Source organism: Paracoccus sp. R86501 (assembly GCF_042466435.1).
In the GTDB taxonomy this organism is placed as follows: domain Bacteria; phylum Pseudomonadota; class Alphaproteobacteria; order Rhodobacterales; family Rhodobacteraceae; genus Paracoccus.
Genome location: NZ_JAXHPZ010000001.1, coordinates 2,501 through 449,229, shown reverse-complemented (window position 1 = coordinate 449,229; position 446,729 = coordinate 2,501). Strand labels below are relative to the sequence as shown.

Annotated in this window: 434 protein-coding genes, 9 tRNA genes, 2 rRNA genes, 8 pseudogenes and 1 other annotated feature (1 of these 454 cut by a window edge); of the genes and pseudogenes, 184 read left to right on the top strand and 269 right to left on the bottom strand. The window is 64.5% G+C overall.

Annotated elements, in window-relative coordinates; genetic code table 11:
- From thrC to coxB, 7 genes are all read right to left on the bottom strand, one after another.
- Positions 1-939 carry the 5' portion of a threonine synthase gene (thrC, locus tag SJY40_RS02285; protein WP_378942256.1) on the bottom strand. It extends 438 nt beyond the left edge of the window, so 939 of the gene's 1,377 nt are visible here — the first part of the coding sequence; it begins with the start codon at positions 937-939; its stop codon lies beyond the left edge, outside the window.
- A gap of 10 nt (positions 940-949) precedes the next feature.
- Positions 950-1,621, bottom strand: a complete 672-nt coding sequence (locus SJY40_RS02280) for an SURF1 family protein (RefSeq protein WP_378942253.1) — start codon at positions 1,619-1,621, stop codon at positions 950-952.
- A 79-nt stretch (positions 1,622-1,700) separates the two neighbouring features.
- On the bottom strand, positions 1,701-2,528 hold the full coding sequence (locus tag SJY40_RS02275; RefSeq protein WP_378942251.1) for a cytochrome c oxidase subunit 3: 828 nt from the start codon (positions 2,526-2,528) through the stop codon (positions 1,701-1,703).
- A 32-nt stretch (positions 2,529-2,560) separates the two neighbouring features.
- Positions 2,561-3,133, bottom strand: coding sequence for a cytochrome c oxidase assembly protein (locus SJY40_RS02270; protein ID WP_378942249.1), 573 nt, complete (start codon positions 3,131-3,133; stop codon positions 2,561-2,563).
- On the bottom strand, positions 3,130-3,330 hold the full coding sequence (locus SJY40_RS02265) for a hypothetical protein (RefSeq protein ID WP_378942247.1): 201 nt from the start codon (positions 3,328-3,330) through the stop codon (positions 3,130-3,132). Before SJY40_RS02265 ends, SJY40_RS02270 begins: the two co-directional genes overlap by 4 nt.
- Positions 3,330-4,247: a heme o synthase gene (gene cyoE, locus SJY40_RS02260; RefSeq protein WP_378942244.1), complete on the bottom strand. Its 918-nt coding sequence runs from the start codon at positions 4,245-4,247 to the stop codon at positions 3,330-3,332. Before cyoE ends, SJY40_RS02265 begins: the two co-directional genes overlap by 1 nt.
- 70 nt (positions 4,248-4,317) lie before the next feature.
- Positions 4,318-5,205, bottom strand: coding sequence for a cytochrome c oxidase subunit II (gene coxB, locus SJY40_RS02255; protein ID WP_378942242.1), 888 nt, complete (start codon positions 5,203-5,205; stop codon positions 4,318-4,320).
- A 228-nt stretch (positions 5,206-5,433) separates the two neighbouring features.
- On the opposite strand from coxB, the gene tldD reads away from it, so the two are divergent.
- From tldD to SJY40_RS02225, 6 genes are all read left to right on the top strand, one after another.
- Complete coding sequence (gene tldD / locus SJY40_RS02250) at positions 5,434-6,858, top strand: metalloprotease TldD (RefSeq protein ID WP_378942239.1); 1,425 nt, start codon at positions 5,434-5,436, stop codon at positions 6,856-6,858.
- A 63-nt stretch (positions 6,859-6,921) separates the two neighbouring features.
- Positions 6,922-8,049, top strand: coding sequence for a DNA-processing protein DprA (gene dprA, locus SJY40_RS02245; RefSeq protein ID WP_378942236.1), 1,128 nt, complete (start codon positions 6,922-6,924; stop codon positions 8,047-8,049).
- An 82-nt stretch (positions 8,050-8,131) separates the two neighbouring features.
- The gene (gene topA / locus SJY40_RS02240; protein WP_378942234.1) at positions 8,132-10,867 is read left to right on the top strand and encodes a type I DNA topoisomerase; all 2,736 of its coding nucleotides are present in this window, start codon (positions 8,132-8,134) and stop codon (positions 10,865-10,867) included.
- A gap of 134 nt (positions 10,868-11,001) precedes the next feature.
- Complete coding sequence (locus SJY40_RS02235; protein WP_378942232.1) at positions 11,002-11,706, top strand: CoA transferase subunit A; 705 nt, start codon at positions 11,002-11,004, stop codon at positions 11,704-11,706.
- The gene (locus SJY40_RS02230; protein ID WP_378942230.1) at positions 11,706-12,347 is read left to right on the top strand and encodes a CoA transferase subunit B; all 642 of its coding nucleotides are present in this window, start codon (positions 11,706-11,708) and stop codon (positions 12,345-12,347) included. Before SJY40_RS02235 ends, SJY40_RS02230 begins: the two co-directional genes overlap by 1 nt.
- Positions 12,348-12,413: 66 nt before the next feature.
- Positions 12,414-13,010 carry a hypothetical protein gene (locus tag SJY40_RS02225; protein WP_378942227.1) on the top strand — a complete coding sequence of 199 codons (597 nt, stop codon included), beginning with the start codon at positions 12,414-12,416 and terminating at the stop codon, positions 13,008-13,010.
- On the opposite strand, the gene folD is transcribed toward SJY40_RS02225, so the two are convergent.
- Genes folD through SJY40_RS02210 form a run of 3 tightly spaced genes read right to left on the bottom strand, consistent with a single transcriptional unit; the run spans position 13,007 to position 14,677 of the window.
- Positions 13,007-13,882, bottom strand: a complete 876-nt coding sequence (gene folD / locus SJY40_RS02220) for a bifunctional methylenetetrahydrofolate dehydrogenase/methenyltetrahydrofolate cyclohydrolase FolD (RefSeq protein WP_378942225.1) — start codon at positions 13,880-13,882, stop codon at positions 13,007-13,009. The genes SJY40_RS02225 and folD overlap by 4 nt on opposite strands.
- Complete coding sequence (locus SJY40_RS02215; RefSeq protein ID WP_378942223.1) at positions 13,879-14,181, bottom strand: chorismate mutase; 303 nt, start codon at positions 14,179-14,181, stop codon at positions 13,879-13,881. The genes folD and SJY40_RS02215 overlap by 4 nt, the downstream gene beginning before the upstream one ends.
- 49 nt (positions 14,182-14,230) lie before the next feature.
- On the bottom strand, positions 14,231-14,677 hold the full coding sequence (locus tag SJY40_RS02210) for a MarR family winged helix-turn-helix transcriptional regulator (protein WP_378942221.1): 447 nt from the start codon (positions 14,675-14,677) through the stop codon (positions 14,231-14,233).
- Between the two features lie 97 nt (positions 14,678-14,774).
- On the opposite strand from SJY40_RS02210, the gene SJY40_RS02205 reads away from it, so the two are divergent.
- Complete coding sequence (locus SJY40_RS02205; protein WP_378942219.1) at positions 14,775-15,203, top strand: organic hydroperoxide resistance protein; 429 nt, start codon at positions 14,775-14,777, stop codon at positions 15,201-15,203.
- A gap of 57 nt (positions 15,204-15,260) precedes the next feature.
- On the opposite strand, the gene ftsH is transcribed toward SJY40_RS02205, so the two are convergent.
- The 15 genes from ftsH to dnaE form a co-directional block, all read right to left on the bottom strand.
- A complete protein-coding gene (gene ftsH / locus SJY40_RS02200; protein ID WP_378942216.1) occupies positions 15,261-17,150 on the bottom strand; it encodes an ATP-dependent zinc metalloprotease FtsH in 1,890 nt (629 codons plus the stop codon).
- Positions 17,151-17,207: 57 nt separating this feature from the next.
- Positions 17,208-18,332, bottom strand: a complete 1,125-nt coding sequence (tilS, locus tag SJY40_RS02195) for a tRNA lysidine(34) synthetase TilS (RefSeq protein WP_378942213.1) — start codon at positions 18,330-18,332, stop codon at positions 17,208-17,210.
- A 108-nt stretch (positions 18,333-18,440) separates the two neighbouring features.
- Positions 18,441-19,349, bottom strand: a complete 909-nt coding sequence (locus SJY40_RS02190; protein WP_378942211.1) for a tol-pal system protein — start codon at positions 19,347-19,349, stop codon at positions 18,441-18,443.
- Positions 19,346-19,882: a peptidoglycan-associated lipoprotein Pal gene (gene pal, locus SJY40_RS02185; protein ID WP_378942208.1), complete on the bottom strand. Its 537-nt coding sequence runs from the start codon at positions 19,880-19,882 to the stop codon at positions 19,346-19,348. The genes SJY40_RS02190 and pal overlap by 4 nt, the downstream gene beginning before the upstream one ends.
- A 10-nt stretch (positions 19,883-19,892) precedes the next feature.
- On the bottom strand, positions 19,893-21,221 hold the full coding sequence (gene tolB, locus SJY40_RS02180) for a Tol-Pal system beta propeller repeat protein TolB (RefSeq protein ID WP_378942206.1): 1,329 nt from the start codon (positions 21,219-21,221) through the stop codon (positions 19,893-19,895).
- A gap of 60 nt (positions 21,222-21,281) precedes the next feature.
- The gene (locus SJY40_RS02175) at positions 21,282-23,240 is read right to left on the bottom strand and encodes a hypothetical protein (RefSeq protein WP_378942203.1); all 1,959 of its coding nucleotides are present in this window, start codon (positions 23,238-23,240) and stop codon (positions 21,282-21,284) included.
- 3 nt (positions 23,241-23,243) lie between these two features.
- Positions 23,244-23,693, bottom strand: coding sequence for an ExbD/TolR family protein (locus SJY40_RS02170; protein ID WP_378942201.1), 450 nt, complete (start codon positions 23,691-23,693; stop codon positions 23,244-23,246).
- Positions 23,694-23,696: 3 nt separating this feature from the next.
- Positions 23,697-24,389 (bottom strand): protein TolQ, encoded by a 693-nt coding sequence (gene tolQ / locus SJY40_RS02165; RefSeq protein WP_378942198.1) that lies wholly within the window; start codon positions 24,387-24,389, stop codon positions 23,697-23,699.
- 116 nt (positions 24,390-24,505) lie between these two features.
- Entirely contained in the window at positions 24,506-25,228 is a 723-nt protein-coding gene (locus SJY40_RS02160; RefSeq protein ID WP_378942196.1) for an HAD family hydrolase, read from the bottom strand.
- On the bottom strand, positions 25,225-25,617 hold the full coding sequence (gene ybgC / locus SJY40_RS02155) for a tol-pal system-associated acyl-CoA thioesterase (protein WP_378942193.1): 393 nt from the start codon (positions 25,615-25,617) through the stop codon (positions 25,225-25,227). The genes SJY40_RS02160 and ybgC overlap by 4 nt, the downstream gene beginning before the upstream one ends.
- A gap of 42 nt (positions 25,618-25,659) precedes the next feature.
- The gene (ruvB, locus tag SJY40_RS02150; RefSeq protein WP_378942191.1) at positions 25,660-26,691 is read right to left on the bottom strand and encodes a Holliday junction branch migration DNA helicase RuvB; all 1,032 of its coding nucleotides are present in this window, start codon (positions 26,689-26,691) and stop codon (positions 25,660-25,662) included.
- Positions 26,691-27,593: a M48 family metalloprotease gene (locus tag SJY40_RS02145; protein ID WP_378942188.1), complete on the bottom strand. Its 903-nt coding sequence runs from the start codon at positions 27,591-27,593 to the stop codon at positions 26,691-26,693. Before SJY40_RS02145 ends, ruvB begins: the two co-directional genes overlap by 1 nt.
- Before the next feature lie 17 nt (positions 27,594-27,610).
- On the bottom strand, positions 27,611-28,330 hold the full coding sequence (gene ruvA, locus SJY40_RS02140) for a Holliday junction branch migration protein RuvA (RefSeq protein WP_378942185.1): 720 nt from the start codon (positions 28,328-28,330) through the stop codon (positions 27,611-27,613).
- The gene (gene ruvC, locus SJY40_RS02135; protein ID WP_378942183.1) at positions 28,327-28,836 is read right to left on the bottom strand and encodes a crossover junction endodeoxyribonuclease RuvC; all 510 of its coding nucleotides are present in this window, start codon (positions 28,834-28,836) and stop codon (positions 28,327-28,329) included. The genes ruvA and ruvC overlap by 4 nt, the downstream gene beginning before the upstream one ends.
- Before the next feature lie 53 nt (positions 28,837-28,889).
- Entirely contained in the window at positions 28,890-32,360 is a 3,471-nt protein-coding gene (gene dnaE / locus SJY40_RS02130; RefSeq protein ID WP_378942180.1) for a DNA polymerase III subunit alpha, read from the bottom strand.
- Positions 32,361-32,455: 95 nt separating this feature from the next.
- On the opposite strand from dnaE, the gene SJY40_RS02125 reads away from it, so the two are divergent.
- The 5 genes from SJY40_RS02125 to SJY40_RS02105 all read left to right on the top strand — a co-directional run bounded on the left by SJY40_RS02125 (position 32,456) and on the right by SJY40_RS02105 (position 38,321).
- Complete coding sequence (locus SJY40_RS02125) at positions 32,456-33,976, top strand: ABC transporter ATP-binding protein (protein ID WP_378942178.1); 1,521 nt, start codon at positions 32,456-32,458, stop codon at positions 33,974-33,976.
- Positions 33,973-35,049, top strand: a complete 1,077-nt coding sequence (locus SJY40_RS02120) for an ABC transporter permease (protein WP_378942175.1) — start codon at positions 33,973-33,975, stop codon at positions 35,047-35,049. Before SJY40_RS02125 ends, SJY40_RS02120 begins: the two co-directional genes overlap by 4 nt.
- The gene (locus tag SJY40_RS02115) at positions 35,046-35,933 is read left to right on the top strand and encodes an ABC transporter permease (RefSeq protein ID WP_378942173.1); all 888 of its coding nucleotides are present in this window, start codon (positions 35,046-35,048) and stop codon (positions 35,931-35,933) included. The genes SJY40_RS02120 and SJY40_RS02115 overlap by 4 nt, the downstream gene beginning before the upstream one ends.
- 37 nt (positions 35,934-35,970) lie before the next feature.
- Complete coding sequence (locus SJY40_RS02110; protein ID WP_378942171.1) at positions 35,971-37,047, top strand: BMP family ABC transporter substrate-binding protein; 1,077 nt, start codon at positions 35,971-35,973, stop codon at positions 37,045-37,047.
- Between the two features lie 170 nt (positions 37,048-37,217).
- Complete coding sequence (locus SJY40_RS02105) at positions 37,218-38,321, top strand: glycosyltransferase family 8 protein (protein ID WP_378942169.1); 1,104 nt, start codon at positions 37,218-37,220, stop codon at positions 38,319-38,321.
- Positions 38,322-38,326: 5 nt separating this feature from the next.
- Here SJY40_RS02105 and purU read toward each other — a convergent pair whose 3' ends face one another.
- The 3 genes from purU to SJY40_RS02090 form a co-directional block, all read right to left on the bottom strand.
- The gene (gene purU / locus SJY40_RS02100; protein WP_378942167.1) at positions 38,327-39,211 is read right to left on the bottom strand and encodes a formyltetrahydrofolate deformylase; all 885 of its coding nucleotides are present in this window, start codon (positions 39,209-39,211) and stop codon (positions 38,327-38,329) included.
- Positions 39,212-39,349: 138 nt separating this feature from the next.
- Positions 39,350-40,516: a M20 aminoacylase family protein gene (locus SJY40_RS02095; RefSeq protein WP_378948246.1), complete on the bottom strand. Its 1,167-nt coding sequence runs from the start codon at positions 40,514-40,516 to the stop codon at positions 39,350-39,352.
- A gap of 66 nt (positions 40,517-40,582) precedes the next feature.
- The gene (locus SJY40_RS02090) at positions 40,583-42,415 is read right to left on the bottom strand and encodes a dipeptide ABC transporter ATP-binding protein (RefSeq protein ID WP_378942165.1); all 1,833 of its coding nucleotides are present in this window, start codon (positions 42,413-42,415) and stop codon (positions 40,583-40,585) included.
- 255 nt (positions 42,416-42,670) lie between these two features.
- Between SJY40_RS02090 and SJY40_RS02085 the strand changes: the two genes are divergently transcribed.
- The 3 genes from SJY40_RS02085 to SJY40_RS02075 all read left to right on the top strand — a co-directional run bounded on the left by SJY40_RS02085 (position 42,671) and on the right by SJY40_RS02075 (position 46,428).
- Entirely contained in the window at positions 42,671-44,374 is a 1,704-nt protein-coding gene (locus SJY40_RS02085) for a peptide ABC transporter substrate-binding protein (RefSeq protein ID WP_378942163.1), read from the top strand.
- Positions 44,375-44,459: 85 nt separating this feature from the next.
- A complete protein-coding gene (locus SJY40_RS02080; RefSeq protein ID WP_378942160.1) occupies positions 44,460-45,467 on the top strand; it encodes an ABC transporter permease in 1,008 nt (335 codons plus the stop codon).
- Positions 45,460-46,428, top strand: a complete 969-nt coding sequence (locus tag SJY40_RS02075) for an ABC transporter permease (protein WP_378942157.1) — start codon at positions 45,460-45,462, stop codon at positions 46,426-46,428. The genes SJY40_RS02080 and SJY40_RS02075 overlap by 8 nt, the downstream gene beginning before the upstream one ends.
- 33 nt (positions 46,429-46,461) lie before the next feature.
- Here the strand turns inward: SJY40_RS02075 and SJY40_RS02070 are convergent, their stop codons facing one another.
- The 4 genes from SJY40_RS02070 to SJY40_RS02055 are packed head-to-tail and all read right to left on the bottom strand — an operon-like array spanning position 46,462 to position 50,625.
- Entirely contained in the window at positions 46,462-48,801 is a 2,340-nt protein-coding gene (locus SJY40_RS02070) for an aldehyde dehydrogenase family protein (protein ID WP_378942155.1), read from the bottom strand.
- Positions 48,802-48,810: 9 nt separating this feature from the next.
- Entirely contained in the window at positions 48,811-49,755 is a 945-nt protein-coding gene (gene deoC / locus SJY40_RS02065) for a deoxyribose-phosphate aldolase (RefSeq protein ID WP_378942152.1), read from the bottom strand.
- Complete coding sequence (locus tag SJY40_RS02060; RefSeq protein WP_378942150.1) at positions 49,752-50,333, bottom strand: DUF1523 family protein; 582 nt, start codon at positions 50,331-50,333, stop codon at positions 49,752-49,754. Before SJY40_RS02060 ends, deoC begins: the two co-directional genes overlap by 4 nt.
- A gap of 13 nt (positions 50,334-50,346) precedes the next feature.
- Positions 50,347-50,625, bottom strand: coding sequence for a hypothetical protein (locus tag SJY40_RS02055; RefSeq protein WP_378942147.1), 279 nt, complete (start codon positions 50,623-50,625; stop codon positions 50,347-50,349).
- A 137-nt stretch (positions 50,626-50,762) separates the two neighbouring features.
- Between SJY40_RS02055 and SJY40_RS02050 the strand changes: the two genes are divergently transcribed.
- Positions 50,763-51,584 (top strand): EcsC family protein, encoded by an 822-nt coding sequence (locus SJY40_RS02050; RefSeq protein ID WP_378942145.1) that lies wholly within the window; start codon positions 50,763-50,765, stop codon positions 51,582-51,584.
- Here SJY40_RS02050 and SJY40_RS02045 read toward each other — a convergent pair.
- The 7 genes from SJY40_RS02045 to SJY40_RS02015 form a co-directional block, all read right to left on the bottom strand.
- A complete protein-coding gene (locus SJY40_RS02045; RefSeq protein WP_378948244.1) occupies positions 51,581-53,947 on the bottom strand; it encodes an ATP-dependent helicase in 2,367 nt (788 codons plus the stop codon). The genes SJY40_RS02050 and SJY40_RS02045 overlap by 4 nt on opposite strands.
- A gap of 80 nt (positions 53,948-54,027) precedes the next feature.
- Positions 54,028-55,053, bottom strand: coding sequence for a GTP cyclohydrolase FolE2 (folE2, locus tag SJY40_RS02040; RefSeq protein WP_378948241.1), 1,026 nt, complete (start codon positions 55,051-55,053; stop codon positions 54,028-54,030).
- A gap of 53 nt (positions 55,054-55,106) precedes the next feature.
- Positions 55,107-56,291, bottom strand: coding sequence for an O-succinylhomoserine sulfhydrylase (gene metZ, locus SJY40_RS02035; protein ID WP_378942142.1), 1,185 nt, complete (start codon positions 56,289-56,291; stop codon positions 55,107-55,109).
- 31 nt (positions 56,292-56,322) lie between these two features.
- A complete protein-coding gene (locus SJY40_RS02030) occupies positions 56,323-57,648 on the bottom strand; it encodes a sigma-54-dependent transcriptional regulator (RefSeq protein ID WP_378942140.1) in 1,326 nt (441 codons plus the stop codon).
- Between the two features lie 22 nt (positions 57,649-57,670).
- Positions 57,671-59,386 carry an ATP-binding protein gene (locus SJY40_RS02025; RefSeq protein ID WP_378948238.1) on the bottom strand — a complete coding sequence of 572 codons (1,716 nt, stop codon included), beginning with the start codon at positions 59,384-59,386 and terminating at the stop codon, positions 57,671-57,673.
- 152 nt (positions 59,387-59,538) lie between these two features.
- Positions 59,539-60,207 (bottom strand): phosphoribosylformylglycinamidine synthase subunit PurQ, encoded by a 669-nt coding sequence (purQ, locus tag SJY40_RS02020; protein ID WP_378942137.1) that lies wholly within the window; start codon positions 60,205-60,207, stop codon positions 59,539-59,541.
- 124 nt (positions 60,208-60,331) lie between these two features.
- Positions 60,332-61,543, bottom strand: coding sequence for an NADP-dependent isocitrate dehydrogenase (locus tag SJY40_RS02015; protein WP_378942134.1), 1,212 nt, complete (start codon positions 61,541-61,543; stop codon positions 60,332-60,334).
- 203 nt (positions 61,544-61,746) lie between these two features.
- On the opposite strand from SJY40_RS02015, the gene SJY40_RS02010 reads away from it, so the two are divergent.
- Positions 61,747-62,895, top strand: coding sequence for a Hint domain-containing protein (locus SJY40_RS02010; protein ID WP_378942132.1), 1,149 nt, complete (start codon positions 61,747-61,749; stop codon positions 62,893-62,895).
- Between the two features lie 40 nt (positions 62,896-62,935).
- Here SJY40_RS02010 and SJY40_RS02005 read toward each other — a convergent pair whose 3' ends face one another.
- The 3 genes from SJY40_RS02005 to SJY40_RS01995 are packed head-to-tail and all read right to left on the bottom strand — an operon-like array spanning position 62,936 to position 64,741.
- Positions 62,936-63,529 carry an HD family hydrolase gene (locus tag SJY40_RS02005; protein WP_378942130.1) on the bottom strand — a complete coding sequence of 198 codons (594 nt, stop codon included), beginning with the start codon at positions 63,527-63,529 and terminating at the stop codon, positions 62,936-62,938.
- A 3-nt stretch (positions 63,530-63,532) separates the two neighbouring features.
- Positions 63,533-64,069, bottom strand: a complete 537-nt coding sequence (locus SJY40_RS02000; protein WP_378942127.1) for an HD domain-containing protein — start codon at positions 64,067-64,069, stop codon at positions 63,533-63,535.
- Between the two features lie 9 nt (positions 64,070-64,078).
- Positions 64,079-64,741 (bottom strand): alpha/beta hydrolase, encoded by a 663-nt coding sequence (locus tag SJY40_RS01995; protein WP_378942124.1) that lies wholly within the window; start codon positions 64,739-64,741, stop codon positions 64,079-64,081.
- 179 nt (positions 64,742-64,920) lie between these two features.
- On the opposite strand from SJY40_RS01995, the gene SJY40_RS01990 reads away from it, so the two are divergent.
- The 3 genes from SJY40_RS01990 (at position 64,921) to SJY40_RS01980 (ending at position 67,688) form a co-directional block, all read left to right on the top strand.
- Positions 64,921-65,379 carry an Rrf2 family transcriptional regulator gene (locus SJY40_RS01990; protein ID WP_108503401.1) on the top strand — a complete coding sequence of 153 codons (459 nt, stop codon included), beginning with the start codon at positions 64,921-64,923 and terminating at the stop codon, positions 65,377-65,379.
- Positions 65,380-65,502: 123 nt separating this feature from the next.
- Positions 65,503-67,200: a YadA-like family protein gene (locus tag SJY40_RS01985; protein ID WP_378942121.1), complete on the top strand. Its 1,698-nt coding sequence runs from the start codon at positions 65,503-65,505 to the stop codon at positions 67,198-67,200.
- A complete protein-coding gene (locus SJY40_RS01980) occupies positions 67,194-67,688 on the top strand; it encodes a hypothetical protein (RefSeq protein ID WP_378942119.1) in 495 nt (164 codons plus the stop codon). The genes SJY40_RS01985 and SJY40_RS01980 overlap by 7 nt, the downstream gene beginning before the upstream one ends.
- On the opposite strand, the gene arsC is transcribed toward SJY40_RS01980, so the two are convergent.
- Both arsC and SJY40_RS01970 read right to left on the bottom strand, forming a co-directional pair.
- On the bottom strand, positions 67,685-68,035 hold the full coding sequence (arsC, locus tag SJY40_RS01975) for an arsenate reductase (glutaredoxin) (protein WP_378942116.1): 351 nt from the start codon (positions 68,033-68,035) through the stop codon (positions 67,685-67,687). The two genes, SJY40_RS01980 and arsC, sit on opposite strands and share 4 nt — an antisense overlap.
- 2 nt (positions 68,036-68,037) lie before the next feature.
- On the bottom strand, positions 68,038-68,523 hold the full coding sequence (locus tag SJY40_RS01970; protein ID WP_378948235.1) for an Lrp/AsnC family transcriptional regulator: 486 nt from the start codon (positions 68,521-68,523) through the stop codon (positions 68,038-68,040).
- A gap of 138 nt (positions 68,524-68,661) precedes the next feature.
- On the opposite strand from SJY40_RS01970, the gene SJY40_RS01965 reads away from it, so the two are divergent.
- From SJY40_RS01965 to SJY40_RS01945, 5 genes are read left to right on the top strand one after another with little or no spacing between them, the layout of a single operon-like run.
- Positions 68,662-68,994: a DUF2849 domain-containing protein gene (locus tag SJY40_RS01965; RefSeq protein ID WP_378942114.1), complete on the top strand. Its 333-nt coding sequence runs from the start codon at positions 68,662-68,664 to the stop codon at positions 68,992-68,994.
- On the top strand, positions 68,987-70,645 hold the full coding sequence (locus SJY40_RS01960) for a nitrite/sulfite reductase (RefSeq protein WP_378942112.1): 1,659 nt from the start codon (positions 68,987-68,989) through the stop codon (positions 70,643-70,645). The genes SJY40_RS01965 and SJY40_RS01960 overlap by 8 nt, the downstream gene beginning before the upstream one ends.
- Entirely contained in the window at positions 70,638-71,369 is a 732-nt protein-coding gene (locus SJY40_RS01955; protein ID WP_378942109.1) for a phosphoadenylyl-sulfate reductase, read from the top strand. The genes SJY40_RS01960 and SJY40_RS01955 overlap by 8 nt, the downstream gene beginning before the upstream one ends.
- The gene (locus SJY40_RS01950; protein WP_378942106.1) at positions 71,366-71,752 is read left to right on the top strand and encodes a DUF934 domain-containing protein; all 387 of its coding nucleotides are present in this window, start codon (positions 71,366-71,368) and stop codon (positions 71,750-71,752) included. The genes SJY40_RS01955 and SJY40_RS01950 overlap by 4 nt, the downstream gene beginning before the upstream one ends.
- A 30-nt stretch (positions 71,753-71,782) precedes the next feature.
- On the top strand, positions 71,783-72,616 hold the full coding sequence (locus SJY40_RS01945) for a ferredoxin--NADP reductase (RefSeq protein WP_378942104.1): 834 nt from the start codon (positions 71,783-71,785) through the stop codon (positions 72,614-72,616).
- A gap of 113 nt (positions 72,617-72,729) precedes the next feature.
- On the opposite strand, the gene SJY40_RS01940 is transcribed toward SJY40_RS01945, so the two are convergent.
- Entirely contained in the window at positions 72,730-73,944 is a 1,215-nt protein-coding gene (locus SJY40_RS01940; RefSeq protein WP_378942102.1) for an acyl-CoA dehydrogenase, read from the bottom strand.
- A 163-nt stretch (positions 73,945-74,107) separates the two neighbouring features.
- Here SJY40_RS01940 and SJY40_RS01935 point away from each other — a divergent pair, with 163 nt between their 5' ends.
- The gene (locus SJY40_RS01935) at positions 74,108-75,949 is read left to right on the top strand and encodes an OmpA family protein (RefSeq protein WP_378942099.1); all 1,842 of its coding nucleotides are present in this window, start codon (positions 74,108-74,110) and stop codon (positions 75,947-75,949) included.
- A gap of 62 nt (positions 75,950-76,011) precedes the next feature.
- Here the strand turns inward: SJY40_RS01935 and SJY40_RS01930 are convergent, their stop codons facing one another.
- Together SJY40_RS01930 and SJY40_RS01925 are read right to left on the bottom strand one after the other, a co-directional pair.
- Positions 76,012-76,335, bottom strand: a complete 324-nt coding sequence (locus SJY40_RS01930) for an ArsR/SmtB family transcription factor (protein WP_378942097.1) — start codon at positions 76,333-76,335, stop codon at positions 76,012-76,014.
- A gap of 38 nt (positions 76,336-76,373) precedes the next feature.
- Positions 76,374-78,224, bottom strand: a complete 1,851-nt coding sequence (locus SJY40_RS01925) for an ABC transporter ATP-binding protein (protein ID WP_378942095.1) — start codon at positions 78,222-78,224, stop codon at positions 76,374-76,376.
- Between the two features lie 154 nt (positions 78,225-78,378).
- Between SJY40_RS01925 and SJY40_RS01920 the strand changes: the two genes are divergently transcribed.
- On the top strand, positions 78,379-78,876 hold the full coding sequence (locus tag SJY40_RS01920) for a ferritin-like domain-containing protein (RefSeq protein ID WP_378942093.1): 498 nt from the start codon (positions 78,379-78,381) through the stop codon (positions 78,874-78,876).
- 51 nt (positions 78,877-78,927) lie between these two features.
- Here SJY40_RS01920 and SJY40_RS01915 read toward each other — a convergent pair whose 3' ends face one another.
- The 18 genes and pseudogenes from SJY40_RS01915 to rlmB form a co-directional block, all read right to left on the bottom strand.
- Entirely contained in the window at positions 78,928-79,323 is a 396-nt protein-coding gene (locus SJY40_RS01915) for a VOC family protein (RefSeq protein ID WP_378942090.1), read from the bottom strand.
- 154 nt (positions 79,324-79,477) lie between these two features.
- Positions 79,478-80,654, bottom strand: a pseudogene (gene tuf / locus SJY40_RS01910) (elongation factor Tu).
- A 60-nt stretch (positions 80,655-80,714) separates the two neighbouring features.
- Positions 80,715-82,838: an elongation factor G gene (fusA, locus tag SJY40_RS01905; protein ID WP_378942088.1), complete on the bottom strand. Its 2,124-nt coding sequence runs from the start codon at positions 82,836-82,838 to the stop codon at positions 80,715-80,717.
- An 18-nt stretch (positions 82,839-82,856) separates the two neighbouring features.
- Positions 82,857-83,327, bottom strand: a complete 471-nt coding sequence (gene rpsG / locus SJY40_RS01900; RefSeq protein WP_378942086.1) for a 30S ribosomal protein S7 — start codon at positions 83,325-83,327, stop codon at positions 82,857-82,859.
- 12 nt (positions 83,328-83,339) lie between these two features.
- Complete coding sequence (gene rpsL, locus SJY40_RS01895; RefSeq protein WP_022705687.1) at positions 83,340-83,711, bottom strand: 30S ribosomal protein S12; 372 nt, start codon at positions 83,709-83,711, stop codon at positions 83,340-83,342.
- A gap of 264 nt (positions 83,712-83,975) precedes the next feature.
- Positions 83,976-84,791 (bottom strand): glycosyltransferase, encoded by an 816-nt coding sequence (locus SJY40_RS01890; RefSeq protein ID WP_378942083.1) that lies wholly within the window; start codon positions 84,789-84,791, stop codon positions 83,976-83,978.
- Between the two features lie 120 nt (positions 84,792-84,911).
- Positions 84,912-89,144, bottom strand: coding sequence for a DNA-directed RNA polymerase subunit beta' (rpoC, locus tag SJY40_RS01885; RefSeq protein WP_378942081.1), 4,233 nt, complete (start codon positions 89,142-89,144; stop codon positions 84,912-84,914).
- A 52-nt stretch (positions 89,145-89,196) separates the two neighbouring features.
- Positions 89,197-93,342 carry a DNA-directed RNA polymerase subunit beta gene (gene rpoB, locus SJY40_RS01880; RefSeq protein ID WP_378942078.1) on the bottom strand — a complete coding sequence of 1,382 codons (4,146 nt, stop codon included), beginning with the start codon at positions 93,340-93,342 and terminating at the stop codon, positions 89,197-89,199.
- 239 nt (positions 93,343-93,581) lie between these two features.
- Positions 93,582-93,953: a 50S ribosomal protein L7/L12 gene (gene rplL / locus SJY40_RS01875; RefSeq protein WP_378942076.1), complete on the bottom strand. Its 372-nt coding sequence runs from the start codon at positions 93,951-93,953 to the stop codon at positions 93,582-93,584.
- A gap of 66 nt (positions 93,954-94,019) precedes the next feature.
- On the bottom strand, positions 94,020-94,535 hold the full coding sequence (rplJ, locus tag SJY40_RS01870) for a 50S ribosomal protein L10 (RefSeq protein ID WP_378942073.1): 516 nt from the start codon (positions 94,533-94,535) through the stop codon (positions 94,020-94,022).
- A gap of 262 nt (positions 94,536-94,797) precedes the next feature.
- Positions 94,798-95,496: a 50S ribosomal protein L1 gene (rplA, locus tag SJY40_RS01865; protein WP_378942071.1), complete on the bottom strand. Its 699-nt coding sequence runs from the start codon at positions 95,494-95,496 to the stop codon at positions 94,798-94,800.
- A 3-nt stretch (positions 95,497-95,499) separates the two neighbouring features.
- Positions 95,500-95,952, bottom strand: coding sequence for a 50S ribosomal protein L11 (gene rplK, locus SJY40_RS01860; protein WP_378942068.1), 453 nt, complete (start codon positions 95,950-95,952; stop codon positions 95,500-95,502).
- Positions 95,953-96,028: 76 nt separating this feature from the next.
- Entirely contained in the window at positions 96,029-96,565 is a 537-nt protein-coding gene (nusG, locus tag SJY40_RS01855) for a transcription termination/antitermination protein NusG (RefSeq protein ID WP_378942066.1), read from the bottom strand.
- 170 nt (positions 96,566-96,735) lie between these two features.
- Entirely contained in the window at positions 96,736-96,930 is a 195-nt protein-coding gene (secE, locus tag SJY40_RS01850) for a preprotein translocase subunit SecE (RefSeq protein ID WP_378942064.1), read from the bottom strand.
- Positions 96,931-97,034: 104 nt separating this feature from the next.
- Positions 97,035-97,110, bottom strand: a tRNA-Trp gene (locus SJY40_RS01845).
- A gap of 100 nt (positions 97,111-97,210) precedes the next feature.
- The gene (locus SJY40_RS01840) at positions 97,211-97,636 is read right to left on the bottom strand and encodes a CoA-binding protein (RefSeq protein WP_378948232.1); all 426 of its coding nucleotides are present in this window, start codon (positions 97,634-97,636) and stop codon (positions 97,211-97,213) included.
- A 213-nt stretch (positions 97,637-97,849) separates the two neighbouring features.
- A complete protein-coding gene (locus SJY40_RS01835) occupies positions 97,850-98,260 on the bottom strand; it encodes a YHS domain-containing (seleno)protein (protein WP_378942061.1) in 411 nt (136 codons plus the stop codon).
- Positions 98,261-98,353: 93 nt separating this feature from the next.
- Positions 98,354-99,157 carry a 23S rRNA (guanosine(2251)-2'-O)-methyltransferase RlmB gene (gene rlmB / locus SJY40_RS01830; RefSeq protein WP_378942059.1) on the bottom strand — a complete coding sequence of 268 codons (804 nt, stop codon included), beginning with the start codon at positions 99,155-99,157 and terminating at the stop codon, positions 98,354-98,356.
- Positions 99,158-99,279: 122 nt separating this feature from the next.
- Here rlmB and SJY40_RS01825 point away from each other — a divergent pair.
- Positions 99,280-99,363 (top strand) — tRNA-Tyr (locus tag SJY40_RS01825).
- Between the two features lie 208 nt (positions 99,364-99,571).
- Positions 99,572-100,540 (top strand): hypothetical protein, encoded by a 969-nt coding sequence (locus tag SJY40_RS01820; RefSeq protein WP_378942057.1) that lies wholly within the window; start codon positions 99,572-99,574, stop codon positions 100,538-100,540.
- A 33-nt stretch (positions 100,541-100,573) separates the two neighbouring features.
- Here the strand turns inward: SJY40_RS01820 and mgrA are convergent, their stop codons facing one another.
- A complete protein-coding gene (gene mgrA, locus SJY40_RS01815; RefSeq protein WP_378942054.1) occupies positions 100,574-101,623 on the bottom strand; it encodes an L-glyceraldehyde 3-phosphate reductase in 1,050 nt (349 codons plus the stop codon).
- Positions 101,616-104,525: an isoleucine--tRNA ligase gene (gene ileS, locus SJY40_RS01810; protein WP_378942052.1), complete on the bottom strand. Its 2,910-nt coding sequence runs from the start codon at positions 104,523-104,525 to the stop codon at positions 101,616-101,618. Before ileS ends, mgrA begins: the two co-directional genes overlap by 8 nt.
- A 206-nt stretch (positions 104,526-104,731) precedes the next feature.
- Between ileS and SJY40_RS01805 the strand changes: the two genes are divergently transcribed.
- Positions 104,732-105,559, top strand: a complete 828-nt coding sequence (locus tag SJY40_RS01805) for a DUF6635 family protein (RefSeq protein ID WP_378942050.1) — start codon at positions 104,732-104,734, stop codon at positions 105,557-105,559.
- On the opposite strand, the gene queF is transcribed toward SJY40_RS01805, so the two are convergent.
- The 6 genes from queF to SJY40_RS01775 form a co-directional block, all read right to left on the bottom strand.
- Positions 105,556-106,017 (bottom strand): preQ(1) synthase, encoded by a 462-nt coding sequence (gene queF, locus SJY40_RS01800; RefSeq protein WP_378942048.1) that lies wholly within the window; start codon positions 106,015-106,017, stop codon positions 105,556-105,558. The two genes, SJY40_RS01805 and queF, sit on opposite strands and share 4 nt — an antisense overlap.
- An 81-nt stretch (positions 106,018-106,098) precedes the next feature.
- Positions 106,099-106,737, bottom strand: coding sequence for a trimeric intracellular cation channel family protein (locus tag SJY40_RS01795; RefSeq protein ID WP_378942046.1), 639 nt, complete (start codon positions 106,735-106,737; stop codon positions 106,099-106,101).
- On the bottom strand, positions 106,734-107,183 hold the full coding sequence (gene rnhA / locus SJY40_RS01790; protein WP_378942044.1) for a ribonuclease HI: 450 nt from the start codon (positions 107,181-107,183) through the stop codon (positions 106,734-106,736). Before rnhA ends, SJY40_RS01795 begins: the two co-directional genes overlap by 4 nt.
- Entirely contained in the window at positions 107,176-107,775 is a 600-nt protein-coding gene (locus SJY40_RS01785) for a glutathione S-transferase family protein (protein ID WP_378942042.1), read from the bottom strand. The genes rnhA and SJY40_RS01785 overlap by 8 nt, the downstream gene beginning before the upstream one ends.
- 28 nt (positions 107,776-107,803) lie before the next feature.
- Positions 107,804-108,760: a 4-hydroxy-3-methylbut-2-enyl diphosphate reductase gene (gene ispH, locus SJY40_RS01780; RefSeq protein ID WP_378948229.1), complete on the bottom strand. Its 957-nt coding sequence runs from the start codon at positions 108,758-108,760 to the stop codon at positions 107,804-107,806.
- A 63-nt stretch (positions 108,761-108,823) separates the two neighbouring features.
- Positions 108,824-110,254 carry a cobyric acid synthase gene (locus tag SJY40_RS01775; RefSeq protein WP_378942040.1) on the bottom strand — a complete coding sequence of 477 codons (1,431 nt, stop codon included), beginning with the start codon at positions 110,252-110,254 and terminating at the stop codon, positions 108,824-108,826.
- A 72-nt stretch (positions 110,255-110,326) separates the two neighbouring features.
- On the opposite strand from SJY40_RS01775, the gene secG reads away from it, so the two are divergent.
- The 3 genes and pseudogenes from secG to SJY40_RS01760 all read left to right on the top strand — a co-directional run bounded on the left by secG (position 110,327) and on the right by SJY40_RS01760 (position 113,238).
- Positions 110,327-110,842 carry a preprotein translocase subunit SecG gene (gene secG / locus SJY40_RS01770; protein WP_378942038.1) on the top strand — a complete coding sequence of 172 codons (516 nt, stop codon included), beginning with the start codon at positions 110,327-110,329 and terminating at the stop codon, positions 110,840-110,842.
- 155 nt (positions 110,843-110,997) lie between these two features.
- A pseudogene (locus tag SJY40_RS01765) lies at positions 110,998-112,642 on the top strand (CTP synthase).
- Positions 112,531-113,238, top strand: a complete 708-nt coding sequence (locus SJY40_RS01760) for an MrcB family domain-containing protein (protein WP_378942036.1) — start codon at positions 112,531-112,533, stop codon at positions 113,236-113,238. Before SJY40_RS01765 ends, SJY40_RS01760 begins: the two are co-directional and overlap by 112 nt.
- 72 nt (positions 113,239-113,310) lie before the next feature.
- Here SJY40_RS01760 and SJY40_RS01755 read toward each other — a convergent pair.
- From SJY40_RS01755 to SJY40_RS01740, 4 genes are all read right to left on the bottom strand, one after another.
- A tRNA-Thr gene (locus SJY40_RS01755) sits at positions 113,311-113,387 on the bottom strand.
- An 84-nt stretch (positions 113,388-113,471) separates the two neighbouring features.
- The gene (locus tag SJY40_RS01750; protein WP_378942034.1) at positions 113,472-115,196 is read right to left on the bottom strand and encodes a heme biosynthesis protein HemY; all 1,725 of its coding nucleotides are present in this window, start codon (positions 115,194-115,196) and stop codon (positions 113,472-113,474) included.
- Between the two features lie 10 nt (positions 115,197-115,206).
- Entirely contained in the window at positions 115,207-116,601 is a 1,395-nt protein-coding gene (locus tag SJY40_RS01745) for a hypothetical protein (RefSeq protein ID WP_378942032.1), read from the bottom strand.
- Positions 116,602-116,696: 95 nt separating this feature from the next.
- Positions 116,697-117,362: a uroporphyrinogen-III synthase gene (locus tag SJY40_RS01740; RefSeq protein WP_378942030.1), complete on the bottom strand. Its 666-nt coding sequence runs from the start codon at positions 117,360-117,362 to the stop codon at positions 116,697-116,699.
- 66 nt (positions 117,363-117,428) lie between these two features.
- Here SJY40_RS01740 and tsaD point away from each other — a divergent pair, with 66 nt between their 5' ends.
- The 9 genes from tsaD to truA all read left to right on the top strand — a co-directional run bounded on the left by tsaD (position 117,429) and on the right by truA (position 124,519).
- On the top strand, positions 117,429-118,496 hold the full coding sequence (tsaD, locus tag SJY40_RS01735; RefSeq protein ID WP_378942028.1) for a tRNA (adenosine(37)-N6)-threonylcarbamoyltransferase complex transferase subunit TsaD: 1,068 nt from the start codon (positions 117,429-117,431) through the stop codon (positions 118,494-118,496).
- Complete coding sequence (locus tag SJY40_RS01730; protein WP_378942026.1) at positions 118,493-119,434, top strand: NAD(P)H-dependent glycerol-3-phosphate dehydrogenase; 942 nt, start codon at positions 118,493-118,495, stop codon at positions 119,432-119,434. The genes tsaD and SJY40_RS01730 overlap by 4 nt, the downstream gene beginning before the upstream one ends.
- Complete coding sequence (locus tag SJY40_RS01725; protein WP_108502059.1) at positions 119,434-119,706, top strand: YciI family protein; 273 nt, start codon at positions 119,434-119,436, stop codon at positions 119,704-119,706. The genes SJY40_RS01730 and SJY40_RS01725 overlap by 1 nt, the downstream gene beginning before the upstream one ends.
- Positions 119,706-120,125 carry an EVE domain-containing protein gene (locus SJY40_RS01720; RefSeq protein WP_378942023.1) on the top strand — a complete coding sequence of 140 codons (420 nt, stop codon included), beginning with the start codon at positions 119,706-119,708 and terminating at the stop codon, positions 120,123-120,125. Before SJY40_RS01725 ends, SJY40_RS01720 begins: the two co-directional genes overlap by 1 nt.
- Before the next feature lie 43 nt (positions 120,126-120,168).
- On the top strand, positions 120,169-120,414 hold the full coding sequence (locus SJY40_RS01715; protein ID WP_378942021.1) for a DUF4170 domain-containing protein: 246 nt from the start codon (positions 120,169-120,171) through the stop codon (positions 120,412-120,414).
- Entirely contained in the window at positions 120,414-121,595 is a 1,182-nt protein-coding gene (locus tag SJY40_RS01710) for a 3-deoxy-D-manno-octulosonic acid transferase (RefSeq protein ID WP_378942019.1), read from the top strand. The genes SJY40_RS01715 and SJY40_RS01710 overlap by 1 nt, the downstream gene beginning before the upstream one ends.
- On the top strand, positions 121,592-122,581 hold the full coding sequence (gene lpxK, locus SJY40_RS01705; RefSeq protein ID WP_378942017.1) for a tetraacyldisaccharide 4'-kinase: 990 nt from the start codon (positions 121,592-121,594) through the stop codon (positions 122,579-122,581). The genes SJY40_RS01710 and lpxK overlap by 4 nt, the downstream gene beginning before the upstream one ends.
- A 145-nt stretch (positions 122,582-122,726) precedes the next feature.
- Positions 122,727-123,707, top strand: a complete 981-nt coding sequence (locus tag SJY40_RS01700) for a 5-bromo-4-chloroindolyl phosphate hydrolysis family protein (protein ID WP_378942015.1) — start codon at positions 122,727-122,729, stop codon at positions 123,705-123,707.
- Entirely contained in the window at positions 123,707-124,519 is an 813-nt protein-coding gene (truA, locus tag SJY40_RS01695) for a tRNA pseudouridine(38-40) synthase TruA (protein ID WP_378942013.1), read from the top strand. Before SJY40_RS01700 ends, truA begins: the two co-directional genes overlap by 1 nt.
- On the opposite strand, the gene SJY40_RS01690 is transcribed toward truA, so the two are convergent.
- Positions 124,459-125,274 carry a sugar transferase gene (locus SJY40_RS01690; RefSeq protein WP_378942011.1) on the bottom strand — a complete coding sequence of 272 codons (816 nt, stop codon included), beginning with the start codon at positions 125,272-125,274 and terminating at the stop codon, positions 124,459-124,461. The genes truA and SJY40_RS01690 overlap by 61 nt on opposite strands.
- Positions 125,275-125,433: 159 nt before the next feature.
- Here SJY40_RS01690 and SJY40_RS01685 point away from each other — a divergent pair, with 159 nt between their 5' ends.
- The 9 genes and pseudogenes from SJY40_RS01685 (at position 125,434) to SJY40_RS01645 (ending at position 133,175) form a co-directional block, all read left to right on the top strand.
- Positions 125,434-125,889, top strand: coding sequence for a universal stress protein (locus tag SJY40_RS01685; protein WP_378942009.1), 456 nt, complete (start codon positions 125,434-125,436; stop codon positions 125,887-125,889).
- Between the two features lie 82 nt (positions 125,890-125,971).
- Complete coding sequence (locus tag SJY40_RS01680; RefSeq protein ID WP_378942007.1) at positions 125,972-126,532, top strand: NifU family protein; 561 nt, start codon at positions 125,972-125,974, stop codon at positions 126,530-126,532.
- Positions 126,525-127,121: a tRNA (adenosine(37)-N6)-threonylcarbamoyltransferase complex dimerization subunit type 1 TsaB gene (gene tsaB / locus SJY40_RS01675; RefSeq protein ID WP_378942005.1), complete on the top strand. Its 597-nt coding sequence runs from the start codon at positions 126,525-126,527 to the stop codon at positions 127,119-127,121. Before SJY40_RS01680 ends, tsaB begins: the two co-directional genes overlap by 8 nt.
- Positions 127,118-127,540 carry a GNAT family N-acetyltransferase gene (locus SJY40_RS01670; protein ID WP_378942003.1) on the top strand — a complete coding sequence of 141 codons (423 nt, stop codon included), beginning with the start codon at positions 127,118-127,120 and terminating at the stop codon, positions 127,538-127,540. The genes tsaB and SJY40_RS01670 overlap by 4 nt, the downstream gene beginning before the upstream one ends.
- A 79-nt stretch (positions 127,541-127,619) precedes the next feature.
- Positions 127,620-128,609, top strand: coding sequence for a BMP family protein (locus SJY40_RS01665; protein WP_378942001.1), 990 nt, complete (start codon positions 127,620-127,622; stop codon positions 128,607-128,609).
- Positions 128,609-130,258, top strand: coding sequence for an ABC transporter ATP-binding protein (locus SJY40_RS01660; RefSeq protein WP_378941999.1), 1,650 nt, complete (start codon positions 128,609-128,611; stop codon positions 130,256-130,258). Before SJY40_RS01665 ends, SJY40_RS01660 begins: the two co-directional genes overlap by 1 nt.
- On the top strand, positions 130,258-131,361 hold the full coding sequence (locus tag SJY40_RS01655) for an ABC transporter permease (RefSeq protein WP_378941997.1): 1,104 nt from the start codon (positions 130,258-130,260) through the stop codon (positions 131,359-131,361). The genes SJY40_RS01660 and SJY40_RS01655 overlap by 1 nt, the downstream gene beginning before the upstream one ends.
- Before the next feature lie 107 nt (positions 131,362-131,468).
- A pseudogene (locus SJY40_RS01650) lies at positions 131,469-132,385 on the top strand (ABC transporter permease).
- Positions 132,369-133,175 (top strand): purine-nucleoside phosphorylase, encoded by an 807-nt coding sequence (locus SJY40_RS01645; protein ID WP_378941995.1) that lies wholly within the window; start codon positions 132,369-132,371, stop codon positions 133,173-133,175. The pseudogene SJY40_RS01650 and the gene SJY40_RS01645 overlap by 17 nt, the downstream one beginning before the upstream one ends.
- A gap of 36 nt (positions 133,176-133,211) precedes the next feature.
- Here SJY40_RS01645 and mnmH read toward each other — a convergent pair whose 3' ends face one another.
- Together mnmH and SJY40_RS01635 are read right to left on the bottom strand one after the other, a co-directional pair.
- Positions 133,212-134,243, bottom strand: coding sequence for a tRNA 2-selenouridine(34) synthase MnmH (mnmH, locus tag SJY40_RS01640; protein ID WP_378941992.1), 1,032 nt, complete (start codon positions 134,241-134,243; stop codon positions 133,212-133,214).
- A 23-nt stretch (positions 134,244-134,266) separates the two neighbouring features.
- Positions 134,267-134,845 (bottom strand): L,D-transpeptidase, encoded by a 579-nt coding sequence (locus SJY40_RS01635; RefSeq protein ID WP_378941990.1) that lies wholly within the window; start codon positions 134,843-134,845, stop codon positions 134,267-134,269.
- A 202-nt stretch (positions 134,846-135,047) separates the two neighbouring features.
- On the opposite strand from SJY40_RS01635, the gene SJY40_RS01630 reads away from it, so the two are divergent.
- Both SJY40_RS01630 and SJY40_RS01625 read left to right on the top strand, forming a co-directional pair.
- On the top strand, positions 135,048-137,447 hold the full coding sequence (locus tag SJY40_RS01630; RefSeq protein WP_378941988.1) for a heavy metal translocating P-type ATPase: 2,400 nt from the start codon (positions 135,048-135,050) through the stop codon (positions 137,445-137,447).
- A complete protein-coding gene (locus SJY40_RS01625) occupies positions 137,444-138,088 on the top strand; it encodes an arylesterase (RefSeq protein ID WP_378941986.1) in 645 nt (214 codons plus the stop codon). Before SJY40_RS01630 ends, SJY40_RS01625 begins: the two co-directional genes overlap by 4 nt.
- A gap of 4 nt (positions 138,089-138,092) precedes the next feature.
- On the opposite strand, the gene SJY40_RS01620 is transcribed toward SJY40_RS01625, so the two are convergent.
- The 5 genes from SJY40_RS01620 to meaB all read right to left on the bottom strand — a co-directional run bounded on the left by SJY40_RS01620 (position 138,093) and on the right by meaB (position 141,633).
- Positions 138,093-138,572, bottom strand: a complete 480-nt coding sequence (locus tag SJY40_RS01620) for a copper chaperone PCu(A)C (protein WP_378941984.1) — start codon at positions 138,570-138,572, stop codon at positions 138,093-138,095.
- Between the two features lie 36 nt (positions 138,573-138,608).
- Positions 138,609-138,950 (bottom strand): hypothetical protein, encoded by a 342-nt coding sequence (locus tag SJY40_RS01615; RefSeq protein WP_378941981.1) that lies wholly within the window; start codon positions 138,948-138,950, stop codon positions 138,609-138,611.
- A 125-nt stretch (positions 138,951-139,075) separates the two neighbouring features.
- Entirely contained in the window at positions 139,076-139,375 is a 300-nt protein-coding gene (rpmB, locus tag SJY40_RS01610) for a 50S ribosomal protein L28 (RefSeq protein WP_378941979.1), read from the bottom strand.
- A gap of 142 nt (positions 139,376-139,517) precedes the next feature.
- The gene (locus tag SJY40_RS01605; RefSeq protein ID WP_378941977.1) at positions 139,518-140,597 is read right to left on the bottom strand and encodes a bifunctional transcriptional activator/DNA repair enzyme AdaA; all 1,080 of its coding nucleotides are present in this window, start codon (positions 140,595-140,597) and stop codon (positions 139,518-139,520) included.
- Between the two features lie 64 nt (positions 140,598-140,661).
- Positions 140,662-141,633 (bottom strand): methylmalonyl Co-A mutase-associated GTPase MeaB, encoded by a 972-nt coding sequence (gene meaB / locus SJY40_RS01600; RefSeq protein ID WP_378941974.1) that lies wholly within the window; start codon positions 141,631-141,633, stop codon positions 140,662-140,664.
- A 195-nt stretch (positions 141,634-141,828) separates the two neighbouring features.
- Between meaB and SJY40_RS01595 the strand changes: the two genes are divergently transcribed.
- From SJY40_RS01595 to SJY40_RS01580, 4 genes are all read left to right on the top strand, one after another.
- On the top strand, positions 141,829-142,206 hold the full coding sequence (locus tag SJY40_RS01595) for a SoxS protein (protein ID WP_378941972.1): 378 nt from the start codon (positions 141,829-141,831) through the stop codon (positions 142,204-142,206).
- Complete coding sequence (locus tag SJY40_RS01590) at positions 142,203-142,598, top strand: ArsR/SmtB family transcription factor (RefSeq protein ID WP_378941969.1); 396 nt, start codon at positions 142,203-142,205, stop codon at positions 142,596-142,598. Before SJY40_RS01595 ends, SJY40_RS01590 begins: the two co-directional genes overlap by 4 nt.
- A 108-nt stretch (positions 142,599-142,706) precedes the next feature.
- Positions 142,707-143,999: a serine--tRNA ligase gene (serS, locus tag SJY40_RS01585; RefSeq protein ID WP_378941967.1), complete on the top strand. Its 1,293-nt coding sequence runs from the start codon at positions 142,707-142,709 to the stop codon at positions 143,997-143,999.
- Positions 144,000-144,087: 88 nt separating this feature from the next.
- Positions 144,088-144,852, top strand: coding sequence for a hypothetical protein (locus SJY40_RS01580; protein ID WP_378941965.1), 765 nt, complete (start codon positions 144,088-144,090; stop codon positions 144,850-144,852).
- 39 nt (positions 144,853-144,891) lie between these two features.
- On the opposite strand, the gene der is transcribed toward SJY40_RS01580, so the two are convergent.
- From der to SJY40_RS01535, 9 genes are all read right to left on the bottom strand, one after another.
- A complete protein-coding gene (gene der, locus SJY40_RS01575; RefSeq protein ID WP_378941962.1) occupies positions 144,892-146,382 on the bottom strand; it encodes a ribosome biogenesis GTPase Der in 1,491 nt (496 codons plus the stop codon).
- Positions 146,379-147,704, bottom strand: a complete 1,326-nt coding sequence (locus SJY40_RS01570; protein ID WP_378941960.1) for a PQQ-binding-like beta-propeller repeat protein — start codon at positions 147,702-147,704, stop codon at positions 146,379-146,381. The genes der and SJY40_RS01570 overlap by 4 nt, the downstream gene beginning before the upstream one ends.
- Positions 147,705-147,744: 40 nt before the next feature.
- The gene (locus tag SJY40_RS01565) at positions 147,745-148,416 is read right to left on the bottom strand and encodes a tetratricopeptide repeat protein (protein WP_378941957.1); all 672 of its coding nucleotides are present in this window, start codon (positions 148,414-148,416) and stop codon (positions 147,745-147,747) included.
- A 159-nt stretch (positions 148,417-148,575) separates the two neighbouring features.
- On the bottom strand, positions 148,576-149,175 hold the full coding sequence (locus SJY40_RS01560) for a superoxide dismutase (RefSeq protein ID WP_378941955.1): 600 nt from the start codon (positions 149,173-149,175) through the stop codon (positions 148,576-148,578).
- Positions 149,176-149,286: 111 nt separating this feature from the next.
- Positions 149,287-149,805, bottom strand: a complete 519-nt coding sequence (locus SJY40_RS01555; protein WP_378941953.1) for a sarcosine oxidase subunit gamma — start codon at positions 149,803-149,805, stop codon at positions 149,287-149,289.
- Positions 149,798-152,728 (bottom strand): sarcosine oxidase subunit alpha family protein, encoded by a 2,931-nt coding sequence (locus SJY40_RS01550; protein WP_378941951.1) that lies wholly within the window; start codon positions 152,726-152,728, stop codon positions 149,798-149,800. The genes SJY40_RS01555 and SJY40_RS01550 overlap by 8 nt, the downstream gene beginning before the upstream one ends.
- Positions 152,728-153,060 (bottom strand): sarcosine oxidase subunit delta, encoded by a 333-nt coding sequence (locus SJY40_RS01545; protein WP_378941948.1) that lies wholly within the window; start codon positions 153,058-153,060, stop codon positions 152,728-152,730. The genes SJY40_RS01550 and SJY40_RS01545 overlap by 1 nt, the downstream gene beginning before the upstream one ends.
- Positions 153,061-153,177: 117 nt before the next feature.
- A complete protein-coding gene (locus tag SJY40_RS01540) occupies positions 153,178-153,393 on the bottom strand; it encodes a hypothetical protein (protein WP_378941946.1) in 216 nt (71 codons plus the stop codon).
- A 91-nt stretch (positions 153,394-153,484) separates the two neighbouring features.
- Complete coding sequence (locus SJY40_RS01535; protein WP_378941944.1) at positions 153,485-154,750, bottom strand: sarcosine oxidase subunit beta family protein; 1,266 nt, start codon at positions 154,748-154,750, stop codon at positions 153,485-153,487.
- Positions 154,751-154,940: 190 nt separating this feature from the next.
- On the opposite strand from SJY40_RS01535, the gene ccmI reads away from it, so the two are divergent.
- From ccmI to SJY40_RS01520, 3 genes are all read left to right on the top strand, one after another.
- Positions 154,941-156,179 (top strand): c-type cytochrome biogenesis protein CcmI, encoded by a 1,239-nt coding sequence (gene ccmI, locus SJY40_RS01530; RefSeq protein WP_378941942.1) that lies wholly within the window; start codon positions 154,941-154,943, stop codon positions 156,177-156,179.
- Positions 156,176-156,646, top strand: coding sequence for a Holliday junction resolvase RuvX (gene ruvX, locus SJY40_RS01525; RefSeq protein ID WP_378941940.1), 471 nt, complete (start codon positions 156,176-156,178; stop codon positions 156,644-156,646). Before ccmI ends, ruvX begins: the two co-directional genes overlap by 4 nt.
- Before the next feature lie 76 nt (positions 156,647-156,722).
- Complete coding sequence (locus SJY40_RS01520; RefSeq protein ID WP_378941937.1) at positions 156,723-156,896, top strand: DUF1289 domain-containing protein; 174 nt, start codon at positions 156,723-156,725, stop codon at positions 156,894-156,896.
- Here the strand turns inward: SJY40_RS01520 and SJY40_RS01515 are convergent.
- Both SJY40_RS01515 and SJY40_RS01510 read right to left on the bottom strand, forming a co-directional pair.
- Complete coding sequence (locus SJY40_RS01515; RefSeq protein WP_378941935.1) at positions 156,893-157,822, bottom strand: DnaJ C-terminal domain-containing protein; 930 nt, start codon at positions 157,820-157,822, stop codon at positions 156,893-156,895. The two genes, SJY40_RS01520 and SJY40_RS01515, sit on opposite strands and share 4 nt — an antisense overlap.
- 57 nt (positions 157,823-157,879) lie before the next feature.
- Complete coding sequence (locus SJY40_RS01510) at positions 157,880-158,938, bottom strand: aldo/keto reductase (RefSeq protein WP_378941932.1); 1,059 nt, start codon at positions 158,936-158,938, stop codon at positions 157,880-157,882.
- A 348-nt stretch (positions 158,939-159,286) separates the two neighbouring features.
- Between SJY40_RS01510 and SJY40_RS01505 the strand changes: the two genes are divergently transcribed.
- Complete coding sequence (locus tag SJY40_RS01505) at positions 159,287-159,958, top strand: autoinducer binding domain-containing protein (RefSeq protein ID WP_378941930.1); 672 nt, start codon at positions 159,287-159,289, stop codon at positions 159,956-159,958.
- Here SJY40_RS01505 and SJY40_RS01500 read toward each other — a convergent pair.
- Complete coding sequence (locus tag SJY40_RS01500; protein WP_378948226.1) at positions 159,947-161,479, bottom strand: phospholipase D-like domain-containing protein; 1,533 nt, start codon at positions 161,477-161,479, stop codon at positions 159,947-159,949. The two genes, SJY40_RS01505 and SJY40_RS01500, sit on opposite strands and share 12 nt — an antisense overlap.
- A gap of 183 nt (positions 161,480-161,662) precedes the next feature.
- On the opposite strand from SJY40_RS01500, the gene SJY40_RS01495 reads away from it, so the two are divergent.
- The 5 genes from SJY40_RS01495 (at position 161,663) to SJY40_RS01475 (ending at position 166,547) form a co-directional block, all read left to right on the top strand.
- Complete coding sequence (locus SJY40_RS01495; RefSeq protein ID WP_378941928.1) at positions 161,663-163,303, top strand: BCCT family transporter; 1,641 nt, start codon at positions 161,663-161,665, stop codon at positions 163,301-163,303.
- Between the two features lie 172 nt (positions 163,304-163,475).
- Positions 163,476-165,140 (top strand): mechanosensitive ion channel family protein, encoded by a 1,665-nt coding sequence (locus tag SJY40_RS01490; RefSeq protein ID WP_378941926.1) that lies wholly within the window; start codon positions 163,476-163,478, stop codon positions 165,138-165,140.
- Positions 165,141-165,205: 65 nt separating this feature from the next.
- Positions 165,206-165,658 (top strand): MgtC/SapB family protein, encoded by a 453-nt coding sequence (locus SJY40_RS01485; RefSeq protein WP_378941923.1) that lies wholly within the window; start codon positions 165,206-165,208, stop codon positions 165,656-165,658.
- A complete protein-coding gene (locus tag SJY40_RS01480; protein WP_378941920.1) occupies positions 165,658-166,233 on the top strand; it encodes a DNA-3-methyladenine glycosylase in 576 nt (191 codons plus the stop codon). Before SJY40_RS01485 ends, SJY40_RS01480 begins: the two co-directional genes overlap by 1 nt.
- A complete protein-coding gene (locus SJY40_RS01475) occupies positions 166,230-166,547 on the top strand; it encodes a hypothetical protein (protein ID WP_378941918.1) in 318 nt (105 codons plus the stop codon). Before SJY40_RS01480 ends, SJY40_RS01475 begins: the two co-directional genes overlap by 4 nt.
- A 23-nt stretch (positions 166,548-166,570) precedes the next feature.
- Here SJY40_RS01475 and SJY40_RS01470 read toward each other — a convergent pair.
- Both SJY40_RS01470 and gltX read right to left on the bottom strand, forming a co-directional pair.
- A tRNA-Met gene (locus tag SJY40_RS01470) sits at positions 166,571-166,647 on the bottom strand.
- Positions 166,648-166,809: 162 nt separating this feature from the next.
- Positions 166,810-168,129, bottom strand: a complete 1,320-nt coding sequence (gene gltX, locus SJY40_RS01465) for a glutamate--tRNA ligase (RefSeq protein WP_378941915.1) — start codon at positions 168,127-168,129, stop codon at positions 166,810-166,812.
- Positions 168,130-168,208: 79 nt separating this feature from the next.
- Here gltX and SJY40_RS01460 point away from each other — a divergent pair, with 79 nt between their 5' ends.
- On the top strand, positions 168,209-168,616 hold the full coding sequence (locus SJY40_RS01460) for a metallopeptidase family protein (RefSeq protein WP_378941913.1): 408 nt from the start codon (positions 168,209-168,211) through the stop codon (positions 168,614-168,616).
- A complete protein-coding gene (locus tag SJY40_RS01455) occupies positions 168,613-169,575 on the top strand; it encodes a 1-phosphofructokinase family hexose kinase (RefSeq protein ID WP_378941910.1) in 963 nt (320 codons plus the stop codon). The genes SJY40_RS01460 and SJY40_RS01455 overlap by 4 nt, the downstream gene beginning before the upstream one ends.
- Positions 169,576-169,644: 69 nt before the next feature.
- Here the strand turns inward: SJY40_RS01455 and SJY40_RS01450 are convergent, their stop codons facing one another.
- Complete coding sequence (locus SJY40_RS01450) at positions 169,645-169,971, bottom strand: DUF6280 family protein (protein ID WP_042251710.1); 327 nt, start codon at positions 169,969-169,971, stop codon at positions 169,645-169,647.
- Positions 169,972-170,332: 361 nt separating this feature from the next.
- Between SJY40_RS01450 and efp the strand changes: the two genes are divergently transcribed.
- Both efp and SJY40_RS01440 read left to right on the top strand, forming a co-directional pair.
- On the top strand, positions 170,333-170,896 hold the full coding sequence (gene efp, locus SJY40_RS01445; RefSeq protein WP_378941908.1) for an elongation factor P: 564 nt from the start codon (positions 170,333-170,335) through the stop codon (positions 170,894-170,896).
- 155 nt (positions 170,897-171,051) lie between these two features.
- Positions 171,052-171,417: a DoxX family protein gene (locus tag SJY40_RS01440; RefSeq protein WP_378941905.1), complete on the top strand. Its 366-nt coding sequence runs from the start codon at positions 171,052-171,054 to the stop codon at positions 171,415-171,417.
- On the opposite strand, the gene dinB is transcribed toward SJY40_RS01440, so the two are convergent.
- From dinB to SJY40_RS01425, 3 genes are read right to left on the bottom strand one after another with little or no spacing between them, the layout of a single operon-like run.
- The gene (dinB, locus tag SJY40_RS01435; protein WP_378941903.1) at positions 171,414-172,517 is read right to left on the bottom strand and encodes a DNA polymerase IV; all 1,104 of its coding nucleotides are present in this window, start codon (positions 172,515-172,517) and stop codon (positions 171,414-171,416) included. The two genes, SJY40_RS01440 and dinB, sit on opposite strands and share 4 nt — an antisense overlap.
- On the bottom strand, positions 172,514-173,245 hold the full coding sequence (locus SJY40_RS01430) for a YgfZ/GcvT domain-containing protein (protein ID WP_378941901.1): 732 nt from the start codon (positions 173,243-173,245) through the stop codon (positions 172,514-172,516). The genes dinB and SJY40_RS01430 overlap by 4 nt, the downstream gene beginning before the upstream one ends.
- A complete protein-coding gene (locus SJY40_RS01425; protein WP_378941898.1) occupies positions 173,242-175,041 on the bottom strand; it encodes an ABC transporter ATP-binding protein in 1,800 nt (599 codons plus the stop codon). The genes SJY40_RS01430 and SJY40_RS01425 overlap by 4 nt, the downstream gene beginning before the upstream one ends.
- 183 nt (positions 175,042-175,224) lie before the next feature.
- On the opposite strand from SJY40_RS01425, the gene SJY40_RS01420 reads away from it, so the two are divergent.
- On the top strand, positions 175,225-176,394 hold the full coding sequence (locus SJY40_RS01420; RefSeq protein WP_378941895.1) for a pyridoxal-phosphate-dependent aminotransferase family protein: 1,170 nt from the start codon (positions 175,225-175,227) through the stop codon (positions 176,392-176,394).
- Here the strand turns inward: SJY40_RS01420 and rsmD are convergent.
- Positions 176,391-176,960 carry a 16S rRNA (guanine(966)-N(2))-methyltransferase RsmD gene (rsmD, locus tag SJY40_RS01415; protein WP_378941893.1) on the bottom strand — a complete coding sequence of 190 codons (570 nt, stop codon included), beginning with the start codon at positions 176,958-176,960 and terminating at the stop codon, positions 176,391-176,393. The two genes, SJY40_RS01420 and rsmD, sit on opposite strands and share 4 nt — an antisense overlap.
- A gap of 85 nt (positions 176,961-177,045) precedes the next feature.
- Complete coding sequence (locus SJY40_RS01410; RefSeq protein WP_378941890.1) at positions 177,046-178,248, bottom strand: NAD(P)/FAD-dependent oxidoreductase; 1,203 nt, start codon at positions 178,246-178,248, stop codon at positions 177,046-177,048.
- An 87-nt stretch (positions 178,249-178,335) separates the two neighbouring features.
- On the opposite strand from SJY40_RS01410, the gene SJY40_RS01405 reads away from it, so the two are divergent.
- Complete coding sequence (locus SJY40_RS01405; RefSeq protein WP_378941888.1) at positions 178,336-178,821, top strand: peroxiredoxin; 486 nt, start codon at positions 178,336-178,338, stop codon at positions 178,819-178,821.
- Between the two features lie 36 nt (positions 178,822-178,857).
- On the opposite strand, the gene SJY40_RS01400 is transcribed toward SJY40_RS01405, so the two are convergent.
- The 4 genes from SJY40_RS01400 to SJY40_RS01385 form a co-directional block, all read right to left on the bottom strand.
- Entirely contained in the window at positions 178,858-179,988 is a 1,131-nt protein-coding gene (locus SJY40_RS01400; protein WP_378941885.1) for a GNAT family N-acetyltransferase, read from the bottom strand.
- An 86-nt stretch (positions 179,989-180,074) separates the two neighbouring features.
- A complete protein-coding gene (locus SJY40_RS01395) occupies positions 180,075-180,830 on the bottom strand; it encodes a glycerophosphodiester phosphodiesterase family protein (protein ID WP_378941883.1) in 756 nt (251 codons plus the stop codon).
- Positions 180,830-181,285 carry a RidA family protein gene (locus tag SJY40_RS01390; RefSeq protein WP_378941881.1) on the bottom strand — a complete coding sequence of 152 codons (456 nt, stop codon included), beginning with the start codon at positions 181,283-181,285 and terminating at the stop codon, positions 180,830-180,832. Before SJY40_RS01390 ends, SJY40_RS01395 begins: the two co-directional genes overlap by 1 nt.
- Before the next feature lie 48 nt (positions 181,286-181,333).
- Positions 181,334-184,783: an AAA family ATPase gene (locus SJY40_RS01385; protein ID WP_378941878.1), complete on the bottom strand. Its 3,450-nt coding sequence runs from the start codon at positions 184,781-184,783 to the stop codon at positions 181,334-181,336.
- A 127-nt stretch (positions 184,784-184,910) separates the two neighbouring features.
- Between SJY40_RS01385 and SJY40_RS01380 the strand changes: the two genes are divergently transcribed.
- Entirely contained in the window at positions 184,911-185,342 is a 432-nt protein-coding gene (locus SJY40_RS01380; protein ID WP_378941876.1) for a CidA/LrgA family protein, read from the top strand.
- Positions 185,335-186,054 carry an LrgB family protein gene (locus tag SJY40_RS01375; protein WP_378941874.1) on the top strand — a complete coding sequence of 240 codons (720 nt, stop codon included), beginning with the start codon at positions 185,335-185,337 and terminating at the stop codon, positions 186,052-186,054. Before SJY40_RS01380 ends, SJY40_RS01375 begins: the two co-directional genes overlap by 8 nt.
- On the opposite strand, the gene SJY40_RS01370 is transcribed toward SJY40_RS01375, so the two are convergent.
- The 3 genes from SJY40_RS01370 to SJY40_RS01360 form a co-directional block, all read right to left on the bottom strand.
- Complete coding sequence (locus SJY40_RS01370) at positions 186,051-186,563, bottom strand: hypothetical protein (RefSeq protein WP_378941871.1); 513 nt, start codon at positions 186,561-186,563, stop codon at positions 186,051-186,053. The two genes, SJY40_RS01375 and SJY40_RS01370, sit on opposite strands and share 4 nt — an antisense overlap.
- Positions 186,564-186,650: 87 nt before the next feature.
- The gene (gene mog / locus SJY40_RS01365; RefSeq protein ID WP_378941869.1) at positions 186,651-187,187 is read right to left on the bottom strand and encodes a molybdopterin adenylyltransferase; all 537 of its coding nucleotides are present in this window, start codon (positions 187,185-187,187) and stop codon (positions 186,651-186,653) included.
- Positions 187,184-188,413, bottom strand: a complete 1,230-nt coding sequence (locus tag SJY40_RS01360; RefSeq protein WP_378941867.1) for an argininosuccinate synthase — start codon at positions 188,411-188,413, stop codon at positions 187,184-187,186. Before SJY40_RS01360 ends, mog begins: the two co-directional genes overlap by 4 nt.
- Before the next feature lie 265 nt (positions 188,414-188,678).
- Here SJY40_RS01360 and SJY40_RS01355 point away from each other — a divergent pair, with 265 nt between their 5' ends.
- The 3 genes from SJY40_RS01355 (at position 188,679) to SJY40_RS01345 (ending at position 191,937) form a co-directional block, all read left to right on the top strand.
- Positions 188,679-189,263, top strand: a complete 585-nt coding sequence (locus SJY40_RS01355; protein ID WP_378941865.1) for a hypothetical protein — start codon at positions 188,679-188,681, stop codon at positions 189,261-189,263.
- 40 nt (positions 189,264-189,303) lie between these two features.
- The gene (gene ilvA, locus SJY40_RS01350; protein ID WP_378941863.1) at positions 189,304-190,542 is read left to right on the top strand and encodes a threonine ammonia-lyase IlvA; all 1,239 of its coding nucleotides are present in this window, start codon (positions 189,304-189,306) and stop codon (positions 190,540-190,542) included.
- A gap of 102 nt (positions 190,543-190,644) precedes the next feature.
- A complete protein-coding gene (locus tag SJY40_RS01345) occupies positions 190,645-191,937 on the top strand; it encodes a PP2C family protein-serine/threonine phosphatase (RefSeq protein WP_378941860.1) in 1,293 nt (430 codons plus the stop codon).
- Here the strand turns inward: SJY40_RS01345 and SJY40_RS01340 are convergent.
- Positions 191,934-192,386 (bottom strand): NUDIX domain-containing protein, encoded by a 453-nt coding sequence (locus SJY40_RS01340; protein WP_378941858.1) that lies wholly within the window; start codon positions 192,384-192,386, stop codon positions 191,934-191,936. The genes SJY40_RS01345 and SJY40_RS01340 overlap by 4 nt on opposite strands.
- A gap of 143 nt (positions 192,387-192,529) precedes the next feature.
- On the opposite strand from SJY40_RS01340, the gene SJY40_RS01335 reads away from it, so the two are divergent.
- The 6 genes from SJY40_RS01335 (at position 192,530) to SJY40_RS01310 (ending at position 198,943) form a co-directional block, all read left to right on the top strand.
- Positions 192,530-193,552, top strand: coding sequence for an Hsp33 family molecular chaperone HslO (locus tag SJY40_RS01335; RefSeq protein WP_378941856.1), 1,023 nt, complete (start codon positions 192,530-192,532; stop codon positions 193,550-193,552).
- A complete protein-coding gene (locus SJY40_RS01330; protein ID WP_378941853.1) occupies positions 193,549-194,142 on the top strand; it encodes an NUDIX hydrolase in 594 nt (197 codons plus the stop codon). The genes SJY40_RS01335 and SJY40_RS01330 overlap by 4 nt, the downstream gene beginning before the upstream one ends.
- 47 nt (positions 194,143-194,189) lie before the next feature.
- Positions 194,190-195,296, top strand: a complete 1,107-nt coding sequence (locus tag SJY40_RS01325; RefSeq protein ID WP_378948223.1) for a CCA tRNA nucleotidyltransferase — start codon at positions 194,190-194,192, stop codon at positions 195,294-195,296.
- Positions 195,293-197,137: an ABC transporter ATP-binding protein gene (locus tag SJY40_RS01320; protein WP_378941851.1), complete on the top strand. Its 1,845-nt coding sequence runs from the start codon at positions 195,293-195,295 to the stop codon at positions 197,135-197,137. The genes SJY40_RS01325 and SJY40_RS01320 overlap by 4 nt, the downstream gene beginning before the upstream one ends.
- On the top strand, positions 197,134-198,357 hold the full coding sequence (locus SJY40_RS01315) for a class I SAM-dependent RNA methyltransferase (RefSeq protein ID WP_378941848.1): 1,224 nt from the start codon (positions 197,134-197,136) through the stop codon (positions 198,355-198,357). Before SJY40_RS01320 ends, SJY40_RS01315 begins: the two co-directional genes overlap by 4 nt.
- A gap of 61 nt (positions 198,358-198,418) precedes the next feature.
- Positions 198,419-198,943, top strand: coding sequence for a murein L,D-transpeptidase family protein (locus SJY40_RS01310; RefSeq protein WP_378941846.1), 525 nt, complete (start codon positions 198,419-198,421; stop codon positions 198,941-198,943).
- 62 nt (positions 198,944-199,005) lie between these two features.
- Here SJY40_RS01310 and SJY40_RS01305 read toward each other — a convergent pair whose 3' ends face one another.
- Positions 199,006-199,443: a CAP domain-containing protein gene (locus tag SJY40_RS01305; protein WP_378941844.1), complete on the bottom strand. Its 438-nt coding sequence runs from the start codon at positions 199,441-199,443 to the stop codon at positions 199,006-199,008.
- Positions 199,444-199,731: 288 nt separating this feature from the next.
- Here SJY40_RS01305 and SJY40_RS01300 point away from each other — a divergent pair, with 288 nt between their 5' ends.
- Positions 199,732-200,301 carry a L,D-transpeptidase gene (locus SJY40_RS01300; RefSeq protein ID WP_378941841.1) on the top strand — a complete coding sequence of 190 codons (570 nt, stop codon included), beginning with the start codon at positions 199,732-199,734 and terminating at the stop codon, positions 200,299-200,301.
- 30 nt (positions 200,302-200,331) lie between these two features.
- Here the strand turns inward: SJY40_RS01300 and hemH are convergent, their stop codons facing one another.
- Together hemH and SJY40_RS01290 are read right to left on the bottom strand one after the other, a co-directional pair.
- Complete coding sequence (gene hemH, locus SJY40_RS01295) at positions 200,332-201,372, bottom strand: ferrochelatase (protein ID WP_378941838.1); 1,041 nt, start codon at positions 201,370-201,372, stop codon at positions 200,332-200,334.
- Positions 201,369-202,211, bottom strand: coding sequence for an SAM-dependent methyltransferase (locus SJY40_RS01290; protein ID WP_378941835.1), 843 nt, complete (start codon positions 202,209-202,211; stop codon positions 201,369-201,371). Before SJY40_RS01290 ends, hemH begins: the two co-directional genes overlap by 4 nt.
- Positions 202,212-202,242: 31 nt before the next feature.
- On the opposite strand from SJY40_RS01290, the gene SJY40_RS01285 reads away from it, so the two are divergent.
- Genes SJY40_RS01285 through SJY40_RS01270 form a run of 4 tightly spaced genes read left to right on the top strand, consistent with a single transcriptional unit; the run spans position 202,243 to position 204,600 of the window.
- The gene (locus SJY40_RS01285; RefSeq protein WP_378941833.1) at positions 202,243-202,977 is read left to right on the top strand and encodes a ComF family protein; all 735 of its coding nucleotides are present in this window, start codon (positions 202,243-202,245) and stop codon (positions 202,975-202,977) included.
- A 30-nt stretch (positions 202,978-203,007) separates the two neighbouring features.
- Positions 203,008-203,277, top strand: coding sequence for a glutaredoxin 3 (gene grxC, locus SJY40_RS01280; RefSeq protein ID WP_378941830.1), 270 nt, complete (start codon positions 203,008-203,010; stop codon positions 203,275-203,277).
- 14 nt (positions 203,278-203,291) lie between these two features.
- Positions 203,292-204,161 carry a carbon-nitrogen hydrolase family protein gene (locus SJY40_RS01275; RefSeq protein ID WP_378948220.1) on the top strand — a complete coding sequence of 290 codons (870 nt, stop codon included), beginning with the start codon at positions 203,292-203,294 and terminating at the stop codon, positions 204,159-204,161.
- Complete coding sequence (locus tag SJY40_RS01270; protein ID WP_378941828.1) at positions 204,136-204,600, top strand: MarR family winged helix-turn-helix transcriptional regulator; 465 nt, start codon at positions 204,136-204,138, stop codon at positions 204,598-204,600. The genes SJY40_RS01275 and SJY40_RS01270 overlap by 26 nt, the downstream gene beginning before the upstream one ends.
- On the opposite strand, the gene ubiG is transcribed toward SJY40_RS01270, so the two are convergent.
- Positions 204,597-205,328: a bifunctional 2-polyprenyl-6-hydroxyphenol methylase/3-demethylubiquinol 3-O-methyltransferase UbiG gene (gene ubiG, locus SJY40_RS01265; protein ID WP_378941825.1), complete on the bottom strand. Its 732-nt coding sequence runs from the start codon at positions 205,326-205,328 to the stop codon at positions 204,597-204,599. The two genes, SJY40_RS01270 and ubiG, sit on opposite strands and share 4 nt — an antisense overlap.
- Positions 205,329-205,378: 50 nt before the next feature.
- Between ubiG and pip the strand changes: the two genes are divergently transcribed.
- The 6 genes from pip (at position 205,379) to infB (ending at position 212,416) form a co-directional block, all read left to right on the top strand.
- A complete protein-coding gene (gene pip, locus SJY40_RS01260) occupies positions 205,379-206,377 on the top strand; it encodes a prolyl aminopeptidase (RefSeq protein WP_378941823.1) in 999 nt (332 codons plus the stop codon).
- Positions 206,374-206,838: a TspO/MBR family protein gene (locus tag SJY40_RS01255; RefSeq protein ID WP_378941821.1), complete on the top strand. Its 465-nt coding sequence runs from the start codon at positions 206,374-206,376 to the stop codon at positions 206,836-206,838. The genes pip and SJY40_RS01255 overlap by 4 nt, the downstream gene beginning before the upstream one ends.
- A 130-nt stretch (positions 206,839-206,968) precedes the next feature.
- Complete coding sequence (rimP, locus tag SJY40_RS01250) at positions 206,969-207,586, top strand: ribosome maturation factor RimP (RefSeq protein WP_378941818.1); 618 nt, start codon at positions 206,969-206,971, stop codon at positions 207,584-207,586.
- 4 nt (positions 207,587-207,590) lie between these two features.
- A complete protein-coding gene (nusA, locus tag SJY40_RS01245) occupies positions 207,591-209,219 on the top strand; it encodes a transcription termination factor NusA (protein ID WP_378941816.1) in 1,629 nt (542 codons plus the stop codon).
- 22 nt (positions 209,220-209,241) lie between these two features.
- Complete coding sequence (locus SJY40_RS01240; protein WP_378941814.1) at positions 209,242-209,862, top strand: RNA-binding protein; 621 nt, start codon at positions 209,242-209,244, stop codon at positions 209,860-209,862.
- A 7-nt stretch (positions 209,863-209,869) separates the two neighbouring features.
- On the top strand, positions 209,870-212,416 hold the full coding sequence (infB, locus tag SJY40_RS01235) for a translation initiation factor IF-2 (RefSeq protein WP_378941812.1): 2,547 nt from the start codon (positions 209,870-209,872) through the stop codon (positions 212,414-212,416).
- Between the two features lie 167 nt (positions 212,417-212,583).
- Here the strand turns inward: infB and SJY40_RS01230 are convergent, their stop codons facing one another.
- From SJY40_RS01230 to SJY40_RS01215, 4 genes are all read right to left on the bottom strand, one after another.
- On the bottom strand, positions 212,584-212,712 hold the full coding sequence (locus SJY40_RS01230) for a hypothetical protein (RefSeq protein WP_378941810.1): 129 nt from the start codon (positions 212,710-212,712) through the stop codon (positions 212,584-212,586).
- 123 nt (positions 212,713-212,835) lie between these two features.
- Entirely contained in the window at positions 212,836-213,234 is a 399-nt protein-coding gene (locus SJY40_RS01225; RefSeq protein ID WP_378941808.1) for a (deoxy)nucleoside triphosphate pyrophosphohydrolase, read from the bottom strand.
- Entirely contained in the window at positions 213,231-214,484 is a 1,254-nt protein-coding gene (argJ, locus tag SJY40_RS01220; RefSeq protein WP_378941806.1) for a bifunctional glutamate N-acetyltransferase/amino-acid acetyltransferase ArgJ, read from the bottom strand. The genes SJY40_RS01225 and argJ overlap by 4 nt, the downstream gene beginning before the upstream one ends.
- Entirely contained in the window at positions 214,484-215,329 is an 846-nt protein-coding gene (locus SJY40_RS01215) for a peptidylprolyl isomerase (protein ID WP_378941804.1), read from the bottom strand. The genes argJ and SJY40_RS01215 overlap by 1 nt, the downstream gene beginning before the upstream one ends.
- Positions 215,330-215,537: 208 nt before the next feature.
- Between SJY40_RS01215 and secA the strand changes: the two genes are divergently transcribed.
- Positions 215,538-218,255 carry a preprotein translocase subunit SecA gene (secA, locus tag SJY40_RS01210; protein WP_378941802.1) on the top strand — a complete coding sequence of 906 codons (2,718 nt, stop codon included), beginning with the start codon at positions 215,538-215,540 and terminating at the stop codon, positions 218,253-218,255.
- Between the two features lie 99 nt (positions 218,256-218,354).
- Here secA and fmt read toward each other — a convergent pair whose 3' ends face one another.
- The 4 genes from fmt to def (SJY40_RS01190) are packed head-to-tail and all read right to left on the bottom strand — an operon-like array spanning position 218,355 to position 220,811.
- Positions 218,355-219,248, bottom strand: coding sequence for a methionyl-tRNA formyltransferase (fmt, locus tag SJY40_RS01205; protein ID WP_378941799.1), 894 nt, complete (start codon positions 219,246-219,248; stop codon positions 218,355-218,357).
- A gap of 24 nt (positions 219,249-219,272) precedes the next feature.
- Positions 219,273-219,773, bottom strand: a complete 501-nt coding sequence (gene def / locus SJY40_RS01200) for a peptide deformylase (protein ID WP_378941797.1) — start codon at positions 219,771-219,773, stop codon at positions 219,273-219,275.
- Positions 219,770-220,297, bottom strand: coding sequence for a peptide deformylase (gene def / locus SJY40_RS01195; RefSeq protein ID WP_378941795.1), 528 nt, complete (start codon positions 220,295-220,297; stop codon positions 219,770-219,772). Before def (SJY40_RS01195) ends, def (SJY40_RS01200) begins: the two co-directional genes overlap by 4 nt.
- Positions 220,290-220,811, bottom strand: a complete 522-nt coding sequence (gene def, locus SJY40_RS01190) for a peptide deformylase (RefSeq protein WP_378941791.1) — start codon at positions 220,809-220,811, stop codon at positions 220,290-220,292. Before def (SJY40_RS01190) ends, def (SJY40_RS01195) begins: the two co-directional genes overlap by 8 nt.
- An 80-nt stretch (positions 220,812-220,891) precedes the next feature.
- On the opposite strand from def (SJY40_RS01190), the gene SJY40_RS01185 reads away from it, so the two are divergent.
- The 3 genes from SJY40_RS01185 to SJY40_RS01175 all read left to right on the top strand — a co-directional run bounded on the left by SJY40_RS01185 (position 220,892) and on the right by SJY40_RS01175 (position 223,688).
- Positions 220,892-222,076 (top strand): MalY/PatB family protein, encoded by a 1,185-nt coding sequence (locus SJY40_RS01185; protein ID WP_378941789.1) that lies wholly within the window; start codon positions 220,892-220,894, stop codon positions 222,074-222,076.
- Between the two features lie 66 nt (positions 222,077-222,142).
- Positions 222,143-223,105: an acetyl-CoA carboxylase carboxyltransferase subunit alpha gene (locus SJY40_RS01180; protein WP_378941787.1), complete on the top strand. Its 963-nt coding sequence runs from the start codon at positions 222,143-222,145 to the stop codon at positions 223,103-223,105.
- A 352-nt stretch (positions 223,106-223,457) separates the two neighbouring features.
- Positions 223,458-223,688, top strand: a complete 231-nt coding sequence (locus SJY40_RS01175; RefSeq protein ID WP_378941784.1) for a hypothetical protein — start codon at positions 223,458-223,460, stop codon at positions 223,686-223,688.
- Here SJY40_RS01175 and SJY40_RS01170 read toward each other — a convergent pair whose 3' ends face one another.
- Genes SJY40_RS01170 through SJY40_RS01160 form a run of 3 tightly spaced genes read right to left on the bottom strand, consistent with a single transcriptional unit; the run spans position 223,689 to position 226,083 of the window.
- Entirely contained in the window at positions 223,689-224,486 is a 798-nt protein-coding gene (locus SJY40_RS01170) for a lysophospholipid acyltransferase family protein (RefSeq protein WP_378941782.1), read from the bottom strand.
- Positions 224,483-225,394, bottom strand: coding sequence for a cell division protein FtsX (locus tag SJY40_RS01165; RefSeq protein WP_378941780.1), 912 nt, complete (start codon positions 225,392-225,394; stop codon positions 224,483-224,485). Before SJY40_RS01165 ends, SJY40_RS01170 begins: the two co-directional genes overlap by 4 nt.
- A gap of 14 nt (positions 225,395-225,408) precedes the next feature.
- Positions 225,409-226,083 (bottom strand): cell division ATP-binding protein FtsE, encoded by a 675-nt coding sequence (locus SJY40_RS01160; RefSeq protein WP_378941777.1) that lies wholly within the window; start codon positions 226,081-226,083, stop codon positions 225,409-225,411.
- Positions 226,084-226,196: 113 nt separating this feature from the next.
- On the opposite strand from SJY40_RS01160, the gene SJY40_RS01155 reads away from it, so the two are divergent.
- A complete protein-coding gene (locus SJY40_RS01155; RefSeq protein ID WP_378941775.1) occupies positions 226,197-226,961 on the top strand; it encodes an MJ0042-type zinc finger domain-containing protein in 765 nt (254 codons plus the stop codon).
- Positions 226,962-226,979: 18 nt separating this feature from the next.
- Here the strand turns inward: SJY40_RS01155 and SJY40_RS01150 are convergent, their stop codons facing one another.
- From SJY40_RS01150 to argH, 4 genes are read right to left on the bottom strand one after another with little or no spacing between them, the layout of a single operon-like run.
- Positions 226,980-229,487 (bottom strand): DUF4175 domain-containing protein, encoded by a 2,508-nt coding sequence (locus tag SJY40_RS01150; RefSeq protein WP_378941773.1) that lies wholly within the window; start codon positions 229,485-229,487, stop codon positions 226,980-226,982.
- Positions 229,478-230,743 carry a diaminopimelate decarboxylase gene (lysA, locus tag SJY40_RS01145; RefSeq protein ID WP_378941771.1) on the bottom strand — a complete coding sequence of 422 codons (1,266 nt, stop codon included), beginning with the start codon at positions 230,741-230,743 and terminating at the stop codon, positions 229,478-229,480. Before lysA ends, SJY40_RS01150 begins: the two co-directional genes overlap by 10 nt.
- Positions 230,743-230,889 carry a hypothetical protein gene (locus SJY40_RS01140; protein WP_378941769.1) on the bottom strand — a complete coding sequence of 49 codons (147 nt, stop codon included), beginning with the start codon at positions 230,887-230,889 and terminating at the stop codon, positions 230,743-230,745. The genes lysA and SJY40_RS01140 overlap by 1 nt, the downstream gene beginning before the upstream one ends.
- Positions 230,886-232,292, bottom strand: a complete 1,407-nt coding sequence (gene argH / locus SJY40_RS01135; protein WP_378941766.1) for an argininosuccinate lyase — start codon at positions 232,290-232,292, stop codon at positions 230,886-230,888. The genes SJY40_RS01140 and argH overlap by 4 nt, the downstream gene beginning before the upstream one ends.
- A 22-nt stretch (positions 232,293-232,314) precedes the next feature.
- On the opposite strand from argH, the gene SJY40_RS01130 reads away from it, so the two are divergent.
- Positions 232,315-232,863: a TlpA disulfide reductase family protein gene (locus SJY40_RS01130; protein WP_378941764.1), complete on the top strand. Its 549-nt coding sequence runs from the start codon at positions 232,315-232,317 to the stop codon at positions 232,861-232,863.
- Here the strand turns inward: SJY40_RS01130 and SJY40_RS01125 are convergent.
- Positions 232,841-233,416, bottom strand: coding sequence for a DNA-3-methyladenine glycosylase I (locus SJY40_RS01125; RefSeq protein WP_378941762.1), 576 nt, complete (start codon positions 233,414-233,416; stop codon positions 232,841-232,843). The genes SJY40_RS01130 and SJY40_RS01125 overlap by 23 nt on opposite strands.
- A gap of 94 nt (positions 233,417-233,510) precedes the next feature.
- On the opposite strand from SJY40_RS01125, the gene SJY40_RS01120 reads away from it, so the two are divergent.
- The 3 genes from SJY40_RS01120 to phbB all read left to right on the top strand — a co-directional run bounded on the left by SJY40_RS01120 (position 233,511) and on the right by phbB (position 236,407).
- Positions 233,511-234,326: an EAL domain-containing protein gene (locus SJY40_RS01120; RefSeq protein WP_378941759.1), complete on the top strand. Its 816-nt coding sequence runs from the start codon at positions 233,511-233,513 to the stop codon at positions 234,324-234,326.
- 96 nt (positions 234,327-234,422) lie between these two features.
- Positions 234,423-235,595 (top strand): acetyl-CoA C-acetyltransferase, encoded by a 1,173-nt coding sequence (locus SJY40_RS01115; RefSeq protein ID WP_378941757.1) that lies wholly within the window; start codon positions 234,423-234,425, stop codon positions 235,593-235,595.
- An 86-nt stretch (positions 235,596-235,681) separates the two neighbouring features.
- Positions 235,682-236,407, top strand: coding sequence for an acetoacetyl-CoA reductase (phbB, locus tag SJY40_RS01110; RefSeq protein ID WP_378941755.1), 726 nt, complete (start codon positions 235,682-235,684; stop codon positions 236,405-236,407).
- Positions 236,408-236,479: 72 nt separating this feature from the next.
- On the opposite strand, the gene SJY40_RS01105 is transcribed toward phbB, so the two are convergent.
- Positions 236,480-236,644: a YdcH family protein gene (locus SJY40_RS01105; protein ID WP_378941753.1), complete on the bottom strand. Its 165-nt coding sequence runs from the start codon at positions 236,642-236,644 to the stop codon at positions 236,480-236,482.
- Positions 236,645-236,819: 175 nt separating this feature from the next.
- Positions 236,820-237,029, bottom strand: coding sequence for a DUF2007 domain-containing protein (locus SJY40_RS01100; protein ID WP_108501884.1), 210 nt, complete (start codon positions 237,027-237,029; stop codon positions 236,820-236,822).
- A 75-nt stretch (positions 237,030-237,104) separates the two neighbouring features.
- On the opposite strand from SJY40_RS01100, the gene SJY40_RS01095 reads away from it, so the two are divergent.
- Positions 237,105-238,106 carry a polyprenyl synthetase family protein gene (locus SJY40_RS01095; protein WP_378941752.1) on the top strand — a complete coding sequence of 334 codons (1,002 nt, stop codon included), beginning with the start codon at positions 237,105-237,107 and terminating at the stop codon, positions 238,104-238,106.
- Positions 238,107-238,244: 138 nt separating this feature from the next.
- Here SJY40_RS01095 and SJY40_RS01090 read toward each other — a convergent pair whose 3' ends face one another.
- On the bottom strand, positions 238,245-239,576 hold the full coding sequence (locus tag SJY40_RS01090) for an ammonium transporter (protein ID WP_378941749.1): 1,332 nt from the start codon (positions 239,574-239,576) through the stop codon (positions 238,245-238,247).
- Between the two features lie 364 nt (positions 239,577-239,940).
- Between SJY40_RS01090 and SJY40_RS01085 the strand changes: the two genes are divergently transcribed.
- On the top strand, positions 239,941-242,232 hold the full coding sequence (locus tag SJY40_RS01085; protein ID WP_378941746.1) for a transglycosylase domain-containing protein: 2,292 nt from the start codon (positions 239,941-239,943) through the stop codon (positions 242,230-242,232).
- Between the two features lie 73 nt (positions 242,233-242,305).
- Here the strand turns inward: SJY40_RS01085 and SJY40_RS01080 are convergent, their stop codons facing one another.
- Together SJY40_RS01080 and SJY40_RS01075 are read right to left on the bottom strand one after the other, a co-directional pair.
- Positions 242,306-242,908: a phospholipid-binding protein MlaC gene (locus SJY40_RS01080; protein WP_378941744.1), complete on the bottom strand. Its 603-nt coding sequence runs from the start codon at positions 242,906-242,908 to the stop codon at positions 242,306-242,308.
- Positions 242,898-243,689 (bottom strand): VacJ family lipoprotein, encoded by a 792-nt coding sequence (locus SJY40_RS01075; RefSeq protein WP_378941742.1) that lies wholly within the window; start codon positions 243,687-243,689, stop codon positions 242,898-242,900. Before SJY40_RS01075 ends, SJY40_RS01080 begins: the two co-directional genes overlap by 11 nt.
- Before the next feature lie 175 nt (positions 243,690-243,864).
- Here SJY40_RS01075 and SJY40_RS01070 point away from each other — a divergent pair, with 175 nt between their 5' ends.
- The 3 genes from SJY40_RS01070 (at position 243,865) to SJY40_RS01060 (ending at position 248,294) form a co-directional block, all read left to right on the top strand.
- The gene (locus SJY40_RS01070; protein ID WP_378941739.1) at positions 243,865-245,616 is read left to right on the top strand and encodes a type I secretion system permease/ATPase; all 1,752 of its coding nucleotides are present in this window, start codon (positions 243,865-243,867) and stop codon (positions 245,614-245,616) included.
- A complete protein-coding gene (locus tag SJY40_RS01065) occupies positions 245,613-246,920 on the top strand; it encodes an HlyD family type I secretion periplasmic adaptor subunit (protein WP_378941737.1) in 1,308 nt (435 codons plus the stop codon). Before SJY40_RS01070 ends, SJY40_RS01065 begins: the two co-directional genes overlap by 4 nt.
- Before the next feature lie 63 nt (positions 246,921-246,983).
- Positions 246,984-248,294, top strand: a complete 1,311-nt coding sequence (locus SJY40_RS01060) for a short-chain fatty acid transporter (RefSeq protein ID WP_378941734.1) — start codon at positions 246,984-246,986, stop codon at positions 248,292-248,294.
- A 27-nt stretch (positions 248,295-248,321) separates the two neighbouring features.
- Here SJY40_RS01060 and rnr read toward each other — a convergent pair whose 3' ends face one another.
- Genes rnr through SJY40_RS01040 form a run of 4 tightly spaced genes read right to left on the bottom strand, consistent with a single transcriptional unit; the run spans position 248,322 to position 252,921 of the window.
- Positions 248,322-250,565 (bottom strand): ribonuclease R, encoded by a 2,244-nt coding sequence (rnr, locus tag SJY40_RS01055; RefSeq protein ID WP_378941732.1) that lies wholly within the window; start codon positions 250,563-250,565, stop codon positions 248,322-248,324.
- Between the two features lie 39 nt (positions 250,566-250,604).
- Complete coding sequence (locus SJY40_RS01050) at positions 250,605-251,021, bottom strand: GNAT family N-acetyltransferase (RefSeq protein WP_378941730.1); 417 nt, start codon at positions 251,019-251,021, stop codon at positions 250,605-250,607.
- Complete coding sequence (dapE, locus tag SJY40_RS01045) at positions 251,018-252,157, bottom strand: succinyl-diaminopimelate desuccinylase (protein WP_378941727.1); 1,140 nt, start codon at positions 252,155-252,157, stop codon at positions 251,018-251,020. The genes SJY40_RS01050 and dapE overlap by 4 nt, the downstream gene beginning before the upstream one ends.
- Positions 252,154-252,921: a sulfite exporter TauE/SafE family protein gene (locus SJY40_RS01040; RefSeq protein WP_378941725.1), complete on the bottom strand. Its 768-nt coding sequence runs from the start codon at positions 252,919-252,921 to the stop codon at positions 252,154-252,156. The genes dapE and SJY40_RS01040 overlap by 4 nt, the downstream gene beginning before the upstream one ends.
- 170 nt (positions 252,922-253,091) lie before the next feature.
- Here SJY40_RS01040 and SJY40_RS01035 point away from each other — a divergent pair, with 170 nt between their 5' ends.
- Both SJY40_RS01035 and SJY40_RS01030 read left to right on the top strand, forming a co-directional pair.
- Complete coding sequence (locus SJY40_RS01035; RefSeq protein WP_378941723.1) at positions 253,092-254,699, top strand: acyl-CoA dehydrogenase family protein; 1,608 nt, start codon at positions 253,092-253,094, stop codon at positions 254,697-254,699.
- 76 nt (positions 254,700-254,775) lie between these two features.
- Complete coding sequence (locus tag SJY40_RS01030; RefSeq protein ID WP_378941720.1) at positions 254,776-255,234, top strand: META domain-containing protein; 459 nt, start codon at positions 254,776-254,778, stop codon at positions 255,232-255,234.
- Here the strand turns inward: SJY40_RS01030 and recO are convergent, their stop codons facing one another.
- From recO to SJY40_RS00970, 12 genes are all read right to left on the bottom strand, one after another.
- Positions 255,235-255,972, bottom strand: coding sequence for a DNA repair protein RecO (gene recO, locus SJY40_RS01025; RefSeq protein WP_378941718.1), 738 nt, complete (start codon positions 255,970-255,972; stop codon positions 255,235-255,237).
- 83 nt (positions 255,973-256,055) lie between these two features.
- Positions 256,056-257,156: a Hint domain-containing protein gene (locus SJY40_RS01020; RefSeq protein ID WP_378941716.1), complete on the bottom strand. Its 1,101-nt coding sequence runs from the start codon at positions 257,154-257,156 to the stop codon at positions 256,056-256,058.
- Positions 257,157-257,325: 169 nt separating this feature from the next.
- Entirely contained in the window at positions 257,326-258,258 is a 933-nt protein-coding gene (gene rarD / locus SJY40_RS01015; RefSeq protein ID WP_378941714.1) for an EamA family transporter RarD, read from the bottom strand.
- A gap of 39 nt (positions 258,259-258,297) precedes the next feature.
- Positions 258,298-258,633, bottom strand: coding sequence for a DUF1491 family protein (locus tag SJY40_RS01010; RefSeq protein ID WP_378941712.1), 336 nt, complete (start codon positions 258,631-258,633; stop codon positions 258,298-258,300).
- Positions 258,626-259,576: a GTPase Era gene (gene era / locus SJY40_RS01005; RefSeq protein WP_378941710.1), complete on the bottom strand. Its 951-nt coding sequence runs from the start codon at positions 259,574-259,576 to the stop codon at positions 258,626-258,628. Before era ends, SJY40_RS01010 begins: the two co-directional genes overlap by 8 nt.
- The gene (gene rnc / locus SJY40_RS01000) at positions 259,573-260,295 is read right to left on the bottom strand and encodes a ribonuclease III (protein WP_378941708.1); all 723 of its coding nucleotides are present in this window, start codon (positions 260,293-260,295) and stop codon (positions 259,573-259,575) included. The genes era and rnc overlap by 4 nt, the downstream gene beginning before the upstream one ends.
- On the bottom strand, positions 260,259-261,050 hold the full coding sequence (gene lepB / locus SJY40_RS00995) for a signal peptidase I (protein ID WP_378941705.1): 792 nt from the start codon (positions 261,048-261,050) through the stop codon (positions 260,259-260,261). Before lepB ends, rnc begins: the two co-directional genes overlap by 37 nt.
- Before the next feature lie 76 nt (positions 261,051-261,126).
- Positions 261,127-261,537: a holo-ACP synthase gene (gene acpS / locus SJY40_RS00990; protein WP_111558397.1), complete on the bottom strand. Its 411-nt coding sequence runs from the start codon at positions 261,535-261,537 to the stop codon at positions 261,127-261,129.
- Positions 261,538-261,585: 48 nt separating this feature from the next.
- Positions 261,586-262,320, bottom strand: a complete 735-nt coding sequence (locus SJY40_RS00985) for a pyridoxine 5'-phosphate synthase (protein ID WP_378941702.1) — start codon at positions 262,318-262,320, stop codon at positions 261,586-261,588.
- 29 nt (positions 262,321-262,349) lie between these two features.
- The gene (locus SJY40_RS00980; RefSeq protein WP_378941700.1) at positions 262,350-263,183 is read right to left on the bottom strand and encodes a 4-(cytidine 5'-diphospho)-2-C-methyl-D-erythritol kinase; all 834 of its coding nucleotides are present in this window, start codon (positions 263,181-263,183) and stop codon (positions 262,350-262,352) included.
- Positions 263,180-265,015 carry a tetratricopeptide repeat protein gene (locus SJY40_RS00975; protein WP_378941698.1) on the bottom strand — a complete coding sequence of 612 codons (1,836 nt, stop codon included), beginning with the start codon at positions 265,013-265,015 and terminating at the stop codon, positions 263,180-263,182. The genes SJY40_RS00980 and SJY40_RS00975 overlap by 4 nt, the downstream gene beginning before the upstream one ends.
- An 88-nt stretch (positions 265,016-265,103) precedes the next feature.
- Positions 265,104-266,759 (bottom strand): 4Fe-4S dicluster domain-containing protein, encoded by a 1,656-nt coding sequence (locus SJY40_RS00970; protein WP_378941696.1) that lies wholly within the window; start codon positions 266,757-266,759, stop codon positions 265,104-265,106.
- A gap of 241 nt (positions 266,760-267,000) precedes the next feature.
- Between SJY40_RS00970 and greA the strand changes: the two genes are divergently transcribed.
- Together greA and SJY40_RS00960 are read left to right on the top strand one after the other, a co-directional pair.
- The gene (greA, locus tag SJY40_RS00965) at positions 267,001-267,471 is read left to right on the top strand and encodes a transcription elongation factor GreA (RefSeq protein WP_378941694.1); all 471 of its coding nucleotides are present in this window, start codon (positions 267,001-267,003) and stop codon (positions 267,469-267,471) included.
- A 4-nt stretch (positions 267,472-267,475) separates the two neighbouring features.
- Complete coding sequence (locus tag SJY40_RS00960; protein WP_378941691.1) at positions 267,476-268,390, top strand: hypothetical protein; 915 nt, start codon at positions 267,476-267,478, stop codon at positions 268,388-268,390.
- Here SJY40_RS00960 and SJY40_RS00955 read toward each other — a convergent pair.
- On the bottom strand, positions 268,387-268,902 hold the full coding sequence (locus tag SJY40_RS00955; protein WP_378941689.1) for a GNAT family N-acetyltransferase: 516 nt from the start codon (positions 268,900-268,902) through the stop codon (positions 268,387-268,389). The genes SJY40_RS00960 and SJY40_RS00955 overlap by 4 nt on opposite strands.
- 43 nt (positions 268,903-268,945) lie before the next feature.
- Between SJY40_RS00955 and SJY40_RS00950 the strand changes: the two genes are divergently transcribed.
- Together SJY40_RS00950 and SJY40_RS00945 are read left to right on the top strand one after the other, a co-directional pair.
- On the top strand, positions 268,946-269,719 hold the full coding sequence (locus SJY40_RS00950) for an AzlC family ABC transporter permease (RefSeq protein WP_378941687.1): 774 nt from the start codon (positions 268,946-268,948) through the stop codon (positions 269,717-269,719).
- A 2-nt stretch (positions 269,720-269,721) separates the two neighbouring features.
- The gene (locus SJY40_RS00945; RefSeq protein WP_378948218.1) at positions 269,722-270,051 is read left to right on the top strand and encodes an AzlD domain-containing protein; all 330 of its coding nucleotides are present in this window, start codon (positions 269,722-269,724) and stop codon (positions 270,049-270,051) included.
- On the opposite strand, the gene SJY40_RS00940 is transcribed toward SJY40_RS00945, so the two are convergent.
- The 4 genes from SJY40_RS00940 to SJY40_RS00925 are packed head-to-tail and all read right to left on the bottom strand — an operon-like array spanning position 270,036 to position 273,588.
- Positions 270,036-270,662 carry a hypothetical protein gene (locus SJY40_RS00940; RefSeq protein WP_378941684.1) on the bottom strand — a complete coding sequence of 209 codons (627 nt, stop codon included), beginning with the start codon at positions 270,660-270,662 and terminating at the stop codon, positions 270,036-270,038. The genes SJY40_RS00945 and SJY40_RS00940 overlap by 16 nt on opposite strands.
- A 5-nt stretch (positions 270,663-270,667) precedes the next feature.
- Positions 270,668-270,820 carry an aa3-type cytochrome c oxidase subunit IV gene (locus SJY40_RS00935; protein WP_378941682.1) on the bottom strand — a complete coding sequence of 51 codons (153 nt, stop codon included), beginning with the start codon at positions 270,818-270,820 and terminating at the stop codon, positions 270,668-270,670.
- A 9-nt stretch (positions 270,821-270,829) separates the two neighbouring features.
- The gene (locus SJY40_RS00930; RefSeq protein WP_378941679.1) at positions 270,830-271,894 is read right to left on the bottom strand and encodes an MBL fold metallo-hydrolase; all 1,065 of its coding nucleotides are present in this window, start codon (positions 271,892-271,894) and stop codon (positions 270,830-270,832) included.
- Positions 271,891-273,588: an acyl-CoA dehydrogenase gene (locus tag SJY40_RS00925; protein WP_378941677.1), complete on the bottom strand. Its 1,698-nt coding sequence runs from the start codon at positions 273,586-273,588 to the stop codon at positions 271,891-271,893. The genes SJY40_RS00930 and SJY40_RS00925 overlap by 4 nt, the downstream gene beginning before the upstream one ends.
- A gap of 113 nt (positions 273,589-273,701) precedes the next feature.
- On the opposite strand from SJY40_RS00925, the gene SJY40_RS00920 reads away from it, so the two are divergent.
- Positions 273,702-274,649, top strand: a complete 948-nt coding sequence (locus tag SJY40_RS00920; protein WP_378941675.1) for an L-threonylcarbamoyladenylate synthase — start codon at positions 273,702-273,704, stop codon at positions 274,647-274,649.
- A 68-nt stretch (positions 274,650-274,717) separates the two neighbouring features.
- Here SJY40_RS00920 and SJY40_RS00915 read toward each other — a convergent pair whose 3' ends face one another.
- Positions 274,718-276,142: a Glu/Leu/Phe/Val dehydrogenase gene (locus SJY40_RS00915; RefSeq protein ID WP_378941672.1), complete on the bottom strand. Its 1,425-nt coding sequence runs from the start codon at positions 276,140-276,142 to the stop codon at positions 274,718-274,720.
- 216 nt (positions 276,143-276,358) lie between these two features.
- Here SJY40_RS00915 and SJY40_RS00910 point away from each other — a divergent pair, with 216 nt between their 5' ends.
- The 3 genes from SJY40_RS00910 to SJY40_RS00900 are packed head-to-tail and all read left to right on the top strand — an operon-like array spanning position 276,359 to position 277,494.
- Positions 276,359-276,847, top strand: coding sequence for a hypothetical protein (locus SJY40_RS00910; RefSeq protein WP_378941670.1), 489 nt, complete (start codon positions 276,359-276,361; stop codon positions 276,845-276,847).
- A 5-nt stretch (positions 276,848-276,852) separates the two neighbouring features.
- Positions 276,853-277,122, top strand: a complete 270-nt coding sequence (locus SJY40_RS00905) for an I78 family peptidase inhibitor (protein WP_378941667.1) — start codon at positions 276,853-276,855, stop codon at positions 277,120-277,122.
- A 39-nt stretch (positions 277,123-277,161) separates the two neighbouring features.
- Positions 277,162-277,494, top strand: coding sequence for a DUF2794 domain-containing protein (locus SJY40_RS00900; protein ID WP_378941665.1), 333 nt, complete (start codon positions 277,162-277,164; stop codon positions 277,492-277,494).
- Between the two features lie 3 nt (positions 277,495-277,497).
- Here the strand turns inward: SJY40_RS00900 and hrpB are convergent, their stop codons facing one another.
- A complete protein-coding gene (gene hrpB, locus SJY40_RS00895) occupies positions 277,498-279,903 on the bottom strand; it encodes an ATP-dependent helicase HrpB (RefSeq protein WP_378941662.1) in 2,406 nt (801 codons plus the stop codon).
- Between the two features lie 127 nt (positions 279,904-280,030).
- On the opposite strand from hrpB, the gene SJY40_RS00890 reads away from it, so the two are divergent.
- Complete coding sequence (locus tag SJY40_RS00890; RefSeq protein WP_378948216.1) at positions 280,031-281,401, top strand: YcjX family protein; 1,371 nt, start codon at positions 280,031-280,033, stop codon at positions 281,399-281,401.
- Complete coding sequence (locus tag SJY40_RS00885) at positions 281,398-282,462, top strand: YcjF family protein (RefSeq protein WP_378941660.1); 1,065 nt, start codon at positions 281,398-281,400, stop codon at positions 282,460-282,462. Before SJY40_RS00890 ends, SJY40_RS00885 begins: the two co-directional genes overlap by 4 nt.
- A 4-nt stretch (positions 282,463-282,466) precedes the next feature.
- Here SJY40_RS00885 and SJY40_RS00880 read toward each other — a convergent pair whose 3' ends face one another.
- Positions 282,467-282,913 carry a GNAT family N-acetyltransferase gene (locus tag SJY40_RS00880; protein WP_378941657.1) on the bottom strand — a complete coding sequence of 149 codons (447 nt, stop codon included), beginning with the start codon at positions 282,911-282,913 and terminating at the stop codon, positions 282,467-282,469.
- Positions 282,910-284,388, bottom strand: coding sequence for an MORN repeat-containing protein (locus SJY40_RS00875; RefSeq protein WP_378941655.1), 1,479 nt, complete (start codon positions 284,386-284,388; stop codon positions 282,910-282,912). Before SJY40_RS00875 ends, SJY40_RS00880 begins: the two co-directional genes overlap by 4 nt.
- A gap of 135 nt (positions 284,389-284,523) precedes the next feature.
- Here SJY40_RS00875 and SJY40_RS00870 point away from each other — a divergent pair, with 135 nt between their 5' ends.
- Positions 284,524-286,182 carry an NAD+ synthase gene (locus tag SJY40_RS00870; RefSeq protein WP_378941652.1) on the top strand — a complete coding sequence of 553 codons (1,659 nt, stop codon included), beginning with the start codon at positions 284,524-284,526 and terminating at the stop codon, positions 286,180-286,182.
- 3 nt (positions 286,183-286,185) lie between these two features.
- Here the strand turns inward: SJY40_RS00870 and SJY40_RS00865 are convergent, their stop codons facing one another.
- Together SJY40_RS00865 and SJY40_RS00860 are read right to left on the bottom strand one after the other, a co-directional pair.
- On the bottom strand, positions 286,186-286,890 hold the full coding sequence (locus SJY40_RS00865) for a hypothetical protein (protein WP_378941650.1): 705 nt from the start codon (positions 286,888-286,890) through the stop codon (positions 286,186-286,188).
- A gap of 69 nt (positions 286,891-286,959) precedes the next feature.
- Positions 286,960-288,609, bottom strand: a complete 1,650-nt coding sequence (locus SJY40_RS00860; protein WP_378948214.1) for an MFS transporter — start codon at positions 288,607-288,609, stop codon at positions 286,960-286,962.
- A gap of 465 nt (positions 288,610-289,074) precedes the next feature.
- Between SJY40_RS00860 and SJY40_RS00855 the strand changes: the two genes are divergently transcribed.
- From SJY40_RS00855 to SJY40_RS00845, 3 genes are all read left to right on the top strand, one after another.
- Positions 289,075-289,983 carry a L,D-transpeptidase gene (locus SJY40_RS00855; protein WP_378941647.1) on the top strand — a complete coding sequence of 303 codons (909 nt, stop codon included), beginning with the start codon at positions 289,075-289,077 and terminating at the stop codon, positions 289,981-289,983.
- Between the two features lie 140 nt (positions 289,984-290,123).
- Entirely contained in the window at positions 290,124-291,005 is an 882-nt protein-coding gene (locus tag SJY40_RS00850) for a hypothetical protein (protein WP_378941645.1), read from the top strand.
- Positions 291,006-291,027: 22 nt separating this feature from the next.
- On the top strand, positions 291,028-291,972 hold the full coding sequence (locus SJY40_RS00845; protein WP_378941642.1) for a lytic transglycosylase domain-containing protein: 945 nt from the start codon (positions 291,028-291,030) through the stop codon (positions 291,970-291,972).
- A 3-nt stretch (positions 291,973-291,975) separates the two neighbouring features.
- Here SJY40_RS00845 and SJY40_RS00840 read toward each other — a convergent pair whose 3' ends face one another.
- Positions 291,976-294,168, bottom strand: coding sequence for a primosomal protein N' (locus SJY40_RS00840; protein ID WP_378941640.1), 2,193 nt, complete (start codon positions 294,166-294,168; stop codon positions 291,976-291,978).
- 128 nt (positions 294,169-294,296) lie between these two features.
- Between SJY40_RS00840 and fsa the strand changes: the two genes are divergently transcribed.
- Genes fsa through SJY40_RS00815 form a run of 5 tightly spaced genes read left to right on the top strand, consistent with a single transcriptional unit; the run spans position 294,297 to position 298,092 of the window.
- Complete coding sequence (gene fsa / locus SJY40_RS00835) at positions 294,297-294,950, top strand: fructose-6-phosphate aldolase (RefSeq protein ID WP_378941637.1); 654 nt, start codon at positions 294,297-294,299, stop codon at positions 294,948-294,950.
- Positions 294,951-294,980: 30 nt separating this feature from the next.
- Positions 294,981-295,661, top strand: a complete 681-nt coding sequence (locus SJY40_RS00830; RefSeq protein WP_378941635.1) for a DUF484 family protein — start codon at positions 294,981-294,983, stop codon at positions 295,659-295,661.
- Positions 295,658-296,590 (top strand): tyrosine recombinase XerC, encoded by a 933-nt coding sequence (locus tag SJY40_RS00825; RefSeq protein WP_378941633.1) that lies wholly within the window; start codon positions 295,658-295,660, stop codon positions 296,588-296,590. Before SJY40_RS00830 ends, SJY40_RS00825 begins: the two co-directional genes overlap by 4 nt.
- Before the next feature lie 57 nt (positions 296,591-296,647).
- A complete protein-coding gene (gene msrA / locus SJY40_RS00820; RefSeq protein WP_378941630.1) occupies positions 296,648-297,223 on the top strand; it encodes a peptide-methionine (S)-S-oxide reductase MsrA in 576 nt (191 codons plus the stop codon).
- On the top strand, positions 297,223-298,092 hold the full coding sequence (locus SJY40_RS00815; protein ID WP_378941628.1) for a 50S ribosomal protein L11 methyltransferase: 870 nt from the start codon (positions 297,223-297,225) through the stop codon (positions 298,090-298,092). The genes msrA (SJY40_RS00820) and SJY40_RS00815 overlap by 1 nt, the downstream gene beginning before the upstream one ends.
- An 81-nt stretch (positions 298,093-298,173) precedes the next feature.
- On the opposite strand, the gene SJY40_RS00810 is transcribed toward SJY40_RS00815, so the two are convergent.
- Positions 298,174-298,368, bottom strand: a complete 195-nt coding sequence (locus SJY40_RS00810) for a DUF1127 domain-containing protein (protein ID WP_378941625.1) — start codon at positions 298,366-298,368, stop codon at positions 298,174-298,176.
- Between the two features lie 189 nt (positions 298,369-298,557).
- A complete protein-coding gene (locus tag SJY40_RS00805; RefSeq protein ID WP_378941623.1) occupies positions 298,558-299,277 on the bottom strand; it encodes a 16S rRNA (uracil(1498)-N(3))-methyltransferase in 720 nt (239 codons plus the stop codon).
- Between the two features lie 15 nt (positions 299,278-299,292).
- On the opposite strand from SJY40_RS00805, the gene ubiA reads away from it, so the two are divergent.
- The 3 genes from ubiA (at position 299,293) to SJY40_RS00790 (ending at position 302,803) form a co-directional block, all read left to right on the top strand.
- Positions 299,293-300,231: a 4-hydroxybenzoate octaprenyltransferase gene (gene ubiA, locus SJY40_RS00800; RefSeq protein WP_378941621.1), complete on the top strand. Its 939-nt coding sequence runs from the start codon at positions 299,293-299,295 to the stop codon at positions 300,229-300,231.
- A 62-nt stretch (positions 300,232-300,293) separates the two neighbouring features.
- On the top strand, positions 300,294-302,477 hold the full coding sequence (locus SJY40_RS00795; protein WP_378941618.1) for an OmpA family protein: 2,184 nt from the start codon (positions 300,294-300,296) through the stop codon (positions 302,475-302,477).
- Positions 302,474-302,803, top strand: coding sequence for a hypothetical protein (locus SJY40_RS00790; RefSeq protein ID WP_378941616.1), 330 nt, complete (start codon positions 302,474-302,476; stop codon positions 302,801-302,803). Before SJY40_RS00795 ends, SJY40_RS00790 begins: the two co-directional genes overlap by 4 nt.
- A gap of 54 nt (positions 302,804-302,857) precedes the next feature.
- Here SJY40_RS00790 and SJY40_RS00785 read toward each other — a convergent pair whose 3' ends face one another.
- The 3 genes from SJY40_RS00785 to smpB form a co-directional block, all read right to left on the bottom strand.
- A complete protein-coding gene (locus SJY40_RS00785) occupies positions 302,858-304,039 on the bottom strand; it encodes an aromatic amino acid transaminase (RefSeq protein ID WP_378941613.1) in 1,182 nt (393 codons plus the stop codon).
- 1 nt (position 304,040) lies between these two features.
- Positions 304,041-304,895, bottom strand: a complete 855-nt coding sequence (sseA, locus tag SJY40_RS00780) for a 3-mercaptopyruvate sulfurtransferase (protein WP_378941611.1) — start codon at positions 304,893-304,895, stop codon at positions 304,041-304,043.
- A 66-nt stretch (positions 304,896-304,961) separates the two neighbouring features.
- A complete protein-coding gene (gene smpB, locus SJY40_RS00775) occupies positions 304,962-305,435 on the bottom strand; it encodes an SsrA-binding protein SmpB (RefSeq protein WP_072295768.1) in 474 nt (157 codons plus the stop codon).
- A 66-nt stretch (positions 305,436-305,501) separates the two neighbouring features.
- On the opposite strand from smpB, the gene SJY40_RS00770 reads away from it, so the two are divergent.
- The 4 genes from SJY40_RS00770 (at position 305,502) to SJY40_RS00755 (ending at position 308,995) form a co-directional block, all read left to right on the top strand.
- Complete coding sequence (locus tag SJY40_RS00770) at positions 305,502-305,939, top strand: ion channel (RefSeq protein ID WP_378941609.1); 438 nt, start codon at positions 305,502-305,504, stop codon at positions 305,937-305,939.
- A gap of 8 nt (positions 305,940-305,947) precedes the next feature.
- Positions 305,948-306,937 (top strand): P1 family peptidase, encoded by a 990-nt coding sequence (locus SJY40_RS00765; RefSeq protein WP_378941607.1) that lies wholly within the window; start codon positions 305,948-305,950, stop codon positions 306,935-306,937.
- A 193-nt stretch (positions 306,938-307,130) separates the two neighbouring features.
- Positions 307,131-308,603: an NAD-dependent succinate-semialdehyde dehydrogenase gene (locus tag SJY40_RS00760; RefSeq protein ID WP_378941604.1), complete on the top strand. Its 1,473-nt coding sequence runs from the start codon at positions 307,131-307,133 to the stop codon at positions 308,601-308,603.
- Between the two features lie 134 nt (positions 308,604-308,737).
- Positions 308,738-308,995: a GlsB/YeaQ/YmgE family stress response membrane protein gene (locus SJY40_RS00755; protein ID WP_378941602.1), complete on the top strand. Its 258-nt coding sequence runs from the start codon at positions 308,738-308,740 to the stop codon at positions 308,993-308,995.
- A 77-nt stretch (positions 308,996-309,072) separates the two neighbouring features.
- On the opposite strand, the gene SJY40_RS00750 is transcribed toward SJY40_RS00755, so the two are convergent.
- Positions 309,073-309,819, bottom strand: coding sequence for a DUF1013 domain-containing protein (locus SJY40_RS00750; RefSeq protein WP_378941599.1), 747 nt, complete (start codon positions 309,817-309,819; stop codon positions 309,073-309,075).
- A 186-nt stretch (positions 309,820-310,005) separates the two neighbouring features.
- On the opposite strand from SJY40_RS00750, the gene SJY40_RS00745 reads away from it, so the two are divergent.
- On the top strand, positions 310,006-310,641 hold the full coding sequence (locus SJY40_RS00745; RefSeq protein ID WP_378941597.1) for a ribonuclease T: 636 nt from the start codon (positions 310,006-310,008) through the stop codon (positions 310,639-310,641).
- Positions 310,642-310,659: 18 nt separating this feature from the next.
- Here the strand turns inward: SJY40_RS00745 and SJY40_RS00740 are convergent, their stop codons facing one another.
- On the bottom strand, positions 310,660-311,652 hold the full coding sequence (locus tag SJY40_RS00740; protein ID WP_378941595.1) for an NAD(P)H-quinone oxidoreductase: 993 nt from the start codon (positions 311,650-311,652) through the stop codon (positions 310,660-310,662).
- Between the two features lie 9 nt (positions 311,653-311,661).
- On the bottom strand, positions 311,662-312,315 hold the full coding sequence (locus SJY40_RS00735) for a COQ9 family protein (RefSeq protein ID WP_378941592.1): 654 nt from the start codon (positions 312,313-312,315) through the stop codon (positions 311,662-311,664).
- A 92-nt stretch (positions 312,316-312,407) separates the two neighbouring features.
- On the opposite strand from SJY40_RS00735, the gene rpsU reads away from it, so the two are divergent.
- Positions 312,408-312,614, top strand: coding sequence for a 30S ribosomal protein S21 (rpsU, locus tag SJY40_RS00730; protein WP_022705914.1), 207 nt, complete (start codon positions 312,408-312,410; stop codon positions 312,612-312,614).
- A 65-nt stretch (positions 312,615-312,679) separates the two neighbouring features.
- Here the strand turns inward: rpsU and SJY40_RS00725 are convergent, their stop codons facing one another.
- Both SJY40_RS00725 and mutY read right to left on the bottom strand, forming a co-directional pair.
- On the bottom strand, positions 312,680-313,819 hold the full coding sequence (locus SJY40_RS00725; RefSeq protein ID WP_378941590.1) for an alkane 1-monooxygenase: 1,140 nt from the start codon (positions 313,817-313,819) through the stop codon (positions 312,680-312,682).
- 10 nt (positions 313,820-313,829) lie between these two features.
- Complete coding sequence (gene mutY / locus SJY40_RS00720) at positions 313,830-314,855, bottom strand: A/G-specific adenine glycosylase (RefSeq protein WP_378941588.1); 1,026 nt, start codon at positions 314,853-314,855, stop codon at positions 313,830-313,832.
- 85 nt (positions 314,856-314,940) lie between these two features.
- On the opposite strand from mutY, the gene SJY40_RS00715 reads away from it, so the two are divergent.
- The 4 genes from SJY40_RS00715 (at position 314,941) to mscL (ending at position 317,763) form a co-directional block, all read left to right on the top strand.
- Entirely contained in the window at positions 314,941-315,474 is a 534-nt protein-coding gene (locus SJY40_RS00715; protein WP_378941586.1) for a DUF721 domain-containing protein, read from the top strand.
- 25 nt (positions 315,475-315,499) lie between these two features.
- Positions 315,500-316,123 (top strand): DsbA family protein, encoded by a 624-nt coding sequence (locus tag SJY40_RS00710; RefSeq protein ID WP_378941583.1) that lies wholly within the window; start codon positions 315,500-315,502, stop codon positions 316,121-316,123.
- A complete protein-coding gene (locus SJY40_RS00705) occupies positions 316,120-317,232 on the top strand; it encodes a CaiB/BaiF CoA transferase family protein (protein WP_378941581.1) in 1,113 nt (370 codons plus the stop codon). The genes SJY40_RS00710 and SJY40_RS00705 overlap by 4 nt, the downstream gene beginning before the upstream one ends.
- Positions 317,233-317,328: 96 nt before the next feature.
- The gene (gene mscL / locus SJY40_RS00700) at positions 317,329-317,763 is read left to right on the top strand and encodes a large conductance mechanosensitive channel protein MscL (RefSeq protein WP_378941578.1); all 435 of its coding nucleotides are present in this window, start codon (positions 317,329-317,331) and stop codon (positions 317,761-317,763) included.
- A 50-nt stretch (positions 317,764-317,813) separates the two neighbouring features.
- Here mscL and ald read toward each other — a convergent pair whose 3' ends face one another.
- Positions 317,814-318,932: an alanine dehydrogenase gene (ald, locus tag SJY40_RS00695; protein WP_378941576.1), complete on the bottom strand. Its 1,119-nt coding sequence runs from the start codon at positions 318,930-318,932 to the stop codon at positions 317,814-317,816.
- Positions 318,933-319,069: 137 nt separating this feature from the next.
- Between ald and SJY40_RS00690 the strand changes: the two genes are divergently transcribed.
- Positions 319,070-319,531: an Lrp/AsnC family transcriptional regulator gene (locus tag SJY40_RS00690; RefSeq protein ID WP_378941573.1), complete on the top strand. Its 462-nt coding sequence runs from the start codon at positions 319,070-319,072 to the stop codon at positions 319,529-319,531.
- Positions 319,532-319,614: 83 nt separating this feature from the next.
- Here SJY40_RS00690 and SJY40_RS00685 read toward each other — a convergent pair whose 3' ends face one another.
- The 5 genes from SJY40_RS00685 to SJY40_RS00665 form a co-directional block, all read right to left on the bottom strand.
- Positions 319,615-320,748, bottom strand: a complete 1,134-nt coding sequence (locus tag SJY40_RS00685) for a site-specific DNA-methyltransferase (protein WP_378941571.1) — start codon at positions 320,746-320,748, stop codon at positions 319,615-319,617.
- Between the two features lie 88 nt (positions 320,749-320,836).
- Complete coding sequence (locus SJY40_RS00680; RefSeq protein WP_378941568.1) at positions 320,837-321,469, bottom strand: ribonuclease HII; 633 nt, start codon at positions 321,467-321,469, stop codon at positions 320,837-320,839.
- Complete coding sequence (locus tag SJY40_RS00675) at positions 321,466-321,945, bottom strand: ureidoglycolate lyase (RefSeq protein WP_378941566.1); 480 nt, start codon at positions 321,943-321,945, stop codon at positions 321,466-321,468. Before SJY40_RS00675 ends, SJY40_RS00680 begins: the two co-directional genes overlap by 4 nt.
- Before the next feature lie 21 nt (positions 321,946-321,966).
- Positions 321,967-323,694, bottom strand: a complete 1,728-nt coding sequence (locus tag SJY40_RS00670; protein ID WP_378941564.1) for a glycosyl transferase family 90 — start codon at positions 323,692-323,694, stop codon at positions 321,967-321,969.
- A 4-nt stretch (positions 323,695-323,698) separates the two neighbouring features.
- Positions 323,699-324,904, bottom strand: a complete 1,206-nt coding sequence (locus SJY40_RS00665) for an MFS transporter (RefSeq protein WP_378941561.1) — start codon at positions 324,902-324,904, stop codon at positions 323,699-323,701.
- A gap of 242 nt (positions 324,905-325,146) precedes the next feature.
- Between SJY40_RS00665 and SJY40_RS00660 the strand changes: the two genes are divergently transcribed.
- Positions 325,147-325,854 (top strand): GntR family transcriptional regulator, encoded by a 708-nt coding sequence (locus tag SJY40_RS00660; RefSeq protein ID WP_378941559.1) that lies wholly within the window; start codon positions 325,147-325,149, stop codon positions 325,852-325,854.
- Here SJY40_RS00660 and SJY40_RS00655 read toward each other — a convergent pair.
- The 11 genes from SJY40_RS00655 to SJY40_RS00605 are packed head-to-tail and all read right to left on the bottom strand — an operon-like array spanning position 325,851 to position 337,743.
- A complete protein-coding gene (locus SJY40_RS00655) occupies positions 325,851-327,374 on the bottom strand; it encodes a class I adenylate-forming enzyme family protein (RefSeq protein ID WP_378941557.1) in 1,524 nt (507 codons plus the stop codon). The genes SJY40_RS00660 and SJY40_RS00655 overlap by 4 nt on opposite strands.
- Positions 327,371-328,168: an oxepin-CoA hydrolase, alternative type gene (locus tag SJY40_RS00650; protein WP_378941554.1), complete on the bottom strand. Its 798-nt coding sequence runs from the start codon at positions 328,166-328,168 to the stop codon at positions 327,371-327,373. Before SJY40_RS00650 ends, SJY40_RS00655 begins: the two co-directional genes overlap by 4 nt.
- Positions 328,165-328,572 carry a PaaI family thioesterase gene (locus SJY40_RS00645; RefSeq protein ID WP_378941552.1) on the bottom strand — a complete coding sequence of 136 codons (408 nt, stop codon included), beginning with the start codon at positions 328,570-328,572 and terminating at the stop codon, positions 328,165-328,167. The genes SJY40_RS00650 and SJY40_RS00645 overlap by 4 nt, the downstream gene beginning before the upstream one ends.
- Positions 328,563-329,579 carry an acyl-CoA dehydrogenase family protein gene (locus SJY40_RS00640; RefSeq protein ID WP_378941550.1) on the bottom strand — a complete coding sequence of 339 codons (1,017 nt, stop codon included), beginning with the start codon at positions 329,577-329,579 and terminating at the stop codon, positions 328,563-328,565. Before SJY40_RS00640 ends, SJY40_RS00645 begins: the two co-directional genes overlap by 10 nt.
- Positions 329,580-329,583: 4 nt before the next feature.
- Complete coding sequence (locus SJY40_RS00635; RefSeq protein ID WP_378941547.1) at positions 329,584-330,771, bottom strand: acyl-CoA dehydrogenase family protein; 1,188 nt, start codon at positions 330,769-330,771, stop codon at positions 329,584-329,586.
- Complete coding sequence (locus SJY40_RS00630) at positions 330,771-331,946, bottom strand: acetyl-CoA C-acyltransferase (RefSeq protein WP_378941545.1); 1,176 nt, start codon at positions 331,944-331,946, stop codon at positions 330,771-330,773. Before SJY40_RS00630 ends, SJY40_RS00635 begins: the two co-directional genes overlap by 1 nt.
- On the bottom strand, positions 331,943-334,033 hold the full coding sequence (locus tag SJY40_RS00625; RefSeq protein WP_378941543.1) for an FAD-dependent oxidoreductase: 2,091 nt from the start codon (positions 334,031-334,033) through the stop codon (positions 331,943-331,945). Before SJY40_RS00625 ends, SJY40_RS00630 begins: the two co-directional genes overlap by 4 nt.
- A gap of 10 nt (positions 334,034-334,043) precedes the next feature.
- On the bottom strand, positions 334,044-334,871 hold the full coding sequence (locus tag SJY40_RS00620) for an IclR family transcriptional regulator (protein ID WP_378941540.1): 828 nt from the start codon (positions 334,869-334,871) through the stop codon (positions 334,044-334,046).
- Positions 334,872-334,875: 4 nt separating this feature from the next.
- Positions 334,876-336,204: a TRAP transporter large permease gene (locus tag SJY40_RS00615; RefSeq protein ID WP_378941537.1), complete on the bottom strand. Its 1,329-nt coding sequence runs from the start codon at positions 336,202-336,204 to the stop codon at positions 334,876-334,878.
- Positions 336,204-336,710, bottom strand: a complete 507-nt coding sequence (locus tag SJY40_RS00610) for a TRAP transporter small permease (protein WP_378941535.1) — start codon at positions 336,708-336,710, stop codon at positions 336,204-336,206. The genes SJY40_RS00615 and SJY40_RS00610 overlap by 1 nt, the downstream gene beginning before the upstream one ends.
- A gap of 4 nt (positions 336,711-336,714) precedes the next feature.
- Complete coding sequence (locus SJY40_RS00605) at positions 336,715-337,743, bottom strand: C4-dicarboxylate TRAP transporter substrate-binding protein (RefSeq protein ID WP_378941532.1); 1,029 nt, start codon at positions 337,741-337,743, stop codon at positions 336,715-336,717.
- Between the two features lie 161 nt (positions 337,744-337,904).
- On the opposite strand from SJY40_RS00605, the gene SJY40_RS00600 reads away from it, so the two are divergent.
- On the top strand, positions 337,905-339,197 hold the full coding sequence (locus SJY40_RS00600) for a L,D-transpeptidase family protein (RefSeq protein WP_378941530.1): 1,293 nt from the start codon (positions 337,905-337,907) through the stop codon (positions 339,195-339,197).
- Positions 339,194-339,931 (top strand): extensin family protein, encoded by a 738-nt coding sequence (locus SJY40_RS00595; RefSeq protein WP_378941528.1) that lies wholly within the window; start codon positions 339,194-339,196, stop codon positions 339,929-339,931. Before SJY40_RS00600 ends, SJY40_RS00595 begins: the two co-directional genes overlap by 4 nt.
- Before the next feature lies 1 nt (position 339,932).
- Here the strand turns inward: SJY40_RS00595 and SJY40_RS00590 are convergent, their stop codons facing one another.
- Together SJY40_RS00590 and SJY40_RS00585 are read right to left on the bottom strand one after the other, a co-directional pair.
- A complete protein-coding gene (locus tag SJY40_RS00590; protein ID WP_378941525.1) occupies positions 339,933-340,664 on the bottom strand; it encodes a Crp/Fnr family transcriptional regulator in 732 nt (243 codons plus the stop codon).
- A 120-nt stretch (positions 340,665-340,784) separates the two neighbouring features.
- On the bottom strand, positions 340,785-342,107 hold the full coding sequence (locus SJY40_RS00585) for a FliI/YscN family ATPase (protein ID WP_378941522.1): 1,323 nt from the start codon (positions 342,105-342,107) through the stop codon (positions 340,785-340,787).
- Positions 342,108-342,193: 86 nt separating this feature from the next.
- Here SJY40_RS00585 and SJY40_RS00580 point away from each other — a divergent pair, with 86 nt between their 5' ends.
- The 10 genes from SJY40_RS00580 (at position 342,194) to SJY40_RS00535 (ending at position 347,813) form a co-directional block, all read left to right on the top strand.
- Positions 342,194-342,583, top strand: coding sequence for a FlgB family protein (locus SJY40_RS00580; protein ID WP_378941520.1), 390 nt, complete (start codon positions 342,194-342,196; stop codon positions 342,581-342,583).
- 12 nt (positions 342,584-342,595) lie between these two features.
- The gene (gene flgC / locus SJY40_RS00575) at positions 342,596-342,988 is read left to right on the top strand and encodes a flagellar basal body rod protein FlgC (protein ID WP_378941517.1); all 393 of its coding nucleotides are present in this window, start codon (positions 342,596-342,598) and stop codon (positions 342,986-342,988) included.
- 14 nt (positions 342,989-343,002) lie between these two features.
- Positions 343,003-343,287: a flagellar hook-basal body complex protein FliE gene (gene fliE / locus SJY40_RS00570; RefSeq protein WP_378941514.1), complete on the top strand. Its 285-nt coding sequence runs from the start codon at positions 343,003-343,005 to the stop codon at positions 343,285-343,287.
- On the top strand, positions 343,287-343,553 hold the full coding sequence (locus SJY40_RS00565; RefSeq protein ID WP_378941512.1) for a flagellar biosynthetic protein FliQ: 267 nt from the start codon (positions 343,287-343,289) through the stop codon (positions 343,551-343,553). The genes fliE and SJY40_RS00565 overlap by 1 nt, the downstream gene beginning before the upstream one ends.
- A 4-nt stretch (positions 343,554-343,557) precedes the next feature.
- Positions 343,558-344,274 carry a flagellar hook-basal body complex protein gene (locus SJY40_RS00560; RefSeq protein WP_378941510.1) on the top strand — a complete coding sequence of 239 codons (717 nt, stop codon included), beginning with the start codon at positions 343,558-343,560 and terminating at the stop codon, positions 344,272-344,274.
- A 9-nt stretch (positions 344,275-344,283) separates the two neighbouring features.
- On the top strand, positions 344,284-345,069 hold the full coding sequence (flgG, locus tag SJY40_RS00555; RefSeq protein ID WP_378941508.1) for a flagellar basal-body rod protein FlgG: 786 nt from the start codon (positions 344,284-344,286) through the stop codon (positions 345,067-345,069).
- Positions 345,069-345,482, top strand: a complete 414-nt coding sequence (gene flgA / locus SJY40_RS00550) for a flagellar basal body P-ring formation chaperone FlgA (protein WP_378941505.1) — start codon at positions 345,069-345,071, stop codon at positions 345,480-345,482. The genes flgG and flgA overlap by 1 nt, the downstream gene beginning before the upstream one ends.
- A gap of 13 nt (positions 345,483-345,495) precedes the next feature.
- Positions 345,496-346,221: a flagellar basal body L-ring protein FlgH gene (gene flgH / locus SJY40_RS00545; protein ID WP_378941503.1), complete on the top strand. Its 726-nt coding sequence runs from the start codon at positions 345,496-345,498 to the stop codon at positions 346,219-346,221.
- 10 nt (positions 346,222-346,231) lie between these two features.
- Positions 346,232-346,789, top strand: a complete 558-nt coding sequence (locus SJY40_RS00540; protein ID WP_378941501.1) for a hypothetical protein — start codon at positions 346,232-346,234, stop codon at positions 346,787-346,789.
- An 88-nt stretch (positions 346,790-346,877) separates the two neighbouring features.
- Complete coding sequence (locus tag SJY40_RS00535) at positions 346,878-347,813, top strand: glycosyltransferase (RefSeq protein ID WP_378941498.1); 936 nt, start codon at positions 346,878-346,880, stop codon at positions 347,811-347,813.
- Here the strand turns inward: SJY40_RS00535 and SJY40_RS00530 are convergent, their stop codons facing one another.
- The 12 genes and pseudogenes from SJY40_RS00530 to SJY40_RS00475 all read right to left on the bottom strand — a co-directional run bounded on the left by SJY40_RS00530 (position 347,814) and on the right by SJY40_RS00475 (position 362,026).
- The gene (locus tag SJY40_RS00530; RefSeq protein ID WP_378941496.1) at positions 347,814-348,917 is read right to left on the bottom strand and encodes a flagellar basal body P-ring protein FlgI; all 1,104 of its coding nucleotides are present in this window, start codon (positions 348,915-348,917) and stop codon (positions 347,814-347,816) included.
- Positions 348,917-349,930, bottom strand: a complete 1,014-nt coding sequence (locus SJY40_RS00525) for a flagellin (RefSeq protein ID WP_378941494.1) — start codon at positions 349,928-349,930, stop codon at positions 348,917-348,919. Before SJY40_RS00525 ends, SJY40_RS00530 begins: the two co-directional genes overlap by 1 nt.
- Positions 349,931-349,932: 2 nt before the next feature.
- Positions 349,933-351,363: a flagellar hook-associated protein FlgK gene (gene flgK, locus SJY40_RS00520; RefSeq protein WP_378941491.1), complete on the bottom strand. Its 1,431-nt coding sequence runs from the start codon at positions 351,361-351,363 to the stop codon at positions 349,933-349,935.
- 40 nt (positions 351,364-351,403) lie between these two features.
- Entirely contained in the window at positions 351,404-352,705 is a 1,302-nt protein-coding gene (locus SJY40_RS00515) for a flagellar hook protein FlgE (protein WP_378941489.1), read from the bottom strand.
- 74 nt (positions 352,706-352,779) lie between these two features.
- Positions 352,780-353,544, bottom strand: a complete 765-nt coding sequence (locus tag SJY40_RS00510) for a flagellar motor protein MotB (protein ID WP_378941487.1) — start codon at positions 353,542-353,544, stop codon at positions 352,780-352,782.
- A 93-nt stretch (positions 353,545-353,637) separates the two neighbouring features.
- On the bottom strand, positions 353,638-354,858 hold the full coding sequence (locus tag SJY40_RS00505; protein ID WP_378941485.1) for a phenylacetate--CoA ligase family protein: 1,221 nt from the start codon (positions 354,856-354,858) through the stop codon (positions 353,638-353,640).
- Positions 354,859-354,870: 12 nt separating this feature from the next.
- A complete protein-coding gene (locus SJY40_RS00500; RefSeq protein ID WP_378941482.1) occupies positions 354,871-355,692 on the bottom strand; it encodes an ABC transporter ATP-binding protein in 822 nt (273 codons plus the stop codon).
- 57 nt (positions 355,693-355,749) lie between these two features.
- A pseudogene (locus SJY40_RS00495) lies at positions 355,750-357,034 on the bottom strand (ABC transporter substrate-binding protein).
- Positions 357,035-357,089: 55 nt separating this feature from the next.
- A complete protein-coding gene (locus SJY40_RS00490) occupies positions 357,090-358,166 on the bottom strand; it encodes a branched-chain amino acid ABC transporter permease (RefSeq protein WP_378941480.1) in 1,077 nt (358 codons plus the stop codon).
- A gap of 45 nt (positions 358,167-358,211) precedes the next feature.
- Positions 358,212-359,198, bottom strand: a complete 987-nt coding sequence (locus SJY40_RS00485; RefSeq protein ID WP_378941478.1) for a branched-chain amino acid ABC transporter permease — start codon at positions 359,196-359,198, stop codon at positions 358,212-358,214.
- A 33-nt stretch (positions 359,199-359,231) separates the two neighbouring features.
- Positions 359,232-360,053 carry an ABC transporter ATP-binding protein gene (locus tag SJY40_RS00480; protein ID WP_378941476.1) on the bottom strand — a complete coding sequence of 274 codons (822 nt, stop codon included), beginning with the start codon at positions 360,051-360,053 and terminating at the stop codon, positions 359,232-359,234.
- Entirely contained in the window at positions 360,050-362,026 is a 1,977-nt protein-coding gene (locus SJY40_RS00475; protein ID WP_378941473.1) for an AMP-binding protein, read from the bottom strand. Before SJY40_RS00475 ends, SJY40_RS00480 begins: the two co-directional genes overlap by 4 nt.
- 181 nt (positions 362,027-362,207) lie before the next feature.
- Between SJY40_RS00475 and SJY40_RS00470 the strand changes: the two genes are divergently transcribed.
- Both SJY40_RS00470 and SJY40_RS00465 read left to right on the top strand, forming a co-directional pair.
- A complete protein-coding gene (locus SJY40_RS00470) occupies positions 362,208-364,106 on the top strand; it encodes a PAS-domain containing protein (RefSeq protein ID WP_378941471.1) in 1,899 nt (632 codons plus the stop codon).
- Positions 364,103-364,804 (top strand): response regulator transcription factor, encoded by a 702-nt coding sequence (locus SJY40_RS00465; protein WP_378941468.1) that lies wholly within the window; start codon positions 364,103-364,105, stop codon positions 364,802-364,804. Before SJY40_RS00470 ends, SJY40_RS00465 begins: the two co-directional genes overlap by 4 nt.
- Before the next feature lie 75 nt (positions 364,805-364,879).
- Here the strand turns inward: SJY40_RS00465 and SJY40_RS00460 are convergent, their stop codons facing one another.
- Positions 364,880-366,331, bottom strand: coding sequence for an aldehyde dehydrogenase family protein (locus SJY40_RS00460; RefSeq protein WP_378941466.1), 1,452 nt, complete (start codon positions 366,329-366,331; stop codon positions 364,880-364,882).
- 159 nt (positions 366,332-366,490) lie between these two features.
- Between SJY40_RS00460 and SJY40_RS00455 the strand changes: the two genes are divergently transcribed.
- Positions 366,491-367,147, top strand: coding sequence for a peroxiredoxin (locus SJY40_RS00455; RefSeq protein WP_378941463.1), 657 nt, complete (start codon positions 366,491-366,493; stop codon positions 367,145-367,147).
- 33 nt (positions 367,148-367,180) lie between these two features.
- Here SJY40_RS00455 and SJY40_RS00450 read toward each other — a convergent pair whose 3' ends face one another.
- The 9 genes from SJY40_RS00450 to SJY40_RS00410 form a co-directional block, all read right to left on the bottom strand.
- A complete protein-coding gene (locus tag SJY40_RS00450; protein WP_378941460.1) occupies positions 367,181-367,999 on the bottom strand; it encodes a glycosyltransferase family 2 protein in 819 nt (272 codons plus the stop codon).
- A complete protein-coding gene (locus SJY40_RS00445) occupies positions 367,996-368,781 on the bottom strand; it encodes a hypothetical protein (RefSeq protein ID WP_378941458.1) in 786 nt (261 codons plus the stop codon). Before SJY40_RS00445 ends, SJY40_RS00450 begins: the two co-directional genes overlap by 4 nt.
- Before the next feature lie 88 nt (positions 368,782-368,869).
- Complete coding sequence (locus tag SJY40_RS00440; RefSeq protein WP_378941455.1) at positions 368,870-369,649, bottom strand: hypothetical protein; 780 nt, start codon at positions 369,647-369,649, stop codon at positions 368,870-368,872.
- A gap of 155 nt (positions 369,650-369,804) precedes the next feature.
- Positions 369,805-371,946 (bottom strand): polyribonucleotide nucleotidyltransferase, encoded by a 2,142-nt coding sequence (pnp, locus tag SJY40_RS00435; RefSeq protein WP_378941453.1) that lies wholly within the window; start codon positions 371,944-371,946, stop codon positions 369,805-369,807.
- 230 nt (positions 371,947-372,176) lie between these two features.
- Positions 372,177-372,446 carry a 30S ribosomal protein S15 gene (gene rpsO, locus SJY40_RS00430; RefSeq protein WP_378941450.1) on the bottom strand — a complete coding sequence of 90 codons (270 nt, stop codon included), beginning with the start codon at positions 372,444-372,446 and terminating at the stop codon, positions 372,177-372,179.
- Positions 372,447-372,603: 157 nt separating this feature from the next.
- Positions 372,604-373,575 (bottom strand): calcium-binding protein, encoded by a 972-nt coding sequence (locus SJY40_RS00425; RefSeq protein ID WP_378948212.1) that lies wholly within the window; start codon positions 373,573-373,575, stop codon positions 372,604-372,606.
- Between the two features lie 93 nt (positions 373,576-373,668).
- Positions 373,669-374,190 carry a DUF1643 domain-containing protein gene (locus tag SJY40_RS00420; RefSeq protein ID WP_378941448.1) on the bottom strand — a complete coding sequence of 174 codons (522 nt, stop codon included), beginning with the start codon at positions 374,188-374,190 and terminating at the stop codon, positions 373,669-373,671.
- 100 nt (positions 374,191-374,290) lie between these two features.
- Positions 374,291-374,416: a type B 50S ribosomal protein L36 gene (gene ykgO / locus SJY40_RS00415; RefSeq protein ID WP_072295706.1), complete on the bottom strand. Its 126-nt coding sequence runs from the start codon at positions 374,414-374,416 to the stop codon at positions 374,291-374,293.
- Positions 374,417-374,499: 83 nt separating this feature from the next.
- Positions 374,500-374,574 (bottom strand) — tRNA-Val (locus SJY40_RS00410).
- 160 nt (positions 374,575-374,734) lie between these two features.
- Here SJY40_RS00410 and SJY40_RS00405 point away from each other — a divergent pair.
- Together SJY40_RS00405 and SJY40_RS00400 are read left to right on the top strand one after the other, a co-directional pair.
- Positions 374,735-375,598 (top strand): N-formylglutamate amidohydrolase, encoded by an 864-nt coding sequence (locus tag SJY40_RS00405; protein ID WP_378941445.1) that lies wholly within the window; start codon positions 374,735-374,737, stop codon positions 375,596-375,598.
- Positions 375,595-376,023: an NUDIX hydrolase gene (locus tag SJY40_RS00400; RefSeq protein WP_378941443.1), complete on the top strand. Its 429-nt coding sequence runs from the start codon at positions 375,595-375,597 to the stop codon at positions 376,021-376,023. The genes SJY40_RS00405 and SJY40_RS00400 overlap by 4 nt, the downstream gene beginning before the upstream one ends.
- Here the strand turns inward: SJY40_RS00400 and SJY40_RS00395 are convergent.
- A complete protein-coding gene (locus tag SJY40_RS00395) occupies positions 375,988-376,689 on the bottom strand; it encodes a DUF998 domain-containing protein (protein ID WP_378941441.1) in 702 nt (233 codons plus the stop codon). The two genes, SJY40_RS00400 and SJY40_RS00395, sit on opposite strands and share 36 nt — an antisense overlap.
- Before the next feature lie 47 nt (positions 376,690-376,736).
- Positions 376,737-377,423, bottom strand: coding sequence for an orotidine-5'-phosphate decarboxylase (gene pyrF, locus SJY40_RS00390; RefSeq protein WP_378941438.1), 687 nt, complete (start codon positions 377,421-377,423; stop codon positions 376,737-376,739).
- Between the two features lie 161 nt (positions 377,424-377,584).
- Between pyrF and clpB the strand changes: the two genes are divergently transcribed.
- On the top strand, positions 377,585-380,218 hold the full coding sequence (gene clpB, locus SJY40_RS00385) for an ATP-dependent chaperone ClpB (RefSeq protein WP_378941435.1): 2,634 nt from the start codon (positions 377,585-377,587) through the stop codon (positions 380,216-380,218).
- Between the two features lie 36 nt (positions 380,219-380,254).
- Here clpB and mtnN read toward each other — a convergent pair whose 3' ends face one another.
- Complete coding sequence (gene mtnN / locus SJY40_RS00380) at positions 380,255-381,145, bottom strand: 5'-methylthioadenosine/S-adenosylhomocysteine nucleosidase (RefSeq protein ID WP_378941432.1); 891 nt, start codon at positions 381,143-381,145, stop codon at positions 380,255-380,257.
- A gap of 147 nt (positions 381,146-381,292) precedes the next feature.
- On the opposite strand from mtnN, the gene SJY40_RS00375 reads away from it, so the two are divergent.
- From SJY40_RS00375 to msrA (SJY40_RS00365), 3 genes are all read left to right on the top strand, one after another.
- Entirely contained in the window at positions 381,293-382,261 is a 969-nt protein-coding gene (locus SJY40_RS00375) for an NAD(P)H-dependent flavin oxidoreductase (RefSeq protein WP_378941430.1), read from the top strand.
- Between the two features lie 67 nt (positions 382,262-382,328).
- Positions 382,329-382,769, top strand: coding sequence for a peptide-methionine (R)-S-oxide reductase MsrB (msrB, locus tag SJY40_RS00370; protein ID WP_378948209.1), 441 nt, complete (start codon positions 382,329-382,331; stop codon positions 382,767-382,769).
- A 1-nt stretch (position 382,770) separates the two neighbouring features.
- A complete protein-coding gene (gene msrA / locus SJY40_RS00365; protein WP_378941427.1) occupies positions 382,771-383,277 on the top strand; it encodes a peptide-methionine (S)-S-oxide reductase MsrA in 507 nt (168 codons plus the stop codon).
- Between the two features lie 117 nt (positions 383,278-383,394).
- On the opposite strand, the gene SJY40_RS00360 is transcribed toward msrA (SJY40_RS00365), so the two are convergent.
- The 4 genes from SJY40_RS00360 to kynU all read right to left on the bottom strand — a co-directional run bounded on the left by SJY40_RS00360 (position 383,395) and on the right by kynU (position 389,897).
- On the bottom strand, positions 383,395-386,448 hold the full coding sequence (locus SJY40_RS00360) for an efflux RND transporter permease subunit (RefSeq protein WP_378941425.1): 3,054 nt from the start codon (positions 386,446-386,448) through the stop codon (positions 383,395-383,397).
- Positions 386,445-387,560, bottom strand: a complete 1,116-nt coding sequence (locus tag SJY40_RS00355; RefSeq protein ID WP_378941423.1) for an efflux RND transporter periplasmic adaptor subunit — start codon at positions 387,558-387,560, stop codon at positions 386,445-386,447. The genes SJY40_RS00360 and SJY40_RS00355 overlap by 4 nt, the downstream gene beginning before the upstream one ends.
- Positions 387,557-388,642, bottom strand: a complete 1,086-nt coding sequence (locus tag SJY40_RS00350) for an efflux RND transporter periplasmic adaptor subunit (protein WP_378941420.1) — start codon at positions 388,640-388,642, stop codon at positions 387,557-387,559. The genes SJY40_RS00355 and SJY40_RS00350 overlap by 4 nt, the downstream gene beginning before the upstream one ends.
- A gap of 67 nt (positions 388,643-388,709) precedes the next feature.
- Positions 388,710-389,897 carry a kynureninase gene (gene kynU / locus SJY40_RS00345; RefSeq protein ID WP_378941418.1) on the bottom strand — a complete coding sequence of 396 codons (1,188 nt, stop codon included), beginning with the start codon at positions 389,895-389,897 and terminating at the stop codon, positions 388,710-388,712.
- Positions 389,898-389,961: 64 nt separating this feature from the next.
- Here kynU and SJY40_RS00340 point away from each other — a divergent pair, with 64 nt between their 5' ends.
- A complete protein-coding gene (locus tag SJY40_RS00340; protein WP_378941416.1) occupies positions 389,962-390,765 on the top strand; it encodes an alpha/beta hydrolase in 804 nt (267 codons plus the stop codon).
- On the opposite strand, the gene SJY40_RS00335 is transcribed toward SJY40_RS00340, so the two are convergent.
- Positions 390,747-391,583 (bottom strand): aldo/keto reductase, encoded by an 837-nt coding sequence (locus SJY40_RS00335; RefSeq protein WP_378941414.1) that lies wholly within the window; start codon positions 391,581-391,583, stop codon positions 390,747-390,749. The genes SJY40_RS00340 and SJY40_RS00335 overlap by 19 nt on opposite strands.
- Positions 391,584-391,752: 169 nt before the next feature.
- Between SJY40_RS00335 and SJY40_RS00330 the strand changes: the two genes are divergently transcribed.
- The 4 genes from SJY40_RS00330 to bluB all read left to right on the top strand — a co-directional run bounded on the left by SJY40_RS00330 (position 391,753) and on the right by bluB (position 394,932).
- Positions 391,753-392,502, top strand: coding sequence for a DUF421 domain-containing protein (locus tag SJY40_RS00330; protein WP_378941411.1), 750 nt, complete (start codon positions 391,753-391,755; stop codon positions 392,500-392,502).
- Between the two features lie 3 nt (positions 392,503-392,505).
- A complete protein-coding gene (locus tag SJY40_RS00325) occupies positions 392,506-392,838 on the top strand; it encodes a hypothetical protein (RefSeq protein ID WP_378941409.1) in 333 nt (110 codons plus the stop codon).
- Between the two features lie 109 nt (positions 392,839-392,947).
- Positions 392,948-394,216 carry a lytic murein transglycosylase gene (locus SJY40_RS00320; RefSeq protein ID WP_378941407.1) on the top strand — a complete coding sequence of 423 codons (1,269 nt, stop codon included), beginning with the start codon at positions 392,948-392,950 and terminating at the stop codon, positions 394,214-394,216.
- Positions 394,213-394,932, top strand: coding sequence for a 5,6-dimethylbenzimidazole synthase (gene bluB, locus SJY40_RS00315; RefSeq protein ID WP_378941405.1), 720 nt, complete (start codon positions 394,213-394,215; stop codon positions 394,930-394,932). The genes SJY40_RS00320 and bluB overlap by 4 nt, the downstream gene beginning before the upstream one ends.
- On the opposite strand, the gene SJY40_RS00310 is transcribed toward bluB, so the two are convergent.
- From SJY40_RS00310 to rsfS, 6 genes are all read right to left on the bottom strand, one after another.
- The gene (locus SJY40_RS00310; RefSeq protein ID WP_378941402.1) at positions 394,890-395,375 is read right to left on the bottom strand and encodes an RNA pyrophosphohydrolase; all 486 of its coding nucleotides are present in this window, start codon (positions 395,373-395,375) and stop codon (positions 394,890-394,892) included. The two genes, bluB and SJY40_RS00310, sit on opposite strands and share 43 nt — an antisense overlap.
- A 3-nt stretch (positions 395,376-395,378) precedes the next feature.
- Positions 395,379-396,785, bottom strand: coding sequence for a S41 family peptidase (locus tag SJY40_RS00305; RefSeq protein WP_378941400.1), 1,407 nt, complete (start codon positions 396,783-396,785; stop codon positions 395,379-395,381).
- Positions 396,786-396,801: 16 nt separating this feature from the next.
- Positions 396,802-397,986, bottom strand: a complete 1,185-nt coding sequence (locus SJY40_RS00300) for a murein hydrolase activator EnvC family protein (RefSeq protein WP_378941398.1) — start codon at positions 397,984-397,986, stop codon at positions 396,802-396,804.
- Positions 397,983-399,497: a 2,3-bisphosphoglycerate-independent phosphoglycerate mutase gene (gpmI, locus tag SJY40_RS00295; protein ID WP_378941395.1), complete on the bottom strand. Its 1,515-nt coding sequence runs from the start codon at positions 399,495-399,497 to the stop codon at positions 397,983-397,985. The genes SJY40_RS00300 and gpmI overlap by 4 nt, the downstream gene beginning before the upstream one ends.
- Before the next feature lie 96 nt (positions 399,498-399,593).
- Positions 399,594-400,061 carry a 23S rRNA (pseudouridine(1915)-N(3))-methyltransferase RlmH gene (gene rlmH, locus SJY40_RS00290; protein WP_378941393.1) on the bottom strand — a complete coding sequence of 156 codons (468 nt, stop codon included), beginning with the start codon at positions 400,059-400,061 and terminating at the stop codon, positions 399,594-399,596.
- A gap of 9 nt (positions 400,062-400,070) precedes the next feature.
- Positions 400,071-400,403: a ribosome silencing factor gene (rsfS, locus tag SJY40_RS00285; RefSeq protein ID WP_378941391.1), complete on the bottom strand. Its 333-nt coding sequence runs from the start codon at positions 400,401-400,403 to the stop codon at positions 400,071-400,073.
- Positions 400,404-400,823: 420 nt separating this feature from the next.
- Here rsfS and leuC point away from each other — a divergent pair, with 420 nt between their 5' ends.
- The 3 genes from leuC to SJY40_RS00270 are packed head-to-tail and all read left to right on the top strand — an operon-like array spanning position 400,824 to position 403,866.
- Positions 400,824-402,257, top strand: coding sequence for a 3-isopropylmalate dehydratase large subunit (leuC, locus tag SJY40_RS00280; RefSeq protein WP_378941388.1), 1,434 nt, complete (start codon positions 400,824-400,826; stop codon positions 402,255-402,257).
- 11 nt (positions 402,258-402,268) lie between these two features.
- A complete protein-coding gene (leuD, locus tag SJY40_RS00275) occupies positions 402,269-402,874 on the top strand; it encodes a 3-isopropylmalate dehydratase small subunit (RefSeq protein WP_378941386.1) in 606 nt (201 codons plus the stop codon).
- Complete coding sequence (locus SJY40_RS00270) at positions 402,865-403,866, top strand: endonuclease/exonuclease/phosphatase family protein (RefSeq protein ID WP_378941383.1); 1,002 nt, start codon at positions 402,865-402,867, stop codon at positions 403,864-403,866. Before leuD ends, SJY40_RS00270 begins: the two co-directional genes overlap by 10 nt.
- On the opposite strand, the gene SJY40_RS00265 is transcribed toward SJY40_RS00270, so the two are convergent.
- From SJY40_RS00265 to SJY40_RS00205, 13 genes are all read right to left on the bottom strand, one after another.
- Positions 403,852-405,090, bottom strand: coding sequence for an adenosylmethionine--8-amino-7-oxononanoate transaminase (locus tag SJY40_RS00265; protein ID WP_378941381.1), 1,239 nt, complete (start codon positions 405,088-405,090; stop codon positions 403,852-403,854). The two genes, SJY40_RS00270 and SJY40_RS00265, sit on opposite strands and share 15 nt — an antisense overlap.
- Positions 405,087-405,743, bottom strand: coding sequence for a dethiobiotin synthase (gene bioD, locus SJY40_RS00260; RefSeq protein WP_378941379.1), 657 nt, complete (start codon positions 405,741-405,743; stop codon positions 405,087-405,089). The genes SJY40_RS00265 and bioD overlap by 4 nt, the downstream gene beginning before the upstream one ends.
- Positions 405,728-406,879, bottom strand: a complete 1,152-nt coding sequence (locus SJY40_RS00255; protein WP_378941377.1) for an 8-amino-7-oxononanoate synthase — start codon at positions 406,877-406,879, stop codon at positions 405,728-405,730. Before SJY40_RS00255 ends, bioD begins: the two co-directional genes overlap by 16 nt.
- Before the next feature lie 31 nt (positions 406,880-406,910).
- The gene (bioB, locus tag SJY40_RS00250) at positions 406,911-407,948 is read right to left on the bottom strand and encodes a biotin synthase BioB (protein WP_378941374.1); all 1,038 of its coding nucleotides are present in this window, start codon (positions 407,946-407,948) and stop codon (positions 406,911-406,913) included.
- Positions 407,949-408,012: 64 nt separating this feature from the next.
- Positions 408,013-408,384, bottom strand: coding sequence for a hypothetical protein (locus SJY40_RS00245; RefSeq protein ID WP_378941372.1), 372 nt, complete (start codon positions 408,382-408,384; stop codon positions 408,013-408,015).
- Positions 408,378-409,436 carry a flagellar type III secretion system protein FlhB gene (gene flhB / locus SJY40_RS00240; RefSeq protein ID WP_378941370.1) on the bottom strand — a complete coding sequence of 353 codons (1,059 nt, stop codon included), beginning with the start codon at positions 409,434-409,436 and terminating at the stop codon, positions 408,378-408,380. Before flhB ends, SJY40_RS00245 begins: the two co-directional genes overlap by 7 nt.
- Positions 409,433-410,188: a flagellar biosynthetic protein FliR gene (locus tag SJY40_RS00235; RefSeq protein WP_378941368.1), complete on the bottom strand. Its 756-nt coding sequence runs from the start codon at positions 410,186-410,188 to the stop codon at positions 409,433-409,435. Before SJY40_RS00235 ends, flhB begins: the two co-directional genes overlap by 4 nt.
- On the bottom strand, positions 410,188-412,263 hold the full coding sequence (locus SJY40_RS00230) for a flagellar biosynthesis protein FlhA (protein WP_378941366.1): 2,076 nt from the start codon (positions 412,261-412,263) through the stop codon (positions 410,188-410,190). The genes SJY40_RS00235 and SJY40_RS00230 overlap by 1 nt, the downstream gene beginning before the upstream one ends.
- Positions 412,260-412,517, bottom strand: coding sequence for a hypothetical protein (locus tag SJY40_RS00225; protein ID WP_378941364.1), 258 nt, complete (start codon positions 412,515-412,517; stop codon positions 412,260-412,262). The genes SJY40_RS00230 and SJY40_RS00225 overlap by 4 nt, the downstream gene beginning before the upstream one ends.
- A complete protein-coding gene (motA, locus tag SJY40_RS00220; protein ID WP_378941362.1) occupies positions 412,514-413,380 on the bottom strand; it encodes a flagellar motor stator protein MotA in 867 nt (288 codons plus the stop codon). Before motA ends, SJY40_RS00225 begins: the two co-directional genes overlap by 4 nt.
- 10 nt (positions 413,381-413,390) lie before the next feature.
- Positions 413,391-413,933: a MotE family protein gene (locus SJY40_RS00215; RefSeq protein WP_378941360.1), complete on the bottom strand. Its 543-nt coding sequence runs from the start codon at positions 413,931-413,933 to the stop codon at positions 413,391-413,393.
- Positions 413,926-414,276, bottom strand: a complete 351-nt coding sequence (locus tag SJY40_RS00210; protein WP_378941357.1) for a hypothetical protein — start codon at positions 414,274-414,276, stop codon at positions 413,926-413,928. Before SJY40_RS00210 ends, SJY40_RS00215 begins: the two co-directional genes overlap by 8 nt.
- Complete coding sequence (locus tag SJY40_RS00205) at positions 414,273-414,737, bottom strand: flagellar basal body-associated FliL family protein (protein ID WP_378941355.1); 465 nt, start codon at positions 414,735-414,737, stop codon at positions 414,273-414,275. Before SJY40_RS00205 ends, SJY40_RS00210 begins: the two co-directional genes overlap by 4 nt.
- A gap of 117 nt (positions 414,738-414,854) precedes the next feature.
- Here SJY40_RS00205 and fliF point away from each other — a divergent pair, with 117 nt between their 5' ends.
- Genes fliF through fliP form a run of 4 tightly spaced genes read left to right on the top strand, consistent with a single transcriptional unit; the run spans position 414,855 to position 417,959 of the window.
- On the top strand, positions 414,855-416,447 hold the full coding sequence (gene fliF, locus SJY40_RS00200; RefSeq protein ID WP_378941353.1) for a flagellar basal-body MS-ring/collar protein FliF: 1,593 nt from the start codon (positions 414,855-414,857) through the stop codon (positions 416,445-416,447).
- A gap of 8 nt (positions 416,448-416,455) precedes the next feature.
- Positions 416,456-417,019, top strand: a complete 564-nt coding sequence (locus SJY40_RS00195) for a hypothetical protein (protein WP_378941351.1) — start codon at positions 416,456-416,458, stop codon at positions 417,017-417,019.
- The gene (locus SJY40_RS00190) at positions 417,007-417,264 is read left to right on the top strand and encodes a FliM/FliN family flagellar motor switch protein (RefSeq protein WP_378941348.1); all 258 of its coding nucleotides are present in this window, start codon (positions 417,007-417,009) and stop codon (positions 417,262-417,264) included. Before SJY40_RS00195 ends, SJY40_RS00190 begins: the two co-directional genes overlap by 13 nt.
- The gene (gene fliP, locus SJY40_RS00185; protein WP_378941345.1) at positions 417,261-417,959 is read left to right on the top strand and encodes a flagellar type III secretion system pore protein FliP; all 699 of its coding nucleotides are present in this window, start codon (positions 417,261-417,263) and stop codon (positions 417,957-417,959) included. Before SJY40_RS00190 ends, fliP begins: the two co-directional genes overlap by 4 nt.
- A 4-nt stretch (positions 417,960-417,963) precedes the next feature.
- Here the strand turns inward: fliP and dxs are convergent, their stop codons facing one another.
- The 6 genes from dxs to dapF are packed head-to-tail and all read right to left on the bottom strand — an operon-like array spanning position 417,964 to position 424,078.
- On the bottom strand, positions 417,964-419,880 hold the full coding sequence (dxs, locus tag SJY40_RS00180; RefSeq protein ID WP_378941343.1) for a 1-deoxy-D-xylulose-5-phosphate synthase: 1,917 nt from the start codon (positions 419,878-419,880) through the stop codon (positions 417,964-417,966).
- Positions 419,881-419,909: 29 nt separating this feature from the next.
- On the bottom strand, positions 419,910-420,773 hold the full coding sequence (locus SJY40_RS00175; protein ID WP_378948206.1) for a polyprenyl synthetase family protein: 864 nt from the start codon (positions 420,771-420,773) through the stop codon (positions 419,910-419,912).
- A gap of 14 nt (positions 420,774-420,787) precedes the next feature.
- Positions 420,788-421,024, bottom strand: a complete 237-nt coding sequence (locus SJY40_RS00170; protein ID WP_108502045.1) for an exodeoxyribonuclease VII small subunit — start codon at positions 421,022-421,024, stop codon at positions 420,788-420,790.
- Positions 421,021-421,941 (bottom strand): histone deacetylase family protein, encoded by a 921-nt coding sequence (locus SJY40_RS00165; RefSeq protein WP_378941339.1) that lies wholly within the window; start codon positions 421,939-421,941, stop codon positions 421,021-421,023. The genes SJY40_RS00170 and SJY40_RS00165 overlap by 4 nt, the downstream gene beginning before the upstream one ends.
- Positions 421,942-422,000: 59 nt before the next feature.
- Positions 422,001-423,254, bottom strand: a complete 1,254-nt coding sequence (gene mtaB / locus SJY40_RS00160; RefSeq protein WP_378941337.1) for a tRNA (N(6)-L-threonylcarbamoyladenosine(37)-C(2))-methylthiotransferase MtaB — start codon at positions 423,252-423,254, stop codon at positions 422,001-422,003.
- Positions 423,251-424,078: a diaminopimelate epimerase gene (dapF, locus tag SJY40_RS00155; RefSeq protein WP_378941334.1), complete on the bottom strand. Its 828-nt coding sequence runs from the start codon at positions 424,076-424,078 to the stop codon at positions 423,251-423,253. The genes mtaB and dapF overlap by 4 nt, the downstream gene beginning before the upstream one ends.
- 95 nt (positions 424,079-424,173) lie before the next feature.
- On the opposite strand from dapF, the gene SJY40_RS00150 reads away from it, so the two are divergent.
- Both SJY40_RS00150 and SJY40_RS00145 read left to right on the top strand, forming a co-directional pair.
- Positions 424,174-424,249, top strand: a tRNA-Lys gene (locus tag SJY40_RS00150).
- 70 nt (positions 424,250-424,319) lie between these two features.
- Positions 424,320-424,395, top strand: a tRNA-Lys gene (locus SJY40_RS00145).
- Between the two features lie 54 nt (positions 424,396-424,449).
- Here the strand turns inward: SJY40_RS00145 and SJY40_RS00140 are convergent.
- Both SJY40_RS00140 and SJY40_RS00135 read right to left on the bottom strand, forming a co-directional pair.
- Complete coding sequence (locus SJY40_RS00140) at positions 424,450-425,379, bottom strand: LysR family transcriptional regulator (protein ID WP_378941332.1); 930 nt, start codon at positions 425,377-425,379, stop codon at positions 424,450-424,452.
- Between the two features lie 67 nt (positions 425,380-425,446).
- A tRNA-Ile gene (locus SJY40_RS00135) sits at positions 425,447-425,523 on the bottom strand.
- 108 nt (positions 425,524-425,631) lie between these two features.
- Between SJY40_RS00135 and purM the strand changes: the two genes are divergently transcribed.
- The 3 genes from purM to SJY40_RS00120 all read left to right on the top strand — a co-directional run bounded on the left by purM (position 425,632) and on the right by SJY40_RS00120 (position 428,147).
- Entirely contained in the window at positions 425,632-426,672 is a 1,041-nt protein-coding gene (purM, locus tag SJY40_RS00130) for a phosphoribosylformylglycinamidine cyclo-ligase (RefSeq protein WP_378941329.1), read from the top strand.
- The gene (purN, locus tag SJY40_RS00125) at positions 426,669-427,262 is read left to right on the top strand and encodes a phosphoribosylglycinamide formyltransferase (protein ID WP_378941326.1); all 594 of its coding nucleotides are present in this window, start codon (positions 426,669-426,671) and stop codon (positions 427,260-427,262) included. Before purM ends, purN begins: the two co-directional genes overlap by 4 nt.
- A 123-nt stretch (positions 427,263-427,385) precedes the next feature.
- Entirely contained in the window at positions 427,386-428,147 is a 762-nt protein-coding gene (locus tag SJY40_RS00120) for a calcium-binding protein (protein ID WP_378941323.1), read from the top strand.
- Between the two features lie 12 nt (positions 428,148-428,159).
- On the opposite strand, the gene SJY40_RS00115 is transcribed toward SJY40_RS00120, so the two are convergent.
- Genes SJY40_RS00115 through SJY40_RS00100 form a run of 4 tightly spaced genes read right to left on the bottom strand, consistent with a single transcriptional unit; the run spans position 428,160 to position 431,468 of the window.
- On the bottom strand, positions 428,160-428,846 hold the full coding sequence (locus SJY40_RS00115; protein WP_378941320.1) for an ABC transporter ATP-binding protein: 687 nt from the start codon (positions 428,844-428,846) through the stop codon (positions 428,160-428,162).
- Entirely contained in the window at positions 428,846-429,604 is a 759-nt protein-coding gene (locus SJY40_RS00110; protein ID WP_378941318.1) for an ABC transporter ATP-binding protein, read from the bottom strand. Before SJY40_RS00110 ends, SJY40_RS00115 begins: the two co-directional genes overlap by 1 nt.
- Positions 429,601-430,551 carry a branched-chain amino acid ABC transporter permease gene (locus tag SJY40_RS00105; protein WP_378941316.1) on the bottom strand — a complete coding sequence of 317 codons (951 nt, stop codon included), beginning with the start codon at positions 430,549-430,551 and terminating at the stop codon, positions 429,601-429,603. The genes SJY40_RS00110 and SJY40_RS00105 overlap by 4 nt, the downstream gene beginning before the upstream one ends.
- Complete coding sequence (locus SJY40_RS00100) at positions 430,548-431,468, bottom strand: branched-chain amino acid ABC transporter permease (RefSeq protein WP_378941314.1); 921 nt, start codon at positions 431,466-431,468, stop codon at positions 430,548-430,550. The genes SJY40_RS00105 and SJY40_RS00100 overlap by 4 nt, the downstream gene beginning before the upstream one ends.
- Positions 431,469-431,659: 191 nt before the next feature.
- Here SJY40_RS00100 and SJY40_RS00095 point away from each other — a divergent pair, with 191 nt between their 5' ends.
- Positions 431,660-432,829: an ABC transporter substrate-binding protein gene (locus SJY40_RS00095; RefSeq protein ID WP_378941311.1), complete on the top strand. Its 1,170-nt coding sequence runs from the start codon at positions 431,660-431,662 to the stop codon at positions 432,827-432,829.
- A 43-nt stretch (positions 432,830-432,872) separates the two neighbouring features.
- Here SJY40_RS00095 and SJY40_RS00090 read toward each other — a convergent pair whose 3' ends face one another.
- The 9 genes and pseudogenes from SJY40_RS00090 to SJY40_RS00050 all read right to left on the bottom strand — a co-directional run.
- The gene (locus SJY40_RS00090; RefSeq protein ID WP_378941309.1) at positions 432,873-433,691 is read right to left on the bottom strand and encodes a sugar phosphate isomerase/epimerase family protein; all 819 of its coding nucleotides are present in this window, start codon (positions 433,689-433,691) and stop codon (positions 432,873-432,875) included.
- 55 nt (positions 433,692-433,746) lie between these two features.
- Positions 433,747-434,724, bottom strand: a complete 978-nt coding sequence (locus SJY40_RS00085; RefSeq protein WP_378941307.1) for an ABC transporter ATP-binding protein — start codon at positions 434,722-434,724, stop codon at positions 433,747-433,749.
- Positions 434,721-435,713: an ABC transporter ATP-binding protein gene (locus SJY40_RS00080; protein ID WP_378941305.1), complete on the bottom strand. Its 993-nt coding sequence runs from the start codon at positions 435,711-435,713 to the stop codon at positions 434,721-434,723. Before SJY40_RS00080 ends, SJY40_RS00085 begins: the two co-directional genes overlap by 4 nt.
- Before the next feature lies 1 nt (position 435,714).
- Positions 435,715-436,590, bottom strand: a complete 876-nt coding sequence (locus tag SJY40_RS00075; RefSeq protein ID WP_378941303.1) for an ABC transporter permease — start codon at positions 436,588-436,590, stop codon at positions 435,715-435,717.
- Complete coding sequence (locus SJY40_RS00070; protein ID WP_378941300.1) at positions 436,583-437,503, bottom strand: ABC transporter permease; 921 nt, start codon at positions 437,501-437,503, stop codon at positions 436,583-436,585. The genes SJY40_RS00075 and SJY40_RS00070 overlap by 8 nt, the downstream gene beginning before the upstream one ends.
- Before the next feature lie 79 nt (positions 437,504-437,582).
- On the bottom strand, positions 437,583-439,202 hold the full coding sequence (locus tag SJY40_RS00065; RefSeq protein WP_378941298.1) for an ABC transporter substrate-binding protein: 1,620 nt from the start codon (positions 439,200-439,202) through the stop codon (positions 437,583-437,585).
- A gap of 196 nt (positions 439,203-439,398) precedes the next feature.
- Positions 439,399-440,308: pseudogene (locus tag SJY40_RS00060) on the bottom strand (transposase); the annotation flags it as partial.
- Positions 439,880-439,999 (bottom strand) — a sequence feature (AL1L pseudoknot). Its footprint overlaps the pseudogene before it by 120 nt.
- Positions 440,301-440,522 carry a hypothetical protein gene (locus tag SJY40_RS00055; RefSeq protein ID WP_378941296.1) on the bottom strand — a complete coding sequence of 74 codons (222 nt, stop codon included), beginning with the start codon at positions 440,520-440,522 and terminating at the stop codon, positions 440,301-440,303. The gene SJY40_RS00055 and the pseudogene SJY40_RS00060, both read right to left, overlap by 8 nt.
- 181 nt (positions 440,523-440,703) lie before the next feature.
- Positions 440,704-441,084: pseudogene (locus SJY40_RS00050) on the bottom strand (transposase); the annotation flags it as partial.
- A gap of 138 nt (positions 441,085-441,222) precedes the next feature.
- Between SJY40_RS00050 and SJY40_RS00045 the strand changes: the two are divergent.
- Positions 441,223-442,485 (top strand): annotated as a pseudogene (locus SJY40_RS00045) (IS110 family transposase).
- 233 nt (positions 442,486-442,718) lie between these two features.
- Here SJY40_RS00045 and SJY40_RS00040 read toward each other — a convergent pair.
- The 4 genes and pseudogenes from SJY40_RS00040 to SJY40_RS00025 all read right to left on the bottom strand — a co-directional run.
- Positions 442,719-443,442 (bottom strand): annotated as a pseudogene (locus SJY40_RS00040) (transposase); the annotation flags it as partial.
- Positions 443,443-443,552: 110 nt separating this feature from the next.
- A tRNA-Met gene (locus SJY40_RS00035) sits at positions 443,553-443,629 on the bottom strand.
- 59 nt (positions 443,630-443,688) lie between these two features.
- Positions 443,689-443,803: ribosomal RNA gene (gene rrf, locus SJY40_RS00030) — 5S ribosomal RNA — on the bottom strand.
- Positions 443,804-443,892: 89 nt separating this feature from the next.
- Positions 443,893-446,728 (bottom strand): 23S ribosomal RNA (locus SJY40_RS00025).
- Between the last annotated feature and the right edge of the window lies 1 nt (position 446,729).

Sequence of the window (446,729 nt, the reverse complement as noted above, 5' to 3'; positions counted from 1 at the left end):
TTCGAAGTTCGAGCTGACCTGAATATCCATCGACGGGCTGATCGAGGGCTCGACCTCGCCCACGCGATATTCGCCCATGCTCAGCGCGCGGTGCAGGATGTCGTTCTGGTTGGTGGCCACGATCAGGCGGCGGATGGGCAGGCCCATCGACCGCGCGATGCTGCCCGCAAAGATGTCGCCGAAATTGCCGGTCGGCACGCAGAAATCGGTCGGGCGCATGCCAAGGCTGGCCGTGGCGGTGAAGTAATAGACGATCTGCGCCACGACGCGCGCCCAGTTGATGCTGTTCACACCGGCCAGCCCGACATCGTCGCGGAAAGCATGGTCGTTGAACAGATCCTTCAGCCGCGCCTGACAGTCATCGAAATGCCCCGTCAGCGCCAGCGCATGGATGTTTTCAGCGGTAGGCGTCGTCATCTGGCGACGCTGCACTTCGCTGACGCGGCCATGGGGATACATGATGAAGACGTTGACATTCTCGATGCCCCGGAAGGCCTCGATCGCGGCGCTGCCGGTATCGCCCGAGGTCGCGCCGACGATGGTGATCTTCTGGCCCGACCGCTTCAGTGCAATCCGGAACAGCTGCGCGATCAGCTGCATCGCGAAGTCCTTGAAGGCCAGCGTCGGGCCGTGGAACAGCTCCAGCAGGTGATGGCCGGGGGCCAGCTGCACCAAGGGCGCGCGGGCATCATGGCTGATGCGCGCATAGGCGCGGTCGATGGCGCCGCGCAATTCATCCTCGGAGAAGCTGCCTGCGGTGAAGGGGCGAACCACGCGGAACGCGACCTCTTCATAGGACAGCCCGTCCAGTTCCGCCAAACCGTCAAAGGTCGGAATGGTTTCCGGCAGATACAATCCCCCGTCACGGGCCAAACCCGACAGCATGGCCTGTTCAAAGTTCAGAACCGGGGCCTGACCCCGCGTCGAGACGTAACGCATCGGAAATCCTTCAATAGCTGCGCTGTCTGATACGCCAGATCAGCGCCAGTGTCATCACCGCCCATGTTGCCGCAATCATGAACCATTGGACGGCATAGGACAGGTGGTTGTTGGGAATACCCTCGATCGTGACGGGCATCGGAATGACGTCCTGCGCCTGCCCCTGAACGAAGCTGGCGACGACAAGAACGGGTTCGGTGTCCAGATGTTCGGCCATGGCATCGACATCACGCGCGAACCAGATATTTTCGTCTAGATTGGGCGCGGGGGTCGAATTGCCGGTATCGGCGGGCCAGTGCAGGTTGCCGGTCACCTTCAGGCGGGTCGGACCGCGGTCCAGATGGCGCGCCTGCTGCGGGATGAACCCACGGTCCAGCAGGATCGCACGCCCGTCATCGGTCACGAAACGCGACACGACCTGATAGCCCGCACCTTCGTCCCGCATCTGCGACAGCACGTCAATTTCCTGACCCGTGGTCGTCCCCGTCACTGTCACCGGCAGGTATTTCATCGACGGATCGACCTGATCGGGCAGCGGCACGGGATCGGCCTGAATGCCATCGGTGATCTGGTCCAGCATGCCCTGCTTCCATGCCATGCGATCCAGCTGCCACAGACCCAGCTGGATCAGGATGGTGCAGCCGACGATGCCAAGGATCAGGGGGAACAGATAGCGGCGCATGGATACGCTCCGGTTGGCAGGGCAACGAAAAACGCGCGGAGGAGGTCCCCCGCGCGTTCTGGATGTCAGGGTCTTGGGATCAGCTGCCCCAGATATAGATCACGGCGAACAGCACCAGCCAGATCACGTTGACGAAGTGCCAGTACCAGGCAGCGGCCTCGAAACCCAGATGCTGGTTCTGGGTCATCTGCCCGCGCATCATGCGGATCAGGCAGACGAACAGAAAAATCGTGCCGATGATGACATGCAGACCGTGGAAGCCCGTGGCGATGTAGAAGGCCGAGGCGTAAGAGGTGTCGGCCAGACCGAAGGCGGCGTGGCTGTATTCATAGGCCTGCAATGCGGTGAAGACCAAGCCCAGACCGACGGCGACGATCAGGCCGTTGATGGTGGTCTTGCGGTCGCCTTCGTGGACCAGCGCATGGTGCGCCCAGGTCACGGCAACGCCCGACAGCAGCAGGATCAGCGTGTTGATGAACGGCAGATGCCAGGGATCGAAGGTCTCGATGCCCGCCGGCGGCCAGACGCCATCGGTGATCGGGCTGTTTTCGCCCATCGGATACAGCGCGTTCTTGATGAAGTTCCAGAACAGCGTGACGAACAGCATCGCCTCGGACATGACGAACAGCAGGAAGCCGTACTGCAGGCCGATGCGGACGACGGGGGTGTGATCGCCCGCCTCGCTTTCACGGACCATGTCCGCCCACCAGCCAAAGCTGACATAGCAGGTACCGATGAAGCCGATCGCGAACATCCAGGGTCCGGTGATCTCGGCGCCCGCGATGGTGACCTGACCGGTCATCCATGCAACCGCACCGAACAGCATGACGAAAACCGCCACCGCTGCCATGAAGGGCCAGACCGAGGCCGGAAGAATGTGGTAGTCGTGGTTCTTAGCATGCGCCATGTCGGATCCCCGTCGGCTCCCTCGAGTTCGTCTTAGTTGATGTTTTCGGCAGGTGCCGTGTCAAGCGCCGCGGACCGCGGCTCAGTCAGGTGGAACGTATAGGACAATGTGATGTCGCGCACATAGTCCGCATCCGGGTCGTCCACCAATTCAGGGTTGACATAGAAGCTGACCGGCATTTCCACCCGTTCGCCCGGCTGCAGCGTCTGTTCGGTGAAACAGAAGCACTGCACCTTGATGAAGTAATATCCCGCCACATCCGGCGCGACGTTATAGCTGGCCGTCCCCGTCAGGGGCTGGTCGGTGTCGTTCACCGCCTCGTAGAAGGCCAGACCATTTTCGCCGATCTTCAGATCCATGCGGGTCTGCATGGGTTTGAAGGTCCAGCCCAGATCGCTGTCGGTATTGGCGTCGAAGCGTACGCGGACGGTTTCGTCCAGCACGTCCTCCGACGCCGTTTCAGCGACCTGCGTCGTGCCGCCAAAGCCCGTGACCTGACAGAACCAGCTGTAAAAGGGCACTGCCGCCCAGGCCAGAGCACCCATCGTCAGCACGACGCTGACAAGGATCGCGGCGGTGCGGCCTTCGGGGCTGAGGCGTTTCATTGCGCGTCTCCCTCGGCGTCCAGCGGGGTCAGCGACACGCGCGGCTGGTGGTCATAGCCTTCGATCAACCCGCCTTGGCGGACCTTGACGACCGTCAGCCCGAAAACCAGCGCGACGAAGCACAGCAACACCAGGCCAAGCCCGATGTTGCGCGACCGGCGCCGTTCGTGAATTTCATGTTCCGCCTGGATCGGCATTACCAGCCTCCCATCCAGCCCTGCACCAGCAGCGCCAGGAAATGAACGAAAAGATAGACCAGCGACAGCTTGAAGACCCGCTTTTCGACGACATAGCTGTCGGCGATCGCCTGTTCTTCGCTGCGCTTCAGGATCTTCCAGCCGCCATGGATGAACATCGCATTCAGCACCACGGCTACGGCCATGTACAGCGGGCCACCGATGGACGTCAGCCCCAACCAGATCGCGAAGGGCGCCAGCACCAGCGTATAGGCAAAGATATGGCGGCGTGCGGAACGGCGACCATGCGTCACGGTCAGCATCGGCACTCCGGCGTTGTGGTAATCTTCCTTCATGAACAGCGCCAGCGCCCAGAAATGGGGCGGCGTCCAGAAGAAGACCAGCGCGAACATCAGCAGGGATTCGATGCTGATCCCGCCGGTGGCACAGGCCCAACCGATCATCGGGGGGAATGCACCCGCCGCGCCACCGATGACGATGTTCTGCGGCGTCCAGCGCTTCAGCCAGACAGTATAGACAACGGCATAGAAGAAGATGGTGAAAGCCAGGAAGCCGGCCGCGAACCAGTTCGCCACCAGACCCAGCATCATCACGGAAATCACCGACAGCACGATGCCGACGCCCAAGGCCTCACCGGGTTCGACCCGGCCCGAGGGGATCGGGCGGCTTTGCGTGCGCGTCATGATGGCGTCGATATCGCGGTCGTACCACATGTTTAGCGCACCCGATGCACCACCGCCAAGCGCGATGAACAGGACGGCGCAGAAGCCGATGAAGGGATGCACAGGACCCGGCGCGACCCACAGGCCGACAAAGGCCGTGAACACGACAAGCGACATCACACGCGGCTTCAGCAGTGCGACGTAATCGCCGAACTGCGCCTCGGGGGTGTGCTCATATGCGTTGATATCGGCCATTGTGCCTGCAATCGGTTCGGAAATATCGGACCGGGCCGGCATCATGCCGGCCCGGTCGGGATCGTCTTGATCAGTTCGCGTCGGCAACCTTGACCGCATCTTCGGTCACGACCGCCGCGGTCTGAGCCTCTTCCTCGGGGGTGCCACCCTGCTCGGTGACCCATGCCGCATAGACCTCGGGGCTGACGGCCTTGACCACGATGGGCATATAGGCGTGGTTGATGCCGCAAAGTTCGCTGCACTGACCGAAATAGGTGCCTTCCTGTTCGACGTTGAACCAGGCCTGCGCGATGCGGCCGGGAACGGCGTCCTGCTTCACGGCAAAGGCCGGAATGGTCCAGGAATGGATCACGTCACCCGAAGTGACCTGCAGAAGCACGTTCTTGCCGGTCGGAATGACGACGGCCGTGTCGGTGGCCAGCAGATATTCGTCTTCGCTGTATCCGGCTTCGGCCAGATCCTGCTTTTCCAACAGCAGCGAATCGAAGGCGACGCCATTGTCGGGGTATTCATAGGACCAGTACCACTGGTGACCCGTGACCTTGACCACGACATCGGGATCGGCGGGCATTTCCTGGCTGCGGAACAGGATCGGCAGCGAGAACGCACCGATGGCCACCAAGATCAGCACCGGAACCAGCGTCCATGCGACCTCGAGCGGGGTGTTGTGGGTGAACTTTGCCGGCACCGGGTTGGCCCGCGAATTGAAGCGCAGGATCACGTAAAGCAGCAGCGCGCAGACGACCAGCGTCACCACGGCGATGATGATCAGCACGAAATGGTCCAGCCACTGCTGGTCACGTGCCAGTTCCGTCGAGGCCGGCTGGAAGCCCATGCCCCCTGCCACCGGTTTGCCGATCGTAGGCAGATCTTCGATTGCAGTCTGTGCCAGCGCAGTTCCGGCCAACATGCCCGCAGATGCGAACCCCATGCCTGCCGCGACTGCACGGCGAATCATCGCTTTTGCCATCATTCCATCCCGTTGCGTTGGCCCGGCCACAATGGCCGCAAGGGCTGCCGTCAGGCTGCCCCTTTTCCTTTCACAGTGACCGTTCTATGACCATATCTAGCCCAATCGGGCAAGACATGACTACAGCATTTCCGGCCAAGAAGGGAACGCGACCCGCTGCCGCGCCCCGGCTTTGCCCCCTCCACGCCCCTGCCCCGCCCCCGCAAGGAGACCTGCATGAGCCGCCAGCCCTTCGACCCCTTCGCCGCCCAGCTTGACCAAGACAGCGCCTTGTCGATCCTGCAACAGGCCGTGCATGGCGCCGACGACGGCGAGCTGTTCCTTGAGCGCAGCCAGTCCGAAACGCTGGTCTTCGACGATGGCCGCCTGCGCAATTCCAGCTTCATGGCGGGCCAGGGTTTCGGCCTGCGCGCCGTGCGCGGAGAGGTGTCAGGATACGCCCACAGCAGCGAGATCACTGTGCCATCCTTGCAACGCGCAGCGGAAACCGCACGGCTGGCCGTCGGAAACGGTGGCGGCGTGATGGCGGCGGCACCGGCGATGGCACCGGTGAACCTCTATCCGGCGATCGATCCGGCGCAGGACATCTCGATCGCGCGCCGCATCGACCTGCTGCGCCAGATCGATGCCTATGCCCGCCAGCTGGACCCGCGCGTGGTGCAGGTCACGGCCTCCATGGGCAGCAGCATCCAAGAGGTCGCCATCCTGCGCCCGGAAGGCGGTCTGGCCACCGACATCCGCCCGATGACGCGACTGAATGTCGCAGTCATCGTGGAAAACAACGACCGGCGCGAAAGCGGCAATGCCGGCGGCGGCGGGCGCTACGCGCTGGACGCCCTGATGGAGCCCGCGCATTGGCAGGGACTGGTCGATGAGGCCCTGCGCATCGCCTTGGTGAACCTGCGGTCCGTCCCCGCCCCTGCCGGCGTCATGGATGTCGTTCTGGGGCCGGGTTGGCCGGGCATCCTGCTGCACGAAGCGGTCGGTCACGGGTTGGAAGGCGACTTCAACCGCAAGAAGGCATCAGCCTTTGCCGGTCTTCTGGGTCAGCGCGTGGCATCGCCCGGCGTGACGGTCGTCGATGACGGCACCATCCCTGACCGCCGCGGCAGCATAAACATCGACGACGAAGGCACGCCCCCCGCCCGCAATGTGCTGATCGATGACGGCATCCTTGTAGGTTACATGCAGGACCGCCAGAACGCCCGCCTGATGGGTGTCGAACCCACCGGCAACGGGCGACGCGAAAGCTATGCCCATGTGCCTATGCCGCGGATGACCAACACCTATATGCCCGGCGGCGATGCCGACCCGGCGGCAATCCTGGCCGATCTGAAGGATGGCATCTATGCCGTCGGCTTCGGGGGCGGTCAGGTGGACATCACCAACGGCAAATTCGTCTTTTCCTGCACCGAGGCCTATCGTGTGAAGAACGGTGTCGTGGGCGATCCGATTCGCGGCGCGACCCTGATCGGCGACGGCGCGACCGCGCTGCAGCAGATCCGCGGCATCGGCAACGACATGGCGCTGGACCCCGGCATCGGCAATTGCGGCAAGCAGGGCCAATGGGTGCCGGTAGGCGTGGGCCAGCCGACGCTGATGATTGGCGGACTGACGGTTGGTGGCTCGGCTGCAGGGTGACCTGCTAACGGCCTGTTAACCATTGCCGCGTTAATCCTGTCCGGACACCGGGCAGGAGGCAAGATGAACAGCAGCGTGACCATCGGCGCCGACGACGATCTGTCGGTCCTGCGGCTGATCCGGTCCCGCCGGGTCGGCCCCGCCACCTTCCACCGGCTGATCGCGGAACATGGATCGGCCCGCGCAGCGTTGGCTGCCCTGCCCGATATCGCCGCGCAATCGGGTGTCAGCGGCTATCAGATCTGCCCCGAAGGCGTCGCCGCTGCCGAGTTGGCCGCAGGACAGCGGGCGGGCGCCCAGCTGATCCGCAGCAATTCGCCGCTTTACCCGCCCTTGCTGCGCGACATCGACAGCGCGCCTGCCGTCCTGTGGGTGCGCGGCGATGCGCGGCTGCTGTCGGCGGCGGTGGTGGCGGTGATCGGGGCGCGGAACGCATCGTCCCTTGGGTTGCGGATGGCACGGGGAATGGCGGCGGGTCTTGGGGAACAGGGGTTGGTCGTGGCTGCGGGGCTGGCGCGCGGCATCGATGCCACCGCCCATGCGGCCAGCCTTGCCACCGGCACCATAGCCGTCATGGCAGGCGGCATCGACGTGATCTATCCGGCAGAAAACGCCCAGCTGGCCGCCCAGATCGCCGAGGCCGGGGTCCTGGTCTCGGAACAGCCGCCGGGCACGGAACCGACCGCCCGCCACTTTCCGACGCGCAACCGTATCGTGTCGGGCCTGTCGCGCGCGGTCGTCGTGATCGAGGCGGCGCAACGATCCGGCACGCTGATCACCGCCAAAAACGCGCTGGATCAGGGACGCGAGGTCATGGCCGTTCCGGGGCACCCGATGGACGCCCGCGCCTCGGGCTGCAACGCGCTGATCCGCGACGGTGCCACGCTGGTGCGCAACGCCGCCGATGTGGCCGAGGCGTTGGAACAAGCCCCTCAGCGCGAATTCGTGACTTTGACCGCCCCGCCCCCCGTCAGACAGGTCGCCCCGCCGCCCGCGCTTGCCGCACCGCTCCCCGCCGAACTGCCACTGGAGGATCGCATCCTGATGCAGCTGACGCCGTCACCCACTGACGAAAACGACCTGATCCGCGATCTTGGGGCTGCGGCCTCGGGCGTCAGTGCGGCGCTGTTGTCGCTGGAACTTCAGGGGCGCATCACGCGTCTGGCCGGAGGGCGTCTGGCGCTGGCCTGAACCCATCCATCGCGCGGCACCCGTTGACAGCAGGTCGGCGTGGACCCATGTTGCCGCCCCATTGCAGCTGTCCGAGGTTCCCATGCCCGTTGTCGTCGTAGAATCCCCGGCCAAGGCCAAGACCATCGAGAAATATCTGGGCGGCGACTATCGCGTCCTTGCCAGTTTCGGCCATGTCCGCGATCTACCCCCCAAGGACGGCAGCGTCGATACCGACAATGATTTCGACATGAAATGGGAGGTCGCCTCCGACAGCAAAAAGCACCTGAAAGCCATCAAGGATGCGCTGAAGGAAGATCCCAACCTGATCCTTGCCACCGACCCCGATCGCGAGGGCGAGGCGATCAGCTGGCACCTGCTGGAAGCGCTGCAGACATCGCTGAAGAAGACCAGCCATGTCAGCCGCGTCACCTTCAACGCCATCACCAAGACCGCCGTGACCGAGGCGATGGCCAAGCCGCGCCAGATCGACCAGCCGCTGGTCGATGCCTATCTGGCCCGCCGTGCGCTGGATTATCTGGTCGGCTTCAAGCTGTCCCCCGTCCTGTGGCGCAAGCTGCCCGGTGCCAAATCGGCTGGTCGCGTGCAATCGGTCTGCCTGCGCCTGATCGTCGATCGGGAAATGGAGATCGAGGCCTTCAAGGCCCGCGAATACTGGTCCGTTCATGCCCGGCTGGCCACACCCGGCGGTGACGAATACGACGCGACGCTGACCACGCTGGCAGGCTCCAAGCTGGACCGCTTTGATCTGGCGACCGCTGAACAGGCCGCCATGGCCGTCAGCGCCGTGACCAGCCGCGACCTGAAGGTCAGCAGTGTGGCCGCCAAGCCCGCCAGCCGGAACCCTTGGCCGCCCTTCATGACCTCGACCCTGCAGCAGGAAGCCAGCCGCAAAATGGGCATGGGCGCCAAGGCCTGCATGTCGGCGGCGCAGCGTTTGTATGAAGCCGGTCTGATCACCTATATGCGGACCGACGGCATCGACATGGCCCCCGAGGCGGTGATGGCCGCCCGTGATGCGATCAAGGCCAAGTTCGGCGAAAACTACCTGCCGAAAAGCCCGCGCATGTACAAGAACAAGGCCAAGAACGCGCAGGAAGCCCACGAATGTATCCGTCCGACCGACATGATGATGTCGCCGGAAAAGGCGCGTCTGACGGCGGATGACCAACGCAAGCTCTATGACCTGATCTGGAAGCGCACCATCGCCAGCCAGATGGAAGCCGCCCGGATGGAGCGCACGACCGTCGAGATCGCCAGCCCCGACGGGCAGGTCGGGCTGCGTGCGAATGGCCAGGTGATGCTGTTCGACGGCTTCCTGCGCGTTTACGATCAGGGCCGCGACGATGACGACAGCGAAGACAGCGCCCGCCTGCCCGCGATCACCGAAGGCGAGGCCGCGACCTTGGTGGCCAGCGGCTTCGACGCCGAATTCGCGAAGGCCAAGGAAAAAACCGACCCGCTGCCCGAGGCCCCGAAGGGTCAGCGCGCGGCACCCGGCCTGCTGATGAACGAGGCCGCCTCGACCGCATCGCGCCAGCATTTCACCCAACCGCCACCGCGCTTTACCGAAGCTACGCTGGTCAAGCGGATGGAGGAGCTGGGCATCGGGCGCCCCTCGACCTATGCCAGCATCGTTACGACCATTCAGGACCGCGACTATGTCCGCAAGGACAAGAACCGGCTGATTCCTGAAGACAAGGGCCGCTTGGTCACCACCTTCTTGATCAAGTACTTCCCCCGCTATGTCAGCCATGACTTTACCGCCAATCTGGAAAACGAACTGGATGAGATCAGCGCGGGCGACCGCCTGTGGCGCGAGGTTCTGGGCCGCTTCTGGAAAGATTTTTCAAAAGCGCTGGAAGGCACCAGCGAACTGCGCATCACCGAAGTGCTGGACGCCATCGACGAAGCGCTGGCCCCGCATCTGTACCCGCCGCGCGCGGATGGCGGTGATCCGCGTGTCTGCCCGCTGTGCAACGAAGGTCGCCTGAACCTCAAAACCGCGCGGTCGGGTGGAGCTTTCATCGGCTGCACGAATTACCCCGAATGCCGCTATACCCGCCCGCTTTCGGCCCCGGACGGCGAAGAACCCGTCGGTGACCGCGATCTGGGTGAGGATGCGGGCGACAAGATCAGCCTCAAGACCGGCCGTTTCGGCCCCTACGTCCAGCGCGGCGAGGCCACCGAAGAGGTGCCGAAGCCACCCCGCGCGTCGATTCCCAAGGGGTGGGACGCGGCCAAGCTGGATCTGGATCAGGCGCTGCAACTGCTGGCCCTGCCCCGTCCGGTCGGCCCGCACCCCGAAGACGGCGTGATGATCGAGGCCGGAATCGGTCGCTTTGGCCCCTTCGTCAAGCATGGGTCGAAATACGCCAACCTGTCCGACGTCGATGAAGTCTTTACCGTTGGCATGAACCGCGCCGTCGAGGTTCTGGCTGCAAAACAGACACGCGGTCGTGGTACGGCGGCGGCTCCGTTGAAGGAATTGGGCGATCACCCCGATGGCGGCGCGATCCAGGTGATGAACGGACGCTATGGTCCTTACGTCAAATGGGAAAAGATCAACGCCACCCTGCCCCGTGATGTCGAACCGGCGGATCTGACCGTTGAACAGGCGCTGGAACTGATCGCGGCCAAGGCGGCCAAATCGCCGAAGAAAGCCGCCAAGAAACCGGCGGCAAAGAAGCCCGCGGCCAAAAAACCCGCAGCCAAGAAGACCGCAGCCAAGTCCACGACGGCGAAAAATCCTGCCACCAAAAAGACGGCGACCAAGAAGGCAGCGGCCAAGCCCGACGATACCCCGCCTGAGGCCTGATCAGCCCCCCACAACTCCGCCATCAGCGCCGTCGCATTCCCATGCGGCGGCGCTGTCGCATTGCGGCGCAATTGACACTTGCAGGGGCACGCGCGACAAACCGGACCAGATCACCAAACTTGGGGGGAGGGCTGATGAAGAAGGTTTACGGGACGGCGTCCGAGGCGCTTGAGGGTGTCTTGCATGACGGGATGTTCATCGCGGCGGGGGGCTTCGGGCTCTGCGGCATTCCGGAACTGCTGATCGATGCGATCCGCGATGCGGGAACGAAGGATCTGACCATCGCCAGCAACAACTGCGGCATCGACGACTTCGGGCTGGGGATCCTGTTGCAGACCCGCCAGATCCGCAAGATGATCAGCAGCTATGTCGGCGAGAACGCCGAATTCATGCGCCAGTATCTGTCGAAGGAGCTGGAACTGGAGTTCAACCCCCAAGGCACGCTGGCCGAACGCATGCGCGCGGGCGGCAGCGGCATCGCGGGCTTCTATACCAAGACCGGCGTCGGCACGATGATCGCCGAGGGCAAGGAGGTGAAAACCTTCGACGGTCAGGACTACATCCTGGAACGCGGCATCGTCGCCGACCTGTCAATCGTGAAGGCGTGGAAAGCCGACGACACCGGCAATCTGGTCTTCCGCAAGACGGCCCGCAACTTCAACCCGCCCGCCGCCATGTGTGGCAAGATCTGCGTGGCCGAGGTCGAGGAGATCGTCCCGCGCGGCAGCCTGGACCCCGACCAGATCCACCTGCCGGGCATTTATGTCCACCGCATCGTGCAGGGCAGCCACGAAAAGCGCATCGAGCAGCGCACCACCCGCAAGAAGGAGGACGCGTGATGACCGAGGCACCCAAGGGCTGGGACCGCAACCAGATGGCCGCCCGCGCGGCGCAGGAGCTGGAGGACGGCTGGTACGTCAACCTCGGCATCGGCATTCCGACGCTGGTGGCCAATTACGTGGGCGACAAGGACATCACCCTGCAGTCTGAAAACGGCATGCTGGGCATGGGCCCCTTCCCGTACGAGGGCGAAGAGGACCCCGATCTGATCAACGCCGGCAAGCAGACCATCACCGAACTGGACCGCACCAGCTATTTCGACAGCGCGACCAGCTTCGGCATGATCCGTGGCGGCAAGATCGCCGCCGCCATCCTTGGCGCGATGGAGGTTGCCGAAAACGGCGATCTGGCCAACTGGATGATCCCCGGCAAGCTGATCAAGGGCATGGGCGGAGCGATGGATCTGGTCGCGGGCGTGGGTCGCGTGATCGTGGTCATGGACCACACCAACAAGGCCGGCGACAGCAAGATCCTGCACGAATGCACACTGCCGCTGACCGGCAAGGGCGTCGTCAACCGGATCATCACCAACCTCGGCGTCTTGGACGTGGTCCCGGGTGGGTTGAAGATCGTCGAACTGGCCGATGGCGTCTCCGAAGACGACCTGCGCGCTGCAACACAGGCGACGATCGTCGCATGAATACGCCCTGCACCGGTTTCGACCGGTGCAGCCACCGACCCGGATCGCAAAGGACACGACCCCCGCATGCCTGCTGACACCCCCATGACTGCCGACCGGATCGAGACACTGTTCACGCAGGCCAACCAAGGGTTTCTCTGCGCGCGTTGGGGCCGCCCCGTCGCACCGGTGATCTTCGGTCTGGCGGATGAAACGCTGGACATCTTCCGTGGCGCGATCAAGGCGGGCTTCACCCATGCCGGCCATCCTGTCGTCGAAACCGACCCCGAGATGGGCGCCAACCTGATGGTTTTCTTCCTGCGCAACTGGGATGAGCTGTCGGACATCCCCGATCTGGCACATCTGACCGGCATCGACGACCTGCCGCAGCGACTGTCGGGCAGTCAGTTGACCCAGTACCGGCTGTTCCGGTATGATGACGGTGGCGCCATCCGGGCCTGCATGATCTTTCTGAACATGTCCGGCCCGCTGGCGGACGCCCATCCTGCCATGCTGGCCGAGCGTGTGATGATGCAATCGGCGCTGACCTTTGCCACGGATTTTACCGCAGATGTGCAAATGGCCGCGCTGATCCGCGCGGCCTATGATCCTGTGCTGCCGGTGGCGTCAGACCAGCCGACCCATGCGATGCGTCTGGCCGCGCGAATGGCCGCGCAGCCTTAGGGGGTCAGGCCCTCGGGGTCGGACAGACCGTTGGCGCGCGCAGTGGCGGTCAGGGTGTTCGCCAGCAGGCAGGCGATGGTCATGGGTCCCACGCCACCGGGCACGGGCGTCATGGCACCCGCCACCTTTTCCACTGACGCTTGATCGACATCGCCGACCAGGCCATCCTCGGTGCGGTTGATGCCGACGTCGATCACCGTCGCACCCGGTTTGATCCAATCGCCCTTGACGAAGCCCGCACGACCGACGGCCGCCACCACGATATCGGCTTGGCGGCACAGCCCCGGCAGATCGGCGGTCCGCGAATGCGCGATGGTCACCGTGGCGCTGTCGCGCAGCAGCAGCTGTGCCATCGGCTTGCCGACGATATTGCTGCGTCCGATGACCACGGCATTCTTGCCCGACAACGATCCAAGCTGGTCGCGCAGCATCATCAGGCAGCCAAGCGGCGTACAGGGCACCATCGCCTTCTGACCCGTCGCCAGACGCCCGACGTTCAGGATGTGGAAGCCGTCCACGTCCTTGTCGGGCGTAATGGCGTTGATGACCGCGGCCTCATCCATGTGATCGGGCAGCGGCAGCTGCACCAGGATGCCGTTCACCGCCGGATCGGCATTCAGCCGTTCCACCAGCGCCAGCAGATCGTCCTGCGGCGTATCGACCGGCAGCTTGTGTTCGAACGAGGCCATGCCGACCTCTTTCGTCATCCGACCCTTCGACCGGACATAGACTTGGCTTGCCGGATCTTCGCCCACCAGAACCACGGCCAGACCGGGCGTGATGCCCTGTTCGGCCATGCGGGCGACCTCGGCTGCGATGCGCGTGCGAAGGCTGGCGGCAAAGGCCTTACCGTCGATGATCTGGGCGGTCATGGGCGATCCTTGTGCAAGTGACGTTCTTCCTGCGCGATGGCGGCCTCGATCAGGTCGCGCCACAGCCGGTCATAGAGATCGGGGTCCAGCCCGTGCCGGAGGGCATGGGCGCGGATGTTGGCCACCACCTGCTCGACCCTTGCGGGGATGCGGGCGGGCCAGCCGTTGCCGGACTTGATGCGGGCCGCGCGGTCGATCAGCGCGTGGCGGCGGGCCAGCAGCGCCATCAATTCGCCATCCAGCGCATCGATTTCCAAGCGCAGGGCGGGCATATCCGGGATGTCATCGGTCGGTGTCATGATGGCGACCCATTGCACCCTTGCGCCGCGAATTGCAAGAGCCTGCGCCCTATTGCGGGTCCTGCGATGCGATCGAGCTGCGCAGCTTGCGGATCATCGCCTGCAACTGCAGCAGTTCCTCGACCGACATACCGGTTTCTTCTCTCACGCAGGACCGGATATGGGCCGCATGCGTTTGCAAGGCCCGTCCCTGATCGGTCAGCGTGACGATCACCCGCCGTTCGTCCTGCGGATCGCGATTGCGCGTGACCAGCCCTGCAGCCTCGATGCGTTTGATCAATGGCGTCAGCGTGCTGCTGTCCAGCCCCAGCCCCGCACCCAATTGGCCCACCGTTCGGTCATCCTGCCCCCAGAGGGACATCAGCACCAGATATTGCGAATAGGTCAGGCCCAGAGGTTCAAGCAACGGCTTGTAGATACGCCCAAAGGCCAAGTTGACGGCATAGACGTCAAAACAGAGCATGCGGTCCAGCGGCGTATCGTCGTTCTGTGTCATGTAGGTTCACTTAGTTTGCGCGCGATAGGATCGCAAGACTTGCTTTACCTGGTCCGGCAATATATAGCGCGCTATTGTTTATTGCGAAAGGTTAATCATGCTCACCAATGTTCTGTACAGCACCTCGGCAACTGCCACCGGTGGTGGTCGCGATGGCCATACCCAAGTTGATGATGGCAGCGCCGATTTCGACCTGACGGTCCCCAAAGAATTGGGTGGTGCTTCGGATCAGGGCATGAACCCTGAAAAGCTGTTCGCAATGGGATATTCTTCCTGCTTTATGGGCGCGTTGCACCATTTTGCAGCGTCGCAAAAGGTCAAGGTCCCGGCCTCGACCTCGGTCAAGGTTTCGGTCGGGATCGGCCCGCGCGAGGACAACGGTTTTGGGCTGGATGTCCAGATCATCGTGGCGATGCCGGGCATGGACCGCGCGCAAGCCGAAGCGCTGATCAAGGGCGCACATCACGTCTGCCCCTATTCCCACGCCACCAGCAATACTCTGGCCATCGAACCCGTTCTTGCCTGACGGCATGAAAAAGCCCCCCGATCCTGTCCGGATCGGGGGGTTTTTCAATTTTCCAACTTATGCGGGTGCCGGATCGCCGCCCGGTGTCGGGCCGGTCTTAGGCACCGCCGTCACCGAAGGGATCTTGGTCGCAGGCGTGTCGTCATCATTGTCGTCCAGCGAATCGCCGCGGACGATCTTGCCGATCTCCTCGCCGGTCAGGGTCTCGTATTCCAGCAAGCCCTTGGCCAGACGCTCGAATTCGACCTCTTTCTCGACCAGGATGCGATAGGCTTCCTGATAGCCGCTTTCGATCAGCTCGCGCACTTCCTGCTCGATCAGCTCTTTCGTCGCCGCCGAAACCGAGAAGCCGCCGGTGCTGCCGGAATAGCCCTCATGCGCCTCGGCATAGTCCACGGCACCGACCTTGTCGGACATGCCCCACCGCATGACCATCGCACGCGCCAACGCGCTGGCCTGCTGGATATCGCCCGCAGGTCCGTTCGAGACGCCTTCCTCACCGTATTTGATGATTTCGGCGGCCTTGCCGGCCATGGTCATGATGATCTTTTGCTTAGCCTCATCCTTGTGGAAGTTCAGCCGGTCCATTTCAGGCAGGCTGACGACCATGCCCAAGGCTCCGCCACGCGGAATGATCGTGGCCTTATAGACCGGATCACATTTCGGCATCGACAGGCCGACAATGGCGTGGCCGGCTTCGTGATAGGCAGTCTTTTCCTTCTGTTCCGGCGTCAGGACCATGCTGCGGCGTTCGACACCCAGCATGACCTTGTCCTTGGCGCTTTCGAAGTCCGCCATGCTGACAAAACGGCGACCGATGCGCGCAGCGGTCAGCGCGGCTTCGTTCACAAGGTTCATCAGATCGGCACCCGAGAAACCGGGCGTGCCACGGGCGATCAGGCGCAGGTCGACGTCGGGACCGACCGGAACCTTGCGCGCATGCACCGATAGGATCTTTTCGCGACCCTTGATGTCCGGGTTCGGCACGTGGATCTGACGGTCGAAGCGGCCCGGGCGCAGCAGCGCGGGGTCCAGAACGTCCTTACGGTTGGTCGCGGCGATGATGATGATGCCTTCATTGGCCTCGAAACCGTCCATCTCGACCAGCAGCTGGTTCAGCGTCTGTTCGCGTTCATCATTGCCGCCGCCGATGCCGACTCCACGGGCACGGCCCACAGCGTCGATTTCGTCGATGAACAGGATGCAGGGCGAAGATTTCTTGGCCTGCTCGAACATGTCACGGACGCGGCTTGCACCGACACCCACGAACATTTCCACAAAGTCAGACCCCGAGATGGTGAAGAACGGCACGCCGGCTTCGCCCGCAATCGCACGCGCCAGCAGCGTCTTACCGGTGCCCGGAGGGCCGACCAGCAGCGCGCCTTTCGGGATCTTGCCACCAAGGCGGCTGAATTTCTGCGGGTTGCGCAGGAATTCGACGATCTCTTCCAGCTCTTCCTTGGCTTCGTCGATGCCAGCCACATCGTCGAAGGTCACGCGGCCGTGCTTTTCGGTCAGCAGCTTGGCCTTGGATTTGCCAAAGCCCATCGCGCCGCCCTTACCGCCGCCCTGCATGCGGTTCATGAAGAAGATCCACACCCCGATCAGCAGGATGAAGGGCAGCCAGACGCCGATCAGCGACATCAACCCCGAGCTTTGCTGCTTGACCACGCGGACATCGATGCCCTGCGCGATCAGCTTGTCGGTGATCTCTTCGCCCATCGGGCGCACGGTGGTGTATTCCTGTCCGTCCGCGCCTGTCAGGGCGACATCCTCACCATCGATGGTGACGTTCGACACCTGTTCGTTCTGAACACGCTGGATGAAGTCGGAATAGCTGATCTGGCGGCCATTCATGGCGGTCGAGCCGTCGCTGAACAGATTGAACAGGGCCAGAACCATCAGGAACAGAACCACCCAGAAGGCGAAATTTCGTGCGTTGCCCAAAACGGGTCCTCCGGCGGAATGCGGTTTGAATTGAAAATAGGGATTATCGCGACAGGTTCAATGCGCCTTCACCAGACTGCGGAAATCTGCCGCGCCCCTGAGGGGTGAAACCGTGATCCCGGGCACCTTGCGCAGCAGCGGCGCAGCGATCAGACGGTCGTTTTCCCAGATTGCGGGACTTGCGGCGGCTTCATCGCGTTGCAAACCCGAATCACGCCAGCCCAGTTTCGGCAGCGGATCTGTGCCCAGCATCGCGACATGCTGCCCCGCCTGCAGACCCGTGATCCGCCAGCGACGGTCCCAGGTCTGATCATTGGTCGCCGCATCGGCACGACCCGCCGACGCAGCCTCGCGCGTCAGGCGCAGGCGGCCTGCCGCGGGTGACAGCATCACGCCGTCCAGGGTCACCCGCCCCTGCGCCATCATCGCCTCCAGCGCGTGGATGAGCGTGGCCCGGCGCGGCGGGTAATCGGCCCCTGTCACCCACCGGCACCCCGCGACCAGAATGCGGCGGCGAATTTCGGGCGGTGCTTCACGCAGGTCCGACAAAGGCAAGGACAGGCTGCCTCGGTCAAACTGCGCGTCGCGGGCGATCATCAGCGCAAAATCCGACAGGGCATCGCGCGCACTGGCGATATGTTCGGCAGATCGCGCCAGTCCCGCAATGTCCAGACCAAGCGCGCCGATGGCCTGGCGAACGCGCACCCGGTCGAAATCGGTGTTGTCGTTACTGGGATCATCGATCCAGCCGTGGCCATGCAGACGCAACCAGTCGCGCAACTCGTCACGGCCCGCCCCCAGCAGCGGGCGCAGCCAGCGCATATCGAAGGCATCGCGCCAAGGTGCCATCGCCGCCAACCCGTCGATGCCCGACCCGCGCGCAAGGCGCATGACCAGCGTCTCGGCCACGTCGTCGGCGGTATGGCCAAGCGCCACGGCAGGCAGCGCGTTGCGATGCGCCCATCCCGACAGCAATCTCAGCCGCGCATCGCGGGCCTGCGCCATCAGATTTCCGGTCTCGGTTTCGCGACGCCACAGCAGGACGACATGCGGCAGGTTCAGCGCGCGGGCGGCACGGGCGACGGATTGCGCCTCGGCGGCGCTGCCGTCGCGCAGACCGTGATCGACGGTCGCCACCATCAGCCTGCGCCCCTTGGCCCAATCCGCGGCGACATGCATCATCGCGACCGAGTCCCCCCGCCCGAGACCGCCAGCCCAAGCGCAGGCAGGTCACCCGCCAGCCTGTCAAGCGCGGCGCGGATCGTGGCGGCGGGATCGGTCATCGGGGGGTCACTGGTATTCGGCCATATCCGCAGCAGCCTCGGGGTCCAGCGTGGGGTCCAACAGCGGGTCCAGCGCGCCCAGATCATTGACGCCGCAGCCCAGTTCGACCACGCGCTGTTCGGCAGTGGCGGCTTGGGGCGTGCCGGGGAAACGGGCGGGTATCTCGGCCAGATACAGGCAGGCGGCGGTCGCGTCGCCTTGCCCCGCGATCACGGTGGCGATGCCCAACAGGCTTTCACCGGCACGCGGACCGTCAGGATCGGCGGCGAAACCTTCCAGCCACGCGGCGGCGGCGTCACGGGGCTGACCTGCCGATTGCAGCGCCTGTCCGCGCAGGAACAACGCTTCAGCGGTCAGCGGGCCACCGGCATGGGTCTGGGCGACATCCGCGAACATCTGCGCGGCGCGCGCATGATCGCCCTTGTCCAAAGCCTCGCGGGCGGCATCGAAATCGGCCTGTTCACTGCGGGTCACGGCGGGCGCCCCCTGATCCGAGGGCGCAGGCGCGGCCGGGGCCAGTTCGGGATTGCCACCCGTCTGGGGAACGGTCGTCGTGAGGCTGGACAGATCGCAGGCGTCGTCGACCTCACACAGCCGGAATTCCAGATCGGACAGTTGGCGGTCCATGTCGTGGGCCGTGCCGTTGACGTGGTTCTGCAACCGCTCGGCCTGGTTGGTCAGCTGCATCAACTGGCTTTCCATGGCGTCCATCCGGTCGATCGCCGTCGCCCCGCCCGCCGCCTGATAGCCCGCCGCCCCCGAAGCCCGCAGCTCCGAGCGCAGCGATTGCAACTGGCCGCGCAGGTCCGACAACTGACCGCGCAGATCGGCCAGCGTGGCGGCATCGGGCGCAGCCGAGGCCGCGCCCGCCGACGTCACCGCCAGCATCATCGAAAGCGCAGCCCGTCTGATCATGCCCCGGCCCCGTTGTCGTTGACCACGGTCACCGCACGGCGGTTTTTGGCATAGCAGCCTTCGTCCGAACATGTCTCGGCCGGGCGCTCCTTGCCAAAGGACAGCGTCCGGATCCGACCCGGCTCGACACCTTGGGCCACCAGATATTCCTGTACGGCACTGGCACGTCGCGCCCCCAGTGCCAGGTTGTATTCACGGGTGCCGGTTTCTTCGGCATGGCCCTGCACGATGGCGGTGAAATTGCCGTTCTGCCCCAGCCATTCGGCCTGACGCGCCAAAACGGCACGCGCATCGGGGGTCAGCGTGGTCTGATCGACTGGGAACAGCACGGTGTCGCCCACGGTCCCTTGGAAATACTGGGCGGTGGATTGCGACCCAAGCGTGCCGCCGTTCAGATTGCCCTGGAACACCGCGCCCCCTCCGACGGTGGAATAGGGGTCGACCACGGGCGGCGCCACAGGCGGCGCTGGCTGGGCGCAGGCTGCCAAGGCCAGCAGGCACCCCGTCAATGCGGTCTTCGTAGCGATGTTCATCATGTCATCCTCATGGCATCAGGGGGCCCCAGGACGGGTCCGAGGCGGCAAAATCCAGGTTCATCGGTCGCATGTTCCGCCCCGTGATGTCCACGGAATGCAACCTCGGCTGACCATTTCCCCCGGGGGTGACGCGCGTGAACATCACGACGCGACCGTTGGGGGCCCAGGTCGGCCCTTCGTCCAGGAAGGACTGCGTCAGCATCTTTTCCGAAGACCCGTCCGTGCGCATCACCCCAATATGGAAGGTGCTGCCCAACTGTTTGGTGAAGGCGATCATGTCACCTTTGGGGGACCAGACCGGCGCGCCATAGCGACCATCGGCAAAGCTGATGCGGGTCGGTTCCCCGCCCTCCAGCGGCATGATGTACAGCTGCGGCGTCCCCGAACGGTCGCTTTCGAAAACGATGCGCTTGCCGTCGGGGCTGAAGCTGGGCGAGGTCTCGATCGAGGGCGCGGTGGTCAGCGGACGCTGCGCGCCGGTGGCCACATCCATCAGCCAGATGTCGGTATTGCCGCCGTTTTCATGCGAATAGGCGACCCAACGGCCATCCGGGCTGAACGAAGGCGCAAAGGCCATCGAACCCTGGTCGATCGTCAGCGGCCGCGACGTCACCGTCGCCACATCCATCAGCTGGATTTGCGGAAAGCCACTGTCATAGCTGGTGTACAGCAGCTTGCGACCGTCGGCGGAGAACTTGGGTGCCAGCACCAGCGACGAACTGTCGGTCATCCACAGGATGTTCGCGCCGTCGTAATCCATGACGCCGATCCGCTTGATACGGGCGTTCTTGGGTCCGGTTTCCTGAACAAAGGCCACGCGGCTGTCGAAATAGGGCTTTTCCCCCGTCAGTCGCACATAGACCTGATCGGCGATCTTATGTGCCGCACGGCGCCAATCGGCCGCGCGGGCGTCGAACTGCATCCCGTCGCCCTGCGGCTGCCCAGAGATCACATCATACAGCCGGAACCGCACGCTAATGTTGTCGCCGTTCTGCGTCACCTCGGCCGAGACCATGGCCTGCGCATTGATCGCGCGCCAATCCTCATAGCTGACGGCTTCGGCAAAGCTGGCAGGTTTTGCGACATGGCTTTCGGCCGGGATCTCTCGGAACAGGCCTGTGCCGGTCAGATCGTCGGCCACGACACCGCGCACTTTCGCGGCCATGTCGGCGGACCCGTGGAAGGACGGGATGGCGATGGCCATCGGCTCGATCACGCCATCGGTGATCTCGATACGCAGGGGGGTGTCCTGCGCATGGGCCGCGGTGCCGATCATGCCGGTCGAAACCGACAGGGCCATCAGCAGGGCCGTAGCGAGGATAAGCTTGCGGAACATGACGTCCTCATTACCTTGGGTCGGGCAAAAGCGAAAGGCCGCCTTCGATCCCTGTTATACTTAAAATTCAACGCCGTCGGGGCGGAAATCGACCACGACATCACGCCAGCGCCCGTATTTGGACGCTGGCAGGTCGAAACCTGCCCTCCCGCACATCAGGATGGCACGGCGCGCGACCTCGAAGGCCTGCTGGGCGCCGGTTTCCGAACCACCATTGTAATCCACGATGCGCAGGCTGTTCTGGTCTGGCACGCCCTGCGGCGTCAAGCTGAACCCGACCGAGACCGTCATCCGCGACGCCTCCACCGACAGCGCGCCGACGTTCCAGCAGTTCTGGATGGCGAACCGCAGACCTTCACGTTCGGCAAATGACATCGGCTGGCCCAAGGGCGCGGCATTCGCACCATCCTGACCGTCGCGGTCTTCGGGAACGACGGGCACCAGCTGCATCAGGTCGCGCGGCGGACCCGAGGCATCGTTTTCACCGTCGCCCGCGCCATTCCCGGCCATGGCCCCGGCCAATGCCGCCGCCAGCGGGTCCTGCCCTGCCGACGCGCCGCTGCCGCCCTCGATCGATTGGCGATCGCCGCCAAAGGCATCCCCGGTTGAGGCGCTGTCTTGCCCCTGAATGCCCGAAGCGCCTTCCTGCGCCTCGCGCAGCGCATCCTCCAGCGCCTGCCGGTCGGCCTCGGCCTGACGGTCTGCAGCGGCTTCCCGCTCTGCCACAGCTCGACGCTCTGCCTCTGCTTGACGGGCGGCTTGTGCTTGACGGGCGGCTTCTGCCTGTCGGTCTGCGGCGGCTTGGCGTTCAGCTTCGGCCTGACGCTCGGCCTCGGCTGCGCGCGCGGCCTCTGCCTGACGTTCAGCTTCAGCTTCGCGTTCCGCCTCGGCACGACGTTCGGCTTCAGCCTCGCGTTCTGCTTCAGCCTGGCGCTCAGCTTCTGCTTCGCGGGCGGCTTCTGCTTGGCGGGCGGCTTCTTCACGCTCGGCTGCGGTGCGGCGCTCGGCCTCGCGCTCGGCTTCCGCCTCGGCGGCGCGACGTTCCTCGGCCTGACGCTCTTCCGCCGCACGTTCCGCTTCAGCGGCCTGACGCTCGGCCTCTTCGCGTTCCGCCTCGGCGGCACGGCGGGCTTCTGCTTCACGGGCTTCCGTCTGGCGGGCAACCTCGGCGGCGCGTTGTTCTTCTACGGCCTGTTCTGCCGCTTCGGCGGCACGGCGATCCGCCGCCTCCTGCGCGGCTTCGGCCTCGGCTACTGCTTCTCGACGCTCGGCAGCGGCCTGTTCTTCGGCGGCCTCGGCCTGACGCGCCGCCTCTTGGCTGGCGGCCTGCTGTTGGGCCACGCGTGCGGCCTCGACCTCGGCGGCGCGTTCGGTGGCGGCGCGTTGTTCGGCAGCGCGGGCCGCTTCGGCAGCGGCCTGGCGGCGGTTGAATTCCTGAACCAGCCCCGCCGGACGATCCTGCGGACGGGGCGAGGCGTCCAGCGCCAGCGCCGAACGCGGTGCCACGGGCGTCGCAACCACGTCCGGCGCGGCGGCAACCGGCTGGCTGGGTTGCGCCACTGGTGCCGGGGCCGAAGGTGCGGAGGGAATACGCGGCGCCGCCTCATCCGGCTGATCAGCGGTGGCGGTGGGCAGATCGGTCGCCACCTCGACCGGATCGGCGGCCTGGAAATCACTCAGGTCGGGGACCGCCTCGGAGGCATCCGGCGTCGCCAGCGGTGTGGCTTCGGCGGGCTGCGGCGGTTGCGCGTCCACCGGGCGGGCGGTGCCATTGGCATCGACCTGCTGTTCGGACTGGTTGGCAACCGCGGACGCATCAGCGCCCACGGGACCCGCTCCGCGTGACGCCGCCGCCAGCTTTTCGAAATCGGAGCCGCTGATCGTTGACACCTGGGTCGAGCGGACCGGCGTGCTGGGCTGCGGGCGGAACAGCGCACCGCCCACGATGGCCCAGAGGATCAGCACCCCATGCGCGACCCCCGAAACCCAATAGCCGGTGCGGCTTTCACGATCATCCATGGCCTAGCCGTCCATCCGTGGGCCGCCGGCCTCGGTGACCAGCACGATGTCGGTGATGCCCGCGGCGTTCAGCGCACCCATGATTTGAACGACGCGCGAATAGGGAATGGCCCCGTCGGCGCGCAGGAAGACCCGGCCCGACTGACGATCCGCCAGCGCGGTTCTCAGCGCGGACACGACCTGATCATCCTCGACCGGCTGGTCCATGACCAGCATCTGTCCCTCGGCGGGGATCGAGATGACCAGCGGTTCCTCCTGCTCGGTCGGGACGGCGTTTGCTGCAGTCTGCGGCAGGTTCAGTGGCACGCCCGCGGTCATCAGCGGGGCGGCGACCATGAAGATGACCAGCAGCACCAGCATCACGTTGACGAAGGGCGTGACGTTGATCTCGGACATCGGCTGGTTGCGCCGACGCCCCTTGCGGCTGACCCGTTTGACGACCGAGGATCCCATGACTTACGCCTCGTCCATTTGGCGCGACAGCAGCGTCGAGAATTCGTCCGAGAACGCCTCCCACCCGCCGGTGATGCGTTCCGCGTCGCCCGACAGCTTGTTGTAGAAGACCACGGCAGGAATGGCCGCGACCAGGCCCAAGGCGGTGGCCAGCAACGCCTCGGCGATGCCCGGCGCCACGACGGCCAAGCTGGTATCCTGCGACAATGCGATTCCCTCGAAGGCGGTCTTGATGCCCCAGACTGTGCCGAACAGACCGATGAAGGGCGCGGTCGACCCCACGGTGGCCAGGAAGGATAACCCGCGGAACAGGCGCTGCTCCTCGCGCTGGATGGCGACGTTCATGGCGCGGTCGATGCGGCTGATGCCGCCAGGGATCAGGCGACCGTCATCGCGGTGGCTGCGGCGCCATTCGGTCATGCCGGCGGCGAAGATGCGTTCGGATGCGCCCTTGGGCCGGTCGCCAAGGCGGTCGTAAAGATCGTCCAAGGGCTCTCCGGACCAGAAAGCGCGGTCGAAACGGCTGGCTTCGGTACGGGCGCGGGCAAAGACCATGAACTTCTGGACGATGATCGCCCATGCCCAGAACGAGGCCACGATCAGGATGATCATGACCACCTGAACCGTCAGGGACGCGCGAAAGAACAACGCCATTGCCGAGAAATCTAGGGCCTCAGCGGCCTGAATGGGTTCCATAATCACTGCCTTATCATCAAGGATCGACGGCTGCGTGTCGCAGCCTGCTGTTGCGCATCTTTTACCGCGTTCCTAGCAACTGTTTCAGCCCCCGGCGCAACACAATGGCGTCACTTTTATGCAATCCGCAGCCGATATGCCGCAATCGCGCGATAGGACGGGCGCAGCGCATCGGCCAGTGCAGCCAGTTCACCGGTCAGTTCGGGCAGCGGGCCTTCGGGTCCGCCGAACCCGGTCGAGGCGTTGACCGCATCGTACCAGACCGCGCCCCAGACGCCGTCCTCGGGGTGGGGACCGGGGGTCCATGCCAGCATGGCGGGGGTGAATTCGATGCCGATCACCGCACAAAGCGCCCGCAATGCACGCTCAGGGTCGCGGCGGATATCGGCGCTGTCGATCACCACGGGGCCCGGGCCGCTTGCGGACATCTGTCGGAACATCTGCCATTGACGGTCGAAGCCCAGTTCCGCCGGATCGGGCAGCCCGCGTTTCTGCGCAAAAGATGCAACCACCCGTTCGGGTTCGCGAATCAGAAAGACATTGGTGACCTTGTCGGTCCAGCCCAGATCCATATCAGGCAGCATGTGCTGGACCATATGCTTTTGATATTGCAGCGGTGCCGCGCCGCCGGTGGTCAGCACCGGCAGGACATTGCGCCAGTCTGCCTGCTGGCTGGCGATGACCTGTTCGCGCATCGGGTGCGGCAGGCCCGTCTGCACCAGATAATGCGCATAGAACGGTTCATCGACACAGGCGCAATCGCCGCGCGCCCCAAAGCTGCGCATCATCGCCGTCGAGAGGTTCCGCGGCCCCGACCACATGGCGATGCGGCGCGTCATCCGCGCAGTGCCGCCGCCAGATCGGCTGGCAGACGCACGGGCCGGCCCTTGGCGTCCAGACAGGCGATGGTGACGCGGGCGGTGAACAGGGTTTCGTCACCGCGCATGACCTTTTGATCCACCACCACCCGCGCGGGGCTGCCCTGCGCCAGATCGGTCACGACCGTCAGCAGATCATCGAAACGGGCGGGACGCAGGTAATCCGCCTCGACCCGCCGGACGGCGAAGACATGGCCGGTGGTCTGCTGCATCGCCAGCTGGTCGATGCCCAAGGTCCGCAGCCATTCGCTGCGGCCCCGTTCGATGAATTTCAGATAGTTGGCATAATAGACGATACCGGCAAGGTCGGTATCCTCGTAATAGACGCGGAGGGTGATGTCATGGCTCATGCCCCGCAGGCTAAGGCGCTGAGCCCGCTTGCGCAATCGGGCTTAGCCGGGGAACAGCGTTGCCTGACCGGGGGGCGTCGGCATGTCCAGCCCCAGATGCCGCCATGCCCGTGCCGCCAGCTGACGCCCACGCGGCGTGCGGGCGATCAGACCCTGTTGCAGCAGGTAAGGCTCGATCACTTCCTCGATCGCGTCGCGACTTTCCGACAGCGCCGCCGACAGCGTCTCGACCCCCACCGGCCCCCCGCCATAATGCTGCGCCATCAACGTCAGATAGCGGCGGTCGGCGCCGTCCAGACCCAGATCATCGACGCCAAGCCGGTTCAGCGCCATGTCGGCGATGTCGCGGGTCAGGCGACCATTGCCCTCGACCAGCGCGAAATCGACGACACGGCGCAGCAGACGGCCTGCGATGCGTGGAGTGCCACGGGCGCGGCGGGCGATCTCCATCGTGCCTTCGGGTTCGGCGCTGATCCCCATCATCCGCGCCCCACGCTGGACGATCAGGTCCAATTCGCCGATCTCATAGAACTGCAGACGGGTGGGAATGCCGAAACGGTCGCGCAGAGGCGTCGTCAGCAGGCCAAGCCGCGTCGTCGCGCCGACCAGCGTGAAGGGCTGCAATTCGATGCGCACCGTACGGGCGGCGGGGCCTTCGCCGATCACCAAGTCCAGCTCGAAATCCTCCATTGCGGGATAGAGGACTTCTTCCACCGCAGGGTTCATGCGGTGAATTTCGTCGATGAACAGAACATCGCGCGATTCCAGATTGGTCAGGATCGCCGCCAGATCCCCCGCCCGCGCGATCACCGGACCCGAGGTCATGCGGAAGTTTACACCCAGTTCGCGCGCCATGATCTGTGCAAGCGTGGTCTTGCCCAGACCCGGAGGGCCGAAGAACAGCGTGTGATCCATAGCCTTGCCGCGCATCTTCGCGCTTTCAATGAAGACCCGCAGGTTGGCGCGCGCCTCGGCCTGACCGACGAATTCCGACAGGTTCTGAGGGCGAAGGGCACGGTCTTCGGCATCGCCATCCAGCTTTTCGGGGCGCAGATCGGGGTCGGGCTGGGTCATCAATGGCTCCAAGGCCCTTGGCTGCGGCCTTGGCCGCTGCGGGGGATGCGTGTGGGCGTGGCTGGTTCAGGTGCCGCACGCATCGCCATCAGACGGGCGATGCGTTCCTCGGTCGGGGGGTGCGTGGTGAACAGCTTGTCCATCCGCAGACCGGCCAGCGGGTTGATGATGAACATGGATGCCGCTGCTGGGTTCTGTTCGGCAGGCATATTCACCGTGCGCCCCGCAGCCCCCGCGATCCGCTGCAAAGCCGATGCCAAGGCCCGCGGCTGGCCGCAGATTTCAGCGCCGGTCTTGTCGGCTTCGTATTCGCGGGCGCGCGATACGGCCATCTGAACCATCGTCGCGGCCAAAGGCGCAAGGATCATGGCGGCAATCGACCCCAGCATCCCACCCCGGTCGTCGCGGCGGGTGAAGATCATCATGTTCCCCATCATCGCAATGGCACCGGCCATCGTCGCGGTGATGGTCATGGTCAGCGTGTCGCGGTGTTTGATATGGGCCAGTTCATGCGCGATGACGCCGGCCAGTTCGTCCGGGGTCAGCGTGTTGACCAGCCCCTGCGTCACCGCCACGGCGGCATTTGCCGGATTGCGACCGGTGGCAAAGGCGTTGGGCTGTTCGGTCGGCAGCAGATACAGCTTGGGCATCGGCAGGCCCGCACGTTCGGCAAGGCGCGCCGTCATGGCGTGGATCTTGGCACCCTGATGGGGTGACAATTCGACCGCGCCCTGCTGGCGCAGAACCATCTTGTCGCTGTTCCAATAGCCAAAGAAGTTCATGCCGCCCGCGATCAGAAAGGCGATGATCACGCCCCCCTGCCCACCCATCATCCAGCCAAGGGCCATGACCAGCGCGGTCATGGCAGCCATCAGCAAGAAGACCTTCGCGTTACCTGCCATTCTGCATTTCCTTCGGATCAGTCCTTGGGCGCCAAGGCCTTCAGCGCCGCGCGGATCAACGCCTGCATGGTGGCGCCCGGTTCCCGCGCCTGCGCCTCGGCCACAGCGCCCGCCGCCTCCGAGGGACCATAGCCCAGGTTCGTCAGCGCCGACAGCGCGTCCGCCATCGCCTGCCCCGAATGCGCACCGTCGGTGGCCGGGCGCGCCTTGTCGCCGGGGATCGACCCCGGCGCCAAGGCGGCGGACGCGCCGGGCTCGATGCCCGGCTCGTCCGCACCCCCGCCCGCCATCTGCGCGCCGGCATCGACCGTGAAGCTGCCGCCCAAGGCCATCACCGAGGGCGCCTTATCCTTCAGTTCCAGCACGATCCGCTGCGCCAGCTTCGGCCCTACTCCGTTGGCCTTGCGAACGGATGCCCAATCGCCAAGCGCTATCGCGCGGCCCAGACCTTCCGGACCAAGCGTGCCAAGAATGGCCAGCGAGACCTTGGCCCCCACGCCCTGCACGCTGGTCAGCAGCCGGTGCCATTCCTTCTCCAGCATGGTGGTGAAGCCGAACAGCTGCAGCAGATCCTCGCGCACGACCAGCTCGGTATAGAGCGCCGCCGCCTGCCCGACCGGAGGCAGCCCCGCACCCGTCCGTTCGCTGACATGCACGATGTAACCTACGCCCCGCACGTCGATCAGCACGTGATCCTGCGCGCGGTGGATGATGACGCCTGCGATGCGTCCGATCATGCCGCGCCCCGCTTGGGCTGCGCCACGCGCAACGTGCGGCTTTGAAGGTGGCGGGCGTGACAGATGGCAATGGCCAGCGCGTCTGCCGCATCGGCGCTTTCGAACTGCACCCCCGCCAGCTGAACGCGCACCATGTGCTGCACCTGTTCCTTGGCCGCGTGGCCCACGCCGACGACCGTTTTCTTGACCGCATTCGGAGCATATTCGCCGACGGTGATGCCGGCCTCGGCCGGGGCCAGCAGGGCGACGCCGCGCGCCTGTCCCAGCTTCAGCGTGCCGGTGGCATCCTTGTTGACGAAGGTCTGTTCGACCGCCGCCTCATCGGGCTGATGGGTGGCGATAACGGCGCAGAGCCCCCGGAACAGCACCGACAGTCTGGACCCCAGATCCTGATCGCCGTCCGAATGAATCGTACCATTGGCGACATGCCGGATGCGGGACCCGTCCACCTGGATGATCCCCCAGCCCATGTTGCGCAGACCGGGATCGATGCCCAAGACCTTCATACTGCCCCCTTTTTTCTTATGACTAGCACGAAGCGCGAACATCCGCCAAGGCGCTATTCCTCCAGCACGTCCAGGACGCCGGGGACGGCGCGCAGGGCTTGGCGGGCGGGAGTGGTCAGGGGGGCGTCATTGGCGATCTCGATCTCGATGACCTCATCGCCTTCGCGCAGGCGCAGGCGAACGGGGCCGCGCGACCGCGAGGGCACGATGATGTCGCTGCGGATGCGGCCCAAGACCTCGGCCAGACGGGGGATGGTGTCGGCCCCCTGCATTTCGACGGCAAGGCAGCCCGCGCCCGCATCCGCCACCGCGTCTTCCAGCGCGGTCACGGAATTGGCCAGCATCTTGACCTGATCGCCCGAGGGTTCGACCTTGACCTGCAGGACCACGTTCTGCCCTGGTTCCAACCGATCACGCGATGCATTCAGCAGGTCGGAAAACACCGTGACCTCGTAAAGACCCGTGGGATCCGACAGGCTGACGAAGGCGTATTGCGTGCCCTTGGCGGATTTGCGTTCCATGCGCGCGGCCACGGTGCCGGCGATCTGGGCGACCATCGGGCCGCCAAGGGCCTCCTGGCTGATCTCGGCCAGGGTCTGGACCTTTTTGCGGCGCAGGGCGGGCAGGTAATCGTCCAGCGGATGGCCCGACAGGTAGAACCCGACGGCCTTATGTTCTTCACCCAGCTTCTCGGCGGGCAGCCAGATGCCGGCGATGGGCGCGCGTGGCGGCGGCAGATCCTCACCCCCGCCGAACAGGGATGTCTGGTTCGAGTTCGCCTGTTCCTGCACCGCCGCCGACCATGCCACCAGCCCGTCTAGCGATTTCATCACCCGGGCGCGGTTGTCGTCCAGCAGGTCAAAGGCACCGGCGCGGGCCAGCATCTCCAGCGGGCGCTTGCCGACGCGCTTCATGTCCACGCGCCGGGCAAAATCGAATAGGTCGCGGAAGGGTTCATCGCCCCGCGCGGTTTCAATCAGCTTCATCGCCTCGAGGCCCACGCCCTTCAGCGCGCCCAGCGCATAGTGGATACGGCCTTCCTTGACCGTAAAGGTGGGCGCGGATCGGCTGACGCAGGGGGGGACGATCTCGATGCCCATCCGGTCGCATTCGCGCTTATAGACGGCCAGCTTGTCGGTCAGATGGATATCGCAGTTCATCACCGCGGCCATGAATTCGACCGGATGGTTCGCCTTCAGCCATGCCGTCTGATAGCTGACGACCGCATAGGCCGCCGCGTGCGATTTGTTGAAGCCATAGTTGGCGAATTTCTCCAGCAGGTCGAAAACCTCACCGGCCTTCTTCTCCGGCACCTTGTTTTCGATGCTGCCTTTGACAAACTTCGGGCGTTCCTTCGCCATCTCGGCGGCGATCTTTTTACCCATGGCGCGGCGCAACAGGTCGGCGCCGCCAAGGCTGTAACCGGCCATGACCTGCGCGATCTGCATCACCTGTTCCTGATAGACGATGATGCCCTGCGTTTCGGCCAGAATATGGTCGATGGTCGGATGGACCAATTCCAGATCCCGCGCGCCGTTCTTCACGTCGCAATAGACCGGAATGTTTTCCATCGGACCGGGGCGATACAGCGCCACAAGGGCGACGATATCCTCGATACAGGTGGGTTTCATGCGCCGCAGCGCGTCCATCATGCCGCTGGATTCCACCTGGAACACCGCGACCGTGCGGGCGGATGCGAACAGGTCATAGCTGACCTTGTCGTCCAGCGGGATCAGGTTGATCTGGTTTTCCGTCCCCGGCGTGGGTTCATACAGCTGACGGCCATCGGCGGCGACATGCAGGGGACGTCCGCCCCCGTTGATCAGATCGACGGCATTCTGGATGACGGTCAGGGTCTTCAGACCCAGGAAGTCGAACTTGACCAGACCGGCCTGTTCCACCCACTTCATGTTGAACTGGGTCGCGGGCATGTCGGACGCGGGGTCGCGATACAACGGCACCAGCCGGTCCAGCGGCCTGTCCCCGATTACCACACCCGCCGCATGGGTGGATGCGTTGCGGTACAGACCCTCCAGCTGCTCGGCATAATCCAGCAGACGGGCGACGACCTCTTCCTTGGCGGCTTCGCGCAGGCGGGGTTCGTCGGCGCGGGCCTTGGTGATGCTGACCGGCTTGACGCCTTCCACCGGGATCATCTTGGACAGGCGATCCACCTGCCCGAACGGCAGTTGCAGCACGCGACCAACGTCACGGACAGCCGCCTTGGACAGCAGCGCGCCAAAGGTGATGATCTGCCCGACCTTATCGGCCCCGTATTTCTTCTGCACATAGCGGATCACCTCTTCGCGACGGTCCATGCAGAAGTCGATATCGAAGTCGGGCATGCTGACGCGTTCGGGGTTCAGGAAGCGTTCGAACAGCAGGCTGTAGCGCAGCGGATCAAGGTCGGTGATGGTCAGCGCATAGGCCACCAGCGACCCGGCGCCCGACCCTCGGCCCGGACCGACGGGAATGCCCTGATCCTTGGCCCAGCCGATGAAGTCGGCCACGATCAGGAAATAGCCGGGGAAGCCCATCTGCTCGATGATGCCCAGTTCGAAATCCAGCCTTGCGTGGTAATCCTCGACGCTGACGGCATGGGGGATGACCTTCAGCCGCGCTTCGAGGCCCTCACGCGCCTGACGGCGCAGTTCGGTCACCTCGTCATCGGCGAATTTCGGCAGGATCGGCGCGTGGCGGGCGACGGCGAAGGCGCAGCGGCGGGCGATTTCGACGGTATTCTCGATCGCCTCGGGCAGATCGGCGAACAGCACCGCCATTTCCTGCGGCGTCTTGAAGTGATGCTGTGGCGTCAGGCGGCGACGAGGCTGGGACTGGTCGACATAGGCTTTTTCGGCGATGCAGATCAGCGCGTCATGCGCCTCGTACATGGTGGATTTCGGGAAATAGACGTCATTCGTGGCCACCAGCGGCAGATCGCGCGCATAGGCCAGTTCGATCAGACCGGCCTCGGATGCGGCCTCGGCCAGCATCAACTGCCCGTTGTCACCGGGATGGCGCTGCAATTCGACATAGAGCCGCGTTGGAAAGGCCTTGGCCAGCCGGTCGGCCAGCGCATTCGCCTTATCCGCCTGCCCCTGCGCGATCAGCAGACCCAATGGGCCGGTCGCGCCGCCGGTCAGACAGATCAGGCCTTCGGACCGGTCGCACAGCTCCTCGACCGTGACATGCGGCAGCGCCCCGCCTTCGCGCAGGTACAGGCAGGACGACAGCGACATCAGGTTCAGCCAGCCCGCCTGATTTTGCGCCAGCAGAACCACGGGGCCGGTGGCATCCCCCTGCAGGGTCACCTGACAGCCGACGATGGGCTGCACGCCCTTGTCCTGCGCCTTCACGCTGAATTCCAGTGCGGCGAACATGTTGTTGCTGTCCGTCAGCGCCACGGCGGGCATACCGGCATCTGCCGCCAAAGCGGGCAGTTTGCCTACAGGGATCGCACCTTCCAGCAACGAATGCTCGGAATGTGTGCGAAGATGGATGAATTGGGGGGAATTTGCGGCCATAATCAGGACAGTATCTCAGCCTGTCCAAACAGTGCAATTGCCCTGACGGGGATTTGCGGTCTAAGCAGGGCAGGTTTTGACCAAGGGGACGAAATTTGAACAGTACCGCCGTCTTTCGCGCCGAGGGGATCGGCAAGTCCTATCCCGGCGTCCGCGCCAATGACGACGTGTCCTTTCAGGTCGATGCGGGGCAGATCCACGCGCTGCTGGGTGAAAATGGGGCGGGCAAATCGACGCTGGTCAAGATGATCTATGGCCTCGTGCGACCCGATCAGGGGCAGATGTCGCTGATGGGCGCGCCCCATACGCCAGCCGATCCGCGTGCCGCGCGTGCGGAGGGCGTGGCGATGGTTTTTCAGCATTTCAGCCTGTTTGACGCCCTGACCGTGGCCGAAAACATCGCGCTGGGCATGGAGAACCCGCCCCCGCGGCGCGAACTGGCCGCCCGCATCACCAAGGTCAGCCATGATTTCGGCCTGCCACTGAACCCCGCCCGCCGCATCGTCACCCTGTCGGCAGGCGAACGTCAGCGGGTGGAAATCATCCGCTGCCTGCTGCAGAACCCCCGCCTGCTGATCATGGATGAACCCACCAGCGTCCTGACCCCGCAAGAGGCCGAGCTGCTGTTCGCCACCCTGCGCAAGCTGGCCGCCCAAGGTACCGCAATCCTCTATATCAGCCACAAGCTGGACGAGATCCGCACCCATTGCGATTGCGCCACCATCCTGCGTCATGGCCGCGTGGTCGACAGCTGCGATCCCCGCGCCCATTCGGCCCGCGAACTGGCCGCGATGATGGTCGGAGGCGAGATGCGCGATATCGACCGCACGGGGCGTCAAGCGGGCGACGTGCTGCTGACCGTCCGCGACCTGTCGCTGCCCGCCCCCAATACCGAAGGGACGGCGCTGAAATCGGTGTCGCTGGACCTGCGCGCCGGACAGATCCTGGGGATCGGCGGCGTGGCGGGCAACGGCCAGGAGGAATTGCTGGCCGCCCTGACGGGCGAGGTCCGCGCTCGCCCCGGCACCATCACGCTGGACGGGGCCGACCTGTCTCACCTGCCCCCCGAACAGCGCCGCAAGGCCGGGCTGCTGACCGCCCCCGAGGATCGCCTAGGCCATGCCGCCGTCCCCGATTTCAGCCTGACGGAAAACACGCTGCTGACCGCAGGGGCCCGCAAGGGTCTGGTCCGGAACGGCATGATCGACCACCGCGCCGCGCGCAGCTTTGCCGAAACCGTCATTGCCGGGTTCGATGTCCGCACCCCCGGCCCCCATGTCGCGGCACGTGCCCTGTCGGGCGGCAACCTGCAGAAATTCGTGATCGGGCGCGAGGTCCTGCAGGACCCCCGCGTTCTGGTCGTCAACCAGCCCACCTGGGGCGTCGATGCCAGTGCCGCCGCCTTCGTGCGGCAGTCGCTGCTGGATCTGGCGCGGCAGGGGGCGGGTGTCATCGTCATCTCTCAGGACCTGGACGAGCTTTTGGAACTTTCCGACCAATTCTGCGCCCTGAACGAAGGCCGCCTTTCCGAACCCCAGCCCACCGAGGGGCTGACGCTGGACCAGATCGGCCTGATGCTGGGCGGCACGCATGGCATGCAGGAAGCCGCGCTATGATCCAGCTTGTTCCGCGCAGCACCGCATCGACCTTCTGGCAGATCGCAACGCCCGTCATGGCGGTTCTGGCCACGATGATCGCGGGCGGCATCCTGTTCGCGATCATGGGGTATGACCCCGTGACCGCCATCCGCACCATCTTCTGGGACCCGCTGTTCGGACCAGCCGCCGCTTATTCCCGACCGCAGCTGCTGGTCAAGGCCGCGCCGCTGATCCTGATCGCCTCGGGTCTGGCGATCGGCTTTCGCGCCGGCATCTGGAACATCGGCGCCGAGGGGCAATACATCATCGGCGGGCTGACCGGCGGCGCGGTGGCGCTGGCCGCCTATCCTGCCGAAGGTGCGTGGATCTTCCCCGCCATGGTCATTGCGGGGGCGGCCGGTGGCTGGGCGTGGGGCATGATCCCCGCCCTGCTGCGCAACTGGTTCGGCGCATCGGAAATTCTGGTGTCGCTGATGCTGGTCTATGTCGCACAACGTGTCGCCGCATGGATGGCCTTCGGGCCGATGAAAAACCCCGAAGGCTTTGGTTTTCCGGGGTCGCGCAACCTGCAGCAATATCCATCGGCATCCAATCCCGAACTGATCGCAGGCACCGGCGCGCATTGGGGCGTCGTGGCCGCCGCCGTCGCCGTTCTGGTGACATGGGTGCTGGTCAGCCGCCACATTCGCGGTTTCCACATCCGCGCGGCAGGCTCCGCCCCCCGTGCCGCGCGCTTTGCCGGTGTCAGCCCCGCCACGCTGGTGGCCTTCAGCCTTGGCCTGTCCGGCGCGCTGGCGGGCATGGCGGGCCTGTTCGAGGTCGCGGGCCCGGCCGGTCAGATCACCGACAAGCTGGGCACCGGATACGGCTTCACCGCCATTATCGTGGCCTTCCTTGGCCGCCTGCATCCGGTCGGCATCCTGCTGGCCGGGCTGCTGCTGGCGCTGACCTATATCGGCGGCGAACTGGCGCAGCTGACCATGCAGCTTCCCGCAGCCACCGTGCAGGTGTTCCAAGGCATGCTGCTGTTCTTCCTGCTGGGTTTTGATGTGCTGACCCGGTTCCGCATTCAGGGAAGGGGCAAGTCATGATCGATCCGCTTTCGGTCTTCCTGCTGCTGCTGTCGGCTTCCACGCCGATCCTGTTCGCGGCCCTTGGTGAATTGATCGCCGAACGCGCGGGCATCCTGAACCTTGGGGTCGAGGGGATGATGATCACCGGTGCGCTGGCCGGTTTCGCCGCCGCCTATGCCAGCGGCAATCCCTTCGTCGGCTTTGCGGTGGCAGCATTGGCGGGGGCGGCGATATCGTTGCTGTACACCGTTCTGACGCAGGTGTTCCTGGCCAATCAGGTGGCATCAGGTCTGTCGCTGACCCTGTTCGGGCTGGGCCTTGCCGCCATGTTCGGCAAACCCTTCGAGGGAGTGAAGGCCCCGCCCATGCCCGGCGGCCCCTTGGGCATCAACTGGATCGTCTGGCTGGGGCTGCTGATGGTGCCGGTCATCTGGTGGTTCCTGAACCGCACCCGCCGCGGGCTGATCCTGCGCGCGGTCGGCGAAAACCACGAGGCCGCCCACGCGCTTGGCTATGACGTCCGGCTGACCCGCACCGCAGCCATCGCCTTTGGCGGGGCAATGGCAGGCATCGGCGGCGCCTTCATCAGCATCGCCACAGTCCTGCAATGGACCGAGGGCATGACCGCAGGCGCGGGCTGGATCGCGCTTGCCATCGTGGTCTTTTCCAGCTGGACGGCCTTTGGCGTGCTAGCCGGCGCATGGCTGTTCGGCGGCGTCACCGTCCTGCAGCTGCGCCTGCAGGCGGCCGAGGTTGACGTGCCCGTCCAGCTGTTGTCGATGGCGCCCTATCTTGCCACGATCATCGTTCTTGTGCTGATCTCGGCCCGGCAGAAATACAGCCGCAAGGCCGGTGGCGCGGCCCCCGGTTCCTTGGGCAACAACTTTCACGCGCTGCGCTGAACGCGGCCAGACACCCTTCCAACAGAGGATACCCCACATGCAACGCAGAACCCTTCTTGCCTCGGCCTCCGCGATCCTGATGGCCATGGCCGTCCCCGCCATGGCGCAGGACGAGCCGCTGAAGGTCGGCTTCATCTATGTCGGCCCGGTGGGCGACGGCGGCTGGACCTTCCAGCACGATCAGGCCCGCCAAGCGGTCGAGGCCGAATATGGCGACAAGGTCGAGACCACCTTCATCGAAAGCGTGCCGGAAGGGGCCGATGCCGAACGTGCGCTGACCCAACTGGCGCTGGCGGGCAACAAGCTGATCTTCGCGACCAGCTTCGGCTTCATGGACCCGGTGATGAACGTCGCGGCGAAATTCCCCGACGTGAAATTCGAACATGCCACCGGCTACAAGCAGGCGGAAAACGTCGCCACTTATGACGCCCGCTTCTACGAAGGCCGCGCCGTCACGGGCACCATCGCGGGTCGCATGACGGAATCGAACAAGATCGGCTATATCGGGTCCTTCCCCATCCCCGAGGTGATCCAGGGCATCAACTCCAGCTTCATCCACGCCAAGAAGGTGAACCCCGACGTCGAGATGAAGGTGGTCTGGGCCTACAGCTGGTTCGATCCGGCGAAAGAGGCCGACGCCGCATCCGCCCTGCTGGCCGAAGGCGTCAACGTGATCCTGCAGCACACCAATTCAACCGCGCCGCTTGCCAAGGCGCAGGAAGCCGGCGCCATCGGCTTCGGTCAGGCCAGCGACATGGCGGCCTTTGCCCCCAGCCCGCGCGTGGCATCCATCATCGACGAATGGTCGCCCTATTACATCAAGCGCGTGGGCCAGATGCTGGACGGCACATGGGAAAGCGGCGCCAGCTGGGCCGGCATCGGTGAAGGCGAAGTCGTCATCGGCGAGATCACCAACGCCGTCCCCGCCGAGGTCAAGGCCGAGGCCGAGGCCCTGCGCGACAAGATCGGCGCGGGCGAATACCACCCCTTCACCGGCCCGCTGAACAAGGCTGACGGCACCGAATGGCTGGCCGAGGGTGAAACCGCCCCCGACAGCGACCTGCAAAGCATGAACTTCTTCGTCGAAGGCATCACCGCGCAGATCCCGCAGTAATCTGTCCGATCCGACACAACGCCCCGCCCTGTCCGACAGGGCGGGGCGTTCGCATTTCCACCTGCAGGCGTCCAAGCAGCCTTGCGGATGATGCGGTGCCCTGTGCAATGTAAAGAACCCGTGACCGCCGCAGGCCGCCCTGTCGCCAGCGCCCCCAGATACAGGCTCAGATGCCGTCCCTGCACCCCCGCCAGCTGGCCAGAATCGCCTATCGCCGCCTTCCCGCCCTTGGCCCCGTCGCGATGGACGCGCTGCAGCGTCGCCGCCATTCCGAACGCCGCGAACCGGCGCATCTGAACGTGATGACATCGCTTGGGGGGCATGATGCGGATGTGTTGCAAGTGATGCTGCTGTCGCTGTCGCAATCCCACCCCGGCGATCAGATCGACTTCTGGCTGTTCCACCTGAGCCTGTCTCAGGACAAGCTGGATGCCCTTGGCGCCTTCTGCGACGGCCTGCCGAACCTGGTGCTGCATGTGATCACCGTGCAGGAGCGTAAGGATTTCGCGACCCTCAGCCAACTGGGCAACCGGCCTTTCGGCGCGCGCTTCCTGTGGTTCATCGCACATGAATACCTGCCCGCGACCATGGACCGGATCATTTACATCGACCCGCTGGACACGCTTGTGACGGGCGATCTGCTGCCCTTCGCGACGCAACCGCTGCTGGGCCAATACGTTGCCGCTTGCCGCGAATTGCCCACGACGCCGCCGATCCTGTGCAGGCCGGCCCTGCCGCCGCAGGGTCGGGCGTTGTCGGATGCCAAGGTGCTGCGGATCTCCAAGGGGGTCTTCAACAGCGGAGTGATGGTCATCGATCTGGACCGTCTGCGCCGCGACGGCGTCGGCATTCAGACCTATCTGCAGACGGCCACGCGGGCGCAGGAGCGAGGGCTGGGGTTCGGGGATCAAGGGCTTTATTCGCTGACACATGGCAGCAATTACCTGCGGGCGCATGACCGCTACAACTACCGCTTCCACGACGTCCCGCGCAAATTCGACCCGGTGGTGATCCATTTTGCGGGCCGGATCGCCAAGCCTTTCCACCTAAAGCTGTCCGGGGATCAGGAACAACAGATCCTGACGCATCTGGCGCAGACCGGCGACCGGGCGCTGCGGCTGAACCCCCATCAGACGATCAAGGCAGGCGATCTGCCGTTCTATCGCCGGTGGTGGCAGCTTTGTGCGCAGACCCCGGTCCATGACCGCATCGCGCCGGTCGCCGCGGAATACGCCACCCATGTGCTGGCGCAGCCGCGGTTGCCGCTGGTCTAGTTGCCTCAGCCCATGCGTTCGCTGGCATAGCTGCCCGGCGAGGCCGGGAAGACCACCGTCTTGGCCGCATTCAGGAAGACGCGGCCATGGATATGCGCATGGACCGCGCGGGCCAGAACCTGCGCCTCGACGTCGCGACCAAGGGACACGTAATCGCTGGCCGATTGCGCATGGGTGACGCGCACGGTGTCCTGTTCGATGATCGGACCTTCGTCCAGATCGGCAGTGACATAGTGGCTGGTCGCCCCGATCAGCTTGACGCCACGCTCATAGGCCTGCTTGTAGGGGTTCGCCCCCTTGAAGCTGGGCAGGAACGAGTGGTGGATATTGATGATCCGCCCCGACATCTGCTGGCACATCCGGTCCGACAGCACCTGCATATAGCGCGCCAGCACGACCAGTTCGGCGCCCGATTCCTCGATCACGGCCATCTGACGGGCCTCGGCCTCGGCCTTGTTTTCGGGGGTGACGCGGATCATGTGAAAGGGGATGTCGTGATTGACGACGACCTTCTGGTATTCGTGGTGGTTCGAGATGACGCCCACGATATCGATCGGCAGCGCGCCGATGCGCCAGCGATACAGCAGGTCGTTCAGACAGTGACCGAAGCGGCTGACCATGATCAGCACCTTCTTCTTGACCGCGTCATCGGTCAGGCCGACCTCCATCCCCAGACGCTCGGCCACGGGGGCGATGTCGCGACGCAGGCTTTCCAGCGTGGCATCGCCTTCGGACCGGAAGCTGACGCGCATGAAGAAACGGCCGGTTTCCACATCGTCGAATTGCGCGCTGTCGGTGATGTTGCAATCGGCGTCCGCCAGAAAGCCCGAGATCGCCGCGACGATGCCGCGGGTCGAGGCGCAGGTCACGCGCAGGGTATAGGTTTTCATCTGACGTTCGTCCCCTTCATTGCCGTGGCGCGGGATCTTGCGTCCCGCGCCCCTGCATTTCGTCCTATTGTCCGCGAATGACAATCATGTTTGCGACCGCTGGCATGCGCGTCGCGACATCGCCATCAGGCGACGCCATCACGCGGCGGGCAGACGGGCCTCGACCATGCCGGCATACCAGCTGGACCCGGCGGGGATCGCCTCGTCGTTGAAGTTGTAGGCGGGGTGGTGGACCATCGCCGTGTCGCCGTTGCCGACCCAGATATAGGCGCCGGGACGTTCGTTCAGCATATAGCTGAAATCCTCGCCGCCCATCATCGGCTGCATGTCCATATCCACATCGCCGCTGATCTGGCGGGCAATGTCGGCGGCCCAATCGGTGGCCTGTTCGTTGTTCATCGTCACCGGATAACCGCGTTCGTAATTCACATCCGCCGTGGCACCCATGGCCGCGGCCATATTGGTGGCGACGCGCTTGATGGCCGCTTCCAGTTGGTCGCGGACCTCGGGGGCCAGACTGCGGGCGGTGCCCTTCAGCTTGACCACCTGCGGGATGACGTTATGCGCCGTCGAATCCGTCGTCACCACGCAGACCGAGATCACGGCGTTCTTCAGCGGGTCGATATTGCGTGCCACGATGGATTGCAGCGCCACGATGATCTGGGCGGCGGTCAGCGTCGTGTCGATGCATTCGTTCGGCTTGGCCGCATGGCCACCCTTGCCCGTGACGGTGATGTCGAACTGATCCGCCGATGCCATCATCGCGCCGGGCCGGATCGAGAACTGGCCCACCGGCATCCCCGGCATGTTGTGCATGCCATAAAATTCGTCGATGCCCCAACGATCGACCAGCCCGTCCTTGATCATCGCCTCGGCCCCTGCCCCGCCTTCCTCGGCGGGCTGGAAGATGACCACGGCGGTGCCATCGAAATTGCGGGTCTCGGCCAGATATTTCGCCGCCCCCAGCAGCATGGCGGTATGGCCGTCATGGCCGCAGGCATGCATCTTGCCCGGCGTCTTGCTGGCATATTCGACGCCGGTCTGTTCGGTGATCGGCAGCGCGTCCATGTCGGCGCGCAGACCCACAACGCGGCCCTTGCTGTCGCTGCGACCCTTGATGACGCCCACGACGCCGGTGCGACCGATGCCCTCGGTCACCTCGTCGCAACCGAATTCGCGCAGCAGTTCGGCGACCTTGCCGGCGGTGCGATGCACTTCGTAAAGCAGTTCGGGGTTTTCGTGGAAATCGCGGCGCCATGCGGTGATCTCGGGCAGCAGTTCGGCAAAGCGGTTCTTGACGGGCATGATGTTCTCCTTCGGCGGCAGGTTGGCGCGTTCCTGCATGATCTGCAAGTCTTGGCCTGCCGGACTTCAGCTGTGGGTGACGGGATCGACCAGCACACGATGACCCGGCGCAACCTCGCGATAGACCGAGGGCTGGGGCGTGTAATCGACCGGATGGATCGGCGAGGGGATCGGACGGAAGTTCAGATCCTCAGATATCTTTTTCTGGCGTGGATCGGCCACGGGCACCGCCGACATCAGCTGGCGGGTATAGCTGTGCTGCGGGTTCTCGAAGACCTGCGCACGCGTGCCCAATTCGACGATGCGGCCCAGATACATGACGCCGACGTGGTGACTGACGCGTTCGACGACGGCCATGTCGTGGCTGATGAACAGCATGGAAATGCCCATGTCCTGCTGCAATTCCATCAGCAGGTTCAACACCTGCGCCTGCACCGAGACATCCAGCGCCGACACGGCCTCATCGGCGATGATCAGCTTGGGGTTCAGCGCCAGGGCGCGTGCGATGGCGATGCGCTGGCGCTGACCGCCCGACATCTCGTGCGGGTAGCGACGCATGAAATGGCGCGGCAGCTCGACCCGGTCGAACAGGGCGGCGATGCGGTCTTCGCGTTCGCTGCGACTGCCGATTCCGTAATTCTGCATCGGCTCGGCGACCTGATCATACAGCTTCATATGCGGATCAAGGCTGGCGAAGGGGTCCTGAAAGATCATCTGCATGTCGCGCCGCGCCTTGCGCAGCGCCCGCTGCGACAGCGCCAGCACATCGGTTCCGCCCAGATCGACCTGACCCGATTCCGGTTCGACCAAGCGCAGGATCGACCGCCCGCAGGTGGATTTCCCACAGCCCGATTCACCGACCAGCGACAGGGTTTCCCCACCGTTGATGGTAAAGCTGACATCCTCGACCGCATGGACATGGGCCAGCGTGCGTCGCAGCACACCGCCCTTGACGGCAAAGCGAGTGGTCAGGTTCTGGACCGTCAGCAGCGGCTTGGGGTCGGTGACGATGATGGGTTCGGGGGCGCCATGCGTGCCGTCGCCCATCAGGCGCAGACGTTCGGGGGCAGGCTTGCCGGTCATTTCACCCAGACGGGGCACGGCGGCCAGCAGCATCTTGGTGTAATCTTCGCGCGGGTTTTCAAAGATCTGCTCGACCGGGCCTTCTTCGACCTTGTCGCCGCGGTACATGACCACGACACGATCTGCCATCTGTGCGACCACAGCCATGTCATGGGTGATGAAAAGAACGGCAATCTGTTTTTCCCGCTTCAAACGGTCGATCAGCGCCAGGATTTCGGCCTGAATCGTCACGTCCAGCGCGGTCGTGGGTTCGTCGCAGATCAGCAGGCGCGGTTCGCAGGCCATGGCGATGGCAATGACGATTCGCTGGCGCATGCCGCCCGACAGTTCGTGCGGATACTGGTCCAGACGGCGTTCGGGTTCGGGCATGCGGACCTGACGCAGGATCTCCAGCGCGCGGGCGCGGGCCTGCGCCTTGGTCATGCCGCGATGCGCCATCAGACCCTCGGCCAGCTGGTCGCCCACGGTAAAGACCGGGTTCAGCGCCGTCATCGGTTCCTGAAAGATCATCCCGATCTGGTTGCCGCGGATGTCGCGCATTGCCGGACCGCCCTGCGTGGCAAGGTCCACCACCTGCCCGTCGCCCTTTTCGAACATCAGCCTGCCGCCCGTGATGGAGCCGCCCCCGAATTCCACCAGCCGCATCAGCGACAGCGAGCTGACCGATTTGCCCGACCCGGATTCGCCGACCACGCAGACGCATTCGCCCGGCTTGATGTCGAAGCTGACATCCTTGACGCCCACCACCACGCCGTCGTTCGTCTGGAATTCGACGCGAAGTTTCTCGATTGAAACGAGTGGTTTGTCGTCAAGCATGCTGCCCTCCGGATGCTGTGCAGATCGGAAGGCTAGTCGCTGCCCTGCAAAAGTCAAAGCGCAAAGGCGGCGGGGCTGCCTGCGCGATGGGACTTGCTTTCGGATTGGGCTTTGTCTGATGATGCCCCCATTCCGCAGGGATGGCGACATCACAAACATGCCCAACAAGATCGGGACATCACAAACCAAGCACGACCCTCGAATGGTCGCAGATGCGCAGACAACCCGCGGGTCCAACCCCAACAGGAGAGCCTGATGAAACTGAGAACCGTTCTGATGGGCGCCGTCGCGTCGCTGACGATGGCCCCCGCCGCATTCGCCGAACGCGGCAGCGACGGTCAGCTTGGCCTGATCATGTGGCAAGCGCCCACCACCATGCACCCCTATCTGTCGGGCGGCACCAAGGAAGTCATCGCCAGCAGCCTGACGCTGGAACCGCTGGCGGGCTATGACGCCGAGGGCGCGATGTATCCGCGTTTGGCCGCGGAACTGCCCAGCCTGGAAAACGGCGGCATTTCCGAAGATATGACCTCGGTTACCTGGAAGCTGCGCGACGACGTGAAATGGTCGGACGGCACGCCTTTCACCGCCGATGACGTGGTCTTCACCGCCAATTACTGCATGGACCCCGAAGGCGGCTGTTCGCAGCTGGCCAAATTCGAAGGCATCACCAGCATCGAGGCCGTCGATCCCCAGACCGTCAAGATCACCTTCAATGCGCCGCGCCCGGACCCGTTCTCGGCCTTCGTGGGGGCACAGTCGCCGGTGCTGCAAAAGGCGCAATTCGCCGATTGCACGGGTGCCAATGCCCCGACCTGCACGGATCAGAACTTCAACCCCGTCGGCACCGGTCCCTTCCGCGTGACGGAATTCCTGACCAATGACACCATCTCGCTGGAGGCGAACCCCGAATACCGCGACCCCGCCAAGCCCGCCTTCGCGACCGTTCTGGTCAAGGGCGGCGGCGATGCGGCAGGTGCGGCGCGTTCGGTGCTGGAAACCGGCGAATTCGACTATGCTTGGAACACCCAGCTGGCCCCCGACGTCATCGCCGGGATGGAGGCTGCGGGTCGTGGCAAGGTCAGCGCCGCCTTCGGCAGCCTTGTCGAACGCCTGCACGTCAACCTGACGGACCCCTCGCCCAACCTGCCTGCGGAAGAACGCTCGACCTCGCAGCATCCGCATCCGTTCATGTCCGACCCGGCGGTGCGCAAGGCGCTGTCCATGGCCATCGACCGCGAACTGCTGGTGGAAATCGGCTATGGTCCGGCGGGCAAGCCGACCTGCAACTATGTCCCGGCCCCCGCGGCATGGGCATCCGACAATACCGAATGCATGACCCAGGACATCGAGGGCGCGAATGCCCTGCTGGACGAAGCGGGCTGGGTCAAGGGCGGCGACGGCGTGCGTGAAAAGGACGGCGTGCGTCTGTCGATCCTCTATCAGACCTCGGTCAATGCGGTGCGTCAGGACTTCCAAGCGCTGATCAAGCAGTGGTGGTCGGAAATCGGCGTGGAAACCGAACTGAAGACCATCGACGCCTCGGTCTTCTTCGGATCGGATGCGGGCTCGCCCGACACGCTGCAGAAGTTCTATGCCGACGTCGAGATGTATGCCGACAACTTCGACGGCAACAACCCGGCCCCCTATCTGGCCAAGCACACCTGCAACAAGGCGCCCTCGCCCGCCAACCAGTGGCAGGGTGAAGGCACCAGCCGCTTCTGCGATCCCGAATACGATCGCATGGTGTCTGAACTGGAAGGCATCATCGACGCCGACGAACGCGCCGAGATGGGCCGCAAGATGAACGACATGCTGACCAAGGACAGCAATGCCATCATCCCGCTGGTCTATCGCGGCACCGCCTCGGCCCATTCCAACACGCTGCAGGGCGTTCAGCTGAACGCATGGGACAGCGAAATCTGGAACGTCGCCGACTGGTCGCGCGCGGCGGAATGACACCCGCGGCCGCCCCCTTACCGGGGCGGCCCTTCTGGCGCAGGGCGGGGCATATCCCCGCCCGCAACCCTTCGACCGAGGCATCATGCTGAATTTCACCATACGCCGGCTTTTGCTGGCGATCCCGACATTGCTGTTCATCTCGCTGGTGATCTTCCTGCTGCTGGAAGCATCCCCCGGCGATCCGCTTGGTGATGTCCCCCTGACCGTCCCCCCCGAGGTTCGCGACCGCATGCGCGCCGCCCTTGGTCTGGGCGAACCCTGGCCCATCCGCTATGTCCTGTGGCTGAAGCAGTTCTTCTGGGTCGAGCCGCTGTACTGGTTCGACCAGATCTTCGGCACCGCCTTCAGCGCCGACATGCAGCGCATCATCAGCTTCCAGTCGCGCAGCCCCGTCTTCGACGTGATCGCGCAGCGCGTGCCCCAGACTCTGACGGTGGTGGGCATGTCCTATGTGGTGGGCATCCTGATCGCCATTCCCATCGGCATCCTGTCGGCCTACAAGCAATACAGCTGGTTCGACCAGATCGGCACCTTCGTGTCGATGATCGGATTTTCGATGCCGACCTTCTTTACCGGTGTCGTGCTGATCATCATCTTCGGCGTGAACCTGCAGTGGTTCCCTTCGGTCTATGACACCACGCTGCAGGTGCGGGACTGGGACAGCTTCATGGCGCAGGTCCGCCAGATGGTCATGCCCGTGACGGTGCTGGCGCTGTACAATGCCGCCCAGATCAGCCGCTTCATGCGATCATCCATGCTGGACAACCTGGGTCAGGATTACGTCCGCACCGCCCGCGCCAAGGGACTGTCCGAACGCGTCGTCGTGCTGAAACACGTGCTGAGAAACAGCCTGATCCCCGTCGTCACCGTGATCGCGCTTGGCCTGCCCACCGTCTTCGGCGGTGCGATCATCACCGAACAGGTCTTCAAGGTGAACGGGCTGGGCCAGCTGCTGATCACCGCCATCCACGGCAACGATATTCCGATGGTGCTGACCCTGACCTTCATCTTCGCGATCCTGATCGTCGTCTTCACCCTGATCGCAGACATCCTCTACGGGGTGCTGGACCCAAGGATCCGTTATGACTGAGCCTGTCAACCGAACCACTCTGACCGCCGGCAACGCGGCCACCCCCGCCGCCGCATCGCCGCCCGTCGCCCCGGCACCTGCCCCCAACCGCAGCCAATGGGGCGATGTCTGGCGACAGTTCCGCAGCCACCGGGGCGCGATGGTCGCGCTGGTGCTGTTCGTGGGGATCATCCTGTTCGTGTCGGTGGGGCCGCTGATCTGGCGGACCGACCCCACCTATGTGGACATCCGCGCGCGCAACCAGGGCTTTTCGCTGGCCCACCCCTTGGGCACCGATCAGCTGGGCCGCGACATGCTGGGACGCTTGATGGCGGGGGGACAGGTGTCCATCGCGGTCGGACTGACCGCCATGGCCATCGCCATCTTCATCGGCAGCCTGATTGGCGTAGTCGCGGGTTACTTCCGCCGTCTTGACGGTCCGCTGATGCGCGTGACCGAGCTGTTTCTGGCCCTGCCCTTGCTGCCCCTGCTGCTGCTGATGGTGACCCTGTTCCGCGAGCCTTTGTCCCAGACCTTCGGGGCGGCCTTCGGGATCTTCTTGCTGATCGTCTCGGCCATCGGGGCGACCAGCTGGATGCAGGCCGCCCGCATCGTCCGGGGCGAGGTTCTGGGCCTGAAGGAGCGTGAGTTCATCCTGGCCGCCCGATCGATCGGAACGCCCAGCCACCGGATGATCCTGCGCCACATCCTGCCGAACGTGCTGTCGCCGATCATGGTGGCCGCGACCCTGGGGATCGCCACCGCGATCATCACGGAATTGGCGCTCAGCTTTCTGGGACTTGGCTTCCCGCCCGATTTCCCGACATGGGGACGGCTTCTTTACGACGCGGTGGACCAGATGGTGCTGTATCCGTCGCGCGTGGTGTTCCCCGGTGTCCTGATCTCGCTGACGGTGCTTTGCGTCAACTATATCGGCGACGGGTTACGCGACGCGATGGACCCGCGCATTCGGGGCCGGTAAAGCAAAGGGGGGCCGCGCGGCCCCCCTTCTTCGTCAATAGGCCGCGCTGCCACTGCCCGCAGGCAGCGCACCATAGGGCAGCCAGATCGTCTTTTGACGCACCGCATGGTTCAGGAAGTCATGCCCCTGCGCGTCGTTCCCGGTCCAGTCGCGATGCGGCACCGACCAGACCGGCTTCAGATTGCCGCTGGCCGCCTGATCAACCGAGGCCTGACCCTCCGGCGTGCCGCAATACCACATGGCCGCGACTTCATCATGCAGCGCCAGATGCGCCGACAGCGCGTCGCGCGCGCCGGTCACGATGTTCACCACCCCGGCTGGCACATCCGAGGTGTCCAGCACCTGATACAGATCCGTCACCGCCAGCGGGTCGTTCTGCGCCGGAATGGCCACGACGCTGTTGCCCATCGCGATGGCAGGCAGGACCAGCGACAGGAAGCCCACCAGCGGGTTGCGGTTCGCACAGGCGATGCCGATGATGCCCATCGGTTCGGGGATGACATTCACCAGATGGCCCGGCTTGGCCTGTACGTTGCGGCCGTCGATCTTGTCGGCCCAGGCGGCATAGTGGAAGGCGCGATCGATGGCGGCCTCGACCTCGCGCTTGTTGGTGCGGGCGGCGAATTCATCGGCGCGGGCGGCCAGGTTCTCGGCCATGAAATACAGCACCTGTGCGCGGGCGTGACCACCCATCGCCGCCCATTTACCGGCCTTAGAGGCTGCCTCGACCGCGTTGCGGATGTCCTTGCGGCTGCCAAGGGGCGCCAGCCCGCCCGGCACGGCATAGGACGCGCCACCGTCGGGACGCTTCTGCGCGCCACCGATGTACATCTTGGCGGTCCGGTCGATGCCCTGCGGCTTGGCGGCATCGGCGTCGGTCACGGCGTCCAGCGGCTTCAGCTTGCCACCCTCGCCGCCGTTCTTGGGACCGGGGGCCGCCAGATAATCCAGCATGCCGGCATGACCACCTTCGCGGCCATAGCCACTTTCACGATAGCCGCCAAAGGGGGCCGCCGCGTCGAACATATTGGCACAGTTGATCCAGATGACACCCGCCTTGATGCGCGCCGCCATATCGGTGGCAACCGTCGCGCTTTCCGACCAGACGCTGCCCGCCAGACCGTAGCGGGTGTTGTTGGCCAGCTCGATCGCCTCATCGGCGGTGCGGAAGGTCGAGAGCGTGGCGATGGGACCAAAGATCTCCTGCTGCATGCCCGGATTGGCGGGGGCGATGTTCTTCAGATAGCCGGGCGCAATGAAGCAGCCGTCCTGCGGCTGACCGCCGACCAGATCGGCCCCGGCATCGGTCGCGGCCTTGCAGATCGACAGGATGCGGTCCTTTTGCACCGGATCGACGATGGCGCCGATATCGGTGGATTTATCCAAAGGCGCGCCGACACGCAGGCGGTCCAGGCGGGCACGCATCAGGGTTTCGAACCGTTCCGCCACCAATTCCGCGACCAGGATGCGCGAGCCTGCACAGCAGACCTGCCCCTGATTGAACCAGATGCTGTCCACGACACCTTCGACGGCGGCGTCCAGATCGGCGTCCTCCATCACGATGAAGGGCGATTTGCCGCCCAGCTCCAGCGTCAGCTTGCGCCCCGTGCCTGCAAGGGCCCGCGCGATGCCGCGACCAACCTCGGTCGATCCGGTGAAGGCGATCTTGTCCACATCAGCCGCAACCAGCGCCGCACCGGTGTCGCCGTCGCCGGTGACGATGTTGACGACGCCTGCGGGCAGGCCGACTTCCTGACAAATCTCGGCGAAGGCCAGCGCGGTCAGGGGGGTGTATTCGGCGGGCTTCAGCACCACCGTATTTCCGGCGGCCAGCGCGGGCGCGACCTTCCACGCCAGCATCAGCAGCGGGAAGTTCCACGGGATGATCTGGCCGCAAACGCCCAAGGGCGCATGGTCGGGGAACTGCGTGTCGCGAAGCTCGGCCCAGCCTGCGTGGTGATAGAAGTGCCGCGCGACCAGCGGAATGTCCCCGTCGCGGGCCTCGCGGATGGGCTTGCCGTTGTCCAGCGTCTCCAGCACCGACAGGAAGCGTTCGCGTTTCTGCACATGGCGCGCGATGGCATAGAGGAACCGCGCCCGTTCCGTCCCCGAGAGGTTCGCCCAAGGCTTCTGCGCCTTGCGGGCCGCCTTGACGGCGGCGGCGATGTCATCGGCGGTCCCTTGGGTCACGCGGGCTAGCACATCGCCGGTCGAGGGGTCGCGGGTCTCAAAGACCTGACCCGGTGTCGCGAAGCTGCCGTTGATGAAATGGCCGAACGTCCCGCGCCGGGCCAGCCAGTCGCGGGCGGCCGAGGCATCCTCGGACGAGGGGCCGTATTCCATGGATTGCATGATGTCGTTCACAAGGCTCATCCCGTTTCCTTACGCAAGTGCCAGGCGATGGGCCGCGGCATAGCGGCCCGTCACGTGATGACTGATCTGTCGTTCGATATCGCCCAGAAGGCTGCTGGCGCCGATCCGGAACAGATCGGGCGTCAGCCATTCGCGGCCCAGTTCTTCGGCCATCAGAACCTGCCAGCTGATCGCGTCCTTGGCGGTGCGCAGGCCACCTGCGGGCTTGAAGCCGACCTTATGGCCGGTGCGCATGCCGTAATCGCGGATGGTGCGGCACATGACCAGACTGACCGGCAGGGTGGCGTTCACGGCCTCTTTCCCGGTCGATGTCTTGATCCAGTCCGCCCCCGCCTGCATGGCGACATGGCTGGCGCGGGCGACGTTTTCCAGCGACTTCAGATCGCCGGTGGCCAGAATGGCCTTCATGCGGGCGGCGCCACATGCCTCGCGCATGGCGCGAAGTTCGTCGTAAAGCGCCGTCCAATCGCCCTGCAACACATGGGCGCGGGTGATGACGATGTCGATTTCATCCGCGCCTTCATCCAGCGCGTAACGGATCTCGGCCAGACGCATGTCCAGCGGCATCAGACCGGCAGGGAAACCGGTGGCGACGCTGGCCACGGGAATGCCGGAATTGCCAAGCGCACGTTTGGCGGGGCCGACCATCGTCGGATAGACGCAGACCGCGCCGGTGGTCAGACCGCTGACGCCCATGGCGTCCAGCAGTTCGGGCGCGATGGGCTGGCGGGCCTTGGCACACAGGCGCGCCACGCGGTCGGGCGTGTCGTCGCCCGCCAGCGTGGTCAGGTCGATGCAGCGCACGGCGTTCAGCAGCCATGCCGCCTGATGGTCCTGCTTCAGGCTGCGGCGCGCGGGCAATGTCGCCGCACGTCGTTCCACCGCGGGGGTGTTGATCCGCAGATCGGCGAACCAGTCGGTGCGCAGATCGGTTCCGGGGTTCTGGGTCATCATTTGCCCTTTCGGTTCAGCCGGTCACGCAGCGGCGTCAGCCCGCGTTCCTGGAATTGCGCCCACATCCGCCAGATCAGCGCCAGCAGGACCAGCAGCACGACGCAGATCACCATGGCGGGCCAGTTCATCGGGCGGTCGTCCGGTCCGGCAACGGGGTTGATCGAGATGGCGTTGGGATAGGTTGACATCCACGGCATGCGCCAGCCATAGCCGGTGACGCTGACCCAGATCGGGTCGTTCGCCGGCGACTTCAGGTTCGTCGCCTCGGCATGCAGGTTCGAGCTGTCGTATTTGAAATAGGGCGGCCAGACCCAGCCCGTATCCTCGTTGCGATAGACGAAGACATTGCCGCCGGGTCGCACCGTGTCGATGAAGCGCACATCGCGCTGACCGGACGCATTTTCCACCGTGCCGGTGCTGTCCGAGGCCCAGAAGATCGTGGCCGACGGCGGGATCGACGTCAGCCGGTTATAGGTGTTGCTGATACGCACCGTGTTCTTGGACGGCAGCGTGTAATCCAGCAGGGCAAAGGCGAAGATGCCGAAAAGGACGCCGATGGCGACGCGGAGGTAATACATGTGACGGCAGCTCCTAGTGCCAGTTGACCAGATAGACGATGCCCAGAACGGCCAGCGTCGGCAGCACGAAGACCAGCAGAGTCAGCCGCGCCTTCAGGGTTTTCTCGAAGCCTGCCATCGCCTTGGCGATGAAGGCACGACGGGCCGCGCTGTCGCCAGCCCGGTCGGGATGGCGCGCATCCCACCGGTCTTCCAGACGCTCGACCTGTTCGGACCGGACATAGACCCGCAGCAGCACATAGAAAAGCAGTTGCACCGCCAACATGAACAGCCACAGCCGGATCAATGCCACCTTGTCCCTGCCCTTCTTCGCGTCATCGCGAACCCCAGCGTAACATGGGGGCGCAAGCGGGGGCCAGATGTCGCGTCACGTCAGGCAACCCTTGCGCGGGGGGATGCGTTGGCCCGCAAGCGCCAATTAATTCGGGAATGTCCAAGATGCCCCTGCCCGCCACCGACAACGCCCCTTCCGTCCCGGCCCCCGCAGCCGATGATTTGGCACGGCAACTGGACCGCCTTGCCGAACGTCACCTGCGCGGGCGCAGCCTGTTGATGCGCGGGGTCGAGGCCGTGGGTCGCCTGACCGAAGGTGCTGCCACCACCGTGTTGGGCATATCGCCGGTTTCCCTTGAGAAAGTCTTGGAAAGCGCCTTCCAGCAGCTTTACGACCTGTCGGGGCGGACCGATCAGATCGGTCTGATCCGCCACGCGCCGCTGATCGCCAATCGCGCAGCGGCGGTCGTATCTGGCGCGACGGGCGGCTGGTTCGGCTTTGCGGGGCTGGTGCCGGATCTGGTCGCCTCGACCACGGTGATCTTCAATTCCATCCAGAAGGTCGCCCGCCAGCAGGGGTTCGACACCAGCGATCCACAGGTGCGTCTGGAATGCCTGGCGGTCTTCCAATACGGCGAACCCGGAGAGGATGGCGACGCCGCCGCGCAATCCTTCCTTGCCAATCGTGTGCTGACGAACGGTCAGACCGTGTCGGCGCTGATCACCCGCTTTGCCGGTGAATTCGCAGCGCGGGTGACGGCCAAGCTGGGGGCGCAGACGGTGCCGGTCATCGGGGCTGCGACCGGCGCGGCGATCAACTATGCCTTCGTTGATTATTACGAAAAGGTCGCCAAAATCCACTTCACCCTGCTGCGCCTTGCCGCCGAACATCCCGACCGCGATATCGACGCCGCCTATGCCGATGCGCTGGCGCGCGCCGGACGCAAGCCCCGCATCGGCCGCAGTCGCCGCGCCTAGAACGGAACGTCGTCCACCCCGCCCGCAGGCTGGACATAGGCGGCCTTGATGTTCTTGAAGCCCGCCTCGAACTGGATGGTCAGCGTGTCTTCGGCCACGCCCATGACCTGCCCTTCGCCGAACTTGGCATGGCTGACCTTGTCGCCGACCGCAAAGCGGCTGGCGGGTGTCGCGTCGATGGTGACGGGGGTGCGATGCACCGGCGCGCGGCGTTCGGCGGCCTTGGCCTGCATCCGCTTCCATCCGGGCGAATTATAGACATCGGCCTTGGCTGCACGGTCATGCATCTGCACACTGCCCGCCGACGCCATCGCCGCGCCATATCCGCCGCCGTAAAGGCCGGGGGGCGTCAGAACCTCGACATGTTCCTCGGGCAGTTCATCGACGAAACGCGAAGGCAGAGAGCTTTGCCACTGACCGTAAAGCCGCCGGTTGCCCGCAAAGCTGATCGTCGCCAGACGTTCGGCCCGCGTGATGCCGACATAGGCCAGACGGCGTTCTTCTTCCAAGCCCTTGGTGCCCTGTTCGTCCATGGCGCGCTGGTTGGGGAATAACCCGTCCTCCCACCCCGGCAGGAAGACGACAGGGAATTCCAGACCCTTGGCGCCGTGCAGCGTCATGATGCTGACCTGTTCGGTCTGCTGACCGTCATCACGGTCCATGACCAGGGCCACATGTTCAAGGAAGCCCTGAAGGTTCTCGAACTCCTCCAGCGCCTTGACCAGTTCCTTGAGGTTTTCCAGACGACCCGGCGCATCTGGCGATTTGTCATTCTGCCACATGGCGGTATAGCCGGATTCGTCCAGGATGCGTTCGGCCAGTTCGATATGGTTCGCGCCATCCATCACCGACAGATGCGACCGCCCGATCAGCGCCACGAAGTCGCGCAGATTGGCCAGCCCCTTGCCGCCAAGGTGCTTTTCCTCAACCGCGATCTTGGCGCCTTCCAGCAGGTTCACGCCGTTCTGCCGCGCAGCAGCCTGAATGGTCTGCAATGCCTTGTCGCCCAAGCCCCGCTTGGGGGTGTTCACGACACGCTCGAATGCCAGATCGTCATCGGGGCTGGTGACCAGCCGGAAATAGGCCATCGCGTCGCGGATTTCCTGCCGTTCATAGAACCGCGGGCCGCCGATGACGCGATAGGGCAGACCAATGGTCATGAAGCGGTCCTCGAAGGCGCGCATCTGATGCGATGCCCGCACCAGGATCGCGATATCGTCCAGCGACACCCGTCCCAGCGCCGCGCGATGGCCGGCCTGGAAGGCTTCGATCTCCTCGCCGATCCAGCGGGCCTCGGCTTCGCTGTCCCAATGGCCGATCAGGCGCACGGGTTCGCCGGGTTCCGCATCGGTCCACAGCGTCTTGCCCAGACGGCCGCTGTTCGCCGCGATCAGCCCCGAGGCCGCCCCCAAAATCTGCGGGGTAGACCGATAGTTCTGTTCCAGCCGGATCACCTCGGCGCCCGGAAAGTCCTTTTCGAAACGCAGGATGTTGCCCACCTCGGCCCCGCGCCAGCCATAGATCGACTGGTCGTCATCGCCCACGCAGCAGATGTTGTGATGCGATTGCGCCAAAAGGCGCAGCCACATGTATTGGGCGACGTTGGTATCCTGATATTCGTCCACCAGCACATAGCGGAAGCGGTCCTGCCATTGCCGCAGCACGTCAGGATGGGCCTGAAACAGCGTCACGCAATGCATCAGCAGGTCGCCGAAATCGACGGCGTTCAGCGTCAGCAGGCGGTCCTGATACTGCGCATAGAGCTTGCCGCCCTTGCCGTCGAAGGCCGCCTCTTCGCCCTTGGGCAGATTGGCGGGGGTCAGGCAGCGGTTCTTCCAGCCGTCGATCAGATGCGACAGCTGGCGTGCGGGCCAACGCTTTTCGTCGATGTTTTCCGCACGGATCAGCTGTTTCAGCAAGCGGATCTGGTCGTCGGTGTCCAGAATGGTGAAGCTGGGCTTCAAATGCAGCCCGTCGCGCCCGATCAATTCGGCATGGCGACGCAGGATCTTGACGCTGATGCTGTGGAAGGTGCCCAGCCAGGGCATCCCCTCGACGGTTTCGCCCAGCAGCTTGGCGATGCGTTCTTTCATCTCGCGCGCGGCCTTGTTGGTGAAGGTCACGGCCAGCAGCTGACCGGGCCGCGCCTTTCCCAGCATCAGCAGATGGGCGATGCGCGTGGTCAGGGCGCGGGTCTTGCCCGTCCCTGCCCCGGCCAGCATCAGGACAGGCCCGTCCAATGCCTCGACCGCGGCGCGTTGCGCGGCGTTCAACCCTTCCAGATAGGGCATCGGGCGCGCGGCCATCGCACGTTGCGACAGCGGCACGGGGGTCTCACCTTCGGAATCGTCGATCACATCCATACCTTCAGCATAGGCGCAGAGCCGTCGCATGAAAAGCCCGCGTTCTTATTTCGTTCTTGCACGACCCCCGCGCCCTGCGGTCAGACCTTCAGCGCCGCAAAGGTCGTTGGGTCCAGCAATTCCTGTGCGAATGTCGTCCCGCTGGTCAGCAGGCTGACGGCATCATGCGAATGCAGCAATTCCTGATGGCTGGCGATGATGCGGAAATCGCCGATGCGCGGATCGGCTAGCAGCTGGGCTGCAAAAGCACGCACCGCATCTTCGACGAAGATCGGGTTGGCGGCGTTAAGTTCGGCAAAGGCCTGTTCGTCTTCACGCTTGACCATGACCTGGGTTTCGGTCGGAACCGCGCGGCGGCACAGATCGATCACATCCTCGAACCAGATCTTTTCCGCCCCCTCCATCACCAGCGAAATCCGCGCGACGGAGCGCTGCGAATGGGGCGTGGCCAGACGGCCGCGTGTTTCCCGCGCATGTTCCGACAGTTCCAGCGAACAGGGACAGGTCGAGGAATAGACGTAATCGACATGCATCACCCGCAGGCGCTGCCCCTTATGTTCGATCACCTCAAGCGCGATGTCGTAATACTGCCAACCCGACAGCCCCGAACGCAGCGAATCCACCCGCATCGGATAGCTGAAGCGCATCTGGATGCGGGCGTCCAGCGCGTCCAGATGGGATTTGTAATCCTCCAGCGCGGCTTCCAGAACCGACAGGCTGAACAGGTTTTCGGAATGGCCGTAAAAGGACCGCATGATGCGGCTCATGTTGATGCCCTTGCGGTCGGCTTCCAGGCTGACGGTGCCGGTGACGCTGGTCTCCAGCACGATCTCTCCTCCGTTCACGCCGTCGTCGCGGGTCTGATAACGGATCGGCAGGCGGAAATTGGAAATCCCCACATGCTGGATGGCCGCACGCGCGCCGATGATCAGGCTGGCGGGGCCATTCTGAAGGTCGGGCAGATCGGCCTTATACGCCTCATCGACCTTGAAATCCGCGTCATAGGTGCGGGTCAGGGCGGGATAGGCGGGCGTCATGGGGCGGGCTTGGGTCATCATGGCCTCCGGGGCAGCGTCGGGGCCCATATAAGCAACCTTGGGGGAAATGTCAGTGCAAAGCGCATCCCGGCAACGTCAGGGCCGGGATGCGCCTAGGTGGATCAGCCCAATGCGTTCAGCAGATCGCGGGTCAGATCGCCCGCATCCTCAAGGCCGATGGACAGGCGGATCAGGCCGGGCGTGATGCCCAGATGCGCCTTGTCGGCATCCGACAGGCGCTGGTGGGTCGTGGTCGCGGGATGGACCGCGATCGACTTCGCATCGCCGAGGTTGTTCGAGATCTTGATGATCTGCAGACGGTCCAGCATCGCGAAGGCCGCATCCTTGCCGCCCGCCACCTCAAGCGCGATCATCGTCCCGCCCGAGCCGATCTGCTGCATCGCCAGTTCGTGCTGGGCGTGATCGGCCAGACCCGGATAGATGACCCGCGACAGGCCCGGATGGCCGTGCAGGGCCGCCGCGATCGAGGCCGCCGCATCGGCCTGCGCACGCACCCGCAGGTCCATGGTCTGCAAGCCGTTCAGCATGATCCACGCGTGGAAGGGGCTGATCGCGCCGCCGGTGTGTTTCAGATAGGGCTCGGCCACTTCGCGCACGAATTGGCGCGTGCCGCAGATGACGCCGGCAAGGGCGCGACCGCCGCCGTCGATATGCTTGGTGGCGGAATAGACGATGACATCGGCGCCCAGTTCGGCGGCCCGCGAAAAGACCGGCGTGGCGAAGACGTTGTCCACGACGACGGTTGCGCCGACGGCATGGGCCATCTCGGCCACGGCCTTTAGGTCGATCACTTCCAGCGTCGGGTTGGACACGCTTTCGAAGAAGACCGCGTGGGTGTTGGGGCGGATCGCCGCGCGCCACTGGTCCAGATCGGTGCCGTTGACGAACGTCACCTCGACCCCGAATTTCGCCAGCAGGTCCAGCACGTAAAGGCACGACCCGAACAGCGCCCGCGCGGCCACGACATGATCGCCGGGCTTGCACATGGCGAACATCGTGCCGTTGACCGCCGCCATGCCGCTGGCGGTGGCAAAGGCGTCCTCGGTCCCTTCCAACGATGCGATGCGATCCTCGAACATGCGGCTGGTAGGGTTGCCATAGCGGGCATATATGAATTCATCCGGTCCGCTGCCTTGGAAGCGTCCTTCGGCCTGTGCGGCGCTGTCATAGACGAAGCCCTGCGTCAGGAAGATGGCTTCGGCCATCTCTCCGTATTGGCTGCGACGGGTGCCATGGTGAACGGCCCGGGTGCGCGGGCTGAGGTCCTTGTCGGACGTGGCGGTCATAAGTTCTGCCTTTCGATGATGCTGCGGGGGATTACAGGTAATCGCCGCGCTGCAATCCGTATTTTGCCATTTTCTCGTTCAGGGTCCGGCGTGGCAGGCACAATTCGTCCATCACGCTGGCGATGCTGCCCTTGTGGCGGCGCATCGTGTTGTCGATCAGCATCTTCTCGAAGCTTTCGACATATTCCTTTAGCGGCTTGCCCTCGGTCGTGGTGGCCTGCTGGTTATCCTCGCCATCGGCCATCAGCAGGGACGCGATCGACCCCGATCCGCGACGGTTCTGCAACACGGCGCGTTCGGCCACGTTGATCAGCTGGCGGATGTTGCCGGGCCAAGGGGCCTGCAGCAGCTGGGCTGCCTCCTGCGCGCTGACCTGCGGGGGTTCGCAGCCGTATTCTTCGGAAAACTGCTCGGTCATGCGGGTGAACAGCGCCAGAATATCTTCGCCCCGCGCGCGCAGCGGCGGCAGGGTGATCTTCAGCGCGGACAGGCGATAGAACAGGTCGGGACGCAGCGAATCCTCGGCCTTGCGGCCTTCACCGCGGGCGTTGCTGATGGCGATGATGCGGGTTTCGGCGGGCGTTCCCTGTTCGCTGATGAAGGCCAGAAGGCGGGCCTGCAGGGGTTCGGACAGCGCCTCGATATCTTCCAGGCACAGGGTGCCGCCACGGGCTTCCTCGACCGCGGGCAGGCCTTCTTCCAAGGGGCCGAACAGGCGCGTGGCCAGGGCCTCGTCGTTGAAGGCCGCGCAGGACACAGGCACGAATTTCTTCGATGCGCGCGGACCCACAGCGTGCAGCGCATGGGCCACCAGTGTCTTGCCTGTGCCGGTTTCGCCGTCGATCAGCACATGGCCGTCGGCCTGCCCCAGATCCAGAATATCCTCGCGCAGGCGCTCCATCACCGGGCTGGCACCGATCAGCTTGGACATGACCTGCTGGCCTTCGGACAGGTCGCGGCGCAGGGCGCGGTTGTCCAGCGTCATCCGGCGCATCTGCGTGGCCTTTTTGGCCAGCGCCGTCATGCGGTCGGGGTTGAAGGGCTTTTCCATGAAGTCCATCGCGCCAAGGCGCATCGCCTCGACCGCCATCGGCACATCGCCATGGCCGGTGATCATGATGACCGGCAGGTTGCTGTCCAGCCCCATCAGCCGCTTCAGGAAGGCCATGCCATCCATGCCGGGCATGCGGATGTCGGTCACCACGACGCCGGGCCAATCGGTGCCGATGACCTTCAGCGCATCCTCGGCGCTTGCAAAGGTCTCAGTCTCGAAGCCGGACAGGACCAGCCACTGGCTGATGGATTCCCGCATGTCGGGTTCATCATCCACGATCGCGATCTTCAATTTCCGGGACATTCTGCAATCCTCTCGTTTGGCGTCATTCGGCCGCAAGGGCCTGACGGGGCTGGCCGGGTCGGTGCAAGGGCAGCTCGACCCGGAAGACGGCGCCGCCTTCGGTTTCGTTATGGGCGGTCAGGCGACCGCCGAAATCCGCCACGATGGTGGAGGAGATGGCAAGCCCCAGTCCAGTGCCCTCTCCGGGCTTCTTGGTTGTCCAAAAGGGTTCAAACAGCTTTTCCAAGTCCGAAACACCCGGACCGTTGTCGCGAATCGACACATAGGCGTGAGCGCCGGCCTCGACCGTGATCTCGATCGTGGCATCGGGACGGCCCTTGACCGCGTCGACCGCGTTGCGCAGCAGGTTGATCAGCACCTGTTCCAACCGGATGCGGTCGGCCAGAACCATGACCCGTTCGCGCGGCACGTTGCGCAGAATGCGGATGGGGCGGGTGCGCAGCTGTGGTTCCATCATGGTCAGCGCGCTGCTGACGGCGGCGCGCAGATCGACAGGCTCGACCGCCTCGCCGCCCTTCCTGGCATAGGATTTCAGCTGGCGGGTGATCGCCCCCATCCGGTCGATCAGATCGTCGATGCGCTGGAAACTGGACAGGGCCTCTTCGGGGCGGGACCGTTGCAACAGCAGCCGCGCGCCCGCCAGATAGGTCTTCATCGCCGCCAGCGGCTGGTTCAATTCATGACTGACGCCTGCCGACATTTCGCCCAATGCCGCCAACTTGCTGGATTGCTGCATGGTCTGTTCGGCCACGCGCAGTTCCTTTTGCACGCGCTCTCGCTCGGCGATCTCGCGCGTCAGGCGGGCGTTCAGCGCACGCAGGTCGGCCAATTCGCGGCGATAGGCCGCCGATTGCAGCCGCGCGCGACGGGACATCAGCCAGAAGGTCCCGGCCAGCAGGATGGCGAACCCCATGATCTGCAACGCCAGGATCGCGTTCACCTTTTCGCGGACCGAGCTGTAGGCTGTGAAGCTGATCATCCGCCAGCCGCGGAAGGGCACCCGCGCCTCGGACCGCATCACGGCGCGGCCCTGGACATAGGCATCGGCGGGCGTCGCAGTCCAATCGGCGGTCACCTGAAACGCCCGTTGGATGGCCGAGGGCGCGGACCTGACCGCCAGCGCCTGCGGCATGGTCAGCCCCCGCCAGCGCGGTTCGGTCGACAGGATGATATTGCCCTCACTGTCGGTCACCGCAACGGCATCGGAAATGCCCGCCCAGGACCGCTCCAACTGGGACAGATCCGCGCCCACGACGATGACCCCAAGGGTCTTGCCGTCCGACACCACCGCGCGGGAATAGGCGAACTCATAGGCCCCCGAGGCCAGTTCGGACACCGTGAAGACGGTATCACGGGCGCGCAGGGCCTCGACGAAATAGGGGGCGGCGACGCTGTTCACGCCGATCTGGTAGCGGTCCGTCGATCCGACCACCCGCCCCGAGGCATCCAGCAGCCTGATCGAGGCGGCACCGATTTCCTCTTGCGCGGTCATCAGCCGGGCCGATGTGGTCGAGAAGTCGTTGCCAACCAGCGCCGCGATCAATGCCGGATCGCGGGCCAGCAGCAGCGGCACCACGGAATTGCGCTGCAGCTCCGACATCAGGTTGCCGCTATAAAGCGCGATGCGCAGTTCGGACCTGACGCGGGTGTTTTCGGAAAAGCGGTCGGTCAGCCAGGCGTTGGTCGTCCAGATGGTCGCCAGCGCGGTCAGAAAGATCAGGACGACGGTGGAACGCAGCCACCAAGGGTTCGCCAGCCGCGACCGTCTGGCCCGCCTGCGTTCCACCCTGTCATGAATTTCCTGTTCACCGTCCAATTCACCGTCCACACACCGGTCCGTCCGTTTCGCGCGTTCCACGCAATCTAGGACCAACCGGCGCGCGGCTCAAGTCAGGCATGGGCAAGCGCATCGACCAAGCCGCGGAACATCGCGGCGCCGTCGGTGCCACCGGTGACCGGATCGACGGCCCGTTCGGGGTGGGGCATCATGCCCAGCACGCGGCGGTTTTCCGATAGCACGCCCGCGATATCCTGAACCGAGCCGTTGACGGCGGGCGCATAGGTAAAGGCGATGCGGTCCTGATCCTGCAGCTGCGCCAGCCCGTCGGCGGTGATCTGATAGTTGCCGTCATGATGGGCGACGGGAATGCTGACCTTCTGGCCCTTGGCATAGCCGGTGGTGAAGGCGCTGTCGGCGGTCGCCACAGTCAGGGTGGCTGGCTTGCACAGGAAGGTCAGGCCGTTGTTGCGCATCAGCGCGCCGGGCAGCAGGCCCAGTTCCGTCAGTACTTGGAAACCGTTGCAGATGCCCAACACATAACCTCCGCGGGCCGCATGGGCGCGCAGGGCACCAGCGATGGGCGATTGGGCCGCGATGGCGCCGCAGCGCAGATAGTCGCCAAAGGAAAATCCGCCCGGCACGCCGACCAGATCAATTCCCTCGGGCAGGCTGTCGTCCTTGTGCCAGACGCGGGTCACATCAGCCCCCGCCTGTTCCAATGCGACGGCAAGGTCGCGGTCGCAGTTCGATCCGGGGAAAGTGACGACGGCGGCTTTCATCGCGGGACTCCTGTCAGCGGGGATGGGCGGGACATAGCGCAGCTTCCCGCACGAAGAAAGAGGGCGTTGCCCTTTGAATGCAAAAGGGGCCGGGCGATCCGCCCGGCCCCTTCGTGGTTCCGGCTTACGCCAGAGCCTTGTTCAGATACTGGTCCACCTTTTCCAGGTAGCCCATGGTGGTCAGCCACTTCTGGTCGGGGCCGACCAGCAGCGCCAGATCCTTGGTCATGTGACCGTCTTCGACGGCCTGAACGGTCACACGCTCCAGCGTCTGCGCAAAGTTCAGCAGCTCGGCGTTGTCGTCCAGCTTGGCGCGGTGCTTCAGACCACCGGTCCATGCAAAGATCGACGCGATCGAGTTGGTCGAGGTCGCATTGCCCTTCTGGTGTTCGCGATAGTGACGCGTCACCGTGCCGTGGGCCGCTTCGGATTCGACGACCTGCCCATCGGGCGTCATCAGGACCGAGGTCATCAGACCAAGCGAACCAAAGCCCTGCGCGACGGTGTCGGACTGGACGTCGCCGTCATAGTTCTTGCAGGCCCAGACATAGCCGCCCGACCATTTCATCGCCGATGCGACCATGTCGTCGATCAGGCGGTGTTCATAGTGGATGCCGGCTTTCTTGAACTGGTCCTCGAACTCGGCCTCGTAGACCTCCTGGAACAGGTCCTTGAAACGGCCGTCATAGGCCTTGAGGATGGTGTTCTTGGTCAACAGATAGACCGGATAGCCGCGCGACAGACCATAGTTCATCGAAGCGCGCGCAAAGTCGCGGATCGAATCGTCCAGGTTGTACATGGCCATCGTCACGCCCGAGGACGGGGCGTCGAAGACTTCGTGTTCGATCGTCTCGCCGTCTTCACCGACGAATTTGATCGTCAGCTTGCCCTTGCCGGGGAAGCGGAAATCGGTGGCGCGATACTGGTCGCCAAAGGCATGACGGCCAACGATAATCGGCTGCGTCCAGCCCGGCACAAGGCGCGGCACGTTCTGGCAGATGATCGGTTCGCGGAAGATGACGCCGCCAAGGATGTTGCGGATGGTGCCGTTGGGCGAGCGCCACATCTTCTTCAGGCCGAATTCCTCGACCCGGCCTTCGTCGGGGGTGATCGTCGCGCATTTGACGCCGACGCCGTATTTCTTGATCGCTTCGGCTGCATCGATGGTGATCTGGTCATCGGTGCGGTCACGCTCTTCGATGCCCAGGTCATAGTATTTCAGGTCGATGTCCAGATAGGGCAGGATCAGCTTCTGCTTGATGAAGTCCCAGATGATCCGCGTCATCTCATCGCCGTCAAGCTCGACGACGGGATTTGCGACCTTGATCTTCGACATGGGGTCCCCCTTGGCGTTTGAATTGGATGCCCCGCCTATAGCCCGAATGGGCCCGCATGGGAAGACGGTATGCAATTGTATGCGAACCGGGGCGGTGACGCATACATTTTGACACGAATTTGTACAAACATATCCATTTATACATATAGTGCATATGGCCGGCGCCTGTTACGGAAAACCTTTCCCAGATCGAAGGTTTCACGATGACCTATTATTCGTCTTACAGCAGTGCGACATGGATGTATTTCGGCAACAAGCCGCAGATCAATGCGGACTGGCGCAGCCCCATGACCAATGCTCAGGCTGACAGCCTGAACGGATATAAGGCCGTCGGCCCCAACCAGATCAGCGCCGTGACCGTCACCGCCAAGGACCGTCTGGTCGGCATCGACAATCAGACCACCAAGGTCTGGTCGACCACCTACAACGGCCACCCCGACGGTAACAGCACGATGAATTATACCTCGCCGACCTCGGGGACGGCTGTCAAAAGCGCGATCACCGGGTTTGCCAAGGTCGATTACCGCATCACCATGCCCGATGGCACGACGCAGGATCAGTCCGGCGTGATGATGCAGATGGGCAATGGCGACATGTTCTTCCGTCCGGCCCTGCAGACGGTCAACGACTGGAAAGACATCAAGCAGCTGCATTCGGTCGAGGTTCTGGAGGCGGACCCGCTGCCGCGCTACACCTATGTCGCGCAGGTTTCGTTCGGGCCTGAAATCTTCGAACTGGACATCGTTTGCTTCGCCGCCGGCACCCTGATCCGCACTGACAAGGGCGAGGTTGCCATTCAGGACCTGTCCAAGGGCGACATGATCTGGACCCGCGACAACGGCTTCCAGCCGCTGCGTTGGGTCGGGGTCAGCCATCTGGACGCCATCGATCTGGCCGCCAAGCCCAAACTGCTGCCGATCCGCATCAAGGCCGGCGCCCTTGGCGTCAACATGCCCGCAGCCGATCTGGTCGTCTCGCCGCAGCACCGTGTGCTGGTGCGTTCGGCAATCGCGCAACGCATGTTCGGCGCCGCCGAGGTTCTGGTCGCCGCCAAGCATCTGACCGAACTGCCGGGCATCGACATCGACACGACGGTCACCGCCATCAGCTATCACCACCTGATGTTCGACGCCCATGAAGTCGTGCTGTCCAACGGCGCCGAAAGCGAATCGCTCTATCCCGGTCCGCAGGCCCTGCGCGCCCTCAGCGCCGCTGCCCTGGCCGAGATCGAGGCGATCTTCCCCGGCATCATGGAGGCTTCGCCCGCCAGCGCGCGTCCCTTCGCCCGCGGCGCCAAGGTCCGCCAGATGGCCTCGCGCCACATGGCCAACAGCCAGCCGCTGGCATCCTGAACCAGCGCGTTACCCGACCTTGGCGTCGGGTGACCGCCGATCAGGCTGCGGCGAAATGGCTGGCCAGACGGCCGTGAAGCCAGTTCCACAATTCAGGTGACGCGCGTCCGACAGGTTGTCCGACGCGCGTTTCCATTTGTGCCAACGACACGTCGTATTCGATCCAGCCAAGGCCGCCTGCGTGCAGATGCTGGATGGCAGGCTGGGCGCGGTCCAGACCCTTGGCAAAGATCGCGTCAGAGGTCTGCTGGGCCTCGAACTCATGCCACAGGGCCAGCAGCTGGTCGCCCTGCCCTTGCGGCAACAGGCCAAAGATGCGGCGCGCGGCGGCGGCTTCATCCGCCTGGATCTGCGCCGACCCATGGGCCTGCCCCCCTGCCGAATGCAGCGGCACATCGCCCACGTCGATCTCGACCAGATCATGGATCAGCAGCATGCGGATGACACGACCGATATCAACGTCGGGCCCCGCCAGATCTGCAAAGGCCAGCGCATAAAGCGCCAGATGCCAGCTGTGTTCGGCGCTGTTTTCATGGCGCGACAGGTCGATCAGCGTATTGGCACGCAGGACCGATTTCAGCTGATCCGCCTCGGCCAGAAAACTCAGGCGACGGGTCAGGTCGTCATCGGGCAAGTGTCAACCGTCCAGCAGCAACCGCGCCGCCTGCATCACCTGTGGCCATTCCTGCGCCAGACGTGCAGCACGCCCCCGGTCAAGGTTGTCACGCACGACATCGACATGTTCAGGCACGGGCTGCGGCGCCTGCATCACCTGAAACAGCGGATGCACATGATCCATGCGCTTGGCCATCACCGCATCATCCGAGCCATAGCATTCGAAGTCGGACCACAGCGCCAGCAGGCGGTCGGCATCCGGGGACAGGCCAAAGATGCGGCGGGCGGCGGCCAGCTCGGCGCGGTTCAGGGCCTCGACATCGTGGTCCAGATGGATCGGCTGATCGCCGACGTCGATCTCGACCAGATCATGCAGCAGCAGCATGGCGATGGCGCGGTCGCTGGCGCCGAAGACCATTGCGTAAAGCGCGACGTGCCAGCTGTGTTCGGCGCTGTTTTCAGCCCGCGACAGGTCCATCAGGACATTGGCGCGGGTGACCGATTTCAACCGGTCGGCCTCGCACAGGAAATTGACATGCTGGCCGATCCGGTTGGTCATGGCGGTTCCTCAGCGGGTGGTTTCGGTCAGCCGCTTGCGGACATAGGTCTGCATCAGGTCGATCATCGGCTTCATGTGGGCCTCATCGTCGCGGAAGAAGTGGTCCGCGCCTTCGATTTCCTCATGTGTGACGGTGATGCCCTTCTGTTCGCGCAGCTTGCCGACCAGCGTGTGGGTATCCTTGGGGGGTGCCACGCGATCGGCGGTGCCGTTCACGATCAGCCCCGACGAGGGACAGGGCGCAAGGAAGCTGAAGTCGTACATGTTGGCGGGCGGCGACACGCTGATGAAGCCGGTGATCTCGGGGCGGCGCATCAGCAGCTGCATGCCGATCCAGGCGCCGAAGCTGAAGCCCGCGACCCAGCAATGCTTGCTGTTGGGATTCATCGACTGCAGGTGATCCAGCGCCGAGGCGGCATCGGACAATTCGCCGACACCCTGGTCGAACTCACCCTGGCTGCGGCCCACGCCGCGGAAGTTGAACCGCATGACGGTGAACCCCATGCGGTGGAACGCATAGTGCAGGTTATAGACCACCCGGTTGTTCATCGTGCCACCGAACTGCGGATGCGGGTGCAGGACGATGGCGATGGGCGCGTCGGGCTTGCCGGGCTGGGGGTGGTAGCGCGCTTCGAGACGGCCTTCGGGGCCGGGGAAAATCAGCTCGGGCATGGTCTTCCTTCACAGGGCTTTCGGGTTTCTTGACGCTTGCGCGCGCGGCTTCTAGACGGGTTATCTGGGAAGCCCGCGCGGACTTGGCAAGAAACATGCTGGGCTGGGCATAGCGCGCGATGACGGCGCCCGTCAATGCAAGGCACAAGTTTCAGTGCCGCTTACGAAGGGGCTGTGCCATGAAACTGTCGACCAAGGGGCGTTACGCCATCATCGCGCTGGTGGATCTTGCCATCGCCAAGAACGACGAGCTGACTTCGCTGGCGGAAATTTCGAACCGGCAGGACATCTCGCTGCCCTATCTGGAACAACTGTTCGTGCGGTTGCGCCGCGCCGGTCTGGTGACCTCGGTGCGTGGTCCCGGCGGCGGCTATCGCCTTGCGCGCGCACCCGAAACCATCCGCGTGGCCGAGATCCTGGAAGCGGTCGATGAAACCGTCAGCGCCATGCATATCGGCGCGGGCGCATCGGGCGGCATCTCGGGATCGCGGGCGCAGACGCTGTCGAACCGCTTGTGGGAGAGCCTGTCGGCGCATGTCTATGTGTTCCTGCACAACCACAGCCTTGCCGATGTGGCCAAGAACCAGCTGCTGCCCTGCCCCGCACTGCCAAAAATCCTAAACGTCGTGGACGAATGACCGGCCCCATCACGGGGTGATGAATTTTTTTTGATCCGTCCTGCATCCAGTCGCGCTGCTGCCGAGTCATCCGTTCCAGAGGTCGCATTCGGACCCCTGCGCACAACGGTTGAGGAGAGCGTCATGCCAGCCACCACAGGACATTCCATGAAGATCGCGTCACTTTACAGCAGCGTCGCCTTTGTCGCGCTGGTTGGCGGAGCAGGCCTTGCCCGGGCGGATGCCACCGCCGATTGCAACACCGGCGCAGGCAGCAATTCCGTCGAATGTGGCGTGAACTCGACCGCGAACGGTGATTTTTCCGTCGCCATCGGTGACGGCGCGATAACCGATGCCACTTCGGTGGACGGCGTGGCCATCGGTGGCGTTGCCATGGCCACCGGCCCCTCGACCACCGCAGTCGGCGGTGAATCGGTCGCCACCGGCCCCGGCGCCTCGGCCATCGGCTGGCAATCCATGGCGACCGCCGAACGCGCGCAGGCCGTCGGCCATCTGGCCACCGCACAAGGCGTCCGCTCGCTGGCCATCGGTGAAAACGCCGATGCACAGACCGACCTGTCGACCGCCATCGGCAACGAAACCATCGCAAACGGCACCGATGCGTTGGCCATCGGCGACACCGCTGCGGCCAACGGTCCCTCGACGACCGCAGTCGGCGGTGAATCCGTCGCCACCGGCCCCGGCGCATCGGCCATCGGCTGGCAGTCCATGGCGACCGCTGAACGTGCGCAAGCCTTCGGTCACCTTGCCACCGCACAGGGCGTCCGTTCGCTGGCCATCGGTGAGAACGCTGATGCGCAAAGCGATCTCTCGACCGCCATCGGCAATGAAACCATCGCCAACGGCATCGACGCGCTGGCAATTGGTGATACGGCTGCGGCCAATGGCCCCTCGACCACCGCAGTCGGCGGTGAAAGCGTCGCGACCGGCCCCGGCGCTTCGGCCATCGGCTGGCAATCCATGGCGACCGCTGAACGCGCACAGGCCTTCGGTCACCTAGCCACCGCGCAGGGCGTTCGTTCGCTGGCCATCGGTGAGAACGCCGACGCGCAAAGCGACATGTCTACAGCCATCGGCAACGAAACCATCGCCAACGGCATCGACGCGCTGGCCATCGGCGATACCGCTGCGGCCAACGGCAATTCGACCACCGCAGTTGGTGGCGAATCCGTTGCAACCGGCCCCGGTGCGACCGCAATCGGCTGGCAGTCGGTCGCAGGCGCCGAACGCGCTCAGGCCTTCGGCCATCTGGCGCAGGCCATTGGCGTTCGCTCGACCGCCGTGGGCGAGGCTGCGATGGCATTGGGCGCAGGTTCGATCGCCATGGGTGATCAGGCATCTGCCGCCGCCGACAACTCGGTTGCCATCGGTGCCGGCGCATCGGCCACCCGCGCGAACGAATTCGCGCTGGGCAATGCGCAGAACACCTATCGCGCGGCGGGCATTGCCTCGACGGCCAGCACGGCGGCGCAATCGGGTCCGGTGGGCATCGTGACCTCGGACGCGCAGGGCAACCTGGCGGTGGATCGTTCGATCGGCACGCAGATGTCGCAGCTTGACAGCAGCGTGCGTTCCTTGGGATCCTCGATCGAGGACAACAAGGAAGGTATCGCGATGGCCATGGCGCTCAGCACGCCCTATGTCCCCGAGGACAAGACCTTCGCGGTCTCGACCAGCCTGGGTGCCTTTGACGGGGCGACGGCAATGGCGGCCTCGATGGGGTATCGCTTCGATGCGAACACCCAGTTCGACGCGGGCGTGACCTATGGCTTCGACCGCAATCAGGTCGGCGGTCGTATCGGCGTGACCTACGCGTGGTAATCAGCCGCATATCGAAACCGGGGGCGCTGCTGCGTGCAGCGTCCTTGGGTCTGGCGCTGGCACTTTCGGGTGCCGGCGCTTCGGCACAGGATGCCCCCACCCAGACCAACCTGATCGAGCCCAGCTATGCCACCGCCCTGATCCGCGATGTGCTGGCGGCGGTGAACCACGGCAACTGGACGGGCAATTACACCGTGCTGCGCGATTACGCCGCGCCCGAGTTCGCGCAGGCCAACGACCCCACGCGCCTTGCGGGCCTGTTCACCGATGTCCGGGCCGAGCGTCTGGACCTGTTGCAGGCGATGGTCACCGATCCGGTGATGGTCGACACCCAGCTGAGCCAAAGCGGACAGGAGTTGCGCCTGACGGGTTATTTCCCGCTGCAGCCGCGCCATGTCAGCTTCGATCTGGTCTTCGGGCTGGAAGGTCGCCGCTGGCTGCTGCTGGGCATTTCGGTGGGTGCTTTTGATCCGCTGGAAAAACCCTAGGCCAGAAAATCGAAGATGCGTTCCTTGGGCCGGCACAGCACGGCGCCTTGGGGACCGAAGACGACCGGACGCTCGATCAGGATCGGGTGTTCCGCCATGGCCGCGATCAGCGTGGCATCCTCCAGCGACGCGTCCGACAGCCCCAGTTCGTCATGGGGCGTGCCCTTGCGGCGCAGCAACCCGCGCGGGCCGATGCCCAGCAAAGCCAGCGCCTGTTCCAGCTCCGCCACCGAGGGCGCATCCTTGATGTAATCGCGCACGGTCACCTCGACCCCCGCCTCGCGCAGCGCGTTCAACGCGAAGCGTGAGGTCGAGCAGGTCGGCTTGTGCCAGATGGTATAAGTCATCCTCATGCCCCCTTCTGCGGCAGGTCCGGGATGGGCAGCGCGCTGGAGGCCTTGATCTCCTCCATCGACAAAAGTGCGGTGACGTTGTGGATCTTCACCTCGGAAATCAGCGATTGATAGAACCGATCATAGGCGCGTGCGTTACGCACCTGCACCTTGAGGATATAGTCGATGTCACCAGCCAATCTGTGCGCCTCGACCACCTCGGGGCGATCGCGCAATGCCTTCAGGAAACGGCCTGCCCAATCCTTGTCGTGTTCGCTGGTGCGGACCAAGACGAAGAAGCAGGCTTCCAGCCCCAGTGCCTCGGGGTCCAGAATGGCAACCTGCTTGCGGATCACGCCCGCCTCGCGCAATTTGCGGATACGGTTCCAGACCGGGGTCTTTGACGCGCCCACACGCTCGGCGATCTGGTCCAAAGACAGGCTGGAATCCTGCTGCAACTGGGACAGGATTTTGCGATCCACCTCGTCCAGCCGGACAGAAATTTGCGCTGCGGCGTTTTCTGTGGAAACAGGTTCCGACATTCCATGTCCTCCGGTCAGGTCATCCTTATTTCGCGCGCCCCCTCGCAAGAATCCAGAACAAAATTCTATATAGAGACCAGTATCAGAAAGGTCCGAGTCATGAGCAAAGCCTTCACCCCGACGGCAAACAAGCCCGGTGTCATCACCGCCAACGATCTGCGCGAAGGCTTCAACGTCTGGATGTGCGAAGACGGCTGGACGCCCGATCCGCGCAAGGCGACGCTCTATGAGGACGAGGCCATCGCCGAGCTTGCCATGTTGCAGGCCATCGGTCAGGCCGATCTGGTGGTGGGCCCCTATATCGTCGAGGCCAAGCGCGGCCCGAACGGACCCGAGCCCGTCCATTTCCGTGAAGCGTTCCGCCAGCGCGGGCCTTCCAACTATTTCCACGGCATACAGGCCGAACAGCAAGCCGAGGCCAGCAATGTTTGATGTCCGCCCCGTCGAGATCGACTATGTCCAGCACCGCGCCCAGCAATTCCGCGATCAGGTCGCACGCCGTATCGACGGCAGCCTGACCGAGGAAGAGTTCCGCCCCCTGCGCCTGATGAACGGCGTCTATCTGCAGCTGCATGCCTATATGCTGCGGGTGGCCGTACCCTATGGCACGATCAACCCCGACCAGATGCGCACCTTGGCGCTGCTGGCTGAAAAATACGACAAGGGTTACGGGCATTGGACCACCCGCCAGAACATCCAGTACAACTGGCCCAAGCTGGTGGACATCCCGGACATGCTGGACGAATTGGCCAAGGTGGGGATGCATGCCATCCAGACCAGCGGCAACACGATTCGCAACGTCACCACCGACGCCTTCGCGGGCGCGGCCTTCGACGAAACCGCTGATCCGCGTCCCTATGCGGAACTGCTGCGCAGCTGGTCAACCGACCACGCGGAATTCCAGTTCCTGCCGCGCAAGTTCAAGATTGCCATTTCCAGCGGCGCCAAGGACCGTGCGGTCATCGCCGCCCATGACATCGGTCTGCGCCTGAAGGAACAGGACGGCAAGACCGGCTTCGAGGTCTGGATCGGTGGCGGCCTTGGCCGGACGCCGGTGCTGGGTCAGGTGGTTCGCGACTTCCTGCCCGAGGAGGACCTGCTGCCCTATGTCGAGGCGATCATCGCCACCTACAACCTAGCCGGTCGTCGCGACAACAAGTACAAGGCCCGCATCAAGATCACGGTGATGGAACGTGGCATGGACGTCATGCGCGCCGAGATCGAGGAAGAATTCATCGCCCGCCGCCGCGAATTCGACGGCGCCGACCGCGAGGCGTTGGCCATCTTCAAGGACCGCTTCCGCGCGCCCGCCTTCCGCAATGCCGCCACCGACGGCTTTGAAGCCGAGCGTCAGTCCAACCCCGGCTTCCGCAGCTGGACCGACACCAACCTGCACCAGCACCGCATCGAGGGCTATGCCAGCGTCGTCGTGACCTTCAAGTCGCCCGGCCAGACGCCCGGCGATGCCAGTGCGGAACAGATGCGCCTGATCGCTGATCTGGCCGAGCGTTTCGGCCATTCCGACATCCGCATCATGCATGACCAGAACGTGGCCCTGCCGCATGTCCACAAATCAGACCTGCCGGCGCTTTATGCCGAACTGAAGGCCGCCGGTCTGGCCACCGCCAATGCCGGTCTGACCAGCGATATCATCGCCTGCCCCGGCATGGATTACTGCGCGCTTGCAACGGCGCGGTCCATCCCGATCGCGGAAGAGATCGCCGACCATTTCCGTGCCCTCGGGCTGGAACAGGAAATCGGCAATCTGAACATCCGCATCTCGGGCTGCATTAATGCATGCGGTCACCACCACCTGGGCCATATCGGCATCTTGGGGCTGGATCGCGCGGGCGTCGAAAACTATCAGATCACGCTTGGCGGCGACGCCTATGACATCCCGGCCATCGGTCAGCGTGCCGGTGCGGGCTTCCCCGCCGAAGAGGTCGTGCCCGCCATCGACCGCCTGCTGCGCGCCTATCTGGAGGTCCGCGAGGATGAGGACGAACGCTTCATCGACGCCTACCGTCGTCTTGGACAGGCACCCTTCAAGGCCGCCCTCTATCCGGAAACGACCGATGCTTGATGGCAATCTGGATACACGCGCGGGGCGGTTGAACGACCGCTACCGCCACCACGCTGCGACCGAGGTGTTGCGCCGTGCCGTCACCGACCCCGATCTGGGCCGCGTGGGGCTGGTGTCGTCCTTTGGTGCGGAATTGGTGGTGCTGCTGCATATGGTCAGCGTCGTGGCCCCCGGGCTGCCGGTGCTGTTCATCGACACCCAGATGCTGTTCCCCGAAACGCTGGAGTACCAGCGCGAGGTCGCCTCCAAGCTGGGGCTGACCAACGTGCAGGTCATCACCGCCAGCGAAGAAGAGATCGCCCTGAACGACCCCGACGGCACGCTGCACAAGGTCAATCCCGACGCCTGCTGCAACTTCCGCAAGACGGTGCCGCTGGAAAACGCGCTGTCGGGTTTTGATGCTTGGATCACGGGCCGCAAGCGGTTCCAAGGCGGTCAGCGGACCGAACTGGAGTTCTTTGAGCCCGAACCCCCGCTGCGCCTGCGCGTGAACCCGCTGGCCCACTGGCGGTCCGAGGACGTTCAGGACTATATGATCGAAAACAACCTGCCGCGTCACCCGCTGGTCGCCAAAGGCTATCCCTCGATCGGCTGCGCCCCTTGCACCTCCCCCGTCAAACCCGGCGAGGATCCGCGTTCGGGTCGCTGGCGCGGTCAGGAAAAGACCGAATGCGGCATTCACTTCATCGGCGGACGGATGGTCCGCAGAAAGGCAACGGCATGAGCGACGAGACCCTGTCCCAGGACGTCCTGGCCCGCGATGACGGTTTCCATCCCATCGATCATGATGCACCTATCGTGCTGGCCCCCGACACCGACCCCGCCACCCTGCCCGACCGCATGCACCACCCGCTGATCGCCATCGACTTTCCGGCCTTCAGCGATGGCCGCGGCTTTACGCTGGCGCGACGGTTGCGCGAATTGGGTTACAAGGGAACGCTGCGTGCGTCCGGCCGGTTGATCGCCGACCAATACGCCATGGCCCGCCGCGTCGGCTTTGACGAGGTGCAGGTGGCGGCCGACATTGCCGCGCGCCAACCGCAGGACCAATGGCTGGCCCGCGCCGACTGGAAGGCATGGGACCACCGCGAAAATCTGGCCGGCTAAGACCGGCATACGGAACGAACAGGAAATATCATGACGCTGGATCTGCCCGCGGCTGACGCTGCCCCCAAGAAGACGCTTCCCGACGCCCAGACGGTGACCTCGGTCACGCATTGGACCGACACGCTGTTCTCGTTCCGGGTGACGCGGCCGGCCTCGCTGCGCTTCCGGTCGGGTGAGTTCGTGATGATCGGCCTGCCGGGTGATAACGGAAAACCCATCCTGCGCGCCTATTCCATCGCCTCGCCCAACTGGGACGACGAACTGGAATTCTACTCGATCAAGGTGCCGGACGGGCCGCTGACCTCGCGCTTGCAGCACATCAAGCCGGGCGATGAGATCATCCTGCGCCCCAAGCCCGTGGGCACGCTGGTGCTGGACGCCCTGCTGCCGGGCAAGCGCCTGTGGTTTCTGGCCACCGGCACCGGCTTTGCCCCCTTCGCCAGCCTTATGCGCGATCCCGAAACCTACGAGCGTTATGAACAGATCATCATGATGCACACCTGCCGCACCGCCGAGGAACTGACCTACGGCGCCGAACTGGTGCAGAACCTGCGCCATGATCCGCTGCTGGGTGAACTCTACGGCGAAGATTTCGCCAAGCGCCTGATGTATTATCCGACGACGACCCGTCAGGATTCGCCCTTCATGGGCCGCATCACCGACAACCTGTCCTCGGGCAAGGTGCTGCAGGATCTGGGCCTGCCGCCCATCAGCCCCGAAACCGACCGCGCCATGATCTGTGGCAGTCTTGCCTTCAACGTCAACGTCAAGAAAGTCCTCGAAGATTTCGGCATGCGCGAGGGTGCAAACTCGGACCCCAAGGAGTTCGTGGTCGAAAAAGCCTTCGTCGGCGAAGGCGTCTGACCCCATAACCATCACCACATGAAAAGGGCGCAGGATCATCTCCTGCGCCCTTCTTCGTTGGTTAAATACCCCCTGAGGGTCCGGGGGGGCGACGCGCCCCCCGGACCTGCCGCTCAGAAGAACGCCTGCAATCCGGTGATCGCACGCCCCAAGATCAGCGCATGGACGTCATGCGTGCCCTCATAGGTGTTGACCGTCTCAAGGTTCACCATGTGGCGCATGATCTGGTATTCCTCGGAAATCCCGTTGCCGCCATGCATGTCCCGCGACATCCGCGCGATATCCAGCGCCTTGCCGCAATTGTTGCGCTTGACGATGGAAATCATCTCGGGTGCCGCCTGCGCCTCGTCCAGCAAACGTCCGACCCGCAGGCTGGCCTGCAGGCCAAGGCTGATCTCGGTCATCATATTGGCCAGCTTCAACTGGTGCAGCTGCGTCTGGGCCAAGGGCTTGTTGAACTGCACACGGTCCAGACCGTATTGGCGCGCGGCATGCATGCAATATTCCGCAGCCCCCAGCACACCCCAGCTAATGCCGTAACGGGCGCGGTTCAGACAGCCGAACGGACCTTTCAGACCCTCGACATTGGGCAACAGCGCGTCTTCACCGACCTCGACGCTGTCCATGACGATCTCGCCAGTAATGGATGCACGCAGTGACAGCTTGCCGCCGATCTTGGGCGCAGACAGGCCCTTCATGCCCTTATCCAGCACAAAGCCGCGGATCTTGCCGCCATGCGCCTCGGATTTGGCCCAGACCACGAAGACGTCGGCAATTGGCGAATTGCTGATCCACATCTTCGACCCGCTGATGACATAGCCGCTGTCGGTCTTCTTGGCGACGGTCTTCATGCCCGCGGGGTCGGAACCCGCGTCAGGCTCGGTCAGGCCGAAACAGCCGATCCATTCCCCCGATGCCAGCTTGGGCAGGTACTTCTGACGCTGCTCCTCGCTGCCATAGGCATAGATCGGGTACATCACCAGCGACGACTGCACCGACATCATGCTGCGATAGCCGCTGTCCACACGCTCGACCTCGCGGGCGACGAGGCCATAGGACACATATCCCGCGCCGATCCCGCCGTATTCCTCGGGGATGGTGACGCCCAGCAGGCCCATCTCGCCCATCTCGCGGAAGATTTCGGGGTCGGTTTGTTCATCACGATAGGCGTCGATGACGCGCGGCTGCAGCCGGTCCTGCGCATAGGCGCGGGCCGCATCGCGCATCATGCGCTCCTCCTCGGTCAGCTGGTCGGACAGGCGGAACGGATCCTCCCAATCGAAACGGCCCAGATCGGGGGCGTCTTTTGCCTTCAAGTTCACCAGCATTATCCTCTCCTCTTCTCTCTTGAGGAATGATTAGGGGCCTTGGCGCATGGGTGCAATGCCGCGACTGCATCACGTGCAACTCACGCGATCTTTGGGAACTGTTCCGCAAACGGCCTGTTAAACCGTCAACAAGACGTACGCGATCAATCGCAGAGGAGCTTTCATGCGCCGGATCATCCACAATACCACAGCCATCGTCACTTGCCTGGCCTTGCTTGCGCCGCAAATTGCCGCAGCTCAGGATCAGAACCAGGACGACCTCAAGGAAGGGCTGTCGGCGATCATCACACAGGCGAAAGAGGCTGCGCAGGACGAAGATGCGCGTCCCGCCGCCAAGGGCAAGAAGCGCGGCGAAGACGAACTGGCCGATGCCATGAAAGCTGAAGCCGACCGGAAAGACGCGAAAGAGGGCGACAAGAAGCCCAAGGCCAAGCCGGGAAAGGCGGATAAGGACGACGCCAAGCCCAAGGCAAAGCCGCAGCAGAAAGACACGAAGGACAAGAAGGCCGACAAGGAAGACCTCGGCATCTTGGGTGAACCCGGCAAGGCCGCCCGCGACCAGCAGGATGCCGAGAAAAAGCCTGCCAAGAAGCCAAAACCGGATGAAAATGCCCTGACCATCGGCACGGGCAAGGTACAGTCCGACCGTGCCGCCCAGATGCCCGGTCTGGTCAAGGTCCTGAATCAGGAGGTTCAGGACGGGCTGACGCAGGATCAGCTGAACTGCCTGCAGGGCGGCAGCTATCCTTGTGCGGATGGCGACCGTGCCATCACCCCGCGTGGCGTGGTGGTCGAACCGAACGGTGGCGGTCCCTTCCGTCTGGCCGATACCTCGAACCAGATGTTCCGTGTCGGCAAATCCGGTGACATGGTCCAGCGCGCTGCCGAAGAGGACACGCGCGAAACCCAAGCCTCGCGCGAGGCCGCCAAGCAGAGCAAGCCGGTATCCGCCGCGGCGCTGAATGCTTCGGAAGGCTCGGGCAAGGTAACCGAACAGAAAGTCACCAAGGACAGCAGCCGTTCGTCGTCCGAGGACTTCGCGACCAATCTGCGTGATGCACTGGCGGGCAGCGACAACGCCAAGGCGCGGTCGAAGGATGACGCCAAAGATGACGACAGCAGCAGCGATCTGACCAAGGCCCTGCTGCTGGGTGCCGGTGCGTTGGCGGTCGGGTCGTTCCTGAACAACAACCGTCAGGTCGCGCTCAGCGCCCCCGACCGCGTCGTCGTAACTCGCGAAGACGGCAGCCAAGAGGTCATCAAGGATGAGGTCGCCCTGCTGCGCCAGCCCGGCTCGAACGTGACGACCGAGAACTTCGACGACGGCTCGTCGCGCACGGTCGTCACGCGTGAAGACGGCAGCCGTGTCGTGACCATCCGCGATGCCGATCTGCGCGTGCTGCGCCGGACCTTGGTGTCGGCCGATGGCACCACCACGCAGCTGATCGATGATACCACCGATGTGCAGCCCGTTGACGTCAGCCAGCTGCCCGCCCCTGCCGAAGTTCAGAACGGCGATGCCCCGATGAACGAGGACGACCTGCGCACCGCCCTGCGCCGCGAAGCCGATATCGAGCGTCGCTTCACCCTGTCCCAGATCCGCAACATCCCCGAGGTGCGTTCGCTGGTGGCCCCCGTGAACATCGATGCGATCACCTTCGACAGCGGCTCGGCTGCGATCCGTCCGGATCAGGCCAAGCAGCTGCAATCGCTTGGCCGCGTCATTCAGGATTCGGTGGCCGAGAACCCCTCCGAGATCTTCATGATCGAAGGGCATACCGATACCGTCGGCGCCGATGCCTTCAACCTGGCACTGTCGGACCGTCGTGCCGAATCCGTGGCTTTGGCGCTGACGGAATATTTCGACGTTCCGCCCGAAAACCTTGTGACCCAAGGCTATGGCGAACAGTTCCTGCGCATCCGGTCCGAAGGTGACATTCGGGGCAACCGCCGCGCCTCGGTTCGTCGCATCACCGATCTGCTACGCACCGCAAACGCGCAGTAACCATTTTACAAACGAAAAAAGCCCCGGTTTCGACCGGGGCTTTTTCATGGCAGCGCGGGTGTTCAGGTGATCTGATCCAGCAGCGGGCCGCACAGATCCGCCTGCCCGCCGCAGCAATCCTGCATCAGAAAGCCCAGCAAACCGCGCATCGTCTGCATTTGCGCGCGATAGCGGATCGACCGCCCTTCGCGCTGCGAAACGACCAGCCCCGCCGCAGACAGGATGTTGAGGTTGTTCGACAGCGTGTTCGCGCGCACATCCAGCGCCGCCGCGATGTCGCCTGCCGCCATGCCTTGGGGACCTGCCTTGATCAGCAGGCGAAAGACATCCAGCCGCATGTCGTGGGCCAGTGCCGACAGGGCATCCAGAACGGGTTTCTTTTCCATGCTTCCGGAATGCCTGAAGCGATCACCGCGCGCAAGCGTCACGCATCATGCGCCGCCAGAAAGCCCCCCGATTGCCGCGCCCACAGCCGGGCATAGATGCCGCCGCGATCCAGCAGTTGCGCATGGGTGCCTTCCTCGACGATGCGGCCCTGATCCATCACCACCAGCCGGTCCATGGCGGCGATGGTGGACAGACGGTGGGCGATGGCGATGACGGTCTTGCCCTGCATCAGCACGTCCAGACGCGACTGGATGGCGGCTTCGACCTCGCTGTCCAAGGCGCTGGTCGCCTCGTCCAGAATCAGGATGGGGGCATCCTTCAGCGCCACGCGGGCAATGGCGATGCGCTGGCGCTGACCACCCGACAGCTTGACCCCGCGTTCGCCGACATGGGCATCCAAGCCTTGTCGCCCCTGGCTGTCGGACAGATCGGGGACGAAGCCGTCAGCCTCGGCCATGCGCAGGGCTGCCTGCACCTGTTCGTCGCTGGCATCGGGGCGCCCATAGGTGATGTTGTCCCGGACTGAGCGGTGCAGCAGCGAACTGTCCTGCGTCACCACCCCGATGGCGCTGCGCAGGCTGTCCTGCGTGACCTGCGAAATGTCCTGACCGTCGATGGTGATGCGACCGCCGTCGATGTCGTGAAACCGCAGCAGCAGGTTGATCAGCGTCGATTTCCCCGCCCCCGAGCGTCCCACCAGACCGACACGCTCGCCGGGTTTCAGGTTCAGCGTCAGATCATCCAGCACGGCCATCGGCTGTGCGCCCGCAGCGCCCCCATAGCGGAAGGTGACGTTCTGCAACTGCACCGCCCCCGGCCCCGGCAGCAAGGGCACGGCGCCCGGCGCATCCAGCACCTGACGGGGCAGCGACAGGCTGGTGATGCCATCGCGCACGGTGCCGATGTTTTCGAACAGCGCCGCGAATTCCCACATGATCCAATGCGCCATGTTGTTCATCCGCATCGCCAGCGGCACGGCAACCGCCACCGCCCCCACCGCCACGGCATTTTCGGACCAGAGCCACAGCCCCAGCCCCGCGACCGAGGCCACCAACCAGACGTTCAGCATGTTCAGCGCCACGTCCTGAATGCTGGCCAGCCGCATCTGGCCGTGGACCGTCACCAGAAAGCGGTCCATGCCGTCGCGCATCCAGCGCTCTTCGCGGTCGGAATGGGAAAACAGCTTCACGGTGGCGATATTGGTATAGCTGTTGACGATCCGCCCGGTCATCTGGCTGCGCGCATCAGCCTGCGCCTGCGCCACACGCCCAAGCCGCGGCACGATCTGCCACAGCAACAGGCCATAGCCCGTGCCCCAGATGACGAACGGCAGCGCCAGCCGCCAATCCTGGCTGGCCGCCAGCAGCATCGCGCCGATGAAATAGGTCACGACATAGCTGCCCACATCCATGATCTTCATCGCAACCTCGCGCACCGCAAGCGAGGTCTGCATCAGCCGCTGCGCAATCCGTCCGGCGAATTCGTCCTGAAAATAACCCACCGACTGCCGCAACAGATAACGATGTGCCAGCCAACGGATCCGCTGTGGAAAATTCCCCATCAGCGATTGATGCAGCACCATCGAGGTCACAAGGTTCAGCGCCGGCAGCACGATCAGCAACACAACCGCCATCATTGCCAGCGTACCGCCCTGCTGCGACCAGAACTGGTCGCGCGGCGTGTCGGCCAGACGGTCGATCAGCGTGCCCAGCCAACCGAACAGCATTAGCTCGATCAGCGCAATGGTCGCCGATCCGATCGCCAGCAGCACCAGCCAGGGGATGGCACCGCGGCTGTAGTGCAGGACAAAGCGGAACAGGCCTGCGGGCGGCATGGTCGGCTCGGCCATGGGATAGGGGTCGATGCGTCTTTCGAACCATCCGAACATGATGCCATCCTTTCGCCCATCGCGTCAGCGCCGTTGCTGGCCCCGCCCCGAGCCAAAGTCAAGCGATGCGGATCTTTGACATCATTGTGGAACGACCGGGCGCAGGTCGCGTTGTTTCACCAGCACCCGCAAGGGAACAACGAAAGGCAACGACATGACCATGAACACCCTGAAAGACCTGTACCTTGACCAGCTGCAGGACCTCTATTCGGCCTGCAAGCAGTCGATGACCGTCGTGACGGAAATGGGCCGCACCGCCAAATCGCGCGAACTGTCCGAGGCCCTGATCGCGGGCAACACGGGCATTGCCGACGGCATGGACAAGATCGCCCAGCTTTGCAACGACCACGGCATCGACCCGACGGGCGAGCATTGCAAAGGCATGGAAGGTCTTGTGACCGAGGCGCGCAAGCACGCCATCGAGGCATCCTATGGCGATGACGACGTGCGCGACGCGGCGATCATCACCCAGTACCAGCGCTTGGCGCATTACGCCATTGCCGGCTACGGCTGCGTCCGTACCTTCGCAAACCGTCTCGAGTTGGATGCCGACGGCAAGATCCTGCAGGAATGCTTGGATCAGACCCAGCAGGGCGACGTTCACATGACCGCCATCGCAGAAGGCGGCGTCAACCAAGCCGCAGTGATGTAAATCTGGCTTTGTCGAATTTTAAAACGCCCGGAAAAATTCCCCGGGCGTTTTTCATTGATAGCGTCCGGCGCGTTGAAGCACTTCGATCTCGTATCCGTCAGGGTCCTGGATAAAGAAGAAGCGTGCGATGACATCACCACCGGGGGCGAAGTCGACCAGCTTGCGCGGCGCAAAGCCAGCCGCCGTCAGCCGCGCGTGTTCCGCGTCCACATCTGCGACCGAAAAGGCGATATGTCCATAGCCGTCGCCCAAGTCGTAAGGCTCGCTACGTTCCTTGTTCACGGTCAATTCCAACTCGGTACCCGTCTCGGCGTTGGACAGATAGACAAGCGTGAACTTGTCGAAATCCAGCCTGTCCGCCAGCTTGAGACCAAAACAGACATCATAGAAATCGATGGACCGCTGTTCGTTCAACACGCGGACCATCGAATGGATGTACTTTGCCATGGGCATCCCCTTTCATAAGTTTTTCGTAATTCACCCAAGGGCTAACCCCCACAATGCAAAAGGGCCACCCCGAGGGGTGGCCCTTCTTCATCCTGATATCCGTTGCCGGATCACCGGATGAACGCTTGGCGGATGGCCCTTGCGGGCCGTCCGATCAGGCGAGGATTTTCGAGACGACGCCTGCACCGACGGTGCGGCCGCCTTCGCGGATTGCGAAGCGCAGCTTTTCTTCCATGGCGATCGGCGCGATCAGTTCGACTTCGAACTTCAGGTTGTCGCCCGGCATGACCATTTCCGTACCTTCCGGCAGGTTCACCGTTCCCGTCACGTCGGTCGTGCGGAAATAGAACTGCGGGCGGTAGTTGGCGAAGAACGGCGTGTGACGGCCACCCTCTTCCTTGGTCAGAATATAGGCTTCGGCTTCGAACTTGGTGTGCGGGTTCACCGACTTCGGCTTGCACAGCACCTGGCCACGTTCCACGCCTTCACGGTCGATGCCGCGCAGCAGGACGCCGACGTTGTCGCCAGCCTCACCACGATCCAGCAGCTTGCGGAACATTTCCACGCCCGTGCAGGTCGTTTTCTTGGTGTCGCGGATACCCACGATTTCCAGTTCGTCGCCGACGTTGACAGCGCCACGCTCGACGCGGCCGGTCACGACCGTACCACGGCCCGAGATCGAGAACACGTCTTCGATCGGCATCAGGAAGGGCTGGTCCACGGCGCGCTCGGGCGTCGGGATGTAGCTGTTCAACGGCTGCGATCAGTTCCTTGATCGAGTTCTCGCCGATCTCGGGGTCGCGGCCTTCCATGGCAGCAAGAGCCGAGCCCTTGATGATCGGAATGTCGTCGCCCGGATAGTCGTAGCTGGACAGCAGCTCGCGCACTTCCATCTCGACCAGTTCCAGCAGCTCTTCGTCATCCACCTGGTCGACCTTGTTCAGGTAGACGACCATGTAGGGGATGCCGACCTGGCGACCCAGCAGGATGTGCTCGCGCGTTTGCGGCATGGGGCCGTCAGCGGCGTTCACGACCAGGATCGCGCCGTCCATCTGGGCGGCACCGGTGATCATGTTCTTGACGTAGTCGGCGTGGCCGGGGCAGTCGACGTGCGCATAGTGGCGCGCTTCGGACTCGTATTCCACGTGCGCGGTCGAGATCGTGATCCCGCGGGCCTTCTCTTCGGGTGCGCCGTCGATCTGGTCATAGGCGCGGAAGTCGCCGAAGTACTTCGTGATCGCAGCCGTCAGCGTCGTCTTGCCGTGGTCAACGTGACCAATGGTCCCGATGTTGACGTGCGGTTTGTTCCGTTCAAACTTTGCCTTTGCCATGGAATGGCTCCTTGTTCTTCAATTCGGGTCAGGAGCGGGGCGTGACGCCCCGCTGCAAAATCAGGCGTATTTCTTCTGGATCTCGTCCGAGATGTTCTGCGGCACAGCTTCATAGTGGCTGAACTGCATCGAGAACACCGCGCGACCCGAAGACATCGAACGCAGGTTGTTGATGTAACCGAACATGTTGGCCAGCGGCACTGCGGCGTCGATGACGTTCGCGTTGCCGCGGCTGTCTTGTCCACGCACCATGCCACGACGGCTGGTCAGGTCGCCGATGATCGAACCGGTGTATTCTTCCGGCGTCACGACTTCGACCTTCATGATCGGTTCCAGCAGCTTCGCACCGGCCTTGCGCAGACCTTCACGCATGGCTGCACGGGCCGCGATTTCAAATGCCAGCACCGAGGAGTTGACGTCGTGGAACGCACCATCCGTCAGCGCAACCTTGAAGTCGATGACCGGGAAGCCTGCCAGCGGACCGGAGTCCATGACCGACTTGATGCCCTTTTCGACGCCCGGGATGTATTCCTTGGGAACCGAACCACCGACGATCTTGCTTTCGAACGAATAACCTTCGCCCGGCTCGGTCGGGATGATCGACATCTTGACGCGCGCGAACTGGCCGGTACCACCGGTCTGTTTCTTGTGCGTGTAGTCGATGTCGGCCGAGGTCGAGATCGTTTCGCGATAGGCCACCTGGGGCGCACCGATGTTCGCCTCGACCTTGAATTCCCGCTTCATGCGGTCAACCAAGATGTCGAGGTGAAGTTCGCCCATGCCGCGCATGATGGTCTGACCCGACTCCAGGTCGGTTTCCACGCGGAAGGACGGGTCTTCGGCGGACAGGCGCTGAAGGGCGATGCCCATCTTTTCCTGGTCGGCCTTGGACTTCGGCTCGATGGCGATCTCGATGACCGGCTCGGGGAAGGTCATCGTTTCCAGAACCACCGGGCTGGACGGATCGCAAAGCGTATCGCCCGTGGTGGTGTCTTTCAGACCGGCCAATGCGATGATGTCGCCTGCGAAGGCTTCTTCGATTTCCTCACGGTTGATCGAGTGCATCATCATCATGCGGCCAACGCGTTCGCGCTTGCCTTTGGTGGCGTTCAGCAGCTGATCGCCTTTCTTCAGCACGCCCGAATAGAGACGCGTGAAGGTCAGCGAGCCGACGAACGGGTCGTTCATGATCTTGAAGGCCAGACCCGAGAATGCCTGCGAGTTGTCTGCACGGCGTTCGATGTTGCGGGTTTCGGTCTCGTCATCGGGCGCAAAGCCCATATAGGCGGGAACGTCCAGCGGGGTCGGCAGGAAGTCGATGACCGAGTTCAGCAGGGGCTGCACGCCCTTGTTCTTGAACGCGGAACCGGCGGTGACCGGGAAGAACGACAGCGACAGCGTGCCTTTGCGGATCAGACCGCGCAGGGTTGCTTCGTCGGGCTCTTCGCCTTCCAGATAGGCTTCCATGGCGGCATCGTCCTGCTCGACGGCAAGCTCGATCATGTTGGCGCGCCATTCGTCGGCCAGATCCTTCAGTTCGTCACGGATCGGCTGACGAACCCAGCTTGCGCCAAGATCTTCACCCAGCCAGACCCATTCTTCCATCTTGATCAGGTCGACGATGCCTTCCAGCTTGTCCTCGGCGCCGATCGGCAGAGCGATCGGGCACGGGGTGCCGCCGGTGCGGTCCTTGATCATCTTCACGCAGTTGAAGAAGTCGGCGCCGATCTTGTCCATCTTGTTGACGAACACGATCCGCGGAACCTTGTAGCGGTCAGCCTGACGCCAGACGGTTTCGGTCTGGGGTTCGACGCCGGCGTTGGCGTCCAGAAGGCAGATGGCGCCATCCAGAACGGCCAGCGAACGTTCGACTTCGATGGTGAAGTCGACGTGGCCCGGGGTGTCGATGATGTTGAACCGGTACTTGGTGTCGGAAGTCCCTTCGTTGGTCGGGTCTTCCTGACGCTGCCAGAACGTGGTGGTCGCGGCAGACGTGATCGTGATGCCGCGCTCCTGCTCCTGCTCCATCCAGTCCATGGTCGCGGCGCCATCATGCACTTCGCCGATTTTGTGCGACTTGCCGGTGTAGAACAGAATACGCTCGGTCGTCGTGGTCTTGCCGGCATCGATGTGGGCCATGATGCCGAAGTTGCGGTAACGCTGCAGCGGATAGTCGCGTGCCATGGTCGGGATCCTTTCGCCTTACCAGCGGTAGTGGCTGAACGCCTTGTTGGCGTCGGCCATCTTATGCGTGTCTTCGCGCTTCTTCACGGCGGTGCCGCGGCCGTTGACCGCATCGGCAAGCTCGCCCGCAAGGCGCTCTTCCATCGTGTTTTCGTTGCGCTTGGCAGCGGCAGTGATCAGCCAGCGGATTGCCAGCGCCTCACGGCGGATCGGGCGGACTTCGACGGGAACCTGGTAGGTGGCACCACCGACGCGGCGCGAACGCACTTCGACGGAGGGTTTCACGTTGTCCAGGGCCTCGTGGAAGACTTCGATCGGCTCGCGCTTGAGACGGGTCTCGACGCGCTCCAGCGCGTTGTAGACGATCCGCTCGGCGGTCGATTTCTTGCCGTCAACCATCAGGTTGTTCATGAATTTGGTCAGCACGCGATCGCCAAATTTGGCGTCGGGCAGGACATCGCGCTTTTCAGCGGCGTGACGACGGGACATTGATGCCTCTCCTTATTTCGGACGCTTGGCGCCGTATTTCGAACGACGCTGACGACGGTCTTTGACACCTTGGGTATCCAACACACCGCGCAGGATGTGGTAACGGACACCCGGAAGGTCTTTGACGCGGCCGCCGCGGATCAGCACGACGCTGTGTTCCTGCAGGTTGTGCTTTTCGCCCGGGATATAGGAGATGACCTCGAAACCGTTCGTCAGGCGCACTTTGGCAACCTTACGCATGGCCGAGTTCGGTTTCTTCGGAGTCGTCGTGTAGACGCGCGTGCAGACGCCGCGCTTCTGCGGGCAGCCCTGAAGGTGCTGCGACTTGCTGCGCTGCACTTTCGGCTGCCGCGGTTTGCGGATCAGCTGTTGGATCGTAGGCATTCGGTTCCCCGTCTTGCTCTGTCAATACTCGCAACCAGACCGGTTGCGCCTCTTCTCGACGGTAAGTTGCGCGAATCGCAAAATACCAAGCCCGCCGCGCCGGAAACCGGGTGACGGGCATGATTTCAGAGGATCGGGGCGTATTTCGGCCCGGATCGTGACCTCATATGTTCATGTGCCCAAGACGGTTTCCCGCCGGGTAGCGGGGCTATAGGCGGATTCCGGCGGACTGTCAACATCGGCCCCCTGCCCGTTACCCAAGCGTCACGCGGTCAGCGCCGCCAGATCCTCCAGCACCCGGCGCCCGAAGCCGAAGCGCCGCTGGATCAGACGGGCCAGCGGCTCATCCTCGGGTTGCCAGGTCATCCCCTGCCCCATCGCACCCGAGTCGCTGTCCTGATGGATCGATCGGATGAACATCACCGGATCGTTGACAGACACCCCCGGCATCCATTTGGCAAGGCTGGCGTGATTGAAACTCAGCGCGGTCAGCCCCGCGTCGGGCCGCAGGAAGATGGTCAGCGCCACGCCCATGTTGTGACACAGCCAGGGCTTGATCGACAGCTTGCCGCCGGCGGCCGTCACCATCAATCCGCGGCCATAGTCCAGCGACAATCGGCCTTCGGTTTTCCACAGTTCCCGGACACGGGCGAAATCGGCGCGGCTGCGTTCGATGTAGTCCAGCGCGACGGCATCGTCGTCGTCATGGCGGAAATGCCCCACGACATCGGCGGTCGCATCGACATGCGGGGCAACAGCCTCAAGGCAGGCCTCGCGATGCTTGGCCATCGGCGGCACCAGCGCCAGCCTTAGCTGGGGCACGCGGTCGCACATGGCGGCCAGCCGCGACAGATAGGGCTCGGGAAGATCGGGGCCGGTCATGACGACCAGCGTGAAATCTGGATCGCTTTGCGTCAGCCAGCCGGGCATGGCGACGCGTTCGAACCACTGCCAGCGCCGCTCAAGGCGGTCGGGGTCGTAAAGATAGGCGCGCCGGGACGAATAATCGTCATGTTCGACCTGAAAACCGCGCAGGCCGACATAGGAAAACCGGCACAACCCCAGCATCTGCACTTTCATCACCCGCCTCCGCTGACCGCCCAAGCGATAACGCGGCTGCCCGATCGTCGCAAGATCGGGGGCGTGAAACGACAAAGGCCCGGCGTGATGCCGGGCCTTTGCCTTGTCATGTGACGAAGATCAATCCTCGGGATTGCCTTCGGTCATGTCGATGATCGGGCTTGCCTCGGCGGCGGGCTCGGGTGCGGCCAATGCGGCTGCGGCCTCTGCCTCGGCGCGGCGGGTCTCGATCACCTCCGTGTCACGCTCGGTCGCGATGCGGCGAACGCGGGCGGTGGCGCCACCGGTACCGGCCGGGATCAGACGGCCGACGATGACGTTCTCCTTCAAGCCGACCAGCTTGTCGCGCTTGCCCTGAACGGCAGCCTCGGTCAGCACGCGCGTCGTTTCCTGGAACGAGGCGGCCGAGATGAAGCTGCGGGTCTGCAGCGACGCCTTGGTGATGCCCAGCAGAACAGGTTCGCCCGTGGCCGGACGACCACCGCGTGCTTCGATCTTGGCATTTTCAGCCTCGAAATCGTCACGCTCGACGTGCTCACCTTTCAGCAGCGTGGTCTCGCCGCTGTCGATGATCTCGATCTTCTGCAGCATCTGGCGAACGATCACCTCGATGTGCTTGTCGTTGATCTTCACGCCTTGCAGTCGATAGACGTCCTGAACCTCGTCGATCAGGTAGTCGGCCAAAGCCTCGATACCCATGATGCGCAGGATGTCATGCGGCGCGGGATTGCCGTCCATGATGTAGTCACCCTTCTGCACGAAGTCGCCTTCCTGCACCGGGATGTGCTTGCCTTTCGGCACCATGTATTCGACGGGCGTGTTGCCTTCTTCCGAAGGCTCGACGGTGATGCGACGCTTGTTCTTGTAGTCTTTGCCAAAGCGGACATAGCCGTCCATCTCGGCGATGATCGCGTGATCCTTGGGACGACGGGCTTCGAACAGTTCCGCCACGCGGGGAAGACCCCCGGTGATGTCCTTGGTCCGGGCACCTTCGCGCGGGATACGTGCAACCACGTCGCCCGGCCGGATCTCCTGGCCGTCCTCGATCGACAGAATGGCGTCGACGGACATCGGATAGCTGACCGGGTTGCCCTGGTCGTTGCGCACCGGTTCGCCGTCGGCGTCCATGACGATGATCTCGGGCTTGAGGTCGTTGCCCTTCGGCGCCGACCGCCAGTCGGTCACGATCTTCTGGGTCATACCCGTCGCATCGTCGGTCTCGTCGCGGACCGAGATCCCCGACATCAGGTCGACGAACTTGGCCGTGCCGCCCTTCTCCGCGATGATCGGCAGGGTATAGGGATCCCATTCGAACAGCTTGGCGCCGCGGATGACGCGGTCCTTTTCCTTCACGAACAGCTTCGAGCCGTAGAACAGCTTGTGGCTGGCACGTTCCTGCCCCTGATCGTCAAGAACCAGCAGCTGCATGTTGCGCGACATCACGACCTGTTCGCCATTGGCGTTTTCCAGGATGCTTTCGTTGCGGAACTGGATCGTACCCTCGTGCGAGGCAGCCTGGAAGGACTGCTGACCACCCTGTGCAATGCCGCCGATGTGGAAGGTCCGCATCGTCAGCTGCGTGCCGGGTTCACCGATCGACTGCGCGGCGATGATGCCGACAGCCTCACCGATGTTGACCAGCGTACCGCGTGCAAGGTCGCGACCATAGCACAGCGCACAGATGCCGTCTTCGGATTCACAGGTCAGTGCCGAACGAATGCGGATCTGCAGAACAGCCGCCTTCTCGATGGCATCAGCCTTGCGTTCGTCGACCACTTCGCCGGCACGGATGATGATCTCATCGCTGCCGGGAACCAGCACGTCCTCGGCCACGGTCCGGCCCAGCACACGCTCGCTCAGCGGCGAGATGACCTCACCATCGTTGATCGCGGCCGATGCCGTGATCGAATGCTCGGTTCCGCAGTCGTGTTCGCGGATGATGCAATCCTGTGCGACGTTGACCAGACGACGCGTCAGATAGCCCGAGTTCGCCGTCTTCAACGCGGTGTCCGACAGACCCTTCCGGGCGCCGTGGGTCGAGTTGAAGTATTCAAGAACGGTCAGACCTTCCTTGAAGTTCGAGATGATCGGCGTTTCGATGATCTCACCCGAGGGCTTGGCCATCAGGCCGCGCATGCCGCCCAGCTGCTTCATCTGGTTGACCGAACCACGAGCACCCGAGTGGGCCATCATGTAGACCGAGTTCGGTTCCATTTCGGCACCGTTCTCGTCCATCTTGGTGGCCGAGATGGTGGACATCATGGCTTCGGTCACGCGGTCGTTGCACTTGGACCAGGCGTCGACAACCTTGTTGTACTTTTCGCCCTGAGTGATCAGGCCGTCCAGATACTGCTGTTCGAATTCCTTGACCTGCTCCTGGACCTCTTCGACGATCGTCCACTTGTTGTCGGGAACGACCATGTCATCCTTGCCGAAGCTGATGCCGGCGCGGAATGCCTCACGGAAGCCCAGACCCATGATCTGGTCGCAGAAGATGACCAATTCCTTCTGACCGCAATAGCGGTAGACGGTATCGATGACGACCTGCACGTCCTTCTTGCGCAGCAGACGGTTCACCAGCTCGAACGGAGCCTTGGCGTTCATCGGCAGCAGCGCGCCAAGACGCATGCGGCCCGGCGTGGTTTCGAAACGCTGGACGACCTCGTTGCCGTTCTGGTCGATCTGACGGATGCGGGCGGTGATCTTCGAGTGCAGATGCACCTCGCCTGCGGCCAGGGCGTGCTCGACTTCCTCGATGTTGGAGAAGGACATGCCTTCGCCCTTCATGCCGTCACGGCTCATCGAGACATAGTACAGACCCAAGATCATGTCCTGCGAAGGAACGATGATCGGGGCACCGTTTGCAGGCGACAGAACGTTGTTCGTCAACATCATCAGGACGCGCGCTTCCAACTGCGCTTCCAGCGACAAGGGCACGTGAACGGCCATCTGGTCACCGTCGAAGTCGGCGTTGAATGCCGAACAGACCAGCGGGTGCAGCTGGATCGCCTTGCCTTCGATCAGGATCGGTTCGAACGCCTGAATGCCAAGACGGTGCAGCGTGGGCGCACGGTTCAGCAGAACCGGATGCTCACGGATGACCTCTTCCAGAATGTCCCAGACTTCGGGACGCTCTTTCTCGACCAATTTCTTGGCCTGCTTGACGGTGCTGGACAGCCCCTTCGCTTCAAGACGCGAATAGATGAAGGGCTTGAACAGTTCCAAGGCCATCTTCTTGGGAAGACCGCATTGGTGAAGTTTCAGTTCCGGACCGGTGACGATGACCGAACGGCCCGAGAAGTTGACCCGCTTACCCAGAAGGTTCTGACGGAAGCGACCCTGCTTACCCTTTAGCATGTCCGACAGTGACTTCAGCGGGCGACGGTTGTTGCCCGTGATGACGCGGCCACGACGGCCGTTGTCGAACAGCGCATCGACCAATTCCTGCAGCATCCGCTTTTCGTTGCGCACGATGATATCGGGCGCACGAAGCTCGATCAGGCGCTTCAGACGGTTGTTGCGGTTGATGACGCGGCGATACAGATCGTTCAGGTCGGAGGTCGCAAAGCGGCCGCCGTCCAGCGGAACCAGCGGACGCAGTTCCGGCGGAATGACCGGAATGACCGTCATGATCATCCACTCGGGACGGTTGGCCGATTCAAGGAACGACTCGACAATCTTTAGGCGCTTGATGATCTTCTTGGGCTTCAGCTCGCCGGTGGCGGCCTTCAGGTCTTCGCGCAGCTGCTCGGCAGTTGCGGCCAGATCGATGTTGGCCAGCATCGCACGGATGGCTTCCGCACCGATGTCGGCCTGGAAGGCGTCGGCGCCAAAGTTGTCCTGCGCGTCAAGATACTCTTCCTCACCCAACAGCTGACCATAGGTCAGGTCGGTCAGGCCGGGTTCGATGACGACATAGTTCTCGAAGTACAGAATACGTTCCAGATCCCGCAGGGTCATGTCCAGCATCAGGCCGATGCGGCTCGGCAGCGACTTCAGGAACCAGATGTGCGCGACGGGCGCGGCCAGTTCGATGTGGCCCATGCGTTCGCGACGGACCTTCTGCAGCGTGACTTCCACGCCGCATTTCTCGCAGACCAGGCCGCGATACTTCATGCGCTTGTATTTGCCGCAGAGGCATTCGTAGTCCTTGATCGGACCGAAGATGCGCGCGCAGAACAGACCATCGCGTTCCGGCTTGAACGTGCGATAGTTGATCGTCTCGGGCTTCTTCACCTCGCCGAAGGACCAGGCCAGAATTTCTTCCGGCGAGGCCAGCGAGATCTTGATCTCATCGAACTGCCGCGTGGGGGCCAGCGGGTTCAGAGGGTTGGTGGCAAGTTCCTGGTTCATTTCCAATTCCTAATGAAGGGCACGGGGGAAGGGTGAGTGGGGGCTTGCGCCCTCACTCTTCTTCTTCCGCATCCAGGAGTTCCATGTTGAGGCCCAGACCCCGGACCTCCTTGACCAGAACGTTGAACGATTCCGGCACGCCTGCTTCAAAGTTGTCTTCGCCCTTGACGATGGACTCATAGACTTTGGTGCGGCCTGCGACGTCATCCGACTTCACGGTCAGCATTTCTTGCAAGGTGTAGGCGGCGCCATAGGCCTCGAGTGCCCAGACCTCCATCTCACCCAAGCGCTGGCCACCGAACTGGGCCTTACCGCCCAGAGGCTGCTGCGTGACAAGGCTGTACGGACCCGTCGAACGGGCGTGCATCTTGTCGTTGACCAAGTGGTGCAGCTTCAGGATGTATTTCATCCCGACGGTGACCTGACGTGCGAACTGTTCGCCCGTACGGCCATCGAACACCACCGACTGCCCCGAGGTATCGAACCCGGCACGCGTCAGCGCATCGTTGATGTCGGCTTCCTTGGCGCCATCGAAGACCGGCGTCGCGATCGGCACACCCGTCCGGACGGTATCGGCATGCTCGCGCAGTTGAGCATCCTCCATCCCGTCGAAGGTCGAGGCATAAAGTTCGTCGCCATAGCCGTTCTTCATCGCGTCGCGGACCGGGGTCATGTCGCCGTCACGGCGATAGGACTCCAGCGCCTCGTCGATCTTGATGCCAAGACCGCGCGATGCCCAACCCATGTGGGTTTCCAGGATCTGACCCACGTTCATGCGCGACGGCACGCCAAGCGGGTTCATCACCAAGTTGACGGGGGTACCATCGGCCAGGAACGGCATGTCTTCCATGGCCACGACCTTGGAGACGACACCCTTGTTGCCGTGACGACCGGCCATCTTGTCGCCTGCCTGAAGCTTGCGCTTCACGGCCACGAACACCTTGACCATCTTCATCACGCCGGGGGGCAGATCATCGCCCTGACGGACTTTCTCGACCTTATCCTCGAAGCGGGCTTCCAGCAGCTTCTTCTGGGCGTCGTACTGCTGGTTCAGCGCCTCGACGTCCTTTGCGACGTCTTCTTCGCCAACGGCCAGCTGCCACCACTGACCACGGCTCAGCGTGCCCAGCAGATCTTCGGTGACTTCGGTGTTCGCCTTGACGCCTTTCGGCCCCTTGACGGCAACCTTGCCCAGGATCAGCGCCTTCAAACGCGAATAGACGTTGCGATCCAGGATGCCCTGTTCGTCGTCGCGGTCACGTGCCAGACGCTCTACTTCTTCACGCTCGATCTGCAGCGCACGTTCGTCCTTGTTGACGCCGTGACGGTTGAAGACGCGGACTTCGACGATGGTACCATAGGCACCCGGCGGCAGACGCAGCGAGGTATCACGGACGTCGGACGCTTTTTCACCGAAGATGGCGCGCAGCAGCTTTTCTTCCGGCGTCATCGGGCTTTCGCCCTTGGGGGTGATCTTGCCCACCAGAATGTCGCCCGGACCGCATTCGGCGCCGATATAGACGATGCCGGCTTCATCCAGATTGCGCAGGGCTTCTTCGCCCACGTTCGGGATGTCGCGCGTGATCTCTTCCGGCCCCAGCTTGGTGTCGCGGGCCGCCACTTCGTATTCATCGATGTGGATCGAGGTGAACACGTCGTCGCGGTGGATACGTTCGCTGATCAGAATCGAGTCTTCATAGTTGTAGCCGTTCCACGGCATGAACGCGACGACCACGTTCCGACCAATGGCCAGTTCACCCTGATCGGTCGAGGGACCGTCGGCGATGACCTGGTTGGCAACGACCTTTTCACCCACCTTCACCAGCGGACGCTGGTTGATGGTCGAGGATTGGTTCGAACGCTTGAACTTGCGCAGACGATAGATGTCCACGCCGGCATCGCCCGCACCCAGGCTCTCGGTCGCACGCACGACGATACGCTGCGCATCGACCTGGTCGATGACGCCGCCACGACGCGCCATGATGGCGGCGCCGGAATCGCGTGCCACGGTCGCTTCCATGCCGGTGCCCACGAAGGGAGCCTCGGCGCGCAGAAGCGGCACGGCCTGACGCTGCATGTTCGAACCCATCAGGGCGCGGTTGGCGTCGTCGTTTTCAAGGAAGGGGATCAGTGCCGCGGCAACCGACACCAACTGCTTGGGCGACACGTCGATCAGGTCGATGGCATCAACCGGGTTCAACATGAAGTCGCCCGACTGGCGGGTGCTGATCAGCTCGTCGACGAAACCGCCTTCGGCATCCAGGGTCGCGTTGGCCTGCGCCACGGTGTGACGCATTTCCTCGGTCGCGGACATATAGACCACGTCGTCGGTCACCTTGCCCTCGATCACCTTGCGGTACGGGGTTTCGATGAAGCCATACTTGTTGACCCGCGCAAAGGTCGCGAGGCTGTTGATCAGACCGATGTTCTGACCTTCCGGTGTTTCGATCGGGCACATCCGGCCATAGTGGGTCGGGTGAACGTCGCGAACCTCGAAGCCTGCGCGTTCACGCGTCAGACCGCCCGGCCCAAGGGCCGACAGGCGACGCTTGTGCGTCACTTCGGACAGCGGGTTGGTCTGGTCCATGAACTGCGACAGCTGGCTGCTGCCGAAGAATTCACGAACGGCCGCTGCTGCGGGTTTCGCGTTGATCAGATCCTGCGGCATGACGGTGTCGATCTCGACGCCGGACATGCGTTCGCGGATGGCACGCTCCATGCGCAGCAGGCCGACGCGATACTGGTTTTCCATCAGTTCGCCGACGGAACGCACACGACGGTTGCCCAGGTGGTCGATGTCGTCGATCTCGCCCTTGCCGTCACGCAGTTCCACAAGACCGTGGACGCAGGCAACGATATCGGCGTGACGCAGGGTGCGCTGCGTATCGGGCGCATCAAGGTTCAGGCGCATGTTCATCTTGACGCGACCGACGGCCGAAAGGTCGTAACGCTCGCTGTCGAAGAACAGGCTGTCGAACAGCTTCGAGGCGGCTTCCACGGTGGGGGGCTCGCCCGGACGCATGACGCGATAGATATCCATCAGCGCCTGTTCGCGGTTCATGTTCTTGTCCGCAGCCATGGTGTTGCGGATGTAGGGACCGACGTTGACGTGGTCGATGTCCAGAACCGGGACGTCTTCGATGCCGTTGTCCAGCAGGACCTTCAGCAGGCCACCGTTCATCTCGCCGTCCTTGGCGTATTCGGCGGTGATCTCATCGCCGGCCTCGGCATAGATGAAGCCGGTGGTCTCGTTGATGATGTCCTTGGCGACGAAGCGGCCGACAATACGCTCGAAGGGAACCAGCAGGTTCAGCTGTTCGCCAGTCTCCTGCAGCTTCTTGACCGTGCGCGGCGTGACCTTTTCGCCAGCCTTGGCGATGATCTCGCCGGTGTCGGCGTTGACCAGATCGAAGGCCGGACGGGTGCCACGAACCCGCTCGGGGAAGAAGCGGGTGACCCAGCCCTGCTCGCGGCCATCGCGGCGCAGGTTATAGCTGACCGTTTCATAGAAGCTGTCCATGATCGCTTCCTGATCCATGCCCAGGGCATAGAGAAGCGTCGTCACCGGCAGCTTGCGGCGACGGTCGATGCGCGCAAAGACCAGGTCCTTGGCGTCGAATTCAAAGTCCAGCCAGCTGCCGCGGTACGGAATGATCCGGCATGCGAACAGCAGCTTGCCCGAAGAATGGGTCTTGCCGCGGTCGTGGTCGAAGAACACGCCCGGCGAACGGTGCATCTGGCTGACGACGACACGCTCGGTGCCGTTGACGACGAAGGTACCGTTCTGGGTCATCAGGGGCATGTCGCCCATGAAGACGTCCTGTTCCTTGATGTCCTTGACCGATTTGGCCCCGGTGTTTTCATCGACATCAAACACGATCAGACGCAGGGTAACCTTCAGCGGAGCGGCATAGGTCATGTCGCGCTGCTGGCACTCGTCCACGTCGTATTTGGGGTGCTCAAGCTCGTATTTCACGAATTCCAGCGTTGCGGTCTCGTTGAAGTCCTTGATCGGGAACACCGACTGGAACACGCCCTGGATCCCGTCGCCATCATTGTGGCCGGTGCCTTCGCCCGAATTCAGGAACAGATCATACGAGGATTTCTGAACCTCGATCAGGTTCGGCATCTCCAGAACTTCACGGATGTTGCCATAGTAGCGCCGGATACGCTTTTGGCCGACATAAGCTTGCGCCATGGGGTCTTGTCACCTTTCGTCTTCGCGCGCGTTCCGGGTCGGGGCCCCCGGAATACGGCCTACGAATGCAGGGGTGAGGTTCCATTCATGCCGCCCGTCCCACCGCGCGACTCCCGAACCTCGAACATGCCCTGAAGGAGGGTCTGTCAGGCCTGATGCCCAAACCGTCCTTCAAGACAGGTTCGGCAGGGACCGGGAAAACCCGGACCCTGCCTGTCTCAAACCGATCTTGCGACCGATTACTTGAGTTCGATCTTGGCGCCAGCTGCTTCCAGCTTTGCCTTGATTTCTTCGGCTTCGGCTTTCGAAGCGCCTTCTTTGACCTTGCCGCCAGCTTCGACCAGATCCTTGGCTTCTTTCAGGCCAAGACCGGTGATGCCGCGAACTTCTTTGATCACGTTGATCTTGCTCGCGCCGGCGTCGGTCAGAACGACGTCGAATTCGGTCTTTTCTTCTGCAGCTTCGCCAGCAGCAGCGGGACCAGCCATCATGACGGCGCCACCGGCAGCCGGCTCGATGCCGTACTCATCCTTCAGGATGGTCTTCAGTTCCTGGGCTTCCAGCAGGGTCAGGCCCACGATGTCTTCGGCAAGTTTCTTAAGATCAGCCATTTTTCCGTTCTTTCCAGTTAGTGTTCCAACGTCGGGTTTAAAACCACTAGTCGGGGAATGGGTTGCTTACGCAGCCTCACGCTCTTCCAGAGTCGTGAGGATGCTCGCGATGTTCGAAGCAGGCGCGCCAATGGCACCAGCGATGTTCGAAGCAGGCGCACCGATGCACGATGCGATCTGAGCGATAAGCTCTTCACGCGACGGCATCTGGGCGACGGCTTTCACACCGGCAGGATCCAGGGCCGAGTCACCCATAGCACCACCAAGGATCACGAAACGTTCGTTGTCCTTGGCGTACTTGTCGGCGATCCGGGCAGCAGCCACGGGATCTTCCGAGAAGGTGATCACGGTCATGCCCGTCAGGTAGTCGGCGATGCTTGCGCAAGGCTTACCTTCAAGGGCGATCTTGGCGAGCTTGTTCTTGGCAACGCGAACGGAACCACCAGCTTCACGCATGCGTGCGCGGAGGTCCTGCATATGTGCAACCGTCATCCCCTCGTAGTGGGCAACCACTACGACGCCAGAGCTTTCAAAGATCTGGCCGAGCTCGTCGACCACCTGTTCTTTTTGTGCTCTATCCACGGTTTCACTCCAAGTTGGGGGTTTCCCCCCGGCTCTCACTTTCCTGCGCCCGGAACCGGGCAACAGGTCGGGTCCGCATCGGGGCAAGATCGCCCGAAGGACTGGCCTTCGGAAAAATGCTTCCCCGTCTCAGGAAGGACATTAAGCAGGCGGTTGCCTGCACCCTCCGTCTCGGACAGGACGGGGCGGCCTTGGCAGCCCCGCCATTCCCGACCCGAAGGTCAGGAAACTTGTGGGATGCGCCTCGGGCGCATCCGAAAACTCAGTTGGCGGCTGCCGAAGCGACATCCACCGAAACGCCCGGGCCCATGGTCGAGCTGATCGAGACTTTTTGCATATAAGTCCCTTTCGCGCCAGTGGGCTTCGCCTTGCTGACGGCATCGACGAATGCGCGCAGGTTCTGGGCCAGCTTGTCCTCGTCGAACGAGACCTTGCCGATACCGGCGTGAACCACACCGGCTTTTTCAGCCTTGAACTGCACTTCGCCGCCCTTGGCAGCTTCGACGGCCGATTTCACGTCCATCGTCACCGTGCCGACCTTGGGGTTCGGCATCAGGTTGCGCGGGCCCAGGATCTTGCCCAGACGACCGACCAGCGGCATCATGTCCGGCGTCGCGATGCAACGGTCGAAGTCGATCTTGCCGGCCTGGATGGCTTCCATCAGGTCTTCGGCGCCAACGATCTCGGCACCGGCCGCCTTGGCTTCGTCAGCCTTGGGACCACGTGCGAAAACGGCGACGCGAACGTCCTTGCCGGTGCCTGCGGGCAGGGTCACCACGCCGCGGACCATCTGGTCTGCGTGACGCGGATCGACGCCCAGGTTCAGCGCGATCTCGACGGTTTCGTCGAACTTGGCGGTCGCGGCCGACTTGACCAGCTTGACGGCGTCTTCGACGGTCAGGTTGGACTTGCCTTCAAAGGCAGCGCGGGCTGCAACTTTCTTTTTCGAAAACTTTGCCATGACTTAGCCTTTCACCTCGATACCGATCGAACGGGCCGAGCCGACGATGATCTTCATGGCCTGATCGACATCATTTGCCGACAGATCGGCCATCTTGGCTTCAGCGATCTCGCGGACCTGCTTGACCGTGACCGAACCTGCGTTCATGCGACCGGGCTTTTCCGAACCGCGTGCGCGGTTGCGCTTGCCGACGGGCTTGAGGCCAGCGGCGCGCTTCAGCAGGAAGGATGCCGGCGGCGTCTTGGTCACGAAAGTGAACGACTTGTCGGCGTAATAGGTGATCACGACGGGAACGGGCGAGCCCGCTTCCATTTCCTGCGTCTTGGCGTTGAACGCCTTGCAGAATTCCATGATGTTGATACCGCGCTGGCCCAGTGCGGGACCGACGGGGGGCGACGGGTTAGCTTGGCCCGCCTTGATCTGCAGCTTCAGCTGCCCGACAACTTTCTTGGCCATGTGGCCTCTCCTTCATCATCATGCCCGCAGGTGCAGGCCTTGACTTAGCGGTGCGGCTAGCGCCTCCCGCGACCAATCACGAGGTTTTGGAAACCTGCGTGAATTCCAGTTCGACCGGCGTGGGCCGGCCAAAGATCGACACGGTGACTTTCACACGCGACGAAATCTCGTCCACTTCCTCGACCATCCCCGAGAAGCCCTCGAAGGGACCGTCGGTGACGTTGACCTGTTCGCCCACATCGAAGCGGATCAGGTTGCGCGGCGCAGCGGCCTCGCCGTCGCTGGTGCGGTTCATCATCGAGTTGACCTCGTCGTCCCGCATCGGCATCGGCTTGCCTTGAGCACCAAGGAAGCCGGTGACGCGGTTGATCGAGTTCACCAGATGATAGGTCCGATCCATCATGTCCATGTGGACCAGGACATAGCCCGGCATGAAGCGACGCTCAGAGGTGACCTTCTTGCCACGACGGATCTCGATCACTTCTTCAGTCGGGACCAGCACCTCGTCGATCTGTTCTTCCAGACCCTTCTCGGCGACGGCCTGACGAATCGCCTCGGCCACCTTCTTCTCGAAGTTCGAGAGGACACTGACCGAATACCAACGCTTTGCCATGTCTCGATCGATCCCTGTTCATCTCGGGGGAATCACGCGAAATCGCGCAACCCCTTGAATTCTAATTGCATCCGGAAAATTGAAATCGGCGCGCACGGATTTCCCAAGCACGCCGCCTTCCGGACAGTCGTGGGCAGATACCGCCCCTGACCGCGAATTGCAAGCCCTGATCAGCCGCTGATCAGTCGCAAACCCTCGGTCAGTCCCGTCCGCACGGCCAGATCGACCAGGAAGAAGAACAGGCTGGTGATCGAGGCGAAGATCATGACCATGATCGTCGTCGTGATGACCTCACGCCGGGTCGGCCACGAAATCTTGGCGGCCTCGGCACGGACCTGGTTGATGAACTGGACGGGATTGGCCACGACAGGCTCCTTCGCAAGTGCAGGCGCTGATGTAACGAAGCCGTTCGGCCGTGACAACCCTGCATGACGACCGTGTCGGCGGCGGCTGTCTTGGCGGAAGGACCTGGCAGGGGCAGAGGGACTCGAACCCACGACCCTCGGTTTTGGAGACCGATGCTCTACCAACTGAGCTATACCCCTGCGGTCGGGCCTGATTAGAATTTGCCCGCAGCGCCGTCAAGCAGATAACCGGCAGTTTTCGCATCGATCACAGCAGAACCGCACCATCGCGCGACAAACATCACAGGAAGCGCGGAAATTCGATCTTGGGGCAATGGTCCTGCACGACCGTGACCCCTGCCCCGCTGGCCTTTGCCGCCGCCACATCGTCGCGCACCCCCAATTGCGTCCAGATCACCTTAAGATCAGGCAAATGCGCCAGCGCCTCATCGACGATCCCGGCCACGGCGGACGACTGGCGGAATATATCGACCATCTGAACGCCGGCGTCCTTGGGAATATCCGACAGGCTGGCATAGACGGGACGATCCAGAATGGTCTTGCCCGCATGCCCCGGGTTGACCGGAATGATCGTCTTGCCCTTGGCCTGCAGGTAACGCGCCACACCCCAACTGGGTCGTGCTTCGTTCGGGGACAGGCCGACCACCGCGATCACGTCAACATTTCGGGCAATCCACTCGATATCGCGGTCTTCCAACTGCTGCATGTCCATGACACCCTCCCTAATAATACACCCTAAAGTTGAGCGATCCTCTCATAGAAAAGGCGCCCGGACCACGTATGTGGCCGAGCGCAAGTCACGGAACGAGGGACAGTGATCTGAACATGACCGTTCCGGGGCCATGTTCTATGATGTAAATGGGCATCACCCCCGATTGGTTCCACCCATATCACGAAGTCGTGATTCAAAAGCGAATCGTCAGTTGCCTCGGTGCCAAGCGACGCGGGCGTGATCCAGCACCGCTTCGGTGTCCTGACGCAGCTTGCGTTCGGCAGCACCGGATTGCAGCAAATACAGATGGCCCTTGATGACCGCAAAGAACCGCGGATCGCCACGACGCGGATCGCCTTCGGACAGGGACACGGGGCAGATACCATCAAAGTCCGGCGCAAAGCTACGCGGGTCGGCCTCGAAGCGGGCGCGATTTTCTTCCGAGGCGAAATGCCAGAGCTTGCCCCGCCACATGGTCGCAATATCGCTGCGCCCCGGCACGGCACGACCGGCATTGGCGTATCCCACCGGATCGAACCCACCCAAGGCCCAATCCTGGGCCTGAGCCGGAAGGGACGTCAGGATCGTCAAGGCAATGATCGAAGCAAGCTGGCGCATGTAAATCCGGGGGCTGTCTGGAACAGGTCCTATGTGACAGCCCCCGGCCCGATTCTCAACGCGCGTGACATAATCGTCGCAGGGTTGTGATATTCACGCACCGCCGGCGGCATAAAGACCGATAGCCGCCGCATTCGACACGTTCAGCGACCCGAAATCGGCAGCGAAGGGAATGCGCGCGACGTGATCGCAGGTCTTCATCGTCAGTTCGCGCATGCCCGGACCTTCGGCACCCATCACCAGACAGACGGCGCGGCCCTTCAGGTCGTCCATCAGCTTGGGCAGCGATTCGGTGCCGGTGCCATCCAGACCGACCAGAATGAAGCCCATCCCTTTCAGTTGGCTCAGCGCCTCGGCCAGATTCGGGACACGCAGATAGGGCTGACGTTCCAGCGCGCCCGATGCGGTCTTGGCCAGCGCGCCCGTTTCGGGGGCCGAGTGGCGGTGCGGTGCGATCACCGCCCGCGCGCCGAAGACCTCGGCAGAACGCAGGATGGCCCCGATGTTATGCGGATCGGTCACGCGGTCCAGCGCCACCAGCAGAGGACGACGTTCGCCCGGCGCCTCGCGCAGCGCGACCTCGGACAGGCTGCCCCATTTCAACGGCTTGACCTCCAGCGCGGCGCCCTGATGCACGCTTTCGGGCGACAGCGGCACCGCCTTGTCGAAGACGCGCAAATCCGTGACCTCGGGTTCCATCCCATGCAGGTCGCCAAGACGGGCCAGCGCGTTCTGCGTCACGACCAGTCGCAGCTTGACGCGGTCGGGGTTGGCCAGCGCGTCGCGAACGGCGTGCAGACCGAACAGCCACACGGTCTCGGCCGCAGCAGCGCGACGGGCGCGTTCCTTGTCGATGACCCAGGTGGGCTTTTTCGAATTTCCGGTCTTATCGGCCATTTTCAGTGTCCTTTCATGCCAACCCTCTGTGCGCGGGACGACGCAATCACGCAAGCCCCGGAAATCTGCTTGACGCCCCGAAACGGGGCAGCTAATCACCCCCCACGCCGAAAGCGATCGGCGGGCGACGTGCTGCAAGGTGCGGCAGCGGACTGTAACTCCGCCGGGGAGACCCACGCCTGGTTCGATTCCAGGGTCGCCCACCACTTTCGCCTTCCCGTGACGGGAACGGAAGTCGGTGATTGACTGCCTGCCACGCAGGCGACACCCGGACATTCCCGAATTTACTGCATTTCCCTGAAGTTGCGTCTTCTGTGGGGCTTTCGATTCGCATCGGCTGCGGCTAACATTCGGCAAATGTCAGTGGGATCGGGGTCAATGGTGTCAGCACGCAAGACAAAGCAACCGAATCTGTTGATCATCGGCCAGGCCGGTCGCCTGCAGTACGAAGCCATCATCTTTCTTGCCAGCCTGCGCGTCGCGGCCCCTGGATGGACCGGCCGCGTCATCGTCGCGGAACCCCGCCCCGAGGGCGCATGGGCCGGCCATGACACGCTGATCACGGATGAATGCCGCCAGATCATCACCGGCTTCGACGCCGAGATCCTGCCTTTCACCGCGACCCATTTCGGCGCATCCTATCCGCAGGGCAACAAGATCGAGGCGCTGCAGATCCTGCCTGCCAATCAGCCCTTCATCTTCTTCGATACCGATACGCTGATCACCGGTCCGCTGGATCAGGTGAAATTCGACTTCAAGCGCCCCTCGGCCTCGATGCGCCGCGAAGGGACGTGGCCGCTGCCGCCGCTTTATGGTCCGGGCTATGCGGGCATCTGGCGGTCGCTATATGACCGCTTCGGGCTCGAGTTCGACAGCACGCTGGACCTGTCGCAGCCCGACGAATATTGGGAACGTTTTCTGTATTTCAACGCGGGCTGGTTCTTCGGGGCCGATCCCGTCGAATTCGGCAAACGCTATCTGGAATGGGCGTTGGCGCTGCGTGACGATCCCAATGACGAACTGGCTTGTCAGGCGATGGACCCGTGGCTGGACCAGGTGGTGCTGCCTCTGGTCATCCACAGCTTGGGGGGCGGGCGTCCGGGCCCGGCGCTGGACGGGCTGGATGGCCCGATCACCAACCACTACCGCAAGCTGCCGCTGCTCTATGCGCGCTTTGATGAATATGCCATCGACGTGCTTGAAGATGCGGTGGCCGACAAGACGATCAAACGCGTGCTGCGGGACTGGGAACCGGCGCGCAAGCTGGTCTATCAGCAAAAGGGCCGGACCAAGGTCCAGCCCATCTTTGCCGATCGCCCGCAGCCGGTGAAGGAAAAGGTGATTCGCAACCAGCTGAAAAGCCGCGGCTGGTGGCTGATCTGATCCTGCCGCCGGGCTGACCCGACGGCAGGGGTGCTACTGGCCCGCGCCTTCCGACGACCGGGCCCAGATGTTGACGTCACCCTTGGCCGACAGGTCGTCGATCTGCGCGATCTCGGCGTCCGAGAACGCGGTATTGCCAAGCGCCCCGACGCAGTCACGCACCTGTTCGGCGCGCGAAGCACCGATCAGCGCGCTGGTCACGCGCCCGCCACGCAGCACCCATGCCACGGCCATCTGCGCCAGCGACTGCCCACGCGCCTGCGCGATGTCGTTCAGGCCGTTCAGGCGCTGGATCATGTCATCGCTCAGCCAGTCGGGCGACAGCGACTTGCCCTGCGCAGCACGGCTGTCCTTGGGGATGCCCTTCAGGTATTTGCCCGTCAGCATCCCCTGCGCCAGAGGCGTGAACACGATGCTGCCGATGCCGTGATCATCCAGCGTGTCTAGCAGGCCGTCGTTTTCCACCCAACGGTTCAGCATGTTGTAGCTGGGCTGATGGATCACGCAGGGCGTGCCCAGATCCTTCAGGATCGCGGCGGCTTCCTGCGTGCGCTGGCTGTTATAGCTGCTGATGCCGACATAAAGCGCCCTGCCCGACCGCACGATGTGATCCAGCGCGCCCATGGTTTCTTCCAACGGCGTGTCGGGATCGAAACGGTGGGAATAGAAGATGTTAACGTAATCCAGCCCCATCCGCTTCAGCGACTGGTCGCAGCTGGCGATCAGCGATTTGCGGCTTCCCCATTCGCCATAGGGGCCGGGCCACATGTCATAGCCCGCCTTGCTGCTGATGATCAGCTGGTCGCGATAACCGGCGAAATCGGTGCGGAGGATCTCTCCGAAGGCCTCTTCGGCGCTGCCCGGGGGCGGGCCATAGTTATTGGCCAGATCGAAATGCGTAATGCCCAGATCGAAAGCCGTGCGGCAAATCTCGCGCTTGGTCTGATGGGGCGTATCGTGCCCGAAATTATGCCACAGCCCCAGACTGATCGCCGGCAGCTTCAACCCCGAGCGACCGCAGCGGCGATATTGCATCGCCTGATACCGATCGCCCGCGGGCTGGTAACGGTGTTCCTCAACCATCTGTCAAAACCTCCTCGCATCGGGCGCAAACGCCCGGATGGGCATGTTTGCCCACATCCGGAAGGATTTTCCAGCAGCGCTGGCATTTTTCGCCATCGGCGGTTTCGAAGACCACGCCGATGCCCGGAACCTCGGACAGGCGGAAGGCTTCGGACGGGACCGGATCGCTGGTCAGCGACAGGTCCGAGGTGATGCAGATATCGGCGAAAGCCACCGTTTTCAGCGCAGCCAGCGTATCCGCGTCTTCGACATGGACGACGGGGGCCGCTTCAAGGCTGGCACCGATGGTCTTGTCGGACCGCTTGACCTCCAGCGCGGCGGTGACGACGCGGCGGGCACGGCGAACCCTGTCCCATTTGGCAGCCAGCGGTTCGTTCAGCCAGTCCGCAGGGGTCACCGCGAAGTCGTGCAGGTGGATGCTGTCGTCTTCAGATGGGAAGCGCGACAGCCAGACGTCCTCCATCGTGAAGGGCAGGATCGGGGCCAGCCAGGTCACCAAGCGGTGATACAGCAGGTCCAGAACCGTCCGCGTCGCACGGCGGCGCAGGCTGTCGGCGGCGTCGCAATACAGCGCGTCCTTGCGGATGTCGAAATAGAAGGCCGACATTTCCAGCGTGCAGAACTGGAACAGCGTCTGGAACACGCCCTGGAAGTCGAACTGGTCATAGCCGCTGCGCACCTGATGATCCAATTGCGCCAGACGGTGCAGGACCCATTGCTCCAGCTCGGGCATCTCGGACGGCGCCACGCGTTCGGATTCGTCGAATTCCGACAATGCGCCCAACAGGAAGCGCAGCGTGTTGCGAAGGCGGCGATAGCTGTCGGCGGTGCCCTTCAGGATTTCCGGCCCGATCCGCTGGTCGGCGGTGTAATCGGCCTGCGCCACCCACAGACGCAGGATGTCGGCGCCGTATTGTTCAATCACCTTGGCTGGGACGATGGTGTTGCCAAGCGATTTGGACATTTTCATGCCCTTTTCGTCCAGCGTGAAACCATGCGTCACCACGTTGCGATAAGGCGCTCGACCCTTGGTGGCCGATGCCTGCAGCAGAGAGGACTGGAACCAGCCGCGATGCTGGTCGGTGCCCTCCATATAGACATCCGCAATACCATCCGGCACGCCATCCTTGCGGTCGCGCAGCACGAAGGCATGGGTCGATCCGCTGTCGAACCACACGTCCAGCACATCCATGACCTGATCATAGTCGTCGGGGTTGGCGATGCCGTCCAGCATCTGCGCCTTGAACCCGTCGCGATACCAGACATCGGCACCGTCCGCCTCGAACGCAGCGATGATGCGGTCGTTCAGACGCGCGTCGCGCAGCAGGAAATCCTCGGCCGTCGGCTGGACACCCTTCTTGACGAAGCAGGTCAGCGGAACGCCCCAGGCCCGCTGACGCGACAGCACCCAGTCCGGACGGTTCGAGACCATCGAATGGATGCGGTTGCGACCCGATTGCGGCCACCATTTCACCAGCTTGTCGATGCTGGTCAGCGCCCGCGCACGGATGGTATCGCCGTTCTGGCCCATGCCGTCTTCCAGCGGCTTGTCGATTGCGGCGAACCATTGCGCCGTGTTGCGATAGATCAGCGGTGCTTTGGACCGCCAGCTGTGGGGATAGCTGTGCTTGACCTTACCCTTGGCCAGCAAACCACCGGCCCATGCCAGCCGCTTGATCACGCTGACATTGGCGGGACCGTCCTTGCCATCAGGTGCGATGATCGCCTGACCACCAAACAGCGGCAGATCGGCGCGATAGCTGCCGTCCGGTTCGACGTTATAGGTCATGGGCAGCTTGAAGCGCAGACCCAGCTGATAGTCGTCATCGCCATGGCTGGGCGCGGTATGAACAAAGCCCGTCCCCGCATCATCGGTCACGTGATCGCCCGGCAGCAGCGGCACGTCGTAATCCCATTCGCCCTGTCCGCCTTCGACGCCGCGGAAGGGATGCGCCAGCATGACCCCCTCAAGTTCAGAGGCGGGAACGTCGGCCACGCGGGTCCAGTCCTGAACCTTGGCCGAGGCCATCACGCCCTCGGCTAGCGCATCGGCCAGAACCAGCAGTTCACCGGTGGTGGTGGTGGCGTTTTCGGCGACCTCACCGACCTTATACAGGCCATAGGCGATGTCGGGGTTGAAGGCGACGGCGCGGTTCTGCGGGATGGTCCAAGGGGTCGTGGTCCAGATCACCACAGATGCGCCTTGCAGTGCATCGCCGACCGGCTTGAACCGCACCCAGATCGTGTGGCTGGTGTGGTCGTGGTATTCGACCTCGGCCTCGGCCAGCGCGGTTTTTTCGACCGGCGACCACATCACGGGCTTGGAACCCTGATACAGACTGCCGTTCATCAGCAGCTTCATGAATTCGCCGGCAATAACCGCCTCGGCGTGGAAATCCATGGTCAGATAGGGATCGTCCCATTTGCCGGTGATGCCAAGGCGCTTGAATTCGTCGCGCTGGATGGAGACCCAGTCATCGGCGAAACGGCGGCATTCCTGCCGGAATTCGACCACATCGACGGCGTCCTTGTCGCGACCCTCGTTGCGGTATTTTTCCTCGATCTTCCATTCGATGGGCAGACCGTGGCAATCCCAACCCGGAACATAGCGTGCATCGCGGCCCATCATCTGGTGACTGCGCACGATGATGTCCTTGATGGTCTTGTTCAGCGCGTGGCCGATATGCAGGTGGCCGTTGGCATAGGGGGGGCCGTCATGCAGCACGAAGGGCGCACGACCTTCCGCGCGTTCGCGCAGCCGGTCATAGATGCCGATGCGGGCCCAACGGTCCAGCCATTCGGGCTCGCGCTGCGGCAGACCTGCCCGCATGGGGAAGTCGGTCTGGGGCAGGAAGACGGTGTCGCGGTAATCGGGGGTATCGGCGCTGTTTTCGGCGGCCATCGGGGCGTTCCTTTGATAGATGTTCGGACAAGGCTGACCCGGCAGCGTGAAGGGTCACGCCACCGGGCTGCTAATTCGATATCCGAACGCCGGAAATTCCATGGCACCCTCTATATGAAGCACTGCAAGGCGCTGCAAGCGTGGAACCTTGGCCTTGGTCACTGTTACATCCGCACGCTAAGCTGCCCCCACCGACCGGAGCCCAGATGCACCCTGCCCCCCTGCGATCACGCCTGACGCGCCGCGATGCGCAACTCCGCCGTTTCGTGGCCCGCCGCTATGGATTGCGGGGCACGCTGGCGCTGCATCGCCATGCGTTCGGCGCGGACCTGCTGCGTGCGCCGGTGAACGTGATGCTGGCACCCGTGGCGCTGATCCTGCAGATCGTGGCGGCGCTGCTGACGCGCATTGGCGCGCGGCGGGCGGGGGCGCGGATCGGCGGGTGGCGGATCTTCCTGCGCTCGGACATGTCGGCGCAGATTCACCGTGACTTGACCGCCCTGATCGCGGATCTGCAGGCGCAGGGGCTGGGGCCGGATGCCGGGCCTGCGCAGATCGACCGCGCCCTGCGTGCCCATGTCGAGACCCGCAACGCCGTGGCCGAGATCACCACGTCGCTGATCGTCCTGATCTCGGGCTTCGTCCTGTTCCAACGCGCGACGCCGGGGCTTATATCGCTGGCCGGTCCCATGGCGCAGATGCGCGCCCACGGGGCCGCCCTGCGCGATTTCGCTCTTGGCGAGACCTTGGGCCGCGCGTGGTACTGGGCCTTCCCGGTCGAATTGTCGCCGCTGTATGTCATCGCGACGGGCGTGGTGCTGGCGCTGATCGGGTCGGTGGTCACGACCTTTGCGGGCGTCATCGCCGATCCGGTCCAGAGGATGACGGGCATCCATCGCCGTCGCCTGTCGCGCCTGATGGCGCGGCTGGACGCGCAGGGCGACAGCGACGCACCCGCGCCGGAACATCTGGTCGCGCGGCTTGGCGATGTCGCCGATACGCTGTCGCTGATCTGGCGATCCTGGCGGGGTTAGCCGCGCCCGCGATAGGTCGGCACGCCCTGATCGGGCAGCCACAGCCCTTCAGGTGCGGCCCCCGTCTGCCAGAAGACGTCGATCGGCATGCCACCGCGCGGATACCAGTATCCGCCGATGCGCAGCCATTGCGGGTCAAGCAGCTCGGCGATGCGCTTGCCGATGCCGACGGTGCAATCCTCGTGGAAGGCGCCGTGGTTGCGGAAGCTGCCAAGGAACAGCTTAAGTGACTTTGATTCGACCAGCCAGTCGCCGGGGACATAGTCGATGACCAGATGCGCGAAATCGGGCTGGCCAGTGATCGGACAGAGGCTGGTGAACTCGGGCTGGGTGAAGCGCACCGCGTAAAGCGTGCCGGGCTGCGGGTTCGGAACCCGTTCCAGCACGGCCTCTTCGGGGTTTTGCGGTTGGGTGGTATTGGCGCCAAGCTGGGTCAGCGCGTCGGTATAATGGCTCATCTGATGGCTCCTGTTTTGACCGGGTGGGCTGCGACCGGAGCGCACCCGATACCAGCCCCGCCGCCCGTCGCCAAGAGGGCCCTAGCCGCGCATCCGCGGCGGGCGCGGTTTATAGACCGGCAGCTGCCAACCCCAATGCAGGCTGCCCGCCCGCAGCACCCAGACCACCACGGAACAGGCGACAAGCGCCTGCCCCTGCGGAAGTCCTGCCCACATCAGGATGACCGCCGTCACCGCGCCGCCGAAAGCCGCCGTCAGATACAGCTGGCCCTGTTTCAGCACCAAGGGGACCTCGTTGCCGACGACATCGCGCATCAGCCCGCCGAAGGTGCCGGTGACGACGCCCATGATGGTGATGATGACGGGGCCGAAGCCGCCCTCGATCGCGACACCGACGCCTGCGGCCACCGCCACGGCCAGCGCGATGCTGTCCAGCCAGATCAGCCATTTGTACCGGCTTTCGAACAGATGCGCCGTCCAGAAGACGACCAGCGCCGCCCCCGCCGCAATCACCACATAGGCGGGCTGCGCGACCCAAAAGACCATGTCGCGCCCAAGGATCAGGTCGCGCAAGGTGCCGCCCCCCACCGCCGTCAGCGCCGCCATGAAGACAAAGCCCACGGGGTCAAGCTGCGCCCGGCTGGCCACCAGCGCGCCGGTGATCGCGAAGATCAGCACCGACCAGTAATCCAGCACCGCGACGAAAGCCTCGGGGGTCATTTGAAGGGGGCCATGCCGCCACGGGCCAATTCGTCAGCACGTTCGTTTTCAGCGTGTCCGGCATGGCCCTTGATCCAGCGCCATTCGACAGTATGGGTTTTCTGCGCATCATCCAGCCGCTGCCACAGTTCGACGTTCTTGACCGGCTTGCGATCGGCGGTCTTCCAGCCGTTGCGCTTCCAGCCGTGGATCCATTGGGTCACGCCGTTCTTCACATAGGCGCTGTCGGTGACGATCACGATCTGGCTGGGACGGGTCAGGGTCTCGAGCGCGCTGATGGCGGCCATCAGCTCCATCCGGTTGTTGGTGGTGGCAGCCTCGCCCCCGGCCAATTCGCGTTCCTTGACGACGGTTTCGCCATCCATGGCGCGCATCAACACGCCCCAACCCCCGGGGCCGGGATTGCCGCTGCAGGCGCCGTCGGTCCATGCAAACAGGTCAGGCATCCAGCACCCCCGGCAAGGCCGCGATGCGGTCCAGCCAGCGACCCACGGCGGGGAAGCTGTCCATGTCGAAACCGCCCCGCGATCCGGCGGTGCAGGTGTAACCATAGAGGCAAATGTCGGCCAGGCTGACCATATCGCCGGCCAGCCAGTCGTGATGGGTCAGTCGATCCTCCATGACCTGCAACAGGGCGTGACCACGATCCAGCAGGTCGGCCAACCGTTCGGGCGTCGCATCGGCGGCACGGTGGGAATAGCTGACCAAGGCCTGACGCACGGCGATGACGGGTTCGTGGTTGTATTGTTCCCAGAACATCCAGCCCAGCATCTGCGCGCGGATTACGGCATCGGCGGGGACAAAGGCGCTGCCCTCGCCCAGATACCACAGGATGGCGTTCAATTCGGCCAGCACCTGACCGTCGTCCAGCACCAGCGCCGGAACCTTGCCATAGGGCAGCACGCCATCCGCCTTGGCCTGCGCCAGCGCCTCAGACCCATAGTCGCAATCGACGATCCGGGCTGCTGCACCGGTCAGCGCCAGCAGGATGCGGACCTTCAGGCTGTTGCCCGAAGAGGGCATGGAATAAAGCTGCATCTGATCCTCGTGTGGCCCTTGGGGCGCGTCAGGCGGGTTCGCGCAAGACGCGCGGCACCTTGAATTCCACGTTTTCGACGGCGGTCTCGACCACTTCCAGCGTCACGTCGAAGCGGGCGCGGAAGGCATCGACGACCTCGTTGACCAGAACCTCGGGGGCGCTGGCGCCGGCGGTGACGCCGACGGCGCGCGATCCTTCGATGGCGCGCCAGTCGATCTGATCGGCGCGCATCACCAGCTGGGAATAGGCGCAACCCTCGGCGCGTCCGACCTCGACCAGACGTTTCGAGTTGCTGGAGTTCTCGGCCCCGATCACCAGCAGCGCGTCGATCTTGGGCGCGACCGCCTTGACCGCCGCCTGACGGTTTGTGGTGGCGTAACAGATGTCTTCCTTGGCGGGGCCCACGATGGCGGGGAAACGTGCGTTCAGCGCAGCGACGATGGCGGCAGTGTCATCAACCGAGAGGGTGGTCTGGGTGATGAAGGCCAGGCTTTCGGGATCACGCGGCGCAATGTTGGCGACATCGGCCTCGGTCTCGACCAGAATCACCTCGCCCTCGGGCAGTTGGCCCATGGTGCCCAGCACCTCGGGGTGGCCGGCATGGCCGATCATCACCATCTGCAGGCCGTTGGCGTGGTGGCGTTCCGCCTCGACATGGACCTTGCTGACCAGCGGACAAGTCGCATCGACATAGACCATCTGGCGGCGCTGCGCCTCGGCCGGGACCGATTTCGGCACCCCATGGGCCGAGAAAATCACGGGCCGGTCGGTCGGGCAGTCGTCCAGCTCCTCGACGAAAACCGCGCCTTTGGCTTTCAGCGAATCAACGACGAATTTGTTGTGGACGATCTCGTGCCGGACAAAGACGGGGGCGCCCCATTTCTGCAGCGCCATTTCCACGATCTTGATGGCACGGTCCACACCGGCGCAAAAACCGCGCGGCGCAGCCAGATAAAGGGTCAATGGGGGCTTTTGATGTTCCATCCCCATCAGGTAACGCGCGACAGGCGCTTCGTCCAGCACCCGCGCGGTCACATCTGCCATACGTCAGCGCGCCACCGCCAGTAGCCCCGCCACATCCATATGCGTTTCCAGATGGTTGGCCAGATCATCCAGCGCCTGATCGACGCCTGCCTCATATCCCGGCTGCGAAGGCGCGCCCATCCGCGCAAGAAACGCCGCGCGAAAGCGGTCGTCGGAAAACAACCCGTGCAGATAGCTGCCCATCACCCGACCGTCCGGGCTGATCGCGCCGTCGGGGTCCGGCATCATGCCGAAGGGCCGCGTGCAATCGGGGCCGGTGGTGCGGCCCATGTGGATCTCATATCCCGATACCGGCTGCCCAAGCGCCTGACCGCTGACCTGCACCACACGCTTGTCCGGTGCCATAACGGTCTGCACCTCCAGCATCCCCAGCCCATCGACCTGCCCCGCCGCCCCATCGCGGCCCGATAGATCGGCGATCATCTGCCCCAGCATCTGGAAGCCACCGCAAATGCCCAGCACATGGCCACCACGCCTCCGATGCGCCGCCAGATCCACATCCCAGCCCTGCGCCCGCAAGAAGGCCAGATCGCCGATGGTCGATTTCGTGCCCGGAATGATGACCAGGTCGGCATCGCCGGGAATGGGCCGGCCCGGCCCCAGCATGGTCAGCCGCACGCCCGGTTCGGCGGCCAAAGGGTCCAGATCGTCGAAATTGGCGATCCGCGACAGGGTCAGACAGACGACATGCAACCCCTGCCCGCGGCTGGCACGCAGATCGACCGCGTCCTCGGCCGGCAGGCGATGGGCGCCCGCGAACCACGGGATGACGCCGAAGCCGGGCCAGCCGGTGTGATCCGTGATCATCCGGTAGCCGTTGTCGAACAGGCGCGGATCGCCACGGAACTTGTTGATCAGGAAACCGCGCACCATGGCCGCGTCATCCGCGTCGATCACCGCCTGCGTTCCGACGATCTGCGCGATAACTCCGCCACGGTCGATATCGCCCGTCAGCACCACCGGCACCCCTGCGGCGCGGGCAAAGCCCATGTTGGCGATGTCGCGGGGGCGCAGGTTCACCTCGGCAGGGCTGCCTGCGCCTTCGACGATGATCAGGTCATGAGCGGCGCTCAGGCGGTGAAAGCTGTCCAGCACCCCCTCCAGCAAGCGCGGCTTCAACGCGGCGTAATCGCGGGCCTGCGCCCTTGCGATGGGGCGTCCGTGCAACAGCACCTGCGCGCCGGTATCGGTTTCGGGCTTCAGCAGGACGGGGTTCATGTCGGTGATCGGGTCCAGCCCGCAGGCCCGCGCCTGCAAGGCCTGCGCGCGGCCGATTTCACCGCCATCCGCCGTCACGGCTGCATTATTGGACATGTTCTGCGGCTTGAAAGGCGCGACGGACAATCCCCGGCGCAGAGCGGCGCGGCACAACCCCGCGACCAGCAACGACTTTCCGACATTCGAGCCGGTGCCCTGAATCATCACCGCAACCATGGGACACTCTTGCTTGCCATCATCCCCTGAGGTGACTAGATAGGCCCGTCCGCAAATGAAAGGCCGAAAGCCGTGGAAAACGTCATTCTGACCGTCCATCTGATCCTGGCAGTCCTGTTGGCCGGGGTTGTCCTGCTGCAACGTTCCGAAGGGGGCGGGCTGGGCATGGGCGGTGGTGGTGGCGGCGGTGGCGGCGTCATGACCGGCCGCCAGGCCGCGAACGCGATGACGCGCCTGACCTGGATCTTTGGCGTCGCGCTGTTCTGCACGTCGATCGCCCTGACCATCCTTGCGGCACGCCAGGCCACGAACGGCTCGATCATGGACCAGTTCAGCGGCGCGGAAACGCAGGAACAGCCCGAGGGCAATCTGCCCACGCTGCCCGCATATACGCCTCCGCCAACGACCAGCGGCAACCCGCTGACGCCCCCGGCACCGGACGCCGAGGCACCTGCAGCGGCGACGGACGCTCCGGCTGCGGAAGCACCGGCAGCCGAGGCAGAAGCCCCCGTGGCACCGCCCGCTGCCGAAACGGCACCCGCAGAAGCGCCGTCCGAGGCGACGACCGACGACCAGCCCGCCAACTGAGGCTGTCACGCAAATCCATGGGCGGGGTCACCTGCCCGACACCAACTTGCGGTCCGTTGCGACCACGGGGCGAATCAGTTATTTCTCTGATCCCGTGATGCCGGTCGATACGCGGCCCGCAGCCGACTTGAACTTGCACATCACGGGGGCCTTCCATGGCGCGTTACATCTTCATCACCGGCGGCGTGGTTTCGTCCCTTGGCAAGGGTCTGGCCTCGGCGGCGTTGGGCGCCCTGCTGCAGGCCCGCGGCTTTACTGTCAGGCTGCGCAAGCTTGACCCCTATCTGAACGTCGATCCCGGCACGATGTCGCCCTTCGAACACGGCGAGGTTTTCGTGACCGACGACGGCGCGGAAACCGACCTCGATCTGGGCCATTACGAACGCTTCACCGGCGTCAGTGCGCGCCGCACCGACAGCATCAGCAGCGGACGCGTCTATTCCAACGTGCTCGAAAAGGAACGTCGCGGCGAATACCTGGGCAAGACCATTCAGGTCATTCCCCACGTCACCAACGAAATCAAGGACTTCCTGTCGATCGGCGCCGATGAGGTTGACTTCATGCTGTGCGAGATCGGCGGCACCGTCGGCGACATCGAAGGCCTGCCCTTCTTCGAAGCCATCCGCCAGTTCATCCACGAACGCCCCCGCGGCGAATGCATCCTGATGCATCTGACGCTGCTGCCCTATCTGGCTGCCAGCGGAGAAGCTGAAGACGAAGCCGACCCAGCACAGCGTCAAGGAACTGCAGTCCATCGGTCTGGCCCCCGACGTGCTGGTCTGCCGGTCCGAACATCCGATCCCGGAAAAGGAACGCGCCAAGATCGCGCTGTTCTGCAACGTGCGTCCGGATGCCGTGATCCCGGCCTATGACCTGAAATCGATCTACGAGGCCCCTCTGGCCTATCACCGCGCCGGGCTGGACCGCGCGGTACTGGATGCCTTCCAGATCAGCCCCGCGCCGCGTCCCGATCTGACCCGTTGGGAAGATGTCATGGACCGTCTGGACCATGCCGAGGGCGAGGTTCGCGTGGCCATCGTCGGCAAATACACGCAGCTTGAAGACGCCTATAAGTCCATTGCCGAGGCATTGACCCACGGTGGTATGGCCAACCGTGTCCGCGTCCGCACCAATTGGGTGGACAGCGAAAAGCTGGAAGGCGACGGCGCACATCTGCTGGATGGCTATCACGGCATCATCGTGCCGGGCGGTTTTGGCGAACGCGGCACCGAAGGCATGCTGGCGGCCGCCCGGTATGCCCGCGAAAAGAAGGTCCCCTATCTGGGGATCTGCCTTGGCATGCAGATGGCTGTGATCGAGGCCGCGCGCAATCTGGCCGACATGCCCGACGCGGGTTCCGAGGAATTCGACCACGAGGCGGGGAAGACGCGCTTCACGCCCGTCGTCTATCACCTGAAGGAATGGGTGCAGGGCAATTACACCGTCAAGCGCAAGCTGGGCGACGACAAGGGCGGCACCATGCGCCTTGGTGCCTACACCGCCATTCTGAACGAAGGCTCGCGGATTTCGTCGATCTATGGCGGCGTGACCGAGATCGAGGATCGCCACCGCCACCGCTATGAGGTCGATGCTACCTATCGCGAACAGCTGGAAAAGGCCGGGCTGGTCTTCTCGGGCATGTCGCCGGACGGCAAGCTGCCCGAAGTGGTGGAATACCCCGATCACCCGTGGTTCATCGGCGTGCAATCCCACCCCGAGTTGAAATCCAAGCCCTTCGACCCCGCGCCCCTGTTCGCAGGTTTCGTCCGCGCCGCGATGGAGGAAGGGCGTCTGGTCTGAGCCAGCCCCCCGAATATCCGACAGGGCTGGCAGCAGCCCTGTCGCTGACCGCACGGCGGTTCATCCATGAACGGCAGCGCCCCTTTGCGGGCAGCCCCTTCGCCCGTTTTTTCCGCCAAGACGTTGCCCGCATGGGGCGCGACATGGCAGCCCTCCGTTCCGAACCTCTGATGGTGCGTGCCAGTGTTGGCGCGCAAGGCTGGGCCAGCATTCCCTGGCTGACCTTCTTTGCGCCACATGTGACGCGCAGCATGCGGCAGGGTCTCTATGTCGCCTTCCTGATCAACAGTCATGACGAACGGATCGTTCTGTCGCTGCAGCATGGCGCAGGGACGGCGCTGACGCAGCTGGGTCCGGACATGGCGCATCGTCACCTACGGCACATGGCGTCCGCGACACGCGCCAATGTGGCGTTCCCACATGATTTCGATGATGGCCCGATCAGCTTGGGGTCTTCGGCTGCTCTGCCATTGGCCTATCAGGCCGGCTGTGCCCTGTCGCGCACTTGGGGGGCAGATACGTTGACTGCAAACCAGTTGACGACCGATCTGACACGAATGCTGGATATTTATCGCGATCTGGTGCCACCCGCCTGACCGCGGGCACGGCATACGCAAAAGGCCGCCCCGGAAGGGCGGCCTTTTCGCTGTCGTTCCACTTTGGTCAAGTGGTGCCGGTGAAGGGACTTCGAACCCCCGACCCCATCATTACGAATGATGTGCTCTACCAGCTGAGCTACACCGGCATCAGACTGTGAGGCGGCGGATAGCACTTTCCCATGGCGGGGGGAAGAGGGCGAGGCGCTTTTTTTGCACCCGCCCCCATCGCATCACGACTTCGGTTTCGACCAGTCTGCCTCATCGGTCGGTTCGACATCAGGGCGGACCATCCTCGGCTCGCTATCCGGCTTGGGGGCAGGTTCAGCAGGCGCTGCCGGTTCCGTCTCCGGCGCAGGCTCGGGCTGAACCTCCGGCTCGGGCGTCGTGACTGTGGAAGACGGTTCCGCTACTACATAATCGCTTTCCCGCGGCACCATGCCGGGGGCAATATCGGGCTGCCGTTCACGGGTCTCGCGCGCTTTCGGGGCCGTCACCTCGGGTTCGGCAGGACCGGGCGGATGGGGCTGAACCGGCTCGGACAAATCAGGCGCATCCTCAACTCGATCACGCGGCGATCCGACCAGCAGCGGCAGCATCTCGGCACCCGTAGGCGACGTGCTGGCAGTGCTTCGCGAACCCTCGGGCTCGCGCCAGGTCAGCGTGTCGAAGCCGCTGCAGCTGTCGCAGACCGGCGCCCAGTCATGCATCACGTTGTGGCAAGTGTCGCAGACCCACTGCGGGCCGCGCGACGCGGTCAGGGCGCGCGTCAGCCAGCCGCGCACGACGCTGTCGTCGGCACCCTCGCCCCGCTCGACCGCGGCCATGATCGACAGCGTGCGGACAGTCGGATGCTTTTCGGCCAGATCGCCAAGCGCCCGGCGTGCGCCCGGAAAATCCTCGGCGGCCAGCAGCAGTTCGGCCTTCAGCAGGCGCGTTTCCTCGTGGTCGGCGTTCTTGCGCATCAGCGCGTCGAAGCGGCGCAGACGGGCCGAGGCCGATTCGTCCGGCACGATTTCAGCATAGGCCTTGGCCAGATCGGGGTGCGGGCGCACCGACCAGGTCTTTTCCAGAATGCGCGAGGCACTGCGGAAGTCCTTTTGCGCGGTATAGCTGCGCGCCGCCAGAACCGCCGCCGGAATCAGGTCGGGCGACGCCTTGGCCGCCGAGATCGCCGCCTCGCGGGCACTGATCGAATTGCCTTCCGCCAGCACGTCGCTGGCCTGCTGCAGCGCCAGTACGGCATCGCGGCGCAGTGCGACGTTCTTGGGCAGGTCACCCTGATTGCGCTTGTCCTTCAGGGTCGCGCGGGCACCCTTCCAGTCGTGTTCGCGGGTCTGCAGTTCCAACAGGGTGTCTTGCGTTTCCTTGTGGCGCGGCTTCAGCGCATAGGCCTTCTGGGCCAGCATCAGCGCCTTAGCGGTGTCGCCCTCGGCCAGCTTCTGACGCATCAACCCGCGAATGCCGACAAAGCGGGTGCGGTCGTCTTCAAGCAGCTGCTTGTAGACCGCCTCGGCCCGGCGCGAATTGCCCGCCGTTTCAGCAGCCTGCGCGGCCAGCAGGTTGGTCATATGCGGCTGGTCCAGGTATTTCGCGGCCTTCGCAGCCTTGTCCTGCGCCAGCTTGCCCTCGCCCGAGGCGACGGCGAGCATGCCTTCGCTGAAGGCGTCATAGCCCTTGCGTTGACGCGAGCGCGCGAAATAGCGGTTCACCGCGGTTTCATCACCCGCAAGGAAACGCAGCGAGGCCAGCAGCAGGCCCAGCAGCTTGAAGACGATCCAGGCCAGAACCATCAGCACGATCAGCGCCACCACGGCCTTGACCGGCGTCAGCGCGATTTCGGTGCCACCGTATTGGATGCGCAGCATCTGCGCGGTTTCCGACAGATGCACCGCGCCAAGCGCAAGCGCCAGCACGACCGCAAAGAAGAAAAGGATTTTCAGCAGGGACAACAGCATCTTGCGGACCTCAATTCTGGCCGGAGGACAGATCGGTCAGCGCCGACTGTGCCTGCGAATAGGCGTTTGCGCGGGTCAGCCAACCGGCCATGGCCGGGGCATCGCGGCCCGCGTCGGGCAGGGCATCGATCTGGGACAGCGCCTCGGCGATGCGACCGGCCTCGACCTCGGCATCTGCGCGGGACAGGACGGCGTCGGCGTCATTGCCCTCGCGTGCCTCGATCGACCGTGCGCCGGTCTGGGCTTTCAGGAAGTTGGTCAGCATGTTTCCCTGACCGGTGGCGCTGCTGTCGCGCAGGGACGCACGCAGGGCAGCACGGGCCGCTTCGGGGAAATCGGCTTGTAGGCTGGTCAGGCTGGGGACTTCGGCGGTCAGCGCATCGGGCGTTTCCAGCCCGGCACCTTCCAGCGTGGCACGCGCATCTTCCGGCGTCACACCGCGATCCAGCGCGGATTGCAACGACGCGATGGCGGCAACGGCTTCGGCGCGGCGGGTGCTTTCGGCGGCCGCGTCCTGCAGTTCCTGCGCTTCGGCGCGCGCGGCTTCCAGACGGGCTTCGGCATCGGCGGCTGCGGCTTCGATCTGTTGCTGCAGGGCACCGGCGGCCTCGGAGTCGAAGCTACCGTTTTCGGCCATCTTGTCCAGCTGCGCCTGCTGTTCGTCCAACCGCCGCGTCAACGCCTGCAGCTGATCGGTGAACTGCTGGCCCTCAGCAGGATCGGCGGCGGCCGCTTGGGGGCGACCTTCCAATGCGCTCAGGCGGGCATCCAGATCATCGGGAACGCCTGCCGGGGCAGGCATGGCCGCGATCTCTTCGGCGACGGCACGGCGCGCGGCCTGCTGGGCCAAGGCCGCGACATCGGCCTGATCGGTCGGCACACCCACGACTGCGGGCTGCCATTCGGGGGGCAGATTCGGCAGGGCATAGATCGCGGCGGCAGCGCCCAGACCGGCGGCGACAACGCCCCCGAAGGCAACGGGCCAGAAGCCGGTCTTCTTGACGGGCTGTTTCGGGGCAGGTTTCGCCGTGGTTGGCGTGGCGCTGGCCCTGGTATCGCTGCCCTTCATATCGGCGGGCTTGGTCGCGGCCTTCGCATCCGTCTTGGCAAAATCGGATTTGGCAGTCTCAGGTTTGCCAGCGCCAGATTTTCCAGCATCGCTCTTGCCGGCGTCGGGTTTGGCCGCGGCTGCGGGCAAGCCGCCCTTGGGATCACCGACCAGCGTCGAGTTGACCGTGCTGATCGTGCCGGGCTGTCCCGCCTGCGCAGGCTTGCCCGCTTCGATCGGATCATTGGGCAAGGCGCCCGGTGCGCCGGGCTGCTTCTTGGCTGTGGCATCTGCCGGGTTCGGGCTTGCAGTCTTGGTGGCCGGTTGCTTGGTCTTTGTCTTGTCTGGCTGTTTCACGTCTTGTCCCCGTCTGGTGCCATGCCGGCATGGCCGCCTGTAAGCGCATGACATGCAGCCTAAACAGCGATGGCCTTGCGCTCAACCCGCCGTGTTCAGCTTTGTTCCGCCGCCCACAACCGCAGGATCGCATCCCGCATCGCATGGGCGTCCGGCCTGTCGGCCACGATGGTATGTTGCGCGGGACCCGACCAGTTGCGCAATGCCGCATCGCTGATGGCCACCACCCACAAGGGAGCGCGGGCATCGACGACCTGCTGCGCCACGACCGTGGCGGTTCTTGGTGAAAAAATGGGCAAGATCACCGGGGCATCGTCAACCAGCAACCTCTGGGCCTTACCGGTCAGATCGACCGCCTGCTGGTCATAGACGACCACGCCGGGAACCGGCAGCATCTGCGCCAGATGGCGGCCATGCGGGTGGACCAGCGGCACCGACGCCCCTTTGATCAGCGGCAGCAGGCTGTCGGCGGTGCCTGCACCCTCGGTCACGTCGAACCCCGCATCGCGGGCCTGCCGGGCGGTCTGCGCCCCAACGCACAGCGCCGGCCGCCCCCGCCCCGGACCCGCCGCAGGCACCGCATGCGCCGAGGTGAACACCAGCCCCTGCGCCGCCGTCAGAATATCGCCGTCATGATCCACCGGCACGATCCGCAACACCGGAGAGATCACGCAGCGCCACCCCTGCATCAGTTTCGCAAACCGCTGCGCCCCGGGCCGGGGCCGGGTCAGCAACAGCGTGGGTCGCGGGTCCGCTGGCATTGGCTTATCCTTGCGCCGGTGCTAGGGCGTTCAGGGGTAAGCCTCCGCATCCTTCAGGGCAAGAGCATGGATGATCTGATCTTTCTGGGCATCGAAAGCAGCTGCGACGACACCGCGGCCGCCGTCGTCACCGGCGACCGTTGCATCCTGTCCAGCGTCGTCAGCAGCCAGACCGAGCTGCATGCCGATTTCGGCGGCGTCGTCCCCGAAATCGCCGCCCGCGCCCATGCCGAGCGTTTGGATCTGGCCGTCGAACAGGCGTTGGACCAAGCCGGTCTGGCGCTGTCCGACCTGTCGGGCATTGCCGTGACGGCGGGTCCGGGGCTGATCGGCGGGGTCATGTCGGGCGTGATGTGCGCCAAGGGCCTGGCCGCCGGATCGGGTCTGCCGCTGGTCGGCGTGAACCATCTGGCGGGTCATGCGCTGACCCCGCGCCTGACGGACGGGATCGAATTTCCCTATCTGATGCTGTTGGTGTCCGGCGGGCATTGCCAATTCCTGCGCGTGGACGGCCCCGATGATTTCACCCGCATGGGCGGCACCATCGACGATGCCCCCGGCGAGGCCTTCGACAAGATCGCCAAGCTGCTGGCCCTGCCGCAACCCGGCGGCCCCGCCGTGCAGGCCGAGGCGGCCTTGGGCGATCCAAAACGTATCCCCCTGCCCCGCCCTCTGCTGGACCGTCCCGGCTGCGACATGTCGTTTTCCGGCCTCAAGACCGCCGCCCTGCGCCAGCGCGATGCCCTGATCGCCGAACATGGCGGGCTGCGTCAGGGGGACCGGCGTGACCTGTGTGCGGCCTTCCAAACCGCCGTATCCGATGTGCTGGCCGAAAAGTCGCGCCGCGCCTTGGCCGAAAGCCCCGTTCCGGTGCTGGCGGTCGCGGGGGGCGTCGCGGCCAATACCCAGATCCGCGCCGCGCTGGAACAGGTCACCGCCGATGCAGGTGCCCGTTTCCTTGCGCCGCCCTTGGCGCTTTGCACCGACAATGGCGCGATGATCGCCTGGGCCGGGATCGAGCGGTTCCGCCAAGGCCATCGCGACGACATGACCCTTGCCGCCCGTCCCCGCTGGCCCTTGGACCGCAAGGCTCAACCGATGCTGGGCAGCGGCAAGAAAGGCGCCAAGGCATGAGCGTCGCCGTCCTCGGCGCAGGGGCCTTCGGCACCGCACTGGCCGTCGCGCTGACCGCGAACGGTCCGGTAATGCTCTGGGGCCGCCAGATCGACTGGCAGGGTGAAAACCCCCGCCTGCCCGGTGTCGCGATGCCGGACGCTCTGACCGTGACCCAGGATCTTGATGCCGCTCTGAGATCCGAGCTGATCCTGCTGGCCCTGCCCGCGCAGGCGCTTGGCGGTTTTCTGGCGCAGCATGGCGCGAAACTGCAAGGCAAGCGTCTGGTTAGCACCGCCAAGGGGATCGATCTGGAGCGTTTGACCGGCCCCTCGGTCATGATCGCCGAGACCTGCCCGGATGCCGTGGTCGCCGTGCTGACCGGACCCTCCTTCGCCGCCGACATCGCACGCGGCCTGCCGACCGCCCTGACGCTGGCCTGCACCGACGATCATGCGGGCCGCGCCATGCAGCAGGCGCTGTCTACGCCCGTATTGCGCCTTTACCGCAGCAGCGATGTCACCGGCGCCGAGTTGGGCGGCGCGTTGAAGAACGTCATGGCCATCGCGGCGGGCACGGTCATCGGCGCGGGCCTGGGCGACAGCGCCCGCGCGGCCATCATCACCCGCGGCTTCGCCGAGATGACCCGCCTTGCCATCCATCTTGGTGCGCGGCCCGAAACGCTGACGGGCCTGTCGGGCCTGGGCGATCTGACGCTGACCTGCACCTCGGCAGGGTCGCGCAACTTCCGCTTTGGCGCGGCGCTTGGCGCAGGCGATGATTTCGACCCCTCGACCACCGTCGAAGGTGCCGCCACCGCCCGCGCGCTTGTCCGCATGGCCGCGCGTGACAAGCTGGACCTGCCCATCGCCACCATGGTCGCCCGCCTTGCCGAAGGCTCGGTTTCTGTGGAAAAAGCCATGGACCATCTGCTCAGCCGCCCCCTGAAGGAGGAATGATGCCCCTGTTCGCCGTGATCTGCCGGGACAAGCCCGGTGCCCTTGAAACCCGCCTTGCCAATCGCGACGCCCATCTGGCGCATATCCGCGACAGCGGCATCGTCACTTATGCCGGTCCCTTCCTGCAGGACGGCCAAATGTGCGGTTCGCTGGTCGTGCTGGACACCACCGACCTTGCCGCAGCCCAGGCTTGGGCCGATGCCGACCCCTACAAGGCGGCCGATCTTTTTGCCTCGGTCGAGGTGATCGAATGGAAGAAGGTGGTCGGCTGATGGCCTATTGGCTTTTCAAATCCGAACCCGATGTCTTTGGCTGGGACGATCTGGTCGCCAAGGGCGATGCGGGTGAGGAATGGGACGGCGTCCGCAATTATCAGGCGCGCAACATGATGCGCGCGATGGCGGTGGGCGATCTGGGCCTGTTCTATCATTCCAACGTCGGCAAGGAAGCTGTCGGCATCTGTCAGGTCATCTCGCTGGCCCATCCCGACAGCAAGGCCAACGATCCGCGTTGGGAATGCGTTAACATCAAGGCCGTCCGCAAACTGCCCCGCGCCATCAGCCTGGAAGAGGCCAAGGCAGAACCGCGCCTTGCCGACATGGTGCTGGTTAACAACACCCGCCTGTCCGTCCAACCCGTGTCTGATGCCGAATGGGCCGTCATCATGGAGCTTTCGGGCGATCAGGGCTGATCCTTCCCCACCCCCGCAACCCCTCCAACCATCAGAGGTCAACATGACACAACGTCTGCATTTCGTCTTTGGCGGCGAGCTGATCGACCCGCAGGGCACCCAGTTCCGCAACCCCGACGACATCCACATGGTCGGCATCTTCCCCGACTATAAATCCGCCTTCGCCGCTTGGAAGGCCGAGGCGCAGCGTACCGTGGACAGCGCCCATACCCGCTATTTCATCGCGCATCTTCATCGCCTGCGCGACGAGGAACGCGAAGTCAGCCCGACCGAGGAACTGGGCAACTGATGCCAGGGGCGGGGCTGGGCCGACTTGCGCTGTGGTGGCATCTGCGCACCCGGCACGGGCTTGACCCCGCCCTGCCTGCCATCCCGGCCGGACAGACGCCGGGGCTGGTGCTGCATGTCTCACCCGACGCCGCGCGCGCCGAGGCGCAGATCCTGCGCCGCATGACGCAGGCCGATCCGGACTTGCGCATCATCCGCATCCCCGACCCCGATGGCGACGATGCGGGGGTTGACCCCCAAGCTGCCGGACAGCTGCTGGATCGCGCTCATGCGGGCGTGGTGCTGCTGATCGGCACCGATCTTCCCGCCGCGCTGATCGCTGCCGCCACCGCGCGCGACATTCCCGTCATTCTGGCCGAATGCCGCCTGCAGCCGCGCGATCTGGGCTGGGGCATACAGGCCGCGATGCGCCGTCAGCTGTTGTCGCGCATGGCGGCGATCATGCTGACCGACAGCGCCAGCCTACAGATCGCCCACCGCATGTCGCTGGACCGGTCGCGCATCGCCATGACCGGCCCCGTCTCGGAAATTCGCGAGCCGCTGCATTGTTCGGAAACCGAGCGCGTCTCGATGGCCGAGCAGATGAACGGCCGTCACGCCTGGTTCGCCGCCAGCCTGCCCCAGCCCGAGGAAACCGCTGTTCTGGCCGCCCATCACGCGGCCCTGCGCCATTCCCATCGCGCGCTGCTGATCCTGGCCCCCCGCGACAGCGCCCGCATCGATCAGCTGGCGCTGGACATCGAGGCCTCGGGGATGACCGTCGCCCGCCGCTCCGAGGACGAGGATCTGACCGATGAGGTTCAGGTCCTGCTGACCGACGGCCCGACGGAAATGGGCCTGTGGTATCGACTGGCCCCCGTCAGCTTCATGGGCGGCACCCTCTCGGGCGAAGATACCGCCATGCGCCACCCCTTCGAACCCGCGGCGCTTGGGTCGGCCATCGTGCATGGCCCGCAATCGGGCCCCTTCACCACCGAATGGCAACAGCTGGACGGCGCGAATGCCGCCCGCCACGTCCGCACCCCCGAGGATCTGGCCGTCACCATCACCGAACTGACCCAGCCCGAGATGATCGCCACGCTGGCCAGCAATGCCTGGACCGTCAGCACCGGCGGGGCCGATGTCGCCGTGACCATCGCCCGTGCGGTGCAATCCGCCCTGACCGAAAGGACCGCCCCGTGAAGAAGGCCCCCGCGTTCTGGTTCCTCCGCCCCCCCACCGCCAAGGCGCGGCTGCTGGCGCCGCTTGGCGCGGCCTATGCAGCGGCGACGGCGCGGCGGCTGGCACGGGGCGCACGGACGGGGGTCGGCGTGCCGGTCATCTGCGTGGGCAACCTGAACGCGGGCGGCACCGGCAAGACACCGACTGTGATCCATTTGCAGACCCTGCTGGCCGCCCGCGGGATCGAGGCGCATGTCGTCTCGCGCGGCTATGGCGGCAGCGCCAAGGGGCCGTTGCGGGTGATCGAGGCCAGCCATGACGCAGAACTGACCGGCGACGAACCCCTGCTGATGGCGGCCTTCGGCCCGGTCTGGGTCAGCAACGACCGGCTGGCTGGCGCACGCGCGGCGGCGGCGGCAGGCGCGCAGGCCATCATTCTGGACGACGGCTTTCAGGACCCCGCGCTGGCGCATGATCTGGGGGTTGTGGTCGTCGATGCCGCCAAGGGCTTCGGCAACGGGTTGTGCCTGCCTGCGGGCCCCTTGCGCGAACCCGTGGCGCGCGGGCTTGCCCGGGCCGATCTGCTGCTGTCGATCGGCCCGGACGCCGCGCAGGCGGGATTTGCGACGCCGGATGGCGCACCAACCCATCTGCGCGGGCAGCTGGCGCCCTTGCAGACCGGCATCAACTGGCAGGGACACCGCGTTCTGGCGTTTGCCGGTATCGGCCACCCCGAGAAGTTCTTTGCCACCCTGCGCGATCTGGGCGCCGTCCTGATCCGGTCGGAACCTCTGGAGGATCACCAGCCCTTCACCCAAAGCCTGCTGACGCGGCTGGAAACCGAATCGCGGATGATGGGGGCGCAGCTGGTCACCACCGAAAAGGACGCCGCCCGCCTGCCGCGGTCGTTCCGTATGAAGGTCATGGCCCTGCCCGTGCGGCTGTCGCTGGCAGATCCCGTGCCGCTGGATGCCGCGCTGGATCGCATGTTTCCGCCGCAGGTTTGAAATCCGGCGCCGAATGCCGATATAGAACCTGTAATTCAGGCCCCGAAAGGACAGTCATGTCGCGTAACGCCCAAGCTAGGCTCAGCTTCTATCTGCTGGTGATGCTGACGCTCTATGCCTCGGTCGTGGGGGTGGGGTAACCGTCATGTCGGAACGTTTTGGCGGGCGGTTTTCGCCCAAGGATCTGCTGCGCAACAACCTGCCCGGTGCCACCGCCCTTCCCCCCACCCCGCGCCACCCGCATGAAGGCCGGCCCAAGTGGATCACGCTGGCGGCGACCCCCTTCTTGCTGGGCGCCTTCTTTCAGGGCGCGACAGGGCTGGTCACCGATCTGGCGGCCTTCGGGCTGATCGCCAGCGGCATGTGGATGACCCGCGAAGGCCTGGTGGCGCAGGCTGCCTATGAAGCCCGCCGTGTCGCCCGCCGTCCCGCCATTCCGCGCAAGCTGTTCGGCGGCATTCTGGGCGGGCTTGGCCTTGGGATCGGTGCGGTGGAACCGGGGCTTTGGCCGCAGGCGGCGCTGGTCGGCGGTGCGGGTCTGGTCCTGCACCAGATCGGCTTTGGACTGGACCCGATGCGCGACAAGGGTCGTGAGGGGATCGACAGCTTCCAGCAGGATCGCGCCCAACGCATGATCGACGAGGGTGAGAATTATCTGGACCAGATGACCGACGCCATCGCCCGCGCGGGCGACCGTCGCCTGACCGCGCGCGTGGACATGTTCGCGGCCACCGTCCGTCACCTGTTCGACCGGGTGCGTGACAATCCCGGCGGGCTGGCCTCGGCCCGGCGATACCTTGGCGTCTATCTGATGGGCGCGCGCGATGCGACGATCCGCTTTGCGGACCTCTATTCGCAGACGCAGGACGGATCGGCGCGGGCCAAGTATCTGGCGTTTCTGGACGATCTGGAAAAGGATTTCATCGCCCGGTCCGACCGCCTTCTGGACGGCGACCGCGATGCGCTGGACATCGAGATGTCCGTCCTGCGCGACCGGCTGGCCCGCGAGGGGCTGACGGGGGCCGCCACCGCGACACCGCCAGAGGACCCGCCCGCCCTGCAAAGCCAGGATGCGCAGACCTTTGATGACCTGTTGAAGATGCCCCGGAAAGAACCCCGCCAATAATGCCCCGTTTCGCCTTCAAGATCGAATATGACGGCGCGCCCTTTGCCGGATGGCAGGCGCAGGCCGACCAACCCACCGTGCAGGGTGCCATCGAAGAGGCGCTGGCCAAGCTGGACCCCGGCTTTGCCGCAGGCGCCCGCATCGCCGCCGCGGGTCGGACCGATGCGGGGGTCCATGCCACGGGTCAGGTTGCCCATGCCGATCTGATGCGGGACTGGGATCCGTTCCGTCTGTCCGAGGCGCTGAACTGGCACCTGAAGCCCGCCCCCGTCGTGGTGCTGGCCGCCGCGCGCGTCGATGACGATTTTCACGCGCGGTTCTCGGCCCGCGAAAGGCGTTATACCTTCCGGCTGATCAGCCGTCGCGCGCCGATGACCCATGAACGTGGCAATGTCTGGCAGGTGCTGTCGCCGCTGGATCTAGGCGCGATGCAGCAGGGCGCAGACCATCTGATCGGGTTGCATGACTTCACGACGTTCCGGTCTTCGATCTGTCAGGCGAAAAGCCCGGTGAAATCCATCGACCAGATCACCATTCAGGAAATTCCCGTTCCGCACGGCATGGAATACCGCTTTGACCTGCGGGCGCGGTCTTTCCTGCACAATCAGGTCAGATCCATCGTCGGCACGTTGGAACGTGTGGGCGCGGGTTCATGGCACCCCGACCGCGTCGCCGAGGCATTGGCCGCCTGCAACCGCGCGGCCTGCGGACCGGTCTGTCCGCCGCAGGGACTGTATTTGTCGGGCGTGGGTTACCCCCTGGACCCCTTCGAGGCCCCTGCCGTGCGCGGCGACGGTCCGACCGGCGGATAGGATCTGCCGCGCTTGCGACGGCGCGGGCGTTCATCCTTGCGGGCGATGACGATCTTCAGCGTGCTCCACAAGATCCACAGATCCAGCCGCAGCGACCGGTGCCGCTGATAGATCAGGTCGATCTTCAGCTTGGCCGGCAGACAGCGGCGGTAATAGGCCGCCTCGGTCGCGCGGGCGGATTTGCAGCGCGCGAGGATTCGGTCTTCGTGGCGGTGATAGATCAGCGTCGCCAGTCCCGTGACACCGGGGCGGCTGTGCAGCACCTGCGCATAGACGGCAGGAAAACGTTCGACGTATTCGCGCAGGGGCGGGCGAGGTCCGACAAAGCTCATGTCGCCCAGCAGGATGTTGAACAGCTGCGGCAGTTCGTCGATGCGCGACCGGCGCAGGAATTGCCCCATGGGCGTGATGCGCCACGACTTATGGGCGCCGGTGGCGCCGAAATCACCCTCTTCGCACAGCATGGTGCGGAACTTCCACTGGGTGAAGGGACGGTCGGGCGTCTTCATCCGGTGGGCGGCATAAAAGATCGGACGACCCTGCAAAATCAGCAGCGTGACCGAGACGACCAGCATCACCACCGACAGAGGCACCAGCAGGAACAGGGCAAAGAGGATGTCGAACAGGCGCTTGGAAACCGGCATGGGATTCACGCCGGGTGCGGATGCCTCGCCGATGAACCATGCCATCTTGGGAGCGGTCAGCATGTTCAGCTGCGCAGCGTCGGCCTTGTCCCAGTCATGGTGGATCGTCACGATACCGTCCGTTTCCAATGTTGCATGCAAAGAACCCTAGATCGGCTAGCACAGCTTGCATACGATGAAAACTGCGCGGGCGGTTTCCCGCGCAATCACTTGCGCGGGCATGGCAGTTCGGCCACTGTTCGGGAAAATTGACAGGACACATCCGGGAAGATGCGCAAATTTCTTGTCCTTCTGGACGACAGCAAGGAATGCCTCAACGCCATGCGGTTTGCAGCGATGCGGGCATCCAATACCGGCGGCGCGGTGGTCATCATGTCGGTGGTCAACACCGATGACATCCAGCACGGTTTCGGCGTTGCCGACCTGATGCGCGCCGAGGCTCGCGAAAGGATCGAAGCGCATTTCGAGGTCTTTGCCAAATGGATGCGGTCCCGCGCCAAGATCGAGCCCGAGCTGGTCATCCGCGAAGGCGACCCCGCCGAGGAACTGCTGGCCCAGATCGCCGAGGACGGCCAGATCGGCGTCGTCGTGCTGGGTCTGAACAGCGACAAGGGGGGTGCGAATCCGGTGCTGTCGCGGATGCTGCGCGATGCGATGGACCTGCCCTGCGCGATCACGCTGGTACCGGGCGACCTGTCCAAGGAGCGGTTGGAGGCGATCACCTGATGGCAACCTGCCCCGACAGCTGGACCCGACGGCTTGACCCAAAGCCCGCCCGTCGCCATATCAGGCTCAAAGGAGCTGCCCCATGTTCATCCAGACCGAGACCACCCCGAACCCAGCCACGCTGAAATTCCTGCCCGGCGAAACGGTGCTTGGCAGTGGCACGGCCGATTTCCCCTCGCCCGATACCGGGTCCAGTTCGCCCCTGGCGCGTCGCATCTTCGCGGTCGAAGGCGTCACCGGCGTCTTTCTGGGCCGTGACTTCGTCACCGTCACCAAGGCGGACGACCAGCCGTGGGACCATCTCAAGCCCTCGGTTCTGGGTGCCATCATGGAGCATTTCCAGTCCGGCGCCCCCGCCATCGAAGGCGATGCCCCGCAAAGCGCGGGCCATGCGGCGCATGACGGCCCCGACAATGAAATCGTCGGGCAGATCAAGGAATTGCTGGACACGCGTGTGCGTCCCGCCGTGGCGCAGGATGGTGGCGACATCACCTTCCACGGCTTTGATCGCGGCATCGTCTATCTGCACATGCAGGGGGCCTGTGCGGGCTGCCCGTCCTCGACCCTGACGCTGAAGATGGGCATCGAGAACCTGCTGCGCCACTATATCCCCGAGGTGATCGAGGTTCGTCCCGTTGCCTGATCGACTGACCCTTGGGTTCGACACATCGGCCGCGCATTGCGCGGCCGCTTTGTTGCGTGGTGACCGGGTTCTGGTCCAGCGGCGGGAAGAGATGACCAAGGGGCAGGCCGAACGGCTGATGCCCCTGCTGGAGGAGGTGCTGGCCGACGCAGGCGTGACATGGCGCGACATCGACGTCATCGGCGTAGGTACCGGGCCGGGAAACTTCACCGGCGTGCGGATCGCGGTTGCGGCGGCGCGCGGTTTGGCCTTGTCGCTGAAGATCCCCGCCATCGGCATCAGCGCGACCGAAGCCGCGGCCCATGACGTGCCCCGCCCTTGCCGCATCGTGATCCCGACACGGGGCGATGAGGTCATCTGGCAGGATTTCACCGCAGAGGACAGCGAGGGGGGCCGGCCGCAGCAAGCTGCGACCGGCGCGCTGCCGCCCGGCCCCGCGCCGGCTGCGCCGGCGGTCCCGACCGCCGTGGCCATTGCGCATCTGGCAGCGGCGCGCGCGGACATCCCCGCCCCACGCCCGGCGCCGCTCTACATGCGGCCCGCCGATGCCGCCCCTGCCCGCGATGCACCGCCCGTCATCCTGCCATGATGACCGCCGAACGGATGGCCGCGCTGCATGCGCGCTGCTTTACCACCCCGCGCCCCTGGACGGCTGCCGAATTCACAGGGCTGCTGGACAGCCGCGGGTGCTTTCTGCTGCACGACGATCACGGCTTTCTGCTGGGCCGTGCCATCGCGGGCGAGGCCGAATTGCTGACGCTGGCCGTCGATCCGGACGCACGGCGCATGGGCACGGGGCGTCGTCTGGTTGCCCGTTTTGCCAGCACCGCGCAACGGATGGACGCAGATGACGCCTTTCTGGAGGTCGCATCCGACAACCTTGCGGCACGGGCGCTCTATTCCGGCACGGGCTGGGTGGAAGCCGGGCTCAGACCTGATTATTACGGCCCCGGAACGGATGCCATCGTGATGCGCCTGACGCTGCGTGCTGCCCAGAAAGGCGGTTGACCGGCACAGACCGATGCGCCCTAATCGCGCTATCAGCAGGGCTGTCTGAATCGCCCGCAAAAACAGGATGAGGTTACGAATGTCTCTGATCAAATCGCTTCTGGCGGGCTCGGCCCTGACGGCATTGACGGCGGGCGTGGCATTTGCCGAACCTGCCCTGATCTTCGATCTGGGCGGCAAGTTCGACAAATCCTTCAACGAAGCCGCCTTCCACGGCGCCAAGCGTTGGGTCGAGGAAACCGGCGGCACCTACCGCGAGCTGGAGATGCAATCCGAAGCACAGCGCGAACAGGCCCTGCGCCGTCTGGCCGAGGTCGGAGCCAACCCCATCGTCATGACCGGCTTTGCCTTCGGTGACGTTCTGGCCCAGATCGCCGGCGATTATCCGGACACGAAATTCGCCATCATCGACATGGTCGTCGATGCCCCGAACGTCCAATCCGTCGTCTTTGCCGAGGAACAGGGCAGCTATCTGGCCGGCGTCATGGCGGGCATGAAATCCGAAACCGGCACGGTCGGCTTCATCGGCGGCATGGATATTCCGCTGATCCACAAATTCGAATGCGGCTTTGCCCAAGGGTTCAAGGCCACCCAGCCCGAGGGAAAGGTCGTCATCAACTATACCGGCACCACCCCCGCCGCGTGGAACGACCCTGTCAAGGGCGGTGAGCTGGCGCGCGCGCAGAAATCGCAGGGCGCCGACGTGATCTATGCGGCCGCTGGCGGCACCGGCATCGGTGTGCTGCAGGCCGCAGCCGACGAAGGCATCCTTTCGATCGGCGTTGACAGCAACCAGAACCACCTGCACCCGGGTCAGGTGCTGACCTCGATGGTCAAGCGCGTGGACAATGCCGTCTATGACGCCTTCGTCGCGGGCGAGGATCTGGTTCCCGGCGTCAAGGTCATGGATCTGGCCGCGGGCGGCGTCGATGTCGCCATCGACGATTCCAACCGCGAACTGGTCGGTGCCGAAATGCAGGCCGCCGTCGAGGAAGCCAAGGCCGGGATCGGTTCGGGCGAGATCGCCGTTCACGACTATATGGCCGACAACAGCTGCCCGGCATCGTAATGACCACTGCGAACGACATGATGGGGGGGCGGTCGGCCACGACCGCCCCCGCTGCAATCGAGCTGCGCGGCATCTCGAAGGCATTCGGGCCGGTTCAGGCGAACCGCAATATCAATCTGTCCGTCCCCAAGGGCAGCATCCACGGCATCATCGGTGAGAACGGTGCCGGAAAATCGACGCTGATGTCGATCCTTTACGGATTTTACAAACCTGACAGCGGTCAGGTGCTGGTCAACGGCCAGCCGATCGCCATTGCCGACAGCCAGACCGCGATCCGCGCGGGCATCGGCATGGTCTTCCAGCATTTCAAGCTGGTGCAGAATTTCACGGTGCTGGAAAACATCATCCTGGGCGTCGAAGACGGAGCGCTGCTGCGCCCCTCGCTGTCCAAGGCGCGCGGCGTGCTGAAGAAGCTGGCCGCCGAATACCAGCTGAACGTCAACCCCGATGAGGTGATCGAGAACCTCTCGGTCGGTCACCAGCAGCGGGTCGAGATCCTCAAGGCGCTCTATCGTCAGGCCGACATCCTGATCCTGGACGAACCGACCGGCGTGCTGACCCCCGCCGAGGCCGATCACCTGTTCCGCATCCTTGAAGGACTGCGCGACGAAGGCAAGACCATCATCCTGATCACGCACAAGCTGCGCGAGATCATGGACATCACCGACAACGTCAGCGTCATGCGGCGCGGGGAAATGGTCGCCTCGGTCAAGACCTCCGAAACCAGCCCCGAGCATCTGGCCGAGCTGATGGTCGGTCGCAAGGTGCTGCTGAACGTCGAAAAGACCCCCGCCGCCCCTGCCGCCCCTGTCCTCGAGGTGCGCAACCTGACCATGACCGACGACGAGGGCATCCAGCGCCTGCGCGGCATCGATCTGGACATCCGCGCGGGCGAGATCCTGGGCATCGCCGGTGTCAGCGGCAACGGCCAGACCATGCTGCTGGAAATCCTTGGCGGTTATCCCCCCAAAGGCAGCAAGGTCGGCGGTGATATCCGCATGAACGGGCAGCCCCTGCCCATCGGCGGTCGCGGCTGCGATGCGGCACAGCGCCGTCGCGCGGGCATAGGCCATATCCCCGAGGATCGTCAGGTCGAAGGCCTGATCATGGATTTCGCGGCTTGGGAAAACGTCGCCTTCGGCTATCAGGACGCGCCGGAATTCACCAAGGGCATGTTGATGGACAATGCCGCCATCAAGGCCGATGCGGAAGCCAAGATGGAACGCTTCGACGTCCGCCCTCGCAACGCCAATCTGGCGGCGCGCAACTTCTCGGGCGGCAACCAGCAAAAGATCGTCGTGGCCCGCGAGATCGAGCGCAACCCCGACCTGCTGCTGATCGGCCAGCCGACGCGCGGCGTTGACATCGGTGCGATCGAGTTCATCCACAAGCAGATCGTCGCCCTGCGCGATGCGGGCAAGGCCATCCTTCTGGTCAGCGTCGAACTGGACGAGATCCTGGCCCTGTCCGACCGCATCGCCGTCATGTTCGATGGTCGCATCATGGGCGAACGCCTGCCTGAAAACACCACTACGGGCGAATTGGGCCTGCTGATGGCGGGCGTCACTGATACCCAACACACCCCCGACGACGCGGGCATCCCCCCCGGATCCGCCCATGTCGACACGCTACCGCAGGAGCCCGTCTGATGGACAAGATGCCGAAATGGGCCGATGTGATCCTGACGCCGCTGATCTCGCTGGTGCTTGCCATGGCGATATCGGCGCTGGTGATTCTGGCCATCGGGGAAAGCCCGGTCATGGCCATGAAGACCATGGTCGAAGGGGCGCTTGGTTCCAGCTATGGCTGGGGCTTCACGCTGTATTACGCGACGAACTTCATCTTCACCGGGCTGGCCGTGATGGTCGCCTATCACGCCAGCTTGTTCAACATCGGCGGTGAGGGTCAGGCCGCCATGGGTGGCCTTGGCGTGGCGCTGGTGCTGCTGTACCTGCCGTTGCCGCATTGGGCCATCGCTTTGCCGGTCGCCATGATCGGCGCGGCTGCCTTCGGTGCGGCATGGGCCTTCATTCCCGCCTATCTGCAGGCCAAGCGCGGCAGCCATATCGTGATCACCACGATCATGTTCAACTTCATCGCCGCCGCCGCGCTGAACTATGTTCTGGTCAACAAGCTGCGTCCCGTGGGCAGCATGGACCCCGCCTCGGCCCGCTTCCCCGAGGCGACGAACATCCCAGCGCTGACCGATATCGCCGCAGGTCTGGGCATGACATGGGGCAAGAACACCCCGGTCAACATCACCTTCCTGGTAGCAATCGCCGCCTGTGCCCTGATCTGGTTGCTGATCTGGCGCACCAGGCTGGGCTATGAAATCCGCGTGCTGGGCAAATCCGAACCGGGTGCCGTCTATGCCGGCATCAGCCCGGTCAAGATCACCGTCGTCGCCATGCTGATTTCGGGTGGGCTGGCCGGTCTGATGGCGATCAACAACGTCATGGGCGAATCCGAGCGTCTGGTCCTGAACGCGGTCGAGGGCGCGGGCTTTATCGGCATCGCCGTCGCCCTGATGGGCCGCAACCACCCCTTCGGCATCCTGCTGGCGGCGCTACTCTTCGGTTTCCTCTATCAGGGCGGAGGAGAGCTGGCGCTCTGGACCAGCATCCCGCGTGAATTGATCGTCGTCATTCAGGCGCTGGTCATCCTGTTCACGGGTGCCTTGGACAACATGGTCCGCATGCCGCTGGAACGCCTGTTCCTGTCGATGCGACGCACGAACGGAGGCGCGAAATGAAGATCAAGGATTCACTGATCGCGCTGATCGTCTTGGGCATCTGTCTGATCTGGGCCTTTGTCGATGGCAACGCCGCCGAGCAGGGCATCGGCAGCGCGCTGCGCCTGATGACGCCCCTGCTGCTGGCCTGTCTGGCCGGGCTTTATTCCGAACGCGCCGGCGTCTTCGACATCGGGCTTGAGGGCAAGATGCTGATGGCGGCCTTTTCCGCCGCCTCGGTTGCCTATCTGACCGGCAGCGCATGGCTGGGTCTGCTGGCGGGCATCGGCGGGTCGCTGGCGTTGTCGCTGGTGCATGGCCTTGCTTCGATCACCTTCCGCGGCAACCAGCTGATTGCAGGCGTGGCCATCAACTTTCTGGCCTCGGGGCTGACGGTGCTGGTGGGACAGAACGCCTTCGGTCTGGGCGGGCGCACGCCTGCGCTGACCGGCGCGGGACGTTTCCAGCCCATCAACCTGCCGTTTGCGGAAACGCTGCGCGACGTGCCGGTGATCGGGCCGGTCTATTCCGGGCTGATTTCGGGCAATACCATTCTGGTCTATGTGGCACTGCTGTTGGTGCCGGTGACGTGGTGGGTGCTGTTCCGCACCCGTTTTGGCCTGCGCCTGCGGGCCGTGGGGGAAAACCCGGCCTCGGTCGATACGGCGGGCGTTTCGGTCACACGGCTGCGCTATGCCGCGGTGGCCATCTGCGGCATCCTTTGCGGCATTGCGGGCGCTTATCTGGCGACCGGCCTGTCGGCGGGCTTCGTCAAGGAAATGACCGCAGGTCGCGGCTTCATCGCCCTTGCGGCGCTGATCTTTGCCAAATGGCGTCCGTGGCAGGCGCTGTTCGCCACCTTCCTGTTCGGTCTGCTGGAGGCGATCGCCAACCTCTATCCGAACCTCGATCTGGGCATCATCACCATCCCGTCGATGTTCATGAACGCCCTGCCCTATATCCTGACCGTCATCATTCTGGCGGGCTTCGTGGGCCGTGCCGTCCCCCCCGCGCCGGAGGAGAACCCTATGTCAAAGAGCGTTGAACTGGCCAACCTGATCCGCGACCGTGCCGGTTCGGATGCGCCCGAATTCGGCCTGATTCTTGGCTCAGGTCTGGGCCATCTGGTCGATATGGTCGATGGCGAGGCCATTCCCTATGACGACCTGCCGGGCTTTCCCCATGCGGGCGTGTCGGGCCACGTCCCCAAGCTGGTCATCGGCCAGCTTGAGGGGCGGCGCGTCGCCGTCTTTGGCGGCCGGTCGCATTACTATGAATCGGGTCGCCCCGATGCCATGCGCCTGCCGCTGGAGGTGCTGCGCGAGTTGGGTTGCGACAAGTTGATCCTGACCAATGCGGCGGGATCGCTGCGTTCCGACATCCAGCCCGGCGGGCTGATGATGCTGAACGATCACATCGCCTTCGCCGGAACGAACCCGCTGATCGGGGAAAAGACCGATGCGCGCTTCGTGCCGCTGACGGACGCCCATGACGTGGCGATCCGGCAGGCACTGTCGGATGCCGCCAAGGCCGAAGGGGTGGAATTGCCCCAAGGCGTCTATTGCTGGTTCTCGGGTCCCAGCTTCGAAACGCCCGCCGAAATCAGGATGGCGCAGGGTTTCGGTGCGGATGCCGTCGGCATGTCCACCGTTCCCGAAATCATCCTGGGCCGTTTCCTTGGTCTGCGCTGCGCGGCCATTTCCGTCATCACCAACATGGGGGCGGGGCTGTCAGACGAATCGATCAGCCATGACCATACCAAGGCCATGGCGCCGCTTGGCGCGGCCAAACTGGAAAAGCTGCTGCGACATTTCCTGCGCCACGCCGCCATCTGATCTGACACGCCGCCGGGTTTGACCCGGCGGCGGTTTTCAGGTCCGCATCTGCGCCAAAGCGTCTTCGACAGCGCCCGTGGCGGCATCCAGATCCTTCAGTTCCGACAGGCGAACCGCCTGCCCCGTCCCGTCGTCATGGCGGGCGCGGTGCTTGTCATAGCGCGGATCATAGTGGTCGCGCAGCAGCCCCTCGGACAGGGCCTGCCACTGGCGGCGCTGCAACATGCCGCGCCATTCCTCGATCCGGTCGGCGGGGTGCAGGGGGGACATCATGTCCAGAATGCGCAGCACGCGGGTCGGGTCCTCGACCATGTCGTCATAGCTGCGGGCGGTGAACGCCGCGCGGGCCTCTACCGGCACATGCATCTGCAGGCGCGGCGCGGTGCAGATGGCCTGCCACATCGCCTTGGGCACGGTGATCGCACCGATGCGACTGCTTTCCGCCTCGACCAGCACCGGGCGGGCGGGGTCCAGCGCCTCGAGCGCGACGGCAAGGCGACCTTCGAACATCTTCTGGCTGGGCTGACCGCCGGGCATCGCACCGAACAGGCTGCCGCGGTGGTTGGCCATGCCTTCCAAGTCGATCACCTGATGACCCCGGGCGGCCAAGCGGTTCAGGATCTCGGTTTTGGCGCTGCCGGTATTTCCGTCCAGCACGATCACTCGCGACGCGATCGGTCCGTTCTGGACCCGGTTGACGACCAGACGACGCCAGGATTTGTAGCCGCCTTCGATCCGGCTGACACGCCAGCCGATCTGACCCAGAATGGTCGCAAAGCTGCCCGAACGCTGACCGCCCCGCCAGCAATAGATCAGGGGCCGCCAGCCGCCACGCCTGTCGGCCAGCGCGCCCGCGATGTGGCGCGCCGCATTGGCCGCCACCAATGCGGCACCGATCTTGCGCGCGTCGAAGGGCGACACCTGCTTGTAGATGGTGCCGACGCGTTCGCGTTCCTCATCGTTCAGCACCGGCAGGTTGATGGCGCCGGGCAGGTGGTCTTCGGCAAATTCCGCCGGGGCGCGCACATCGATGATGTCGTCGAACCCCTCTATCAAGGGGCCCGCCACCCTGTTCAATTCCAGCGTCAAGTTCAGAAGACGTAGACAGGCGTGCCGATCGGCACCTGATTGAACAGGCTGATGACAGCCTCGTTGCGCATACGCAGGCAGCCGTTCGACACGGCCGACCCGATCGAGCCGGGGTTCGTCGTGCCGTGGATGCGGATCGCCGTGTCCTGACCGCGGGCGTTGTACAGATAGAGCGCACGTGCCCCCAGGGGGTTCTTGGGGCCGCCCGGCATGCCGTCTTCGTATTTCTTGTAGGCGGCGGGGTTGCGTTCGATCATGTCCTGCGTCGGACGCCAGCTGGGCCATTCGACCTTGCGACCGATGGTGGCCTTGCCCTTCCAGACCAGTTCGGCCGAACCGACGGCCACGCCATAGCGGATAGCACGGCCCGGTGCGACGACGTGGTACAGGAAGAAGTCCTTGCTGACGACGACGATGCTGCCGACCTCGAAGTCGTCGCGGATGGCGACCTCGGTCGGGATATAGGGATCGGTGGCGGGCGTCTTGGTCGCAGCAGGTGCCTGGGGCGCGGCCTGGGCCATCACCAGCGACGGCGCGGCGATCAGCGGCAGGGCCAGCGAAATCATCTGACGGCGGTTCATGGCGGTATTCCTCGTCCGGTGGTTTTGATCTGGATAGGTTTTGATCTGGATACAGGCAAAACGCCTGTTGCCGCAACTCATGACCGTGTCATCGGCCCGCGATGTCTTGATCGTGCGGCGCAAACTTCACACATGAAGGTGGTGGGGCACGGCGTCCGCCGCAACCCCCGCCCGGATGAACCAACCGAAAGCGACACCCACAATGACCGCAGATCTGGACCTGCCCGTGCCGGGCATGAATTGCGCCGCCTGCGCTGGCCGCATCGAGCGCGCACTGTCGGTCCTGCCCGGCATCAGCGATCTGGCGGTCAACCCGGCCACCCGCCGCGCCCGGATGCAGGTCGATGGCGTCCCGCTGGACCGGATCACGACGGAGCTGTCCGATGCGGGCTATCCTGCCCAGCTGACCACCACCCGCCTGTCCATCGACGGCATGAGCTGCGCGTCCTGTCAGGGACGGGTGCAGCGAGGGTTGGAACGGCTGCCGCAGGTGGCATCGGCGCAGGTCAATCTGGCGTCGAAGCAAGCGCTGGTGACGCATGCCCCGAACCTGGGACCGCAGGCGGTCGCGCGGCTGGTCAGCGATCTGGGCTATCCCGCGACGGTGCTGGCCGATGGCGACACACCCGTCATTCCAGATGAGGCTGCATCCCTGCGCCGCGATTTCCTGATCGCGCTGGTGCTGACGCTGCCACTGTTCGTGATCGAGATGGGTGGCCATCTGCTGCCGTCCTTCCACGCATGGCTGCACGGTCTGGTGCCGATGCGTGCGCTGTGGGTGGGGCAGATGCTTCTGGCGCTGGCGGTGCTGGCCGGGCCGGGGCGACGCTTCTTCACGACCGGCTTGAAGGCCCTGTCCCGCGGCGCGCCCGAGATGAACAGCCTTGTCGCCTTGGGGTCGGGGGCGGCCTTCCTTTATTCTTCAGTGGTGACGCTGTTGCCGGCACTGGTGCCCGCTGCATCGCGCCACGTCTATTTCGAAGCCGCTGCCGTCATCGTCACCCTGATCCTGATGGGCCGCTGGCTGGAGGCCCGCGCCAAGGGTCGCGCCGGTGCCGCCATCCGCCAGCTGATGGATCTGACCCCAGATACCGCGACCCTGCTGCGCGACGGCAAGCGGGTGACGCTGCCCACCGATCAGGTGCAGACCGGCGATCTGCTGCTGCTGTCGCCCGGTCAGCGCGTGCCACTGGACGGCATCATCACCGAAGGCGCGGGGCGCATCGACGAATCCATGCTGACGGGCGAACCGGCCCCCGTAGCGAAATCCACCGGCGACCCGGTGACCGGCGGCACGGTGAACGGCAGCGCCGCCATGACCATCTGCGTGACCGCCACCGGCAGCGACACCGTCCTGTCGCGCATCGTCAGTTTGGTCGAACAGGCCCAGAACGCCCGCCTGCCCGTACAGGCGCTGGTCAACAAGGTCACCCGCGTCTTCGTGCCCTGCATCATTGGGCTGTCGCTGCTGACGCTGGTCCTGTGGCTGGTCTTCGGTCCGGGCCTTGCGCAGGCGGTCGTGGCTGCGGTGGCGGTGCTGATCATCGCCTGCCCCTGTGCGATGGGGCTGGCGGTACCGGTTTCCATCATGGTGGGGACGGGCCGGGGGGCGCAGCTGGGCGTGCTGTTCCGTCAGGGCGACGCGCTGCAAAAGCTGGCGACTGCCCGCAGCGTCGGCTTCGACAAGACCGGCACCCTGACCCAAGGGCGGCCGACGCTGACTGAAACCTGGACCGCCGGGATCGATGCGGATCAGGCCCTGCGCCTGGCCGCCGCCGCCGAGGCACGCTCGGAACATCCCTTGGCCAGCGCCTTCATGGCCGCCACCGAGGGGCAGGTTCTGCCTGCCGCCGAAGGTATCAGCGCCATCGCAGGCCAAGGGCTGCGGGCGCGGGTGCGGGGGCAAGACCTGCTGATCGGCAATCTTTCGGCGCTGAGTGCCGCGAAGATCACCGCCGATCCGGACCTGCTGTCCCATGCCACCAAGGCCGCCGATCAGGGCGCGACGCCGGTGCATCTGGTCATCGACGGCACGCATCGCGCCAGCTTTGCGGTGATGGATGCCGCCCGTCCGCAATCGGCCAAGGCCATCGCCGATCTGCACGGCATGGGGCTGACCGCGCATATGCTGTCGGGCGATACGCCCGCCACGGTTCGCGCCATGGCCAAGACCTTGGGCATCGACCGGGCGCAAGGCGGCCTCAGCCCCGAAGACAAGCTGACCCTGATCCGCGAGATGGGCGATGACAGCGTCTTCGTCGGTGACGGCATCAACGATGCCCCGGCCCTTGCCGCCGCCCGCACCGGCATCGCCATCGGCACCGGAACCGACATCGCGATCCAGACCGCCGATGCCGTGCTGATGTCGGGCGATCCGGGCGGCGTGGTCCGGGCGATCCGGCTGTCGCGGGCGGTGATGCGCAACATCCGGCAGAACCTCTTCTGGGCCTTTGCCTACAACATCGCGCTGGTGCCGGTTGCAATGGGCGTGCTGGTGCCCTTTGGTGGTCCGCAGATGTCGCCGATGCTGGGGGCGGGGGCGATGGCGCTGTCCTCGGTCTTCGTGGTCGGCAATGCCCTGAGGTTGAGGAAAGCCGGATGACCCTGAACAGACGTGACCTGCTGGCCGCAATGGCCGCCGTGGCCGCCGTCGGCCCGGCCCATGCGCAGGGCCTGCCACGGCTGCTGTGCCTTGGCGACAGCCTGACGGCCGGATACGGCCTGCCGCAGGATCAGGGGCTGGTGCCGCAGCTGTCGCAATTCCTGCATCAGGCCGGGCGGCCCGCGCAGCTGATCAACGCCGGGATCTCGGGCGATACGACCTATGGGGGGCGGGTGCGGATCGGGCTGTCGATCCGGCGCAACGCCCCCGATGCCGTCATCGTCGAGCTGGGCGGCAACGACATGCTGCGCAAGTTCGACCCGCTGAAGTCCGAACAGAACCTCGATGCCATCCTGACCACTGCGCGCGAGGGCGACCGCCCCGTCCTTCTGGTCGGCATCCACGCCCCGGCAGGGCAGCCGGATTGGCGGCGGGAATGGACCCAGATCTGGGCGCGGTTGGCCAACCGCCACGGGGCGCTGCTGCTGCAGGACCTCTATGCCCCGATTGCCGCGTTGCCGTCGGATCAGCGCGGGCCGCTTTTGCAAGGGGACGGCATTCACCCATCGGCGCTTGGCGTGCAGCGGATCGTCCAGCATCTGGGCCCGACGGCTGCGGAACTGATCGCGCAGGCCGCCTGAGGCATCAATGCCCGGCGTGTTCGCCGCCGTCGTCCATATGCCCCATGTCATGGCCTTCATCCGCGCGGGCGTTGTCGACGATGGCCGTGGCCTCTTCCCGGCCGCAATCGCCGAAATCCAGCGTCAGGTCGATGCTGTCGCCATCCGCCAGCTTGCGGGTCAGGCCCAGCAGCATGACGTGATCGCCGCCGCGGCTCAGCGCATGGGACTCATGGGGGGCGATCCGTATGCCACCTTCGATTCGGCCCATCTTCATGATGCCGTCTTCTTCGGTGTGGCTGTGCAACTCGACCCGCTCGGCCACGTCCAATTCGACGGCCTGTAGGGTGCATTCGACGTCGCGGTGGTTTTCCAGCGTCATGAAGATCGCCCCCGTCATCGGGTTGGCGCTGCGGGCATAGGTATCTTCGACATGCATGCCGTCATGTGCAATGGCGGCAACGGGCATGGCGACCGCAACGGCGGTCAGGATCAGGGTTTTCATCTTGGTCATCCTTGGGAAACGGTCAGGGGGTTTGGATCACACCGCACCTGCCGGCGGGTCCCGCGCCCGTGTCACGCGCCCGATTGCGCGCAGGATGGCCTGCTGCGCCACAAGATCAAAGCCATCGGCGCGCGCGATCCGTTCCGGGACCACCGGCGCGGCACCCCCAAGTGCCGCCATCAGCGACAGCGCCATGTCGGGGCACAGATGCGCCGCGCCCTGCCCGTCCGGCCGCTGCGTCACGACAACGCCATGACCGGTGCATAAAACGATCTCATCGCCCTGCCGGACCACGCCCCGTGCCGCGCCAAGGCCGATGCCAGTCAGCATCACCACCAGAATCAGCACGAACGAGGACAGGCGCGACGACAAGGACATGGCCGATACCCTAGGCGATGGCAGCCCCAAGATCATCAGGAATCACCACCATCCGGACATGCAAAAGCCCCGCGCAATGGCGGGGCTGTGCAGTCATGGGGCCACAGGTGCCCCGCAGATCGGGATCAGGCCGAAAGAACGGCGGCGCCGTCCAGCTTGGCGATCTCACGCTTGATCTTCAGCGCACGGTCCGACAGCTCGGTGTCCTTGGCTTTTGCAAGGTAAGCATCCAGACCACCACGGTGATCGACCGAACGCAGAGCAGCTGCCGAGATGCGCAGCGAATAGCCGCGGCCCAGCACTTCCGACGTCAGGGTGACGTCGTTCAGGTTCGGCAAGAACCGACGACGGGTGCGGTTCTTGGCATGGCTGACATTGTTACCGGTCATCGGGCCTTTGCCGGTCAGTTCGCAGACGCGCGACATGGTGTGTTCCTTTGTCTCAACTACGCGGGCGTTCCCGGCAAGGGGTCCGTCCCAATATGAAAGGGCGCCGCGAGGCAGCGCCCGGAATTCCGTTTGCGGGTGGTTACAGCGACACAGGGGGTGCGTCAACCCTTATCAGGCCTTATCGGGCAATGTCGTGCGAAATCCCCGTAAAATCGCGGTATCCGGCCTCAAGCGCGATCAGCTTTTCCTTGCGCCAAAGCCCGCCCGCATATCCCGTCAGCGTGCCATCGGCCCCGATGACGCGATGACAAGGCACGACCAGCGCCAGACGGTTCGCCCCATTGGCCCCCGCCACGGCCCGCACGGCCGAAGGCTGGCCGATCGCATGGGCCAGCTGACCATAGCTACGGGTCTGCCCCGCAGGAATGCGCTGCAATTCCTGCCAGACCCGCTGCTGGAACGGGGTCCCCGCCAGCTTGACCGGCACCTGCAGGCGGCCCGAATGGCCCGCGAAGAAATCGCCAAGTGCGGCTTCGGTCTGCGCGGTGATATCGGTCCGCCCCAATCCGATACGGCCACTCGACAGGGCCGACAGGCGGCGCAATCCGGCGGGCAGCGCCTTGCGGTCCACGAATTCCAGCAGGTGCAGCGCCCGCGTGTCGGCAATGGCGATCATGCCGCCAAGCGGGGTGTCCAGCCAATCGGCCCGCAGATCGGCATCCGATGTCATCTGCTGCGGCGCATGGCCGAACAGCTGTGCAAAGGCGCGGCGAAACCCCGAGGCCGAATCAAAGCCGGCGTCCAGTTGTGCGTCGATCATGCGTCCTCCTTGGTGCAACCTGCCGATGCCTTGGCGCAGCCGTGCGGCGCGGGCCATCTGCAGGAAGCTTTCTCCGAAATGGCGCCGGAACAACCGCCGCACCGTCGATGGGTCCAGCCCCATCTGCACCAGACAATCCTCGGACCAGCGATGGCCGGGGCGCTGCGCCAGCGCTGTCATCAGCTGGTCGATCACCGGATGGGCATCGGCCTGCGCGCCTTGCGGTTTGCAGCGTAGGCAAGGGCGGAACCCCGCCCGCTGCGCGTCGGTTGCGGTGGCAAACCAGCGACAGTTCCGCGCCAGCGGCTTGCGGGCCGGACAGGTCAGCCGACAGAATATCCCGGTCGAGGCGACACCCACCAGCGCCACCCCTTCATAGGCGGGATCACGCGCCAGCAGCGCGGCATAAAGTTGGTCATGGTCCGGCAGATCGCGCATGGTGTTTCCCTTCGCCACCCAGATTAGCCGATTCGTCCAGCAGGCGGGGCGCGAAATCGGGCAGCTATTGCGAAGATCCGTCCAGCCAGTCCAGAATCTGCTGTGCAGCCAATGCGGGCGGCAGTTGACCCTGCGCCACCTGCTGACCCAGATCCGCGATCCGGGTCTTGACCTGCGGGCGGTCCAGCCGCGCCATCAATCCGGCCTGCAGTTCGGCCCGGAACCAGTGGCGGGCCTGTTCGGCGCGAATGCGGTCGTGATGGCCATGCTGGCGACGCCAATCGGCCAGCTGCTGCATCTGGTCCCATGCCTCGGGCAGCCCCAGACCGGTGGTGGCCGAAACCGGCATCGCCTTGGGAAAGCCTTCGGGGTCCTGCGGGCGTTTGCGCAGCAGTCGCAACGCACCTGCGTAATCGGCCACCGTCCGGCGCGCGGGCGACAGCAGATCGCCGTCGGCCTTGTTGACCAGCACCATATCGGCCATCTCCATGATGCCGCGCTTGACGCCCTGCAGTTCATCCCCCCCTGCCGGAGCCAGCAGCAGGATGAACAGATCGGACATATCGGCGACCAAGGTTTCGGATTGGCCGACGCCGACCGTCTCTATCACGATGATGTCATATCCGGCGGCCTCGCACAGACGGACGGCTTCGCGGGTGCGGCGGGCAACCCCGCCCAGTTGCGTGTTCGAGGGCGAGGGTCTGATGAACGCGTTCGGGTTGCGGGCCAGCGTCTCCATCCGCGTCTTGTCACCCAGGATCGAGCCCCCCGACCGGGCCGAGGACGGGTTGACCGCCAGCACGGCCACGCGTAGGTCCTGACGGGTCAGATTGGTGCCAAACGCCTCGATGAACGTGGATTTTCCCACACCCGGGGTTCCCGACAGCCCGATCCGCAGGGCCTGACGGTCGGGCAAACGGGCGATCAGATCCTGCGCCGCGCGGCGGTGGTCGTCGCGGGTCGATTCGACCAGCGTGATGGCCCGCGACAGGGCACGACGATCACCGTCGATCAATGGCTGCAAAAGGTCGTCCATCGGCCCCCCGGTCGGCGTTTGAGATGCCCGTGGCAATCTGGACCAGCCATGCGCGGGCAGCAATCCCCTCGGCGACATTGAACCAGCAGGGGCACGCAAGACTTGTCATGTAATGGTACAAATCATACCTTTGCAAAACACCGAGAAAAGGAGCCGGCAATGGCCAAACTATCCCGGCGAAGGACACTGGCACTCATGACGGCTGCCTTGATGCCCGGCGTTGCGCATGCCGGACAGACCGGCCTTGACTGGAACGCACGGTCGTTGCGCCTGATGATGGTGTCTGAAAACGGCTGCGAATTCTGCCGCAACTGGCGCGCCCAGATCGCGCCCGGCTTCGGCCATTCGGGTGCCGGTCGCACGGCCCCCCTGTTCGAGGTGGATATCGCCGGCCCCTATCCCGACGGCCTTGCACTTGCGGGACGTCCGCGCGCGACCCCCAGCTTCATCCTGCTGGATCGCGGTTCGGAAATCGGCCGCATCGAGGGTTATGTCGGGGCGCGCGACTTCTATCCGGTGCTGGAACGGATGATGGCAGGGGCAGGTGTTGACATGCCGCGTTCTGGCGCATGACCGTGACCCCAGCCCCCCCCGCCGCGCTTGACGGTACCCTCATGGGCATTGCCGATGACAGCGATCCCGTGTCGCAAGACCTGCAGACCTCGGACCATGTGGCACGCGACATGCGCGCCCGCGCCGCCGAGGCTAGCAACCTGATGAAGGCCTTGGCCCATGAAGGCCGGATGATGATTCTGTGCCATCTGGCCAGTGGTGAAAAGACCGTGTCCCAGCTGGAGCAACTGCTGGATCAACGTCAGGCCGCCGTCAGCCAGCAGCTGGCCCGACTGCGATCCGAAGGGTTGGTCCGGTCCCGCCGCGACGGCAAGGCGCGGCTCTACAGCGTGGCCGACCCCCGCGCCGCCGAGGTCGTGGCGCTGATGTACCGGTTGTTCTGCGCCAATTAGGGCGCAGGACGCGAACGGGCCATCATCGCCCGTTCGCAAAGGCAGGCTTTTGTCGGCGCGCTGCTTGGGCTAATCAAGCCACATTCAAATTCCGCGAAGGTGGCCGACATGCATGATATCCGTGCGATCCGAGAAAACCCCGAAGCGTTCGAAGCGGCGCTGAACAAGCGCGGCCTCGAAGGGCTGACCTCGCAAATCCTGTCGCTGGACAGCGAACGCCGCGCGCGGATCAATGCCGCCGAAACGGCGCAGGCCGAACAGAACAAGGCCAGCAAAGAGGTTGGCGCTGCCAAGGCCCGCGGGGATGAGGATGAATTCCAGCGCCTGCGCGGATTGGTTGCCGAAAAGAAGGCCGATATCGCCCGGATGCAGTCCGAAGCCGACGATCTGGACGGCCAACTGCGCGACCTGCTGCTGGGCATCCCGAACCTGCCGCTGGACAGCGTGCCGATGGGCCGTGATGAAGACGACAACGTCGAGCTGCGCCGTTGTGGCACGCCCCCCGCGCTGGACTTCAAACCCGTCGAGCATTTCGAGATTGCAGGCGTCGTCCCCGGCATGGACTTCAAGACCGGTGCCAAACTGTCGGGCAGTCGCTTTGTCGTACTGAAAGGGGCCATCGCCCGCCTGCATCGCGCGCTGGCGCAATTCATGTTGGACCTGCATGTCACCAAGCATGGGCTGGAAGAAACCTGGACGCCTGTTCTGGTCTTGGAAGACATGATGCTGGGCACCGGCCAGCTGCCGAAATTCGGCGAGGACAGCTATAAGACCCGCGAAGGTTACTGGCTTATCCCGACATCGGAAGTCACGCTGACCAATACCGTCAACGGCGATCTGATGGATCAATCCGCCCTGCCCCGTCGCATGGTCGCCCACAGCCAGTGCTTCCGCTCCGAGGCAGGCAGCGCGGGTCGCGACACCACCGGCATGCTGCGCCAGCACCAGTTCGAGAAAGTCGAGATGGTCTCGATCACTGACGCCGACAACGGTTTGGCCGAACATGACCGCATGACCCGCTGCGCCGAAGCCGTGCTGGAGGCGTTGGAGCTGCCTTATCGCACCATGATCCTCTGCACCGGCGACATGGGTGCGGGCGCGCGCATCACCCATGACCTCGAGGTCTGGCTGCCCGGTCAGGACCGCTATCGCGAGATTTCCAGCGTCAGCTATTGCGGCGATTATCAGGGCCGCCGCATGAACGCGCGCTATCGCCCCGAAGGCGGCGGCAAGACCGAGTTCGTTCATACGCTGAACGGTTCAGGCCTAGCCGTCGGGCGTGCGCTGATCGCCGTGCTGGAAAACGGTCAGCAGGCGGATGGTTCGGTCGTTCTGCCCGCCGCGCTGCACCCCTATCTGGCCGGTGCCACGGTGCTGACCGCCGAAGGTCAGCTGGCCTGAACGCCACCGCAAGACGGTGCCGCGCGGAATAACGCGCGGCACCCGCAGCTTTATCGCAACTGCCCAACGCCCGGCCGCGTTGACGGATATGACCCGACCCGGCCCCATCATCCAACTGATCGCCACCGTCATCTTCGTGATTTCGGGGATCGCATTCACGAACAAGGCGGCGCCGCTGCCCTTGCTGGTGCTGGACAGCCCGCGTTCCACCGGCCCCCTGTTGCCGCCGCCCCTGCAGATCAACCCCGATGTCGCGCTGATCATCCCGCAGATGTATCTGGACCCCGTCAACATCCTGATGTGGGGCCTGTTGATCGTGGTCTGGGGGATGCTGTTGCTGGACGGGATCGGGCAGGTCATCGACCCTTCGGATGTCAATGGTGCGCGCAAGGTGCATGGTCCCATCTGGCCGCTGGTCACTGCGGCCCTAGGCGTCTCGGCCGCTTGGCCCTGGTACTTTGGCCATACCCCCGAACTGATGCTGATCGGCACCGGGGCAACCACAATTCTGGCCACGGCCGCCGCGCGACGGTCGGCCGGTCGTCACCGACCCGCCATCAGCTTCTTTGCAGGCTGGGCTGCGGCCGTGTTTTCGGCTGCGCTGGCAGGTTTCGCATCGGCGCGCTTCGGGTTGCCCGTGCAGGCGTTGTCGGCGCTGGCGATCCTGCCCGGAGCCGCCATCGGCATGGCCGCCCAGATGTGGATCGGCCCCAGCATCGGCTATTGCAGCGCGATGATCTGGGCCTTTTGTGCCTTTGCGATCACCACCATGGGCAGCGATCCCGTCGTCGCACTGGCCGCGGTGCTGGGGATATCGGCCATGGCGACGGTGCTGGTGCGCGCGGCCAGCTGAGCCGCCCATGAAAAAGGGGGCACATGGCCCCCCTTCCCCTCAGCTGCCTTTCGGCTTTTGCCGGACCTTGTGCTTGGACAGGGCGCCCGACTGACTGGTCTTGGCCTTGGCGGCCTTTGCCTTGAAGGGGTTGTCGCCCCCCTGATCGCGGAAGAAGATCCGGATTGGCGTTCCCGGCATGTCGAAATCAGCCCGCAGCCCGTTGATCAGATACCGCTGATAGCTGGTCGGGATCTTGTCGGTATGCGTGGCCTTGACGACAAAGGCGGGCGGACGCGTCTTGACCTGCGTCATATAGCGCAGGCGGATGCGGCGGCCGCCCGGTGCGGGGGGCGGATGGCTCTCGACCATGGCACCCAGCCATTGGTTCAGGCGCGCGGTCGAGACACGGCGGTTCCAGACCTCATGCGCCTTGACGACGGCGTTATGCAGACGGTCCAGACCCTTGCCGGTGCGGGCCGAAACGGTGACCAGCGGCGCACCCTTCAGCTGCGGCAACAGCTTTTCAAAGTTCTGGCGCAGCTCGTTCAGCTTATGCGGCTTGTCTTCTTCCAAGTCCCATTTGTTCGCGGCGACAACGACGGCACGGCCTTCGGTCTCGGCATAATCCGCGATGCGCAGGTCCTGCTGTTCGAAGGGAATATCGACGTCCAGCAGGACGACGACAACTTCGGCAAAGCGGACGGCACGCAGGCCATCGGCGACCGACAGCTTTTCGACCTTATCCGTCACCTTGGCACGCTTGCGCATGCCTGCGGTGTCGAAAATCCGCATGGGGGTGTCTATGAAGGTCGTGTTGACGCTGATCGAATCACGGGTGATGCCGGCCTCGGGACCGGTCAGCAGGCGATCCTCGCCGATGATCTTGTTGATCAGGGTTGACTTGCCCGCGTTCGGGCGGCCGATGATGGCCAGCTGCAGGGGACGGCTTTCCGAGGGACGCCATTCCTCCTCGCCCTCGCCGGTTTCGGCATCCTCTTCGGACAGCTCGATGTTGACGGTGGCTTCGATCGGGGCAGGACGGGCCGCTTCGATCTGATCGGCCAGGGGCATCAGAACGCCGTAAAGGTCATCCATCCCCTCGCCGTGTTCGGCAGAAATGCGCAAGGGTTCGCCAAGGCCAAGCGCATAGGCCTCCATGGCGCCAGCCTCGCCCGCCTTGCCTTCGGATTTATTGGCGGCAACGATGACGTGCTTGGCGCGGCGGCGCAGGATTTCGGCGAAATATTCATCCGCCGCAGTGACCCCGATGCGGGCATCGACCACGAACAGGCAGATGTCGGCCTCGTCCACGGCGCGTTCGGTCAGGCGACGCATGCGCCCTTCGAGGCTGTCGTCCTCGGCCATTTCCAGACCGGCGCTGTCGATGACGACGAACCGCAGGTCACCCAAGCGGCCCGCGCCTTCGCGCAGATCGCGGGTCACGCCCGGTTGGTCGTCAACCAGCGCCAGCTTTTTGCCGACAAGACGGTTGAACAGAGTGGATTTGCCCACATTGGGCCTGCCGACGATGGCGAGTGTGAATGTCATTTCAACGCATGCAACTGGCCGTTGCGTGCAACGACGTAAAGAGTTTGACCGGCAACGACGGGGGCAGAGGCGGCGCCTCCGGGGATATCTCCCTGACCGACCAGCGCACCGGAGGCGGGATCGAAGGCACGCAACATGCCATCACTGGAGGCAACATACAACCGCCCTCCTGCAAGGACAGGGCCGTAATGTGCGTGGATGCCATCCTGCTTCTTGACGCGGTCGGTGGTGAAATAGGGCATCGCCTGCCGCCAGATCACGCCACCGGTCGCAGCATCGAGGCGCACCAGCTCGGCTTGTTCGTTCACGGCAAAGACCGAACCGCCCGCCACGACGGGGGGGCTGTTGGCGCCCTCACGGGCCGACCAGACCTGTTGGCCCGTTGCCATATCCGCAGCCTCGATCCGGCCCGAGGATGTGCCGGCATAGACGCGGCCGCCCGAAATCACCGGATCGCCGGTCACATCACGGATGACGGCGATGGCGCGCCCGATGCGGGTGCCCGCGATCTGGGTCGCCCAATTCGTCAGCCCGCTGTCGCGATCGACCGCCAGCATCTGACCCGACGAGAAGGGGAAGATCACCGTATTGCCCTGAACGGCAGGCACGGCCACGCCCATCACGCCCGACCCCGAGGGCGTCCCCGAGGTCTGCCACATCACCTTGCCGTCACTGGCGCGCACGGCCCAGCCGACGGAATTGCGCGCTGCGACATAGACGACACCATCCTGCACCGCAGGACCGCCGCTGATCGCGGCATCGACACGCTGGCGCCATTGAACGGCACCGGTCGCCGCATCCAGCGCGACCAATTCACCAAAGCCGGTGGTGACGAAAATCTGCCCGCCCTCATAGGCCAAGCCGCCACCCGATGCGCTGTCGGGGTTTTCCAGCGCAGGGGTCACATCGGTGGACCAGGCACGACCGCCGTTCAGCGCGGTCGCCGTCACGGTGGCACGGCTGTCCAGCGTAAAGACGAGACCTGCGGCCACGACGGGATCGGCGGTGATGCGGTGACGGCGGTTGTCGCCCTGCCCGATATCTGCCGACCAGATGCGGGTCGTGCCCGCGCCCAGTTGCACATGACCGGGCGCATGGGCGGCATTGCCACCCCGATGCGTCCATTCGCCATTGGTAACGGGGGCCGCCAGCGACAGCGCCGTGCTGGAGACACCCGGCGCCCCCTCGACCGCCGGCCCATCGGGCGAGAGGACAGCCAGAGGGTCCAGCCGCTGGCCCGGAAGAATTTCATCGCGGTTGCCGCAGGCGGCAAGTGAAAGCCCTGCGGCAATCGCCAAGGTCAGTCGCAGCGTGGCGGTCATCCTCGCCTCTCCCCTCGTCCAGTCATCTTGCCTGTCCCGATCAATTCGGGGCGGCCATCGCATCATTCGGTTCAGGCTCGACGCCCAAGGCGATCATCATCTCGGACAGGCGGCGACGCAAGCTTTCGCTGAGGCCGTCCTTCTGCTGGATCTGGCGGATCAGGGTGATCGCATCCTCGGACCGACCGGCACCGACAAGGGCCACGGCCTTCTGTTCCAGCGCCAACAGCTCGAACGGGGCGCCGGCGCGCGACAGGCGCGTCAGCATCGTGTCACGTTCGGACGGGTCCATGTCCTGCCCTTCCAGCATCACCAGTTTCAACTGGGCCAGATCGCGAAGGGTCGTGCCGACGGTTTCATCGCCCGCGACATCGCGCAAAGCCTCGGCGGCCTTGGCATCATCGCCCGAGGTGATCCAGGAATTCGCGGCCAGCAGACCTGCAAGCCCTTCCCGCCCGGCCGAGCCTGCCGGGTCGATCGCCTCGATCGCGGCGGCGTCCTGATCCTCGACGGCGGCCAGAACGGCATCGCCCCAGTTTTCCGCCGCGGCACGATCGCGCGACTGGCTGTATTCGCGCCAGGCCGCACCGCCCACGATCAGCAGGATCGCAAGAATGCCGATCCAGCCATAGCGGCGGAAGGCGCCGTAAAGCTTGTCCCGGCGCAGTTCGTCGGTGACCTCGTCGATGAAGCTGTCGTTCTGGTTGGCCATGCCCGCCTTCACCCGATTTGTTCTGTCGTTGCAACGGTCTTATACCGCGACAAAGGGAAAAGCCAATGCCGCCGCACGGCCCCGTCAATCACGCCTGCGCGTCCCATGCAAAAGGCCCGCCGATGGAACGGCGGGCCCTTGCGTCAAGCTGCGACGGGATCAGAGGCGCGAGGCCACGTTGTCCCAGTTCACCAGATTGTTCAGGAAGTTTTCCAGATACTTCGGACGCGCATTGCGGAAGTCGATGTAATAGGAATGTTCCCACACATCGCAGCCCAGCAGCGCGGTCTGGCCGAAGCACAGCGGGTTCACGCCGTTCTCGGTCTTGGTGATCTCAAGCTTGCCATCGGCGTTCTTGACCAGCCAAGCCCAGCCCGAACCGAACTGACCGCCGCCAGCTTCGGCGAACTTCTTCTTGAACTCCTCGACCGAGCCGAAGCTGTCGTTGATCGCGGATTCCAGATTTGCGGGCATCGCGCCGGGGTTCGGACCCATCATTTCCCAGAACTGGCTGTGGTTCCAGTGCTGGCTGGCGTTGTTGAAGATGCCGTTCTGAGCGACGGCGTCCTTCTGATAGGTGCCCTTGACGATGTCCTCCAGCGGTTTGCCTTCCCACTCGGTGCCTGCGACCAGCTCGTTCAGCTTGGTGACATAGGCGTTGTGGTGCTTGTCGTGGTGGTATTCCAGCGTTTCCTTGGACATGCCTGCGGATTCGAGGGCGTCGTGGGCATAGGGAAGATCAGGAAGGGTAAAGGCCATTTCGCTGTCCTTTCAAAAGGTTTGGGTCTGCGATCGCGGCGCACGGTCGCGCATTCGCATGGTCAACGCAAGGGTGCTTTGCCAGTTCCAAGGACCGGGCCGGACCGCCCCTTAGCGCGGGGCCAGTTGACTGCCGGGAATGGCTGCATTCTGCAGGATCAGCCCAAGATAATCGGCGGTCGAGCGGAACCCGATGATCCGGAACCCCTCGCCGTGACGCCAGATGGCGGCGGCAGTCTGGGCCGCGCGGGTGCGGCGCAGGTGCCCGTGCGGCATCCCGGCCGCATCGACGGGGGCCAGCTTGGCGATGACATCGGCGGCATGCTGCCCCGCGACGTCAAAGACCGCGCGGGCGTTTGACATGTCGACGACCAGCGCATGTTCGCCCGCCAGCGCCTGTTCCAGCGCCAGACGGGCTTCGGTCACCTCGGCCTCGGGCAGGATCAGCAGCAGCTCGTCGGGTGACATCCAGCCAAGGGCGCGGCTGCCGTCTTCGGTGATGCCGGTGACATCGGGGATGGCAAGGCCCGCAGCCTCGGCTATGGCATCGCCCGCGCGGTCCAGATCGGCGCGGATGGTGATCATGCCAAGACCGGTCTGGCGGGTGATGGTGGCCATGGGATCAGCCATTCAAGCGGCCTCCTTCCTTGTCAAAGAACACCGGATCGACGATCCGCGCCTGCATCACCTCGCCCGAGGGCATGGGGAAATCCAGCACTTGACCCATGCGGGCGGGGCCGTGTTTGACCAGCCCCATCGCGATGGGCTTGCCCAGTGTCGGCGAATGATAGCTGGAGGTGACGCGCCCCTGCACGCGGCGCTGGCCGTTGGGGTTGAAACCCTGATCCACGGCATAGGCGCCATCGGGCAGCACATGGCCGTCGATGCTTTCCAGCCCGACCAGCTTCCAGCGGTTGCCATCGGTCATATGGCTGCGGCGTTGGGCACGCTTGCCGATATAGTCGGCCTTCTTCTTCGAGATCGCCCAATCCAGCCCCAGATCCTGCGGGATGATCGTGCCGTCGGTCTCGTCCCCGATCATGATGAAGCCCTTTTCGGCGCGCATGATGTGCATCGCCTCGGTGCCATAGGGGGTGATGCCCAGATCATGGCCGGTGTTGTGCAGCTGTTCCCACAGCTCGGCCCCGCGATTTGCCGGAACGGCGATCTCATAGCTGAGTTCGCCCGAGAAGCTGATGCGGAAGATACGCGCCGGAATGCCCGCGATATCGCCCTCGGCCCAGGTCATGAAGGGCAGCGCATCCTGAGACAAGTCGATGCTGCCCGGCAGGCGGTCCAGCAATTCGCGCGCCTTGGGACCGGCAACGGCGATCTGGGCATATTCCTCGGTGACATTGGCGGTATAGACCTTCCAGTCCCACCATTCGCATTGCAGCCAATCCTCCATATGTCCATGGATGCGGTCGGCCCCGCCGGTGGTGGTGTGGCACAGCCATGTGTCATCAGACAGACGCGCGACCACACCATCATCCATCAGAAAGCCGTTTTCGCTGCACATCAGCCCGTATCGGCATTTGCCAACCGGCAGCGTGGACATCATGTTGGTATAGAGCATGTCCATGAAACGGCCCGCATCCGGACCCTTCACGATGATCTTGCCAAGCGTAGACGCATCCAGCGTCCCCACCGCATTGCGCACCGCCATGATCTCGCGGTTCACGGCCGCGTGGCGATCCTCGGCCCCGCGGGGATAGCAATAGGCCCGCCGCCAATGTCCGACCGGTTCCCAGGATACGCCGTGCTTTTCGTGCCAGTCATGCATCGGCGTCTTGCGCAGGGGCTGGAAGGCATCGCCCTTGGCCTCGGCGGCGATGGTGGCAAGGGTCAGGGGCGTATAGGGCGGGCGGAAGGTCGTGGTGCCCGTCGCCTGGATGGGCTGGTTGAGCGCATTGGACAGCACCGCAAGCCCGTTGATGTTCGACAGCTTGCCCTGATCGGTGGCCATGCCAAGCGTGGTATAGCGCTTGGTATGTTCAACCGAGGCATAGCCTTCGCGCGCGGCCAGTTCGACATCGGTGACCTTCACGTCGTTCTGGAAATCCAGCCACATCTTGGCGCGCAGCTTGTAGGGGGCCTTGGCGGGCATCACCCATACGGGCTGCGTCGCGCCCTCGGCCCGTTCCAGATCGCCCGCGCATCGCAGATCGCCATTGGCCGATCCCACGACGGTCACATTGCCGGTACCGTCCGCGCCCAAGGGCGGGCGGTCGGCGTCAGGACGGAACATGGCCTGCGCATCATCCCAGACCAGCTTGCCGCCGCAATGGGACCACAGATGCACGACCGGCGACCAGCCGCCCGACATGGCAACCACGTCGCAGTCGATGGTCTGCGTCGGCTTGCCGTCGCCGGATTGGTCGCAGATCACCACGCCCTCGACATGGCGGCTGCCCTTGACCTTGGCGATGGCGCTGCCGGTCAGAACCGTAATCCCGGCCTGGCGCGCGGCATCGGGCAGATCGCCGGTGGCCTGGGGCCGTGCGTCGATGATCGCAGCCACATCCAGCCCTGCCGCAACGGCGGTCAGCGCGGTGCGATAGGCGTCGTCATTGTTCGTCACGACGACGATCCGCTGCCCCGGCGCCACCCCGAAATCGGCGATGAAGTCGCGTGCGGCGGATGCCAGCATCACGCCCGGCACATCGTTGCAGGCGAAGGCCAAGGGACGCTCCAACGCGCCGGTGGCGGTGATGACGTGACCGGCACGGATGCGCCACAGACGCTGGCGCGGGATGCCCTGGTTCGGATCGTGATCGGCCAAAGCCTCGCGTGCGATCAGATAGCCGTGGTCGTAAAGCCCCGTCGCCATCGTGTTGCGGCGCAGGGTGACATTGTCGCGCCCACGAAGATCGGCCAGCAGCGCGTCGATCGCATCACTGCCACCGTCATGGTCGGTCGGCGTGCGCCCACCCCAGATCGCGGTCTGTTCCAGCACCAGAACCGTGCCGCCCTTGTCCGCCGCATCGCGCGCCGCCGTCAGACCGGCGATGCCGCCGCCCACGACGACTGTATCGGCAAAGCCATAGGCCTGCTCATAGCGGTCGGGATCGGGGTCGGTCGGCGCACGACCAAGACCCGCGCTTTTGCGGATGATCGGCTCGAAGACATGCTTCCAGAAGGGGCGCGGATGGATGAAGGTCTTGTAGTAGAAGCCCGCTGGCAGGAAGGGTGCCAGCCAGTTGCTCACCGCCCCGATGTCGGCATCAAGCGACGGCCAGCAGTTCTGGCTGCGCATGACCATGCCATTGGCAAGGGCAGTGGTGGTGGCACGCTGGTTGGGTTCGAACCGTCCACCCTGCCCCAGACCGAAGAGGGCGTTCGGCTCCTCGGCGCCGGACGCCAGCGGGCCGCGCGGGCGGTGATACTTGAACGACCGGCCCATCAGCATCTGGCCGTTCGCCAGAAGCGCCGAGGCCAGCGTGTCGCCCGTCAAGCCGCGCAGATGGCGGCCGTCAAAGCGGAAGGGGACCTGGAACGCCCGGTCGATCAGGCGGCCGCCCGAAGGCAGGCGGAAGGGGGGCACATGGGTCATCATTCGGTCGTCCAGTCGGGGTTCCAGTCGGGGCGTGCCTTGCGGATCGCCTCGACGATCTCGGCGGGGGGATGGGCGTTCTGCGCCTTGTAGGTGCCGAAGACCTGCAAGGTCGCGGTGCAGCGGGCGGCCAGAAACCACTTGCCGCAGCCATAGGCGTGGCGCCAGCGTTCGAAATTCACGCCCTTGGGGTTCTTGCGGGCGAACATGTAATCCTCGAACTGTTCGTCGCTGCCGCCGGGGCCGACGCGGGTCAGATGCGCCTCACCCCCGGGGTGCAGTTCGGTTTCCTCGGCAGCGATGCCGCAACAGGGGCAGGTCAGCGTCAGCATCGGGTGATCCTTGCAGGGGCCGGACATGCAAACGCGCCGCAAGGGGTGAACCCTGCGGCGCGCGTCATGGACGGGTCGTGATGAATGCCGGTCAGGCCGCGAGCGGCCGTGATCGCATCAGTTTGCGGGGGCAGGCTCGGCCGGTTCCGCAGGAGCGGTTTCAGCAGGTGCCGCATCGGGGGCCGCATCGACGCTGATGTTGGTGTCGCCGCCGCCATCTGCCGGGGCAACATCGACACCGTCACCGCCCGACATGAAGAAGAACAGGAAGGCGACAACGACGACGATCGCGCCGACGATGAAATACAGTCCGTTGTTGTTGCGGTCAGCCATGGCTTTACCCCTTGGTCATATCTGTTGTGACTGACCAATTCGCATCCTGCCCAACAAGTTCCCGCGCCCGGTCGCATTGCGGTCGCCATGGTCAATGCGCCACGCCGGCGGCGACGCTTTCGTCGATGAAGCGCCCCTCGCGGAAACGGTTCAGGCCGAAATCGGCGGCCAGCGGTCCGGGGCTGCCTTTGGCGACCAGCTCTGCCATCGCCCAGCCCGAACCCGGGATCGCCTTGAAGCCCCCCGTGCCCCAGCCGCAGTTGACGAAGATGCCGCCCACCGGCGTGGTCAACAGAATGGGCGAGCGGTCGCCCGTCATGTCCACGATGCCGCCCCATTGGCGCAGCATCTTCAGGCGGCTGATCATCGGGAAGGTCTCGACCAAGGCGCGGACGGTTTCCTCGACGTGGTGCCAGCTGCCGCGTTGGGTAAAGTTGTTGAACCCGTCGGTGCCGCCGCCGATGACCATTTCTCCCTTGTCGGATTGCGACAGGTATCCGTGAACGGTATTGGCCATGACGACGACATCCATGCAGGGCTTGATCGGTTCGCTGACCAGTGCCTGCAAGGCGACGCTTTCGATGGGCAGGCGGAAGCCCGCCATTTCCGCCAGCTGGCTGGAATGCCCGGCCACCACCATCGCCAGCTTGTCGCAGCCGATGCGGCCCTTGCTGGTGTTGACGGCGCGGACCTCGCCGCCCTCGGTCTCGACCCCCGTCACCTCGCAGTTCTGGATGATATGCATGCCCATGTCGGAACAGGCGCGGGCATAGCCCCAGGCCACCGCGTCGTGGCGGGCCGTGCCGCCGCGCTTTTGGTAAAGCCCGCCCAGCACCGGATAGCGCGGGCCGTCGATGTTGATGATCGGCACCAGTTCCTTCAGCCGCTGCGGATCGACCCATTCGGTGCTGACCCCTTGCAGGTTGTTGGCATAGACGGTGCGCTTGTATCCGCGGATCTCATGTTCGGTCTGCGCCAGCATGATCAACCCGCGCGGGCTGAACATAACGTTGTAGTTCAGGTCCTGCGACAGCCCTTCGTAAAGCTTCAGCGCCTTGTCATAGATCGCCGCCGACGGGTCCTGCAGATAGTTCGACCGGATGATCGTCGTGTTGCGACCGGTGTTGCCGCCGCCCAGCCAGCCCTTTTCGATAATGGCGACGTCGGTGATGCCGAAATTCTTGCCAAGGTAATAGGCGGTGGCCAAGCCATGTCCCCCTGCCCCCACGATCACCACCTTATAGCGGTCGCGCGGCGCGGGACTGGCCCAGGCACGCTGCCAGCCGGAATGCTGGCGCAGCGCCTGCCGGGCGATGGCAAAGACGGAATAGCGACCGGAACGGGGGGCGTCGGACATGATGGATTCCACAGGTTGCGTTTCGCCAGCATGGCCGCGATCGTGGTTCCACCTCAAGGCGGCATGCGGCAGATCACGGCGAAATGCGACATGCGACGTTCTGGCGGTCACATCCGCGCGTGCCCACCCGTCGCGGCGCTTTCGATTTCGCCCGAACCCCGCTAGGGAAGGGGTCCAACGGAGGATGCCGATGTTCTGGATTCTGGCTGCGGGTCTGACCGCGATTGTCGCCTTTGCCATACTTGCCCCGATCTGGCGGGGGCGGTCGGATGCCGGGGCGCAGCCCGCGGCGGCCTATGACCTGCGCGTCTATCGCGACCAGCTGTCCGAGGTCGACAACGACCTTGATCGCGGCGTGATCCAGCCCGACGATGCCCAACGCCTGCGCGCCGAGATCGGCCGCAAGGTTCTGGACGCCGACCGCCGCCTGACACAGGCACGACCTGCCGCGACCTCGGCCGGGGTGCTGGGGGCGGGCCTGGTCGTGGTGGCACTGGCGGCGGGTGCCGTTGCGCTTTATCTGCGCGAAGGCGCGGTCGGGGCCGCCGATCTGCCGATGGGCGAACGTATCGCCGCCGCCGATCAGGCCTATCGCAGCCGTCCCAGCCAGGATCAGGCCGTGGCCGAGGCCCCAGCCCTGCCGACGCCCGACCTGTCGGATGCCGACCCTGAATTTCTGGGCATGATCGACCAGCTGCGCGACGCCGTCGAACGCAACCCGGACGATCTGACCGGACTTGCGCTGCTGGCCACGAACGAAATGCGCCTTGGCAACCTGTCCGCCGCCCTGACGGCACAACAGCATCTGGTGGACCTGCGCGGTGATCAGGCCGACGCCGTGCAACTGATGCAGCTGGCGACCCTGATGATCAATGCCGCCGGCGGCGTCATCACGCCCGGGTCCGAAGCCGTGCTGGTCCGTGCGCTGCAGCAGGACCCCGAACAGCCGCAGGCCCGATATCTGCAAGGCGTGCTGCTGATCCAGAACGGCCGCCCCGACCGCGCCTTCCCCATCTGGCGCAAGCTGCTGGAGGAAAGCCCCGACGACGCCCCTTGGACCCCGACCATCCGCAACGCGATCGAGGAATTGGCGTGGCTGGCCGGGCAACCCGACTATCAGCCCCCTGCCGCGCCGGCCGCCACGGCCCTGCCCGGCCCCGATGCGGATGCCATCGCCGCCGCTGGCGACATGACCGATGACGAACGCACCCAGATGATCGGCAATATGGTCAACGGCCTGCAGCAACGCCTTGCGACCCAGGGCGGCACGCCGCAGGAATGGGCCCGCCTGATCGGCGCGCTGTCGGTTCTGGGCCGGACCGACAAGGCCGCAGACATCCTCTCCGAGGCGCGCAGGCATTTCGCCGACAACCCACAGGCGATGCAGGTGATCGAAGATGCCGCCCAAACCGCAGGAATGACCGAATGATCTTTGAAGACATCAGCGAAATGGCCGGTACCCTGCCCGCCATGGGCGCCCTTGCGGGGCTGGATCTGGGCACCAAGACCATCGGCGTGGCCGTCAGCGACAGCATGCGTCAGGTCGCGTCGCCCATCACGGTGATCCGCCGGCAGAAGTTCACGCTGGACGCCGAGGCCCTGCTGAAGATCGCCACCGATCGCGGTCTGACCGGGCTGATTCTGGGATTGCCACGCAATATGGACGGCAGCGAAGGTCCCCGCGCACAATCCACCCGCGCCTTCGCCCGCAACCTGTCGCGGCTGACCGATCTGCCCATCGGCTATTGGGACGAACGCCTGTTAACGGTCGCTGCCGAACGCGCCCTGCTCGAGGCCGATACCTCGCGCAAGCGCCGGGCCGAGGTCATCGATCAGGTCGCCGCCGGATACATCCTGCAGGGTGCGCTGGACCGGCTGCGCTACCTCGCCCAATAGGGCGCCACCGCCAAGCGGCAGCGTCCGGGGCGGGCTATGCCCGTCCCGTGCCCCTCAACCAGAAATGACGGTTCAGATGACCCAAAGCCCATGCATCCAGATCTGCCAGATCGATCCCGATCAGGACCTCTGCGTCGGCTGCTTCCGCACGCTGGCCGAAATCGCCGCATGGGGCGCTATGTCCGACGCCGCCCGCGATGCCGTGATGGCGCAGCTGCCCGAACGCGAACGCCGCTACGACCAGCCTTAACCGGACATTCCCTTGCGCGGGTCATAGGCATGGCTGGCCCGCCACTTCAGTACAAATGCCTCCAGCTCGGGGTCGATCTGCGACGGCATGGCCACGCGCAATTCGACATGCTGATCGCCGCCGTTGATGCCCCGGCCCCGCAGCCGCAGCTTCTGCCCCGAGGTCGCACCCTTGGGGATCGTCAGGTTCACCGGACCGTCGATGGTGGGCGCCGCGACCTTGGCCCCTAGGATCGCCTCGTCCAGGCTGATCGGCAGGACCAGTAGGATGTCGTCGCCGTCACGGCGGAAGAACGCGTGATCGGCAATCGCGACATCAAGATAGGCGTCGCCTGCCTCGCCCCGGCCGATGCCGCGTTCGCCCTTGCCGCGCAGGCGGATGGTCTGGCCTTCGCGGACACCCTTGGGCACCGCGACCTCCAGCGTACCACCGGATGGCAGGGTGATCCGCGTGCGGCCACCCTTGGCAGCCGTCAGGAAATCGACCCGCAACGGCAGGCGCAGGTCCTGCCCGCGCTGGTCGCCCCGCCCCCCGAAACCGCCAAAGCCGCCGAACCCACCGCCGCGGGGTTGCTGGCGCTGCCCGAACAGGTCGGCAAAGACATCGGCCAGATCGGGGTCCTGCGCATGGCCGCCAAAGCCGCCGCCGAAGGGGTTGCCCCCACCACCCGGCTGCTGGCGCCATTGCCGTTGGGTGGCGCGTTCCTGACCCTGCGCGTCGATCTGGCCCGTATCGAACCGTTGGCGCTGTTCGGGGTCCTTCAACAGGTCATAGGCCGCCGAGGCCGCAGTGAAGCGGGCCACGGCGGCAGGGTCCGAATTCAGGTCGGGATGGTCGGTCTTGGCGATCCGACGATAGGCTTTCTTGATCTCGTCAGCGGTTGCGCTGCGGGTTACGCCAAGTGCTTCGTAGGGATCGCCTGCCATGTCCGGCCTTTCATCTTCCATCGCCTCATCGACAAGATAGAGGCGTCGCGTCACCCATCAATAGGGCAGCGCATAGGTCCGATGCAAACGATCGATGCCGCGAACCAGATCCTCGGGCAGCTCGCGGTCCAGACCTTCGATCAGATGCGCCAGCTGGTCGGTCGTGGTCGCCCCGATGATCGGCACCACCTTGAAGGGCCGCGTCAGCTGCCACGCGATGACCATATGCACCACGTCCCAGCCATGTTCCGCCGCCAGCGCCCCATAGGCCGCCGCCGCCTTCAGCCCGCGCCTGGTCTTGCGCCCGCCCAGATTGCCCTGACCGCCCGTCGCCTTGTCCACGGCCGCGCGGCTGCCTTCGGGCATGGCACCATCGGCGTATTTCCCGGTCAGCAGGCCCGCCGCCAGCGGCGAATAGGACAGCAGCGTGATATCCTCGTTCACCGCCGCCTCGGCCAGATCGGTGTCGTACAGGCGATACAGCGGCGAATATTCGTTCTGGATGGCGGCCATGCGCGGGCCACCCTTGGCATCGGCCACATCGCACCAGCGCGTCAGACCCCAAGCGGATTCGTTCGACAGACCGACCCCGCGCAGCTTGCCCGACCGCACGCCTTCGGCCAGCGCGTCCAGCACGTCGGCCATATGGTCCAGCGTGCGCGACTTGTCCTGAGCCGAAGGGTCGAAGTTCCAGTTCTGGCGGAAACCATATGACCCGCGCACCGGCCAGTGCAGCTGGTACAGGTCGATGTGATCCGTCTGCATCCGCCGCAGCGATGCGTCGATGGTCTGGCGGATGGTGTCGCCGTCGAAGGGCTTGCCGTCGCGGACCATCTGGCTGGGGCCGGTGACCTTGGTCGCGATCTCGACCCGGTCGCGGTTGCCGGTGCGCGCCAGCCAGCGGCCGATCACTTCCTCGGATATGCCGACGGTCTCGGCCCGCACGGGGTTCACGGGATACATTTCGGCACAATCCATGAAGGTCATGCCCGCATCCAGCGACATGTCCATCTGGCGATGGGCCTGTTCCTCATCCGTCTGATTGCCGAAGGTCATCGTTCCCAGGCAGATCTGGCTGACCTCGATATCGCTGCCGCCCAATGTCACGCGCTTCATGGCTGTGCTTTCCCTTGGTGAAGATTTGCGGGCAAGCTAACCGACAGGGGTATGGGTGCAAGCGTCATCGGCCGACCGAACGCAAGAGAGGCGGCCTTTCAGCCACCCCTCCCACGAATTAAATCAAAGCCTTGGCTAAATACTGGTTAAAAATACGGCAATCACCCTGCCGTTGCTAAGCCATTTGTATGGCCCCGCCTATAGCCCCATAGGGCTATGTGTCCTGACAGCAACGGGGTCGGGGAAACCAAGGCCCCCCGCAGGTTGCACGAAGCAGTTGCCCCGCCCCCGCAAGCAGGTATGCTATTCTTTTGGGTAGCGCCCATTTCTTATTTGCACAGGCACATTATGCCGATCCACATGCTGAACCGCATCGAGGCTTCGCTGGCCGATCTGGCCCCGCGCGGTGTCATGATTGGATATCACGTCAGATTTTCACGGCCCGTCCGACGCATCTGCACCTATCCAAGCGGCTGGATCACCGACTACACGCGGCTGAACATGATCGTGGCGGACCCATCTGTCATCTGGTGCGTGATGAACGAAGGCGCCCTGCGCTGGAGCGATCTTGTCCAGCAGGTGCCCGATCCGATGAATGTGATGGGTCAGGCGGCGGCAGTGGGGATGACCCATGGCGTGTCGATCAGCTGCGGGCTGCCCGAGTCGCGCACGGTCATGGGGGCGGCGCGGTCGGATCGCGAATTCACCGACGCCGAGATTGCGCGAATGCAGACCCTGCTGAGACAGGGCCACGACCTGCTGGACCGCGCCACCGCCATGCGCCCCATTCTGGTCGAGGCGCTGGAAGCTATTGCCTGCGGCATGACCTATGATCAGGCCTGCGCGCATCTGGGCATTTCACGGACCGCGCTGCGGTATCGTCTGCACACCGCCCGCGCATCATTGGGCGTCGACGACAACCCCGAAGCCATCCGAAAGGCGATCGATCTGGGGCTGCTCAGCAGCAACAGCTATGCGGGGATGGTCAAGGGTCTGCCCGAGGCGCCGTCACCCATGTGACCGACCCTTTGCCCGTCGCGCCTTGCGCAGCTGACGCCAACGACGCAGGTTCCACCTGCGGAACAACCCGCGCTTGCTGAGCGACTCGAAGATCTCGTCAGGGCCTTCGGGGTCCAGGATTTCGTTTTCCGCCAGCCATTCGTGAAAACCGTTCAGCTCGGGCATCTCGAAGGGGATCAGCGTGCGGCCCTGCCCGCGGGGGCGGGTGTTCCCCTCGATCAGGGCGATCAGGTCTGGATTCTGCGCCAGTGCATCCGTCACCTGCTGCGGGGTCATGTCCAGATGCTCGGCCAGCAGATCGTCGCGCAGGGCAGTGATGCGGTCGCGCAGGTCGGATTGCCCCTCCAGTTCCCCCGCCACGACGACATCGCATTCGGTATCCAGCCGCATCGAGCGGTTGTTGAAGTTCGACGAGCCGACCCGCAGATAGATGTCATCGATGATGGTCACCTTAGCATGGACGTAAATCTCGGCCCCGGCGTCGGTCACGGGGTGATAGATACGGAAGCGGTCGCGATGGTCCAGCCGCTTCAACGCCTCGAACAGCTTGGCGCGGGCGGTGTCCATGGCGATGGGCTCAAGCCAGCCCTGCGCGGTGATCGGGTTGATGATGACGATTTCGGGCGGGTCTTCCTCGACCAGCCGCTTGGCGATAGCCTGCGCCACCCTGCGCGACGCGAAATACTGGCTCTCGGCATAGATCCGGTGTTTCGCCCGCGCGATCAGGTCCAGATACATCTGCTCGATCTCGAACGAGGCCTGTACGTCGGGGATCTGCGGGCGGGTGCGGGCGATGGCCAGTGCCACGTCGCGGAAGGTCGGCTCCAACCCCTCGGGCCAGCAGTTCGCGCCATCGGTCACCGGCGCCAGCGTTTCCCCCGACGCGATGCGCCAGCGCTCGCGCGCCAGATCGCCCATCGCCCGCGCGGCGGGGCCGTCAAAGGCGCTGGTGGCGTCGTGCCAAGGGGGCATCGCCTCGCCCTTGGGGCTGATGCGGCGGGGGTCATCGTCGATGTGCTGGCGAGTGTCCCAGCGCCCTTCCGTCATGTCGATGCCGCCGCAGAAGGCGATGCAATCGTCGATGACCACGATCTTCTGGTGGTGAGAACTGGCAAATGGATGTTTCGAATCCAGCCGCAGCGTGATGCGCTTATGCGCCTTCCAGCGCAGGATGGTCAGCAGGGTCGAGCCGCGGAACATCGCCTTGAAGGCGCCTGTGTCCCAGCGCAGCAACCGCACATGCAGCGACGGCGTCCGGCGGGCCAGCCACATGACGAAATCGCCCAGCTTGGCCGGGCCGCCGTCATCTTCGGGGTCGCCAAGATCGATCCGGGCATCGAAATCCCAGCCGATCATCAGAATGCTGCGGCGGGCCTTCAGCATCGCGCGGCGCACGGCGGTGAAATAGTCGTCGGCATCGGCGATCATCACGAAGCGTCCGGTCTGTTCGACCCGCCAGCAATTGTGCCCGGGCCGCGCCAGTCGCTTGTTCATATGCAATTCCCTGTCCTGATGTCGCATTCGATCCCGCGGGCAACCGGTTTCCGGCAGCCCCCCTTCCAACTTGGCCGTGCCGGCTTCGTTCCACGACGGACCCAGCGCCGCACTGTCGCCCATCCACGCGCCATGGGCAATCAGCGGCATGGAACGTTCTGGCCCTTGGGAACTTGACCTTGGGTATTCCGGAATACGAGGGGCATTTTCATGGAGAAATTCGCGCAAAGGCTGGGCCTTCGGGTCGATCCGACCATCTTTTTCATCTCGGCAGGGCTTAGCCTTGTCTTTGTCGTCCTGCTGGTCGCTCTGCCCGACCAGATCGGCGGCGCGTTTTCGGCGGGCCGCGCCTGGATCGTGACCAATTTGGGCTGGTTCTTCATTCTGGCGGTGAATGTCTGGCTGGGCTTTCTGATCTATGCCGCCATGTCGCGGCATGGCCACATCCGGCTGGGGCCGCGCAATTCACGTCCCGAATATTCGAACCTGTCGTGGTTCACCATGCTGTTCGCGGGCGGCATCGGGACCGTCCTGATGTTCTGGGGCGTGGCCGAGCCGATCAGCCACTACAAGGAGCCGCCCCTGCCGGGGGTCGAGCCCTTCACCCTGCAGGCGGCGCAGGACGCGATCTCGATCTCGCTCTATCACCTGGCGCTGCACACCTGGACGATCTTTGCACTGCCGGGACTGGCCTTCGCCTATTTCATCAACCGCTATGACCTGCCGGTGCGGGTCAGCTCGGTCTTCTACCCGTTGCTGCGCGAAGGCATCCATGGACCGATCGGCAAGACCATCGATATTGTCTCCATCCTTGGGACGCTGTTCGGCGTCGCCGTGTCGCTGGGGCTGGGGTCGTCGCAGGTGGCGGCAGGTCTTTCGGCCCTGTTCGATCTGGAGAATGGCACCTGGCTGCGGCTGGCAATTCTGGCGGCGCTGACGGCGGTCGCCACCGCATCGATCGTTGCCGGGTTGGACAAGGGCGTGAAGATCCTTTCTAACGTCAACATCGGCATGGCGGTCGGGTTGATGGTCTTCGTGCTGGTGACCGGCTCGACGCTGTTCCTGCTGCGCGGCATGGTCGAGACGGTCGGGCTGTATCTGTCGAACCTGCCGCGTCTGGCCTTCTGGAACGACATGCTGCACGGCGACGGGATGGAGACCGGCGACTGGGGCTGGCAGGGGAACTGGACGGTCTTCTATTGGGCGTGGACGGTAACTTGGTCGCCTTTCATCGGGCTTTTCGTCGCGCGGATCTCGCGCGGGCGGACGATCCGTGAATTCGTCTTCGGCGTGCTGCTGGCGCCGTCGTTGTTCACCGTCATCTGGTTCTCGATCTTTGGCTGGCAGGCGATGCAGATGGACGGTCTGGGCGAGGCTGCCCGCGCTGCCATGGGCGCATCCGCCGGCGGTATCAGTGCCGCGGTCGAGGAATCGGTTCCGCTGGCGATGTTCGCCTTCTTTGCCGAACTGCCTTGGGCGCCGGTCATGCAGGGGATCGCGGTGCTGGTCGTTGCGATCTTCTTTGCGACCTCGTCGGATTCGGCGTCGCTGGTGGTCAACATGCTGTGCAGCGGCACGGCGGAACCGGGTCCCGTTCACCAGCGCGTCTTCTGGGGCGTGGCCGAGGGGCTGATCGCCGCCACCCTGATCCTGCTGGCCGGAGAAGCGGGCCTGACCGCCCTGCAAGAGGTCATCACCGTCATCGGCCTTCCGATCTTCCTGTTGGTCTCGATGATGATCCCCGCGTTGATCCGGGGCCTGAACGCCGAGGATATCGACCATATCACCATCGGCAAACGCCCCGCGCTGAGCGAGTTCGAACCCGACGAGACCTCGGACGCCGAGGCGTGACACATGCGCCGGGCGGAATATTTCCGCCCGGCGCAGGGACCCCATCGGCGTTCCGGCGGTTAGATCACCACATCCCCTGCCGGAACCGGACACAAGGTGGCCCCTGAATGACCGACCCATGCCTGATCTGCCCCCTCCCTGCCTTTGACGTCATCCCACGGGGAATGGTGTCATGACCCTGTTGCGCGGCATCCTGCTGGCCATCACGCTGTGCCTGCCCCTGTTGCATCCCGCCCATGCGCAGGACGCGACCTTCGAAACCCCGGAACTGAACGCCGCCTTGGGTCCGGTCCCCGACCGCATCGACCGCCGCACCCCGCGCGCCGCCATGGCCAGCTTTCTGCAAGCGGCGCAGGACGAGGAATGGACCGCCGCCGCCCATCTGCTGGATCTGTCCGACATTCCCGAAGACATGCAGGCGCAGAAGGGCCCCGAACTGGCCCGCCAGCTGTATGACGTAATCGACCGCAAGGCGGTGCTGGACTGGTCGATGTTGAACGACCGACCCGACGCCCTGCAGGTCCAAGGGGGCGACACCGAGGCGATGGCGGGCAATCCGCGCCGATCGCTGCTGCTGCGCGACCTTTCCGTCGGGCTGGTCCCCGCCGAGATCCGCATGAACCGGCTGGAGCCCCCCGACAGCGATACGCCGATCTGGATGTTCCCCACCCAGACCGTCCGCGACATACCGGCCCTTCACGACGTCTATGGACCCTCGAAGTTCGAGACGGCCCTTCCGCGAATGATGCGGGAAAAGACGCTTGGCGGGCTGATGCGATGGGAATGGATCGGCCTGCCGCTGCTGATCGCGGCGGCAGTGCTGCTGGCATGGCTGGTTCACCGGACGCTGAAGATGGCGTGGCGTCGCGCCGACGGCAAGATCGCCACGGGCATCCTGCGCGCGGCCTCGAAGCCGCTGATCATCATCAGCGTCACCAGCCTGATTTGGTGGGTCACGGGCAACGTCTTCGTCTTTTCCGGCAAGATCGACGTCTTTTTGGCCCCGCTGATCGCCGCAGGCTTCGTCACGGCGACCCTGCTGTTTATCGTCAACGGCGTCGAAGTGCTTCTGGACGGCTTGATCGCCCCCGGCGAAGAAGTCAACCTGACCGTCGCCGAACAGGCCGAGGCCCGCGTTCTGGCGACCCGCCTGAACGCGGCGCGGCGGGTGCTGGTCATCGTGGTCTTCCTGATCGGGGCGGGGATCGTCATGTCCTCGGCCGATCTGGCGGGGACCTTGGGGCTGTCGCTGCTGGCATCTGCCGGGGCCATGACGATCATCCTTGGCTTTGCCGCGCGCAACGTGCTGGGCAACATCATGGCATCGCTGCAGATCGCGCTGAACCAATCGGCGCGCGTGGGCGACCGGGTGCTCTACAAGAACGAATTGTGCCACGTCGAGCGCATCAACATGACCTATGTCCAGCTGCGCAACTGGGACAGCACCCGCCTGATCGTTCCTGTTGAGGAATTCGTTTCGGAAACATTTTCCAACTGGACCCTGCAGAACCCCGAAATGCTGCGCGTCATCAAGCTGCGGCTGGATTCACGGGCCAACATCTCGGCGTTGCGTAAGATCTTCGACCAGATCCTTGAAGATGTGGCGGATGAGGACATGGGCAGCAATCTGACCCAGCTGGACGGTTCAAGCGTGAATGTCGCGGGCCATGACGTCTATGGTCTGGAAGTCTGGTTCAGCGTCCCCTGCGCCGACCCCAACACCTCGTGGGAGCTGTCCTGCGCCGTGCGCGAACGGCTGGTGGCAAAGGCCGCACAGTACGAAGCCGAAACCGGCGAACCGGTCTTCCCCTCCAACCTGCCGATCGGTCCAGACTAGGACCGGTTGGAACGCCCGCCCCGTGCATACGTTGGGCCGGAACATCGACAATCGGGGGATCAAACATGGTCGAGTTTTCGGAATTCATGCTGCGCACCCTTTTCGCCGGTGGCTGCGGCCTGCTTGTCGGTCTGGACCGCGAGATCAAGAACAAGCCGCTTGGCGCCCATGCCTATATCCTTGTGGCACTCGGCTCGGCGGCGCTGATGGTGGTGACGCTGAACTTCTCGCTCAGCACCATGGCCAATGATCAGGACATGACCGTCAACCCCAGTCGGCTGATCCAAGGCATCGTCGGCGGAATCGGCTTTCTGGGTGCAGGTGCCATCATGGGGGGCAAGGACTCCAAACGTCTGCGCGGCGTCGGCAGCGGGGCGGCCATCTGGGGCGCGGGCGCCATCGGCATCGCCTGCGGTCTGGGCTATCTGGCCGAGGCTGCCTTTCTGGCCGCCGTCACCTTTGCCATCCTGAACCTGCATGACTGGTTCGAAAGCCGCGCGAAGGGCGGCGCCGAGTGATGCGCGACACGATCATCCATCATCCTGCCACCGACTTCATGCGGCAGGTCGCGGGTCGCGGCGCGCTGGATCTGGCGCAGGCGCTGATCGGGGCGCGGCTGTCCCTGCGCGGCTGCGGCGGCATCATCATCGAGACCGAGGCATATACCGCCGATGATCCCGCCTCGCACAGCCACCGCGGCCCGACGCCGCGCAATGCCTCGATGTTCGGGCCGGTGGGTCATGCCTATGTCTATCGCTCCTATGGCATCCACTTGTGCCTGAACGTCGTCGCCCGCCCCGCCGAGGCCGTGCTGATCCGCGCCCTGACCCCGGATCACGGGCAGGACCTGATGAACACCCGTCGCGCGGGTCGTTCGCTGTGCAACGGACCGGGGCGATTGACGCAGGCACTGGATGTTCAGATCGCCGATGATGGCGCGCCCTTCGACGGCGGCGATCTGGCCATCGCCCTGCCCCGCCAGATCCTGCCATTGCTGCAAGGTCCGCGTATCGGAATCAGTCGTGCTCAGGACCTGCCGTGGCGGTTCGGACTGGCAGGGGCGACTGGCCTCAGCCGTGGTTTCCCGACATGAGCGATGGCGTCCTGCACACACCCGACGGGCGTTACATCATCGTCAAGGGTCGCTTGTGGCGGGCGACCAACCCCCAACTGTCCGAAAAGGAAAGACAGGATCTGGTCGATCAACTGATGGATGCCCGACGCGCGGTGAAATCGGCCAAGGACGACCCGGACGCCCTGCGCCAAGCCCGCGCCCGGGTCGATGCGGCCAAGCGCGCCTTGGGCGAACGCGGCCCTGTCTCGTGGCATGACGGAGCACCCGATCTGAACCGCAAGATGGTGCGGAACACGCCCTATGCCGAATGGCACGCGGCGCTGGATACATGATCACAACCGATGTCAGGAAGACTTGGTAGCGGAGGAGGGACTTGAACCCCCGACACGCGGATTATGATTCCGCTGCTCTAACCAACTGAGCTACTCCGCCACAAGTGCGGCGGATTTAGAAGGTTCGGCGGGGGGCGTCAAGCGCTTTGCGACATGTTTTTCCGTCATTCGCGAATTTCCTCCCAATGCCCGACGCAGCCATGAAAAACGCCGCCCCCGGGTCACATGGGGGCGGCGCAGGATAATGCACGGCAGGACGGGTTTAGCGCGCCTTGACCACCTGGATCAGCGGCATGACGTCGGACATGTCGGGACCATGGGCCTGACCGGTCACGGCCTTGCGCAGCGGCATGAACAACCCCTTGCCCTTGCGACCCGTGGCCTCCTTGACTGCAGCGGTCCATTCACCCCAGGTCTGGTCGGTATAGGGCGGCGGCGGCAGCATGGTCATGGCCTGCGTGATGAAATCCGCATCCTCGGGGTCGATCTGCGGATCGGCGCCCTGGCTGAAGATCTGCCACCAGGCGTCCAGATCCTCGAGCCGGGTGATGTTCTGCGATGCCACGCGCCAGAAACGCTCGGCCTGATCGGCGGGAACGCCCAGTTCGGCGATGCGATCCGCGACCTGATCGAAGGGCAGCGACTGGTTGCGTTCGCGGGTCAGCGGCCACAGATCGTCGGCGTCGAATTTCGTGGGCGAGGCCCCGAAGTTCGACAGATCGAAGCTGTCAGCCAATTCGTCCAAAGACGCCAGCGTCACCGGCTGACCCGAACCAAGCCGCGCCATCAGGCCCAGCAGCGCCTCGGGGGCGACGCCGTTTTCGCGCAGGTCCTTCAGCGACAGCGCACCGATGCGCTTGGACAGTTCCTCGCCCTTGGAACCGGTCAGCAGGCTGTGGTGGGCAAAGCTGGGGGGCGTGCCGCCGATGGCCTTGATGATCTGGATCTGGGTCGCGGTGTTCGTGACGTGGTCCGACCCGCGCACGATGTCGGTGACGCCCATGTCGGTGTCGTCCACGCTGCTGGCGAATGTGTACAGCACCTGCCCGTCCGCACGCAGCAGCACCGGATCGCTGACCGAGGCCGCGTCGATCGAGATGTCGCCAAGGATGCCGTCATCCCATTCGATGCGTTCGTGATCCAGCTGGAAGCGCCAGTAGCCCTGGCGCCCCTCGGCCCGCAGCGCGTCCTTTTCAGCGTCGCTCAGGTGCAGGCCGGTGCGGTCATAGACCGGTGGCTTGCCCATGTTCAGCTGCTTCTTGCGCTTCAGATCCAGCTCGGTCGGGGTCTCGAAGACCTCATAGAAGCGGCCGTTGGCGCGCAGGTCTGCGGCGACCTCGGAATAACGTTCAAGGCGCAGCGACTGGCGTTCGACGCGGTCCCAATGCAGGCCCAGCCAGTCCAGATCGCGCTTGATGCCGTCAACATATTCCTGCTTGGATCGTTCCTGATCGGTATCATCCAGGCGCAGGATGAACTGTCCGCCGTTCTTGCGGGCGATCAGATAGTTGAACAAGGCGGTGCGCAGATTGCCGACATGGATGTTGCCGGTGGGCGATGGCGCGAAGCGGGTGATGGTCATGGGGCGTCTCCTGTTACCGGATGCTCTTTCACATAGACCGGTTTTTGTCCATATCATGGGCCAAACGCAGGAGGCACGGATGAGTGACTGGGACGGGCTTGCAGCCCCCGACGCCGCAGAGATCGAGGCCATGGCCCGCGCGGCCATGAATGCGCTGCCCGCCGAATTCGCCCCCGCTGCGGCGGATGTCGCCATTCGCGTGGCCGAATTTGCCCCCGAGGAGATGCTGGACGAATTGCAGATCGACGATCCGTTCGAACTGACGGGCATCTATGACGGCATTCCGGTGACGCAGAAATCCATTGCCGACCAACCGGGCGGGCCGGATATCATCTGGCTTTTCCGCCGCCCCATCATCGACGAATGGGCGACGCGCGGCGACATCGGCCTGCAGGATCTGGTGATCCATGTGGTCACCCATGAAATGGCGCATCACTTCGGCTGGTCCGACGACGACATCGCCAGCATAGATCGCTGGTGGGAATGAGCGGCCAATCCCCCATCCTGACCGTCACCCTGAACCCGGCGCTGGATCTGACCACCGCCGCCGATCAGGTCAGCCCCGACCGCAAGCTGCGTTGCGACAAGCCCTCGACCGATCCGGGTGGTGGCGGCATCAACATCAGCCGCGCCATCAAGATCATCGGCGGGCAATCCACCGCGATGGTGGCGCTTGGCGGTGCGACGGGCACCCGCATGGCCGAGATGTTGAAGACATCCGGCCTGTCGGTGCTGCGCATGACCGCGCCCGGTGAAACGCGCCAGTCGCTGGCCGTGACCGACCGCGCCTCGGGCAGCCAGTTTCGTTTCGTGATGCCGGGGCCGGAATGGCACATGACCCATGTCTCGGCCGCGATGACCGCCATTGCCGAGGCCGCCCGCGCCGGTGGCTGGGTCGTGGTGGCGGGGTCGAACCCGCCCGGCGTTGCGGCGGGCTTCGAACAGATGCTGACCGTGCGGCTGAAGGACGGGCGCGCCCGCCTGATGGTCGATGCCGAGGGCGAGGCCCTGCGTGCCTTGGCCGGATCATCCAGCCCCGTCAACGTGCTGCGCATGGACAGCCGCGAGGCCGAGGCCCTCTGCGGTCGCCCCCTGCCCCTGCGTGAGGACAGCGCCGGTTTCGCCGCCGATCTGGTGCGCAACGGGGCCGCCCATGCGGTCGTCGTGGCACGCGGTGCCGATGGTTCGGTCGTGGCCACCCGCGACGGGGCATGGCACGCTGCGGCAGCCCCCGTGGATGTCGTCAGTACCGTCGGTGCAGGTGACAGCTTCGTTGCGGGTTTTCTGCTGGCGCTGGCCCGCGACTGGCCGATGTCCGAGGCGCTGGCCCTTGGAACCGCCGCCGCATCGGCCGCCGTGATGACGCCCGCGACGGAATTATGCCACGCCGACGACGTGCGGCATTTCTATTCGCAGCGGGATGTGACGCGGCTGACCGTCACCTGACGGCTGGCGGGTAGAAGTAAAAAAGGTCGCCCCGAAGGACGACCCAGAAATCGTGATGCGACAGCGTGATCAGGCGGCTTCGGCCTCTTCGGCTTCGGCGGCCATGCGGCGTTCGCTTTCTTCACGCGACAGTGCAACCGAGGTGCGGACACCCTTCGACACGAATTCCATCAGACCCTTCACGACGCGTTCGTTCGGGTCGATGCCAGCGCAGGACAGAACTTCGCGGCCGTCACGCGAACGTGCCCAACGGGCGATCTGTTCGGGACCGTTGCCGTATTTCTTGTCATCGGCGATGGCATCGTCAAGGGCAGCCAGAACCACGGCTGCAAACAGTTTGCGGGCCCGCTGGCCCTGTTCAAAATTAAAGGCCGAGCCGTCAACAAAATCGCGCATCTCGTTTCGTCCATCTCTTGCGGCTCTGATCAGGCAACAGAGCCTTGGGGGGAAAACTTGGCGCTTTCCCAGTTTCTTGAAATCCGTTTCTCCGACGGTGACGCCTGCCTTAGCCTTTCAACCCGCCGATTCGGTATCCCTTGGATCGCATGTCTGCCATGTCTTTAACGCATGACGCTTAAATTGCGGGAATTTTTACCCCTGCTACGTCGCGTCAGCGCTTTGGTGCCACAGATCACGTCTTGACAACGCGGCAGATCCGTTCTGGTTGCCTCATCCGTTCTGCCTCGATATAGGGGCAGCATCATGCCGTTCAACACGCGGACGGCCGGAATTTTCCGCAAACACGCAAGAGCATCCCATGCCCAAAATCAACGGCAATGAAATTCGTCCCGGCAACGTGCTGGAACATGATGGCGGCCTGTGGGGCGCCGTGAAGGTCAACCACGTCAAGCCCGGCAAGGGCGGCGCCTTTGCGCAGGTCGAAATGAAAAACCTGCGCGACGGCCGCAAGCTGAACGAACGCTTCCGAAGCGAAGACAAGGTCGAGCGCGTCCGTCTGGACCAGAAAGACCAGCAATTCCTTTATGAATCCGACGGCAAGCTGGTCTTCATGGACAATGAGACCTTCGAACAGACCGAACTGGACGCCGATCTGCTGGGCGACCGCCGCCCCTTCCTTCAGGACGGCATGATCGCCACGATCGAGTATTACGGCGAGGAAGCCCTCTCGGTTTCGATCCCGCAGAAGGTCACCTGCACGGTCGCGGAAACCGAGCCGGTCGTCAAAGGCCAGACGGCTGCCAACAGCTACAAGCCCGCGACGCTGGACAATGGCGTCCGCATCATGATCCCGCCCTTCGTCGGCGAAGGCGAGGCGATCGTCGTTAACACCGAAGCCTTCGAATACAGCGAACGCGCCTGATCTTCGCGCCTCTGGCGAAGTTTTTTTGACGCGCCCCGCAGCATCAGCTGCGGGGCGCTTTGCGTCCGGACATGTCACATTGACGTGACCAGCCCGATGGTAGGTGGTTTCACGTGCTGGATCGGTGCCACCCTTTCCCAAAACAAAGGTGATCCTTGAACGATCTGCTGAACCTCTTGGGCCGCGTCCTGATCGCGCTGCTGTTTCTGGGCGGCGCGGCGCAGAAGCTGACCGACCCGACGCAGGTCGAACGGATGATCGCCAGTCTGGGCCTGCCCGCCGATCTGGTCTGGCCCGTTGCTGTGTTCAACCTTGTCGCGGGGCTTGCGCTGATCTTCGGGCCATGGGTCCGGGGATGGGCGCTGGTGCTGGCGATCTATTGCATCGGGACCAGCTGGTTCCACTGGCAGCTGCGCGCCGATCCGTGGCAGGTCACCATCGTCGTCAAGAACTGGGCCATCGCGGGGGGCCTGCTGATTCTGGCCGCCCAAGGGCCGGGGCGGCGGGTGCGCTGGCGCTAGTCGAACAGGCTCAGTTGGCCGTCATCGGGTTCGGCATCGAAGCCCGACAGCGTGATGCCCAGCAGCCGCACGCCGCGCGGATCGGGCAACACGCCTGCCGCCAGATCCCGCGCCACGGCCAGCATCTGGTCGCGGCCTGCCACCGCTGCCGCCATGCTGCGCGCCCGTGTGATCTGCTGGAAATCGCTGAACTTGACCTTCAGCGTCACGGTCCGCCCCTGCAACCGATGTTTGGAGACATGCGTCCAGACCTTGTCGGCCAAGGGGGCCAGCGCATCCAATGCGGCCTCCAGCGTCATCAGATCAGCCGAGAAGGTGTTTTCCGCCCCTACCGACTTGCGGATGCGGTCGGGGCTGACGCGTCGGTAATCCACCCCGCGCGAGATGTTCCAGTAGTAGCGGCCCGACTTGCCGAAACGCCGGGTCAGGAAATCCAGATCCTGCGTGCGCAGATCGGCGCCGGTATGGATGCCCATGGCCTGCATCTTGGCGACGGTGGCGGGACCGATTCCGTGGAACTTGCCCACCGGCAGGCTCAGCACGAACTCCGGCCCCTTGTCGGGCGTGATCACGCATAACCCGTCCGGCTTGTTCTGATCGGATGCCAGCTTGGCCAGAAACTTGTTGTAGCTGACGCCAGCGCTGGCGGTCAGGCCGGTCACCGCCTTGATGCGGGCGCGGATCGCCTTGGCGACCTGCGTGGCGGTTTGGCCATCCGCAAGATGGTCGGTGACGTCCAGATAGGCTTCGTCCAGCGACAGGGGCTCGATCAGGGGGGTGTATTCGGCGAAGATCTCGCGGATCTGCTGGCTGACGGCGCGATAGACCTCGAAGCGGTGACGCACGAAGATCAGGTCGGGGCATAGCCGCGCCGCCGTGACCGAGGGCATGGCCGATCTGACGCCGAAGACCCGTGCCTCATAGCTGGCGGCGGCGACGACGCCGCGGGCAGCCGATCCGCCGACGGCCACGGGCTTGCCGCGCAATTCGGGAAAATCACGCTGCTCGACCGAGGCGAAGAAGGCATCCATGTCGATATGGATGATCTTGCGCAGCGGCGGGGCTGCACCGTCAGGGGGCGTTACCGCCCCACCGTTCATTCAGGGAACAGCCGCGCGTCTGCGGCCTGCATGGCATCGGTCACGCGGTCATGACGGACATAGGCGATAGCCTTGCCGCCCGATTGCGTGAACAGCGTGCCGACATCCTTGCCATCTGCAGTGATGGTGGTGCCGATGGGGGCCTGTCCTTCGATGCGCAGGGTCTTGAGACCTTTGCGCAGCTCGGTCTTGTGCTTCATGCGGGCGGTGACCTCTTGCCCGACATAGCAGCCCTTGCGGAAATCGACGCCCTTCAAACGCTCGAACCCCGTTTCAAGGATAAAGGTGTCGTTCGGGATCAGTTCGACCAGCGTTTCGGGGATCAGGTTCGCAACGCGAATCGCGTCCCAATCGGTGTCGTCATCGGCAGGCAGATCGGCAAGCGCACCGTAAAGCCGCCAGCCAAGGGCGTCGTGGCGCGGGTCAAGGATGGCACCGTCAGGGGCCGCACCGGTGCCACGGGCCACGGCCAGATCGGTCATTTCCAATTCGACCTTGCTGCGCAGCTTGTACATCGTCAGCCGGCGCATCAGGTCGTCGGCCAGCCCTGCATCCACATCGATCAGCAACGCATCGCCATCGGGCACGATCAGGAAATCAGCCAGATATTTTCCCTGCGGCGACAACATGGCCGCCCAGCAGGGCGCGCGGGTGACATCGTTAGTCACCAGCCCTTGCAGAAAGGCGGTGCTGTCGGCGCCGGTTACTCGGATGATCTTGCGGGTCATTCCTGGTCTCCGAATTGAAGGGCAACAAGGCGGGCATAAGCGCCACCCTTGGCCATCAACTGGTCATGGCTGCCCTGTTCGACAACCCTGCCCGCATCCAGAACCACGATCTTGTCGGCATCGCGGACGGTTGACAGGCGGTGGGCGATGACCAGCGTGGTGCGTCCTTTGGACAGGCTGTCCAGCGCCTGCTGGACCATGCGTTCGCTGGCCGTGTCCAGTGCGCTTGTCGCCTCGTCCAGCAGCAGGATGGGGGCGTCGCGCAGCAGGGCGCGGGCAATGGCGATGCGCTGACGCTGGCCACCCGACAGCGACGACCCGCGCGGACCCGCCGCGCTGTCCAGACTGCGCTGATCGTCCAGAAAATCGCTGACATAGGCGGCATCCAGCGCCTTCTGCAGATCCTCCTCCGAGGCATCGGGACGGCCCATCAGCACATTGTCGCGAAGGCTTTCGTCAAACAGCGCGGATTCCTGCGCCACGGTGGAATATTGATCGCGCAGCAGGCCAAGATCGTATTCCGTCACCGGCACGCCGCCCAGCATCACCCTGCCCCGATCCGCATCCACCATCCGCGTCAGCAGGTTGAAGACCGTGGATTTCCCCGCCCCCGAGGGGCCGACCAGCGCGGTCGTCTGGCCCGCCTCGGCGGTCAGGGTCAGCCCGTGCAGGACCGGCTGGCCGTCATAGGACAGCCAGACGTCGTCCAGCTCGATCCGGGTGTTTTCAGGCGCTTCCTTGCGCGGACCGGATACGACCGTCGGCTGCGTGTCGAAGACCTGATAGATGCGTTCTAGGCTGGCCGCGGCGGTCTGCCATGTGCCGGCCAGCCCGCCAAGACGACGCATCGGCTGGAAGGCCAGCGCAAGGGCGGTGAAGAAGGCCATGAAGTCGCCGACGCTGCGGTCGCCCTCCATCACTTCGTTGCCGCCAAGTGCCAGCACGGCGACGAAACCGATGCCGGTGACGATGTCGGTCAGCGCGGGGATGACGCTGGAGGTTGCCGCGACCTTGGTCTCGGCGCGCCGGATACGACCGACGATGGCCGCGAAACGCGCGGTCTGGTCGGCCTCGGCCCGGTTCAGGCGGATCGAGGCGATGCCGTGCAGAACCTCGTCCAGACGGGTGGCGCGCAGGCTGGCATTGGCGCGGTTCTGGCGGACCTTGCGGCGGATGTAGCGCTGGACCAGTGCGGCGGGCATGATCAGGATCGGCGCCCCGATCAGCGCACCAAGCGTCCAGACCGGATCAATGGACATCGCCACCCCGAACAGCATGACCAGCGCGATGGCATCGCGCGTCGCGCCGGTGATCAGCGTCGCCCAGACACCCTGAACGGCGATTGTGTCGCCCTGGATACGTTCGATCATGGCGCCGGGGGAATTATCGCGGAAAAAGCGCTGGTCCAGCGTCAGGATATGCGCCAGCAGGTTGGTCTGCATCGCCGTGGACACCGACAGCGACACCCGCGTCAACAGCGCGCGGCTGGAGATCAGCGTCACCGCGCGCAGCAGAAAGATCCCGAAGATGGCGCTGCCGACCCACCAGATGGCACCGGGTTCCTTGCCGATGAAGACCAGATCGAACAGCGGCTTCAGCATCCAGCTGATCAGGGCAAGGGTCAACCCCTCGACCGTCATCAGCAGGAAGGCGCAGATCATACCGACCTTATGCGGCCGCAGGTATCCGTCGAACAACCGCCGCAGCAGGCCCGGAACCTTGCCGGGTGTCGGCGCGGGATCGCCCTTGTGCGAGGCTGCGATCAGGCGGGCGGGGCTGTCTTTGCGCGGATCCACGGGTCTGGTCGGCCTTTCGGTCACAGGGTGTGCGGCCCGCCCAAAGGGGCGCGCCATGGCTTGCCCCTGCTTTACCGCGTTCCACCATCCCCCCACAAGGCCAAGCCCCATCCGCGGCCTGCGACTGTTGACGACCGCATGGCGTGGCCCTACCGATCTTGCATGATGTGAAGGATGCCCAAGATGAGCCTTGCCCACGGTCACGACCTGATTGCCATTCCCGGACCCTCGCCTGTTCCGGCCCGCGTGCTGAATGCGGCGCATCGGGCCTCGCCCGACATCTATGGCGAGGCGCTGGCGCAGGTGAACCGGGACGTCATGGGGCAGCTGAAGCGGCTGGCGGGCACGACGCAGCATCTGGCGCCCTATATCGGCAATGGTCACGCGGGGTGGCAGGCATCGGCGGACAACCTGTTCGATCCGGGCGATCACGTGCTGGTCATCACCTGCGGCCATTTCGGGCGATCATGGGCCAAGATGCTGACCCAGACCGGCATCCGGGCCGAGCGGCTGGATTTCGGCAACCTGCCCCCCGATCCCGACCGGCTGGCCGACAGGCTGGCGCAGGACCGCGCAGGCAGCATCCGCGCGGTTCTGGTCTGCCAGACCGACACGGCCAGCGCGACCATGGCCGATGTTCCGGCCATCAGGGCGGCGATGGGCGATCATCCGGCGCTGCTGGTGGTGGATGCGATCGCATCGCTTGGTTGTGCGCCGATGAAGATGGACGAATGGGGCGTCGATGTGCTGATCGCGGCCAGCCAGAAGGGGATGATGTGCCTGCCAGGCACGGTCTTCGTCTGGTTTTCGGACCGCGCGGCCAGGGGCGGACGCAAGGGGGCGGCATCGCCCTATTGGGACTGGCAGCTGCGTGCGGACGCCGAGGCGCTGTGGCGCTTCTGGGGCGGCACGCCGCCGGTCCAGCAGGTCTTTGCGTTGCAGGAGGCGCTGACCATGATCCTGGACGAGGAAGGCCTGCAGGCCGTCTGGACCCGCCACACCCGTCTGGCGCAGGTGGTCTGGTCTGCGATCGATGCCTGGGGTGTGCAGGGCGACATCGCGCTGCCGGTCGGTGATCCGCGGGCACGGGCGCTGTCGGTCACGACGGTGCGGATGCCGCGCGCGGACGAACTGCGGGCATGGGTGACACGCGAATGCGGCGTGACGCTTGGGGTGGGCCTGGGGGCGCAGGACCCGGCCAATGCCCTGCGCATCGCCCATATGGGGCATTGCAACGCCGCCATGATGATGGGCACCCTCGGCGCGATCGAGGCGGGACTGACCGCGCTGGACATCTCCCATGGAAAGGGTGCGCTGGAGGCTGCGGCCACCAGCATCGCGCGGTCGGCCTAACTGTCGTCGGACCAGCGGGCCAGCGTGACGATGGTATCGCCATAGCTGCGCCGGTCCAGCAGCTTGGCACGGATCGGCAGCAAAGGCGGGCGCGACTCCTCCCAGACGATGGTGGCGCCGGGGGCGATCCAGTTGCCCGCGGCGGCCGAGGCCAGCGCGGCCTCGCCCTTGCCCTGCGCGTAGGGCGGGTCCAGCAGGATCAGCGAATAGGGCGCGCCGCGGTTCACTCCCAGCTTGGTCGCATCCCGCCGCCAGTGATCGGTCGCCCCTTTGGCGCGGGCGCGTTCGACATTCTGGCGGATCAGCGCGCGCGACTTGATGCCGTCATCGACGAAGGACACATGCGCCGCGCCACGCGACAACGCCTCGAGGCCCAGGGCGCCGGTGCCTGCAAACAGGTCCAGCACCCGCGCGCCGGGCACGGGATTGCCGTGGCTGCCGTTGATCAGCAGGTTGAAGATGGATTCGCGCACCCGGTCGGTGGTCGGGCGCAGATGGGCGGCGGGATCGCCCTCGCCGACATCGACCAGCTTGAGACCGCGCATCGAGCCGCCGACGATCCTCATGATTGCGTCCCGCGACAGCGGGGGGCTGCCTGCCCCCCGCACCCCCCGGGGGCGGGATCGTGGCAAGGGCGGTGCATGGGTTGGGTCATGACATCAGGGCCTTCAGGTCGGGGGCGTCGATGATCTGTTGCGGATCGGGGCTGCGTCCGGCCTCGATCAGCCGCTTGCCGATCATATAGGCGCGGGCGTCGTTCAGGGCATCGACCGCGATCAGGCGGCCCTTTCGGTAATACCAGACCGAAGCGCAATGATCGCCCTGCCCCGCCCGCAGGACGGTGTCGTCATAGCCGGTGTTCAGCCCCGCGATCTGAAGCTTGGCATCGAACTGATCCGACCAGAACCACGGCTTGGCGACGTAATCGCGCGTTTGCCCTAGCATGTTGTCGGCGACGCATTCGGCCATGTCGATGGCGCCACCGACGCTTTCCAGCCGGATCTGGGCGCCTTGATAGGGGAAACTGGCGCAATCGCCCGCAGCCCAGATGGCGGGGTCCGATGTCCGGCCCGTGGCATCCGTGGCGATGCCGTTGTCCAGCGCCAGACCGGCGGTTTCGGCCAGCGCGATACGGGGCAGCACGCCGATGCCCATCACCACCACATCGGCGGGCAGGATGCGCCCGTCGTTCAGCGCAACGCCGGTGACGCGGTCGTCACCCTGGATCGCGCTGATGCCGGTGTCCTCCAGAATGGTCACGCCGTGGGCGCGGTGCAGGGCCGCGATGATCTGCGAGGTCTGAGGGGATGCAACGCGGCCCAGAATGCGCGGGGCAGCCTCGACCAGGGTGACATCTAGACCCAGCTTGCGGGCGACGGCCGCGGCTTCGAGCCCGATATAGCCGCCGCCGACGACGACCAGCTTGCGCCCCGCGGTCAGTTCGGGGGCCAATGCGTCGATGTCGGCCAGGTCGCGGATGACATGGGTGCCGGGCAGATCGCCCCCCATCGCGGCAGGCAGGCGGCGGGGTTCCGCGCCAAGCGTCAGGGCCAGCGCGTCATAGGGGTGTTTGCCCCCGTCGGTCCTGACGACGCGGGCCTGCGCATCAATGGCGGTGGCGGTTTCGCAAAGGCGCAGGTCGATCCCCTGATCGCGCCACCAATCGGGCGCGCGCAGGGTCAGGCGGTCCAGCGCCATCTCGCCCAGCAGATAGGCCTTGGACAATGGCGGGCGCTGATAGGGCGCGGCCGCTTCGTTGCCGATCACCGTCAGCGGGCCGTCATGCCCCTTGGCCCGCAGCCGCGCCGCCATCGAGGCCGCCGCCTGCCCTGCCCCAAGTATCACGATCCGCATCCGCCTGCGCCCCTTCGCTGTCATCTGGCCTGTCTTCGGGCCGCACCCTATAGTCACGCCGAATCCGTTGCAATTCAGGAGAGACCGATGACCATCAAGGCTGGAGACAAGCTGCCCGAGGGGCAATTGCTGCGCGTGGGCGAAAACGGCCCCGAAAGCATCTCGACCACGGAACTGACCAGCGGGCGCGTGGCGCTGTTCGGCCTGCCGGGCGCCTTTACCGGCACCTGCACCAACGCCCATATGCCCAGCTTCGTGCGCACGGCGGACCAGTTCCGCGACAAGGGCGTGTCGCGCATCGTCTGCATCACCGTCAACGACCCCTTCGTGGCGGCGGCATGGGCCGAACAGACCGGCGCGAAAGATGCCGGCATCGAGGTTCTGGCCGATGCGGATGGCAGCCTGACCAAGGCGCTTGGCCTTGATTTCGACGCGCCTCCGGTCGGCTTCCAGGGGCGCTGCAAGCGGTTCGCATCCTTGGTGACCGATGGCACCTTCGACGTCGTCGATGTCGAGGATTCGCCCGGCACCTGCAGCGTCAGCGCCGGTGAGGCGCTGCTGGAAAAGGTCTGATTCTTCAGTGACTAGACCCGGAAGGGCTGGCCCCGGTCAGCCCTTCCGGAACGGCGTGAAATCGGCAAGCGCCTCGATTTCATCGCCCATGGCGTGGCGTTCCTGCTCCAGATAGTTTTCCAGCGCCTTCAGGAAGCCCGCGTCCTGCACCCAATGCAGCGAATGGATCGGAACCGGTTCATACCCGCGGGCCAATTTGTGATCGCCCTGCGCCCCTGCCTCGACCCGTGACAGGCCATGCGCGATCGCGTGGTCGATGGCCTGATGGTAGCACAGCTCGAAGTGCAGGAAGGCGTGGTCTTCGGTGCAGCCCCAATAGCGGCCATAGATCGCTTCGGGGCCAAGGAAGTTCAGCGCCCCCGCGATGGGTTCACCGTCCTGTTCGGCCAGCACCAGCAGGATGTCGTCGCGCATGGTGTCCTGGATCAGGTCGAAGAACTTGCGCGTCAGATAGGGCTGGCCCCATTTTCGCGCGCCTGTGTCCTGATAGAATTCCCAGAATGCGTCCCAGTGATGGGGTTGCAGATCGTCGCCCGTCAGGTGGCGGATGGTGCCGCCAAACCCTTGAGCGCGGGCGCGTTCCTTGCGCAGGTCCTTGCGTTTGCGCGACGACAGCGCGGCAAGGAAATCGTCATAGCTGGCATAGCCCTTGTTCAGCCAGTGAAACTGCTGGGTGATGCGCGGCAGAAAGCCCGCCTGTTCGCCCAAGGCGGCTTCGGCTTCGGTGCAGAAGGTGACATGCGCCCCCGAGGCCTGAACATGGTCGGTGACCTGCATCATCCCCTGCAACAGTGCCATGCGTGCCCCGTCGTCGCGCGCCAGCAGGCGCTGGCCGGTGGCGGGGGTGAAGGGGACCGCCGCCTGCAGCTTGGGGTAATAACGCCCGCCTGCTCGCGTATAGGCCTGCGCCCATGCGTGGTCGAAGATGTATTCGCCCTGACTGTGCCCCTTGGCATAAAGCGGCGCGGCACCGACGATCTGGCCGTCGCGTTCGGCGGTCAGGTGCAGCGGCTGCCAGCCGGTGCCGGTGCCCACCGATCCGGATTGTTCCAGCGCCAGCAGAAAGCGGTGCGAGGTGAAGGGATTGCCGTCGCCAAGACCGTCCCAGGTTTGCGGATCGATCTCTGCGATGGAGGGATGGGTCGTCAGGGTCAGCATGTCGCTCATAATCCGCAAGATAGGGTGCGGGCGCGCGAATGTCAGGGGGCAGATGCGGTCAGGACGTCGCAATCGCGTGACGCCCTGACGGCTGGTCAACTGGCGGGGGTGAAACCCTCGAAGGTGATGTTGTGGGCGATGCGGCGGGCGGCGGCTTCCTGTTCGGCAGTGCGCACCGTCCAGCAGAGGATCGGCACCCCTTGGGCGGCCAATGCGTCTACGCGCGGATTGTCCAGATCGCCGATGGCATGCGAGACAAAGCTGGCACCGCTGCGGTCGAAATCGCTGATGCCTGCCAGTTCGCTACGGCGTTCGGGCGGGACTGCGGGCCAGTGTTCCTCGCTGTAATCGCAGGTGGTCAGCCCGACCGCGATGCCCTGTGCGGCAGCGTGGAAAGCCGTGACCTGATGCGGGTTGAAAGACATCATCGCGACCGGCCCGTCATAAGCCTCCAGCGCCTTGGCCACACGCAGATGCAGATCGCCGATATCGGGGCCAAGGGTGCCGTCCTGATCCTTGATCTCGATCAGCAGGGGTACCTGCCCGGCGACCAGTTCAAGAAATTCGGTCAGGGTCGGGACATGCTGGTCGCTGCCCAGCAGACGATAGCCCTGAAGCGTATCGACCGCGGTCTGGGACACAAGCCCCTTCTGCCCCGTCAGCCGCGTCAGGTCATAGTCGTGAAAGACCATCGGCGTGCCATCGGCTGCGGGCTGGATGTCCAGCTCGATCCCGTAACCGGCCTTGATGGCGGCGCGCGCTGCCGCAAGGCTGTTTTCCGGCACGCCGCCCCCGTGCAGCCCGCGATGGGCGATGGGGGCGGTCAGGAAGGCTTGCGGCAGCGCGGTCATCACTTCACCTCGAAGATGGCTTCGATCTCGACGGCGACGCCGAAGGGCAGCGACGGTGCGGACACCGCGGCCCGCGAATGGCGACCCGCGTCGCCGAAGACCTCGACCATCAGGTCGGAACAGCCGTTAATGACCTTGGGCTGGTCGGTGAAATCGGGGGTCGAATTGACGAAGCCCGTCAGCTTCACCACGCGGGCCACGCGGTCCAGATCGCCGATGGCGGCCTTCAGCTGCGCGATCAGGGCCAGACCGCAGCGGCGGGCGGCTGCGGCGCCATCCTCGACGCTGGTGCTGTCACCCAGCTTGCCGGTGATCAAGCCGTTTTCGTCCGCGCTGATCTGACCCGAGATGAAGACCAGGTTGCCGGTCTGCACGAAGGGGACGTAATTCGCGGCGGGCATGGGGGCTTCGGGAAGGGTGATGCCTTTGTCGGCCAGGGTCTGTTCGACGCTCATGATATCCTCGCTTGGGTTGGCGTTGGCCGGACCCTAGCAAGGCAATCCTCAGGCGACCAGAGCCTCGGCGCGTTTCAGATCCACGCTGACCAGTTGGCTGACGCCCTGTTCGACCATGGTGACGCCGAAGAGGCGGTCCATCCGCGCCATCGTCACCGCATGGTGGGTGATGATCAGGAACCGCGTGTCGGTGCGGCGGGTCATCTCGTCCAGCAGGTCGCAGAAGCGGCTGACATTGGCGTCGTCCAGCGGCGCGTCGACCTCGTCCAGCACGCAGATCGGGGCGGGGTTTGCCAGAAACACGGCAAAGATCAGCGCCATCGCCGTCAGCGTCTGTTCGCCCCCCGACAACAGCGACAGCGTCGACAGGCGCTTGCCGGGCGGCTGGCACATGATTTCGAGGCCCGCATCCAGCGGGTCGTCGGATTCGACCAGCACCAGACGCGCCTCGCCCCCGCCAAAGAGGGCGGTGAACAGCGTGGCGAAATTGGCGTTCACGGTCTCGAAGGCCGCCAGCAGGCGTTCGCGACCCTCGCGGTTCAGGCTGCCGATGCCGGCGCGCAGCTTGCGAATGGCTTCCTCAAGGTCGGCCTTCTGGGCGGCCAGCTGGTCGCGCTCGGATTCCAACTCGCGCTTGTCCTCCTCGGCACGCAGGTTGACGGCACCAAGGGCGTCGCGCTGCGTGCGCAAGCGGGTGATCTGATGTTCCAGCGCGTCGGCGGGGGCCTTGGGATCCACATCGCCAAGGCTGGCCAGCAGGTCCGCGGGGGTTTGTTCGGTTTCTTCCAGAATGCGGTCGCGGGCGGCGGTTTCGGCGGCGGTGGCGGCCTCGGCGCGGGCATCCATGGCGGCGCGGGCCTCGCGGGCCTCGGAGGCCAGACGCGCGGTGTCGCGTTCGGCATGGGCGGCGGCGCGGGCGGCCTCATCGGCGGCGGCCAGCGCGTCGCGAGCGCGGGTCAGGCGGGTCTGGGCCTGCGCCTCACGCTCGGTCAGGGCATCGCGGCGTTCGGCCAGCAGCGCGGGCTGGGCCTGCGCACCGGCCAGTTCGTCCTGCGCCCCGTCGCGGCGCGTGGCCAGTTCGGCCGCGCGGGCGCCCGCCTGTTCCAGACGCTGACGCCAGCCCGTGGTTTCACGGTCGATGGCCGCGATCCGCTTCAGACGGGCTTCCTCGTCGCGACGCAATTCATCCAGCCCTGCGCGGCGGGTCATGGTGGCGATGCGCGCGGCCTCGACGCTGGTGCGGGCATGTTCGACGGCAGTGGCGGCATCTGCGCGATCGGGCAACGCATCCAGCTGGGCCTGCGCGTCATCCAGACGTGTGCGGGTGGCGGCGGCATCGGCCTGATGGCGGGCCAGTTCGGCGCGCGCAGCCTCGGCGCGGCTGCCTGCCATGGCCAGATCGGATTCGGCGCGGGTCGAGGCACGCGCGGCATCCGACAGCAGGCGCTCGGCCTCGCGCCGGGCATCGCGGGCGGATCTTTCGGTGGCGGCGGCATCGGCAAGGACGGCCTTGGCTTCCTCATGCGCCTCGATCGCGGTATCGGCGCGGGCTTGGGCCTGTTCGGACTGGCTGGTGATCTCGGCCAGTTCATTGACCTTCTGCAGGTGCAGCGCCGCCTGCGACGACGCCTCGCCCGCCATCACGCAGAGGCCGTCCCAACGGAACAGATCGCCCTCGGGCGTGACCAGTCGCTGACCGGGGTGCAGATCGCGTTGCAGCGCGGCGCCCGTGCGGGCATCGACCACCAGACCGGTCTGCGACAGACGGCGGGCCAGCACATCGGGGCCGGATACTTGCGGCGCCAGCGGCTTCACCTGCGCGGGCAAGGGTTGCGGCGCGTCCCACCCCGGCAGCGCGTGCCAGCCCGAGCCATCGGCCGAAACCCCTGCGCGCAGATCATCGCCAAGCGCGGCACCGAAGGCGGTCTCATACCCCCGCGCCACCTGCACCTGATCCAGCAGAGCCTGCCCATCCGACTGGCCGCGTTCGACCAGACGGCGCAGGGCGGTCATCTCGGCGGCCAGCGCGGCGGCCTCGCCCTCGGCCTGCGCACGGGCGGCGCGGGCGGCGGCTTCGCGGGTTTCCAGATCACCGCGGGTGGCCTCGGCATGCGCCAGCGCGTCTTCGGCGGCATCCACGCGGGCGCGGGCCTGATCCTGCGCGGCATCGGCCTGTTCGAGGGCGGCCTGCGCGGCGGCCCCTGCGGCGGTGGCCTGTTCGGTCGCCTGAGTCGCCTCGGTCGCGGCGCGGTCGGCGCGGTCGAACATGGCGCGCAGATCGGCGGCCAGCCGTTCCGCGGATTGGTGGCGGGCCGCAAGACGGGCCGATTCGTCGGTCAGCTCGGCCAAGCGGCCTTCCAGATCGCGCAGGGTTTCGCTGGCCTCATCGGCCATGGCGGTCGCGGCCTCCAGCCGGTCGTCATGGCCCTGCCCCGCGGCGCCCAGCTGATCGCGTTCGGCGGCCAGCTTTTCGACGACCTCACCGGCATCGCGGTTCAGCCCTTCCTCGCGGTCGATGTCGCGATCCAGCTGGGCGATGCGGGCCGTCAGGGCGGCAATGGCGGCATCGGCGCGGGCCTCGGCCTCGTCCAGTGCTTCGCGTTCGGCGGTGATGCGGGACAGGATGGCGGCGGCGACCTGCTCCTCCTCGCGCAGGGGCGGCAGGGCGTCATCGGCTTCCAACCGGCGGGCCTCGGCTTCCTCGGCTGCGGCTTCGGCCTGCGCCGCCTGCTGGACGGCAAGGGACAGGGCTTCGGCGGCGGCGGTGCGTGCGGCTTCGGCCTCGGCCCAGCGGCGGTACAGCAACACGCCTTCGGCCAAGCGCAGCGCCGCGCCGATTTCACGGTATTTCGCAGCGGCACGTGCCTGACGGGCCAGCGATGCCGCCTGCGTGGACAGGCTGTCCAGCGTATCATCGACGCGCGACAGGTTCAGTTCCGCGCCGTTCAGCTTCAGCTCGGCCTCGTGCCGCCTCTGGTAAAGACCCGAGATCCCGGCAGCCTCTTCCAGAATGCGGCGGCGGTTCTTGGGCTTGGCGTTGATCAATTCGCTGATCTGGCCCTGACGCACCAGCGCGGGGCTGTGCGCCCCCGTCGAGGCATCGGCAAACAGCATCTGCACGTCGCGCGCCCGCACATCCTTGCCCGCGATCTTATAGGCACTGCCCGCGTCGCGGGTGATGCGGCGGGTGATGTCGAACTGGTCGTCGTCGTTGAAGCCCGCAGGCGCCAGCCGGTCGCGGTTGTCGATGGTCAGCGACACCTCGGCATGGGCGCGGGCGCTGCGACGCGTGGTGCCGGCAAAGATCACATCCTCCATCCCGCCGCCGCGCATGGCCGAGGGGCGGTTTTCACCCATCACCCAGCGCAGCGCCTCCAGAAGGTTGGACTTGCCGCAGCCATTGGGACCGACCACACCCGTCAGACCTTCGCGGATGACCAGATCGGTCGGGTCCACGAAGCTTTTGAAGCCGTTCAATCGCAGGCGGTCAAAGCGCAAGGGTCGGGTCCGTCTTAGGAATGGCGATGGACGATTGTTCCTGCATGGCACCTTCAAGTCAATGCCACCGCAAGATATCGCGGAGAGGCGGCAAATATCCACTAGATGCACCGCACGCAACCCCGCCATGCCAACTGTCCGCTGGCGCGGCGGCATGGCGCGCGATAAGTTCGGCCACATGATACAGACGCTTGCAATCATCCTTGGCTTCCAGCTTGCCGGAGAGGTCATTTCCCGCATCGCCGACATGCCCCTGCCGGGGCCGGTGGTGGGCATGCTGCTGCTGGTCACGACCTGCATCCTGCGTCCTGCCGTGGCGGACCGCATCCGGCCCACGACATCAGGGCTGCTGTCGCATCTGTCGCTGTTTTTCGTGCCCGCCGGCGTGGGGATCATCGCGCATTGGCAATCGCTGCGTAGCGACGGGTTGGGCATCGCGGTGGCGCTGATGGCATCAACCCTGCTGGCGATCGCGGCGGGGGCGCTGGCCTTCACATGGGTCGCCCGCCTGACCGGATCCGAGGAACCCGACGCATTAAGGGATCAGGGGCATGAGTGATCCGCTGCTGATCTGGTCCTATCTGGCGCAAGGCCCGCTGGTCTGGCTGACGGCGACGCTGGTCGCCTATCTGATCGGCGACGCCTGTTTTCGCGCGGCGAACCGCAAAAGCTGGGCCAATCCGGTGCTGGTCGCGGTGATCCTGCTGGCGCTGCTGCTGATCGGCACAGGCACCGACTACGCCACCTATTTCGAAGGCGCGCAATTCGTCCACTTCATGCTGGGGCCTGCAACCGTGGCACTGGGCCTGCCGCTTTACGACAACCTGCCGCGGGTGCGCAAAGCCGCCCTGCCGATGCTGGCGGGGCTGCTGGCGGGGTCGATCACGGCGGTGGTTTCGGCACTGCTGATCGCGCGGGCTTTCGGCATCACCGGATCGGTGCTGGCATCGCTGGCACCGAAATCCACCACCGCGCCGGTGGCCATCGGCATTGCCGAACGCATTGGCGGCCAGCCCACCCTGACCGCCGCGCTGGTCCTGCTGACCGGCATTTTCGGGGCTATCATCGTGACGCCTTTGCTGAACGCGATGCGCATCCGCGACTGGCGCGCGCGCGGCTTTGCCATCGGGGTCGCGGCCCACGGCATCGGCACGGCACGGGCCTTTCAGGTCAACCAGACCGCGGGCGCGTTTTCCGGCATCGGCATGGGGCTGAACGCGGTGCTGACAGCGATCATCGCGCCCTTGGCCTTGCGAATGTTCGGCGGTTAAACGCCCGGGAAGAAGTTGATGTGGACGATCTCAGCCGACACGCCCGTCCCCAAGGGCGCAACCATGGCCGAGCCGCCATCCAGTTCCACCACATATCCGCCATCGGGATAGTCGCCGAAGCCGTCCTGCCCCAACAGCCGTTCCGCATCACCATCGGCCAGACGCAGGGCGATGGCATGGGCGGTCGCCATCGCCCTATCGCTGTCTTTCACGATGATGGTGCAATGATCCATGATGTCGTCAAAGCCCATCTTGACCGAGGCGTTGATCCGGTCCGGCCCCGTGAAGCTGCCATAGGTCAGCGATCCGGCATCGGTGATCTTGCCATCCCCGAAGTCGCTGGAATCCGACAGCGCCTTGATCGAGGCTTTCAGATCGCCCCCCGGCCCCACGCAGATCGTGTTGAAATAACCGATCGCCGCATTCAGCCGGGCGTCATCAGGCTGTTCGGCAAAGGCCAGACCCACGGACAGGCACAGGGCGGCAGATGCAAGAAACGCGGTTTTCATAATGTTTCCAATCCATAATACAGGTCACCACCCGTGATTATGATCTGAAACAGCGCTGTTCAACGGCAGGGGCCAGGATCGGCGGCGTTACTTTGCCTTGGGGCGGAACGCCTTGATGCGGGCGGGGTCGGTCTCGATCCGCGCGGCACCCATCAGGTCCAGACAATAGGGCACGGCGGCAAAGACTGCATTCAGGCAGGTCGCGATGGCAGATGGCTTGCCGGGGATGGTGATGATCAGCGCCGCCCCCCGCGTCACGGCAGTCTGGCGCGACAGGATGGCGGTCGGAACCTCGGCCAGACTGGCGCGGCGCATTTCCTCGCCAAAGCCGGGCAGTTCCTTGTCGGCGATGTCGGACACAGCCTCGGGGGTCAGGTCGCGCGGGGCGGGGCCGGTGCCACCAGTCACAAGGATCAGGTCGGCCCCGCCATCGGCCAGTTCGCGCAGCTTGTCGGCGACCTCGGCACGACCGTCGGGGATGATATGGCGCGCGATCTCCATCGGGGACGTGATGGTGTCGCGCAGCCAGCTTTCGGCACCGGGGCCGCCCTTGTCCTCATAGACGCCAGCAGACGCGCGGTCGCTGACGGTGACGATGGCAATGCGGGCGGCCCGGGCGGTCATTTCGCGACGCGGGCGTTGCGGTTAGCGATCAGCTTCAGGCGCAGGGCATTCAGCTTGATAAAGCCTGCCGCGTCTTTCTGGTCATAGGCACCGGCGTCGTCTTCGAAGGTCACATGGGCTTCGGAATAGAGCGAGTGGTCCGACCAGCGGCCCACGCAGGTCGCCAGACCTTTGTACAGCTTCAGACGGACGGTGCCGGTGACATGTTCCTGCGACTTGTCGATGGCCGCCTGCAGCATCTCGCGCTCGGGGCTGAACCAGAAGCCGTTGTAGATCAGCTCGGCATAGCGGGGCATCAGACTGTCCTTCAGGTGGCCTGCGCCGCTGTCCAGCGTGATCTGTTCGATGCCACGATGCGCCTCCAGCAGGACGGTGCCGCCGGGGGTTTCATAGATGCCGCGCGATTTCATGCCGACGAAACGGTTTTCAACGAAGTCCAGACGACCGATGCCATGGGCGCCGCCCAACTCGTTCAGCTTGGTCAGGATCGTGGCGGGCGACATCGCTTCGCCATTGATCGCAACCGCATCGCCCTTTTCGAAGGTGACTTCGATGAATTCGGGGGTATCGGGCGCGTCTTCCGGGTTCACGGTGCGCTGATAAACATATTCGGGCGCGGCTTCGGCGGGATCTTCCAGTGCCTTACCTTCGCTGCTGGTGTGCAGCATGTTGGCATCGACGCTGAAGGGCGCTTCGCCGCGCTTGTCCTTGGCAATCGGGATCTGGTTCGCTTCGGCGAACTCGATCAGCTTGGTGCGGCTGGACAGGTCCCATTCACGCCAGGGCGCGATGACCTTGATGGCCGGATCCAGCGCATAGGCCGACAGCTCGAACCGGACCTGATCGTTGCCCTTGCCCGTCGCGCCATGTGCCACGGCATCGGCACCATGCTTTTGCGCCAGCTCGACCAACCGCTTGGAAATCAGCGGCCGCGCGATCGAGGTGCCCAGCAGATAGAGCCCTTCGTACAGCGCATTGGCGCGGAACATCGGGAAGACGAAATCGCGGACGAATTCTTCGCGCAGATCCTCGATGTGGATGTTCTCGGACGGGATGCCCAGCAGTTCCGCCTTAGCGCGGGCCGGTTCCAGTTCCTCACCCTGCCCCAGATCGGCGGTGAAGGTGATGACCTCGCAGCCGTATTCGGTCTGCAGCCATTTCAGGATGATCGAGGTGTCCAGCCCACCCGAGTAGGCAAGGACGACTTTTTTCGGCGCGTCGGTCATGCGGTTAACCCTTCATCGAATTTTCGCAGGGAATACGGCGTTCCGGCCGTTGTCACAAGGGTTTGACGCCGATTAGGGTCCAACAGCATTCAATAAGGGCATTTCCATGCTGGCTTTTCGACTTCTTCGCCATTCGGTGCTGATGCTTCTTGGCGCACGTCTTGCTGTCGCGCGCATGTCGCTTCCCTATCTTCTGGTCATATTGGCATCGCAGCTTGCTGGGTTTGCAGGACAAGGCCGCACATTACAGGCCGGCAATACGGCGATGACCTTGCCCTTGGTGCTGATTGCGGCGTTGCTGTTCATGGCGCTGGCCGTGTCGTGGCACCGGCATGTGCTGTTGGACGATGCGCCGCGGCTGGTCGCGCCTGAGCGGGGATGGCAGATGCTGTCTTATCTGGGGACCGCCATCCTGATCGCGCTGGCCTTTATCCCGCCCGTCGTGATTGCGTCAGCCCTGATCGGCATGTCGTTCGCGCAGGTGTCGCAGATGGGCGGCACGCTGTGGCTGCCCTTCATGCTGGTGATCCTGTTCTATGTGCTGGCGAATGCCATGGTCCTGCGGCTGAGCGTCGCCCTGCCGGGGGCCGCACTGCGATCGGTTCGCCCGATCAGGACCGCATGGCGCGCGACGCGGGGCCATGTGGGCAGCTTCCTGCTGCTGGCGGCCCTTGCCATGGTCGCGCAGGCGGCAATGTCGCTGTTGCCAGCGGCGGTGATATCGGGAACGGGGTCGGTCACGGCGACGCTTGTGTCCGGCGTGGTGGTCTCATGGGCGGCCGCATTGCTGGCGCTGTCGGTTCTGACCACGATGTGGGGTTATTTCGTCGAAGGGCGCGATCTGCGCTGAACCCTTGCCAATCGGGCGCATTCGCGGCATTGGCGAAGGCATGGAAAACTTTGTCGCCTCCGTCCGTCTGGCCGAGGCCGCGCTTCGCGACCTGTTCGAGCCTACCCCGTTGCAGCGCAACGACCACCTGTCCGCCAAATACGGCGCCGACATTTGGCTCAAGCGCGAAGATCTGACGCCTGTCCGCAGCTACAAGCTGCGCGGCGCGTTCAATGCCATGCGCAAGCTGATTGACGATGGCCCCGGCCATTTCGTCTGCGCCAGCGCGGGCAATCACGCGCAGGGCGTGGCCTTCGCCTGCCGCCATTTCGGCGCGCGCGGCACGATCTTCATGCCCGTGACCACGCCCCAGCAAAAGATCGACAAGACCAAGATCTTCGGCGGCGATGCCATCAAGGTGGTGCTGACCGGCGATTACTTCGACCAGACGCTGGCCGCGGCCCAAACCTTCTGCGCCGAACAGGGCGCACAATTCCTGTCGCCCTTCGACGCCCCCGACGTGATCGAGGGTCAGGCAACCGTCGCGTTGGAAATGATGGCCCAGTTGGGCCGCGCGCCCGATCTGGTCGTCCTGCCCGTGGGCGGCGGCGGTCTGTCCGCCGGTGTCACGACCTATCTGAAGACCGAGGCCCCTGCCACGCGCTTTGCCTTTGCCGAACCGCTTGGCGGGGCCAGCCTGCAGGCGGCGCTGCGTCAGGGTGCGCCGGTGGCTTTGCCCGCCGTGGACAGCTTCGTCGATGGCGCGGCCGTCGCCCGCATCGGCGCCCTGCCCTTCGAGGCCCTGTCACGCTTTTCCCCCGACGACGTCCATCTGGCCCCCGAGGACCGCATCTGCCGCACCATGCTGGAGATGCTGAACACCGAGGGCGTCGTTCTGGAACCCGCAGGCGCCCTGGCCGTCGATGTGCTGGAGGATCTGGGCGATCTGACTGGCAAGACCGTTGTTTGCGTCTGTTCCGGCGGAAACTTCGATTTCGAACGCCTGCCCGAGGTCAAGGAACGTGCCCAACGCTATCAGGGCGTGAAGAAATACTTCATCCTGCGCATGCCGCAGCGTCCGGGTGCCCTGCGCGATTTCCTGGAAATGCTGGGGCCGGATGACGACATCGCGCGGTTCGAGTACCTCAAAAAGTCGGCGCGGAACTTCGGTTCGGTGCTGATCGGGATCGAGACCTCGCAGCCGGCCAATCTGTCGTCGCTGATGGTGCGGCTGGAACAGGGCGGCTTTGCCTATCGCGACATCACCAATGACCAGATCCTGTCGGAATTTCTGGTGTAAGAACACCCGCCCCTTATCCTTGGGGGCGGGATGCCAAAAGTTAAGCGTGGATCGCCGCCCGTCTTTACCGCCTGTTTACGACCGGGGCGCTAGACATGGCACATGAAAGCCGCGAATCTCCCCATTACTCCTCAGGATGACAGCCAGCACACGATGCATCGGCTGGCACTGCTGGTGGATGACAATTCCGACCATCGCCTGCGGGTGGCCTCGGTTCTGGAAAGTCGCGGCTATACCGTCGTCCAGACCGATTCCGGTGAAAACGCATTGCGGCTGTGTCTGGACCTGACTCCGGACCTGATCCTGTCGGATTGGGAACTGCCCGGCATGTCGGGCCTGGAATTCTGTCAGGCGTTCCGCAAGCTGGAACGGTCGTCATACGGATATTTCGTATTGCTGACCACAACGGGCGATCAGCGGGCGCTGGACGCGGGCCTGCAGGCGGGGGTCGATGATTTCCTGTCGATGCCGGTCGTCGCGCAGGAATTGCTGGCCCGCATCGCCGCCGCCGAACGCATTCTGCGCATCGAAAAGGAACTGCGTGCCAGCAACACCCAGCTGCAACAGGCGCTGGACCAGCTGAACGAAACCCAGGCCGCGATCGAACGCGACCTGCGCGAGGCGCGCAAGCTGCAACAGGGGCTGGTGCGCGAAAGATCAGGCCGCTTCGGCAAGGCTGAGATCAGCCTGCTGCTGCGCCCCGCCGGACACATCGGCGGCGATCTAGTGGGCTTTTTCCCGATCAACAGCGAACGCGTCGGCATCTATGCGCTGGACGTGTCGGGGCATGGCGTAACGGCCGCGCTGCTGACGGCGCAGCTGTCGGTACATTTGTCGGGGTCATCGGATCAGAACGTGGCCCTGCGCGGCGCCCAGACCGGGGGCGAGGCTGTCGGCCCCAGCGCGCTGGCCCGCTTCTTCAACAACATGATGCTGGAGGAGATGAACACCGACAGCTATTTCACCATGATCTTTGCCGAGCTGAACCACAGCACGGGTTCGCTGACCATGGTGCAGGCAGGCCATCCCCATCCGGTTCTGCAACGCGCCGATGGCACCATCACGCATCTGGGTCAGGGCGGCATGCCCGTCGGCGTCTTCGAGAACCCGGTCTTCGACGAGATCGAGGTGCAGCTTTCCCCCGGCGACCGCCTGCTGATCGCCTCGGATGGGCTGACCGAAGCCACGACCCCCAACGGCCAGCAGCTGGGAAACGAGGGGCTGGAGGCGATCCTGCGCACCAACGCCTTCCTCAAGGGGCATCCCTTCTTGGAATCCATGGCCTGGTCAGTGTCGGAATACTGCCGGGGCGAACGTCAGGACGACATTTCCGCCGTCCTGCTGGAAATCCGCGAAGACGCGCAGCTGGTGCGTTTGCCCCGCAAGTCGCGCTAGCAACGCCCGCCCAGCGCCAACCACATGCGCACTGCGTGGCGCGATCCGGGATCGACCAGCAGATCCAGCGCGCGCGCGGGCGTGACCCAATGTGCGCTGTGGCCGGGCTCGGATGGTTGGCCGCGCTGCAATGTCGGTCGCCCCTGCCAGATTGAACACAGCTTTTCAGCGTGAAAATTGTAATCAGGCATCCAGCAGAAACGCCGGTAATCGCACAGATGGCGGGGTGATCCGATGCCCCAGCCGGTTTCCTCGAACACCTCCCGGTGCAGGGCTGCGATGGCCGATTCGCCCGCATCCACGCCCCCGCCCGGCAGCTGGTATTCCGGCACCGGCGCGCGTTGGAAGGTCAGCAGCATCAGCCCGTCGCGGACCAGAACGCCATAGGCGCCGGGGCGGCGGCGATAGCGGATGCCGGGAATGGGCGGCTTTCCGAAACGCGGAATCATCGTTCACCTGTCTGTTGCCTGTTGCTGATATCGTGCAACGGGTGCAGGCGAAAGTCGCCCCCTTGGGATCGGCGCAAAAACCCCTATATTGGGCGCAACCGGGCCCGCCATGGGCGGCGCCGCTGCCACTTCAAGGATCAATGATGAACGACATCAACCAGATAGCCTGGGACGACACGATTTTGCCATTCCAGTTGGACCGCTCGGATATCCGGGGGCGTGTCGCGCGCCTTGACGGGGTGCTGGACCATGTGCTGACGCGCCACGACTATCCGCCCGTCGTCAGCGCGCTGGTGGCCGAGGTCGCCTTGCTGGCCGCGCTGATCGGTCCGACCGTCAAGCTGCGCTGGAAGCTGAGCCTGCAGGTCCGTGGCAATGGCGCCGTCCGCACCATCGCCGCCGACTATTTCGCGCCTGAATCCGACGGCCAGCCCGCACGTATCCGGGCCTGGGCCAGCTTTGATGCCGACCGTCTGGACAACAGCCCTGCATTCGAACAGATCGGCGAAGGCTATTTCGCCATTCTGATCGACCAAGGTGCGGGCAGCACCCCCTATCAGGGCATCACCCCCTTGGCGGGTGGGTCGCTCTCGGCCTGTGCGCAGACCTATTTCGCGCAATCCGAACAGCTGCCGACGCGGTTCCAGCTGGCCTCGGGTCTGTCGCAATCCAGTGGTCAGGCCGCTGGTTGGCGGGCCGGTGGCGTCATGCTGCAGACCCTGCCTGCCCAGCAGATGAACGCCTCGGAGGGCGGCAGCGGCGAAGGGGGCCTGATCGAGGCCGCCGACATTCTGCAAGGTGCCGAATCGGAAAACTGGAACCGTGCCAACATCCTGCTGGACACGGTCGAGACGCTGGAGCTGATCGGACCGACCGTCGGCCCGACCGACCTGCTGCTGCGCCTGTTCCACGAGGAAACGCCCCGTGTGCATGAACCTCAGCCGGTGAAATTCGGCTGCTCCTGCACTGCCGACCGCGTGCGCGATACCTTGGCGATCTATTCCGCCAAGGACATCACGCATATGACGACCGACGAAGGCACGGTCACTGCCGATTGCCAGTTCTGCGGCGCGCATTACGTCTTTGACCCGCGCAGCCTTGGATTCGAGGCGCAGATCGACGCCGAGGGCAATCCTTTGCCGCCCAAGGACAAGGCCGCCGAGTGAGCGTCGAATGGTCCGAAAAATGCCTGTCCCTGGCGCTGCAGACAGCGGCGGGGGCAAGTTCGGACTTTGACCTGAACCCCGGCGTGGCGCCACCCGATACCCCGCTGCGCCCCGCCGGAGTTCTGGCCGCCTTTCATGCCGATGACGGTCGGCTGGTCTTGACCAAGCGCGCGTCCGGATTGCGCCACCATCCGGGTCAGATCGCCCTGCCCGGCGGCAAGGTTGACCCCGGCGATACCGATGCCGTGGCGGCGGCCCTGCGCGAAGCGCAAGAAGAAGTCGGCCTTGCCCCCGCGCAGGCCCGCGTGCTGGGCTGCCTGCCGCCCCATCGCACAGTGACCGGGTTCCAGATCACCCCCGTCATCGCCATCATCGACGGCCCCTTCACCCCCATTCCCGAAGAAGGCGAGGTGCAGGAGGTTTTCACCCTGCCCTTCCGCCATATCGCCGATCCTGCCAGCTACCGCATCGAAAGCCGACGCTGGCGTGGTGGTTGGCGCAGCTTTCACGCGGCCCCCTTCGGCCCGTATTATTTGTGGGGGGCGACGGCACGCATCCTGTTGAACCTTGCGCAGGGGATCAGGAATTGATGCAACTGCCCGCGCAGATAATGGCCGATCCGAGGCTGATACATGTGATGCAGACCCTGCAGGCGCAGGGTGCACGGGCATTTCTGGTCGGCGGTGTCGTCCGCAACGCCCTGCTGGGTCAACCGGTCGATGACATCGACATCGCCACCGATGCCACGCCTGAAAGCGTCATGGCGCTTGCCAAGGCGGCAGGCCTGCGGGCCGTACCGACGGGCATCGACCATGGTACCGTGACGCTGGTCCACGACGGTCGCGGGTATGAGGTCACGACCTTCCGCCGCGATGTCGAAACCGACGGTCGCCATGCCGTTGTTGCCTTCACGGATGACATGGCCCAAGACGCCGCCCGCCGCGATTTCACCATGAACGCGCTTTATGCCGATGCGGATGGGCAGGTCATCGACCCAATGGGCGGATTGGCCGATCTGGTTGCGCGCCGCCTGCGCTTTGTCGGCGACCCCGGCCAGCGCATCCGCGAAGACTACCTTCGTATCCTGCGCTTCTTCCGATTCTTTGCGCGTTACGGCCAGCATGCCGACCCTGACGCCGTGGCCGCCTGCGCCGCGCATCGGGACGGGCTGACCGGCATCGCCCATGAACGCATCGGCGCGGAAATGCGCAAGCTGCTGGCAGCACCGAACCCCGCGCCCTCGGTCGCGCTGATGGCGCAGACGGGCGTTCTGGACCTGCTGTTGCCGGGTGCCGATCCCGTCGCGCTTGAGGCGCTGCTGGCGCAGGAAGGCGACATGCCGCCGTGCTGGTCGCGTCGGCTGGCGGCGCTGCACCCTGATCCCGCCGATGCCTTGCGGCTGTCAAAGGCTGAAACCAAAACCCAAGCCGCCCTGCAAATGGCGCGGCGGGACAACTGGTCGCTGGACCGCGCCGCCTATCGGTTGGGTGCCGACATCGGTCTGGACCATGCGCTGTTGATGGCGGCCGATGGCAAGGTTCTGCCGCCCGATTGGCGCGATCAGGTCCATCAGGCCGCCAATGCCAGCTTTCCCCTGCGGGCCGCCGATCTGCCCGACCTGCACGGCCCGGCACTCGGTCGCGCCCTGAAAACAGCCGAGGCCGCATGGATCGCCTCGGGGTTCGCACTGCCCGCCCCTGCCCTGATCGACATGGCCAATCTGGCCGGAAAAGAGCCCACATGAGCCTGCACGCCCGTTTCGGTCGCATGGTCGACGCCTTTCGCCCCGCCGAGGGCGCCCCCCCCGCCAGCCTGATGGCCTTCTTTCGCTGGTGCCTGTCGGGCGCATGGAAGGGGCTCGGCTTTGCCGCGCTGACCTCATCCATGGGCGGAGCGGCGGATGTAGTGTCGGCGATGCTGCTGGGGATGGTCGTCGATGCGGTCACCGGCAGTGCGCCGGGCACTTTCTGGGCCGACAACTGGGGATTGGTGGCGATTTTCGCGGGCTTCTTCCTGATCCTGCGCCCGGCGATCTTCGGGCTGTCCACAGCCAGTTCCAACGTCATCATCGGGCCGAACGTGCTGCCCTTGGTGCTGTCGCGCCTGCATCGCTGGACCATGGGGCATGCGATCGATTTCTTCGACAATGATTTCGCGGGCAGGCTTGCCCAGAAACAGATGCAGACCGCCCGCGCCGTAACGGATGTCGCGACCGAACTGGTGAACGTGGTGGCCTTCGCGCTGGCCTCGGTCATCGGATCGGCGGCGTTCCTCTTGGCGGTGGACGGCTGGGGTGCGGTGGCGCTGCTGGTCTGGCTGGTCGCCTATTTCGCACTGATCCGGTTCTTCCTGCCGCGCATCCGGGCGAAATCGGGGGCGCGTGCCTCGGCCCGGGCCAATGTCACGGGGCAGGTCGTCGATACCATCACCAATATCAAGACCGTCAAGCTGTTCGCCCATGACCGCCACGAAGATCAGGTCGCCCTTGGTGCCATGGCCGGTTTTCGCGAACGCGCTCTGGATTTCGGCGTCGTCAGCACGTGGTTCCGCCTGTCGCTGATGATCGTGGCAGGCGTGCTGCCGGTGATTCTGGTGGGCGGCAGCATCCTGCTGTGGCGTCAGGGGGCGGCGACCGTGGGCGATGTGGCCGCATCGGGCGCCATTGCGATGCGGCTGTCGCAGATGACCGGTTGGGTCAGCATGTCGCTGATGGGCATGTGGGGCAATATCGGCGAAGTCGAGGACGGCATGCGCACCCTGTCGCCGCCGCACGGGCTGACCGACGCCCCCGATGCCGTCACGCTGGACCGCGTTCAGGGCCGCATCCAGTTCGACCACGTGCGCTTTGCCTATGGCCGAGAGGCGGGCGGCATTGATGATCTGAACCTGTCGATCGCGGCAGGTGAAAAGGTCGGAATCGTGGGCGCCTCGGGGGCGGGGAAATCCACCTTGGTGGCGCTGCTGCTGCGGCTTTACGACGTCGAAAAGGGCGCGGTCCGGTTGGATGGACATGATCTGCGCGACGTCACGCAGGAAAGCCTGCGCCGACAGATTGCCATGGTCACGCAGGAAACGGCCATGTTCAACCGCTCGGCCCGCGACAACATCCTGTATGGCATGCCAAGCGCGACACAGGATCAGATCATATCGGCCGCCAAGGCTGCCGAGGCGCACGACTTTATCCTGACGCTGCAGGATCATGCAGGGCGCACCGGCTATGACGCGCATTTGGGCGAACGGGGCGTCAAGCTGTCGGGTGGCCAGCGTCAGCGGATCGCGCTTGCCCGTGCTTTCCTTAAAGACGCTCCCATTCTGGTGCTGGACGAAGCCACCAGTGCCTTGGACAGCGAGATCGAGGCGCAGGTTCAGGACGCCCTGACCCGCGCCATGGATGGCAAGACCGTTCTGGCCATCGCGCACCGGCTGTCCACCATCGTGGAACTTGACCGCATTCTTGTGATCGAGGATGGACGCATCGTCGAACAGGGCACGCATGATGCATTGCTGGCCATGGGCGGCACGTATTCACGATACTGGATGCGCCAGTCCGGCGGCTTCCTTGGAACGGATGAGGCTGCGGAATGACCACCTGGACGATCGAACGGCTTGGACGCAAGGGCGATGGCGTGGCCGTGCGTGGCGACGAACGCGCCTTGGCGGCTCTGACCCTGCCGGGCGAATTGATCGAGGGCACACCCGAAGATGGCCGCATCGCGGCGCCGCGCATCGTCACCCCTTCGGATCAGCGGGTGCGTCCGATTTGCACGCATTTCCGCGCCTGCGGGGGCTGTTCGCTGATGCATGCCAGCGACGGCTTCACGACGGCATGGAAGCAGCAGGTGGTCGAAACCGCGCTGGCGGCCCAGGGCATTCAGGCGCCGGTGCCGCAGGTGCATGTCTCGCCGGTGAAATCGCGGCGACGGGCGGTGCTGTCGGGCAAGCGGACCAAGAAGGGCGCGCTGGTCGGCTTTCATGCCCGCGCATCGGGGGTCATCGTGGATCTGGCCGAATGCTACGTCATGCGCCCGCAGATCACCGCTGCCCTGCCCTTGCTGCGCCGCATCACCGTGGCCGGTGCGTCGCGGCAGGCGGAACTGACCTTTACGGTCATCCACGGTCCTGCCGGTCTGGATGTGGCCGTGCGCGGCGGCAAGCCGATGGACCCCGAACTGTTGCAGACCATGGCGACCCTTGCGCGCGAAGGCGATCTTGCGCGGCTGGATTGGGACGGCCAGACCATCACCCGCCGCCCCGCCCAATTGCAGATGGGCCGCGCGCAGGTCGTGCCGCCCCCCGGCGCTTTCCTGCAGGCCACAGCCGAGGGCGAGGCCGCGCTGCTGTCCGCCGTCCGCGCCACGGTGGGCGATGCCGCCCGCGTGCTGGACCTGTTCGCGGGCTGCGGGACCTTTTCCCTGCCCTTAGCGGAAACCGCCCAGGTCCATGCCGTCGAAGGTCTGGCCGCGCCCCTTCAGGCCCTTGATTCGGCATGGCGTCAGACCAGCGGTCTGAACCGGGTCACCACGCAGGTGCGCGACATCGCACGCCGCCCCCTGCTGCCCGACGAACTGGCGGAATTTGACGCAATCGTGATTGACCCGCCGCGCAACGGGGCCGAGGCGCAGATGCGTCAGATCGCCGCCGCACGTGTGCCCATTGTGGCGCAGGTGGCCTGCGACCCGGTGAATTTCGCCAAGGATTTGCGGATTCTGATCGACGCGGGATACCATCTGGACCGGTTGTGGGTGGTGGACCAGTTCCGCTTCTCACCTCACGTCGAAATGGTCGCTGCATTAACGCTTTGCTAGTCAGCCTTGCGCTAGATGTGATATTCCGAACCCATATAACAAGAAACCGTCAGAGGCAGTGATGAGCAAAACGACCCGTCGGGCGTTCACGATTTCGATGTTGGCCGTGCTGGCCGCCTGTGGCAAGCCGCAGGACGAAAAGCCGAAATTCGTGCGCTATTTCGGACCGCCTGTGACGCAGGTGCAGATCAACAAGGGTCAGCGCCGCATGCATCTGTTCAGCGGCAGCACCGTCGTGAAATCATATGACATCAGTCTGGGCAACGTCCCGGTCGGTCACAAGCAGTTCGAAGGCGACGGCAAGACCCCCGAGGGCGTCTATTTCGTTGACCGCTTCAACCCGCGCAGCGCCTATCACCTGTCCGTGGGCGTATCCTATCCCAACGCACAGGACCGCGCTTTTGCCGCGGCGCATGGACGTCAGCCCGGTGGCGATATCTTCATCCACGGTCGCGGCCCGGACGGAAATAACATGTTCCCCCGTCAGCGCGACTGGACGGCGGGCTGTATCTCGGTCTCCGACGAAGAGATCGAGGAAATCTATGCCATCATCCGCCCCGGCACCCAAGTCGTCATCTATCCGTAAGACCATAACCGACGCGCAGGCATGAAACGGCCCCGATCGACAACGATCGAGGCTTTGTCATGTCACTGCGATCCCGTCAGCAGCGTCCACCACAGCTTGCCCGAAGGCTCTTTGTACCAGGAAAAGCCAAGCAGCGTCGCCGAAGGGTCCATGATCACGTCGCGGGTGTCGCGTGTGCCCATCCATGCGGTCAGGGTTTCGATCTCGTTCTCATAGCTTTCCGAGATGTTCTCGCCGACCAGCGTGCCGTTGAAACCCTGACGCCGCACGCGATCCAGCGGCGAGGATCCGTCGGACCCCCAGTGCCAGGCCCAATTCTGTGCCGACATGTCGCGCGAATGCGCCAGCGCGGCGGCATCCAGCTGGGTGCTAGGCGTCAGCGCCGGCTGCCCCAGATTTCCGCGCAGGGTGTTGATCTGCTGCAACACTCGCCCCGCAATCGCGGCGTTGTCATCGACCGCCGCGGGGGCCTGAACGGGCATGTCTTGGGGGACGGGCATGGGCTGCTGTTCCAGGTAGCGCGGCGCGCATGCTGTCAACGCAAGAACGGCAAGAACCCCAATCGACCTGATATTCCTCAACGTGGCGGCTCCCTCTGTGTGATCTGGTCTTGGTCTAACGAAGCGGGCCTTGCTGTTCAAACGCAACTCTGCGTGAGACCGGAATTCGGTCGAAGCGTCGTTTGCCATCGCCGGTTTGATTTGCCGCCCCGTGGCGCAGGGGATATGATTTCCCCATCAAAGCCCGCCTCTCAAGAGCGGTGATCCGAACCCCGAGGACATGAGCAGATGAGCACGCGTTTCAACTTCAACCGCCGGGCCTTTCTGGGCATCGCCGCCGCCAGCCTGGCAATGCCCGCATTTGCGCAGGATGCGCCGACCGGCAACACCGGCCCGCAGCACAATATCTCCAGCTTCCGGATGCAGGACTGGCGCCCGCATTTCGACAATCTGACCAATGGCGCGATCCTGTGCGACCTGACATCGCGCGCCGTGCATTACTGGTCCGAGGACGGGACCACCTATCACGTCTATCCCTCGTCCATTCCGGTCAGCGCCGAACTGACCCGCAAGGGCCGGACCGAGATCATCAAGAAGGTCGACGGCCCCACCTGGTCGCCCACGCCCTCTATGAAGGCCAGCAACCCCGAATGGCCCGATTTCGTCCCCGCCGGACCCGACAACCCGCTTGGGACGCATGCGCTGTGGCTGTCGTGGCAGTATTACCGCATCCATGGCACGCATGACACGCGCAAGATCGGGCGCAAGTCGTCGAACGGCTGCATCGGTCTGTATAACGAACATATCGCCCAGCTGTTCGGGCTGGCCAAGGTCGGCACGCAGGTTCTGGTGATGTAAAAAAAGGGGGCCAGCGCGGCCCCCTTTCCCTTATGCGTCCGGTTCGACCCAGCCGCCGATATTGTCGCGGATCACATTCAGCATGACCTGAATATGCGCCGGATCATCGTTCAGGCAGGGGATGTATTGGAATTCATGGCCGCCGGCTTCCTCGAAGGCTTCGCGGATCTCGCCGTTGATTTCCTCAAGCGTCTCAATGCAATCGGATGAGAACGCGGGCGAGATGACGGCGATGTCGGTATGTCCCTGTTTCGCCAGTTCCGCGACATGTTCCACGGTATAAGGCTTCAGCCATTCCTCGCGGCCGAAGACCGATTGGAAGGTGGTGTCGATGATGCCTTCGGGCCAGCCCAGTTCCTCGCGCAGCAGGCGGGACGTCTTCTGGCACTGGCAGTGATAGGGGTCGCCCTGCATCAGATAGCGTTTGGGCATGCCGTGATAGGATGCCACCAGCTTCTTCGGCACCTTGCCATCCAGCGCGCGGCGCACGCTGTCGGCCAGCGCCTTGATGTAATCGGGGCGGCCGACATAGGGCTCGCAGGTGCGCACAGCCGGCTGCCATGTCTGTTCCATCAGCGCGCGGAACAGCTGATCGTTGGCCGTGGCCGAGGTCGGCCCCGCATATTGCGGATAAAGCGGCAGGAACACGATGCGGCGGCATCCGGCATCGACCATCTTCTGCAGCACGTCCTGGGTCAACGGGTTGCCATAGCGCATGCAGAATTCGACCATCACCTGATCGCCCCATTCGGCATGGGCGGCATCGCGCAGGGCATTGGTCTGCGCCTTGGTGATCGTCATCAGCGGGCTTTCATTCGCCTCGTGGTTCCAGATCAGCTTGTAGTTCTTACCCGAGCTTTTGGGGCGGAAGGTCAGGATGATCCCCTGCAACAGCGGCTGCCATTTCCAACTGGGCAGATCGACCACGCGCTTGTCCGACAGGAACTCGTTCAGATAACGGCGCATCGGCCAATAGTCGTATCCGTCGGGCGTGCCCAGATTGGCAATCAGGATGCCGGTCTTGGCGGGTTTGATCTTGGGGTGGTCGGCAGGCGCGTGGGCTGGCGTCATGGGTTCTGTTTCCTGATTGCATTCAAGGCGTCGGAAAGCGCGGTCTTGGCGCTGCCCGGACGCAGGGGCTTGGGCTGACTGTCCGAAGGCGCCCATCCGGTCAGAAAGACCAGATCGAAGCCGACGTTGATACGGGACGGATCGTCGCGGTCGGGATGATGGGCGGCAAGAATGGCGGCGGCACGGCCGATGACATCGCGGCGGGTCGGGCGGCGCAGGCGGGCGGCCATGGCATTGCCTTCGCCCATGGCGCGCAGGTCGCGACCCAGATGCATCAGATCGCGATAGCTGGCCCGCTGTGACAGCAGGTCCGCCACCGGCAGCGCCAGCCCCGCGCGTTGCAGCAAGCCGCCCATGTCGCGGATCTCGCCCATGGGCAGCACGCGGGGCGACAGACCACCGGTGATTTCGGATTCCGCTTGGGCAAGGGCGGCGCGCAGCTCGGCCAGGGTCTGGTTGCCGAAGCAGACGCCGATGAACAGCCCGTCCTCGCGCAGGGCGCGGCGGCATTGGGCGATCTGGCCGATCGGGTCTTCGGCCCAATGCAGCGACATGGCGTGGATCACCAGATCATGCGCGCCGGGTTGCAGGTCGATCACCGGATCATCGGCCACGACATGCGCCTGCGGAAAACGCGCCCCCCAGATTTCGGGGAAACCGGTCACAAGCGCGGGGGCCGTAAAGGTTCTGTTAACCTCGATCAGCCTATCGTCGATCTCATCGGCGGCGATCTGGTGGAACAGGTTGACAAACCCCGCACGCCGCGCGCGGTCACGCTGGCGCAGCAGGGCATCCGTGTCGGTCAGGGCGGGGCGCGTGGTATCTTGAGGGATCTTCATGGGATTGGAACATAGGGTGCTTTCGGGGGCGATGAAAGTCGCGCTACACGTGCTTTATCCGCCGCAATGCCTGTCCTGCGGCGCGGGCGTTGCGGATGGCGGCGCGGGCGCCGTTCACCTTTGCGCCAGCTGCTGGATGGATGCGCAATTCATCACCGGCGCGATGTGCGATTGCTGCGGGGTGCCCCTGCCCGATGACGGCACGGGCGTCGAACAGGTGCTGGTCTGCGACGATTGCCTGACCGCCGTGCGGCCCTGGTCGCGGGGGCGGGCGGCGATGGTCTATGACGGGACGGCGCGCAAGCTGGTGCTGGCGTTGAAGCATGGCGACCGGTTGGACCTTGCGCCGGCGATGGCGGGCTGGCTGGCCCGCGCCGCGCGTCCATTGGTGATGCAGGATCAGGTCGTCTGCCCCATCCCCCTGCACCTGCGCCGCCTGATGAAGCGCAAGTACAACCAATCGGCCCATGTCAGCGCCCGTCTGGCTCGTGATCTGGGGCTGGCCCATCAACCCGACCTGCTGGTCCGCACCCGACATACCCCCGCGCAGGACCACCGCGGGGCGCTGGACCGTTTTGCAAACATGGCCGATGCACTGGCCGTTCACCCGCGCCGCGTCGCCTCGCTGCAGGGGCGGCCGGTGTTGCTGGTCGATGATGTCATGGCCTCGGGGGCGACGATCACCACCGCCGCGATGGCGCTGCTGCAGGCGGGATCGGGACCAGTTTCGGTTGCGGTGCTGGCACGGGCGGTCAAGGATCACTAGATAGGGTCGGAACCACGCGAAAGGACCGACATGTCACAGCCTAAAATCCAGATCTATACCACCCGCACCTGCCCCTTCTGCATCCGCGCCAAGGCGCTGCTGGATCAGAAAGGCGCGAAATTCGACGAAACCGACGTCGGCGCCGATGCCTCGAAGCGTGACGCGATGACCAAGCGCGCCGGGGGCAAGCGCAGCGTCCCGCAGATCTTCATCGGCGACACCCATGTCGGCGGCTGCGACGAGCTGTTTGCGCTGGACCGCGCCGGCAAGCTGGAGCCGATGCTGAAGGGCGCCGCCTGATGTCCCCCGCGTCGCTGACCGTGGGGCTGGTCCAGCTGACGGTCGGCGACGCACCGCTGACCAATCTGGAACAGACCATCCCGCTGATCCGGCAGGCTGCCGCCCAGGGCGCGCAGCTGGTCCTGACGCCCGAGGCCACGAACCTGCTGTCGCCCGACCGCGACTGGCAACGCCGCACCCTGCGCCCCGAAGGTCAGGACGCCACGCTGTCCGCCCTGCGGTCCGAGGCCCGCGATCTGGGCATCTGGCTGCTGATCGGGTCGCTGGCGCTGGCGACCGATGATGCGGATGGACGCTTTGCCAACCGCAGCCTGCTGATCGACCCGCAAGGGGACATCGTCGCGCGTTACGACAAGCTGCATATGTTCGACGTGACCATCAGCGAAACCGAAGCCTATCGCGAAAGCGCCGCCTATCGCCCCGGCGACAGGGCGGTGCTGGCGCAAGCGGCGGGCGTGCCCATTGGCATGACCATCTGCTATGACCTGCGCTTTCCGCATCTGTACCGACAGTTGGCGCAGGCGGGGGCGCGCATCCTGACCGTGCCCTCGGCCTTCAACCCGGTCACGGGGGATGCGCATTGGGAAACCCTGCTGCGCGCCCGCGCGATCGAGACGGGATGCTTCGTCTTGGCGCCTGCGCAATGCGGCACCCATCCCGCGCCGCACAGTCCCGACCGCCCTGCGCGCCGCAGCCACGGGCACAGTCTGGTCGTGGACCCGTGGGGCAAGGTGCTTTCGGACGCGGGTGTGACGCCGGGTATATCCGTTGTTTCCCTTGACCTTACGGCTGTTAACAGGGCACGGTCTTCCATCCCGTCCCTGACCCATGATCGGCCCTTCGCGGCCCCGGAACCCGATGACGACACGCGCGCCCGACACTGATCTTTCCACCGACCGACTGGCCGCCAGCCTGTTCGCCGAGGTGTTGATCGCCGAACAGTTGTCGCGCAACCTGATCAGCAAGGCGCTGCCGGGGGGGATGCAGATCTCGCATTTTTCGGTGCTGAACCTCTTGGCCCATGTGAACGAGGAACGCACCCCCGCCCAACTGGCCCGCGCCTTTCATGTCACGCGCGGGGCGATGACCAATACGCTGGCACGGCTGGAATGGGCAGGGCATGTGCATATCCGCCCCGATTGGGACGATGCGCGGCGCAAGTTTGTCTCGCTCAGCCCGGCGGGTCGGGCGGCGCGCGACAATGCGCTGGCCGCCTTCATGCCGCTGATCGCGGGTGTCGTGCGCAAGATCGGGGCCGAGCGTGTGCGCAGCGCCCTGCCCGTCCTGCGCGAGATGCGCGTCCAGCTGGAAGGCAGCGATTAGGCTTTTCGCGCCGTCAGGATGTAATTCACCGACATGTCGCGATCCGACAGCCGCCAGCCATGAGTGATCGGGTTGAAGACCATGCCGCGCCGGTCAACCGTGTCCAGATCGGCGGCCCCCGCCATGGCGGTCAGCTCGTCCGGCGTGATGAACCGCTGCCAGTCGTGCGTGCCGCGCGGCAACCAGCGCAGGATCCATTCCGCCCCCAGAATCGCCGCGCCAAAACTGCGCACCGTCCGGTTCAGGGTCGAGACGATCAGCAGCCCCCCCGGACGCACCAGCCGCTGACAGGTGGCAACGAAGGCCTTGGGGTCGGCGACATGTTCGATGATCTCAAGCGCCAGAACGACGTCGAAGACCTCTCCGGCATCGGCCATCGCTTCGGCGGTGGTGGCGCGATAGTCGATGTCCAGCCCCTGCTGGTCGGCATGGGTCTGGGCCACGTCGATGTTGACCTGCGTGGCATCTGCCCCCGTGACGGTCGCCCCCAGACGCGCCATCGGTTCGGCCACAAGACCGCCGCCGCAGCCAATATCCAGCACGCGCAGCCCCGCGAAGGGCGCGGACCCGGTCCGGTCGCGGCCGAATTCGATGCCGATCTGTTCGGCGATGTAATCCAGCCGCAGCGGGTTCATCAGGTGCAGCGGGCGGAACTTGCCATTGGGGTCCCACCATTCGGCGGCCATCGCCTCGAATTTGGCGATTTCGGCGGGGTCGATGCTGGTCATTTTCGGTGGTCCTTCTGGCAGGCGAGCTTAACAGGGCTTATAGTATCACCATGGACCGATTGGCAGGACAAATCTCCGCGTCACATGGCCGCCTTCACCCGGCGGTCGAACCCTATGCGCGCCACATGTTCGACGTAGGCGATGGCCATACCCTCTATGTCGAGGAATGCGGCAATCCCCAAGGCCGCCCCGTCATCGTGCTGCATGGCGGGCCGGGCGGCGGATGCAGCCCCTTCATGCGGCGCTTCTTCGATCCCGACCATTTCCGCATCGTGCTGTTCGATCAGCGCGGCTGCGGGCGGTCGCGCCCCACCGCATCGGTGCAGGCGAACACCACCCGCCATCTGATCGACGACATCGCGCTGATCCGCGATCAGTTGGGCATCGACCAATGGCTGCTGTTCGGTGGCAGCTGGGGCGCGACGCTGGCCCTGGCCTATGCGCAGGCCCATCCCGATCACTGCACCGGCCTGATCCTGCGCGGCGTGTTCCTGGGGATGCAGTCGGAACTGGACTGGTTCTATGGCGGCGGGGCGGCGCGATTCTTCCCCGAGCTGTGGGATCAGTTTCAGGAACCCATCCCGCAGGCCGAGCGCAGCGACATGATAGGCGCCTATCACCGGCGCCTGTTCGATGACGACACCGGTCGCCAGACGCGCTTTGCCCAGCCATGGCTGATGTGGGAAAACGCGCTGGCTGGCTTGCAGTCGTCGGCGTCGGGGTTTGCGCCGCCGGAATATGCACGGGCCTTTGCACGGCTGGAAAACTACTTCTTCACCAACAAGTGCTTTCTGGACGAAGGCCAGCTGCTGCGCGACCGCCACTTGATCGAGCATCTGCCCGCCGTCATCGTTCAAGGCCGCTATGACATGGTCTGCCCGCCGTCCAGCGCCTATGCGCTGGCGCAGGGCTGGCAGGGTTGCCAGCTGCGCTTTGTTCCCGCATCCGGGCATGCGCTGTCGGAACCCCGCATCACCGCCGAACTGGTCACCGTCATGGACACCATCCGCGACGAGGACCGCATCAAGAACCGGACATCCCGCACATGAGCCTGAACCTTTTCCTGATCTTCATGATCGCCAGCGCCGCCGCTGCCGCCACGGGCATCATCTTCCGCCCCGGCAGCTGGTACGACGGGTTGCGCAAACCCTCCTTCACGCCGCCGAAATGGGCCTTCCCCGTCGCATGGAGCACGATCTATCTGTTGTCGGCGATTGCCGCCGCACGGGTGGCGCTGCTGCCGGGTGCGGGGCTGGCACTGGCGCTCTGGGCGGCGCAGATCGCGTTGAACACGCTGTGGACGCCGACGTTCTTTGGTGCGCGTCGCATGGCGCTGGCGATGGGCGTCATGGCCGTGCTGTGGGTCGTGGTCGCGGGAATGGTCGTGCAGTTCTGGATGATCGACTGGCGGTCGGGGCTGATGCTGCTGCCCTATCTGGCGTGGCTTTGCGTAGCGGCGGCGCTGAACTGGCGCGTCTGGCGCGACAACCCGAATGCGGGGGCACACTAAGGCAGCTTGCAATCGGCGGGGGTTGGGGCTATATGGCCTTACAACAGCGGTGCAGGGGTCCAAACCCTGCCCACCGGAACTTCCGCATGGGGCCCGCTGACGGCCCCTTTTTCATGTCCGAAAGGATCCCATGTCGAACGACCTGATCGCCAAGACGGCCATTGACCGTCGCCTGGCCGAAATCATCACGCCCGTGATCGAAGATCTGGGCTTCGAATTGGTGCGCGTGCGCCTGCAGGGTGGCAAGACCGCCACGTTGCAGATCATGGCAGACCGCCCCGAAGGCGGCATCAACGTCGATGACTGCGCCGAGATCTCGACCGCCGTCAGCGCAACGCTGGATGTGCAGGACCCGATCGAGGAGAACTATCACCTCGAAGTGTCCTCGCCCGGGATCGACCGCCCCCTGACCCGCATGAAGGATTTCGAATCCTTCGAGGGCTATGAGGCGCGTCTGGACCTGAACCAGCCCATCGACGGCCGCAAGCGCTTCAAGGGTCTGCTGGCCGGAACCGAGGGCACCGAAGTTCTGATCAACATCGAAGACCAGGGCGCGACCCAGACCATCGGTCTGGAGTTCGATCTGCTGGCCGATGCCAAGCTGGTCCTGACCGACGAGCTGATCAAGGAAATGCTGCGTCAGAAGAAGGAAGCCGGGGTCGAGATCGACAACCTGGACGAAACCGCCTTCGACGAGATCGAAACCGACGACAACGAAGGTGCCGACGGCGCCGCTATCAAGGAGTGAGTTGATGGCGATTACATCTGCCAACCAGCTTGAACTGTTGCAGACGGCCGAAGCCGTCGCCCGCGAAAAGATGATCGAGCCCGAGCTGGTCATCGAAGCGATGGAAGACAGCCTGGCGCGTGCCGCCAAGTCGCGTTACGGCGCGGAAATGGACATCCGCGTGTCCATCGACCGCAAGACCGGCAACGCCAGCTTCACCCGCGTTCGCACCGTGGTCGAAGACGACATGGTCGAGAATTATCAGGCCGAAGTCACCGTCGAACAGGCGCGTCCCTATCTGGACGATCCCAAGGTCGGCGACGAGATCATCGATCAGGTTCCCCCGGTCGAACTGGGCCGCATCGCCGCGCAATCCGCCAAGCAGGTCATCCTGCAGCGCGTGCGCGAAGCCGAACGTGACCGCCAGTACGAGGAATTCAAGGATCGCGCCGGCACCATCATCAACGGTGTGGTCAAGCGCGAGGAATACGGCAACATCATCGTCGATGTCGGCCGTGGCGAGGCGATCCTGCGCCGCAACGAAAAGATCGGCCGCGAAAGCTATCGCCCGAACGACCGTATCCGTGCCTTCGTCAAGGATGTCCGCCGCGAGACCCGCGGCCCGCAGATCTTCCTGTCGCGCACCGATCCGCAGTTCATGGCCGAACTGTTCAAGATGGAAGTGCCGGAGATCTATGACGGCGTGATCGAGATCAAGGCCGTGGCCCGTGATCCGGGTTCGCGCGCCAAGATCGCGGTGATCAGCTATGACGGCTCGATCGACCCGGTCGGCGCCTGTGTCGGTATGCGCGGCAGCCGCGTTCAGGCCGTCGTGGGTGAGCTTCAGGGCGAAAAGATCGACATCATCCCGTGGAACGAGGATCAGGCCACCTTCCTGGTCAACGCCCTGCAGCCCGCCGAGGTCAGCAAGGTCGTCTTCGACGAGGAAGCCAACAAGATCGAGGTCGTGGTTCCCGACGAACAGCTGTCGCTGGCCATCGGCCGCCGCGGTCAGAACGTGCGTCTGGCAAGCCAGCTGACCGGTCTGGACATCGACATCCTGACGGATGAAGAGGAATCCAAGCGTCGTCAGGCCGAATTCAACACCCGCACCGCCCTGTTCATGGAAGCGCTGGATCTGGACGAATTCTTCGCCCAGCTGCTGGTTGCCGAAGGCTTCACCAATCTGGAAGAAGTCGCATTCGTCGACAGCGAGGAATTGCTGACCATCGACGGCGTGGACGAAGGCACTGCATCGGAACTGCAGGCCCGTGCCCGCGACGTTCTGGAAGCCAAGAACAAGGCTGCCATGGACCGCGCCCGCGAATTGGGCGTCGAGGACAGCCTTGTTGAATTCGACGGCCTGACGCCCCAGATGATAGAAGCGCTGGCAAAGGACGGCATCAAGACGCTGGAAGACTTTGCCACTTGCGCCGATTGGGAACTGGCCGGTGGCTGGACGACCGTGAACGGACAGCGCGTCAAGGACGAAGGCCTGCTCGAGCCTTTCGAAATCTCGCTGGAAGAAGCGCAGGGCATGGTCATGACCGCGCGCGTGCTTCTGGGCTGGGTCGATCCGGCCGAGCTGGAAGAAGATGCCGATGACGTCGATTCCGACGCAGATGACAACGATGACGAGGAGGCCGGGGCCTGATCGCCCCGGTACTGTGCACAGCTTGAGCCGTGGTGGACGTGACAAGGACCGGACCGATCCGGAACGCAAATGTATCGTCACTGGCGATACGCAACCCAAACGTGGCCTGATCCGTTTCGTGATCGGGCCCGAAGGTCAGGTCGTTCCCGATTTGGCCGAAAAGCTGCCCGGACGGGGTATCTGGGTCACGGCCGATCGCGCGGCGATCGACAAGGCGGCGGCGAAGGGGCTGTTTTCCCGCGCCGCCCGTGCCCCCGTTTCCGCACCCGACGATCTGGGTGCGCTGACCGAGGCGGGTGTTGCCCGTCGTCTGGTCGAACTGGTGTCGATGACCCGCAAGTCGGGGCGCGCCGTCGCCGGTTTCGAAAAGGTTAAGGGCTGGCTGGCCGAAGGGCGCGCGAAGGTGCTGCTGCAGGCCAGCGACGGGTCGGAACGCGGCAAGGGTAAGCTGTGGACGCCCACCGGCGGACGCTGGTTCGGCTGCCTGACGGCCTCAGAATTGGGTTTGTCCTTTGGGCGTGATCATGTCATACACGGCGCGCTTGCGGCGGGTGGCCTGACGGACAAGGTGATCTTGGAAGCCGGCAGACTGACGGGTCTGCGCGGGCATGACGACGGCAATACGGCTGTCGGGAAGGAATAAGACGCAGATGAGCGATAAAGACGATAAAAAGCCCTTGGGACTTGGTGGCGCTGGCCGCTCGGGTCAGGTCAAGCAGAGCTTCAGCCATGGCCGTACGAAAAGCGTGGTCGTTGAAACCAAGCGCAAGCGCGTCGTGGCCCCGAAATCCAGCCCGGCGCAGACCGCTGCCGACAAGGCTAAGAATCCGCTGACGGCGCGCATGGCAGGTGACCCCTCCAAGCGCCCGGCAGGCATTTCCGATGTCGAACTGGAACGCCGCCTGAAGGCGCTTTCCGCAGCCAAAGCCCGTGAGGCCAGCGATGCTGCCGAACGTGCAGCACTGGACAAACAGCGCGAAGACGACCGCGCCCGCCGCCGCGCCGAGATCGAGGCGAAAGCCGAGGAAGAGCGTCAGCGCGAAGAGGCCATCAAGGCCAAGGCCGAAGAAGAGGCCCGCGTTGCACGCGAAGCCGCTGAAGAAGCCAAGCGCAAGGACGCCCCCAAGCAGGATCGCGCCAAGCCGATCGCAGCCGCCAAACCGGCAGCACCGGATCAGGCCTCGATCGAGGCCGCAGCTTCGCGCGCCGAGACCAAGGGCGTGTCCACCAATGCGCCGCGCAAGACCGATCGTGAAAAGGTCGATCGCGACAAGAACAACAAAAACGCCCGCGACGACAACCGTCGCTCAGGCAAGCTGTCGCTGAACCAGGCGCTGAACGGCGAAGGTGGTCGTCAGCGCAGCATGGCCGCGATGAAGCGCAAGCAGGAAAAGACCCGTCAGAAGGCGATGGGTGGACACCAGCGTGCCGAAAAGCAGTTCCGTGAAGTCAAACTGCCCGAGACGATCGTCGTGCAGGAATTGGCCAACCGGATGACCGAACGTGCCGCAGACGTCGTCAAGACGCTGATGAAGATGGGCATGATGGTCTCGATGAACCAGGCGATCGACGCCGAAACCGCCGAACTGGTGATCGAGGAATTTGGCCACAAGGCCGTGCGCGTCAGCGATGCCGACGTCGAGCAGGTCATCAACACCATCGACGACAACGAAGCCGATCTGAAGTCGCGTCCCCCGATCATCACGATCATGGGCCACGTCAACCACGGCAAGACCTCGCTGCTGGACGTGATCCGCAAGGCGAACGTCGTGTCGGGCGAAGCCGGTGGCATCACCCAGCATATCGGCGCCTATCAGGTGACGACCGAAAGCGGTGCGGTGCTGTCCTTCCTGGACACGCCGGGCCACGCGGCCTTCACCTCAATGCGTGCCCGTGGTGCGCATGTGACCGACATCGTCGTTCTAGTGGTTGCCGCCGATGACGCCGTGATGCCGCAGACGATCGAGGCGATCAATCACGCCAAGGCCGCCGGTGTCCCGATGATTGTGGCGATCAACAAGGTCGACAAGCCTGCCGCCGACGTGAACAAGGTCCGCACGGACCTGCTGCAGCACGAAGTCGTCGTCGAGGCCATGTCCGGTGACGTGCAGGACGTCGAAGTTTCGGCCAAGACCGGTCTCGGCATCGACACCCTGCTGGAAGCCATCGCCCTGCAGGCCGAGATCCTGGAACTGAAGGCGAACCCGAACCGGGACGCCCAAGGTGCCGTGATCGAAGCACAGCTGGACGTGGGTCGCGGCCCCGTTGCGACCGTTCTGGTCCAGCATGGCACGCTGAAGCGCGGCGACATCTTCGTCGTCGGCGAACAGTGGGGCAAGGTTCGCGCCCTGATCAATGACAAGGGCGAGCGCGTCGAAGAAGCCGGTCCCTCGGTTCCGGTCGAGGTTCTGGGTCTGAACGGCACGCCCGAGGCCGGTGACGTGCTGAACGTCGTCGACACCGAAGCGCAAGCCCGCGAGATCGCCGAATTCCGCCACCAGCAGTCCAAGGACAAGCGCGCCGCAGCCGGTTCCGCCACGACCCTGGAACAGCTGATGGCCAAGGCGAAGGCCGATGTGAACGTCGCGGAACTGCCGGTGGTCGTGAAGGCCGACGTGCAGGGCTCGGCCGAAGCCATCGTCCAGGCGCTGGAAAAGGTCGGCAACGACGAGGTTCGCGTCCGCGTGCTGCACTATGGTGTGGGTGCGATCACCGAATCCGACATCGGCCTGGCCGAAGCGTCGGGCGCCCCGGTCATCGGCTTCAACGTCCGTGCGAATTCGCCGGCACGTAACGCCGCCAACCAGAAGGGTGTCGAGATCCGCTATTACTCGATCATCTACGATCTGGTGGACGACATCAAAGCTGCCGCATCGGGTCTGCTGTCTGCCGAAGTCCGCGAAAACTTCATCGGCTATGCGTCGATCAAGGAAGTCTTCAAGGTCACCGGTATCGGCAAGGTCGCCGGTTGCCTGGTTACCGAAGGTATCGCCCGCCGTTCGGCTGGTGTGCGCCTGCTGCGTGACAACGTGGTGATCCACGAAGGCACGCTGAAGACGCTGAAGCGCTTCAAGGACGAGGTCAAGGAAGTGCAATCCGGTCAGGAATGCGGCATGGCCTTCGAGAACTACGAAGACGTCCGCCCCGGCGACGTCATCGAGATCTTCGAACGCGAAGAGGTCGAGCGCACCCTGTAAGGGCCGCACGTCGGAAACACGAAAGGGCGGCCCCGCAACGGGCCGCCCTTTTGCGTTGGACCGTCGTACAATCCCGTACCTGCGGACATGAAAAAAAGGGCGACCTTTCGGTCACCCCTTTCCTTGTGGTCTTCTACGGCGCAGCGCTCCTCTTGCGCCGGAGACGCTTAGTTGCTGACGGGCTTGCCTTCATAGGTCCGGTTTCCCACCCGGACCAGAATGTTGCCGCCTGCGGTCGAGCCTTCGAAAAGACCCTGGATCGAGATGTAGCTTCCAACCGAAATAGTGCGAATCATGTCAATACCTCTTGTGCTCCCAGTTCTCAGAGTAGTCATGAAATGGTTAAAAAAGCGTACACAACATGGTCATCTAAGACTTTTTTAGGCAGTTTGGCAAACCTTACGTAGAGACATATGTCATTAAATCCACATCTGCAGTGCCGGGATCAGGGGAATATCGGCGGCGGGCATAGGGTAATCGCGCAATTTGTTCGACCGGACCCAAGCCAGCGACTGTCCTTCGCGCGGCTGCACGACCCCCTGCCAGCGGCGGCAGGCAAAGACCGGCATCAGCAGATGGAAATCGTCATAGCTGTGGCTGGCAAAGGTCAGCGGCGCCAGACAGCTGTTCCATGTCTGGATGCCCAGCTCCTCGTCCAGCTCTCGGATCAGGGCGGCTTCGGGGGTTTCGCCCTGCTCGACCTTGCCGCCGGGAAATTCCCAGAGGCCCGCCATGGGTTTGCCCGGCGGGCGCTGTGCCAGAAGCACGCGCCCGTCGGGGTCGATCAGGGCAACAGCCGAGACCAGAACCGTCTTCACGACCGGTAGTCCGCATTGATGTCGATATAGCCGTGGGTCAGATCGCAGGTCCAAACGGTCCGCGCGCCCTGCCCCAGCCCCATGTTGACACCGATCCGCAATTCGGCGTTCTGCATATAGGCACTGGCGGCCGCTTCGTCATAGTCGGGCGCACGCCAGCCGTTCTCGGCCAGCACCATATCGCCAAAGCTGATGCGCAGCCGGTCGCGGTCGGCCTGCGCGCCGGATTTTCCGATGGCAGCCACGATGCGGCCCCAATTGGCGTCCTGACCCGCGATGGCCGTCTTGACCAAGGGTGAATTGGCAATGGCCATGCCGATCTTATGGGCATCGGCATCATCGACGGCACCGGTCACGGCGATCTCGACGAATTTGGTGGCGCCCTCGCCGTCGCGCACGACCAGATGCGCCAGTTCGCGCATCACGCCATGAAGGGCGGCGGTGAAGGCGCGGCCATCCTCGCTTTCCAGATCGCTGATCGGTTCAGCCGCGCTGCGACCCGTTGCGGCCAGAATCAGCGCATCCGAGGTCGAGGTGTCGCTGTCCACGGTGATCGCGTTGAAGGTCGTATCCAGACCGCCCGTCAACACGCGCTGCAGCAGCGGCGCGGGGATGGCGGCATCGGTGAAGATATAGACCAGCATTGTCGCCATATCCGGCGCGATCATCCCGGAACCCTTGGCGATCCCGGTGATGTTGATCTGGCCACCCTGCCCAGCAAAGCTGGCGAATGCGCCCTTGGGGAAGGTGTCGGTCGTCATGATGGCGCGGGCGGCATCGGCCACCCCGCCCTTGTCCAGCCCTGCGGCCAGATCGCCGACCACGGACACGATCCGGTCATGGGGCAGCGGTTCGCCGATCACACCGGTCGAGGACGAAAACACCCGCCCGATCGGCAGATCCAGCGCCTGTGCCACCGCACCCGTCACCGCATCGACCAATTCCTGCCCGCGCGCGCCGGTGAAGGCGTTCGCATTGCCGGAATTGACGATGATCGCGGCACCCGCGCCGTCATCCTCGGCGGCGGCCAGCTTGGTCTGGCAGTCCAGCACGCAGGCCGCCCGTGTGGACGACCGCGTGAAGGCACCCGCGACCGAGGCCCCCGGCGCGACGCGGATCAGCGTCACGTCGGTGCGGCCTTGGTATTTCACCCCCGCGGCGGCGCTGGCGAATTCGACGCCCGCGATCACCGGCAGGTCGGGAAAACCGGCGGGCGCCAGAGGCGAGACCGGAAGACCGGCCTTGCCCATTATTCGGCCTCCAGCAGGTCGGTGTTGTTCAGCAGCGCGGGATCGACGCCTTCGGTCTTCTTGATGTCGGCTTCACCGACCAGACGCTCGATCTCGGCCTCGACCTTGTCGCGGCGGATCATCTGGGCCAGCTGGTCACGCACTTCTTCCAGCTTGGGGGCTTCGCGCATGCGGGTGTCGTTCAGCTTGATCAGGTGCCAGCCGAATTCGGTTTCCACCGGGTCGGACACGGCGCCTTTTTCCATGCCGGCGACGGCTTCGCTGAAGGGCGCGACCATCTGATCGGCGGCGAACCAGCCCAGATCACCCTTGTTGGGGCCGGACGGTCCGGTCGAGTTCTTTTCGGCCATCTCGCCGAAATCGGCACCGCCATCCAGCTCGGCCTTGATCTTCTCGGCCTCTTCCTTGGTTTCCACCAGAATGTGGGCGGCGCTGAATTCCTTGGTTTCGCCGGTTTCGGCGAACATCTTGTCATAGGCCGCCTGCAGTTCGTCATCCGACAGTTCGGCTTCCGCGATGTCGGTGACGGCAGCGGTGGCCATGGCGTTGCGGCGCTGCAGTTCGACCTGCGCACGCACCAGCGCGGTTTCGGTTCCGGATGCGGCCACGGCGGTCTGGCGGATCAGCTGGTCCAGCATCATGTCCCACAGCGCCTGATCGGGCAGGTTCGCCATATTGGGGTCCTGAACCGACTGCTTCATGACGATCATCTGGCCAAGGGTGATGTCCTGACCGCTGACGGTCGCGACGACCGTATCGGCGTTCTGGTCCTGCGCCCATGCGGCGGGGGCAGTCAGCATCGGCGCCGCGACAAGGGCGACGGCCAGCAGGGTCGGTTTGAACATGGGAATTCCTTTGCACATCATGGCACAGGTCCCCCGTTGGGACCGGGCCAACATTGACAGTCAGGCAGGCGGGGCCTACATCCCAAAGCAACTCCGTGGAAGGCACCGCCGCCGCGTTCGTTCTGGCCCCTGATACGTCAACGCGGTCGGTGCGGGCAAGTGGGCCGCGGTCACTCGTCTTTCCCAACAACGTGATTGCGAAGGTAACATGCTCGGCATCGGAAATCTGGCAAAGATGGTTTTTGGGACTCCCAATGACCGCATGGTCAAAGGGACGCGCCCGCTGGTGGCGCGCATCAACGCACTTGAGGAAGACTTCAAGGCACTGGACGATCAGCAGCTGATCGACAAGACACATGAATTCCAGGCACGCGTGGCAAAGGGCGAAAGCCTTGACGCCATCCTGCCCGAGGCGTTCGCCAACTGCCGCGAAGGTGCGCGCCGCGCCCTTGGCCTGCGGGCCTTCGACGTGCAGCTGATGGGCGGGATCTTCCTGCATCAGGGCAACATCGCCGAAATGAAGACCGGCGAGGGCAAAACCCTTGTCGCCACCTTCCCGGCCTATCTGAACGCGCTGTCGGGCAAGGGCGTCCATGTCGTCACGGTCAACGATTATCTGGCCAAGCGCGATGCGGAATGGATGTCCAAGGTCTTTGCCCAGCTGGGCCTGACCTGCGGCGTCGTCGTCCCCTTCCAGCCCGAGGACGAAAAGCGCGAAGCCTATGCCGCCGACGTCACTTATGCGACCAACAACGAGCTGGGCTTCGACTATCTGCGCGATAATATGAAGGGCAGCGTGGCCGAGATGGTCCAGCGCGGCCACAACTTCGCCATCGTCGATGAGGTCGACAGCATCCTGATCGACGAGGCCCGTACGCCGCTGATTATTTCCGGCCCCTCGCAGGATCGGTCGGACCTGTATCGGGTGCTGGACGGCTATGTTCCCCTGCTGACCGAGGAACATTACAAGCTGGACGAAAAAGCCCGCAATGCGACCTTTACCGAAGAGGGCAACGAGTTTCTGGAACAGCGCCTGTCCGCCGATGGCGTCCTGCCCGAGGGCCAGACGCTGTACGATCCGGAATCGACCACCATCGTCCACCACGCCAACCAGGCCCTGCGCGCGCACAAGCTGTTCCTGAAGGACCAGCACTACATGATCCGCGACGGCGAGGTCGCGCTGATCGACGAATTCACCGGGCGCATGATGAAGGGCCGCCGCCTGTCGGACGGCTTGCATCAGGCGATCGAAGCCAAGGAAGGCGTCGAGATCCAACCCGAGAACGTCACGCTGGCCAGCGTCACCTTCCAGAACTACTTCCGCCTTTACGACCGTCTGTCGGGCATGACCGGCACCGCCTCGACCGAGGCCGAGGAATTCGCCGAGATCTACAAGCTGGGCGTGGTCGAGGTTCCGACCAACCGCGGCATCGCGCGGATCGACGAACATGACCGCGTCTATCGCACCGCCGCCGAGAAATACGGCGCCGTGATCGAGGCGATCAAGGAAGCCCACGCCAAGGGCCAGCCCACCCTGGTCGGCACCACCAGCATCGAAAAATCCGAGATGTTTTCCGAATTGCTGAAAAAGGACGGTGTCCCGCACAACGTGCTGAACGCCCGCCAGCACGAGGCCGAAGCGCAGATCGTCGCCGATGCCGGCAAGCGTGGCGTCGTCACCATCGCCACCAACATGGCCGGTCGCGGCACCGACATCCAGCTGGGCGGCAACGTCGAGATGAAGGTGATGGAAGCGCTTGGCGCTGACCCCGAGGCCCATCCCGACGAATTGCGCGCCCGTATCGAAGCCGAACATGCTGCCGAAAAAGAGGCGGTTCTGGCCGCCGGCGGGTTGTTCGTGCTGGGCACCGAACGCCACGAAAGCCGCCGCATCGACAACCAGCTGCGCGGTCGCTCGGGCCGCCAGGGCGACCCCGGACGTTCGCTGTTCTTCCTGTCGCTGGACGACGACCTGATGCGCATTTTCGGGTCCGAGCGTCTGGACAAGGTGCTGTCCTCGCTTGGGATGAAGGAAGGCGAAGCGATCGTTCACCCTTGGGTCAACAAGTCGCTGGAACGCGCCCAGGCCAAGGTCGAGGGTCGCAACTTCGACATCCGCAAGCAGCTGCTGAAATTCGATGACGTGATGAACGACCAGCGCAAGGCGATCTTCAGCCAGCGCCGCGAGATCATGGACAGCGAAGAGGTCGGTGAGATCACCGCCGATATGCGCCATCAGGTCATCGACGATCTGGTCGAGGACTTCATGCCGGCGCGCAGCTATGCCGACCAGTGGAACGCCGAGGGCCTGAAGACGGCCGTCCGCGAACGGCTGAACATGAACCTGCCGATCACCGAATGGGCAGCCGAGGAAGGCGTCGATCAGGAAACGATGCACGAGCGTATCGTTCAGGCGACCGACACCTATATGGCGGAAAAGACCGCTGGCTTCGGTCCCGAGAACATGGCCCAGATCGAAAAGCAGGTCCTGTTGCAGATGATCGACCAAAAATGGCGCGAGCATCTGATGACGCTTGACCACCTACGCTCGGTTGTGGGCTTCCGCGGGTATGCACAGCGCGACCCGCTGTCGGAATACAAGACCGAGGCCTTCCAGCTGTTCGAGGCTCTGCTTGACGGGCTGCGCTTCGACGTCACGCAGCGGCTGGCGCAGATCCGTCCGCTGACGGACGAGGAACGCCAGGAGATGCTGAACCAGATGACGGCCCAGCAGAAGGCTGCGCAGGACGACATGACGATGGAGCATGGCGACGATGACGTCAGCAATGCCAGCCCCGAAACGCCACTGCCTGCCGTCGAGGGCTTTGACGAGAACGATCCCTCGACATGGGGCAACCCGTCGCGGAACGACCTCTGCCCTTGTGGGTCGGGCAACAAGTTCAAGCACTGCCACGGCGCCATCTGAGGTGATCGCGGGGCTTTTGCGTCCCGCGACCGCATTCGCCCCCTGCGGGCGGGGGCCATGCTCCCACCGCGCCAGGCGGCGAAGGACCGCGATGCGGTCCTAGTAGATCCGCGCGGGCAGTTGCCAGCCGCGCAGTAGATCACCCGCCGCCATCGGCTTTTTCCCCGACCTTTGCGCCGTCAGCACCTGAATGGCCCCCTCGCCGCAGGCGATGGTGAAATCGGGCAGGACCTGACCAGGCTCGCCAGACGCATGTACCAGCCGACTGCGCAGCAGCTTGACGCGTTCGCCCTCGATGTCGCACCAGGCGCCCGGGAAGGGTGACAACCCACGGATCTGGCGATCGACCTGCGCTGCGGGCTGGGTCCAGTCGATGCGCGCCTCGGATTTGTCGATCTTGGCGGCATAGGTGATGCCGTCCTCGGGCTGGGGTGTGGCCGCCAAGGGCAACCGGTCCAGCACATCGAGGATCAAAGTCGCGCCCAGGTCCGACAGACGGTCATGCAGGTCGGCCGTCGTCTCCTGCGGGCCGATGGGCGTGCGCGTTTCCGCAAGAACCGGCCCGGTATCCAGCCCTGCCTCCATCTGCATGATCGCCACGCCCGAGGCTGCGTCGCCTGCCAGGATCGCACGGTGGATCGGCGCGGCTCCGCGCCAGCGCGGCAGAAGCGAGGCGTGGATGTTCACGCAGCCGAGCCGCGGCGCATCCAGCACCACCTGTGGCAGGATCAGCCCATAGGCGACGACAACGGCCACATCCGCCTGATGCGCGGCAAAGCGGGCCTGATCGGCGGGATCGCGCAGCTTTTCGGGATGCAACACCTCCAGTCCCAGTTCCAGCGCCGCCTGATGCACCGGCGACAGGCGCGGCTTTTGCCCACGGCCCGCCGCGCGCGGGGGCTGGGTATAGACGGCGACCACCTGATGGCGGTCCGCGATGGCACGCAGTGCCGGCACCGAAAAGTCGGGCGTTCCCATGAAGATCACGCGCATGGCGAAAGCCTTTCTGTTGTTGGATCAGCGACGGGCCAGTTTGGCCGATTTCTGCACCAGCATCTTGCGGCGCAGCGGCGTCAGATGATCAACATACATCTTGCCGTTCAGGTGGTCGATCTGATGTTGGACGCTGGTGGCCCAGAGGTTGACGAAATCGCGGTCCTCGACCTCGCCCTGGTCGTTCAGGAAACGCACGGTCAGGGCGCGGGGGCGGCTGATCGTGGCGTGGACGCCGGGCAGGTTGGGGCTGGCTTCGTCATGTTCGCGGAACTTCCCGCTGACATGCAGGATCTCGGGGTTGGCCATGCGGATGGCCTGACCGCGCGCTTCGGACGCATCCACCACCGCAAGGCGCAGCATCACGCCGATCTGCGGCGCGGCCAGCCCCACGCCCGGCATCGCGTTCATCGTGTCGATCATGTCGGTCCAGATCGCGCGGATGTCGTCGGTGATGTCAGCGACGGCTTCGGCGGCGCGGTGCAGGCGGGGATCGGTATAGGGCAGAAACGGGCGAACGGTCATGCGGGGGGAATGTCCTTCAGGATCAGGCGGCCGTCCAGATGGTCGGCCTCGTGCTGGGCGATGCGGGCGGCGGCGCCGGACATCGGTCGTGTCTGGTGGCGGCCCTGCAGATCATACCAGCCGATGGTGATGGCAAGCGGTCGCGTCACCGACACAGGCTGGTCGGGGATGGAAAGGCAGGCTTCGACATCGGCGCCGGTTTCGGCGGAACGCCAGACGATTTCGGGGTCCAGCATGACCAGCGGGTCGGGCTGGCCGTCTTTCCAACCGGCGTCCATGACGAAAATGCGCCGCGATATGCCGATCTGCGGGGCGGCAAGGCCACGCCCGTTGGCGTCATACATGGTCGCCAACAGATCGGCGGCCATGTCGCGCAGTTCGGACTGGGGCAGATATCCCGCGGCGTCGCAGCGGGTGAACAGCACCGGATCGGGGTACCGCAGGATCCCGCGTACCTTCCCCGCTGCCAGATCGCCTGTCAGGACAGGGGGGATCGGCGCTGCGGGGAGGTGCCTGTCAGCCACGGGCCTGCTCTCGCTTGAACTTGACCATCTTGCGCGTGATCATCTGGCGCTTGATGGCGGAAAGATGGTCGATGAACAGGATGCCGTCCAGATGGTCCAGCTCGTGCTGGGCGCAGGTGGCCCAAAGGCCGTCGAAGTCCTGTTCATGGGTCTTGCCGTCCAGCCCCAGCCATTCCATCCGCAGTTCGGCGGGGCGGGTCACATCGGCATATTGATCCGGGATCGACAGACACCCTTCATCATAGGTGTTCAGCGCCTCGGAGGTCCAGGTGATCTGCGGGTTGACCATGACCACGGGCGCGGGTTCGGCCTCGGGGTCGCGGGTGGCGTCCATCACGAAGATGCGGGCGCCTATGCCGATCTGCGGCGCGGCCAGACCGATGCCGGGCGCGTCATACATAGTGGCCAGCATGTCGGCGGCCAATGTCTCGATCTCGGGCGTGATGCGCGCGATCGGTTCCGCCACCTTTTTCAGGCGGGGATCGGGATGGATCAGGATGGGTCTCAGGCTCATGTCCCGCGATTTAGGGCATGACTTCACCATAAGCAACAACAGGCGTATGCAGGGCGGAACGCGAAAATCACGAGGACCTCATGAGCCAGCCCGATTTCGACCAGATCATCGACCGCAAGGGAACGCATTGCAGCAAGTGGGACGACATGCAGGCGGCTTACGGCGTGGACCCCGATGACGGGCTGGCGATGTGGGTGGCCGATATGGATTTCCGCCCGCCACAGGCCGTGCAGGATGCGGTCCAGCGGGTGGCCGATCACGGGATCTATGGCTATCCCGGCGCGCATCGCCCCTATCTGGACGCGATCTGCTGGTGGATGCAGAACCGCCACGGCTGGCAGATCCAGCCGGGTTGGGTTCTGACCTGCGCGGGTCTGGTGAACGCGGTGGGCATGGCGCTGAACGCCTTCACGGCCAAGGGCGACGGGGTGATCGTGATGTCGCCGGTCTATCACGCCTTTGCCCGCATCATCCGCGCCCAAGATCGCGATCTGGTGGAATTGCCGCTGGCGCTGCACGACGGGCAGTACCGGATGGACTGGGACGCGTGGGAACCCATGCTGAAGGGCCACGAAAAGCTGCTGATCCTCTGTTCGCCGCATAACCCCGGCGGCCGCGTCTGGACCGCCCAAGAACTGCGCCAGGTCGCCGATTTCTGCCTGCGCCACGATCTGATTCTGGTGTCAGACGACATCCACTGCGATCTGGTCATGCCGGGCAGTCCGCGCCACCAGATGATGGCCACCGTCGCCCCCGATATCAGCGACCGGCTGATCACGCTGACGGCGGCGACCAAGACCTTCAACATCGCGGGCGCCCATATCGGCAATGCGATCATCGCCGATGACGACCTGCGGGCGCGCTTCAAGGGGGCGCTGGCGGCGGCGGGAATATCGCCGGGGATCTTTGGCATGGATATGGTCGCGGCCGCCTATTCACCCGAAGGGGCGGCCTGGGTCGATGCGCTGGTCGAATATCTGGACGGCAACCGCCGGATCTTCGACGCGGGCATCGATGCCATTCCGGGGCTCAGGTCGATGCCGCTGCAGGCCACCTATCTGTCATGGGTCGATTGTTCGGGGACCGGCATGGCGCCCGATGAATTCACCGCCCGCGTGCAGAAGGGCGCGCGGATCGCCGCCAATCACGGCGCGACCTTCGGTGCGGGCGGGCAGGATTACCTGCGCTTCAACATCGCCACGCCCCGCGCGCTGGTGGAACAGGCAGTCCGGCGGCTGCAGGATGCCTTTGCCGATCTTCAATAGGGCCGCGTTGCAACCACCCGCGACCCCGCATATACAGCCCAAAACCGAACGCCCGGAGCATCACCCATGGTCTATCTGGATTTCGAAAAGCCGCTTGCCGACATCGAGGGCAAGGCCGAGGAACTTCGCACGATGGCCCGCAAGGGCGATGGTGCCGTCGACGTCGAGAAAGAGGCCGCCGCGCTTGACAAGAAAGCCGGCGATCTTCTGAAAGAGATGTATCGCAACCTGACGCCCTGGCGCAAAACCCAGGTCGCGCGTCATCCCGACCGGCCCCATTGCAGCCAGTACATCAACGCGCTGTTCACCGATTACACCCCGCTGGCAGGCGACCGGGCCTTTGGCGACGACCATGCGGTCATGGGTGGTTTGGCGCGCTTCAACGACGCGCCCTGCGTGGTGATCGGCCATGAAAAGGGCAATGACACTAAGTCGCGCATCCACCACAACTTCGGCATGGCGCGCCCCGAGGGATACCGCAAGGCGATCCGCCTGATGGACATGGCGCATCGCTTCGGCCTGCCGGTCATCACGCTGGTGGACACGCCCGGCGCCTATCCCGGCAAGGGCGCCGAGGAACGCGGCCAATCCGAGGCGATCGCCCGCTGCACGATGAAGTGCCTTGAGATCGGCGTGCCGCTGGTCAGCGTCGTCATCGGCGAAGGCGGATCGGGCGGGGCCGTGGCCTTTGCGACGGCGAACCGGATCGCGATGCTGGAGCACTCGATCTATTCGGTGATCTCGCCCGAGGGCTGCGCCTCGATCCTGTGGAAGGACAGTGACAAGATGCGCGACGCAGCCGAAGCCCTGCGCCTGACCGCACAGGACCTGAAGAAGCTGGGCGTCATCGACCGCATCATCGCCGAACCGATGGGCGGTGCGCAGCGCCTGCCCGAAGACGCGATCACCAAGGTCGGCGCGGAAATCGCCGCCATGCTGGCCGATCTGGCGGATAAATCCCCCGCCGATCTGATCGCCGATCGCCGCCAGAAATTCCGGGCCATGGGTGCCCATTCGCTGGCCGCCTGATCCACACGCCTTTGTGACCAATCCGCCACAGCCGCCTGTCATGGGCGGCTGTCGGCATTTGCAGACTTGCGCGAACTGCAGCGAATCGGGCAGCTTCCGCCTTGCCCGTATCACGTACCGATAAAGGAGGGGCCGCACGTATGACCAATATCACCACAGCCGCCCAATCCCTGCGTGATGGCCAGCAGTCGCGACAAAGCCGCTACTGACCGCCTGAACAGGCAAATCCAAACGATGCCCTGACCTGACCGACCGCTTTCACGCGGCCTGTCCGCATGGGCTGATCCCACCCTTCAACACCCCGCATCCCGGTCATGGCACAGCCATGTCCGCTGTCGAAAGGACTGCAATGATGATTGCCCAGATGACGCCGCAGGCCCCTGCCCTGCGTCCCGCCCTGCACCGCCTGATCGCCCGTCACGGTGCGACGGCGGTGACATTCGCCCTGTTCCGGGCGCTGCTGATCAGGCGGCGGAAAAGACCGAGGCCGCCCGACGCCTATCACCTCAGCCCGCATATGCGGCGCGACATCGGGCTGCCCCCGGCAGGGCCGCATATCCCGAAATACTACGAGTTGCGCTGATCAGGGGCGGGCGGCATCATCGGTGCCGTCCGTCGATGCCGGAACGGGCAACCCGGCCTCGGCCATCAGACGGTCCGAGGCGGTCTCGATCCGGCTTTCCAGCTGCTTCATCAGACCCGCCTGCGGCTGGTCCGCCGTGATCGCGGGCAGAAATTCGACCACCGCACGACCGCGGCGGATGCCCCAGCCACTGCGCGGCCAGAACATGCCGGCATTCACCGCGACCGGCACGACCGGCAGCCCGGTCCCCGCCCGCAGCGAAGCGACGCCGTGCTTATAGGGCTTGCGCTGCCCCGGCAGGGTGCGCGTGCCTTCGGGATAGATGATCAGCTGGCCGACGCCGTCATCGGCCATGCGGCGCTTGACCTCGGTTGACATCACGCCCATTGCGTCGCGGCCCTTGCCACGGTCGATCGGAATGCAGCCGACCTTCCATGCGTACCAGCCCATGACGGGCACGCGCATGACCTCTCGTTTCATGATGAAGGCGCGGCGCGGGACGGCATGGGCAATGACCAGGATGTCCCAGAAGCTTTGGTGTTTGGCCGCGATGATGCAATCGCCGGTGGGCGGCGTGCCGCGGATTTCGCAGGTCAGCCCCAGATGCAGCTTGGCCGCCCAGATCATATAGCCGATCCAGCGCGTCGCCACCCGGTTTGCCCCCGCACGCCCGTGGCGCATCTGCGGCAGGCCGATCAGCCCGATCACCAGCGTTGCCAGCGCGACATGCAGGTAATAAAGGACGTTCTGGACGTATTGCCAGGCCCCAAGGGGCGCGGGAACGGCGCGGTCGGTCAACGGACGGCCTCCAACATGTTCAGCGCCGCCCAACGGGTGGCAAGAAAGCCCACCGCAGCCGAGATCAGCGGGATGGACAGCGGCATCAGCCAGTCCCAGCCCTGAAAGCCGAGGCCGGTCAAAAACCCGCCTGCCGCGCTGGCGTCGGGCAGGATCGAGACCGCGCCCACGCCCAGCACCGTCCCGATGGCCGAACCGATGGCGGCACGGCGGGTAAAGCGGCGCACGAAGGCGGTGGCGATGGTCAGATCGCGCGCCCCGATCAGGCGCAGGACGCGGATGACCTGGCCATTGGCAGCCAATGCCGCCTTGGCCGCCAGCGTGATCATGGCCGCCGAAGCCGCGGTGATCAACAGCAGCGACACGATCCCCAGCATCCGCAGCCGCTTGGCCGCCGACACCAGCGGGCGGCGCCATTCGGTGTGATCGTCAAGAATGGCGCCCGGCACTTCGGCCTCGAGGCGCAGGCGCAGCCCTTGGGCGTCGAAATCGTCGCCTTGGATGGGCAGGTCGATCAGGGCCGGCACCGGCAGGGCATCGACCGGCATGTCGGGGCCGAACCAGGGTTCCAGCAGCTTGGCCAACTCGTCTTGCGGCAGCTGGCGCGGTTCGCCCGTGCCGGGGGTGGTGCGCAGCAGTTGCAGCGCCGATTGGACCTGCCCGTCCTGCTGATCGGCCGGCGCGCTGATGCGTACCGTGACCGAGCCCGCAAGCTGGGTGGACCAATGATCTGCCAGCCGCCCCGTCGCCAGCGCCAGCGCCAGCGCAAAGACCGCCAGAAACGCCATCGCGCCCGCCGAGAACAACGTCAGCTGCGCGGTAAAGCCCGTCGGCGGCACGATGCGGTCGCCCTTGCCACCTTCGTCACGCAGCAGGCTTCTGCCAAGGGTGATCAGGTTCAGTGCCAAAGATTTGCTCCGTTTCACAGATCGGCCCCCGCCAGCTGAAGGTTCCCGCCCGAAATGCGCAGCACCCGCGCCGTCACCTGCGCCTTGGTGGCGCGGATCAGGTTCAGGTCGTGGGTCGCGACCAGCACGGTCTTGCCCGATTTGTTCAACTCGATCAGCAACTGCATCAGGCGCATGGACATGTCCCAATCTAGGTTGCCGGTCGGTTCATCCGCCAGGATCAGGTCCGGCGACAGGATCACCGCCCGCGCCAGCGCCGCGCGTTGACGTTCGCCCCCCGACAGCGACGGCGGCAGCGCGCGTGCGTGCTGCGACAGCTGAACCCAGCCCAGAAGGTCGCGCAGGGCGTCCATGTCCACGGGTTCATGCGCCACGCTCAGCGGCAGGGCGACGTTTTCGGCCACCGGCAGATGGTCCAGAAACTGGGGCTCCTGATGGACCACGCCCACGCGGCGGCGCAGGTCTGAAATATCGTCGCGCGACAGATCGCGCATCTCATGGCCGAAGGCCGTCATCTGTCCCGCCGTCGGCAGCAGATCGGCATAGCACAGACGCAGCAGCGTCGTCTTGCCCGACCCCGACGGCCCCGTCAGGAAGTGGAACATGCCCGGCTGCAGACTGAGCGTCATCCCCGACAACAGTTCGGCCCTGCCGTGATAGCCGAACCCGACATCCCGCATCTCGATCAAGCGCCACCTCTTTTCCGTTTCAGCCCGTCTTTCGCGGAGCATTTGCATCCGGCGCGTCTTGGAAGCCGGACCTGCGCTTGATAGAACAGCCACAAGACGATTGCGAGGGTGGCATGGCTGAATTTAGGTTGAACTGTCCGGGGTGCGGCGCGGAATATGTCGTCCCGCAGGATGCGATCCCCGCAGCCGGCCGCGAAGTCGAATGCAGCCGCTGCGAACGTGTCTGGCAGGCGCAGCGTCCCAAGGACCCGTCACGTCCGCTGGACCTTGCGGATTTCACCGCCCATCTGCCCGGCGATCGGGATGAGGCCCCCGCGCCGCTGCGTCCCGCCAGCAAGCGGCTGTCGCCCGACGTGCTGGACATCCTGCGCGACGAGGTCGAACACGAACGCCGCCTGCGCGCCGCCGAGGAGGACCCCGATGCCCCCCGCCCCGCAGTCTCGGACAGCCCCATGGCCGAAAACGACTGGCCCGCGACCACGGTGACCCTGCCCGCGCAGAAATCCGACGACAACGGAGCGCGGCGTTCCACCACGCCGACGGTCATCCGGCATCTGCCGCACCGCAGCCCTTCCCCACAGCCCACCCCGAAGCCCGCCTCACAGCGTTCCGAACCAACGCCCAAGCCTGCAGTAAAGCCCCGAACCGTCCCCACCAGTGACATTCTGCCCGAAACCGCCCCGCAGTCCCGCGCGGCGCGGGGGTATGGGACGGGGTTCGGCATCTCGATGCTGGTGACGGCGGCCCTGTTGGCGCTGTATCTGGCGACCCCGATGATGGCCGCCAAGGGGTTGCCGCTGGCCGATCAGCTAAGTGGTATGCGGGCCGAGGTCGATCAGGCCCGCCAATGGCTGTCGGCCACGCTGATCCCGCGATAAGGTGCGGAACCAAGCGCCCTAGAACTGGTCCCCAAGCCGGTCCAGATAGTCCAGTTCCGCAGCCGAGCGCCCCGGATCGCCCATCCTGCGACGGATTTCATCCAGCAGGTCCTTGGCACGCGCAGCGGGGTTCTGGCCCGGGCCGTCAACGCCCTCTCCGGTGATCTGGTTGGTGCCGGTCGGCTGCTGGCGGCCAAGCGGGTCGGTCCCCGGATCGCCGCCGGCCTGACCGCTGCCATCCGCACCGCCGGTCTGACCCTGCTGCCCCTGTTCACCACGCTGGCCCTGCTGACCCTGTTCGGCCAGCATATCGCCCATGGATTGCATGCCGTCGCGCATCGACTGGATGGCATCGGCCTGCCGCTGCATGGCGGTGCCGGTGTCGCCATCGCGCAGGGCCTGCTCGGCCTCCTCCATGGCGCGACCGGCATCGTCCAGGCGGTCGCGGGCCTGATCGCCGCGTTCCGAGCCCTGACCGGGCAGCAATTCGCGCTGGCGGTCCAGATCGTCGCGCAGGGCCTGCTGGCGGTCGGCCAACTCGCCGGTATCGCCCGGCTGACCTTCGCGGAACTGGCGCTGCGCCTCGCGGAAGGCTTCGTCGGACAGCTGCTGCTGGTCGCGCAGGGTGTCGGCCAGCCGGTTCATCGGCTGGCTGCCCTGCGATCCTTCACCCTGCTGACCCTTGGACTGCCGCACCTGCAGGTTTTCCATCATGCGGTTGAACTGTTCCAGCAGCTGCTCGGCCTCGGCCATGCGGCCTTCGTTCATCAGGCGCTGGATTTCCTCCATCATCTGCTGGATCTGGTCGCCGGTGATCTGCTGGCCCTGTTCCTGCTGCTGGTCGGGGCTGTCGGCTTCGGGTGCCTCGCTCTGCTCGGCCAGCATGCGGGTGTAATCCTGCGTCGCGTCGCGCAGCTGGTCCATCAGCTGCTGGATTTCATCGGGGCTGGCGCCGTTGCGGATGGCCTCGGACAGCTTTTCCTGCGCGTCGCGCATGGCCTGCAGCGCATCCGACAGCCCGCCATCCTCAAGCTGGACGGCAGCCTCCCACAGGGCCTCGGCAAGGCGGTCGCGGGTCTGGACCGAGAACTCCGCCCCCTCCAGCAACCCGACGGCGCCGCGCAATTCGTCGTACAGCTCGTCTTCGACGAAGCCTTCGGGCTGCCAGGTCAGGGCGCGCAGGATTTCCGCGCTGCGGGGGGCATTGGCGCGCGCCCACAGCAGATCGCGGCGCATCTCGATCAGCGATGCCGCCAGCGGGTTGAAGAAACGCCGCCCCGGCAGCGGGGTCGCCTGCGGGTCCGACTGGCCCGTCTGATCGATCCCGTCCTGCGCCCGCAGTGTCAGCATGACCGGCAGGTTCGCCCAAGGATGGCGGGACAGGTCCTGCACCAGCTGCCCCGAGACATCGCGGCGATCGCGCGAGGGCAGCGGCAGGTCCAGCCGGATCGGATCACGTGGATCCGGGTCGACGGCCAGACCAAAGCGACGGTCCACGCGGCCCATATCCAGCGCGATCACCGCCTGCGCACTGGCCAGCCCGTGGTCGTCGCTGGCGGTGAAATCCTGCATCATCCGCCCGTCCGCACGACGCGAGGCTGCCTGCCCCGGCGCGATGCTGGGCGGCAGATCGGGCAGGACCGTGATGTCGAAACGCCGGTCCGCGACCTGCAAAAACCCCGAGGCCTCGGCGCGGATCACCACCGCCTGCGGATCGTCGCCCTGCAGCGGGCCGATGTCCTGTTCCAGCGGCTGGTCGTCGCCATAAAGACGCAACTGCACGAGGCTGCCCTTGGGCAGTTCCAGCGCGTCCGCGCGCAGGGCGTTCAGATAGATGGTCGGGCGGCGGGTATAGGCGGGCGGCTCGGCCCATCCTTCCCACGCGGGGGCGGTCTCGGTGGTCTGTTGCGGGGCCATGCGCGGGGCAACGGTAGCGGCGATCGCGCCGATCCCCTGCCCCAGCTGCCCCGTGCCGCCGAAGATCAGCGCCATGACCAGCGCCACCAGCGCGACCAGCCGCAGGGCCAGCGGATCACGGCGTGCCAGCTGGGCGTCGGGGGGCACGGCACGCGCGGATCGCGCCGCCTGCCGCATCTGTGCCAGATGGGCCTGCCACAGCGCCCCCTCGCCGCCGATGGCCGCGCGGTCGGACAGGGCGGTCAGCGGGCGTCCGGGCAGGCTGCGGTCCAGCCGCAGCAGCGCATCGCGGGGGCCCAGACGTCGCGCACGGATACCGCCCATCACCGCCGCGGCGATGATCGCCGCCAGCCAGATCCCGGCGATCCATGGCAGGACGGCAAGCGGCATGATCTGCGCCGCGCCAAGGGCCAGCGCGGCAAATCCAAGCGCCAGCAATGCAGCCAAGGGCCAGAAGGCAGCGGCCATGCGCTCCCATGCCATGCCCCACCGCGTCAATGTCAGCGCGCGGGTCACGGATCTGCCGATGTCTGCCGGAATAGCGCCCTTGGCCCGGGGGCCATCAGCCTCCGGCAGTTCGGTTTCGTTCTGACGCCCGATCAAAGCCATTCCGGGATGCTATCCCGGGCCAGCATTTCCTCAAACGTCGGACGTGCGCGGATGACGGCGAAGTGATCCCCGCTGACCAGCACCTCGGGGACCAGCGGGCGGGAATTATATTCGGAAGCCATCACCGCCCCGTAAGCCCCCGCCGAGCGGAAGGCGATCAGATCGTCCGCCGCCATTTCGGGCAGCTGCGCGCCCTTCTGGAAGGTGTCGCCCGATTCGCAGACCGGACCCACCACGTCATAGAGCTGGACGGATGCCGCCACGGCAGGTTCGACAACCGGCACGATGTCATGATGTGCGCCATACATCGCAGGGCGCAGCAGGTCGTTCATGGCCGCATCGACGATCAGGAAGTCGCGATCCTCGCCATTCTTGACATAGATGACCTTGGACAGCAGCACGCCCGCATTGCCGACGATGTTGCGACCCGGTTCGATCTCGATCTCGCAGCCCAGATCGCCGACGGTCTCGCGGATGACCTGACCGTATTCCAACGGCAAGGGCGGGGCGTTGTTGTCGCGGCGATAGGGAATGCCCAGGCCGCCCCCCAGATCAAGGCGGGTGATCGTATGCCCGTCCTCGCGCAGCGTGCGGGTCAGTTCGGCCACCTTCAGATAGGCGGCGCGGAAAGGCTCCAGATCGGTCAGCTGGCTGCCGATATGCACATCGACGCCGACGACCTGAAGCCCCGGCAGGGTCGCCGCCTCGGCATAGACCTCGCGCGCACGGGCGATCGGAATGCCGAACTTGTTTTCCGACTTGCCAGTGGCGATCTTCTCATGGGTCTTGGCATCGACATCGGGATTGACCCGGATGGCGATGGGCACGGTCACGCCCAGACCATGGGCCACACGCGACAACACGCGCATTTCCGGTTCGGATTCGACATTGAACTGGCGGATGCCGCCGCGGATGGCCAAGGCCATTTCGTCCTCGGTCTTGCCGACGCCGGAAAAGACGATGCGGTCGCCCGGCACGCCCGCCGCCTTGGCGCGCAGGTATTCGCCGCCCGACACGACATCCATGCCCGCGCCCAGATCGCCCATCAGCTTGAGCACGGCCAGATTGCTGTTCGACTTGACCGCAAAGCAGACCAGATGGTCGGTCCATTCCAGCGCCTGCCGGAACAGGCCGAAATGGCGAGCCAGCGTGGCCGCGGAATAGACATAGACGGGCGATCCGACCTGATCCGCGATGCGCGACAGCGGGACGTCTTCGGCGTGCAATTCGCCGTTCTGATACTGGAAATGATCCATTACAGCTGCGCCGAGACGCCGACGCGGGCATCGCCGCTGATGGTCACGCCGCTTTTGGCGGGCTTTTGCGCGGGACGTTCCGGCGCGCCATCGACACCGCAGGCGGCCAGCGCCAGAACGGCCAACAGGGACAGACGGATCATCATGCCAGTTTCTCCTTCCAACGGGCGATCTGGGCGCGCACCTGATCAGGCGCGGTCCCGCCATAGCTTTGGCGCGAGGCGACCGAGTTGTGGACGCCCAGCACGCTGAACACATCCTGCGTGATGTCACCATGAACCGATTGCATGTCCGCCAGCGTCAGGTCGGGCAGATCGATGCCCTTGTCTTCGGCCATGGCGACCAGCGATCCGGTGACGTGATGGGCATCGCGGAACGGAAGGCCCAATTCGCGCACCAGCCAGTCGGCCAGATCGGTGGCGGTGGAAAAGCCGGTCGCTGCGGCGGCTTCCAGATTGGCGGTATTCGCGGTCAGATCCGACAGCATCCCCGACATGGCAGCCAGGGCCAGCATCAGGTGGTCGGCGGCGTCGAAGACCTGTTCCTTGTCTTCCTGCATATCCTTGGAATAGGCCAAGGGCAGGCCCTTCATCACCGTGAACAGCGCAACCGTCGCCCCCAGGATACGACCGATCTTGGCGCGGATCAGTTCGGCGGCGTCGGGATTGCGCTTTTGCGGCATGATCGACGAACCTGTGGACCATTTGTCCGACATCGACACAAAGCGGAACTGGGCAGATGACCAGATCACCAGCTCCTCGGCCAGCCGCGACAGGTGGACGGCGCAGATGGAGGCTGCGGACAGGAACTCCAACGCGAAATCACGGTCGCTGACGGCATCAAGGCTGTTGGCCATCGGACGGTCGAACCCAAGCGCCTGCGCGGTGGCATGACGGTCGATGGGATAGCCGGTGCCCGCCAGCGCCGCTGCGCCAAGGGGCGATTCGTTCATGCGGGCGCGGGCATCCTGGAACCGCGACAGATCGCGTCCGAACATTTCGACATAGGCCATCATGTGATGCCCCCATGTGACCGGCTGCGCGGTCTGAAGGTGGGTGAAACCGGGCATGACCCAATCGGCGCCAGCCTCGGCCTGTGTCATCGCGGACCCGATCAGGGCGCGCAGGCCGCTGATGGCGGCGTCGCATTGGTCGCGGACCCACAGGCGGAAATCGGTGGCGACCTGATCGTTGCGCGACCGGCCCGTGTGCAGACGACCTGCAGGTTCGCCGATGATTTCCTTCAACCGGGCCTCGACATTCATGTGAATGTCTTCCAGCGCGGTCTTGAAGGGGAAATCTCCGCCCTCGATCTCTGACAAGACGGTGAGCAGGCCTTCCCTGATGGCGCTGGCATCGTTATCGCTGATGATGCCTTGTGCTGCCAGCATGGCGGCATGGGCCCGGCTGCCCGCGATATCCTGGGCGTAGAGCCGTCGGTCGAAACCGATCGAGGCGTTGATCGCCTCCATGATCGCATCGGGTCCGGCGGCAAAGCGCCCGCCCCACATGCTGTTGGCGGCATCAGTGCTGTCGGGCCGGTCGGTCATATGTCAGTCCTTCGGAGGTCACATGCTGCGTTCCGCCCTGCTTTATACGGCACTTGTTTTCGGTGCAAACACCGCCTTTGCCGAAACCCCGGATTGGCAGGCCGCCAAGGACGGCGGGTTGCCGAAACTGGTGGTGACCGAAGACGCCGCCCCCATCAGCGAAACCGAATTTACCGACATCGACGGCGGCACCCACACTCTGGCCGATTATCAGGGTCAGGTCGTGCTGCTGAACTTCTGGGCCACATGGTGTGCGCCCTGTCGCGAGGAAATGCCCGCGCTGGACCGGCTGCAGGCCGAACTGGGGGGTGACGACTTTCAGGTCGTGACCATCGCCACGGGCCGCAACGCCCCGGCCCGGATCCGGTCGTTCTTCGACGAGGTCGGTGTCGAAAACCTGCCGATCCTGCTGGACCCGCGCCAGATGGTCGCCCGCGACATGGGCGTCGTCGGCCTGCCGGTCAGCGTGCTGATCGACCGTGATGGGACCGAGGTCGCGCGCTATCTGGGCGATGCCGAATGGGATTCGGATGTGGCCAAGACACTAATCACCCAGCTAACAGCGCCTTGACTGCGTCATGCCGGTGGCAGGGGATGATGTGGTCGTTCACCATCCCCGTCGCCTGCATGAAGGCATAGGTGATGACCGGCCCGCAGTAGTTGAAGCCGCGCTTTTTCAGCGCCTTGGACATTGCGATCGATTCGGGGGTGGCGGTCGGCACGCTGGCCATGTCGGGCCACGCATTCTGGATGGGCGCGCCTCCGACGAACGACCACAACCAAGGGGCGAAGCCTTGGTCCGCGTCGATTTCCAGAAACAGGCGGGCGCTGCGGACGGTCGAGGTGATCTTGCCGCGGTGGCGCACGATGCCGGGATTGGTCAGCGCGCGGTCGATACGAGCCTCGTCCCACAGGGCGACGCGGGCTGGGTCGAAGCCGTCGAATTCCTGCCGGAATGCCGGGCGTTTGCGCAGGATCGTGATCCAGCTGAGCCCCGCCTGAAACCCGTCCAGCACCAGCTTTTCCCACAGCGCGCGGCTGTCATGTTCCGGCACGCCCCAATCGGTATCGTGATAATCGACGTAAAGCGGGTCACTGCCGCACCAGCTGCAACGAGCAAGCATCCGTTAACCCTGAGTTGAGAAAACACTGACGATTCACCGCAGATTAAGTCATCATGGCCAGACTGCAAGCAGAGCAGACAGAATGGGGCCCGCCGTGAGCGACAGATACCAGAACAACAGTTCGCCGCTGGAAGATGCAATCCGACTTCAGGATCGCGTCACCCTTTCGGCCGTGGCCGCCGCCGTGGAAAAGGCCAGCGCCGTACTGGCGTTCCAGCCGATCGTGCAATCGCAAAGCACCAAGGCCGCCGCCTTTTACGAAGGGCTGATCCGCATCATCGACGACAGTGGCCGCCTTGTCCCGCTGCGCGATTTCATGCCCCAGGCCGAAACCACCGAACTGGGCCGCAAGATCGACTGCCTGTCGCTGTCGCTTGGACTGAAGACGCTGGTTGAGGATCCCTCGCTGCGGCTGTCGATCAACATGTCGGCACGTTCGATCCAATACCCCGACTGGATCAACACCCTGCGGCGCGGCATTTCCGACGACCCGATGGTGGGCGAACGGCTGATCCTGGAAATCACCGAAAGCTCGGCCATGGGTATGCCGAACGAAGTGCAGAACTTCATGGCCGAGGTTCAGGGATACGGCATCAGCCTGGCGCTGGACGACTTCGGCGCGGGCTATACCTCGTTCCGCTATCTGCGAGACTTCTGCTTCGACATGATCAAGATCGACGGACAGTTCATCCGTGCCATCGCAGCCAACCCCGACAACCAGATCCTGACACGCGCGCTGCAATCCATTGCCCATCATTTCGACATGTTCACCGTCGCCGAATTGGTCGAAACCGCCGATGACGCCAGCTTCCTGATCGACCTTGGGATCGACTGTCTGCAGGGCTATTACTTCGGTGCGCCGACCATCGCGCCGCCGTGGAAAAAACCACCCTCGCGTGCGGTGCGCTGAGAAGGGTCGCGGTTTCGGTGCTTGACGTTACGTCCTGAAACAGCATCCTGACCCCTGAAGGTCGGCCCGTCCGACCGCCTAGGGAAGGAGCCTACCATGTCCAAAGCCGTCATCGTCTCTGCCGCACGCACGCCCGTCGGCAGCTTTATGGGCGCATTCGCGAACGTTCCGGCACATGATCTGGGTGCCGCCGTTCTGAAAGAGGTCGTCGCCCGCGCCGGTGTCGATCCCGCCGAGATCAGCGAAACCATCCTGGGCCAGGTTCTGACGACGGCTCAGGGCCAGAACCCCGCCCGTCAGGCGCATATCAATGCAGGCCTGCCGCAGGAATCTTCGGCATGGCTGATCAACCAGGTCTGTGGTTCGGGCCTGCGTGCCGTGGCGCTGGCAGCCCAGCAGGTCATTCTTGGCGATGCCAACATCGTGCTGGCCGGCGGTCAGGAAAGCATGTCGCTGGCCCCGCACGCCGCCTATCTGCGCGCTGGCCAGAAAATGGGCGACATGCAGATGATTGACACCATGATCCGCGACGGCTTGTGGGATGCCTTCAACAACTATCACATGGGTCAGACGGCGGAAAACGTCGCCGACCGCTGGTCCATCAGCCGCGACCAGCAGGATGAATTCGCCGTTGCATCCCAGAACAAGGCCGAGGCCGCGCAGAAGGCCGGACGCTTTGCCGATGAGATCGCGGCCTATACCGTCAAAACCCGCAAGGGAGAGACCGTCGTCGATCAGGACGAATACATTCGCCACGGCGCGACCATGGACGCGATGCAGAAACTGCGCCCCGCCTTTACCCGCGACGGCACGGTGACCGCCGCCAACGCATCCGGCCTGAACGACGGCGCGGCTGCCGTGATGGTCATGTCCGAAGAAGAAGCGAACCGCCGTGGCCTGACCCCACTGGCTCGCATCGCCTCTTATGCCACCGCCGGTCTGGACCCGGCCATCATGGGCACCGGCCCGATCCCCGCCAGCCGCAAGGCGTTGGAAAAGGCCGGCTGGTCGGTCGGTGATCTGGATCTGGTCGAGGCGAACGAAGCCTTCGCGGCCCAAGCTTGCGCCGTGAACAAGGACATGGGTTGGGACCCGTCCATCGTGAACGTCAACGGCGGCGCGATTGCCATCGGTCACCCGATCGGCGCTTCGGGGTGCCGCGTGCTGAACACCCTGCTGTTCGAAATGAAGCGCCGCGACGCCAAGAAGGGTCTTGCCACCCTGTGCATCGGCGGCGGCATGGGCGTCGCCATGTGTCTGGAACGCTAAGCCAATATCCGGCGCGCAATTTTCTTGCGCGCCGATTTTCGTCTGTGTAGCAATATTTCAAAGGTTCAATAAACGGGGGGATATCCATGTCGAAAGTCGCTTTGGTTACTGGGGGGTCGCGGGGGATCGGCGCCGCCATCAGCAAGGCCTTGCAAGACGCGGGCTATGTTGTTGCCGCCAACTATGCAGGCAATGACGAAGCTGCTAAGTCCTTTACCGATGAAACCGGCATCAAGACCTTCAAATGGTCGGTTGCAGATTACGACGCTTGCGCGGCTGGTATCGCTCAGGTCGAAAGCGAGCTTGGCCCGGTCGAAGTGCTGATCAACAACGCGGGCATCACCCGTGACGCCATGTTCCACAAGATGACGCCGCAGCAGTGGAAAGAGGTCATCGACACCAACCTGACCGGCGTTTTCAACATGACCCACGTGGTTTGGGGCGGCATGCGCGACCGCAAGTTCGGACGCGTCATCAACATCAGCTCGATCAACGGGCAAAAGGGTCAGGCCGGCCAGGCGAACTATTCCGCGGCCAAGGCGGGCGATCTGGGCTTTACCAAGGCGCTGGCGCAGGAAGGTGCACGGGCGGGCATTACCGTCAACGCCATCTGCCCCGGCTATATCGGGACCGAGATGGTCCGCGCCATCCCCGAAAAGGTGCTGAACGAACGCATCATTCCGCAGATCCCCGTCGGTCGTCTTGGCGAACCCGAGGAAATCGCCCGCGCCGTCGTCTTTCTGGCGGCCGAGGATGCGGGCTTCATCACCGGCTCGACCCTCAGCGCGAATGGCGGTCAGTTCTTCGTGTGATCGACCCTGAAACGAAAGCGGCCCGCGCATTTTGCGCGGGCCTTGTCATGAATATGTTTCTGTTCAACGGGATCAGTTTGCAAGTCGGGTAATTTCTTCCTTGATGCGCATTTTCTGGCGTTTCATCTGGGAAATCTCCAGATCCTTGGTGCCGGGACTTTTCTGTGCCCTTTCAACGGCATCAGAGAGGTTTTGGTGTTTCTTGCGAAGTTCCTCGACATGAGAAGCAACCGTCATTACGTCCTCCTTGGCTATGTTCGTCGAACCTGTTGATTGCAGCACACCACGACGATTTTGTCACGGGACTTTTGCAATTCCTGTCCGGATCGGCGGCGTGCAGCTTGGGTCCGTTGCGGTCAATCAAAGCCGCGCATGGGACAGGCGGTCGGGCATTAAGAAAGCCGTCTGCAGGTCAGTCATCCAGCCCGTTGTCGCGCAGGATCGCGCGGGCGGCGAATTCATCGCGGTCTGCCACCATCAGACGTGCGGGCAGGATGCCGATCGAACCTTCAAGAACGCTCATGTGCTGGTCCATCTGGAAGGGGACGATGCCCTCGGCCTCCAGCAGGCTGGTGGCAGCGGACATGCGCACGGGATCATTGCTGCGAAAAAGCTCTTTCATGGCAGGGACGTTAAGCCGCGGTTGCGAAATTGTCGATGGCATGGCAATGCAGGGCCGCAGATACGGGATTATGCCATGACTTTGCAGGAAAACGTCCGCAAACCGCTGGACCGGCTGTCGGAAGCGCTGAGCGATGAAATGGGGGCGGTGAACGCCCTGATCCGGGACCGCATGGCCAGCCGCCACGCGCCCCGCATCCCCGAGGTGACCGCCCATCTGATCGAGGCCGGCGGCAAGCGCCTGCGCCCCATGCTGACGCTGGCTGCGGCCAAGATGGTCGGCTATGGCGGGCCTTATCACATCCATCTGGCCGCCACGGTCGAATTTATCCACACCGCCACCTTGCTGCACGACGATGTCGTCGATGAAAGCAGCCAGCGCCGCGGGCGTCCAACGGCGAACCTGCTGTGGGACAACAAATCCAGCGTGCTGGTCGGGGATTACCTGTTCGCCCGCAGCTTCCAGCTGATGGTCGAGCCCGGCAACATGCGCACGCTGGAGATCCTGGCCAATGCCAGCGCCACCATCGCCGAGGGCGAGGTGTTGCAGCTGACCGCCGCGCAGGATCTGGCGACGACCGAAGACATCTATATCCAGGTCGTGCGCGGCAAGACGGCGGCGCTGTTTTCGGCCGCGACCGAGGTCGGCGGCGTGATCGCCGATGCCCCCGCCGATCAGGTGCAGGCGCTGTTCGATTACGGCGACGCGCTTGGGATCGCCTTCCAGATCGTCGACGATCTGCTGGACTACGGCGGGGCGACGGAAACCATCGGCAAAAATGTCGGTGACGATTTCCGCGAACGCAAGCTGACCCTGCCGGTCATCAAGGCCGTGGCCAAGGCTGACGCCGAAGAACGCGCCTTCTGGTCGCGCACCATCGAAAAGGGCGATCAGCGCGATGGCGATCTGGAACAGGCGCTGGCCCTGCTGGCCCGCCACGGTGCGATGGATGCCGCCCGCAATGATGCGCTGGCATGGACGGCAAAGGCCAAGACGGCGTTGCAGACCCTGCCGGAACATCCGATCCGCGACATGCTGACCGATCTGGCCGATTTCGTGGTCAGCCGCGTCACCTGACAGCCATCCCTTATGAATTCCGACGCCCGGACCCGCAAAGGTCCGGGCGTTTTTCATTGCTCCCCCTGAAACGCGGAAGGGGCGAGCCGCTTGCGCGACCCGCCCCCTCTCCGGGAAGAGACCTTGAATGGCTTGGGGTTACTTGGCCTGGACGAAGTCGGGATAGGCCTCCATGCCCATTTCCGAAATATCCAGCCCGCTGATCTCGGCTTCCTTGCTGACGCGGATGCCCATGGTCACCTTCAGCACCGTCCAGACGATGAAGCTGACGATAAAGACGAAGGCACCGACCGAGAAGACACCGATGGCCTGCGTGACGAAGCTGGTGCCGTCGTTGGTGGCAGGAACGATCATCGTGCCCCAGATGCCCGCGACCAGGTGGACCGGGATGGCGCCGACGACATCGTCGATCTTCAGCTTGTCCAGCATTGGGACCACGAAGACGGCCAGCGCACCACCGACACCACCGATCAGGATCGAGGCGAAGACGGTCGGGGTCAGCGGTTCCGCGGTGATGGCGACCAGACCGGCCAGCGCGCCGTTCAGCACCATGGTCAGGTCGATCTTGCCGTACAGCAGCTGCGTCACGATGATCGCGGCAACGGCACCGCCCGATGCGGCCATGTTGGTGTTGACGAAGATGCGGCTGACGTCGGCGGCATCATTGACCGAGCCGATAGCCAGCTGCGATGCACCGTTGAAGCCGAACCAACCCAGCCACAGGATGAACGTGCCCAGGGTCGCCAGCGCCAGGTTCGAACCGGGCATCGGCTGCATGCGGCCGTCGGGACGGTATTTGCCCGAACGTGCGCCCAGAACGATCGCGCCTGCCAGGGCCGCAAAGCCGCCTGCCGCGTGAACCAGCGTCGAACCTGCGAAGTCCGAGAAGCCCATTTCCGACAGGAAGCCGCCGCCCCACTGCCAGCTGGCTTCCATCGGATAGATCACGCCGGTCAGGACGACGGTGAAGATCAGGAAGGGCCACAGCTTGACGCGCTCGGCCAGGGTGCCCGACACGATGGATGCGGTGGTGGCGCAGAACATCAGCTGGAAGAAGAAGTCCGAACCGGCCGAATATCCGTCTTCGGCATTGCCGGTTCCGACGGCATCGATGCCCTTGGGGCTGAAGATCTCGCCGACGATGCCGCTGACCGTCCAGTCGGCCGGATACATCAGGTTATAGCCGATCATCCAGTACATGATGCCCGCAATGGCGAACAGAGAGATGTTCTTGAACAGCTGCGTGGTCACGTTCTTGGAACGAACCAGGCCCGCTTCCAGCATGGCAAAGCCAGCGGCCATCCACATGACCAGGAAGCCGCCCATCAGGAACAGCAGCGTGTTGAAGATATAGACGACATCCGCGCTGACTGCGGCAGCCGCCTCCGCGGGCGCCGCGGCATCCTGCGCGGCGGCGGGGAACGCTGCCAACGTCGCAAGTGTCGCGATGAGCGGAAGGGTCTTGTTCATGTGATTAAACCTCGCTTCGTGCCGCAGCCGCCGGTCCGGCTGCCATCGCCCCTTTCATGTGCAATTCCACCGCGTCGGCAAAGATTGGCGCAGGGTCGGATCGCGCATAAACCGCCCCTGCCCGATATGCAGGCGCGGAATCGGGCAAAAGCCCATAAAGAAGGCAGCTTATGTCCGCAGGGCCGCCCTTGCTGCCTGCACGCTGTGCAGCAGTCCCTTGCAGCATCGCGGCTTGCAGCAGCATGGTTCCGCCCCCCGTCATCACGGATTGGTCACCCCAATTCCCCTGATGGCAAACATGTTGTAGGCTGGGCGCAATCTCGGCCGGATCAACCGGCATGGCAAAGACGCAGGCATCCTAGGCATGAAAAGACCCACCGGAACCCCGACCCGCACGGGCAAAAGCCCTGTTGCCGACAAGCGCAACCTGTCGGACGACAAGACCGGAACCCAGCAGCGCAAGGTCACCCGTCACAAGAACCGCAAACCCCGCCGCGGCGGCATCTTTGGCTGGATCGCGGCGCTGGTGACCTTGGTCTGGCGAGTCGTCTGGGGGTCGCTGTGGCGGCTGGCCATGGTCGTCACCCTGATCATCGGCGCAGCTACCGCTTATTTCTATGTCAGCCTGCCCGAAGCGTCCGAGCTGTTCGACGGGCGCGCGCGCGGCAGCGTTACCATGCTGGACCGCGACAAGCGCGTCTTCGCGTGGCGCGGGGAAACATTCGGTGCGGTGAACAGCGAAAAGATCGCGCCGGTGCTGAAGCAGGCCGTGATCTCGACCGAGGACCGCCGCTTCTTCCGCCACTTCGGCGTCAGCCCGCGCGGCATTGCCAGCGCCATCAAGATCAACCTGGCCGCCGGACGCGGGCCGCTGGACGGCAACGGCGGTTCCACCATCACCCAGCAGGTCGCCAAGCTGCTGTGCCTGGGCGAGACCTTCGACCCCACCCGCTTCAAGAATGAGGCCGAGTTCGAGGCCGACTGCCGGTCGGGCGGCGTCTGGCGCAAGATCAAGGAGGTCCCCTATGCCTTCGCGATGGAAGCCAAGTACAGCAAGGACGACATCCTCAACATCTATATGAACCGGTCCTATCTGGGTGCCGGTGCGCGTGGCTTCGAGGCTGCCAGCCAGCGCTACTTCAACCGGCCCGCCAGCGAAGTGAACGCCCAGCAGGCTGCAATGCTGGCGGGTCTGCTGCGCGCGCCCAGTTATTACGCACCGACCGCGAACCTGTCACGCAGCCAGAGCCGCGCCGACACCGTTCTGGGCCTGATGCACGAAGAAGGCTATCTGGATGATCAGGAACTGACGCAGGCCCGCGCCAATCCCGCCGAACTGTCGCAGGCCGCCAAGGCCCGTGCGGGGGGCTATTTCGCGGACTGGCTGATGGAATCCGGTCCGGGCTTCCTGACCAGCGAAACCACCGAAGACGTCACCATCACCACGACATTCGACCAGCGCATCCAACGCGCGGCGGAACGGGCGCTGAAGCGGATCTTCGATGAAAAGGTCAAGGACGGTTCGACCGCCGAAGCCGCCGTCGTGGTCATGTCCGCAGACGGGGCCGTGCGCGCCATGATCGGCGGGCGCGACACCACGGTGAACGGCGCCTTCAACCGCGCCAGTCAGGCCAAGCGTCAGACGGGGTCCAGCTTCAAACCCTTCGTCTATGCTGCTGCGCTTGAAGCGGGCTATTCGCCCAGTGACCGGATCGAGGATGGCCCGCTGACCGTTCGCATTCCGGGCGGCAAGAACTGGTCGCCCCAGAACTATACCCGCCGCTATTATGGTCAGGTCACCCTGACCGAGGCGTTGAAGAAATCGCTGAACACCGCCACCATCCGCCTGCAAGAGGTCGTCGGCCGCGACGAGGTCATCCGCGTCGCCCATGATTTCGGCATCGTCAGCAACCTGACCCGCAGCCCCTCGCTTGGTCTTGGCGCATCCGAGGCGACGTTGCTGGAACTGACGGGCGCCTATGCGGGCATCCGCAACGGCGGCACCTCGGTCGCGCCCTACGGTCTGGTCGAACTGAACGTGCAGGGCGACGAACAGCCGCTAATGGGCCAGACCGGCGGTTTCGGCGAACGCGTCATCAGCCAGCGCGCCGCGGGTCAGCTGATCTACATGATGCAGCAGGTGATCGATTCGGGCACCGGCGGTCGCGCCAAGCTGGGCTCGCGTCCGGCGGCGGGCAAGACCGGCACGACCAGCAGCTATCGCGATGCGTGGTTCGTGGGCTTCACCGAACAATATGTGACCGGCGTCTGGATCGGCAACGACGACAACAAACCCCTGACCGGCGTGACCGGTGGCGGTCTGCCCGCCGAGATCTGGCAGGGTGTGATGTCGGAAATCCACGACGGGCTGCCCGAACTGGCCCTGTCCACGGTTTCGCCGGACGGCAGCGGCATCATCATGTCCAGCGGCGGCACCACCCCCAAGGTCGTCACCAGCGGATCGCCCGACGATCCCCTGGCCGCCGCATTGGCAGGCGTAATGAACGGCGTGAACGGCCAGCAGCAGGGTGGCCGCACGATCACCGCACCGGGCGAAGGCGGCGGCAATCCGGCAGCGACCCCTGGCGACAGCAGCGGCGCCAGTTCGGACGATGCGCTGAGCAAGGCCTTGAAGGGCATCCTGTCGGGGAACTGACAGGGCCACCCACCAAAACGACGAAAGGGCACCCCGATGGGTGCCCTTTTTCAATTCCCAGGCCTGTGGGTTGTCAGCCGGCCTGTTGCAGGTCCGCCGCAAGCGCCGCGACATCGCCCTTGCGGCGCGACAGCATCGCCGCCATCTCGGCGCGTTCGCTGGCCAGCATGTTCACGCCTTCGATGATGATGTTGAAATAGAGATCCTTGCCCGAACGGTCCGACACATGCCACTCGACTTCCATGGGCGCGCGACCGTTCAGATGCGCGACCGAAGTAACGGCATAGAAGCTTTTCAACTGCCGCGCGCCGGTCACCTCGATCCGCGACCCGATGAATTCGTGGAAACGTTTGCCGTATTTGCGCCCGATGTATCCCTGGAACGCCTGCTTATAGGCCGCGAAGGTCGCCGCATCGGTCTGGCGGGCAGCAGGCCCAAGGGCCGACCGCGCGATGACGTCGACATCGGCATAGCGGGCAAAGATCGCCTCGAACTGCTGGTACATCGTGGCGGGCGCCTGCCCCGAGTTGATGACCTGATAGACCTCGCCCAAGGACCGGTCGATCAGTGCCCGCGCGCCATTGGCGTCCAGCGCCAGCGCGGGTCGGAAGGGCAGCACCGTCCCGACGCTTGCGCAGGCCAGCAGCCCCAGAAAGCCGCGTCGCCTAGTCCGCATAGGGGTCGATGACATCGGCGTCGTCATAGGGGTCGTAATCTGCACGCTCTTCTCCCAAATCGTGGCGGCGGTTCATCAGCCAGATCAGCCGCGTTTGCGCATAGCTATCCGCACTTCCCTGCAGGATGCCATCCACAGTGTCCCCGAACCGCGCCCGATCACCGGCTTTTGAGGCGACGCGCAGCCCGAAGACCGCGGCGCGGTCCTGACCCTGCAGCAGGTGATACAGCGGATCGATCGCCAGATCGACCACCTGCCCCACGGCGTCGCGCCGTGTTGACGGCCCCAGCACCGGCAGTTCCAGATAGGGCCCTTCGGGGACGCCCCAGACGGCCAGCGTCTGACCGAAGTCGGTGTCGCGTTCGGAAATGCCAAAGCTGTCCATCGCCGGATCGAAGATGCCCCCCAGCCCGAGGGTCGAGTTGATGGCAAAGCGCGACAGGTTCTGTCCTGCGTTCCCCGGCCGCCCCTGCAGCAACCCGTTCACGGATTTGACCGGCAGCGACAGGTTGCGTCCGGCGTTGATGACCATCTGCAACGGCCCGATGGGCGCGTCGGGGTCCACAGGCGCGCTGGAGGCATCGGGGGCGTCCTTGCCGCGCGCCAGATCGGCGATCGGTCCGATGACACGGGAATCCAACCCCTTGTTGAAGGCATGAACACGGCGGTTCTGCGCCTCATAGGGGTCGTTCAGGGTAATTCCGTCCTGCTGAACGGGTGCATCGGCACAGCCGGACAGCAGGGTCAGCGCGGCAATCGCCGTCAAGATCAGGGGGCGCAAAGGAAATCCTAACGGTTCGGTGTCACCATGGCACTGATACGGTTTCCCGCAGGCGCGTGACATCTTGGATACAGGGGCCTTCGGGACAGGCTGGCATAAGCTTGGGGTGGTGATATGGTTGTCACGTTAATGTGGCAAGCCCCGGCTTCGAAACCGGGGAAACGAAGGCGTTAAGATGGCGGTAGGAACTGGAAACCATGACGGGCTGCGCGAATTGCGGCAGGCCCGTGCAACCGGCTGGCAATTGTTCATGGCCGTGGCGGTTTTTTCCGCCGTCGTGAACCTGCTGATGCTGACCGGACCGCTGTTCATGCTGCAGGTCTATGACCGGGTATTGGCGTCGCGATCGGTGGAAACGCTGACGGCGCTGTTTGTACTGGTGGTGTTCCTGTTCCTGCTGATGGGGGTGGTGGACCTGATCCGCAACCGCGTGATGCAACGCGTCGCCGCCCGCTTTCAGGACCGGATCGAGCCACGCGTCTTCAACGCGGCGCTGCGCGAAGGGGCGGTCCGCGGCGACGAATCCGCCGCGACTGCCAGCGGCATGCGCGATCTGGATTCGATCCAGCGGCTGATCGGGTCACCGGTGACGCTGGCGTTCTTCGATCTGCCATGGGCGCCCTTGTTTCTGGGCGCCATCTATCTGTTCCACCCCCTGCTGGGCCTTGTGGCGACGGCGGGCGGTCTGATCCTGGTCATCGCGACCATCGCCAACCGTGGCATGACCAAGCTGCCGTTGCAGCAATCGGCACGCGCCTCGGCGCAGGCGCAGCGCATGGCCGACTTGTATCGTGACGAGGGCGAGGTGATCTGCGCCCTTGGCATGCGCGGCGCCACTCATGACCGCTGGCAGAAGTTCCGCCGCGACGCTCAGGACAATACGGTCCGGGCGGGCGATCTGTCGGGCGGCTTCGGGGTGTTTTCCCGCAGCTTCCGCCTGTTCTTGCAAAGCGCGATGCTGGCGACCGGCGCCTTGCTGGTGCTGCGTCAGGAACTGACGCCGGGGGCGATGATCGCCAGTTCCATCATGATGGGACGCGCCTTGGCACCCGTCGATCAGCTGGTCGGCGGCTGGCCTGCAATTCAGGCTGCGCAGGACGGCTGGCAACGGCTGGGGAAACTGCTGGCCCGCCGCCCCCCCGAGGCCGCGCGCACCCGCCTGCCCCGCCCCGAGGCCGCCATCGACGTGCGCAATCTGGCCGTCGCCCCTCCGGGTGAACAGACCGCGACCCTGCGCGGCATTACCTTCAAGGTTGAGCCGGGCACCGCAGTCGGGGTCATCGGGCCTTCGGGCGCGGGAAAATCCACGCTGGCGCGGGCGCTGATCGGCGCCTGGCCCGTCGGTGGCGGCTTTATCCGGCTTGGCGGCGCGACGCTGGATCAATACGATCCCGACGTGCTGGGCGGGTTGATCGGCTATCTGCCGCAGCAGGTGACGCTGTTTGACGGCACCATCGCGGAAAACATCGCTCGACTGGCGAAGGAACCCGACCCCGAACGCGTGGTGCAGGCGGCCCGCGCCGCAGCCGCCCACCAGATGATCCTGGATCTGCCGCAGGGCTACGACACCCGCATCAGCCAGACCGCGGGTCGCCTGTCGGGCGGCCAGATCCAGCGCATCGGGCTGGCGCGCGCGCTTTATCCCGATCCGGTGATGCTGGTGCTGGACGAGCCGAATTCGAACCTGGACAATCAGGGGTCCGAGGCGCTGAACCAGGCGATCCGCCGGCTGAAGGCGCAGAACGGCGCGATCATCATCATGGCCCACCGCCCCGCCGCCATCAACGAATGTGAAAATCTACTGGTGCTCGAGGCCGGGACCGTCCGTGCCTTCGGCCCGCGTGACAAGGTGCTGCAGCAGATGGTCAAGAACTCGGCCCAGATCATGCAATCGCAGGCGGGCAACCGCGTCGGAGGTGTCGCATGACCGACCGCAACGACAAGCGCTGGTCCGTGCGCACGCCCGTCATCTTCGGCCTGCTGTCCATCATCATTTTGGTCGGTGGCTTCATCGCATGGGCGGTGATGTCGCAGATCTCGGGGGCGGTCGTCGCATCGGGTCAGGTCGAGGTCGAGCAGCAGCGCCAGATCGTCCAGCATCCCGACGGAGGCGTGGTCGAAACCATCGCCGTCAAGGATGGGTCGGACGTCAAGGCGGGCGATCTGCTGCTGGCGCTGGACGGCACGCTGTTGCGCACCGAACACACCATTGTCGAAGGCCAGTACTTCGAGGTTCTGGCGCGTCGTGGCCGACTGGAAGCGGAACGTGGCGATGGCGACAGCGTCACCTTCCCCGAGGAACTGGTCGAGGCCGCCAAGGATGACCCGGCGCTTGCCGATCTGGTCGAGGGTCAGGCCAGCCTGTTCCGCACCCGTCTGGACACCCTGCGCCAGTCGCTGGACCAGCTGAGCAAGCAGAGCGAGCAGATCACCTCGGAAATTGCGGGTATCGATGCCCAGATCGACGCCCTCGCCACGCAGCGCGAACTGATCGGCAAGGAACTGGTCAACCAACAAAGCCTGCTGGACCGCGGGCTGGCACAGGCGTCCCGCGTGCTGGGCCTGCAGCGCGAAGCGGCGCGCATGGACGGGGAGCTGGGATCATTGCAGGCCAACCGCGCCTCGGCCCTGATCCGCCAGACCGAGCTGGAAATCCAGCGCCTGCGACTGGCTGCCGAACGCCGTGAACAGGCCGAGACCGAGCTGCGCGATCTTGGCTATCGCGAGCTGGAACTGGCCGAACGCCGGCGCAGTCTGGTCGAACAGATCAGCCGTCTGGAAATCCGCGCGCCTGTGTCGGGGCTGGTCTACAACATGCAGGTGACGACGCCGCGCTCGGTGATCCGCCCGGCGGACCCGCTGCTGTATCTGATCCCGCAGGATCGTCCGCTGGTCATCGGCGCGCGCGTCCAGACCATCAACATCGACGAGGTTCTGGTCGGACAGCCGGTCGTGCTGCGCTTTGCGGCGTTTTCATCGCGCACCACGCCGGAAATCGACGGCCGTCTGGATCGCGTGTCCGCCGATGCACTGTTGGATGAATCGACGCGCACGCCCTATTACCGCGCCGAGGTTTCCATCCCCCCCGAGGAAATGGAGAAACTGGGCGACCTTGCGCTGGTCCCCGGCATGCCGGTCGAGGTCTACATCCAGACCGGCGACCGCACCCCCATGGCCTATCTGCTGAAACCGCTGGCCGATTACTTCAACCGCGCCTTCCGCGAAAGCTGACGGGCGCGGTTGCCAACCCTCCCTTGGTGACGCAGCCTGCGCATCACCAAGAGGAGGAACCCCATGCTAAGAATACTGTCGCGGCCAGCCAGCCGCCTGATGGAGCGTTGGCTGCCCGACGCCTTCATCTTCGTCATCGTCCTGACGCTGGTGGCCGCCGCCGCCGCCATGCTGACCCAAGGCACCGGCCCCACCGAGCTGGTGCAGATGTGGGGCAACGGCTTCTGGGAACTGCTGCAATTCGCTATGCAGATGTTGTTGGTTCTGGTGACGGGCTTCATTCTGGCGTCATCGCCCCCCGTTCGCCGCATCCTGGCGCGCATCGCGGGGCTGGCACGCAGCCGCGGCTCGGCCATCGTGCTGGTCACGCTGGTGTCGCTGGGGGCGGCTTGGGTGAACTGGGGCTTTGGACTGGTCGTCGGCGCGATCTTCGCCAAAGAGGTCGCCCGTCAGGTCCGCGTCGATTACCGCCTGCTGGTCGCCTCGGCCTATTCAGGCTTTCTGATCTGGCATGGCGGGCTGTCGGGGTCTATCCCACTGACCATCGCCACGCCGGGGCATTTCACCGAAAGCCAGATCGGGGTGATTTCCACCGGACAGACGATCTTTTCGGTCTGGAACCTGGCGATCGTCGTGGCGCTGTTCATCGTCGTCCCGCTGGTCAACCGGATGATGCTGCCGCTGGAGCACGAACAGGTGCTGGTCGATCCCGCGCAACTTCGTGACCCCGACACCGCCCCACGCGCCGTCAACCCCACCCCGGCCGAGCGGTTGGAGACCAGCCCCCTGCTGATGTATCTGATCGGCGTTCCGGGTCTGGCTTGGCTGTTGATGTATTTTTTGGACGGCGGCGCGCTGAACCTGAACATCGTGAACTTCCTGTTCCTGTTCCTTGGCATCATCTGCCACGGGTCCGCCCGCAGCCTGTTGGCGGCGCTGGACGGCGGCGTCCGCGGTGGCGCAGGCATCGTGATCCAGTTCCCCTTCTATGCGGGGATCATGGCGATCATGGTGCAAAGCGGGTTGGCGGCCAGCATGTCGGAATGGTTCGTGTCGATCTCGACCGCGACGACCCTGCCGTTCTGGAGCTTCATTTCCGCCGGCATCGTCAACATCTTCGTGCCCTCGGGTGGCGGTCAATGGGCCGTGCAGGCCCCCGTGATGCTGCCCGCCGCCGAGGCTTTGGGCGCCGATGTCGCCAAGGTGGTGATGGGCGTGGCTTGGGGGGATGCCTGGACCAACATGCTGCAACCCTTCTGGGCACTGCCGATGCTGGGCATCGCCGGGCTGAAGCCGCGCGACATCATGGGTTTCTGCGTGGTCCAGCTGCTGATCAGCGGCGCGGTGATCGGGGCGATCCTGTATTACATCTGACGGACGCGGGGGCCTATGCCCCCACTGTCAGCTTTTCTTGCGCCGCCGCTTGGTGGCGCGCTTGACCTCGGCCAGCCGCGCCTTGGTCGAGACGCGACCCGGCCCGGCGCGACGGCCCTTGCTACGCCCGCGCGGCATCGCCTTGCCGTCCAGCTCCAGCAGTTCCAGCATCAGACCGCCGGTGACGGGGACGGCTTCGGCTAACCTGACGGTGACACGCTGGCCGACGCCGATTTCCAGCCCTGTGTCACTGCCGACTAAAGTGTGCCCATCGGGATCGAAGTGGAAATATTCCTGTCCGATGGCGCGGATCGGAAGCAACCCGTCGGCCCCTGTTTCGTCCAACCGCACAAAGGCGCCGAACTTCTGCACGCCATTGATGCGACCCGTCATTTCCGTGCCGACGCGTTCGGACAGATAGGCAGCTAGATAGCGGTCGGTCGTGTCGCGTTCGGCGGCCATGCTACGGCGCTCGGTCTCGCTGATATGGGTGGCGGTTTCGGACAGCCGTTCGATTTCGTCCGCGTTCAGCCCGTCCTTGCCCCAGCCATGCCCCGCGATCAGCGCCCGATGCACGATCAGGTCGGCATAGCGGCGAATGGGCGAGGTGAAATGCGCATAGCTTTTCAGCGACAGCCCGAAATGCCCGTAATTCTCGGGGTGGTAATAGGCCTGCGTCATCGACCGCAGGGTCGAGATGTTGATCAATTCGTCGAAGTCGGTGTCCTGCGACTGCGCCAGCAGACGGTTCAGGTGGCTGGTGTGCAGCACCTGCCCCTTGGCCAGCGTAAAGCCCGAGGCCTGCGCGACCTCGCGCAGGGCGTCGATCTTGGCAAGGCTGGGCTCCTCGTGGACGCGGAACAGCAGGGGGCGGGACCGTTTGGACAACTCCTCGGCGGCAGCGACATTCGCCAGCACCATGAATTCCTCGATCAGCTTGTGGGCGTCGAAGCGGTCGCGGAATTTCACATCCTTGACGCGGCCATCCGGTGTCAGTTCGATCCGGCGTTCGGGCAGGTCCAGTTCCAGCGGCTGACGACGTTCGCGTGCGGATTTCAGCAGGCCATAGGCATGCCAAAGCGGCGTGATGACGTTATCCATCAGCGGCGCAGTCTGTTCGTCGGGATTGCCATCGGCACCCGCCTGCGCCTGTTCATAGGACAGGCTGGCGCGGCTGTTCATCATCGCGCGCTGGAAATGGTGGCTGACCTTGTTGCCCTGAGCGTCCAGCCGCATCCGCACGGTGATCACGGCGCGATCCACGCCTTCATGCAGCGAACACAAATCGGCGGACAACGCCTCGGGCAGCATCGGCACCACGCGATCGGGGAAATAGCTGGAGTTGCCGCGGTTCCATGCCTCGCGGTCCAGCGCGCTGCCGGTGCGGACGTAATAGGCGACATCGGCGATGGCCACCCAGATGGTCGCACCGCCATCACCCTCGGCTTGTGCGGCAACAGCGTCATCGTGGTCACGCGCATCGGACGGGTCGATGGTGACCAGCGGCAGATCGCGCAGGTCGTCACGGCCCTTCATGGTGGCGGGCTTGGCGGATTCCGCTTCGTTTATGACGGCATCGGGAAATTCGTCGGGGATGCCGTGCTGATGGATGGCGATCAGGCTGACCGCACGCGGGGCCGACGGATCACCCAGGCGGTCGATGATGCGCGCCCAAGGCACGCCCATGCGGTTCTTGGGGCCGACCTGTTCGCCCTGCACCAATTCGCCATTTTCTGCGCCAAGGGTCGCATCGCTGCGGACGCGCCATTCGCGGTCCTGGCCCTTGTCGATGGGCATGATGCGGCCGCCTTCGGTATCCTTGCGGAAGATGCCGGTGATGCGGTTGGGGCTGGCGGTGACGCGGCGGATCAGCCGGGCCTCGTATTGGTATTCCTCGCCCACGACCGGGGCCAGGCGACCCAGGAAGCGGTCGCCGCGCCCCAGGGCCGGGTCGCTTTCGCGCGGGACGTAAAGGATGCGGGGCATCGGGCCTTCGTTGCGCCACTCCATCGGACGCGCGAACAGGTCGCCCGACCCGTCGGGGGCCAGCAGCTCCAGCACCGTCACGGGTGGCAGTTTTTCGGCGTCCAGATAATGTCGGCGGCGGCGTTCAAGCTGGCCTGCGGCCTCAAGCTCCTTCAGCAGGCGCTTGAGGTCGATGCGGGCCGCGCCCTTGATGCCGAAGGCCTTGGCGATGTCGCGTTTGGAATTGGCCTCGGGATGTGCGGCGACCCATTCCAGAATCTGTTCTTTGCTTGGGATCTGGGTCATGTCCTACCTGTCATTTCGGCCCCAACGCTGCCAGGCAGGTCAGAGTTCGCGTGTCATGTCCCGATGCGGGATTCCCGCGTCGTCGTAAACCGGTCCCTGCGCCTGAAAGCCAAGTTTTTCGTAAAAACCGATGGCATGGGTCTGTGCGCCCAGCTTGGCGGTGGTGACGCCGGGATGCGTGCGCAGCACATCCATCGAGGCGCGGATCAGCTGCGCGCCCAGTCCCGTGCCCCGGGCCTGCGGCAGAACGCAGACGCGGCCGATCTTGCCGATATCGCCGCGGATCAGCAGACGGGCGGTGCCGACGGGCACGTCGTCCTGCCATGCCAGCAGGTGGATGGCCTCGCCGTCCAGATCGTCCATTTCATCGGCCTCGGGGACGTTCTGTTCCTCGATGAACACCGTGCGGCGCAGAGCGTGGCAGGCGGCCAGATCGTCGGTCTGTTCGATCCTCATGCGAAATAGCTTTCAAGGATGCGCTGATAGATGGTCTTCAGCTGGTGGATCTGAGCGACGGGCACGCGCTCATCGACCTGATGCATATGGTGGCCCACCAGCCCGAATTCCACAACCGGGCAGTGATCCTTGACGAAACGCGCGTCCGACGTCCCCCCCGATGTGGACAGGACCGGCTGGCGGTTGGTTTCCTGCGTGACGATGCCGCGCACCAGATCGACGAAGGGGCCGGGCTCGGTGATAAACGCTTCGCCTGAGATTGCGGTGGCGACGGTCAGGGTAACGCCGGTGTCGGCAGTGATGCGGGCGGCGCGTTCGGACAGATCGGCGACCAGCGATGCGCCGGTATGCAGGTCGTTGAAACGGATGTTCACCACCGCGCTGGCGCGCTCCGGGATCACGTTCGACGCCGGATTGCCGCAATCGATGGTGGTGATCTGCAGCCCCGAGGGGTCGAAATGATCCGTCCCCTGATCCAGCGGTGTGGCGGTCAGTTCCGACAGATAACTCGTCAGCGCATGCAGCGGGTTCTTCGCGCGATGCGGATAGGCGGCATGCCCCTGCTGGCCCTTGGCGGTGATGGTGAAGGTGGCCGAGCCGCGCCGGCCGATCTTCATCATCTCGCCCATCACATCGGGGTTCGACGGCTCGCCCACGATACAGGCATCCATGCGTTCGCCATTGGCGGCCATCCAGTCCAGAATGGCGATGGTGCCATCCTTCGACGGGCCTTCCTCATCGCCGGTGATGGTCAGGATCACCGCGCCATCGGGGGGTGATTCACGGGTGAAATCGATGGCGGCGGCAACAAATGCCGCAACGCCCGACTTCATGTCGGTCGCGCCGCGCCCCCAGATGACGCCATCCTCGACGTGGCCGCTGAAGGGCGGATGGGTCCAGGACCCCAGATCGCCCGGAGGCACCACATCGGTATGGCCGTTGAAACCGAAACTGCGCGCGCCCTTGGTCCCCCACCGTGCAAAGAGGTTCGAGGTGCCGTTGCGATCGACCCGCGTAACTTCAAAGCCGGCATCGCTCAGCATGTCGCCCAGCAGGACCAGCGCGCCGCCCTCTTCCGGCGTGACAGAGGGGCAGCGGATCAGGCGGGCGGTCAGTTCGGCAGCATCGGTCATCACAGGCTCCAGATTTCGAGGGCGCGGCGGATCAGGTTCAGGCCGGTCAGGATCAGCAGGACCAGCGTCCAGCGGCGGAATTGGGTGACATCAAGCCGGTCCTGCATGGCAAAACCCAGCTTCATGCCGATGATGGCGGGAATGCACAGCACCGCCGACAGCGGCAGCGTCTGCGCGTTCAGCACGCCCGAAAACAGATGCGCCACCGTCAGCACCACCGCGCCGATCAGGAAGACCACGCCCTGCACGCGGACCTGTTCACGCTTCTCGGTGCCGATGGACAGCAGATAGACGATCAGCGGTGGCCCCCAGATGCCCGAGACCCCACCATAAAGCCCGCCGATGATGCCCGACACGGCCTCGGCCCGCTTGCGGTGATGCAGGTTCAGGACCAGCGGACGGCCAGACAGCTGCCACAGCGCGAACGCCGTGATCGGCACGCCCAGCAGCGCATACATCATCCATTGCGGGATGGATGCCGCGAACCCTGCCGATACGCAGATGAACAGCGCCACCATCGTGATATGCAGCCGGAACTTGCGTGTCGAGGCGATGGCGGGGCCGACCCCTTCGCGAAACGCCTGCTGGATGTTGGTGATCAGCGTCGGCAGGATCATCGCCGCCAGCGCCACGGGTGCCGTCATGATCGACCCGAAGGCCGAGATCATGATCATCGGCATGGCAAAGCCCACGGCGCCTTTCACGAAACCCGCAAAGCCGGTGATCGCCACCGCCGCCAAGAATTGCCACATTTCCAATCCGAACATGGCGGCACGCTAACTGGCAGCCGTGGAAAGGAAAAGCCGCTTTTGCAGCCCCTGCACTGCCACATTCCGTTGCGACATATTAGATCACTAAAGTCCAATATTTCGCAAAATTGTTGCGCGACAGAAATCGAAGGTCTATTCATGCTGCAGTGCCGCAAAGGGGTGAAGCGATGAAAGACATGCAGCAACACAGCGAAACCGTCCTGTCCGAGCTTGATGCATTGCTGGCGCGGGCCACCACCGCGGTCCGCGACCTTGTCGCTCCCTCGGGCCGTGTGGATGCGCAACTGCTGGAGACCCATCAGCATGCCGCCCACGCCCTGTCTTGGCTGGCGACTTACGTCGAATCCCTGAAACAACTGTATGCCTGGTCCGAACGCGTTTCCGGCCCGATCGAAGGCCTGATCACCCGGATCGGCTTTGGCGAATACCTGACCCAGATCGCGCATGGCATCCCCATGAGCCAGACCGAATTCGCCCGCCTGTCCGATCTTGGCATCGACTGGACGCCGTCTGATGCTGCAACTGCGCTAATGGCGGGAAACACGCCGCAAGCCCGCGCGGAACTGGCCGCCCTGATGGCGCAGAACCCCGGTGCGGCAACCTTCGGCACCTCAGGGCTGGATGAGGATCTTGAGATGATCCGCGACCAGTTCCGCCGCTGGACCGACGACAAGGTCGTCCCCCATGCCCATCAGTGGCATCTGGACGACCAGCTGATCCCGATGCAGATCATCGACGAACTGGCCGAACTGGGCGTCTTTGGCCTGACCATTCCCGAAGATCAGGGGGGCTTGGGCATGTCCAAGGCCGCTATGGTCGTGGTCTCGGAAGAACTGTCGCGCGGCTATATCGGTGTGGGGTCCCTTGGCACCCGCAGTGAAATCGCGGCCGAGCTGATCATCGGCGGCGGCACTGACGCGCAGAAGGCGCATTGGCTGCCCAAGCTGGCCAGCGGAGAGATCCTGCCCACCGCCGTATTTACCGAACCCAATACCGGCAGCGATCTGGGCAGCCTGCGCACCCGCGCGGTCAAGGATGGCGACGACTGGGTGGTCACGGGCAACAAGACATGGATCACCCATGCCGCCCGCACCCATATCATGACGCTGCTGGCCCGCACCGACCCCGACACGACCGATTACCGCGGGCTGTCGATGTTCATCGCCGAAAAGACGCCGGGCGATGATGCCGACCCGTTCCCCACCCCCGGCATGACCGGCGGCGAGATCGAGGTCTTGGGCTATCGCGGCATGAAGGAATACGAACTGGCCTTTGACGGCTTCCGCGTGGCGGGCGACAACCTGCTGGGCGGCGAGACTGGCCAGGGCTTCAAGCAGCTGATGCAGACCTTCGAATTGGCCCGCATCCAGACCGCCGCCCGCGCCATAGGTGTTGCCCAAAACGCACTGGAACTGGGGCTGCAATACGCGCTGGACCGCAAGCAGTTCGGCAAGCCATTGGTCGAATTTCCCCGCGTTGCGGATAAACTGGCCATGATGGCTGTCGAAATCATGATCGCGCGGCAGCTGACTTATTTCAGTGCGTGGGAAAAAGATCACGGTCACCGTTGCGATGTCGAGGCCGGCATGGCCAAGCTGCTGGGTGCCCGCATCGCATGGTCCAGCGCCGACAATGCCCTGCAAATCCATGGTGGCAACGGTTTTGCGCTGGAATATCAGATCAGCCGCGTGCTCTGCGACGCCCGTATCCTGAACATCTTTGAAGGGGCTGCGGAAATTCAGGCTCAGGTCATCGCGCGCCGTCTTTTGGGATAACGCGCTGAAGGGTGGATCGGCGCAGGGTTTAAGGTTATTTCAGGTCAGTTTCGAATTCCCTCCCAAGGAGCCCGCCATGTCGTTCACCTTTCGCCCCGCCCTTTTCGCCGCTGCCGCCGCGACGCTGACCCTTGCCGCCTGCGCCCAGCAGCCCAAAGGCGATCCGATGGGCGGCATTCCGGCCAATGATTACGTGCTGGTCGGCATCGCAAACGGCACCGTGCCGCTGCGCAACATCACCATCACCGTGCGTCCCGAAGGCGTCTCGGGCCGCGGTCCGTGCAACGGCTATGCCGCCAAGAACACCGCGCAGCTGCCCGCCGTCGCCTTCGAACCGCTGCAGACCACCGGCGTCAGCGACTGCAAGGACGCTGCCGTCGAGCAGCGCTTCTTCAACGCGCTGCAGCAGGCCAATGTAATGGAATATTACGGCGGCGTCCTGCGCATCAAAGGCCCGACCTGGCTGATCTTCGAAAGCGGCCGTCCCGCCAACCTGCAGACCGACGCGCTGTTGACCGCTCGCGGCAACGAATAATCACACCGGCGGCTGGCCCCGATCGCGGGCCAGCCGTTTGACCAGACGGTCCCGCGCAGCTGGCAGATGCCGACCCACCAGTTCGGCACCCAGGCGGTTCTCCAGAAAATAGCCGGTGATTGTCAGCCCTTCGTGCAAGCCATGATCGCGGTTTGTCTGCACGCCGCCCATGATGGCAGGCAGCGGAAACAGCCGATCCGCCCATTCCCCCGCCCCTTCCCGACTGACCGCGCGACCTGATTTCGGGCTGACGAAGGCTAATCCGGTTGTCGCACCCGTCACCGCGCAGGACGACAGGTCCAACCCGAAGCCCATCTCATCCAACAGGCACATTTCCCATGCCAGATACAGCGCGGGCCAGTCGCCGCCCGCCTCGATCAGGTCCAGCAGCGCCTCGGTCTGTTCGACCAACCGGGGATGGGGGTCGCGTTCGGGCAGGCCAAAGACCAGCAGCGCGCAGATGGCGTTCAGTCCGGCTAGCGACAGCGCATCGCCCATCAGACCGGGCCGTAGACGCAAGGGCTCGGCGACAAAGGTGCCCAGTTGATCGGCCTGGCGCGCCCGCCAGCGCAGCGACAGCCGCGACCCCGGTTGCAGCATGGCCGCCCGCGTCCGCGACGTGCCGCCCGGAACCACCCCCGCATGGCGGCCGTGTTCCCGAGTCAGTACGTCGATGATCACCGCCGTTTCGCCATGCGTTCGCCGGGCGATCACCGTTCCTTCAGCCTGCCATTCCATCACTGCCTCCGATCACGGGGCAGCTTGCGACAGGTGGCGTCGCAGGGCCAGACGCCGCGGCGCACCGGCTCTGCAAAATCGCGTCAGGCGACCAGCGTGACGCCGTCCTGCGCGTGGCGCGTGGCCATATCGCGGCCCGAACGACCCTTGACCAGCATGCGCGCGGGGGCGGCCTGATGGGTGTCATCGGCCAGCGCGGGGAACAGGGCCAGGATTTCGTCACGGGCAGCGGGGCCCACCGACAACAGCGCCTCGGCCCCGGTATAGAGCGATTCGGTCGGTGCCCCGTTCGAGATGACGATCTGGTGCCGATCGAACAGGATATGGGTATAGCCGACCTGATCCAGATCCTCGGCCAGCGCGATCCCGTCCAGCGCGATCAGCTGCTTGGCGGCGACCAGTACCTCGGTCGTGCCGAACATCTGTTGGGCGATGGCGGAACGCACCAGCACGCGATGCTGCGGCGACACCAGCAGATCGGCGGTGGGCAGCCCCCCGCCCAAGGCGCCTGCGCTGATGCGCACCGGACGCATCCGCGGCATCGCCGCCAGATCGACCGAGACATGGCCGACCCACCGCAGCGGCTGAATGCCGTCATCGGCCGTCTGGACCATGTCGCCGACGCGCAGGTCCTGGACGGGGCGCGGCCCATCGGCCGTTTGGATCATCACGTCATCCGCAAAGCAGACGTAATTCGTGACAGGCCGATCCTGACTGAAAGCGACCGTGGTGCTGTTGTTGACGCTGGTCAGGCGCAGCGTCTGGATGGGCTTGGCCTCGAGCCTTGCGGCATCGACGGCAGACACCGAAGGCGCCAGATAGGTGTCGCCATTGGTCATCTGCACCACACGCGCCGCGATCGTGGTCGTCGTATTGTCGGTATAGGTCAGCGTCGCGTTATAATAGACCGCGGCGTCGTGGATATAGGTCTCGCCAACGCCATCCTTGTCCAGATCGATGACATAGCGGTCATTTGTCAGCGAATTGTCGTTGTCCATCGTGCCAGCGGTACCGCCGACATCGATCGCCTGCGCCGAGAAGATCTGCTTGGACAGCGGTTGCAGCGCCGTTCCAAAGTCCCGGTTCAGGATCAGCGACGCGCCTTCCGACGTGTTGTTCCCCTCGGTCGGATCAAGGATTTGGGTCAGCTGGCCAAGATAGAGGACGTTCCAGGTTGTGGGCATGGTGTCGATCCGATCATGTCATCGGACGGTCGCAAAACGCGGGCGCGATTCAACCGTCGGCTGAGTGTAAGTCATCATTCATTAACCCACATGTCAGACGATTTGAACAGAAAAATACCGAAACCGGCCTTGCGCCTGCAAGGCTGGCGCCATCGGATGACCGGAATGCTTATTGAATGCGCGATGCCGTGGGGGCGGCAGCGCGTATGCGCCGACGGGCCTGCCCGATCAGGGTCGCAGTATAGACGACCAGCGCCGCCCAGATCATCGGGAAGGCGATCAGGCGCGCCCCGTCGAAGGGTTCGCGGAACAGCACGACCGCGCAAAGGAAGATCATTGTCGGCGCGATATATTGCAGGATGCCGATGGTCGACAACCGGATCAGCTTGGCCCCATTTGCATAGAACAGCAGCGGGATCGCCGTGATCGGCCCGCAGCCGATCAACATCAGCGTATCGAAGGCCCCCGACCCGAAATGCGCCTGCCCCTGCATGGCCTGCCAGATCAGGAAACCGGCAGCCAGCGGCGTCAGCAGCAGCACCTCGAGCGTGAAGCCCTGATTGGGACCAAGCGGCAGGCTCTTTTTGCAATAGGCGTACATCCCCCAGCTGAGCGTCAGGCCCACCGCCACGATGGGCAGGCTGCCTGCGCTGACCGTCAGGATGATGACCGCGCAGGCCGCCAGCGCGATGGCCGCCATCTGCCCGCGCGACAGCCGTTCGCGCAGCAGGGTCGCGCCCAGAAAGACGCTGAACAGCGGGTTGATGTAATAGCCAAGCGCCGCATCCAGCGCGTGATCGTTGGCGATCGCCCAGACATAGATCATCCAGTTGATCGAGATCAGCACCGCCGTGATCGCGGCCATCCCCAGCAGGCGAGGGCTGCGAAGCGCGGCGCGCACTTCGGCGGTGCGGCCCTGCCAGATCAACACACCCGCCGCGATGGGCAGCGACCACAACACCCGATGGGCGATGATTTCCGCCGCAGGCAGATGCGACAACGCCTTCATGAAGATCGGCAGCACGCCCCAGATCACATAGGCCGCGATGGCAAAGATCAGGCCCTTGGGCGAATCGGTCTGGGGATCGGGGATGCTGCTCATGGCATGTGCATATTCTGCAACGCAAAGCCGCGCCAGAACTTAGAACAGCCCGTCCTGATCCAGCAGGGTCCGGCCGTCTCGGCTCTCGATTTCCAAGACCCAAAGGTCGGGGTCGCGGGACCGTTGGCGGGTAATGGCGGCGTCGATGTCGCGTTCGGGGCCGGACTGGCTGCACACCCAGGGGCGGGTGTCGCTGTCCATGTCCCATTCGCGCATCCACAGGTCCGCCTGCCCGTCCAGCCGCGCACATTTCACCGCGATGGCGCCTGCAGTGTCATCGCCCCGCGCAGTGACATAGGCGGGGATATTGGCAAGACCCAGACGGGCCAGATAGGCGGACACCCAGATGCCCGCCGCCAGTCGTGCTTCAGTCATTCCCGTCGCGGAAATTCAGGCCGATTTCGTCATAGCGCTCGGCCTCGTTCAGCCAGTTCTCGCGGACGCGAACCTGCAGGAACAAGTGGCAGCGGCGGCCCATGAACTCTTCCAGCTCGACCCGCGCGGCCTGACCGACGGCCTTGATCGTTTCACCGCCCTTGCCCAGGACGATGCCCTTGTGGCCTTGGCGGGCGACATAGACGACCTGCTCGACACGGGCGCTGCCGTCGTCCTTTTCCTCCCAGGATTCGGTTTCCACCGTCAGCTGATAGGGGATTTCTTCGTGCAGGCGCAGGGTCAGCTTTTCGCGGGTGATCTCGGCGGCGATCATGCGCATGGGCAGGTCGGCGATCTGATCCTCGGGGTAGAGCCACGGGCTGAGCGGCAGCGTTTCCGACAACCAGCGGCGCAGACCGCCACAGCCGTGGCCGCGTTCAGCCGAGATCATGAAGGTTTCCACGAAGGGGAAGGCCGCGTTCAGCTTGGCCGACAGCTCCAGCAGGGTCTCGGCCTTGACGCGGTCGATCTTGTTGATAACCAGCGCAACGGGCGTATGTTCGGCAACCTGCGCCAGCTGTTCCATGATGGCCTGCACGCCCTCGGTCATGCCGCGATGCGCCTCGATCAGCAGCAGGACGATGTCGGCATCCGATGCACCACCCCAAGCGGCGGCGACCATGCTGCGATCCAGACGGCGCTTGGGGCGGAAGATGCCCGGCGTGTTGACAAAGACCAGCTGTGCGGGGCCGTTGACGGCGATGCCGCGGATGCGCGCGCGCGTGGTCTGGACCTTATGGGTGACGATGGCGACCTTGGCCCCCACCATCTGGTTCAGCAGCGTCGATTTCCCGGCATTCGGCTCGCCGATCAGGGCGATGAAACCCGCGCGGGTCGGGCCGTGATCCTGAGGGGTTTCGGTGGGGTCCAGATCCTGGGTCATGTTGTTCCTTCCAGCCGGGCCAGCAACGCCTGTGCGGCGGCCTGTTCGATGCTGCGTTTGGTTCCTGCGCCCTGCGCCTGGGCGTGACGCCCGTCGGCCAGGCGGACGGTGATGCGGAAGACCGGCGCGTGGTCGGGACCACTGCGTTCGGTCTGTTCATAGACGGGGGGTGGCATGCCCTGCGATTGCGCCCATTCCTGCAGCGCGGTCTTGGCGTCGCGGCTGTCGGCCTCGACGTTGTCCAGCCGGTGCTTCCAGTGGCGCAACACGACCTTGCGCGCGGCATCATAGCCGGCATCCAGATAGACGGCGGCCAGCACGGCCTCCATGCCGTCGGCCAGCAGCGCATCCTTGCGGCGACCTCCGGACAGCATTTCCGACCGGCCCAGCTTCAGCACGTCGCCCAGCCCGATCTGGCGGGCGATGGCGGCGCAGGTCTCGCCCTTGACCAAGGCGTTGTAGCGCGGAGCCATCTGGCCTTCGCTTGCCTGTTCGTCGGCAAAGAACAGCGCTTCGGACATAACCAGCCCCAGAACGCGGTCGCCCAGAAATTCCAGACGCTGGTTGTCGGGGCGCGTCACGCTGGCGATCGAGCCGTGGGTCAGCGCGCGCACCAGCAGTTCGGGCCGCGCAAAGTCGTGGCCCAAGCGGTCCATGAAGGCGCGGATGTCGGCGCCGGGGGTCACTCCACCGCCTTGAAGAAGCGGTCGGGACGCCATGTCCAGAAATACAGCAGCGAACGCCCGGCAGACGAGAACATGATCCGGTCTGCGCGACCGATCAGATATTCCGCGGGAACAAAGCCCAGACCGCCGATTTCCTGCGGGAAACGCAAATCCTCGGAATTGTCGCGGTTGTCGCCCATGAAGAAATACTGGCCTTCGGGGACGGTGAAAGTCGGAGTGTCATCGGCCACCCAGCCATCGACGATGTTCAGGATCGAATGGCTGGCGCCGCCCGGCAACTCTTCGGTGAAGCGCTGCTTGATGCAGTCGTCACCTTGGGCGACCGGATCGTTGACGCAACGGGGCACCAGACCCTGAGGGCCCTGCTGTTCCTTGGTCTCGACGAAATCGGGTGCGGGGGTGACGGGCACTTCCTCGCCGTTCAGCCACAGGCGACCGCCGCGCATCTGGATGGTGTCGCCGGGCAGGCCGATGACGCGCTTGATGAAATCGACGTTGCGGGTCGGGTGGCGGAAGACCACGACGTCGCCGCGTTCCGGGTCGGACCCCAGAATGCGTCCCGAAATCGGGCAGGCGGCAAAGGGACAGGACACGGCCGCATAGCCATAGGCCATCTTGTTCACGAACAGGAAGTCGCCGATCAGCAGCGTGTCCTTCATGCTGCCCGACGGGATCCAGAAGGGCTGGAAGAACAACGTGCGGAAGATCCCCGCGATGACAAGCGCCCAGAAGACGGTCTTGATCGTTTCCCAGATGCCGTCCTTTTTCGGGACCGTACTGTCGGCCATGATGTGTCCGTTCCTTCCTGGCACTTGCGCAGCCTGCCTGCACAGGCGTGTTCTTGATCCCCGACGGGGGGCAAAGTCAAGTCTGGGCGGGTCCCGGCCGGGCTTCGATGACCACGAAAGCCTGTGCCCATGGGTGATCGTCGGTCAGGGTGACATGCACGACCGCGTGATGGCCCGCAGGCGTCATCGCCGCCAGCTTTTCAGCCGCCCAGCCCGTCAGCGCCATGACCGGCTGCCCGCTGCGCAGGTTCGTCACCGCCATGTCGCGCCAGCTGATCCCCATGGCCAGCCCGGTGCCAAGCGCCTTGGAGCATGCCTCCTTGGCGGCCCAACGTTTGGCAAGCGTGCCGGCTTCATCGGCGCGGCGGGCGGCCTTGGCCAGTTCCGTAGGGGTAAAGACGCGGTTGCGGAAACGGTCGCCAAAGCGGTCTAGCGTACCTTGGATGCGGTCGATATTCGCGAGGTCGGTGCCGATACCCAGGATCATGGCGCGGGCTGCCGATGTGGGATCATGGGTATTTGGACAACCAAGAAATCAGGCACGGGCAGCGGCCATCCGGCGGTGCATTTCGCGGATCGCCCCATCAAGGCCGGTGAAGACGGATTCGGCGATCAGAAAATGTCCGATATTCAGCTCTTTGATCTGGGGGATCGCGGCAATGGGGGCGACGGTGTCATAGGTCAGGCCGTGGCCTGCATGCACCTCGAGGCCAAGGCTGTCGGCCAGTTCGGCGCCCTTGCGCAAAGCCTCCAGTTCGGCATCGCGTTCGGCATGGCGGCCTTCGGTGTCCAGATCGCAATAGGCGCCGGTATGCAGTTCGACCACAGCCGCGCCGATACGGGCGCTGGCGCGGATCTGGTCGGGTTCGTGACCGATGAACAGCGATACGCGGCAGCCTGCATCGCGCAGGGGGGCGATGAATTCGGCCAGCATCGCCTCGTTTCCGGCGACATCAAGGCCACCCTCGGTCGTCCGTTCCTCGCGCTTTTCGGGGACGATACAGACGGCGTGGGGGCGATGGCGCAGAGCGATCTGCTGCATTTCGGGGGTCGCGGCCATTTCGAAGTTCAGCGGCAGGTCCAGCCCGGCCATCAGGGCGTCGATATCGGCATCGCTGATATGGCGGCGATCTTCGCGCAGATGCGCTGTGATACCATCGGCACCGGCTTTTTCCGCGATACGGGCCGCGCGCATGGGATCGGGCCAAGGGGTGCCCCGGGCATTCCGGATGGTGGCTACGTGGTCGATATTGACGCCAAGGCGCAGCATGGGATCCTCCGCAAGAATTCCGGGGCAGTCTAGCGGGCTGCGGGCGGGGATGCCAGTTCGGTCGGCACCGCCCACCAGCCTTTGCGCGCAAGGGTCGCAGCGGCGGTTTCGGCCTGCGCGGCGCTGTCGAAGATGCCAAAGCAGGTCGCGCCGCTGCCCGACATGCGGCTGAAGGCGGCGCCTGATGCGCTCAGCGCCTGAAGCACTTGCCCGATCACCGGGGCGACGGCCATCGCCGGTTCCTGCAGGTCGTTGCGGGTGCCGCGCAGCCAATCGATCAGGGCGGGTGTATCAGCAAAGGTCGGGATCGGCGGCAGGGGCGGGTTGTCGCGGCGGGTCATGGCGGCGAAGATCTGCGGCGTGGGGATGGCCACGCCGGGATTGACCAGCAGCAGATGCAGCGGCGGCAGATTGGGCAGCGGAGTCACGACCTCGCCCACGCCCTGCATGCGGGCGGTGCGCGATCCGATGCAGACCGGTACATCGGCCCCAAGGGCTTCGGGATGCTGCGGCAGGGCGTGCCCCATCCGCGCCATGCCGCGCAGGACCGCCGCCGCGTCGGCCGAACCGCCCCCGATCCCCGAGGCGACAGGCAGGTTCTTGGTCAGCCGGATCGCCGCCTGCCCCCCCGCCATCCGCGCCGCGCGCAGGCAGAGGTTGTCGTCATTCGCCGCCAGACCCGCGCCAAAGGGTCCGTCGATCGACAGCGACAAGGGGCCGGGCGACAAGGTGATCTGGTCGCCGACGGCCGCAAAGCAGACCAGCGAATCCAGCAGGTGATAGCCGTCGTCACGTCGCCCCGTCACATGCAGGGCAAGGTTCAGCTTGGCCGACGCGTCCAAATGCAGTTCCGGCCCGGTCATTCCGAGGCGTCGGTGTCGCGTTCGGGCGTTTCTGGCACCGGGGTTTCGGCGTCATCGCCCTCATCCTGCAGAACGGCGGTCAGACCACGGTCCAGCTTGTCGCGGATGCGGTCCAGATCGACCTCGCCCGATCCGGCGGGGGCCAGCGACAAGGCGCGCTTCCATTGGATCTGCGCTTCGCGCTTGCGGCCGACCATCCAGTAGATATCGCCCAAGTGGTCGTTCACGACCGGATCGGATGCCATGGTGCCAATAGCCAGTTCCATCGGGGCGACGGCTTCCTCGTAGCGGCCAAGCCGGTAATAGGCCCAGGCCAGCGAATCCTGGATATAGCCGTCGTCGGGCGACAGCTTGACTGCCTTTTCGATCATGCCCAAAGCGCGATCCAGATTTTCGTTTCGGTCGATCCAGGAATAGCCCAGATAGTTCAAAAGGCTGGCCTGATCTGGCCGGATTTCCAGCGCGGCCAGCATGTCGGCTTCGGCACGGTCGAACAGGCCGGCGCGTTCCAGCGCGATGCCGCGGGCATAGAGCGGGAACCAGCGGGCTTGATCCGGCGCACCCTCCAGCAGCTTCATCGCCTTGTCATAGCTGGGAATGGCGGATTTGTAATCTTCCTGCTGGCGCATCACGTCGCCAAGCGCGATCCATGCCGGCGCCATGTCGGGATAAGCGGCGGTCAGCGCCAGCGCGGCCTTTTCGGCGGCATCGGTGCGGTCGGCACGCGCCAGCGCGTCGATGCGCGACAGCTCGGCCTGAGGGCGCATTTGGCCCATGCGGCGGACGGTTTCGAATTCATCCTCGGCCAGATCGAACTGCTGGCGTTCCTGCAGGAACTGGGCGACCATCAGATGCGCCTCGGGGTTGTCGGGGGCGATCCAGGCGGCCAGCCTTGCGTGGATCAGCGACAGCGGTTCGGGATCGGCGCCGCCCGACAGGGCCGAGGCAAAGGACAGCAACAGATGCGCGATGCCGTCCTTGGGTCCCGACACGACGTCGAAGGCGATGGGATCGTCGCCCTGCAGCTGTTTGCGCAGGGCGGCCAGCTGGGGTTCCTGATCGGCACCGTTCAGATTGTCCAGCAGGGCCAGCGCTTCGTCGCGGCGGTCCAGCTGGGCCAGGATCTGCACCTGCGACTGGATGCCCAGCAGATGGCCGTTCGCCTCGGAGTCCTGCATCAGCGTGCTGGCGGATTCGTAATCGCCGACCAGCGCGCGGGCCAGCGCCAGATGATAGTTCACGATCGGCAGGATGTTTTCGTTGCTGCCCATCTCCTCGAACGCCTGCATCGCATCCGAGGCGCGACCTGCCCCCAGCATCGCCCAGGCCCGGATGATGCCGTCCAGCAGATCGTCCTGCAGCGCGACATCGGCCTGACGATGTTCGTCGACGAAGGTGATCAGCGCGTCCCATTCACCGTCGCGGATCAGCTTGGCGCGATGCACCAGCCCGACCAGTTCGGTATATTTGTCCTGCGCGATCAGCTTGTCGGCCATGGCGACGGCCTTGTCGACATCCCCCGCCGAGGTCATTGCCACCAGCGCGCTGTCCTGCAGATAGCTGTCCGAGGCATCCTGCGCTGCCGCCTTGGCGAAATATTCGGCGGCGGCGCGGAAATCATTGTCCACCGTGGCCAGACGCGCGGCCAGATAGGGACCGGCCAGGCCTTCCGTCAGCGGAGCCTTGGCGGCGGTTTCCTCATGCGCGGGGCGTGCGGCGGGGCGGGTTTCGGTCTGCGCCCATGCGGGCATCGCCAAACCGCCAACCATCGACATCAGGGCCGCGATCAGTGCCAGCCGCGAGGAAACCGGGCGAATTTTGGTCAGGGTCACGAAGGCGCCTTCCGGAAATCACATTTGCGTTTCCGCAAGCCTAGCTGTCCGGCAGGGGCGTCGCAACGCCCCCACCCTGAACTGTGCATCACATGTTCGGGTAATTCGGCCCGTCGCCACCCTGCGGCGTGGTCCAGACGATGTTCTGGCTGGGATCCTTGATGTCGCAGGTCTTGCAGTGGACGCAGTTCTGGAAGTTGATGACGAAGCGCGGACCATCCGCATCCTCGACCACCTCGTAGACGCCTGCGGGGCAGTAACGCTGCGCAGGTTCGGCATATTCCGGCAGGTTGACGGCGATGGGCACCGACGGATCGCGCAGCTTCAGGTGGCAGGGCTGGCTTTCCTCGTGGTTGGTAAAGCTGAAGGCGACGTTGGTCAGGCGGTCGAAGGACAGCTTACCGTCCGGGCGCGGATAGTCGATCTTGGGGTAATCCGCGGCCTTGCCGGTCGCGGCGGCATCGGTCTTGCCATGCTTCCATGTGCCAAAGGGGTTCCAGCCGGTGACATTGGCCACCCACATGTCGATCCCGCCCAGCATCAGGCTGGCCGACAGGCCAAGGCGCGACCACATCGGCTTGACGTTGCGGACCTTTTTCAGGTCGGCACCGATCACGCCGCCACGCACGGCGCTGTCGTAATCCTCCAGCCGGTCGCCTTCGCGGCCTGCCTTCAGGGCAGCGGCGGCAGCCTCGGCGGCCTCGATGCCCGAATGCATGGCGTTGTGGTTGCCCTTGATGCGCGGCACGTTGACCATGCCCGCGCTGCAGCCCAGCAGCAGACCGCCGTCGAAGGACAGCTGCGGCAGCGACTGCCAGCCGCCTTCGCTGATGGCGCGCGCGCCATAGCTGATGCGCTTGCCGCCCTCCAGCAGTTCGGCGACCATCGGATGGTGCTTGAAACGCTGGAATTCCATATAGGGATAGAGATGCGGGTTCTGGTAATTCAGGTGGACGACAAAGCCGACCAGCACCTGATTGTCTTCCATGTGGTAGATAAAGCTGCCGCCACCAGCGTTTTTGCCAAGCGGCCAGCCCATCGTGTGGATCACACGGCCCTTCTGGAATTTCTCGGGCGAAACCTCCCAGATTTCCTTCATGCCAAGGCCAAATTTCTGCGGGTCGTGACCCTCGGACAGGTTCAGGCGACCCATGATGTCCTTGGCCAGCGACCCGCGCACGCCTTCGGCGATAAAGACGTATTTGCCGTGCAGTTCCATGCCCGGTTCGTAACCGTCGCCGATGCTGCCATCGGGGTTGCGACCGAATTCGCCCGCGACCACGCCCTTGACGCGGTCGCCGTCCCAGACCACCTGGCTGGCGGCCATGCCGGGGAAGATCTCGACGCCCAGTTCTTCGGCCTGTTCGGCCATCCAGCGGCAGACATTGCCCATGCTGACGATGTAATTGCCGTGGTTCGACATCAGGGGCGGCATCGGCCAGTTCGGGACCCGCATCTGCCCGCCCTCGCCCAGCACGAAGAAGTTGTCGTCGGTGACGGGCGTGTTCAGGGGGGCGCCCTTTTCCTGCCAGTCGGGCATCAGCCGCGACAGGCCCGAAGGGTCCAGAACGGCACCCGACAGGATATGCGCCCCGACCTCGGAACCTTTTTCCAGAACGACGACGGAAATCTCGGGGTCGATCTGCTTCAGGCGGATTGCGGCGGACAGGCCGGCAGGCCCCGCACCCACGATCACGACATCGTATTCCATCGATTCGCGTTCGATCCCGGTCTGATCAGTCATCCGCTGGTGCCCTCCCTGACAATCTGGCAAGCACAGGATTAGCGCGGCTTGCCGACAGGGGCAATCGTGACGCCGCGAAGCGATGGGCCGATTGCTGCCTGCACACCCATGCAGGCTTGCATTGGTGCCGCTTTTGGGGTCACGATGTTTGCGAACAAGGTTCAGCGCCCCTGCCATCCGAATGGCGGGGGCGTTGCCTTAGGACCTGCATGCAAACGCATCCCATAAGGACAGGGCAGCGATGGACAAGATACCGATGACCCGCAAGGGCTGTGAACGGCTCGAGCTTGAGATGGGCCACCTGAAATCCAAGGAACGCCCCGCGATCATCCGCGCCATTGCCGAGGCGCGCGAACATGGCGATCTGTCGGAAAACGCCGAATATCATGCGGCCCGCGAAAAGCAGGGCTTCATCGAAGGGCGCATCAAGGAGCTGGAAGGCATCCTGTCGCGGGCCGAGGTCTTCGACCCCGCCAAGCTGTCGGGCAGCGTCAAGTTCGGTGCCACCGTCGAACTGGTTAACGAGGACACCGACGAGGAACGCACCTATCAGATCGTGGGCGAAGCCGAGGCCGACATCGAGAGCGGTCGCCTGAACGTCCGGTCGCCGCTGGCCCGCGCCCTGATCGGCAAGGACGAGGGCGACAGCGTCGAGGTCGTGACCCCCGGCGGTCAGCGTGCCTATGAAATCATCAAGATCCGGTACGAGTGAACATATGTCGGTGATTGCACGCATCTCGAGCCTGGCGACACGCGATCGCATCACCACGGTGGGCTTTGCGCTGACGGGGGGCTGGCTGTTTCTGGTCGCGCTGTTCTGGCTGTTGGCGCCGGGCGGCGAAGGATCGGCCGGCGGCATCGCGCGGCTGGTCGCCTCGGCAGGGGTGGTCCTGCCCGTGGCGCTGGTCTGGCTGGGCGTTTCGCTGGCCCGGCAGGTGGCGATCCTGCGCGCCGAGGCCGACGAACTGCGGGCACGGCTGAACCGCATGCGCGGACCGCAGGACGAAGGCGACGACACGCCCGCCCCTGCCGACCGCAAACCGGCGGCCAAGGCGGCGCTCCAACCCGCGGCACGCAGCGCGGCGGCGCCCCTGCCGACGCGCCCCCGCGCCTCGGTTCCCGAACCAGTGGTGGCCCGAAACGATGCCCCCTCGGGTCCGCCCGTGGATGCCATCACGCTGATCCGCGCGCTGAACTTCCCCGACGGCCCCGACGACCAAGAGGCTATCGACGCCCTGCGCATGGCACTGAAGGATCCGGCGAATTCGCGCGTTTTGCGCTCGGCGCAGGATGTGGTGACGCTGCTGGCGGGCCGCGACGTCTATATGGACACCCTGCCCCCCGAGCCTGCCCGCCCCGAAGTCTGGCGCCGCTTTGCCGATGGCGAACGCGGCAGCGCGGTCGCGGCCCTTGGTGGCATCCATGACACCGACGCCATGGACATCGCCGTCGGCATGCTGGAGCAGGACGAGATCTTCCGCGACACGGCGCATCACTTCCTGCGCCATTTCGACGGGCTGATCGGGCGCATCGTGCCCCAACTGGACGACATGCAGATCTCGGTGCTGGCCGACAGCCGCAGCGCGCGGGCCTTCATGCTGCTGGGACGCGTCTCGGGTATCTTCGGCTAGGCGTCCACGTCGCGGCGCAGCACCTGAACCTGCCCCCACCAGGGCATGCCATAGCGCCCGCGACATTCGGCGTGAAAGCCCAACGCCCGATAAAAAGCCAACGCGCCGGGGTTCGATTGCCGGACCTCGGCGCGCAACCCCGGAAAGCCGCGCTGGCCCGCCAGCAGCAGCGCATGATGCACCAGAGCCCGTCCCAGACCCGCGCGCCGGTCGATCACCGCAATCCCGTCGATGACCAGATCGCGCGTCGGCGGCGCAGGTCGATAGAGCCAGCCGCGCCATCCCGCCCCCTGCCGCAGAAAGCCGCCCTGCCCGTCGCGCAGGCCCATCACCCCCGTCACCCGACCCTGCCCGTCCAGCGCCACCAGCCCCCGCGTCGGGTCGCAATCACCCCGCCCGCCAAAACTGTCGCGCCACAGTGCCGCCGCATCGGGCAGAACATCCGCAGGGATCGGACCCAGAATCCGGGCCGGTGAAACAGATGTCCGATCAGCTTGCCTTGGGTTGCGCATCATGCAAGCAAGGTGCCGCGAACAGCGACAAGACGGAAGCGCCATGTCACCGACACCCGAACCCCGCCCCCAGCATGGGCAAACGCCCGCCGATGCCGTCTCGGCCAAGGCGCTGGCGCGTACGCCGCGTGCGGCCTTCATGCATGGCATCACGCAGTCGCTGCCCTTCCTGATCGTCATCATTCCATTTGCGGTCCTGTTCGGCGTCGTCGCGACCGAAGCCGGTCTGAACGTCGCGCAGGTCATGGGCTTTTCGGTGCTGGTGCTTGCGGGTGCATCGCAGTTCACCGCCGTGCAGCTTTTGTCCGACAATGCGCCCACCATCGTCATCATCCTGTCGGCACTGGCCGTGAACTTGCGGATGGCGATGTATTCGGCCTCGCTGCTGCCTTGGCTGCGCGATGCCACGGGACGGCAAAAGGCCTGGATCGCCTATGCGTTGATCGACCAGACCTTTGCGCTGTCGATCCAGCATTACGAACGCCATCCGCGTCTTGGGTTGCAGCAGCGGCTGGCCTATTTCGCGGGTGGAGCGCTGGTGCTGTGCGTGCCGTGGATGCTGGCCACATGGGCCGGTGCCACCGTGGGCGAGGCGATCCCCGACGACATCGCGCTGGATTTCGCACTGCCGATCACCTTCCTTGCGATGATCGCGCCGATGCTGCGCACGACGGCGCATCTGGCGGCCTGCTTTGTAGCCATCACCTCGGCGCTGTTGCTGGCGGGGCTGCCTTCGGGCTTGGGTCTGCTGATCGCGGCACCGCTTGGCATGGCCACCGGTGCCATCGTCGAGGCCCGGACCGAAGGAAAGGCATGACCATGCAGGCATCGGAATTCCAGATCTGGCTGATCATCGTCGTCCTGGGCATCGGGACCTTCCTGCTGCGCTGGTCCTTCCTTGGCGCATTGGGCAACCGCGAACTGCCCGAATGGGTCATGCGGATGCTGCGCTATACGCCGGTTTCCGTGCTGCCTGCGCTGGTGGCGCCGCTGGTCGTCTGGCCTGCGGCGACGGGCGGGGAAACCGACCCCTCGCGCATTGCCGCGGCGGCGGCAACGGTGGCTGTCGGGGTCTGGACCAAGAACGTGCTGCTGTCGATTGCAGCAGGCGGCATCACGCTGTTCGCGATGCTTTACGTTCTGGGATAGCCGGTGATCCTGCCGTTCTTCTGCTGCAGAAGAACGTCATGATTGTTGGCCGGATCGCCGTCCATGTTGCGGCGCGACTGCACGTTCGGCAGCGTCATGAACCAGTTGCGCAGCTTCAGCGGTGAAAACCCGCGCGGCGCCCCCTGAAAGCCCGGCACACCCGACAGCACGGTGCCGGTTTCCACGGCGCAGAAGCTTTTGTTGGCCGCACCGTTTTCCTCGGCGCGGCGGATGGCGATATCGGCAACCTCACGCGGGACGAAGACGGTGTCCTCGGTCACGTAATAGGTCTCACGCGCGTGGTAATCGATGTAGAAGTTCTTGAAGTTATCCGTGATCCCATAGAGCACGTCGTGCCGTTCCGGGATGTAGGGATGCCGCCAGCTGCCCGCAGGGTCATAGATGACCCGCTGGCTGCCGTTGATCAGCAGGGCGGAATGCCCGCCCTCGCCACGCGGAATGCCGATGACGGTCAACAGCGTGATCGAGGGCGGCTGGTCGGACACGAAACGCGCGGCCCGCACCCGTTCATCGCTGGCCCAGATATTGTCGGCGCCGCAGGCAGCCAGCACCGTGGGCAGCGCGGCTGCCAGGAAAACGCGTCTTTTCATCGTGATCAGGCGTTCGTCAGCGCCATAAAGATCAGCGCGGCCAGCGACAGGCAGACGACCCAGACGGTCGCGCGGATGAAGCCCGCAAAGGTTTTCTGCTGCTCGGAAATATCCATCGTTCCGGGCGTGCTATAGGTCATGTCGCGTTTTTCGGTCATGGCGTCACCTCAGGTTGGCTTTTTTTCTGAGTTAGCGGAAGTTTCGGCGCCTGTCACGCCCCAGAGCGTCGCACCGTCGCTTTCCCCCAGTGGTGCGATCACCCCGGCACGATGCAGGTGGTTCACATGGGCCACCGCCTCGACCAGGGCCAGACCGAATTCCCCTTCCCCGATGCGGCGCTTGAACAGCAGATCAAAGCAACCGACGGCGGTACGCGGCGCCACGGTCAGGGCGGCGGTCAGACGGTTCAGCGCGGCATGGTGGTTGTCGGTCATCTGGCGCAGGCGGAAGGGCAGCCCCGTGAAGGGCAGCTTGTGGCCCGCCAGCACCAGTTGTTCATCGCGCGCCAGACCCGACAGGCGGACACAGCTTTCCAGCCATTCGCCCACTGGATCGGCTGCCGGTTCGGTCGGATAGACCCCCAGATTGGGCGAGATCGAGGCCAGCAGCTGGTCCCCCCCGATCACCAGATCATCATCCTGCGACCAGAAGGTGGCGTGACAGGGCGCATGCCCATGCCCCATGGCCACCCGCCAGCGGCGCTGGCCGAATTCGACCACATCGCCTTCGGACAGGCGGGTAAAGCCCACAGGCAGCGGATGCACGACATCGGCAAAGTTGAAGGGACGGGCGGCGGCGCGTCTTTCCAGCATATCGGCGGGCATTCCGGCCTTGCGCCAGAATTCCACCTGCTGGTCGCTGGCGGCGGGCTGTTCGTCCAGCGTCAGCATGCGCGCGGTCAGCCATGCCGTGCGGCTCATCATCAGGTCGGCATTATCCGATTGCATGAACCAGCCCAGCAGGCCGACATGGTCGGGGTGGTGATGCGTGCCGATCACGCGGTTGATGCGGCCACCCTGCAAGGGGCCGTCGCGCAGCGCCGCCCAGATGTCGCGGGCGCGCTTGGTGTCAAAGCCGGTATCGACGATGGTCCAGCCATCGCCGTCGTCCAACGCATAGACATTGACGTGATCCAGCGCCATGGGCAGCGGCAGCCGCATCCACAGAACCCCCGGCGCGACGGACACCGCCTGCCCTTCGACAGGCGGCGCCGGGAAGGGATTGCGGATCACGCGGCGAAATCGCCGGCCAATGCGGCATCGCTGATGGCGGTCAGATCGTCCAGACCTGCCTGAGCCTCGGCCAGATCGCCGGCATAGCGGGGCAGAACCCGCGCCATGAACACCTGCGCCAGCGCCACATGCAAGGCATTCCCCTTGGATGCCGCCCGCAGGTGGTAATGCCCGCCCAGAACCTTGGCGAAGGCCGACAGATAGGCGACCGCACCCGCGAAACGCACCGGCATGTCGCTGTCCAGCAGGCTTTGGGTCGCTTCGCGCAGGGTTTCAGCAGCCTGCCACAGTTGATGCGCCAGTTCGGGATGCGCAGATTGTGCGGCCTTGGCACCGTCAGACACTTCGTCCAGCAGGCGCATGGCGGCATCGCCGCCGTCGGACAGCTTGCGCCCGACCAGATCCATCGCCTGAATGCCGTTGGTGCCTTCATAGATCGAGGTGATGCGCACATCGCGGAAATACTGCGCCGCACCCGTTTCCTCGACATAGCCCATGCCGCCATGGACCTGCACACCCATGTCCGACACGCGGATGCCGACATCGGTGCCATAGGCCTTGGCGATGGGCGTCAAGAATGCCGCGCGGGCGTTCTGATCGGCGTCGCCGGTCGCGCGTGCCATGTCGATGGCGGTGGCGCAAGCCAGACCGATGGAACGGGCGGCAAAGACCTCGGCCCGGGCGGTGGCCAGCATGCGGCGCACATCAGGGTGCTGGATGATCGGCCCCATCTGGTTGCGGTCGATGGCATAGGCGACGGCTTTCTGCAGCGCCGCCTCGGCTACGCCGATGCCCTGCATGCCGACACCAAGACGGGCGCAGTTCATCATGGTGAACATTGCTGCCATGCCCTTGTGTTCGGCACCGACCAGCCAGCCTTTGGCGCCCTCAAAGCTCATGACGCAGGTGGGGCTGCCGTGAATGCCCAGCTTTTCCTCAAGGCTGACGACCTTCAGATCGTTGGCCACGCCCGGATTGTCCTGATCGTCGGGCAGGAATTTCGGCACCATGAACAGGCTGATGCCCCGCGTGCCCTTGGCCGCACCCGGCAGACGCGCCAGCACCAGATGGCAGACGTTGCTGGTCACATCGCTGTCGCCCCAGGTAATATAGATCTTTTGCCCCGTGATCCGATAACTGCCGTCATCTCCGGGCACTGCCTTGGTTACCAGCGCGCCGACATCGCTGCCCGCGCCCGGTTCGGTCAGGTTCATCGTGCCCGACCATTCGCCGCTGATCAGCTTGGGCAGATAGGTCGATTTCAATTCATCGCTGGCATGATGTTCCAACGCCTCGATTTGGCCCTGCGTCAGCAGCGGGTTCAGCTGCAACGCCAGACAGGCGCCCGACATCATCTCGGCCACGGCCATGTTCAGCGCCTGCGGCAAGCCCATGCCACCATATTCCGGATCAGCAGAAACACCGACCCAGCCCCCTTCGGCAATGGCACGAAAGCCGTCGGCAAACCCGGGCGAGGATCGCACGACACCATTTTCCAACCGCGCCGGATGTGCGTCGCCTGCCCCGTTCAAAGGGGCCAGCACGTTCGACGCCAGCTTGCCCGCCTCGGACAGGATGGCGGTGGCGGTTTCGGCGGTGGCTTCGGCAAAACGTTCGGTTCCGGCAAGATCGCCGAAGGGCACGACGTGGTTCAGGATAAAGTCGATCTGTTCGACTGGTGCCTTGTAGCTCATCGAGTTCCTCCTCGCTTGCGCCTTGGCATCCCCAGCCGGCGCGACTATCAGAACGGTCAAGCGGCATCTTGGGCCGCGATCCCGACAGGCTCAACCGAAACCCCGCGTCACGCATGCAGACCCTTCGACTGACCCCGGATGCAGACGGCCTGTCGCGCGCCAGCGCGCTGCTGGCGGCTGGCCAGACCGTCGCCATCCCGACCGAGACCGTCTATGGCCTTGCCGCCGACGCCCGCAACGGAGAAGCCGTCGCCCGCATCTATCAGGCCAAGGGCCGCCCCAGCTTCAATCCGCTGATCGTCCATCTGCCCGACGCCGCGACCGTCGCCACCATCGCCGACATGCACCCGCAGGCGCAGGTGCTGGCCGATGCCTTCTGGCCTGGCGCGCTGACCCTGGTCCTGCCGCTGCGGCCCGATGCGGGCATCACATCGCTGGTCACGGCCGGCCTGACGACCATCGGCCTGCGCGTCCCCGCCCATCCGGCGGCCCGTGCCCTGCTGCGCGACTTCGGCGGCCCGCTGGCGGCGCCATCCGCCAATGCTTCGGGCCGCATCAGCCCCACCAGCGCCGATCACGTCCTGTCAGACGACGGCGGGTTGAATGGCCGCATCGCCGCGGTGCTGGACGCAGGCCCCTGCGATGTCGGCGTCGAATCCACCATCGTCGGCTGGATCGATGGCCGCGCCACGCTGCTGCGCCCCGGCGGCATCCCCGCCGAAGCGATCGAGGCCGCCCTGGGCACCAAGCTGATCCACCACGACGGCGATCCGGTCACCCCAAGCGCCCCCGGCCAGCTGTCCAGCCACTATGCCCCGAACGCGACGCTGCGGCTGAACGCAGATCCGCGACCGGGCGAAACGCATCTGTCCTTCGGCACACCGGGACCGTTCAGCCTGTCCGACGACGGCGACCTGACCCAAGCCGCCGCCCGCCTGTTCGACATGCTGCGCAAGGCCGACGCGCAAGGCTGCCCCATTTCGGTCGCGCCGATCCCCGATCACGGGCTGGGCGCCGCCATCAACGACCGCCTCAAGCGCGCAGCAGCCCCGCGCGACTAGATTTCTCGGTTGCGCAAATACCCCGGGGGACATCGCGCAGCGATGGGGGGCAGCGCCCCCCGCCACCCTTACAACCCAAGCGAATTGTACACGTTCGAAATCCGACGGATCGACACGACATAGGCCGCCGTCCGCATGTCATCGACCTTGGCGTTGTTCATCCAGACCTCCTTCATCTTCTTGAAGCTCTCGCGCATGGTGTCGTCCAGCCCCGAGCGCACCAGCTCCAGCTCGTCCGCGCCGGTCAGGAAGCTTTCCTTGAAGCCCTTCGACAGGGTCCAGTTCAGCCCCCGCTCGGCGGACAGACGCTCCAGCTCCTCGACCAGCATGCGGGCGCGGGCCTCCTCATGGCGACGTTCCAGACGCCCAAGGCTGATCTGCGACAGGTTCTTGACCCATTCGAAATAGGACACCGTCACACCACCGGCGTTGGCATACATGTCGGGAATGATCACGATGCCGCGGCGGCGCAGGATGGCGTCGGCATTGGCGGTGACGGGACCGTTCGCGGCCTCGATGATGATCTTGGTCTTGATGCGTTCGGCGTTGTCGGAATGGATGACGCTTTCGACGGCGGCCGGGATCAGGATGTCGCATTCCTCCTCCAGCATCGCCAGACCGTTTTCGCGATAATCGCCGCCTGCAAAGCCCTTGACGCCGCCGGTCGCGCGGATGTGGCCGCGCAGGGCGTCGATGTTGATGCCTTGCGGGTTCACGATCGCGCCGTCACGCTCGATCACGCAGGTGATCAGGCATTTGTCCTCGGCCGAGAGGAACTGCGCCGCGTGATAACCCACGTTGCCCAAGCCCTGGACGATGACGCGCTTGCCGGCCAGCGTACCTTCGACGCCCGCGCGCTTCATCACGTCGTCATGGCGGAAAAATTCGCGCAGGGCGTATTGCACGCCGCGACCCGTGGCCTCGACGCGACCGTCGATGCCGCCAGCCGTCTTGGGCTTGCCGGTAACGCAGGCCTTGGCGTTGATGTCATCGGGGTGCAGACGCTTGTAGGCATCGGCCATCCACGCCATCTCACGCTCACCCGTGCCCATGTCGGGGGCGGGGACGTTCTGGCTGGGCGAGATCAGGTTGCGGCGCGACAGCTCATAGGTGAAGCGGCGGGTGATGCGCTCCAGTTCGTCCTCGTTCCAGGCGCGGGGGTCGATACACAACCCGCCCTTGGACCCGCCGAAGGGCACCTCGACCAAGGCGCATTTATAGGTCATCAGCGCGGCCAGCGCCTCGACCTCGTCCTGGTTCACGTCCAGCGAATAGCGGATGCCGCCCTTGACCGGTTCCATATGTTCGGAATGCACGGACCGATAGCCGGTGAAGGTATGGATCTGGCCGCGCAGCCGCACCCCGAAGCGGACCGTATAGGTCGAGTTGCAGACGCGGATCTTCTCCTCCAGCCCCGGTGACAGGTCCATCAGACCGGCGGCGTGGGTGAACATCTTCTCGACTGATTCGCGGAACGAGGTCCTGTGGGCCATGGCAGCTTTCCTCCTGGATGACAGCGCATTGGGTGGCTGCCCAAAGCTAGGGCAATCCGGGATGCGCCGCCACCTTTGAACTGCCCGCGCGCGGGTCTGTGACATTCCTGCGCTGATCGAAACGTGATTCACGCGGCGGGTTCTCATGTCGGGGGATGGGGCGTATTGTTGCCACAAAACAAGGGCCCGCACAGGGTCGGCAGGGAACAGCAGGACATGATCCGTAATTCTTGGATTTCGCGGGCCGCCATTCTGGCCCTTGGCGCAGCCACGTTGGCGGGCTGCACCCGGATGCCCCCCACCACCCCGGTTCAGGGTGTCGGGCAGGCGGCAGGCTATGGCTATGCGCCTACCACGGGTTACGCCCAGACGACCGGCTATGCGCCCGCCACCGGATATGGCGCGCCGCAACCGGTGGCGCAGCCGGCGATGGCCCCGACCCCCATGCCGATCCCGGTTTCGGATCCTGCGCCCACGCCCGCGCAGGGCATCACCGGCCTGACCGAGCGCAAGCCCGACCTCTGCGGGGCCGCCAAGATCGCCGATGCGGTGGGCAAACCCTCCAGCGTCATCCCGACGCTGGGGCTGACGCGCGACTATCGCATCGTCGAATATCGCGGGATCGAGGCGCAGGTCTATGTTCCCAACCGTGTCGTCTTCCGCCTGGACGAAGCAGGCACCATCACCAGCATCGATTGCGGATGATCCCCATGACCCGAATTGCCTTGTCGTTTGTCACCCTGGCGCTGCTGGCCGCCTGCCAGCCTGCACCCGAAACGCCCAATCAGCCGGACCTCTGCGGCGCATCGGGTTTTCAGGGGCTGATGGGCCAGAACCGCGCGGCGCTGGACCAGCTGCGCCTGCCTCTAGGCAGCCGCGTCGTCGGGCCTGACGACATGGTCACCGCCGATTACCGCACCGACCGGCTGAACATCGAATATGACCGCAAGGGCGTCATCCACAAGATCGGCTGCTACTGATCGTTGATCTGACCCGGCGGGCTGTGCCACCATCGCGTGATGAACGCACAGCCGCCAATCCAGCCGATCCCCGATCAGGTCGTCTTCGACCGCAAGGAACTTAACCTGATCCTGTCCACCTATGGCCGCTTCGTGGCGGCTGGTGAATGGCGCGACTACGGCATGTCCTTCCTGCGCGAGGTTGCGGTGTTCAGCGTCTTTCGCCGCGCCGCCGAACATCCCCTGTACCGCATCGAGAAACGCCCGCGGCTGCGCAATGCCCAAGGGCTCTATGCCGTGATCGCCATGGACGGGCGCATCCTGAAGCGCGGGCATGATCTGGCAACCGTCTTGCGGGTGCTGGATCGGAAGCTGATCCGCCCCATCGACTGAGTCCTACGTTCCGCGCGGCTTTGCCCGCATGGTGGGGTCGGCCTGAGTCGGATCCTCGGGCCAGGGATGGCGGGGATAGCGCCCGCGCATGTCCTTGCGCACGTCCTGATAGGAGCTGCCCCAGAAGCCAGGCAAATCCATCGTCACCTGCACCGGCTTGCCCCCCGGAGACAGCAACGCCATCCGCAAGGGACGACCGCCGACGACGGGATGGGTGGTGACACCGAAGACCTCCTGCAGGCGCAGCTGCACCTCGGGGTGGTCGCCGTCGTAGTCGATGGGCACCTTGCGGCCCAGGGGGGTGACGAAATGCGCGGGCGTGGCCTGATCCAAGCGGCGCTGGCCGTCCCATCCGATGCGGGCCTTCAGCGGCTCGACCAGATCGAGGCTGCGCAGGTCGGACAGGCTGCGCACGCGGCCCAGCCACGGCAGCAGCCAATCACCATCCCCCAGCAGGCTGGCATCATCGACATCGCCCAGACCGCCGACCAGCTCGATCCGCGCGCGGTATCGGGCGGCGGCGGGCGACCATGTCAGGCCGTTCAGGCGCAACCCTTCCAGCGCGGCGCGGGCAATGGCGTCTTCGGGGGCGTCGCGCCAGATACGATCGGACAGCACCAGCGCGCCAAGGCGGTCCTGTTCGCGGGCAATGACGCGGTTCTCACGGCGCGACCATTCGCAGATCTGCACCTGTTCGATGCGGTCGCCATGCAGGGCGCGCAGATCGGCTTCGTCCAGCGTGGCGGCCATGCGGATGCGTGCTTCGCGCTGGTCGCCATCCAGATCGACGGCGACGATCAGGCGCTGGCCTGCCAGCACATCCGCATTGTCGATCACCGCACCCTTGCCCCCCGACAGCACAAACCGCGCATCATCGCCCTTGCGCCGCTGCCCGATACGGTCGGGATAGGCCAGCGAGGCCATACCCCCCGCCGACAGCGCGGGCTTGTCCGCCACCATGCGGCGCAGGCGGGTAGATTCATCACGGATGCGCTGGACGGCCTGACGGTTCACCTGATCGGGGAACCGTTTGGGATCGCGGACGGCAGTCAGGCGCAGCGACAGGTCCACCCCCACCCCGCGCAGGGGATCGCGGTCCGACAGCAGGGCCGCCAGATCAGCCGCCCCGCGTCCCGCAAGGATCAGCATATGCGCCAGACGCGGATGCAGCGGCAGCCGCGCCAAGGCCCGCCCGTGTTCGGTAATGCGCCCGTCACAGCCCAGCGCCCGCAGGGCCGTCAGCAGGGTCCGCGCCTCGGCCAGCGCGCCTTCGGGGGGCGGGGTCAGGAAGGCCAGATCGGATGCATTGGCCCCCCAGCTGGCCAGTTCCAACGCCAAGGCGGCCAGATCAGCAACCGTAATTTCGGGGGGCGCATAGGCAGGCAGCGCGCCTTCCTCGACCTTGGCCCACAGGCGGTAACAGATGCCCGGCGCGACGCGACCTGCGCGGCCCCGGCGCTGGTCGGCCTCGGCCCGGCTGACGCGTTCGGTGACCAGCCGCGACATGCCGCTGCCGGCATCGAACCGTGCCCGCCGCGCGCGACCCGCATCCACGACCACCCTCACCTGCGGGATCGTCAGCGAGGTTTCTGCAATGGCGGTGGCCAGCACGATCCGCCGCCGCGGGCCCGGTTCCGACAGCGCCGCCCGCTGCGCCTTGGCGTCCAGCGCGCCGTAAAGCGGCAGGATATCGTGATCCATGCCCGACAGCTGGGCCATGACGCGGCGGATCTCTCCCTCGCCCGGCAGGAAGGCAAGGATCGTGCCGCCGGTCTCGACGGTCTCGGCGGCGGCAGTCCGGATCAGGCGGGCGGCCTCGTTGACCAGCCGGATGCCCTGCGGCAAGGGGCGGTCCAGCCAGCGGGTCTCGACCGGAAAGGCCCGCCCGTCCGAGGTGACGACCGGCGCATCATCCAGCAGCGCCGCCACCGGACCCGCATCCAGCGTGGCCGACATGACCAGCACGGCCAGATCGTCCCGCAGGGCGCCGCGCGCCTCCCAGACAAGGGCCAGCCCCAAGTCGGCGTTCAGGCTGCGTTCATGGAATTCGTCGAAGATCACGCAGCCGATGCCGTCCAGCGAGGGATCGGATTGGATCATGCGGGTCAGGATGCCCTCGGTCACGACCTCGATCCGGCTGCCCGCCACCGATTCGCCCCGGATGCGGTATCCGACGCGGCCGCCCACCGCCTCGCCCAGACTGTCGGCCATGCGTTCGGCGGCAGCGCGGGCGGCAAGACGGCGGGGTTCCAGCATCAGGATGCGGCCCGCGATCTGGTCCATCAGCGCCAGAGGCACACGCGTCGTCTTGCCCGCACCGGGGGGCGCGACCAGCACGGCGCGTCCGTCACGGGCAAGCGTGGCGCAAAGTTCGGGCAGGATTTCGTCGATGGGCAGGGTTTGTGACATGGGCGCCGTGATACCGCCCCGTGCAACCTGCGTGCAATCGCGTTGTGGCCCCGTGACATTTCCCGACCCGCGGACCTATCCTGCGGCGCGGGCGTTGGTCCGCGAACAGGAAACCGGAAGGGGCAGCATGGGCATCGGCAGCGACGTGATCGAGGGGCTGGGCCTTGGCGATCCGGTCATCAGGGTCGGCGTGACGGGTCTGTCGCGGGCAGGCAAGACGGTCTTCATCACCTCGCTTGTGGCCAACCTGCTGGAACGGGGCCGGATGCAGGCGCTGCGGGCTGCCGCAGACGGGCGCATCAAGGCGGCGTGGCTGCAACCCCAGCCCGATGACACCATCCCGCGCTTTGATTTCGAACGCCATCTGGCCGCCCTGACCGGACCCGAACCGCATTGGCCCGACGGTACCCGTCATGTCAGCCAGCTGCGCCTGTCGCTGCGCATGGAATTGGGCGGTCTGTTCGGCAGCCTGCGCGGCCCGCGGGTCATCCATCTGGATATCGTCGATTATCCGGGCGAATGGCTGCTGGACCTGCGCCTTATGGACCGCGACTTCGCCACCTGGTCCGCCGAGGTTTTCGACCGCATCGACGGTCGCCCCGGTGCCGATGAATTCCGCGCCGCCTTGTCGCAAGTGCAGGCCGCCGACCATTTTGCTGAACCGCAGGCGCAGCAGCTGGCCGATGTCTATACCGCCCATCTGAACGCCGCGCGCGAGGCCGGCTGGTCCGATTGCACCCCCGGTCGCTTCCTGATCCCCGGCGAAATGGCCGGATCACCCGCGCTGACTTTCGCGCCTCTGCCGCCCGAATTGCAGGGCGGTAAGCTGGGCCGCGAATTCCGCCGTCGCTTCGACGCTTATAAGTCGCGTGTGGTGAAGCCGTTCTTCCGCGACCACTTCGCCCGCATCGACCGTCAGGTCGTGCTGGTCGATGTGCTGGGCGCCATCCACCAAGGCCCCCGCGCGGTCGAGGATATGCGCCGTGCCATGGCCGACATCCTGACCGCCTTTCGCCCCGGTCGCGCGGGCTGGCTGGCGCAGCTGCTGGGGACGCGGCGGGTGGAACGCATCCTGTTCGCCGCGACCAAGGCCGACCACCTGCATCACATCCAACATAACCGGCTGACCGCCGTGCTGTCATCCATGCTGCGCGACGCCCGCGACCGCGCCGATTTCCAAGGCGCCCGGACCGAGGCGATGGCCATCGCCGCCCTGCGCGCCACGACCGAGGACATGATCCGCCAAGGCGACGACGAACTGCCCGTTGTGCGTGGTCGCCTGCTGGACGGGCGGCAGGCGGCATTTTATCCCGGCGAACTGCCGACAGATCCCTCGATGCTGTTGCATCCGGCGCGGGCAGGGGCGGATGCCTGGCTGGACGCCGATTACGCGATCATGAACTTTGCCCCCGCCCCCCTGACCACGCGCCCCGGCGACGGACCGCCCCATATCCGGTTGGACCGCGCCGCCGAATTCCTGATCGGAGACCGCCTGTGAGCGACCAGCCCAAACTCCCCCGCGGCCCCGTCCTGATCCAGCTGGACGAACCCAACCGCGAACAGCCACGCGCCCCGCATCTGGAAACACCGCAAGACGACGCCCCCAGCCCGGCGGACGCACCTGCCATAGATGAACCGACAGCCCCTCTGCCCCGCCCCCGCACGATGGAGATGGTGACCCGCCTTGTCGGGCGCCCGCCGTCGCGGATGACGCGGTTTTTCATCAATACAGGCGTGGCGCTGTTCACCTTCCTGCTGGGCGTGGCGGCGCTGGATTTCATCAGCCGGCTGATGGTCAGCTATCCCTTGCTGGGCTGGATCGCGATCACGCTGTTCGGGTTGTTCACGCTGGCCTGTCTGGGGATGGCACTGCGCGAATGGCGAGCGTGGCGGCGCTTTGCCAAGATCGACATGTTGCAAAGGCGCGCGGGGGCGGCGCTGGCTGATGACAGCTTTGATCAGGCCAAGCTGGTCACCGATCAGCTGGTCAGCGTCTATGCCAAGCGCCCCGAAATGGAATGGCAGCGCCAGCGCCTTGCCGAACGCCGCGCGGAAACCTTCGACGCCACCGCCCTGCTGACATTGGCCGAGGCCGAACTGCTGGCCCCCCTAGACCAGCTGGCCCGGCGCGAGATCGAAGCCGCCGCCCGCACCGTCGCCGCCACCACCGCGCTGGTGCCGCTGGCGCTGGCCGATGTCGCCGCTGCGCTGGCCGCCAACCTGCGGATGATCCGCCGCATGGCCGAGATCTATGGCGGGCGTGCCGGTGCCGTCGGCGGCTGGCGGCTGGCCCGCACGGTGATGACCCATCTGATCGCCACGGGTGCCGTCGCGGCGGGGGATGATCTGGTTCATACAGTCGCGGGCGGTGGCATCCTTGCCAAGCTGTCGCGTCGTTTCGGCGAGGGTCTGGTCAACGGCGCCCTGACCGCCCGCGTCGGCATCGCCGCGATGGAGGTCTGCCGCCCCCTGCCCTTCATCGCCCAACCCCGCCCCAAGGTCGGCAATCTGGTGACACGGGGCCTGCGCGGGCTGTTCGGAAACGACGATCAGGCGTGATCCGTCAAAGGATCATCTTGTACCCCAGATGCGATTGTTCGAACCCCAGCCGGTCATAGAACCGGTGGGCATCGAGGCGTGACTTGTCCGTCGTCAGCTGCACCATCGCGCAGCCATGCGACCGGCAGGTCGCCACCGCCCATTCGATCATCTGCTGCCCGATCCCTTGCCCGCGCAGATGGCCTGCAATCCGCACGGCCTCGATCTGGCCGCGGATCGCGCCGCCGCGTGACAGCCCTTGGGTAAAGGTCAGCTGCAGCGTGCCAATGACCTGCCCATCGTGATCCGCCACGGCCAGCAGTTGGTTTGGATCGGCATCGATCCGGTCGAAGGCCGCGGCATAGGCACCGCCCGAAGACGCCTCGCGCGCGGCCCCCAAGGCATCATCGGCTAGCAGTGCCACGATGGCGGGCAAGTCGTTGCGCGTGGCGCGGCGGAAGGCGACCCTCACGGCTGCGCGGTGCTTTCAGTGGGCAGTTCCGGCGTGGCGGCGCCTTCGGCGGGAACCTCGCCCTCGGATGCGTCATCGGGTTTCACCAGCCGGTTGTCCTGCCATTCGCCCGATGCGACCTGACCGGTGGCATAGCGCATGACGCCTTCGCCCTGGCGCTTGCCGGCGGCGAAATTGCCCTCGTATTTGTCGCCATTGGCATAGGTGGCGGTGCCGTCGCCGTCGATCTCTCCGCCCTTCCAGCCGCCTTCATAGATGAAGCCGTCGGGCGTCGTCAGGCGACCCTGACCTTCGCGGACGCCGTTGACGAAGCTGCCGGTATAGACCGTGCCGTCGGGATAGGTGGCCTGACCTTCGCCGTGGCGCTGGCCGTCCTTCCACGCGCCGGAATAGACATAGCCGTCGGGATAGGACATGCGCCCCTGCCCGTCGTTGCGCGCGTTGCGGAAGCTGCCCTCATAGACCATGCCATTAGCATAGCTGGCCTTGCCGTCGCCCTCGATCACGCCCTCGGACCATTGGCCTTCATAGGTGGAACCGTCGGCATAGGTGATCTTGCCGCTGCCGTCGGGCCGGTCGGCGCGCATCTGTCCCAGATAGACGGACCCGTCGGGATAGGTGATCTGGCCCCGCCCCTCCATCCGACCCTTGGACCATTCACCAACATAGACGTAACCATCCGCGCCGGTGAAGGTGCCCTGACCGTCGCGGCGATCATTGGCGAATTCGCCGTCATAGACATCACCGTTGGCATAGGTGGCGACACCCTTGCCCTGACGGCGGCCACCTTCCAGCGCCCCTTCGTATTTGTCGCCGGTGGATTGCACCAGAACGCCATTGCCCGACATCTGACCCGCGGCCCAGACCCCGTCATAGGTCAGCCCGTCGGCCATGGTCAGCTTGCCCTTGCCCGCGCGCTGCCCGGCCAGCATGCCGCCTTCATAAGTCGCGCCGTCGGGATAGGTGATCTTGCCCTGGCCTTCCTTGACGCCCGCCACCCAATCGCCCTCGTAGCGGTATCCGTTCGACTGACGCAGCACGCCCTTGCCATGATGCAGGCCCTTTTCGAACTGACCCTGATAGACGGACCCGTTGGCATAGGTGGCCTTGCCTTCGCCCGTGATTTCCCCCGCGACCCAGGCGCCTTCGTATGTGCCGCCATCGGCATAGGTGATCTTGCCGGCACCGTCGGGCTTGCCACGGGCGAACTGGCCTTCGTAGACGGATCCATTGGGAAATTCGGCGCGGCCCTGACCCATGATCTGGCCTTCGACCCAATCGCCTTCGTAACGGTAACCATTGGGCAGGACATAGCTGCCCTGGCCATGCTGCAACCCGTTGCGGAAGGTGCCTTCATAGACACCCCCGTCGTCATATTGCTTGGTGATGACCTGGGCACCCGCCTGCGCCGTCATGCCCATCACGGCCAGCGCCACTGCGCCCACTGCCGTCGCCGCCCGAGTTGCCGCTTTCATCGCCTCTGCCCTCATGGTGTTTTGCCCGAAGGTTTACCCCAGCAGCGCCCCATGCGCAAAGGCCGACTTTTCCTTGGCGCGCCGATCCTTTATCCCCGACCCCAAGCCATTGCCCAACGCATCGGGGATCAGACCATGACCGAACGCTTCCGCCTGACCATCGGCCAGTTGAACGCCACCGTCGGCGATCTGCCCGGCAATGCCGCCAAGGCGCGCGATGCCTGGGAGCAGGCCCGCGACGCCGGTGCCGACATGCTGGCCCTGCCCGAGATGTTCATCACCGGCTATCAGACCCAAGATCTGGTGCTGAAACCCGCCTTCACCCGGCAGGCGGTCGAGGCGGTGATGGAGTTGGGCACCTCGCTGACAGTCGGCCCTGCCATCGGCATCGGTGGCCCTTGGGCCGAAGGTGGCAAGCTGTACAACGCCTATTTCGTGTTCCGCGACGGGGCGCTGGTCGCCCGCGTGCTGAAACATCACCTGCCGCACAAACAGCTGTTCGACGAATTGCGCCTGTTCGACAGCGGCCCGATCAGCGGCCCCTATCCCGTCGGCCCCGCTCGCATCGGGTCGCCCATCTGCGAGGACAGCTGGTATCCCGACGTGGCCGAAACGCTGGAAGAAACGGGGGCCGAAATTCTGGTCGTCCCGAATGGCAGCCCCTATCACCGCGAAAAGCTGGACCTGCGCATGGGCCATATGGTCGGCCGCGTGATCGAGACCGGCCTGCCGCTGGTCTATGTGAACATGGTCGGCGGTCAGGATGACCAGTTGTATGACGGGGCCAGCTTCGTGCTGAACCCCGGCGGCAAGAAGGTCGTGCAGCTGCCCGCGTTCGAAGAAGCCATCGCCCATGTCGATTTCATCCGTGGCGATGACGGCTGGCTGGCACAGGCGGGCGACATGGCGGTTCAGCCGGATGCGTGGGAACAGGATTATTTCGCCATGACGCTTGGCCTGCGCGATTACTTGCGCAAGTCGGGCTTCAAGAAAGTGGTGCTGGGCATGTCTGGCGGCATCGACAGCGCGTTGGTCGCCACCATCGCCGCCGATGCCATCGGGCCGGACAATGTCCGCTGCGTGATGCTGCCTTCGGAATACACCTCGCAGACCAGCCTGGACGATGCCGCCGATTGCGCCACGCGGATCGGGGCGCGTCTGGATACCGTCCATATCGAGGGCGCACGCGATGCGGTGGGCAATGCCTTGGCCCATCTGATGGAGGGCACCCAGCCCGACACGACCGAGGAAAACATCCAGTCCCGCCTGCGCGGTGTGATGTTGATGGCGATCTCGAACAAGTTCGGGGAAATGCTGCTGACCACCGGCAACAAGTCCGAGGTCGCGGTTGGTTATGCCACGATCTATGGGGATATGGCGGGGGGCTATAACCCCATCAAAGACCTGTATAAAACCCGCGTCTTCGAGACCTGCCGCTGGCGGAACCAGAACCACCGCGACTGGATGCTGGGCAATGAGGGCGAGGTGATCCCGCCCCGCATCATCAGCAAGCCCCCTTCGGCCGAACTGCGTCCCGACCAGAAGGACGAGGATTCGCTGCCGCCCTACGAAGTGCTGGACGCCATTCTGGAGGGGCTGGTCGAAAAGGATCTGGCACTGGCCGATCTGGTCGAACAGGGCTTTGAGGCCGACACTGTGCGGCAGGTGGAAAAGCTGCTCTATATCAGCGAATGGAAACGCTATCAGGCAGCGCCCGGTCCGCGGATCTCGCCCCGAGCCTTCTGGCTGGACCGCCGCTATCCGCTGGTGAACCGCTGGCGGGACAAGCTTTAGGCGTCAGAACTCCAGCCATGTGCCCAGCCGGACGGCCTGTTCGGCGGGGCCGGACAGGGGCTGGATCCCGCCCAGTTCGATCTTGACCGGGCCGGGTGCGTCAAAGACCAGCGAGGGGGCCAGGCGGGCGGCAAAGCCATCGTCCTGGCGGTCCTCCAACCACAGGCTGTTGATCACCATCAGCCCGTCGCGGGGGCGCAGACCCAAGGTCAGGTCGGCCTTGACCACCCGTTCGGCGCTCAGGATGCTGTCAAACAGCGCGGACATGCCGGGGTCCGGCGTCTCTGTTTCCGAATGCGGAGCGCCGGTCATCCGCGCCAGAAGCTGCGCGCTCATCCAGCCGCCGCCCCACCGCTCGAACCCCCGTCCCCAAGACAACGCCGCCTGCGCCAACGGCAGGAATTCATCGCCGCTGCGGACCACGCCCAGGCCCGATTGCACCGCGATGCGGTTGACGCCTTGCCCGTCATCCAACGGGTGCTGCAACCACAGGATGGCACCGGTTTCGGTCGAGGAGCGGTTGATTTCGACGCCCAACGTAGTGCTGGGCGTCAGCCCGTATTCCGCATAGGCCGAGACAGAGCCGACCCCCGCCCTGTTACGCTCGCCCGAAAACGACAGAAAGGTCTGCCCCACCTCACGCGGCCAAGGTCCTGCCTGTGCAGGCCAAGGCAGCAGCAGCGCCAGCATCATGGCAAATCGGATCATCACGGCCCTCCGGGGATGGGGCCAGCCTGCCACAACCTGAACGTGTAATCGAGCCGATAATCGTCGGTATCAGGGCACTTCGATCTTGCCGACCAAGGGGACGTCGTCGCGGGGGCCGACGCTGTGACGCTCGATCATGCGGTGGACGGATGGATCGCCGTCGCCGCGATGCAGGGCGCGCAGTTCGGTCGTGACCTCGGCGTCGGCTTTGGTGCGGCGCAGGTTGTGGCGGATGTATTCGTCCCAAGTGGCGATGTGATAGCTTTCACTCCAGTGATCGGGATGTTCCAGATCACGCAGCAAGGCCCATCCGCGCGCGCCGTCGCGGCGGCGGATCATCCGGCGCTGCTGCATCAGGCGCAGGAATTCCGGCACGTCGTCATGGTCGATCAGATAATCCACCATCACCATGATCGGCCCCGACCGTCCACGCAGGTCCAGCTGCAAGGCAGGTTCCTGGAACCTGTTGGCGGGGTCCAGATCGCGGCTGCCGAATTCCGGTGCGCGCAGCCAGATGCCCAAGGCGCCGCCGATCAGCAGCAACAGCCCTGCCGCCGTCAGCGCGGGCTGCACGCCATGCGCCCCGGCGATGCCGCCCCAGGCCCATGACCCCGCCGCCATGCCGCCAAAGGTCGCCGTCTGGTACAGCGCCAGCGCGCGGGCCACGACCCAACGCGGCGTGGACAGCTGCACCGTCACGTTGAACAGCGACAGCGCCAGCACCCATGATGCGCCTGCGGGCAGCATCGCCAGCGCATGCAGCCAGATCGCATCGGTCAGCCCCAGTACCAATGCGGCAAAGGCGAAACCGGCAAAGGCCATGCGGACGATGCTTTCGTTCGACATATGCGCGCGGATCCGCGGGTTCAGCACCGCGCCACCGATGGCACCCACGCCATAGCAGCCCAGCAATCCGCCAAACAGCAGCGACCCGCCCTCGGGGTGGCTTTTGGCGACCAGCGGCAGCAGCGCCAGAACGGCGATGGCGGCAAAGCCGAACAGCGCGCCGCGCAGCATCACGCGGATCAGGTTCGGCGACAACGCGACATAGCGCAAGCCTGCGCCCATGGCCGGGATGAACGGCTCGGGGGTGGTGACGCGGGGGGCCAGCTGCGGTTTCCAGCGCGCCATCGCCCCAAGCAGCGGCAGATAGCTGAGCGCGTTAACGGCAAATGCCGCCGCCGCGCCGAATGCCGCCACGATAAAGCCGCCCGCCGCCGGCCCCACGCTGCGCATCAGGTTGAAGCCGACGGAATTCAGGCTGACCGCCGCCGGCAGGTCCTTGCGGTCCACCAGATCGCCGACGCTGGCCTGCCACGGCGGATTATACAGCGCCTGCCCCGCCCCCAGCATGAAGGTAAAGCCCAGCAGGACCCAAGGGGTCAGTCCCCCCGCATAGGCAACCGCCGCCAAGGCCAGCGACACGAAGGTCATGAAGCACAGCGCCGCCATCAACAGCGTCTTACGGTCGAAGATGTCGGCCAGCGCCCCCGATGCGATGGCCAGCAGCATGATCGGCAGGGTGTTCGACGCCTGCACCAGCGCGATCAGCGTCGCGCTGTCGGTCAGCTGGGTCATCAGCCATGCCGCGCCCACGGCCTGCACCAGCCCCCCGAAGTTCGACACCAGCGTCGCGCTCCACAACAGGCGGAAGTCGGGATAGGACAAGGGGGCCAAGGCACCGTTGGGGCGCTTCTGCGACGGGTCGGACGCGGGGATCGTGGCGGCGGGGCGGTCGGACCGGGGATCTTCGGGGACAGGTTCTTGGGGCACGGGCAAGCTGTCTTTCGGGTTGTCGGACGTTCAGGCCTTCGGGTGGTCGATCGGGCGCGGATGGCGTGCCGCGAAACCGGGCAGGACAGGTCCGATCATGCGGGCGTTGCGATTCTCTGCGCGGATCATGCAGGCATTTGCACAGCCGGGATGAAACCTTTCTACACGCCAAGTTGTTCCCACGGCAGTTAAAGTTGATCAAGCTGACACCGCCGCGCAACAGGCAAGGTCGTGTCTGGTCACGACGGCCTGTTCGTCGGCGTGCAAGGCTTGACGCGCAAAGGGCCCTGTGCCCATGGAATGATGATGAATCACGGATCGGGGCGACCCTTTGCCGTGGTGGAATGTTTTTGCTGCTTCGGTCCCCGGCTCTGCCGCCTGCGGCCGACGATGAACAAGGAAATTGAAACGATGCGCCTCGCTTCTCTTCTCGCGGCGGCGGCCCTCGGGCTGGCGGCCTGCGGTCCCTCGCAGGAAACCGCTGCTCCGGCCGTGCAACAACCCGCGACGGTTCCCGACATCTACAAGGCCCGCACCGACACCGGCCCCGATGGCAACCCCATCCAGATCGCAGCCGTCCGCGCTGCCTATCTGGTCGACCGCAACCAGCGCCAGCTGGTCCCCTATAACGGCACCGAAGCGGCTGGCACCATCGTCGTCAACCCCTATGCCCGCGTGCTGTACCACGTCCAGGACGGTGGTCAGGCCATGCGCTATGGTGTCGCCGTCGGCCGCGCCGGCAAGGGCTTCGAGGGCAGCGCGACCATCGCCCGCAAGGCGGCCTGGCCCAGCTGGCGCCCGACCGACAACATGCTGCGGACCGAGCCCGAGCTGTATTCCCAGTTCGCCGGCGGCCTGCCGGGCGGCATGCAGAACCCGCTGGGTTCGCGCGCGCTGTATCTGTATCAGGGCAGCGTCGACACCTATTACCGCATCCACGGTACGCTGGACCCCTCGTCCATCGGCAAGGCGACTTCGGCTGGCTGCATCCGGATGTTCAACCAGGACGTGATCGACCTGTTCGAACAGATCCCGACCGGCACCAAGGTCATCGTCCGTTCGGAAGCTGACAGCCTGCGCATGGAAGGCCCGATGGCGGAAACGCCCGAAGGCTATGTCCAGCCCGCAGCGCAGGTTCAGCCCGACATGCAGATGACCGCCGTTTCGGGCACTGTGCCGGCAACCACCGCCACAGCGCCCGTGACCGCGGCAGATCCCTATGCCTCGACGGCGACGGTCCAGACGGCAATGGTCACCGACCCCTATGCCGATGACAGCGCCTTCGTGTCGCCGGTCGAAAGCGCCGTCCCCGGCCAGTAACGACCCCACCTGCTTAAGGTGGCAGTTCGGCAAATCTGCAAGACCCCGGTTCGCGCCGGGGTCTTTCCAATTGCAAAACCCTCGATCTGTGCGCAATGTCGGGACAAGCCGTCCAAGCCGTTCGTTCAAGAGTTTCTGCCATGCCAAACTATGCACGACGCGAACAGGAAATCCTGAATGCCGAACAACTGGCACTGATCACGCCAAGTCGCGCCCCCGAATTGGCGCAGCTGGATGATGCCGCGGTCCTGACCTTGTTGCAGGCGCTGCAGCTGGCCCGTGACAATGCACAAGCCGTGCCTTTGATCGACAGCCCCAATCCCGCGCAACTGCTGGGCGCCGCGATCCGGCGGGTCGATCTTGAACGGCGCAAGCGCGGAATCAAGCTGCAGAAGGCCGCGCCTGCGGTCGCGGCGTCCCTGATCCCAAGCAAACCCTTGGCCGCGACCAAGCCACCGCGTCGAGCTCCGGCCATCGCCCGCAAGCCGGCGGGACGCAAATCGGCCGAGGCGCGCAAGACCGACCTGCGCACCGAACCCCATCGCGTCCCGACCCGTAAGGGCAAGACGCCCGCCCCTGCACCCGCAGTGACCGACGCCCCTGCAGATACAGTCACAAGGAACACCCAGATGTCATTGTCCGACGCCGAAAAAGCCGCCAAGCAAGCCGCCCGCAAGGCTGAAAAAGAGGCCACGAAATCGGCCGAGAAGGAAGCCGCCCGCGAAGCCCGCCGCGCCGAGCGCAAGGCCCTGAAGGATGCGGAAAAGGAACAGGCCCGTCTGGAACGCCGCGCTCAGCGCAAGGCCGACAAGGACGCCGAGCGCAAGGCGGAAAAGCAGGCCGAACGTGCCGAACGCAAGACCGCCCGCAAGGCCGAGGAAGAAGCCGAAGCCATGCCCGCCGAAAAGCCTGCGGACGCAAAGCCTGCTAATGCGAAACCCAAGTCGGACAAGCCTAAGGCTGACAAGCCCAAGGCAGCCAAAGGCAAGGGCACGGGTGCCAAGAAAGCAAAGCAGGACTGATGCCGCAGGCAAAGGCCTCAGGATGACACGACTGATCGGAACCTTCCTAAGCGTTGCGCTGGCCTTGGTCGCGACGGTCACAGCCGCGCCCGAAGTTCGGGCGCGGCCTGCCGTTAACGCATATCTTGGTCTGGCCCCGCGCAAGCCCTCTGAGGATCTGCGCTGCACCGATGACGGGCGCGACTGCATCCGCAAGGACAACTATGCCGCCGATGTCTGCAAGCTGATCGAGCGGAATGCCAGCGAACAGGGGCTGGACCCGAATTTCCTGGCGCGTCTGTTGTGGAAGGAAAGCCGGTTCGAGCCGTCTGCCGTCAGCCCCGCAGGCGCGCTTGGCATCGCGCAATTCATGCCCGGCACCGCCGATCTTTATTGGCTGGACGATCCGTTCAACCCCGCACAGGCCATCCACAAGGCGGCATGGTATCTGGGCACGCTGGCCGACCGTTTCGGCAACATCGGGCTGGCTGCCGTGGCCTATAATGGCGGTGAAAATCGCGCGGCGCGGTTCATTCAGCAGCAGACCACCCTGCCCTATGAGACCATCGATTACGTCGAATCGATCACCGGCTTCGGGGCTCATCGCTGGCGTGACAACCCGCCCGACAAAGGCGACCTGACGCTGGCGCTGAACAAGGACATGGCCTTCCGTCCCGCCTGCGAAAAGATGGCGGGCGACCGCAGCCTGCGCGAATTCAACACCCAGCCCCGCGTCTTTCCTTGGGGCGTGATCGTCGCCAGCCACCCCAGCAGGTCGGGCGCGGCACAACAGGTGGCACGCCTGAACCGCACATTGCGTCCCATTCTGGATGACGGCGCCAGCGTCGGTTACGTCCGCAAGCGGATGAACGGCATGCCGCGCGCGGTGTATACGGCGCAGATCGGCTATAATTCCAAGAATGCCGCCGCGACCTTCTGCAACCGCTTCAAGCGGGTCGGTGGGCGCTGCATCGTGCTGAAGAACTGACCGTCACAGGAAGCTTTGCGGGTCAATGTCCACCGACAGCCGCAGGTTGGTCGGCGGCTTGGCCAGCGCCAGCCAATCGGCGATGGCGCTTTGCAGCGGGGCCTGACGCGGCGCGCGGATCAACATTCGCATCCGGTGACGTCCCCTGACCCGCGCAATGGGTGCAGGCGCAGGGCCCCATAGCTCGGCGCCAGCCTGCGCCAGAGGTTCGGCGAGAGATGCCAGATGGCGGGCGAAATCGCTGACGACACCAAGGTCGGGATGCGACAGGATTACCCCCGCCAGACGGCCAAAGGGGGGCATGCCCGCTGCCTGACGGCCCGCGGCCTCGGCGTCCCAGAAGCCCTCGTCCTGACCTGACAGGATCGCGCGGATCACCGCGTGGTCGGGCTGGTGGGTCTGCAGCATCGCCACCCCCGGCGCGGCCCCCGACTGCCTCCCTGCACGGCCCGCCACCTGCCGCATCAGCTGAAAGCTGCGTTCGGCGGCGCGCAGGTCTGCCCCTTGCAGACCAAGGTCGGCGTCGATGACGCCCACCAGCGTCAGACGGCTGAAGTTGTGGCCCTTGGCGACGATCTGGGTGCCGATGATGATGTCGGTATCGCCATCGGCGATCTGGGCGATCGCCTCTTTCAACGCGCGCGAGGAATGAAACAGGTCCGAGGATAGGACCGTCGCCTTGGCATCGGGGAAACGGGCGGCGACTTCCTCGGCGATGCGTTCGACGCCGGGGCCGATGGGGGCCAGCTTGCCCTCGACCTGACAGGATGGGCAGGCGGCGGGGATGGGGCGCGTTTCGCCGCATTGATGGCAGACAAGGCGGTTCTGGAAGCGGTGTTCGACCATCCGCGCATCGCATTGGTGACAGCCGATCTGTTCCCCGCAGGCGCGGCAGACCGTGACCGGCGCAAAGCCGCGGCGGTTCAGGAACATCAGTGATTGCTCGCCCTTGGCCAGCCGCGCCTCGACCTCGCGCACCAGCGTGGGGGAAATCCAGCGGCCCGGTTCCATCGCCTCGGCGCGCAGGTCGATGGCGGACATCTGCGGCAGCTCGGCCTCGCCATAGCGGGACCGCAGGTCCAGACGGGTGTATTTGCCGCTGGCCGCATTCACCCAGCTTTCAAGGCTGGGCGTCGCGGATGCCAGCACGACCTGCGCCTTGTTGATGGATGCCCGCAGTACCGCCATATCGCGGGCGCTGTAAAAGACCACGTCTTCCTGCTTGTAGCTGCTGTCATGTTCCTCATCGACGACGATCAGGCCCAGATCGGCAAAGGGCAGGAACAGTGCCGAACGGGCACCGACGACCAGCCCGACCTGATTCTTGCCGGCCATATGCCACAACCGGCGGCGTTCGCTGCGGGTGATGCCGCTGTGCCATTCGCCGGGGCGGGCGCCGAAACGTGCCTCGACCCGGTCCAGAAATTCCGACGACAGCGCAATTTCGGGCAGCAGGACCAGCGCCTGACGACCTTGGGCCAGACATTCGGCGACGGCCTCAAGATAGACCTCGGTCTTGCCCGACCCCGTGACGCCGCGCAGCAGGGTGGTGCCATAACTGCGGGCGCGGATCTTGTCGCGCATCGCATCGGCGGCCTCCTGTTGATCGGCGGCCAGGGGCTTGCCCGACATCATCGGGTCCAGACGCGGATAGGGCAGATCTCGGGGTGCCTCGATCTCGGCCAGCGCGCCTTGGGTGACCAAACCTTTGACAACCGACGAGCCGACGCCTGCCAGCTGCGCCAGTTCGGATGCGGCAAAGCTGGCCCCGCCATGATCGGCCATCACCTGCAGCACGCGGGCCCGCGCCTCGGTCATGCGTTCGGGCTGACCCGACCCCTGAACGATCACACGACGCGCAGCGGGCGGCTGGTCCAGATCGGGGGCGCGGGTCGCCATGCGCAGCATCAAGGGCAGCGGCGTCAGGGTGTAATCGGCGGCGCGGGTCAGGAAATCGAGGAAACCCGCCGAAAAGGGTTCGGCGTCCAGAACGCGGGCCACGGGGCGCAGCTTGGCCAGATCGAAATCGCCCAGACCTTCGCCCCAGACCAGCCCCAGCACACGGCGCGGCCCAAGCGGCACCAGCACCAGCTGGCCGTGACGCACCCCGCCTTCGGGGGCCAGATAGTCCAACACCCCCACCGGTTCGCAGGTCAGGACCGCAATGCGGTCGCGGGGGGCAAAAAAGGCGGGCATGTCGTTCATCACCCGCGATAACTACGCCCCGCCCGCGCGGTTGCAAGCCCTGCGGCGGGGGTTGTTTCCCTTTCCGCCCCGCGCCACATGTCGTATGACCTTGCTGAACCGTGTAAGAGGAGCCGGACATGAAATTCTTCGTCGATACCGCCGATGTCGCTGCGATCAAGGAACTGAACGATCTGGGCATGGTGGATGGTGTGACCACCAACCCCTCGCTGATCCTGAAATCGGGCCGCGACATCGCCGAAGTCACCAAAGAGATCTGTGATCTGGTCGACGGTCCCGTCAGCGCCGAAGTGGTGGCTGAAAAGGCCGACGACATGATCCGCGAAGGCAAGCATCTTGCCAAGATCGCCGAAAACATCACCGTCAAGGTTCCGCTGACCTGGGACGGCCTGAAGGCCTGCCGCGTCCTGTCGGACGAAGGCTATATGGTCAACGTCACGCTGTGCTTCAGCGCCGCGCAGGCCCTGCTAGCCGCCAAGGCGGGTGCGACCTTCATCAGCCCCTTCATCGGCCGCCTGGACGACATCAACCTGGACGGCATGGATCTGATCGCGGACATCCGCGAGATCTATGACAACTATGGTTACGAAACCGAGATCCTGGCCGCCTCGATCCGCAGCGTCAGCCACATCACCGACGCCGCCAAGATCGGCGCGGACGTGATCACCGCGCCGCCGTCGGTCATCAAGGCGATGGCGAACCACGTCTTGACCGACAAGGGTCTGGCGCAGTTCAATGCCGATTGGGCGCAGACCGGTCAGAAGATCGGCTGAACATAAGAAACGGCGACAAGGGGCAACGGCATGAGCGACGGTCTGGAACAGGAAATCCGTGACAGGCTGCTGGCCAGCCCCCAGGACCTGCTGGCGGACCGCGATGTCATGCGCGCCCTTGTCGCCACCCACGAGGCCGAGACCGGTGACAATGTCATCGACATCCGTGGCCGCGCCATGCATGCGCTGGAATCACGCCTGAACCGGTTGGAGGCGACGCATGAAAGCGTCATCGCCGCTGCCTATGACAACCAGTCGGGCATGGCGGTGGTGCATCGCGCCGTTCTGGGCCTGCTGGAATCGGACGACCTTTCGGATCTGGTCGGCAGCCTGCAATCCCATACTGCCCCCCTGCTGCGCATCGAGACGCTGCGTCTGGTGGTCGAGGGCACGCATGAACTGATCCTGCCCGAAGACACGCTGATCACCCCCGAAGGCGCCATCGACAGCATCATTCAGGCCGGGCGTCGCACGCCTCGTGGCGATGACATCGTCCTGCGCGCCGCGCTGGTCCTGACCCGGCCGCTGCATGGCCGCACCATCGCATCCGAGGCGCTGCTGCCCCTGGATCTGGGCGCGGGGATGCCGCGCGCCATGCTGCTGATGGGCAGCGCCGATGCCAGCCGCTTCATGCCCGCCCATGGCACCGACCTGCTGCGCTTCTTCGCGCAGGTCTTCCGGATGGTCCTGCTGGACCGCCTGAAACGATGACCCAGTCACCGCTGCTGGCGCTGGCACCCGCCACCAGCCATGCGCTGGCCCGCTGGCTGGAAACCGAGGCCTCGACCCGCGACCGGTCCGATCACACGATCACCGCCTATCAGGCCGATGTCATCGCCTTCCTGCATTTCATCGGCCATCACCACGGCGGTGCGGCCACCCCCAATTCGCTTGGCACCCTGCGGCAGTCGGACATGCGCGCCTTTTCGGCCGCCGAACGCGGACGGGGTCTGGGCGCGCGATCACTGGCGCGGCGGCAATCGGCGGTGCGCAGCTTCCTGCGCTGGCTGTCCGACCGCGAGGGATACGACCTCTCTGCCGCGCTGTCGGCCCGCAGCCCGAAATACGCGCGGTCCCTGCCCCGTCCTCTGACGCCCGATCAGGCACAGGACACGCTGGCGCAGGTCGCACTGCATGAGACGCCCTGGGTCGCGGCGCGCGATGCGGCCGTGCTGACCCTGCTGTGGGGCAGCGGGCTGCGCATATCCGAGGCGCTAGCGCTGAACGGTGCCGACTGGCCCTTCCGCGATGCGCTGACCATCCGCGGCAAAGGCGGGCGTGAACGGCAGGTGCCGGTGCTGCCGGTCGCGCGGCAAGCCATCGCGGAATATCTGGACCTGTCGCCTTGGGGCCATGTCGCCGATCAGCCCCTGTTCCGCGGCGTGCGCGGCAAGCGGCTGGCGGGCGATGCGGTGGCAGGCGCGATGCGCAAGGCGCGGGCGTCGCTTGGGTTGCCGGCCTCGGCCACGCCCCATGCGCTGCGCCACAGCTTCGCGACGCATCTGCTGTCGGCGGGTGGCGATCTGCGGACCATTCAGGAACTATTGGGCCATGCCAGCCTGTCCACCACGCAGGTCTATACCGGGGTCGACGATGCCCAGCTGATGGCGGTTTACAGGGCCGCGCATCCGCGCAGTTGAACCCGCACCGCACGGGCGGCGTTATCCAGACAACATGTTGAAAAGAAGGCTTTCAGGATGACCAACCACGCGATCTTCGACCGCCCCCTAGGCGTCAATCCGCCCCCCGGATACGATCAGGCCATCTTTGGCATGGGCTGCTATTGGGGGGTCGAGCGTCTGTTCTGGCAACAGAACGGCATCTGGCTGACCGAGGTCGGCTTTGCCGGCGGCGACGTGCAGAACCCGACCTATGATCAGGTCAAGCGCGGCGATACCGGCCATGCCGAGGTCGTGCGGATCATCTATGACAGCTCGCTGATCAGCTATGATCACCTGCTGCAGCTGTTCTGGGAAAACCACGACCCCACCCAAGGCGAACGGCAGGGCAACGATGTGGGCAGCCAGTATCGCAGCCTTATCATGACCTTCTCGGAGGCGCAGGAGGCAGCTGCCGAGGCAGCCAAGGCGGATTACAACAACCGTCTGGCCGTGCAGGGTTTCCCCGAAATCACCACCGATATCCTTCCCGCCGGACCCTTCTGGCCCGCCCATGAGGCCCATCAGCAATACCTGGAAAAGAACCCCGACGGTTATTGCGGCCTCAAGGGGACGGGGGTAGAGGCGTCCATGCCCAATCCGGATCCGATCTGATGCCCACATATACCGCACTGACCCACCTGCCCGGCCGCGAAGCCGCCGAAGCCCTTGCCGAGGACTGCGAGGATCTGACCCCCGAGCCTGTCGGCACCGGCGTCTTCGAGATCGAAGACGGCTCCGAGCGGTGGGAGGTCGGTGCCTATTTCACCGAAAGCCCCGATGAGATCGCGCTGGCCCTGCTGGCCGCCGCGCATGGTGCCAACCCCTTCGTCATCTCGGAACTGCCCGAGGTCGATTGGGTCGCCCATGTGCGCCGCGAACTGACGCCTGTGCATGCGGGTCGCTTCTATGTCCACGGCAGCCACAGCGCCGATGACATTCCCGAAGGCGTTGAGCCCCTGTGGATCGAGGCCGCCATGGCCTTCGGCACCGGTCATCACAACACCACCAAGGGCTGCCTCGAGGCCGTCAACCGTCTGGCGACCGAGGGTTTCCAAGCCACCCGCATTGCCGATATCGGCTGCGGCACCGCCGTTCTGGGAATGGGCGCCGCGCGTCTGTGGAATGTAACTGTGCTGGCCAGCGACATCGATCCGGTCGCCGTCGATACGGCCGCCGCCAATGTCATCGCCAACGGTCTTGATGGCCGCGTCGTCTGCATGGAGGCCGCAGGCTTCGATCACCCGACGCTGCATCAGGCCGCGCCCTATGATCTGGTGCTGGCCAATATCCTGAAGCAGCCGCTGATCGATCTGGCGGGCGACATGGGCCGCTATGTCGCGCCCCAAGGCAAGATCATCCTGTCGGGTATCCTGACCACGCAGGCCGACGATGTGGTTCAGGCCTATGGCAAGACCGGCTTTACGCTGGACCGCCGCGACGATCAGGGCGACTGGACAACGCTGGTCCTGACACGCGGCTGATCCCGCCCGACGTGCAGACATGAAAAAACCCCCGCGAGCCTCGGCTTTCGGGGGTTCGTTCGTCTGGAAGGGGCAGTGGCTTCAGAAGCCGCGCGCAATCCGCTCGATGTCGCCGCGGCACAGACCGATATCGTCCAGCTCGCGGTCGGACAGGCGGCCCAGCTCGCGACGCGTGACGCGGGTATCTTTCCACGACGCGAACAGCGAGATGATGTGCGCGACGATGTTGCCCACGCCTCCGACAGCCACGCTGCGGTTCGTTTCGATCGTCGTCATCTTATCACCTGTTTTCAGATTGCCCTATCATCGGGCAGTTTTCGGATAACCGGTAGATAATTTGCGCAGACCGCAAAGAGTAGCCATCAAAGGGGCAAGGCCGCTATGCGATATGTGCAACGACCGGGTCTGATTGCGTGACAAAAATGTCGTGTTAGGCCCGCGAATCGTCGAATACGGGCCCTTGGCTCAGCGCCAGTCGCCCAAGGCCGCCTGCCATAGCGCCAGCGCCGCGACCGCTGCCGTATCGGCGCGCAGGATTCGTGGCCCCAGGCTGACCGGCGTCACATAAGGCAGCGACCGCAGATGCGCGCGCTCGGTGGCGGAAAACCCGCCCTCGGGGCCGATCAGGATGGCCCAAGGGCCGCTCGCCAGCCCGGCCAGCGTCTGCGCGGGCCCGGCCAGAGCCTCATCCGCCCAGAGGATCCGGCGCGTCCCATCCCAGCCATCCAGCAGGCGCGACAGCGGCGTCAGATCATCGACCTGCGGCACGAAAGTCCCGCCGCATTGTTCGGCAGCCTCGACGGCATGGGCCTGCAGGCGGTCCTGCCGGATACGTTCGGAATTGGTGTGATCGGTCTGCACCGGCAAGATGCGGGCGGCGCCCATTTCAGCGGCTTTTTCCACGATGAAATCGGTGCGGGCCTTCTTGATGGGGGCAAAGCATAGCCACAGATCAGGCGGGTTCTGCTGGTCGCCCGACTGTTCCACCGGCATGACGCTGCCGCCGCGTTTGCCGACCTGATCCAGTTCCGCCAGCCATTCGCCATCACGGCCATTGAAGACCTTGATCCGGTCGCCGGCCTTCTGGCGCATGACGCCAGACAGGTAATGGGCTTGTCCGGCCTCAAGCGGGACGGGTTGTCCAGCAGCCAAGGGGTGATCTATGTAAAGTCTGATTTTTGCCATGATGGGTGCGACGCTATGCAAAGCCAGACCGAAAGGCCAGATGCCGTCATCGACGCGCCCAAGGGAAATTGGGTGGACCGATATGCCCCCCCGCGGACGCGACCATGGCTGCGCATGTCGCGGGCCGACCGGCCCATCGGGACATGGCTGCTGCTGTTGCCCTGCTGGTGGGGGATCGGGCTGGCGATGATGGCCGATGCGCCGCGCTGGTTCGACCTGTGGATCGCGCTGGCCTGTGCCATCGGCGCCTTCGTCATGCGCGGCGCGGGGTGCACCTGGAACGACATCACCGACCGCGACATCGACGCGCAGGTGGCGCGGACGCGGTCGCGGCCCCTGCCCTCGGGTCAGGTGTCGCTGCGCGGGGCCTATGTCTGGCTGGCCGCGCAGGGGTTGCTGGGGTTGGTGATCCTGCTGACCCTTGGAAAGGCGGCGGTTTGGATGGGTGTAGCGTCGCTGGCGTTGGTGGCGATCTATCCCTTTGCCAAGCGGTTCACCTGGTGGCCGCAGATCTTCCTGGGGCTGGCCTTCAACTGGGGCGTGATGCTGGCCTATGCCGCGCATATGGGTCGCGTCGATGTGGCCCCCGTGGTCGCATGGCTGGGCGCGATCGCCTGGACGATCTTTTACGACACCATCTATGCCCATCAGGACGCCGAAGATGACGCCATAATCGGCGTGAAATCCACTGCGCGTCTGTTCGGGGACAACAGCCCGCGGATCCTTGCGGGCTTTGCCATTCTGGCCGTCGTCGTGCTGGGCGTGGCCACTGCCCTTCCCGGTCGCAATCTGTTGATAGCTTGGGCAGGGCTGGCAGGTTTCGCCGCGCATCTGGCGTGGCAGCTGAAGAAATTCGAGCCCGATCAAGGGGATGTCTGCCTGCGCCTGTTCCGGTCTAACCGCGATGCGGGGCTGATCCTTGCGCTGTTTCTTGCCGTGGCCGGGTTGGCGTGATTGCGCCACGGGGGTGCGGGGGCTAAACCTTGCGCGCTTGCAACAGCCCAAGGTTTTCACGCATGGCATCCTCGCGCCGCCGACTTTCGACCACATTGGCAACCGTTCTGGTCCTTGGCGGGGCCGGTGGCCTGTGCTGGATCGGCGCCGAGGCGGCCGCGACCTTCATCGAGGAACGTGCCGCCCAGGACGTCGGCCTGGCCCTGCGCAGCGCCGGATATGGCTGGGCCGAGGTCTCGACGAACGGGTTGCGCGTCCGCCTGACCGGCACCGCCCCCACCGAGGTCGAGCGGTTCCGTGCCATGACCCAGGCCGCCAATGCCGTCGATGCCAGCCGCATCGTCGATGAGATGACCGTCGCCTCGGTCGAGGCGATGACGCCCCCCGCCTTCAAGGTCGAAATGCTCAGCAATGATCAGGGCATCTCGCTGATCGGGCTGGTCCCCGCCGCGACCGACCGCGATGCCATCCTGCGCGGGTTGCGGGGCGATGCCCCCGACGATCAGGTGACCGACCTGCTGGAAACCGCCGATTACGACGTGCCCGAGCTGTGGCAGGCCTCGGTCGATTTCGGGATCGAAGCGGCGCAACTGACCGATCAGGCCAAGGTCTCGATCGAGCCTGGGCTGGTCGTCGTCGCAGCTCTTGCCAAGGACCGCGAGGACAAGGGCCGGTTGGAGGCCGCGCTGCGTGACGCCCTGCCCAAAGGTGTGCGGCTGCAGACCAGCATCTCGGCCCCGCGTCCGGTCATCGCACCCTTCACGCTGCGCTTCGCCATCGACGACAAGGGTGCGCGTTTCGATGCCTGCGCCGCCGATGACGATGCCGCCCGCGACCGTATCATCAAGGCCGCCCGCACCGCGGGGCTGGAAAGAGGCGCCGATTGCACGCTTGGTCTTGGCGCACCCTCGCCCGAATGGGGCACCGCCGCCGAGGCCGCGATCATGGCCGTCGGTCAGTTGGGCGCGGGACAGGTGACGCTGTCGGATGCGGATGTGGCGCTGGTCGTGCCCGACGGGGTGGACCCCGACCGCTTCGACACCGCCGCGGGTGAATTGGAACAGGCACTGCCGCAGGGGTTCTCGCTGAAGGCCGTGCTGGAAAAGGCCCGCCCCAAGGACATGGGCCCCGCCATCTTCGAGGCGACCCTGACCGAAACCGGCAGCCTGTCGATGAAGGGCCGCATCGCCGATCAGCAGATGCGCGAGGCTGTCAACAGTTTTGCCACCTCGCGCTTCGATGTGACGCAAAGCGGGCTGCGCAGCGACCCCAACGTGCCGGGCGGCTGGACCGTCCGCGTGGTTGCCGCACTTGAGGCGATGGACGCCCTGCAATCTGGCAGCGTCCGCGTGACCCCCGATCTGCTGCAGGTCAGCGGCATGTCCGGCGACCCCAGTGCCACCGACCATGCCGCCGCCCTGCTGTCGGAACGGCTGGGGGCGGGGGCGCGCTATTCGCTGGCCATCGGCTATGACCGCCGCCTCGATCCGGCGCTTGGCCTGCCCGACGGCGACGAATGCGTGGCCCGTCTGAACACCGTCATGTCCGAAAGCGAAATCGGCTTCGAACCCAGCAGCAGCTCGATCGCGGGCGACCCTGCCCCGACGCTGGACCGACTGGCGCAGGCCATGTCCGAATGCGCCGAATTCCAGATCGAGGCGGGCGGGCATACCGATTCCCAAGGCTCGGACGGTTTCAACGCCGAGCTGTCGCGCGGTCGCGCTCAGGCCATCGTGGCCGCGATGAAGGGCGCGGGCATCGATGTCACCAATATGACCTCGCGCGGATATGGCGAAAGCCAGCCCATCGCCACCAATGATACCGAGGAAGGCCGCGAGGCCAACCGCCGGATCGAGTTCCGCCTGCTGTCCCCCCACCCGGTCCGCACCGATGCGCTGGTCACCCCTGCCGCCATCGCGGGCATCACCGGTCAGCAGCAGCCCGCGGAAACGCCCGAGCCGGTCGCACCCATGCAGGGACCGAACCTGCCGCAGGTGCAGGGCCCGAACCTGCCCGACCGCCCCGCCCTGATGCAGGGTCCGCAACTGCCGCGCAGCAACGATCAATCGGGCATGGCCCCGATGACCATCGGCGTCAGCGAGGAATTCGAGTCTCTGGACGCGCGCGAGGAAAACCTTAGGGTGCCCGTGCAGACCCCCGATGCCGATACGCCGCGTCCGGGTCCGCGCCCCGAAGATGTGGCCGAACGGGCTGCGAACCAAGAAGACGAAGCGAAGACCGAATGAACCGATCCGAATTCATTGCCGTGACCGCCGTGATCCTGTTCGGGGCCTTCGTCCTGGGATGGATCGCCAGCTGGCTGGTGCATCGCATCGCGCGCCCCGTGCGCGCCGACATGACCGAGCTGGACCACATGGCCCAGCAGATGCACGAGGCCGAAGAACAACGCGACAGCGCCGTCGCCCTGCTGGAACGGCGCGAGGCCGAACTGTCGTCGCAGCTGGCAGGTGCCCGCGCCGAGGCCGAGGCCGCGATGGACGGCCTGCGCGAAAGCCGCACCGAAGTCGAAGAACTGCGCGACTATATCGAGGCCAAGCTGGCCCGCCACTAGGCATGGAAAAAGGGGGCCGCACGGCCCCCTTTTAGCGTCAACTTGGTGGCGGGATCAGATCCCGGCTTCGATGATCGCCCGCGCCAGTACCGGCACCGTGTCGGTGTTCAGGCCCGCGATGTTCAGCCGCGAATCGCCCACCATATAGATGCCTGCGTCGCGCTTCAGCGTCTCGACCTGTTCGGTGGTGGCGCCAAGGCGTGAGAACATGCCGCGATGATGTTCGATGAAATCGAAACGGTCGCTGCCCGACAGCTGGCGCAGTTCGGACGCCAGCTGCGTGCGCAGGCCCAGCATGGTGTTGCGCACATCCTCCAGTTCAGCGGACCAGTCGCCGCGCAGGGCGTCGTCGGTCAGGATGGTGCTGACGATGCGCGCACCATGATCGGGCGGGAAGGAGTAGTTCTGGCGGTTCAGATAGGCCAGCGAGCCTTGGGTCAGGTCGCGCGTGGTCGTATTGTCCGTCAGCGCCATCAGGATGCCGGTGCGTTCGCGATAGATGCCGAAGTTCTTGCTGCAGGACGCGGCGATCAGCACCTGCGGCAGGCGCCTGGCGATCATGCGGGTCGCGGCGGCATCGGCGTCCAGACCGTCGCCGAAGCCCTGATAGGCCAAATCGATCAGCGGGATCGCCCCGGATTTTTCCAGAATGGCGGCGACTTCCTCGAACTGTTCCAGCGTCAGATTGGCGCCGGTCGGGTTGTGGCAGCAGCCGTGCAGCAGAACGATGTCGTCCTTCTTGGCCTTCGCCAGATCGGCCTTCATCGCCTCGAAATCGACGCCGCGCGTTTCGGCATCGAAATAGGCGTATTCCACGAAGGGCAGGCCCATGAACTTCATGATCGACAGGTGGTTCGGCCAGGTCGGGTTCGACACGAAGACCGTGACGTCGGGATTGGCCAGACGGGCCAGCTCAAGCGCCTGACGGATGGCACCGGTGCCGCCCACGGTGGCGACCGATGCCAGACGGTCGGCGGGCACTTCGCCCAAGACCATCTGGGCCATGGAATTGCGATACTCGGCCTCACCGGCAAGGCTGGTATAGGCCTTGGAGGTCTGGCTTTCCCAGATGCGATGCTCGGCCGCCTTGACCGCGCGCATGACCGGCGTGACGCCCTGCGGGTCCTTGTAGACGCCGACGCCAAGGTCGATCTTGCCCTGTCGGGTGTCGGCCTTGAATTCCTCGATCAGCATCAGGATCTTGTCGGGGGCTTGGGCTTTGAGGTTGGACAGCATCTTAGGCGTCTCCGGTTGCGATGTTCAGGTCGGCAAAGCTGCCCCATTCGGTCCAGCTGCCGTCGTAGAGTGAGTGTTTGCGATGCCCCAGCCGTTCCAGCGCCATCGACAGGATGGCCGCCGTCACACCGCTGCCGCAGGTGGTGATAGCTGGCTGGGTCAGATCGACACCGGCGGCATCGAAGCGGGCGCGCAGGGTGTCGGTATCGACCATTGTCCCATCGACATTGAACAGCTGCGGCCAAGGCAGGTTGCGCGATCCGGGGATATGGCCCGAACGCAGGCCCGCGCGCGGTTCAGGCGTTTCGCCGCGGAAGCGGTCGGGGCTGCGGGCGTCGATTATCTGGTGATCGCCCAGCTTGCTGGCCGCCGCCACCTGCGTCACGTCGCGCACAAGGCCCGCCTGACGCTGGACGGTGATGTGGCGGTCGCGCATGACGGGGGGCATGTCCTCGACCGGGCGGCCTTCGGCGCGCCATTTGGCGAAACCGCCATCCAGCACCGCGACATCGGTCTTGCCCATCAGCCGCATGGTCCACCAGACGCGGAAGGCGCTGTGGACGTCGGAATTGTCATAGATGACCATCTGATGCCCGTCGCCGATGCCCATCGCACGCATGCGGCTGATGAACATCTCGACCGGCGGGGCCATATGCGGCAGGGTGCTGCGCTTGTCGCTGATGGCGTCGATGTCGAAGAAACGGGCGGCGGGGATATGGGCCGCGTCATATTCGGCCCGCGCGTCGCGTCCGGCATCCGGCATGTGCCAGCTGGCATCGATGATCCGCAGATCGGGGTCGTTCAGATGCGCCGCCAGCCAGTCGGTCGAGACCAGAGTTTTCGGATCGTCCTGCATTGCGGCCCCCCTTGCTGCGCCGCCCCGATCTACAGGGCCAGCGCCTGCGCTGCAATGCCGCAAGGCCTAACCTTGCTTCAGAAGCCGCTGTTTCTGGCGTCCCCAGTCGCGCTTTGCACTGGTTTCGCGCTTGTCATGGTTCTTTTTGCCCTTGGCGATGCCGATCTTCAGCTTCACCATGCCGCGATGGTTGAAATACATCACCAGCGGAACAAGGGTCATGCCTTCACGGCCCGTGGCCTGCCACATGCGGGCCAGTTCGCGCTTGCTGACCAGCAGCTTGCGGCGGCGACGCGCCTCGTGGCCGAAGACGCCGGCGCGCAGCAGCGGCGCGATATAGCCGTTGATCAGCCACAATTCGCCATCCTCGACCGAGGCATAGCTTTCGGCGATGTTGGATTGGCCCACCCGCAGGGATTTCACCTCGGAGCCGGTCAGCATGATACCCACCTCGAGATCGCTCTCGATGAAGTAATCGAAACGTGCGCGCCGGTTCTCGGCGATCACCTTGTAGTTCTTGCTGTCATCGTCCTTCGCCATAACGCTGTCAGATAGGGTTGCGGGGCGGCTGTGTAAAGATGGACAGGACGTGGAAGGGAAAAAGACATGTTCGAACAGATCGCCATCGGGTCGCTGATGATGGTCGCCAGCGTCATCCTGTCGGGCATGACCTTCTGGCTGCTTGAACTGGCCTTCGCGCAGTCCGCCCATTGGTTGGTGCAGCCGCCCCACCGGCTCAAGCTGTTCGTGGTGGTCATCGGGACGGCGCTTGGGGTGATGGCCATGGTGACGCTGTCGGTCTGGCTGTGGGCGGTGGTCCTGTACCTGATGGGCCATTTCGCAGGGTTCGAGCCGGCGATGTATTTCACCTTGGTCACCTTCACCACGCTTGGTTATGGTGACGTGTTGATGCCCGCGGAGTGGCGCATCCTGGGCGGGCTGGTGGCCGTGAACGGGCTGGTGGTCTTTGGCCTGACCACCGCCATGATGGTCGAGGCCCTGCGCCATGTCCGCATCCGCCAGATCGAGTTCCTGAAGGGATGACCCGCACCATGAAACCCGGACCGCGCAACCTGATCACCGACGTGCCGGGACTGCATGTCGGCCACGCAGAGGACGACCGTCTGAAATCCGGCGTGACGGTGCTGACCGCCGATACGCCCTTCGCGGCGGGGGTGCATGTGATGGGCGGCGCCCCCGGCACTCGTGAGACCGACCTTCTGGCGCCCGACAAGCTGGTGCAGGCCGTCGATGCGCTGGTGCTGGCGGGCGGGTCCGCTTTCGGGCTGGCGGCCTGCGACGGGGTGGCGGATGCCCTGCGCCGCGCAGGGCGGGGCCATGCGGTCGGGCCGGTGCGCGTGCCCATCGTGCCGGGGGCGATCTGCTTTGACCTGCTGAACGGCGGCGACAAGGATTGGGAGGAAAACCCCTATCCCGCACTTGGCCGCCGTGCATGGCAGGAGGCCGGGCCCGACTTCGCCATTGGCAGCATCGGTGCGGGCACGGGGGCCATGACGGGGCGGCTGAAGGGCGGGCTGGGGTCGGCCTCGGCGGTGCTGGACAGCGGCGTGACGGTCGGGGCGCTGGTGGTGGTGAACGCGCTTGGTCACGCCAATGTCGACGGCAGCCGCCATTTCTGGGCCGCCCCGTGGGAGCTGGACGCCGAATTCGGCGGGCTGGGCCTGCCCGCGACCTTTCCCGCCGCTGCCGAGCCCATCCCCGGCAAGGCCTTGGGTCAGGCCACCACCATCGCCATCGTCGCCACAGATGCGGCGCTGGACAAGGCGGGGCTGCAACGGCTGGCAACGGTTGCCCATGACGGCATGGCCCGTGCGCTGGTGCCCAGCCATACGCTGCTGGATGGCGATCTGGTCTTTGCGGTCTCGACGGGGGCGCGGGGAATGGGGGATGATACGTCGATCCCCTTCGTGCTGGGTCATGCCGCCGCCTGCACGCTGGCCCGCGCCATCGCCCGCGCCGTCCATGCCGCCCGCCCGGCCCCAGGCGACCTGCAATCCTGCTGGTGCCAGATGCCGGAATAGGAAAAGGGCAGCGCATCGGTAAATGCGCCGCCCCCCACACAGAGAGAGTGATGGATCATCAAGAGGGAAGCCTGATGATTCCACCCCGAACGCATGCCAGCCTGATCCGGTTTCACCCAAAGTTGGAACGCGTCGGGACACCGATGGTTATGCCTGACAGACAGCTGCCCAAACCCTGCGCAAGGATATTCCGATGACCACTGGCCAGACCGACCTCAAGACGCTGCTTGCCGACCCCTCGTTGCTGGAAACGCGTGCCTTCGTGGCGGGCGAATGGATGGATGCGCCGGATGGCGCGACCTTCGATGTCATCAACCCCGCACGCGGCGACGTCGTCGCGAAGGTCGCCGACATGGGCCGCGATCAGGTCGCCCGCGCCATCGACGCCGCCGAGACTGCGATGAAGGATTGGGCCGCCCGCCCCGCCAAGGAACGCGCCCAGGTGATGCGTCGCTGGTACGACCTGATGATGGAGAACCAGAACGACCTCGGCATGATCATGACCGCCGAACAGGGCAAACCCCTGCCCGAGGCCAAGGGCGAGATCGCCTATGGTGCCGGTTTCATCGAATGGTTCGGCGAAGAGGCCAAGCGCGTCTATGGCGAAACCATCCCCGGCCATCAGGCCGACAAGCGCCTGACCGTGATCCGTCAGCCCATCGGCGTTGTGGGAAGCATCACCCCTTGGAACTTCCCGAACGCCATGATCGCCCGCAAGGCCGGCCCCGCGCTGGCCGTCGGCTGCGGTTTCGTCGCGCGCCCTGCCCGCGAAACGCCGCTGTCGGCGCTGGCCATGGCGGTTCTGGGCGAACGCGCGGGGCTGCCCAAGGGCATCCTGTCGGTCGTCACTTCGTCGAAATCCAGCGAGGTCGGCAAGGAATTCTGCGAAAACCCCAAGGTCCGCAAGCTGACCTTTACCGGCTCGACCGAGGTAGGCCGCATCCTGCTGCGTCAGGCCGCGGATCAGGTGATGAAATGCAGCATGGAGCTGGGCGGCAACGCGCCCTTCATCGTCTTCGACGACGCCGATCTGGATGCCGCCGTTGAAGGAGCGATGGCGTCGAAGTTCCGCAACAACGGCCAGACCTGCGTTTGCGCCAACCGCATCTATGTCCAAGCCGGGGTCTATGACGCATTCGCCGAAAAGCTGGCGGCGGCGGTGAACAAGCTGAAGGTCGGTGACGGGCTGGAAGACGGCGTCACCACCGGCCCGCTGATCAATCAGGACGCGGTCGAGAAGGTGCAGGAACACATCCGCGACATTACCGACAAGGGCGGCAAGGTGCTGACCGGCGGCAAGCAGATCGAGGGGCTGTTCTACGAGCCGACCGTCGTGACCGGCGTCACCGACGACATGAAGGTCGCGCATGAGGAAACCTTCGGCCCCTTGGCCCCCCTGTTCAAGTTCGACACCGAGGAAGAGGCCATCGCCAAGGCCAACGACACGATCTTCGGTCTGGCGTCCTATTTCTATGCCCGCGACATCGGCCGCATCACCCGCGTGCAGGAAGGTCTGGAATACGGCATCGTCGGCGTGAACACCGGCCTGATCTCGACCGAGGTGGCACCCTTCGGCGGCGTCAAGCAGTCGGGGCTGGGCCGCGAGGGCAGCCATCACGGCCTCGATGATTATCTGGAAATGAAATACATCTGCCTGTCGGTGTGACGCCCCTGTGACAGATTTCCCACAAGTTGACCCGACCACACAGTTTTCCGGGAACGCAAAACGCGGTCGGGACTTTAGCTGGTGAAGGGTCGCCAAAGAGGGTGGCCATATATTACGGATCAAGGGGACTACACATGGAAGGTATTGGCTGGATTCTCGCCATCATCTTGGGCGCTATCGCGGGCTGGATCGCCGAAAAGGTCATGAAGTCGGACATGGGCCTGCTGATGAACATCGTCGTCGGCATCATCGGCGCATTGGTCGGTAACTTCCTGTTCGACCTGATCATCGGCAGCAGCGCCGAGGGCAGCGTCATCGGTCAGCTGATCATCGCCGTCATCGGTGCCTGCATCCTGATCTGGGTCGTTCGCCTGGTGCGCGGCCGCACCTGACCGCGGCAGATCCCGAAACGACAAAAGGCCGGCATTGCGCCGGCCTTTTTCATATCTGCGGGGTGTGACGGATCGCCTTAGCGGTCGTCGTCCTCGTCCTCATCCTTGCTGTCGGGCAGGTTGAAGAAGCTGTCGGCATCCAGCGGCGCTTCGGGCTTTTCGTCCTCGTCGCGGCTGAGGCTGAAGTTTTCCAGACCGGCGATCGACGACGGCATCCGCGGCTCTTCCGACATCGCCAGCGAGGTTTCAGTGCTGACCAGCTTGCGACGTTCGTCATCGGTCATCACGATGCCTTCGGCGGCGCGCTTCTTGGCGGCCTTCTGGACGGCGGCGTCCAGTTCGGTCTGACGGCACAGGCCCAGGGCGACCGGGTCGATCGGCTGGATGTTCTGGATGTTCCAGTGGGTCCGTTCGCGGATCGAGGCGATGGTCGGCTTGGTCGTGCCGACCAGCTTGGCGACCTGCGCATCGGCCAGCTCCGGGTGGAACTTGACCAGCCACAGGATGGCCGCGGGGCGGTCCTGGCGCTTGGACAGGGGGGTATAGCGCGGGCCGCGGCGCTTTTCCTCGCCTTCCGAAGCGGGGTTGTGCTTCAGACGCAGTTTATAGGTGGGGCTGGCCTCGGCACGTTCGATCTCGGCTGCATCCAGTTGAAGCGAGGCGATGGGGTCGAAGCCCTTCACGCCGGCTGCGACATCACCATCGGCGATGCCTTGGACCTCAAGCTCGTGCAGACCGCAGAAATCACCGATCTGCTTGAAGCTCAGCGTCGTGTTATCGACCAGCCAGACGGCGGTGGCCTTGGCCATCAGCGGCTTGCTCATGTCAGTCTCCTTCGCATGTCTGTCCCGAACATAGGGGCTTACGCCGGAAAAACGGCTTTGGCGGGCGCCATTCCACGTTCTCGGGGGGGGAATTGCCGCGTGATATAGCGTTTCCGGGCCGCAGAGAAAAGAGGATTCGCGCAGATGACGGATGCAAGGACGTCCGGCCCGCGCTAACCTGACGCCATGCGTGCATTCATCCTTGCCCTTGCGGCCCTGCTAACACCCCTGCCCCTGGCCGCCCGCGACGTGGCGGGGCAGTTCGACTATTACGTTCTGGCGCTAAGCTGGCAACCGTCATGGTGCGCCAGCACCGGCGACGGCCGCGATGCCCCCGAATGCGATCCGGGCACCGGCCGCGACTTCAGCGTTCACGGGCTTTGGCCGCAATATGAAGACGGCTGGCCCGATTACTGCAACACCCGCGAACGCGACCCGTCGCGGCGTGAAAGCCAGATGATGGCAGATGTCATGGGATCCGGCGGGCTGGCGTGGCACCAGTGGCAAAAGCACGGGCGCTGCACGGGGTTATCGGCGGCGGATTACTATCAGGCGACCCGAGACGCACTGGCGTCCATCCAGATCCCTGCGGTCTTCGACGATCTGTCACGCGACGTTAGCGTGCCGCCCCCGATCATCGAGGAAGCCTTCATCAAGGCGAACCCCGACCTGTCCCGCGACGGCATCACCATATCCTGCCGCGACGACGCCCTGACCGAGGTGCGGATCTGCCTGACCCGCGACCTGCAGCTGCGCGATTGCGCCCCCGATGCCCGCCGCGATTGCAGCCGCCGCAGTATCCTGATGGAACAGGTGCGCTGACGGGCCTCGGGGCCAGGATCAGGCCTCGCCTGCCACCTTCAGGACGATCTTGCCGATGTGGCCGCTGGTCTCCATCCGGCGATGGGCATCGGCGGCATCGGCCAGGTCGAATTCGCTGTCGATGGTGACGGCCACGGAACCTGCCGCGATCATCGGCCACAGCTTCTTGCGGATCTCGTCGGCGATCTCGGCCTTGGCGACGTCGGATTGCGGACGCAGGGTCGATCCTGTGACGGTCAGGCGGTTCATCATGATATGGGCGAAGTTCAGCTCGACCTTGGGGCCTTCAAGGAAGGCGATCATCACCAGCCGCCCGTCCTTGGCCAGGCTGCTGATGTTGCGCGGGATATAGCTGCCGCCCACCATGTCCAGGATCAGATCCGCCCCGCCGGCCTCGGCCAGCACCTTGGTGAAATCCTGTTCCTTGTAGTTGATGGCCGTGGCGCCCAGATCGCGGATCGCCTGGCATTTGTCGGCGCTGCCTGCGGTGGCAAAGACGCGGGCGCCAAGCGCATGGGCGATCTGAATGGCCATCATGCCGATGCCCGACGTGCCGCCATGGACCAGGAAACGCTCGCCCCCGGTCAGATGGCCGCGCTGGACGACGTTCGACCAGACGGTGAAGGCGGTTTCCGGCAGGCAGGCGCCCTCTTTCATGGACAGGCCCTCGGGGATGCGCAGGGCGTGGTCGGCGTGGCAGACGGCGTATTCGGAATAGCCGCCACCGGGCAGCAAAGCGCAGACCTTTTCGCCCTTCTTCCAGCGGGTGACGCCTGCACCGATGCCCACGATCTCGCCCGAGGCTTCCAGGCCGGGCAGATCGGACGCCCCCGGCGGCGGCGCATAGGCGCCGGCGCGCTGCAGGCAGTCGGGGCGGTTCACGCCGGCATAGGCGATCTTGATCAGGATCTGGTCGTGGCAGGGAACGGGCACGGGGCGCGTCACCTTGCGCAGCACATCGGGTCCGCCGGCCGAGGCGATCTCGATCGCGGTCATCGAATCAGGGAACATGGTCTCTCCTTAGTGGGTCTTGCCGGGCAGCGGTTTCGCGCGAGGTGCCCGGATCCAGCCGAAGGCGGCCTTGGTCAAACCTTCGGCCCCCGGCAGACTACGCAGACGCGCCTTGATAGTTTCAAAATTCATCACCCCGTCGATGCGGCGATCGATGAAGGCGCGGGTCTGGGTCTGCTGGGGCGAATCGTCGCCCAGCCAGAACAGCACGCTGGCCGAGATCACCGCCGAGAGCGTCGCCCGCTTGGAGTACCAGTTCACGTCGTCGGACCGATCGCCAAGGCCCGTCCAGATGACATCAGCGGTTTCCCAGACCAGGCGCGCCGCCAGCGCGGCATTCTGCGGCAGGGCCAGCGTCGATGCACCCGCGCGCACCAGTTCCGGGTCGACCAGATCCAGCCTGCGCCAGACGGCCTGCGCCACGCGGTCACGAAAGCGGCCTTCTGGCGGGGATTCGGCCAGCGATTCCCGCAGCTTGTCATCCGCGCGGCGGTGATAGGCGGCGGCCAGACCCGCGCCGCCTTGCGGGAAATGCACCCGCACCAGGGCGGGCGACATGCCGATGTCGCGCGCGCCCGCCAGCAGGGCGGCGTCGTTCATCCCCTCGAACGGGACATGGATCAGGGCGGCATCAAGAAGGGCTTCGCGGTCGGTCTGGGTCATGGCACACCTATCTGGACAAACGCGCCCACGGCTGTTAGGGGGACGCTTCCTGCAATCTTGCAACTCTAACCTAGGAAGGTGGTGACAACCACATGCAGGTCAATGTTCGCGACAACAACGTCGAGCAAGCGCTCCGCGCCCTGAAGAAAAAACTTCAGCGCGAAGGTGTCTTCCGTGAAATGAAGCTTCGGCAACATTTCGAGAAGCCGTCGGTCAAGAAAGCCCGTGAAAAGGCCGAGGCCGTTCGCCGTGCCCGCAAGCTGGCCCGTAAAAAGGCACAGCGCGAAGGCGCGCTGTAAGACGACGCGTTCAGCGTTATCGAAAAACCCCCGCGGCGTCATGTCGCGGGGGTTTTACGTTGTGATCACAGTGCATTCCGGGGCATCGGCAGCGTGCCGCGGTTATAGTCGGTCCAATCCGTGATCTCGGGATAGAACTGCTTGCGCCATGCACGCACGCGCGGGTTCATCCGACGCCGCCACAGGGGCGGCACCATTGCCACGAAGGTCATCGCGGGATAGCCGAAGGGCAGCTGCGGCGCCTGATCCTTGCCATAGGTCTGCAACAGCGGAAATCGGCGGTCGGGCTTGTAGTGATGGTCGGAATGACGCTGCAGGTTGATCAGCAGCCAGTTCGACCCGGTGTGGCTGGCGTTCCAGCTGTGGCGCGGCAGGATATGTTCGTACCGCCCATCCCCCAGATGCTTGCGCGACAGGCCATAGTGTTCGACGTAATTCGTCAGCTCCAGCTGCCAGACGGCAATGAAGGCCTGAGATGCGAACAGCCCCAGCCCCGCCCAACCGCCAAGGATCAGCGCCAGCGCCAGCATCCCCGCCTGCAACGCGGCATATCGCCAGAACGGGTTTCGCCGGTCCCAAGCGCTGCGTTTGGCGCGGGCCAGCATGCGGGTTTCGGCACGCCACGCGCTGCGCGGACCATCGGACAGGACGCGGATAAAGAAGCGGTGGAAGCCTTCGTTATAGCGCGCCGATACCGCATCACGCGGGGTCGAAACCCAGGAGTGATGCACCAGCAGATGTTCGGTCCGGAAATGCGAATAAAGCACGCTGGCCAGCAGCAGATCACCCAGCCAACGTTCCAGCGCGGTTTTCTGGTGCAGCAGTTCATGCGCATAGACGATGCCGATGCTGCCCGACAGCACGCCGATGCCGAAGAAGAGGCCCAGCTGTTCCCAGCCAGTCAGATGCCCCGTCGCACGCACATACCAGATGGACCCGAAGATTGCGGCGAATTGCAGCGGGAACCAGATGATGGTGATGGCGCGGTGCCAGAACAGTTGCGCGGTGTCGGTCTGCGGATCGGGGTTTTCGTCGTTCAGTCCAAGGATGCTGTCCAGTATCGTGGTCAGATACCACGCATAAAGCGGCAGCAGCGCCCACCACATGCCGCCCCTGATGGCAGCCAAGGCCACCAGCGGGATCATCAGCGCGGACATCCAGAAAGGTGCTGCAGGGGGAAGTTTTCCGGGGGGTGAATCGGTCATGCCTGCGATGCTACGCGGCGATGTCGCCTTGCGCCATATCCCAGACCTTGCGCATCAGCCGCGGAAGGGCGTCGCGGTCGATCTGTCGCAGGGGGATCAGCTGTCCGCGTTCGGGATTGCCGGTCAGATCCCCGATCATCACCGTCAGCGTCAGGCTGAAATGGGTGAAGACATGGCGCACCTCGCCGATGGCCCGCCAATCCGCCGGGCCGGGGGGCGGCAGATCGCGCCCGTCCCACCCCGCCGAGGGGAAACCGGTCGTGCCCCCCAGCAGGCCCTTGGCCGGGCGTTCCTCCAGCAAGATGCTGTCACCGGTGCGGGCGATCCACGCGATGCCGGTGCGTTCGGGCTTGGGGGCCTTGGGGGTCTTCGCGGGCAGTTCGGGGGCGATGCCTTGCGCACGGGCGTCGCAGGATGCGGTCAGCGGACAGATGACGCAGGCGGGCTTGCGCGGGGTGCAGATCGTCGCGCCCAGATCCATCATCGCCTGTGCGTAATCGCCGGGACGGGTTTGCGGCGTCAGCGTTTCCGCCAGCGCCGTCAGTTCCGGCTTGGCACGCGGCAGTGGCGTGCGGACGGCGAACAAACGCGAGACCACGCGCTCCACATTCCCGTCCACCACGGTTTCCGGCAGGTCGAAGGCGATGGATGCGATCGCCGCCGAGGTATAGGGCCCCACCCCCGGCAGTTCACGCAGACCCTCGCGCGTTGTCGGAAACGCGCCGCGTTCGGCCACCTCGCGTGCGCAGGCCAGCAGGTTGCGGGCGCGGGCGTAATAGCCAAGCCCCGCCCATTCGCCCATCACCTGCGCATCGGGCGCCGCGGCCAGGTCGTGAACGGTGGGCCAGATGCGCGTAAATCGAAGGAAGTATTCCTTGACGGCAGCCACGGTCGTCTGCTGCAACATCACCTCGGACAACCACACGCGATAGGGGTCGGCGGGCGCGCCGCCCGGCGGCACGCGCCACGGCAAGACGCGGGCGTGGCGGTCGTACCAGTCGAGCAAAGTCTCTGCGATCACCTTGCTGTCACGCAATTATGTGGCCTCGTGTGAATGGGTGCGCTTTCATCCTTGCCGATGGCTGGCTAAGACTATGGGCGTGATAACAGATCATGGAACGATGGCACAGGCACCCGGATCCACATATTCCAAGACCCGTCGTCGCAGCCGCGGCTTTCAGGCGGCGTCCTCGCTGCTGGCGGACCGCGTGCAGAAGGCGGCCGAGGGTCGCGGCTTTGCCGTCGCCCGCCTGCTGACCCATTGGGCTGAAATCGCCGGCCCCCAGCTGGCCGCAGCCACCCGCCCCGTCAAGATCAGCCACAGCCGTGGCGCCTTCGGGGCGACGCTGACCTTGCTGACCACCGGCCCGATGGCCCCCATGGTCGAAATGCAGCTGCCGATGCTGCGCGACAAGGTGAACGCCTGCTATGGCTATAACGCCGTCCAGCGGATCACCCTGACACAGACCTCGGCCAGCGGCTTTGCCGACGGCCACGCCAGTTTTTCCCGCGCGCCGAAAGCCGCCAAGGCCCCCGATCCCGCACGGGTCGAACAGGCCGATCGCGTTGGCGCGCAGTTTACCGACCCCACATTGGCGCAGGCCATGGCCACGTTGGCCCTGAACGTCGCCCAACGACAATCCCGCAAGACCTGATCTGAAAGACCCGAAAGGACTTCCTATGTTTCTCCGCTCTGCTGCGACCGTTTTTGCGCTGGCCTTTGCCGCCCCGGTGATGGCACAGGATGCCCCCGAAACCCTGCCCGATATCGCCCTGGGGTCGGAAGACGCGCCCCTGACCATTATCGAATATGCCAGCTTTACCTGCGGGCATTGCGCGAATTTCCACAGCGACGTCTATCCGGAGCTGAAGGCCGAATACATCGACACCGGCAAGGTCAAATTCGTCCAGCGCGACATCTATTTCGACCAACCGGGCCTCTGGGCAGGCATCATGGCCCGCTGCGGCGAGGGTGAGAAATTCTATCCCGTCGCTGACATGTTGTTCGACGAACAGCAGAAGTGGCTGTCGGGTGGATCGGGCGATGAAGTCGCTGCGAACCTGCGCAAGATCGGCCTGAAGGCCGGGATGACCGACGACCAGATGACCGCCTGCTGGGATGACACCGCCAAGGTCGAACAGTTGATCGCGACCTTCCAGGCCAATGCGACGGCTGATGATATCCAGGCGACGCCGACCTTCATCATCGGTGACGAAACCGTTCCGAACCAGTCGTGGGACGGCATGAAGAAGATCATCGACGACAAGCTGGCCGAAGCGGAAGCCGAAGCCGCCGATCAGTGACGACCCCTCTGGCCGGCCTGAAGGTAGTCGAGCTTGCGCGCATCCTGGCTGGCCCCTGGGCCGGTCAGATCCTGTCCGATCTGGGCGCGCAGGTCATCAAGGTCGAATCCCCCCAAGGCGACGACACGCGCCGTTGGGGGCCGCCCTTCATCGACCATCAGGGCGACCGAAGCGCCGCCTATTTCCACGCGGCCAATCGCGGCAAGCAATCGGTGATTGCCGATTTCACCACGCCCGAGGGCCAGCGCAAGGTCCGCGATCTGGTGGCCGACGCCGATATCGTTATCGAGAACTTCAAGGTCGGCGGTCTGGCCAAATACGGTCTGGATCACGCCAGCCTGTCGGCGCTGAATCCGCGCCTGATCTATTGCAGCGTTACGGGGTTCGGGCAGACGGGCCCCTATGCCCATCGCGCGGGCTATGACTTCATCATCCAAGGCATGTCCGGCATGATGAGCGTGACCGGCGATCCCGCGGGCCAACCGCAGAAGGTCGGCGTCGCGGTCACCGACATCTTCACCGGCGTCTATGCCGCGGTCGGCATCCTTGCCGCCCTGCATCAACGGCAGCGGAGCGGACGCGGCCAGCATATCGACATGGCGCTGCTGGATGTCGCGACCTCGGTCATGGCGAACCAGGCGATGAACTATCTGGCGACCGGCGACGTGCCGACCCGCATGGGCAACGCGCATCCCAACCTGGTGCCCTATGCCGTCTTCGACTGCGCCGACGGCTGGATCATCATCGCCACGGGCAATGACGCCCAGTATCGCAGGTTATGCGCCGTGCTGGGACTGCCCGCGCTGGCCGATGCGCCGGCCTATGCGACGAACGCCGACCGCATCGCGAACCGGCAGGCTCTGACCGAACTGCTGTCCTCGGTCACCGTCACATGGACCCGCGACCGCCTGCTGGCCGCGCTGGAGGATCAGGGTATCCCCGCCGGTCCCATCAACGACATGGCCGATGTCTTTGCCGACCCCCAGATCATCGCCCGCCAGATGCGCATTGATCCGCAGGGGGTACCAGGGGTGCGTCTGCCGATCAGCTTTTCGGACGCCCGTCTGGCGACCGACAGGGCATCGCCGGGGTTGGGCCAGGACGACTGACACCCTTATCCCATGGGATTATTGATTTTTGCTTGCCGTGGCACCAAGCTGCGCATGCGGCGTCATGTCGCGACAAACAGTCAGGGACAGGACATCATGTTTCAGGAATTCAAGACCTTCATTGCCCGCGGCAACGTGGTCGAACTTGCGGTCGGCATCATCATCGGCGCGGCCTTCACCGCGATCGTGAATTCGATGGTGGTCGATCTGATCAACCCGATCATCGGTCTGCTGACCGGCGGCGTCGATTTCACCAACAAATATATTGTGCTGTCGGGCGACGTGCCCGCCGGGGCCAGCCTTGAGGCCGCGCGCGAATCCGGGGCGGCGATCTTTGCCTATGGCTCGTTCGTGATGGCGGTCATCAACTTCCTGATCATCGCATGGGTGGTCTTCCTGATCGTGCGCATGGTCAACCGCGTGCAAGCTCAGGTGTCGCCCGCCGAAATCGCCGCCGAGGAAGCCCCCGCCGGTCCCAGTCAGGAAGAGCTGCTGGCCCAGATCCGCGATCTGCTGGCCGCCCGCGCCTGATCCGAATGCCGCCGAACAACGGGCCGCGACTTGCGTCGCGGCCCGTTGCGTCACAGGTCCAGCAGGCTTTCGGGCGTGATCGCCTGCAACCCAAGCGCCTGCCCCACCGGAACCGAGGTCAGCTGGCCCTCATGCGTGGACAGCCCCGCCCGCAGATGCGGATCATCGGTGACGGCCTGCCGCCAGCCCTTGTCGGCCAAAGCCAGCAAATGCGGCATGGTCGCATTGCCCAAAGCCTGCGTCGCCGTGCGCGCCACGGCGCCCGGCATGTTCGCCACGCAGTAATGCACGACGCCATCGACCTCGTAGATCGGGTCCTGATGAGTCGTGGCACGCGAGGTCTCGAAACAGCCACCCTGATCGATCGCCACATCCACCAGCACCGATCCCTGAGGCATCAGCGACAGCTGCGCGCGGCTGACCAGCTTGGGGGCCGCCGCACCGGGGATCAGCACCGCGCCGATGACCATATCGGCGGTGGTGATGGCAGCCTCGGTCGCAGCGGCGCTGGCGAATTGCGTGGTCAGCTTGCCCATGAAGACATCGTCGAGATAGGACAGTCGCGGCACCGACCGGTCCATCACCGTAACATTCGCTCCCATGCCCACGGCCACACGTGCCGCAGCCGCACCGACGACCCCGCCGCCGATGATGACGACATTCGCCGGACGCACGCCGGGCACGCCGCCCATCAGCACGCCACGTCCGCCATTGGCCTTTTGCAGCGCCCAAGACCCGACCTGCGGGGCCAGACGGCCCGCGACTTCGGACATGGGCGCCAGCAGCGGCAGACCGCCACGCGCATCAGTGACGGTTTCATAGGCGATGGCGGTGACGCCGCTGTCCAGCAGGTCGCGGGTCTGATCGGCATCGGGCGCCAGATGCAGATAGGTGAACAGGATCTGGCCCTTGCGCAGCATCTTGCGTTCGACGGCCTGCGGTTCCTTGACCTTGATGATCAGATCGGCCGCATCAAAAACGGCAGCGGCATCATCGGCGATCTCGGCACCGGCATTCAGGTAATCTTCGTCGGTGAAACCCGCGCCGATGCCTGCGCCGGTCTGGACCAGCACCTGATGGCCGCGGCCCACAGCCTCGGTTGCGGCGGCGGGGGTCAGGCCGACGCGGAATTCCTGTGGCTTTATTTCCTTGGGGCATCCGATCTTCATGGCACTCCTCCCAGAGTTCTTGATGATCACATCATGCGCGCGATCCATCGCAAGGTGCTGCGAAGTTGTCCGGCTGACGATGAAGCGGGGCGAAGAATCCGCTGGAATATCGCTGCCTTATCGAAGAACCTGCGCCTATGGCCGACCTTGACGCAATAGACCGCCGCATCCTTGCCCTTCTGCAGACCGAAGGGCGAATCAGCAATGCCGAGCTGGCCTTGCGGGTCCATTTGTCGCCATCCGCCTGCCACAGGCGCGTGCAGCGGCTTGAGGAGGCGGGCGTCATCTCGGGCTATGTCGCGCTTCTGGATGCGCGCGCCCTGCGCCGCCAGACCACGGTCTTCGTCGAAATCACACTGTCGGGTCAGGCGGATGAGGTATTGGACGCCTTCGAAAAGGGTGTGCGCGCCATTCCCGACGTGCTGGAATGCCACCTGATGGCGGGGACTGCCGATTACCTGCTGAAGATCGTGGTCGAGGATACCGACGATTTCGCCCGCATCCACCGCCAGCATCTGTCACGCCTGCCGGGCGTGGCGCAGATGCATTCCAGCTTTGCCCTGAGGACCGTCTTCCGCACCACCGCCATCCCGGTGTGAAAGGACCCGCCATCCGAAGATGACGGGTCAAGGTGGCCCCGCCGAAATGGCAGATGCGAGGCATGGCGAATGGGGATGTCGGGTCAGTTCGGGCGGGCGATCTCGCCTTCCATTTCAGCGCGGATCTGCTGGCGCAGGATGTCCAGCGGAATCATCTTTCCCTCGCGCCGGAAATGCCAATAGGTCCAGCCGTTGCAGCTGGGCGCGCCTTCCAGCGCGGCACCGACCTGATGGATGCTGCCCTTGACGTCATTGCCGATCAGGCTGCCGTCGGCGCGCACGCGGGCCTTGTGACGGTTGCCGATGGAAAACAATTCCTCGCCCGCGCGCAGCATGCCGCGCTCGATCACCTGACCGAAGGGGATGCGCGGTTCGGCCCGTTTGGCGCGGGTGGTGGCGATCACCTCGGCGTCCAGACGACGGGTGCGTTCCAGACGCTTGGTCGCCGCCTCGCGATAGGCTTCCTCGCGCTCGATGCCGATAAAGTCGCGGCCCAGCATCTTGGCAACCGCGCCTGTGGTGCCGGTGCCGAAGAAGGGGTCCAGCACGACATCGCCGGGATTGGTCGTGCCGATGATGACGCGGTGCAGCAGCGCCTCGGGCTTTTGGGTCGGATGGGCCTTTTCGCCCTTGCCGTCCTTCAGCCTTTCGCCGCCGTTGCAGATGGGAATGACCCAATCGCTGCGCATCTGCGTGCCTTCGTTCAGCGACTTCAGCGCCTCGTAGTTGAAGGTGTATTTCGACGTCTCGGATTTCGCCGCCCAGATCAGCGTTTCATGCGCGTTGGTCAGACGCTTGCCGCGGAAGTTCGGCATCGGGTTCGACTTGCGCCAGATCACGTCGTTCATGATCCAGAAACCCTGGTTCTGAATCTCGGCGCCGACGCGGAAAATGTTGTGATAGCTGCCGATCACCCAGATCGCGCCGTTCGGCTTCAGGATCCGCCGCGCAGCCGTCAGCCAATCGCGGGTAAAGCTGTCATAGATGGCAAAGCTGTCGAACTGGTCCCAATGGTCGTTGACGGCATCGACCTTGGAATTGTCGGGGCGATGCAGGTCGCCCTTCAGCTGCAGATTATAGGGCGGATCGGCGAAAATCAGATCGACGCTGGCTTCGGGCAGGGCATTCATCACCTCGATGCAATCGCCGGCCAGAATCTGGTTCAGCGGCAGCGACGGAGGCACGGAATCCGCACGCGGGCTTCTGGTTTTCGTCATTTTCTGCCTCTGGGAACGCCGGATTTTACCGATCTGGTGATCCCCCAAAATGATTCAGACGCGAATCGGCGTCAATTTGTTTTTTGAATCAATTGCTTGGCAGCGGGGATTTACACAAGATGTTGTGGACGGGCTTGAAGCTGCGTCTATGGTGAGGGGTCACACCCAGTTCCAGTAGGGCTTTCTTATGCGCAGGCGTCGGGTAACCGGCGTTCACCTCCCAGCCATAGCCGGGGTAGTGTTGCGCCAAAGACTCCATGATGCGATCGCGCGCCACCTTCGCCAGGATCGAGGCCGCGGCAATCGTCACGCTGCGACCGTCGCCTTTCACGATCGCCTCGGCGGGCAGGCCAAGGTCGCGCGGCAGCTTGTTTCCATCGACCAGCACGTGATCCGGACGCTGCTTCAGCCCCGCGACCGCGCGGCACATCGCCAGATGGGATGCGTGATAGATGTTCAGCCGGTCGATCTCTTCGACGTTGACATGGGCCACCGACCAGTCGCAATTCCGGGTCAGCCAGGCGAACAGATCATTGCGGCGCTTGGCAGACAGTTTCTTGGAATCGTTCAGCCCTTCGGGGATCGCGTCGGGGTTCAGGATCACCGCCGCCGCCGTCACCGGCCCGCAAAGAGGACCGCGTCCGACCTCATCCACACCGGCGACCAGACGCGCGCCTTGGGCGATGGCTGCGGCCTCGAAGCTGAAATCGGGGCCGCTCATCGGTCAAAGACCACGGTGGGGATGGTCAACTCTTGCAGGTTCACGCCCTCGCCTTCGCGGTCGATGACCAGGAAATCGGCGGCATGATCCAGCGGCGTCAGCACCCCGTGCCAGACGCCCGCATGCAGGTTGACCCCGACACCTGCGGGCACCAGAAACCCGCGCGGCGCACCCGGCTGGCCATCAACGTCCGGTGCCACGACCGACAGCCACGCCCCCTGCCCCATCGGCATGAAGGCCTGCGATCCAAGCGGGTGACGCTCCAGCAGCGTGCATTCATAAGGCAGGCTGACCGGATCGGAGCGGAAGATGCTGATGATCGCCTCGCCGCCGTGGCGTTCGATCGTGGCCAGCGCGTGATGGCGTTCGCAGCGGCCCGCATTGATCATGCGGTCGGGCGCGGATTTCGGGGCCAGCACGTCGCCGAAAGGGGCGAAGGCTTCGGCACTCAGGGGTTCGATGCGGATATGTGTCATGATGCTCTCCTGCAGCGGGGTCTAGCGTGCCGCGGCCAGCCCGTCGAGGATGTGGTGCATCATCTGACGACGCGCCTTCGGGTCGCGCAGGAAGGCGGCCTCGGCGCGGGCGGCCCAGGACATGGCCTTGCATTCGGCGGGATGGGACCGCGCCCAGTCAAGCTTGTCCAGGATATCGGTGCCGTGTCGGGCGATGGGAATGAAATGTTCCCAGGGGCGGAAGCGGCCGGAATAGAAGACCTGCCAGCCGTCATCCTCGGCGAACAGCACGGAATTGCTGTCCAGTGCCGAGATGAAGTTCGATCCGTGGTCATATCCCGTCAGGCACAGCTGATATCGGAACCGCTGGAAGAACGCCCGCCCCCGCCGCGGCCCGCAATAGGGTGCCAGCAACGGATCATCGGCGAAATGGCGATAGGCGAAGGCCATGACCACGCCGATGTCGAAATCCGGATGGCCCATGAAGCGGCGGACGAAGTTCAACCGGCTGGTCCGACACAGACCCTGCCACGCCGCATCGCGGGCGGCTGCATCATCGCCGGCCTGCAGCAGTTGCGCCAGCCAGACGTGCGAGGCAGGACCGGGGCGCACGCCGTCGCGCATTTCATTGCCGGATATCATCCCGCGCCAGACGATGCGGTCTTCCTTGTCGTCAAAGCGCGTGGGGTCCGCGTCCAGCGTCGGGTCAAAGCTGGCCAGCCCGATGGCGTGCTGATCGGGCAAGGGCCACGGCACCGGTCCCGCCGCCCCCGCACGCCGGTTGTGGCACAGCACCGGCCGATCCAGCGCAGCACCCTGAGGCGACCCCATCCAACGCGAATCCTCCATGTCGATGCAGACCGGATCGCGGCGGCCAAGGCGCAGGATGTCGTTGATGACACCCTCGGCGCGGATGACCTTGAAGTGGCGACCCTCGGGGCCGGTCGCGATGGGCGTGCCGCCCTGCGGGGTCAGGACCGCGAACTGTCGCACCCCACCCTTCACGGGATCATGGACCAGCGGCCCGCCATCCCATGCGCAGGCATAGCCCGACATGCCCTGCACGCTGCCCTCCGGATCGGGGCGCGCACTTTCCAGACAGAAGCCCGCGACATCCTCGGCCCAGCCTTTCGGGGCTTTGGGCTGATCCTGTGCGCGGTCGTAAAGGGCCAGAAGCGCCGCCTCGACCGGCGGATCGCGGCGCTTGGGCCAGCGTGCGAAGGGCAACTGCGGCATCGGCAGCAGCGGGTCGATGCCGGCGGCCAGTGCGACGGGATCGTCGCGTGCCAGATCGACCACGATCAGCCGGGGATCGCCGCTGAAATGGTCCAGCACTGCGCGTTCATGCGCCGCCAGATCGTCGCGCCACAGATCGGGCAGCGCCAGTTCATCGACGCACCGGTGAAAGGCGTGGCAGCGGGCGACGGCACCTTCGTCGCGGGTCAGCCGCTCGATCGCCCATTGGTCGGGGTCGGGGCGGGTCAGGATAAAGCGCGCATGAGGAATGCGCCGCGCCAGATGCGCGAAGCAGCGCCATGCCTCGAGCGGGGGTCGCCAATGCGGGGTGGCGCGCCACAGCCCCGCGAACAGCCGGATGCCGGGGCGCTGGCGCAGGGGGCGCTGGTCGCGGCCTTGGGCAAAGACGATCTCGGACGCGAGGGCGCCTTTTTCATGGCAAACGGTCTTGTAGCCGTTGCCCGCGAACAGCTGCACCAGCGCATCATCGGCCAGCCCGTCGACGCCGATATGGATGAAGACCGGCTTGGGCATCGGGTCAGGGCGCCATCTGCGCGCGGCGCGGCAGCAGCACCGTCAACAGCCCCAGCACCGGCAGGACCGAGCAGATCTGGAAGACGGTCTGGATGCCCACGCGGTCGGCCAGCAACCCAAGCGCCGCCGCAGCGATCCCGCCCATCCCGAACGAAAACCCGAAGAACATCCCCGCGATGGTCCCCGTGCGCCCCGGCACCAGTTCCTGCGCAAAAACGACAATGGCCGGAAAGGCCGAGGCCAGGATCAGCCCGATCACCACCGCCAGCGCGCCCGTCGCCTGCAAACCCACATGCGGCAGCGCCAGCGTGAAGGGCAGCACCCCCAGGATCGAGACCCAGATCACCGTCAGCGGCCCCACACGGTCGCCGATGATGCCGCCAAGCATGACGCCCCCCGCCATGCCCAGCAGGAACAGGAACAGCATGATCTGCGCCCCTTGGGTGCCAAGGCCGAACTTCTCGATGGTGAAGAAGGTAAAATAGCTGCTCATCGAGGCGGTATAGATGTTCTTGGTGAAGACCAGAATGGTCAGTACCGCGATCGCGCGCATGACGACGGGGCGCGGCAGGCGCAGGGCGGTGTCGGGACGTGCGGCGCTGGCCTTACGGCGATCCTCGGCCCAGGCCCCGACACGCCACAGCAGCGATGCCCCAAGTGCTGCGGCCACCGCGAACCAGGCCACTGCCGGACGCCCAAGCGGCACCACGATGAAGGCCGCCAGTAACGGCCCAAGCGACTGCCCAAAGTTTCCGCCCAGCTGGAACAGCGATTGCGCCGTCCCGAAACGGCCGCCCGACGCCAGACGCGCCACGCGCGAGCTTTCGGGGTGGAAGACCGCCGATCCGATGCCGATCAACATCGCCCCCACCAGCAGCATCTGGTAATGCGTCGCGAAGGCCAGCAGCAGCACCCCGCAGAAGGTCGAGCTCATCCCGAAGGGCAGCGATCTGGGCTGTGGCCTGCGATCCGTCGCGATCCCGATCAGCGGCTGCAACAGCGACGCAGTCAACTGGAACGCGAACGTCATCACACCGATCTGGGCATAGCTGAGGTCGAATTCATTGCGCAGCAACGGATAGATCGCCGACAGCATCGACTGCATGACATCGTTGATCATATGGCACAGGCTGATCGCCAGCAGGATGCCCCAGGTGGTGGGTGAACCGAATCGCCCCCGTCCCGGAACCGACGTCTTGACCTGCTGCATTCTGGCGACTCCGAAAATTACCTAGCGGCAAGCTATCTTGACGATACCGGAAATAAAAATGCCATTATTTGTACGGTTGTGAAGATTTTGTCCAACTGCGACGTTATGTCTTGTCAATTTCCCTGCGATATACTTAATAATTGTGGTCACGTGCTAATATCGCAATATGTTTTTTTCCTGTTTCCGCGTCTGGGGTGCTTACAGTGAACCATGGATCATCATCCTCGCTCAGGGCTGAAGCCTTGGAGAATTCCAATAAGCGCCTGAATACATGGCAGGCCATCAGGGCAGATGTTCTGGCGCGTATCAGGTCGGGTGAATGGCCTCCGGGGGAACTGATTCCCACCGAACAGGAACTGGCGGTCGAAATGGGCTGTGCCCGTGCCACCGTCAACCGGGCGTTGCGCGAACTGGCCACCAGTGGAATCATCCAGCGGCGGCGCAAGGTCGGCACAAGGGTCGCCTCGACCCCGTCCTGCCGGACCACCCTCAGCCTGCCGGTGATGCGCGACGAGATCGAAGCCTTGGGCCAGCGCTATCATTACAGCCTGACCGAGATCGAGATGCGCACCGGCACCGAAGGCGCGCTGAACGCGCTGCAGGCCGATCCCGACGACATCCTGATGCTGGTCAAGACGCGCTATCTGTCCGACGGCAACGCCTATTGCTGCGAGGCTGTCTGGCTGAACCCCAAGGCCATCGATCTTCCCGATCCCAAGATGTTCGAGGCCGAGCCTCCGCAGGAATGGCTGTCGCGCAACATGCCGGTCCAGCAGACCCGCTTCTCGATCCTGGCGGATGAAGCCACAGGCACCTGCGCCCGCAGTCTGGATCTGGAATGCGGCACGCCCGTCCTTGCGATCGAGCGCGTCAACTCGCTCGATGCCGTTCCGGTCAGCTATGCGCGGCAGATCTATCCGCCGCAGCACCGCCTGGTCTTTGACGATTAGCTGAGGTTGTCGGCCTTCAGCAGGTCGGCGAAGTGATCCATCAGCTTGTGCTTCAGCACCTTGCCCGTTGCCGCCGCAGGCAACGGCCCCACCAACAGGATACGCGTCGGCCGTTTATAGGCTGACAGCCGCGCCGCCGCATGGACGGCCAGCGCCTCGGCGGTGGTGCCGCCCTCGGTCAGCAGCTGACAGAACGCCAGAACCTCTTCATCGCCACCTTCGCGCTTGCGGCCGATGACTGCCGTCTGCAGGACGGCCGGGTGGTCGTTCAGCGCGGCCTCGACCTCGGGTGGATAGACGTTGAAGCCGCCGCGGATGATCAGCTCCTTGCAGCGGCCAACGATATGCAGACGACCCTGCGGATCAAGCCGCCCCAGATCGCCGGTATGCATGAAGCCCTGATCGTCCATGACCTGCGCCGTGGCATCGGGGTTGCGGAAATAGCCCAGCATCACATGGGGGCCGCGGGTCAGGACCTCACCCGTGCCGGGTTCCTGACTGAGGGATTCGTCCAGTTTGATTTCGACCTGCGGCAAAGGATGCCCCGCCGACGGATCGGGATCGCCGACGGCATTGTCGGTGATGGTCACGCCCGCCGTGGTTTCGGTCATGCCGTAACCGTTTTGCAGGGCGATGCCGTAGAACACCTCGGCCCGACGTTTCCAGTCGGGGTCCAAGGGGGCCGCGCCGCTGCTGACATAGCGCAGCGGGCCGTCCAGTTTGGCCATACTGCGATGGCGGGCCTCGGCCATGATGGCGGCGTGCATCTGCGGGACGGCGGGCAGAACGGTGACACCCGCCTGCAGCGCATCCAGAACCGCCGCCGCGGAAAAGCGCGGTACCAGCCAGATCTGCGCCGCCTTGCCGATCCCCGCGCACAGCATCGAGGTCAGCCCGAAGACATGCGTCATCGGCAGCACGCCATAGATCAGATCGGTCGGCACGATCCGCCGCAGCTTCGCGGATGACATGCCGCCAAAGACAAGGTTCCCGTGGCTTAGCATGACGCCCTTGGGCATGCCCGTCGTGCCGGTGGTGTAAAGGATCACCGCCGTCATGTCGCCGCCCGCGATCACCTGTTCGGGCACACAGTCGCGGGTCGGGCCGACATGCAGATCGGCACCGCCAAGGGTCACGGACCGCGCATCGGCGGCCTGCGCATGCTTCAGCGCCGGTTCGCTGACATCGGACAGATAGATGACCAGACGCGGATCGGTATGACCCGTGATCTTGTCCAGCTCCGGCCCGGTCATCCGTGCATTCACCGGAACCGTGACCGCATCCATGCGGCTTGCCGCCATCAGCAGCACCGGGATCGAGCCCGAGTTCTCCGACGCGATCACCAACCGGTCGCCGGGACGGACACCAAGGGCGCGCAATTCGCCCATGGCCTGTTCGATACGGCCGTCCAGCTGGGCATAGCTTAGCGTCTCATCCGTCCAGTCGCGCAGGGCGGGGCGGTCGGCGTGGTCGGCCAGACTTTGGTCCAGCAGGTGGTGGATACGTGTCGGTGTCGTCATGTCCCCTCGCGCAATCTGCGGAAATCGGGTGGGCGCTTGGCAAGAAAAGCGGTGATGCCTTCGCCGGCTTCGCGGGCGGCCAGGGCATGGGCCATGGCGTCGCGTTCGGCGGCCAGCTGCGCCTCGAAGGCGGTGGCGCGCCAGCCGGTCAGCAGGCGCTTGATGGCGGCCTGCGCATCCGCCGGACCCTTGGTCAGCCGGTCGGCCAGGGTCATGGCGGCCATGATCGCCTCGCCGGGTTCGGTCAGCTGGTTCACGACGCCAAGTGCATGCAGGCGTTCGGCGGTGACAGGCTGGCCCGTCAGGCACATCTCGGCGGCGATCTGCGGCGGCAGGGCGGCACCAAGGGCGGCAGTCAGGCCACCATCGGGCACAAGGCCCGCATTCACATAGGCGGCGGTGAATTTCGCATCATAGGCGGCGATGACCATGTCGCAGGCCAGCGCCAGCGACAGACCGGCCCCGGCAGCGCCACCCTCGACCACGGCGATCACGGGCCGCGGGCAATGGACGATGGCGCGGATCAGGTCGTTCAGCGCGTCGATGCGGGCGCGACGCTGATCCTCCTCCATCTGCTGGGCGGTGATCAGCGTGTTCAGATCGCCGCCCGCGCAGAAGAAGTCACCCTCGCCCATGATGAGGACGGCCCCGATGCGCGGCTGTTCGGCGGCCATCTGCAGGGCCTCGTGCAAGCCGTCATAGAATTCATGGGTCAGCGCATTGCGCCGCGCGGCGTTGCGGTTTTCGACGACAAGGCGGTCGCCAAGATCGCTGATTTCACAATGGGGGTTCATCGGGCCTCCGGGGGTCTGGACTTGCGGAACACACCGGTCGCGGTGGCGATCAGCGTACCATCCTGATGGCGCAATTCGCCCTCGACGAACAGTGTGCTGCTGCCACCGCCGGTGATGCGCCCGACGGCCTGAACCTGCCCCGGAAGCCCCGGCGCCAGATAGTTCACCGTCAGCGACAAGGTGGTGAAGGGATGCCTGCCGGTGTCGTTGACCGACAGGCTGGCCGTTGCCCCCATCGCATTGTCCAGAAGCGTCGCCGCAATACCGCCGTGCAGGATGTCCTGGCGGTTCAGGTGGCGGTCGTCCAGTTCAAGGACGCAGCGCGCGCAGCGGTCCGGCTGACCCACGTCCAGCACATAGCCCAGCATGCGCTGCGTGCCGGTTTCGTCGCGGATCAGGCCCATGCCGGTTCGCCATTGGCAAAACGTTCCAGATGGTAATCGGCATCCCCCATCGCGGTGTCCGCCGCCAGCAGACGCCGGATCATGCCGGCCAAGGCATATTCCTCGGTCATGCCGATGCCGCCATGCAGCTGAACCAATTCCTCGGCCACAAGACGCGCGACGCGGCCGACCGTGACCTTGCAGGCCTGCACATGGCGGTCGCGGATGGCAGGTTCGGCGGTCAGATGCCCCGACAGGTTGGTGACGGCGGAACGGGCCTGTTCAACCTCGACTGCCAGATCGGCGACGCGATGCGCCAGCGCCTGGAACTCCAGAATGGCACGGCCGAACTGCTTGCGGGTCTTCAGGTAATCCAGCGTCAGATCGGTCGCCGCAGTGATCCCGCCAAGCGCATAGGCCGAATGGCCTAGGATCCCACGCGACAGCGCCGCGCCGAAATCATCCAGCGCCCCAAGACGGGTGGCGGGTGTGTCGGCAAAGGTCAGATCGGCGCCCCGCCCGCCCTCCATCAGCGGATAGGCGTTCAGCGTCAGCCCCGCGGCCTTGGCATCGACCAGCCACAGCGCATCGGCGGTGGTGACGATGATGGCGCGGGCATCCTCGGCCCCGGCGACCATGGTCTTGCGGCCTGTCAGGCGATCGCCATCAACGCTGATCGCGACCCCGCGGTCGTAACGCGTGCCCGGTTCGGCGTCGGCAAAGGCGACGCGGGCCGTACCCTCGGCCACTTCTGCGGCCAGATCGTCCTGCCCCGCCGTGGCCAGCGCGGATGCGCCGATCATCGCGGCGACCAGCGGCATGCTGGCACCGGCGCGGCCCAGTTCCTCGAAGGTCAGGGCAATGGCGGAACCGCTGCCGTCAAAGCCGCCCTCGTCTTCCGTCAGCAAGGCACCGATGACGCCGGCTTCGGCCAGAGCTGGCCACAGATCGTCGCCCTGATGGCGGGCCAGCAGACCGCGCAAAGTGTCCTGAAGCATGCGATGTTCGTCGGAAAGCGCAAAATCCATCGCCTTATCCTTTCGCCAGAGTGCCGGCGATGATGCCGCGCTGGATCTCGTTCGAGCCGCCATAGATCGACAGCTTGCGGTTGTTCAGATAGCTGGCCGTGGCCGACAGAACGTCATCGGCATCAAGGGGTTGGCCCTGATTGCCGGTTTCCATCGGCAGGGCCTGCGCCCAACCGCCATAGGCGCGCCGCGTCAGCGCATCCAGCTGTTGGCGGATCTGGGTGCCCTTGATCTTGAGCATGCTACTTTCGACGCCGGGCGCCTGACCCTGGGCCGCGACCGACAGCATCCGCAGGTTGGTTGTGGACATGGCCATCAGTTCGATTTCCGTCGTCGCGATCTGCGCCGCGAACAGCGGGTCCTGATCCAGCGGCTTGCCGCGATGGATCTGCGCCATGGCCACACGCTTCAGGTTGTCCAGCGCCGCCGTCGCGAAACCGACGCCCGCGATATTGGTGCGCTCATGGGTCAGCAGGTATTTGGCATAGGTCCAACCCTGATTTTCTTCGCCCACCAGATTTTCGACGGGAACTTTGACATCGTCGAAGAACACCTCGTTCACCTCGGCGGTGCCATCCAGCAGGACGATGGGGCGGACGGTGACGCCCGGCGTCTCCATGTCGATCAGAAGGAAGCTGATGCCTTCCTGCTTCTTCCCCTCGGTCGAGGTGCGCACCAGACAGAAGATCATGTTGGCGTGCTGGCCAAGCGTGGTCCAGGTCTTCTGGCCGTTCACGACATAATTGTCGCCCTGACGTTCCGCGCGACAGCGCAGACCTGCAAGGTCGGACCCCGCGCCCGGTTCGGAATAGCCCTGGCACCACCAGTCATCGCCGTTCAGGATGCGCGGTAACCAGTAATCCTGCTGTTCCTTGCTGCCGAATTTCTGCAGAACCGGACCCAGCATGGCGATGCCGAAAGGCACGATGCGCGGGGCGTGGGCCTTGGCGGATTCCTCTTCGAAGATGTGGCGCTGGATGGCAGTCCAGCCTGCACCGCCGAATTCGCGCGGCCAGTTGCCCGCCAGCCAGCCCTTGGCATGCAGCTTGGCGTGCCAGCCTTCCATCTCGGCCTTGGTCAGGGATTGGTGCAGGCGGTTCTTTTCGGCCAGCGCTGGGTCCAGATCGGCCTGCAAAAAGGCACGAACCTCGGCGGCGAAGGCCTGTTCGTCGGGGGTGAAACGCATATCCATCAGAAGAACTCCACAAGTCCGGCGGCGCCTTGACCTCCGCCCACACACATCGTGACGACACCCCATTTGGCGCGGCGGCGCTGGCCTTCGCGCAGGATGTGCCCTGCGGTCCGCGCACCGGTCATGCCGAACGGATGCCCGATCGAAATCGCACCGCCATTGACGTTGTACTTCGCCGGATCAATGCCCAGCACGTCGCGGCAGTACAGACACTGGCTGGCGAAAGCCTCGTTCAGTTCCCACAGGTCGATGTCATCGACGGTCAGACCGGCGCGTTCCAGCAGGCGCGGCACGGCATAGATCGGGCCGATGCCCATTTCATCGGGCGCACAGCCTGCGACCGCAAAGCCGCGGAAGGCACCAAGCGGGGTCAGCCCCTCGGCTGCGGCCAGATCGGCGTCCATGACCAGCAGCGCGGCTGCACCATCTGACAGCTGCGAGGCATTGCCTGCGGTGATGAAATTGCCCGCGCCGCGCACGGGTTCCAGCTTGGCTAGGTTTTCCAGCGCGGTGCCGGGACGGTTGCCTTCATCTGACGTGATGGTGACCTCTTCCTCGCGGGTTTCGCCGGTCGGTTTGTCGGTGACCTTCTTGGTGACGGTCATCGGGATGATCTCGTCATCGAAGATACCCGCTTTTTGGGCAGCCGCAGTACGTGCCTGCGACTGGACGGCATATTCGTCCTGTGCCTGACGGCTGATGTCATAGCGCGCGGCGACATTATCGGCGGTTTCGATCATGGTGACATAGAGATCGGGGCGGTTCGCCTCGATCCATGCCTCGCGGGAATTGCGCACGGGGGGCTGGACCATGGAAATGCTTTCCAAGCCACCAACAAGAATGGCGCGCGCGCCTTCCTGTGCGACCATATGCGCGCCCATCGCCAGCGCCTGCAGGCCGGATGCGCAAAACCGGTTGACCGTCGTGCCTGCAATCGTATCTGGCAGGCCCGCGCGGATCACGGCCTGACGGGCGATGTTGCCGCCGGTGACATATTCGGGATAGCCACAGCCCCAGATACTGTCCTCGATCAGGGCGGGGTCGATGCCCGCGCGGTCCACCACGGCACGCGCGACGGCGCTGGCCATGACGGCCCCGTGGGTCATGTTGAAGGCTCCACGCCCGGCCTTGCCGATGGGCGTGCGGGCGGTCGAGACGATGACCGGCTGTTTCATGCGGGTTTCCCTTCGTTCAGTTCGGCAAAGCTGCCGCCGCGCTGCGCCAGATCGCGCAGCAAGGGGGCCACCTGCCAGTAATGGTCGTCGGTTTCGGCAAAGCCTTCGATATCGGCCACGATGCTGGCCAGACCCTGATGGTCGGCCCAATGCAGCGGGCCGCCCCGCCAGCGTGGAAAGCCGTATCCGTTCAGCAGCACCACATCGACATCCAACGGTCGCAGCGCGGTGCCGTCCTGCACCACGCGGGCGGATTCGTTCACCATCGCCGCCATATAGCGGGCGACGATTTCCGCATCGGTGAAATCGCGCGGCGTGATGCCCAGATCGGCGCGAACCTGCGTCAGCAGATCCTCCAGCGCGGGGTCCTGCCGCCCGTTCGGGCTGTCCGCGTCATAAATGTAGTAGCCCTGCCCCGATTTCCGGCCCAGATGGCCCTGTTCATACAGGCGGTCGGCAAAGACCGGCACGCGATCGCGCGGATGCAGATCGCCGGCCTTCCGCTGGCGGGTGAAATAGCCGATATCCAGCCCCGCAAGGTCCGACACGGCATAAGGCCCCATCGCGAAGCCGAAATCGGTCAGCGCGCGATCGATCTGATAGGGCGAGGCCCCGTCCAGCACCATCGCATCCGCCGCCGTGCGGTAATGCGACAGGATGCGGTTGCCGATAAAGCCGTCGCAGACGCCCGCGCGCACGGCGATCTTCTTCAGCTTGCGGGCCAGTGCAAAGCAGGTGGCGGTGACCTCGGGGGCGGTCTTGTCGGCGACCACGACCTCCAACAGGCGCATCACATGGGCGGGCGAGAAGAAATGCAGCCCGATCACATCCTGCGGGCGGCTGGTCACGGCGGCGATGCGGTTCACGTCCAGATAGGAGGTGTTCGTCGCAAGAATCGCGCCGGGCTTGGCGATGGCATCCAGACGGGTGAAGACATCTTCTTTCACCTCCATCTTCTCGAAGACGGCCTCGATGATCAGATCGGCCTGCGACAGGGCGGCGTAATCACCGGCGGCTCGGAAGCTGCCCGACAGGATGGCATCACGCTTGTCGGCCTTCAACTTGCCGCGCTTGACGCTGCCCTCCAGCATCTTGGCGACGCCTGCGGCGGCTTTTTCGGCAGCAGCGTCATCGCGTTCGACCAGCGTGACGTCCAGACCTGCCAGCAGCGCGGAAACAGCGATTCCCGCGCCCATCGTCCCGCCACCTATTACGCCAATGCGGTCAAAGGCGCGGGGCGTGACGCCCTTGATTTCCGGCAGCTGCGCCACGGCGCGTTCGCTGAAGAAGGCGTGGATCATCGCGGCACGCTGCGGGGTCTGCATCAGTTCCTGAAACTTGGCGCGCTCCTGCGCCAGACCCTGATCCAAGGGCAGTTCCAGCCCTTCGATCACCGCGTCGATGGCGCGCGCCTGAGCGACCTGACCGGGCGCCTTACGGGCCAGCTTGGCCTTCATATCGGCCACCAGTGCCGGATCGCCTGCGGGGGTCGGCAATTCGCCGGTCCGGCGCGGCGCACTGCCGGCCAGTTCGCGGGCAAAGGCCATCGCGTCCTGCGTCAGATCACCCTGCGACAGGCGGTCGATCAGGCCCATCTCCAGCGCCTCGGGGGCGGGGATCTGGCGAGCCGAAGTCATCATCTCCAGCGCCGGGGCCAGACCGGTCAGGCGCGGCACACGCTGCGTGCCACCGGCACCGGGCAGCAGACCAAGCGTCACCTCGGGCAGACCCATCTTGGCAGCCGGTGCAGCGATGCGGGCATGGGCGCCAAGCGCCAGTTCCAGCCCACCGCCAAGCGCCGTGCCGTGGATCGCCGCCACGACAGGCTTCTCCAGCGCCTCAAGATGGTTGATCACATCGGGCAGATAGGGCGCGACCGGCGGCTTGCCGAATTCTGAAATATCGGCCCCCGCAACCCAGGTGCGCCCGTCGCACAACAGCACCGCCGAGCCCGCCTGATCGTCGGCGGCAAAGGCATCGGCGGCCTCCATCAGACCGGTGCGAACGGCAAGAGACATGGCATTCACGGGCGGGTTGGCGATGGTGATGACGCCGACCGCGCCGTCGCGGTGATAGGTCACGGGCATGAGGCCTCCTTCAGTCATTGGGTGATCCGGACCAGGCGGGATGCCCTTCCTGTCCGATCAGAAGTTGCAGCCGGGTCACGGCATCGCGCAAAAGCGGGCCGACCTCGGAATGGATGCGGGCGTCGGGCAGGACATCGTCCAGCGCGCCGCAGGAAAAGGTCACCGGCCCCGCCAGACGCGACGACCGGAAGGGCACCGCCACCGCCGAGATATTGCGCGAATAGCGAAGGTTGTTGCGGACCACGGCATAGCCTTGGGCGATCAGTTGGCTGCGCCCTTCCAGACGCAGATCGGCAAGGCTGCTGCCATCCAGCGGGTCATCGGGGTGATCGGCATGCAGGCCCGCGAATTCATCGCGCGTGCTGGCCCCCAGCCAGCCCAGACCCGATGACGACCCGCCAAGCGGCAGACGGTGCCCGACCTCCAGCCAGATGGATGCGGCGCGGCGGGGCCGCCATGTCCGCATCAGGGCAATCTTGTCGCGGTCGCGGACGGCGAACAGGACCAGCGTGCCGGTTTCATCGGCCAGCGCCTGCATCATGTCATGCGCGGGGTCCAGAAAGGACAGCGAGGCCGCCGCCACATGCCCCATCGCCAGCAGCGTTGGCCCGGGGCGGTAACGGTCGGCCCGCTGCGGCTGCGTCAGGTAACCCAGACAGCCAAGCGTAAAGGTCAGCCGCGACACGGTCGATTTCGGCAGGCTGGTGCGTTCCGCAATCTGGGCATTGGTCAACCCGTCATCCCCCGCCCGAAATGCGCGCAGCACCGACAACCCCCGCGCCAGCGTCGTGGCGAAGTTGCGGTCGTCTTCGTAATCGGGGCGGGGGTGTTCGTTCATGTGGTCACATCGAGGCCGGAATAATGATCGAGATGATCGGGAAGGCGATCAGGATGATCAGCACCAGGAAATCGATCAGCAGGAAACGGCTGACACCGGCAAAGATCTTGTCGATACTCACGTTCTTGGTGACGTTGCTGACGACGAAGACGTTGAGGCCGACGGGTGGTGTTATCAGCCCGATCTCCAACAGCTTGACGACGATGACGCCGAACCAGATCAGGTTCATGCCATAGCCCTCGACCAGCGGGATCATGAAGGGCAGCGTCAGGACCATGATGCCGATGGGGTCAAGGAACATCCCCAGCACCAGATAGATCACCACGATCACCACCAGCAGCATCGCATAGGACAGCTGCGCATCCTCGACCATGCCGACAATGGCGCCGGCCACACCGGTCAGCGCGACGAAGCTGACGAAGATCTTGGCAGCCCCCGCGATCAGGAAGATGGCCGAGGTCTGGACAAGGCTTTCGCGGATCGCGCGCCACAGCACCTCGAAGGTCAGGCGGCGTTGGGCGAAACCGATGAAGGTGGTCAGCACGACGCAGACGGCTGCGGCCTCGGTCGCGGTGAAGATGCCGCCATAGATGCCGCCGACGATCACCACGAACAGCAGCAGGGCGGGCCAAGCGGCAATCGCGGCCTCGGTCTTGCTGGCGCCGTCGGACGATCCGCGCGGCGCGGCTGACGGATCACGCTGCACCCACCATGCGATCACAAGGATCATCCCCGCCAGCGACAGCAGCCCCGGCAGGATGCCCGCAAGGAACAGTTGCGCGATCGAGGTTTCGGTGAAGATGCCATAAAGGATGAACAGCACCGATGGCGGGATCAGCGACCCCAAAGTGCCGCCCACAGCCACCGATGAGGTGGCTAGGCGCGGGTCGTATCCCATGCGCAGCATTTCCGGCACGCAAATGCGGCCCATGGTCGATGCGCAGGCGATGGACGACCCCGAAATTGCCGAAAACCCGCCGCAGCCAAGGACCGAGGCCATCGCCACGCCCCCCGGCACCGTCCGCAGCCAGACCGCCGCCGCATCATAGATACGCGTCGTGATCCCGGCATAAAAGGCGATGTTCCCAAGCGCCACGAACAGCGGCACCATCGACAGGTCATAGGAATGGACCAGATCGAAGAAATTCGACAGGACGACCGAGCTGGTCGGATTCAGCGCCCGTTCCGGTGCCCAGCCGCCCGTGCGGGTGGCATAGACAAGGAATGTCCCCAGACTGGCGACGCCCGCCAGCACAAAGGCAATGGGCACCCGCATCGCCAGCAGGATCAGGACCAGCGCAAGCGCCGTCATGCCGATCGTCATGGGATCCATCAGTTCACCTCTTGTCCGTCAGCATCGACGATGCGTCCCGTGGTCATCACCTGCCGCAGATCGCCCATCATCAGGATAACCAGCCGGACCCACATCATCAGCAGGCCCACGAAGAACAGCGCCAGCCCCGGCCAGCGCGGCAGGTTCAGGTCGCCGTAATAGAATTCGCCCGATACCCAGGTCTGGCCCAGCATGCGCTGCGCCGCGTAAAGCAGCGGCAGCAGCGATACGACGCCGATGACATGGCCCAGCACGATCAGTCGCGCCTGCACCGTTTCGGGCATCCGGTCGCTGAGGAAGGTGACGGCGACATGGCTTCGCGCCGCCGTCGCCGCCGCCATGGGCAGGATGACGGCCGCGACCATCAATTCCCGCACCATGATGATGGCATCGGGCAGACCCGTCCCGAAGGCCGCGCGCATCACCACATTGATGAAGATCACGCCGCCCAGCAGGGCAAGGGCCAGCACCGCAAGGTCCAGCAGGGTCCGCTCGATCAGTTTCATAGGATCACCCGCGTTCCCAGGGATAACCCTGCTCGTCCTTCTCGGACGCGTATTTGGCGATCAGGTCACGGTATTCCTGCAGCAGCGCCTGACCGTCCAGACCGGTGGCATCGGCACGTTCGGCCCATTCGTCCAGATATTTCTGGCCGGCCTCGGTCAACTTGGTGCGGTCCTCGTCGGAAAATCGGACGATTTCCTTACCCTGATCTTCCAGGATCTTGATGGAATCATCGTTGGCCTTGCCGATGATGCGGCCGAATTCATCGGCCAGACCGGCACCGGCAGTCATGATAACCTCCTGCTCCTCGGCGGTCAGGGCGTCGAACATCGACTTGTTCATCATGATGCCCAAGGCACCGATCTGACCCCAGTCGATGAAGGTATAGCTGTCGAAGACCTCGTCGAATTTCAGCGCTGCGACCAGATAGGAATAGGTCTGCGTGCAATCGATCAGTCCGCTTTCCAGACCCTGATAGGCCTCATAGACCGACATATCGACAAGGTTCGCACCCATGTCGCGGAAGGTCTGGCCATAGGCGCCCACGCCGCGGACCTTCTTGCCAGCGATGTCATCGACCGTCTTCACGGCCGGACCCTTGCAACCCATCTGTACGGCAGACGTGGTGTATGTCCCGACATAGACCAGGTTCTGCGCCGCCAGGTTCGCCTTGATCGATTCGTTGTTGCGCATCAGATCGTCGGTGGCCTTCATGCCCACCCAAGGATCGGGGTTGTTCATCGGCAGGTCGGCGATGCCATAGGCGACCATATCCTGCGGGAAATAGACCCCGATGACGCTGCCCAGATCGGCCACGCCGTCGCGCAGGGACTGGACGGCGGCTTTTTCGGAAAACAGCGCACCACCCCAGTTGATGTCCAGCCGCAAGTCCCCCCCGGACTGTTCGGCCACCTGATCGGCGAACCATTGCGTCGCCTCGGATCTGGCGCCGCGGTTGGGTCCCGGTTCACCATAGATCAGAACCGTTTCGGCAAATGACGGTGCGACAAGCGCCATGGTCAGCCCAGCTGCCATCAGCGCCGTCCTGCAAGACTGCGTGGTCATCGTGAAACCTCCTCCCTGTTTCAATATGCAGGCTGGCATTCCGCCATGCGGAACGCAATCCCGAATTGACCGAAACGTGAGCAGCAATGTATCTGGCGGTCTTTCGCCGAATGGCTGATGTTGCATTCTGCATGACCCGGAGCTTCCAGATGACCCCGCACCGCGCCACCCTGTTCGCGACGGCCCTGCTGTCCGTTTTCGCCGCGACCCACCCCGCCCTGGCGCAAGACGACGCCCCCTTCAGCGCCTCGCAGATCGAAGCCGCGCAATATGGCGGCGGCGACCTGCCGCGCGGTCGGACACCGCTGACGGCCAAGGTTCAGATCCTGCTGGATCGTTCCGGCACATCACCGGGCGTCATCGACGGCTTCAAGGGCGGCATGAGCCAGAGCGCGATCAAGGCGTTCGAGCGTCGGACCGGCCTGCCCATGGACGGCGTCATGGACCCGCATGTCTGGAACCTGCTGCAGGCCTTCGCGACGCGGCCCGTGACCCAAAGCTATGTCATCACCGATGCCGATGCCGAGGGGCTGGTCGATGCGATCCCGACCGATTACGCCGAAAAAGCCGCGATGACCGCAATGGCGCATACCAGCATCGCCGAGCGTCTTGGCGAACGCTTTCACATGGATGAAAAATTCATCCAGTTCCTGAACCCCGGCGTGGCCCTGGTGCCCGGATCGACCATCCAGGTCATGGCTCCGAATGGCCCGATTCGCGGACAGGTGTCGCGGATCATCATCGACAAGGCCAACCGCCGCGTGGCCGGTTACGACGCCAAGGGGCGCATGGTTGTCGATTATCCCGCCACCATCGGATCGACCGTGACGCCGTCACCGGCGGGCACCCATAACGTGCGGACGGTCGCGGTGAACCCGAATTACACCTATAACCCGGACGTCAATTTCCGGCAGGAAGGCAACGACAAGCCGCTGATCGTGCCGCCCGGACCCAACGGTCCCGTGGGCACGGTCTGGATCGGGCTAACCAAGCCGACCTATGGCATCCACGGCACGCCGACGCCGTCGCAGCTGTTCAGCAACCAGTCCAGCGGTTGCGTCCGTCTGACCAATTGGGACGCCGAGGAACTGGCGGGCATGGTCCGCATCGGCGGCACCTCGGTCGAGTTTCTGGAACCGGGGGTGACGATCTCGGATGTGACGGGGGCCACGCGCGCCGTCGCGCCGCCGGTCGCCGATATCGCCATGCCCGAAGGCACGTCCGAGCCGGATCTGCCGCAGCCGCAGGAACCCTTGGCGCTGCCCGACCCCACGGTGCCCGCTGCCCCCGAAGCAACATCCCAGCCCGCCGGAACGCCGCAACCCACGGCGCCCGCCGCCAATGACGATCCACTGGCAAATGCGCTGGATGATGCTCTGCCCGAAGGCTTTGTGGTGCCGCCGCTGTCCGAGCCGCAGCAGTGACGCTTCGCCCGGTTCTGACGCCCTTGGCAACCTTCGCGGTTCTGTCGTGGGCGGCAGGACCGCTGGCCGCGCAGGATGAGCGTCCCCCTCTGCGGCCCGATCCCCCCGCGCAGATGCAGGGACCACCTGCGCCGCCGATGACAGTGGGCCTCGTGCCGGAAGACGACGACCAGGAATTCGCCGCATGCAGGCTGGCCCTGTCGATGCTGGGCACGCGCTATACCCAGTTGCCGCCGGTGACGGATGCGGATGATCCCGACTGCGGCATGGCCCGGCCGTTGCAGGTCGAACAGATCATCCCCGGCGTGCCCCTGTCAGGCCAGCCGGTGATGCGTTGCGACACCGCGCGGGCCTTAGGGCTGTGGACGCGCGATTTTCTGCGTCCGGCGGCGGCATTGCTGGACAATGCGCCGCGGCTGAGCGGTCTGCAGACCGGACCCGGCTATACCTGTCGCGCGCGGGTTGGCACGGGTGCCGAGACGCCCAAGCAGTCCGAACACGCCTATGGCAGCGCCATCGACATCGCAGGTTTCGAGTTTGATAATGGTTCCGTGATCCCCGTGCAGCCGCGCACGGACAGCGGCGGGCAAGAGGAAAGCTTTCAGCGGGCGGCGCGCGGGACAGCCTGTCTGCTGTTCACGACGGTGCTGGGACCGGGCGCGAATGCGGCGCATGACACGCATCTGCATCTGGATCTTGCCGCGCGCAACAGCGGCTGGCGGTTGTGCGAATAGATCAGCGGCTCTGGCGTTCCATATCCAGATAGGCGGGATCGAAGCGCGCCAGACTGGCCAGCCCCTGCCAGTCCAGAATGTTGATATCTGCCCCCGACCAGCGGATCAGACTGCGATCACGCAGATCGCGCACCGCACGGTTCACGTGGATGGGCGAATACCCCAGGATGTCGGCCAGTTCCCGTTGCAGCAAGTTTAGCGAGAATTGGTAATCGCTGGCCGCCCCGACGGCGTTCAGGCGCGTATAGATCTCGCACAGCAGATGGGCCAGATGTGCGCTGGACCGCAGCGACGCCGCTGCCACCAGCCACTGGCGGTGGATGGCGGCATCGATCAGGGTCGCCATCCACAAAAGACGCGTCAGATGTGGAAAATTCTCGGTGATCTCGATCAGTTCGGAATGGTCGATGAACTCGACCTCGACATGACCGGTGGCGACAACGGAATGTTCCAGCCCTGCCAGAACAAAGCCGTGCAGATCGACGAAATCGCCCGGAACATGCAAGGCGGTAATGACCCGTTCCTTGGGCCGCCCGACCAGCGTATGGGACCGCGCCGACAGCCCTTTCAGCATCATGCAACTGCGTTTTGCCGTCCTGTCCGCAGGGACGATGACATCGCCGGGGGCAAAGTTAACATGATGGGTGGGCACTGCGCGCAGGCGATCCAGATCGCGCGGTGCAAGCGTGTCACGCCGTTGAAGAAAACGGATAAAATATTCGGTTATGGCCATTTTACCCACCTCCTTTCCAAAGCTTGCGGACACTGGCAAATCGCGATTTTGCGCGCAATAGCTGCTACCTAACGTTTAACAATCATTAAGCACCTAGAACACGCCCAGGCCGGTTTGGTTTCAACGACGCGCGCCGATATGGCGCAGCGCCAGTTCCAGTGCGGTGAAGCTTTCGGCGACCGAGGCGCTTTTTTTGGTCATGAAATCATCCAGTTTCGGGAACAGTCGCACGGCCTCATCCAGCTTGGGATCCGACCCCGGGGCATAAAGACCCGCACGAATCATCAGTTCGGATTCAGCATAGGCGCCAAGGGCCGCACGGGCGCGCTGGATCAGGGCGTTTTCCGGCGCGGCGGCGGCTTCGGGCAGTGATCGCGACACGGATCTGACCACATCGACGGCGGGGAAACGGCCCCGTTCGGCAATGGCGCGGTCCAGCACCACGTGGCCATCCAGCGTGCCGCGCAGGATGTCGGCCACCGGCTCCTCCATATCCGATCCTGCGACCAGCACGCTGAAGATGCCGGTGATGTCGCCCGTGCCCTCGGGACCGGGACCCGAGCGTTCCGCCAGCCCCATGATCAGGTTCGACACCGAGGGAGGAAAGCCCCGAAAGCTGGCCGGTTCGCCTGCGGCCAAGGCAATCTCGCGATGCGCCTCGGCAAAGCGGGTGATGCTGTCGGCCAGGAACAGCACGTGCTTGCCCTGATCGCGGAAATGCTCGGCCACGCTCATGGCGGCCCATGCGCAGCGGCGGCGGATCAGGGGTGATTGATCGGATGTGGCGGCGACGATGACGGCGCGCTTCATCCCCTCGGGGCCCATGGTGCGTTCGACGAATTCGCGCAATTCGCGACCGCGCTCGCCGACCATGGCGATGACGACCACATCGGCCTGCACCCCTTTGGCCAGCATCGACAGCAGCGTCGATTTCCCCACGCCCGATCCCGCGAACAGCCCGACCCGCTGCCCCGCCACCAAGGGCAGCAGCGTGTCGAAGACCGCCAGCCCCGTGTCCAGCCGCGCCCCAAGCCGCTTGCGCGTGACGGCGGGTGGTGCGTCGCTGCGAAAGCCGCGTTCCTGCAGCCCCTGTGGCAGTGGGCGACCATCCAAGGGGCGCCCAAGGGGGTCGATGATCCGCCCGACCCAGGCATCGCAGGGGGCAATGCGCGGCGCGTGCAGCAGCCGGACCTGCGCGCCGACCGACAGCCCCTCGGTGCCGCCTTCGGGCAGAACCTCGGCGTGGTCGGGGGCAAGGCCTACGATCTCTCCGCCCAGCTCATCCGTGGCCACCGCGATCTCTACGCGGTCGCCCACCGAGGCGGTGCCGTTCAACCCCTCGACCCGGATCACGCCGGCGCGGATCGACTGCACCCGCCCGTAATGCGTGACGATCCGCAGCCGCGCCAGCCGCCCGGCAATCGATTCCAATCTGTCCATCACGTCACCCCAAGGTTTTCGGTTCCACGAAAGGGTTTCTAAAGGAATCGGGGTTAAGACCGGGTTTATCGTGATTGAGGAGAAGCCTCATGTTTGAGAAAATCGAAATGATGCGGATGGTCCATGCGATGGGCCAGCACGTCTCTCAGCGCCAGCTTGTGGTGGCGCGCAACATCGCCAATGCGGATACGCCCGGATACCGGGCCGCCGACATGCAGGATTTCGACGAAAGCTATCGTCAGGCGTCCCTTGGGGGCGACCTGCGGGTGACCAGCCCGCGCCATCTGCCCAGTCCCGAATGGGCGCTGGACACCGCCCGCGTCATCGACACCGGCCAGCAGGCGTCCCCCAACGGCAACACCGTGTCGCTGGAGGAGGAGATGGTCCGCGCAGCCGAGGTCAAGCGCGACAACGACCTGTCGCTTGGCATCTACCGCTCGGCGCTGGACCTGATGCGCACCAGCCTTGGCCGCAGGTAAGGGATTGAAACCGTGACCGAACAGATCACCGCGCTGCGTCTGGCAGCATCCGGCATGCGCGCACAAAGCGAACGCATGCGCCACACCGCCGAGAACATGGCGAACATCGACACCCCCGGCTATCGCCGCAAACTGGTCAGTTTCGAACAGGCCACCGACTTCGGCCGCCCCACGGGCGAGGTTCAGGCAGCCCGCGTTCAGCTGGACCAGACCCCGCTGCCGCGCATCTATGACCCCAGTCATCCGATGGCCGATGACGACGGCTATTTTCAGGGCTCGAACGTCGATGTCGTGATCGAGATGGCCGACAGCCGCGAGGCGGGCCGCAGTTACGAAGCCAACCTCCGCATCTTTGAACAAAGCCGCCAGATGGGCAGCGCTTTGCTTGACATCCTCCGTCGCTAGAAAGGCACGAACGCATGATTTCCGGATTGAACGCCGCCAACGCATATTCCGCCGCCCGCACAGCCGTGGCCCCCGACGGGCAGGCATCGGGCACCGCCAAGCTGGGGCAGATGGCGCAGGATTTCGCAGCCCATATGGATCAGGTCGATCAGGTGTCCACGGGCGCGATGACCGGTCAGGTCAACACCCACCAGCTGGTCCAGACCATCGCCGAAGCGCAGATGGCCATGGAGACGGTCGTCGCCATCCGCGACAAGGTCGTCGAGGCCTATCAGGAAATCCTGCGGATGCCCGTGTGATGCCGGAAACCATCCTGTTCGACATGCTGCGGCAAGCGCTGCTGATCGCGGTGCGGATCTCGGCCCCGCTTTTGGGGGTGGCGCTGATCGCCGGTGTGGTGATCGGCCTGTTCCAGGCGCTGACCTCGGTGCAGGAGATGACGCTGACCTTCGTGCCCAAGGTGGGGCTGATGCTGATCGTCTTCTGGGTCTCCATGAGCTTCATGACCACGGCGCTGTCGGATTTCTATCTGGGGCAGATCATCCCCCTGATCGCAGGAAGCTGACGCCATGGACAACGCCATTTACGCCAGCCTGACCCGCCAATCCGGACTAATGCGCGAAATGCGCGTCGTCGCCAACAACATCGCCAACGCCAATACCACCGGTTTCCGCCGCGAGGGCGTGATCTTTGCCGAACACCTCTCGGCACTGGACCGTCAGGGCAACACGCTGTCGATGGCGGATGCCCGCGGGCGGATGCTGGACCTGAACCAGGGCGTGCTGACGCAGACGAACAACAACCTTGATCTGGCGATCGAGGGTGACGGCTTCTTCATGGTCGAAACCCCCGACGGTGTGCGCCTGACCCGCGCAGGCGCCTTCACGCCGGGCCCCGAGGGCGAATTGATGAACGCCGACGGCAACCGTCTGCTGGATGAAGGCCAGGCACCGATCATCCTGCCCGCCGGGGCCGGTTCGGTGTCCATCGGGGCGGACGGCACGCTGTCGTCGAACGGCCTGCCCTTCGGTCGCATCGGGGTCTTCAACCCGCCCGAAGGCGAAACGCCCGCCCATCAGGGGGGTACGCTGTTCAGCACGACGGGCGCCCCGGAACCCGCCGAAAGCCCCAGAATCCGACAGGGCTTCCTTGAGGATTCCAACGTCGATCCGATCATGGAGATCACCCGCATGATCGAAGTCCAGCGCGCATACGAGCTGGGCCAGTCCTTCCTTGACCGCGAAGACCAGCGCATCCGCAGCGCAATCACCTCGATGACCCGATAAGGAGCCGCCATGAGAGCCCTGCAGATCGCCGCCACCGGCATGAGCGCCCAGCAAACCCGCGTCGAGGTGGTGTCGAACAACCTCGCGAACATGTCCACGACCGGCTATAATGCCCGCCGTGCCGAATTCGCCGACCTGCATTACCAGCAGGCAGCCCGCCCCGGCAGCGTCACCGCCGCCGACGGAACCGTCATTCCCGCAGGTGTCCAGCTGGGCCTTGGCGTGCGCCCCACCGCCGTCAGCGTCAACCTGCAACAGGGTGCGCTGACCCCCACCGGCGGCGATCTGGACATCGCCATCGAAGGCGACGGCTATCTGGAGGTCACGCTGCCATCGGGCCTGTCAGGCTATACCCGCGATGGCGGGCTGAAGCGGTCGCCCGACGGGCTGATCGTCACCTCGGACGGCTATCCGGTGGTCCCCGACATCACCATTCCCGATGACGCGCGGTCCATTTCCATCGGCGCCGGCGGCGAGGTGAACGCCTATTTCAACGACCGTGTCGAACCCGAACAGCTGGGTCAGCTGACCTTGGCCGGTTTTTCCAACGAGAAAGGGTTGGAGGCGATCGGGTCCAACCTGTTCATCGAAACTGCTGCGTCCGGCGGCGCACAGGTCGTGAACCCCGGCCAGGATGGCCTTGGCACCCTGCGCCAGGGATATCTCGAGGAAAGCTCGGTCGATGCGGTGCGCGAAATCACCGAGCTGATCAAGGCACAGCGCGGATACGAGCTGAACGCCAAGGTCATTACCGCCGCCGACCAGATGCTTGGCGCAACCACGCAGGTCCGATAATGCGCGCGCTGGTTCTGGCATTGGCCCTACTGCCCATGGGCGCATGGGCAGGCGGTCTTGGTGCCGCCCGCACCCTGCCCGCCGGCAGCGTGATTTCCGCAAGCGATCTGCGCGTCATCGACACCGACCGCCCCGGTCTGACCGACCCGTCGGCGGCTATCGGCATGCAGACACGCATTACCATTTACGAAGGTCGTCCCCTGCACGCCAACATGCTGCGCCCGCCGCGCGTCGTGTCGCGAAACCAGATCGTCCGGCTGTCCTTTCTGCGCGGCGGCCTGCGCATCGACACCGAAGGACGCACGATGGACGACGGTGCAGCAGGCGACATGATCCGCGTGATGAATATCGGATCCCGCAGCACGGTCTCGGCCCGTGTGATGCAAGACGGCACGCTGGCCGTGATCAACTGACAAGGAAACATCCATGAAACCCGCCCTTCTTCTGTGCCTTGCCCTGTCGGTTGCCGCCTGTTCGCGTGCCGCAAACGTCGGCCAGCCGCCCGAACTGACCTCGCCCCGCGACACCGAGGAGTTTCTGGCCATGACCAACCCTCCCTTGGACCTGCCCCCGGATTCGGGCCGCCCCGAGGCCGCGGCCTCGCTCTGGGCGGGCACGCAATCCTCGCTGATCAGCGACCGGCGCGCGGCGGTGCGTGGTGACATCCTGACCGTGGTGATTGAAATCGACGACCGGGCCGAGATCAGCAACAGTTCGGGACGCAACCGGACGGCTGGCGACAGCGTCTCGATCCCGCAGATGGCGGGTATCCCGCAGCGTCTGGCCGACAAGTTGCCCGAAGGGGCCAGCTTTGACGACCTGGCCGATGCTTCCTCCTCCTCCAGCTACAAGGGCAGCGGGAATATCTCACGCCGGGACAAGCTGACGCTGCGGGTGGCGGCCACCGTGGTGGACACATTGCCGAACGGCACCATGCAGATCGAGGGCACACAGGAGGTCCGCGTCAATTTCGAACTGCGCGAACTAACCGTCAGCGGCTTCGTGCGTCCGGGCGACGTCGATCGCAGCAATGAAATCGCCTATGACCGCATCGCCGGTGCGCGCATCTCCTATGGCGGTCGCGGCCAGATTACCGACGTTCAGCAGCCGCGCTATGGCCAGCAGATCGCCGACATCCTGCTGCCCTACTGAGGACCCCCAGATGATCCGCAAACTGATCCCCATCGCCCTTCCCGTACTGGCGCTTGTCGGCGGCGCCTTTGGTGGCGACATGCTGCGTGCACCTGCCGACACGGGCGATGCCCATGCCCCCGCCGGGGACACCCATGACGCGCCTGCCAAGGATGACCACGCAAAGGATGATCACGCCAAGGCAGACAGCCATGCCGAGGCACCCTCGGGTCATGGTGGTGATGATGGTCACGGCAGCGCCGATGCCGATGGCTGGTTCACCTTTCCAACGCAATTCTTCGTCCCCTTGGTCCGGCAAGGGGACATGGGCGATCTGATGATCATCACGCTGACGCTGCAGACCGATGGCGCCAGCATCGAGGCCATGCGCAAAAAGGAACATGCCCTGCGCGATGCGCTGCTGCGCCAGCTGCTGATTCATGCCAACACCGGCGGCTTCGACGGCAATTTCACCGCCGACCGCAATCTGGTGGACCTGCGTCTGGATCTGCAGAAGGCCGCCGCAGGGGTCACCGACCTGCCGATCAAGGCCGTGCTGATCGAGGATATCGCCCGCCAGCAAGGCTAGGACTTGCCCCCGGGGGGCCAAGACGCCAGAACCAGTCAGGCCGGGATGCGTCCCGGCCTTTCGACGTTTCCAATACCCCGAGGTTCCGATGACCCCCGCCCATGTCGTGACCCTGCTGGCCAGCTATCAGGGGGGCGCACATATCGCCACGCAGCTGGACAGCATTGCGGCGCAGACCCACAAGTCCTGGTCGCTGATCGTGTCGGATGACGGGTCACGCGACGACACCTGCCGGATCGTGCGCGATTTTGCAGACCGGATGGCCCCGGGGCAGGTACAGCTGGTGCAGGGTCCCGCGCAGGGCGCCACGGCGAATTTTCTGTCGCTGATTGGCCGTACGCCGCCGGACGCAATGATCGCCTTCTGCGATCAGGACGACCAATGGCTGCCGAACAAGCTGGAATGGGCGGTGGAATATCTGGCCGCACAAGGTGGCCCTGCCCATTACGCCGCGCGCACGATCATCACGGACATGCAGTTGCGCCCGGTGGCGCAGTCACGCCATTTCCCGCGCCCCTTGGGGTTCCGGAATGCAGCCGTGCAGGCGATCATGGCGGGCAATACTTCGGTCTTCAACGCCCCCGCGGCGGAACTGCTGCGGCAGGGGGCCGAATTCGCGCGCAGAGCCGGCGTCGTCTCGCACGATTGGTGGGCCTATCAGCTGACCTCGGGCGCGGGCGCGGCCCTGTGGCATGACCCCCGCCCCGCGCTGCTGTACCGCCAGCATGACCAGGCCGAGGTCGGGCGGAACGACACACTACCCGCGCTGGCAGCCCGGATGCGCAAGTTGCTGGCAGGGGAATTCGGCATGTGGATGGCGGCCAATCACGCGGCGCTGGTGCCGATGCGCGACCGCCTGACGCCGCAGAACCGCCGGATATTGGACCAGATCGATGCGATGCTGTCGCAACCCGGGCCGAAAGCCCTGCTGACGATGCGTCAGGCAGGGCTTTATCGTCAGACGGTGGCAGGCAGCGCGGCGCTGGCTGCGACGGTGGCGGCAGGGCGGCTGCGCCGCCGCTGATCACTCGATGATCAGATCGGCATGCAGCGCCCCGGCGGAATGTATCGATTTGAGGATGTCGATCATGTCACGCGGGCGCACGCCAAGCGAATTCAGCCCGTTGACCAGATCCGACAGGTTGGTTTCACCCGCGACCTCGACGAAACCGATGCCGGGTTCCTGGCGCAGCTCCACATCGGTGCGCGGGACGGTGACGGTCTCGCCCTCGGCGAAGGGGTTGGGCTGGGACACGACCGGTGCTTCCGAAACACGCAGCGTCAGGTTCCCTTGCGACACCGCCACGCGCGAGATGCGGACCCGTTCACCCACGACGATGGTGCCGGACTTGTGGTCGATGACGACCTTGGCGCGATCTTCGGGTTCGATCAACAGGTTCTCGATCCGGCCGACGACGCGGGCGGGGTTCACGTCGCCCAGGCCGCGGAAGTTCACGACCACCGTCCCGCTGTCCAAGGTGACCGCCAGCGCCTTGTTGAAATCGCGGTTGATGGCATCCTCGACCCGTGTGGCGGTGGTGAAATCGGCGTTGCGCAGCGCGATGCGGATGTCGTCGATGCCAGCAAAGTCGAACTCGACCTCGCGTTCGACACGGGCGCCGACAGGGATGCTGCCGGTGGTGGGGACGCCCTCGACCACACGCGCGGCATCGCCTTGGGCCGCCACGCCGCCCGCGATGATCGACCCCTGCGCGACGGCATAGATGTTGCCATCCGCCGCCTTCAACGGCGTCATCACCAGCGTGCCCCCCAGCAGGCTTTTCGCATCGCCGATGGCCGAAACGCTGACGTCGATGCGGCTGCCCGAGCGTGCGAAGGGCGGCAGGGCGGCGGTGACGATGACGGCGGCCACGTTCTTGGACCGCAGCGCCTCATCGGTAACATTGACGCCAAGGCGTTCCAGCAGGCTGGCCAGCATCTCCTCGGTAAAGGGGGCATTGCGCATGCCGTCGCCCGAACCGTCCAGACCCACGACCAGGCCATAGCCGACCAAATCATTGCCGCGAACGCCGTCAAAATCGGCCAGATCCTTGATGCGCACGGGGATCGCAAGGGCGGATGTCGCCACCACCAGCCAGACCATCAGTGCCGATACCAGCGCCCGCATCACAGGTAATCCACCAAGTTCAGGCGCGACAGGCGCGCGGTGACGGCGAACAGCGTCTCGATCTGGGTCTGAACCTCGGTCAGGGCGGTCGCGGTCTGATAGGGATCGGCGCTGCGAATGTCATTGCGCGACACCTGAAGCGTGCTGATCACCGAGGCGTTTTCGCTTTGCGCCCGCGCCACGGATTGCTGTTCCAACCCGATGCGGCCCATCTCGCCCAGAAGGCCCGCATCGGCGGCAACAAGGGCGTGGCCGCTTTGGCGCAGCAGGGCCGCGCGTTCGTCGGGCTGGTTGGCCAAGGCACCGCGATCCAGGATCGCCGCCGTCGCCAGCCCCTTCAGCAGATCACGCACCGCCGGTGACGCAGCTGAGGTCGTAACCTGCACCGTCTGGCGTTCGGTCACGGGGATCCTGGCAACATCGCCGGTCGTGCCGCGATAGGCCGTGTCCAGAAACCCGCCCGTGCCCGCGGGCGCATCGAACCAGCCGACGATGGCCGCGCCGATCTGATCCGCCGTCGTCAGGCCCGCTGTGACCGCCTGCAGGCTGTCCAGCATCTGATCGGCCGAGACCAGCGGTGGCTGATCGCTAACCAGCCCCGACAGCAGATAGCGGTTGCTCTCCATTCCGTTCAGGCGTTCGATGACGGTGCTTAGGGCATTGGCCACTTCGGTCGCGCGCGTGCCCAGCTGGGCGGTGCTGGCGGCAAAGGGATCGCTCAGCAGGTTCACCCCCAGATCGTTGGTGACCGAACGCACGCCGTCAAAGACATCCTGCATGGCCTGGAACTGGATCGCCGCTTCGGATGCGTTCTGCTGTAACTGGGTGGTCTTCGACAGGCGGCCCTCGATCTCGTTCAGGGCGCGGGTGTTGCCCTGCAGACGCTGTCCCAGATCGGCGACCTCGCCCGTTGACATCTCCTGCGTCAGGGTCGTCATCGTGGATTTCAGCTTGTTGGTGGCCTGCTGCATGGCAAAGTTGCGGGCCTGATCGCCGATACTGTTAAGGCTCATGATTAAATCCCCAGGATCTGGTCTAGCATCTCGTTGACGGCACGCAGGACGCGCGCGTTGGCGGCATAGCTCTGTTCGTATTGCAGCAGTTTCTGCATCTCGGCGTCGCTATCCACGCCATCGGCCAGAATGCTGGACTGTATGGTCGATTGGCGGCTGCTGCGGATGGCCAGATCGGCGTCGGAATTGACGCGGCTGGTCGAGACTTTCGCTTCAAGCGTGCCGAACCGTGTGTTCAGCGTCGCAATGCCCTGCACCCCGCCCGAGGTCGGCGCGCGTGACGCATCCAGCGCCGACAGCATGCCGTTCAGAACGCCCGATGCCCCGACCGGACCCTGCGCGGCTGCCTGCAGGCCGTCGCGCAGACGCCAGGGCGTGTCCACGGCGGCAACATTCACGGCAAGCCGACCGGCAAGACCGGTGATATTGGCCTGCGTCGCCCGCGCGCCTTGATCGGTGAACAAACCCGCATCCCCTGCGGCAAGGGTCGGATCGACCTGCGGGCTGGCCAGACGTTCCTGTAGATCGAAGGCCAGCGCATCCAGATCCGCCTGCATGTCGGGGGCCAGCTGGTCGCGGATGTGGAAATTCGCCTCCAGCGATCCCCCGCTGAACAGCCGCATCTGTGCCTGGCTCAGCGGGGCGCCGTTGAAGGTCAGCAATTGCAAGGGCGCACCGACGGTCTGCCCGGCCGTCACCTGCGCGGCACCCTGAAATTCGATCCGCGCAGGCAGGCTGCCATCCAGTAGGACGGCGCCCTCGGCGGTGAACAGGGCCACCTTGCCCGCCTCGCGTGACACCTCTTGCACGGGGACGATGCCCGCGATGCGATCGATCACCTGCTGGCGTTCGTCCATCAGCGGCGAAGCATCGGTCCCATCCGCGTCCAGCACCGCGATCCGCGCGTTCAGATAGGCCACGCGCTCCAGCGAGGCATTAAGCACCGCCACATCCGTAGTAATCCCCTGCTGCGCCGTACTGCGCGCAGTCTGGACCGCGACCGAGGCATCGTTCAGCCGATTGGCCAAGGTGCCCGCCGCCGAAACCACCTGCGCCAGGCGCAGATCATCGTCGGGCCGTGTCGCAGCCGAGCCCAGGGCCGCCTGAAAATCATTCAGCGCGACGCCCAGCGACCCCGCCTGCCCCGGCAGCCCGACCGTCGCCTCCATCCGGACCTGAAAGGCGTTCTTGGTACTGGCCGCCGACAACGCCGACCCTGCCAGCCGCAATTCGGTCAGCAGGCTGGAATTGACGATGCGGACGATTCCATCGACCTTGACGCCGCCGGTCACCGACTGCGAACTGACCTGCATGTCGCGGCGGGCATATCCGGGCGTCATGACGTTGGACAGGTTCGCGGCGACCGTTTCGGTGCCACGCGCCGTTGCGGTCAGACCCGACATGGCGCTGGATATGGCCTTGGCAATGCTCATTCATGGCCTCCTGCTGGCAGCACCACGCGGGCGCGCTGGATCAGCGTTTGATGTTGGTGGTTTCCTGCAGCATCTCATCCACGGTCTGGATGATCTTGGCGTTCGAGGAATAGGCCCGCTGCGTGGTGATCAGATCCGTCAGTTCCTGGGCGATATCCGTGGTCGAGGATTCGCGCGCATAGCCCGCGATCGCGCCCGTCGGCCCGTCACCCGCGTTCCACAGGAAGAAACTGCCCGAGGCCAGCGAGGGCTTGAAGGCCTGCCCCTCCAGCGCGATCAGCCCGTTGGGGTTCGAAACGTTGACGACAGGCACGCGATACAGCGTCTTGACGAAGCCGGTGTCATAGGTGGCATTGACCTTGCCCTCGGCATCGACCTCGACGGTGACCAGCTGGCCCACCGGCGACCCGTTGCGAGAAATGTTGGAGGACGAGAAGCTGGTTGCCAGCTGCTTCAACCCGGCATCGCTGCCCGGTTTGCCGATGAACATGTCCAGCGCACCGCCGCCAACCTCCAACGGGATGGTGCCGGTCGCGGCATCATAGGGCAGCCCGGAAATCTGGGTCACGTCGCGGATGGTGCCGCCCGCCCCTTGGCTGTCGTCGAAGACGATCTGGAACGACGACACGATATCATTGCCCGACGCGCTGTCGCGGATTTCGACCTGCCAGGTGTTCGACAACTGGCCGTCCTGCCCCGCGACGGGAACAAAGCTCATGTCTAGCGATTCAGATGTGCCGAGGTTGCCGTAATATTCGACCTTCAGCGGCAGTGCCGCACCCGTTCCCGTGGGGCCGGTATCGGTCGCGGGCAGGTTGGCGCCGATGCGCACCTGCGTGGTCGGATCGCCCATCGGCTTGTTGGCGTCGATACGGATCGGTTCAAGGGCGGTTGGGGTATCGCGCGACACCAAGGGCATGCTGCCATCCGAGGACGTAGGCCATCCCATCAGCACCAGCCCGCTTTCGGTGCGAAGCAGGCCCTGCGCGTCGGGACGGAACGACCCGGTCCGCGTCATCAGCAGGCTGGGTTGATCGCCGCTGGCGACATCCGCCACCCCCGCGACTGGCAGAAACCCCCGCCCCGTCATCGCCAGATCCAGCGCGTTCGAGGTCGTCACCACCGCCCCGTCCTGCGAAATGATACGCTGGGTCGATCCGCGCACCCCGCCGGCCGTGTAAAGCCCCGTGCCCTGCCCCACGACCATCGAGTCGAATTCCGTTTCGACGCGCTTGTAGCCATAGGTCGAGGCATTCGCGATATTGTCTGAGATGGTGCCAAGCCGTGACGAGTTCGCCGCCAGCCCGGCCACGCCGGCATTCATTGCAGAGGAGATGGACATGGACAGACACCCTTCCGGTTCAGTGTTGTCCACCATCCTGTCCGACAAGGCTTAAGATTCGGATAATGCCGACCCTAGCGCAGCAGGATCAGTTCGATCCGGTTGTTCGTCGGGTCCATCGGGTTGCCCGAACGGTTCTTGCGATCGGCATAGCCGCTAACCCGCTGAATGCGCTTGTCATCAAAGCCCGCCCGTTCCAGCAGGTTGCGCACGGTGTGGGCACGGGCGTCGGACAGGGGCCAGACCGGGTTCGCGACCATCATTTCGGGATAGGACCGCACATGCCCCGATAGCGCGATCTGGTTGCGGGTGCGCCCTATGACGCGGGCGATCACCTCGACCAGATCCGTCAGTTCGGGCATCGGCTGGCCGGTATCCTCGACGAACAGGGGGGTGTCGGTCAGATCGGTCAGTTCGATCACCAGACCCTCATCGGTCATACGGGTGACGACATGTTTCAGCAGGTTGGTCAGCTGCATGGATTCCGCGCCCGTTCCGGTCAGGCTGTCCTGCACCGCCTTGGCCACCTGATCGAAATCTCCGGCATTTTCACTGTCGGGCAGCGCGGCCTGAATGGCGTGGCGGACGCCCTCTTCGGTGCCGTCCCCCGCGGCGCCCATGCTGCGGGCGACACTGGGGGTGAAATATTGTGCCAAACCCTGCCGCTGTTCTTCGCTGGTGGCATTCAATAGCCACATCAGCAGGAAGAAGGCCATCATGGCGGTCACAAAATCCGCATAGGCGACCTTCCATGCGCCGCCGTGATGGCCGCCTTCGGGGGCGGCCTCGATCCGCTTGATGATGATCGGCGCGCCATTCGCACCCTTGCCCGCAGCCATGTCGCCACCCCGTCTTTCATGTCAGGGGCCAATGTCGCCCCTGTCACGGTTGCAAACAAGTTAACGCATCAAATGCGCGCTATTTGGCGGGTCTCAGTCATAGCTGCGCCGATCCTCGATGACCTTGCCATCATTGGGCAGGCTGCCGACGGGGACCAGTTCCACCTCGGCCTTCAGCTTCAGCGTGTCGAGGATACTTCCCTCATACCCCGAGGCATCTTGCTGCGTGGTTTCCAACTGCACCGTCATCACATCCATCTGGTCGCGCCGGTCGGCGATGACGCGGGCGCGGGCGATATCGGGATGGCGAGCGACCAGCGCGGCCACCTGCTCGGGGCGCACGAACATGCCCTTTATCTTGGTCGTCTGATCGGCGCGTCCCAACCATCCCTTGATGCGCATATTCGTGCGGCCACAAGGACTTGTGCCAGCCATCACGGCCGACATGTCGCCCGTTGCAAAGCGGATCAGCGGATAATCGGGATTCAGGGTGGTCACCAGAACCTCACCCACCTCGCCGTCGGGGACAGGATCGCCGGTGCCGGGGCGGACGATCTCGACGATGACGCCTTCATCGACGATCATCCCCTCCAGCGCTTCACTTTCATAGGCGATGTTGCCCAGATCGGCGGTGGCATAGCATTGCCGCGTGACGATCCCGCGATCGGCATAGGCCTGACGCAGCGACGGGAACAGCGCCCCGCCCCCCACGACCGCGCGGGTGAAAGACAGGGTTTCGCCCATCTGGTCGGCGCGGTCCAGAATGACCTTCAGGAAATCCGGCGTGCCCGCATAGCAGGTGGTGCCGATATCGACCGCCGCGCGCACCTGCAACTCGGTCTGCCCCGTCCCCGCGGGCAGCACGGCGGCATCGACCGCCCGCGCACCGGATTCGAACATCATCCCCGCGGGCGTCAGGTGATAGCCGAAACAGTTCTGCACGATATCGCCGCGCCCCACGCCCGAGGCATGCAGGAACCGGCCCAGCCGCCACCAGTCGCCATCCCGACGGCCCGGTTCATAGATAGGACCGGGGCTTTGGAAGACATGGTCGAATTCAGCCGCCAGTCGCGTCGTATAGCCGCCGAAGGGTGGCGATTTGCGCTGCGCATCCGACAGCTCGGCCTTGCGGATGACCGGCAGGCTCGCCAGCGCGTCGCGCGTGGTGATCGTGGCCGCATCGACATCGCGCAGCAGCCGGGCAAGCGCGGGGGCCGTCTTGGCGCGGATGATGGCAAGGGGCAGCGCCTCGGCCAAAGCCTTGTCGCGGGCGGCCTGATCGCGGGTTTCCAATTCGTCGTAATTTGATGGCATAATGCGGTCCCCTCAGGCCAGCCAGCGCTTGCGGCGGCGATAGCTGCGCGTGTCGCGGAAGGATTTGCGCCCTTCGTCGGACATGCCCAGATAGAATTCCTTGACGTCGGGGTTCTCGCGCAGTTCGCTGGCCAGACCCTCCATCACGACGCGACCGTTTTCCAGAATGTAACCTTCATGGGCGTATCGCAGCGCCACGTTGGTGTTCTGTTCGGCCAGCAGAAAGGTGACGCCCTCGCCCTCGTTCACGGCCTTTACGATTTCAAAGATCTGTTCGACCAGTTGCGGAGCCAGACCCATGGAGGGTTCGTCCAGCAGGATCATCTCGGGGCGCGACATCAGGGCGCGACCCATGGCGACCATCTGCTGTTCGCCGCCCGAGGTATAACCCGCCTGACTTTTGCGCCTTTCGCGCAGACGCGGGAAATAGTCGTAGACCATCTCCAGATCGCGTTTGACGGCGGCTCCGCCATCGGCGCGGGTATAGGCACCGGTCAGCAGGTTTTCCTCGACCGTCAGGTGTTCGAAACAATGGCGGCCTTCCATGACCTGGATGACGCCCTTCTTGACCAAGGCGGCGGGGTTCTGGCGGGCGACCTTTTCGCCCTTATAGGTGATGCTGCCTTTCGTCACCTCGCCCCGTTCGCTGGCCAGCAGGTTCGAAATGGCCTTCAGTGTCGTCGTCTTGCCAGCCCCGTTCCCGCCCAGCAGCGCGGTGATGCCGCCCTTGGGCACGGACAGGCTGACGCCCTTCAGGACCAGAATGACGTGATTATAGATCACCTCGATATTGTTGACTTCCAGCAGCGTCTCGCGGTGTTCGGCGTCGAACATGGGGCGGCCCCTCTTGGTGATGGGACCGGCGGCGGATGACCCGCCGCCGGACAGGTATCAGTTGCAGCGCGGGGTCAGGCCGGCTTCGGAGGCATAGGCGGTGCTGTCTTCCTTGATCAGCGGATCCAGGATTTCGGCATCCGGTTCGATGAAGTCGGTGATCAGGTTCCATTTGCCCCCTGCCGCATCCCATTGCTGGATGCGACCCAGACCGTCGCCGCCGTGGTTTTCACACGACAGCTGGATCGGCGCACCGAAGTCCGGCAGGCCCAGTTCGACCATGCGTTCGGCGGTGATATCCAGCGCCTCGAACCCGTCGCGCATCTGGGCGGCGTTGATCTCGTCGGTGCCCGCCAGTTCCTGCGCCTTGGCGATGGCCTCGGCGATGACAAGGGCGGCATAGGCGCCGCGCGAATACAACACCGTGCCGGTCTGATCGCCCGCGCCGGCGGCTTTGCCCGCGTCATAGACGTATTGCTTCAGGTCATCGTACAGCGGGTATTCCTGACCCACGCCGTGGAAGGTCAGCGACTTGTAACCCTCGGCCCCGGCACCGGCGGGCTTCACGTCGTTTTCCGAACCCGACCACCAGATGCCGATGAACTTGTCCATCGGAAAGCGGACGTTCACGGCCTCCTGGATGGCGACCTGGTTCATGACGCCCCATGCATACATGATGACGTAATCGGGCTTGTCGCGGCGGATCTGCAGCCATTGCGACTTCTGTTCCTGACCGGGCGCGTCAACCGGCAGCATCGACAGCTCGAACCCGTGCTTTTTGGACAGTTCTTCAAGCGTGCGGATCGGTTCCTTGCCATAGGCGCTGTTATGATAGACCAGCGCGATCTTCTTGCCGGTCAGATCGCCGCCCTCCTGATCAAGGATGTGCTTCACCGCGACCGAGGCCCCGTCCCAATAGGTCGCGGGCGCGTTGAACACCCATTCGAAGACCGACCCATCCTTGGCCGAGGTCCGGCCATAGCCCGGCGTGTAAAGCGGAATGCCATCGACGCCGATCTTGGGGATCAGCTGATAGGTGATGCCGGTCGAACAGCGGATTCAGCACCAGCGGGTTCTGGGACTTCAGCGCTTCATAGCACTCGATGCCCTTTTCGGTGTTATAGGCCGTCTCGCATTCCGGCACCTGGATCTTCTGTCCGCCGATGCCGCCATCGCGCTCGTTCAGCAGCGTAAAGTAATCGGAAAACCCGTCGGCATAGGGAATGCCGTTGGCCGCATAGGGGCCGGTCCGATAGGACATGTTCGGCACGACCAGATCGGCCATGGCGGGGGCGGCAAGCATCGTGGCGGCAGCGACGATGGCGGGGAACTTCAGTTTCATGCGGGTCTCCTCCCAGAGATGAACGGTGCCGGTTGCCCGGTTCTTTGATGAAAAATCAGTGCGGGAACGGCCATAGCCGCAGCTTTTCCTTGGTCAGGGACCACAGGCGGGCCAGTCCGTGCGGTTCGACGATCAGGAAGGTGACGATCAACGCGCCCACGATCATCAACTCGATATGGGCTGCCAGATCGGTGGGCCAGCCAAGGTTGCCGACCAGCAGGTTCTTCAGCAGGACCGGCAGCAGCACCAGAAACGCCGCGCCAGCAAAGCTGCCGAAGATGCTGCCAAGGCCGCCGATGATGATCATGAACAGGACAAGGAAGCTTTTGTTGATGCCGAAAGCCTCGCCCACCTCGGCCGCGCCCAGATAGACCGCGAACAGCAGCGCGCCCGCGATGCCGATGAAGAAACTGCTGACGGCAAAGGCGGACAGCTTGGCGGTCAAAGGGTTCACGCCGATGATCTCGGCGGCGATATCCATGTCGCGGATTGCCATCCAGCGGCGCCCGATGCTGCCACGCGTCAGGTTGCGGGCAATCCATGCGACCGCGAAGGCAAAGACCAGACAGACCAGGTATTTGGCCGAGGCACTGGCCGCGGGACCGCTGATCGCCTGTTCCATGAAGGTACGCGTCGGCGCGGTGATCTGACCCGAGGCCGAATAGTTGTAGAACCACGGCACCTTGTTGAAAAGCCAGACCAGAAAGAACTGCGCGGCCAGCGTGGCGACGGCCAGATAGAACCCCTTGATCCGCAGCGACGGCAGACCGAACAGCACGCCCACGACGGCCGTGATCGCGCCCGCCAGCACCACATGGATCAGCAGGCTGACATCGGGAAACGCGGTCATAAGCTTATAGACGGCATAGGCGCCCACGGCCATGAAACCGCCCGTCCCCAGGCTGACCTGACCGGCATAGCCCGTCAGGATGTTCAGCCCAATGGCCGCGATCGCATAGATCAGGAAGGGCACCAGAACCGCGCTGGCCCAATAATCGTTGATGACGAAGGGCACGATGCCGAAGGCCACTGCGACCACCGCGTAATATCCCCAGCGTTCCAGTTTGATCGGAAAGGTCTGGCTGTCGTCCCGGTAGCTTGTCTTGAAATCGCCTGCCTCACGATACAGCATCGCGGCTCTCCTTTGATACGTCCATTCGTGGGGCGCGGGCGCCCGTCACACGCGCTCGATGATGCGTTCGCCGAACAAGCCCTGGGGTCGGAACACCAAGAACAGCAGCGCCAGCACATAGGCGAACCAGTTTTCGGTCGCGCCGCCCACCATCGGGCCGATGGAAAATTCGAACAGTTTCTCACCCACGCCGATGATCAGCCCGCCGACGATCGCGCCGGGGATCGAGGTGAAGCCGCCCAGCATCAGCACCGGCAGCGCCTTGAGCGCGATCAGCGACAGGCTGAACTGCACGCCCGACTTGGTGCCCCACATGATACCCGCGACCAGCGCAACAAAGCCTGCGATCGACCAGACCATCACCCAGATGAAGCGCAGGCTGATGCCGACCGACAAAGCCGCCTGATGGTCGTCGGCCACTGCACGCATGGCGCGCCCCTGCTTGGTGTATTGCGCGAAGGCGACCAAAGCTGCGACCAGCAGGGCCGCGATCACGGTGGCCCAGATGTCCAACCGGTCGATGAAGTAACCATAGCCGAACCAGCTGTCGGTAACCCGTTCGATGCTTTCGGAAATGCCCTGCGGCAGACCGACGTCCAGCGTCTTGATGTCGGCGCCCCACATGACATCGCCCAGACCTTCAAGGAAATAGGCCATGCCGATGGTCGCCATGAACAGGATGATCGGCTCTTGACCGACCAGATGTTGCAGGACCAGTTTCTCGATCAGGAAGGCCAGCCCGACCATGACCAGCGCCGTCAGCGCAATGGCCAGAACCGATGGCACGGTCCAGCCGAAATGGTGCAGGCTGGTGCCGAAGGCTGCGTTGATCAGATGCGCGAAGGGCACCTGCCCGTTCTGGATGCCGACCAGCGTCAGCGCCGCGAACAGCGCCAGCACGCCCTGGGCATAGTTGAAGACGCCCGAGGCCTTGAAGATCAGCACGAAGCCAAGCGCCACCAGCGCGTACATCACGCCCGTCATCAACCCGTTCAGCATCACCTCGGATGCGAAGATCAGCTGGTCCATCACAGGCTCCTTTTCGCGCGGACATCAGTGCGGGGATCAGTCATGGGCCACCCCCAGATAGGCGTCGATCACCTGCTGATTGTTGCGGACCTCATCAGGGGTGCCGTCGCCGATCTTGCGGCCGTAATCCATCACGACCACGCGGTCGGACAGATCCATCACCACGCCCATGTCATGTTCGATCAGGCAGATCGTCGTGCCGAATTCATCGTTCACATCCAGAATAAAGCGGGACATGTCCTCTTTTTCCTCGACGTTCATGCCAGCCATCGGTTCGTCCAGCAGCAGCAACTGCGGTTCGGCAGCCAAGGCGCGCGCCAGTTCAACGCGTTTTTTCAAACCATAGGGCAGGCGGCCGACCGGCGTCTTGCGGATGTTCTGGATTTCCAGAAAGTCGATGATGCGTTCTACGGCGGCGCGGTTTTCGTTTTCCTCACGCTCGGCCTTGCCCCACCAGAAGGCTTGGGACAGGAAGCCCGCCTTCATCTTTTTCAGGCGACCGGTCATGATGTTGTCCAGAACGCTCATCCCGTCGAACAACGCGATGTTCTGGAAGGTCCGCGCGACGCCCTGCCCCGCGACCTGATGCGGTTTCATCGGCTGGCGGCGGCTGCCCTTGAACCAGACCTCGCCGTCCTGCGGGTGATAGAAGCCCGAGACCACGTTCAGCATGCTGGATTTGCCGGCACCATTGGGGCCGATGATGGCGCGGATTTCGCCCTGGCGGATGTCAAAGCTGATGTCCTTGATGGCCACCACGCCGCCGAAACGCAGGGTGATGTTCTTCAGCTCCATCAGCTTGCCGCCGATCTGGCGTCCGTCGGCGGTGATATAGCCGTCGCTTGTCATGCTGTTCATTGTGCTGCCACCTTTGCCTGGGCCGCATCGCCAAAGACCGGCACGTCCATGATCTGCAGGGTCGCGCTGATCTGGCCCTTGCGGCCGTCCTCATAGGTGACCTCGGTGCGGGTATGGATGCTGTCCGACCCGTCATAGAGCGCGTCCACCAGATCGGCGAATTTGTCGTTGATGACCGCACGCCGGACCTTGCGGGTGCGGGTCATTTCGCCGTCATCGGGGTCCAACTCCTTATGCAGCACAAGGAAGCGATGCACCTGACAGCCCGACAGCATGGGGTCCTGCGCCACCGACCGGTTCACCTCGGTGATGTGGTCCTTGATGGCGCCGTAAATCTGCGGATGGCCCGCCAGTTCCTGATAGCTGGAATAGGCGATGTTGTTGCGTTCGGCCCAATTGCCCACCGCCGACAGGTCGATGTTGATCATCGCCGTGCAGTAATCGCGCCCGTTGCCGATCACGACGGCCTCGAGGATGTTGGGATAGAACTTCAGTTTGTTCTCGACATATTTCGGCGCGAACATTGTGCCATCGGCCATTTTTCCGACGTCCTTGGCGCGGTCGATGATGCGCAGATGGCCCGTCGCCTCCTCGAAGAAACCCGCATCACCCGTGGCGACCCAGCCTTCGGGGTCTTTGGTCGAGGCGGTGCTTTCGGGGTTCTTGTAATAGGCAACGAAGGTGCCGGGGCTGCGGTAATAGACCTCGCCGTTGTCACCGATGCGAACCTCGACGCCGGGACTGGGGACGCCGACGGTGTCGGAGCGCACCTGCCCGTCAGGCTGCTGGGTGATGAACACGGACGCCTCGGTCTGGCCGTAAAGCTGCTTCAGGTTGATGCCGAGGCTGCGATAGAAATCGAAGATCTCGGGGCCGATCGCCTCGCCTGCCGTGTAGCCCACGCGGACCCGCGACAGGCCAAGCGTGTTCTTCAGCGGCCCGAAGACAAAGATGCGGCCAAGGGCATAAGCCACCCGGTCACCCCAAGACACCGGCTTGCCGTCCAGCAGCGCAGGCCCCGCACGGCGGGCCACGTCCATGCCGCGGTTGAACAGCCAGCGCTTGACGCCGCCTGCATCCTCCATCCGGATCATCACCGATGTCAGCTGGGTTTCGAACACGCGCGGCGGAGCAAAGAAATAGGTCGGACCGATCTCGCGCATGTCGGTCATCATCGTATGCGCGCCCTCGGGGCAGTTCACCGTGAAGCCCGACCAGATCGCCTGCCCCATCGAGAAGATGAAATCGCCGACCCATGCCATCGGCAGATAGGCGACGATCTCCTCGCCCTCGGTCAGGTGGTCGAATTCGCTGCTGTTTTTGGCGGTTTCGATGATGTTGCGGTTGGACAGCACAACGCCCTTGGGCTTGCCGGTGGTGCCGCTGGTGTACAGCATGACGCAGGTGCTGTCGTAATCCAGCGCCGCCGTCCGCGCATCCAGTTCCGCCCTCAGACGGTCGGCAGCCTTGCGACCCCGGTCCTGCAGGTCGGCCACAGATGTCATCCGCGCGTGGTCGTATTTCCGCAGACCCCGCGCGTCGGTATAGACGATGCGGTCGATGGCATCGATGGTGCGCTCGACCTCCAGCACCTTGTCAACCTGTTCCTGATCGCCGCAGATCACCATGCGGGCGCCGCAATGGCCCAGCACATAGGTCATCTCGTCGGCGACGGCGTCCTGATACAGGGGCACGGGGACCGCGCCGCACATCTGGGCCGCGATCATTCCCCAGTAATGCGCCGGACGGTTGCGCCCGATCACCGCCACATGGTCGCCGGGCTGCAGCCCCAGATCCAGCATCCCCAAGGCCATGGCACGGATTTCGTCAGCCGCCTGCGACCAAGACCAGCTTTGCCAGATCCCGTATTCCTTTTCACGATACGCCGGCCGGTCGCCGAAACGGGCCACATTCCGCGCCAGAAGCGCGGGAATAGAACGCAATTCACCCGAAGGCGTCTGCCGGTCCGTCATGTCTTCTCCCTCGTTGCGCGTCAGGCGCAATGTCGCCCGTGACCTCCTCCGCCACGGTGACAGGTTCACTGTCGGGACCAATCTTTGCCGCAGTTTGTCGCAATTCCAACAAAATGTTACAGTGCTTCCGCAGATCGGCACCCGATGCTATCCATGTCGCGCGATCATCCGTGGGGGGCCGATGCATCACGACGACCAGCAGGCCGGTGCCTTGACCAAGGCCCGCATCCGCGCCGACCTGACACGATCCGGGCTGAACCTGATCGGACAGGCGCTGTCGATCTTTGATGCAGACCTACAACTGGCGGTCGCCAACAACCAGTATCAGGCGATGTTCGGCCTGCCCGATGCGCTGACCCAGCCCGGTGCCAGTTTCGAGGACACGATCCGCTTTCTGGTCCTGCGCGGCGAATACGGCCCCCAGACCGACCCCGAGGCCGCCGTCGCCTATCGCGTGGCGCAGGCCCGCCAGTTCCAGCCGCATTACTTCGAACGCGAACGCGCCGATGGCCGTTGGGTCGCGGTCGAGGGTGCGCCGCTGACCCAGGGCGGCTGGGTCACGGTCTATACCGACATCAGCGACATCAAGCGTCAGGAAGGCCTGCTGCGGGCGCGGTCGGCGGAACTGTCGGACCAAGTACTGCAGAACGCCGAACGGTTGGCCGCCGCCAACCGCCAGCTTGCCGCCACCAACGCCGCCCTTTCCGAGGCGCAGCGCATCCTGACCCGGACCGAGGCCCGCACCCGCCAGGTGACCGAGATGGTCCCCGCCCATATCGCCCATATGGACGCCAGTTTTCGCTATACATTTTCCAACCGCAGGCTGCCCTCGGTCTTTCCGGGCGCGGCGGATGACATCGTCGGGCTGACCGTGGAACGCGCGCTTGGGGCGCAGACCTTCGCGACGCTGCTGCCCTATATGACGCGCGCGCTGGCGGGCGACCCGCAGGTGTTCGAGATCACGCATCCCACCTCGGGCCGTCGCATCCGCATCGCGCTGACGCCCGATCTGCAGGGCGCGGGCGTCTATATCCTGTCCACCGATGTCAGCGCCGAGGTTCAGGCGCGCGAGGCATTGGTCCATGCCAGCAAGCGCAGTCTGGCTGCCCAGCTGACATCGGGTATGGCGCATGATTTCGGCAATCTGCTGACCATCATCCTCGGACTGCAGGCCCGCCTAGCCGCACGCGACCTGCCGGATGACGCCGGACAGGACGTCCAAGCCACGCTGGCCGCTGCACGCCGCGGCGCCGATCTGCTGAAACGTCTTGCCCGCATCAGCGGCGAACGTGACCTGCTGCTGGAACCCGCCAATCTGCCCGCATTGATCGAACAGGTCGCGACCCTTGCCCGTCCATCCCTGTCGGACGGCACGCAACTGCATCTGGATATCGCGCCGATCAGCGACCCGCTGCTGCTGGACACGGGCGCGCTGCAGGATTCGCTGCTGAACCTGATCCTGAATGCGGATGCGGCCATGCCCACGCAAGGGCGCATCACCCTCCGCGCCATCAGGAATGGCGACTGGCTGCAGATCACCGTCTGCGACACCGGCCCCGGCTTTGCCCCCGAGGCCCTGTCCCGCGCGACCGAGCCGTTCTTTACCACCAAGAAGGGCCAGGGATCGGGGTTGGGCCTGTCGATGGTCTATGACCAGACCAAATTGGTCGGTGGCACGCTGCGGCTGGAAAATACGCCCGACGGGGCGCGCGTGACCCTGCGACTGCCATGGCGCCCGGTCATGCCGCAGATGGTGCTGCTGGTGGAAGATGACGATGTGATCCGCACGCAGGTCCGCGATCAACTGACCGAATTGGGCCATGCCGTTCTGGAAGCATCATCCCTGTCCGAGGCCGCAACCCTGGCCGATCTGCCCGGGCTGACCCTGATCATATCCGACATCCAACTGGGCGACGGTCTGGGGCTTGACCTTGCCGCCCCCGTGCCGATCCTGCTGATGACCTCGCTGCCGCCCGGCGACCCGCTGCGTGACCGCGCGACAGGGCCGGTCGTGACAAAACCCTTCACCTCGGCACGTCTTGCCGGCGCATTGGCCGAGGCCATGAAAGACCAGCCATGACCGACGCCCCGCTTATCGCGATCCTTGATGACGAACCCCAGATCCGGCACCTGCTGTCGCAGGCGCTGGAACAGGCGGGCTTTCGCACCCAATCCTTCGCCCGCGCCACCGAATTCGAGGCGGCGCTGCGCCGCATCACCCCCGATGTCTGCCTGATCGACCTGGGCCTGCCCGATCGCGACGGGCTGGCAGTGGTCCACCGGCTGGCGATGGATTCGGGGGCGACGATCATCATCATCTCGGGGCGGGCACAGGTGCAGGACCGCATCACCGGGCTGGAGCTGGGCGCCGACGATTACATCATCAAGCCCTTCGAACCCTCCGAGGTCGTGGCCCGCATCCGCGCCCGCCTGCGCAAACCCGCGCAGGCCCAGACCCGCAATGCCCGCACCCTGAAGTTCGCCGGATGGACCGCCGATTTCGATCGCTATCTGCTGACCTCGCCCGATGGCAGCGAAACCCCCCTCAGCCATGCCGAGGCCGAGGTTCTGCGCATGTTCACCGACAATCCCCGCCGTCTGATCACCCGCGCCCAGATGCTGGAAACGCTTGGCGGGTCGGCTGGCGACAGCTTTGATCGGGCGATGGATGTGCGCATCTCGCGGCTACGCACCAAGCTGGGTGAGGATCCGAAAAACCCGCGCCTGATCAAGACGATCTATGGCGCGGGCTATATCTTCCTTGCGGAACTGGACTGACGCCAAGGCCGGAGTGGCGGGGGGTGCGGGGGGCTGGCCCCCCGCCTCCGCCTGCCTGTCAGGGCAGGCAATCCCTCAGGCGTCGCGATCCCAGCCGCTGATTGCCTTGCTATCCATGAACTCTTCCAGACCCATGATCCCGCCTTCGCGCGCACGGCCCGATTTCTTGACGCCGCCAAAGGGCGCACCGGCCCCGCGCAATTCACCATTCATCTCGACCATGCCGGCCCGCAGCTGACGCGCCACGCGGTTGCGCTTGGCACCATCCTGCGACTGCACGTAATTCGTCAGACCATAGGGCGTGTCATTGGCAACGCGGATCGCCTCGGCCTCATCATCAAAGGGGATGATCGACAGGACGGGGCCAAAGATCTCCTCGCGCGCGACGGTCATGTCGTTGGTGACATCGGCAAAGACCGTCGGCCGCACGAAGTATCCGCGGTTCACGCCCTCGGGCAGGCCGGTGCCGCCGGCGGTCAGCCGCGCACCTTCGTCGATGCCCGCCTGAATCAGGCCCTGGATCTTCTCCCACTGGGCCTTGCTGATGACGGGACCGATATGGCGGCCATCGGCATGGGCGCTGGCGACCTTGGTGTCGTTGGCGACCTGCGTGGCGACCTCGACCGCGCGGTCATAGGCCGAACGCTCGACCAGCATGCGGGTCGGTGCGTTGCAGGATTGGCCGGTGTTGTTGAAGCAATGCTTGGCACCACGGGCGACCGCTGCATCATCGGCATCCGCGAAGACGATGTTGGCGCCCTTGCCGCCCAGCTCCAGCACGACCTTCTTCAGGCTGTCGGCGGCCGCCTTAGTGATGGCGATGCCCGCGCGGGTCGAGCCGGTAAAGCTGATCATCTCGACATCGTCATGGGTGGACAGCTGCGTGCCGACACCCGGACCGTCGCCATGGATCATGTTGAAGACGCCCTTGGGCAGGCCTGCCTCTTCCACGATCTCGGCAAAGACGATCGAACTCAGCGGCGCGATTTCCGACGGTTTCAGCACGCAGGTATTGCCCGCCAGCAGCGCCGGGATGACCTTCAGCGTGACTTGGTTCATCGGCCAGTTCCACGGCGTGATCAGACCCACGACGCCGACGGGCTCCCATGAAATCATGGTCGTGGGGGCGTGATCGCCCAAGGGACGCACGAACTGGAAGTCGCGGAACGCATTGATGAAATTCGTGATGTGGAAGGTGCCGCTGGCGACCTGGTTGTTCAGCGACATTTCGGCAGGGGCGCCCATTTCATGGCTGATGGCCCACGCCATATCCTCGGCCCGCGACTGATAGACGGACAGGATCTTTTCAACCATCGCCAGACGTTCGGCGGGCGGCGTGGCGGACCATGCCGGGAAGGCACGCTTGGCGGCGGCGACGGCGGCATCGGTATCGGCCTGACCGCCAAGGCTGATGACAGCGACGGCCTCCTCGGTCGAAGGGTCGATCACATCGAGATCGTTTGCGACCGCCGGGGCCACCCATGCGCCGTCGATATAGAATTTGCGCTTGTCCAGTACCTGGGACATCTGACTCTCCTGGTCCATGTTTGGCAGGCAGCCTGTCACCACCGCATCGCCGCCGCAAGCCCGCGCGGCATGGACATAAGGTCCACGCCCTCGGCCCACTGGCATTCCACGACGGGCTGCTTATGTTGATGCCAACGCAACCCACGGAAAGGACGCCACATGTCCCTGCGCATCAACGACATCGCCCCCGATTTCACCGCCAATTCGACAGAGGGCCAGATCAGTTTCCACGACTGGATCGGCAAGGATTACGCCATCGTCTTCAGCCACCCGCGCGATTTTACCCCGGTCTGCACCACGGAATTCGGTGCCGTCGCCCAATTGGCACCGGAATTCGAAAAACGTGGCACCAAGGTGCTGGGCGTCTCGGTGGACAGCGTGGACGACCACCAGAAATGGAAATCCGACATCGCCAAGGTCGCGGGCGTTCCGGCCAATTTCGCCATCATCGACGACAGCGATCTGACGGTGGCCAAGGCCTATGACATGCTGCCCGCCGAATACTATCTGCCGACCGAGGGTCGCACGCCCGCCCATTCGGCCACCGTGCGCACGGTCTTCATCATCGGGCCGGACAAGAAGGTCCGCCTGACCATGACCTATCCCATGTCGGTGGGCCGCAACTTTGCCGAGATCCTGCGGGCGCTGGACGCCGTGCAGAAGACCGACGGCGTGCCGATCGCCACCCCCGCCAACTGGGTGCCGGGTCAGGACGTGATCGTGGCCCTATCGCTGGATGATGCCGCCGCGACCGAGAAATTCGGCCCGCTGGACATCAAGCTGCCCTATCTGCGCTATGCCAAGGATCCGGCCTGATCCATCTACGCCCCGCCCGACCGGCGGGGCGTTTTATTCCGGCCAGCCGTAGTGGCCCATCAGCGCGGCGATAGCGCGATCATTGCCGCTGCCCTGCCGATTGTCGTGGCGCAGATTGGTGGTCTGACTGCCTTCCCACTCCAGGATGCGGGCCTTGGGGCCGATCTTGCGGGGCTGCGATCCCGCAAGACGCGCCATCCAGTACAGCCAGACATCATCGGCACTGGGCGCAAGCCGCGTGAACAGATCGTCCCGCGTCACATCCCGGTGCAGCGACCCCGGAGCATAGATCACCCCCGAGACACCGGTCTGGAACACCAACGGCAATTCCTCGGGGGCGGTGATATTGTGCTGCCAGTCGTCATAGGGCGCGGGCGCGGCCCCTGACATCACCACCCGATGCGCGCGATGGCAGGCGATGCGCGCGCCGTCATGGACCGCCGTCACCAGCCCCTCCAGCCAATCGGCGGGGTAATAGACATCATCATCCGCCGTCACGACATGCGCGTCGGGATGATCCAGCAGGGTCGGCACGATCTTCTTGTAGGACCGCCAGTCGGGGCAGAACGCAACCTGCACCGCAGGCATCTGCCGGATCGCGTCAGGCAGCGCATCGCGGTCGCCTTCGTCCAGCCACAGGATCACCCGATCAGGTTGCACCGTCTGGCGAGTGATGGCCTGCAACGTATGTTCCAGCGTGCCGAACCGCGCGGCATAGCTGGTCAGAGACACGATCAGTTCCGAGGGCAACCCGTGGGGCCTGCCATGCCCCTGCGGGCGCGCCCGAATTTCGGCCAAGGCGCGGGCGATACGGCGGCGGTGCTTGAACTGGCGAAAAGCGTCGCGGATCACGGGTTTTCCCACGCCTTGCGCAGCCAATCGATGTTGCCAATGCGGCGATACCATTTGTGCCCGCGACCCGCAAAAACGTCCTCCATCTTGGGGGCGCCGGCGAACAGCACGATCTTGGCCCCCTTCGGCATCGAGGGATCACGGACATAGGACAGCAGGTTGCGCGGCACGCAGTCGTTCTTGAAGCTGACGCACCATTCGCGGGGCCAGTAATGCAGGTTTCCGTGCTTGGCCAATTGCGCCGACTGGAACTGCTGGCTGATCTCGTATCCCGCAGTCGCTGCGGCAGGATCGGCCAGATAGGCGTCCAGCACATAGGCATGATCGCCGATGACATAGCGGAAGACACTGGAATTGCCGACACTATGCAGGAACTTGTCCCGCGCCGGGTTCACCTTGCGCAGTGGCTTGGGGCGGAACAGATCATCGTCGCGGATGATGAAGAAGTCACCCGGCAGGTCGAAGAAGGGCGCCAGATCGTCCACCACCACCAGATCGATATCCAGAAACAGCGCCGTCCCCGAAAGCCCGCCAAGATCGCGCCGGAACAGTGCCAGCTTGCGCCAACGCGTGTCGCCGTGACCTTCGGGCAGGCCCAGCTCGGGCAGCTCCATCGCCTCGATCTGCGGGTCGAGGCCCTTTGGGTCGTCGGTAAAGCAGATGAACCGATGCGGACGTGCCAGATGCTTGCGCACCTGAGCCGCAAGGCGGTTCACATCGTCGCTGCTGTAAAGCGTGCCCCATTTCATCGTCAGGATCAGGACAGGTTCATCTCGGCTCATTCATCAGTCCTTTCCGGTGACGACATCCGGCCTCGCATGTCGCCCTCTTGTATCGCCCGACGGGGCGGAGGGTTGCAACAAGCTCTCCTCAGCCATCATCACGCGCCGCACAGCATTGCATCGCCTTGGCGACATGCGGCCCAAGCGTGACGACCATCCCCCGGTCGCGGGCGGCAGCGATCTCTCGCGATAAAAGTGCAGCTTCGGCCGATGGTGCGTGATGGCCCTTTTCGACGATGCGACATACCGATTGCGCGTCAGAACCAACGCAATCGTCGTACCCGGCCTGATAGGCGGTTGAAAAGAACGTGAAACCAACGATGCCCAGCTGCGCGACCGGAGCATTCAGGAAGAAACAAGCTGCCAGCAGACCGGTTGTCGGGCTGGCACCGCCCAATCGTCCGGCAAGATCGCAATGCACCTGCCAATCGATATGGCGGACGCGCAGCAGCGCTTTAAAACGGGCGTTCAGCATCAGCGTCTGCAGGAAGCCGCTTTTGGTGGGCGTGCGATGCACCAGCAACTGCACCCCGGCCCGCTGCAGCTTGGCCTCGGTGATCGGGCGGGCATCGCGGGTGGCAGAATGGAACAGCACATCGCAGCGCATCCCATCGCCCTGCGGCAAGGGCACCGGCGTATCCAGACCGTTGTTCATCTTGACCAGCAGGTCATAGTCCGAGACGTCGATCGCCTGCAGATCCTCGGCCAGCGTCCGTGCAGGCCCCAGGATCAGCACGCGCTTGGCTTGGAATTCCTCGGGCGACAGCGACAGCTGCGAACCATGCCGCCGATGCAGCGCCTTGATCACCGGCAACCGCAGGAACACGGGAATGCGGCGCAGCAGCCGAAGCATGGGCAGATCAGGCATCGGCTACTTGGCCTCTTTAGCGGCATTCGCAAGGCTGCAAGGATCGCAGCAGGGGGGCAGGTCGTCAATTGCCACGATCATGCCCCAGATCGCCCTGCCCAGCAAAAAGGGGCGCCCCACAGGGCGCCCCTTTTCCAGTTCCACGTGCCCGAAGATCAGGCGTTCGCTTCTTCAGCGTTCTCGTCGATCTCGGCGCCGGTTTCCTGGTCGACCATCTTCATGCCAAGGCGGACCTTGCCACGATCGTCGAAGCCCAGCAGCTTGACCTTGACCTCTTGACCCTCTTTCAGGATCTCGTTCGGGTGACCCAGACGACGGTTCGCGATCTGGCTGACGTGCACCAGACCATCGCGCTTGCCGAAGAAGTTCACGAAGGCACCGAAGTCGACCAGCTTGACGACCTTGCCGGTATAGATCTTGCCTTCTTCCGGCTCGGCCACGATCGAATAGATCATGTCATAGGCCTTCTTGATCAACTCACCATTGGCCGAGGCGATCTTGATGATGCCTTCGTCATTGATGTCGACCTTGGCGCCCGAGACTTCCACGATCTCGCGGATGACCTTGCCGCCCGAACCGATCACTTCACGGATCTTGTCGGTCGGGATCTGCATCGTTTCGATGCGCGGGGCGTGGGCGCTGAATTCCTGGCGACCTTCGGTCAGGGCGTTGCCCATTTCCGACAGGATGTGCATGCGGCCATCCTTGGCCTGTGCCAGCGCCTGTTCCATGATTTCAGGCGTGATGCCTGCAACCTTGATGTCCATCTGCAGCGACGTGATGCCGTTTTCGGTACCCGCAACCTTGAAGTCCATGTCGCCCAGGTGGTCTTCGTCACCCAGGATGTCGGTCAGAACGGCAAAGCGGCCGTCGTCTTCCAGGATCAGACCCATGGCGACGCCTGCGACCGGTGCCTTCAGCGGAACGCCCGCATCCATCATGGACAGCGAACCACCGCAAACGGACGCCATCGAGGACGAACCGTTCGATTCGGTGATCTCGGAGACGACACGGATGGTATAGGGGAAGTCCGTCGCAGCCGGCAGAACCGCCTGCAGGGCGCGCCATGCCAGCTTGCCGTGACCGATTTCGCGACGACCGGGCGAACCCACGCGACCGACTTCACCGACCGAATAGGGGGGGAAGTTGTAGTGCAGCAGGAAGTTCGAACGATAGTTGCCGTGCAGCGCATCGATGATCTGTTCGTCGTCGCCGGTGCCCAAGGTGGTCACGACCAGACCCTGCGTTTCACCGCGGGTGAACAGCGCCGAACCATGCGTGCGCGGCAGGATGCCGACTTCGCTGACGATCGGACGGACGGTCTTGGTGTCGCGGCCGTCGATACGCGCGCCACCGCTGATAATGTCACCGCGCAGAATGCCCGATTCCAGCTTCTTCAGCGCCGAACCCAGGTTCGCATCTGCCAGCTCTTCTTCCGACAGGGCTGCCTTGACCTGGGCCTTGGCGGCCGCGATCGCGTCCTGGCGTTCCGACTTGTCGCGGATCGCATAGGCGGCGCGCATGGCGGTCTCACCGATGGATTTCACGCGGGCGTAAAGCGCGCTGTAGTCGGGCGACTGGAAGTCGAACGGCTCTTTCGCGGCGTCTTCGGCCAGATCGATGATCAGGTCGATGACCGGCTGGATGGCGTCATGACCGAATTTCACGGCGCCCAGCATTTCGGCTTCCGACAGCTCGTAGGCTTCGGATTCGACCATCATCACGGCGTCCTGGGTGCCTGCAACGACCAGATCCAGACGCTGTTCGGGGTTGTTGCGCAGCTGGTCCATGTCCTGAACTTCGGGGTTCAGCACATATTCGCCATTGGCGAAGCCGACGCGTGCGGCAGCGATCGGACCCATGAACGGCACGCCCGAGATCGTCAGCGCGGCCGATGCGGCGATCATCGCGACCATGTCGGGATCGTTGACCAGATCGTGGCTCAGCACGGTGCACATGACCAGCACTTCATGCTTGAAGCCGGGTGCGAACAGCGGGCGGATCGGACGGTCGATCAGACGCGCGGTCAGCGTCTCTTTTTCGGTCGGACGCGCTTCGCGCTTGAAGAAACCGCCCGGCACTTTACCGGCGGCATAGTATTTTTCCTGATAATGAACCGTCAGCGGGAAGAAATCCTGCCCGGGCTTGGGTTCTTTCGCGAAGGTGACGTTGGCCATGACGCTGGTCTCGCCCAGGGTGGCGATGACGCTGCCGTCGGCCTGACGGGCAACCTTGCCCGTTTCCAGCGTCAGGGTTTCCTGACCCCACTGGATCGATTTCTTCACTTCATCAAACATCTGATTTCCTCTGGGAGTGTTCCGGCCCTCCGGTCACCCCGTGTCATATGGCGGCCCCATTGCCGCCGCCCCTATCCTTTGCATGTGCCCCGGGGCCAGGACCTCACGTCGCAGATGGACGGCAGATACAGGAAAACACGCTGTTTGGGAAGTGGGTGGCAGGGGGCGCCACAATGAAGAACGCCCGCGGCTTTCGCTGCGGGCGTTCCCATCCGGATGACCGGAAATGATTAGCGGCGGATGCCCAGTTTACCGATCAGATCGGTGTAACGTGCAACTTCCTTGCCCTTCAGATAGTCCAGCAGCTTGCGGCGCTGAGCGACCATCATCAACAGACCACGACGCGAGTGGTTGTCTTTCTTGTGCGACTTGAAGTGTTCGGTCAGGGTGGTGATACGCGAGGTCAGGATCGCGACCTGAACTTCCGGCGAACCGGTGTCGCCTTCCTTGGTACCGAATTCCTTGATCAGGCGGGCTTTTTCTTCGACGGTGATCGACATCGGGATCTCCTTCCGGATTAGGGGTGATGGCACAGGCCGGGATGTCGTCCAGCACAGGCCCATAAAGTCGTCAGCCGGGCACGAAGGCCCAGCGGATGCGCGCATATAGGACAACGCGGCGAAAAAGGAAAGCCCCGGCTTGCGTTGCGCGGAAATATCAGCCCAGCGGCGTCACGATCCGCACATCGGCCACCGTCAGCCCGCCATCCTGCAACAACCGCCCGACGGGATGGCCGTTGACCGACAGCAGCCAGGTCCCGTCCTGATCACGGTCCAGCGTGACTTGGGCGTCGCGGGCAACATCGGCGTCCAGATGCAGGTCGATCTGGTCGCGCGAGGCGTCGAAATCGGCAATCGTCGGGAAACCCTCGGGCGTGTCGCGCAGCACGAAGCTGTCGCTGCCGCCGTTCCCCGAAGCAAAATCATGCGCGCCGGGCATCAGCGTGTCATCCCCTTCGCCGCCGTTCATCCAGACGGTTTCAGGGCCATCATGGCCGATCAGCACATCGTTGCCCTCGCCGCCGTCCAGATCGTCGCTGCCCTCGGTCGAGACCAGCACATCGTCGCCTTCGTGCCCCGCAAGGATGTCATCGCCTGCGCCGCCGAACAGCGTGTCCTGCCCTTCGCCGCCGAACAGCGTGTCATCACCCGAATCACTAAAGATCAGGTCGTTGCCGCCCTGCCCCGCCAGCATGTCGTCGCCTTCGCCGCCATGGATGGTGTCGTCGCCACCCTTGCCATAGGCGGCATCGCCCTGCACCCAGTCGTCGCCCTCGCCGGCATAGATCAGGTCGTCGCCCAACCCGCCGCGCAGGTCGTCGTCGCCGCCATTGCCGCTGATCACGTCGCCCTGTTCGCTGCCCATCAGCAGATCGGCCTGATCCTCGCCCTGCAGTTCGACGGACTCGGCAGGCGCATCAGGGTCGGCAGGCGCATCAGGGTCGGCAGGCGCATCGGGTTCCGGGGCGGCGTCAGGCTCTGCTTCGGGCAGGATGGGGGGCAGTTCGCCGTCGTCTTCGGGGGTGGCATCGGGGTCGTCGTCTTCATCCGCGCCCGAGGACGTCAGCGCGCCAAGGTCGATCACCAGCCCCGCCATCATCAGACTGAGAATACCACCGATGAACAGCATTGCCACGGACCCCACAAACGACCGGCGACATGCCGATACCCCCGCATGATACGCAGTCGCGGCCCTTCGCAGAACCGGATAATTAATAAAATCTTAACTCAGGTCCCCGGCAGGCGCCCAAGGCACCGGCCCCTGCCGATAGGCGACGTAAAGCGGATGTCGCGGCATCCCCGCCTTGGTCAGCCCCAAATGAAACAGCGGCACCCCCGTCGCGCGCAGCAGCAATTCGACCTGCGCCCCGCGCCCCAGATGCGCGCCATGGATGCCCCATCCGCACAGGATGCCCTGCGACCACCCTGCCGCCTGCCGCAGAACGTCGTCGTTCTGCGGACCGACGGCCTCGGGGGCCTTGCGCAGATCGCGCGGATCGGTGGCGCAGAAGGCGAACAGATTTACCACCCGGAAGGCGCCGAACCCCAAGGCGCGCGCCCGCCTTTCGCACCGCTCGACCGTGGGATCGTTGCGAAAGGCATCGGCGGTCGAGGGGTTCAGCATAACGATGCCCAAGCCTGGCCCGTCATCCCAGCGCCGCGTCAGCGCATAGCGATAGCTGCGGCAGGGCGACCAGAGGGCCTCGGATCGGGTGGCGCCGTCCTGATGGGTGTCGCGAATCATCCGCCATCCTTTCCGGACATGAAAAAACCCGCCTTTGAAGGGCGGGTCCGTTCAATTCGTTTTCAGCGATCTGCCGGTGTTCCGACAAGACCGGCGCAAATCAGCCCTGACGGGCCTTGAAGCGACGGTTGGTCTTGTTGATCACGTAGACGCGGCCTTTGCGGCGCACGATTTGGCAGTCACGGTGCCGGCTCTTGAGCGAGCGGAGCGAGTTGCGAACCTTCATCGGTCTTCTCCATCATCGCGGCGCATCGCAGCCGCCAGGAAAACAAATGCCCCCGACGCTTGCCAGGGGCGGCGAAAAATCTATGGTGGGCGGTACTGGGATCGAACCAGTGGCCACTACGATGTCAACGTAGTGCTCTACCGCTGAGCTAACCGCCCACGCTGCCTTGAAGAACCGTTCCTGCTTCCTTCCGGATGCCGTCTCAGCGCCTCTTGGTCCGCAGGTCTATAACGGGGGTGTTTGGGGTATTCAAGGCCTATCGGCAGCAAGTTTTTCAGGTTTATATAGTTTATTGCGACTGATGCCGAGGTCTGCCCCGTGTCACAGCCTGAACCACCCTTCGTCCTGACCCGCCCCGATTCGTGGCTGAGCGGCGTGATCTTCGCGTCCCCGCATTCGGGATGCGACTATCCGGACTGGTTTTTGAAGGACACGCGACTGCCCGTCGGAACGCTGCGGTCTTCGGAAGATGCCTTTGTAGACAGGCTGATAGCGCCCGCCACGCGCTTTGGGGCGGTGACGCTGGCGTCGCGGGTGCCGCGCTGCATCGTCGATCTGAACCGCGGCGCGGATGAGATCGACCCGGTGATCGTGCGCGGCGTTCCGCGCCATCCGCTGAACCAGCGTACCCTTGCGGGGCTGGGGGTGATTCCCCGCGTCGTGTCGCAGGGCCGGGTGATTCACGACGCCCCCATGGAGCGTGCCGAGGCCGAGCGGCGAATTGATCAGTGCTGGCGCCCCTATCATCAGGCGCTTGGCGCGCTGATATCCGAGGCGCGGGCAAGGTTCGGGCAGGCGATCCTGGTTGACATGCATTCCATGCCCCATGATTCGTTGTCCCATCTGCAGGGTCTGCGCCCCGACATGGTGCTGGGCAACCGCCACGGCCTGTCGGCATCGGCCCGCGTGTCGGACGCCGTCTGCCGCGCCATCGAGGATGGCGGCTGGCGCATCCGGCGCAATTCCCCGTTTTCGGGCGCCTACATCTGTTCGGCCTATGGTCGGCCCGCGCAGAACATCCATGTCGTCCAGCTGGAGATCGACCGGTCGCTCTATATGGACGAAAAATCCATCACGCCGCGCCCCGATTTCGACCTTTTCGCGGGCCGGATCGAACAGGTCATCGCGCGCCTTGCCAGCCTGACCACCGACCTCAGCGGCGGGCGCATCGCGGCGGAATGACCGCGAGCGATTTCCATGGGGCCAAACTGCTGCTGACCTGCGGCGACCGGATGCTGACCTATCTGCGCGATGACGATGCGGGTATCCCCTTCCCTGCCCATTGGGACCTGCCCGGAGGTGGCCGTGAAGGGCACGAAACCCCGATCGCCTGCGCCCTGCGAGAGCTGGAGGAAGAATTCGCCCTGCGCCTGCCGCCAGATGCGCTGACCGGCCATGATTTCGCGTCATTTCAGGACCCGACCATGCGATCCTGGCTGTTCACCGGCACGATCACCGACGCCCAGATCGCCGCGATCCGATTCGGGGATGAGGGTCAGGAATTGCGCATGATGACCGTGGCCGAATACCTGACCCATCCGCGCCGCATTCCGCATTTTTGCGACTGGATCCTAAGGGCGGGCCATGCCCCGCACCAGCGGCCCTAGGGCATCACCCTTGACAGCCCAGCTGGTGGCAAATGCGAATGTTGCCGCGGTTTCCAGCACGAAGACCGGTCGCAACCACTCCAGCCGCTGATCCAGCCCGGTTACGAACAGCAGTCCGATCAATCCGATGCTGCCCAGAATCACCCAACCGCAGATCCGGTATATGCGGTTCGAGGCACGCTTTTCCGCGCTGTCGGTGTTTCCCCTGACGAACAGCACCAGACAAAAGACCGCCAGCGCCAGAAAGAACACCCCCGCCGCCAGCAGATGCAGCCACCCCGCAACCGAGGGCCCAAGGATGCATTGCAGCAGGGTGCAGGGCTGTTCCGGTCCGCTGCTCGGGGCCAAGGCGATCAGGGCGGCGGCCACGGCGGCGACGCGTGCGGTTAGCCAATCGGTGACGATTTCCCCGGCATGGGGGCGGAAACCCTCATAGCTCCACAGGAACACGGCCTGCGCGATCAGGGTGCCGACGAAGACCTCGCGCATGGGGGAATAGTAATAGGCCGATATGCTGGTCCCCAGCCCCTGCCCCTGCCCCGATACGATGGCAAAGACCATCAGCGCGACGGGCAGGAAATATCCCAAGGCCCCGATGGCGCGGCGCACGGCCAGAAAGGACAGGACCAGATCGTTATGGGCCTTCTGCCCGCTGCCATCATCCATGAACGTCCCCCTTGCCCGCCCGATGGTGGCAAGGGGGACGCAGTGCGTCAATGCGCGCGGATTTCCGTCAGGATCGCCTGCGCGGCGGCACGCGGGTCGGTGGCCTGCCAGACGGGGCGGCCCACGACGATGTGGTCGGCCCCGGCGGCAATGGCGCTGGCGGGGGTCTCGACCCGTTTCTGATCGCCCAGGGCCGCACCACTGGGGCGCACGCCGGGGGTGATGATCAGCCGGGCATCGGGAAGGGCGCGGATGTCCTGCGCCTCGCGCGGGGAACAGATGATGCCGTCGGCGCCGGCCTCGAAGGCGCGGGCGGCGCGTTCGACGGTGATGTCATGCAGATCGCCGGCCTGCATCATCCCCGCATCCAGATCGGGCCGTTCAAGCGAGGTCAGGATGGTGACGCCCAGGATCTTCAGATTGCTGCCAGCGGCACCTTCCTTGGCGGCGCGGATCACATGCGGATCGCCATGCACGGTCAGGAAATCGATGTCGTATTGGGCCAGACCGCGAACCGCGGCCTCGACTGTGGCACCGATATCGAACAGCTTCATGTCCAGGAAGATGCGTTTGCCGTGTTCCTGCTTCAGCTCGTTCGCCAGCGCCAGACCACCGCCGGTCAGCATTCCCAGCCCGATCTTGTAGAAGCCCACCGCATCGCCAAGCTTTTCCGACAGCGCCAATCCCGTCAGCGCGTCCGGCACATCCAGTGCCACGATCAACCTGTCATCCATCGCCATCCCCTTTTTCCGCAAAATCGCGGCGTTATGACATGAACGCGGCGTTCTTGAAAGCGTCCGGAAATATCCCATTTCTTATTGTGAAGACCCGGACAGGGGCGTGCCGAAAGCGGGCGCCCGGAACTCGGGGGCTAACCAAGAATGGAGATTGCCCGATGAACATGGAAAAGTTCACGGAACGGTCGCGTGGGTTCCTGCAATCCGCCCAGACCATCGCGATGCGCGAAAGCCAGCAGCGCGTCATGCCCGAACATCTGCTGAAGGCACTGATGGATGACGATCAGGGGCTGGCCTCTAACTTGATCACCCGATCGGGGGGCGACGCGCAGGCCGTGCGCGTGGCCGTCGATCAGGCCGTCGCGAAACAGCCCAAGGTGACGGGCGGCAGCGGCCAGGTCTATGTCGATCCGTCCATGGTGCGGGTCCTGGACGAGGCCGAGCAGCTGGCCAAGAAAGCCGGCGACAGCTTTGTCCCCGCCGAGCGCGTGTTGATGGCATTGGCCATGGTCAACACTCAGGCCCGCGATGCGCTGACCACCGGTGGCGTCAATGCGCAGGCGTTGAACGCGGCCATAAACGACATCCGCAAGGGGCGTACCGCCGACACCGCATCCGCCGAGGACAGCTATGAGGCTTTGGAAAAATACGCCCGTGACCTGACTCAGGCCGCGCGCGACGGCAAGATCGATCCGATCATCGGTCGGGACGAAGAAATCCGCCGCACCATGCAGGTCCTGTCGCGCCGCACCAAGAACAACCCGGTGCTGATCGGCGAACCCGGCGTGGGCAAGACCGCCATCGCCGAAGGACTGGCGCTGCGCATCATCGATGGCGATGTGCCCGAAAGCTTGCGTGACAAGCGCCTGATGTCGCTGGACATGGGCGCACTGATCGCAGGTGCCAAATACCGCGGCGATTTCGAGGAACGGCTGAAGTCGATCCTGAAGGAAATCGAATCCTCGAATGGTGAGATCGTGCTGTTCATCGACGAATTGCACACACTGGTCGGCGCGGGAAAATCCGAAGGTGCGATGGATGCTGCCAACCTGATCAAACCGGCGCTGGCGCGGGGCGAACTGCACTGCGTGGGTGCCACGACGCTGGACGAATACCGCAAGTATATCGAAAAGGACGCGGCCCTTGCCCGTCGCTTCCAGCCGGTTCTGGTCGCGGAACCCACGGTCGAGGACACGATCAGCATCCTGCGCGGCATCAAGGAAAAATACGAATTGCACCACGGGGTCCGCATCAGCGACGCCGCGCTGGTGGCGGCTGCGCAGCTGTCGCACCGCTATATCACCGACCGCTTCCTGCCCGACAAGGCGATCGATCTGGTGGATGAAGCATCGTCCCGCCTGCGGATGGAGGTCGACAGCAAGCCTGAGGAACTGGATCAGCTGGATCGCCAGATCCTGCAGATGCAGATCGAGGCCGAGGCGCTGAAGAAGGAAGACGACGCCGCATCCCGCGACCGGCTGGAGCGTCTGGAAAAGGACCTGTCCGACATCCAGGAGCGCAGCGCCGAAATGACCGCCCGCTGGCAGGCCGAACGCGACCGGCTGGAAGGGTCGCGCAACCTTGGCGAAAAGCTGGACCGCGCCCGGGCCGAGCTGGATCAGGCCAAACGCGAGGGCAACCTGGCCCGCGCGGGCGAACTGTCCTATGGCATCATCCCCGGTCTGGAAAAGCAGCTGGCCGATGTCGAGGCGACCGACGGTCTGATGGTCGAAGAAGCTGTCCGCCCCGAACAGATCGCAGAGGTCGTGGAACGCTGGACCGGCATCCCCACCGCCAAGATGCTGGAGGGCGAGCGTGACAAGCTGCTGAAGATGGAAGAACAGATCGGCAAGCGCGTCATCGGCCAGTCCGAGGCCGTGACCGCCGTCAGCAATGCCGTGCGTCGTGCGCGTGCAGGGCTGAACGATGAAAACCGCCCGCTTGGGTCGTTCCTGTTCCTCGGCCCCACCGGCGTCGGCAAGACCGAGCTGACCAAGGCGCTGGCCGAATACATGTTCGACGACGACAGCGCGATGGTCCGCATCGACATGTCCGAGTTCATGGAGAAACACTCGGTCGCACGACTGATCGGGGCGCCTCCGGGCTATGTCGGGTACGACGAAGGCGGTGTCCTGACCGAGGCCGTGCGGCGGCGTCCCTATCAGGTGATCCTGTTCGATGAGGTCGAAAAGGCGCATCCCGACGTCTTCAACGTGCTGTTGCAGGTATTGGACGACGGTGTGCTGACCGACGGTCAGGGCCGGACGGTGGACTTCAAGCAGACGCTGATCATCCTGACCTCGAACCTCGGATCGCAGGCGCTGTCGCATCTGCCCGAGGATCAGGACGCCACCGAGGCCCGCCATCACGTCATGGATGCCGTGCGCAGCCATTTCCGCCCCGAGTTCCTGAACCGTCTGGACGAGATCATCATCTTCCGCCGCCTGTCGCGGTCGAACATGGACGGGATCGTCCTGGTTCAACTGGCCCGGCTGGAAAGGCGGCTGGCGGCTCGCAAGATCACGCTGGATCTGAACGATGCGGCCCGCACATGGCTGGCAGATCAGGGGTATGATCCGGTCTTTGGCGCGCGTCCTTTGAAGCGTGTGATCCAGCGCGCCCTTCAGGATCCTTTGGCGGAACTGCTGCTGTCGGGGGATGTGCTGGACGGTGCGACCGTCAAGGTCGGCGCCGGCCCCGAGGGCCTGATGGTGGCCGACCGCATCGGCAAGGCGGGCGCACGGATCGGCGCGGTGGGCGAAGGCCCCCGCCCCGACGCGCCCATCCACTGAAACGACAAGGCCCCTGCGAAAGCGGGGGCCTTTTGCTTATTCGGGCAGTTTTGCCAGAAACGCCTTGACCAGCGCGGCCGAATTTTCCGAGGCCAGCGACATGAAGACGCCCATCTCGTTTTCACCCTCTCCTCCGCCCGCCAGATCGGACAGCGACCGGAAGGCGATGAACGGCACCTGATTCGCCCATGCAACCTGTGCGACGGCGGCGGATTCCATGTCGACGACCTGCGCCTCGAACGTATCGGACATCCATTCGCGCAAGGGGGCGTTGTCCATGAAGGACGATCCCGACAGGCCATTGCCGCCGACACGGATCTGCGGCGCCTGATCCAGACATTCATTCGCATCATTGCAGGCGGCAAGGTCGGTTTCATCCGCCACCTGCTGCGCGACCTTCAGCAGATTGACATCGGCGGGAAACCAGAAGCGGGTTTCGGGCTCGCCACGATCCGAGGCGACCGTCGTTTCGCGGGTAAAGAACATCTGGTGGTTCGGGAAGGGCGACGACAAAAAGCCCGGCAGGACGTATTCATCACCTTCCTTGCGGGCCATGGCGGTTTCCAGCCAGTTGCCCCAGTTTTCCGACACGACCACATCACCGATGTTCAGCGCGGGATCGACGCCCCCCGCGATGCCCGAAAACACGATGCTGTCGATGTCGAAATGATCCAGCGCCAGCTGCGTGGTCATGGCCGCATTGACCATCGAGACCCCCGACAGGAACAGCACGACATCCTGCCCCGACAACTGGCCGGTGATGAATTTGGTGCCATTGACGGTTTGTGTTTCGGCGTTTTCCAGATCGGCCTGCAGGCTGATCCATTCCGGCTCGAACGCCGACATGACGGCGATGCGCGGCGTTTCGGCAGCCAGCGGCAGGGAGCTGGCCAGAAGGGCGACGGCGGCGGTGCGAAGGGGAATCATGATGTGACCTTTCACGATATGCAGGTTCTGCCGTGTTGCTAGCCAGTTGCCCCGATGATGACCACCGCTAAGCCCTTGTCGCCGCGTCAGACCTTGTCGGCTGCCCAAGCAAAGGGCATCGTCCCCAAAACCTTGAGGGAGGACCCAATGCTGCCACCGATCCTGCAAAACCTGCGCATTCCCGTCGTTGCGTCGCCCATGTTCATCGTCTCGGGACCTGATCTGGTCATCGCGCAGTGCAAGGCGGGCATCGTCGGCAGCTTTCCCGCCCTGAACGCCCGCGAAAAAGAGGGTGAGCCGTCGATGCTGGACGCATGGCTGACCCGCATCACCGAAGAACTGGACCGCCACAACCAGGCCAATCCCGACAATCCCGCCGCACCCTATGCGGTCAACCAGATCGTCCACCGCAGCAATGCCCGGCTGGAACGCGATATCGAGACCTGCCACCGCCATAAGGTGCCGATCTGGATCACCTCGCTTGGGGCGCGGGTCGAGGTCAATCAGGCCGCCCATGACTGCGGCGGCATCGCGCTGCATGACATCATCAACAATTTCTTCGCCAAGAAGGCGATCGAAAAAGGCGCGGATGGTCTGATCGCGGTCGCCGCAGGGGCTGGTGGCCATGCAGGCCCGCAATCGCCCTTCGCGCTAACTCAAGAAATCCGCGAATGGTTCGACGGCCCGCTGCTGCTGTCAGGGTCCATCGCCACGGGGCGCGCGGTGCTGGCGGCGCAGGTGATGGGGGCCGATCTGGCCTATATCGGCAGCCCCTTCATCGCGACGACCGAAGCGAACGCGCAGGAAGACTACAAGCGGATGATCGTGGAAAGCGGGGCGATGGATATCGTCACCTCGTCGCTGTTCACGGGGGTTTCGGGGAATTATCTGGCGCCCTCGATCCGGAATGCGGGGCTGGATCCGAACAATCTGGCGGCGGCGGATGCGTCATCCATGAACTTCTCGGACGGATCATCCAAGCCCAAGGCCTGGTCCACGATCTGGGGCGCGGGTCAGGGCATCGGGGCCGTGCGCGCCGTGGAACCGGCTGCCACGCGCATCGACCGGCTTGCGACCGAATACCACGCCGCGAAAGAAGCAGTTTCGCGCCTGTGACCTTTGCGGAATGGCGGTGCGGTCCCCATATAGGGGGCCGAACGCCACCCCATCCGTGGAGGACAATTTGGCCTATCAGAAAAGCCAGGATGCGATCGACCGGCTGACGCCGGAGCAATATCGCGTCACGCAGGAAAACGGCACCGAACGGGCCTTTACCGGCGAATACGACCATCATTTCGAACCGGGCATCTATGTCGATATCGTCTCGGGCGAGCCGCTGTTTGCCAGCGGCACGAAATACAACTCGGGCTGCGGTTGGCCTGCCTTTACCAAGCCGATCCAGCAGAATGTGACCGAACACCGCGATGTCAGCTTTGGCATGGTGCGGACCGAGGTTCGGTCCACCCATGGAGACAGCCATCTGGGCCATGTCTTCCCCGACGGCCCCCCCGAGGCGGGCGGCCTGCGCTATTGCATCAATTCGGCATCGCTGCGGTTCGTCCCGAAGGACCAGATGGAAGCCGAAGGCTATGGCGAATATCTGGATCAGGCCGAGGAGGCATAAGATGACCGAACGTGCAGTTCTTGCGGGTGGATGTTTCTGGGGGATGCAGGACCTAATCCGGCGTCTGCCCGGCGTGCATTCGACCCGCGTCGGTTACAGCGGCGGCGATGTGCCGAACGCGACCTATCGCAACCACGGCACCCATGCCGAGGCCATAGAGATCACCTTCGATCCCGAGATGATCAGCTATCGCCGGCTGCTGGAGTTCTTTTTCCAGATCCATGATCCCACGACGGCGAACCGGCAGGGTAATGATATCGGCGTCAGCTATCGCTCGGCGATCTATTATGTCGATGCCGATCAGAAGGCGGTGGCAATGGATACGATCGCCGATGTCGAGGCATCGGGCATCTGGCCCGGCAAGGTCGTGACCGAGGTCGAACCGGTCGGCGATTTCTGGGAAGCCGAGCCCGAGCATCAGGATTACCTTGAGCGGTTCCCGAACGGCTATACCTGCCACTTCCCGCGCCCCGACTGGGTCCTGCCCAAACGCGACGCCGCAGAATGACCAAGCCGTAAGAAAGGCGCCCGGAACGATGCTCCGGGCGCCTTTTGCGTCCCGCGACGGCCGGGGGCGCGTCGCCCCCCGGACCCCCCGAGGGTATTTGCGGCAACCAAGAAGCCTTCAGTGCGACGTGTCTTCCAGCGGTGGGCGGACGCGGAAGACCGCACAGTAGAGCGCCGGAACGAAGACCAGCGTCACCAGCGTCCCCGCAATGATCCCGCCCATCATGGCGAAGGCCATCGGACCCCAGAACACCTGCCGCGAGATCGGGATCAGCGCCAGCGATGCCGCCGCCGCCGTCAGCAGGATCGGGCGGGCGCGGCTGTCGGATGCCTCGAAGACGGCATCCCACCGGGTCTTGCCCTTGTGCAGCAGTTCTTGGATTTCATGCACCAGAATGATCGAGTTACGGATCAGGATGCCAATCAGCGCCAGGATCCCCAGGATGGCCACGAAGCCCATCGGTACGCGGAAGGGCACCAGCACCGCCACCACGCCGATCAGCCCCAAGGGCGCCGCCGCAAAGACGATCAGCGACAGGCGGAAGCTTTGCATCTGCGCCATCACCAGCACTGCCATGATCAGCAGCATCACCGGCACGACCGCCGCGATGGGTGCCTGGCTGTCGGCCGAGCTTTCGACCGTGCCGCCGATGACCACCTTGACGCCGGGGGGCAGCGTCGCTTGGTATTCGGCCACCTGATCGGTCAGCGCGGTCACCAAGGTGGCGGGCTGATCCTTGGTGGCGATGCCCGCCTTGACGGTCACCGTCGGCAGACCGTCGCGCTGCAGGATCAGCGGCTGCTCGGTCCCGTATTCCAGTGTGACAAGGGCCGCCAGCGGGATGGTGCGGCCATCGGCCAGGTTCATCTGCAGATTCCGGATGGAATCCAGCGACTGGCGGTCGTCGGCCTGACCGCGTGCGATCACGTTGACAAGGAAGATGTCGTCGCGCAGCTGCGTGACCTGAACTCCGTTGAAGATCGCCGAGAGCGCATCCGAGATGTCGCCATTGGTGACACCCAGCTGTCGGGCCTGATCCTGATCGACGTTCAGGCGGACCATGCGCGCCGGTTCATTCCAGTCCAGCGCGATGTCCTGCAGGCGCGGTTCGTTCGACAGCACCGTGGCAAGTCCACGTGCGGCATCACGGGCGGCGTCGGGGTCGGGGGCGCTGACGCGGTATTGCACCGGCTTGCCGACCGGCGGGCCGATTTCCAAGTTCTTGACATAAATGTTGACGCCCGCGAAATCGCTTTTGGCCAGTGCCACCAGGCGGGCCTTGACGCGGTCGCGTGCCTCCAGATCGGGGGTCTGGATGACGATCTGGCCCATATGCGGGCCCGCCGTCGGCACATCCATCGACAGCACGAAGCGCGGTGCCCCCTGCCCGACATAGGACGTCCAGAACAGCACGTCCTCATCCCCGGCCAGCGATCGTTCCAGCCGGTCCATGTCATCCCGGGTGCGGGCGATCGAGGCGTTCTGACGTTCGCTGACGTCGACCACCACCTCGGTCCGGTCCGAAGTCGGGAAGAACTGCTGTTCGACGAACTGCATTCCCCAGACCGAGGTGAAGAACATCGCCAGCGTCACACCGATGGTGATCCACTTGAAGCGCATCGCCTTGCGCAGGAAACCGTGGAAACCACGGCGCAGTCGGCCCGGTCCCTTATGGGCATGCGCCATCTTGGACGACAGGAACGTCACGCCCAGCAGGGGCGCGAACAGCACCGCCACGATCCATGAAATGGTCAGCGACACCGCGATCACCACGAACAGCGAGAAGGTGAATTCCCCCGCCGCCGAATTGTTCAAGCCGATCGGAATGAAGCCCGCCACCGTCACCAGCGTGCCGGTCAGCATCGGGAAGGCGATGGACGTCCAGGCATAGCTGGCCGCGTCGTTCAGCGATTCGCCGATTTCCAACCGCGAGATCATCGTCTCGATCGCGATCATCGCATCATCGACCAGCAGGCCAAGCGCGATGATCAGCGCCCCAAGCGAGATCCGCTGCAGGGTGATCCCATAGAGGTCCAACAGCACGAAGGATATCGCAAGGCACAGCGGGATGGTCAGCGTCACCACCAGCCCGGCGCGCATGCCGAGGCTGATGAAGCTGACGACCAGCACGATGCCCACGGCCTCGGCCAGGGCCTGAACGAAGTGGCCCACGGCCTCTTCGACGACATGGGGCTGGTCGGCGAATTTCGACATCTTGATACCGATGGGCAGATCGGCGGCGATCTGGTCCATCAGGGCGTCCAGCTCTTCGCCGAATTCAAGGATGTTGCCGCCCTTCTTCATGCCGATCTGCAGACCGATGGCCTGTTCCCCCTGAAAGCGGAACAGCGAATCCGGTGGGTCGGCATAGCCGCGCGTGATGGTCGCCACATCGGCCAGATTGAAGAAACGTTCGCCGACGCGCAGGTTGACAGCTTCGATGGCGCTGGCATCGTCGAACTGACCACCCACGCGGACCAGCACCCGTTCGGGGCCGGACTGGATGACACCCGAGGGCGCGATGGCATTCTGCTGGGCCAGCGTGTTAAGCACCTGCTGCTGGTTCAGCCCCAGTGCCGCAAGACGTGCCGCCGAGAATTCCAGAAAGACTTCCTCATCCTGCTCGCCCAGCAGCTCGGTCTTGCCTGCCAGTTCCAGCGAAGCGACCTGCTTGCGGATATCTTCCACCCGATCGCGCAATTCGCGCGGTGTGAACCCGTCGGACGTGAAGGCATAGATGTTGCCGAAGACGTCGCCGAAATTGTCGTTGAACTGGAAGCCCGCGAATTCCTGCGGGAATTCCCCGCGGATATCAGACATCATCTGGCGGACGCGCTTCCAGACCTCGGGGACTCCGGCAGCGCGGGTCGTGGGGTCCAGTTCGACATAGACGACCGCCTGCCCCGGCATCGTGACCGAACGGGTGAAGTCCAGCTCGTCCAGTTCCTCCAGCTTGGTCTCGATGCGGGTGGTGACCTGTTTCAACGTCTCGTCGGTGGTGGCGCCGGGAAGGGCCGCGCCGATGATCATCGTCTTGATGGTGAAATCGGGGTCTTCTTCGCGGCCAAGGGATTGATAGCTGATGAAGCCCGCGAACATCGACAGCAGCAGCAGGAACCAGACGAAGCTGCGGTGATGCAGGGCCCAGTCAGACAGATTGAAACGCTTCACGGGTTCAGCCTCCGGCCCACGGCCTGGTCTTGGGTCAGGGATTTCACGCCACGGATGACGATCTCGTCGCCCGCGGTCAGCCCCGATGTGATCGAGACGCGCCCTTGGAACGGCGTCGCGGCCTTGACCGCCACCTGTTCCACACGGGCCTGATCGCCATCACGGCGCACACGCCAGACAAAGCTTTCGTCATCGACGGTGATCACCGCCTCGGTCGGCAGGGACAGCGACGGGTCGTCCACGCTGCCGAAACGCGCGCGCACCAGCGACCCAAGGCGGAAGGTGGCATCGGGCGGCAGACGCAGATGCAGGCGGCGGGTGCGGGTCGCGCTGTCGGCCACCGGATCGATGCGGTCCAGCGTCGCGGGCACTTGGGTTTCGGGTTCGTTGCGGTGCCAGACAGTGAAGACGGCGTCGCTTTCCAGCCCGACCAGCGCCGATTCGGGCAGGTCGATCACAACCTCCTTTTCGTCCTCGGCCGACAGCTGCAGCACCTGCTGACCGGCGCTGACGACGGCGCCGGGTTCTTCATAGACGGCGCTGATGACCCCGGCGAAGGGCGCCGACATCAGGGCGAAACCTTCCGAATCCTGCGCCTGTACCAGTTCCGAACGCGCCTGTTCGGCTGCGGCCGCGGCCGCCGTTGCGGCCTGCTGGGCCTGTTCCAGCTGGGCGTCCGAGGCGACGTTGCGTTTGGCCAGCGCCGTGGTGCGGTCCAAGGTCGCTTCGGCGGTGCGCTGCTGAACCTCGGCGGCGTCCAGCGCGGCGCTGGCGGCACGGGTATTGGCGGCCAGATCGTCGGTGTCCAGGGCGGCCAGCTTCTGGTCCTTGGTGACGATCGTGCCCAATTCCACCGGACGTTCGATCATCCGGCCAAGCGTCTGGAAGCCAAGCGTCACCTGATCGCGCGATGCGATGATCCCGGGGATCCAGCGGGCATCATCGCCGCGGTCCTGCACGATGATGCTGACGACGGGCCGGGGCGGCCCTTCGGGTTCGGTCTCGGCATGGGCGCCACCGCCCAGCCACGATGGCAGGCCAAGCGCGGATGCAGGGCCGGACAGCAAGACCGCGATGCAGATGAATGCAAGGATGGCGTGGATGGCTTTCATTCGCGGTCCCCTTCCGGCGCGATCTGGGCGCCCATGACCTGACGGCCCGGATATAGCAGCTGCGATCCGGCACCGACGACACGCGCGCCATCCTGCAACCCGTCCGAGATGAAGACCGACTGATCGCCGAAATGGCTGACGGTGACCGGCGTCAGGGTGACGCGGTCGTCATCGCCGATGGTCCAGACGGCGGGCTGATCGCCGCTGCGCATCAGCGCGGTCCAAGGCACCTCGGTGCCGTGATCCAGCGCGACGTCCAGATATCCGCGCACCGATGCCCCCAAAAGCGAGGTTCCGGTCTGCGCCGACTGCAGGCGCGCGCGCACGGTGACGGTGCCGGTTTCGGGGTCTACCAGCGGGGAAACCTCGGTGACCTCGCCGGTCATGGTCGGACGCGCGATGTCCAGTGTTTCCAACCGGATCGAGGTGCCGATAATGTCGCGCAGGATCGGGTCGTCGGCGACCTGGAAGACCGCTTCCAGACCGGTCAGCGCCGCCAGATTGAAGACCGGCTGCGCGGCGGCGACGACCTGTCCGGGGGCTACGGATTTCATCGTCACCACGGCATTCTGCGGGGCGCGCAACACGGCATCCTCGACCGCCCGACGGGCCTGATCCACGGCCGAAATCGCGCGTTCCAGCACGCCTTCAGCCTGCGACAGGGCCTGTTCGGCCTGATCGGCGGCGGCCTTGGTTCCCACGCCACGCGACAGCAACGCTGCGGCACGTTCGCTGGCCTGCCGGGCCTGATCCTGACCGGCACGGGCCGACAGCAGCCCGGCCTCGGCGACGTTCAGCGCCTGATCCTGCTGGACCGAGGCCAACCGCGCCAGCGCCTGACCCGAGGTGACGCGATCGCCCTCCTCGACCAGGACCTCGGTGACGCGACCACCCTGGCGGAAGCCAAGCTGCAGCGCGTCGATGGCCTTGATTTCACCCGACAACTGCATGTCGGTGTTCAGCTTGGCGGTCTGCACGGTCTCGATCTGCACGCGGATGGCCTGATCGGGGTCATCCTGCGCCAGGACCGGGAAGGCCGTCAGCCAAGCCAGAAGGGCAGTTCCAAAGATCTGTTTCGACATGAGCGACCGATATGTTGCAATACCAGACGTTTCCTGCCTTTCGACGTCTTTGGGAACCCCCTTTCCTTCAGGTCACCGCGGCTTTTCGGTGAAATTCCGCACGGTCCCATGTGCCGTCGCGCAGGATTGCCGCCAGAATGTCCACCGCGCGGGCCACGTCGTCCAGATCGTTGTAGAGGGGCGCGAAGCCGAAACGCAGCACGTCGGGCGCGCGGAAGTCGCCGATGACCCCTTGCGCGATCAGCGCCTGCATCACCGCATAGGCCTGCGGATGGCGGAAACCAACCTGCGATCCGCGCTGATCGGGGTCGCGGGGGGAATGCAGGGTGACATCGGGGCAGTTCGCCTCAACGCCCGCGATGAAGGCTTGGCTCAGCTCGATGGACCGCGCCCGCAGATCGGCCATCTGCACGCCGTCCCAGACATCCAGCGCCGCCTCCAGCGCGGTCATGGCGATGACGGGGGGCGTGCCGACGCGCATCCGGTCGATGCCACCCGCAGGACGGTAATCCAGATCAAAGGCAAAGGGTGCGGCATGGCCCATCCAGCCCTGCAGGATCGGCTGCGCGGCCTTCGCATGGTCGGGGTGGATCCAGATGAAGGCCGGTGCGCCCGGTCCGCCGTTCAGGTATTTATAGGTGCAGCCGACCGCGAAATCGGCCCCCGCGCCCAGCAGATCGACATCGACGGCCCCTGCTGAATGCGCCAGATCCCAGACGGTCAGCGCCCCTGCGGCATGCGCCTTGGCGGTCAGCGCCTTCATGTCGTGGCGACGGCCGGTGCGGTAATCGACCTCGGTGATCATCAGGACGGCGACGTCCTGGGTGATCGCGGCTTCCACATCCTGCGGATCGACGACGCGCAATTCGGCATCGACGGCCCGCGCCAAACCTTGCGCGACATAGAGGTCCGAGGGGAAGTTGCCGCTGTCGGACAGGATCACCCGCCGGTCGGGACGCAGGGCACGGGCGGCGCTGACGGCCTGAAAGACCTTGATCGACAGCGTGTCGCCCATGACCACCTGCCCCGACCCTGCGCCGATCAGCCGGGCGATGCGGTCGCCCACCTTGCGCGGCTGGTCGAACCAACCCGCCTTGTTCCAACCGGTGATCAACATTTCCGACCATTCATCGGTCATCATCGCCGAGACCTTGGCGGCAGCCGCCTTCGGCATCGGCCCCAGCGAATTGCCGTCCAGATAGGTCACGCCCTGCGGCAGGTGGAATGCGGCGCGGGTCTTGGTGAAATCGGTCATGCTCGGGCTCCCTCTTGACGGCACGCTAGCAGGCGGGTCACCTGCCGGAAAGAGGGATGAAACCATGCTCTATCAAGTGGATGACTGGGATAATGCCTATGCCAATGGCGCGCATATCCCGGGCGCCGAAGCCTATTTCGCCAGCTGGCCACAAAGCGCCGCGGCCTTTCGCGAACGCCATCCGTCCCGTGATCTGGGGTTGGGGCAGCTGTTCATGCCGCAGGGCGCACCACGCGGGCTGATGGTCTTCATCCACGGCGGGTATTGGATGAACACCAACCCGTCGTTCTGGTCGCATCTGGCCGAAGGCGCGCTGCTGGCCGGATGGGCGGCGCTGCTGCCGGGCTATACGCTGGCACCGCAGGCGCGCATCGCGCAGATGACCGTTCAGGTGGCAAGGCAGATCGCCGAGGCAGCGGAACTGATCGATGGGCCCATTGCCCTTAGCGGCCATTCGGCAGGCGGACATCTGGCGGCGCGGATGATCTGCGATGACGGGACATTGCCGGCGCAGGTGCTGGCACGGGTGTCGGCCTGCGTTCCGATCTCGCCCCTGTCGGACCTGCGGCCACTGATGCGCACGGCGATGAACGCCACGCTGAACATCGATCTGCCCGAGGCTTTGGCCGAAAGCCCCGCCCTGCTCCAACCCGCCCAAGGCATTCCCGTCACCACGTGGGTCGGTGGGTCCGAACGTCCCGAGTTTCTGCGTCAGGCACGTCTGCTGGCGGATGTCTGGGCAGGACTTGGGGCCGCGACGGAATGCGTCACGGCCCCGGGTCGGCATCATTTCAACGTCGTCGAGGATTTGATGCGCCCCAATACGCCGTTGATGATGCGGCTTCTGGCTTACAGCGGCTCGCGATAGTCGAAGTCGTCGGGATGCGGGCCGGTGCGATGGTCGTTGTCCAGGCCGTCCAGCGCGGCCATGTCGTCGGCGGTCAGTTCAAAGTCCAGCACGGCAAAGTTCTGTGCCAGACGGTCGGGATGTTCCGATTTCGGAATGACCGACAAGCCGTGCTGGATGTGCCACCGTAGGATCACCTGCGCGGGGCTGCGGTCCAGCCGTTCCGCGATTTGGGTGACGGCGGGCGCTTCGAAGCTGTCGCCGCGGCCAAGGGGGGTCCAGCTCTGCGTGACGATGCCAAGGCGTTCGTTGACCTTGCGCATCTGCGTCTGCGCCAGCGAGGGATGCAGCTCGATCTGGTTCAGCGCCGGGGTGACGCCGGTTTCGTCGATCAGCCGCTGCAGGTGGTTTTCATGGAAGTTCGCCACCCCGATCGAGGTCACACGGCCTTCTTCGCGCAGGCGGATCAGCGCCTTCCACGTCTCGACATAGGCGTCCAGTTTGGGCAGCGGCCAATGGATCAGGAACAGGTCCAGCTTGTCCAGACCGGTGCGCTTCATCGTCTCGTCGAAGGTCCGCAGCGCCTGGTCATAGCCCTGCGCATCGTTCCACAGCTTCGACGTCACGAAGATCTGGTCGCGCGGCACGTCGGAGTTGCGGATGCCTTCGCCCATGCCGCGTTCGTTCTTGTAAGCGGCGGCACCGTCGATCAGGCGATAACCGGCGCTTAGCGCCTGTTGCACCACCTGCGGGGTCTTTGCATCATCGATCTGCCAGATGCCGGTGCCCAGCTGGGGCATCTTGTGGCCGTCATTCAGCGTCATCATCGGTTGGGTCATGGAAGACTCCTTTCGTTGCCGCAAACAACGCAGAGGATCGCGCTTGGGTCCAGCCCTGAAGTCACGATCTGTCGTCATGATGATTTTTGCCTCCGTCACCCGCCGCATGGAACCCGCACCGTCCGGCACTGTTTAGCGGTGCGGCGATCCGCGCAGCGAAAGGCATTCCATGGACCAGCAGGTCATTCCCTTCGATCTTGTCCGCATGTTCATCGGCGAACAGCCCCCGCTGTTCTATGCCGAGATTCTGTTCCGCACCGTCCTGATCTATGTCTACACCCTGGCGATGATCCGCTGGATCGGCGGGCGCGGTGTCGCGCAGCTGTCGATGGTGGAATTCCTGCTGGTGATCGCCCTTGGCTCGGCGGTGGGCGACGCGATGTTCTATCCCGAGGTGCCGCTGCTGGCCGCCATGGCCGTCATCACCACCATCGTCGTCATCAACAAGGTGCTGGACCGGCTGATCGTCAGGTCCGACCGCGCGAAGACCACGCTGGACGGGCGACCCGTGGCTCTGGTCCGCGACGGCCGCATCCTGCAGGATGCGATCGGCCACCGCGATCTGGGCATTTCCGAGATCAAGTCGATGCTGCGTCTTGCCGGGATCGAGAACCTTGGCGAACTACGCGCCGCCTATCTTGAGGCCGGGGGCGGTCTATCGGTCTTTCGCGCCCATCCGCCCCGCCCCGGCCTGTCGCTGGTCCCGCCCCGGCACCTGCTGAACCCGCCGCCCCGGATCGACAAGCCGCTTGCGATGGACGGTCAGACATGTTGTGGCATCTGCGGCGCGCCGACCGGTGCGCAGATCATCGCCACCCGGGACCGTTGCAGCCATTGCGACGGGCGGTCATGGCAGTCTCCGGAATGGCCCTCGGGCACCGAAGACCGCGATACGGGCGGCACCACGCCAAAGGAGTGACACATGAAGGTATTCACGCTGGTGGTCGAACTGGGACGCAAGACCGGCGACGGTTTGCCCAAGGGCGCGACCGGGGCAGGTCTTGTCTGCTTTGCTGCGGGAACCGACGAAGGCGAGGCGGTGCGTGAAACCGTGGCGATCCTGAAGCAGGCCGACATGGCACCGCTGGACGTCACTGGATACGGCACGCTGGAAGAACGTCTGGCCGAGGGCCATGAGATCGATCAGGACGAACGCGACCTGATGGACCGCGCGCTGCAGGAAAATTCCGTCATCATCGCGCAGATGACGCCCTATTTCGGGGACGAAGGGTTGCAGGACATGCCGCGCCACTAAGGCTGCGTTGCGGTGCCGCATCGCGCACCGCTTGCCCTACCCACGGACGTGACGTTCGGTTAGACTGTTCACAACAAGAACCCGAGCAGTCACGAACAGGCGATCATCCATGAGCATTTCCCGCATTTTCCTGTCCACCGCCCTGATCGGGGTTCTGGCGTCCTGCGCATCGCCGGTGTCGCGCATGCCCGCATCCGGCCCTTCGGCGGGCTATTCCTCGGTCACGCCGACCGCGATCCCCGCAGCCTCCGCCGCCGATGAGGCGGGCCTGCAGCGCTTCGTCCAGAGCTTCCGCCCCCGCGCGCTCTCCTCGGGCATCTCGCCTGCGACCTATGACCGCGCCATGCGGATCGCGCAGTACAATCCCGACGTGATCCGTCTGGACCGCAAGCAGTCCGAATTCTCGCGTCCGGTCTGGCTGTATCTGGACAGCGCCGTGTCCGATGTCCGCATCACCACGGGCCGCCAGAAGAACGCGCAGCTGTCCTCGACCCTGTCGCGGATCGAATCGCAATACGGCGTCCCCCGCGAGATCGTGTTGGCCGTCTGGGGCATGGAATCGAACTTCGGCGGCAACCGCGGCAAGATGCAGATCATCCCCTCGCTGACGACGCTGGCCTATGACGGCCGCCGCGGCGAGATGTTCCAGAACCAGCTGATCGCCGCGCTGAAAATCCTGCAGGCGGGCGACACCGACCCCGAACACATGCTGGGCAGCTGGGCGGGCGCCATGGGTCACACCCAGTTCATGCCGACGTCCTATCTGGAATATGCCGTCGATTTCACCGGCGATGGCCGTCGCGACATCTGGTCGGACGATCCGACGGACGCATTGGCATCTACTGCCGCCTATCTGGCCCGCAGCGGCTGGCAGCGCGGTCAGGCCTGGGGTGCCGAGGTGCAGCTGCCCTCGAACTTCAACATGGGTCTGATCGGCAAGGGCACGCGCCGTTCCGCAGGCGACTGGTCGTCGCAGGGCGTGCGTCGCATCGGCGGTGGCGGACTGCCGTCGGGCAACGGTTCCATCATCATGCCGGCAGGCGCGCGTGGTCCGGCGTTCTTCATCACCGACAATTTCCGGTCGATCCTGCGCTACAACAACTCGGACAATTATGCGCTTGGCGTGGCCTTCCTGGGCGAACGCATCGCCGGACGTTCGGGCATTCAGGGCAACTGGCCGCGCAGCGACCGCCCCCTGTCCACGGGCGAGCGTGAAGAGATCCAGGTCCTGCTGAAGCGCCGCGGTTTCTATGACGGCGAAATCGACGGTCTGTTCGGGTCGGGCACGATGGAGGCCGTGGCGGCCTTCCAGCGGTCCATCGGCACGACGCCGGACGGCTATCCGACCTCGATCCTACTTGGCCAGCTGCGCGGTTGAGTGTGACGGACAAGGACGGCCCCGCACCCGCGGGGCCGTTTTCCGACAGCGATCGCGCCGCAGTCTATCGCGCGATCCGCCTGCGCCGCGACGTGCGCAGCCAGTTCCTGCCCGACCCCATCGATCCCGACCTGCTGACGCGCCTGCTGCAGGCCGCCCATGACGCCCCATCCGTGGGGCTGTCGCAGCCGTGGAACTTCATCCTGCTGCGCAGCCGGGACGTGCGCCAGCGCATCCATGACGCGTTCCAGCGTGCCAACACCGAAGCCGCCGCGCGGTTTCCCGACCGCAAGGCGCTGTATTCATCTTTGAAACTGGAGGGCATCCTTCAGGCGCCGGTGAACCTCTGCATCACCTGCGACCGCAGCCGCGGCGGCGAACATGTGCTGGGCCGCACCCATGATCGGGCGACAGATCTCTATTCCACCGTCTGCGCAGTGCAGAACCTGTGGCTGGCGGCCCGTGCCGAAGGCGTGGGCGTCGGTTGGGTCAGCATCTTCCGCGAAAATGACCTGCGGTCGATCCTGCGCCTGCCCGACCATGTCGTGCCGGTGGCCTATCTGTGCATCGGCCATGTCGCGGAACTATATCAGCAACCCGAGTTGCAGGCGAAAGGCTGGGCCGAACGCCTGCCGCTGCAGGATCTGGTGCTGGAAGACAGCTGGGACGGCCCTCAGGCCAATTTGTCGCGGAAACTGGCCAGCACCTGCGCATAGACATCGCGCTTGAACGGCACGATGCTATCCAGCAGATCATCGGCGCGCATCCATTGCCACTTGTCGAACTCGGGGTGGTCGGTGGCGATGTTCACGTCGCCATCCTGACCCGTGAACCGCAGCAGCAGCCATTTCTGGCGCTGCCCGCAAAAGCGTCCCTTCCAGGCCTTGCCCAGCAGATGCGGCGGCAGGTCGTAATAGACCCAGTCGGGCGTTTCTCCCAGAACCTCGGCCTTGTCGGTCGAGACACCTGTCTCCTCGACCAGCTCTCTCAGGGCAGCCTGATGCGGGGTTTCGCCCGCATCGATGCCGCCTTGGGGCATCTGCCATGCACCGGGCGTGTCGATGCGCTGACCGGCAAAGATCAGCCCCGCATCGTTGATCAGCACGACCCCCGCACAGGGCCGATAGGGCAGGCCCATCGGCCCCATCCGTTCGGTCATGGGTTACCCCTTGTCCGCGTCGCCGCTGGCCGGTTCGGCATTGGCAGCGGGGGTTTCGGTGGCGGGCACGTCATCGGCGGTAAAGCTGACGGCGGCCAGACCCTTCAGGATGTTGACGGCATAGGCCAGCTGGTAATCCTCGTCGCGCAGGGCAGCGGTGGCTTCGACCTCGGCGGCCTCATCCTCGATCTGCTTGCGGTCGTCATCGCTGATGTCGTTGCCAAGCGCGCCACGCAGATCCGCCTCCGAGCGGCTGAAGCTGCTGTTGGTGCGCGATTCTTCCTCTTCCTCGGGTTTGGCGGGGGCGGGCTGGGCCACAAGGATGTCGGGCTGGATGCCAAGCGACTGGATCGACCGGCCCGAGGGCGTGTAGTAGCGCGCCGTCGTCAGACGGATCGCACTGTCCGAGGTGACGGGCATGACCGTCTGGACGCTGCCCTTGCCGAAGGATTTCTCACCCACGACGATCGCACGGCGGTGATCCTGCAGCGCACCCGCCACGATTTCCGACGCACTGGCCGAGCCGCCGTTGGTCAGCACGACCATCGGCTTGCCCTCGGCCAGATCGCCTTCCTCGGCGTTCCAGCGTTCGCTGTCTTCGGAGTTGCGGCCGCGGGTGCTGACGATTTCGCCCGCATCCAGGAAGGCGTCGCTGACGCTGATCGCCTGGTTCAGCAAACCGCCGGGGTTGTTGCGCAGGTCCAGCACAAAGCCCGTGACCTTGTCGATGCCGCCGGCTTCCTCGACGGCCTTGGCCAGCTCGGCCTTCAGCGTGTCATAGGTTTCATCGTTGAAGGTGGACACGCGCAGAACGACCGCGTGGCCCTCGACGCGCGACCGCACGACGGTCAGCTTGATCGTGTCGCGGGACATGGTCAGATCGAAGGGTTCGGATTCCCCTTCGCGCAGGATGGTGATGGTGATTTCCGACCCGACGGGGCCGCGCATCATTTCCACCGCATCATCAAGGTTCAGGCCCAGCAGCGATTCGCCGTTCACATGGGTGATGAAATCGCCCGATTGCACTCCGGCTTCGGCTGCGGGGGTGTCGTCGATGGGCGACACGACCTTGACCATGCCCTCTTCCTGACTGACCTCGATGCCAAGGCCGCCGAAGCTGCCGCGAGTCTGGGTCTGCATGTCGGAATAGGCATCGGCCGACAGGAAGCTGGAATGCGGATCAAGCGAGGTCAGCATGCCGTTGATGGCGGCCTCGACCAGTTCCTTGTCGTCGGGCGCCTCGACGTAATCGGCGCGGATGCGTTCGAAGATGTTGCCGAACAGCTCAAGCTGTTCATAGGTGGCGGTGTTGCGTCCGGCTTCCTGCGCCATAAGCGGTCCGGCGATCTGGGTCGTTGCCAGCGCCCCCGCAAGAACGCCCCCCAGTCCTGCGATCAGATAATGTCTCATGGCGGCCTTTCCTGCCTCAGTCCTGTTGCGGGTCAACGAATGGATTCAGCACGAACCAGTCGGCCGGGTCCAGCGTTTCATTGCCGCGGCGCAGTTCAAGATACAGCAACTCACTGCGTCCGGCCTGATCGCCGCGGGCGGCATCCGCGACGAATTGCGATCCGAATTCCTGTGCGGGCGCCTCGGCCCCGCCCATCAGACCTACGGGATCGCTGGCCTTCAGCACGTCGCCGACCTCTCCGAAGACCTGGCTAAGCCCCGCGAAGATCATAAGATAGCCGCGCGCCGGTTCCACGATCATCACATTGCCGTAATCTAGGAAGGGACCGCGATAGCGAATTGTCGCAGGCCAGGGCGTCTGCACCAGCGCGGCGGGGGCGGTGGCGATGATCCAGCCCGGACGCTTGACGCCCGCGGCGTCGGGTTCGTCATAAGGCCGCAGCACCGATCCCACGACCGGCAGGCGCAGACTGCCCTGCGCGCTTTCGAAATCGTCCATGGGCGCACCCACGTCCTTTTCCATCTTGGCGATGCCGGTGGCGAAATCATCCAGCGTCTGCGCAGCCTGACGCAGGGCGCTCAGTTCTTCGGGGTCTTCGGCAAAACGCACCGGCATCGAACTGCGGTCGGTGACGGCGCTGGACAGAAGGCGCCGTGCCTCCTGGACCGAGGCAAGGCCCGACCCCAGCATCCCCGCCGCATTGGCCTGCAATTCGCGGACCGTGGCGATTTCATCCAGATCGCCCTGCAGCGCTTCGGCCTCGGCGCGCAGGCCGGGGGTGACGCCCGACAGCAACATCGCGGATCGCGCATTGGCCAGCGCGCCCGCCGGATGCAGCAGCATTGTACTTTCGGGGCTTTGCTGCAGCGCGGTCATGGCCCCCAGCACCTGCCCCAGCTGATCGCGCTGCGCATCGAAGCGGGTACGCAGTTCCGCCTCGCGCGCGCTGGCTTGGCGCAGCCCGTCGCGCAGAGCAGCAAGACCGGTTTCATAGCCGCGGATCACCTCGGTCAGGGCGACGACCTGATCATCGGCGGTCACGGCATCGGCCAGTTCCCCAATGGATGCGCGCAGCATGGCCGCGGCGCTTTCCGCGTCACGCACCGCCTGATTGGCGGGGTTGATGCCATCCTGCGCATGGGCGGGCGACATCAGCGCAAACCCGACAAGGGCTGCAGCAACAAGGGCGCGAGGCGTCATGTGGTGATCAGACTTTCGCCGGTCATCTCTGCCGGAAGGGGCAACCCCATCAGGTCCAGCACCGTCGGCGCCAGATCGGCCAGACGGCCCGCGCGAACGGATGCATCCGCCGGACCGCCATAGACGATGACCGGCACGGGGTTCAGCGTATGTGCGGTATGGGCATTGCCGGTATCGGGGTCGATCATCTGTTCGCAATTGCCATGATCGGCGCAGATGACGGCGGCCCCGCCGACCTTGTCCAAAGCCTCCAGCATGCGGCCCAGACCCTGATCCACGGCCTCGCAGGCGCGGGCGGCGGCCTCCAGGCTGCCGGTATGGCCGACCATGTCGGGGTTGGCGAAATTAACGACGATCAGGTCATAGCCCGCGCCGATCACCTCGACCAATTTGTCCGCCACTTCGACCGAGGCCATCTCGGGCGCCATGTCATAGGTCGCGACCTTGGGGCTTTGCGGCATGTGGCGGTCTTCGCCCTCTTCGGGGGTTTCCTTGCCACCATTCAGGAAGAAGGTGACATGGGGGTATTTCTCGGTTTCGGCCAGCCGGAACTGGCGCAGCCCCTTGCTGGCCACCCAAGCACCAAGAGTGTTGACCACCTGCGTCTTGGGATAGGCGGTCTGCATGAAATCATTGTGGCGGCTGCTGTAATCGACCATGCCCAGCACGCCTGCCCATTCTGGACGGTCGCTGGCATCGAAGGCGTCGAAATCGGGATCGGCCAGTGCCGACAGGATTTCCCGTGCACGGTCGGCACGGAAGTTCAGGCAGAACAGCCCGTCCCCATCCTGCGCGCCGTTATAGCCGTCGATGACGAAGGGCGGGATGAATTCATCGGTCTTGCCGTCCTGATAGGCGGCGACGACGGCATCCTCGGCGGTGGCGGCATCCGTGCCCCGTCCCGCGACCATCGCGCCGAACGCCTGTTCGACACGGTCCCAACGGTTGTCACGGTCCATGGCGAAATAACGCCCGACAACCGTGCCGATCCGCGCGCCCTTGGGCATCGCGCCTTGCAATTCGGTCAGATAGCCATGGGCCGAGCTGGGTGCCACGTCGCGGCCATCGGTGATCGCATGGATGACGACCGGCACGCCGGCATCGCTGACGATCTTCACCGCGGCCAGCATATGCTGCAGATGACCATGCACGCCACCGTCGGACACGACGCCCATGATATGCGCCGTCCCGCCCGAGGCCTTCATGCGGTCGATGAAGTCCAGCAGCGCATCGTTCTTGCCAAAGCTGCCTTCCTCGATCGCAAGATCAATCTGACCCAGATCCATCGCTACCACGCGACCGGCACCGATATTGGTGTGACCGACCTCGGAATTGCCCATCTGGCCGCGGGGCAGGCCCACATCGGGACCATAGGTCACCAGCGTCGCATTGGGACAGTCGCGCATCAGGCGGTCGAAGTTCGGCGTCGCGGCCTGGTCGGGTGCGCTCTGATCGGGGCGGTCGGACAGGCCCCAACCATCCAGAATGCACAGGATCACGGGTTTGGTCATGATTGCCTCGCGGTTTTCTTCCTCTTACGCCTGCGGATGCCCGACGGCAACCAAGCGTGCAGGCGCGCAGCGATGCATTGCCTGCAAGACGCACCTTCAGGCGCGATGATAGGGCGAGCCCGACAGGATGGTGGCTGCACGATACAGTTGTTCGGCCAGCATGACGCGCACCAGCATATGCGGCCAGACCATGCGCCCGAAGCTGATCGACCAATCGGCGCGGGCGCGCATGTCCGGGTCCAGCCCGTCCGCGCCGCCGATGACAAAGCAGACATCGCGTGCTTCATCGCGCCACCCGCCAAGGCGGGCCGCGAAATCGGGCGACAGGGGCTGGTCGCCGCGTTCGTCCATCATGACCAACGCGGCACCTGATGGCAGTGCGCGGGTCAGCAGGTCAGCCTCGGCCTTCATGCCAAGACCGCGTTTATCCTCGACCTCAATGACGGAAACGGCCGGCAGCCCAAGGCTGCGGCCCGTCTTTGCAAAGCGGTCGAGGTAATCGGCGATCAACGCCGCCTCGGGGCCCTTGCGAAGCCGCCCGACGGCGGCGATGTCGATCCGCATGGCCGCGCCTTACGGCTGAAGGTGATCGTCGCGCACGCGGGACAAGGCGTCCGCAGGCATCCACATCTTCTCCAGCTGATAGAAGTCGCGGACCTCGGGGCGGAAGACATGGACGATCACGTCGTCGGTGTCGATCAGCACCCAATCGCCGGCTTCCTTGCCTTCAATGCGGGGGCTACGGCCCGTGGCATGCTTGACCCGGTCGGCCAGCTTTTCCGCGATGGCGCCCACCTGACGGGAACTGCGTCCCGAAGCGATCACCATGTGATCGGCCATGGCAGAGCGGCCCCGCAGATCGATGCTGACGACCTCTTCGGCCTTGTCATCATCCAGCGAAGTCATAACAAGCGAAAGAACCTGGTCGCTGGTCAGCGAGCCTTTCGCAGCGGTCGTGGCCGGCCCCTGGGCCGACGGGACGTCTTGTGACAGGGTTATATCCTCCGGTCAGCGCGCCGATGACCCCCGGCGCAGGGGTCCCTTTAACATAGCATCTTTTCGCCCCATCTCAATCGCTGGCTGGCTTTTCCTTTCGGCAATCTTCACGACAGGCCGTCCAGCCCCCGCGCAGGCCTTGATACTGCACCGCCGATTGCCTAATCTTGCGGGATGATGCGTTTCTTCGACATTCATGATCGCGCGCGACTGCCGCAGCAATTCTATGGCGAAACGCTCTGCGTGACCGCGCGGGGCTGATCGGCTTGCGGGGTTTTCCCGCCGCTTGTCCATGCCCGCACCCTGCATCACAGCCGAAAGACCTCAGCCATGACAATTCCCGCAGCCGCCGCGCCGCGCACGCTTTATGACAAGATCTGGGACGCCCATGTCGTCGAACGCCAGGACGACGGCACCTGCCTTCTGTATATCGACCGCCACCTGGTCCATGAAGTGACCAGCCCACAGGCCTTCGAAGGTCTGCGCATGACCGGCCGCAAGGTCCGCGCCCCCGAACGCACCATCGCGGTGCCCGATCACAACGTGCCGACGACGCTGGACCGCCAGACCGGGATCGAGAACCCCGAGTCCCGCATCCAGGTCGATGCGCTGGACAAGAACGCCCGCGAATTCGGCGTGAACTATTACCCCGTGAACGACATCCGCCAGGGGATCGTGCATATCGTCGGCCCCGAACAGGGCTGGACCCTGCCCGGCATGACCGTCGTCTGCGGCGACAGCCACACGGCCACCCACGGCGCCTTCGGCGCGCTGGCCCATGGCATCGGCACCTCCGAGGTCGAACATGTACTGGCCACCCAGACCTTGATCCAAGGCAAGTCCCGGAACATGAAGGTGGAAATCACCGGCCGCATCGCGCCCGGCGTCACCGCCAAGGACATCGTCCTGCGCATCATCGCCGAAACCGGCACGGCGGGCGGCACCGGCCATGTCATCGAATATTGCGGCGAGGCGATCCGCAACCTGTCGATGGAAGGCCGCATGACCATCTGCAACATGGCCATCGAAGGCGGCGCCCGCGCAGGCCTGATCGCGCCGGATGAGACCACCTTCAACTATGTCAAGGGTCGGGCGCATGCCCCGAAGGGCGCGCAATGGGATGCCGCCGTCGCCTGGTGGAAGACGCTTTTCTCCGACGAAGGCGCGCATTTCGACAAGGTGCTGACCATCCGCGGCGAGGACATCGCCCCCACCGTCACCTGGGGCACATCCCCCGAGGACGCCCTGCCCATCACCGCCAATGTCCCCGCCCCCGAGAGCTTTACGGGCGGCAAGGTCGATGCGGCACGCCGCAGCCTTGATTACATGGCGCTGACGGCAGGTACGCCCCTGACCGACATCACCATCGACGCGGTCTTCATCGGCAGCTGCACCAACGGCCGGATCGAGGATCTGCGCGCCGCAGCCGAGGTTCTGCAGGGCCGCAAGCTGGCCAATGGCGTACGCGGCATGGTCGTCCCCGGATCGGGCCTTGTTCGCGCCCAAGCCGAGGAAGAGGGTCTGGACGTCATCTTCATGAACGCCGGTTTCGAATGGCGTCTTGCGGGTTGTTCCATGTGTCTGGGCATGAACCCCGACCAGCTGGCACCGGGCGAACGCTGCGCGGCCACCAGCAACCGCAATTTCGAAGGTCGTCAGGGCTACAAGGGGCGCACGCACCTGATGTCGCCCGCCATGGCCGCCGCCGCCGGTGTCTGCGGACATCTTGTCGACATCCGCGAATTCGCCAAAGAACTGGCATAAGGACGCCCATCATGGATAAGTTCACCACCCTGACGGGCATCGCGGCCCCCATGCCGCTGGTCAACATCGACACGGACATGATCATCCCCAAGCAGTTCCTGAAGACCATCAAGCGGTCGGGCCTTGGGGTGAACCTCTTCGACGAGATGCGCTATGACCGCGACGGAAACGAGATCCCCGATTTCGTCCTGAACCAGCCCGCCTATCGCGACGCGGAAATCCTGATCGCGGGCGATAACTTCGGCTGCGGTTCGTCGCGCGAACATGCGCCTTGGGCATTGCTGGATTTCGGCATTCGCTGCGTCATCTCGACCAGCTTTGCCGACATCTTCTTCAACAACTGCTTCAAGAACGGCATCCTGCCCGTCGCGCTTCCGCAATCCGCCGTCAACGCCCTGACCGAGGATGCCGCCAATGGCGCCAATGCCCGCGTCACCGTCGATCTGGAAAGCCAGACCGTCACCAGCCCCGATGGCACCGTCTATCCTTTCGAGGTGGACGCCTTCCGCAAGCATTGCCTGCTGAACGGTTTGGATGACATCGGGCTGACGATGGAAAAGGCCGCGTCCATCGATACCTTCGAAGACCAGATGGCGCAGGCGCGCCCTTGGATCTGAAGCTGGCCGCAGCGTTCTGCCTGCTGGGTCTGTCCGCGCAGGCAGAGGCGCTGCGACTTGCCACATGGGACCCGGGCCTTTCGCGAAAGGGTCCGGGTCTTTTGCTGCGCGACATCGGCAAGGGCGATCCGCAGGTGCTGGCCGCGGCACAAGTGATCGCCGCCACCGCCCCGGACGTGATCCTGCTGACCGGCTTTGACTGGGACCTTGAGGGACGCGCCTTGACTGCCTTTCAGGGGGTCCTGGCCGATCAGGGTCATGCCATGCCCCACAGCTTTGCCCCGCAGGGCAATCGCGGCCTGCAGGTCGGTCTGGATCTGGACGGCAACGGGCGCTTGGGCGAAGCCCGCGACGCGCAGGGCTATGGCGATTTCACCGGCAGCGCGGGGCTGGCGATCCTGTCGCGTCAGCCCATCGGTGCGGTGACGGATTACACGCCGACCCTGTGGCGCGACATGGCGGGCAACAGCATGCCCGACAGCGATCATGCGAATGTGCAGCGCCTGTCCTCATCCTCGCATTGGGATGTGCAGGTCGGTCCGCTGCATCTGCTGGCGATGGCCGCAACGCCCCCCGCCTTCGAGCCGCGCAACATCGCCCGCAACCATGATGAGGCGATCTTCTGGCTGGCCCACCTGCCCGACGCACCCTTCGCCATCATCGGCAATCTGAACGTCGATCCGCAGGATGGCGATGGCGATCCGTCCTCCCTGCGCGCGTTGCTGAAGGTCACGCAGGACAGCCAGCCGCGCGGGGCATGGCAGCCGCCTCAGGACGGGCCGAATGCGGGGCAAAAGGGCGACCCTGCGTTCGACACGGCGGAATACTCCCGCCCGCCCGGCAATCTGCGGCTGGATTACATCTTGCCCGCGCAGGGGCTGACCGTCACCGGATCGGGCGTCCTCTGGCCCGCCCCGGGCGATCCGCTGGCCGAGGCGGTCGCCACCGCCTCGCACCGGCGTCTTGTGTGGCTGGACCTAAACCTGGAATGAGGAGATGGCGCCCCAGGCCTTGTCCAGATCCGCCGCCGTCACGCAATAGGGCGGCATGACATAGACCGTATTTCCCAAGGGCCGCAGCAGCACGCCCCGTTCGATGGAATGGGCACGCAGACGCGGACCGACCTCGGACAGATAGCCGCCTTCGGGGACCTTCAGATCGATCGCCGCGATGGTGCCGCATTGACGCGGGTTTTCAAACCGCGCATCCTGTGCCAGCGCTGCCAGTCGTTCACCCTGCATGGCCACCAGCCCGTCCAGCCGGTCCTGCATCGGACTGCCCTGCCACAGACGGACCTGTGCCAGCGCCGCCGCACAGGCAATCGGGTTCGCCGTATAGCTGGAGGAGTGATAGAATGTCCGCCGCCGATCCGTCGAATGATGCGCCTGAAAGACCCGCGCGGATGCCAAGGTCACGGCCAAGGGGATCACGCCCCCCGTCAGCCCCTTCGAGGTGCACATGATGTCGGGGCTGATGCCTGCATGGTCGCAGGCCCACAGCCGACCCGTCCGACCCCAGCCGGTCATCACCTCGTCCACGATCATCAGCACGTCGTGGCGGTCGCAGATCGCCCGCAGCCCCGCCAGAACGTCGGCGGAATAAACGCGCATGCCGCCTGCGCCTAGGATCAGCGGTTCGATGATCAGGGCGGCCATCTTGCCGGTCGCGGCCAGTGTCTCAAAGGCGTCCAGCGTGTTCGACCCGTTACCGGTCGGGAAAGCCAGGCGGTCAACGCCGAACATCAGCGGGTCGTAGGCGGCGTTGAAGACGCCACGCTCGCCCACGCTCATCGTGCCGATGGTGTCACCGTGATAGCTGTCCTCGATGACCGCAATCCGGTTGCGACCGTCACCCTCGTGCTTCCAATAGCCAAGCGCCATCTTCAGCGCGACCTCGACCGCGGTCGATCCGCTGTCGCTGTAGAAGACATGGTCCAGCCCTGCAGGCGCCATCTTGACCAGCGCAGAGGCCAGATCCTCGGCCGGTTGATGGGTCAGACCGGCGAAGATCACCTGATCCAGATGCCCAGCAGTCTCGCGAATGGCCTGCACGATTTCGGGCTGGTTGTGGCCATGCGTGACCACCCACCAGCTGCTGACGGCATCCAGCAACGGCCCGCGGTCGGTTTGCAGATAGGCGCCTTCGCTGCTGATCGCGCGGACGGGATCGGGTTCGGTCGCGTGTTGGAAGAACGGGTGCCAGACGGCGCTTGTCATGCAAAATCCTTCGGGTCGAAATTGGCGGTCATGGCGGCGGACAGGCTGTCGCGGTCCAGGGTCGGCAGCATGGGCAGGCGGCCCAGGACCTTGACCCGACCGATCTGGCCGATGGTCGCCATGTTGTCGGGATTATCCTCGCCCATGAAGGCCACGCCCAGCACCGGCACCTTGCGCGCACGCAGGCTTTCCAGCGCCGAGAGGCTGTGGCTGATGGTCCCCAGCCCGGTCGAGGCGACCAGCACCACCGGCAGCTGCCATTGCGCGAACAGATCCGCAAACAGCATCCGGCGGGTGATCGGCACCAGCGCGCCCCCGGCCCCTTCGATCACCAGATCGGCAGCATCGGGCGGGGTCAAGCGGGCGGCGTCGATATCCACGCCGTCCAGTTCCGCCGCGCGATGGGGGGACAGGGGCTGGGACAGCATATAGGCCTCGGGGTGGGTGCGGGCGCCGGAGAGGCGTGCCACCTCGGCGCGGTCGCTTTCGGGGCTGGGGTCCGCCTCGACACGCGGATCGGGGTTGGGCACATTGCCCGCCAGCCCCGATTGCAGGGGCTTCCAGTAATCCGCCCCGATCAGCCCGCAAAGGCCTGCGGAAAACACCGTCTTGCCGACATCGGTGCCGGTGCTGGTGATCACGATTCTGGCCATAGTTCCTCAAGCGTTTCGGCCAGCGCGATGACATCATCGGGGCTGGCATTCAAATTCAGCGACACCCGCAGACGCGATGTGCCCTCGGGCACCGTCGGGGGGCGGATGCCGCGCACGTCGAAGCCGCGGGCCTGCAGGGCCGCCGCCAATTCCATCGTCGGCGCATTCGGCCCCACGATCAGCGGCACGATCTGGCTGCCGCTGAGGGGCACCTGCGGCAAACGCTGCGCCATCTGCGCGCCGAAGGACCTGATATGGGTCTGCAGGGCTTCCTGCCGCCAAGGCTCGTCGCGCAATATGGCCAGCGCCTCGGTTCCGACGGCGGCCATCAGGGGCGATGGCGCGGTCGCGAAGATAAATGGCCGACAGCGGTTGATCAGGAAATCGATCAGTACCCGCGACCCGCAGATCAGCGCGCCCGAGCCACCCAACGCCTTGCCGAGCGTATGCAGCGTCACGACATTGTCGCGGCCCTCCAGATGATGCGCCAATCCGCGCCCTTGGGGACCGTAAACGCCGGTGGCATGCGCCTCGTCGACCATCAGGAAGCCGTGGCGGTCGGCCAGCGCCATCAGGTCGTCCAAGGGCGCGACATCGCCGTCCATGCTGTAAAGGCTCTCGACCGTGATCCAGACAGAGCCGGTATTTCCCGCCGCCCGCCAGTCGTCGATCACATCCGAGGCATGCCCGACGTCGCCGTGGCGGAACTGCGCCACCTGCGCCCGCCCGGCCCGCGCGCCTTCATGGGTGCTGGCATGGGACAGCGCATCCATTAGCAGCAGGTCACCGCGCTGCGGCAGGGTCGTCAGGACGGCAAAATTCGCGACATAACCACCGCCGAACCCCAAGGCGGCCTCGGCCCCGAAGAACCGCGCGGCGGCGTCTTCGAAGTCCTGCTGCGGGTCGGTATTGCCGCGCAACAGACGCGATCCCGCAGCGCCCACCGGCACGCCGCGATCCAAAGCATCGCGCGCAGCCCGGACCAAACGGTCCGACTGCGCCAGGCCGATGTAGTCGTTCGATGAAAAATCGATACCGCGCCGCGGGGACAGTCCCCGCAAACGCGCATCCGCGGCAAGACCTTCAAGGTCGCGCCGATAGCCTGCCAATCGGTCCAAAGCGCCCTGCCCCATCATGCATCTGTGGTCGTTCCGGCGGCCCCCGGTCCTATCGCAGGATCGGGATTGCGGGGTCGCGCGGTGCGGCGGCTTCCACCGGTTCGGGCGCATGTTCATGCGCGCGCATCGGCTCCAGCCCCAGCTTGGCGAACAGGACCATATCGGCCTCTTCCTCGGGGTTGTCCTTGGTCAGAAGCGTGTCGCCCACGAAGATCGAGTTCGCACCCGCAAAGAAGCACATCGCCTGCATCTCATCCGACATTGCGGTGCGGCCAGCCGACAGGCGGACATGGCTGGTCGGCATCATGATGCGGGCGGTGGCGATGGTGCGCACGAAGTCGATGGGATCGACGGGCGCCGCATCCTCCATCGGGGTGCCTGCGACGGGGATCAGCATGTTGATCGGCACGCTGTCGGGCGCTTCTTCCAGATTGGCCAGCGTCACCAGCATGTTGACGCGGTCCTGCTGACCCTCGCCCAGACCCAGAATCCCGCCCGAGCAAACCTTCATGCCGCTGGCGCGGACATTGGCCAATGTCTCCATCCGGTCGGCAAAGGTGCGCGTCGTGATGACGTTGCCGTAATAGGCTTCCGAGGTGTCGATATTGTGGTTGTAGTAATCCAGACCCGCCTCAGCCAACTGGCTGGACTGATCGGCGTCCAGCATGCCAAGCGTCATGCAGGTTTCCATGCCAAGCGCCTTGACGCCTTCGATCATGGCGACGATCTGCGGCATATCGCGCTGTTTGGGACTGCGCCAGGCGGCCCCCATGCAGTAACGCGTGGCACCGGCGTCGCGGGCGCGGCGGGCTTCGGCCAACACGCGCTCGACTTCAAGCAGCTTGGATGCGGACAGGCCCGACGAATGACGCGCCGACTGGCTGCAATAGGAACAATCCTCGGGGCAGCCACCGGTCTTGATCGACAGAAGGCGGCTCATCTGGACCCGGTTCGGATCGAAGTGCTTGCGATGGACGGTCTGGGCTTCGAACAGCAGATCCATCAACGGCTGCTCAAAGACCCTGCGGGCCTCCTCGGCGGTCCAGATCTTGCGGCGGTTTTCGGTGTTCGGATCACTGTGCAGCATGGCAGTCCCCTTGGCGTGCTTGCTGTTGCCTAGCATTCCACGCGGGGGCTGTCCAATGGCTGCCTCAAAACCGTTCCCGATCCCGCCATTGCCTTTCCTTATGCCCCAGCGCCAGCAGCGCCTCGGCGCGGCCGAATTCGGTCGCCGCAACCTTGCGCGCGGCTTCGAATTTAGGCTGCAATTGCTGCATTTCGCGGTCGGCGTGGCGCAATTCACGCGCCGCACGTCCGGCCTGCGCATTGGCAGCGCGTGCCTCGGGAATGGTCAGAGGCGCCACGCTGGCATAGCTTTGTGCCAGCGAATTGCGCAGCGTTTCGACATGCTGATGGGCAGCGGTCATATGCGACGCAAAGGCCGCAAAGGACTTCAGCTGCCGTTCGGCGCGGATGCGGGCCAAGGCCTCCAGCTGTGCAAGTTGTTTGATCCTGTCTACCATCCTGCCCTCGCTTTCATGCGCATCTTTTCGGCAAATCGGATCGCGGCGGCGACGGCTGCGAAGTGATCGTGACCGATTTCATGCCCGATCTTGACCTGCGCGTGGATCGCCCGCGCGCAAGGCGGATCGGACCAGATCGGCACGTTGCTTTCGCGGGCCTTGGCGCGGATGCGGGCGGCAACCTCGTCGGTGCCCTTGGCCACGCAGACCGGCGCGCGGCCTGATCCGCGCTTCCACTGCAAGGCGACGGCGTAATGGGTGGGGTTCACGATGACCACATCGGCCTTGCCGACATCCGTCAGCATCTGCTGCATCGCGATATCGACGGCGCGCTGGCGGCGGGCGGCTTTAAGATGCGGGTCGCCTTCGGATTCCTTGTGTTCATCATGCATTTCCTTGCGGCTCATGCGGTTCTTGCGGCGATGGTCGAACCATTTCCACAAGATGTCCGGCACCGTGAACAGGATCGACACCAGCAGTGCCAGCAAAAGCACCTGCCCCATGATGGTCCCAAGTGCGCTGGTCCATTGCGCCCCCGACATCGCCATGCCCGCGATCCGGTCCAGCAGGCTGGCGAACAGGAACCAGCCCCCCGCGCAGACCAGCCCCGCCTTGCCAAGCGAGATACCGAAGGTGACCATCCCGCTTGCCCCGAATTTCTGGCCGGCGTTTTTCATCGGGTTAATGCGCTTGATGTCCAGAGCAAGCTTTTCGGGCGAAAAGATCAGCCCGCGCGTGGCGATCAGCCCCAGCAGGATCGCGGCGACCAGCAGCGCCGCCAGACCGACCGCCGTCATTCCCGCATAGGCCGCCATGTCGCGCGCGGTGGCCGTGACTTCATCAGACCACCCTTCCGAGCCCAAGGCACGCGATGCCATGGCCAGCCACTGCCGCACCGCAAAACCAGCGGCCATCGAGAAGGCAAGAAATGCGCCCAGATACATGGTCGCGGCGTTCAGCTCGGTCGATCGCGGGATATCACCCTTTTGGCGGGCCTGGGTCAGCTTCTGTTCGCTGGCCTCGAATTGCTTGTCATCGCTGTCCTCGCTCATGGTGCAACCGGCAACATGAAGGACAGAACGGCATCGGCCCAAAGCGCGATCAGCATGGGCGACAGCACGGCCAGCCCCATCAGCGCCAGAAAGATCGCGGCGGGCGCACCGATGAAGACAACGGGCAAAGCCGGCATCACCCGGTTGATCACGCCGGTCAGCGCCTGAAACAGGAAGCCGCCAAGGGTAAAGGGCGCAGCCAGCATCATCGCCAGAAGGAAGCTGTCGGCCACGACGGTGACGATCCCCGTGGCCAAGACGGCGGGATCGGGCCATTGGGCGGGGGGCCAAGCACGCAGGCTGTCGGCGATAAGGTCGATCAGCATGGCGGGCAGGCCGAGCGCCATCAGGATGGCGATGCCCGCAAGGTGGAAGAGGTTGCCGATGGGATGGGGCGCGGCCTCGTTCTGGATGCCCATGATCTGGGACAGGGATGCGGTGGCCGCGATGGCGGTGGTGGCGATGTCGATGGCCAGCGCCATTAGGCGCAGCATGGTGCCGGTGGCGAAGCCCAGCAGAACCTCGGGCGCGATCTCGCCGATCAGCGCCACGGGCCGCTCGGGTATGGTCGAGGGCGGAACCAGACCGCCCAGCAGGGGCGTGATGGCCAGCGCGATGGCGACCTTGACGCGCGGCTGGATGACACGCTCACCCAAGCCCGGCAGGATCAGCACGCAGGCCTGGACGCGGGCATAGACCAGCACAAGCGACCAGTCCAAACCCGGAAAGATGGCCTGCAGCTGCTGCCACATCACGCGGCCTCGATCGTGCCAAGCAGCCGCAGTTCGGCGGCGGGGTTGACCTCTTCCAGACCCAGCACGGGAACAGACATGCCGTTCGCGCCCAGAACCGCGCGGATCATCCGGCGGCGGTGATCGGGGGCGACAATAACGGTGCGCGCCACGGGTTCGGCCAGCGACACCGCCTTGCGGGCGGCTTCCAGCAGGCGCTTGGACATATCGGGCGTCATGGCCCCGCCGCCTGCCCGCCCCGTTTCGGCATCGGCGCGGACGAACTCGGCCTCCCACGCGGGGTGCAGCTGCAGGGCGGCGATGCGTCCGGCCTCGTCGGAATATTGCTGGGTGATCTGACCGCGCAAACGCTTGCGGACCAGTTCATAGATTACTTCAGGCGAATCCACATGGCGGAATTCGCAGATGGCATCGACGATAAGCGGCAGATTGCGGATCGAGATGCGTTCCTCCAACAGTGCGCGTAGAATTGCCAGAAGGGTTTCGGGCGTGACCTTTTCGGGGATCATGCTGTCGAAATACTTGCGGTTCCGCTCGGCCCGGGTGGTGTCGGACAGGGTCTTCAGTTCCTCGATCTGGCGCTGCATGGCACCAAGGGTCAACAGCGCCGGCAGGTTCGATTTCACGACCTCCATCAGGTGGGTGGACAGAACCTCCATCGGGGTGACGACGGTGGCACCCATGACGGAAGCGTCGTCCTGATCTTCGGTGGCGATCCACCGCGCGGGGCTTGAGTAGACCGGTTCGCGGACGCTGGTGCCCCGCAGGTCGGCCAGCACCGCATCCGGCCCAAGCGCCAGCACCTGCGAAGGATGCAATGTGCCCCGCCCGCGCACCACGCCCTGAATGCGGATCTGGTAATCGCTTGGCGGCAGGTCGTCAGTATCGGTGATGCGCACATCGGGCAGCACCATGCCGAAGCTGCGGGCGATATGGATGCGCAGGTTGCTGATGCGACTGCCCAGACCGCGTGCCTGATCCAGCGCGACAAGGATCAGGTCGGACCCGATCTCGACACTGACATCATCGGTGTCCAGCACGTCGCCGATGCGGGCGGCGGGGGCGGCTTCGGTCGTGGGCGCATCCGCAATTTCAACCGGCTTTTCGGGACGGTGGGCGATACGCCATGCCATTGCGGCCAGCGCCAGCGCGATGCCCAGAAACAGCATCTGCGGCATGCCCGGCACGAAGGAGATCACCACCATCGCGGCGGCGACCATGGCAGCGGGTTGCCAGCTGCGCATGAATTCGGATGACAACAGGTTCGCGGTCGTTTCCGTCGCCCCGCCCCGCGACAGCAGCAGCGCCGCCGCCATCGAGGTGATCAGCGCCGGGATCTGTGTGACCAGCCCGTCGCCAATGGTCAGGTGGGAATAGGTCGAGGCGGCTTCGGACAGCGGCATGCCATGAACGACGATGCCGACGGTCAGACCGATCATCAGGTTGATCAGCGTGATGACGATACCCGCCACCGCGTCGCCCTTGACGAATTTCGAGGCCCCGTCCAGCGATCCGAAAAAGCTGATCTCGGTCTGTTCGCGGATGCGGCGGCGCTTGGCTTCGTGGTGGTCGATGGCACCCGCGTTCAGGTCGCCGTCGATGGCCAGTTGTTTACCGGGCAGCGAATCCAGCGCGAACCGGGCCGCCACCTCGGCCATGCGGCCCGAGCCTTTGGTGATGACCATGAAGTTCACGACCGAGATCACCGCAAAGACCGTGATCCCGACCAGGATCGAACCGCCCGCCACGAAATCGGCAAAGCCGTTGATGACATGGCCCGCAGCCTCTTTGCCGTTCTGGCCTTCGGTCAGGATCAACCGGGTTGAAGACACGTTCAGCGACAGACGGATGACCAGACTAACCAGCAGCAGCACCGGAAATGCCTGAAAATCGGTGGGCTTATCGACCAGCGAGGCCATCACCAGCACCAGCGTCGCCATGGCGATCGACACCGCGATGCCGAAATCCAGCACGCCCGCAGGCAGCGGGATCACCAGCGATATGACCGCCAGCACCAACCCGCCGGTGATCAGCAGCGGCGCATCGATGATCTTGCGTGATTTTGCGACGCTCATCGGGCGGGCTCCTTGGCGGGTCGCAGAAGATCGTCAAGCGACCAGGGGCTGTCGGTCATCAGGCCGATGCGGCGAAGATAGGCGATGGCGCTGATCCGGTCGGCGCTGTCCATCTGCATCAGCGTCACACGGTAATCGCGCGGCAGGCCCTGGCCCGACAACAGCCATCCGTTCGCCTGCGCGGTGAATTCGTCAAGCGGCATGGGCATTGCCGCAAGCGAGGCCACCAGAAACATCGCCCCGATCCCCATCACGCGGCCTTCTTCAATTCGCGCAACGCGCCTTCCAGCGTGTCGAAACTGGGACGGACGTGCTCGGGGACGGATTGACGACCGACCTCGACGCAAAGGGGCGTCGCGTGTTGGTGCAGACCGGCGACCAGTACCGATTTGATCACGTCGTAAAAGCCCATGTCCTGCTTGACGACGCCGCCCAAGCGGTTGGCCAAGGGGGCCACGAACCCATAAGACAGGAACACCCCCAAGAAGGTCCCCACCAGCGCCCCGCCAATCATCTTGCCCAGAACCGAGGGCGGCTGGTCAATCGAGCTCATGGTCTTGATCACGCCTAGAACGGCGGCGACGATGCCCAGGGCGGGCAGCGCGTCGGCCATGTTCTGCAGGGCGTGGGGGACGTGCATCTCCTCCTCTTTCATGGTGGCGATGCGACGGGTCAGCATGTCTTCGACCTGATAGGGATCGTCGTAATTCAGGCTGGCGGACCGCAGCGTATCCGCAATCAGCGAGACGACGTGGTGATCGGCCTGCAGGCGCGGATAGGCGGCAAAAATAGGCGATTCCGCAGGCGTCTCGATATGCTGTTCCAGCGCGACGGGGTTTTCGCGGGCGATCTTCAGCAGCTGGAACATCAGGCAAAGCACATCCTGATGATCCTGCGCCGTCCATTTCGGCCCCTTGAAGGCGCGGATCAGCCCGCCGATCGTCGCCTTCAGCGTGTGACTGTCGTTCGACAGCAGATATGCGCCGATGGCGGCCCCCATGATCATCATCATCTCGAACGGCAGGGCGTGGGTGATGACGCCCATCTTGCCCCCCGCCAGCAGATAGCCGCCAAAGACCATGACCATGGTCAGGATGATTCCGACGAAACCGAACATATGTAATTCCTTATGGTTTGCGGACGCTGCGGGCGCCCATCTGGGCGGTCAGCAGCGCGGCCTGACGGGGTTCGACGGCGGCGATGATGCGGGCACCTGCCTCGGGCTGGACGCGCATCAGGATCTCGGCTGCGAAATCCGAGGGAAGATTGGTCAGGATCGCGGCAGCCTCGGCGGGCTTCATCTGGTCGTAAAGCGCGATCAGGCGATCGATGTCGGTGCGCACGGCCTCGGTCGATCCGTTCCGGCTGGCCTTGATGGCCCCCTTGCTGGCCTGCAATTCCCCAAGCCGGGTGCGCAGGGTCGCCTCGGCGGCGTCCAGATCGGCCTTCCGCTGGTCCAGCGCCTGCATATAGCGTTCGATCCGCAGCGCACGGTCGCGCAGTTCCTCGGCCAAGGACACCGCTTCGGGGACGTCGGTGCAGCCTTCCAGCAGATCGGTCGGCCCCGCGACGGCCTGAAAGATCTGGGCAAAGTCCTGACCCTTCCAGATCATTGCCCCCGCGGGCAGGGCGAACAGCGCGGCCAGAACCGGCAGGATGGCCCTAGACATCGGCCACCTCGGCACGCTTGCGCAGACGACGCGACGGCGTCGATTTCGGTGCCGCATCAGCGGCCAGCCCGATCCGCTGACGCAGATCCCAGATGGCGCGCTCACGGCGGGCGGTTTCGATCTCATCCGCCAGCAACTCGCTGGCCGAGGTCGCCTCGTCCCGGGCGGCACGGATGGCGCGCTCCAGGCGGTCAACCTCGGCGGCCATGATGGCGATGGCACCGCCGAGACCGCTTTCCAGATCGTTCAGCTTGCGCAACCGGCGGGTCAGCGTGACGCAGAAAAAGGCAAGCCCCACGCAGGCGATCAGCAGCATGGCTTGCAGGATGTGGTCCATGGTCATTTGAATCTGAACTCCGTGATCAGCAGGTCTTTGACGGCGTCATCGCCGACGACCAGACGGGTGCGGGCGACCAGCTCGGTCCGGATGATTTCCAGCACGCCGCGCTTGTCATAGGCCGACGGGTCCACATCCGAGAGGAAGGTTGTGAAGGCATCCGAGACACGCGGCATCAGATGCTGGACCTGCGATTTATGGGTGGTGTCGCTTTCGATGGCCGCAGACAGGATCAGGCTGCGGGCGCGCCCGCCGGGGATGATGATCTCGATCGTGGGAATATCGACGAATTCGACCTGTGATCCGGCATGTGCGACCTTGGCCTCGGCGGGGGCCGAGAGCATGGCACCCGGCGACCACAGCCCCAGATAGGTCGATCCGAACCCCGCGCCCCCAAGGATCAGCGTTGCCGCGATCGGGATCAGCAATCCCTTTTTGCGAGGTTTGGTTTCGGCGGTTTCGGTCATCGTGATTCTCCGTCCTGACCAGACCGAAATATCAGAACGCGACTAACCGAATCTTAACGTGGCCCATGTCAATCAGGGTCACGACGACAATGAAGCGATGATTCGAAAGGAACGGTTTTGCAAAAACTGCAGGATTACTGGAACGAGCGAACGTCCGCGCAGCGGATGATCCTTGGTGGTGCTTTCCTGGCCGCCTTTCTTGTCATCGCGGGCTTTGGCTGGTTCGCCAGCCGGACCAGCATGTCGTTGATCTATGGCGGCCTTGATGCTGCGCAGGCAGGCGAGGTGATCGCCGGCATCGAACGTGCGGGTGTTGCCTATGAGGTGCGCGGCGATGCGATCTGGGTCGATGCCGAACAGCGCGACCGTCTGCGGATGGACCTGGCGTCGCAGGGGCTGCCTGCCGCGGGCAGCACCGGATATGAGCTGCTGGACGGCATGTCGGGTTTCGGCACGACCTCGCAGATGTTCGATGCGGCCTATTGGCGCGCGAAAGAGGGCGAACTGGCCCGCACCATTCTGGCCTTGCCCAATGTGCGGACCGCCCGTGTGCATCTGGCCATCGAAACCGGGCGCGGCTATCGGCGCGACCAGAACGGCAGTGCCTCGGTCACGCTGACGACGGCGGGCAGCGCCATCACGCGTGAACAGGCATCGGCACTGAAATACCTGATTTCGTCAGGCGTGCCGGGGATGCAGCCCGATCGCGTCACCGTCATAGACAGCAAGAACGGCATCGTCGCCACCGATGACGACCAGACCGGTGCCGACCGCGCCGCCGAGATGAAGCGCAATGTCGAGCGTATCCTTGAACCGCATGTCGGCATCGGCAATGCCATCGTCGAGCTGAACCTGGATCTGGTCACCGACACCGAATTGCTGACCGAACAGCGCTTTGATCCGGAACAGCGGGCGATGATTTCCACCGTGACCGAGGAAACATCCGATACCAGCAACTCGTCCGGCGCGGGGGCTGTCACGGCTGCCTCGAACCTGCCTGATGCAGAAGCGCAGGACGGCGACAAGACGCAAAGCGCCCGGTCGGAAAACCGCCAGCAGACGAATTACGAGGTCAGCCGCACCACCCGCGAAGTGTCCCGCCAGCCCGGATCGACCCGCCGCATGACCGTGGCCGTGCTGGTGAACGGCATCCCCCAGGCCGATGCCGACGGCCAGACGACGCTGGTGCCCCGCTCGGATGCCGAACTGCAGGTCTTGCGCGAACTGGTCGCCTCGGCCGTGGGCTTTGACGAGGCGCGCGGCGATCAACTGACGGTCAAATCGCTGACCTTCGCCGATCTGACGCAGGACGGCAGCCTTGCCGCGCCGGGCTTCATGGACCGGCTGGCGGTGAACGATCTGATCAAGATCGCCCTGATCGGTTTCTTCGCATTGGCTGTCATCCTGTTGCTGCTGCGCCCGATCATGCGCAACCGCACGACCCCCGCGCCGATGCTGGACGACAGCCTGCCGCCGCCCGATGCCGCCGCCTTGGCGCCCGCGCTGACCGGCACCATCGACGACGAACCCGTTACCCCCCGCACGCCCGCGCCGGCCCTGACCGATGACCGGCCCGAGCCTGCGTCCCAACCCCTGTCCCTGCCCCCCGCCGATCCCGTTGCCCGACTGAAGTCGATGATGAAGGAGCGGCATGACGAAAGCGCCAAGATCCTCTCGGGCTGGATCGACAACAAGGAGACCGCGAAGTGACCCTGGCCATGTTCAAACTGGAATCCTTCTCCAACGCCCCGGTGGATCACGCCCCGCCGATGATCTTTACCCAAGCCGATCTGGATCGCGCCTTTGCCGAAGGCGCCGAGGAAGCGACGCTGAAGTCCCAAGACGCCCAGTTGCGCGCGCTGGATGCCGCGCTGACCCAGCTGGCCCGCACCATGGCCGATGATGAAAGCCGCCGTGCCCAGCTGCGGTCCGAAGCCGTCGCCGCCCTTGGCCCGATCCTGACACAGATGATGGATCTGATGGCCCCGCCCCAGGTCTCGGGTCGTCTGGAAAAGGCGCTGGTGCAGGAATTGGATCGGCTGGCGCAGGAAACCACGCCGCTGATCGCCCAGATCACCTGCAGCGACCGCATGCGGGATATGGTCGAACGCTGCCTGACGCAGACCGGCTTGCAGTCGATCGCCATCGCCCCGGCCGCCACCGATACGATCACCGTCACCCTTCAGGGGGGCCGGATCACTTTGGACCCCGAAACCATCACCGGCGACATCCGCGCCCTGATCTCCGAAATCACCGAGGAGGATACGACATGGACTCACTGATGCATCTGATCGACACCGACAACATCCAAGTCGAGGTCACCATCCGCCTTGGCCGCACCCGCCAGACCGTCGCGCAGCTGTCGGCCCTGCGCACCGACGACGTGCTGGTGCTGGATCAGGCCATCGAGGACGGAGTCGAGATCTGCGTCGGCGACAAGGTCATCGCCCGTGGCGAACTGACCAGCGACGGCACCGCCGAAGATCGCCTCTGCGTGCGGGTTCTGGGCGCGACGGGGGCCGTGTGATCCTGCTTGCGATTGTCTTGGCGCTGCTGCCCCATGCGGCGCTGGCCCAAGGGTTGGGCGATGCGCTTGGCGCGGGGCTGGGCGACAATGCCGTGCTGCTGGTGCTGGCGCTGACCGGCCTGTCGCTGGCCCCCGGTATCGCCATCATGGTGACGGCGTTCCCCTTCATCGTGACGGTGCTGTCGATCCTGCGACAGGCCATCGGGTTGCAGCAATCGCCGCCCAATATGCTGATCGTCAGCCTGTCGATCTTTCTGACGTGGTTCATCATGGACCCCGTCCTGCGCGAGGCATGGCAGACTGCCGGCCTGCCCCTGCAGCAAGGTCAGATCGACATCGCGCAAGCCTTCCAGCGCGGCATCATCCCGTTCCAAGGCTTCATGTCCGCCCGCACCGACCCTGATACCCTTGCCGCCATGGCCGAGATCGCCCCGGGCGCTGGCGGGGCCGCCGACCGACTGTCGGTGCTGATCCCGTCATTCATGCTGTCCGAGATCCAGCGCGCCTTCGAGATCGGCTTCCTGATCGCCCTGCCCTTCCTGATCATCGATCTGGTCGTCTCGGCGGTGCTGATGTCGATGGGCATGATGATGGTGCCACCGGTGGTGGTCTCACTGCCCTTCAAGCTGGCATTTTTCGTCGTGGTCGATGGCTGGACGATGATCGCGGGGGCGCTGGTGCGCAGCTACGCCTGATCGCTCAGGCGCGCTGCGCATCCAGATTGTCGATGCCGAGGACGGACAGAACCTTGGCCTCGATATGTTCGGCGTTCAGCGCGCTGGTGTCATACATCGCGCGCGGTGCATCATGGTCGACGAATTCATCCGGCAACACCATGGACCGGTATTTAAGACCGGTGTCGAAGACGCCTTCCTCGGCTAGCAATTGCGCCACATGGCTGCCGAAACCACCGACCGAGCCTTCCTCGATGGTGATCAGCGCGTCATGGTCGCGGGCCAGTTGCAGGATCAGATCGCGGTCCAGCGGCTTGGCAAAACGCGCATCCGCCACGGTGGGGGTGATGCCACGGGCCGAAAGCGCCTCACACGCAGTCATCACCTCGGACAGGCGGGTGCCGAAGGACAGGATCGCAACCGTCTTGCCTTGGGTGATCATGCGGCCTTTGCCAATGGGCAGGACCTGACCACGTTCGGGCATTTCTACGCCCGTTCCCTCGCCGCGCGGAAAGCGGAAGGCGATGGGGCCGCTGTCATGTGCCGCGGCGGTGGCGACCATATGCACCAATTCAGCCTCATCCGCGGCGGCCATGACGGTGAAACCTGGCAGATTGGCCAGAAACGCGATGTCATAGGCGCCGGCATGGGTCGGGCCGTCCTGCCCGACCAGACCGGCCCGGTCGATGGCGAAACGCACCGGCAGGTTCTGCACTGCGACATCATGCACAATCTGGTCGTAACCGCGCTGCAGGAAGGTCGAATAGATCGCGCAGAACGGCTTCATGCCACCCGCCGCCAGACCCGCGCAGAAGGTCACGGCATGCTGTTCGGCGATACCGACATCAAAGCAGCGGCGCGGGAAACGTTCGGCGAACTGCTTCAACCCGGTGCCGTCGGGCATGGCGGCTGTGACGCCGACAATGCTGTCGTCGCGGCCAGCCTCATCCATCAGGGCTCTGGCGAAAACGGCGGTATAGCTGGGGGCGTTAGATTTCGCCTTGGCCTGTTCGCCCGTTACGACGTCAAAACGGCCACGCGCGTGGCCACGGTCGGCGGCACCTTCGGCGGGCGCATAGCCCTTGCCCTTTTTGGTCACCACATGGATCAGCACCGGCCCGGTAGCGCGTGCCTTCAGCGTCCGCATCAGTGGCAGCAGCTGTTCCATGTCGTGCCCGTTGACAGGGCCGATATAGGAAAAGCCCAGCTCCTCGAACAAGGTGCCACCGACGGTCATGCCTTTCAGCATTTCCTTGGCGCGGCGGGCGCCTTCCTGGAAAGCATCGGGCAGGAAACCGACCGCGCCCTTGGCGACGGCCTTCAGCTCCTGAAACGGACCGCCCGCGTAAAGCCGTGTCAGATAGGAGGACATCGCGCCCACCGGCGGGGCGATGGACATTTCGTTGTCGTTCAGAATAACAAACATGCGACGGCCTTCATGGCCGGCATTGTTCAGCGCCTCATAGGCCATGCCCGCGCTCATGGCGCCATCGCCGATGACGGCGATGGCATCGCCCGGATCGCCGCCTAGGTCCCGCGCGGTGGCAAAACCCAAGGCCGCCGAGATCGAGGTCGAGGAATGCCCCGCCCCGAAGGGATCATATTCGCTCTCGGCCCGCTTGGTGAAGCCGGCCAGACCGCCGCCCGTGCGCAAGGTGCGGATGCGGTCGCGGCGTCCGGTCAGGATCTTGTGCGGATAGCATTGGTGCCCCACGTCCCAGATGATCTTGTCGCGCGGCGTGTCAAAGACCGCGTGCAGCGCCACGGTCAGCTCCACCACGCCCAGACCGGCGCCCAGATGGCCGCCCGTCACGCTGACCGCGCTGATCGTTTCCGACCGCAGCTCGTCGGCCACCTGCCGCAAGTCGTGATCGTCGAGTGATTTCAGGTCGGACGGAAGCGTGATCCGGTCCAGCAGCGGAGTCTTGGGGTGGTCTGTCATGGCTGGCCCTCCTCCGGGGCGGGCGGCGTTCAGGTGTCGCGCTCGATAACGAAACGCGCCAGCAGGCGCAAGTTTCCGGCGTCCTCACCATAACCGGTCAGCGCATCGGCGCCTGCGGTGACAAGTCGTCGCGCCTCGGCCTGCGCGCCGTCCAGCCCCATCAGCGACACGAAGGTCGCCTTGCCGGCATCGGCATCCTTGCCGACGCGCTTGCCGGTCACGGCCTCGGACCCGGTGACGTCAAGGATGTCATCGGCGATCTGGAAGGCCAGACCCAGCGCATCGGCGTAACGGTCCAGCGCGGTCGGATCATCGCCCGCAATCAGCGGACCGGCGGTGGCGGCAAAGCGGATCAGCGCGCCGGTCTTGCCGCCCTGCAGCCGCGTGATGGCGTCCAGATCCAGCGGCGTTCCGGCGGTTTCGGCGGCGATATCAAGTCCCTGCCCCCAGACCATCCCCTGTGCGCCAGCAGCCTGCGCCAATGCGGCGACCAGGCGCAGCCGCGACGGCGCGGCCCCGATCCGGTCGTCGGTCAGCAGATCGAAGGCCAGCGTCTGCAGCGCGTCGCCCGCCAAAATCGCGGTAGCCTCGGTCCATTTCACATGCACGGTCGGCTGGCCGCGACGCAGGTCGTCGTCATCCATCGCGGGTAGGTCGTCATGGACCAGGCTATAGGCATGCAACGCCTCGACGGCGGCGGCGGCGGGCAGGGCGGCATCGTCGGACACGCCATGCAGCCGCGCCGATTCCATCACCAGAAACCCGCGCAGACCCTTGCCGCCCCGCACCGCATAACCCATCGCGTCGCGCAGATCGCCAGGTGGCAGGGCACCGATGGCGCGGGCCAGTTCGGCCTGGACCATGTCCTGAACCTGCGCAAGCCGCGCCTGCATGGGGTCGGCCAACATCACAGCCCCTCGGCAGGCGTGGTCCCCGTAGGCTGGCCATTGGCGGCCAGGGTGATCTTTTCGACCCGCTCCTCGGCCTCGCGCAGGCGGGTTTCGCAATGCGCGCGCAGGGCGGCACCCCGTTCGTAAAGCGCGATGGATTCCTCCAGCGTGGCCTCGCCGGTTTCCAGCTTGCCGACGGTGGCTTCCAGTTCCCGCATCGCATCTTCAAAGGACAGGGTCTTGATATCGCTCATTCTGCGGTCTCCATCAGCACTTGGACATGGGCACGCGCCGAGCGTCCCAATGCGCCCAGATCATAGCCACCTTCCAGGCAGGATACCACCGGGGCACCGCAAGCTGCCGCCATGTCGCAGATGGCGCGGGTGATGGCGGTGAAATCATCCTCGTCCCAGTTCAGCTGCGCCAAGGGGTCGGCGGCATGGGCGTCGAACCCCGCCGAGATGATCACCAGCTGCGGGTCATGCGCGCGGGCCTGCGCCAGAATGTCGTCCCAGACCCCACGGGCCAGCACACCGTCCGATTCGGGCGGCAGGGGCGCATTCACCATCTGGCCATGCGCGCCGGTTTCCGACGCGGCCCCCGTCCCCGGATAAAGCGGCATCTGGTGGCTGGAGGCAAAGAACGCCCGCGCATCGTTCCACAGCAGGTCCTGCGTGCCATTGCCGTGATGGACGTCGAAATCCAGCACCGCCACGCGATCCAGCCCGTGATGGTCCAGCGCCCGCTTGGCGGCGATGGCCGCCGTCCCCAGCAGGCAGAACCCCATTGGCGTTTCAGTTTCGGCGTGATGGCCGGGGGGACGCATGGCGACGAAGGCGTTGCCTCCGTCCTGCAGCACCGCATCGACGGCAGCACAGGCCCCGCCGACGGCATGCAGCGCCGCCGTCAGCCCGCCCGGCGACAGATGGGTGTCGGCGTCCAGCATCACCGTCCCGCTGCGCGGCGTCCGTTCCCTCAGATCCTGCACATAGGCCGCCGGATGGCATCTCAGCACATCGGCATCCGCGCCCAAAGGGGCCTCGCGCCGGTCCAGATCAAGATTGGCCAGCGCGTCCAACACCGCCTGATGACGGGCAACCTGTTCGGCATGGCCGGGGGGCGTCTGATGCCCCGCCGCCGATGCATGCGTGTAAAGAATGGTGCGTGCCATGATGTCCCCTTGCCCTGTCTGCAAAGCTAGGGGCAGGTGCTGCCCGCCGCAAGCGGGGTTCAGACGGTCAGGCGCTGCCCGTCATGCCCCTTGATGGTCAGATCCATCAGCGTGCCTTCGGGCTGATCGGTCTGGAAGGTCACTTCGGTGAACTGTTCGGTCCGGCCAAGGCGCGGGCCTTCGGTCAGCACGCGATGGGTCTTGCCGATCTGGGCGTCCAGGTGGCGGCGCAGGGCCGCGTCGCCTGCCGCACGCAATTGTGCCGCACGGTCGCGAATGATCGGGCCTTTGACGGCGGGCATCCGTGCAGCGGGCGTGCCCTGACGCGCGGAATAGGGGAAGACGTGCAGGAAGGTCAGGTCGCAGTCGCTGACCAGCTTGACGGAATTGGCAAACATCTCGTCGGTTTCTGTGGGGAAACCGGCGATGATATCGGCGCCGAAGACCATGTCGGGGCGCAGACGGCGGGCCTCCTCACAGAAGGCGATGGCGTCGTCGCGCAGGTGGCGGCGCTTCATGCGCTTCAGCACCATGTCGTCACCCGCCTGCAGCGATAGGTGCAGATGCGGCATCAAACGCGGTTCCGTCGCGATGGCCAGCATCAGGTTCTCGTCGGCCTCGATCGAATCGATGCTGCTGATGCGCAGGCGCGGCAGATCGGGCACCAGCCGCAGGATGCGCATCACCAGATCGCCCAGTCTCGGCGTGCCGGGCAGATCGCCGCCCCAGCTGGTCAGATCGACGCCGGTCAGCACGACCTCGTTGAAGCCACGACCCACAAGACGCTTGATCTGTTCGATGACGACGCCCGCAGGGACGCTGCGCGAATTGCCGCGTCCAAAGGGGATGATGCAGAAGGTGCAGCGGTGGTCGCAGCCGTTCTGGACCTGCACATAGGCGCGGTGACGGCCAAAACCGTCGATCAGATGGCCTGCGGTTTCCTGCACCGACATGATGTCGTCGACCAGCACCTTTTCGGTATCACCGATCAGATCGGGCGCGCGCAGGTCGGCCCAGGTTTGGGGCTGCATCTTTTCGTGATTGCCGATGACCTTGGTAACCTCGGGCATCGAGGCGAAGGTTTCCGGCTCGGTCTGGGCCGCGCAGCCGGTCACGATCACCGGCACGCCGGGGTTTTCGCGCGACAGGCGGCGGATTTCCTGGCGGGCCTTGCGGACGGCCTCGGCGGTGACGGCGCAGGTGTTGACGACGACGGCGCCGGACAAGCCGGCGGCGTCGGCCATTTCGCGCATGGCCTCGGTCTCATAGGCGTTCAGGCGGCAGCCGAGGGTGGAGAAGACCGGCGCGCTCATGACAGCCACTCGGGCGTCAGGGTGCCGCGGAAAACCAAGGCCGTCGGCCCCTCCATCCAGACGCCGTCATCGCGCCAGTCGATCAGCAGTTGGCCACCCGGCACATTCACCGTGACACGCCGCCCCGTCAGCCCGCGACGCGCGGCTGCCACAACCGCCGCACAGGAACAGGACCCCGATGCCAACGTCGGGCCGGTGCCACGTTCCCAGATACGCAGTAGGATTTCACTGTTAGAGAGGATTTGCACGACCTCGACGTTGGTGCGCTGCGGATAAAGCGGGTGGTGTTCATGCGCGGGGCCAAACTGGTCCAGCTGCACCGCATGGGCATCGGGCACAAAGAAGGTGATGTGCGGATTGCCCATCCCCGTTGCCACAGGATCGCCGTCGATCGGCAGGTGGTCGATATCGACATCGCGCGCCAGGGGAATTGCCTGCCAGTCCAGAACCGGCGGGCCCATGTTCACCCGCGTCATGCCACCCCCGGCATCCTCGGCCAGCAGCATCCCGTGGTCGGTACGCAGCTTCAGCGCCGTCTTGCCGGTTTCATCCATCAGCAGCCGCGCAATGCAGCGCGTGGCATTGCCACAGGCCGCGCTAAGCGAGCCGTCGGCGTTCCAGAACACAAGGCGCGCGTCGGCATCCTCGCAATCCTCGATGGCTGCCAGCTGGTCGAAGCCGACACCGCGATGGCGGTCGGCGATACGTGCGACAAGACCGGCGTCGGGACGTGCCATCCCGCCGCGCAAGTCGAACACTGTGAAGTCGTTGCCCAGCCCGTGCATTTTCAGGAAGGGCATTCCGGTCGGGGATGCATACGTCATGCCGCGCGATATAGTCCCCGTGAAATGAATTTGCCAGCATCCAGTTTTTTCTGCTTGACGCCACCTGCCACCCCTCCTAGTAACCGCCTCGTGTTGGGCCCATAGCTCAGTTGGTAGAGCAACTGACTTTTAATCAGTGGGTCACAGGTTCGAATCCTGTTGGGCTCACCACTGAAATTCCTATAGTTTCAAATAGATGCCTTGACCCTCCGGTCAGCTACCTTTATGAAACTTCAAGTGTGGGCCCATAGCTCAGTTGGTAGAGCAACTGACTTTTAATCAGTGGGTCACAGGTTCGAATCCTGTTGGGCTCACCACTGAATTCCTTCGATCAATCACTGTCTGGCGAATCGCCGCATCCTGCGGGCGGATCAGCCTGTTGGCGCCATGTCCTCGCCGGGACGGCACTGGGCGATCTGATAGATGATGTCGGACAGCCAGTTCAGCCCTGGGTCCGATGAATGGTGCGACCGCCATTGCAGCACTTCGCGCAGGGGGGCGAACTTGATGGGCGGATCGGTCACGATCAGCCCGCCGCCGACGAAACCGGCGCGGGCCAGCCGTTCCTGGACCAATGCGATACGGTCCGTGCCCTGCAGCAGATGCGGGATCGAGGCGAAGGAATAGGTCGAGACGATCTTGTTGGCCTTGATCCCGGCTTCGCGCATGGCGACGGTGGAATGGCTGTCCAGCCCGGTCATAGGCTCCATCACCACCTGCGGCGCCTTCTTGAAGGTCTCGAGGTCCAGCGGCCCGCCACCATACGGCCCTTCGGCGCAGGCAATGACTTTCAGCTGATCCTCGAACAGAAAGCGTGATTCGTGGTTCGGGCTGACGATGAATTCGGGTGCGATCACCAGATCCACGTCGCCATTGTCCAACAGCAGGCCCGGCTGACCGCTTTGCGGGCGCAGGTTCAGACAGACGTTGGGGGCGACACGCGACACGTGACGCACCAGCTTGCTGCCCATCACCGACAAGATGTAATCCGACATCACGATCGAGAATTCGCGCGTCGTTTCGGCGGGATCGAAGTACGGACGCAGCATGGTCGTCGTCTCGATCTGCATCATGATCTCGCGCAGGGGCGCGCGCAGGGTCAGCGCCAGCGGCGACAGCTCCATCCGGCGACCGACCTGCACCAGCAACGGATCCTCGAAATAGATGCGCATGCGGTTCAGCGCGCTGCTCATGGCGGATTGGGTGATGAACATCTGTTCCGCCGCCCGCGACACGCTGCGCGTTTCCATCAGGATATCCAGCGCCGCCAGCAAGTTCAGATCAAGCCTGTTGAAGCGCATGTTTCCCCCCATGTCATACGGAACCGCACCCGACGGCATCGCATAACCTGCGGCACGGTCGGGGAAATGGTAGGCCCGGCAGGACTTGAACCCGCAACCAAGGCGTTATGAGCGCCCTGCTCTAACCAATTGAGCTACAGGCCCCTGCAGCGCGTTCTGCGTAATGCGGCGTTGCGGGACGGTCAAGCGCTTGGGCGTTGCTTGATGGTCTCTGTTCCGTTATCGGGAAGCCGACATCAGCCGGGGGCCGCCATGACACAGAACGGGATCAGCTATCGCGATGCAGGCGTCGATATCGACGCGGGCAACGCCTTGGTCGAACGCATCAAGCCGGCTGCGGCCGCCACGAAACGGTCGGGGGTCATGGATGCCCTTGGCGGCTTCGGCGCGCTGTTCGATCCGCGCGCGGCCGGTTTCGACGACCCGGTGCTGGTCGCGGCCACGGATGGCGTCGGCACCAAGCTGCGCATCGCCATCGACACCGGCCATCTGGACGGCATCGGTCAGGACCTTGTCGCCATGTGCGTCAACGATCTGGTCTGCCAAGGCGCCGAGCCTCTGTTTTTCCTGGATTATTTCGCGACCGGCAAGCTGTCGGTGGACGAAGGCGCCCGCGTCATCGAAAGCATCGCGCGCGGCTGCAAGGCCGCCAATTGCGCGCTGATCGGCGGCGAAACGGCGGAAATGCCGGGCATGTATCATGACGGCGATTTCGACCTTGCGGGCTTTGCCGTCGGCGCGATGCAGCGCGGCACGGCGTTGCCTGCGGGCGTGGTTGCGGGTGACGTGCTGCTGGGCCTGCGTTCGGACGGAGTGCATTCCAACGGCTATTCGCTGGTGCGCAAGGTCGCCGAACGCGCGGGCCTCGGCTGGAACGACGCATCGCCCTTTGGTGAAGGCACCTTGGGTCAGGATCTGCTGGTCCCGACGCGGCTTTACGTCACCTCGGCGCTGGCTGCGGTGCGTGCGGGTGGCGTGCATGCGCTGGCCCATATCACCGGCGGCGGCCTGACCGAGAACCTGCCCCGTGTCCTGCCCAAGGATCTGGGCGCCGACATCGACCTGACCGCATGGACCCTGCCGCCCGTCTTTACTTGGCTGGCCGAAGCAGGCGGCATCGATCAGGCCGAGATGCTGAAGACCTTCAACAGCGGCATCGGCATGATCCTGTCGGTGGCCGCCGATCGCGCCGACGCGCTGACCGAACTGCTGACGCAGGAAGGTGAAACCGTTCACCGCCTAGGCACCGTCACCGAAGGTGCGGGCATGCGCTATTCGGGCAAGCTTGCATGAAACGCGTCGCCATCCTGATCTCGGGGGGCGGCTCGAACATGCTGCGTCTGGCCCGGGACATGACCGGCGACCATCCGGCGCGACCCGTTCTGGTCGCGTCGAATGACCCGGCGGCAGGAGGGCTGACCCGCGCTGCCGATCTGGGCATCCCGACAGCCGCCGTCGATCACCGCGATTTCCCCCGCGACCGCGCGGGCTTCGAGGCCGCGCTGCTGGAACCGCTGCTGGCCGCCAATCCGGACATCATCTGCCTTGCGGGCTTCATGCGCATCCTGACGCCCGATTTCGTCACCCGTTTTCAGGGGCGGATGCTGAACATCCATCCCTCTCTGCTGCCCAAATACCCGGGCCTGCACACCCACGCCCGTGCCATCGAGGCCCGCGACACCGAGGCTGGCGCCACCGTGCATCTGGTCACACCGGTGCTGGACGACGGCCCGCTGCTGGGACAGGCGCGCGTGCCGGTCATGCCCGACGACACGCCCGACAGTCTGGCCGCCCGCGTGTTGGTTCAGGAACACCGCCTCTATCCGGCGGTGCTGCGCAAGTTCGCGGCAGGCGATACCAGCCCGGTTCTGTTGCAAGGCTGACGCGCTTGGCAGGCCATTCGGGGGCCTTCGCCCCTGAATTCCGACAAGTTTATTGATTGTTCATCGGTCCCGGATAAGTCTTTCCGCATTGCCCGGCGCGGGCGGACGGGAAAGGACATCATCGTGCATTACGAATGGGCATTCATCGCAAACTGGCTGATCTTCGCGGGTCTGATCCTGCTTTACATGGACCCTTTCGACTTTTTCAGCAGCGATGATGATGACGACAATGATGATGTCGATCCGAACCCCATCGACGGCATCAAGATCGTGGGCACGAACGACGCCGAACAGATCGCGGGCACCGAAGGCGACGACGTCCTGCTGGGTCTTGGCGGCGACGACCTGATCGATGCCGGCGCGGGCGACGACTATGTCGAAGGCAACACCGGCGACGACATCGTCAACGGCGGCGCGGGCAACGACACGCTGGCGGGCGGTGGCGGCACCGACGACGTGCGGGGCGGCGCGGGCGACGATGTGCTGGGCGTCAACCGTCTGGACGCCGATGCCGATTGGGACCGGGGCGGCCAGGAAACCCTGTCTGGCGGAGCGGGCGACGATCAGCTGTATTTCTCGGGCGATGACATGGCGATCGGGGGCGAAGGCTCGGATGGTTTCAACATGGTCATATCGCCCGATCAGGGGCCGGGGCATGTCACCGATTTCAGCCCGTCCGAGGACAAGCTGACCTTCTATACCGAATTCGACCCCGAGAATCCTCCGCAGATCACCGTTGCCGCCGATGAGGACAGCCAGACCACCAGCGTCATGATTGGCGACAAGGAAACGCTGACCATGGACGGCGTCTTCACGCGCGAAGAGCTTGAGATCGAGCTGAAGGAAACCAGCGAACTGGATCTGAATCACAGCCCTGATCTGTGAGGGCAGGTCCGGTCAGACACCCAGATAGCGGTCCTTGACCTGCGGGCTGGACCGCAGGTCCGCGGTCGAACCGGCCCAGACCACCCGCCCCTTTTCGACGACGTAATGGCGGTCAGCAAATCGGGCCAGCGCCTCGACGTTCTTGTCGATCACCAGAATCGCCTCGCCTTCGGATTTCAGGTGGATCAGGCAGTCCCATATCTGTTCGCGGATCAGGGGGGCCAACCCCTCGGTCGCCTCGTCCAGCACCATCAGTTCGGGATTGGTCATCAGAGCGCGCCCGATGGCCAGCATCTGCTGTTCGCCCCCCGACAGCTGGTTGCCCAGATTGCGGGCGCGTTCCTGCAGGCGCGGGAACATCGCATAGATGCGGGCCAGATCCCATTTGCCCGCCCGCGCCGTCGCCTGCAGGTTTTCCTGCACGCTCAGATCGGGAAAGATCAGCCGCCCCTCGGGGACCAGGCCCAGACCCAGCCGCGCGATGCGGTTCGGCGCGGCACCTGTCACATCCACCCCGTCGATGCTGACCCGCCCGCCGCGCGGCTTCAGCAAGCCGAAGATCGATCGCACGGTCGTCGTCTTGCCCATGCCGTTGCGGCCCAACAGGGTTACCACCTGACCGCGCTGGACGGCCAGCGACATGCCGAACAACACCTTGCTGTCGCCGTATGCAGCCTGAAGATCCTCGACCAGCAGCATCAGGCGGTCCCCTCTTCTTCGCCCAGATAGGCGGTGCGGACGGCAGGGTCGTCGCGGATGGCATCCGGAGTGCCGCTGGCCACGATCCGGCCATAGACCAGCACCGAGACCCGGTCGGCCAGCTGAAAGACCGCGCCCATGTCATGTTCGATCAGCATCATCGTCACCCGCGACCGCAGGCGCGCCAGCAAATCGACCAGCATCGCAGCCTCTTCCGGGCCGGTGCCGGCCAGTGGTTCGTCCAGCAGCAACAGGCGCGGACGGGTGGCCAGCGCGATCGCCAGTTCCAGCTGCCGCTTTTCTCCGTGTGAAATCAGCCGCGCGGGGACATGCGCCTTGTCGGCCAGCGCCACCTCGGACAGGCAGTCCATCGCCTGATCGTTCAACGCCGCCTCGGACGCCGCGGCGCGCCAAAAGCGGAAGGACGACCCGGACCGCGCCTGCACCGCGATGGCGACGTTTTCCAGCACGCTCAGCTGCGGCAGGATGCGCGTCAGCTGGAAGGACCGCGCCAGCCCGCGCCTGACGCGACCCGGCATGTCCAGACGGGTGATATCGGCACCGTCATAAATGACCCGCCCCGCATCGGGGGACAGCTGACCCGACAGCTGCGCGATCAGCGTCGTTTTCCCCGCCCCATTGGGGCCGATGACGGCATGGACCTGCCCCGCCTGCACATCCAGCGACACATCGTCGGTGACCGCCAGCGCGCCATAGGATTTGCGCAGACCCCGCGCTTGCAGCAAAGCATCGTTCATTCCGGGCGCCCCTTTCCGGTGATCCGCGCGGCCAGCGTCGCCAACCCGCCCGGCGAAAACAGCACCACGGCCAACAGCAGCAGCCCGAAATACAGCTTCCAATGTTCGGAAAAGCGGGCCATCGCCTCCTCCAGCCCGATGGTGAACAGCGCACCGGCCAGTGCGCCCGTCAGGCTGCCGATGCCGCCCAGAACGACCATGATGATCAATTCACCCGATCGCTGCCAGCTGGCCAGCTGCGGCGAGACATATTCCAGCTGGTTCGCCAGCAGCACCCCCGCCACCGAACAGATTACCGCTGAAATGACATAGGCCGTCAGCTGATAGGGCAGAATGCGGAACCCGATCGCCTGCATGCGCAGGGCGTCTTCGCGCGTGCCGACCAGAACGCGGCCAAAGCGCGATGCGGTCAGGCGGTACAGCCCCCAGAAGCAGGCGATCAGGATGGCCAGAACCAGATAGAACAGCGCCAGATCATCCTCCAGCCAGCCCTGGCCTGCGATGGTGGACCGCGCCGGAAGGCTGGCCCCGTCATCGCCGCCAAAGACCGACAACGAGATCAGAAAGAAATACAGCATCTGCCCGAAGGCCAGCGTGATCATGATGAAATAGACCCCGCGCGTGCGCAGCGCGATGGTGCCGGTGATGGCGGCAAATACCGCCGCCGCCAGCGCCGCTGCCGCGAACTGGGCGGCGATATCGGTGATGCCGAGGCTGTTCAGGAACAGGACCGCATAGGCCCCGATGCCCAGAAACGCGGCATGGCCAAAGGATACCAGCGCCCCGTATCCAAGGATCAGGTCCAGCGACAGTGCCGCGATGGCATAGATCATCATCCGCGTCACGACCGAGGCGAAGAATCCCTGCCCCATCCAATGCAGCACAGGCGGCGTGACCGCCAGCAGCGCAAAGATGATCAGCGCGGCGGTGACGCGACGCGCGATCATGCTGTGGCCCTTCCGAACAGGCCGTTGGGACGCCAGCACAGGATCGCCGCCATCAGGATATAGACCAGCATCGGCGCGACAGTGCGGCCGGCCTGCATGGCGGCGTCCAGATCCAGCACCATTTTCAGGACGATGGGGCCAAAGATGCGGCCAACAGTGTCGATGATGCCGACCAGCAGCGAGGCGATGAACGCCCCGCGGATCGAGCCGACCCCGCCGATCACGATGACCACGAAGCCCAGGATCAGGATCTGGTCACCCATGCCGGGATCAACCGACAGGATCGGTGACACGATGGCCCCCGCGAACCCCGCCAGCATCGCCCCGAAGGCAAAGACCAACATGAACAGCCGCCCGATATCGACGCCAAGCGCGGATACCATCGCCCGGTCATGCGCCCCCGCCCGCAGCAGCATGCCGATGCGCGTGCGCCCGATGACGAACCACAGCCCAAAGGCCGTCGCCAGACCCGCCGCGATGATCGCCAACCGGTAGATGGGAAAACGGATCGGCCCCGCCAGCGGGATTGACCCCGACAGCAACTCGGGCATGGACACGTTCAGGGGCGCGGCGCCCCAGATGATCTTGACCCCTTCGGACAGGATCATCACCAGCGCGAAGGTCGCCAGCACCTGATCCAGATGGGGCCGGTCGTAAAGCCTGCGGAAAATTGCGACCTCCAGCACCAGCCCGACCAGCATGGTCGCGGGCAGCGTCAGCAGCAGCCCCAGCCAGAAGCTGCCGGTCACCGCCGACAGGCTGGCCATCAGATAGGCGCCCACCATGTACAGCACGCCATGCGCCAGATTGATGAAATCCATGATGCCGAAAACCAGCGTCAGTCCGGCAGCCACCAGAAACAGCAGAATTCCGAATTGCGCCCCGTTCAGGACCTGAAGCAGCAGAAGATTGCTCATGCGGTGTCGCGCCTTTTGGTCGTGATCGCCTGGCAATATGTTTCAAGCATGAAGGATTTTATTGCAACGTTTTTGATGTGCGGTCATCGTGGCGGCATGGATACTCCTTCGCGTGGCCCGGTTCGCGCCCGCGCGGATCGACGGCATGACGTTCAACAAGCGGCCGCCAAAAGGCCGCAAGGAGGTAGACGATGACACATCTGAAATCCGCGCTTCTGGCGACCAGCATTCTGGCGGGCGCCGCCCCCATGGCGCATGCCGATGACGACGTGGTGCGCGTGGGGCTGGTCTATACGCTCAGCGGTCCGGCGGCGGTTTTGGGCGAGCATTCCCGCGACGGCTTCCTGCTGGCGATGGAGAGCCTTGGCAACAAGCTGGGCGGCAAGCCGGTCGAGGTCATCGTCGTCGATGACGAACAGAAGCCCGACATCGCCGTCAGCCGCGCCCGCGAACTGGTCGAAAGCAAGCAGGTCGATTTCGTCGTCGGTCCGGTATTCTCGAACATCGTCAATGCCATCGTGGGGCCCGTGACCGAAGGCGGGGCCTTCCTGATTTCGACGAATGCGGGCACCTCGAATCTGGCCGGGGCGGAATGCAACCCGGATCTGTTCGTGACCTCCTATCAGAACGACCAGATGCACGAGGTCTCGGGCAAATACGCGCAGGATCAGGGCTTCCAGAACGTCTTCCTGCTGGCGCCGAACTATCAGGCGGGCAAGGATGCGATGGAGGGGTTCAAGCATTCCTATACCAATGGCATCTCCGGAGAGATCCTGGTCCCGCTTGGACAGCTGGATTTCTCGGCCGAGTTGGCGCAGATCGCGGCGATGCAGCCCGATGCCATCTATGCCTTCATGCCCGGCGGCATGGGCGTCAATCTGGTCAAACAGTTCAATCAGGCGGGCATGTCCGGGACGCCCTTCCTGTCGGCCTTCACCGTCGATGAAACCACCCTGCCCGCGCAGCAGGATGCCGCCGTCGGCCTGTCGGGCGGGTCGAACTGGGCGCCCGATATGGACACCCCCGAAAGCCGCAAATTCGTCGAGGATTTCATCGCAGCCTATGACCGCGTGCCTGCGGTCTATGCGATGCAGGCCTATGACGCGGCCTATCTGATCGACAGCGCGGTGGCGGCGGTGGATGGTAATCTGTCGGACCGCGACGCTTTGCGCGATGCGCTGGCTGCCGCCGATTTCACCTCGCTGCGCGGAGATTTCGCGTTCGGGCCGAACCATTATCCGATTCAGGATTTCTATCTGACCAAGGTCGTCAAGCGCGAGGATGGCCGGTATTCGACCTCGATCGACCAGACCATCTTCGAAGATTACGCCGACAATTACGCCGCCGATTGCACCATGTGATCAATGCCCACCCCCGGTCACGCACCGGGGGCGGGATTGTCCATCAGCGCCCGTTCTGCGCCAGAATATCCTTCAGCGTCGCGATCGAGCTGGGGAAATCCTCCAGTTCATGCGGCTGGCAAGCCGCTTCCAGAACCAGCGTGCCCTGATAGTCATCGGCGATCAGCGCCTCGACCTGACCTTTGACGTCGGTCACACCCTCGCCATAGCGCATCCAGACCATCTTGCCGTTGACGAAACCGCCATCCTTCAGATGGACGTTGCGGATATAGGGCTTCAGCTTTTCGTAACCGGCGCGGAAATGTTCCTGCTCGGCCTCGTAGAGGTTTCCGGTATCCCAGACATAGCCGAATTGCGGGCGATCGACCGCCTGCCGCAGCGCCAGACAGGCGTCCGAGGTATCGGCCCAGCTGCCGGGCAAGTTTTCCAGCTGGACCGTGAAACCGCGTGCGACGGCCTTGTCGACGGCGTTGCCGATCAGGTTGACGACCTGCTGGAATTCGTCGGCTGCGGGGTTGGCAACGCGGGTCGGGCCGAACAGGATCAGCGTGGCGACATCCATCTTTTCGGCTAGATCCAGGCTCATGGGCAGCAGGTGGTCGGCATGCAGCGCCATCAGTTCGCTGTTCAGCGGCGCCTTGAACAGCCCCGGCGACACGGCGGTATAGGTGATGCCGAAGGCCTTGGATTGCGCCTTGAGACGGTCCCAGGCTTCGGGGTCGAACATCGGGAAACGCTTGCCCTCGACGACGCGCAGCTCGAACAGATCGATCCCGGCCTTGGTGGCGCGGCCGAATATCTTGGGCAGCCCCTCGGGCGAGATGTCGGGATGGACTTCGTTGGTCACGGCAGTCAGCAACATATGCGGTCTTTCTTCCTTGGTCGTCGTAATTTCAGGGTATCTGGGGAATGCGGCCCTAGCGGTCGTGCAGATGGCAGCTGACGCAGCGGCCCGGGGCCTGATGCTGCAACCGGGGACGCAGGGTCTTGCAGACATCGCCGATGAAGCGATGGCAGCGCGGATGGAAGGCACAGCCCGATGGCGGGTTCAGGGGCGATGGCACCTCTCCGTTCATCATGATCTCATGCCTCGGGGCGTTCGGATCGGCCGAGAGGGCCGCCGACAGCAGCGCCTGCGTATAGGGATGGGCAGGCGCGTCGAAGACCTCGTCGGTCGGGCCCTGCTCGATCATGCGGCCCAGGTACATGACCGCCACGCGGTCGGCCAGGTAACGCGTCGTCGCCAGATCATGCGCCACCAGAATATAGGACAGCCCGTATTCGGCCTGCAGATCCTTGAACAGGTTGATGATCTGCGACCGGATCGACACGTCCAGCCCCGACACGGGTTCATCCAGGATGATCAGCCGCGGTCGGGACACGATGGCGCTGGCAATGGCGATGCGCTGACGCTGGCCGCCGGAAAATTCATGCGAGAACTTGCGGGCATCCTGCGGGCGCAGGCCAACGGCATCCATCGCCTCGTGGACGCGGCGGTCGATCTCGCCCCGGGTCAGATTCTCGTTCACGACCAGCGGTTCGGCCACAAAATCCTGAATGCGGACGCGCGGGTTGATCGAGGACCAGGGGTCCTGAAACACCGCCTGCACCCGCGACCGATAGGCCTTGAGCGCCGCGCCACTCAGCTGGTTGATGTCGTGGCCGTCATAGCGCACCGACCCGCCCGTCGGGGTCTGCAGGCGCAGCAGCAGCCGCGTGGTCGTGGTCTTGCCGCAACCCGATTCACCCACCAGGGCCAGGGTCTCGCCGGGGCGGATGTCGAAGTTCAGGTCGGTGACGGCCTTGACGGTGCGGGTCTCGCGCCGGATCAGGCCCGTCTGGATCTCGAAGTGCTGAGACAGGTTCACGGCTTCCAGAATGGGTGCGTCGTTCATTGGTCCACCATGCGCCAGCAGCTTGCCAGATGTTCGCCGTCGCCATCGGCATCGAATGTCGGAGGGTTCTCGCGGAAGCAGCGGTCGTCCGCCTTGTCGCAACGCGGGGCGAAGGGACAGCCCTCGATCAGCTCGGTCGGTGCGGGGGGCTGGCCGGGGATGGTCCGCAGGCGGCCCTTGTGCCCGTGCAGCTTGGGAACGGCACCGATCAGCGCCTCGGTATAGGGATGCGCGGGCTTGGCGAAGATGCGTTCGACCGTGCCCGATTCCACGATGCGCCCGTAATACATCACCACGACCCGGTGGCAGAGGTTCGCCACGATGCCGAAATCATGGGTGATGAAGATGATCCCCATGCCGGTGTCGTCCTGCAGTTCCTTCAGCAGCCGCAGGTATTGCGCCTGCACTGTCACATCCAGCGATGTGGTCGGTTCATCCGCGATGATGATCTTGGGTTCGCAGGAAATGGCGATGGCGCCGACGACGCGCTGACGCATGCCGCCGCTCATTTCGTTGGGATAGTTGTTAACGCGATGTTCGGGGGCGGCCAGCTTGACCTTGCGCAGGGCGTTGACGGCACGTTCGCGCATGCCGGACCGGGGACCGGGGGCGTGCAGGCGCAAGGCTTCGGTGATCTGTTCGCCGACGGTAAAGGCCGGGTTCAGCGAGGTCTGCGGGTCCTGCAGGATCATCGCGATCTCGCTGCCGCGGACCTTGCGCATCTCGGGCTCGGACAGGGTCAGCAGCTCGCGCCCTTCCAGCCTGATGCTGCCCGAGGTGACGCGGGCGGCATGTTTGGGCAGCAGCCGCACCAGCGACATGGCCGTCATCGACTTGCCCGAACCGGATTCGCCGACGACGCCCAGGGTCTCGCCCTTGTGCAGGGTGAAGTTGTGGCCGTTGACCGGATGGAAGCTGCCGGCCTTGGTCGAGATGCGGACGGTCAGATCCGTCACCTCCAGCAGAGGGGTGGCTTTTTCTTGGGTCATCTCAGATTTGCCTCTGTCTGGGGTCCAGTCGCTCGCGCAGCCAGTCGCCCAGCATGTTCGCGGACATGACGGTCAGCAGGATCGCAAGACCCGGGAAGAACGAGATCCACCAATCCGTCGCGATGAAGTCGCGGCCGTCGGAAACCAGCAGCCCCCAGGTCGGCGTCGGACGCGGAATGCCGATGCCGAGGAAGCTGAGGCTTGCATCCAGCATGATCGCGATGCCGACCTGAAGCGTCGCCAGAACGACGATGGTATTGGTGACATTGGGCAGGATGTGGCGGAACAGGATGCGTGCATGCGACGATCCGGCCACCTGCGACCGGGCGACGAAATCGCTGCGGCGAAGCAGCATGACCTCGGCCCGGACCTGCCGCGCGAAATAGGCCCAGAGCGCGAAGCCCACCACGATCACGACCGACAGGAAGCTGGCCCCGATCGCCGCAGCCAACGCCAGTGCCAGCAGCATCGCGGGCAGTGCCAGCGAGATGTTGACCAGCCGCATGACCAGCCCGTCGAACCAGCCGCGCGCATAGCCCGCGATCAGCCCAAGGGTGGTGCCAAGCACGACCCCGACGGCGATGCCGATCATCGACACGGCCAGCACATACCACGCCCCGTGCAGGATGCGGCTGAGGATGTCGCGGCCAAGCCGGTCGGTCCCCAGGGCGTGATCCCATGTCCCGCCGAACAGCACGGGCGGTTGCAGCCGCGCCGTCAGGTCCGGCGCATAGGGATCATGCGGCGCGATCAGATCGGCGAAGAAGGCCGGGATGATGAAGACGGTCAGCAGGATGACGATCGGCACCAGCGGCAGGCTGCGGGCCTTCTGCCACCAGCCGGGCGACGCGGGGTGGGTGATGGGGGTCTCAACCATGACGGATCCTCGGATCGACGACGACGTAGAGCAGGTCCACGACAAGGTTCGAGATCATGTAGATGATCGCGTAGGTGACGATGACGGCCTGAACGACGGGGAAATCGCGGCCGCGGATGGCCTCGATGGCGACCCAGCCCATGCCGGGCCAGGAAAACACCGTCTCGATCACCACCGAACCGGTCAGGATCGACGCCGCAAGGATGCCGAAATAGGTCAGCGGCACCACGGCGGCGTTGCGCAGCGCGTGTTTCCAGACGACGTTGCGTTCGGAGACGCCCTTGACGCGGGCCAGCTTGATGTATTCGGCGTCCAGCACCTCCAGCATGGCCGAACGCGTCAGCCGCGCCAGTGCCGAAACCTGGAACCATGCAATGGCGATGGCCGGCAGGATGGCATGCGCAAAGCTGCCCATCCCGGATGTCGGCAACCATCCCAGCCAGACCGAGAACACCCAGATCAGGATGATCCCCAGCCAGAAGTTCGGCATGGACTGCCCCACCAGCGCGAACATCTGCGCGCCGTTGTCGATGGCCGAGCCCTTGCGCACCGCCGCCGCCACGCCCAGGGGCAAGGCGATGACCACGCTGAGGACGATCGCAAGACCACCCAGCTTCAGCGTCGCGGGCATGCGTTCCAGCACGAAGCCCAGGGCATCCTGCCCTGGCCACTTCAGCGAGGTTCCGAAATCGCCCTGCAGGGCATTGCCCAGAAACGTCAGGTATTGTTGCCACAATGGCTTGTCCAAGCCCCATTCCCGGATGAAGCTGTCGATCTGTTCGCGGGTCGCATCATCGGGCAAAAGTGCGTTGACGGGGCTGCCCGACAGCTGGGTCAGCATGAACACGATGACGGTGATCACCAGCAGGGCGAACATGCTCGAGGCGATCCGTCGTGCAAGATATCTGAACAAAATTCTCTTCCTTGGCGGGTTTGCGCTGCGGAACATGGCAGGGCAGGCGATGCGGCCCTGCCATGTCGCGGATCGGGGCCTATTTCAGGTCGATCAGGTCGAAATGGCTCAGCCCCGAGGATGTCGCGCCGGGGAAGGTCCAGCCCTCGACCAATTCGCTGTTGGCCACGACCGATGCGGGAACGGCCGCCATGGGGATATGCGCATAGGTGTCGAAGATGCGCGTGAACATCTGGCCCAGCAGCTCGTCCCGCGCCTGCGGGTCCGAAGCCGAGATCAGCTCGCCCCCCCAGGCGTTGATCTGCGGATCACCCAGATCAAGATGCGGGCTGGAGTGTTCGGTAAAGAAGATCTGGACGCCAAGCGCACTGGGGCGAACGGGGGCATTGCGCATCGGTGTGACGAAATCGGCGGTCAATCCGCGGATCGCCGTGTTGCCGGTCGCCCAATCCTGTTCGCGCATTTCGGTCTGGATGCCCGCGACATCAAGATAGGCCTGCACCAGTTCCGCCATCTGCGCGAATTCGGGATTGCCCGCCAGGCTGGTCACGACCAGCGGAATGGTCGGATCGTCGAAGGCATTGGGATAGCCCGCCTCGGCCAGCAGGGTCTGCGCCTTTTCGGGATCATAGCCATAGGCTTCGTCAAAGCGGTCCTCCAGCGTCTGTTCATATCCGGGGAAGCGCGGGTCCATGGTATAGACCGGCAGCGCCCGGACGCCTTCGCCGTACAGCACCTCCAGAATGGCATCGCGGTCCAGCGCGCGGTTCACCGCCTCGCGGACGCGCTGATCGGCCCAGGCATAGCTGCGCGCGTCGCGGTCTTCCTCGGGTTCGGGGTTCATGAACTGGCCGGTGAATAGCATCGTCGTCTGCATCGCGCCTTCGCTGGACCCGATGATCTTATGGCCCATCTCGGCGGCATCATCCTGCAGGTCGCGCGGCAGATCGACCAGATGCGCCTCGCCCGCCGAAAGCATGGCGAAACGGGTCGAGGGTTCGCTGACCCACCGGAACTCGATACTGTCATATTCGGGCGCCGCTCCGGTCCAATGGTCGGCGATGGTGCTGAAGGTCAGCGACTGGCCGACCTCGCGGCCCTCATACTGGAAGGGGCCCGATCCGGCGGGGGCGGTTTCATAGCCTTCCAGTCCCTCGGCCTCGAATTGCGCCTTGGAATAGATCACCAGCGACCCGCGACCCGCGTGCGAAAACAGGAAGTCCGGCTCGGGGGCGGGCAGGTCAAAGCGGACGGTATGGTCGTCAACGACGGTGATGCTAATTTCGCGGAACTGGCTGATGCCGCTCAACTTGGCATCTTCGCCGATGTGCAGGTCGAAGCTGTGAACCACGTCGGCAGAGGTCACCGGCCCCCAATCGCCGTTGAAACGCGCGTCGGGATGCAGCTTGAACGTCCACGAGGTGAAATCCGCATTATGTTCCCAGCTTTCGGCAAGCTGGCTGTTGTCGTATTTCCCCGTCACCGGATCGTTGCCGACCAGCGTCTGCATCGAGGGGAAGATGAACGCCCCCGTCGTCGTCCAGTAGAGGTTCGAATCCGCCCCAAGCGGGCTGACCGCCACCACGACCTTCTGATCCGTCCCTGCCGCCTGCACTGCGCCGGGTGCCGCCAGCATCGTGGTTCCCAGCAGCGCCGCAGCAAGCATGCGCCATCCTGCGCCGGTTGCGCGCAAATCCATGTTCAACATCTGGTTTCCCCTGTTGGAAGATATGATCGCCCGGCAGGGTTTGCCCCCCGCTCATTCGCGATGTGACCTTCACTATGTGGCGGCGCGGGAAGTTTTGGTAATATCGATCACGCTTGATGGCATTGCGAATGACGATGACGAAAGGTGACGGCCTGCCGCCACCGGTTCGAGGGCATGGCCCGAACAACACGAAGCCCCTCCAGATGGCGACGTAGGTGAAATCGTCGTCCATTGGTCTTGAACCAATGGCGCCACGATAGACGACCCCGGAGCATGTTCGGCGCTGGAACCCTGAACTGCCGGTTCACCTTGTCCAGCGGGCATGGAGCCGATCTGTCCGGCACCGTCGTTTTGTGCGGCTTGCCGCGGTCTGAGACATTGAGGCGCTATTGGTTCGAGCCCATTGGCGAGGACCTTGAATACCCATGTCCTTCAACAGCCTGGCGACGGTGGTCAGCAGGCGAACGCCACCGGTCCGGGAGAGCTTGCGAACGGGCGACATCGAAGCCGTTCCGATCCAACTGACGCCAGACCTTGCGCAGGCCGCAGACACGCCAGTTCTCCTCGAAGACGCGCTCGATCTCGGGCCGGAAGCCTGCGTCGCGCCGGGCACGATCCGACAACCGGCTCGGATCGGCCCGCTTCATCAAATGATCGTAGCAGGTCGACGGGGCGATCGGCAGAACCTTGCAAATCGGCTCGACCCCGTGCTTACCGCGATGATCGTCGATGTAGCCGACCATTACTTCGACCGGCGGTCGAGCATCTCAGGCAGCGCTCGAAACGATGCCGCTGCTGCCTGCGATCATCGCAAGATACGCACTTGCCTGACGCAGGATCTCGTTGGCCTGGCGCAGTTCTCGGTTTTCCAGCGCCTTCATCTTCCCGGCCATCTCCGCCGGGATACCACCGCGCTTTCCGCTGTCAACCTCGGCCCTCTTGACCCAATCGTTCAGGGTCTGGGGCGCACAGCTGATCTTCGCGGAGATCGACATAACCGCCTGCCACCGCGGTTCATGGTGCCCCTCGTTGTCCAAGACCAACCGCACCGCGCGTTCACGTACTTCGGGGGAAAACTTGTTCGTCGTCTTACTCATGATGCTCTATCCTGCTCAGAAGTTGAAGCCTTCGGCAAACCCGGCGCGGTTCAAATACCAGACGCGCCGTCCACAGCGCGCGTTTCCATTTGTTGATCATCGTCGGATTCACGCGGAACCGGCTCGCCAGCTCCCACACGGTCGCCTCGCCCTTCAACGCTTCCAGCGCTACCTTCACCTTCGACTCAAGGGTATGTTGCTTTCGTTTCGACATCTTCGATCTTTTTCGTCGTGAAGATCAACAGACAGAAAATCGGAGCTTACGTCAGTGTCTAGCCCTCAGGGGCGCCTCAAAACTACGGCTTCGAATGGTCCAGAACAGTAAGAAGAGTACCAAGCCGAAAAAGCTCCGGAATCCGGCAGTCCAAGGTTGTGGGTGACGTTGCCCCCAACTTTTATCTAGCGTGAGCGAGGCTCTGGGTGTGAGTTTTGCCCATTTGGGCGGGTTGGGCAACGGGGGCTGGCGCGGAACTGTGCGGATTGCGCAGCGTCAGGCCCCGTTGCGGGGCGAAGATCTGGGCGAACTCGACGGGCGTTTGCCATCCAAGGCGCGAGTGAGGTCGTTCAGTGTTATAGTCGGTGCGCCATGCGGCCAGCGTGACGCGGGCGTGGTGCAAAGACGGAAACAATGTTTCATTCAGCAGTTCGTCGCGCAGTCGGCCGTTGAAGCTCTCGATGAACGCATTCTTGGTCGGTTTGCCCGGCGCGATGTCGTGCTAGTCGATCTTGCAGTCATCGGCGAAGGTCAGGATCGCGTTAGAGGTGAACTCGGTTCCATAACACCTTCGGAATGTCGCTGATTAAGAGGCAATGACAGCCTGCGCAGCCTTCAAATAGCGCAGCAGGTGGTCATAGCCGGGTCTCAGGTCCCTACAGTGGTTTTGCAACAAACCACACCGCAAAGGAGACCGACTATGACCAATACGACCATTGCACAGTCCGAGCCTGTTTTGGTGGCCATCGACATTTCCAAGGCACGTCATGAGGTGCTGATTGCCGTGCCCGGAAAGAAGCGCCGACGTCGTTTGACGGTGTTGAACCAGTTGGACGACTTCAACCGTCTTATTGGGACAGTCGCGGAATATGGGTGCCCAGTCCGCGTGGCCTTCGAGGTGACGGGTAATTACCATCGGGCCTTGGGGTATCACCTCGGCTGTGCCGGGTTCGACGTAAAGCTGGTGTCTTCCGTGGCCCTCGCCAGAACCCGGGAAGCCTTGAACAACAGTTGGGACAAGAGGGACCCCAAGGACGCGCAGGTGATCCTGCACATGATGGAGATTGGGAACGAGCAGTTCTATCATGATCCGCTCCTGTCAGGCAGCAATGATCTTCAGGAACTGTCCAAAACTCACGACATGGTCTCTCGCTCGAAGACCGAACTCTGGCACCGGGTTCTGACGCATTATCTTCCTCTATATTTCCCCGAAGCTGATCGCTTTTACCGCAGCTCGCGCAGTGATTGGTTCTTTGCCTTCCTCGAACGCTATCCGTCACCACATATCATCGCGGCAATGGAAAAAGAGGCTTTCATTGCAGATGCTTGGGGGGGGTGGTCGGCCGTCGCGTGTCGAAAGAACGTCTACTGTCAGACATTTACCAGACCGCCAAAACATCAGTGGGGCTGCCGGTTAACCCAAGGTCCGATGCCATCACGATGTTCCGCATGGTTCTTGCCGAAGGGCGTGGCCTGATTGCACAGCGAAGCGAGATAGAAGACCGCGCGGTCGCGTTACTCAAAGATAATCCCGACTATCAGCTGCTCACATCAATCCCCGGCATCGGCCCAATCAATGCCCTGACCATTCTGGCAGAAGCGGGCGACTTGCGCCGCTTCGGGCACCACCGGCAATTCCTGAAGTTCTGTGGCATGGATCTCGCAACCGTTCAGTCCGGTATGTTCCGGGGGGCAGACCAAGCTGTCAAAATATGGCAACGCCCGACTGCGTCGCACCCTGTGGATGGCAGGTCAGGTTGCCATCCTGCAACGGGCCAACAGCTTCCGGGACAAGTTCGAACGCTACATCGCCAAGGACCGGCACAACACTCATTTGCGCCGCAAGGCGTATACCGCAATCGCTGCCAAAATGGCCCGCACAGTTCATGCGGTCGTCAAAGGTGGTGAACCCTATCGTCCCTTCTTTGAGGGGGCGATCGACAGCAGAAGGACCTTTCTCTGATAGGGCAGTGGAGGAGCGTGCTGACCTCGTAGATAATGTTCAGGCCTTCTGCTCAACGGTGCCAGGATCTCGTCTTAAGGACGGTGAGAGCCGCGATAGCGTACTCTGTGTTTGTTATGGGAGAGACCGTTCGTTGACCAAAACGCCGAACTGAGGAAATATACGACGTGTCGAGATTGTCCGACACGACAATGACCTGATGCTAAATCGGCTGATCATTCCGCATATAGGACGTTGTCACTGACCACCGTCTGGGGCTTGCCGCGGGCGTCAAACAAGGTCGCCAGTTCTCTCGCCACTCGGGCACCCGACAGTGAGATGTCGGCGATTAGGGCAAGGCATTCCCGCGTGCAATCATCGACGACAGTCATGATCCGGAACCGGCGGCCGTCCGTAAGTTGTTCTGACACGAAGTCGAGGGACCAGCGCTGGTTGGGCATCATTGGCAGAACCAGCGGAGCCCGTCTGCCCATGGCCCGTTTGCGCCCACCCCGGCGGCGGACATGAAGCCGTTCCCTACGGTAGATGCGGAACAGGCGCTTGTGGTTCACCTCGTGGCCTTCGCGCCTCAGGAAGACATGCAGCCGCCTGTAGCCGAACCGACGGCGCACCTTGGCCAGCTCTTTTAGCCGCTCGCGCAGCATATGGTCCTTCACAAGATGCGCGACCGCTTGCCGCTTCGCGGCGGGCGTCACCACTTTTTCCGAGCAGATCTTTTAAGGCGGAATTGTCGAGCATGGCGTCGGCGAGCAACTTCTTCAGCCTGCCGTTTTCGTCCTCAAGCGCCTTCAGCGGCTTGGCCTCGCTCACATCCATGCCGCCATGCTTGGCCTTCCGCTTGCAAACGGTCGCATCGCTGACACCGTGCTTGCAGCACAGATCGGCAACGGAAATTCCGGCGTCGTGCCCTTTCAGAATGCCGATGATCTGATCGTCAGTGAACCTGTTGCGCTTCATCTCTGGTCATCTCGGTTGGGCCAGTGTCTACCTCAAACTGAATTAGACGCAGGGCGGAACGTCAGGAAGCCCCGCTTTTCGAGCGGGGCATTGTAACTTCGGTATATTTTTGGTTGCGGGGGCAGGATTTGAACCTGCGACCTTCAGGTTATGAGCCTGACGAGCTACCGGGCTGCTCTACCCCGCGCCAAGTTTGTCCTGATCGTGTTTTTTCATCGTTTCAGAGGGATATGCGTCTCTTTCCAGGTCTGGCGGTGACCTACTCTCCCACGTCTTGAGACGCAGTACCATCGGCGCAGCGGCACTTAACGGCCGAGTTCGGGATGGGATCGGGTGTTTTGCTCGCGCTAGGGCCACCAGACCAGGAAAGAGACGCTCAGCGTGGGCTATTGCCCATGTTGTCCAAGGATGCATTTGGAGGAAGACTTTGAAGTCTGTCTTCTTCCGGATCAAATCAAGCCTATCGAGCCATTAGTACCGGTCAACTGAATGCATTGCTGCACTTACATCTCCGGCCTATCGACGTGGTGGTCTTCCACGGCTCTCAAGGGAGACCTTGTTTTGAGGGGGGCTTCACGCTTAGATGCCTTCAGCGTTTATCCTGTCCGAACATAGCTACCCAGCACTGCCGTTGGCACGACAACTGGTCCACCAGTGGTTCGTCCACCCCGGTCCTCTCGTACTAGGGGCAGCTCCTCTCAAGTCTCCAACACCCACGGCAGATAGGGACCGAACTGTCTCACGACGTTCTAAACCCAGCTCACGTACCTCTTTAAACGGCGAACAGCCGTACCCTTGGGACCTGCTCCAGCCCCAGGATGAGATGAGCCGACATCGAGGTGCCAAACGATGCCGTCGATATGGACTCTTGGGCATCATCAGCCTGTTATCCCCAGCGTACCTTTTATCCGTTGAGCGATGGCCCTTCCACTCGGGACCACCGGATCACTATGGCCGACTTTCGTCTCTGCTCGACTTGTCAGTCTTGCAGTCAGGCTGGCTTCTGCCATTGCACTCAACGACCGATTTCCGACCGGTCTGAGCCAACCTTCGCGCGCCTCCGTTACTGTTTGGGAGGCGACCGCCCCAGTCAAACTACCCACCACGCAGGGTCCCGGACCCGGATAACGGGCCGCGGTTAGACATCAAGAGTGCGAAGGGCGGTATCTCAAGGATGGCTCCACGAGAACTAGCGTTCCCGCTTCAAAGCCTACCGCCTATCCTGCACATCGCAATCCTGATGCCAGTGCGAAGTTGTAGTAAAGGTGCATGGGGTCTTTCCGTCTAACCGCGGGAAGTCTGCATCTTCACAGACAATTCAATTTCGCTGAGTCCACATTTGAGACAGCGGGGAAGTCGTTACGCCATTCGTGCAGGTCGGAACTTACCCGACAAGGAATTTCGCTACCTTAGGACCGTTATAGTTACGGCCGCCGTTTACCGGGGCTTCAATTCAATGCTTGCACATCTCCTTTTAACCTTCCGGCACCGGGCAGGCGTCAGACCCTATACGTCGTCTTACGACTTCGCAGAGCCCTGTGTTTTTAGTAAACAGTCGCCACCCCCTGGTTTGTGCCCCCGGCCTCTACTTGCGTAAAAACCGGGCCTCCTTCTCGCGAACTTACGGAGGTATTTTGCCGAGTTCCTTAAATGTGGTTCTCTCAAGCGCCTTGGTATTCTCTACCAGTCCACCTGTGTCGGTTTAGGGTACGGTCTCATGGAGGGCTATTTCCAGGGACCCCTAAGCAGCCCGATCAATCCGTTAAGATCGAACTACCCTCGGGATCCGTCACCATCTCCTGGCCCAGGAATATTAACCTGGTTCCCATCGACTACGCCTTTCGGCCTCGCCTTAGGGGCCGGCTTACCCTGCTCAGATTAGCTTTAAGCAGGAACCCTTGGACTTTCGGCGACAGGGTCTCTCACCCTGTTTGTCGCTACTCATGTCAACATTCTCACTTCTGATCACTCCACCGGTTGCCTCACGGCCCGGCTTCACAGTCAGAACATTGCCTCCGTTGCATCCGAGGACGCAAAAGAGGCAGCGTTCTATATCACAGAACGCTCCGCTACCACGCACAACAAGTGTGCATCCAAAGCTTCGGCTCGTGGCTTGAGCCCCGTTACATCTTCGCCGCAAGACCTCTTAATTAGACCAGTGAGCTGTTACGCTATCTTTAAAGGATGGCTGCTTCTAAGCCAACCTCCTGGTTGTTTTGGAAGTCTCACATGCTTTCCCACTTAGCCACGAATTGGGGGCCTTAGCTGTTGGTCAGGGTTGTTTCCCTCTCCACGACGGACGTTAGCACCCGCCGTGTGTCTCCCGGACAGTTCTCTTGGGTATTCGGAGTTTGCTTAGACTCAGTAAGGCTGTGGGCCCCCATCATCCATGCAGTGCTCTACCCCCCAAGGAATACATCCGAGGCGCTACCTAAATAGCTTTCGCGGAGAACCAGCTATCTCCGAGTTTGATTGGCCTTTCACCCCTAGGCACAAGTCATCCCGACCTTTTTCAACAGGTGTGGGTTCGGACCTCCAGTACGTGTTACCGTACCTTCATCCTGCTCATGCCTAGATCACTCGGTTTCGGGTCTGATCCGTCTAACTCTGTCGCCCATTTAAGACTTGCTTTCGCTGCGCCTACACCTAACGGCTTAAGCTTGCTAGACAGACCAAGTCGTTGACCCATTATACAAAAGGTACGCCGTCACCCCTCAAGGGGGCTCCGACTGCTTGTAGGCGTCCGGTTTCAGAAACTGTTTCACTCCCCTCGTCGGGGTGCTTTTCACCTTTCCCTCACGGTACTGGTTCGCTATCGGTCAGTAAGGAGTACTTAGCCTTCGAGGGTGGTCCCCCGATCTTCAGACAGGATTTCACGTGTCCCGCCTTACTTAATATGTCCCATTGAGCTTCCCATACGGGGCTGTCACCCGCTATGGCCGATTATTCCACATCGTTCTGGTCACTCTCAGGGCTCGGCTGGTCCGCGTTCGCTCGCCACTACTAGCGGAGTATCGGTTGATTTCCTTTCCTCCGGGTACTTAGATGTTTCAGTTCCCCGGGTTTGCTTCTTTAACCCTATGTATTCAGGTAAAAGATACCTGGTTAACCCAATTGTTGAGTGCCGCGAGCGGCAACAACAACCAAGTTTCAGGTGGGTTTCCCCATTCGGAAATTCATGGATCAAAGCTTATTCTCAGCTCCCCATGACTTATCGCAGAGTATCACGTCCTTCATCGCCTCTTACTGCCAAGGCATCCACCAAACGCCCTTATCGCGCTTGATTT

What these genes read in the sequence shown, in the direction of transcription:
- SJY40_RS02280 (WP_378942253.1), bottom strand. Translation starts at nt 1,621, where the DNA reads ATGCGCCGCTATCTGTTCCCCCTGATCCTTGGCATCGTCGGCTGCACC.
- SJY40_RS02275 (WP_378942251.1), bottom strand. Translation starts at nt 2,528, where the DNA reads ATGGCGCATGCTAAGAACCACGACTACCACATTCTTCCGGCCTCGGTC.
- SJY40_RS02270 (WP_378942249.1), bottom strand. Translation starts at nt 3,133, where the DNA reads ATGAAACGCCTCAGCCCCGAAGGCCGCACCGCCGCGATCCTTGTCAGC.
- SJY40_RS02265 (WP_378942247.1), bottom strand. Translation starts at nt 3,330, where the DNA reads ATGCCGATCCAGGCGGAACATGAAATTCACGAACGGCGCCGGTCGCGC.
- cyoE (WP_378942244.1), bottom strand. Translation starts at nt 4,247, where the DNA reads ATGGCCGATATCAACGCATATGAGCACACCCCCGAGGCGCAGTTCGGC.
- coxB (WP_378942242.1), bottom strand. Translation starts at nt 5,205, where the DNA reads ATGATTCGCCGTGCAGTCGCGGCAGGCATGGGGTTCGCATCTGCGGGC.
- tldD (WP_378942239.1), top strand. Translation starts at nt 5,434, where the DNA reads ATGAGCCGCCAGCCCTTCGACCCCTTCGCCGCCCAGCTTGACCAAGAC.
- dprA (WP_378942236.1), top strand. Translation starts at nt 6,922, where the DNA reads ATGAACAGCAGCGTGACCATCGGCGCCGACGACGATCTGTCGGTCCTG.
- topA (WP_378942234.1), top strand. Translation starts at nt 8,132, where the DNA reads ATGCCCGTTGTCGTCGTAGAATCCCCGGCCAAGGCCAAGACCATCGAG.
- SJY40_RS02235 (WP_378942232.1), top strand. Translation starts at nt 11,002, where the DNA reads ATGAAGAAGGTTTACGGGACGGCGTCCGAGGCGCTTGAGGGTGTCTTG.
- SJY40_RS02230 (WP_378942230.1), top strand. Translation starts at nt 11,706, where the DNA reads ATGACCGAGGCACCCAAGGGCTGGGACCGCAACCAGATGGCCGCCCGC.
- SJY40_RS02225 (WP_378942227.1), top strand. Translation starts at nt 12,414, where the DNA reads ATGCCTGCTGACACCCCCATGACTGCCGACCGGATCGAGACACTGTTC.
- folD (WP_378942225.1), bottom strand. Translation starts at nt 13,882, where the DNA reads ATGACCGCCCAGATCATCGACGGTAAGGCCTTTGCCGCCAGCCTTCGC.
- SJY40_RS02215 (WP_378942223.1), bottom strand. Translation starts at nt 14,181, where the DNA reads ATGACACCGACCGATGACATCCCGGATATGCCCGCCCTGCGCTTGGAA.
- SJY40_RS02210 (WP_378942221.1), bottom strand. Translation starts at nt 14,677, where the DNA reads ATGACACAGAACGACGATACGCCGCTGGACCGCATGCTCTGTTTTGAC.
- SJY40_RS02205 (WP_378942219.1), top strand. Translation starts at nt 14,775, where the DNA reads ATGCTCACCAATGTTCTGTACAGCACCTCGGCAACTGCCACCGGTGGT.
- tilS (WP_378942213.1), bottom strand. Translation starts at nt 18,332, where the DNA reads ATGATGCATGTCGCCGCGGATTGGGCCAAGGGGCGCAGGCTGATGGTG.
- SJY40_RS02190 (WP_378942211.1), bottom strand. Translation starts at nt 19,349, where the DNA reads ATGATCAGACGGGCTGCGCTTTCGATGATGCTGGCGGTGACGTCGGCG.
- pal (WP_378942208.1), bottom strand. Translation starts at nt 19,882, where the DNA reads ATGAACATCGCTACGAAGACCGCATTGACGGGGTGCCTGCTGGCCTTG.
- tolB (WP_378942206.1), bottom strand. Translation starts at nt 21,221, where the DNA reads ATGTTCCGCAAGCTTATCCTCGCTACGGCCCTGCTGATGGCCCTGTCG.
- SJY40_RS02175 (WP_378942203.1), bottom strand. Translation starts at nt 23,240, where the DNA reads ATGGATGATCGTGAAAGCCGCACCGGCTATTGGGTTTCGGGGGTCGCG.
- SJY40_RS02170 (WP_378942201.1), bottom strand. Translation starts at nt 23,693, where the DNA reads ATGGGATCCTCGGTCGTCAAACGGGTCAGCCGCAAGGGGCGTCGGCGC.
- tolQ (WP_378942198.1), bottom strand. Translation starts at nt 24,389, where the DNA reads ATGGAACCCATTCAGGCCGCTGAGGCCCTAGATTTCTCGGCAATGGCG.
- SJY40_RS02160 (WP_378942196.1), bottom strand. Translation starts at nt 25,228, where the DNA reads ATGACGCGCCGCATCGCCATGTGGTCGGGGCCGCGGAACCTCTCGACG.
- ybgC (WP_378942193.1), bottom strand. Translation starts at nt 25,617, where the DNA reads ATGAGCCATGACATCACCCTCCGCGTCTATTACGAGGATACCGACCTT.
- ruvB (WP_378942191.1), bottom strand. Translation starts at nt 26,691, where the DNA reads ATGACCCAGCCCGACCCCGATCTGCGCCCCGAAAAGCTGGATGGCGAT.
- SJY40_RS02145 (WP_378942188.1), bottom strand. Translation starts at nt 27,593, where the DNA reads ATGGCAGGTAACGCGAAGGTCTTCTTGCTGATGGCTGCCATGACCGCG.
- ruvA (WP_378942185.1), bottom strand. Translation starts at nt 28,330, where the DNA reads ATGATCGGACGCATCGCAGGCGTCATCATCCACCGCGCGCAGGATCAC.
- ruvC (WP_378942183.1), bottom strand. Translation starts at nt 28,836, where the DNA reads ATGAAGGTCTTGGGCATCGATCCCGGTCTGCGCAACATGGGCTGGGGG.
- dnaE (WP_378942180.1), bottom strand. Translation starts at nt 32,360, where the DNA reads ATGGCCGCAAATTCCCCCCAATTCATCCATCTTCGCACACATTCCGAG.
- SJY40_RS02120 (WP_378942175.1), top strand. Translation starts at nt 33,973, where the DNA reads ATGATCCAGCTTGTTCCGCGCAGCACCGCATCGACCTTCTGGCAGATC.
- SJY40_RS02115 (WP_378942173.1), top strand. Translation starts at nt 35,046, where the DNA reads ATGATCGATCCGCTTTCGGTCTTCCTGCTGCTGCTGTCGGCTTCCACG.
- SJY40_RS02110 (WP_378942171.1), top strand. Translation starts at nt 35,971, where the DNA reads ATGCAACGCAGAACCCTTCTTGCCTCGGCCTCCGCGATCCTGATGGCC.
- SJY40_RS02105 (WP_378942169.1), top strand. Translation starts at nt 37,218, where the DNA reads ATGCCGTCCCTGCACCCCCGCCAGCTGGCCAGAATCGCCTATCGCCGC.
- purU (WP_378942167.1), bottom strand. Translation starts at nt 39,211, where the DNA reads ATGAAAACCTATACCCTGCGCGTGACCTGCGCCTCGACCCGCGGCATC.
- SJY40_RS02095 (WP_378948246.1), bottom strand. Translation starts at nt 40,516, where the DNA reads ATGCCCGTCAAGAACCGCTTTGCCGAACTGCTGCCCGAGATCACCGCA.
- SJY40_RS02090 (WP_378942165.1), bottom strand. Translation starts at nt 42,415, where the DNA reads ATGCTTGACGACAAACCACTCGTTTCAATCGAGAAACTTCGCGTCGAA.
- SJY40_RS02085 (WP_378942163.1), top strand. Translation starts at nt 42,671, where the DNA reads ATGAAACTGAGAACCGTTCTGATGGGCGCCGTCGCGTCGCTGACGATG.
- SJY40_RS02080 (WP_378942160.1), top strand. Translation starts at nt 44,460, where the DNA reads ATGCTGAATTTCACCATACGCCGGCTTTTGCTGGCGATCCCGACATTG.
- SJY40_RS02075 (WP_378942157.1), top strand. Translation starts at nt 45,460, where the DNA reads ATGACTGAGCCTGTCAACCGAACCACTCTGACCGCCGGCAACGCGGCC.
- SJY40_RS02070 (WP_378942155.1), bottom strand. Translation starts at nt 48,801, where the DNA reads ATGAGCCTTGTGAACGACATCATGCAATCCATGGAATACGGCCCCTCG.
- deoC (WP_378942152.1), bottom strand. Translation starts at nt 49,755, where the DNA reads ATGATGACCCAGAACCCCGGAACCGATCTGCGCACCGACTGGTTCGCC.
- SJY40_RS02060 (WP_378942150.1), bottom strand. Translation starts at nt 50,333, where the DNA reads ATGTATTACCTCCGCGTCGCCATCGGCGTCCTTTTCGGCATCTTCGCC.
- SJY40_RS02050 (WP_378942145.1), top strand. Translation starts at nt 50,763, where the DNA reads ATGTCCAAGATGCCCCTGCCCGCCACCGACAACGCCCCTTCCGTCCCG.
- SJY40_RS02045 (WP_378948244.1), bottom strand. Translation starts at nt 53,947, where the DNA reads ATGGATGTGATCGACGATTCCGAAGGTGAGACCCCCGTGCCGCTGTCG.
- metZ (WP_378942142.1), bottom strand. Translation starts at nt 56,291, where the DNA reads ATGACCGCCACGTCCGACAAGGACCTCAGCCCGCGCACCCGGGCCGTT.
- SJY40_RS02030 (WP_378942140.1), bottom strand. Translation starts at nt 57,648, where the DNA reads ATGTCCCGGAAATTGAAGATCGCGATCGTGGATGATGAACCCGACATG.
- purQ (WP_378942137.1), bottom strand. Translation starts at nt 60,207, where the DNA reads ATGAAAGCCGCCGTCGTCACTTTCCCCGGATCGAACTGCGACCGCGAC.
- SJY40_RS02015 (WP_378942134.1), bottom strand. Translation starts at nt 61,543, where the DNA reads ATGTCGAAGATCAAGGTCGCAAATCCCGTCGTCGAGCTTGACGGCGAT.
- SJY40_RS02010 (WP_378942132.1), top strand. Translation starts at nt 61,747, where the DNA reads ATGACCTATTATTCGTCTTACAGCAGTGCGACATGGATGTATTTCGGC.
- SJY40_RS02000 (WP_378942127.1), bottom strand. Translation starts at nt 64,069, where the DNA reads ATGACCAACCGGATCGGCCAGCATGTCAATTTCCTGTGCGAGGCCGAC.
- SJY40_RS01995 (WP_378942124.1), bottom strand. Translation starts at nt 64,741, where the DNA reads ATGCCCGAGCTGATTTTCCCCGGCCCCGAAGGCCGTCTCGAAGCGCGC.
- SJY40_RS01990 (WP_108503401.1), top strand. Translation starts at nt 64,921, where the DNA reads ATGAAACTGTCGACCAAGGGGCGTTACGCCATCATCGCGCTGGTGGAT.
- SJY40_RS01985 (WP_378942121.1), top strand. Translation starts at nt 65,503, where the DNA reads ATGCCAGCCACCACAGGACATTCCATGAAGATCGCGTCACTTTACAGC.
- arsC (WP_378942116.1), bottom strand. Translation starts at nt 68,035, where the DNA reads ATGACTTATACCATCTGGCACAAGCCGACCTGCTCGACCTCACGCTTC.
- SJY40_RS01965 (WP_378942114.1), top strand. Translation starts at nt 68,662, where the DNA reads ATGAGCAAAGCCTTCACCCCGACGGCAAACAAGCCCGGTGTCATCACC.
- SJY40_RS01960 (WP_378942112.1), top strand. Translation starts at nt 68,987, where the DNA reads ATGTTTGATGTCCGCCCCGTCGAGATCGACTATGTCCAGCACCGCGCC.
- SJY40_RS01955 (WP_378942109.1), top strand. Translation starts at nt 70,638, where the DNA reads ATGCTTGATGGCAATCTGGATACACGCGCGGGGCGGTTGAACGACCGC.
- SJY40_RS01950 (WP_378942106.1), top strand. Translation starts at nt 71,366, where the DNA reads ATGAGCGACGAGACCCTGTCCCAGGACGTCCTGGCCCGCGATGACGGT.
- SJY40_RS01945 (WP_378942104.1), top strand. Translation starts at nt 71,783, where the DNA reads ATGACGCTGGATCTGCCCGCGGCTGACGCTGCCCCCAAGAAGACGCTT.
- SJY40_RS01940 (WP_378942102.1), bottom strand. Translation starts at nt 73,944, where the DNA reads ATGCTGGTGAACTTGAAGGCAAAAGACGCCCCCGATCTGGGCCGTTTC.
- SJY40_RS01935 (WP_378942099.1), top strand. Translation starts at nt 74,108, where the DNA reads ATGCGCCGGATCATCCACAATACCACAGCCATCGTCACTTGCCTGGCC.
- SJY40_RS01930 (WP_378942097.1), bottom strand. Translation starts at nt 76,335, where the DNA reads ATGGAAAAGAAACCCGTTCTGGATGCCCTGTCGGCACTGGCCCACGAC.
- SJY40_RS01925 (WP_378942095.1), bottom strand. Translation starts at nt 78,224, where the DNA reads ATGTTCGGATGGTTCGAAAGACGCATCGACCCCTATCCCATGGCCGAG.
- SJY40_RS01920 (WP_378942093.1), top strand. Translation starts at nt 78,379, where the DNA reads ATGACCATGAACACCCTGAAAGACCTGTACCTTGACCAGCTGCAGGAC.
- SJY40_RS01915 (WP_378942090.1), bottom strand. Translation starts at nt 79,323, where the DNA reads ATGGCAAAGTACATCCATTCGATGGTCCGCGTGTTGAACGAACAGCGG.
- fusA (WP_378942088.1), bottom strand. Translation starts at nt 82,838, where the DNA reads ATGGCACGCGACTATCCGCTGCAGCGTTACCGCAACTTCGGCATCATG.
- rpsG (WP_378942086.1), bottom strand. Translation starts at nt 83,327, where the DNA reads ATGTCCCGTCGTCACGCCGCTGAAAAGCGCGATGTCCTGCCCGACGCC.
- rpsL (WP_022705687.1), bottom strand. Translation starts at nt 83,711, where the DNA reads ATGCCTACGATCCAACAGCTGATCCGCAAACCGCGGCAGCCGAAAGTG.
- SJY40_RS01890 (WP_378942083.1), bottom strand. Translation starts at nt 84,791, where the DNA reads ATGAAAGTGCAGATGCTGGGGTTGTGCCGGTTTTCCTATGTCGGCCTG.
- rpoC (WP_378942081.1), bottom strand. Translation starts at nt 89,144, where the DNA reads ATGAACCAGGAACTTGCCACCAACCCTCTGAACCCGCTGGCCCCCACG.
- rpoB (WP_378942078.1), bottom strand. Translation starts at nt 93,342, where the DNA reads ATGGCGCAAGCTTATGTCGGCCAAAAGCGTATCCGGCGCTACTATGGC.
- rplL (WP_378942076.1), bottom strand. Translation starts at nt 93,953, where the DNA reads ATGGCTGATCTTAAGAAACTTGCCGAAGACATCGTGGGCCTGACCCTG.
- rplA (WP_378942071.1), bottom strand. Translation starts at nt 95,496, where the DNA reads ATGGCAAAGTTTTCGAAAAAGAAAGTTGCAGCCCGCGCTGCCTTTGAA.
- rplK (WP_378942068.1), bottom strand. Translation starts at nt 95,952, where the DNA reads ATGGCCAAGAAAGTTGTCGGGCAGCTGAAGCTGCAGATCAAGGCGGGC.
- nusG (WP_378942066.1), bottom strand. Translation starts at nt 96,565, where the DNA reads ATGGCAAAGCGTTGGTATTCGGTCAGTGTCCTCTCGAACTTCGAGAAG.
- SJY40_RS01840 (WP_378948232.1), bottom strand. Translation starts at nt 97,636, where the DNA reads ATGCAGCAGTTGGAAGACCGCGATATCGAGTGGATTGCCCGAAATGTT.
- SJY40_RS01835 (WP_378942061.1), bottom strand. Translation starts at nt 98,260, where the DNA reads ATGCGCCAGCTTGCTTCGATCATTGCCTTGACGATCCTGACGTCCCTT.
- rlmB (WP_378942059.1), bottom strand. Translation starts at nt 99,157, where the DNA reads ATGGCCGATAAGACCGGAAATTCGAAAAAGCCCACCTGGGTCATCGAC.
- mgrA (WP_378942054.1), bottom strand. Translation starts at nt 101,623, where the DNA reads ATGGTTGAGGAACACCGTTACCAGCCCGCGGGCGATCGGTATCAGGCG.
- ileS (WP_378942052.1), bottom strand. Translation starts at nt 104,525, where the DNA reads ATGGCCGCCGAAAACAGCGCCGATACCCCCGATTACCGCGACACCGTC.
- SJY40_RS01805 (WP_378942050.1), top strand. Translation starts at nt 104,732, where the DNA reads ATGCACCCTGCCCCCCTGCGATCACGCCTGACGCGCCGCGATGCGCAA.
- queF (WP_378942048.1), bottom strand. Translation starts at nt 106,017, where the DNA reads ATGAGCCATTATACCGACGCGCTGACCCAGCTTGGCGCCAATACCACC.
- SJY40_RS01795 (WP_378942046.1), bottom strand. Translation starts at nt 106,737, where the DNA reads ATGACCCCCGAGGCTTTCGTCGCGGTGCTGGATTACTGGTCGGTGCTG.
- rnhA (WP_378942044.1), bottom strand. Translation starts at nt 107,183, where the DNA reads ATGCCTGACCTGTTTGCATGGACCGACGGCGCCTGCAGCGGCAATCCC.
- SJY40_RS01785 (WP_378942042.1), bottom strand. Translation starts at nt 107,775, where the DNA reads ATGCAGCTTTATTCCATGCCCTCTTCGGGCAACAGCCTGAAGGTCCGC.
- ispH (WP_378948229.1), bottom strand. Translation starts at nt 108,760, where the DNA reads ATGGAACATCAAAAGCCCCCATTGACCCTTTATCTGGCTGCGCCGCGC.
- SJY40_RS01775 (WP_378942040.1), bottom strand. Translation starts at nt 110,254, where the DNA reads ATGGTTGCGGTGATGATTCAGGGCACCGGCTCGAATGTCGGAAAGTCG.
- SJY40_RS01750 (WP_378942034.1), bottom strand. Translation starts at nt 115,196, where the DNA reads ATGCTGTTGTCCCTGCTGAAAATCCTTTTCTTCTTTGCGGTCGTGCTG.
- SJY40_RS01740 (WP_378942030.1), bottom strand. Translation starts at nt 117,362, where the DNA reads ATGCCAGCGGACCCGCGACCCACGCTGTTGCTGACCCGGCCCCGGCCC.
- tsaD (WP_378942028.1), top strand. Translation starts at nt 117,429, where the DNA reads ATGGATGATCTGATCTTTCTGGGCATCGAAAGCAGCTGCGACGACACC.
- SJY40_RS01730 (WP_378942026.1), top strand. Translation starts at nt 118,493, where the DNA reads ATGAGCGTCGCCGTCCTCGGCGCAGGGGCCTTCGGCACCGCACTGGCC.
- SJY40_RS01725 (WP_108502059.1), top strand. Translation starts at nt 119,434, where the DNA reads ATGCCCCTGTTCGCCGTGATCTGCCGGGACAAGCCCGGTGCCCTTGAA.
- SJY40_RS01720 (WP_378942023.1), top strand. Translation starts at nt 119,706, where the DNA reads ATGGCCTATTGGCTTTTCAAATCCGAACCCGATGTCTTTGGCTGGGAC.
- SJY40_RS01715 (WP_378942021.1), top strand. Translation starts at nt 120,169, where the DNA reads ATGACACAACGTCTGCATTTCGTCTTTGGCGGCGAGCTGATCGACCCG.
- SJY40_RS01710 (WP_378942019.1), top strand. Translation starts at nt 120,414, where the DNA reads ATGCCAGGGGCGGGGCTGGGCCGACTTGCGCTGTGGTGGCATCTGCGC.
- SJY40_RS01700 (WP_378942015.1), top strand. Translation starts at nt 122,727, where the DNA reads ATGTCGGAACGTTTTGGCGGGCGGTTTTCGCCCAAGGATCTGCTGCGC.
- truA (WP_378942013.1), top strand. Translation starts at nt 123,707, where the DNA reads ATGCCCCGTTTCGCCTTCAAGATCGAATATGACGGCGCGCCCTTTGCC.
- SJY40_RS01685 (WP_378942009.1), top strand. Translation starts at nt 125,434, where the DNA reads ATGCGCAAATTTCTTGTCCTTCTGGACGACAGCAAGGAATGCCTCAAC.
- SJY40_RS01680 (WP_378942007.1), top strand. Translation starts at nt 125,972, where the DNA reads ATGTTCATCCAGACCGAGACCACCCCGAACCCAGCCACGCTGAAATTC.
- SJY40_RS01670 (WP_378942003.1), top strand. Translation starts at nt 127,118, where the DNA reads ATGATGACCGCCGAACGGATGGCCGCGCTGCATGCGCGCTGCTTTACC.
- SJY40_RS01665 (WP_378942001.1), top strand. Translation starts at nt 127,620, where the DNA reads ATGTCTCTGATCAAATCGCTTCTGGCGGGCTCGGCCCTGACGGCATTG.
- SJY40_RS01660 (WP_378941999.1), top strand. Translation starts at nt 128,609, where the DNA reads ATGACCACTGCGAACGACATGATGGGGGGGCGGTCGGCCACGACCGCC.
- SJY40_RS01655 (WP_378941997.1), top strand. Translation starts at nt 130,258, where the DNA reads ATGGACAAGATGCCGAAATGGGCCGATGTGATCCTGACGCCGCTGATC.
- SJY40_RS01645 (WP_378941995.1), top strand. Translation starts at nt 132,369, where the DNA reads ATGTCAAAGAGCGTTGAACTGGCCAACCTGATCCGCGACCGTGCCGGT.
- SJY40_RS01635 (WP_378941990.1), bottom strand. Translation starts at nt 134,845, where the DNA reads ATGAACCGCCGTCAGATGATTTCGCTGGCCCTGCCGCTGATCGCCGCG.
- SJY40_RS01630 (WP_378941988.1), top strand. Translation starts at nt 135,048, where the DNA reads ATGACCGCAGATCTGGACCTGCCCGTGCCGGGCATGAATTGCGCCGCC.
- SJY40_RS01625 (WP_378941986.1), top strand. Translation starts at nt 137,444, where the DNA reads ATGACCCTGAACAGACGTGACCTGCTGGCCGCAATGGCCGCCGTGGCC.
- SJY40_RS01620 (WP_378941984.1), bottom strand. Translation starts at nt 138,572, where the DNA reads ATGAAAACCCTGATCCTGACCGCCGTTGCGGTCGCCATGCCCGTTGCC.
- SJY40_RS01615 (WP_378941981.1), bottom strand. Translation starts at nt 138,950, where the DNA reads ATGTCCTTGTCGTCGCGCCTGTCCTCGTTCGTGCTGATTCTGGTGGTG.
- rpmB (WP_378941979.1), bottom strand. Translation starts at nt 139,375, where the DNA reads ATGTCGCGCGTCTGCGAACTGACCGGCAAAGGCCCGATGACCGGTAAC.
- SJY40_RS01605 (WP_378941977.1), bottom strand. Translation starts at nt 140,597, where the DNA reads ATGCGCGATCTGCCGGACCATGACCAACTTTATGCCGCGCTGCTGGCG.
- meaB (WP_378941974.1), bottom strand. Translation starts at nt 141,633, where the DNA reads ATGGACGACCTTTTGCAGCCATTGATCGACGGTGATCGTCGTGCCCTG.
- SJY40_RS01595 (WP_378941972.1), top strand. Translation starts at nt 141,829, where the DNA reads ATGACGGCTGCCTTGATGCCCGGCGTTGCGCATGCCGGACAGACCGGC.
- SJY40_RS01590 (WP_378941969.1), top strand. Translation starts at nt 142,203, where the DNA reads ATGACCGTGACCCCAGCCCCCCCCGCCGCGCTTGACGGTACCCTCATG.
- serS (WP_378941967.1), top strand. Translation starts at nt 142,707, where the DNA reads ATGCATGATATCCGTGCGATCCGAGAAAACCCCGAAGCGTTCGAAGCG.
- SJY40_RS01580 (WP_378941965.1), top strand. Translation starts at nt 144,088, where the DNA reads ATGACCCGACCCGGCCCCATCATCCAACTGATCGCCACCGTCATCTTC.
- der (WP_378941962.1), bottom strand. Translation starts at nt 146,382, where the DNA reads ATGACATTCACACTCGCCATCGTCGGCAGGCCCAATGTGGGCAAATCC.
- SJY40_RS01570 (WP_378941960.1), bottom strand. Translation starts at nt 147,704, where the DNA reads ATGACCGCCACGCTGCGACTGACCTTGGCGATTGCCGCAGGGCTTTCA.
- SJY40_RS01565 (WP_378941957.1), bottom strand. Translation starts at nt 148,416, where the DNA reads ATGGCCAACCAGAACGACAGCTTCATCGACGAGGTCACCGACGAACTG.
- SJY40_RS01560 (WP_378941955.1), bottom strand. Translation starts at nt 149,175, where the DNA reads ATGGCCTTTACCCTTCCTGATCTTCCCTATGCCCACGACGCCCTCGAA.
- SJY40_RS01555 (WP_378941953.1), bottom strand. Translation starts at nt 149,805, where the DNA reads ATGGCTGATCCCATGGCCACCATCACCCGCCAGACCGGTCTTGGCATG.
- SJY40_RS01550 (WP_378941951.1), bottom strand. Translation starts at nt 152,728, where the DNA reads ATGACCCATGTGCCCCCCTTCCGCCTGCCTTCGGGCGGCCGCCTGATC.
- SJY40_RS01545 (WP_378941948.1), bottom strand. Translation starts at nt 153,060, where the DNA reads ATGCTGACGCTGACCTGCCCCTGTTGCGGCATCGCTGCCGAGGAAACC.
- SJY40_RS01540 (WP_378941946.1), bottom strand. Translation starts at nt 153,393, where the DNA reads ATGGCTGACCGCAACAACAACGGACTGTATTTCATCGTCGGCGCGATC.
- SJY40_RS01535 (WP_378941944.1), bottom strand. Translation starts at nt 154,750, where the DNA reads ATGTCCGACGCCCCCCGTTCCGGTCGCTATTCCGTCTTTGCCATCGCC.
- ccmI (WP_378941942.1), top strand. Translation starts at nt 154,941, where the DNA reads ATGTTCTGGATTCTGGCTGCGGGTCTGACCGCGATTGTCGCCTTTGCC.
- ruvX (WP_378941940.1), top strand. Translation starts at nt 156,176, where the DNA reads ATGATCTTTGAAGACATCAGCGAAATGGCCGGTACCCTGCCCGCCATG.
- SJY40_RS01520 (WP_378941937.1), top strand. Translation starts at nt 156,723, where the DNA reads ATGACCCAAAGCCCATGCATCCAGATCTGCCAGATCGATCCCGATCAG.
- SJY40_RS01515 (WP_378941935.1), bottom strand. Translation starts at nt 157,822, where the DNA reads ATGGCAGGCGATCCCTACGAAGCACTTGGCGTAACCCGCAGCGCAACC.
- SJY40_RS01510 (WP_378941932.1), bottom strand. Translation starts at nt 158,938, where the DNA reads ATGAAGCGCGTGACATTGGGCGGCAGCGATATCGAGGTCAGCCAGATC.
- SJY40_RS01505 (WP_378941930.1), top strand. Translation starts at nt 159,287, where the DNA reads ATGCCGATCCACATGCTGAACCGCATCGAGGCTTCGCTGGCCGATCTG.
- SJY40_RS01500 (WP_378948226.1), bottom strand. Translation starts at nt 161,479, where the DNA reads ATGCGACATCAGGACAGGGAATTGCATATGAACAAGCGACTGGCGCGG.
- SJY40_RS01495 (WP_378941928.1), top strand. Translation starts at nt 161,663, where the DNA reads ATGGAGAAATTCGCGCAAAGGCTGGGCCTTCGGGTCGATCCGACCATC.
- SJY40_RS01490 (WP_378941926.1), top strand. Translation starts at nt 163,476, where the DNA reads ATGACCCTGTTGCGCGGCATCCTGCTGGCCATCACGCTGTGCCTGCCC.
- SJY40_RS01485 (WP_378941923.1), top strand. Translation starts at nt 165,206, where the DNA reads ATGGTCGAGTTTTCGGAATTCATGCTGCGCACCCTTTTCGCCGGTGGC.
- SJY40_RS01480 (WP_378941920.1), top strand. Translation starts at nt 165,658, where the DNA reads ATGCGCGACACGATCATCCATCATCCTGCCACCGACTTCATGCGGCAG.
- SJY40_RS01475 (WP_378941918.1), top strand. Translation starts at nt 166,230, where the DNA reads ATGAGCGATGGCGTCCTGCACACACCCGACGGGCGTTACATCATCGTC.
- gltX (WP_378941915.1), bottom strand. Translation starts at nt 168,129, where the DNA reads ATGACCATCACCCGCTTCGCGCCATCGCCCACCGGCAACATCCATGTC.
- SJY40_RS01460 (WP_378941913.1), top strand. Translation starts at nt 168,209, where the DNA reads ATGAGTGACTGGGACGGGCTTGCAGCCCCCGACGCCGCAGAGATCGAG.
- SJY40_RS01455 (WP_378941910.1), top strand. Translation starts at nt 168,613, where the DNA reads ATGAGCGGCCAATCCCCCATCCTGACCGTCACCCTGAACCCGGCGCTG.
- SJY40_RS01450 (WP_042251710.1), bottom strand. Translation starts at nt 169,971, where the DNA reads ATGCGCGATTTTGTTGACGGCTCGGCCTTTAATTTTGAACAGGGCCAG.
- efp (WP_378941908.1), top strand. Translation starts at nt 170,333, where the DNA reads ATGCCCAAAATCAACGGCAATGAAATTCGTCCCGGCAACGTGCTGGAA.
- dinB (WP_378941903.1), bottom strand. Translation starts at nt 172,517, where the DNA reads ATGAACGGTGGGGCGGTAACGCCCCCTGACGGTGCAGCCCCGCCGCTG.
- SJY40_RS01430 (WP_378941901.1), bottom strand. Translation starts at nt 173,245, where the DNA reads ATGACCCGCAAGATCATCCGAGTAACCGGCGCCGACAGCACCGCCTTT.
- SJY40_RS01420 (WP_378941895.1), top strand. Translation starts at nt 175,225, where the DNA reads ATGAGCCTTGCCCACGGTCACGACCTGATTGCCATTCCCGGACCCTCG.
- rsmD (WP_378941893.1), bottom strand. Translation starts at nt 176,960, where the DNA reads ATGAGGATCGTCGGCGGCTCGATGCGCGGTCTCAAGCTGGTCGATGTC.
- SJY40_RS01410 (WP_378941890.1), bottom strand. Translation starts at nt 178,248, where the DNA reads ATGCGGATCGTGATACTTGGGGCAGGGCAGGCGGCGGCCTCGATGGCG.
- SJY40_RS01405 (WP_378941888.1), top strand. Translation starts at nt 178,336, where the DNA reads ATGACCATCAAGGCTGGAGACAAGCTGCCCGAGGGGCAATTGCTGCGC.
- SJY40_RS01400 (WP_378941885.1), bottom strand. Translation starts at nt 179,988, where the DNA reads ATGAGCGACATGCTGACCCTGACGACCCATCCCTCCATCGCAGAGATC.
- SJY40_RS01395 (WP_378941883.1), bottom strand. Translation starts at nt 180,830, where the DNA reads ATGACCGCGCTGCCGCAAGCCTTCCTGACCGCCCCCATCGCCCATCGC.
- SJY40_RS01390 (WP_378941881.1), bottom strand. Translation starts at nt 181,285, where the DNA reads ATGAGCGTCGAACAGACCCTGGCCGACAAAGGCATCACCCTTCCCGAA.
- SJY40_RS01380 (WP_378941876.1), top strand. Translation starts at nt 184,911, where the DNA reads ATGCCAACTGTCCGCTGGCGCGGCGGCATGGCGCGCGATAAGTTCGGC.
- SJY40_RS01375 (WP_378941874.1), top strand. Translation starts at nt 185,335, where the DNA reads ATGAGTGATCCGCTGCTGATCTGGTCCTATCTGGCGCAAGGCCCGCTG.
- SJY40_RS01370 (WP_378941871.1), bottom strand. Translation starts at nt 186,563, where the DNA reads ATGAAAACCGCGTTTCTTGCATCTGCCGCCCTGTGCCTGTCCGTGGGT.
- mog (WP_378941869.1), bottom strand. Translation starts at nt 187,187, where the DNA reads ATGACCGCCCGGGCCGCCCGCATTGCCATCGTCACCGTCAGCGACCGC.
- SJY40_RS01360 (WP_378941867.1), bottom strand. Translation starts at nt 188,413, where the DNA reads ATGACCGACGCGCCGAAAAAAGTCGTCCTTGCCTACTCGGGTGGGCTG.
- SJY40_RS01355 (WP_378941865.1), top strand. Translation starts at nt 188,679, where the DNA reads ATGACCTTGCCCTTGGTGCTGATTGCGGCGTTGCTGTTCATGGCGCTG.
- ilvA (WP_378941863.1), top strand. Translation starts at nt 189,304, where the DNA reads ATGGAAAACTTTGTCGCCTCCGTCCGTCTGGCCGAGGCCGCGCTTCGC.
- SJY40_RS01345 (WP_378941860.1), top strand. Translation starts at nt 190,645, where the DNA reads ATGAAAGCCGCGAATCTCCCCATTACTCCTCAGGATGACAGCCAGCAC.
- SJY40_RS01340 (WP_378941858.1), bottom strand. Translation starts at nt 192,386, where the DNA reads ATGATTCCGCGTTTCGGAAAGCCGCCCATTCCCGGCATCCGCTATCGC.
- SJY40_RS01335 (WP_378941856.1), top strand. Translation starts at nt 192,530, where the DNA reads ATGAACGACATCAACCAGATAGCCTGGGACGACACGATTTTGCCATTC.
- SJY40_RS01325 (WP_378948223.1), top strand. Translation starts at nt 194,190, where the DNA reads ATGCAGACCCTGCAGGCGCAGGGTGCACGGGCATTTCTGGTCGGCGGT.
- SJY40_RS01320 (WP_378941851.1), top strand. Translation starts at nt 195,293, where the DNA reads ATGAGCCTGCACGCCCGTTTCGGTCGCATGGTCGACGCCTTTCGCCCC.
- SJY40_RS01315 (WP_378941848.1), top strand. Translation starts at nt 197,134, where the DNA reads ATGACCACCTGGACGATCGAACGGCTTGGACGCAAGGGCGATGGCGTG.
- SJY40_RS01310 (WP_378941846.1), top strand. Translation starts at nt 198,419, where the DNA reads ATGAGCAAAACGACCCGTCGGGCGTTCACGATTTCGATGTTGGCCGTG.
- SJY40_RS01305 (WP_378941844.1), bottom strand. Translation starts at nt 199,443, where the DNA reads ATGCCCGTCCCCCAAGACATGCCCGTTCAGGCCCCCGCGGCGGTCGAT.
- SJY40_RS01300 (WP_378941841.1), top strand. Translation starts at nt 199,732, where the DNA reads ATGAGCACGCGTTTCAACTTCAACCGCCGGGCCTTTCTGGGCATCGCC.
- hemH (WP_378941838.1), bottom strand. Translation starts at nt 201,372, where the DNA reads ATGACGCCAGCCCACGCGCCTGCCGACCACCCCAAGATCAAACCCGCC.
- SJY40_RS01290 (WP_378941835.1), bottom strand. Translation starts at nt 202,211, where the DNA reads ATGAAGATCCCTCAAGATACCACGCGCCCCGCCCTGACCGACACGGAT.
- SJY40_RS01285 (WP_378941833.1), top strand. Translation starts at nt 202,243, where the DNA reads ATGAAAGTCGCGCTACACGTGCTTTATCCGCCGCAATGCCTGTCCTGC.
- grxC (WP_378941830.1), top strand. Translation starts at nt 203,008, where the DNA reads ATGTCACAGCCTAAAATCCAGATCTATACCACCCGCACCTGCCCCTTC.
- SJY40_RS01270 (WP_378941828.1), top strand. Translation starts at nt 204,136, where the DNA reads ATGACGACACGCGCGCCCGACACTGATCTTTCCACCGACCGACTGGCC.
- ubiG (WP_378941825.1), bottom strand. Translation starts at nt 205,328, where the DNA reads ATGACCAGCATCGACCCCGCCGAAATCGCCAAATTCGAGGCGATGGCC.
- pip (WP_378941823.1), top strand. Translation starts at nt 205,379, where the DNA reads ATGGACCGATTGGCAGGACAAATCTCCGCGTCACATGGCCGCCTTCAC.
- SJY40_RS01255 (WP_378941821.1), top strand. Translation starts at nt 206,374, where the DNA reads ATGAGCCTGAACCTTTTCCTGATCTTCATGATCGCCAGCGCCGCCGCT.
- rimP (WP_378941818.1), top strand. Translation starts at nt 206,969, where the DNA reads ATGTCGAACGACCTGATCGCCAAGACGGCCATTGACCGTCGCCTGGCC.
- nusA (WP_378941816.1), top strand. Translation starts at nt 207,591, where the DNA reads ATGGCGATTACATCTGCCAACCAGCTTGAACTGTTGCAGACGGCCGAA.
- infB (WP_378941812.1), top strand. Translation starts at nt 209,870, where the DNA reads ATGAGCGATAAAGACGATAAAAAGCCCTTGGGACTTGGTGGCGCTGGC.
- SJY40_RS01230 (WP_378941810.1), bottom strand. Translation starts at nt 212,712, where the DNA reads ATGATTCGCACTATTTCGGTTGGAAGCTACATCTCGATCCAGGGTCTT.
- argJ (WP_378941806.1), bottom strand. Translation starts at nt 214,484, where the DNA reads ATGGGCAAGGCCGGTCTTCCGGTCTCGCCTCTGGCGCCCGCCGGTTTT.
- SJY40_RS01215 (WP_378941804.1), bottom strand. Translation starts at nt 215,329, where the DNA reads ATGTTCAAACCGACCCTGCTGGCCGTCGCCCTTGTCGCGGCGCCGATG.
- secA (WP_378941802.1), top strand. Translation starts at nt 215,538, where the DNA reads ATGCTCGGCATCGGAAATCTGGCAAAGATGGTTTTTGGGACTCCCAAT.
- fmt (WP_378941799.1), bottom strand. Translation starts at nt 219,248, where the DNA reads ATGCGCGTGATCTTCATGGGAACGCCCGACTTTTCGGTGCCGGCACTG.
- def (WP_378941797.1), bottom strand. Translation starts at nt 219,773, where the DNA reads ATGACCGTTCGCCCGTTTCTGCCCTATACCGATCCCCGCCTGCACCGC.
- def (WP_378941791.1), bottom strand. Translation starts at nt 220,811, where the DNA reads ATGAGCCTGAGACCCATCCTGATCCATCCCGATCCCCGCCTGAAAAAG.
- SJY40_RS01185 (WP_378941789.1), top strand. Translation starts at nt 220,892, where the DNA reads ATGAGCCAGCCCGATTTCGACCAGATCATCGACCGCAAGGGAACGCAT.
- SJY40_RS01180 (WP_378941787.1), top strand. Translation starts at nt 222,143, where the DNA reads ATGGTCTATCTGGATTTCGAAAAGCCGCTTGCCGACATCGAGGGCAAG.
- SJY40_RS01175 (WP_378941784.1), top strand. Translation starts at nt 223,458, where the DNA reads ATGATTGCCCAGATGACGCCGCAGGCCCCTGCCCTGCGTCCCGCCCTG.
- SJY40_RS01155 (WP_378941775.1), top strand. Translation starts at nt 226,197, where the DNA reads ATGGCTGAATTTAGGTTGAACTGTCCGGGGTGCGGCGCGGAATATGTC.
- SJY40_RS01150 (WP_378941773.1), bottom strand. Translation starts at nt 229,487, where the DNA reads ATGGCTTTGATCGGGCGTCAGAACGAAACCGAACTGCCGGAGGCTGAT.
- lysA (WP_378941771.1), bottom strand. Translation starts at nt 230,743, where the DNA reads ATGGATCATTTCCAGTATCAGAACGGCGAATTGCACGCCGAAGACGTC.
- SJY40_RS01140 (WP_378941769.1), bottom strand. Translation starts at nt 230,889, where the DNA reads ATGATGATCCGTCTGTCCCTGTTGGCCGTTCTGGCGCTGGCCGCCTGC.
- argH (WP_378941766.1), bottom strand. Translation starts at nt 232,292, where the DNA reads ATGACCGACCGGCCCGACAGCACTGATGCCGCCAACAGCATGTGGGGC.
- SJY40_RS01130 (WP_378941764.1), top strand. Translation starts at nt 232,315, where the DNA reads ATGCTGCGTTCCGCCCTGCTTTATACGGCACTTGTTTTCGGTGCAAAC.
- SJY40_RS01125 (WP_378941762.1), bottom strand. Translation starts at nt 233,416, where the DNA reads ATGCTTGCTCGTTGCAGCTGGTGCGGCAGTGACCCGCTTTACGTCGAT.
- SJY40_RS01115 (WP_378941757.1), top strand. Translation starts at nt 234,423, where the DNA reads ATGTCCAAAGCCGTCATCGTCTCTGCCGCACGCACGCCCGTCGGCAGC.
- phbB (WP_378941755.1), top strand. Translation starts at nt 235,682, where the DNA reads ATGTCGAAAGTCGCTTTGGTTACTGGGGGGTCGCGGGGGATCGGCGCC.
- SJY40_RS01105 (WP_378941753.1), bottom strand. Translation starts at nt 236,644, where the DNA reads ATGACGGTTGCTTCTCATGTCGAGGAACTTCGCAAGAAACACCAAAAC.
- SJY40_RS01100 (WP_108501884.1), bottom strand. Translation starts at nt 237,029, where the DNA reads ATGAAAGAGCTTTTTCGCAGCAATGATCCCGTGCGCATGTCCGCTGCC.
- SJY40_RS01095 (WP_378941752.1), top strand. Translation starts at nt 237,105, where the DNA reads ATGACTTTGCAGGAAAACGTCCGCAAACCGCTGGACCGGCTGTCGGAA.
- SJY40_RS01090 (WP_378941749.1), bottom strand. Translation starts at nt 239,576, where the DNA reads ATGAACAAGACCCTTCCGCTCATCGCGACACTTGCGACGTTGGCAGCG.
- SJY40_RS01085 (WP_378941746.1), top strand. Translation starts at nt 239,941, where the DNA reads ATGAAAAGACCCACCGGAACCCCGACCCGCACGGGCAAAAGCCCTGTT.
- SJY40_RS01080 (WP_378941744.1), bottom strand. Translation starts at nt 242,908, where the DNA reads ATGCGGACTAGGCGACGCGGCTTTCTGGGGCTGCTGGCCTGCGCAAGC.
- SJY40_RS01070 (WP_378941739.1), top strand. Translation starts at nt 243,865, where the DNA reads ATGGCGGTAGGAACTGGAAACCATGACGGGCTGCGCGAATTGCGGCAG.
- SJY40_RS01065 (WP_378941737.1), top strand. Translation starts at nt 245,613, where the DNA reads ATGACCGACCGCAACGACAAGCGCTGGTCCGTGCGCACGCCCGTCATC.
- SJY40_RS01060 (WP_378941734.1), top strand. Translation starts at nt 246,984, where the DNA reads ATGCTAAGAATACTGTCGCGGCCAGCCAGCCGCCTGATGGAGCGTTGG.
- rnr (WP_378941732.1), bottom strand. Translation starts at nt 250,565, where the DNA reads ATGACCCAGATCCCAAGCAAAGAACAGATTCTGGAATGGGTCGCCGCA.
- SJY40_RS01050 (WP_378941730.1), bottom strand. Translation starts at nt 251,021, where the DNA reads ATGAGGATCGAACAGACCGACGATCTGGCCGCCTGCCACGCTCTGCGC.
- SJY40_RS01040 (WP_378941725.1), bottom strand. Translation starts at nt 252,921, where the DNA reads ATGTTCGGATTGGAAATGTGGCAATTCTTGGCGGCGGTGGCGATCACC.
- SJY40_RS01035 (WP_378941723.1), top strand. Translation starts at nt 253,092, where the DNA reads ATGAAAGACATGCAGCAACACAGCGAAACCGTCCTGTCCGAGCTTGAT.
- SJY40_RS01030 (WP_378941720.1), top strand. Translation starts at nt 254,776, where the DNA reads ATGTCGTTCACCTTTCGCCCCGCCCTTTTCGCCGCTGCCGCCGCGACG.
- recO (WP_378941718.1), bottom strand. Translation starts at nt 255,972, where the DNA reads ATGGAATGGCAGGCTGAAGGAACGGTGATCGCCCGGCGAACGCATGGC.
- SJY40_RS01020 (WP_378941716.1), bottom strand. Translation starts at nt 257,156, where the DNA reads ATGCCCACAACCTGGAACGTCCTCTATCTTGGCCAGCTGACCCAAATC.
- rarD (WP_378941714.1), bottom strand. Translation starts at nt 258,258, where the DNA reads ATGAGCAGCATCCCCGATCCCCAGACCGATTCGCCCAAGGGCCTGATC.
- SJY40_RS01010 (WP_378941712.1), bottom strand. Translation starts at nt 258,633, where the DNA reads ATGACTGAAGCACGACTGGCGGCGGGCATCTGGGTGTCCGCCTATCTG.
- era (WP_378941710.1), bottom strand. Translation starts at nt 259,576, where the DNA reads ATGACCCAGGATCTGGACCCCACCGAAACCCCTCAGGATCACGGCCCG.
- rnc (WP_378941708.1), bottom strand. Translation starts at nt 260,295, where the DNA reads ATGGCGTCCCGACCGCTTCTTCAAGGCGGTGGAGTGACCCCCGGCGCC.
- lepB (WP_378941705.1), bottom strand. Translation starts at nt 261,050, where the DNA reads ATGGCCGACAGTACGGTCCCGAAAAAGGACGGCATCTGGGAAACGATC.
- acpS (WP_111558397.1), bottom strand. Translation starts at nt 261,537, where the DNA reads ATGATCCTGGGTATCGGCACCGACCTCGCGAATATCGACCGCATCCAA.
- SJY40_RS00985 (WP_378941702.1), bottom strand. Translation starts at nt 262,320, where the DNA reads ATGCTGCGCCTTGGCGTCAATATCGACCACGTAGCCACCATCCGGAAT.
- SJY40_RS00980 (WP_378941700.1), bottom strand. Translation starts at nt 263,183, where the DNA reads ATGACCGGGCCGGAACTGCATTTGGACGCGTCGGCCAAGCTGAACCTT.
- SJY40_RS00970 (WP_378941696.1), bottom strand. Translation starts at nt 266,759, where the DNA reads ATGACTGATCAGACCGGGATCGAACGCGAATCGATGGAATACGATGTC.
- greA (WP_378941694.1), top strand. Translation starts at nt 267,001, where the DNA reads ATGGACAAGATACCGATGACCCGCAAGGGCTGTGAACGGCTCGAGCTT.
- SJY40_RS00960 (WP_378941691.1), top strand. Translation starts at nt 267,476, where the DNA reads ATGTCGGTGATTGCACGCATCTCGAGCCTGGCGACACGCGATCGCATC.
- SJY40_RS00955 (WP_378941689.1), bottom strand. Translation starts at nt 268,902, where the DNA reads ATGCGCAACCCAAGGCAAGCTGATCGGACATCTGTTTCACCGGCCCGG.
- SJY40_RS00950 (WP_378941687.1), top strand. Translation starts at nt 268,946, where the DNA reads ATGTCACCGACACCCGAACCCCGCCCCCAGCATGGGCAAACGCCCGCC.
- SJY40_RS00945 (WP_378948218.1), top strand. Translation starts at nt 269,722, where the DNA reads ATGCAGGCATCGGAATTCCAGATCTGGCTGATCATCGTCGTCCTGGGC.
- SJY40_RS00940 (WP_378941684.1), bottom strand. Translation starts at nt 270,662, where the DNA reads ATGAAAAGACGCGTTTTCCTGGCAGCCGCGCTGCCCACGGTGCTGGCT.
- SJY40_RS00935 (WP_378941682.1), bottom strand. Translation starts at nt 270,820, where the DNA reads ATGACCGAAAAACGCGACATGACCTATAGCACGCCCGGAACGATGGAT.
- SJY40_RS00925 (WP_378941677.1), bottom strand. Translation starts at nt 273,588, where the DNA reads ATGAGCTACAAGGCACCAGTCGAACAGATCGACTTTATCCTGAACCAC.
- SJY40_RS00920 (WP_378941675.1), top strand. Translation starts at nt 273,702, where the DNA reads ATGCAGACCCTTCGACTGACCCCGGATGCAGACGGCCTGTCGCGCGCC.
- SJY40_RS00915 (WP_378941672.1), bottom strand. Translation starts at nt 276,142, where the DNA reads ATGGCCCACAGGACCTCGTTCCGCGAATCAGTCGAGAAGATGTTCACC.
- SJY40_RS00910 (WP_378941670.1), top strand. Translation starts at nt 276,359, where the DNA reads ATGATCCGTAATTCTTGGATTTCGCGGGCCGCCATTCTGGCCCTTGGC.
- SJY40_RS00905 (WP_378941667.1), top strand. Translation starts at nt 276,853, where the DNA reads ATGACCCGAATTGCCTTGTCGTTTGTCACCCTGGCGCTGCTGGCCGCC.
- SJY40_RS00900 (WP_378941665.1), top strand. Translation starts at nt 277,162, where the DNA reads ATGAACGCACAGCCGCCAATCCAGCCGATCCCCGATCAGGTCGTCTTC.
- hrpB (WP_378941662.1), bottom strand. Translation starts at nt 279,903, where the DNA reads ATGTCACAAACCCTGCCCATCGACGAAATCCTGCCCGAACTTTGCGCC.
- SJY40_RS00890 (WP_378948216.1), top strand. Translation starts at nt 280,031, where the DNA reads ATGGGCATCGGCAGCGACGTGATCGAGGGGCTGGGCCTTGGCGATCCG.
- SJY40_RS00875 (WP_378941655.1), bottom strand. Translation starts at nt 284,388, where the DNA reads ATGAAAGCGGCAACTCGGGCGGCGACGGCAGTGGGCGCAGTGGCGCTG.
- SJY40_RS00870 (WP_378941652.1), top strand. Translation starts at nt 284,524, where the DNA reads ATGACCGAACGCTTCCGCCTGACCATCGGCCAGTTGAACGCCACCGTC.
- SJY40_RS00865 (WP_378941650.1), bottom strand. Translation starts at nt 286,890, where the DNA reads ATGATCCGATTTGCCATGATGCTGGCGCTGCTGCTGCCTTGGCCTGCA.
- SJY40_RS00855 (WP_378941647.1), top strand. Translation starts at nt 289,075, where the DNA reads ATGCGCCTCGCTTCTCTTCTCGCGGCGGCGGCCCTCGGGCTGGCGGCC.
- SJY40_RS00850 (WP_378941645.1), top strand. Translation starts at nt 290,124, where the DNA reads ATGCCAAACTATGCACGACGCGAACAGGAAATCCTGAATGCCGAACAA.
- SJY40_RS00845 (WP_378941642.1), top strand. Translation starts at nt 291,028, where the DNA reads ATGACACGACTGATCGGAACCTTCCTAAGCGTTGCGCTGGCCTTGGTC.
- SJY40_RS00840 (WP_378941640.1), bottom strand. Translation starts at nt 294,168, where the DNA reads ATGCCCGCCTTTTTTGCCCCCCGCGACCGCATTGCGGTCCTGACCTGC.
- fsa (WP_378941637.1), top strand. Translation starts at nt 294,297, where the DNA reads ATGAAATTCTTCGTCGATACCGCCGATGTCGCTGCGATCAAGGAACTG.
- SJY40_RS00830 (WP_378941635.1), top strand. Translation starts at nt 294,981, where the DNA reads ATGAGCGACGGTCTGGAACAGGAAATCCGTGACAGGCTGCTGGCCAGC.
- SJY40_RS00825 (WP_378941633.1), top strand. Translation starts at nt 295,658, where the DNA reads ATGACCCAGTCACCGCTGCTGGCGCTGGCACCCGCCACCAGCCATGCG.
- msrA (WP_378941630.1), top strand. Translation starts at nt 296,648, where the DNA reads ATGACCAACCACGCGATCTTCGACCGCCCCCTAGGCGTCAATCCGCCC.
- SJY40_RS00815 (WP_378941628.1), top strand. Translation starts at nt 297,223, where the DNA reads ATGCCCACATATACCGCACTGACCCACCTGCCCGGCCGCGAAGCCGCC.
- SJY40_RS00810 (WP_378941625.1), bottom strand. Translation starts at nt 298,368, where the DNA reads ATGACGACGATCGAAACGAACCGCAGCGTGGCTGTCGGAGGCGTGGGC.
- SJY40_RS00805 (WP_378941623.1), bottom strand. Translation starts at nt 299,277, where the DNA reads ATGGCAAAAATCAGACTTTACATAGATCACCCCTTGGCTGCTGGACAA.
- ubiA (WP_378941621.1), top strand. Translation starts at nt 299,293, where the DNA reads ATGCAAAGCCAGACCGAAAGGCCAGATGCCGTCATCGACGCGCCCAAG.
- SJY40_RS00795 (WP_378941618.1), top strand. Translation starts at nt 300,294, where the DNA reads ATGGCATCCTCGCGCCGCCGACTTTCGACCACATTGGCAACCGTTCTG.
- SJY40_RS00790 (WP_378941616.1), top strand. Translation starts at nt 302,474, where the DNA reads ATGAACCGATCCGAATTCATTGCCGTGACCGCCGTGATCCTGTTCGGG.
- SJY40_RS00785 (WP_378941613.1), bottom strand. Translation starts at nt 304,039, where the DNA reads ATGCTGTCCAACCTCAAAGCCCAAGCCCCCGACAAGATCCTGATGCTG.
- sseA (WP_378941611.1), bottom strand. Translation starts at nt 304,895, where the DNA reads ATGCAGGACGATCCGAAAACTCTGGTCTCGACCGACTGGCTGGCGGCG.
- smpB (WP_072295768.1), bottom strand. Translation starts at nt 305,435, where the DNA reads ATGGCGAAGGACGATGACAGCAAGAACTACAAGGTGATCGCCGAGAAC.
- SJY40_RS00770 (WP_378941609.1), top strand. Translation starts at nt 305,502, where the DNA reads ATGTTCGAACAGATCGCCATCGGGTCGCTGATGATGGTCGCCAGCGTC.
- SJY40_RS00765 (WP_378941607.1), top strand. Translation starts at nt 305,948, where the DNA reads ATGAAACCCGGACCGCGCAACCTGATCACCGACGTGCCGGGACTGCAT.
- SJY40_RS00760 (WP_378941604.1), top strand. Translation starts at nt 307,131, where the DNA reads ATGACCACTGGCCAGACCGACCTCAAGACGCTGCTTGCCGACCCCTCG.
- SJY40_RS00755 (WP_378941602.1), top strand. Translation starts at nt 308,738, where the DNA reads ATGGAAGGTATTGGCTGGATTCTCGCCATCATCTTGGGCGCTATCGCG.
- SJY40_RS00750 (WP_378941599.1), bottom strand. Translation starts at nt 309,819, where the DNA reads ATGAGCAAGCCGCTGATGGCCAAGGCCACCGCCGTCTGGCTGGTCGAT.
- SJY40_RS00745 (WP_378941597.1), top strand. Translation starts at nt 310,006, where the DNA reads ATGCGTGCATTCATCCTTGCCCTTGCGGCCCTGCTAACACCCCTGCCC.
- SJY40_RS00740 (WP_378941595.1), bottom strand. Translation starts at nt 311,652, where the DNA reads ATGTTCCCTGATTCGATGACCGCGATCGAGATCGCCTCGGCCGGCGGA.
- SJY40_RS00735 (WP_378941592.1), bottom strand. Translation starts at nt 312,315, where the DNA reads ATGACCCAGACCGACCGCGAAGCCCTTCTTGATGCCGCCCTGATCCAT.
- rpsU (WP_022705914.1), top strand. Translation starts at nt 312,408, where the DNA reads ATGCAGGTCAATGTTCGCGACAACAACGTCGAGCAAGCGCTCCGCGCC.
- SJY40_RS00725 (WP_378941590.1), bottom strand. Translation starts at nt 313,819, where the DNA reads ATGACCGATTCACCCCCCGGAAAACTTCCCCCTGCAGCACCTTTCTGG.
- SJY40_RS00715 (WP_378941586.1), top strand. Translation starts at nt 314,941, where the DNA reads ATGGCACAGGCACCCGGATCCACATATTCCAAGACCCGTCGTCGCAGC.
- SJY40_RS00710 (WP_378941583.1), top strand. Translation starts at nt 315,500, where the DNA reads ATGTTTCTCCGCTCTGCTGCGACCGTTTTTGCGCTGGCCTTTGCCGCC.
- mscL (WP_378941578.1), top strand. Translation starts at nt 317,329, where the DNA reads ATGTTTCAGGAATTCAAGACCTTCATTGCCCGCGGCAACGTGGTCGAA.
- ald (WP_378941576.1), bottom strand. Translation starts at nt 318,932, where the DNA reads ATGAAGATCGGATGCCCCAAGGAAATAAAGCCACAGGAATTCCGCGTC.
- SJY40_RS00690 (WP_378941573.1), top strand. Translation starts at nt 319,070, where the DNA reads ATGGCCGACCTTGACGCAATAGACCGCCGCATCCTTGCCCTTCTGCAG.
- SJY40_RS00685 (WP_378941571.1), bottom strand. Translation starts at nt 320,748, where the DNA reads ATGACGAAAACCAGAAGCCCGCGTGCGGATTCCGTGCCTCCGTCGCTG.
- SJY40_RS00680 (WP_378941568.1), bottom strand. Translation starts at nt 321,469, where the DNA reads ATGAGCGGCCCCGATTTCAGCTTCGAGGCCGCAGCCATCGCCCAAGGC.
- SJY40_RS00675 (WP_378941566.1), bottom strand. Translation starts at nt 321,945, where the DNA reads ATGACACATATCCGCATCGAACCCCTGAGTGCCGAAGCCTTCGCCCCT.
- SJY40_RS00670 (WP_378941564.1), bottom strand. Translation starts at nt 323,694, where the DNA reads ATGCCCAAGCCGGTCTTCATCCATATCGGCGTCGACGGGCTGGCCGAT.
- SJY40_RS00665 (WP_378941561.1), bottom strand. Translation starts at nt 324,904, where the DNA reads ATGCAGCAGGTCAAGACGTCGGTTCCGGGACGGGGGCGATTCGGTTCA.
- SJY40_RS00655 (WP_378941557.1), bottom strand. Translation starts at nt 327,374, where the DNA reads ATGACGACACCGACACGTATCCACCACCTGCTGGACCAAAGTCTGGCC.
- SJY40_RS00650 (WP_378941554.1), bottom strand. Translation starts at nt 328,168, where the DNA reads ATGAACCCCCATTGTGAAATCAGCGATCTTGGCGACCGCCTTGTCGTC.
- SJY40_RS00645 (WP_378941552.1), bottom strand. Translation starts at nt 328,572, where the DNA reads ATGGGCCTGATCCGCGACGAAACCGGCACGCAGCGCATGCTGGGCTAT.
- SJY40_RS00640 (WP_378941550.1), bottom strand. Translation starts at nt 329,579, where the DNA reads ATGGATTTTGCGCTTTCCGACGAACATCGCATGCTTCAGGACACTTTG.
- SJY40_RS00635 (WP_378941547.1), bottom strand. Translation starts at nt 330,771, where the DNA reads ATGGATATGCGTTTCACCCCCGACGAACAGGCCTTCGCCGCCGAGGTT.
- SJY40_RS00630 (WP_378941545.1), bottom strand. Translation starts at nt 331,946, where the DNA reads ATGAAACAGCCGGTCATCGTCTCGACCGCCCGCACGCCCATCGGCAAG.
- SJY40_RS00625 (WP_378941543.1), bottom strand. Translation starts at nt 334,033, where the DNA reads ATGCCCGTGACCTATCACCGCGACGGCGCGGTCGGCGTCATCACCATC.
- SJY40_RS00620 (WP_378941540.1), bottom strand. Translation starts at nt 334,871, where the DNA reads ATGAACGAACACCCCCGCCCCGATTACGAAGACGACCGCAACTTCGCC.
- SJY40_RS00615 (WP_378941537.1), bottom strand. Translation starts at nt 336,204, where the DNA reads ATGGATCCCATGACGATCGGCATGACGGCGCTTGCGCTGGTCCTGATC.
- SJY40_RS00610 (WP_378941535.1), bottom strand. Translation starts at nt 336,710, where the DNA reads ATGAAACTGATCGAGCGGACCCTGCTGGACCTTGCGGTGCTGGCCCTT.
- SJY40_RS00605 (WP_378941532.1), bottom strand. Translation starts at nt 337,743, where the DNA reads ATGGCAGCTGGGCTGACCATGGCGCTTGTCGCACCGTCATTTGCCGAA.
- SJY40_RS00600 (WP_378941530.1), top strand. Translation starts at nt 337,905, where the DNA reads ATGACCCGGAGCTTCCAGATGACCCCGCACCGCGCCACCCTGTTCGCG.
- SJY40_RS00590 (WP_378941525.1), bottom strand. Translation starts at nt 340,664, where the DNA reads ATGGCCATAACCGAATATTTTATCCGTTTTCTTCAACGGCGTGACACG.
- SJY40_RS00580 (WP_378941520.1), top strand. Translation starts at nt 342,194, where the DNA reads ATGTTTGAGAAAATCGAAATGATGCGGATGGTCCATGCGATGGGCCAG.
- fliE (WP_378941514.1), top strand. Translation starts at nt 343,003, where the DNA reads ATGATTTCCGGATTGAACGCCGCCAACGCATATTCCGCCGCCCGCACA.
- SJY40_RS00565 (WP_378941512.1), top strand. Translation starts at nt 343,287, where the DNA reads ATGCCGGAAACCATCCTGTTCGACATGCTGCGGCAAGCGCTGCTGATC.
- SJY40_RS00560 (WP_378941510.1), top strand. Translation starts at nt 343,558, where the DNA reads ATGGACAACGCCATTTACGCCAGCCTGACCCGCCAATCCGGACTAATG.
- flgG (WP_378941508.1), top strand. Translation starts at nt 344,284, where the DNA reads ATGAGAGCCCTGCAGATCGCCGCCACCGGCATGAGCGCCCAGCAAACC.
- flgA (WP_378941505.1), top strand. Translation starts at nt 345,069, where the DNA reads ATGCGCGCGCTGGTTCTGGCATTGGCCCTACTGCCCATGGGCGCATGG.
- flgH (WP_378941503.1), top strand. Translation starts at nt 345,496, where the DNA reads ATGAAACCCGCCCTTCTTCTGTGCCTTGCCCTGTCGGTTGCCGCCTGT.
- SJY40_RS00540 (WP_378941501.1), top strand. Translation starts at nt 346,232, where the DNA reads ATGATCCGCAAACTGATCCCCATCGCCCTTCCCGTACTGGCGCTTGTC.
- SJY40_RS00535 (WP_378941498.1), top strand. Translation starts at nt 346,878, where the DNA reads ATGACCCCCGCCCATGTCGTGACCCTGCTGGCCAGCTATCAGGGGGGC.
- SJY40_RS00530 (WP_378941496.1), bottom strand. Translation starts at nt 348,917, where the DNA reads ATGCGGGCGCTGGTATCGGCACTGATGGTCTGGCTGGTGGTGGCGACA.
- SJY40_RS00525 (WP_378941494.1), bottom strand. Translation starts at nt 349,930, where the DNA reads ATGAGCCTTAACAGTATCGGCGATCAGGCCCGCAACTTTGCCATGCAG.
- flgK (WP_378941491.1), bottom strand. Translation starts at nt 351,363, where the DNA reads ATGAGCATTGCCAAGGCCATATCCAGCGCCATGTCGGGTCTGACCGCA.
- SJY40_RS00515 (WP_378941489.1), bottom strand. Translation starts at nt 352,705, where the DNA reads ATGTCCATCTCCTCTGCAATGAATGCCGGCGTGGCCGGGCTGGCGGCG.
- SJY40_RS00510 (WP_378941487.1), bottom strand. Translation starts at nt 353,544, where the DNA reads ATGGCTGCGGGCAAGGGTGCGAATGGCGCGCCGATCATCATCAAGCGG.
- SJY40_RS00505 (WP_378941485.1), bottom strand. Translation starts at nt 354,858, where the DNA reads ATGCCATCAAATTACGACGAATTGGAAACCCGCGATCAGGCCGCCCGC.
- SJY40_RS00500 (WP_378941482.1), bottom strand. Translation starts at nt 355,692, where the DNA reads ATGTTCGACGCCGAACACCGCGAGACGCTGCTGGAAGTCAACAATATC.
- SJY40_RS00490 (WP_378941480.1), bottom strand. Translation starts at nt 358,166, where the DNA reads ATGCTGTATCGTGAGGCAGGCGATTTCAAGACAAGCTACCGGGACGAC.
- SJY40_RS00480 (WP_378941476.1), bottom strand. Translation starts at nt 360,053, where the DNA reads ATGAACAGCATGACAAGCGACGGCTATATCACCGCCGACGGACGCCAG.
- SJY40_RS00475 (WP_378941473.1), bottom strand. Translation starts at nt 362,026, where the DNA reads ATGACGGACCGGCAGACGCCTTCGGGTGAATTGCGTTCTATTCCCGCG.
- SJY40_RS00470 (WP_378941471.1), top strand. Translation starts at nt 362,208, where the DNA reads ATGCATCACGACGACCAGCAGGCCGGTGCCTTGACCAAGGCCCGCATC.
- SJY40_RS00465 (WP_378941468.1), top strand. Translation starts at nt 364,103, where the DNA reads ATGACCGACGCCCCGCTTATCGCGATCCTTGATGACGAACCCCAGATC.
- SJY40_RS00460 (WP_378941466.1), bottom strand. Translation starts at nt 366,331, where the DNA reads ATGTCCCAGGTACTGGACAAGCGCAAATTCTATATCGACGGCGCATGG.
- SJY40_RS00455 (WP_378941463.1), top strand. Translation starts at nt 366,491, where the DNA reads ATGTCCCTGCGCATCAACGACATCGCCCCCGATTTCACCGCCAATTCG.
- SJY40_RS00445 (WP_378941458.1), bottom strand. Translation starts at nt 368,781, where the DNA reads ATGAGCCGAGATGAACCTGTCCTGATCCTGACGATGAAATGGGGCACG.
- SJY40_RS00440 (WP_378941455.1), bottom strand. Translation starts at nt 369,649, where the DNA reads ATGCCTGATCTGCCCATGCTTCGGCTGCTGCGCCGCATTCCCGTGTTC.
- pnp (WP_378941453.1), bottom strand. Translation starts at nt 371,946, where the DNA reads ATGTTTGATGAAGTGAAGAAATCGATCCAGTGGGGTCAGGAAACCCTG.
- rpsO (WP_378941450.1), bottom strand. Translation starts at nt 372,446, where the DNA reads ATGTCGATCACCGTCGAAGAAAAAGCCCGCCTGATCAAGGAATTCGGT.
- SJY40_RS00425 (WP_378948212.1), bottom strand. Translation starts at nt 373,575, where the DNA reads ATGCTGTTCATCGGTGGTATTCTCAGTCTGATGATGGCGGGGCTGGTG.
- SJY40_RS00420 (WP_378941448.1), bottom strand. Translation starts at nt 374,190, where the DNA reads ATGATTCGCGACACCCATCAGGACGGCGCCACCCGATCCGAGGCCCTC.
- ykgO (WP_072295706.1), bottom strand. Translation starts at nt 374,416, where the DNA reads ATGAAGGTTCGCAACTCGCTCCGCTCGCTCAAGAGCCGGCACCGTGAC.
- SJY40_RS00400 (WP_378941443.1), top strand. Translation starts at nt 375,595, where the DNA reads ATGACCGCGAGCGATTTCCATGGGGCCAAACTGCTGCTGACCTGCGGC.
- SJY40_RS00395 (WP_378941441.1), bottom strand. Translation starts at nt 376,689, where the DNA reads ATGGATGATGGCAGCGGGCAGAAGGCCCATAACGATCTGGTCCTGTCC.
- pyrF (WP_378941438.1), bottom strand. Translation starts at nt 377,423, where the DNA reads ATGGATGACAGGTTGATCGTGGCACTGGATGTGCCGGACGCGCTGACG.
- clpB (WP_378941435.1), top strand. Translation starts at nt 377,585, where the DNA reads ATGAACATGGAAAAGTTCACGGAACGGTCGCGTGGGTTCCTGCAATCC.
- mtnN (WP_378941432.1), bottom strand. Translation starts at nt 381,145, where the DNA reads ATGATTCCCCTTCGCACCGCCGCCGTCGCCCTTCTGGCCAGCTCCCTG.
- SJY40_RS00375 (WP_378941430.1), top strand. Translation starts at nt 381,293, where the DNA reads ATGCTGCCACCGATCCTGCAAAACCTGCGCATTCCCGTCGTTGCGTCG.
- msrA (WP_378941427.1), top strand. Translation starts at nt 382,771, where the DNA reads ATGACCGAACGTGCAGTTCTTGCGGGTGGATGTTTCTGGGGGATGCAG.
- SJY40_RS00355 (WP_378941423.1), bottom strand. Translation starts at nt 387,560, where the DNA reads ATGAAAGCCATCCACGCCATCCTTGCATTCATCTGCATCGCGGTCTTG.
- SJY40_RS00350 (WP_378941420.1), bottom strand. Translation starts at nt 388,642, where the DNA reads ATGTCGAAACAGATCTTTGGAACTGCCCTTCTGGCTTGGCTGACGGCC.
- kynU (WP_378941418.1), bottom strand. Translation starts at nt 389,897, where the DNA reads ATGACCGATTTCACCAAGACCCGCGCCGCATTCCACCTGCCGCAGGGC.
- SJY40_RS00340 (WP_378941416.1), top strand. Translation starts at nt 389,962, where the DNA reads ATGCTCTATCAAGTGGATGACTGGGATAATGCCTATGCCAATGGCGCG.
- SJY40_RS00335 (WP_378941414.1), bottom strand. Translation starts at nt 391,583, where the DNA reads ATGACCCAACCGATGATGACGCTGAATGACGGCCACAAGATGCCCCAG.
- SJY40_RS00330 (WP_378941411.1), top strand. Translation starts at nt 391,753, where the DNA reads ATGGACCAGCAGGTCATTCCCTTCGATCTTGTCCGCATGTTCATCGGC.
- SJY40_RS00325 (WP_378941409.1), top strand. Translation starts at nt 392,506, where the DNA reads ATGAAGGTATTCACGCTGGTGGTCGAACTGGGACGCAAGACCGGCGAC.
- SJY40_RS00320 (WP_378941407.1), top strand. Translation starts at nt 392,948, where the DNA reads ATGAGCATTTCCCGCATTTTCCTGTCCACCGCCCTGATCGGGGTTCTG.
- SJY40_RS00310 (WP_378941402.1), bottom strand. Translation starts at nt 395,375, where the DNA reads ATGACCGAACGGATGGGGCCGATGGGCCTGCCCTATCGGCCCTGTGCG.
- SJY40_RS00305 (WP_378941400.1), bottom strand. Translation starts at nt 396,785, where the DNA reads ATGAGACATTATCTGATCGCAGGACTGGGGGGCGTTCTTGCGGGGGCG.
- SJY40_RS00300 (WP_378941398.1), bottom strand. Translation starts at nt 397,986, where the DNA reads ATGACGCCTCGCGCCCTTGTTGCTGCAGCCCTTGTCGGGTTTGCGCTG.
- gpmI (WP_378941395.1), bottom strand. Translation starts at nt 399,497, where the DNA reads ATGACCAAACCCGTGATCCTGTGCATTCTGGATGGTTGGGGCCTGTCC.
- rlmH (WP_378941393.1), bottom strand. Translation starts at nt 400,061, where the DNA reads ATGCGGATCGACATCGCCGCCGTCGGGCGGCTTCGCAAGGGCCCCGAG.
- rsfS (WP_378941391.1), bottom strand. Translation starts at nt 400,403, where the DNA reads ATGACTTCGCTGGATGATGACAAGGCCGAAGAGGTCGTCAGCATCGAT.
- leuC (WP_378941388.1), top strand. Translation starts at nt 400,824, where the DNA reads ATGACAATTCCCGCAGCCGCCGCGCCGCGCACGCTTTATGACAAGATC.
- leuD (WP_378941386.1), top strand. Translation starts at nt 402,269, where the DNA reads ATGGATAAGTTCACCACCCTGACGGGCATCGCGGCCCCCATGCCGCTG.
- SJY40_RS00265 (WP_378941381.1), bottom strand. Translation starts at nt 405,090, where the DNA reads ATGACAAGCGCCGTCTGGCACCCGTTCTTCCAACACGCGACCGAACCC.
- bioD (WP_378941379.1), bottom strand. Translation starts at nt 405,743, where the DNA reads ATGGCCAGAATCGTGATCACCAGCACCGGCACCGATGTCGGCAAGACG.
- SJY40_RS00255 (WP_378941377.1), bottom strand. Translation starts at nt 406,879, where the DNA reads ATGATGGGGCAGGGCGCTTTGGACCGATTGGCAGGCTATCGGCGCGAC.
- bioB (WP_378941374.1), bottom strand. Translation starts at nt 407,948, where the DNA reads ATGCTGCACAGTGATCCGAACACCGAAAACCGCCGCAAGATCTGGACC.
- SJY40_RS00245 (WP_378941372.1), bottom strand. Translation starts at nt 408,384, where the DNA reads ATGGTAGACAGGATCAAACAACTTGCACAGCTGGAGGCCTTGGCCCGC.
- flhB (WP_378941370.1), bottom strand. Translation starts at nt 409,436, where the DNA reads ATGAGCGAGGACAGCGATGACAAGCAATTCGAGGCCAGCGAACAGAAG.
- SJY40_RS00235 (WP_378941368.1), bottom strand. Translation starts at nt 410,188, where the DNA reads ATGTGGCAGCAGCTGCAGGCCATCTTTCCGGGTTTGGACTGGTCGCTT.
- SJY40_RS00230 (WP_378941366.1), bottom strand. Translation starts at nt 412,263, where the DNA reads ATGAGCGTCGCAAAATCACGCAAGATCATCGATGCGCCGCTGCTGATC.
- motA (WP_378941362.1), bottom strand. Translation starts at nt 413,380, where the DNA reads ATGTTCGGTTTCGTCGGAATCATCCTGACCATGGTCATGGTCTTTGGC.
- SJY40_RS00215 (WP_378941360.1), bottom strand. Translation starts at nt 413,933, where the DNA reads ATGTCTAGGGCCATCCTGCCGGTTCTGGCCGCGCTGTTCGCCCTGCCC.
- SJY40_RS00210 (WP_378941357.1), bottom strand. Translation starts at nt 414,276, where the DNA reads ATGACCATGGACCACATCCTGCAAGCCATGCTGCTGATCGCCTGCGTG.
- SJY40_RS00205 (WP_378941355.1), bottom strand. Translation starts at nt 414,737, where the DNA reads ATGACCGAAACCGCCGAAACCAAACCTCGCAAAAAGGGATTGCTGATC.
- SJY40_RS00195 (WP_378941351.1), top strand. Translation starts at nt 416,456, where the DNA reads ATGTTCAAACTGGAATCCTTCTCCAACGCCCCGGTGGATCACGCCCCG.
- SJY40_RS00190 (WP_378941348.1), top strand. Translation starts at nt 417,007, where the DNA reads ATGGACTCACTGATGCATCTGATCGACACCGACAACATCCAAGTCGAG.
- dxs (WP_378941343.1), bottom strand. Translation starts at nt 419,880, where the DNA reads ATGACAGACCACCCCAAGACTCCGCTGCTGGACCGGATCACGCTTCCG.
- SJY40_RS00175 (WP_378948206.1), bottom strand. Translation starts at nt 420,773, where the DNA reads ATGCAGGCGCGGCTTGCGCAGGTTCAGGACATGGTCCAGGCCGAACTG.
- SJY40_RS00170 (WP_108502045.1), bottom strand. Translation starts at nt 421,024, where the DNA reads ATGAGCGATATCAAGACCCTGTCCTTTGAAGATGCGATGCGGGAACTG.
- SJY40_RS00165 (WP_378941339.1), bottom strand. Translation starts at nt 421,941, where the DNA reads ATGGCACGCACCATTCTTTACACGCATGCATCGGCGGCGGGGCATCAG.
- mtaB (WP_378941337.1), bottom strand. Translation starts at nt 423,254, where the DNA reads ATGAGCGCGCCGGTCTTCTCCACCCTCGGCTGCCGCCTGAACGCCTAT.
- dapF (WP_378941334.1), bottom strand. Translation starts at nt 424,078, where the DNA reads ATGACGTATGCATCCCCGACCGGAATGCCCTTCCTGAAAATGCACGGG.
- SJY40_RS00140 (WP_378941332.1), bottom strand. Translation starts at nt 425,379, where the DNA reads ATGCGCTTCAACAGGCTTGATCTGAACTTGCTGGCGGCGCTGGATATC.
- purM (WP_378941329.1), top strand. Translation starts at nt 425,632, where the DNA reads ATGACACAGAACGGGATCAGCTATCGCGATGCAGGCGTCGATATCGAC.
- purN (WP_378941326.1), top strand. Translation starts at nt 426,669, where the DNA reads ATGAAACGCGTCGCCATCCTGATCTCGGGGGGCGGCTCGAACATGCTG.
- SJY40_RS00115 (WP_378941320.1), bottom strand. Translation starts at nt 428,846, where the DNA reads ATGCTGCTGGTCGAGGATCTTCAGGCTGCATACGGCGACAGCAAGGTG.
- SJY40_RS00110 (WP_378941318.1), bottom strand. Translation starts at nt 429,604, where the DNA reads ATGAACGATGCTTTGCTGCAAGCGCGGGGTCTGCGCAAATCCTATGGC.
- SJY40_RS00105 (WP_378941316.1), bottom strand. Translation starts at nt 430,551, where the DNA reads ATGATCGCGCGTCGCGTCACCGCCGCGCTGATCATCTTTGCGCTGCTG.
- SJY40_RS00100 (WP_378941314.1), bottom strand. Translation starts at nt 431,468, where the DNA reads ATGAGCAATCTTCTGCTGCTTCAGGTCCTGAACGGGGCGCAATTCGGA.
- SJY40_RS00095 (WP_378941311.1), top strand. Translation starts at nt 431,660, where the DNA reads ATGACACATCTGAAATCCGCGCTTCTGGCGACCAGCATTCTGGCGGGC.
- SJY40_RS00090 (WP_378941309.1), bottom strand. Translation starts at nt 433,691, where the DNA reads ATGTTGCTGACTGCCGTGACCAACGAAGTCCATCCCGACATCTCGCCC.
- SJY40_RS00085 (WP_378941307.1), bottom strand. Translation starts at nt 434,724, where the DNA reads ATGAACGACGCACCCATTCTGGAAGCCGTGAACCTGTCTCAGCACTTC.
- SJY40_RS00080 (WP_378941305.1), bottom strand. Translation starts at nt 435,713, where the DNA reads ATGACCCAAGAAAAAGCCACCCCTCTGCTGGAGGTGACGGATCTGACC.
- SJY40_RS00075 (WP_378941303.1), bottom strand. Translation starts at nt 436,590, where the DNA reads ATGGTTGAGACCCCCATCACCCACCCCGCGTCGCCCGGCTGGTGGCAG.
- SJY40_RS00065 (WP_378941298.1), bottom strand. Translation starts at nt 439,202, where the DNA reads ATGGATTTGCGCGCAACCGGCGCAGGATGGCGCATGCTTGCTGCGGCG.
- SJY40_RS00055 (WP_378941296.1), bottom strand. Translation starts at nt 440,522, where the DNA reads ATGTCGAAACGAAAGCAACATACCCTTGAGTCGAAGGTGAAGGTAGCG.